General features: G+C 42.6%; 331 protein-coding genes, 8 tRNA genes, 1 other RNA gene and 4 pseudogenes (1 of these 344 cut by a window edge). 187 read left to right on the top strand and 157 right to left on the bottom strand.

Features of this window, described 5'->3' with window-relative positions; translation table 11 throughout:
* Positions 1 to 15: 15 nt before the first annotated feature.
* The 7 genes from D0T51_RS12400 to D0T51_RS02390 all read right to left on the bottom strand — a co-directional run bounded on the left by D0T51_RS12400 (position 16) and on the right by D0T51_RS02390 (position 3,623).
* Positions 16 to 213, bottom strand: coding sequence for a VOC family protein (locus D0T51_RS12400; protein ID WP_373456999.1), 198 nt, complete (start codon positions 211 to 213; stop codon positions 16 to 18).
* A 69-nt stretch (positions 214 to 282) separates the two neighbouring features.
* On the bottom strand, positions 283 to 1,029 hold the full coding sequence (locus D0T51_RS02415) for a helix-turn-helix domain-containing protein (protein ID WP_163724576.1): 747 nt from the start codon (positions 1,027 to 1,029) through the stop codon (positions 283 to 285).
* Positions 1,030 to 1,034: 5 nt separating this feature from the next.
* Positions 1,035 to 1,634, bottom strand: a complete 600-nt coding sequence (locus D0T51_RS02410) for a type 1 glutamine amidotransferase family protein (protein ID WP_163724573.1) — start codon at positions 1,632 to 1,634, stop codon at positions 1,035 to 1,037.
* Positions 1,635 to 1,643: 9 nt separating this feature from the next.
* A complete protein-coding gene (locus tag D0T51_RS02405; RefSeq protein WP_163724572.1) occupies positions 1,644 to 2,333 on the bottom strand; it encodes a 4Fe-4S dicluster domain-containing protein in 690 nt (229 codons plus the stop codon).
* A gap of 32 nt (positions 2,334 to 2,365) precedes the next feature.
* Positions 2,366 to 2,869 (bottom strand): GyrI-like domain-containing protein, encoded by a 504-nt coding sequence (locus D0T51_RS02400; protein WP_163724568.1) that lies wholly within the window; start codon positions 2,867 to 2,869, stop codon positions 2,366 to 2,368.
* Positions 2,866 to 3,159, bottom strand: a complete 294-nt coding sequence (gene imm9, locus D0T51_RS02395) for an Imm9 family immunity protein (protein WP_163724566.1) — start codon at positions 3,157 to 3,159, stop codon at positions 2,866 to 2,868. Before imm9 ends, D0T51_RS02400 begins: the two co-directional genes overlap by 4 nt.
* A 26-nt stretch (positions 3,160 to 3,185) precedes the next feature.
* A complete protein-coding gene (locus D0T51_RS02390) occupies positions 3,186 to 3,623 on the bottom strand; it encodes a YjdF family protein (protein WP_163724563.1) in 438 nt (145 codons plus the stop codon).
* 112 nt (positions 3,624 to 3,735) lie between these two features.
* Between D0T51_RS02390 and D0T51_RS02385 the strand changes: the two genes are divergently transcribed.
* Positions 3,736 to 4,728, top strand: coding sequence for an AraC family transcriptional regulator (locus tag D0T51_RS02385; RefSeq protein ID WP_163724561.1), 993 nt, complete (start codon positions 3,736 to 3,738; stop codon positions 4,726 to 4,728).
* Here the strand turns inward: D0T51_RS02385 and D0T51_RS12275 are convergent.
* From D0T51_RS12275 to D0T51_RS02365, 4 genes are all read right to left on the bottom strand, one after another.
* Positions 4,716 to 4,874: a carboxymuconolactone decarboxylase family protein gene (locus D0T51_RS12275; protein ID WP_239056618.1), complete on the bottom strand. Its 159-nt coding sequence runs from the start codon at positions 4,872 to 4,874 to the stop codon at positions 4,716 to 4,718. The genes D0T51_RS02385 and D0T51_RS12275 overlap by 13 nt on opposite strands.
* 657 nt (positions 4,875 to 5,531) lie before the next feature.
* Entirely contained in the window at positions 5,532 to 5,924 is a 393-nt protein-coding gene (locus D0T51_RS02375; RefSeq protein ID WP_163724553.1) for a VOC family protein, read from the bottom strand.
* On the bottom strand, positions 5,921 to 6,331 hold the full coding sequence (locus tag D0T51_RS02370; protein ID WP_163724551.1) for a VOC family protein: 411 nt from the start codon (positions 6,329 to 6,331) through the stop codon (positions 5,921 to 5,923). The genes D0T51_RS02375 and D0T51_RS02370 overlap by 4 nt, the downstream gene beginning before the upstream one ends.
* A gap of 45 nt (positions 6,332 to 6,376) precedes the next feature.
* Positions 6,377 to 6,967 (bottom strand): type 1 glutamine amidotransferase family protein, encoded by a 591-nt coding sequence (locus tag D0T51_RS02365; RefSeq protein ID WP_163724548.1) that lies wholly within the window; start codon positions 6,965 to 6,967, stop codon positions 6,377 to 6,379.
* Between the two features lie 353 nt (positions 6,968 to 7,320).
* Between D0T51_RS02365 and D0T51_RS02360 the strand changes: the two genes are divergently transcribed.
* From D0T51_RS02360 to D0T51_RS02335, 6 genes are all read left to right on the top strand, one after another.
* Entirely contained in the window at positions 7,321 to 8,874 is a 1,554-nt protein-coding gene (locus D0T51_RS02360) for a right-handed parallel beta-helix repeat-containing protein (protein WP_163724545.1), read from the top strand.
* Positions 8,875 to 8,981: 107 nt separating this feature from the next.
* A complete protein-coding gene (locus tag D0T51_RS02355; protein WP_203583295.1) occupies positions 8,982 to 10,658 on the top strand; it encodes a hypothetical protein in 1,677 nt (558 codons plus the stop codon).
* A 199-nt stretch (positions 10,659 to 10,857) separates the two neighbouring features.
* Positions 10,858 to 11,763, top strand: coding sequence for a YeiH family protein (locus tag D0T51_RS02350; RefSeq protein WP_163724542.1), 906 nt, complete (start codon positions 10,858 to 10,860; stop codon positions 11,761 to 11,763).
* Between the two features lie 418 nt (positions 11,764 to 12,181).
* Entirely contained in the window at positions 12,182 to 12,466 is a 285-nt protein-coding gene (locus tag D0T51_RS02345) for a DUF2089 family protein (RefSeq protein WP_163724539.1), read from the top strand.
* Between the two features lie 68 nt (positions 12,467 to 12,534).
* Positions 12,535 to 13,128: a hypothetical protein gene (locus tag D0T51_RS02340; RefSeq protein WP_203583304.1), complete on the top strand. Its 594-nt coding sequence runs from the start codon at positions 12,535 to 12,537 to the stop codon at positions 13,126 to 13,128.
* Between the two features lie 12 nt (positions 13,129 to 13,140).
* Entirely contained in the window at positions 13,141 to 14,484 is a 1,344-nt protein-coding gene (locus tag D0T51_RS02335; RefSeq protein ID WP_163724533.1) for an alpha/beta fold hydrolase, read from the top strand.
* 15 nt (positions 14,485 to 14,499) lie between these two features.
* Here the strand turns inward: D0T51_RS02335 and D0T51_RS02330 are convergent, their stop codons facing one another.
* On the bottom strand, positions 14,500 to 15,474 hold the full coding sequence (locus tag D0T51_RS02330; protein WP_163724531.1) for a tetratricopeptide repeat protein: 975 nt from the start codon (positions 15,472 to 15,474) through the stop codon (positions 14,500 to 14,502).
* A gap of 158 nt (positions 15,475 to 15,632) precedes the next feature.
* Between D0T51_RS02330 and D0T51_RS02325 the strand changes: the two genes are divergently transcribed.
* The 21 genes from D0T51_RS02325 to D0T51_RS02225 all read left to right on the top strand — a co-directional run bounded on the left by D0T51_RS02325 (position 15,633) and on the right by D0T51_RS02225 (position 31,987).
* Complete coding sequence (locus D0T51_RS02325) at positions 15,633 to 16,448, top strand: FAD:protein FMN transferase (RefSeq protein ID WP_239056616.1); 816 nt, start codon at positions 15,633 to 15,635, stop codon at positions 16,446 to 16,448.
* 205 nt (positions 16,449 to 16,653) lie between these two features.
* Entirely contained in the window at positions 16,654 to 17,973 is a 1,320-nt protein-coding gene (locus D0T51_RS02320; RefSeq protein ID WP_163724527.1) for a Gfo/Idh/MocA family oxidoreductase, read from the top strand.
* A complete protein-coding gene (locus tag D0T51_RS02315; RefSeq protein ID WP_163724524.1) occupies positions 17,970 to 18,206 on the top strand; it encodes a hypothetical protein in 237 nt (78 codons plus the stop codon). The genes D0T51_RS02320 and D0T51_RS02315 overlap by 4 nt, the downstream gene beginning before the upstream one ends.
* A gap of 108 nt (positions 18,207 to 18,314) precedes the next feature.
* Positions 18,315 to 19,625, top strand: a complete 1,311-nt coding sequence (locus tag D0T51_RS02310) for a DEAD/DEAH box helicase (protein ID WP_163724520.1) — start codon at positions 18,315 to 18,317, stop codon at positions 19,623 to 19,625.
* A 2-nt stretch (positions 19,626 to 19,627) separates the two neighbouring features.
* Complete coding sequence (locus D0T51_RS02305) at positions 19,628 to 20,902, top strand: amidohydrolase family protein (protein ID WP_163724517.1); 1,275 nt, start codon at positions 19,628 to 19,630, stop codon at positions 20,900 to 20,902.
* Positions 20,903 to 21,019: 117 nt separating this feature from the next.
* Positions 21,020 to 21,844 (top strand): purine nucleoside phosphorylase I, inosine and guanosine-specific, encoded by an 825-nt coding sequence (locus D0T51_RS02300; protein WP_163724514.1) that lies wholly within the window; start codon positions 21,020 to 21,022, stop codon positions 21,842 to 21,844.
* Between the two features lie 66 nt (positions 21,845 to 21,910).
* Positions 21,911 to 21,983, top strand: a tRNA-Gly gene (locus tag D0T51_RS02295).
* Between the two features lie 46 nt (positions 21,984 to 22,029).
* A tRNA-Leu gene (locus D0T51_RS02290) sits at positions 22,030 to 22,112 on the top strand.
* A gap of 12 nt (positions 22,113 to 22,124) precedes the next feature.
* Positions 22,125 to 22,208: transfer RNA gene (locus D0T51_RS02285), tRNA-Leu, on the top strand.
* Positions 22,209 to 22,377: 169 nt separating this feature from the next.
* Complete coding sequence (gene rpmB / locus D0T51_RS02280) at positions 22,378 to 22,617, top strand: 50S ribosomal protein L28 (RefSeq protein WP_163724512.1); 240 nt, start codon at positions 22,378 to 22,380, stop codon at positions 22,615 to 22,617.
* A gap of 16 nt (positions 22,618 to 22,633) precedes the next feature.
* Positions 22,634 to 22,822: a 50S ribosomal protein L33 gene (gene rpmG / locus D0T51_RS02275; protein ID WP_163724509.1), complete on the top strand. Its 189-nt coding sequence runs from the start codon at positions 22,634 to 22,636 to the stop codon at positions 22,820 to 22,822.
* Between the two features lie 14 nt (positions 22,823 to 22,836).
* A complete protein-coding gene (locus tag D0T51_RS02270) occupies positions 22,837 to 22,989 on the top strand; it encodes a DUF4295 domain-containing protein (RefSeq protein ID WP_163724507.1) in 153 nt (50 codons plus the stop codon).
* 207 nt (positions 22,990 to 23,196) lie between these two features.
* Positions 23,197 to 24,321 carry a DNA polymerase III subunit beta gene (gene dnaN, locus D0T51_RS02265; protein ID WP_163724504.1) on the top strand — a complete coding sequence of 375 codons (1,125 nt, stop codon included), beginning with the start codon at positions 23,197 to 23,199 and terminating at the stop codon, positions 24,319 to 24,321.
* 10 nt (positions 24,322 to 24,331) lie between these two features.
* Entirely contained in the window at positions 24,332 to 25,102 is a 771-nt protein-coding gene (locus D0T51_RS02260; protein ID WP_163724502.1) for a 3'-5' exonuclease, read from the top strand.
* A gap of 4 nt (positions 25,103 to 25,106) precedes the next feature.
* On the top strand, positions 25,107 to 26,258 hold the full coding sequence (locus D0T51_RS02255) for an iron-containing alcohol dehydrogenase (RefSeq protein WP_163724499.1): 1,152 nt from the start codon (positions 25,107 to 25,109) through the stop codon (positions 26,256 to 26,258).
* Between the two features lie 54 nt (positions 26,259 to 26,312).
* Positions 26,313 to 27,515: a bifunctional phosphopantothenoylcysteine decarboxylase/phosphopantothenate--cysteine ligase CoaBC gene (coaBC, locus tag D0T51_RS02250; protein ID WP_163724496.1), complete on the top strand. Its 1,203-nt coding sequence runs from the start codon at positions 26,313 to 26,315 to the stop codon at positions 27,513 to 27,515.
* A gap of 53 nt (positions 27,516 to 27,568) precedes the next feature.
* Complete coding sequence (locus D0T51_RS02245) at positions 27,569 to 28,417, top strand: DUF4835 family protein (protein WP_373456998.1); 849 nt, start codon at positions 27,569 to 27,571, stop codon at positions 28,415 to 28,417.
* Between the two features lie 7 nt (positions 28,418 to 28,424).
* On the top strand, positions 28,425 to 30,080 hold the full coding sequence (recN, locus tag D0T51_RS02240; protein WP_163724490.1) for a DNA repair protein RecN: 1,656 nt from the start codon (positions 28,425 to 28,427) through the stop codon (positions 30,078 to 30,080).
* A 94-nt stretch (positions 30,081 to 30,174) separates the two neighbouring features.
* Entirely contained in the window at positions 30,175 to 30,762 is a 588-nt protein-coding gene (locus D0T51_RS02235) for a hypothetical protein (protein WP_163724488.1), read from the top strand.
* Between the two features lie 5 nt (positions 30,763 to 30,767).
* A complete protein-coding gene (gene rlmB, locus D0T51_RS02230) occupies positions 30,768 to 31,514 on the top strand; it encodes a 23S rRNA (guanosine(2251)-2'-O)-methyltransferase RlmB (RefSeq protein WP_163724485.1) in 747 nt (248 codons plus the stop codon).
* Positions 31,515 to 31,609: 95 nt separating this feature from the next.
* Entirely contained in the window at positions 31,610 to 31,987 is a 378-nt protein-coding gene (locus D0T51_RS02225; RefSeq protein WP_163724481.1) for a RidA family protein, read from the top strand.
* A 126-nt stretch (positions 31,988 to 32,113) separates the two neighbouring features.
* Here D0T51_RS02225 and D0T51_RS02220 read toward each other — a convergent pair whose 3' ends face one another.
* Positions 32,114 to 33,814 carry an alkaline phosphatase gene (locus tag D0T51_RS02220; protein ID WP_163724478.1) on the bottom strand — a complete coding sequence of 567 codons (1,701 nt, stop codon included), beginning with the start codon at positions 33,812 to 33,814 and terminating at the stop codon, positions 32,114 to 32,116.
* Positions 33,815 to 33,921: 107 nt separating this feature from the next.
* Positions 33,922 to 35,106, bottom strand: a complete 1,185-nt coding sequence (locus D0T51_RS02215) for a Xaa-Pro peptidase family protein (RefSeq protein ID WP_163724475.1) — start codon at positions 35,104 to 35,106, stop codon at positions 33,922 to 33,924.
* 580 nt (positions 35,107 to 35,686) lie between these two features.
* Between D0T51_RS02215 and D0T51_RS02210 the strand changes: the two genes are divergently transcribed.
* From D0T51_RS02210 to D0T51_RS02180, 7 genes are all read left to right on the top strand, one after another.
* Complete coding sequence (locus D0T51_RS02210) at positions 35,687 to 36,277, top strand: hypothetical protein (protein ID WP_163724472.1); 591 nt, start codon at positions 35,687 to 35,689, stop codon at positions 36,275 to 36,277.
* Between the two features lie 2 nt (positions 36,278 to 36,279).
* A complete protein-coding gene (locus tag D0T51_RS02205) occupies positions 36,280 to 37,152 on the top strand; it encodes a DUF2764 family protein (RefSeq protein WP_163724469.1) in 873 nt (290 codons plus the stop codon).
* A gap of 120 nt (positions 37,153 to 37,272) precedes the next feature.
* Entirely contained in the window at positions 37,273 to 39,030 is a 1,758-nt protein-coding gene (locus tag D0T51_RS02200; protein WP_163724467.1) for a V-type ATP synthase subunit A, read from the top strand.
* Between the two features lie 102 nt (positions 39,031 to 39,132).
* Complete coding sequence (locus D0T51_RS02195; RefSeq protein WP_163724463.1) at positions 39,133 to 40,443, top strand: V-type ATP synthase subunit B; 1,311 nt, start codon at positions 39,133 to 39,135, stop codon at positions 40,441 to 40,443.
* Between the two features lie 103 nt (positions 40,444 to 40,546).
* Positions 40,547 to 41,161: a V-type ATP synthase subunit D gene (locus tag D0T51_RS02190; protein WP_163724462.1), complete on the top strand. Its 615-nt coding sequence runs from the start codon at positions 40,547 to 40,549 to the stop codon at positions 41,159 to 41,161.
* On the top strand, positions 41,158 to 42,978 hold the full coding sequence (locus D0T51_RS02185) for a V-type ATP synthase subunit I (protein ID WP_163724459.1): 1,821 nt from the start codon (positions 41,158 to 41,160) through the stop codon (positions 42,976 to 42,978). The genes D0T51_RS02190 and D0T51_RS02185 overlap by 4 nt, the downstream gene beginning before the upstream one ends.
* 47 nt (positions 42,979 to 43,025) lie before the next feature.
* Positions 43,026 to 43,478 carry an ATPase gene (locus tag D0T51_RS02180; protein ID WP_163724456.1) on the top strand — a complete coding sequence of 151 codons (453 nt, stop codon included), beginning with the start codon at positions 43,026 to 43,028 and terminating at the stop codon, positions 43,476 to 43,478.
* A 54-nt stretch (positions 43,479 to 43,532) separates the two neighbouring features.
* Here D0T51_RS02180 and fucP read toward each other — a convergent pair whose 3' ends face one another.
* Positions 43,533 to 44,870, bottom strand: coding sequence for an L-fucose:H+ symporter permease (fucP, locus tag D0T51_RS02175; protein ID WP_163724454.1), 1,338 nt, complete (start codon positions 44,868 to 44,870; stop codon positions 43,533 to 43,535).
* A 7-nt stretch (positions 44,871 to 44,877) separates the two neighbouring features.
* Positions 44,878 to 45,267 carry an L-rhamnose mutarotase gene (locus D0T51_RS02170; protein ID WP_163724451.1) on the bottom strand — a complete coding sequence of 130 codons (390 nt, stop codon included), beginning with the start codon at positions 45,265 to 45,267 and terminating at the stop codon, positions 44,878 to 44,880.
* A 267-nt stretch (positions 45,268 to 45,534) separates the two neighbouring features.
* On the opposite strand from D0T51_RS02170, the gene D0T51_RS02165 reads away from it, so the two are divergent.
* On the top strand, positions 45,535 to 45,918 hold the full coding sequence (locus D0T51_RS02165; RefSeq protein WP_239056614.1) for a putative quinol monooxygenase: 384 nt from the start codon (positions 45,535 to 45,537) through the stop codon (positions 45,916 to 45,918).
* A gap of 147 nt (positions 45,919 to 46,065) precedes the next feature.
* Here the strand turns inward: D0T51_RS02165 and D0T51_RS02160 are convergent, their stop codons facing one another.
* The 8 genes from D0T51_RS02160 to D0T51_RS02125 all read right to left on the bottom strand — a co-directional run bounded on the left by D0T51_RS02160 (position 46,066) and on the right by D0T51_RS02125 (position 54,916).
* On the bottom strand, positions 46,066 to 47,790 hold the full coding sequence (locus D0T51_RS02160; RefSeq protein WP_163724448.1) for an ATP-binding protein: 1,725 nt from the start codon (positions 47,788 to 47,790) through the stop codon (positions 46,066 to 46,068).
* Positions 47,787 to 48,470 (bottom strand): response regulator transcription factor, encoded by a 684-nt coding sequence (locus tag D0T51_RS02155; protein ID WP_163724446.1) that lies wholly within the window; start codon positions 48,468 to 48,470, stop codon positions 47,787 to 47,789. Before D0T51_RS02155 ends, D0T51_RS02160 begins: the two co-directional genes overlap by 4 nt.
* A 56-nt stretch (positions 48,471 to 48,526) precedes the next feature.
* Complete coding sequence (phoU, locus tag D0T51_RS02150) at positions 48,527 to 49,192, bottom strand: phosphate signaling complex protein PhoU (protein ID WP_163724443.1); 666 nt, start codon at positions 49,190 to 49,192, stop codon at positions 48,527 to 48,529.
* An 18-nt stretch (positions 49,193 to 49,210) separates the two neighbouring features.
* A complete protein-coding gene (gene pstB / locus D0T51_RS02145; protein WP_163724440.1) occupies positions 49,211 to 49,957 on the bottom strand; it encodes a phosphate ABC transporter ATP-binding protein PstB in 747 nt (248 codons plus the stop codon).
* Between the two features lie 2 nt (positions 49,958 to 49,959).
* Entirely contained in the window at positions 49,960 to 50,814 is an 855-nt protein-coding gene (gene pstA / locus D0T51_RS02140; RefSeq protein ID WP_163724438.1) for a phosphate ABC transporter permease PstA, read from the bottom strand.
* Between the two features lie 2 nt (positions 50,815 to 50,816).
* Positions 50,817 to 51,995, bottom strand: a complete 1,179-nt coding sequence (gene pstC / locus D0T51_RS02135; RefSeq protein WP_239056612.1) for a phosphate ABC transporter permease subunit PstC — start codon at positions 51,993 to 51,995, stop codon at positions 50,817 to 50,819.
* Positions 51,996 to 52,126: 131 nt separating this feature from the next.
* The gene (locus tag D0T51_RS02130; RefSeq protein ID WP_163724431.1) at positions 52,127 to 52,942 is read right to left on the bottom strand and encodes a phosphate ABC transporter substrate-binding protein; all 816 of its coding nucleotides are present in this window, start codon (positions 52,940 to 52,942) and stop codon (positions 52,127 to 52,129) included.
* A gap of 480 nt (positions 52,943 to 53,422) precedes the next feature.
* Positions 53,423 to 54,916, bottom strand: a complete 1,494-nt coding sequence (locus tag D0T51_RS02125) for a cobyric acid synthase (protein ID WP_163724427.1) — start codon at positions 54,914 to 54,916, stop codon at positions 53,423 to 53,425.
* A gap of 101 nt (positions 54,917 to 55,017) precedes the next feature.
* On the opposite strand from D0T51_RS02125, the gene D0T51_RS02120 reads away from it, so the two are divergent.
* The 4 genes from D0T51_RS02120 (at position 55,018) to D0T51_RS02105 (ending at position 59,086) form a co-directional block, all read left to right on the top strand.
* Complete coding sequence (locus tag D0T51_RS02120) at positions 55,018 to 56,220, top strand: L-serine ammonia-lyase (RefSeq protein ID WP_163724424.1); 1,203 nt, start codon at positions 55,018 to 55,020, stop codon at positions 56,218 to 56,220.
* Between the two features lie 25 nt (positions 56,221 to 56,245).
* On the top strand, positions 56,246 to 57,232 hold the full coding sequence (locus D0T51_RS02115) for a glycoside hydrolase family 43 protein (RefSeq protein ID WP_163724421.1): 987 nt from the start codon (positions 56,246 to 56,248) through the stop codon (positions 57,230 to 57,232).
* 122 nt (positions 57,233 to 57,354) lie between these two features.
* On the top strand, positions 57,355 to 58,236 hold the full coding sequence (locus tag D0T51_RS02110; RefSeq protein WP_163724418.1) for a sugar phosphate isomerase/epimerase: 882 nt from the start codon (positions 57,355 to 57,357) through the stop codon (positions 58,234 to 58,236).
* Between the two features lie 40 nt (positions 58,237 to 58,276).
* Positions 58,277 to 59,086: an EFR1 family ferrodoxin gene (locus D0T51_RS02105; protein WP_163724416.1), complete on the top strand. Its 810-nt coding sequence runs from the start codon at positions 58,277 to 58,279 to the stop codon at positions 59,084 to 59,086.
* A gap of 87 nt (positions 59,087 to 59,173) precedes the next feature.
* Here the strand turns inward: D0T51_RS02105 and D0T51_RS02100 are convergent, their stop codons facing one another.
* Positions 59,174 to 62,557: a glycoside hydrolase family 2 TIM barrel-domain containing protein gene (locus tag D0T51_RS02100; protein WP_163724413.1), complete on the bottom strand. Its 3,384-nt coding sequence runs from the start codon at positions 62,555 to 62,557 to the stop codon at positions 59,174 to 59,176.
* Between the two features lie 111 nt (positions 62,558 to 62,668).
* A complete protein-coding gene (locus tag D0T51_RS02095; protein WP_163724410.1) occupies positions 62,669 to 63,220 on the bottom strand; it encodes a DUF3332 domain-containing protein in 552 nt (183 codons plus the stop codon).
* 241 nt (positions 63,221 to 63,461) lie between these two features.
* Between D0T51_RS02095 and D0T51_RS02090 the strand changes: the two genes are divergently transcribed.
* Genes D0T51_RS02090 through D0T51_RS02080 form a run of 3 tightly spaced genes read left to right on the top strand, consistent with a single transcriptional unit; the run spans position 63,462 to position 66,580 of the window.
* Positions 63,462 to 63,659 (top strand): PspC domain-containing protein, encoded by a 198-nt coding sequence (locus tag D0T51_RS02090; protein WP_163724407.1) that lies wholly within the window; start codon positions 63,462 to 63,464, stop codon positions 63,657 to 63,659.
* 3 nt (positions 63,660 to 63,662) lie between these two features.
* Positions 63,663 to 65,684 carry an excinuclease ABC subunit UvrB gene (uvrB, locus tag D0T51_RS02085; RefSeq protein WP_163724404.1) on the top strand — a complete coding sequence of 674 codons (2,022 nt, stop codon included), beginning with the start codon at positions 63,663 to 63,665 and terminating at the stop codon, positions 65,682 to 65,684.
* Positions 65,685 to 65,710: 26 nt separating this feature from the next.
* The gene (locus D0T51_RS02080; protein ID WP_163724402.1) at positions 65,711 to 66,580 is read left to right on the top strand and encodes an N-acetylmuramoyl-L-alanine amidase-like domain-containing protein; all 870 of its coding nucleotides are present in this window, start codon (positions 65,711 to 65,713) and stop codon (positions 66,578 to 66,580) included.
* Here the strand turns inward: D0T51_RS02080 and D0T51_RS02075 are convergent.
* Positions 66,561 to 68,750: a DUF5686 family protein gene (locus D0T51_RS02075; RefSeq protein ID WP_163724399.1), complete on the bottom strand. Its 2,190-nt coding sequence runs from the start codon at positions 68,748 to 68,750 to the stop codon at positions 66,561 to 66,563. The genes D0T51_RS02080 and D0T51_RS02075 overlap by 20 nt on opposite strands.
* Positions 68,751 to 68,901: 151 nt before the next feature.
* Here D0T51_RS02075 and D0T51_RS02070 point away from each other — a divergent pair, with 151 nt between their 5' ends.
* Positions 68,902 to 69,603, top strand: coding sequence for a Crp/Fnr family transcriptional regulator (locus D0T51_RS02070; RefSeq protein ID WP_163724397.1), 702 nt, complete (start codon positions 68,902 to 68,904; stop codon positions 69,601 to 69,603).
* A gap of 170 nt (positions 69,604 to 69,773) precedes the next feature.
* On the opposite strand, the gene D0T51_RS02065 is transcribed toward D0T51_RS02070, so the two are convergent.
* Complete coding sequence (locus tag D0T51_RS02065) at positions 69,774 to 69,971, bottom strand: hypothetical protein (RefSeq protein ID WP_163724394.1); 198 nt, start codon at positions 69,969 to 69,971, stop codon at positions 69,774 to 69,776.
* A gap of 82 nt (positions 69,972 to 70,053) precedes the next feature.
* Entirely contained in the window at positions 70,054 to 70,254 is a 201-nt protein-coding gene (locus D0T51_RS02060) for a hypothetical protein (RefSeq protein WP_163724391.1), read from the bottom strand.
* 18 nt (positions 70,255 to 70,272) lie between these two features.
* On the opposite strand from D0T51_RS02060, the gene D0T51_RS02055 reads away from it, so the two are divergent.
* The 11 genes from D0T51_RS02055 to D0T51_RS02005 all read left to right on the top strand — a co-directional run bounded on the left by D0T51_RS02055 (position 70,273) and on the right by D0T51_RS02005 (position 83,547).
* Positions 70,273 to 71,682 carry a tetratricopeptide repeat protein gene (locus tag D0T51_RS02055; RefSeq protein WP_163724388.1) on the top strand — a complete coding sequence of 470 codons (1,410 nt, stop codon included), beginning with the start codon at positions 70,273 to 70,275 and terminating at the stop codon, positions 71,680 to 71,682.
* 127 nt (positions 71,683 to 71,809) lie between these two features.
* On the top strand, positions 71,810 to 72,184 hold the full coding sequence (locus D0T51_RS02050; RefSeq protein WP_163724385.1) for a DUF3244 domain-containing protein: 375 nt from the start codon (positions 71,810 to 71,812) through the stop codon (positions 72,182 to 72,184).
* Positions 72,185 to 72,363: 179 nt separating this feature from the next.
* On the top strand, positions 72,364 to 74,445 hold the full coding sequence (locus D0T51_RS02045) for a glycosyltransferase (protein ID WP_163724381.1): 2,082 nt from the start codon (positions 72,364 to 72,366) through the stop codon (positions 74,443 to 74,445).
* Positions 74,446 to 74,461: 16 nt separating this feature from the next.
* Positions 74,462 to 75,106, top strand: a complete 645-nt coding sequence (locus tag D0T51_RS02040; RefSeq protein WP_163724378.1) for a lanthionine synthetase LanC family protein — start codon at positions 74,462 to 74,464, stop codon at positions 75,104 to 75,106.
* Positions 75,103 to 76,326 carry a TIGR04157 family glycosyltransferase gene (locus tag D0T51_RS02035; protein ID WP_163724376.1) on the top strand — a complete coding sequence of 408 codons (1,224 nt, stop codon included), beginning with the start codon at positions 75,103 to 75,105 and terminating at the stop codon, positions 76,324 to 76,326. Before D0T51_RS02040 ends, D0T51_RS02035 begins: the two co-directional genes overlap by 4 nt.
* Before the next feature lies 1 nt (position 76,327).
* Positions 76,328 to 77,890, top strand: a complete 1,563-nt coding sequence (locus D0T51_RS02030) for a vitamin K epoxide reductase family protein (protein WP_163724373.1) — start codon at positions 76,328 to 76,330, stop codon at positions 77,888 to 77,890.
* 91 nt (positions 77,891 to 77,981) lie between these two features.
* Positions 77,982 to 78,218 (top strand): TIGR04149 family rSAM-modified RiPP, encoded by a 237-nt coding sequence (locus D0T51_RS02025; RefSeq protein WP_163724371.1) that lies wholly within the window; start codon positions 77,982 to 77,984, stop codon positions 78,216 to 78,218.
* A gap of 135 nt (positions 78,219 to 78,353) precedes the next feature.
* Positions 78,354 to 78,659, top strand: a complete 306-nt coding sequence (locus tag D0T51_RS02020) for a hypothetical protein (RefSeq protein WP_163724369.1) — start codon at positions 78,354 to 78,356, stop codon at positions 78,657 to 78,659.
* Entirely contained in the window at positions 78,656 to 79,738 is a 1,083-nt protein-coding gene (locus D0T51_RS02015) for a TlpA disulfide reductase family protein (protein ID WP_163724367.1), read from the top strand. The genes D0T51_RS02020 and D0T51_RS02015 overlap by 4 nt, the downstream gene beginning before the upstream one ends.
* Positions 79,739 to 79,870: 132 nt before the next feature.
* Complete coding sequence (locus D0T51_RS02010) at positions 79,871 to 82,168, top strand: peptidase domain-containing ABC transporter (protein ID WP_163724364.1); 2,298 nt, start codon at positions 79,871 to 79,873, stop codon at positions 82,166 to 82,168.
* Between the two features lie 95 nt (positions 82,169 to 82,263).
* Entirely contained in the window at positions 82,264 to 83,547 is a 1,284-nt protein-coding gene (locus D0T51_RS02005; RefSeq protein ID WP_163724362.1) for an HlyD family secretion protein, read from the top strand.
* A 156-nt stretch (positions 83,548 to 83,703) separates the two neighbouring features.
* Here D0T51_RS02005 and D0T51_RS02000 read toward each other — a convergent pair whose 3' ends face one another.
* Genes D0T51_RS02000 through dnaG form a run of 3 tightly spaced genes read right to left on the bottom strand, consistent with a single transcriptional unit; the run spans position 83,704 to position 88,052 of the window.
* Entirely contained in the window at positions 83,704 to 85,026 is a 1,323-nt protein-coding gene (locus tag D0T51_RS02000) for an ABC transporter permease (RefSeq protein ID WP_163724360.1), read from the bottom strand.
* Positions 85,023 to 85,940 carry an ABC transporter ATP-binding protein gene (locus D0T51_RS01995; RefSeq protein ID WP_163724358.1) on the bottom strand — a complete coding sequence of 306 codons (918 nt, stop codon included), beginning with the start codon at positions 85,938 to 85,940 and terminating at the stop codon, positions 85,023 to 85,025. Before D0T51_RS01995 ends, D0T51_RS02000 begins: the two co-directional genes overlap by 4 nt.
* Before the next feature lie 12 nt (positions 85,941 to 85,952).
* A complete protein-coding gene (gene dnaG, locus D0T51_RS01990) occupies positions 85,953 to 88,052 on the bottom strand; it encodes a DNA primase (RefSeq protein WP_163724356.1) in 2,100 nt (699 codons plus the stop codon).
* Between the two features lie 136 nt (positions 88,053 to 88,188).
* Between dnaG and D0T51_RS01985 the strand changes: the two genes are divergently transcribed.
* The 7 genes from D0T51_RS01985 (at position 88,189) to ccsA (ending at position 96,215) form a co-directional block, all read left to right on the top strand.
* A complete protein-coding gene (locus D0T51_RS01985) occupies positions 88,189 to 88,722 on the top strand; it encodes an FHA domain-containing protein (RefSeq protein ID WP_163724355.1) in 534 nt (177 codons plus the stop codon).
* Between the two features lie 47 nt (positions 88,723 to 88,769).
* Positions 88,770 to 89,972 (top strand): MFS transporter, encoded by a 1,203-nt coding sequence (locus D0T51_RS01980; RefSeq protein ID WP_163724353.1) that lies wholly within the window; start codon positions 88,770 to 88,772, stop codon positions 89,970 to 89,972.
* Between the two features lie 106 nt (positions 89,973 to 90,078).
* A complete protein-coding gene (locus tag D0T51_RS01975; RefSeq protein ID WP_163724351.1) occupies positions 90,079 to 91,812 on the top strand; it encodes a serine protease in 1,734 nt (577 codons plus the stop codon).
* Between the two features lie 251 nt (positions 91,813 to 92,063).
* A complete protein-coding gene (gene nrfH, locus D0T51_RS01970; RefSeq protein ID WP_163724349.1) occupies positions 92,064 to 92,648 on the top strand; it encodes a cytochrome c nitrite reductase small subunit in 585 nt (194 codons plus the stop codon).
* A gap of 8 nt (positions 92,649 to 92,656) precedes the next feature.
* Positions 92,657 to 94,153: an ammonia-forming cytochrome c nitrite reductase gene (gene nrfA, locus D0T51_RS01965; protein WP_163724347.1), complete on the top strand. Its 1,497-nt coding sequence runs from the start codon at positions 92,657 to 92,659 to the stop codon at positions 94,151 to 94,153.
* A 27-nt stretch (positions 94,154 to 94,180) separates the two neighbouring features.
* Complete coding sequence (locus D0T51_RS01960) at positions 94,181 to 95,446, top strand: cytochrome c biogenesis protein ResB (protein ID WP_203583293.1); 1,266 nt, start codon at positions 94,181 to 94,183, stop codon at positions 95,444 to 95,446.
* Complete coding sequence (gene ccsA, locus D0T51_RS01955) at positions 95,433 to 96,215, top strand: cytochrome c biogenesis protein CcsA (RefSeq protein ID WP_163724345.1); 783 nt, start codon at positions 95,433 to 95,435, stop codon at positions 96,213 to 96,215. Before D0T51_RS01960 ends, ccsA begins: the two co-directional genes overlap by 14 nt.
* 113 nt (positions 96,216 to 96,328) lie before the next feature.
* Here the strand turns inward: ccsA and D0T51_RS01950 are convergent, their stop codons facing one another.
* Both D0T51_RS01950 and D0T51_RS01945 read right to left on the bottom strand, forming a co-directional pair.
* Positions 96,329 to 97,945, bottom strand: coding sequence for an ABC-F family ATP-binding cassette domain-containing protein (locus tag D0T51_RS01950; protein ID WP_163724343.1), 1,617 nt, complete (start codon positions 97,943 to 97,945; stop codon positions 96,329 to 96,331).
* Between the two features lie 330 nt (positions 97,946 to 98,275).
* Positions 98,276 to 98,692, bottom strand: coding sequence for a type II toxin-antitoxin system HicB family antitoxin (locus D0T51_RS01945; RefSeq protein WP_163724341.1), 417 nt, complete (start codon positions 98,690 to 98,692; stop codon positions 98,276 to 98,278).
* Positions 98,693 to 99,133: 441 nt separating this feature from the next.
* Between D0T51_RS01945 and D0T51_RS01940 the strand changes: the two genes are divergently transcribed.
* The 3 genes from D0T51_RS01940 to D0T51_RS01930 all read left to right on the top strand — a co-directional run bounded on the left by D0T51_RS01940 (position 99,134) and on the right by D0T51_RS01930 (position 101,013).
* Complete coding sequence (locus D0T51_RS01940; protein ID WP_163724339.1) at positions 99,134 to 99,604, top strand: RNA polymerase sigma factor; 471 nt, start codon at positions 99,134 to 99,136, stop codon at positions 99,602 to 99,604.
* Positions 99,605 to 99,614: 10 nt separating this feature from the next.
* Positions 99,615 to 100,190: a hypothetical protein gene (locus tag D0T51_RS01935; RefSeq protein ID WP_163724337.1), complete on the top strand. Its 576-nt coding sequence runs from the start codon at positions 99,615 to 99,617 to the stop codon at positions 100,188 to 100,190.
* Between the two features lie 367 nt (positions 100,191 to 100,557).
* Positions 100,558 to 101,013, top strand: coding sequence for a hypothetical protein (locus D0T51_RS01930; protein ID WP_163724335.1), 456 nt, complete (start codon positions 100,558 to 100,560; stop codon positions 101,011 to 101,013).
* Positions 101,014 to 101,052: 39 nt separating this feature from the next.
* On the opposite strand, the gene D0T51_RS01925 is transcribed toward D0T51_RS01930, so the two are convergent.
* The 8 genes and pseudogenes from D0T51_RS01925 to D0T51_RS01895 form a co-directional block, all read right to left on the bottom strand.
* Complete coding sequence (locus tag D0T51_RS01925; RefSeq protein WP_203583292.1) at positions 101,053 to 102,642, bottom strand: DUF3857 domain-containing protein; 1,590 nt, start codon at positions 102,640 to 102,642, stop codon at positions 101,053 to 101,055.
* A 24-nt stretch (positions 102,643 to 102,666) separates the two neighbouring features.
* A complete protein-coding gene (locus D0T51_RS01920; protein ID WP_163724333.1) occupies positions 102,667 to 104,634 on the bottom strand; it encodes a DUF3857 domain-containing protein in 1,968 nt (655 codons plus the stop codon).
* A gap of 21 nt (positions 104,635 to 104,655) precedes the next feature.
* Positions 104,656 to 105,720 carry an AMP-binding protein gene (locus D0T51_RS12385; protein WP_306439041.1) on the bottom strand — a complete coding sequence of 355 codons (1,065 nt, stop codon included), beginning with the start codon at positions 105,718 to 105,720 and terminating at the stop codon, positions 104,656 to 104,658.
* Between the two features lie 51 nt (positions 105,721 to 105,771).
* Positions 105,772 to 106,773: pseudogene (locus D0T51_RS12380) on the bottom strand (o-succinylbenzoate synthase); the annotation flags it as partial.
* A gap of 151 nt (positions 106,774 to 106,924) precedes the next feature.
* Complete coding sequence (menB, locus tag D0T51_RS01910; RefSeq protein WP_163724331.1) at positions 106,925 to 107,749, bottom strand: 1,4-dihydroxy-2-naphthoyl-CoA synthase; 825 nt, start codon at positions 107,747 to 107,749, stop codon at positions 106,925 to 106,927.
* Between the two features lie 9 nt (positions 107,750 to 107,758).
* Positions 107,759 to 109,423, bottom strand: a complete 1,665-nt coding sequence (gene menD / locus D0T51_RS01905; protein ID WP_163724329.1) for a 2-succinyl-5-enolpyruvyl-6-hydroxy-3-cyclohexene-1-carboxylic-acid synthase — start codon at positions 109,421 to 109,423, stop codon at positions 107,759 to 107,761.
* 82 nt (positions 109,424 to 109,505) lie between these two features.
* The gene (locus tag D0T51_RS01900; RefSeq protein ID WP_163724326.1) at positions 109,506 to 110,570 is read right to left on the bottom strand and encodes an isochorismate synthase; all 1,065 of its coding nucleotides are present in this window, start codon (positions 110,568 to 110,570) and stop codon (positions 109,506 to 109,508) included.
* A gap of 3 nt (positions 110,571 to 110,573) precedes the next feature.
* On the bottom strand, positions 110,574 to 111,806 hold the full coding sequence (locus tag D0T51_RS01895) for a Cof-type HAD-IIB family hydrolase (protein WP_163724324.1): 1,233 nt from the start codon (positions 111,804 to 111,806) through the stop codon (positions 110,574 to 110,576).
* Between the two features lie 102 nt (positions 111,807 to 111,908).
* On the opposite strand from D0T51_RS01895, the gene mfd reads away from it, so the two are divergent.
* The 3 genes from mfd to D0T51_RS01880 are packed head-to-tail and all read left to right on the top strand — an operon-like array spanning position 111,909 to position 119,810.
* Positions 111,909 to 115,271 carry a transcription-repair coupling factor gene (mfd, locus tag D0T51_RS01890; protein ID WP_163724323.1) on the top strand — a complete coding sequence of 1,121 codons (3,363 nt, stop codon included), beginning with the start codon at positions 111,909 to 111,911 and terminating at the stop codon, positions 115,269 to 115,271.
* Between the two features lie 28 nt (positions 115,272 to 115,299).
* The gene (locus D0T51_RS01885; protein WP_163724321.1) at positions 115,300 to 117,198 is read left to right on the top strand and encodes a long-chain fatty acid--CoA ligase; all 1,899 of its coding nucleotides are present in this window, start codon (positions 115,300 to 115,302) and stop codon (positions 117,196 to 117,198) included.
* Positions 117,199 to 117,209: 11 nt separating this feature from the next.
* Positions 117,210 to 119,810: a glycoside hydrolase family 2 protein gene (locus D0T51_RS01880; protein ID WP_163724319.1), complete on the top strand. Its 2,601-nt coding sequence runs from the start codon at positions 117,210 to 117,212 to the stop codon at positions 119,808 to 119,810.
* Between the two features lie 104 nt (positions 119,811 to 119,914).
* On the opposite strand, the gene D0T51_RS01875 is transcribed toward D0T51_RS01880, so the two are convergent.
* The 8 genes from D0T51_RS01875 to D0T51_RS01840 form a co-directional block, all read right to left on the bottom strand.
* Positions 119,915 to 120,784, bottom strand: coding sequence for a lysophospholipid acyltransferase family protein (locus D0T51_RS01875; RefSeq protein ID WP_163724317.1), 870 nt, complete (start codon positions 120,782 to 120,784; stop codon positions 119,915 to 119,917).
* Between the two features lie 9 nt (positions 120,785 to 120,793).
* Positions 120,794 to 122,155, bottom strand: a complete 1,362-nt coding sequence (locus tag D0T51_RS01870) for a dipeptidase (protein ID WP_163724315.1) — start codon at positions 122,153 to 122,155, stop codon at positions 120,794 to 120,796.
* 76 nt (positions 122,156 to 122,231) lie between these two features.
* On the bottom strand, positions 122,232 to 122,663 hold the full coding sequence (gene rpiB / locus D0T51_RS01865; protein ID WP_163724313.1) for a ribose 5-phosphate isomerase B: 432 nt from the start codon (positions 122,661 to 122,663) through the stop codon (positions 122,232 to 122,234).
* Entirely contained in the window at positions 122,664 to 124,691 is a 2,028-nt protein-coding gene (locus D0T51_RS01860; RefSeq protein WP_163724311.1) for a transketolase, read from the bottom strand.
* Between the two features lie 146 nt (positions 124,692 to 124,837).
* Complete coding sequence (locus D0T51_RS01855; RefSeq protein WP_163724310.1) at positions 124,838 to 126,670, bottom strand: YgiQ family radical SAM protein; 1,833 nt, start codon at positions 126,668 to 126,670, stop codon at positions 124,838 to 124,840.
* Positions 126,671 to 126,711: 41 nt separating this feature from the next.
* Complete coding sequence (ispE, locus tag D0T51_RS01850) at positions 126,712 to 127,524, bottom strand: 4-(cytidine 5'-diphospho)-2-C-methyl-D-erythritol kinase (RefSeq protein ID WP_163724308.1); 813 nt, start codon at positions 127,522 to 127,524, stop codon at positions 126,712 to 126,714.
* Positions 127,525 to 127,527: 3 nt separating this feature from the next.
* Positions 127,528 to 128,889 carry an MFS transporter gene (locus tag D0T51_RS01845; protein ID WP_163724306.1) on the bottom strand — a complete coding sequence of 454 codons (1,362 nt, stop codon included), beginning with the start codon at positions 128,887 to 128,889 and terminating at the stop codon, positions 127,528 to 127,530.
* A 26-nt stretch (positions 128,890 to 128,915) separates the two neighbouring features.
* Positions 128,916 to 130,220 carry a folylpolyglutamate synthase/dihydrofolate synthase family protein gene (locus D0T51_RS01840; RefSeq protein ID WP_163724304.1) on the bottom strand — a complete coding sequence of 435 codons (1,305 nt, stop codon included), beginning with the start codon at positions 130,218 to 130,220 and terminating at the stop codon, positions 128,916 to 128,918.
* Between the two features lie 82 nt (positions 130,221 to 130,302).
* Here D0T51_RS01840 and D0T51_RS01835 point away from each other — a divergent pair, with 82 nt between their 5' ends.
* The gene (locus D0T51_RS01835; RefSeq protein ID WP_163724302.1) at positions 130,303 to 130,569 is read left to right on the top strand and encodes a TIGR03905 family TSCPD domain-containing protein; all 267 of its coding nucleotides are present in this window, start codon (positions 130,303 to 130,305) and stop codon (positions 130,567 to 130,569) included.
* A 297-nt stretch (positions 130,570 to 130,866) separates the two neighbouring features.
* Here D0T51_RS01835 and D0T51_RS01830 read toward each other — a convergent pair whose 3' ends face one another.
* The 3 genes from D0T51_RS01830 to D0T51_RS01820 are packed head-to-tail and all read right to left on the bottom strand — an operon-like array spanning position 130,867 to position 133,178.
* Positions 130,867 to 132,051: a class I SAM-dependent rRNA methyltransferase gene (locus D0T51_RS01830; protein ID WP_163724300.1), complete on the bottom strand. Its 1,185-nt coding sequence runs from the start codon at positions 132,049 to 132,051 to the stop codon at positions 130,867 to 130,869.
* The gene (locus tag D0T51_RS01825) at positions 132,052 to 132,633 is read right to left on the bottom strand and encodes a 3'-5' exonuclease (protein ID WP_163724298.1); all 582 of its coding nucleotides are present in this window, start codon (positions 132,631 to 132,633) and stop codon (positions 132,052 to 132,054) included.
* Complete coding sequence (locus D0T51_RS01820; RefSeq protein ID WP_163724296.1) at positions 132,630 to 133,178, bottom strand: DUF5063 domain-containing protein; 549 nt, start codon at positions 133,176 to 133,178, stop codon at positions 132,630 to 132,632. The genes D0T51_RS01825 and D0T51_RS01820 overlap by 4 nt, the downstream gene beginning before the upstream one ends.
* Before the next feature lie 258 nt (positions 133,179 to 133,436).
* On the opposite strand from D0T51_RS01820, the gene D0T51_RS01815 reads away from it, so the two are divergent.
* From D0T51_RS01815 to metH, 15 genes are all read left to right on the top strand, one after another.
* Entirely contained in the window at positions 133,437 to 135,881 is a 2,445-nt protein-coding gene (locus D0T51_RS01815; RefSeq protein ID WP_163724294.1) for a DNA translocase FtsK, read from the top strand.
* Positions 135,882 to 135,924: 43 nt separating this feature from the next.
* A complete protein-coding gene (locus tag D0T51_RS01810) occupies positions 135,925 to 136,563 on the top strand; it encodes a LolA-like putative outer membrane lipoprotein chaperone (protein WP_163724291.1) in 639 nt (212 codons plus the stop codon).
* Positions 136,564 to 136,651: 88 nt separating this feature from the next.
* Positions 136,652 to 137,605, top strand: a complete 954-nt coding sequence (trxB, locus tag D0T51_RS01805; protein ID WP_163724289.1) for a thioredoxin-disulfide reductase — start codon at positions 136,652 to 136,654, stop codon at positions 137,603 to 137,605.
* 98 nt (positions 137,606 to 137,703) lie between these two features.
* On the top strand, positions 137,704 to 139,185 hold the full coding sequence (locus D0T51_RS01800; RefSeq protein WP_163724287.1) for a glycoside hydrolase family 10 protein: 1,482 nt from the start codon (positions 137,704 to 137,706) through the stop codon (positions 139,183 to 139,185).
* Between the two features lie 49 nt (positions 139,186 to 139,234).
* Positions 139,235 to 139,696 (top strand): hypothetical protein, encoded by a 462-nt coding sequence (locus D0T51_RS01795; RefSeq protein ID WP_163724285.1) that lies wholly within the window; start codon positions 139,235 to 139,237, stop codon positions 139,694 to 139,696.
* Between the two features lie 177 nt (positions 139,697 to 139,873).
* Positions 139,874 to 142,090 carry a TonB-dependent receptor gene (locus D0T51_RS01790; RefSeq protein ID WP_163724283.1) on the top strand — a complete coding sequence of 739 codons (2,217 nt, stop codon included), beginning with the start codon at positions 139,874 to 139,876 and terminating at the stop codon, positions 142,088 to 142,090.
* Between the two features lie 34 nt (positions 142,091 to 142,124).
* A complete protein-coding gene (locus D0T51_RS01785; RefSeq protein WP_163724280.1) occupies positions 142,125 to 142,493 on the top strand; it encodes a heavy-metal-associated domain-containing protein in 369 nt (122 codons plus the stop codon).
* Between the two features lie 387 nt (positions 142,494 to 142,880).
* Complete coding sequence (locus tag D0T51_RS01780) at positions 142,881 to 143,408, top strand: RNA polymerase sigma factor (RefSeq protein ID WP_163724278.1); 528 nt, start codon at positions 142,881 to 142,883, stop codon at positions 143,406 to 143,408.
* A gap of 7 nt (positions 143,409 to 143,415) precedes the next feature.
* On the top strand, positions 143,416 to 144,666 hold the full coding sequence (locus D0T51_RS01775) for an outer membrane beta-barrel protein (protein ID WP_163724276.1): 1,251 nt from the start codon (positions 143,416 to 143,418) through the stop codon (positions 144,664 to 144,666).
* Between the two features lie 44 nt (positions 144,667 to 144,710).
* Complete coding sequence (locus D0T51_RS01770) at positions 144,711 to 145,511, top strand: hypothetical protein (protein ID WP_163724274.1); 801 nt, start codon at positions 144,711 to 144,713, stop codon at positions 145,509 to 145,511.
* A 131-nt stretch (positions 145,512 to 145,642) separates the two neighbouring features.
* Positions 145,643 to 146,401 carry a hypothetical protein gene (locus D0T51_RS12270; protein WP_239056610.1) on the top strand — a complete coding sequence of 253 codons (759 nt, stop codon included), beginning with the start codon at positions 145,643 to 145,645 and terminating at the stop codon, positions 146,399 to 146,401.
* Positions 146,402 to 146,498: 97 nt separating this feature from the next.
* Positions 146,499 to 147,065: a YIP1 family protein gene (locus D0T51_RS01760; protein WP_163724272.1), complete on the top strand. Its 567-nt coding sequence runs from the start codon at positions 146,499 to 146,501 to the stop codon at positions 147,063 to 147,065.
* Between the two features lie 12 nt (positions 147,066 to 147,077).
* Positions 147,078 to 147,539: an SsrA-binding protein SmpB gene (gene smpB / locus D0T51_RS01755; protein WP_163724270.1), complete on the top strand. Its 462-nt coding sequence runs from the start codon at positions 147,078 to 147,080 to the stop codon at positions 147,537 to 147,539.
* 46 nt (positions 147,540 to 147,585) lie between these two features.
* On the top strand, positions 147,586 to 148,527 hold the full coding sequence (locus D0T51_RS01750; protein WP_239056607.1) for a nucleoside recognition domain-containing protein: 942 nt from the start codon (positions 147,586 to 147,588) through the stop codon (positions 148,525 to 148,527).
* 36 nt (positions 148,528 to 148,563) lie between these two features.
* Entirely contained in the window at positions 148,564 to 152,286 is a 3,723-nt protein-coding gene (metH, locus tag D0T51_RS01745; RefSeq protein WP_163724268.1) for a methionine synthase, read from the top strand.
* 102 nt (positions 152,287 to 152,388) lie between these two features.
* Here the strand turns inward: metH and tatC are convergent, their stop codons facing one another.
* Both tatC and D0T51_RS01735 read right to left on the bottom strand, forming a co-directional pair.
* On the bottom strand, positions 152,389 to 153,237 hold the full coding sequence (gene tatC, locus D0T51_RS01740) for a twin-arginine translocase subunit TatC (protein WP_163724266.1): 849 nt from the start codon (positions 153,235 to 153,237) through the stop codon (positions 152,389 to 152,391).
* A gap of 6 nt (positions 153,238 to 153,243) precedes the next feature.
* Positions 153,244 to 153,441 (bottom strand): twin-arginine translocase TatA/TatE family subunit, encoded by a 198-nt coding sequence (locus D0T51_RS01735; RefSeq protein WP_163724264.1) that lies wholly within the window; start codon positions 153,439 to 153,441, stop codon positions 153,244 to 153,246.
* A gap of 131 nt (positions 153,442 to 153,572) precedes the next feature.
* On the opposite strand from D0T51_RS01735, the gene fabD reads away from it, so the two are divergent.
* A complete protein-coding gene (gene fabD, locus D0T51_RS01730) occupies positions 153,573 to 154,454 on the top strand; it encodes an ACP S-malonyltransferase (protein WP_163724263.1) in 882 nt (293 codons plus the stop codon).
* A 119-nt stretch (positions 154,455 to 154,573) separates the two neighbouring features.
* Here the strand turns inward: fabD and D0T51_RS01725 are convergent, their stop codons facing one another.
* A complete protein-coding gene (locus D0T51_RS01725) occupies positions 154,574 to 155,257 on the bottom strand; it encodes a response regulator transcription factor (RefSeq protein ID WP_163724261.1) in 684 nt (227 codons plus the stop codon).
* Positions 155,254 to 156,819 (bottom strand): sensor histidine kinase KdpD, encoded by a 1,566-nt coding sequence (locus tag D0T51_RS01720; RefSeq protein WP_163724259.1) that lies wholly within the window; start codon positions 156,817 to 156,819, stop codon positions 155,254 to 155,256. Before D0T51_RS01720 ends, D0T51_RS01725 begins: the two co-directional genes overlap by 4 nt.
* A gap of 181 nt (positions 156,820 to 157,000) precedes the next feature.
* Between D0T51_RS01720 and D0T51_RS01715 the strand changes: the two genes are divergently transcribed.
* Complete coding sequence (locus D0T51_RS01715) at positions 157,001 to 159,364, top strand: outer membrane beta-barrel protein (protein WP_163724257.1); 2,364 nt, start codon at positions 157,001 to 157,003, stop codon at positions 159,362 to 159,364.
* A 108-nt stretch (positions 159,365 to 159,472) separates the two neighbouring features.
* Positions 159,473 to 160,798 carry a PhoH family protein gene (locus D0T51_RS01710; protein WP_163724255.1) on the top strand — a complete coding sequence of 442 codons (1,326 nt, stop codon included), beginning with the start codon at positions 159,473 to 159,475 and terminating at the stop codon, positions 160,796 to 160,798.
* Between the two features lie 83 nt (positions 160,799 to 160,881).
* On the opposite strand, the gene D0T51_RS01705 is transcribed toward D0T51_RS01710, so the two are convergent.
* Both D0T51_RS01705 and D0T51_RS01700 read right to left on the bottom strand, forming a co-directional pair.
* Positions 160,882 to 161,298 (bottom strand): PIN domain-containing protein, encoded by a 417-nt coding sequence (locus D0T51_RS01705; RefSeq protein ID WP_163724253.1) that lies wholly within the window; start codon positions 161,296 to 161,298, stop codon positions 160,882 to 160,884.
* Positions 161,298 to 161,540, bottom strand: coding sequence for a DUF6364 family protein (locus tag D0T51_RS01700; protein WP_163724251.1), 243 nt, complete (start codon positions 161,538 to 161,540; stop codon positions 161,298 to 161,300). Before D0T51_RS01700 ends, D0T51_RS01705 begins: the two co-directional genes overlap by 1 nt.
* A 288-nt stretch (positions 161,541 to 161,828) precedes the next feature.
* Here D0T51_RS01700 and D0T51_RS01695 point away from each other — a divergent pair, with 288 nt between their 5' ends.
* From D0T51_RS01695 to D0T51_RS01640, 12 genes are all read left to right on the top strand, one after another.
* Positions 161,829 to 162,827, top strand: coding sequence for a metallophosphoesterase family protein (locus tag D0T51_RS01695; protein ID WP_163724250.1), 999 nt, complete (start codon positions 161,829 to 161,831; stop codon positions 162,825 to 162,827).
* 355 nt (positions 162,828 to 163,182) lie between these two features.
* Positions 163,183 to 163,800 (top strand): RNA polymerase sigma-70 factor, encoded by a 618-nt coding sequence (locus tag D0T51_RS01690; RefSeq protein WP_163724248.1) that lies wholly within the window; start codon positions 163,183 to 163,185, stop codon positions 163,798 to 163,800.
* 157 nt (positions 163,801 to 163,957) lie between these two features.
* Positions 163,958 to 164,935: a FecR family protein gene (locus tag D0T51_RS01685; RefSeq protein ID WP_239056606.1), complete on the top strand. Its 978-nt coding sequence runs from the start codon at positions 163,958 to 163,960 to the stop codon at positions 164,933 to 164,935.
* 98 nt (positions 164,936 to 165,033) lie between these two features.
* Positions 165,034 to 168,531: a TonB-dependent receptor gene (locus D0T51_RS01680; protein ID WP_163724246.1), complete on the top strand. Its 3,498-nt coding sequence runs from the start codon at positions 165,034 to 165,036 to the stop codon at positions 168,529 to 168,531.
* Positions 168,532 to 168,552: 21 nt separating this feature from the next.
* Positions 168,553 to 170,331 (top strand): RagB/SusD family nutrient uptake outer membrane protein, encoded by a 1,779-nt coding sequence (locus tag D0T51_RS01675; protein WP_163724244.1) that lies wholly within the window; start codon positions 168,553 to 168,555, stop codon positions 170,329 to 170,331.
* Positions 170,332 to 170,467: 136 nt separating this feature from the next.
* On the top strand, positions 170,468 to 171,724 hold the full coding sequence (locus D0T51_RS01670) for a Gfo/Idh/MocA family oxidoreductase (protein ID WP_163724243.1): 1,257 nt from the start codon (positions 170,468 to 170,470) through the stop codon (positions 171,722 to 171,724).
* Positions 171,725 to 171,913: 189 nt separating this feature from the next.
* A complete protein-coding gene (locus tag D0T51_RS01665) occupies positions 171,914 to 175,357 on the top strand; it encodes a DUF1080 domain-containing protein (RefSeq protein WP_373456997.1) in 3,444 nt (1,147 codons plus the stop codon).
* Positions 175,358 to 175,699: 342 nt separating this feature from the next.
* Positions 175,700 to 176,113 (top strand): methylmalonyl-CoA epimerase, encoded by a 414-nt coding sequence (gene mce, locus D0T51_RS01660; protein ID WP_163724238.1) that lies wholly within the window; start codon positions 175,700 to 175,702, stop codon positions 176,111 to 176,113.
* Between the two features lie 32 nt (positions 176,114 to 176,145).
* The gene (locus tag D0T51_RS01655) at positions 176,146 to 177,699 is read left to right on the top strand and encodes an acyl-CoA carboxylase subunit beta (protein WP_163724236.1); all 1,554 of its coding nucleotides are present in this window, start codon (positions 176,146 to 176,148) and stop codon (positions 177,697 to 177,699) included.
* A 51-nt stretch (positions 177,700 to 177,750) separates the two neighbouring features.
* A complete protein-coding gene (locus D0T51_RS01650) occupies positions 177,751 to 178,647 on the top strand; it encodes a lamin tail domain-containing protein (RefSeq protein WP_163724234.1) in 897 nt (298 codons plus the stop codon).
* A 22-nt stretch (positions 178,648 to 178,669) separates the two neighbouring features.
* The gene (locus tag D0T51_RS01645) at positions 178,670 to 179,101 is read left to right on the top strand and encodes a biotin/lipoyl-containing protein (protein ID WP_163724233.1); all 432 of its coding nucleotides are present in this window, start codon (positions 178,670 to 178,672) and stop codon (positions 179,099 to 179,101) included.
* A 4-nt stretch (positions 179,102 to 179,105) separates the two neighbouring features.
* On the top strand, positions 179,106 to 180,266 hold the full coding sequence (locus D0T51_RS01640) for a sodium ion-translocating decarboxylase subunit beta (protein WP_163724231.1): 1,161 nt from the start codon (positions 179,106 to 179,108) through the stop codon (positions 180,264 to 180,266).
* Positions 180,267 to 180,557: 291 nt separating this feature from the next.
* Here the strand turns inward: D0T51_RS01640 and tsaB are convergent, their stop codons facing one another.
* Positions 180,558 to 181,253 carry a tRNA (adenosine(37)-N6)-threonylcarbamoyltransferase complex dimerization subunit type 1 TsaB gene (tsaB, locus tag D0T51_RS01635; RefSeq protein WP_163724229.1) on the bottom strand — a complete coding sequence of 232 codons (696 nt, stop codon included), beginning with the start codon at positions 181,251 to 181,253 and terminating at the stop codon, positions 180,558 to 180,560.
* A gap of 143 nt (positions 181,254 to 181,396) precedes the next feature.
* Between tsaB and D0T51_RS01630 the strand changes: the two genes are divergently transcribed.
* The 8 genes from D0T51_RS01630 (at position 181,397) to D0T51_RS01595 (ending at position 187,364) form a co-directional block, all read left to right on the top strand.
* A complete protein-coding gene (locus D0T51_RS01630) occupies positions 181,397 to 182,269 on the top strand; it encodes a YicC/YloC family endoribonuclease (protein ID WP_163724227.1) in 873 nt (290 codons plus the stop codon).
* 34 nt (positions 182,270 to 182,303) lie between these two features.
* Positions 182,304 to 182,876, top strand: coding sequence for a guanylate kinase (gene gmk, locus D0T51_RS01625; RefSeq protein WP_163724225.1), 573 nt, complete (start codon positions 182,304 to 182,306; stop codon positions 182,874 to 182,876).
* Positions 182,869 to 183,429 (top strand): nicotinate (nicotinamide) nucleotide adenylyltransferase, encoded by a 561-nt coding sequence (gene nadD, locus D0T51_RS01620; RefSeq protein WP_163724223.1) that lies wholly within the window; start codon positions 182,869 to 182,871, stop codon positions 183,427 to 183,429. The genes gmk and nadD overlap by 8 nt, the downstream gene beginning before the upstream one ends.
* Before the next feature lie 80 nt (positions 183,430 to 183,509).
* On the top strand, positions 183,510 to 183,809 hold the full coding sequence (locus tag D0T51_RS01615) for an STAS domain-containing protein (RefSeq protein WP_163724221.1): 300 nt from the start codon (positions 183,510 to 183,512) through the stop codon (positions 183,807 to 183,809).
* A gap of 21 nt (positions 183,810 to 183,830) precedes the next feature.
* A complete protein-coding gene (locus tag D0T51_RS01610) occupies positions 183,831 to 184,241 on the top strand; it encodes an ATP-binding protein (RefSeq protein ID WP_163724218.1) in 411 nt (136 codons plus the stop codon).
* Positions 184,242 to 184,243: 2 nt separating this feature from the next.
* Entirely contained in the window at positions 184,244 to 185,374 is a 1,131-nt protein-coding gene (locus D0T51_RS01605; RefSeq protein ID WP_163724216.1) for a sensor histidine kinase, read from the top strand.
* On the top strand, positions 185,361 to 186,191 hold the full coding sequence (locus D0T51_RS01600; RefSeq protein WP_163724213.1) for a sensor histidine kinase: 831 nt from the start codon (positions 185,361 to 185,363) through the stop codon (positions 186,189 to 186,191). Before D0T51_RS01605 ends, D0T51_RS01600 begins: the two co-directional genes overlap by 14 nt.
* A 9-nt stretch (positions 186,192 to 186,200) precedes the next feature.
* Positions 186,201 to 187,364 (top strand): PP2C family protein-serine/threonine phosphatase, encoded by a 1,164-nt coding sequence (locus D0T51_RS01595; RefSeq protein WP_163724211.1) that lies wholly within the window; start codon positions 186,201 to 186,203, stop codon positions 187,362 to 187,364.
* A 75-nt stretch (positions 187,365 to 187,439) separates the two neighbouring features.
* Here the strand turns inward: D0T51_RS01595 and D0T51_RS01590 are convergent, their stop codons facing one another.
* From D0T51_RS01590 to D0T51_RS01580, 3 genes are all read right to left on the bottom strand, one after another.
* Positions 187,440 to 188,264, bottom strand: coding sequence for a hypothetical protein (locus D0T51_RS01590; RefSeq protein ID WP_163724208.1), 825 nt, complete (start codon positions 188,262 to 188,264; stop codon positions 187,440 to 187,442).
* Positions 188,265 to 188,297: 33 nt separating this feature from the next.
* Positions 188,298 to 191,219 (bottom strand): ATP-binding cassette domain-containing protein, encoded by a 2,922-nt coding sequence (locus D0T51_RS01585; protein ID WP_163724207.1) that lies wholly within the window; start codon positions 191,217 to 191,219, stop codon positions 188,298 to 188,300.
* Positions 191,220 to 191,514: 295 nt separating this feature from the next.
* Complete coding sequence (locus D0T51_RS01580) at positions 191,515 to 192,372, bottom strand: DUF6261 family protein (protein ID WP_163724205.1); 858 nt, start codon at positions 192,370 to 192,372, stop codon at positions 191,515 to 191,517.
* A 293-nt stretch (positions 192,373 to 192,665) separates the two neighbouring features.
* On the opposite strand from D0T51_RS01580, the gene D0T51_RS01575 reads away from it, so the two are divergent.
* Positions 192,666 to 193,523 (top strand): DnaB-like helicase C-terminal domain-containing protein, encoded by an 858-nt coding sequence (locus D0T51_RS01575; RefSeq protein WP_163724203.1) that lies wholly within the window; start codon positions 192,666 to 192,668, stop codon positions 193,521 to 193,523.
* Positions 193,524 to 193,599: 76 nt separating this feature from the next.
* On the opposite strand, the gene scpA is transcribed toward D0T51_RS01575, so the two are convergent.
* From scpA to D0T51_RS01560, 3 genes are all read right to left on the bottom strand, one after another.
* Positions 193,600 to 195,747 carry a methylmalonyl-CoA mutase gene (gene scpA, locus D0T51_RS01570; RefSeq protein ID WP_163724200.1) on the bottom strand — a complete coding sequence of 716 codons (2,148 nt, stop codon included), beginning with the start codon at positions 195,745 to 195,747 and terminating at the stop codon, positions 193,600 to 193,602.
* A 130-nt stretch (positions 195,748 to 195,877) separates the two neighbouring features.
* On the bottom strand, positions 195,878 to 197,731 hold the full coding sequence (gene mutA, locus D0T51_RS01565) for a methylmalonyl-CoA mutase small subunit (RefSeq protein WP_163724198.1): 1,854 nt from the start codon (positions 197,729 to 197,731) through the stop codon (positions 195,878 to 195,880).
* 166 nt (positions 197,732 to 197,897) lie between these two features.
* Positions 197,898 to 199,016: a Card1-like endonuclease domain-containing protein gene (locus D0T51_RS01560; RefSeq protein ID WP_163724196.1), complete on the bottom strand. Its 1,119-nt coding sequence runs from the start codon at positions 199,014 to 199,016 to the stop codon at positions 197,898 to 197,900.
* Positions 199,017 to 199,137: 121 nt separating this feature from the next.
* On the opposite strand from D0T51_RS01560, the gene D0T51_RS01555 reads away from it, so the two are divergent.
* The 8 genes from D0T51_RS01555 to D0T51_RS01520 all read left to right on the top strand — a co-directional run bounded on the left by D0T51_RS01555 (position 199,138) and on the right by D0T51_RS01520 (position 206,782).
* Positions 199,138 to 199,725 carry a porin family protein gene (locus tag D0T51_RS01555; protein WP_163724194.1) on the top strand — a complete coding sequence of 196 codons (588 nt, stop codon included), beginning with the start codon at positions 199,138 to 199,140 and terminating at the stop codon, positions 199,723 to 199,725.
* 128 nt (positions 199,726 to 199,853) lie between these two features.
* A complete protein-coding gene (locus tag D0T51_RS01550) occupies positions 199,854 to 200,513 on the top strand; it encodes a hypothetical protein (protein ID WP_163724193.1) in 660 nt (219 codons plus the stop codon).
* Positions 200,514 to 200,647: 134 nt separating this feature from the next.
* Positions 200,648 to 203,110, top strand: a complete 2,463-nt coding sequence (gene priA / locus D0T51_RS01545; protein WP_163724191.1) for a primosomal protein N' — start codon at positions 200,648 to 200,650, stop codon at positions 203,108 to 203,110.
* A gap of 209 nt (positions 203,111 to 203,319) precedes the next feature.
* A complete protein-coding gene (locus tag D0T51_RS01540) occupies positions 203,320 to 203,838 on the top strand; it encodes a low molecular weight protein-tyrosine-phosphatase (RefSeq protein WP_163724189.1) in 519 nt (172 codons plus the stop codon).
* A gap of 201 nt (positions 203,839 to 204,039) precedes the next feature.
* Positions 204,040 to 204,113, top strand: a tRNA-Thr gene (locus D0T51_RS01535).
* 104 nt (positions 204,114 to 204,217) lie between these two features.
* A complete protein-coding gene (locus tag D0T51_RS01530; protein WP_163724187.1) occupies positions 204,218 to 204,799 on the top strand; it encodes a DUF4199 domain-containing protein in 582 nt (193 codons plus the stop codon).
* 1 nt (position 204,800) lies between these two features.
* The gene (locus tag D0T51_RS01525) at positions 204,801 to 205,751 is read left to right on the top strand and encodes a glycosyltransferase family 2 protein (RefSeq protein WP_163724185.1); all 951 of its coding nucleotides are present in this window, start codon (positions 204,801 to 204,803) and stop codon (positions 205,749 to 205,751) included.
* Positions 205,752 to 205,753: 2 nt separating this feature from the next.
* Complete coding sequence (locus D0T51_RS01520; protein WP_163724184.1) at positions 205,754 to 206,782, top strand: FAD:protein FMN transferase; 1,029 nt, start codon at positions 205,754 to 205,756, stop codon at positions 206,780 to 206,782.
* A gap of 12 nt (positions 206,783 to 206,794) precedes the next feature.
* Here the strand turns inward: D0T51_RS01520 and D0T51_RS01515 are convergent, their stop codons facing one another.
* The 4 genes from D0T51_RS01515 to D0T51_RS01500 are packed head-to-tail and all read right to left on the bottom strand — an operon-like array spanning position 206,795 to position 209,213.
* Positions 206,795 to 207,376 (bottom strand): Maf-like protein, encoded by a 582-nt coding sequence (locus tag D0T51_RS01515; RefSeq protein ID WP_163724644.1) that lies wholly within the window; start codon positions 207,374 to 207,376, stop codon positions 206,795 to 206,797.
* 16 nt (positions 207,377 to 207,392) lie between these two features.
* Positions 207,393 to 207,914, bottom strand: coding sequence for an HAD family hydrolase (locus tag D0T51_RS01510; RefSeq protein ID WP_163724182.1), 522 nt, complete (start codon positions 207,912 to 207,914; stop codon positions 207,393 to 207,395).
* Entirely contained in the window at positions 207,907 to 208,674 is a 768-nt protein-coding gene (locus D0T51_RS01505) for a Rossmann-like and DUF2520 domain-containing protein (RefSeq protein WP_163724180.1), read from the bottom strand. Before D0T51_RS01505 ends, D0T51_RS01510 begins: the two co-directional genes overlap by 8 nt.
* Complete coding sequence (locus D0T51_RS01500; RefSeq protein ID WP_163724178.1) at positions 208,671 to 209,213, bottom strand: nitroreductase family protein; 543 nt, start codon at positions 209,211 to 209,213, stop codon at positions 208,671 to 208,673. Before D0T51_RS01500 ends, D0T51_RS01505 begins: the two co-directional genes overlap by 4 nt.
* 119 nt (positions 209,214 to 209,332) lie before the next feature.
* Between D0T51_RS01500 and D0T51_RS01495 the strand changes: the two genes are divergently transcribed.
* Positions 209,333 to 211,765: a TonB-dependent receptor gene (locus D0T51_RS01495; RefSeq protein ID WP_163724640.1), complete on the top strand. Its 2,433-nt coding sequence runs from the start codon at positions 209,333 to 209,335 to the stop codon at positions 211,763 to 211,765.
* Between the two features lie 110 nt (positions 211,766 to 211,875).
* Here D0T51_RS01495 and D0T51_RS01490 read toward each other — a convergent pair whose 3' ends face one another.
* The 3 genes from D0T51_RS01490 to D0T51_RS01480 all read right to left on the bottom strand — a co-directional run bounded on the left by D0T51_RS01490 (position 211,876) and on the right by D0T51_RS01480 (position 218,759).
* On the bottom strand, positions 211,876 to 215,103 hold the full coding sequence (locus tag D0T51_RS01490; RefSeq protein WP_163724177.1) for a T9SS type A sorting domain-containing protein: 3,228 nt from the start codon (positions 215,101 to 215,103) through the stop codon (positions 211,876 to 211,878).
* Positions 215,104 to 215,123: 20 nt separating this feature from the next.
* Entirely contained in the window at positions 215,124 to 216,107 is a 984-nt protein-coding gene (locus tag D0T51_RS01485) for an outer membrane beta-barrel protein (RefSeq protein WP_163724175.1), read from the bottom strand.
* Between the two features lie 612 nt (positions 216,108 to 216,719).
* Positions 216,720 to 218,759 (bottom strand): HD family phosphohydrolase, encoded by a 2,040-nt coding sequence (locus tag D0T51_RS01480; protein ID WP_163724173.1) that lies wholly within the window; start codon positions 218,757 to 218,759, stop codon positions 216,720 to 216,722.
* A gap of 124 nt (positions 218,760 to 218,883) precedes the next feature.
* Here D0T51_RS01480 and gltX point away from each other — a divergent pair, with 124 nt between their 5' ends.
* The 8 genes from gltX to D0T51_RS01440 all read left to right on the top strand — a co-directional run bounded on the left by gltX (position 218,884) and on the right by D0T51_RS01440 (position 227,342).
* Positions 218,884 to 220,404 (top strand): glutamate--tRNA ligase, encoded by a 1,521-nt coding sequence (gene gltX, locus D0T51_RS01475; RefSeq protein ID WP_163724637.1) that lies wholly within the window; start codon positions 218,884 to 218,886, stop codon positions 220,402 to 220,404.
* Positions 220,405 to 220,416: 12 nt separating this feature from the next.
* Complete coding sequence (locus D0T51_RS01470) at positions 220,417 to 221,652, top strand: 3-deoxy-D-manno-octulosonic acid transferase (RefSeq protein ID WP_163724171.1); 1,236 nt, start codon at positions 220,417 to 220,419, stop codon at positions 221,650 to 221,652.
* 143 nt (positions 221,653 to 221,795) lie between these two features.
* Positions 221,796 to 223,199 (top strand): amidophosphoribosyltransferase, encoded by a 1,404-nt coding sequence (locus tag D0T51_RS01465; RefSeq protein ID WP_163724170.1) that lies wholly within the window; start codon positions 221,796 to 221,798, stop codon positions 223,197 to 223,199.
* A gap of 22 nt (positions 223,200 to 223,221) precedes the next feature.
* On the top strand, positions 223,222 to 224,436 hold the full coding sequence (gene pepT / locus D0T51_RS01460; RefSeq protein ID WP_163724634.1) for a peptidase T: 1,215 nt from the start codon (positions 223,222 to 223,224) through the stop codon (positions 224,434 to 224,436).
* 17 nt (positions 224,437 to 224,453) lie between these two features.
* Positions 224,454 to 225,545 (top strand): glycine cleavage system aminomethyltransferase GcvT, encoded by a 1,092-nt coding sequence (gene gcvT / locus D0T51_RS01455; RefSeq protein WP_163724168.1) that lies wholly within the window; start codon positions 224,454 to 224,456, stop codon positions 225,543 to 225,545.
* A 128-nt stretch (positions 225,546 to 225,673) separates the two neighbouring features.
* Positions 225,674 to 225,940 carry a hypothetical protein gene (locus D0T51_RS01450; protein WP_163724166.1) on the top strand — a complete coding sequence of 89 codons (267 nt, stop codon included), beginning with the start codon at positions 225,674 to 225,676 and terminating at the stop codon, positions 225,938 to 225,940.
* Positions 225,922 to 226,233 (top strand): type II toxin-antitoxin system RelE/ParE family toxin, encoded by a 312-nt coding sequence (locus D0T51_RS01445; protein WP_163724164.1) that lies wholly within the window; start codon positions 225,922 to 225,924, stop codon positions 226,231 to 226,233. Before D0T51_RS01450 ends, D0T51_RS01445 begins: the two co-directional genes overlap by 19 nt.
* 92 nt (positions 226,234 to 226,325) lie before the next feature.
* A complete protein-coding gene (locus tag D0T51_RS01440; RefSeq protein ID WP_163724163.1) occupies positions 226,326 to 227,342 on the top strand; it encodes a Gfo/Idh/MocA family protein in 1,017 nt (338 codons plus the stop codon).
* Between the two features lies 1 nt (position 227,343).
* Here D0T51_RS01440 and D0T51_RS01435 read toward each other — a convergent pair whose 3' ends face one another.
* The 10 genes from D0T51_RS01435 to D0T51_RS01390 all read right to left on the bottom strand — a co-directional run bounded on the left by D0T51_RS01435 (position 227,344) and on the right by D0T51_RS01390 (position 237,228).
* Positions 227,344 to 227,769, bottom strand: coding sequence for an RNA-binding S4 domain-containing protein (locus D0T51_RS01435; RefSeq protein ID WP_280778456.1), 426 nt, complete (start codon positions 227,767 to 227,769; stop codon positions 227,344 to 227,346).
* 65 nt (positions 227,770 to 227,834) lie between these two features.
* Entirely contained in the window at positions 227,835 to 228,398 is a 564-nt protein-coding gene (pth, locus tag D0T51_RS01430) for an aminoacyl-tRNA hydrolase (RefSeq protein ID WP_163724161.1), read from the bottom strand.
* Positions 228,399 to 228,537: 139 nt separating this feature from the next.
* Positions 228,538 to 229,125, bottom strand: a complete 588-nt coding sequence (locus D0T51_RS01425) for a 50S ribosomal protein L25/general stress protein Ctc (RefSeq protein ID WP_163724158.1) — start codon at positions 229,123 to 229,125, stop codon at positions 228,538 to 228,540.
* A gap of 112 nt (positions 229,126 to 229,237) precedes the next feature.
* Positions 229,238 to 229,936, bottom strand: coding sequence for a response regulator transcription factor (locus tag D0T51_RS01420; protein WP_163724156.1), 699 nt, complete (start codon positions 229,934 to 229,936; stop codon positions 229,238 to 229,240).
* Between the two features lie 14 nt (positions 229,937 to 229,950).
* Positions 229,951 to 230,505, bottom strand: a complete 555-nt coding sequence (locus D0T51_RS01415) for an STM3941 family protein (protein WP_163724154.1) — start codon at positions 230,503 to 230,505, stop codon at positions 229,951 to 229,953.
* Positions 230,506 to 230,508: 3 nt separating this feature from the next.
* Positions 230,509 to 230,802 (bottom strand): PG0541 family transporter-associated protein, encoded by a 294-nt coding sequence (locus D0T51_RS01410; RefSeq protein WP_163724153.1) that lies wholly within the window; start codon positions 230,800 to 230,802, stop codon positions 230,509 to 230,511.
* A 74-nt stretch (positions 230,803 to 230,876) separates the two neighbouring features.
* Entirely contained in the window at positions 230,877 to 234,023 is a 3,147-nt protein-coding gene (locus tag D0T51_RS01405; RefSeq protein ID WP_163724151.1) for an efflux RND transporter permease subunit, read from the bottom strand.
* 15 nt (positions 234,024 to 234,038) lie between these two features.
* A complete protein-coding gene (locus D0T51_RS01400; protein ID WP_163724149.1) occupies positions 234,039 to 235,058 on the bottom strand; it encodes an efflux RND transporter periplasmic adaptor subunit in 1,020 nt (339 codons plus the stop codon).
* A gap of 28 nt (positions 235,059 to 235,086) precedes the next feature.
* A complete protein-coding gene (locus D0T51_RS01395; protein ID WP_163724147.1) occupies positions 235,087 to 236,577 on the bottom strand; it encodes a TolC family protein in 1,491 nt (496 codons plus the stop codon).
* A gap of 30 nt (positions 236,578 to 236,607) precedes the next feature.
* Positions 236,608 to 237,228, bottom strand: coding sequence for a TetR/AcrR family transcriptional regulator (locus D0T51_RS01390; RefSeq protein WP_163724145.1), 621 nt, complete (start codon positions 237,226 to 237,228; stop codon positions 236,608 to 236,610).
* A gap of 369 nt (positions 237,229 to 237,597) precedes the next feature.
* On the opposite strand from D0T51_RS01390, the gene D0T51_RS01385 reads away from it, so the two are divergent.
* Positions 237,598 to 238,500, top strand: coding sequence for an AraC family transcriptional regulator (locus D0T51_RS01385; protein WP_163724143.1), 903 nt, complete (start codon positions 237,598 to 237,600; stop codon positions 238,498 to 238,500).
* Positions 238,501 to 238,644: 144 nt separating this feature from the next.
* A tRNA-Pro gene (locus D0T51_RS01380) sits at positions 238,645 to 238,719 on the top strand.
* Positions 238,720 to 239,024: 305 nt separating this feature from the next.
* Here D0T51_RS01380 and D0T51_RS01375 read toward each other — a convergent pair.
* Positions 239,025 to 239,615, bottom strand: a complete 591-nt coding sequence (locus D0T51_RS01375; protein ID WP_163724141.1) for a hypothetical protein — start codon at positions 239,613 to 239,615, stop codon at positions 239,025 to 239,027.
* Positions 239,616 to 239,940: 325 nt separating this feature from the next.
* Between D0T51_RS01375 and D0T51_RS01370 the strand changes: the two genes are divergently transcribed.
* Together D0T51_RS01370 and D0T51_RS01365 are read left to right on the top strand one after the other, a co-directional pair.
* Positions 239,941 to 240,510 (top strand): phosphatase PAP2 family protein, encoded by a 570-nt coding sequence (locus D0T51_RS01370; protein WP_163724139.1) that lies wholly within the window; start codon positions 239,941 to 239,943, stop codon positions 240,508 to 240,510.
* 159 nt (positions 240,511 to 240,669) lie between these two features.
* On the top strand, positions 240,670 to 241,380 hold the full coding sequence (locus D0T51_RS01365; RefSeq protein WP_163724137.1) for a bifunctional 2-polyprenyl-6-hydroxyphenol methylase/3-demethylubiquinol 3-O-methyltransferase UbiG: 711 nt from the start codon (positions 240,670 to 240,672) through the stop codon (positions 241,378 to 241,380).
* Positions 241,381 to 241,600: 220 nt separating this feature from the next.
* On the opposite strand, the gene D0T51_RS01360 is transcribed toward D0T51_RS01365, so the two are convergent.
* From D0T51_RS01360 to D0T51_RS01310, 11 genes are all read right to left on the bottom strand, one after another.
* The gene (locus D0T51_RS01360; RefSeq protein ID WP_163724135.1) at positions 241,601 to 242,233 is read right to left on the bottom strand and encodes a CatA-like O-acetyltransferase; all 633 of its coding nucleotides are present in this window, start codon (positions 242,231 to 242,233) and stop codon (positions 241,601 to 241,603) included.
* A gap of 14 nt (positions 242,234 to 242,247) precedes the next feature.
* Positions 242,248 to 242,835, bottom strand: a complete 588-nt coding sequence (locus D0T51_RS01355) for an LEA type 2 family protein (RefSeq protein ID WP_163724133.1) — start codon at positions 242,833 to 242,835, stop codon at positions 242,248 to 242,250.
* A 126-nt stretch (positions 242,836 to 242,961) separates the two neighbouring features.
* Complete coding sequence (locus tag D0T51_RS01350; protein ID WP_163724131.1) at positions 242,962 to 246,234, bottom strand: SUMF1/EgtB/PvdO family nonheme iron enzyme; 3,273 nt, start codon at positions 246,232 to 246,234, stop codon at positions 242,962 to 242,964.
* Between the two features lie 45 nt (positions 246,235 to 246,279).
* Positions 246,280 to 247,452, bottom strand: coding sequence for a glycoside hydrolase family 105 protein (locus D0T51_RS01345; RefSeq protein ID WP_163724129.1), 1,173 nt, complete (start codon positions 247,450 to 247,452; stop codon positions 246,280 to 246,282).
* 161 nt (positions 247,453 to 247,613) lie between these two features.
* Positions 247,614 to 249,212: a RagB/SusD family nutrient uptake outer membrane protein gene (locus tag D0T51_RS01340; RefSeq protein ID WP_163724126.1), complete on the bottom strand. Its 1,599-nt coding sequence runs from the start codon at positions 249,210 to 249,212 to the stop codon at positions 247,614 to 247,616.
* A 19-nt stretch (positions 249,213 to 249,231) separates the two neighbouring features.
* Positions 249,232 to 252,333, bottom strand: coding sequence for a TonB-dependent receptor (locus D0T51_RS01335; protein ID WP_163724124.1), 3,102 nt, complete (start codon positions 252,331 to 252,333; stop codon positions 249,232 to 249,234).
* 404 nt (positions 252,334 to 252,737) lie between these two features.
* Positions 252,738 to 253,736, bottom strand: coding sequence for a GGGtGRT protein (locus D0T51_RS01330; RefSeq protein WP_163724123.1), 999 nt, complete (start codon positions 253,734 to 253,736; stop codon positions 252,738 to 252,740).
* Between the two features lie 194 nt (positions 253,737 to 253,930).
* Positions 253,931 to 254,623: an iron-sulfur cluster assembly scaffold protein gene (locus D0T51_RS01325; protein ID WP_163724121.1), complete on the bottom strand. Its 693-nt coding sequence runs from the start codon at positions 254,621 to 254,623 to the stop codon at positions 253,931 to 253,933.
* A 267-nt stretch (positions 254,624 to 254,890) separates the two neighbouring features.
* The gene (locus tag D0T51_RS01320; protein WP_163724119.1) at positions 254,891 to 256,099 is read right to left on the bottom strand and encodes an LL-diaminopimelate aminotransferase; all 1,209 of its coding nucleotides are present in this window, start codon (positions 256,097 to 256,099) and stop codon (positions 254,891 to 254,893) included.
* Between the two features lie 11 nt (positions 256,100 to 256,110).
* Positions 256,111 to 256,953 (bottom strand): diaminopimelate epimerase, encoded by an 843-nt coding sequence (gene dapF, locus D0T51_RS01315; protein WP_163724117.1) that lies wholly within the window; start codon positions 256,951 to 256,953, stop codon positions 256,111 to 256,113.
* Between the two features lie 335 nt (positions 256,954 to 257,288).
* Entirely contained in the window at positions 257,289 to 258,404 is a 1,116-nt protein-coding gene (locus D0T51_RS01310; RefSeq protein WP_163724115.1) for a TlpA disulfide reductase family protein, read from the bottom strand.
* A gap of 237 nt (positions 258,405 to 258,641) precedes the next feature.
* Between D0T51_RS01310 and D0T51_RS01305 the strand changes: the two genes are divergently transcribed.
* From D0T51_RS01305 to D0T51_RS01280, 6 genes are all read left to right on the top strand, one after another.
* A complete protein-coding gene (locus D0T51_RS01305; RefSeq protein ID WP_163724113.1) occupies positions 258,642 to 259,547 on the top strand; it encodes a hypothetical protein in 906 nt (301 codons plus the stop codon).
* An 11-nt stretch (positions 259,548 to 259,558) separates the two neighbouring features.
* Positions 259,559 to 260,155, top strand: a complete 597-nt coding sequence (locus tag D0T51_RS01300; protein WP_163724111.1) for a Crp/Fnr family transcriptional regulator — start codon at positions 259,559 to 259,561, stop codon at positions 260,153 to 260,155.
* 161 nt (positions 260,156 to 260,316) lie between these two features.
* Positions 260,317 to 261,669 carry a TolC family protein gene (locus tag D0T51_RS01295; RefSeq protein ID WP_163724109.1) on the top strand — a complete coding sequence of 451 codons (1,353 nt, stop codon included), beginning with the start codon at positions 260,317 to 260,319 and terminating at the stop codon, positions 261,667 to 261,669.
* A 48-nt stretch (positions 261,670 to 261,717) separates the two neighbouring features.
* Entirely contained in the window at positions 261,718 to 262,731 is a 1,014-nt protein-coding gene (locus D0T51_RS01290) for an HlyD family secretion protein (protein ID WP_163724627.1), read from the top strand.
* The gene (locus D0T51_RS01285) at positions 262,728 to 263,906 is read left to right on the top strand and encodes an ABC transporter permease (RefSeq protein WP_163724107.1); all 1,179 of its coding nucleotides are present in this window, start codon (positions 262,728 to 262,730) and stop codon (positions 263,904 to 263,906) included. Before D0T51_RS01290 ends, D0T51_RS01285 begins: the two co-directional genes overlap by 4 nt.
* Before the next feature lie 11 nt (positions 263,907 to 263,917).
* Positions 263,918 to 265,174, top strand: coding sequence for an ABC transporter permease (locus D0T51_RS01280; protein WP_163724104.1), 1,257 nt, complete (start codon positions 263,918 to 263,920; stop codon positions 265,172 to 265,174).
* Positions 265,175 to 265,182: 8 nt separating this feature from the next.
* Here D0T51_RS01280 and D0T51_RS01275 read toward each other — a convergent pair whose 3' ends face one another.
* Positions 265,183 to 267,111 carry an NAD(+) synthase gene (locus D0T51_RS01275; RefSeq protein ID WP_163724102.1) on the bottom strand — a complete coding sequence of 643 codons (1,929 nt, stop codon included), beginning with the start codon at positions 267,109 to 267,111 and terminating at the stop codon, positions 265,183 to 265,185.
* A gap of 497 nt (positions 267,112 to 267,608) precedes the next feature.
* Here D0T51_RS01275 and D0T51_RS12375 point away from each other — a divergent pair, with 497 nt between their 5' ends.
* Positions 267,609 to 268,382 (top strand): AraC family transcriptional regulator, encoded by a 774-nt coding sequence (locus D0T51_RS12375; RefSeq protein ID WP_163724100.1) that lies wholly within the window; start codon positions 267,609 to 267,611, stop codon positions 268,380 to 268,382.
* A gap of 54 nt (positions 268,383 to 268,436) precedes the next feature.
* On the opposite strand, the gene corA is transcribed toward D0T51_RS12375, so the two are convergent.
* Genes corA through D0T51_RS01255 form a run of 3 tightly spaced genes read right to left on the bottom strand, consistent with a single transcriptional unit; the run spans position 268,437 to position 273,436 of the window.
* Entirely contained in the window at positions 268,437 to 269,510 is a 1,074-nt protein-coding gene (corA, locus tag D0T51_RS01265; RefSeq protein ID WP_163724098.1) for a magnesium/cobalt transporter CorA, read from the bottom strand.
* A 12-nt stretch (positions 269,511 to 269,522) separates the two neighbouring features.
* Positions 269,523 to 271,991 carry an endonuclease MutS2 gene (locus tag D0T51_RS01260; RefSeq protein WP_163724096.1) on the bottom strand — a complete coding sequence of 823 codons (2,469 nt, stop codon included), beginning with the start codon at positions 271,989 to 271,991 and terminating at the stop codon, positions 269,523 to 269,525.
* Positions 271,992 to 272,008: 17 nt separating this feature from the next.
* Positions 272,009 to 273,436 (bottom strand): DUF4136 domain-containing protein, encoded by a 1,428-nt coding sequence (locus D0T51_RS01255; RefSeq protein WP_163724094.1) that lies wholly within the window; start codon positions 273,434 to 273,436, stop codon positions 272,009 to 272,011.
* A gap of 221 nt (positions 273,437 to 273,657) precedes the next feature.
* On the opposite strand from D0T51_RS01255, the gene D0T51_RS01250 reads away from it, so the two are divergent.
* Together D0T51_RS01250 and dnaJ are read left to right on the top strand one after the other, a co-directional pair.
* Complete coding sequence (locus D0T51_RS01250) at positions 273,658 to 274,242, top strand: nucleotide exchange factor GrpE (protein WP_163724093.1); 585 nt, start codon at positions 273,658 to 273,660, stop codon at positions 274,240 to 274,242.
* Between the two features lie 29 nt (positions 274,243 to 274,271).
* Positions 274,272 to 275,429 carry a molecular chaperone DnaJ gene (dnaJ, locus tag D0T51_RS01245; RefSeq protein ID WP_163724091.1) on the top strand — a complete coding sequence of 386 codons (1,158 nt, stop codon included), beginning with the start codon at positions 274,272 to 274,274 and terminating at the stop codon, positions 275,427 to 275,429.
* Between the two features lie 152 nt (positions 275,430 to 275,581).
* Here the strand turns inward: dnaJ and D0T51_RS01240 are convergent, their stop codons facing one another.
* Positions 275,582 to 279,601, bottom strand: coding sequence for a hybrid sensor histidine kinase/response regulator transcription factor (locus D0T51_RS01240; RefSeq protein WP_163724089.1), 4,020 nt, complete (start codon positions 279,599 to 279,601; stop codon positions 275,582 to 275,584).
* A 116-nt stretch (positions 279,602 to 279,717) separates the two neighbouring features.
* On the opposite strand from D0T51_RS01240, the gene D0T51_RS01235 reads away from it, so the two are divergent.
* Entirely contained in the window at positions 279,718 to 281,832 is a 2,115-nt protein-coding gene (locus D0T51_RS01235) for a glycoside hydrolase family 2 protein (protein WP_163724087.1), read from the top strand.
* Positions 281,833 to 281,947: 115 nt separating this feature from the next.
* Here D0T51_RS01235 and D0T51_RS01230 read toward each other — a convergent pair whose 3' ends face one another.
* From D0T51_RS01230 to D0T51_RS01205, 6 genes and pseudogenes are all read right to left on the bottom strand, one after another.
* On the bottom strand, positions 281,948 to 282,763 hold the full coding sequence (locus D0T51_RS01230) for a ThuA domain-containing protein (RefSeq protein WP_163724085.1): 816 nt from the start codon (positions 282,761 to 282,763) through the stop codon (positions 281,948 to 281,950).
* Positions 282,764 to 282,795: 32 nt separating this feature from the next.
* Positions 282,796 to 283,500 (bottom strand): annotated as a pseudogene (locus D0T51_RS01225) (ThuA domain-containing protein); the annotation flags it as partial.
* A gap of 133 nt (positions 283,501 to 283,633) precedes the next feature.
* Positions 283,634 to 286,120 carry a glycoside hydrolase family 9 protein gene (locus D0T51_RS01220; protein ID WP_163724080.1) on the bottom strand — a complete coding sequence of 829 codons (2,487 nt, stop codon included), beginning with the start codon at positions 286,118 to 286,120 and terminating at the stop codon, positions 283,634 to 283,636.
* A 19-nt stretch (positions 286,121 to 286,139) separates the two neighbouring features.
* Positions 286,140 to 287,156, bottom strand: a pseudogene (locus D0T51_RS01215) (glycoside hydrolase family 18 protein); the annotation flags it as partial.
* Complete coding sequence (locus tag D0T51_RS01210; protein WP_163724077.1) at positions 287,153 to 288,481, bottom strand: MFS transporter; 1,329 nt, start codon at positions 288,479 to 288,481, stop codon at positions 287,153 to 287,155. The pseudogene D0T51_RS01215 and the gene D0T51_RS01210, both read right to left, overlap by 4 nt.
* A 39-nt stretch (positions 288,482 to 288,520) precedes the next feature.
* Positions 288,521 to 289,258 (bottom strand): 6-phosphogluconolactonase, encoded by a 738-nt coding sequence (locus D0T51_RS01205; protein WP_163724075.1) that lies wholly within the window; start codon positions 289,256 to 289,258, stop codon positions 288,521 to 288,523.
* A gap of 208 nt (positions 289,259 to 289,466) precedes the next feature.
* On the opposite strand from D0T51_RS01205, the gene radA reads away from it, so the two are divergent.
* Genes radA through D0T51_RS01185 form a run of 4 tightly spaced genes read left to right on the top strand, consistent with a single transcriptional unit; the run spans position 289,467 to position 294,951 of the window.
* A complete protein-coding gene (gene radA, locus D0T51_RS01200; RefSeq protein ID WP_163724073.1) occupies positions 289,467 to 290,837 on the top strand; it encodes a DNA repair protein RadA in 1,371 nt (456 codons plus the stop codon).
* A 23-nt stretch (positions 290,838 to 290,860) separates the two neighbouring features.
* Positions 290,861 to 292,666 (top strand): hypothetical protein, encoded by a 1,806-nt coding sequence (locus D0T51_RS01195; RefSeq protein WP_163724071.1) that lies wholly within the window; start codon positions 290,861 to 290,863, stop codon positions 292,664 to 292,666.
* The gene (locus D0T51_RS01190; RefSeq protein ID WP_163724069.1) at positions 292,663 to 293,352 is read left to right on the top strand and encodes a hypothetical protein; all 690 of its coding nucleotides are present in this window, start codon (positions 292,663 to 292,665) and stop codon (positions 293,350 to 293,352) included. The genes D0T51_RS01195 and D0T51_RS01190 overlap by 4 nt, the downstream gene beginning before the upstream one ends.
* A gap of 12 nt (positions 293,353 to 293,364) precedes the next feature.
* Positions 293,365 to 294,951 carry an NAD(P)/FAD-dependent oxidoreductase gene (locus D0T51_RS01185; RefSeq protein WP_163724067.1) on the top strand — a complete coding sequence of 529 codons (1,587 nt, stop codon included), beginning with the start codon at positions 293,365 to 293,367 and terminating at the stop codon, positions 294,949 to 294,951.
* A 79-nt stretch (positions 294,952 to 295,030) separates the two neighbouring features.
* Here D0T51_RS01185 and D0T51_RS01180 read toward each other — a convergent pair whose 3' ends face one another.
* The 4 genes from D0T51_RS01180 to D0T51_RS01165 all read right to left on the bottom strand — a co-directional run bounded on the left by D0T51_RS01180 (position 295,031) and on the right by D0T51_RS01165 (position 302,610).
* Positions 295,031 to 296,716, bottom strand: coding sequence for a T9SS type A sorting domain-containing protein (locus D0T51_RS01180; protein WP_163724065.1), 1,686 nt, complete (start codon positions 296,714 to 296,716; stop codon positions 295,031 to 295,033).
* Between the two features lie 192 nt (positions 296,717 to 296,908).
* The gene (locus D0T51_RS01175) at positions 296,909 to 299,353 is read right to left on the bottom strand and encodes a DPP IV N-terminal domain-containing protein (RefSeq protein ID WP_163724063.1); all 2,445 of its coding nucleotides are present in this window, start codon (positions 299,351 to 299,353) and stop codon (positions 296,909 to 296,911) included.
* A 2-nt stretch (positions 299,354 to 299,355) separates the two neighbouring features.
* Positions 299,356 to 300,324: a nitronate monooxygenase family protein gene (locus tag D0T51_RS01170; RefSeq protein WP_163724061.1), complete on the bottom strand. Its 969-nt coding sequence runs from the start codon at positions 300,322 to 300,324 to the stop codon at positions 299,356 to 299,358.
* Positions 300,325 to 302,610 (bottom strand): cation:proton antiporter, encoded by a 2,286-nt coding sequence (locus D0T51_RS01165; RefSeq protein ID WP_163724058.1) that lies wholly within the window; start codon positions 302,608 to 302,610, stop codon positions 300,325 to 300,327.
* Positions 302,611 to 302,712: 102 nt separating this feature from the next.
* On the opposite strand from D0T51_RS01165, the gene D0T51_RS01160 reads away from it, so the two are divergent.
* A complete protein-coding gene (locus D0T51_RS01160; protein ID WP_163724056.1) occupies positions 302,713 to 304,722 on the top strand; it encodes an alpha amylase C-terminal domain-containing protein in 2,010 nt (669 codons plus the stop codon).
* A gap of 25 nt (positions 304,723 to 304,747) precedes the next feature.
* Entirely contained in the window at positions 304,748 to 305,722 is a 975-nt protein-coding gene (locus D0T51_RS01155; protein WP_163724054.1) for a type I phosphomannose isomerase catalytic subunit, read from the top strand.
* 121 nt (positions 305,723 to 305,843) lie between these two features.
* Here D0T51_RS01155 and D0T51_RS01150 read toward each other — a convergent pair whose 3' ends face one another.
* Positions 305,844 to 307,511, bottom strand: coding sequence for a formate--tetrahydrofolate ligase (locus D0T51_RS01150; protein WP_163724052.1), 1,668 nt, complete (start codon positions 307,509 to 307,511; stop codon positions 305,844 to 305,846).
* A 373-nt stretch (positions 307,512 to 307,884) separates the two neighbouring features.
* On the opposite strand from D0T51_RS01150, the gene D0T51_RS01145 reads away from it, so the two are divergent.
* Positions 307,885 to 308,487: a riboflavin synthase gene (locus D0T51_RS01145; protein ID WP_163724051.1), complete on the top strand. Its 603-nt coding sequence runs from the start codon at positions 307,885 to 307,887 to the stop codon at positions 308,485 to 308,487.
* A gap of 37 nt (positions 308,488 to 308,524) precedes the next feature.
* Here the strand turns inward: D0T51_RS01145 and D0T51_RS01140 are convergent, their stop codons facing one another.
* From D0T51_RS01140 to D0T51_RS01125, 4 genes and pseudogenes are all read right to left on the bottom strand, one after another.
* Positions 308,525 to 309,610, bottom strand: a complete 1,086-nt coding sequence (locus D0T51_RS01140; RefSeq protein ID WP_163724049.1) for an LptF/LptG family permease — start codon at positions 309,608 to 309,610, stop codon at positions 308,525 to 308,527.
* A gap of 1 nt (position 309,611) precedes the next feature.
* Positions 309,612 to 310,742 carry a tRNA guanosine(34) transglycosylase Tgt gene (gene tgt / locus D0T51_RS01135; RefSeq protein ID WP_163724047.1) on the bottom strand — a complete coding sequence of 377 codons (1,131 nt, stop codon included), beginning with the start codon at positions 310,740 to 310,742 and terminating at the stop codon, positions 309,612 to 309,614.
* A 117-nt stretch (positions 310,743 to 310,859) separates the two neighbouring features.
* Positions 310,860 to 312,413 (bottom strand): 4Fe-4S binding protein, encoded by a 1,554-nt coding sequence (locus tag D0T51_RS01130; protein ID WP_163724045.1) that lies wholly within the window; start codon positions 312,411 to 312,413, stop codon positions 310,860 to 310,862.
* 5 nt (positions 312,414 to 312,418) lie between these two features.
* Positions 312,419 to 313,354: pseudogene (locus tag D0T51_RS01125) on the bottom strand (DUF362 domain-containing protein); the annotation flags it as partial.
* 230 nt (positions 313,355 to 313,584) lie between these two features.
* On the opposite strand from D0T51_RS01125, the gene D0T51_RS01120 reads away from it, so the two are divergent.
* The 3 genes from D0T51_RS01120 to D0T51_RS01110 all read left to right on the top strand — a co-directional run bounded on the left by D0T51_RS01120 (position 313,585) and on the right by D0T51_RS01110 (position 316,127).
* Positions 313,585 to 314,265, top strand: a complete 681-nt coding sequence (locus D0T51_RS01120; RefSeq protein ID WP_163724041.1) for a response regulator transcription factor — start codon at positions 313,585 to 313,587, stop codon at positions 314,263 to 314,265.
* Positions 314,262 to 315,149, top strand: a complete 888-nt coding sequence (locus D0T51_RS01115) for a HAMP domain-containing sensor histidine kinase (protein ID WP_163724039.1) — start codon at positions 314,262 to 314,264, stop codon at positions 315,147 to 315,149. The genes D0T51_RS01120 and D0T51_RS01115 overlap by 4 nt, the downstream gene beginning before the upstream one ends.
* A gap of 123 nt (positions 315,150 to 315,272) precedes the next feature.
* Complete coding sequence (locus D0T51_RS01110; RefSeq protein WP_163724037.1) at positions 315,273 to 316,127, top strand: patatin family protein; 855 nt, start codon at positions 315,273 to 315,275, stop codon at positions 316,125 to 316,127.
* On the opposite strand, the gene thiC is transcribed toward D0T51_RS01110, so the two are convergent.
* From thiC to D0T51_RS01090, 4 genes are all read right to left on the bottom strand, one after another.
* A complete protein-coding gene (thiC, locus tag D0T51_RS01105; protein WP_163724035.1) occupies positions 316,111 to 317,739 on the bottom strand; it encodes a phosphomethylpyrimidine synthase ThiC in 1,629 nt (542 codons plus the stop codon). The genes D0T51_RS01110 and thiC overlap by 17 nt on opposite strands.
* Before the next feature lie 96 nt (positions 317,740 to 317,835).
* Positions 317,836 to 317,909, bottom strand: a tRNA-Arg gene (locus D0T51_RS01100).
* Positions 317,910 to 317,944: 35 nt separating this feature from the next.
* A tRNA-Arg gene (locus tag D0T51_RS01095) sits at positions 317,945 to 318,018 on the bottom strand.
* A gap of 102 nt (positions 318,019 to 318,120) precedes the next feature.
* Positions 318,121 to 320,418 (bottom strand): patatin-like phospholipase family protein, encoded by a 2,298-nt coding sequence (locus D0T51_RS01090; protein WP_163724033.1) that lies wholly within the window; start codon positions 320,416 to 320,418, stop codon positions 318,121 to 318,123.
* Between the two features lie 156 nt (positions 320,419 to 320,574).
* Here D0T51_RS01090 and D0T51_RS01085 point away from each other — a divergent pair, with 156 nt between their 5' ends.
* Positions 320,575 to 321,759, top strand: coding sequence for a DUF418 domain-containing protein (locus tag D0T51_RS01085; RefSeq protein WP_163724031.1), 1,185 nt, complete (start codon positions 320,575 to 320,577; stop codon positions 321,757 to 321,759).
* Between the two features lies 1 nt (position 321,760).
* On the opposite strand, the gene D0T51_RS01080 is transcribed toward D0T51_RS01085, so the two are convergent.
* From D0T51_RS01080 to D0T51_RS01070, 3 genes are read right to left on the bottom strand one after another with little or no spacing between them, the layout of a single operon-like run.
* The gene (locus tag D0T51_RS01080; RefSeq protein ID WP_163724029.1) at positions 321,761 to 322,705 is read right to left on the bottom strand and encodes a GNAT family N-acetyltransferase; all 945 of its coding nucleotides are present in this window, start codon (positions 322,703 to 322,705) and stop codon (positions 321,761 to 321,763) included.
* Positions 322,659 to 323,624, bottom strand: a complete 966-nt coding sequence (locus D0T51_RS01075; RefSeq protein ID WP_163724027.1) for a DUF2156 domain-containing protein — start codon at positions 323,622 to 323,624, stop codon at positions 322,659 to 322,661. The genes D0T51_RS01080 and D0T51_RS01075 overlap by 47 nt, the downstream gene beginning before the upstream one ends.
* A gap of 50 nt (positions 323,625 to 323,674) precedes the next feature.
* A complete protein-coding gene (locus D0T51_RS01070) occupies positions 323,675 to 325,531 on the bottom strand; it encodes an SLC13 family permease (protein WP_163724025.1) in 1,857 nt (618 codons plus the stop codon).
* 322 nt (positions 325,532 to 325,853) lie between these two features.
* On the opposite strand from D0T51_RS01070, the gene D0T51_RS01065 reads away from it, so the two are divergent.
* On the top strand, positions 325,854 to 326,735 hold the full coding sequence (locus D0T51_RS01065) for a DNA/RNA non-specific endonuclease (RefSeq protein WP_163724624.1): 882 nt from the start codon (positions 325,854 to 325,856) through the stop codon (positions 326,733 to 326,735).
* A gap of 12 nt (positions 326,736 to 326,747) precedes the next feature.
* Positions 326,748 to 328,037: a nucleotide sugar dehydrogenase gene (locus tag D0T51_RS01060; RefSeq protein ID WP_163724023.1), complete on the top strand. Its 1,290-nt coding sequence runs from the start codon at positions 326,748 to 326,750 to the stop codon at positions 328,035 to 328,037.
* A gap of 661 nt (positions 328,038 to 328,698) precedes the next feature.
* On the opposite strand, the gene D0T51_RS01055 is transcribed toward D0T51_RS01060, so the two are convergent.
* From D0T51_RS01055 to D0T51_RS01040, 4 genes are read right to left on the bottom strand one after another with little or no spacing between them, the layout of a single operon-like run.
* Positions 328,699 to 330,258 (bottom strand): carboxypeptidase-like regulatory domain-containing protein, encoded by a 1,560-nt coding sequence (locus D0T51_RS01055; protein ID WP_163724021.1) that lies wholly within the window; start codon positions 330,256 to 330,258, stop codon positions 328,699 to 328,701.
* Positions 330,259 to 330,282: 24 nt separating this feature from the next.
* On the bottom strand, positions 330,283 to 331,143 hold the full coding sequence (locus tag D0T51_RS01050) for a FecR family protein (RefSeq protein ID WP_163724019.1): 861 nt from the start codon (positions 331,141 to 331,143) through the stop codon (positions 330,283 to 330,285).
* The gene (locus D0T51_RS01045; protein ID WP_163724017.1) at positions 331,140 to 331,688 is read right to left on the bottom strand and encodes an RNA polymerase sigma-70 factor; all 549 of its coding nucleotides are present in this window, start codon (positions 331,686 to 331,688) and stop codon (positions 331,140 to 331,142) included. Before D0T51_RS01045 ends, D0T51_RS01050 begins: the two co-directional genes overlap by 4 nt.
* A gap of 53 nt (positions 331,689 to 331,741) precedes the next feature.
* The gene (locus D0T51_RS01040; protein ID WP_163724015.1) at positions 331,742 to 332,998 is read right to left on the bottom strand and encodes a carboxypeptidase-like regulatory domain-containing protein; all 1,257 of its coding nucleotides are present in this window, start codon (positions 332,996 to 332,998) and stop codon (positions 331,742 to 331,744) included.
* 146 nt (positions 332,999 to 333,144) lie between these two features.
* Here D0T51_RS01040 and rfbA point away from each other — a divergent pair, with 146 nt between their 5' ends.
* From rfbA to rplT, 14 genes are all read left to right on the top strand, one after another.
* The gene (gene rfbA, locus D0T51_RS01035) at positions 333,145 to 334,017 is read left to right on the top strand and encodes a glucose-1-phosphate thymidylyltransferase RfbA (protein WP_163724620.1); all 873 of its coding nucleotides are present in this window, start codon (positions 333,145 to 333,147) and stop codon (positions 334,015 to 334,017) included.
* A complete protein-coding gene (locus D0T51_RS01030; protein ID WP_163724014.1) occupies positions 334,014 to 335,087 on the top strand; it encodes a GDP-L-fucose synthase in 1,074 nt (357 codons plus the stop codon). The genes rfbA and D0T51_RS01030 overlap by 4 nt, the downstream gene beginning before the upstream one ends.
* Before the next feature lie 33 nt (positions 335,088 to 335,120).
* The gene (gene gmd, locus D0T51_RS01025) at positions 335,121 to 336,272 is read left to right on the top strand and encodes a GDP-mannose 4,6-dehydratase (RefSeq protein WP_163724012.1); all 1,152 of its coding nucleotides are present in this window, start codon (positions 335,121 to 335,123) and stop codon (positions 336,270 to 336,272) included.
* A gap of 133 nt (positions 336,273 to 336,405) precedes the next feature.
* Positions 336,406 to 337,548, top strand: coding sequence for an OmpA family protein (locus D0T51_RS01020; protein ID WP_163724010.1), 1,143 nt, complete (start codon positions 336,406 to 336,408; stop codon positions 337,546 to 337,548).
* A gap of 97 nt (positions 337,549 to 337,645) precedes the next feature.
* Complete coding sequence (locus tag D0T51_RS01015; RefSeq protein WP_163724007.1) at positions 337,646 to 339,043, top strand: undecaprenyl-phosphate glucose phosphotransferase; 1,398 nt, start codon at positions 337,646 to 337,648, stop codon at positions 339,041 to 339,043.
* A gap of 69 nt (positions 339,044 to 339,112) precedes the next feature.
* The gene (ruvX, locus tag D0T51_RS01010; RefSeq protein WP_163724005.1) at positions 339,113 to 339,535 is read left to right on the top strand and encodes a Holliday junction resolvase RuvX; all 423 of its coding nucleotides are present in this window, start codon (positions 339,113 to 339,115) and stop codon (positions 339,533 to 339,535) included.
* 4 nt (positions 339,536 to 339,539) lie between these two features.
* Positions 339,540 to 340,097: a peptide deformylase gene (gene def / locus D0T51_RS01005; protein ID WP_163724004.1), complete on the top strand. Its 558-nt coding sequence runs from the start codon at positions 339,540 to 339,542 to the stop codon at positions 340,095 to 340,097.
* 24 nt (positions 340,098 to 340,121) lie between these two features.
* Positions 340,122 to 341,669 (top strand): acyl-CoA carboxylase subunit beta, encoded by a 1,548-nt coding sequence (locus tag D0T51_RS01000; RefSeq protein ID WP_163724001.1) that lies wholly within the window; start codon positions 340,122 to 340,124, stop codon positions 341,667 to 341,669.
* 24 nt (positions 341,670 to 341,693) lie between these two features.
* Entirely contained in the window at positions 341,694 to 342,020 is a 327-nt protein-coding gene (locus D0T51_RS00995; protein WP_163723999.1) for an acetyl-CoA carboxylase biotin carboxyl carrier protein subunit, read from the top strand.
* Positions 342,021 to 342,250: 230 nt separating this feature from the next.
* Positions 342,251 to 344,371, top strand: a complete 2,121-nt coding sequence (locus D0T51_RS00990; RefSeq protein WP_163723997.1) for a tetratricopeptide repeat protein — start codon at positions 342,251 to 342,253, stop codon at positions 344,369 to 344,371.
* A 138-nt stretch (positions 344,372 to 344,509) separates the two neighbouring features.
* Positions 344,510 to 346,477: a threonine--tRNA ligase gene (gene thrS, locus D0T51_RS00985; protein WP_163723995.1), complete on the top strand. Its 1,968-nt coding sequence runs from the start codon at positions 344,510 to 344,512 to the stop codon at positions 346,475 to 346,477.
* 24 nt (positions 346,478 to 346,501) lie between these two features.
* On the top strand, positions 346,502 to 347,119 hold the full coding sequence (gene infC / locus D0T51_RS00980; protein WP_163723993.1) for a translation initiation factor IF-3: 618 nt from the start codon (positions 346,502 to 346,504) through the stop codon (positions 347,117 to 347,119).
* Positions 347,120 to 347,167: 48 nt separating this feature from the next.
* Entirely contained in the window at positions 347,168 to 347,365 is a 198-nt protein-coding gene (gene rpmI / locus D0T51_RS00975; protein WP_163723991.1) for a 50S ribosomal protein L35, read from the top strand.
* A 96-nt stretch (positions 347,366 to 347,461) separates the two neighbouring features.
* Positions 347,462 to 347,806: a 50S ribosomal protein L20 gene (gene rplT / locus D0T51_RS00970; protein WP_163723989.1), complete on the top strand. Its 345-nt coding sequence runs from the start codon at positions 347,462 to 347,464 to the stop codon at positions 347,804 to 347,806.
* A 393-nt stretch (positions 347,807 to 348,199) separates the two neighbouring features.
* Here the strand turns inward: rplT and D0T51_RS00965 are convergent, their stop codons facing one another.
* The gene (locus D0T51_RS00965) at positions 348,200 to 350,677 is read right to left on the bottom strand and encodes a PQQ-binding-like beta-propeller repeat protein (protein WP_163723987.1); all 2,478 of its coding nucleotides are present in this window, start codon (positions 350,675 to 350,677) and stop codon (positions 348,200 to 348,202) included.
* A gap of 66 nt (positions 350,678 to 350,743) precedes the next feature.
* On the opposite strand from D0T51_RS00965, the gene D0T51_RS00960 reads away from it, so the two are divergent.
* Both D0T51_RS00960 and D0T51_RS00955 read left to right on the top strand, forming a co-directional pair.
* Entirely contained in the window at positions 350,744 to 351,178 is a 435-nt protein-coding gene (locus D0T51_RS00960) for a hypothetical protein (RefSeq protein WP_163723985.1), read from the top strand.
* Between the two features lie 35 nt (positions 351,179 to 351,213).
* Entirely contained in the window at positions 351,214 to 352,689 is a 1,476-nt protein-coding gene (locus D0T51_RS00955; RefSeq protein WP_163723983.1) for a Gfo/Idh/MocA family protein, read from the top strand.
* Between the two features lie 72 nt (positions 352,690 to 352,761).
* On the opposite strand, the gene upp is transcribed toward D0T51_RS00955, so the two are convergent.
* Positions 352,762 to 353,415, bottom strand: a complete 654-nt coding sequence (gene upp, locus D0T51_RS00950) for a uracil phosphoribosyltransferase (RefSeq protein WP_163723981.1) — start codon at positions 353,413 to 353,415, stop codon at positions 352,762 to 352,764.
* 148 nt (positions 353,416 to 353,563) lie between these two features.
* Complete coding sequence (locus D0T51_RS00945) at positions 353,564 to 353,842, bottom strand: HU family DNA-binding protein (RefSeq protein ID WP_163723979.1); 279 nt, start codon at positions 353,840 to 353,842, stop codon at positions 353,564 to 353,566.
* 196 nt (positions 353,843 to 354,038) lie between these two features.
* Between D0T51_RS00945 and D0T51_RS00940 the strand changes: the two genes are divergently transcribed.
* The 4 genes from D0T51_RS00940 to D0T51_RS00925 all read left to right on the top strand — a co-directional run bounded on the left by D0T51_RS00940 (position 354,039) and on the right by D0T51_RS00925 (position 359,764).
* Positions 354,039 to 354,998 (top strand): hypothetical protein, encoded by a 960-nt coding sequence (locus D0T51_RS00940; RefSeq protein ID WP_163723977.1) that lies wholly within the window; start codon positions 354,039 to 354,041, stop codon positions 354,996 to 354,998.
* 229 nt (positions 354,999 to 355,227) lie between these two features.
* Positions 355,228 to 357,162, top strand: a complete 1,935-nt coding sequence (locus D0T51_RS00935) for a glycogen debranching enzyme N-terminal domain-containing protein (RefSeq protein WP_163723975.1) — start codon at positions 355,228 to 355,230, stop codon at positions 357,160 to 357,162.
* A gap of 12 nt (positions 357,163 to 357,174) precedes the next feature.
* The gene (locus D0T51_RS00930) at positions 357,175 to 358,440 is read left to right on the top strand and encodes a glycosyltransferase family 4 protein (protein ID WP_163723973.1); all 1,266 of its coding nucleotides are present in this window, start codon (positions 357,175 to 357,177) and stop codon (positions 358,438 to 358,440) included.
* A 28-nt stretch (positions 358,441 to 358,468) separates the two neighbouring features.
* Complete coding sequence (locus tag D0T51_RS00925) at positions 358,469 to 359,764, top strand: glycoside hydrolase family 57 protein (RefSeq protein WP_163723971.1); 1,296 nt, start codon at positions 358,469 to 358,471, stop codon at positions 359,762 to 359,764.
* Between the two features lie 64 nt (positions 359,765 to 359,828).
* Here D0T51_RS00925 and D0T51_RS00920 read toward each other — a convergent pair whose 3' ends face one another.
* Positions 359,829 to 361,178: a DUF4270 domain-containing protein gene (locus D0T51_RS00920; protein WP_306439038.1), complete on the bottom strand. Its 1,350-nt coding sequence runs from the start codon at positions 361,176 to 361,178 to the stop codon at positions 359,829 to 359,831.
* 13 nt (positions 361,179 to 361,191) lie between these two features.
* The gene (locus D0T51_RS00915) at positions 361,192 to 362,010 is read right to left on the bottom strand and encodes a glycogen/starch synthase (RefSeq protein ID WP_163723966.1); all 819 of its coding nucleotides are present in this window, start codon (positions 362,008 to 362,010) and stop codon (positions 361,192 to 361,194) included.
* Positions 362,011 to 362,110: 100 nt separating this feature from the next.
* Here D0T51_RS00915 and panC point away from each other — a divergent pair, with 100 nt between their 5' ends.
* The 6 genes from panC to D0T51_RS00885 all read left to right on the top strand — a co-directional run bounded on the left by panC (position 362,111) and on the right by D0T51_RS00885 (position 367,365).
* Positions 362,111 to 362,962, top strand: coding sequence for a pantoate--beta-alanine ligase (panC, locus tag D0T51_RS00910; RefSeq protein ID WP_163723965.1), 852 nt, complete (start codon positions 362,111 to 362,113; stop codon positions 362,960 to 362,962).
* A 47-nt stretch (positions 362,963 to 363,009) separates the two neighbouring features.
* Positions 363,010 to 363,360 (top strand): aspartate 1-decarboxylase, encoded by a 351-nt coding sequence (gene panD / locus D0T51_RS00905; protein ID WP_163723963.1) that lies wholly within the window; start codon positions 363,010 to 363,012, stop codon positions 363,358 to 363,360.
* A 90-nt stretch (positions 363,361 to 363,450) separates the two neighbouring features.
* Positions 363,451 to 364,773: an MATE family efflux transporter gene (locus D0T51_RS00900; RefSeq protein WP_163723962.1), complete on the top strand. Its 1,323-nt coding sequence runs from the start codon at positions 363,451 to 363,453 to the stop codon at positions 364,771 to 364,773.
* Positions 364,774 to 364,869: 96 nt separating this feature from the next.
* Positions 364,870 to 366,195: a signal recognition particle protein gene (gene ffh, locus D0T51_RS00895; protein ID WP_163723960.1), complete on the top strand. Its 1,326-nt coding sequence runs from the start codon at positions 364,870 to 364,872 to the stop codon at positions 366,193 to 366,195.
* A gap of 105 nt (positions 366,196 to 366,300) precedes the next feature.
* Positions 366,301 to 367,194 carry a bifunctional methylenetetrahydrofolate dehydrogenase/methenyltetrahydrofolate cyclohydrolase FolD gene (gene folD / locus D0T51_RS00890; RefSeq protein ID WP_163723958.1) on the top strand — a complete coding sequence of 298 codons (894 nt, stop codon included), beginning with the start codon at positions 366,301 to 366,303 and terminating at the stop codon, positions 367,192 to 367,194.
* Between the two features lie 95 nt (positions 367,195 to 367,289).
* A tRNA-His gene (locus tag D0T51_RS00885) sits at positions 367,290 to 367,365 on the top strand.
* 60 nt (positions 367,366 to 367,425) lie between these two features.
* Here the strand turns inward: D0T51_RS00885 and kdsA are convergent.
* From kdsA to D0T51_RS00845, 8 genes are all read right to left on the bottom strand, one after another.
* The gene (gene kdsA, locus D0T51_RS00880) at positions 367,426 to 368,229 is read right to left on the bottom strand and encodes a 3-deoxy-8-phosphooctulonate synthase (protein WP_163723956.1); all 804 of its coding nucleotides are present in this window, start codon (positions 368,227 to 368,229) and stop codon (positions 367,426 to 367,428) included.
* A 22-nt stretch (positions 368,230 to 368,251) separates the two neighbouring features.
* Complete coding sequence (gene miaA / locus D0T51_RS00875; protein ID WP_203583299.1) at positions 368,252 to 369,169, bottom strand: tRNA (adenosine(37)-N6)-dimethylallyltransferase MiaA; 918 nt, start codon at positions 369,167 to 369,169, stop codon at positions 368,252 to 368,254.
* Positions 369,170 to 369,239: 70 nt separating this feature from the next.
* Positions 369,240 to 370,244, bottom strand: a complete 1,005-nt coding sequence (gene gap / locus D0T51_RS00870) for a type I glyceraldehyde-3-phosphate dehydrogenase (RefSeq protein WP_163723952.1) — start codon at positions 370,242 to 370,244, stop codon at positions 369,240 to 369,242.
* A 236-nt stretch (positions 370,245 to 370,480) separates the two neighbouring features.
* The gene (locus D0T51_RS00865) at positions 370,481 to 370,861 is read right to left on the bottom strand and encodes a hypothetical protein (protein WP_163723950.1); all 381 of its coding nucleotides are present in this window, start codon (positions 370,859 to 370,861) and stop codon (positions 370,481 to 370,483) included.
* Positions 370,818 to 371,231 carry a phage holin family protein gene (locus tag D0T51_RS00860; protein ID WP_163723948.1) on the bottom strand — a complete coding sequence of 138 codons (414 nt, stop codon included), beginning with the start codon at positions 371,229 to 371,231 and terminating at the stop codon, positions 370,818 to 370,820. The genes D0T51_RS00865 and D0T51_RS00860 overlap by 44 nt, the downstream gene beginning before the upstream one ends.
* 8 nt (positions 371,232 to 371,239) lie before the next feature.
* Positions 371,240 to 371,494, bottom strand: coding sequence for a YtxH domain-containing protein (locus D0T51_RS00855; RefSeq protein ID WP_163723946.1), 255 nt, complete (start codon positions 371,492 to 371,494; stop codon positions 371,240 to 371,242).
* 84 nt (positions 371,495 to 371,578) lie between these two features.
* Positions 371,579 to 372,430, bottom strand: a complete 852-nt coding sequence (prmA, locus tag D0T51_RS00850; RefSeq protein ID WP_163723944.1) for a 50S ribosomal protein L11 methyltransferase — start codon at positions 372,428 to 372,430, stop codon at positions 371,579 to 371,581.
* A 138-nt stretch (positions 372,431 to 372,568) separates the two neighbouring features.
* Positions 372,569 to 373,063 (bottom strand): pyridoxamine 5'-phosphate oxidase family protein, encoded by a 495-nt coding sequence (locus D0T51_RS00845; protein ID WP_163724617.1) that lies wholly within the window; start codon positions 373,061 to 373,063, stop codon positions 372,569 to 372,571.
* 474 nt (positions 373,064 to 373,537) lie between these two features.
* Here D0T51_RS00845 and D0T51_RS00840 point away from each other — a divergent pair, with 474 nt between their 5' ends.
* The 6 genes from D0T51_RS00840 to D0T51_RS00815 all read left to right on the top strand — a co-directional run bounded on the left by D0T51_RS00840 (position 373,538) and on the right by D0T51_RS00815 (position 378,479).
* Entirely contained in the window at positions 373,538 to 374,128 is a 591-nt protein-coding gene (locus D0T51_RS00840; RefSeq protein WP_163723943.1) for a DNA-binding protein, read from the top strand.
* A 202-nt stretch (positions 374,129 to 374,330) separates the two neighbouring features.
* The gene (gene rplU / locus D0T51_RS00835) at positions 374,331 to 374,648 is read left to right on the top strand and encodes a 50S ribosomal protein L21 (RefSeq protein ID WP_163723941.1); all 318 of its coding nucleotides are present in this window, start codon (positions 374,331 to 374,333) and stop codon (positions 374,646 to 374,648) included.
* 22 nt (positions 374,649 to 374,670) lie between these two features.
* A complete protein-coding gene (rpmA, locus tag D0T51_RS00830) occupies positions 374,671 to 374,931 on the top strand; it encodes a 50S ribosomal protein L27 (RefSeq protein ID WP_163723938.1) in 261 nt (86 codons plus the stop codon).
* 140 nt (positions 374,932 to 375,071) lie between these two features.
* The gene (locus D0T51_RS00825) at positions 375,072 to 375,593 is read left to right on the top strand and encodes a C40 family peptidase (protein ID WP_163723936.1); all 522 of its coding nucleotides are present in this window, start codon (positions 375,072 to 375,074) and stop codon (positions 375,591 to 375,593) included.
* 247 nt (positions 375,594 to 375,840) lie between these two features.
* Positions 375,841 to 377,112: a serine--tRNA ligase gene (serS, locus tag D0T51_RS00820; protein WP_163723935.1), complete on the top strand. Its 1,272-nt coding sequence runs from the start codon at positions 375,841 to 375,843 to the stop codon at positions 377,110 to 377,112.
* A 65-nt stretch (positions 377,113 to 377,177) separates the two neighbouring features.
* On the top strand, positions 377,178 to 378,479 hold the full coding sequence (locus tag D0T51_RS00815) for a DUF3472 domain-containing protein (RefSeq protein WP_163723933.1): 1,302 nt from the start codon (positions 377,178 to 377,180) through the stop codon (positions 378,477 to 378,479).
* 74 nt (positions 378,480 to 378,553) lie between these two features.
* Here the strand turns inward: D0T51_RS00815 and D0T51_RS00810 are convergent, their stop codons facing one another.
* From D0T51_RS00810 to D0T51_RS00800, 3 genes are all read right to left on the bottom strand, one after another.
* Positions 378,554 to 379,531, bottom strand: coding sequence for a dihydroorotate dehydrogenase-like protein (locus tag D0T51_RS00810; protein WP_163723930.1), 978 nt, complete (start codon positions 379,529 to 379,531; stop codon positions 378,554 to 378,556).
* Between the two features lie 75 nt (positions 379,532 to 379,606).
* Positions 379,607 to 380,275 carry a YggS family pyridoxal phosphate-dependent enzyme gene (locus D0T51_RS00805; protein WP_163723928.1) on the bottom strand — a complete coding sequence of 223 codons (669 nt, stop codon included), beginning with the start codon at positions 380,273 to 380,275 and terminating at the stop codon, positions 379,607 to 379,609.
* A 25-nt stretch (positions 380,276 to 380,300) separates the two neighbouring features.
* Positions 380,301 to 380,783, bottom strand: a complete 483-nt coding sequence (locus tag D0T51_RS00800; protein WP_163723926.1) for a DUF4494 domain-containing protein — start codon at positions 380,781 to 380,783, stop codon at positions 380,301 to 380,303.
* A 389-nt stretch (positions 380,784 to 381,172) separates the two neighbouring features.
* On the opposite strand from D0T51_RS00800, the gene D0T51_RS00795 reads away from it, so the two are divergent.
* The gene (locus tag D0T51_RS00795) at positions 381,173 to 382,156 is read left to right on the top strand and encodes a hypothetical protein (RefSeq protein WP_163723924.1); all 984 of its coding nucleotides are present in this window, start codon (positions 381,173 to 381,175) and stop codon (positions 382,154 to 382,156) included.
* A gap of 40 nt (positions 382,157 to 382,196) precedes the next feature.
* Here the strand turns inward: D0T51_RS00795 and D0T51_RS00790 are convergent, their stop codons facing one another.
* From D0T51_RS00790 to rnpB, 11 genes are all read right to left on the bottom strand, one after another.
* Complete coding sequence (locus D0T51_RS00790; protein WP_203583289.1) at positions 382,197 to 383,507, bottom strand: Na+/H+ antiporter NhaC family protein; 1,311 nt, start codon at positions 383,505 to 383,507, stop codon at positions 382,197 to 382,199.
* An 11-nt stretch (positions 383,508 to 383,518) separates the two neighbouring features.
* Entirely contained in the window at positions 383,519 to 386,101 is a 2,583-nt protein-coding gene (locus tag D0T51_RS00785; RefSeq protein ID WP_163723922.1) for a DUF5686 and carboxypeptidase-like regulatory domain-containing protein, read from the bottom strand.
* 128 nt (positions 386,102 to 386,229) lie between these two features.
* Entirely contained in the window at positions 386,230 to 387,012 is a 783-nt protein-coding gene (locus D0T51_RS00780) for a DUF1080 domain-containing protein (protein ID WP_163723920.1), read from the bottom strand.
* 33 nt (positions 387,013 to 387,045) lie between these two features.
* Positions 387,046 to 387,906, bottom strand: a complete 861-nt coding sequence (locus tag D0T51_RS00775) for a hypothetical protein (protein WP_163723918.1) — start codon at positions 387,904 to 387,906, stop codon at positions 387,046 to 387,048.
* A 206-nt stretch (positions 387,907 to 388,112) separates the two neighbouring features.
* Positions 388,113 to 389,456 (bottom strand): sulfatase, encoded by a 1,344-nt coding sequence (locus D0T51_RS00770; RefSeq protein WP_163723916.1) that lies wholly within the window; start codon positions 389,454 to 389,456, stop codon positions 388,113 to 388,115.
* A 156-nt stretch (positions 389,457 to 389,612) separates the two neighbouring features.
* Complete coding sequence (locus D0T51_RS00765; RefSeq protein ID WP_163723914.1) at positions 389,613 to 391,505, bottom strand: RagB/SusD family nutrient uptake outer membrane protein; 1,893 nt, start codon at positions 391,503 to 391,505, stop codon at positions 389,613 to 389,615.
* A gap of 21 nt (positions 391,506 to 391,526) precedes the next feature.
* Positions 391,527 to 394,739 carry a TonB-dependent receptor gene (locus D0T51_RS00760; RefSeq protein WP_163723912.1) on the bottom strand — a complete coding sequence of 1,071 codons (3,213 nt, stop codon included), beginning with the start codon at positions 394,737 to 394,739 and terminating at the stop codon, positions 391,527 to 391,529.
* Positions 394,740 to 395,148: 409 nt separating this feature from the next.
* The gene (locus D0T51_RS00755) at positions 395,149 to 396,147 is read right to left on the bottom strand and encodes a FecR family protein (protein WP_163723910.1); all 999 of its coding nucleotides are present in this window, start codon (positions 396,145 to 396,147) and stop codon (positions 395,149 to 395,151) included.
* Between the two features lie 101 nt (positions 396,148 to 396,248).
* On the bottom strand, positions 396,249 to 396,824 hold the full coding sequence (locus tag D0T51_RS00750) for an RNA polymerase sigma-70 factor (RefSeq protein ID WP_163723908.1): 576 nt from the start codon (positions 396,822 to 396,824) through the stop codon (positions 396,249 to 396,251).
* Positions 396,825 to 396,939: 115 nt separating this feature from the next.
* Positions 396,940 to 398,328, bottom strand: a complete 1,389-nt coding sequence (locus D0T51_RS00745; protein WP_239056603.1) for a YihY/virulence factor BrkB family protein — start codon at positions 398,326 to 398,328, stop codon at positions 396,940 to 396,942.
* Between the two features lie 16 nt (positions 398,329 to 398,344).
* Positions 398,345 to 398,701, bottom strand: an RNA gene (gene rnpB / locus D0T51_RS00740) — RNase P RNA component class A.
* Between the two features lie 305 nt (positions 398,702 to 399,006).
* On the opposite strand from rnpB, the gene D0T51_RS00735 reads away from it, so the two are divergent.
* Complete coding sequence (locus D0T51_RS00735) at positions 399,007 to 400,512, top strand: Do family serine endopeptidase (RefSeq protein WP_163723907.1); 1,506 nt, start codon at positions 399,007 to 399,009, stop codon at positions 400,510 to 400,512.
* A gap of 140 nt (positions 400,513 to 400,652) precedes the next feature.
* Positions 400,653 to 401,513 (top strand): RNA polymerase sigma factor RpoD/SigA, encoded by an 861-nt coding sequence (locus D0T51_RS00730; RefSeq protein ID WP_163723905.1) that lies wholly within the window; start codon positions 400,653 to 400,655, stop codon positions 401,511 to 401,513.
* A gap of 64 nt (positions 401,514 to 401,577) precedes the next feature.
* Here the strand turns inward: D0T51_RS00730 and D0T51_RS00725 are convergent, their stop codons facing one another.
* The 4 genes from D0T51_RS00725 to gltB all read right to left on the bottom strand — a co-directional run.
* On the bottom strand, positions 401,578 to 402,015 hold the full coding sequence (locus D0T51_RS00725; RefSeq protein ID WP_163723903.1) for a DUF695 domain-containing protein: 438 nt from the start codon (positions 402,013 to 402,015) through the stop codon (positions 401,578 to 401,580).
* A 7-nt stretch (positions 402,016 to 402,022) separates the two neighbouring features.
* The gene (locus D0T51_RS00720; protein WP_163723901.1) at positions 402,023 to 402,934 is read right to left on the bottom strand and encodes a bile acid:sodium symporter family protein; all 912 of its coding nucleotides are present in this window, start codon (positions 402,932 to 402,934) and stop codon (positions 402,023 to 402,025) included.
* Positions 402,935 to 402,946: 12 nt separating this feature from the next.
* Positions 402,947 to 404,938 (bottom strand): glucosamine-6-phosphate deaminase, encoded by a 1,992-nt coding sequence (locus tag D0T51_RS00715; protein WP_163723899.1) that lies wholly within the window; start codon positions 404,936 to 404,938, stop codon positions 402,947 to 402,949.
* Positions 404,939 to 405,179: 241 nt separating this feature from the next.
* Positions 405,180 to 408,604 carry the 3' portion of a glutamate synthase large subunit gene (gltB, locus tag D0T51_RS00710; protein ID WP_163723897.1) on the bottom strand. It continues 1,141 nt past the right edge of the window, so the window shows 3,425 of its 4,566 coding nt (coding positions 1,142-4,566); its start codon lies off the right edge, out of view — the gene reads right to left on this strand; its stop codon occupies positions 405,180 to 405,182.

The raw sequence follows: 408,604 nt of genomic DNA, 5'->3' as shown, positions 1-408,604 counted from the left end.
CAACCTCAAAAACAACTACAAAAATGACCTCGTTGTGAAACACAACTTTAGGGGGTCACTTTGAATTGGCCGAAGGGGGTCACTTTCGATGGAATTTCCAGTTGGAGCGGGAACACTCATAATCAGATTGAAACCTAATGTCTCGGTATAGAACTGTACTGTTTCATCGACGCTCTTTACGCCAATGTTGGGAGATAGAGTTTGATATTCCATTGCTTTCATCTTTTTTGAGTACAAAAATACAATACCTATTTGATGTGTTTCGTGTAAAAAACCGACATTCTACACGGCATGTTCCGATGGAGAGATACTTCCCAAACGCTGAAACTCTTTATTCATGTGCGAGTGATCGTGATATCCGCAAGCAATGGCTATTTCGTACATGCTTTCATCCGGATGGGTTTCCATATAACGGCGGACAGACCGGAAACGCATGATGTTACTGAATACTTTGGGCGTTATACCGATGGTTGTTTTGAATTTACGCTCGAATTGTCGCTCGGACAGGCATACCTCTCCGGCTATTTTACTGACAGACAAAAGGCCGTTATTGCTTTGAATAAGAGAAACGGCATGTCTGATTTGCCGGTCGGGCAGGTATAACTTATACATACGTGCCAGAAAATAGGCATTGATATAATTAATGCGTTCCTGCATACATTCCATGTCGGGCAATCGCTCATAGAAACTGTTATCAAACAGCGTTTCGGTGAGAGGTAGTTCTATGTTTTGGTTGGTAATCATGGAGACGGGCATACGGGTTAATGCGGTGATCCCTGCCGGCGCAAAGCGAATTCCCATCATCCGCACCCGTCCCGGCTGATAGGTGATTTCCAACAAAGAGGTCATTGTACCAACCAATTTGGGCAATCCGGTTTGTACGGAGTGACTTCCGAAATCAAAGATAATATCCACACAACCGTCGGGTAGAATCCGCTGTGTGATTGCATTCTCAATCAATCCATCGGCAACCCAATAGGTTTCTATCAAATGCTGTAAATGTAGGTTGGGTGGATATTCTTTGTACATACATGTTATTTCGGTAAAAAACCATTTTTATAGAACTGATAGCTCTCTTCTATAATTTCAGGCGCATCCGCATCTAATACATACAGGATTTCACGGCAAAACTCCAATGGAGCTGTTCCGGGGGCTGTAACAATATTGCCGTCTCTGACTGCTTGTTCGTTGATATAGTTGGCATCTCCGGTATATTTTTCTCCGGCATACTGTTTCAGGTAGTCCAGTCCGTTGCTCGTGTGCTTCACATTATTGAGGATACCACAGGCTCCGAGAAATACCGAGGCATTGCATATTCCGGCAACTAACTTGTTCTCTTCAGCGGCTTTTTCTATAAGCGGAACAATTTGCGCTGCTTCGGGCGAAAACCAATGCATGCCACCAATCAATATTAGCCCCGCATGGTCTTCCGGCATATCGTTCAGGTCGTAGTCGGGTAATACTTTGAAGCCGCCTATCGACAGGATAGGGTCTTTGGTGATAGCCATGGTTTTTACGGTGTATTTAATTGGGCCTCCGGGCTTAACGCCTATATTCAAGCAGGTGGAGATATAAGCTCCTTCCCAATCGGCAAACTCGTTTAAGAGTACAAAAATTACTTCTTTCTTGTTCATGTTATTTATTTATAATTCTTTATTCATATATCGTTGTGTCCACGGGCAATGTACCATGCACTTCAAACAAGTGGTACATTTATCCACATCAATCATATCTTCACGCATGATACCGGATTGCCAAACAGTGCCTTTTAACGCTTTGGGTTCGCAAACATCCAAACAAATCCGACAGTTGTCACACTGAACAGTGGGCGGATTATTCAATACTGTGTTAAGTGGTGCATCGGTCAATACTCCGCCCCATGTTTGGCAACAACCGTATTCTTTATTTACCAACAGGTTATTCTTCCCGATCCAACCCAGTCCCGCATGGGTGGCTAATGTTTTCAGAGGGAGCATCGACTTGTTGCCTTCGAAGTTATTCGTTGCTATCTGATTGTCATCAGAGAGTGAATAAGCACTGTACCCATTCTTCTCAATGAAGTCCGCAAGCAAGTCGGATATACGATACATACCCATTTCATACATATAATGTTCATCATCATCGAAATAGTTGCGGGCAACCATATCGGGCACATAGTTGGGATTATAGCTGACTCTTTTCAGGTATTCGGGAGAACATTTCACGCCAAACAATACAGCAGACGAAAATCCCCGATTTTGCTTTTCTACTAAACCGGAGATATCAACAAAGTGGATAAATTCTATTCCCTGTTGTTTTAACTCATTCGCGACTGTTTCGTTTAACGGATTCATTTATTTGTTAATCGAATTGCAAAGATACTATCTTATTCCACAGGAATATAGATTTCAGTTTTTAACTTTTCGGGTCTTGTTCTGTCAGGGTGATTCAGATACTTTTCGAAGCAATGGTAATCCCGAAGTTTCAAGTTGTTTTCGGGAAGCAGACGAGCATATATCGTATCGTAAACGGCATCCAAATTGCTGTATGAACCCTGATAATGAAACACAGCAAATTTTCCCGCTTTGATTTCTTTTACTCCAATATCGCCCTGTGCCTTTACGTCTTTTTTAATGACAAGACAAATATCGGTGCGGAGTTTATTACCCTCTGTTACTTTTGGGTCATCGTGATAAATGGCGATATGCTCCATTCCGAAAGTAAAGAGTTTATGTTTTTTGACGAATTGCCACAAACGTTGCCATGAACCGGAAAAGTCAAGGCTTCCGTATTCGCCTGTGAGTTTAATGTAAATGGCTTGTTTGGCTTTAATATCCAATACTTTGGGGGATTTTATCTTTAGCTGTATATTTTTCTTTTCTGCTTTCATAATGGTAAAATCTTTGTTGGTACGGTATTCTGTCGGCGAAATACCATATTGTTGTTTATAGTGAATCCTTTATCTGTTTTCCTTTTTGCATATTCATCAAAGCGGTGTTTTTTCTCTATGCCCCAACTTACTTCATCACTCGTTGGCAATGAAATCCGAATTGTAATATATCTTTCCTTGTCTGCTAAATAAGTAACTCCCTGTCTCCAAACTGCAATTTCTTTTCCGCCAATCACTCCACCAAGAATAATTTGAATGGATAAAGTCCAATCACTTATATTCTCCATCATCAATATCTTTACAGGTGCATTTTGAACTATCTCCCTCTGAGTTTCTGTTTTTTCTTTTGTTGTTTGAGTTCGAACTTTCGTTCCTTTTCCTCTTCTTTTTGAAGTCTGGAAACGGTTTTCTTCTCTACTTTTTTCTCTTCTTGTAACTTCTTAAGTTCTATATGCACTTTACTATATGCATATCTGAAATCATCCTGTTGTATTGCTTTTCGGGCTTCTTTCTGCGCTTTTTTGAAATTGACTTTAGGTTTTATCGCCTTTTCATCTTCCACCGGTATAGAGTAACGAAGATGGTTATAGTCCAACCTATCGAAGAAAAGAATAATATCAGCATTCGTAGGTTCAGAGGTTCCCAATACCTCTTTTGCGACAGAATACATTCCGTTTTCTATACGTTCAAAAAGAACGATCCAAAAAGGAGCGTCGAACAGAATAGTTGTAGTATGCTCATATTTATAGTTCATAAACTTCCTTGGGGTATATACTTTTTCACAATACAAAAGTATCGCAGAATCATATTTGCATAATTGAATATAAAGTCATAATTTTGTCCGATTGCGACAACTTCTAAGTTTTATGTATATAATTGCCGGACTTTTCAATATTATTCAGACCCAACATCGGGATTCAGGAGTAGATGTAGATGCCATATTAGCGGAGTTTGGGACGGACACATCTGTTCTGATTAATCCTGTTACAAAGCTTGAGGCAGGGATACTTGGCCGGTATTTTGAAAAGCTAGTCGAATTGAAGAAAGATTCCCGGATTGGCTTAAAATCGGGGTTTCTTATCCCTTTTAATCTCATAGCAGCCTTCTTTAATCTTTATCACAATAGTAAAACAGTGGGTGATCTGTTTATGGAAATGGAAAATCATACTTCAACAGCCAATACGATTTCTCGCTATTCTGTAAGGACAGATGAAATGTTTGCTTACTATGAGATTTTGATTGATGATGATTTTGCTTGTAAATATCCGGTTGCAGCCCGACAATGGATGGAGATGCAATATGGAATGGCTCTTCAATATGCCTACAGCTATACCGGAAGATTTATTCAGCCAGTTGAAGTTCACTCCATCTATGAAAAAGAAGGGAGAACGGACAAGTTAGAGGAATATCTGAATTGTCCTATAAAGTTTAACCAAAAGACGCAAACATTAATATTCCGAAAATCAATTTTGGAATTACCTGTTACAACAACAAACAAAGAACATTTCTCACTTTTTGAAAATACAATGAACCATATTGGATATTACAGCCAAACCAACAGTCTTTCCAATGTGGTCAGACGCTATCTGATGCACAGTCTGTCTACCTCCGAATTAAGCTTAAAACCAGTTGCTACAAGGTTCAATATGAGTGAGCGTAATATGCAAAGGAAGTTGAAAGCAGAAGATACATCGTATCAAAAAATCCTTGATGATCTTCGTATGGAATTAGCTCAAAAATATCTTAGACAACATATTCCACTGACAGAAGTAGCCTTTCTCTTGGGGTTTGAAACTCAAAGTGCATTCAATAAGTTTTTCTCTAAACATTTTGATATGACACCGAGTCAATTCAAATAGTTACTCTCCATCATAACCTCTTTCAGTATATTCGTTCCGTTTATAGCGGCAGGGAAGCCGGCATAAACAGTCATTAGTAACATTATCTCTTTTATCTCATCTTTACTAAGACCAATATTCAGAGCTCCTTTAATATGGAATTTCAATTGAGGTTGGGAATTACCCAATGTAGCTAAAACAGCTATTGTAGCAATCTGGACGTGAAGTCGTTGCCGTCTAAAACATTCTTGTGTATAGTTACTTTTTGGAAACCTATATTTCGCAAAACTAACGTGATTTCTTCTTCCGAATAATACCTGTCCCAAACAAGGAAATGCTTAGTGTCGGATTTTGTCAATAGGTTATACTGATAGGCAAACGCATTGTTATCGGGATAATGGAATGTTTGGCTCAATAGTAAATATTTATTTTGACTCCAAAAGCCTCCAGTTGGAGCATAATCCCAACTTCTACTTTCCTGCTTGTCATTTACTAATGCTTCTGTAAAGATGTGTATAAGCCGGGACCGCATCCTAAATCGAGTAGACGGCTTTTCAGCTTTGATTGACTAAGTACAAAGTCTATAATCTTCGATATGGATTCCTGTTTCCGGCTGGCTCCGTCAGACATTGGGTTCAAATGTTCTTTCAACATCTGTTGCTGAATATATGAGTCAGTCCATATATTACAATCCGTCCTTTCGAATAATTGGGGCTTAGTGTCTTTTATTTTCATATTTTACATACGCTTACCAATGGAGCATCGGTCAATACTCCGCCCCATGTTTGAGTACAACCGAATATCTCCGTCTTTCTTTTTCATTATCATTCTGCTAATAACTCGATATAATTTCCTTCGGGGTCTAATACGGCACTTTCATAATAGCCATCGCCGGTAGTGCGTGGTTCACTCGCGATGGTGTAACCATCTCTCCGGAAAAGTTCAGTCAGTTCATTGACAGTCTCTTTTCCTCCAACAGTCAGGGCAATGTGCGCCAATCCTTTAAGCATATAACGCAGTTGGTCATTTTCGGCGACATCCGGACGGTTCATCAGCTCAATACGTGCTCCTCCTTCGTTAAAGGTCAGGAAGTAAGAGGTGTATTTCTTTACAGGATTGATGTATTTATCGTTGCAACTAACGTCGAAGTATTTGAGATAAAACTCCTTCATCCGTTCAATATCGTCTACCCAAACGGCTATGTGGTCTATGTTCATAATAATGCTCCATCTGCTTTCAGGGGAGAATAGAACTCTATCAGATTCTCTTCCGGGTCGTAGAGGTGGACAACACGCATTCCCCAGCCGGGCATATCCGTGGGTTCGTTGATGAATTGAAGTCCTTTTGCCTGGAACGCTTGATAGGTCTCGTCTACATTTTCTACTTCAAAGGAGATCATGGACTTCTCACGATAACCTGTGGGTTGAGTTTTGTCGGCATTGCCAACAGCGGGAGCCATGTAGTCGGATGTGAACAAGGCAAGCCCCTCTATGCCGTCGGTTACTTTGAAGCTGGCATAACATTCTCCAATATCCCAGGCGGCCTCCAAGCCAAGTTGCTCGGTGTAAAAATTGAAGCATTTGCGGTAGTCTTTGACTAATAGTCTTACGTTGCTGAATTTCATATCTGTATTCTTGTTAGATGTTTAATGATTGGAATCTTATTCGGCTCAAAAGCCACCTGTTAGAAACTGATAGCTCTCTTCGATGGCTTCCGGTGTGTCGGCTTCTAAGGCATACAACACCTCCCGACAGAACTCTATCGGCGCTGTTCCGGGGGCGGTAACGATTTTTCCGTCTCTTGCTGCCTTTTCGTTGATATAGTGGGTATCGCCGGTATATTTCTCTCCGGCAAATTGCTTCAAGTAATCCAGTCCGTTGCTTGTATGCTTCACATTGTTGAGGTGTCCGTTGGCTCCGAGGAATACCGATCCATTGCAGATGCCGGCGACTACCTTATCCTCTTTGATTGCTTTTTCGACAAGCGGAATGATCTTTTCGGCCTCGGGCGAGAACCAACGCATACCGCCAATCAACACCAGTCCGGCATAGTCGGCCGGCATATCGTTCAGGTCGTAGTCCGGCAAAAGTTTGAATCCGCCTAAGGAGGTGATCGGGTCTTTTGTGACAGACAAGGTCTTCACGCTGTAGTTTACTGGGTTTCCGGGTTTAACCCCCTGATTCAGGCAGGTAGCAATATAGGTACTTTCCCAATCGGCAAACTCGTCTAAGAGGATGAAAATGACTTCTTTTTTGTACATGGTGTTTTTAAATTATACTTTCCTATAACTTCTATTCAATTATTATATCTATACAAAGATACTATATTAATTCTTTTCAATAGTTATCTGTTTTAGTCATTATCCGATTTCGCCTTTTAATCAAATAGTTAAAGTGTTATTGATGAATTTCAGGAATTTGAGAGTGTAAATCCCTCCTAAACCTTTCTTTTTATCCATTCCCGGTTTCTGTTTAAGTTTTATTTCTATAATTCGGTTTGTTGTTGGACTTATAGTCCTTTTTTTTATCTTTGGAGGCTTCCGGAGGAGAGGGAGGCCTTGTTTATTAAGGTTCTTGCTATTTAATAGGAGGTAAACATGAAAAACAAATTGATATGAAGACATGCGTGAAGTTCCTTCTTGTGGGTGTGTTGTTTTGGGTATCCAGTCAAACGATGTGGGCGGAAGTTCTTGGTGAGACAAAGGATAAGGTTATTTATTACAGTGCATATGGTGCGGTAGGTGATGGAGTGACGGACGATTTTGATGCGATCATAAAGGCGCATGCGGCAGCGAATAAAGCCGGCCTGAAGGTATGTGCGGATGCCGGTGCGACCTACTATATCGGTGGGGCAGACAAGACTGCCGAGGTGCAGACCGATACGGACTGGGGAAATGCCCGGTTTATCCTTGACGATACGAAAGTAGAAAACCGCCGAGCACAGATATTCAATGTGTCTTCTCAACTCCCTTCGGTGGAGATAACAGGAGTGGAAACACTTATTAAAAACCAGAAAAAGCTGGATTTGTCTCTCTTGCATCATTCCTTTGTTGTGGTTACCGACAGTACGACAAGGCGTTATATCCGTTTGGGGTTGAACCAGAACAGAGGCTCTTTCCAGACAGACGTGTTTGTTGTAGATAAGGAAGGTCATGTCGATATGAAAACGCCTATCATATGGGACTTTGAAAATATAACATCTATGGTTGCTTATCCGATTGACACGCATACCTTGACTCTGCGCGGAGGGCATTTCATAACGATTGCCAATCAGGCTGAATCAAGGTATACCTATTACGGTCGGGGATTGAATATCAATCGCTCCAATGTGATCGTCGACGGTCTTCGCCATACGATTACGGATGAACTCGATCACGGCGCACCCTATACCGGTTTTATATCCGTTTCGAGCTGTTCGGAAGTCACCGTGCAAAACTGCAGTTTGTCAGGCCATAAGACCTATGTGACGACCGGTAGTGCCAATAAACCCGTTTCGATGGGCTCTTACGATATCTCGGTGAACAGGTCTACGCATGTGACATTCAGAAACTGCAAGCAAGAGAACGACATACACGACAGAACCTTTTGGGGTATTTTCGGTTCGAACTATTCAAAAAATATCCTCTTCGACACCGTCGCGTTTTCGCGTTTCGACGCGCATATGGGAGTGGCTAATGCAACAATAAGAAATTCCATCCTCGGGCATCAGGGGATTAATATCATAGGATGTGGTGTGTTTCTCATTGAAAACACACAGGTCTGCGGGACTCACTTTATCAACCTGCGTGACGACTACGGTAGCACATGGGAAGGAGAGGTAATCATCCGCAACTGTGAATATAAGCCACGGAACGGTTCGCAGTCGGATGCCATCCTTATCAATGGAAGCAATTCGGGACAGCATGATTTTGGGTACACCTGTTATATGCCGGAGAAGATAACGGTAGATGGTCTTTTCATAAACGACATCCATCCGGTAGACAATTATCAGGGACCGAAACTTTTTGCCCCTTTCAATAGAAACAAGACCGACGAAACCTATGAAGAAAAGTATCCGTATGTAATAACCCGGGAGGTAGAGATAAAGAATATGACTATACAAAGTGGCAAGTCCTATATTGTAAGTCGCAATCCCTTTCTGTTTCGCGATGTACGGATAACAGAATAATAAGTAAAACCTTTTTGTGAAAACGTTTGAATGTATCACTGCTGTGAAATAAAGTGCGTATTTGTATAGATAATAGAGAAGTAAAAACACTAAAAGAGTAATTATTTATGAGTAAGAAGAAAACCGCTATTCTCTCTGTATTTGCATTGATACTGAGCATGAATGGTATGTCCGCATCCTTGGGTTTCAAGGAGGGGCAACAAATGGAACAGGTAGGCAATAAGATTGTCTATAATAAAGAAAGTCAGAGTATAACACTTTCGTGGCAAACCTTTGGCAGTTCGGGGAATTATACCATTACGCGTGGAGGAAGCCGGTTGGCTACTGACTTTGTTTCCCTCGGTTCAACTTCCGAGACGACATTTACCGATGTGAATCCCCATGCCGATAAGTACGAGAATTATTACAAGATAACCGATGGTACGACAACGATCCTGCTTTCATTGGAAGGACAACTCTTCGGGCAGAATATGTATTTCTACGACAGGAAATACGAAGAAGCCGGTGCGGCAAGAACAGAAATGAATACGCATTTTCTCACCACCGGTCAAGGGGGAGCTAACGGTGAGTGGTCAACCAAACGTCAGGCTTACTATTTCAAAGCCAATATCGATAAACAAACCTATGATCCGGGTGGATCGGGTTCGGCTTCCTCTCCACAGGCCAACGCCATCGAATTGGGGTGTTATTCACATGTAGGTGGCTTGGGCAAATGGCCGGCGGCTGTCAAATTAGGCGCTGTTTTCACCCGGCCCCACCTTTCTGGAGGTGCCAATGCGACCTGTACTTTCTGGCGTTCGATGGAGAATGTGACGGTGATGAGAGATTTTGCGTGGACCGTTTCGCAGTCGACCAGCGCCAGAAGAATGCAGATAGAAAGTACTTCGAAATATATATCCGATGTGGGCACCTCTAACTTCTGGGGAAGTGGCGGTTTTATTGCCGACACGCATTATACGGCATCCGTCCGGCCCCACTGGGGAGGGCAGCAACAGTGGTACACCCGCAATACGATATTCCCCGAAGGTTCTGCTCCTATGGGTGGTTCGTATAATATGGTATGGCAGGGATGTGTGAATGCCCCTGCGGCTAATGATGTCAATTCACCTATACCCCATACTCCGGTTATCCGGGAAAAGCCTTTTCTTTTCATCGATGATGATGGGGAATATAAAGTCTTTGTTCCTGCATGGCAAAAGGAGAGAGTGGGTACTTCCTGGTCGGCAACAGATATGGGAGAGGGCGAAATCCAGGATTTGCTCACCCGTTGGTATGTAGCCAAGGAAGGCGATACCGACGTAGAGATCAACGCCGCGCTGCAAGCGGGCAAAAACATATTTTTTACTCCCGGTCACTATGCCTTGCATGCCCCGATCCAGGTAAACCGGAAAAATGCCATACTCTTGGGGGCCGGTATAGCCTCTGTAACACTCGAACCTACGGAAAATAACACCTGGGGCTGCATCTATGTGGACGATAAAGAAGGAATCATCGTTGCCGGACTGCTTATGGATTCTTTCAATAGTACGACGTATCAAATCCGCATGGGTCAAGAGGATGCCTCTCGCGACCATTCAGCCAATCCTATCCTGCTTACGGATATCACCTGTAGGGTGGGAGGCGTGCAATCCAAGAACATACAGATACATGCTTCGATGCAAATAAACAGCAATAATGTAGTGGGCGACCACTTCTGGTTGTGGCGTGCCGACCATGGTACGCAGCGTGGCGGACCGGCACGCTGGTTGAGGGACCGGTGTAAAACGTGTTGCTTCTTACCCTAACGATTCAGGAACGCCCCCTTATGAGGAAATATTTGATCTGCCCGATCGCGTTTCCTGGCCTATCTATATTGTGATGGAATAGGAACGGGTTACCATCGATTGCAGTGTCCCATATCGATTGGGGTATTATTTATTCTGAGGATAATCTTGGCTGGCTGTTTTTATTGCTGTATTTTTGCAGCAACAAAATCATTCACTCATGAACCGTTACCTGTTTATTGCATTATTTATCCTTTCAGCCTTTGTTTCTCCGGCCATTGCTTTGTTTGTTGGGATTGTTTTCGCCCTTCTTTTAAAAAATCCTTATCCGGGGGGCAGCAAGAAAGTTTCCAAGTACCTGCTTCAGGTAGCTGTCGTGGGTTTGGGGTTTGGGATGAATCTGCACGAATCGCTTCAAGCCGGTGGAGAGGGTATGTTATTTACGATCGTTTCTGTGGTGGGCGTGATGGTTCTTGGTTTCTTTGTGGGTCGGTGGTTGAAAATCCCCACCAAATTATCCTATTTGATCGCGTCGGGAACGGCCATCTGTGGGGGGAGTGCGATTGCGGCTATCTCTCCGGTGGTCGATGCCGACGAGAGCGAAACCTCCATGTCGCTGGCTGTTATTTTCACCTTAAACGCTGTGGCTTTGTTTCTCTTCCCACCGATCGGTCGTTGGCTCGACCTGAGTCAGCAGCAGTTTGGGGTGTGGGCGGCGATAGCCATACACGATACCAGTTCGGTCGTTGGTGCTGGGGCGGCCTATGGGGCTGAGGCTCTGGCTTTGGCTACCACCGTGAAGCTGACACGGGCTTTGTGGGTGATTCCTTTGTCGTTTGTGTCTGTATTTTTCTTTCCACAAGGTAAAGGACGCAAGGTCTCTATCCCATGGTTTATATTTCTGTTTATTGTCGCTATGGTTATCAATACGTATGTGGATATCCCGTCCCCCTTATTGCGTGCCGTTTCTGTGGCTTCCCACTGTTTTCTATCGATGACCTTGTTTCTGATAGGCAGCACACTTTCCCTCGCTGCCATCCGCAAGGTAGGAGCCAAGCCTGTATGGGAAGGGGTTATCCTTTGGGTGGTTATCGCTGTTGCTGCCTTGGCTGTTATCCTTTGGTAGTATCTTTTCGTTTGCCGGAATCGTTTGTTGTTTGAATAAACAAGCTGAATACTTGGTTGTTACAAGGGGTTTTCTGTTGATTGCCCCTCCTGTTTCCTTATTTTTTATTGAGAGAAATTTTTGTTTTTTGGCAGGAGTATTCTGTTGCTGATGGGCATCGTCAATATTGCCGATGCCCATCAGCAATATTGACGAACACGTTCAGCAATGTTGCCGATGCGCATCGGCAACAGAATATCCCCGCAAAAAAAAAGGGAAAACCCAAAGAAAAGGTGATTGAAATGGGAAAGGGTTTCTCGTTTTTTCTGTTACAAAAGTCTTTGTCTTTTCTTGATGAAATTCATCTTGCGGTAAACATTGTTTAGTTTTACTTTGATATTATTTATTTTCTTTTTATGTTTGCAGAAAAAATGATATAATGAGTGAGTTTGTAAAGAAATTACCTTTGAAATGTCCAAGCTGTGATTCTCCCCTGCATGTAAAAAAGTTACATTGCATCCATTGTGATACGGAGGTGAACGGGAGTTTTGCTTTGCCTTTATTTGTCCGGTTGTCGGAGAAAGAACAGGCCTTTATTCTTGATTTTGTAAAAAGCAGCGGAAGCCTGAAGGATATGGCTAAGAATATGGGCATTAGTTATCCGACGGTACGGAACCTATTGGATGACCTGATTGAAAAGCTGCGTCAAATAGAAGAAGTGTAAAGAAAAAGAAAGGATCTGGCTGTGTATGTATCCGGAAAGAGTTATATAAATAAATCCAAATGAATCATATGAAAAAGAAACTGAATCTTTTATGGAATCCTTTTATCCGGATAGCCGGATACCAGGCATTGGCGTGGGGTGTAGTGGGATGCATCGTATCCATATGGATCTCTTATTTGTCAAAATACCATTACCATGGGTTGTTGCATTTTGGGCCGGCACCCAAGAATACGCTTTTGTGTTTTGCGCTGGAGCATCTGGTGGTATGGCTTGTGCCCGCTATCTTGTTCTTGCTTGGGGGATTCTTCTTTTCCAAATCGCGCATCCGTATAGTAGATGTGTTCGGTACGGTTCTTTTTGCTCAGTTGCCGTTGATTTTCATGAATCTGATCAGTCTCTTGCCTCCGATGCAACGGATGAATAATATGGATTTCAATCTTCCTCCGATGGAATTGATGAATCAACCCGGTTTGTTATTGGGCATCTGGCTGGCTCTTGTGTCTCTGGTTTTTCTTGTATGGACTTTGATTTGGATGTTCCATGCTTTAAAAGTATCCAGTAACCTGAAAGGGTATATGTTGGGTATTTTGTATTGTGTTGGTGTTTTCGGTGGCGATATTCTTTGCCGTCTATTGATACATCCGCTTTATTCACTTTTATAAATAGATATAATTATGAAAAGAATCTGTATTCTTATCGTCTGTTTGTTTGCCGCTTTCACCTCTTTGTCGGCACAGGAAATTACGGGAAAATGGTATGGGGTGGCCGATTTGGGTGTTATGAAATTGCGGATTCATTTTGCCCTGGAGAAGTCCGGTGACACGTATTCGGGCACAATGACTTCGCCGGATCAGGGAAATACGGTGGTACCTATTACGAAAGTAACTTGGGATACGAAGGAGTTGGTTCTCGAAATAGCCCCTTTGCATTTTACCTATAAAGCTACCTGGAAAGAGGGGGTATTGGATGGTTCTTTTTCGCAGATGGGTCAATCCTTTCCGTTGCAGTTGTCCCGCGAAGAAGTGCAGGTGAAACGTCCGCAGGAGCCTAAAGCACCTTTACTTTATAAAGAGGAAGAGGTGAGTTTTCGAAATGAAAAGGCAGGAGTCACATTAGCCGGCACTCTGACTATACCCGCTAAAGGAGAAAAGTTTCCGGCGGTGGTGATGGTGACCGGTAGTGGGGCGCAAGACAGGGATGAAAAGATTATGGGGCATAAACCTTTTTGGGTGATAGCCGATTATCTGACCCGTCAGGGTATTCTTGTATTTCGTTATGATGAACGGGGGGTAGGGGCGTCGGAAGGCGACTATACATCCTGTGGTCTTACCGATTTTGCTGCAGATGCCGCTGCTGCTATGGCTTGGTTGAAAACGCGGAAAGAGGTCGATCCGCAACGCGTAGGTATCATAGGACATAGCGAAGGAGGAGCGGTGGCTGTACTCTTGGCCTCTCAGGGGATACCCTCTTTTGTTGTTTCACTGGCTGGTCCCGGTGTCAATGGGCGGGAGGTTTTGCGGTCCCAACGGGATATGCTTTTTCGTGTATCCGGCTTGACGGATGATTATATCCTCCCTTATAATGAGGCAATGAAAAAAGTAGAAGATGTTGTATTGGGGGCTGCTACGGATAAGGAAACCTTGAAAGAACAGGTCAAGGTCATTGTGAATGGAACGCCTTTGGCCGGACAGGAAGAGGAGATAATCCGTCAAATGACAACACCCGCTATATTGAGTTTATTACAATATGATCCGGCTGTTTTTTTCAAAGAGATCCAATGTCCGGTCTTTGCTTTGAACGGGGATAAAGATATGCAGGTTATAGCCCAGCCCAACCTGAAAGGCTTTGAGCAAATTACGGCCAATGGCAACAAAGCGGTGACAATAAAAAAATATCCTGGTTTGAATCATTTGTTCCAGACAGCCATTACCGGCATGCCGACAGAGTATGGAGAGATTGAAGAAACCATTTCTCCGGTCGTATTAGAAGATATGGCCAAGTGGATATCCGAGAGATAAACAAGGCTTTCTAGGCTATTGTTGTTTCAGCCATTGGGAGAAGCTTTTTACCTTTTGTTTGTTTTTATCCATCCACTCCTGATTTTTCTCTTGCGCCGTGAAGCGGATGTAATGACAAAAGACATCGGTGAATTCTTTTTGCGATAAAGACCGGAAAAAGGTAATATAATAATCCCACCATATGCCTTCTTCACCTCCCGTCCTATGTTCGATCGAGGCAATGGCGTGGAAGAAAGACTGGGTGTCGGCAGTAAACAAGGCGAGAGCGTCAGCCTCTTTCACTGCGGCTTTCTCATTGGCCATCAGGGAATCGACCAATCTCCTTTCGGCTTGGGGAAAGATGGTTTTTGATTCGGATAAGTCGAACAATTGATCCTGTACGGACTGATAAGCCCATACCGATCGGTCTGTTTGCGGCTCTAATAAGAGGAAATAATATAAACAGAGAAGGCTCTCGATCTTCCGGTCCAGGGCCTCCAGGGTTCTTCCCAGGTTCAGGTGGCTGCCTGCATGCTGGGGGCTGATGTTGAGTGAGTGGATGAACGACTCTTTGGCTTTGGTGTATTCCGTTTTTTTGAAATAGGCCAGTCCCAGGTTGTAGTGCAATGAATGAAACGCATCGTATCGTTCGATACCTTCCAGAAAGACTTCAATGGCTTCGTCTGTTCTGTCCAGGTGATTCAGGCAGGAACCTTTGGTGTTGTACGAGAGGATGGCGTATTTGTCTTCTCTTTCTAAGAGTTTGTCGCAGTACGCGATAGCCGCCAGGTAGTCTCCGGATTCAAAGAGGGAGAGGGATATTTCGTATAGGGCATTTACGGCATGCGGGTCTATCTGCAGTGCCTGCCGGTAGGTCTCGATCGCTTTATCGTATGCTCCGGCATCATGATATTCAATACCCTGATATATCAGTTCCTCTACCTGTTTTTGTGCGTACAGGCTTCCGGTAAGAAGGGTAAAGTAGAGGGCAAGAGTGATCTTTTGTATCATGTTTTTCTATTTCCGTGCGAAGATAAAGAAAACTGTTCTTTTTCAACGAGTCGCTTCGCCTGAAAAATGATTATCTTTGCTCGACGAACTATTCTTTAGATCTTTTTAAATAAATAGAATCTTACAAGTATAAAAATCAAGTATTTCAAATAGAATTTATGAAAAGAGAGGCCTTTTCCACTTATTATGCCTCCTCCGGGCTTTTGCATGGCTGTCTGTCTTCGGTGATGGGTACGCAGTTGGATGCCCTGATTCTGGGAAGAACGAAAGAGGAGTTACAGCTTATATGGGAGGCGATCGGGAAAGAAGTCGAGCGGTTGGATAGGATGTTGAACCGGTTTGACCCGGAGAGTGAGGTTTCTCTTTTGAATAGAACGGCGGGACAAAGGCCGGTTTTTCTACAGGAAGAGCTTTGGTCTATTCTCTGGGAGTGCAAGAAGTATTATGAACGTACGTTCGGGCTTTTTGATATTACGCTGGGGAAGTTCTCTCAACTGGTTTTTGAAGAAAAGGAACATAGCCTGTTTTTTGCAGATAAAGAGATACAACTGGATCTGGGAGGTTATGGGAAGGGATATGCATTGTTTAGGTTTCACGCTCTGTTGCTAGAGAATCAGATACGTCATGCCTTGATTAATTTCGGTAATAGCAGTGTCTTGGCTGTCGGTACGCATGTATATGGGGATTGTTGGCCTGTGGGTATCTCGGATCCCGTGAGCCAGGAGACGCTAGGCACGGTTCGGTTGAAAGATAATTCTTTGTCGGTTTCCGGAAACTCTCCCCGGAATCCGGCGCATATTAAAAATCCACATACCGGTGTTTATTATGAAGGACGCAATCTGGTATCTGTTTGTGCGCCATCAGCAGTAGATGCAGAGGTGCTTTCGACGGCCTTGTTGATAGCCGACAAAGAGCAGTGTACAAGCCTTTTGTCCGCATTCCATATAGATGATTATACAATCTATAATCTGTGATGTGTTCGACAACATCAGATGTTTACCTTGTCAAAAAAAGTGAATACTTTCCTTTTTATCATAGAAAAAATTATCTTTGCACGCATCTAATTTCCAACCATGAAAAGGGAGTGTATATAATATGAAGGGACGAAATCTTTACTTCGGCGTATCCCGTTTGTTAGAAATAAGGTCTTGTTGAATGTAATATCAGATAAACGTATAAATGGAAACAACAGATTTTAGTAGGAGGGACTTCCTGAAGAGTGCAGCTGCAATGGGAGGCGGAAGTTTATTGTTGAGTGCTTTCCCTTGGCTTCAGACTTTTTCGAAAGAAAACCAGAAAGAAGTCATCGGCGAAAAGGCCAAAATAGCGATCATCGGTACTGGTTCACGGGGAATGTATCATATTCAGAATATATTACGCGTGATACCGCAAGCAGAAATTGTGGCTTTGTGTGATGTGTATCAGCCTCATTTGGATCAGGCGGCCGCTCTTTGTCCGAAAGCAAAAACGTATACCGACTACAGAGAGTTGCTTCTTTCACCGGAGGTAGAGGGTGTTTTGATCGCTTCTCCTTTGCATACGCACGCATCTCTTACGATAGCGGGCTTGAATGCCGGAAAGCACGTTTTTTGTGAGAAGTCGATGGCACGTACGCTGGATGATTGTAAAGCGATGTATGATACGTATAAACAATCGGGTAAGGTACTTTATATTGGTCAGCAGCGTCTGTTTGATCCCAAATATATCAAGGCTTTTGAGATGGTGCATAACGGTTCCATCGGGGAAGTGGTCGGTATACGTAACTATTGGTTCCGTAACAACGACTGGCGTCGCCCGGTGTCTGATCCCTCTTTGGAGAGACATATCAACTGGCGACTTTATAAAGAGTATTCAGGTGGTCTGATGACTGAGTTGGCCACACACCAATTACAATTGGGGACATGGGCTTTGAAAGCATTACCTGATTTTATTTCCGGATTTGGGGATATTATTTTCTGGAAAGACGGACGCGAGGTGTATGATAGTGTGAATGTGATGTATCATTATCCGAACGGGGTGCATATGAGTTTTGAATCAACGATATCCAATAAGTTCTTTGGTATGGGAGAGCAGATCCTGGGCCATAAAGGAACGATAGAGTTGAGTAAAGGTAAATATTATATGGAAGAGCCCAAGCCGGCTCCCGGTATTCAGCAATTAATCAATCAAATCGAACATAAGGTGTTCGATAATGTATCGTTTGCTGGTCCGAGCTGGGTGCCGGAAACAGCCTCAGAGAGTAAAGGCGAATATATTGTCGAAAAAACAAAAACGCATGATGGAGCCAGCAGTACTGGTGCCGTCGGGGATGGTTCGGAAGAGTTAGTAGCTGCCTTCTGTCATTCTGTCATTACGGGCAAACCGATTCCTTCTTTAGTTGAAGAGGCTTATTATTCCTCTGTTTTAGCCCTGTTGGGTATAAAAGCGATGGAAGAACGTGTGGTGATGCCTTTCCCGGATGCCTATAAAATACCTTATTTAAACCATTCAAACGTATGAGAGATATATTATTAACAGTAAAAAGACAGCGTACGGAAATTGTTATTTTCATTGTTTGTTTTTTGGTGGCATTTGGTTTGAATCTCTATTCCATTGTGGCATTTGGTACGGAATGGAAAGAGTTGTATACGCAACTACTCTGGGTTTTGTGTCTCAGTGTGTTGTTTTACGGAATCGTTTTGTTTCTTCGTCTCTTGTATTGGGGGATTCAAAAGATCTTACATAAGAAATAAACATATCTGTCTTCTTCCTGTTTCTGATGGTGTTTTTGTACATTTGCAACCTATACGCTGTGGTTCGACGGAACGCAAGCTAGTTTATGCAATTAAATACAAAACGGAATGAAACAAAATGATATCGTTTGCCGGGCTCTGGCCAATATAGGGATTGAGGCATTGAATGAGATGCAACAGGCTGTATTGGCAGCGGGCACGACAAAAGACATGCTGCTTCTAAGTCCTACCGGTTCGGGTAAGACATTGGCTTTTCTATTGCCTTTATTGACTGTTCTTACACCGGATGAAAAAAAGATTCAAGCCTTGATTATTGCTCCCTCCCGGGAGTTGGCTTTGCAGATAGAAACGGTCTTCCGTTCTTTGGGGGCGGGATATAAGATAAATTGTTGCTATGGAGGACATCCTCTTCGCACGGAAAAGAAAAGCCTGGAGCATCCGCCAACAGTGTTGATAGGAACTCCCGGGCGTATCCTGGATCATGTGGAACGAGGGAATATAGATCTGGATACCGTACGTACGCTCGTATTGGATGAGTTCGATAAATCACTGGAACTCGGATTTCTCAAAGAAATGAAAGAGATAATGTCTCATTTGCCGGGTGTACGCCGGCGGGTGTTGACATCGGCAACAGCAGCGGTGGATATACCTGCCTTTACAGGTGTTACATCTCCGGTGAAACTTTCTTTTTTGACTGAAACGAAAGGAGTAAAAGGCTTGACGGTGCATGTGGTAAATTCTCCGGTAAAAGATAAATTATATACCTTGTATCGTTTGTTGGGAGAGTTGAAGGGAGAGTCGGCTTTGATTTTTTGCAATCTGCGTGAAGCGGTGGAACGGGTAAGTAATTACCTGACTGAGATGAAGGTGGATAATGAGTATTTTCATGGAGGCATGGAGCAGCCGGAGCGTGAAAAAGCCCTTTCTCATTTCCGCAATGGCAGCGCTACCGTGTTTATATCTACTGATCTGGCTGCCCGTGGGCTGGATATTCCGGATGTTAAACATGTTATTCATTATCATTTGCCACACAATGAAGAGGCCTATATCCATCGCAATGGACGAACGGCTCGTATGACTGCTGAAGGGGACGCTTTCCTTATTTTGAATGAAATAGAGGCGATACCCGAATATATACCCCGTGAACCGGAAGCGTTTTTTCTTCCGGAAAAAGTCAAAGAACCTATGCGTTCGCAATGGGTTACTTTGACGATTAATCGCGGAAAGCGGGATAAGTTGAGTAAAAAAGATGTGGTTGGTTTCCTTTTTCAGAAGGGGGCATTGGGAAAAGACGATCTGGGAATTGTCGAAATAAAGGAAAGTTGCTCTTTTGCGGCGGTCAGACGCGATGCATATGCTTCTCTCTTAAGCCGTATACGGGATGAAAAGATAAAAAGTATGAAGGCGAAATTCAGTTGAATATGAAGGTCTTGATAAAGGGAGCTCAGCTCAATGGGGAATGTGTGGATGTATATATTGAAGGAAAATATATCCGCTTCATTGACAAGGGGCAAAAAACAATAGATGATAAACAGTCTTCATTCGATAAGGTGATTGACGGTTCCGGTAAAGCATTGATTCCCGGTTTTGTAAATACGCATACGCATGCAGCCATGACTTTGTTCCGGGGATTTGGCGATGATATGGCATTGATGCCCTGGCTGGAACAGAAGATTTGGCCGAACGAGGCGAAGATGACAGATGAGGATGTCTATTGGGGGGCTAAGCTCGCTTGCCTGGAAATGATAAAAAGTGGAACGACGACCTTCCTGGATATGTATCAGCGGTTTGATGCAACAGCCTCGGCAGTCGAAGAGATGGGGATTCGCGGGGTATTGTCCGGTGTCTGTTTCGATCATTTCAAACCGGAACTGGCTGAAAAAAGTAAACAGTCTGTTTTGGACTTATATTCCCGGGTGTCGAAATACAATGAAAGGATTCGATTCTCGTTAGGTCCTCATGCTATTTATACGGTATCCGGTGAACTGCTTCAATGGATTGATCGTTTTTCGCAAGAGCATGATTTGCTCATTCATTTGCATTTGGCGGAAACGGAAGGAGAGGTGCAAGATTCTTTGAAACAGTTTGGATTAACGCCTGTGCGTTATCTGAAAAAGTTGAATCTTTTGTCTCCCCGCTTATGTATTGCCCATGCCTTGTATGTGGACGATGAGGAGATACATATGTTGGCGGATAATCAGGTGAAGGTAGTACATAATCCGGCTTCTAATATGAAATTAGCCTCCGGTATGATGTTTAAGTTTGCGGAGATGAAAAAGGCGGGTGTTACTGTTGGGATAGGAACAGACGGATGTGCTTCTTCGAATAATTTGGATATGGTAGAGGCTATGAAGCTGGCAGCTCTTTTGGGGAAGGCTTGGCGGAAAGATCCGGAGGTGATGACTGCAGAGGAAATGTTGCAGGCGGCAACCTTGTCTGGAGCTTCTATTGCGGGTGTATATGCCGGATGTATTGCCGAAGGTTATTTGGCGGATCTTTGTCTGGTGGATTTAAAAATGCCGGCGTTTACTCCGAATTTTAATTTTGCTTCCAATCTGGTGTATGCCGCTAATGGAAGTTGTATAGATACGGTTCTTTGCAACGGGCAGATCCTGATGGAAAACAAAACGGTGCCGGGCGAAGTATCTATCATGGAAAAGACTGCTGAAATAGCCTATAATCTGATGGCAAGATAGGGGGAGTGAATTCTTTTCACTATATTTACTGTTTTTGAAACGGAATGATTAGGGAATAAACGAAATCAAAAGCAGTTGCAAAAAAAATAGTGTAATAAATTAAAACAGGAACTGAGTATGGAAATGTTTCAAACAAACATATATAAGGAGGCGGCAGACTATCTTTCTTCGCGATTTACAGAAAAACCGGAGACGGCTATCATCTTAGGTAGCGGTTTAGGTGCTTTGGCAGATCAAATTGAAGATCCACTTATTATCCCTTATGGGGAGATTCCTCATTTTATGACTTCGACAGTAGCCGGTCATAAAGGTAATTTTATATGTGGTAGACTGGGAGGGAAGTATGTGTTGGCTATGCAAGGACGCTTTCATTATTATGAAGGGTATGCGATGCAACAGGTGACTTTTCCTGTGCGTGTAATGAAACTTTTAGGCATAAAAAATCTCTTGGTGTCGAATGCCGCGGGAGGTATTAATAATACCTTCAAAATAGGAGATTTGATGATTATTGGTGACCATATCAGTATGGTGCCGAATCCGTTGATTGGTCCCAATGATGAAATGTTTGGCCCTCGTTTTCCGGATATGACACGTGCTTATGACCGTGAATTGATCCGTTTGATGGAAGAGATTGCCCGGGAGAAACAGATTCCTTTAAAGAAAGGGGTCTATGTAGGCTTGACCGGTCCTTCGTATGAAACGCCGGCGGAATATGCTTTTTATGGGAAAGTAGGAGGTGATGCTATTGGTATGAGTACTGTCTCTGAGGTGATTGTGGCTCGCCATGCCGGTCTCCGGGTGTTTGGTATGTCGGTTATAACCAATGAAGGATATCATTTTGCAGATGATTTTGTAAATGACGGTGCGGATGTGATTGCGGCGGCCAATAAAGCGGCTGCGGTGATGACAACATTGTTTACAGAATTAATATCCCGCTTATAATCATAAAAAAACTATTCACATTGTTTGGGTGAATCGAAAATAACCTCTATCTTTGCAGCCGTTATTGCGAAAGTAGCTCAGTTGGTAGAGCATAACCTTGCCAAGGTTAGGGTCGCGGGTTCGAATCCCGTCTTTCGCTCTGGTAGCAGAGAGATAAGCGATTCTCTCTTTTTTATGTAATGAATGCCCAGGTGGCGGAATTGGTAGACGCGCTCGTTTCAGGTGCGAGTGGTTAATAGCCGTGCAGGTTCGAGTCCTGTTCTGGGCACCTCTGTTAAATGCGCAGGTGGTGGAATTGGTAGACACGCTACTTTGAGGGGGTAGTGCCGGTTACGGTGTGTGAGTTCAAATCTCATCCTGCGTACTTATTTGTAAATTAATCTCTTCTGTTTCTGATCATGATGCTAGTTCGGAATAAGAAGATTTCATATATTATAAGGGTGAAAAATTTGTATGTATTATTATTAATGCGTATCTTTGCGCCCTATTTGTTGGGAATCTACTGGAATAAATTAAAGTAATAAAATAAAGAGATGTCTAAAATTTGTCAAATTACCGGAAAGAAAGCAATGGTTGGCAATAACGTTTCGCACTCAAATCATCGGACGAAACGTAAATTTAATGTGAACCTGTTTACAAAGAAGTTCTATTGGGTAGAGCAGGATTGTTGGGTTAGTCTGAATATTTCAGCCGCAGGTTTGCGTACGATCAACAAGCTAGGTTTGGATGCCGCTATTAAAATGGCAGCAGAAAAAGGTTTTTTAAACGCATAATCGGAGGAAATAAGAAATGGCAAAAAAAGCAAAAGGTAATAGAGTACAGGTGATTCTGGAATGCACAGAGCACAAAGAAAGCGGTATGCCGGGTACTTCAAGATACATCACTACCAAAAATCGTAAGAATACGACCGCACGTTTGGAATTGAAGAAATACAATCCCATTCTGAAAAAAATGACTTTACATAAAGAGATTAAATAAGAGGAGATTAAACAATGGCAAAAAAAGCAGTTGCATCATTTAAGAAAGGTGACGGCCGTACCTATTCAAAGGTAATTAAAATGGTTAAGTCTCCGAAAACAGGAGCGTATATCTTCCAGGAAGAAATGGTTCCTAACGAAGCAGTAAAAGATTATTTCGCGAAATAAGAAAACGCGAATCAAAAGATAAGATAAAGGGAAGCCGGATGGTTTCCCTTTTTTTGTGTAAAAAAAGAAAAAGTATTCCTTGGGAGGAGGAGAAATCGGCATTCTTGTTTTCGTAAACTTTTTCTCCCGAACTACCCTGTTTGATCTAATTATTTCTTACTTTTGTTCAATTAAATAAAAAACTAATAACAGATAAAATAGAAAGCCATGAGATTCGATGTATCCAGCACAGCGCTATTATCACGTCTTCAGTCAATAAGTAAAGTTATTGCCTCTAAAAATTCTTTACCCATATTGGATAGTTTCCTTTTTCATTTGAATGGAAATAAGCTGACAATAACTGCTTCTGACGCTGAAACACGATTGGTGACTTCTGTTGATGTGATGAATGTGGAGGGGGAAGGCCTGTTTGCCATTTCTTCTAAAATCCTATTGGATCCATTGAAAGAATTACCCGAACAGCCGCTTACTTTTGATATTAACGATGGTAACCTGGAGGTTTTTATTCATTTTCAGAATGGTAAATATAATTTCATGGGGCAAGCAGGAGAAAGCTATCCTCAGCAAAAACCATTGAAAGAAAATCCAATTACCCTGACGATGGAAAGCCAAATATTGTTGAATGGTATCAGTCGTTCTTTATTTGCTACGGCAGATGATGAACTTCGTCCGGTAATGAATGGGGTTTATTTTGATATACATACAGACGATTTAACCTTTGTGGCTTCGGATGGCCATAAACTGGTACGTCTGCGTAATCTTTCTATCAAATCGCCGGAAAGAGCTTCTTTTATCTTACCCAAGAAACCGGCGAACTTGTTGAAAGGTATCTTAGGAAAAGAAACAGAACCGGTGACAATTACCTTTGACGAGAATAATGCCTACATTATCTGTAAGACATTTGAGATGGTATGCCGTCTGATCGAAGGTCGTTACCCGAATTATAACAGCGTTATTCCCCAAGAAAATCCGCATAAAGTAACCATAGACCGTTTATCTTTTCTAAATGCATTAAAACGTGTCTCTGTCTTTTCTAATCCGGCAAGTAGCCTGGTTAAGTTGCAGTTGAAAGAGAATGAAATGATTGTGTCTGCTCAGGATATTGATTATTCTACTTCGGCGGAAGAAAAGATTGTTTGCCAATTCAGTGGTGTAGAAATGAGTATTGGTTTCAAAGCAACTTATCTGATTGAAATTTTAGGAAATATAAATGCCGGAGAGGTCGTTCTTGAATTAGCCGATCCGTCACGTGCCGGATTAATCGTCCCGACTGAGAATGAAGAAGATGAAGATCTTTTGATGTTGCTCATGCCGATGATGTTGAATGACTAAAAGATAAAACATGCAATTAAATCTGAAAAATCCGTTGGTCTTCTTTGATCTGGAGACAACGGGTATTAATATTGTGAAAGATCGTATTGTAGAGATTTCATATGTAAAAGTATACCCTAACGGAAAAGAAGAGAGCAAAACTTATCGCGTGAATCCGGGCATGCCTATTCCTCCAGAGTCTACAGCTATACATGGCATTACCGACGAAGATGTAAAGGAGGCGCCTGTCTTTAAAGAAATTGCTAAAACATTGGCTTCGCAAATAGAAGGATGTGATTTGGCAGGATATAATTCCAATCGGTTTGATATTCCCTTATTGGTCGAAGAGTTTCTGCGGGCCGAAGTGGATATCGATCTGAATAAGCGAAAGTTAATCGATGTGCAGACCATTTTTCATAAGATGGAGCAACGTACACTTTCAGCAGCCTATAAGTTTTATTGTGATAAAACATTGGAAAACGCCCATACGGCGGAGGCGGATACGGTAGCTACTTATGAAGTGTTGAAAGCGCAATTAGACCGGTATCCGGAGTTGGAGAACGATATGGCTTTTCTGGCTAAATTTTCCAGTCATACAAAGAATGTAGATTTTGCCGGCCGGGTTGTTTACAATGACAAAAATGTAGAAGTTATTAACTTTGGAAAATATAAAGGGCGCCCTGTTGTAGAGGTCTTAGCTACTGATCCGGGTTATTACGGATGGATCATGGGCGGGGATTTCCCCTTGAACACGAAAAAGGTGTTTACTGAAATTAAACTAAGAGGTTTTAACTCTAAATAAATTCATGAATAACTTTGAGTTTTGTAATCCTGTAAAGATAGTCTTTGGAAAAGGAATGATTGCCCGTTTATCGGCTTTAATTCCTCAAGGAAGTCGTGTATTGCTCCTGTATGGAGGAGGAAGTATAAAGAAAAACGGCGTATATGATCAGGTAACCAATGCGTTGGATGGATATACCGTCTCGGAATTTTCGGGCATAGAAGCGAATCCTCATTATGAGACCTGTATGGAGGCTGTCACTCTTGTGCGGGAAGAAAAGATAAACTTTATCCTGGCAGTTGGCGGCGGTTCTGTTGTGGATGCTGCTAAATTCATTGCCGCTGCCGTTCCTTTTGAAGGAGATCCGTGGGATATATTGTGCCAAGGAGCGCCTATTCAACAGGTTCTGCCTATAGGGGCGGTGATTACGTTGGCGGCCACCGGTTCGGAAATGAATGAGCGTGCCGTTATCACTCGGGTATCTCTGGGAGAGAAGTTAAACTTTGCCAGCCCGAAAGTATTCCCTCAATTTGCCGTGTTGGATCCGGAAGTGACTTATTCATTGCCTGCCCGTCAGGTGGCCAATGGGGTAGTCGACTCCTTTATCCATGTGATCGAACAATATTTGACCTATCCGGTTGATGCCAAGGTGCAGGATCGTTTTGCCGAAAGCCTGATGCAGGTAATCGTAGAAGAGGGGAGGAAGGTGTTGAAAGAGCCGGATAATTATGCAGTACGTGCCAACCTGATGTGGGCTGCAGCTAATGCATTGAATGGCTGGATCGGACAAGGAGTGCCCCAGGATTGGACTTCTCATCGCATGGGTTATGCGCTGACTGCACAATTCGGATTAGACCATGCCCAGACATTGGCGGTTATACTGCCCGGTGTGATGCGTTATATGCAAAAGGAAAAGCAGGAAAAGATACTTCGTTTGGGAGCAGTTGTTTTTGGTATTACCGAAGGAACGGTAGATCAAAGAGTAGAAGATACGCTGGGAGCCTGTGAAGCTTTCTTTCAAGAAATGGGATTGCCCACTCGTTTGTCTGACTATGGTATTAAAGTATCCGATTTAGATAAGCTGGTTGAACAGGTAAAGCAAAAGAATTGGCATTTGAGTGAACATGCCCATATCGATTGGCAGGTTGCTCGTGAAATTCTGTCTTTGCGTTTATAATAGAGCCCCTTACTTTCCGTTATATATAAGAATATTATTCATTTGATTACTGAAATGTTGAAAGGAAAAAAAATCATAGTCGGAATAACCGGTAGTATCGCAGCTTATAAAGCGGCTTATATCATCCGCGGATTAGTAAAAAAAGGAGCGGAAGTACAGGTGGTGATTACTCCTTCGGGAAAAGAGTTTATCACTCCGTTGACGCTATCGACTCTCAGTAGTCATCCGGTTATCAGTGAATTCTTTTCCAACCGGGATGGTTCCTGGCACAGCCATGTCGATTTGGGCTTATGGGCTGATGCCATGCTGATCGCTCCGGCTACAGCGGCTACAATCGGGAAGATGGCTCATGGTATTGCTGATAATATGTTGGTTACCACTTATCTTTCTTGTAAGGCACCGGTATTTGTTGCCCCGGCAATGGATTTGGATATGTTTGCACATACAACCACTCAACAGAATCTGGATCGTCTCCGTTCTTTCGGGAATCATATCATAGAACCGGCTGAAGGCGAACTGGCCAGTCATCTGGTCGGAAAAGGGCGTATGGAAGAACCGGATCAGATTATAGAGTATCTGGAATCATTCTTTTCCTCTTGCCAGGATCTCTCAAAAAAAAAAATAGTTATAACAGCCGGGCCGACCTATGAAAAGATAGATCCGGTTCGTTTTATAGGCAATTACTCCTCCGGAAAGATGGGATTTGCCCTGGCGGAAGTCTGTGCTCAAAGAGGAGCAGAGGTCACCTTGATTGCCGGGCCGGTATCACTTTCCACTTCACATCCACGTATTAAACGGATCGACGTTGAATCAGCGGAAGAAATGTATCAGGCAACTACTTCGGTTTTTCCTGCTGCAGATGCCGCTTTCTTATGTGCTGCCGTAGCCGACTACCGACCGCAACAAATAGAGGAGGAAAAGATCAAACGGGAAGTGAAAGGAGAGATGAGTCTTGACTTAGTTCCGAATAAAGATATAGCCGCTGCTTTGGGCAATATCAAACGGGAGAATCAGATTCTTGCCGGTTTTGCATTAGAGACGAGTGACGGTCTTACACATGCCCGAAACAAATTGGAAAAGAAAAATCTCGACTTCATCGTCCTTAATTCTCTGGAAGATGCAGGAGCCGGTTTTCGACATGATACCAATAAAGTGACAATCATTGATAACCGGGGAGAAGTCACTATTTATCCTTTAAAAAATAAACAAGAAGTGGCTCAGGATATTGTAAACAAATTAGTACTGTTATTCCAATGAAAACAATAAAGAGAATCGTATATCTGGCTTTTGTCTGTATTCTTTCTGCGAATATGTTGCATGCCCAGGAGTTTAATGCCAAAGTGACGGTAAACAGTGATAAGGTCGCGGTGACGGACAAGGCGATTTTTACCACTTTGCAAAATGCCTTAATGGAATTCATCAATAATAAGGTTTGGACAGATGCGACATTTAATATCAATGAGCGGATCGATTGTACGATGACAATTGTTGTGAATGAGTTGACAGATACTAATTTCAAGAGTGAGATACAGGTACAGGTGCGTCGTCCGGTATACAATGCCAGTTATACAACGACCTTGTTCAATTTCCGGGACCGTCAATTTGATTTTGAGTATACGGAGTTTGAACCACTAGAGTTCTCCGGCAATATGTTAAACAGCAACCTGACGGCTACGATCGTCTTTTATCTTTATACGATCTTGGGTTTAGACTTTGATAGTTTTTCTCCCAAGGGAGGCAATACATTCCTTCAGCAAGCTCAGCAGATCGTTAGCCTGGCGCAGTCCCAGGTAGGTTGGTCAGGGTGGAAAGCCTTTGATAACAATCAGAACCGGCATGCGCTTATTACGGCATTGACGGATAATACATCGGACCTTTTTCATGAGATGTGGTATACGTATCACCGCAAAGGCTTGGATGAAATGGTGGCTAATCCGGACCGGGGAAGAGCGACTCTGATATCTTCTCTTTCCGCTTTGCAACAAATAAAAAGTGCCCGTCCCTCCTCTCTTCTGTTACAGATGTTTGCTGAAACCAAGTTGGATGAAGTCGTAGCCATTTATTCGAAGGCTACCACCCAGGAAAAACAGGAAGGTCTAAAAATGCTTTCCGCCCTGTTCCCGACGGAGACAAAGCGTTTGGAGGCGTTAAACAAATAAAGGATATATGCTCACATCTTTATTTATACGAAACTACGTTTTAATAGATAATCTGGATATACCCTTTGATAAGGGATTGTCGGTCATTACCGGTGAAACGGGGGCCGGGAAATCTATTATCCTGGGTGCCTTATCCCTTGTTTTGGGGCAGCGTGCTGATGGCAAGAGTATCCGTGAAGGTGCAGATAAATGTGTGATAGAGGCCGTTTTTAATATAGCTGCTTATCAACTGGAAACCTTTTTTCAGGAAAATGACCTGGAGTATGATCCGCAGAATTGCCTCTTTCGGAGGGAATTATATGTTTCGGGAAAATCCAGGGCTTTTATCAATGATTCTCCCGTCTCTTTGGCAGTGATGAAAGAACTGGGAGGTCTGCTTATTGATATTCATTCACAGCATCAGAACTTATTATTGGGAGACAGCCGCTTTCAGTTGAAGGTGGTAGATGTAATGGCGCAAAACGATGCCCTGTTAACTTCTTATCATACGGAATATACCCGGTATCAGTCTTTGCGGAAAGAAATGATTTTCCTGACGGAAAAGGCTACCGAGGCGCATCAGGAAGAAGATTATGCCCGGTTTCAGTTGGAGCAACTTCAGGAAGCCCATTTAAAAGAAGGGGAACAGGAGGAGTTGGAACAGGAACAGGAGCTATTGACACATGCCGAAGAAATAAAAACATCCCTTTTTAAGATTACGGAATTCTTGCAAGGAGAGACACAAGGCAGTGTCCGTCTGATAAAAGAAGCACTCTCTACCGCTGATTCGTTGGAAGCATTTTATCCTCCTGCCCAAGAGATCGTCGAGCGACTGCGCACGGCATATATTGATTTAAATGACCTGGCTTCGGAGACAGAAAGGCGTAAAGAAGATGTTGAATACAATCCCGAACGCCTGGATTGGGTAAAGGAGCGGTTGAATCTATTGTATGGCTTGCAACAGAAGCACCGTGTTACCACCGTAGAAGAGCTTGTCGTTTTACAGGAAAAGTATATACAGCAACTGCATGAGATTAACTCCTATGATAAACAGCTAGAGGAGTTGAAGCAGGAAATAGAGGCGACATACAAAAAGTTGTTGCAGCAAGCCGCTTTATTGCGGAAGCAACGGCAGCAGGTATCCCGTATTATCTCTCGGCAATTGGTTGACCTGATTCTTCCGTTGGGTATGCCGCATGCCCGTTTTGAAGTGGAGATTGTTGCCCGGGAGGAGCCTGGGGCAGATGGAATGGATGATGTCTGTTTTTTGTTCTCAGCCCACAAAACCGGGACCTTGCAGCCTGTCTCTCAGACAGCGTCGGGAGGAGAAATCTCTCGCTTGATGCTTTGTCTCAAAGCAATGATTGCCGGATTTACAGCCTTGCCGGCGATTATTTTTGATGAAGTAGATACCGGTGTTTCCGGAGATATTGCCGATAAGATGGGAGAAATAATGGAGACGCTTAGCCGGAATATGCAGGTGATAACGATTACTCATCTTCCGCAGATTGCCTCTAAAGGAAATTCGCATTATTTTGTTTATAAGGAAGATACGCCGCAAAAAACTGTTACCGGTATACGTGCGCTTGCCGGAGAAGACCGGGTGCGTGAAATAGCGCGCATGCTGAGTGGTGCATCTCTTACCGAGGCGTCTCTTGCCAATGCCAGGGAGATGTTGGGATGAGTAGGCAGAGGCAGGAATTAAACTATTTCTTTTCTGTACTGTCTGATATAGTAATAAATAAAGGTAATTTATTCACTTTAAAAAACAAAAAGCCATGAAACGATTCACTCTACTATCCCTGTTGATTCTTCTTTGTAGTTTGCCCGGTTATAGCCAGTTTTGGGTTGAGTTTGGTTGGCATGAACCTCATTGTCGTCAATGTCTCTCCATGATACAGTCTCTTCGTTTGTCTAAAAAGCAAGCTGCCGAATATCAGAAGATCGTTCATAAATATGGACAACGGATCGAAAAAGAAACCCGTCGGGATTACAAACACTGGGACAAAGCCGCCCGAAAGATTTACGATCTTCGTATGGATCGCGACCGGAAGATACAACGTTTATTTTCGCCCAGTCAATTCGATAAGTATGTATATCTTTCCCAGGAACGTCCCCAACGCATACATGATTATCGGGGATGGTATGAGAATCCAGCCTATGCCGGTCGCCGTCACTCATCTGCCTGGCGTCGTTATGAAGACCGTTACTGGACATATCATTGGAAGAAGCCGGTAAAAAAGGAGAGATACGAGAGGCGTCCTGCACAAAAGAAGAAAGCTCCTTATCAGATAGAGAAAGAAAATGAAAGAAAGAATAACAATAATAGACACAAAAACAACTCGGGTCAGAATAAAAGAAAATAAATAATATGAGAGAGAACGAAATGATTTTTGGCATACGTGCTGTAATAGAAGCTATTCAGGCAGATAAAGAAATTGATAAAATTCTGGTAAAGCGGGAACTCCAAAGCGAATTATCCCGGGAATTATTTGCCGTATTGAAAGAACGGGATATCCCTGTTCAGCGTGTGCCAGCCGAACGATTGGATCGTTTGACCCGTAAGAATCACCAGGGGGTAATCGCTTTTATTTCTTCTGTCACTTACCAGAAACTAGAAGATATAATTCCTTTTGTATACGAGGCAGGTAAAAACCCTTTTATCGTCTTGTTGGATGGGGTGACCGATGTCCGTAATTTCGGAGCCATCGCCCGTACCTGTGAGTGTGCAGGGGTGGATGCTGTTGTTATTCCGGCAAAAGGAAGCGTGACGGTGAATGCCGATGCCATAAAAACATCAGCCGGTGCTTTGCATGTTTTGCCCGTTTGTAAAGAAAAAAACATCAATCAAGCCATTCGTTTTCTCCAGCAAAGTGGTGTGAAAGTTTTTGCCGCTACGGAAAAGGCCGTAGATGTGTACACCCAGGTTGCATACGAAGGTCCCGTTGCTATTGTGATGGGAGCTGAAGATACCGGTGTCTCTTCCGAGAACCTGCGTATATGCGATGGTTTGGTGAAGATCCCGCAGTTTGGAACCATCGGCTCGTTGAATGTGTCGGTAGCTGCATCTGTCATGGTCTATGAAGTGGTTCGTCAACGAATGAATGAATCTGTATAGAAAGGAGTTAAAGGAGTCAAGGAGTTAGGGGAGTATATCTCTTTCTTCACTTCTTTGACTCTTTTCGTAAAAAAATAAATCTAAAGAATAAAACAATGAAAAAAGTAATTTCAACACCCAATGCACCGGCCGCTATCGGTCCGTATAGTCAGGCTGTCCAGGTAGATAATATGTTATTTGCATCCGGTCAACTCGGTATGGATCCTGTAACCGGCTCTTTTGTAGAAGGGGGAGTAAAAGAGCAGACGGTGCAAGCCTTTAAGAATATACATGCTATCTTGGCTGCTGCCGGATACACTATCAATGATGTGGTGAAAACAACGGTTTTCCTTGCCGACATGGGAGATTTTGCTGCTGTAAATGAAATATATGCCACTCAATTCGAAGGCGCTTTTCCTGCCCGTTCAGCGGTTGCCGTAAAGACATTGCCTAAAAACGGATTGGTCGAAATAGAAGTTATTGCAGCGAAGTAATCTTTCTCTTTACCCTTTCGTCTGGAATGAGATATAAGTTCGGATAGAACTTTCTTCGTTATAGAACAAAAAAGACCGGAAAGAAAATGTTTTCTTTCCGGTCTTTTTTATGTTGTTTGCTTCGGATTATTTGAGATAGTCCGCCAGACTTTCCGGTAAATAGAATGTGTCATTGGCATCTACATACACAATGACAGAGTTCAGCCGGATTTCTTCCTGTCCTTTGCGCCCGGCTTTTACAATATTGGTAAAAGGGTTGATCGTCAGTTGTTTTTTTCGGTTCTTTTTGTTTTTCACTACCAGGGTGGGAGAGCCTTTTTCTTCTTTAGCCGGAATCATTTCACAGATGTAGTCTTTGAAGACATCTGTATGACGGGCGAAAACCTTTTGACTAAGCTCATCCAGGGAAACGTTTAATCCGGCTGCTTGGCACAAGTATTGGTTCAAGCCGACATTGGTCTGTCTGCCCAGGGGAAGACAGCCTTGCGGGTGATAGGCTGCCAGGAATACTTCTTCTCCCGTATGCCCTCCGGTGGTAAATCCGAAACAGGTTTTCGACGTAAGCAGTTTGGACATGAACGAAGTGAGTGATCCGCTGTACAAAGAGGCTTGCAATCCTTTGGAGGAGCGTTCTTCTACGGGTATCGGGCTGTTTTTATAATCCTTGATATGGGTAAGTATTTCCAATTCCTCTTGGGATAGTTCAAAACCGGCATAGGTGCGGAAAATGTTTTGTACCTCAGAGAAAGGTTCGCTGTTGACCTTTTTGGCAAATCCTTCGGCAGTCAGTTTGTATTGAGCAAACTGATGGAAGAGTTGGTCTTTGGTCAGTTTGTCGTAACCCGGACAAGCGTATTTTCCTAAACTGAATCCGCTGTTTCCATGATCGGGTACAATAATAACCAGGGTTTCTCCCTCTTTCCGGGCAAATTCCAAAGCGGCCCCACAGGCTCTGTCGAAGGCCAGGAAGTCGGTACACATCCCTACCGGGTCGTTCGCATGCGCGGCCCAGTCGACCTTACTGCCTTCCACCATCAGGAAGAAACCGTTTGCATTGCGCGATAGTTTGTCGATCGCTTTGCGGGTCATCTCTTCGATAGAGGGTTGTTCGTCAGGGTTGCGATCGAGATCATAGGCCATTTCGCGATTGCCATAGAGTGCCCACATCTTATCTCCTGTATCGGCGCGCATGCCTGAGAGGTCGTTTCTATATACATTATAGCCGTTATGGGTGAGGTAGTTTTCCATCTCTTCGTTCAAGAGGGAGTTACCTCCGCCAATAACCACATCCAGGTCGTTATGTACCATCTGAGGGGCGATCCAATGATAATTACCCCGTTTGTAACTATGTGCCGAGCAGTCGGCCGGGGTTGCATGTGGAAACTCACAAGTGAACACCAGCCCTGTTGCTTTATTCTGCGTCATTTTCATTGCTTCCAAGACAGTCACCAGCGGTTGGTACGCCCGGGCAGAATCCATGGGGAATATATCGTTCTCTCCGTCGGGCAGTGGATAGGTAGAAACATATCCCGTCCGGCTGGGTACCCCCGTCATATAACAAGAAGTCGTAGGTGCCGAGTCGCCGATCGGTGCATTGGAGGAGAAGGTCGATACCGTACCACAGAGATAAGGGTCGATATGCAACGACGGCTTGTCCGGCTGGGTATACCATTGTAACCAACGCGAGATGGAGACAACGGGTAAAGAGGTGCCGTCGGGGATCATTACGATAATATTTTTTACCGGTTTGACATCTTCCGGCCGGGATGCCTGTGCCGGCAGCATAAAGATCGCCAACAACAGAAATAAAAGAGTTGTTCTTTTCATGATACTGTTTTTTATTTAGTTTTATAATAATATTTTTTTAGTGATTAGTGTTTAGTGATTAGTGTTTAGTGGTGTGATTATTTACAATATCCACTAATCACTAAACACTAATCACTAACTACTAAACTAATAATTTCTTCCTCAAACACCGTCAGTTTCTCTACGCCGGTATCGGTTACCAGGAAACTATTCTCAATTCCTACGGCTCCGACACCCGGAATCACAAATTTAGGCTCCAACGCGAAAACCATATTCGGTTCCAATACCTCCTTCGAACGAGGGGTCAATACCGGCAACTCATTGATCTGTATACCGATCCCATGTCCGACGAATTTGGCTTGCTGCCGGGTACCCATAAAATGATCTTTCAATCCTTCTTGCTCCGCGATCGCGAACGAGCGGTTATACAACTCGGCGCACGAAGTTCCCGGACGGGCAATCTCTATCACCTCCTCCTGGATCTGCAGGGCCACCTGATGCGCCCGATACGCCTCTTCGGTTAACCGGCCGACGGAGAATACCCGGGTCATATCCGTGATATAAGGCGTATAGTTTCCCGCCATATCCACCATAATAGCCGTCCCTTCTTTCAACAGGGTACCGTTTGCCCCGATAGGCAACGAGGGATTCACTCCACCGCCTCCCAATGCGAAGTCGAAAGGAGAGGGATTCTCCGCATTCTCACCGGCCAGGATGCTACCCATAAAAATATCCATATTGGCGCCAAAAGCCCGGAACAATCCCATCGATCCGTTCCGGCGCATCCGGTTTTCTATTTCCGATTGAAACGCGAGATCCGTCATTCCCGGTCGGAAACAATCTTTTACCTCCGAATAGGTTAAGGCATGCTGACGGGCGGAGACGCGGAACTGTGCCACTTCCCAGGGTGTTTTCACGCTCCGCAGTTTCCGGATCACCTGAGTGGCGTTGCCCGTTTGCCGCGGTTCAAACACCGCTTGCAGGCGTATATAATTATTATAGGTCAATTCATCGGCCTCCAACAAAAGGTGTTGCGGCATCGGAATATGCAGTTCGGCAAACAGTTCCGGCATCTGTTCCGGTTTGCGGATATAACGTACCCTTTCTCCCGTCAGGCCGTTAGGGCGTACAACGAAAAACCAGGGCGCTCCTTCTGCCGGAAGATAAAAATAACCATTGTAGACCCTTCCGGTCATATAATATAAATTCACATCGATACTCAACAGGCATCCGTCCGCACCACTCTCCGACATGACTTCTTGTAACCTTGCCCATTTCAATGGCAGGTCTTTTTCTAACTCTTTTTCTATCATCTTTCTTTCAACTAAATATTATGTATATAGGCGTTCAAAGGTAGAGAATTTGCTTAAGACTATAAGGTTAAGAATTCTTATTTGTCGTCCTCTCTTTTTTGTTTATATAGCCTGCCGGATAGATTCATTGTTTATTTCCCTGATTCTGTGTGACGGAATTGCTTCTTAAGAGGGGGCGATTGGCTGTTAAATAAAATTGCTGACGTATGTCGGCAATTTTGCCGATATACGTCAGCAATTTTGCCGATATATGTCAGCAATTGTGTCGACATATATCAGCACAAGTGTCGACGATTATCGACACTTTTATTTCCCCCTGAAAAACGACGGTTTTTTTATGTTATATAATATCTTTTTTTTCTTGTTATAATCGGTGGTGCTGACAGAGAGTGAGATACTTATTATCTACTTGTGTTTTAAAGTTTTGGTAGGGGAGATAAAACCTGTGTTTGAGACGAATAAAAAGTAAATATCGATAGATGTCAATTCATCAAAACATTTAACTTTGTAGGCATTATTTGTCTTTTGTAGAAGAAATGCCATAGATAAAGCTAAAACAATTTTAAATTATATATTCGAGATGGATACTAAGATTCAGGAACTGACTGATAAGATTTACCGCGAAGGAGTGGAAAAAGGGAGTGAAGAAGCGAAACGCATCATCGATGATGCCCTTTCACAGAAAGAATCGATTCTTACCGACGCCCAAAGTGAAGCTCAGAAAATCATCGCAGATGCAGAGAAAAAAGCGGCCGAATTAAAGAAAAACACAGAAGCCGAGTTGAAACTGTTTGCCAGCCAGGCTGTGGGTGCATTGAAGAGCGAAGTGACGAATCTGATAACCGGTGAGGTTACTTCTTCGCGTGTGAAAGCGGCAACGACCGACAAGGAATTTATGCAGAAGGTAATCCTTGAGATGGCCCGCGAATGGGCGAAGACCGGTGCATTGACCGTACAGACCGCTGATGCCGAAGCATTGACCACCTATTTTGAAGCGAACGCCAAAGAATTGCTCGATAAAGGGATAAAAATAGAAAAGGTAAATGGGAAAGATACCTCTTTCACCGTTGTACCGGCTGATGGTAGCTATAAGGTTACTTTCGGAGAAGAAGAATTTGTTACTTTCTTTAAAGAATTCCTCCGCCCCCAGCTTATTGAAATGCTGTTCTGATCATGAGTAAATATTATTACTTAATAGCAGGACTTCCTAACCTCTCTCTGGATGATAGTAAGATCCCTTTTTCCGTCGATGAGTTTCGTGCGGAACTGGGAATTACGCTGACGCCGAAAGATAAGAAGATGTTCGATCTGTTTTTTCTGAAACAGGATAATCAGAATCTATTGAACCTTCTTCTGCATCCGGAAAGAGGCAGAGAGGCGCGGGGGGAGTTGACAGACTTCGACTACAAAGAGGTGATCACCGCTTTGCGCGACGAAGAACCGCTACCGAAGCATGTGTTGCCGACCTATATGATTACTTTTTTGCAAGATTATCTGGCGGAGGAAAACAAAGAGACAGAAGCTGCAAAAAATATATCCTGGGAAGACCGGTTGGCCGGACTCTATTATGCCTATGCCATGAAGAACAGTAACCGCTTTATTGCCGAATGGTATGAACTGAATCTGAATATCAACAATGTACTGACAGCTATTACAGCCCGTAAATACGATTTGGATAAATCACTTTATATAGTCGGAAATAACGAGATCGCACAGACCCTGCGTACGTCGAACTCCCGTGATTTCGGATTGGGCGATTCGGTGGATTATTTGGGCGACTTGCAACGGATCACGGAAGAGACCGATCTGTTGATGCGTGAGAAGAAACTCGATCAGCTCAAATGGAACTGGCTGGAAGAGCAGACTTTCTTTAAAACCTTTGATGTCGAAAGCGTATTTGCCTATATGCTCAAACTCGAGATGATCGAACGCTGGACCACGCTGGATAAAATAGCCGGTGAAAAGACATTCCGTGAACTGATCGGTGGCATGAAAAAAGGAAGTGATAGTGCGTTGGAAGAATTTAAAAAGAATAATACAAAATAATAATAAGGAGTCAAAGAAGTTAAAGGAGTTAAGTAGTTAAGAATGTCAACACAATCTTTTCAAATCAACAAATACTTAACTCCTCTGACTCCATTGATTCCTCTAACTCCTAATTTAATAATGGCTACGAAAGGAATAGTAAAAGGGATCGTATCCAACCTGGTAACCGTTGAGGTGGATGGACCGGTTTCTCAGAATGAAATTTGTTACATCTCCGTCGATGGCGTCAAGCTGATGTCGGAGGTGATCAAAGTGATCGGCAAGAATGCTTTCGTTCAGGTCTTTGAAAGTACGCGCGGCATGCGGGTAGGCGATGAGGCTGAGTTCAAAGGGCATATGCTTGAAGTGACCTTGGGACCGGGTATGCTCTCGCGTAACTACGACGGTTTGCAGAATGACCTGGATAAGATGGAGGGTGTTTTCCTGCAACGCGGGGATTATACCTATGCTTTGGATAATGAGAAGAAATGGGTGTTCAAACCCATCGCTCAACCTGGCGATAAGGTTGCTGCCGGTGACTGGCTGGGTGAGGTGGATGAAAACTTCCAACCTCATAAGATTATGGTTCCTTTTGTTTTCACGGGAACGTATACGGTGAAAAGTGTGGTTGCCGAAGGCGAATATACCATTGTCGATGATATTGCCGTCTTGACCAACGAGCAGGGCGAAGATATCAAAGTGAATATGATTCAACGCTGGCCGGTAAAGAAAGCGGTTACCTGTTACAAAGAGAAACCCCGTCCCTACAAACTGTTGGAGACCGGCGTGCGTACGATGGATACATTGAATCCGATCGTGGAAGGTGGTACCGGATTTATCCCCGGACCGTTCGGAACGGGTAAAACGGTGTTGCAGCATGCGATCTCTAAACAAGCTGAGGCCGATATCGTGATTATCGCTGCTTGTGGTGAACGTGCGAACGAGGTCGTAGAAATCTTTGCCGAGTTCCCTCACCTGACCGACCCGCATACGGGGCGCAAACTGATGGAACGTACCATTATTATTGCCAATACCTCGAACATGCCGGTGGCTGCCCGTGAAGCTTCCGTATATACGGCGATGACCATTGCCGAGTATTACCGTAGCATGGGATTGAAGGTGTTGTTGATGGCCGACTCTACTTCCCGTTGGGCGCAGGCCTTGCGTGAGATGTCGAACCGTCTGGAAGAACTTCCCGGACCGGATGCGTTCCCGATGGACTTGTCGGCAATCGTGGCCAACTTCTATGCGCGTGCCGGATATGTAGAGTTGAATAACGGAAAATCAGGTTCGGTCACCTTTATCGGTACCGTATCGCCCGCGGGTGGTAACCTGAAAGAGCCGGTAACTGAAAATACAAAGAAAGTAGCTCGTTGTTTCTATGCCTTGGAACAGGATCGTGCCGATAAGAAGCGTTATCCTGCGGTGAACCCTATCGATAGCTACTCTAAATACCTTGAATATCCTGAATTCCAGGAATACATTGCCGGACATATCTCTGCGGAGTGGATCGGTAAGGTGAATGAGATCAAGACCCGCTTGTTGCGTGGTAAAGAGATTGCCGAGCAGATCAATATCCTGGGTGACGACGGTGTGCCTGTGGATTATCATGAAGTGTTCTGGAAATCCGAACTGATCGACTTTGTGATCCTGCAACAGGATGCGTTCGATGATGTCGACTCGGTGACTCCGCTCGAACGGCAGGAATATATGCTGGATAAAGTGGTGGGAATCTGTAATACGGACTTCCATTTTGATAACTTCAATGAAGTATCCGATTACTTCAAGAAGATGATCAACATCCTCAAACAGATGAACTACTCAGAGTTCAAGAGTGACAAATTTAATAAGTTCAATGAGGAGCTCAATGAACTTATTCAGTTGACAATTGACAATTGACAATTGACAATGAGAAAAAGATCATACGATATGAATTATGAATTGAACTATTAATTGTCAACTGTCAATTGTCAATTATCAATTTAAAAACGAAGTTTTTATATGAAGGCTTTTCAAAAGATATTTACAAAGATAACCCAGATTACAAAGGCTACCTGTTCGTTGAAAGCAACAGGGGTAGGGTATGACGAATTGGCGTCGGTCGATGGCAAATTGGCTCAGGTGGTAAAGATTATGGGCGATGAAGTGACCTTGCAGGTTTTCTCCGGCACGGAAGGGATTCGTACGAATGCCGAAGTGGTGTTTATGGGAAAGGCGCCGACACTGAAAGTGGGCGACCAATTGGCCGGCCGCTTCTTCAATGCCTATGGTGATCCGATCGATGGCGGTCCGATACCCGAAGGTACGGAAGTCGAGATCGGTGGACCGTCGGTGAATCCCGTACGCCGTGAGCAACCTTCGGAACTGATCGCTACCGGTATTGCCGGTATCGACCTGAACAATACATTGGTGACCGGACAGAAGATCCCATTCTTTGCCGATCCGGACCAACCTTTCAACCAGGTAATGGCGATGGTTGCCTTGCGTGCTCAGTCGGATAAGATTATCCTGGGCGGGATGGGGATGACCAACGACGACTACCTGTTCTTTAAGAATACATTTAGTAATGCCGGTGCATTGGATCGTATCGTGAGTTTTATCAATACCACGGAAGATCCTTCCGTAGAACGTATCCTGGTGCCTGATATGGCATTGACAGCCGCTGAATATTTTGCGGTGCAAAAGAACGAAAAGGTATTGGTACTGTTGACCGATATGACCAACTACGCCGATGCGTTGGCGATTGTGTCTAACCGTATGGACCAGATCCCGTCGAAAGACTCTATGCCGGGTTCGATTTATTCGGATTTGGCGAAGATCTACGAAAAAGCGGTGCAGTTCCCCGATGGTGGTTCGATTACGATTATTGCCGTGACGACCCTTTCCGGTGGAGATATCACCCATGCGGTGCCCGATAATACAGGGTACATCACCGAAGGACAGCTTTATCTGCGCCGCGATAGTGATATCGGTAAGGTAATCGTTGACCCGTTCCGAAGCCTTTCGCGTCTGAAACAATTGGTGACCGGAAAGAAAACCCGCGAAGACCATCCGCAGGTGATGAATGCCGCCGTCCGCTTATATGCCGATGCCGCCAATGCGAAGACGAAGATGGAGAACGGTTTCGACCTGACAGACTACGACAACCGTACGTTGGCCTTCTCCAAAGAATATTCGGATAAATTACTGGCGATCGATGTCAACCTCGATACCACCGAGATGTTGGATGTGGCCTGGAATCTCTTCGGTGAATATTTCAAACCGACCGAGGTGAATATCAAGCAGGAGTTGGTCGACAAATACTGGAAATGAAACATTTCCAGTCCTTGTCTCAATTATAAATTATAAATTGTAAATTATAAAGGTTGGTATGACTAGCTTATAATTTATAATTAACAATTAACAATTAGAAAACGTGGCAATAAAGTTTCAATATAATAAAACATCACTTCAACAATTGGAGAAGAACCTGAAAATGCGGGAGCGGTCTCTGCCTACGATCAAAAGTAAGGAGAGTGCACTGCGTGTGGAGGTGAAACGAACCAAAGACGAGGTGAAGAAATTGGAACTTCAGCTGGAGACTGAGATTATGGGGTATCAAAATATGGTCGCTCTATGGAATGAATTTACTCCCGAACTGATTTGTGTGAAAGACGTTTCGCTTTCTTCACGCAAATTTGCCGGAGTGATGATTCCCGTGCTCGACGATGTGCAGTTTGAAATCAAACCTTATAGTCTCTTCAATACCCCCTCGTGGTATACCGAAGGGATCGAGTTGCTGAAACAACTTGCCCGGACCGGTATCGAAGCCGAGTTCTCGGGGATGAAGCTGGAGTTACTGGAGCATGCCCGGAAGAAAACGACTCAGAAAGTCAATCTTTTTGAGAAAGTGCAGATTCCGGGATACAAAGATGCGATCCGGAAAGTGAAGCGTTATATGGAAGACGAAGAGAGCCTTTCGAAAGCTTCGCAGAAGATTATGCGGACGAATCTGGAAAAACGTAAAGAGAAAGAGGAGGAAGCGTCATGATCATACCGATGAGAAAATACGCCTTTATGGTGTATCATAAGGAATACAATCAATTCCTTAACAATCTGCGTGAACTGGGTGTGGTGCATATCAAAGAGACCAAATCGATTGCTGATTTTCAGGAATTGCAAGGAATGGTAGCCGAGCGCAACCGGGTGAATACACTGATCCGTTCGTTGGAAAAGCTGACGAAAGAAGAGAAAGATCTCGAATTGGCTCCGGGGCGCAAAATAAATAAAGCGGACGGAATGGCATTGGTTCAGTCGCTCGAAGATTTGCAGGAAGAGAAAGCCCGACTGCAAGCCAAACGACAAAGTATATGGAAAGACCTGGATTATATGGATATCTGGGGCGATTTCGATATGACGACGATCGAGGAATTGAGAAAGAGCGGTTATGTGGTGAGTTTCTTCTCTTGTCCGACCTCTAAATACGAACCATCCTGGGGGGAAGCGTATAACGCTTTCCTGGTCAACAACTTCCAGTCGGTTTCTTATTTTGTGACGGTAACGAAAGAGAAGGAAGCCATCGATATCGATGCCGAGCGGGCGAAGATGCCGGAAGCAGGATTGACACAGTTGCGTCAGCAGTATGAGGAGATCAAAGAAGAGATCCGGCTGGCGGATGAAAAGGTAAAAATATTGGCCGTTTCGGAAATCAATACATTCAAAGAACTGGATAAGGAATTGCAGAATGAGTTTAACCTGGCCAACGCGATCGTGCAAACCGACCGGCAGGCAGGCGACAAACTGATGTTCCTCGAAGGTTGGGTGACCGAAGATAAAATGGCTACGATGGAAGAGGAACTCGATAAAGAGGGTTTCTTCTATCAGCAACTGGAAATACAAGACGACGATAAGATACCTATCAAACTGAAGAATAATAGCTATGCGAAGCTTTTCGAACCGATCACGGAGATGTACTCCCTGCCTAATTATCAGGAGTTCGATCCGACCCCGTTCGTGGCGCCTTTCTTTATGCTGTTCTTCGGACTTTGTTTTGGTGACGGTGGTTACGGATTATTGATCCTATTACTTTGTACCTTTTTCAAGCGCAAGGCGAGTGAAGGTGTACGCCCTTTCCTGACCCTGTTCCAGTGGCTGGGCGGTATGACGGTAGTCGTAGGTGCGCTGACCGGTTCGTTCTTTGGTATTGCCCTGGTGGATATCCCACAGTTTGCAGCCGTGAAGAATTATTTCCTGAGTAGTGATAACCTGATGACTTTGTCTGTTGTTATCGGTATTGTCCATATTGTGTATGCCAAGGCGATTGCCGCCTACAAGGTGAAGGTGCAGCGAGGGTTTAAATACAGTCTTGCTTCTTTTGCCTGGGTGTTTGTGATCGCAGCGTTGGCGTGTGTGTTTGGACTTCCGATGTTGGAGATCCATTTGTCGGAGCCGATTGTCTATACCTTGTATGGGGTGGCCGCTTTAGGCTTTGCGATAGCACTGTTGTATAATACACCGGGCAAGAATGTTTTCCTGAATTTCGGTGCCGGATTGTGGAATACCTATAATATGGTTTTCGGACTATTGGGCGATGTCTTGTCGTATATCCGTCTGTTTGCAGTCGGGCTGACGGGATCGATCCTGGGAGGTGTGTTCAATTCGTTGGCGGTGTCTATGACGGAAAGTCTGCCGGGCGTGGCGCAGTTTGTCTGTATGCTACTGATCCTGTTAGTAGGTCACGGATTGAACTTCGGACTTTGTATGATCAGCTCCTTGGTGCATCCGATCCGCTTGGTCTTCGTCGAGTATTATAAAAATTCAGAATTTGAGGGCGGTGGCAAAGCCTACGTACCTTTTAAGAAAGCGTAAATATTAAGAAATAAATAACAGTAAAAATAATTTAAAACAATTTAGTTATGGAACCAGTTTTATTAGCTTACATTGGAATCGGTCTGATGACCGGACTATCATTTATCGGTAGTGCATATGGGGTAACCATTTGCGGTAACGCAGTAGTAGGAGCAATGAAAAAGAACCCGGATGCGATGGGTACGTATATTGCGCTCAGTGCCCTTCCGAGTTCACAGGGTTTGTATGGATTTGTGGCTTACTTTATGTTGCAGAAATTTCTTATTCCGGAAATGACAATGTTCAATGCCTGTGCCATTTTAGGTGTGGGTGCGATGATGGGATTTGCCGCATTTTTCTCTTCTATCCGTCAGGGACAAGTTTGTGCCAACGGTATTCAGGCGGTAGGTGCCGGACATAATGTGTTCAGTGCAACGATGGTGATGGCCGTATTCCCTGAGTTGTATGCGATCCTTGCTTTGTTGGTTGTTATTTTGGTGGGTGGTACGTTACCACTTTAAAAAGATATACCTCAAAAAAGAGGGAATGTCCACAACGGGCATTCCCTTTTTTCTTTATACTGTCTTGTTCTTAACCTGGTAAGAACCGGAATGAGTCCGATACCCAAAGAAGGCTACCACAAAGAAACAGAGCAAGGGTAAAACGAAAGAAATATTTACGGCAGGTATGCCCCAAACCGATCCTCTGTCAATGATACTTGCCTGCAACGGAGGCAGGACTGAACCACCCAAAATAGCCATTATAAGACCGGCAGCTCCAAACTTCGCATCGTCTCCCATTCCCTTGAGGGCAATTCCATAGATCGTAGGAAACATCAAAGACATACAGGCAGAGACGGCAACCAGGCAATAAAGCCCGGTGATGTCCTGAAACAAGATCGTTCCCAGGATAAATATTCCGCCGACAATAGCCAGAATCATTAATAATCTGCCTGGAGCCAGATAACGTAATAGGAAGGTGCATACAAAGCGGCTTACACAAAAAAGGATCATTGCCACTATATTGTATTTTTGAGAAAGTATCTCAGCAGCTTTCTCCTCCATTCCTTGTTCCATAAATATGCGTGTACCGTATTGGATAATAAATGTCCAACACATGATTTGTACCCCTACATAAAAGAATTGAGCTATCACCCCTTCCCGGTAGCGGGGGAGGGAGAGTAGCCTTTTTAGGGTAGGAAGTAGATCCATATCGTGTATTTGATCCTGATTCTTGGGCATACGCGTGAAAAGGATGAACAAGAACATGAATAGGATAACCAAACCGATGACAAGGTAAGGGGTGATAAGCACAGAGAGATCCGCTTCTTTCAGCACACTAAACTCTGCCTGATCCAGTTGGGCTCTCTCGGCTGTATCCATCGGATTCAGTTGTGCCTGTATAAAATTCATAGCGACATACATGCCCAATAACGAACCCATCGGATTAAATGATTGAGCCAGGTTGAGACGTCGTGTGGCTGTTTCTTCCGTGCCCATCGAGAGTATATAGGGGTTCGCGCTTGTTTCTAAGAAAGAGAGTCCACAAGTCAAGACAAAATAAGCCAAAAGAAACGGATAATATTCCCCCGTCATTTTAGCCGGAAAAAACATAAAAGCTCCAATGGCATATAAGCTAAGACCTAAAAGTATGCCGGCTTTATACGAATATTTGCGTATGAACATCGCAGCAGGAAAAGCCATCGCAAAATACCCCCCGTAGAATGCGACCTGTACCAAAGCACCGTCGGTTACACTCATCCGGAATATTTTGGAGAATGCTTTTACCATGGGATTGGTTATGTCATTGGCAAATCCCCACAAGGCAAAACAAAAGGTTATTAAAATGAAAGGAATCAGGTAGTTTACACCGTCACTGCCGGTTAACAAAGAGGTCTTTTTTGTTTTGTGCATAAAGTTCTTATTTATTAATCGCATTCTCCAGAGAGAAGATGCGTTCCATCAATTGCCATTTCTCGTCGGAACGTTTGCCGGCTCCTGTCTGTTGAAACTGAGCGACAAAGTCTTCCCACTCTGCCTGACGCTCAAAGGTAGCTAATTTTCCGAAAGATTCATCCCAATTGAAATCAATAGGTGTTTCCAATACCATGACGGCTTGTGTACCGGATATGTATATCTCCATGTCCAGAATACCAGCCTTGCGGATACCTTCGGGTATTTCTTTCCAGATGTTTTCGTTCCGATGCCAATAGATATACTGATCCAAAGTGTCCGGATTTAATGATAAAAATTGGCAGAAGCGTTTATTGGCTGCTGCAGGCTCTTTTTTGTAACCTTCTTTTAAGTTCATAAGATTCTCTTGGTAATATTTCTTACAAAAATAGAATAAGCTCTTTACTTACACAAATGGATACGATCCGGATATTTTTTTCTTTCATGAATATCCCTTTTCATTCTATTTCTGATATTGTATCCTTTCCGGATGAAAATCCGGATAAAACTGCAATTTTACTTCAAGAATTGAATCATTTACTTTAGATATATTTTTGTCTCAGATAAAAAGATTTATTCTATCTTTGACACCTTAATAGTATTAGTCATTAATAAAAAATCAGTTATGAAAAAGTGTATGAATCGTGGAATGCTTTTGGGCATTTTTTGTTCTGTGTTATTGTTTAGTTCTTTTGTTGTTCCGGCAAAAACAGTTGTTCATTCGGGTGAATTAACAATTGTTGCTCATGTTACTGTAAAGTCAGCTTATAAAGATGATTTGATGAAGGCTTTTAAAACAGTAGTAGATGCTACACGTAAGGAGGCAGGGAATGTCTCTTATGTTTTATTGGAAGATGTGAATAATCCTTTGAAATTTACTTTTGTTGAAGTATGGAAATCTCAAGAAGCAATTGATATTCATAATAACAGTGATCATTTCAAGGCATTTGTAAAAGCAGTAGAGGGAAAAGCCGATCTGGAAGTATCCGTTCTGAAAGCTAAATTTTAAAAATACTTGGTTGTGGTTCATTTTTGACAGCCACAATTTTTGATAAAAAAAGACTCCCGTAATTGAAGGATTTACGGGAGTCTTTTATGAATTATATGTAATGTGCTTGTATAAATCTGAAATATATTCGTTCATTCGAGGTAATCCTCATTCTGTTTTCGGAAGCTTAAATAAAAATTCCAATCCTCCTTCGGCTCTGTTCTTTACAACAATATTCCCTTTATGAAATAAAACCGCATTTTTTACAATGGATAAGCCTAGTCCGGAACCTCCGGTATCGCGTGTACGTCCTTCATTGACACGATAGAAACGCTCAAAGAGGCGATTTAAATGATGTTCACCCGTGATACCGATACCTGTGTCGGCATAAGAGAAATAATAGAAATCTTTATCTTCATTGTATTTATTAATTGTAATACTTATTCCTGTTCCGGCATAACGAATGGCATTATCAGTCAGGTTACGGAATATGGAATAGAGCAGATTGCGGTTACCACAAACAGTAACTCCTTTTGTATTTTTCCATTCCATAGATATATTTTTCTCCGATAAAGGTTTTTCTAGGTCGTTTTTCAATGAATCGAGCAATTCTTCTATCGGAATAGGTTCTTGTTTAAAGGATGTAGGGGCTTCCTCTATTTTGGTTATCAGGCTCATGTCCTGAATCAATTCTGACAAAACAATGGTTTGTTCATGGGCTTTGGTAAGGAACTTATGAGCTGTTTCACCGTCTAAAGGTTGCTCCAAAGCTATTTCAAGGTATCCCCGAATACTGGTCACAGGCGTGCGCAGTTCATGTGCTATGTTGGAGGTCATTTCTTGCTTTAAGAAACGTGTTTTTTCCTGTCTGGTAATATCATTGATAATGATTTCAAAACTGTGATCTTCAAAAACATTTACCCGCACATTGAAAATTTTTCCTTGCCGATCTATTTGGGTTTCATAATAGTTTGCGTTGATACTGGCTCCGGATAAAAAATCAGTAATAGGCTTGAATGATGTATCTGTAAATATAATTGCAGGATCAGATACCGATTCATCCGTAATGGTATTCAAATATTGGATAAACAAGCCATTAAAAAAGCCTACCTTTTTATTCGGAGAGAAAAAGCATAGACCTTCACCGGAACTATGGACATGTTGCAATAGTTTTTCTCGTTCAAGGATAATTTCTTTTTTCCTTTCTTTTAATTGTTCGTAGTTATCAATAATCTTTTTTCCTATCTTCCCCAATTCATCTTCAGGAAACTCTATTTGTGCATTTTCTGGTTCATTTTCTTCTGAAGCAAATTCTTCCAGTTTTTTAATGGACTTTCCAAAGCGATCTGCTATATAATGAATAAAAAGCAGTGTGATTACAAATAAAACAAGTATATAATATAGAAACAGGTTGTCGGATTTCAAGAAGTCGTGGACCTGTATATCATAAGGAAATGCTACACGGATAAAGTAATTGTTTGTTCGTTTGGCATAATACAGATACTCTTGCCTGTTCGTTGCCGAGGTTCGGATATGAGATCCTTTCCCTTTCGCTTTTGCCTGAACCACTTCCGGGCGTTCTGCATGGTTTTCAGAGAGAAGATCCTTCTCCACGGCATTGTCATAGATAACATTTCCCTGTCGATCGATCAGTGTCATACGAAGATTTTCCGGCATAAGAGCGGATATATCATCCATGGCTTGTTGGGGTGCGTCTACAAACTTCTTTAATGAAACCTGAATGATTCCGGTATAGGCATCCAATTTCTCTTGTAAGGCCTCCGTCCGGAATTTTGTTTCGCGTGATCGTTCAAAAACGATTATCCCAATAGTAAATAAAGCGAATATGAGGAAAAAATAAAGAGATAAGCGTTGTTTATAGGTTATTTTCATAGGTGAGAAATATTAAACCGGTATCCATAACCTGAACGATTGGAGATAAGTGATGCATAGTCCCCTAATTTTTTTCGCAGGCGCGTAATATGCACATCCACTGTCCTTTCGGTTACATAAGGAGTTTTTGACCAGATATGATCGATAATTTCTTCACGAGAAAAGATACGTTCCTGATGCTTGACTAAAAATTCAAGTATTTCAAATTCCGTTCTCGTCAGTACAATAACTTTTTCTCCGACAAATACATCTTTTGTATCAAAATCAATTATAAAATCCTTATAGATAAACCGGCTTATAGGCTTGGCTTCTGCCATTTGTCTTTTCAGTAGAGCTTTTACACGGGCTGAAACTTCTTTGAGTGAAAAAGGTTTGGAGATATAATCGTCTCCACCAACAGAGAAACCTGTCAACATATCATTTTCCGTATCTTTTGCCGTAAGGAAAATGATTGGTATTTGATTACCGTTATTCCTCAGTGTCTCTGCCATCTTATAGCCCGACATCCCACCCATCATCACGTCCAACAAGATAAGTGAATAGGCTGACGTAAGCTTTTCAAAAGCCTCTTCGGCAGAATTGGCACAAACAACTTCATACCCATCATTTGTGAGCGTATAAAACAAGATTTCACAGATATTGGCTTCATCATCGACCACAAGTATCTTTTGCTTTTCCATACGACTTTATTTTTGTACAAAAATAATCATTCAAAATGACTTGGGTTACAAATACTTTATTTCTTTATTCCATGCTTTAACACCTTGGCATCCACATAGAATACAATTTCTTCTACGATATTGCTGCAATGATCGCCTATACGTTCCAATTTACGGATCAAAAGCATCAATTTCAATCCACAACGGATAAATGAAGGTTCAGCTTGCAAATAGTTTGTCAGTATATCCAGAGAGTTGTGATACAAGGTATCTATTTCATCGTCTTTAGCTAAGATTTTACCGGAGACCTTGGTGTTTTCTGATTCAAGGGCAACAAAACTATCGGATAACATAGAAATGAGGGTTTCAAACATCCTATCCAATTGAAGATCTTCGGTTACTTGTGGACTGATCTTATGGCAATCATCGTCGATCACATGCCGGGCTACTCCTTCGGCAAAGTCGCCGATACGTTCAAGGGTACTGCTGATCTTTATTAAGGAGAGTACCAACCGCAAATCAATGGCTACCGGACTGTAAAGGGCTATGTAGTTCTCGCAATCACTGTCTATTTTCAATTCAAAAGCATCAACACGTTTTTCGCGGCTGGCTATTTCCCGAGCCAATTCAATATCGTTATTCAGAAAAGCCTGCTTTGACTTTTCAAGTTGCGAAAGAACCAATTTCCACATCTGGCTTACCTCTTCTTTCAACGACTGTAATTCTTTTTCTGTATGTTTCATTTTTGTAGACTTTACAATTTAACCGAATCGTCCCGTAATATAATTCTGTGTCTGTTCTTTATCCGGGTTTAGGAATATTTTCTTTGTGTCATTGTACTCCACCAATTCACCCAACATAAAGAACCCCGTTTTATCACTCACGCGGGCAGCCTGTTGCATATTATGGGTTACAATAACAATTGTATATTCTTTTTTAAGGGAATGTATCAGCTCCTCTATTTTGGAAGTGGAGATCGGATCGAGAGCCGAAGCAGGTTCATCCATCAATAAAACAGATGGGGATATAGCCAATGCGCGGGCAATACAAAGCCGTTGCTGTTGTCCTCCGGAGAGCTCAAATGCCGATTTCTTTAGTTTGTCTTTCACTTCGTCCCATAGGGCAGCAGCTCTGAGTGATTCCTCTACCTTTGCATTGATATACGATTTATCCCGTACATCATTTACCCGCAAACCATAAGCTACATTTTCAAAAATAGATTTGGGGAAAGGATTCGGTTTTTGGAATACCATACCTACTTTTTTCCGCAGTTCATCTACTTGTACCGACTTCTGGTAAATGTTTTGTCCGTCTATCAGGCACTCTCCGGTAAGCCGGGTATTATCTATCAATTCATTCATGCGGTTGAACAGGCGCAGGAATGTAGATTTTCCACAACCCGACGGACCAATAAAAGCCGTTACCGTATGGGCTTCCATTTCCATGTTGATATTTTTCAGGGCATGGAAATCTCCGTAATAGAAATTTATATCTTTTGCTTGTATCATATTTAGTTTGTTTTCACTTTTTGTCCAAAATATCTGCGTAGAGCCGTAGCCAATAAGTTCATCGCCAAGACAATGGCGATCAATACCAGTGCTGTTCCGTAAGCAATCGGGCGAGAGGCTTCTATATCTGTTCCACTTGTTGCAATCACGTATAGGTGGTATGGCAACGCCATTACCTGGTCGAATATGCTGTTAGGCAGTTTAGGCAAGAAATAGGCGGCTACCGTAAACAAGATGGGTGCTGTTTCACCCGAAACCCTACCGATGGAAAGAATCAGCCCGGTTATGATATTGGGGAAGGCCATGGGTAATATTACTTTCCATATAGTTTGTAATTTACTTGCCCCCAAAGCCAGACTCCCTGTCCGGTAAGAATCGGGTATGGCCTTCAATGCCTCTTCCGTAGTACGAATGATCAGGGGTAAAACCAATAATCCGAGCGTACACGAACCGGCCAGAATAGAATCTCCAAAGCCGAGGGTATTGACAAACAAAGCCATACCAAATAGCCCGAATACAATAGACGGAATACTTCCCAGGTTATTGGTCATGATACGGATAAAGCGAACCACCCAGCCATTTCCGGCATACTCATTCATATAAATAGCAGACATAACTCCAATGGGGAAAGCAAATACTACACTTCCGGCAATCAGCCACAAAGTCCCAACAATAGCAGGGAATATTCCACCGGTGGTCATTCCTTCTGCCGGGGCAGTGGTCAGGAAGTCCCAACTTATAACGCCTATACCGTTGTAAATAATAAATCCAAGTATCCATAAAAGAATACCGGCTACCACCAATCCCAATATGCGGAAAACGGTGAATGCTATTTTTTGTTTTACTCTTTTATTCATAGTCAGACGCCTTTGTTATGTTGTCGTTTGGAGATAAACTCTGCTGACACACTGATAAGCATCGTTATGACAAACAGAATACATCCCAATAAAAATAAAGATTGATAATGTGCTCCTCCGGCTGGTGCTTCGCCTAATTCGGCAGCAATGGTTGCCGGAATAGTTCTTACAGGCTGAAAAAGGGAATGCGGTATCACAGCTGCATTTCCGGTTACCATCAATACTGCCATAGTCTCTCCGATAGCTCTTCCGATACCCAAGACAACTGCTGCCATAATTCCGGAAGAAGCATAAGGCACAATAACTCTGTATACCGTTTGCCAATGGGTAGCTCCCAATGCCAAACTGGATTCGCGCATGGCTTTGGGCGTTCCTCGCATCGCATCTTCAGCAATGGTGATGATTGTTGGTAATGCCATAATAGCCAGTATCAAACTACCGGCAAAGGCCGTTTCTCCCACAGGAAGATGAAGCGTTTTCTGAATAAGGGGAACCAATACAACCAATCCGAAGAAGCCATAAACCACCGACGGGATACCTGCCAATAGTTCAATGGTAGGTTTAAGTAATTTACGCATACGCGTTCCTGCCAGTTCAGATAAATAGATTGCGACTCCCAGTCCCAATGGCAAGGCTATCAGAATCGCAAAGAAACTTACCCATAATGTCCCCGTAATAAGGGGCAGTACACCAAACAGGGGGGAGGGTGTTGCTGTCGGTAGCCATTCCTTGCCTTTGAAAAAATCGGTCATACGGATATTTCCCGATACTAAGATTTTAACCGAGGCATTTTCCTTTGGTAGATATTGTTCTGGTATATAAGCTATGATATTCGGATTTTGGCTAATAACTTCACCTAACTTATCCGGCAACAGTTCATACTCTTGTCCGAACTCTTCTTCCGGATACATCGAAAATATATCGTCGAAACGGAATACCTTGATTGCTTCATTGCGACCTCCCAGCTTATTCCAAGAAGTTATCTCCTCATCGAATATTTTTTTGATTTGCTCAGGTGTTAATGTCTCAATAGGATTGGACGTTTGAACACAAAGGACATATCCTTTTTCCACAGAAGGACTATGAAATAAGCCCAGGCCTTCTTTGAACAAAAAGATAATAATAAGTAAAATAGCAAGGCTGGTAATGCTTCCACTAAAGGTAAGCATTACTTTCGCCATGCGCTCTATAATCTTTCTGCATTGAAAATTGAGAATTGAAAGTTGAAAATTCTTTTTATCTTTCATATTGTTTTCTCTCTTTGTTTTTCTTCTTGCATTGAAAATGAATTCTACCTTTCGGGCTGTCATTTTCAATTAACACTAACGAATCCGATTTCGGAAACAATTTCCTGTCCTTTATCGGATAGTACAAAATCAATGAAGGGCTTTACTTTACTCTCTGTCGTTGTATCGTAATAGTAGTACAAAGGGCGAACAATCGGATAGGTTTCATTCTTAGCATTAGCCACTGTTGGTTCCACATAGGTTTTGCCTCCATCATACGAAACATGAATCGCTTTCACATCTTTATTTAGATAGGCCAGTCCGACATAACCGATAGCTCCTTTTGTCTGGCTGATCGACTGGATAATAGCTCCCGTTGCGGGCATACTCATAATCCCGTTCATGTAGTTCTTCTTTTTCAACACACTTTCCTTGAAAAATTCGTATGTACCGGAAGAGGTTTCACGGGAATAGGATACGATAGGCATATCCACTCCGCCGACTTCTTTCCAATTTTTGATTTTTCCGGTAAATATACCTTCCAATTGTTCACGGCTAAGGTTGGTTACTTTGTTAGAGGGGTGTACGATTATAGCCAATGCATCGTAAGCGGCAATGACTTCTTTTACTGTTTTTCCTTTTCCTTTCAGTTTATTCTTTTCATCAAATTTGATTTTTCGGGAGAGCTGTGCCAGTTCTGTTGTACCTTCAAGTAAAGCGGCAATACCCACACCACTTCCGCCACCGGTTACGGTAACCGTATAAGACGGATTTATCTTCATGTATTCCTCGGCAGCCTTTTGCGACAAAGGAAGCATAGTGTCAGAGCCTTTGATGCGTTGCGCTTGCACGCTGAATAAGGCTGCTATTAAAATGACTGTTGTTAGAATCGTCTTTTTCATTTTCTTTGTTTGATTTCTAATTTATACGCTGCAAATGTATGGGTAGGATATTACGGGCAACCAACTATATTGTTACGATTCTGTTAAGATTTGACTATGTATAACTGTTATTTGGCAACAAGTATACATATTTTACTTATGGATAACTCTAAGTTACAATCGAAAAGTATAAAACAAAAAACGAAGTCGACAGTAGAGATCCGTTTCGGGTTGCCCTTGTGCAAATCCATTACTAAACAAACATAGCCCACTTAATACAGTAATAATACTTTTCTTCATTCATCGTTTCTTACTAATTCCGATGCAAATGTATTTCCACGATATTACAGGCCTGTGACTATTTTGTTACGGAAAAAATAAGATTGATTTTGGCATTAATCTACTGTTGATAGCTATCGTCAGTAGTAACGATAGCTATCATCAGTAGTAACGATAGCTATCATCAGTAGTGACGATAGCTATCAACAGTAGAATATTCCGTTAATTTGCGAGCAATGTTTGATAAATATACTTCATATCCATATGGGAACGTACCCGTTCGGCGAGTTTGTCGTATTGCGTTTCTTTGAAAGCAGCATAATCGAAAGGTGTCTCTTTTTCCGGGTGGGCAAAGCCTTCGGCCAAATGGTCTAATACGACCGGGTTATCCAGTATGCCGTGCATATAGGTGCCCCAGCAGTGCGCGTGCAGGTAATAACCGTCTGTTTGTTGGGTGTGCAGACGAACGACCGGCCGTTCTTCGGCTCCGTTTAACAGGGTGGTGCGTCCCATATGTATTTCATATCCGCGGCAGAGTTCACCGGAAGGATCCGGGAGGAAATGAAAGCTGTTTTGTGTGGTGATTTTTTCTGTATCAATAACGGTGGTAATCGGTAATAATCCCAATCCGGGGACAGAAGGGATAGGTCCTTCCAGTCCTTTCGGGTCTTCCAGGCGCACTCCCATCATCTGGTAGCCACCACAGATACCGATGATTTTTTTGCCTGCTTTGTGCGCTTGTATGATGGCATCGGCTATGCCATTGGCCCGTATGTTTTGCAGATCGGCTAATGTGTTTTTGGAACCGGGCAACAGGATGATGTCGGCTTTCTCTATTTCTTGTGTGTCTTGTGTGTAATAGGGGTTGAAGCGCGGATCCATTTCCAGAACATCAAAGTCGGTGAAGTTGGACATGCGTTTCAACAGGATGATAGCGATATTGATTTTCCCTTTCTGGTAGGTGTTACGTTTCATTTCCAGAGCGACCGAATCTTCTTCTTCGATCTGAATATCTCTGAACCAGGGCAGGATGCCGACTACCGGGATGCCGGTGAGCTCTTCTATCATCCGTCGTCCGTCTTCAAACAAAGAAATATCCCCCCGGAACTTATTGATGATGATGCCTTTGATAAGAGCCCGTTCTTCGGGTTTGAGTAAAGCGATCGTTCCGTAAACCGAGCCGAATACCCCTCCACGATCAATGTCGGCAATCAGATAGGTGGCGGCACCTGTTTGTAATGCCATGCGCATATTGGTAATATCGCGGTCCCGCAGATTCAACTCCGAAATGCTCCCGGCACCTTCCAGAACAATCGGGTTATACCTGTTTTCCAACCGTTTGAAAGCCTTTACAACCTCCTCGAATAGCTCTTCTTTTTCTTTCTCTTTGCCAAAATACTCTTTGGCGGACATATTGCCTACAGGCTTTCCGTTGACAACAACCTGCGAACTCTTATCATGGGTCGGTTTGAGCAGTACCGGATTCATGTCGGTATGTGGAACAATACCACAGGCTTCGGCCTGCACCACCTGGGCGCGTCCCATCTCTCCGCCTTCGGCTGTGGAGTAGGAGTTGAGGGACATATTCTGTGCTTTGAAGGGAGCCGGCTGGTATCCATCTTGTTTGAATATGCGGCAAAAAGCAGCGTTGATCACACTTTTGCCGGCATCGGAACAGGTTCCGACAAACATAATGGGTTTTAATCTTTCTTTCATGGAGAATATATTTGCTAACGGGATGCAAAACTAATGAAAAACAGGGGGATTATGCCTATCTTTGACCTGACTTTATACACATCTAATTATTGATATAGGAAATGGAATCAATCAGACAAATATACCGTATAGGAAACGGTCCGTCCAGCAGTCATACGATGGGACCCCGACGGGCGGCGCAAATCTTTCTCGAACGCAACGGAAACGCTCACCATCTGTGTGTTACTTTGTATGGGAGCCTGGCAGCAACTGGGAAAGGGCACTTGACAGATGCCGCTATATTGGAAGTGCTTCAGCCGGTGGTACCAACCACCATTCTGTGGGAACCCAAGGTCTTTCTTCCTTTTCATCCGAACGGTATGAAGTTCGAATCATTCAACGAAAGGGACGAATTGCAGGAGTCCTGGATGGTTTACAGCATTGGGGGAGGCACGCTGGCCAATGAGACCTTCAATGAACAAAAGACGGTAGAGATATATGATATGCATACCATCCGCGATATACAGAATTGGTGTGAGCGTACCGGACATTCGTACTGGGAATATGTAGAGCAATGTGAAGGACCGGAGATCCTGGATTACCTGGCTGAGGTATGGGATATTATGCAGTTGGCTGTGCAAAAAGGGCTGGAGTCCGAAGGGATTCTGCCGGGCGGCTTGGGCATCCGGCGGAAAGCCTCCGATTATCTGATACGTGCCAAAGGCTATGGAGGCAGTATAAAAGGGCGGGGAAAGGTGTATGCCTATGCTTTAGCCGTATCCGAAGAGAATGCCTGTGGAGGCCGTATTGTCACTGCTCCTACCTGTGGTTCCTGTGGGGTTCTGCCCGCCGTCTTATATCACCTGAAAGAGTCGCGGGACTTCCGTGATTCCCGTATCTTACGTGCGTTGGCAACAGCGGGATTGTTTGGGAATGTGGTACGTACCAATGCGTCCGTTTCAGGGGCAGAGGTGGGCTGTCAGGGAGAAGTAGGCGTGGCTTGTGCAATGGGAGCCGGTGCGGCCTGTCAGTTGTTTGGGGGTACACCGGCACAGATCGAATATGCTGCGGAGATGGGCTTGGAGCATCATTTGGGACTTACCTGTGATCCGGTTTGTGGCCTTGTGCAGATACCTTGTATCGAACGGAATGCTTTTGCGGCAGCCCGTGCCTTGGATGCCAATGCCTTTGCAAACTTCTCCGATGGGAAACACCGGGTGAGTTTTGATCAAGTAGTCGAAGTGATGCGTCAGACAGGAAATGATTTGCCCAGTTTATATAAAGAAACCTCGGAAGGAGGGCTGGCAAAGAAATATAATAATTAATTCTAATTCTTTAAGTGTATTACGTATGAAACATCTGTGTTTTTTTGTGGCTGTATGGTTGGGCCTGACAGCCTGTGGACAATCCAAAAAGCAAGCGGAAGCGGTTGCTATGAGTGGAAACCCTGTTTTTGAAGGATGGTATGCGGATCCCGAAGGCATCATTTATGGAGATACCTATTGGATCTATCCTACCTGGAGTGATGTCTATGAGAAACAAACATTCTTTGACTGTTTTTCGTCCAAGGATCTGGTAAACTGGACCAAACATGCCAGTATCCTGGATACGACGGAAGTCAAATGGGCCAAGCGAGCCATGTGGGCTCCGTCGGTGATCAATAAAAACGGAAAGTATTATTTCCTTTTCAGTGCGAATGATGTACATGAAGGAGAAGTAGGGGGCATTGGCGTGGCTGTCAGTGATAAACCCGAAGGACCGTATACCGATTTGTTGGGAAAACCGCTTATCAATGAAATTATAAACGGGGCACAACCTATCGACCAGTTTGTCTTTCGCGATGACGATGATACGTATTATATGTATTATGGCGGATGGAGACATTGTAATATGGTCAAATTGAATGACGATTTTACTGCTTTGGAGCCTTTCGATGATGGGGAGATCTATAAAGAAGTAACTCCGGAGAATTATGTAGAAGGTCCTTTTATGTTCAAGAAAAATGGAAAATATTACTTTATGTGGAGTGAAGGCGGATGGGGAGGCCCTGAATATTCAGTGGCATACGCAATTGCCGATTCGCCTTTCGGACCTTTCGAACGCATCGGGAAAATCCTTCAACAAGACGATACGGTAGCTACCAGTGCAGGTCATCATTCGATTATGCAGGTGCCGGGTACGGAAGATTATTATATCGTATATCATCGTCGTCCTTTAGGGGATAAGGCGCGCGATCACCGGGCAACTTGTATTGACAAAATGACTTTTGACGCGCAAGGTTTTATTCAACCGGTACAGATAACCCTGGAGGGAGTAGCGGCTCATCCGATCCGCTAAGTATACCTTTTCCTGTGTCGACTTGATAGTTTTTTTAGATTTTAACGTGTTTAAGTCAACGCTCATAGGAAATAGTCTTACTTTTGTGCAAATTCTCAAGTGAATCTAATAAATAAAGTATTATGCAAAACAGACGTGACTTTTTAAAAAATGCTTCCCTTATGCTTGCCGGAGGCTTGGTAGCTCCTCAATTATTATCTTCTTGTGCAGGAAAAGCTGCAGGCAGTGAAAAATTTATAGGCCTGCAATTGTATTCCTTGCGTGAAATGGTGAAAGAACAAGGCATCAAAGCCGTGATGGAATCTGTGGCTAAGATGGGATACAAAAATGTAGAGACAGCAGGTTATGACGATGGTAAAATATATGGTTTAGCACCTGCTGAGTTTAAGAAAATATGTGATGATCTGGGTGTGAAATGTACCAGTGCACACTTAAGCCAGGCTTTCTCCAAAGAGAAAGAAGCTGAAATTATGGCTTGGTGGGATAAAGCCATCGAAGCACATAACCAATTAGGTGTGAAATATATGGTTCAACCCTGGATGCCGGTAAATAATGAAACGACATTGGATGATCTGAAGATGTACTGTGATTATTTCACTTCTGTGGGATATAAAACAGCGGCAGCCAGCATCGCCTTTGGATACCACAATCACGATTTCGAATTCAAGAAAATAGAGGATCAACTGATTTATGACTTCTTGTTGAATAACGTAAGCAAGAATCATGTGTTCTTCCAGTTAGACGTATATTGGTGTCAGGTAGGTGGGTATGATCCGGCTGAATACCTGAAGAACTATGCCAGCCAGATTAAAACCGTTCATATCAAAGACGAGAAAGAAATTGGTGCCAGCGGCAAGATGAACTTCCAACCGATCTTTGAACAAATGAAAGCAAACAATGTGAAAGATTGGTATGTAGAAGTAGAACAATATACCAACAACGCACCGGAAGCCAGCGTGAAAGAAAGCTTTGACTTCTTGAATAATTCAGCGTTTGTGTATTGATCGTATGTATATTCGGCCATGTCGCCGAAAGAATGTATAGATGATTTTTTATTTTACAGGAACAGGTAATTCCTTGTGGGTAGCAAAGGAGTTAAGTATAATCTTTGGAGAACCGTTGATCTCCATTGCGGATGAGTTACGGAAGGAAACACGGGAACTTGTTTATTCTCTGGAAAACGGAGAATCGGTATTCTTGGTGTATCCGGTGCATTCCTGGGGACCAGCGGTGCCTGTGATGCAGTTTCTTTCCCGATGGCATTTGAAGGGGGATAAGAATCCATCTATTTACTCCCTGTCTACTTGCGGAGACGAATGCGGGCATACGGATAAGATGATACGCAAAGCGTTGCGTAGGAGGGGACTCTCCCTTTCTGCTGCTTATTCCATACAGATGCCCAATAATTATATTCTGTTGCCGGGATTTGATGTGGATAAAAAAGAGGTGGAAAACAGGAAATTGGGACAAGCGCCCCAGCAATTGAAAGCAATTGTGGAGAGTGTGAAGACTCATGCCAATTCGCGTGCGGATTTATACGTACGTGGTCCTATTCCTTTTCTCAAAAGCCGGTTGGTTTATCCGCTGTTCGCTCGTTTGGCCATTCAAAAGAATGCTTTTTATGCCACGGATAACTGTATCGATTGTGGTCTTTGTGCCACTATGTGTCCGACAGGAACGATCTCTCTACGCGCGGATGGTCGGCCGCAATGGGCAAAAGGTAGCTGTGTGCAATGCCTGGCTTGTATCCATTATTGCCCTGTGCGTGCCATTGAATATGGGAAAATCTCTCTGAAGAAGGGACGTTATCATCATCCGGAGATGAAGAAGAATAGATTGGATGTATTGAAATAAGGCTACTAAGCTGCCACTTTGTTCCTAAAGAAAAAAGGGCTGTCCGGATGAACGGACAGCCCTTTTTAAGTTTTTACTATCGGGTTATTAATAATCGTAACCGATCTTACTGTTTATACTTCCTTCGTTATTGATAGGGATAAGTGTGAAACCAAAGTTGTATTCCTGGTTTGCCTGCAGGCGGTAATCCGCTTCCGGACGAGCACCCCAGCTATTGTATCCAGCTACCCCGGTTTGTTTGTAATCTACACATACCTCTACGAAGTTGCGAGCAGTGATATCATTGATATGATGTTGACGGCGTAATACGTTCTTCGCCTTGGCTTCGTCTCTTTCCGCTATTTCTTTCGGACTGAAATTATTCCATTGGTAAGGACGTGTAGTCGCTTCTTCCGAATCAAAATCTTCAATGCTATTACGTAAGGCATTAAATTCGATCAGGTCTTCTGCAGCAATTAATAAACCTTTTCCTTTACCGCTTGTCAGCGCTACCCAACGGGTGTCTGTGTGATGACCGTTTTCTTGTGGGCGTACATACGGGAAATACATATTTTCTGCTGTCGTTTTATATTGTCCGATCAACGTACCTGCTTTGCGATCCCAGTAGTTTTCTTCCGGTCCACGTCCGAAGTATTGTACATTATCCATGGATACAGGTAGGCGGAAACGCACACCGATACGAGGCACTTCAAGTGTAGAAGATTCTTTACGAGCCGCTTCGCTACCGGGAGAGAATGTGGCCATACGGGTGGCTTCGGATACTTCCATTTTGGTTTCTTCCATATCAGAAGAAGTAAACTTGGCTGATACGTTTACGATACCACTCGGGTATACCTTGTAATTTACAATGTATAGGTTACCGGCAGGTAACAGATAATTGATATTTACCAGGGCTGTTTCCCCTTCCATCTGTACGGTTGCATCTGTTACGTTGAAGTTTTTGCTGCTTTGTTTCCAAATCTGCAGACGCTTGGGTGCACCATTACCATAATCGTTATCCGTTGGAGCACGCCAGAAGTTCGGTTGAACACCGAATGCTTCATCAAAATATTCCGTGCCATCCACTTTGTAAGAAGTTACCAAACCGGTCTTCTTGTTGAATGTAAAGTTTACCTTAGAAGAAGAAACGGCCAGGTCGTCTCCATTTGTAGATACTGTCAGTTTAGGACCGCTTGTCTTATATGTTTTCTTATTCGCTTCAACAGGTAAGCGGAATTGTTCATAAGCAATTTCGTGTCCGGCAGGAATCAACGATTCAGCCTGCAAAGTCTTTACGCTGAAGTTGATGAAATATTCAACACCTGCTTTCGGACTCAGACCGGATACCGGAACATTGAATTCTTTAGAAGCTTGTGGCTCTATATCCAGTGTCACTTTTCCGCTTCTTATGGTTTTACCGTTTTCTTTGATAGCGTAGGAAATAGCGTATTTCTTACTGTTTGTGAAGTAGAAACGGTTGATTGCCTGGAAACGTCCAGTGGCAAGATCGATCGGTTCGAACCAGATGTTTTGATGGGCATATTTAACTTCTGCCATGGAAGGGTGTGGTGTCCGGTCAGGATTGATTAACCCATTGCAAAGGAAGTTCCCGTCGCTGGGTTGATCCACGCCATAATCGCCACCGTATGTCCAATACGGACGACCGTTTTTATCGACTTCGAGGATACCTTGGTCGACCCAGTCCCAGATAAATCCACCTTGCAGGTTTGGATATTTATAAATAGCCTGCCATTGATCCCAAAGGTTACCGGATGAATTACCCATAGCATGAGAATATTCAGACGGACAGATCGGGCGATCGCTTCCTTCACGGCCGATTTGTTCCAACCATTTCGCACTAGGGTATTGAGGAACATACATATCTGTATTCCATTCCCAAAGGGCACGTTCATAGTTTACCGGGCGTTTCATCAAACCTTTGTCTTTTTCTTTCAGCCAAAGATAAGCCTGATAGAAATTGTATCCGTTACCTGCTTCGTTACCTAACGACCAGATGGTAACAGAAGGATAGTTCTTGTTACGCTCGTACATATTCATGATACGATCCATATGCGGAGTCAGCCATTCCGGATTATTACCTAAGCTTCCACCTTTGCGTAAGTTGTAATACATACCGTGCGATTCGATGTTGGCCTCGTCGTATACATATAAACCATATTCGTCGCATAATTCGTAGAACTTACGGTCTTGTGTGTAGTGAGACAGACGAACGGCATTGAGGTTGTTTTGTTTCATGATCTCAAAGTCACGGCGCATCAATTCTTCTGTCATATAATGACCTGTTTCCGGGTTGTGCTCGTGAATATTGACTCCTTTGAACTTGATCGGTTGACCGTTGAATAATAATACTGTATAAGGTTTACCGTTTTCAGCCAATTGGTCAATTGCCTTGATCTCGATACGACGGAAACCTACGTTGTAAGGAATCACTTCCAGAACCTTGCCTTCAGCATCTTTGACTGTCATAAGCAACTTATACAAGTTCGGGTATTCGGCGCTCCACTTGGCCACGTCTTTGAAGTTGGCATTGAAAGAAGCGGTGTGCAGGTTGGAAGGACTGACAAATACTTTGTCTTCTTCCGAAGCAACCACATTACCTTTACTATCCAATAATTCATATCCGACGGTAAGAGATTGGGTTTCTTTCGTTTTATTTTTTAAATCGATAGCCAGGTTGAAGATCCCGTTTGTATAACTGTCATCCAGCGTTGATATCACACGGAAGTCCTGCACGCTGGTTTTGGGTTGTGACCAAAGGAATACATCTCTTTCTATCCCGCTGATTCTCCAGAAGTCTTGACATTCCAGGTAGGAACCGGTACTCCAACGGAATATTTTGAGCGTTAAGACATTTTTGCCCGGTTGAAGATACGAATTGATCAGGAACTCAGCCGGGTTTTTGGAGTCTTCGCTGTATCCGACTTCTTTTCCATTCAAATAGACATACAAACCAGATTTGGCTCCAGCAATGTGCAGGTAGATGTCTCGTCCCTCCCAATCGGCCGGTACTTCAATGTCTCTGCGGTAAACACCCACAGGGTTTGCTTCGGGTAATAGGGGAGGTTCCGGGTTACGGGCTTTGAATTCATAACCATGGTTAGTGTAAATAGCGATTCCGTGTCCTTGTACTTCCCAGTTTCCGGGAACCTTTATGTCGTGCCAGGAAGAGGTGTTAACAGAAGGATCCGTGATGTTCTGCGGCACATCTTTGTAAGAGTCTGCAAAATAGAATTTCCAGGTACCATTCAATAGAGAGTAGTATGGACTCTTTTCGAATCGTGCAGTAAGAGCCGTTTGGCGATCGCCATAGGTCATGAAAGAAGAACGAGGTGCTTCTTTGTTTACGGCAACAGTTTGTATGTCTTGCCAATACGGGAGTTTCTCGGGTGATTTGTTATCTGCGACAACAGTACCCAGGAGAGAAAAAGACAACATACCGGAAAGTATGCTTTTAAAAATGGAGTGTCTCATATGTATTTTAAATTAGTTTTATCTGTTTAAGGTGTTTTCCTTCTTAAAAACAGAAAGTGAAAAGCAAACCGATGATGTATCGATTTGCTTTTTATCTTTCTTTGCGACTCATTAACGAGCTGCGTAGAATGTATAATTATTTACTACTTGTTTGAATGCCAAGACGCCAGCCTGGTTTAATTCAACTGCCATTTCCTGACCGTCAGGTAAAAACATAACTACTTTATCCTCATCTTCGAAACGAAGTAATTTATTGCTTTCTCCATCTGCTTCAACGCTCCAGCTTTTATCTGATTTGTCAAAAACAAGGTCGATTGCTTTTTCACCTTCTTTTTCGATGTGGTATCCGTCTGCTTTTGTTTCCACAGTATAAATACCTTTTTCAGTGTTTATTGTTTTCACTGTACCTGCATCTGCTACCGGATTGTTACCACTCCAGAATTCAATAGAGTTAAGTACTAATACATCTGCAACAGCAGCGATTTCATAAACAGGTACGATCCAGAATGCGATAAATACCAATTCATTGATAAACTTGCTATCGATATTTCTGTTCCAATCTAATAATTTGTTTGACAGGCTGAAAGAGCCAATACAAGACGAGAATAGAACACTGCTAGCAACAGTTGCTGCAACCAATACGCTTAAACTTTTTCTCTTCATACTATTAATTTAAAAATGTTATAGGCAGCGAAGATAGAAACTTTTTACAGATTGCAGATAGAGAAGCGTCAAAAAAGAGATGAAAAAAGGGGGATTATTTTTCATATTGGCAGATTATTTTTTGTTTTATGATTGAATTGTTTGCGCTTGTCTTCGACATAGGAGCAAGTTGTGCTATTTGTAAATTTCATAAGTAATAAGTAACTTTGTGCGTATAATCAAGTTAAACAAAAGAGAAATTATGGAAGAGAAAAAAAGTCTGAAGCGTTCGAGTGATAAAATGATTGCAGGTGTTTGTGCAGGTATTGCCAACTATTTTAACCTGGATAAGACTCTTGTACGCGTCGCTTATGTGTTATTGAGCTTTTTTACTGCATTTGCCGGGGTCATCGTTTATTTTATCCTCTGGCTTGTGATGCCCAAAGAGGAGAATGTGTAAAGAATGGGGTTTGAGTTAACTTCTTCTTTTAGTCCCACCGGAGATCAACCGGAAGCCATCGCTGCATTAACAGAAGGAATCCGTTCAGGGGTTCCTTTTCAAACGCTGTTAGGGGTAACCGGTTCCGGGAAGACTTTTACCATAGCCAATGTCATAAAGGAAATCCAAAGGCCCACATTGATTTTGAGCCATAATAAGACCTTGGCGGCACAGTTATACAGTGAATTTAAGTCTTTCTTCCCCCATAACGCCGTAGAATATTTCGTTTCTTATTACGATTATTACCAACCGGAAGCTTACCTACCTACCTCGGATACCTATATAGAAAAAGACTTGGCAATAAATGAAGAGATTGATAAACTTCGTTTACGTGCTACGGCCTCCCTGTTGTCGGGAAGAAAAGACGTGATAGTCATTTCTTCTGTTTCTTGTTTGTATGGTATGGCTGACCCGACGGCCTTTGCCGAGAGGGTGACTTTTCTTAAAAGAGGCATGGTCATCAACCGCGACGTCCTGTTGCGTCGTTTTGTAGATGCCTTATATACGAATAATAAAATAGATTTCCACAGTGGTACTTTCCGGGTGAATGGCGATACGGTAGACATTTTTCCGGCCATAGAATCGTTTGATGGGCTGGCTTATCGCATTGAGTTTTGGGGTGATGAGATAGAACGTATATCTTCGTTTAACCCGGTGACCGGGCAGGAAATCGATGAGCAGGAGGAGTTAAATATTTATCCTACCAATCTCTTTGTCACCACACAGGATCGTTTGCATTCGGCCATCGGGCAGATTGATGTCGATCTGGGTACCCAGGTGGAGTATTTCAAGCAGATAGGTAAACCTTTTGAAGCCAAGCGGCTTTATGAGCGGGTGACATTCGATCTGGAGATGATCCGGGAACTGGGGCATTGTTCCGGCATAGAGAATTATTCCCGTTACTTTGATGGACGGGCTGCCGGGGAACGCCCATACTGTCTGTTGGATTATTTCCCGGATGACTTTCTCTTGGTCGTGGACGAAAGCCACGTGACGATTCCACAAATACGTGCGATGTACGGCGGAGATTATTCCCGCAAAAAGAACCTGGTCGAATATGGTTTCCGTCTGCAGGCTGCGATGGACAACCGCCCGCTTACCTTTGACGAGTTTGAGTCGTTGACGCATCTGGCTATTTATGTGAGTGCTACACCGGCAGATTATGAGTTGATAAAAAGTGAAGGGGTTGTGGTCGATCAGCTGATCCGCCCTACCGGCCTTTTGGATCCTATTATCGATGTACGTCCGAGCTTGAATCAGATAGATGATTTGATGGAAGAGATCACCCAACGTACGGCATTGAATGAACGGGTGTTGGTGACCACCTTGACCAAGCGTATGGCCGAGGAGCTTACTTCTTATCTGACCCGTATGGGAATCCGGTGTAATTATATACACAGTGATGTGGATACGTTAGACCGGGTAAAAATTATGGATGATCTGCGAAAAGGTTTATTCGATGTCTTGATCGGAGTAAACTTATTACGTGAGGGACTTGATTTACCGGAGGTCTCTCTGGTGGCTATTCTGGATGCGGATAAGGAAGGATTCTTGCGTTCCCACCGTTCATTGACACAGACGGCCGGTCGTGCCGCGCGTAATATTCATGGCAAGGTCATATTCTATGCCGATAAAATCACAGAGAGTATGCGACTGACCATAGAGGAAACCAATAGGCGGCGTGAAAAGCAGTTGGCTTACAATGAATTACATGGGATTACACCGAAACAAATCGTTAAGACCAGTGTTTCTCTATTGGGAGAAAAGCAATCTTCTATTCTCGAGGCCAATGCCTACGTGGAGCCGGAAGCCAGCCTGGTAGCCGATCCGGTGGTTCAGTATATGAATCGTACACAGCTTGAAAAGGCTATAGACCGTACGAAGAAGTTGATGACGGAAGCAGCCAAGAAACTGGAATTTATAGAGGCCGCCCAATACCGCGATGAATTGATCAAGTTGCAGGATCTGTTAAAGACAAAGGAATAAAAACGGTTTATAATAAACGATTCTCTATGTATCTAAAGCTGTATATCTTTCTCCCTTTTCTTCTCTTCCTTTCCTTTTTTTGTGGAAAAGCACATGCGGTTGCCTATAAGGAAGAAGATCGTATCCTTTTTGAGCGTTATCTGTTGGCAATGGAATCGAAAAAGGCACTACCTACGGCCGATTTGCTTCTGGAGACAGCTCGTTTCTTTCTGGGAACTCCTTATGTGGCCTCTACCTTGGAAAAGGAGCCGGAGGAGTTGGTTGTCAACCTGCGGGAAATGGATTGTATTACTTTCGTGGAGAACGTCATCAGCCTGACCCGGACATTGCAGGAAGAATATCCTTCTTTTGAACGGTTCTGCTTTCACTTGCAACAATTACGTTACCGCCAAGGACGTATTACGGATTATACCGATCGTCTGCATTATACGACCGACTGGATGTATGAGAATGAAAGACGAGGCATTTTTCGAGATGTTACAAAGGAAGTGGGAGGGGAGGTTTTGCCCTTGCGGCTTTCTTTTATGTCAACCCATCCGGGAAGTTATCGCCCCTTGAAGAATGCTCCCGATAAAGTTGAGAGAATGGCCCGGATAGAAAAAGAGATCAGTCGGCGTACCTATTATTTTATTCCGAAAGACAGGATAGAGGCGTTGGCCGATTCCATACAAAAGGCGGATATTGTCGGTTTTGTGACTACAATAGATGGATTGGATCTTTCTCATGTCGGCATTATTTACAGAGAGGGGGATAAACTTACTTTTATGCATGCTTCTTCTGTAGCCCGAAAGGTGATCGTGAATGAAGAGTCGTTAATCGAGTATACCCAACGTATACAATCGAATAAAGGAATTATGCTCTTGCGCCTGCCTCTCTCTACTCTATCTCAAAAGTAAACCGAAGCCCTATATTGTCGTACTTGCCTTTATTGAATCCGGCGAATAAGGCAATATTGAATACCTGATTACCCAAACCATACCCTACCTCCGTATAACAGGGAAGTGCCGGTGTCCACAACTGCCCCAGATAACACCGTTCGGATAATACATAACGGGACGCATTTTTATTCAATAATTGCATAAGAATAAACGGGCTTTCGTACATCAGATGAGCCTGTACATACTTGTCTGAGGCGTTGAACCATTCCCTTTTTAAGGTATGAAAAACACCGCCTATTCTCTCATCCCATGATTCGGGGAAGTTACGACGGGCGAAGTACCGGAACTCCGCAAAATAGAGTGATTTCTTGCGTGTGTAGAAACCTCCGCTCAAGTGGTAATTGAAGCGTTGGGTGAGTCCTAAGTTCAGGCTCTGGTGTATGTCTCCTTCCACACGCCCATAATTTCCGGAACTTTGAAGGATATTGGGTATGCCTTGGGCAATTTCAATGGATATTGTCGGATAATAGGAATAGACATATTCTTTTCTCTTTCCATTCATCCGGTAAAATTGGCGGGGGGTATAGGTGAAATAGATAGCCGGAGTAAAATCATAAAAGGTTTCGGTTATTAAATCCTCAATTTCCTCTCCGGGATCAACCTGTGTCTGAGGCTTCACGGGGCTACGACGGTGGAAAGCCACACTGCTTCCGAATTGTAATCCATTCGATATCTCGATGCAGTTGTGTAAGTCTACATAATGATGTTTGTAATACTTCAGGTTTAATGCATCAAAGTTAAAAGATGAATCTTGTAAATGTGCATTGATATCTTGCATCATCCGCGAGGAGTAGGTCTGATTATCATTGGCCAATAAGAGCTGCACTGTCCCTTTTTTTTCCGGTTTATAATTCCATTCCGTCTGTAATTTATAGAATATCTCTTTGCGTTTGAAGACAAAACCAATCTCCGGCTTGATCGTTAGTTGTTTCTCGTTTTTAAATGTTTTGGTTATACGCAAGCGTTGTTTATACGTTATCCCGTTTCGCGATGAATACCCCAATTGCAGGGGATTCAGAATGCCCGAATACCGGATACGCGTGGAGGGGGAGGTGTAGTTTATATTGCTGGTGAGTTGTTCGGTTAACTTCAGGTAATCTATCGTCTCGGTAGTATCCTTCTCTCCTTTTTTCCGTGTGGGGTAATGGATTTCATATATTCTCTTTTCCTTTTCAGTCAATGGAATGTCTCTTGTTCTATTCCAAAAGGCAGTATCTTGCGTATGAAGAACAGGGTCTGTTGACAGGCTATAATAATGCGTCAGATCCAAAGGTTTCCATTCCCGTTTGGCTCCTTTGACTTTTTCTTTCTTTTCTGTCCATTCCACCTCTTTGTAATGAAAGGATGAATGGTATGTCGATTCAACTCTGTTGCCCAATACATTGTAACACAGGTGTAGGTCGACTTTGTTGGGCAGAATAAGCTGACCGTATGCATGCCCCAGCTCCATATGCATATCAAATGCCGCAAAGTCTACGCGACCCACGACATGGATTTTTTCAATTCTCCATTCGTCTTCTTTGATATATAAATCTCCACTTAGCAGTCTTTGGCTTACTTGTTTCGGCAGGAAACGGATCTTAAAGATCCTGCTTTCTCCCACCTCCTCTATTGCCTCCAGGTTAAACGTATAAAAACGAGTCGCTTTCTCTCCTACAGGCGTTAGGATGGATTCGTCGTATACCGTAGGGGAGTATATATTGAAATTGAGAAAAGAAAGAATCTCCTGTTGCTTTTTTTCGTTCGGAATCGTATTGCCATGAATGGCTTTTAAATTGTGCTTGTATATATTCGGAGCATCATATTCCGACTCACTCATAATTTCAAAGATTATATTTTTTTTGTGCCTGTCGACCGGAAACAGATGGTGGGCAAAGAGAATCAAGCGGTTACTTTTTATGATCTCCGTTTCTCCTTTGATGTATACATCGGCTTTATAACGGGATATGGCATCGGCGTATAAGGAGGCATTCTCCATTACGTATCGCATGATAGAATCTGCCTGGGAGCGGGATTCTTCTGTGGGCTGTGTAAAGACCAAAGATATATCCTCATAAGATACTGACGTTTTGGCGGCGGAACTTATGGCGATCAACAGGAATAATATAATACAATTTATCTTGTTCAAGAGTGAAACGGTCTTTGTATACAAAAATACAAAATTTGCTCCGCAAATGCGTTAAATGTGTAGTACTCTTTTAATAATTCCGCAAAAATGCCTGCTGGAATTGAAAGATATATTGTATATTTGTGCTTCATAAGTATGTTATATAACAGTCGTGGTAAAACAGCAACATATAGAAGTCGATATTTCGGCTAGTTTATCAGAAGTATGGAGAGTTCTTAACGACAAAGAGCGGGAAGTTCTCCGAGAGAATTCGACGATCCAGCAATTCAAACGGAACGAGTTGATCTATTGCGAGGGCGACGAACCAAAGGACATGATGTGCTTATTAAAAGGCAAGGTGAAAATATTTAAAGAAGGGGTAGGAGGCAGAAGCCAGATCATCCGGATGATCAAACCTGTACAGTATTTTGGATACCGGGCGAATTTTGCACAGGAAAATTATCTGACGAATGCCTCCGCGTTTGAAGCCTCTGTTGTTTGCTTGATACCGATGGCTGTTGTCACAGAACTATTAATGGGTAATCCGCATCTGGCCATGTTCTTTATTCGCCAACTCTCCGTAGACTTGGGCGTGGCAGATGAACGCACGGTGAATCTGACACAAAAACATATCCGGGGACGTTTGGCCGAATCTTTATTATTCCTCAAAGATAGTTATGGACTGGAAGAGGATGGGGCTACGCTGAGTATTTACCTGGCACGTGAGGATTTAGCCAATTTGTCCAATATGACCACCTCCAATGCGATCCGTACATTATCCACCTTTGTGGCCGAACATATCATTGCCTTAGATGGTCGCAAGATTAAATTGATTGACGAGGAACGATTGAAAAAGATCAGTAAAATGGGATAAACTTCAAAAAAAGAACAATACGAGAAGAGGGAGCTTTCAATAGAAGGTTCCCTCTTTTTGTGATTGACACTATAAGAGGATATGGATAGGGGAGAATCTCGGCGTGATCCTGTATTTTTTACCGGGGAAATTCTATTGCCGATGGGCATCGGCAATATTGACGAAGCTGTTCAGCAATATTGCCGAAGCGCATCGGCAATGTTGCCGATGCCCATCGGCAACAGAATAATCCTTGTTTGGAAATCCGCATATCCCGTGATCTGGGACCATCCCGTATATTTCTCCTTTCCATCCTTCCTGCCAATGAATAGACGCGATTGAAATAAAATGATATATTTGTTCTCATAAACATAAACCACAATGCGCATAACTCATTTTTCTTTCTTAATCGTCATTTTCTTTATTTTTTCATTCATCTCTTGTACGGATCATGTTCCAACCCAGGCACTGTTAGACCGGGCAGAAAGGTTTATGTATACACATCCCGACAGTGCCCTCCGGATATTGGAGCAGGATATTGAATCCCAACGACTGTCTTCCCGCCAACATGCCGACTGGTGCCTCTTGCTTACACAAGCCCAGGATAGAAACTATAAGGAACATACGACCGATTCGGTTATCCGGATAGCTGTTGATTATTACCTCAAACATGAAAATCCGGAACGGTTGATGATGGCGTATTATTATTATGGTCGGATATTGCAGGATGTAGGGGATGCTTTGCAAGCGCAAAATTACTATCTTAAAGCCTTAGAATATGGAAAAAACTCCGATAATACGGCTGTTTTATTACGCATTTGTAATACATTGGGAATGCTTTATTGCAAACAAGAAGCGTATGAATTAGCCATTCCTCATTTCAAACAGGCTCTGTCTCATATCGAAGTGTTGGGAGACTCTGTCTATCGATCTTTTTCTCTTAGGAATATAGGACGTGTCTACAGGCAATTAGATAGTATAGAATTGTCTATTCGATATTATAAAGAAGCATTGAATTATGCAAATGCCTATAGCAGTCCGTCCATTTTGTTGGAATTGGGGAGCAATTATACAGAAGTAGAGAAATATGATACAGCCTACATTTTTCTACAACAAGCTCTATCTCTTTCTGTAGATTCGATGGATTATTTTCCAGCTTGTTTAACCTTAGGCGAATATTTCACTCAAATAGGTAAGGTTGATTCAGCAATGTATTATTTAAATGAGAGCAAAAGAAGTCACATAGTAAATACAGAGGCGGCTTCGTACTTTTATTTAGCAAAAATTGCACGCAGAAAATATCAATATGAAGAGATGCTTTTGTTAAATGATAAATATGACGAATTGCGTGATACAATTACGAATCAAAATCATGCGGAATCCATCCGTCGTATGCAACATCTTTACAATTATAAATGGGTTGAACAAGAAGCCGATTTATATAAACTAAAACATATAGCGAACCAGAGGAAAATTTACATATTGGTACTTTCTACGCTATGGATACTTTTTCTTTGTTCTTTCTTTTTCATTTACCTTCATCGCAGACAAAAAAAGTGGATAATACAATATAAGAATCTACTTCATTCCTTAGAAGATAGCCAGTTGCGAAAAGAAACCAACGAAAAGCGAATCAAAGAATTGGAAAAAGAACTCATCACTTCCAAAGGTACTGAAGCAGAACTGTTGTCAATAGAAATGCAAATATTGGAACACAATAATCAACAATTAGATCAGGAAAAAGAAGAGAGGGAGAAATTGAATCAAATATTTCATAAAAGCGATATTTATAATTTGTATCACTCCAATAATCGATTAGGAGAGATAACAGAAGAGCATAAAGAAAAACTTATTCAAACCATCGATAAAATATACCCGGAGTTTCGAAAAAAGATAAAAAATATCATTCCTAAAATCACCCCCAAGGAGATAGAGCTTTGCTATTATATGAAAGCTGATATTATACAAACGGATATAAGTAAACTAACCTCTGAATCTGCAGCCAATATAGGTATGCGACAAAAAAGGTTGTATGAAAAGATGAAAAAACGAGGAATATCCCTTCCGGATCTTAAAAGTGTAGTTAGTGCACTTTGTTAAAAGACAGAAGTTTACGAACCTGTTAATGTTGTTGTTAATACGAAGGTCTTCTTTTTTTCTTGTTTTTTTATCTAATTGATTAGGTTTGCAGGTATAACAAAGTGTATCTATTTAAATCTAAATTGTCATGATAAAGAAAACAAAAACTCTATCTCTTTTTTTATTCATCTTATTTATTAGTTTATTTACCAATCAATCTGTTTTAGCGGATAAAATACCAGTAACAGGTCAGTGGAATGAAAAGGATATACGTTCTTTCTCTTCGACTCCCCCTGAAGTATATTTAGAAAATAACCAACTGTCAGTCAATTTTCCGAATCTGCTATTTAATCTGACTGTCACTATTCAGGATGTAGAAGGAAATACGATTTTTAGTGATTGTATATCCGCTTGTAGCAGACAATATTCCTATGTACTACCTGTTAGCCTAGATAAGGGAACATATACAATTATTATTTCCCATGCTTTGGGAAAATTATCCGGCCCTTTTGAGATAGAATAAGATATAGTACAAACAATAGCCATAAACAGCTCGTTTTTTCTTCCTTAATCCTTATCGTTTGAGCTGTTTATGCTGTTGTTTCAATATAGATGTATAACAACTTTTCTTTTGTATACTCTGTAAAAAGTAATGAAGTTAAAGAAAATAGAGGTTGGGTAACGTATTTCAGATAAATAAAAATGAAAATTTCAGATAATCCTATACTATCTATAGTACTACCTGTCTATAATATGGAACGGTTTGTTGGAGATGCTATCAATAGTATCCTTAATCAGGCATTCTATGACTTTGAACTGATTCTTATTGATGATGCATCGACCGATAACTCTTTAAATAGAATACAATCGTTTAAAGATAATCGTATTAGAATCTTCTGCAACAAACAAAATCAGGGAAATTATCCTTCCCGGAATTTGGGTGCCCAAAAAGCAAGAGGGAAATATATTGCCGTAATGGATGCCGATGATATTGCTCTACCGGATCGTTTGAAGCAACAATTCGACTACCTGGAGGAACACCCGGATCTATTAGCCGTTGGCTGTCAGTTTGATTTTATAGGGTTGAATTATAAAAAAGAGAATCCGCTTGGGTATGAAGATGTTTGTGCCGGACTACTGCAGGATAATTGTGTGTTACATCCCTCTTTGTTGATACGCGCAGAAGCATTTCGTCAACTCAATGGATACAATGAGATTTACCGGTATGCTTCGGACTATGATTTATTGTGCCGGTTGAGCCTGTTGGGTAAGATTGAAAACCTGCCGGGTTGTTATATGTCTTACCGCTGGCACGAAGACCAGATCTCCCAAAAACAATTGCTGCAACAAAAAGAATACGCCAATCAAATCCGGCAAAATTACCAGATCACGTATATTAATTCCCATAAATGGAAAGTAATAGATCACATAACCACAAATGAAACCGGACATGCACGTATGGGGGAAGTAATCGGCCTGTATGTGATGTCAAAGAAATACCCGGATAAAGATTTTGAAGACCGAGCCGATAAACTGTTGGATGAAATATTCAATAATATCAGTTATTCAACGCCAGTTTGTATTAAAAATGGCCTTCTGGGTATAGGGTGTGGTTTGATCTGGCTATTGAGAAACGGATTTGTAGAGGGTGATGAAGATGAAGTTTTGGGGGAGATTGATTCTCATGTGCTTTATACCATTAATTATAAAAGAGAAAAGGATACAATCAATTGGGCAGGCTTGTTCTATTACCTGCGCAGACGCATCTCAAAAGTTGGCAGGCAGCTGTCACTGTTGAAAAACAAGCAAAGTATGCTCTATTTGTTAGACTGTTATGAACGACATATGCAATTCATGTCTATTATTGTTCATGAACCAGGCGTACATGCAGAACTGGAAGCCCTGTTGCAAATGCACCTGTTTGAAAACAAGGTTCAAAAGCTCCTGTCCCCCTCAAAAAAAACAAAGCCGGTATACCCGAAAATTGAAACAGGAGATGACCCTTTGGTAACTTTTATTATTCCTGTCCGCATAGATTCGGAGGAGCGATTGCAAAACCTCTCTGTTGTTGTCGATTATTTATCTGTTATCGATAAATCCCGTATTATTATTCTGGAGGGAGACGGTAAATCCCGTATCACCGAAAAGAATTCAGCCCGGAATATTCAATATTATTTTATAGAAGATCCTGGCAAAGTGTTCCACCGTACACAATATATCAATCTCCTGTTGCAAATGGTAGAAACACCCATTGTCGGTGTATGGGATACGGATGTAATCCTTCCAGTAGAACAGATTGAAAGTTCGATCCGGGAGATAAAAGAAGGAAAGGCGGCAATAAGTTTTCCTTACGACGGACGTTTTTATGATGTGTCTCCCCCTATTAGTCAGTCATTCCGAGAAGAACGGTCTATGAAGCTTTTAGAAGAAGCAGAAAGGGAGATGACTCTTAAGCTTTCCTTTGGTACCTATTCGGTAGGTGGTGCTTTTCTGGTAAAAAAAGAAGTATATTTAAACTGTGGGGGAGAGAATGAAGCGTTTTACGGCTGGGGAGCAGAAGATATGGAACGGGTAAAACGTATGGAGGCCTTTGGACATCCTATCCATCGGACCGAAGGGGCGTTGTTTCATTTATCGCATCCAAGAGTGAATTCTCATTATATTGATAAAAATACACAGTTGAAAAGCCTGCAGGAATTGATAAAGATTATCAACCTGTCAGAAAAAGAGATTCAAGAATATATAGCAACATGGGAATGGGGTTTATTTCCTGCATTTGTATAATGTCAAATTGAACAAGATGAAATCGGAACAAATACAAACAAAAACAGAAAAAGATGAAATGCTCTTACGTATTGCCCGCCATCTGATATTGAATGCCAGTTTTCTAACAGACTTGGGACTTTATCATGGAAAGATGGGAATCGTACTTTTCTTTGCTCATTATGCTCGGTATACAGGAGAAACAATCTATGATGAATTTGCCGGTGAGTTATTGGATGAGATTTTTCAGGAAATTCATGATGAAATACCTATCAACTTTGAATCGGGTCTTTGCGGAATTGGCTGGGGTTTAGAATATCTATTGGAAAACGGTTTTATGGAAGGGGATTCGGATGAAATTCTTTTTGAAATCGACCAGAAGGTTATGGAAAAAGATATCCAAAGAGTGAAAGACCAAAGTATTAAAACCGGATTGGAAGGGATATATTACTATGTCAACAAACGGTTACATTCAAAAAACAGAAATAAAGCAACAATTCCTTTCGATAGAAGCTATCTGGAAGATTGGGTAGAGATAGGAAAAAAGTTCGTTGTGCCTGAAGATAAGGTTTTGTTGTCAGATATTATTGGTGAATTGCCAGAGGGAGATTCTATTACAGAATGGCAGTTGGGATTAGAGAGAGGCTGTGCAGGGTATTGTTTTAAAAAGATAATCTTATGAAGTATATCTATCTTTTTAATAAACAAAGTCTGGCATCAGCAAGTGGTGTGGGTACCTATATCAACCAGATTAAAGAGATTATATTAGGGATGAATGATGTGAAGTTGAATATAGTCAACTATAATCTTGGTGTTAATGAGTTTTCTGTTATACATGAGGGTGTCGTTTCTGTATATAACTTTCCAGTGAATGGGGATATAACATTATTTTCAAAAGAAAGAAAACAGATGCGTAATCTCTGGTATATTTTGTTCTCTTATATCAAAATAAACGAAACGGATAAATTGATTTTCCACTTTAATTATTATCCGGATACCCATTTAGTTCCTTTTGTAAAAGAGAAGTTTCCCTTTGCCAAAACTCTTTTCACTATCCACTATTCAGATTGGGGACTATTATTAGAAGGAAATACTTCTTATTTCAGAAGGATTATACAATCGACACCTCCGTCAGAAAGGAAAGACGAACAAAATATCTATAATCTTTACAAGCGCGATAAAGAGGTCTTTGCGAAAGTTGACCATATTATAAGTCTTTGCCGGTATACTCAATCTATTTTGGAAGAAGAGTATCGGATCAATGCCGATAAAATTAGTTTAATCCCCAATGGGCTAAAAGATGAAAGGATAATCCTAACTGATCAAGAGAGAAAAAGGATTAGAAAAGAATGGAATATAGCGGAAGATGAAAAGGTTATTCTTTTTGTTGGCAGATTAGAAAAGTTAAAAGGATTAGATGAACTAATCTCTGCTTTTAAAGTACTTCATCAAACAGAGCCCAATATACGCTTGTTAGTTGTGGGTGATGGTATTGCTTCAACCTATATATTACAGGCAAAAAAACATACTTCGAAAATATCCTTTCTTGGAAGATTATCAAAAGAAGAACTGTTTGGATTGTACCAAATCGCTGATGTGGGTGTCCTCCCTTCTAAAAATGAGCAATGCAGTTATGTGGCTATTGAAATGATGATGTTTGATATTCCCTTGGTCCTTTCTTCTACTTCCGGCCTGAAGGAGATGTGTGATCATGCGGAAATAGTAGAGATTGTTGAGAAAGAAGAAAGCGTTTATCTCTCTCCTGAAAAACTATCTAAAGCGATTAAAAAGCAATTAGAAAATCCTATCCGGGAAACAAGAAGAGATTACGAAGAGAAATATACTTTAGAAATAATGTCTCATAATATGTACAACCTGTATAACTCTTTATTTACTAAATAAAATGATACGAATCGAACAAAATATAGTTGCCCAGTTTCTGGATTTACTGAAAATAAAACATACTGCCGACTATTCCAACAAACTATTTGAGGAACATCCCCACCGGAATAACCTCTATGGATTATCTTCTATGTTGTCAGCTTATAGTGTAGAAAATGTTGCCGTACGATTAGAAAAAGACCCGGCAGCATTACTGGAACTAGAAGCACCTTTCTTGGCTTATGCCGGAAATGACTTTGCCCTTGTTTACCGGATTACACCCGATAAGGTTAGTTATTACTGGCGTGAAAAGGATATTAGTGTCTCTATGGATAAATTCCTGAAGTTATGGTCAGGAGTTGTATTGCTTGCTGAAACAAACGAAAATTCTATTGAACCTAACTATAAGTCAAACCGTAAAAAAGAATTATTCCATATAGGCGAAAAAGGAATCCTGTTTTTTGCTGTTCTATTGTTGTTGGGGGTTATGGGTTTTGGTTCTGGTATCCAGCAACAGATAGGCTACTTAACTTCATTAGCTATTAATATTGCCGGAGTATATATCAGCTACCTGTTGCTTTTGAAACAAATACATATACATAGTAGCTCTGCCGATAAATTATGTTCCTTGTTTCTAAAACAGGGTGACTGTAATAATATCTTAGATACGGATGCTGCTAAGTTCTTAGGTCTGTTTAGTTGGAGTGAGATAGGACTCGGATACTTTACGGCAAATATCATAATTATCCTTTGTTTTCCCAACTTGTATCCCTATTTAGCTATTATCAATATTCTGGCCTTACCCTATACAGTATGGAGCATCTGGTATCAGGCAAAGGTAGCGAAGCAATGGTGTGTATTATGTGTGATCGTACAGGTTTTATTATGGTTGTTATTTGTGAATAATCTTTTATTTGGCTATATCGGGATACCAACGATTCGAATGACAGATATTCTGATAACCGGATGTTTATATGTGATACCTGTATTTGTATTAAACATACTTATACCTTTTTTGACAAAAATAAAGGAATTATCCCGGGTAACCCAGCAACTTAATAGCCTGAAAGCGGATGAAACTATCTTCAATAGCCTGTTAAAACAACAACCCTATTACGAAATAGATAACTCAATAGGTTTATTATGGGGCAATCCGGAAGCCACAAACAGGATAACGGTTATTACAAATCCCCATTGTAATCCTTGTGCAAAGATGCATAAGAGATTAGAGAAGCTACTGAAAGATACACAGAATGGATATTGTATTCAGTATATACTATCCTCTTTTAATGAAGAATTGGAAGAAAGCAGCCGGTTGTTTGTTGCGATGTATCAAAAGGAGAACATGGACGGCTTCCTCATATTTTTAGATAAATGGTATAAGGAAGGTAAGAATAACTATAAAGAGTTTTACAAAACATATCCATATGACAACGACAACAAACAAGTAAAGGAAGAGCATGACAGACAAAAGGAGTGGTTAGGAACTACTCCAATAAGGGCTACTCCTACGGTTCTGTTTAATGGATATGAGTTGACGGATAAATACAGGATAGAAGATCTGGTATTCTTCGCAACAAAATAAGAGTTAAAAGACATTTCATTGCTATATTTGCGATAGGGCAATGGAGTAGTCAAAATAATAATCTATCGCAACAATTTAAATTTAGTTTGTTATGAAAAAGTTAGAAAAAATGACTCTGCAAAAGAAAGCAGAAGTATTAAATGAACAAGAAATGAAGATGGTTGTGGGAGGGTATGATTCTACAGATTCTTGTTCAGGTCCTGATGGTGAAGGCAAGTGTAATGGTTCTTGCTTACCTCATCCAATGGGAGGGGGATCTAGAAATTGTGAAAAAGATGTAACTCATGTTACCGGTAAACCGTCAATAGCTATTTGTATGTGCAAATAAATTGACTTTAGCTACTAAAAAGAGGGAGTGTTCCGTGTTTTTTACTAAAATGTCTCTCCTTCTTTGTTTTAATTATTTTTTTTTTGATAATTTCGAAAAATATTTGTCATTTATACACTATACAATTACAATAATATGCTCTATTTAATATTTTATATCTCTCTTTGGTTGAGTGAATCATATAGTATTGTTGATGACTCGTCGTTTGATATGCCGCTTGTGCATGTTGTGGATAGCATCCATCCGAAAGAAGCCATTAAAACCGGAAGGTGGTTTTTGGAAGGAAGGGAATTAACAAGACAAGAAGGAGTTGATTTGTATTACGAGTATAAAATAGCTTGTGTTATTGAAGATTCTCCCAAACAAGCTGTGTTTAAGTATGGTGAAAAGGCGCGGAATGGGATAGCTGTTTGTGTCTGGTATAATAAAGAAGGAAAATGAGGAAGATATATATACTTTTGTTTGTTTGGTTAATATTTAATACTGTTTATGCCCAAAACAAGCCTTTTGCGATTAAGGGAAACACCCCTTTGCATTTGAACGATAGTTCAGTGATGTTATTTACTTTTTGCAAAGATGAGGTAATGACAATTGACACAGCAGTCATTACAGATGGGAAATTCTACTTTGAAGGTGCCAGTTGGGAAGAAGAGTTCTCTATACTCACAACAGGCAATTATCCGTACACTGTCCGGTCTGCACGATTAGTGCTTGAACCGGGAACTATCAATGTATACCTTGATAAGGTATCTTCTATTCATGGGACTCCGCTTAATGATACTTACCAGGGTTATCTGAGTGGAATAGCAATGAGAGGAGAACTGCTGAAGAAAATAGAAAATAAAAAATTAAATAATTTGCCAGCTGACAGCCTAGAAAAAGAACTTGACAAATATCCAGTCTATAGTGAATTTGCAAAAAATAATATCGGAAACGTGTTGGGAAAGGAGATGTTCAGGGAATATTGTGAAGCTATGTGGTATGGTGAGTTTCTTGAAATATATGAACTGGCAGATGAGCAGCTTCGGGCAGAAGTTAAAATATCTGCATGTTATGAGAAAAAAATAGAAAACAAAAGGAATGATGAAGAAAAGAAAAAGTTGGAGGGCAGTCAAATATTAGACTTTTTGTTAAATACTCCGGATGGGAAACTAAAGAAGCTTTCCGATTACCTAGTTGATTCGGAATATGTCATATTTGATTTTTGGGCTTCCTGGTGTGCTCCGTGTGTCAGAGATTTTAAGTATCTCAAGGAGATCTATGCCAAGTATAAAGCAAAAGGGGTCGAAATAGTAGGAGTGTCGTTTGATACAAAAGAAAAAGAATGGAAGAATGCTATCAAGAAGCATGAATTGATATGGCCACAGTTGTCAAATCTGGATGGTGGTGTGGATATTATGCAAGCCTATTTCATGCCCGGCATACCCTTTACTGTCGTAGTAAATAAAGAAGGAACGATTGTTTTTATTGGTTATCCTGCGCAATATCTAATACAGTTGATGGATTATGTGCTTGAATAGAAGAAAATAGTTGTAGTCAACTTCTCTTTGGATGGTCACGCTCGATTTATAAATATAGAACATCTTAGCATATATCAAGCAGGCTTGGCGCTGTGCTCAACATTTGTAGAAAACAATAATCTAATACCTCGAATGCCCTATAAAAAACTAAATATCTCTTTCCCTCACTACCGTCAATTAGACGTCATGGACTGCGGCCCTACCTGCCTTCGCATGGTTGCCAAGCATTACGGCCGCACTTATTCCTTGCAATCCCTGCGTGAGAAGTCTTTTATCACCCGTGCAGGTGTATCCATGCTTGGTATCAGCGAAGCTGCTGAGTCGATAGGCTTCCGTACGACAGGGGTGAAAATAAGTTTGGAGCAGTTGAAAACGGAGGTGCCGCTTCCCTGCATCCTTCATTGGAATCAGAATCATTTTGTGGTGTTATATAAGATCAGTCCCTTCCAACCTCCCCGAGGGGAAGGAGTTCTAAGGCACATATCCTCTTTTCTTTTTTTTCTCCTTCCCTTGAGGGAGGTCGGGAGGGGCCGTCTCTTCCATATCGCCGACCCAGCCTCCAAACTAATCACCTACACCGAAGAGGAGTTTAGCCGTTGCTGGCTCTCAACCAAAAGCGGGGAGGAGGAGAAAGGTACAGCCCTGTTATTAGAACCCGGTCCTGACTTTTATGAGATGGAAGAGGAGAAAGAGACTCGCCGCCGCGGTTTGTCTTTCTTTTTCCGTTACCTATTACCCTATAAAAAGGAGTTCCTGCAACTGATCCTTGGCATGGTTACCGCCAGTATCCTGCAACTGATCATGCCTTTCCTGACTCAGTCACTGGTAGATACCGGAATACGGGATTCCAACCTGGACTTTATCACACTGATTCTTATCGCCCAACTGGTGATCTTTATTGCTCGGTTGTCGGTTGACTTTATCCGTAGCTGGATACTATTGCATGTAAATACCCGGATCAATATATCCCTGATTTCCGACTTCCTTGCCAAATTAATGCGCCTGCCATTGAAGTTCTTTGACACCAAGATGGTAGGAGATATTATGCAACGCATCGGTGACCACAGCCGTATCGAATCCTTCATGACAGGCTCTTCGATCAATACCCTGTTCTCGTTTGTTAACTTTATCGTATTCGGTTTTGTGCTTGCTTACTATAACCTTACCGTATTGGGCATCTTTCTGCTTGGCAACGGACTCTATGTCGCTTGGGTGCTGGCCTTTATGCGCTACCGTCGGGAACTGGATATCAAACGTTTTGCACAGGCTGCCGGAGAACAGAGTAATCTTTTCCAATTGATCACCGGCATGCAGGAGATCAAACTCAATAACTGTGAAACGGAAAAACGGTGGCAATGGGAACGGATACAGGTGAAACTTTTTAAGATCAGCATCAAAGGCTTGGCTCTCGGACAATACCAACAGTTGGGATCTGCCTTTTTCAGTCAGACAACGAATATCTTTATCTCTTTTATTGCTGCCCGTTCGGTTGTAACCGGAGAGATGACATTGGGTATGATGATGTCACTCACTTATATTGTCGGACAGGTTGCAGCCCCTATCGAACAATTCCTTGGTTTTGCCCGTGCATTTCAGGATGCCAAAATCAGCTTGGAACGTTTAGGGGAGATTCACCAGAAAGAGGATGAAGAACAGATGGCTCAGATAAAAGTAACGACACTGCCGGAAAACCGTTCATTACATATAGAGAACCTGCGGTTCAGTTATGACGGGGCAGACAGGGATTATGTATTGGATGATATCAGCCTGATTATTCCCCAACGTAAAGTAACAGCTATTGTCGGAGCCAGTGGCAGTGGAAAAACGACTTTGGTAAAGTTATTATTGGGCTTTTACGAACCCAATAAAGGGGTTATCAAAGTGGGAGATCTGCCGTTAACCACGATCAATCCCCATGTGTGGCGTGCCCGGAGTGGAGCGGTGATGCAGGACGGATTTATCTTTTCGGATACAATAGCCAAAAATATAGCGGTGGCTGACGAAGTCGTTGACAAAGACAAATTAAAACATGCGGTCACCGTAGCCAATATCCGGGACTTTATTGATACATTACCTTTGGGCTATAATACAAAGATCGGAATGGAAGGGAGTGGGGTCAGTCAGGGACAACGGCAACGGATCTTGATTGCCCGGGCTGTATACAAAGATCCTGAATTTATATTTCTCGATGAAGCAACGAACGCCTTGGATGCCAATAATGAAAAAGAGATAATGGAGCACCTTCATCAGTTTTATATCGGCCGAACGGTAGTCGTAGTCGCTCATCGCCTGAGTACGGTCAAGGATGCGGATAATATTGTTGTGTTGGATAAAGGAAAGATTGCAGAGGAAGGAACACATGCTGAATTGACAGCTAAGCGGGGCATATATTATCAGTTGGTGAAGAACCAACTGGAACTTGGTTCATAAACCAAGTTCCAAATTGACAATTGTCAGTTGACAATGAAAATACATTAAAAATCTATCTTTTGATACTCTTTTAGTTTAAGAAATGACAATTATAGATGGAAGAAAAATATAAAGATATAGAAATTCGCAGTGAAGAGGTGCAGGAAATAATGGGTCAGATACCGGCCTGGATAATCAGGTGTGGAATAACCCTGTTGTTCATTGTTGTACTGGCATTGGTGATAGGTAGTTGTTTCTTTAAATATCCGGATATTATCACGGCGCAGGTTATGGTGACAACAATAAACCCGCCGGCCGCCATTGTGAGCCGGGCATCCGGTAAAATAAAGAAGTTATATGTTTCGGATAAACAGCGAGTGAATCCTGGAGATTACCTGGCGGTAATAGAAAATACAGCCCGTACGGAAGATATATTGCTTTTAAAAAGTTGGATGGATACGGAAGAACCGGAAGTGCACATTCCATCGGAAGCAGCTTTTCCCTTGCAACTGGGCGATATACAGTCTGTTTATATCACCTATTTGAATGCCGCACGGGAATACCGGAATTTTTCTGAGTTAGGATTCTACGAAAAGAAGATTGATTTTCAGCGAAAGCAGATTCATCGCCATGAAGAACATTACGAACGAATGGAACGACAAGCGGAGATAACCGAAGACCAGTTTCGCTTAGCCGGTAACCGATGGGAAAAGGATTCGTTGATGCATCAACGGGGAGGGATATCCGGACCTGAACGGGACAATTCAAAGAGTGCCTACCTGCAAAGCCTGCAGAGTCTGGAATCAGCGAAAGGTGGTTTGGAAAATCAACAGATACAGATAGCCCAGTTAAAAGAAGATTTTCTGAACTTGCAACTGGAAAAATTAGAAAAAGAAGGAAAAATAGCGAATGACTTTAACCATGCCAGGGAACAATTGATAATCGCATGTAGGAATTGGGAATTGCAATACGCTTTATTATCTCCGGTAAAAGGACAGGTCACTTTTACGACTTATTGGAGTGAAAATCATACCATAGGAGGCGGAGAGACGGTTTTTGTGGTCGTTCCGGAAGAGGGACAAGAGATTGTCGGCAAAGCCTTATTGCCGATAGCTCGCAGTGGGAAAGTGAAAGAGGGACAGCGGGTAAACGTGCGTTTTGCCAATTATCCCGACCAGGAATACGGGATGGTAGAGGGAGTAGTGAATAGTATCTCACTGGTCCCTGTGGAGAATAATTATATGATCGGCATATCCTTTCCCAACGGCTTGATGACTAACTACAAGAAAATCCTTCCTTTATCACAGGAAATGACTGGTAGTGCAGATATCATCACCGATGATTTACGGTTGATAGAGCGATTCCTACAGCCGATTAAAAAGATGTTATTTACGAATTAATATAAAACGAAGGAGTTAAAGGAGTCAGAGTAGTCAAAGGAGTCAGAGGTGTTATGCCACAGTTTTACTCCTTAACTACTAAGTCGCGAAGCGACTGATAACTCCTTTGACTACTCTGACTACTTTTACTCCTTTAACTCCTCTGCCTCCTTTCTCCTATTTAAATCGTATCCACTTAGCCATTTCTTTTAGGCTAGGTTTTTTACCGTACATAAGGATACCGACTCTGTAAATCTTTCCTGAAAGCCAGATTATAGCAATGAAAGAAATATAGAGGATGACTACCGAAAGGCATTTTTCCCAAAGCGGTATTTCAAAAGGTATACGTATCATCATGACGATGGGGGAGGTAAAGGGGATCATTGAACACCAGAAGGCGAGCGGTCCATCCGGGTTTTCCATGCTGTAAATACCTGCATACAATGCAAATACAAGGAAAATAGTGATGGGAGCCATAAACTGCTGGGTATCTTCCTGGTTGTCAACGGCAGATCCGATAGCTGCGAATATAGCCGCATACAACATATATCCTCCTATGAAAAAGATGATAAAGTAAGCACCTATTTCAACAAAGTTGATGGTGTTTACCAGGGCAAATATTTCTGCTCCGGGCTGATTGCTCATAGCCGACATATCCATTCCGGTGGCACCCATCTGTAATCCTTGTTGCAGCGCTGCCGGGTCCGCCTGTATACCTCCGGTGAAAAAGAAGCCTCCGATGGTGAATAATACCATGGTCAGTATCCCCCACATAAAGATCTGTGTAAGGCCTACCAATCCGATACCGACGATTTTGCCCATCATCAGTTCAAAAGGACGGACAGAAGAAACCATCACTTCTACGATGCGATTTGTTTTTTCTTCCATAACCCCTTGCATCACCATGGCTCCATAGATAAGGATAAACATATATACGATCATCGTAAAGATCATACCGACCACAGAAGCCACTTTGGCTGAAGATGCTTTTTCTGTTCCGTCGCCACTCCATTTGATCGTTTGCACATCGAAGCTGACTTTGCTTTCCTGAATGATTTCTTTCAGATTAGGGATATCGAAGGTCGCTAGTTTATCGTCTTCCAGTTGCTTGCGTATGGTTCGATTTACCAGGCGGCTTAACTCTGCCGGCACTTGTTTCTCGGAGTAGAGTGTGGCAGCCTTGGGATGTTCCAATAGGTCGGCAGTGATATTCAGGATAGCGAATAATTCTTTATCCGGGTTGGCCCGATAATCGTCCAGGCTTTTTTCACTTTCTATAAAGTGATACGTTTCCGTGTCTTCCAATAGGGGGGCATATTTCCCGGTAGCATCAATAATAGCGATGTTACGAATGTCACTCCCTTTGAGACTAGCCAACCATAAAGGGACAAAAACGATGGCCGCCATCAGGAAGGGCATAAGAAGAGTCAGTATGATAAATGACTTTTTACTTACCCTGTGCAGGTATTCTCTTTTGATTATTAATCCTATCTTACTCATGATTTTTTCGTATTAGCAGCGGATACAACATCTATGAATATATCGTTCATGGAAGGGATTTCTTCGTTGAATGATAAAATCTCGCATTGGGAAGCCAGGGCTCGAAGTAATTCCGAATTACTGATTTCTTTCTCTTTGTGGATACGCAGTTGGGTAATACCATTTTTTCTCTCTTCAGATAAAACACTGCATATATCCGGTAGCGGTTCGTGTCCTGTTTGTATGGATAAATTGAAATTGTTTGTTTTGAAACGATTGCGCACATCCTCTACATCGCCGGACAATATCACTTCCGAACTGTTAATCAGGGCTATCTCATCGCATATTTCTTCTACCGAAGCCATATTATGTGTTGAAAAGATGATAGTGTGCCCAGCCGCTTTGAGTTCCAGGATCTCCTGTTTCAATCGTTCGGCATTGATCGGGTCAAAACCACTGAAGGGTTCATCGAATATCAGCAGTTCCGGTTTGTGTATGACCGTGATGATAAACTGTACTTTCTGTTGCATACCTTTGGATAACTCTTCCAGCTTCTTGTTCCACCAGCGCATGATGTCGAATTTCTCAAACCAGCTGATCAATCGTTCGCGGGCATCGTGGTAAGAGAGTCCTTTCAACTGAGCCAGGTAAATAGCTTGTTCGCTCACTTTCATTTTTTTGTATAACCCGCGTTCTTCCGGCAGATAGCCGATTTGAAAGACGTCTTCCGGTTGTGACTCCCTGCCGTTGAAGCGAACGATTCCACTGTCGGGAGCAGTGATTCGGTTGATAATACGTATTAATGTAGTTTTTCCAGCCCCATTGGGACCTAATAACCCAAAGATTTTACCTTGAGGGACGCGGATGCTCACTTTGTTTAATGCCCTGTGATTGGCAAATTGCTTCACGACGTCCTCGGTTTCTAAAAAATACATAGGCAATTCGTTTTATATTTTTAATATGATTCGTTCTCCCAGTTCTTTGCTGAGGTGATATTTTATTTTATTCAATTGTGTCAGTTCTTGCATGAGTGCGAGGATGCGATCCATATCCTTTGTATATTGTGCGTCTTTAATTTGAGTATGTAAGTCTTTGATACGGTGGTTTATGAAGGCGTCTTTCAATGCGAAAATATCTTTGAGTACCAGTTGTTGCAGTTTGTCTTCTTCTTGTTCCAAAACACGGAATTTGAAATGGTATTTGCTAAGCTGGTATTTGTCACTCATCAGATTGGCTGCCAGTTTGCTGATGGCTGGGTTCGGATGGTGCAGGAAAAAACGATTGGCAACGAAGCCTTCTTCCGTATAATGAGAAACAGCTTCATCCAACATCTCCTTGAACAAAGGGGTCTGAAAGGTAAGGTCATCCTGTGCCAGTTCGTTGTGAATATATTCAATGACCAAGGTCCGCACTTCCTCTCCGCTTTCTTCGTCTTTGTATTTGTATAACTCAAATTCTCCATAACGTACGATATAGCGTAACAAGGCCAACTCATAGACCTCGAATGGAGACCGTTTGGGCGATGGAGGTGGCATTGTAGGTTCTGTTTGTGGGGGCTGAGGGGCATATCCAGTCTCCTCCTGCGGCAAATCTTCCGGTGGAGGAGGCGGAGCATCAGCTCCGGGCATATCGGGTATATTCCCATCCTGTGGGTTATATGCCGGGTAATCTACATAACCGGCCGGGATAGGAGGAGGCAGAGGTGCTGTGGGAGAGGCTGTTTGCGCAGTCCGTTTCTCCTCATTCTGTAAGCGGATCTTATTGACTTCATTGAGTAATACCCTTTCATCGACCTCCAACATACTGCTGCATTCGCGGATATACACCGTCCGTGCAATCGTGTCAGGGATAATAGCTACAGATCGTATAATGTCATTGATAAGAGAGGAGCGTTTGATCGGATCGTTTCCTGCGTCCTCCAATAAGAGTTTGGTCTTGAAGCGGATGAAATCAGTTTCGCTCTTTTGAATAAACTCATTGAAGCCTGTAGCATTATGCTTGCGGGCGTAGGAGTCGGGGTCTTCTCCGTCAGGTAGGAGGACGACTTTGATGTTCATTCCTTCTTCCAAAAGCATATCGATTCCGCGAATAGCCGCTTTGATACCGGCAGCATCTCCGTCATACAAGACTGTGATATTGTTTGTGAAGCGACGAATCAGGCGTATCTGTCCCTGGGTCAATGCGGTACCGGAGGAAGCGACCACATTTTCTATACCTGCCTGGTGCATGGAGATCACATCCGTATATCCTTCCACCAGATAACAACGATCGGCTTTTACGATCGGTTGTTTGGCGAAGAAGATACCATAGAGTTCATTGCTCTTATGATAGATCTCACTCTCCGGGGAGTTGACATATTTGGCTGTCTTTTCATCTTTTTTCAATGTGCGGCCACCAAAGGCAACAACTTTACCACTCAAGGTATGCACTGGGAACATCACCCTGCCGCGGAAACGGTCGTTTACATTTCCGTTATCATAGGCAATAATCAGACCTGTTTTCTCAAGAAACTCTTTTTGATACCCGCTTTTTGTGGCTTCCAGGTATAAAGCATCCCGTTTGTCCAGGCTATAACCCAGTTGAAACTTACGGATGATATCTTCCCGGAAACCTCTTTCCCGGAAATAGCGAAGACCAATATTTTTCCCTTCTTCCTGCTCGTAGAGCTGGGTGCTGAAGTATTGTTGTGCCCAGGTATTAACGATAAGCATACTTTCCCGGTCACTGCGAATCTGCTTTTCCCGGTCGGTCAGTTCTCTTTCCTGTATGTCTATATTGTATTTCTTTCCCAGGTATCGTAAAGCATCGAAATAAGTCATCTGCTCATGTTTCATAATGAAATGAACAGCTGTGCCACCTTCCCCGCAGGCAAAGCATTTGCATATATTCTTGGCTGGTGAAACGTAGAAAGATGGGGTTTTATCGGTATGAAACGGACAGAGCCCTACGTAGTTTACTCCCCGTCGTCTGAGGGTGACAAATTCGGATACCACATCCACAATATTTGCAGCGTCCAGTATCCTATCTATTGTAGGTTGATCAATCATCGGGAACTATTCTTTTAGCGAACACAAATGTAAGGAATATTTCTGTTCCTACAAATGGGTGGACTATGGTGTTAGTTTCCCCGGAAAGGCCTATCTTTGCCGCTGAATAAGAATGACTAATATCGGAACAAAAACGATGAAGAGAATATTCTGTCCGAAATGTGATAATCAACTGACATTTGATGAAACGAAATACCCGGAAGGAAAGGTATTGGCTTTTGTCTGTCCGCAATGTGGCTCCCAGTTTAAAACAAAATTGGGACGAAAAATCATTAAAACCGACACCGGTGAAGAGAAAGAGGTGAAAGAGCCGGACTTTTCCTGTGGATATATAACTGTAATAGAGAATGCTTTCGGATTTAAACAAGAGCTTCCTCTGGTAGAGGGGGATAATGTGATTGGCCGGCGTAATAAGGATACGGAAGGCATAGATGCCCCGATCATCACAAGCGATCCCAGTATGGGGCGTAAACATTGTGTGATTCGTGTAAAAAGGCAGGGAGATGGCTCTTTTATGTATACTTTGCGCGATTTCCCCAGTCTCACGGGTACTTTTCTACGAAACGAATTAGTCGGGAAGAACGAACAGATCCGTATAGGGGAAGGGGCTATTGTCACTCTGGGAGCTACTACTTTCATTTTGCATACGGCCGACGGGGAAGAGTTTTAGTCAATAGATAGAGGTATATAGTTTTTAGTCAATAGAGATTGGTTTAGATGACACAAGTAAATCCGCCGTCGACGAACGCGACGGCTTTTCGTATTTTGATTGCTTTGAGTGTGATTCATTGTATGAATGATGCCTTGCAATCGGTAGTATCCGCTTCTTACCCGTTAATAAAGGATGAACTGGGATTGAGTTTTGCACAGATCGGGATGATCACATTGGTTTATCAGTTTGCCGCTTCCGTCTTTCAACCTTTTGTCGGTCTGTTTTTTGATAAACGTCCTGTTGCCTGGTCTTTGCCTATTGGTATGAGTTTTACCTTAATAGGCTTGATAAGCCTGGCATTTGCCCATACGCTTCCTTGGGTGTTGTCTGCGGTCTTTCTGGTGGGGGTCGGTTCGTCTATCACGCATCCGGAGGCTTCCCGAATCACCTCTTTGGCTTCGGGAGGAAGAAGAGGATTGGCACAATCCGTCTTTCAGGTGGGAGGAAACCTGGGCAGTTCCCTAGGGCCTTTGTTAGTTGCTCTGTTGGTTGCTCCGTATGGAAGAGAAAACATCGGTTATCTTTCTATCCTGGCTTTTATCGCTATTCTGGTGATGATGCCTATCAGTCGTTGGTACAGTCGTTACCTGATACGGGTGAAAAGGGAAGAGGCCGTATCCAAAGTGGCGGTGGAAAGACCGCTTCCGCTGAAACAAACGATTCTTTCTATCGTTATTTTACTTATTCTAATCTTTTCTAAATATGTATATACGGCAAGTTTATCCAGTTATTATACATTTTACCTGATAGAAAAATTTGGTGTTACGATTCAGCAATCGCAATTGTATCTCTTTGTTTATCTGGTAGCTATGGCTATCGGTACGTTCTTGGGTGGACCTGTAGGGGATAAGATCGGAAGAAAGTATGTGATATGGGGTTCTATTCTTGGCGCCGCCCCTTTTACTTTATTGATGCCGCATGTAGGTTTACTCTGGACAGTGGTATTAAGCTTTTTTATCGGACTTATAATATCCTCTGCTTTTCCGGCAATCCTGGTGTATGCCCAGGAACTACTGCCTTATAAACTTGGATTGATATCCGGGCTTTTCTTTGGGCTGGCCTTTGGAATAGCGGGTATAGCCTCTGCCGTATTGGGTAAGTTGGCGGATGTGTATGGGATAGAAGCAGTCTATCACGTGTGCGCCTTTATGCCCTTATTAGGTTTGGTTACCTGGTTCCTGCCGGATCTGAAACATCCCCGGAAATAGATGAATTACCGGTGGATGGGACGGATTGAATATTAATCGTTGGCCATTATCGTTACATATTCAGATTATTCCTTATTTTTGTTGCAATCTATAATATGAAAACAGGATGAGAAGAATATCCCTATTAACAATGATGTGTTGTATAGCCTTTTTGGCAGTGAGTCAAAAGAAAGCTCCCAAATGGATGGAGAAACAGCGCAAAGCAATTATTTCTATTACTACTTATGGAAAAGACAATAAAGTATTACATACCGGTAATGGCTTTTTTATCTCCGAGTCGGGAGAGGCTTTAGCAGGTTACAGTCTTTTTAAAGGAGCTGAGCGTGCCACGGCGACAGATACGGAGGGGAAAACCTATCCGGTAACTACCATAATGGGTGCCGATGGTTTGTATGATGTAATAAAGATACAGGTGCATGTGCCCAAGAAAATACCTTTTTTCTCGTTAGCCACTGAGCCGCTGGCCAATGGAAGCAATGTGTATCTGGTCCTTTTTACAACAGAGAAGACGGCTACATTCAAAGAAGGTACCGTTACGGAAGTAAGTAAACTCAAAGATCCTTATTCTTATTATAAGACATCTATAGCCCTGGAGTCGGCTCAATGGATAAATGCACCTTTGTTGACTGAAGAGGGGCGTGTCGTAGGGCTGATGCAGGAGGATGCTGCCGGAAAGAAAGATGTTTCTTATGCTGTCTCTGCCGGTTATGTCAATAGTTTGGAAGTGAATTCAATGTCTTTATTAAGTGCCACTTATACAGATATCGGTATACGCAAAGCCTGGCCGAAAGAGGTAGAGCAAGCACAGATATCTCTGTTCTTACTCAAAGGGTCACAGGATGCAAAAAACTACCTGGAAACAATCAATGATTTTATCGCTGCATTCCCTCATCATTCCGAAGGATATCAGAGCCGTGCCTCTTTGTATGCCTATAGCCGGGCAGAACTAGCCGGTACACCTGCCGAAGAACAACTCTATTTGGATCGTGCATTGGAAGATCTCAATACGGCAGCCCAGTACATACCTAAGAAAAGTGATGCGTTGTATAACAGAGCCCGTTTGATTTTTGACATCGCCAATGGAGATACTACGATTACGGATAAAAACTGGACCGTAGCTGCTGCCATGACACTATTACAGGAAGCAATCGATGAAGAAGATTCTCCTGTTTATCGTCAGTTGGAAGGAGATATGTTTTTCTCTCTGGGGGCTTATGAACCGGCTTATGAGAGTTATATGAAAGTGACAGAGAGTGATATGGCATCGGCCTCTTCTTATTATCTGGCGGCCAAAGCGAAAGAAAATATTCCCGGAACAAATATCAGTGACATCATTGCTTTATTGGATAAAGCAATTGATATGGGAAAAGAAAATCCAACGGAAGATACGTTTGCTTATTTACTGGAGCGGATTGATTTTAAGATGAAACTGACGTTGTATGAAGAAGCTATAACAGACTATGACCTTTATGCCGAGATGTTAGGCGGCCGTGTAAACCATAGCTTTTATTATTATCGGGAACAGGCAAAGTTCCGTATGGGCGATTTCGCAGGAGCCTTAGCAGATATTCAGGAGGCATTGAAAGCAGTTCCTTTGAATCCGAATTACCTGGCTGAAGAAGCCTCCGTCTATATTCGCCTGGAAAAATACCCGGAAGCCCTGCAGAGTATAGATAAAGCCATAGAGCAAGCGCCTGATTTTGCCTCTTGTTATCGTCTGAAAGGCGTCGCTTATGTACGCACATCCCAAAAGAATAAAGCCTGTGAAGCCTTTCAGAAAGCGCAGGAGTTAGGAGATCCGGTAGTGGCTCGTTTGATAAAGGAACATTGCGGAGAATAATTTACTAGCTGCATTTTCTTTATATGAAGTCTTTCTCCCACATAAACTTGTATCGTATCTATTGACGATCTTGTTGTTTTTCTCAAAAAAAAAGAAGAAACAGGAATATGTGTAACAATTGTTACACATATTCCTGTTTCTTCTTTCTATATTTGCAGCATATAGGATGCGCCTTGGCATAGCTCAAACATGTTTGGCTCTGCATTCGGCTTTCACTATATTCGCCAAGCGAAGCACTTGATTGAAACGCGATGAGAAAACTACTTCATATAATACCCTGGTACTTTGTTGTCCCGCTCTTTATTATAGCCGGGGTGACAGTCGGATTAGGAGGTTACTCCATATATATGTCACGGACTCATTCATATCTTTCCGACGATCCTTCGGCTTGTGTCAATTGTCATATAATGACTCCTTACTATCAATCGTGGATGCATAGTTCCCATCATTTGTGGGCTAACTGCAATGACTGCCACGTACCGCAAGACAATCCATTAAACAAATACGCTTTCAAAGCGATGGACGGTTTGTATCACGCAGCTGTGTTTACCTTTAAAGGAGAGCCGCAGGTTATTCGTCCGCGCGACGCCAGCAAGGAGGTGATTATGAATAACTGTATTCGTTGTCATACGCAGTTGAATACGGAGTTTGTCAATACAGGAATGATAAACTACACACAGGTAAAGGAGGGTAAAGGAAAAGTCTGTTGGGATTGTCACCGGGAGGTACCACATACAGAGGTAAGTAACCTCTCTTCGTCGCCCAACGCTATCGTGCCCTTGCCGCAATCGCCCGTTCCCGACTGGTTAAAGAATATGATGAAAAACAAAAAATAATATCCGATATGTTCAAGAAATTAGCAGAAGCAATCAAGCAAAAGCCTATCATTGGCTGGGGTCTCTTTGCAATCGTAATGGTTGCCGTGTTTGTGTTGGGGCTTTTAGCAGCATCCATCACCGAACGCAGAGCAGAAATAGCCACATTGTATAATAATAAAAAAGTGGATATTTCGGGCATCAATCCCCATAGTGAAGAATGGGGGTTGAACTATCCCCGTGAGTATGACACCTGGAAGAAAACCAAAGAGATGGATTTCCGCAGCAAACATTTGGGTAATACGCCCGAAGATGTACTGGAGAGTCGTCCTGAGATGGTGGTGCTCTGGGCCGGTTATGCTTTCTCTCGGGATTATTCCGCACCACGGGGACATATGTATACCCTGGAAGACATGACGCACACATTGCGTACCGGCACGCCCGATCACGATCATAAAGATATACAGCCGGCTACCTGTTGGACTTGTAAAAGTCCGGATGTACCCCGGATGATGCACGAAGTGGGGATAGAGAACTTCTACAAAGCAAACTGGAGCCAATTCGGCAGTGAGATTGTCAATCCTCTGGGATGTGCCGATTGCCATGATCCGCAAACGATGAACCTGACCATTACCCGTCCGGCACTGATTGAAGCCTTCCAGCGACAAGGCAAAGACATCACGGAGGCTACGCCACAGGAGATGCGTATGCTGGTTTGTGCACAATGTCATGTGGAGTATTATTTCCAAGGCGATGGTAAATACCTGACTTTCCCGTGGGACGGCGGCATGACCGTGGAAGCCATGGAGGAATATTATGATAATGTCGGCTTTACCGACTGGGTGCACGGCTTGAGCAAAACACCGATGTTGAAAGCGCAGCATCCCGACTATGAGATATTCCTATTAGGCCCTCACGCACAGAGAGGATTGTCGTGCGCCGATTGCCATATGCCGTATATGTCTGAAGGAGGTATCAAATATTCGAACCATCAGGTCATGAGTCCGCTTAAAAATATTTCATCTACCTGTCAGACCTGCCACCGGGATAGCGAAGAGAATCTGCGTAACTATGTATATCAATACCAGGATAAAGCATTAGAGATCCGGGATCGTGTGGAGACAGAGCTTGCCAAAGTACATATCATGGCCAAAACAGCATGGGATAACGGAGCGGATGATGTTAGAATGAAAGAGTCATTGAAACTAATCCGTCAGGCGCAATGGCGTTGGGATTTTGCTGTCGCCTCTCATGGAGCGTCGTTTCATGCTCCTGTGGAAACACAACGTATCCTGGCTCACAGCCTGGACCGCACCATGCAAGCACAGTTGGAACTGCAAAAGGTATTGTTCTCTTTGGGCGTAACAGATGTGAAGATGCCGGATATCTCGACCAAAGAAAAGGCACAGGAGTATATCGGTTTGGATATGAAAGAGTTGCGTAACGATAAAAACAAATGGATAGAAACTACATTGCCCGCCTGGTTGGAAAAAGCAAAAGCCGAAGGTAAGTTGGCTGCAAACTAAGATTTCAATCCTTATACCCTTAATCGAATGGAGAGAAGAACAAACCGCAAGATATGGCAGATGCCTTGGGGTTATACGGAGAGTATTATCATTACTTGCGGAATAGTCATTGTCGGCTTCCTATTGCAACTAACTACCGGGAGCTTTAATTTCTATCTGTTGGCGGCACCGGTCAATCTGTGGGTTGGAATCGCTCTTGTGGCACTATGTGTTGTTTCGTTATGGATAGGCAAAAGCCGGTTTATGAGGTGGTTCACGGGCGTACCTTTTGCTGTTTGCCTGATATCGGCCTTGCTTATTCTTTGCCTTATCATGGGATTAACTCCACAAACGACCTCTGGCAATAATCCGACAACTCTTTTCAGCCGATTGGGATTCGACAATATGACCCATTCGTGGGCTTTTGTATTCATTTACTTCACCACCCTTCTTTCCCTCGGCAGCCTGATTGCCCGGCGACTTTACCGGTTCAGAAGAAAAGATTATGGATTCTACCTGAATCATATCGGGCTTTGGCTGGTGCTTTTTGCTTCAGGGTTGGGATATGCCGACAGGGCAAGGTATGTTATGTATGTGCGCGAAGGCGAAGTAGAATGGCGTGTATACGATGATAATGGCAATGTGAAAGAACTGCCCATAGGCATCAAACTCAATGACTTTGATATGGAGGAATACCCTCCTCAATTAACTGTAATCGACCGTCAGAGTGGAGAACCTCTGCCAACTGATAATCCGGATTATTACCAGATAGACGTAAAATCGCCTGCGGATCGTCTGAACGGATGGTATATAGGAGTGGAAGAATATATCCATCAGGCCGTTCGCAGTAGTGACAGCACGTATCGCGAAGTACCCATGCCCGGTGCCACTCCGGCAGTTAAGATCCGAGTTGTAAACGACAAAGGTGAGGAACGAAGCGGTTGGGTATGCGGAGGCAATCAGGCGCAGTTGTATATGACATTGTCACTCGATGCGCAGCAATGCGTGGTAATGACCCAGCCTGAACCCAAACGGTTTATGTCGGATATAGAAGCTTATACACCGGATGGGACTATCAAAAAAGGGATATTGGAGGTAAACCACCCCTTGCGAATAGGCCATTGGACAATCTACCAGTATGGTTATGATGATAAAGCGGGCAGATTGTCCTCTTATAGCAGTATGGAGCTGGTGTATGATCCCTGGATTACCCCCGTTTACATTGGTTTTATCTTTATAGCCTTAGGTGCCCTAGCGATGATTCTGAGTGGAAAAAGTATAAAACGGAAAGAAGAAAAAGATGAATTGGAGTAACTTTATAGGATTTGCCATCCCTTCGGTAGCCCTTTGGTTGGCTGCCGGACTTACTGTTTATAGATCTCAGAAACGGTTGGCTGACATATTGATGCTTTCCGGCATTGTCTTGTTTACCACGTTTATTATCGGATTCTGGATTCACATCGAACGCCCACCCATGCGGACGATGGGAGAGACCCGTTTGTGGTACTCATTCTTTTTATCTGTCGTTGGCTATCTGGCATACCGCCGGTGGCAATATCCGTGGCTTTTGTCGTTCTCGGCATTGGTCGCTTCTGTTTTTGTGTTTGTCAATCTGTTCAAACCCGAAATTCATTCGAAGAACCTGATGCCAGCTTTACAAAGTATTTGGTTTGTACCTCATGTGACCTCTTATATCCTATCGTATGCCATGCTGGGGGCAGCTACCATCGGGGCTTTTGTACAGCTTCGGAAGATACGGTTGACCTCCCACTCCGACAAGAAGATATTTGCCTTCATCGACAATATTGTCTATATCGGCTTCGGTTTTCTTGTATTGGGCATGTTGATGGGAGCTGTCTGGGCGAAGGAGGCATGGGGGCATTATTGGTCGTGGGATCCGAAAGAGACCTGGGCTTTCGTAACCTCTATGGGTTATCTGGCTTATATACATATGCGATTACAAGGAAAAAAACAGGAGAAAACATCCCTTTGGCTGCTTCCCATTGCATTTATATTATTAATGATAACCTGGATTGGAGTAAACTACCTGCCTTCGGCACAGGGAAGCATTCATGTGTATTAGCTCTGTTTCCCCCGTGGAAATAAAATTGCCGATATATATCAGCACAATTGCCGATATATATCGACACAAGTGTCGACAATTATCAGCACAAGTGTCGACGACTATCGACACTTTTATTTCCCCGCATGTTTGCTGAATCCTTTCAACTGAATCTCCGTTTTTATACCAATCTCCTGCACAAAATAGGCATCGTGTGAAACGGCCACCACCGTACCCTGGTATCTTTTGATTACATCCGTGATGATTTCCATGCTTTGTATATCCAGATTGTTTGTGGGTTCATCCAGGATAATCATATCCGGCGTTTGGTTTCCAAGCATCAGGCAACAAAATGCCAGGCGCATTTTTTCTCCACCACTTAAGTGTACGCAGGGCTTATCCCATGTCTCGTGAGGAAAAAGATAACGACTTAACAACATTTTAATTTCCTGTTCAAGGAAATAGTGTGTGTTATACTGTTGCGCCTGCTCGTATACAGTCAGTTCATTGCGGATGAGGGAATATTCCTGATCCATATAGATATAACTGAAATCAGCCTTCTCTACTGTACCTTTCTGGGGGGAGAGTGTGCCTGTGATTAGTTTGAGAAGGGTCGTTTTGCCGGAACCATTATCTCCACGAATGATATAACGGTCTCCACTGCGGATGATAAAGTCGAGAGGGTCCTGCCACAAAGAGGTGTCATTGTATCCGAATGTTATTTTCTCGGCTTTGATCAGCATCTTACCCGTATGCAGGTTGGGTGAGTTGAAATTGATTTTCATACTCTTACCATCCGGCAGGTCCTTACGCAGTTGATTGATACTGTCAAGTAGGGTGGCCGCCTTTTCTGCATGTATATCATTTAATTGGGTTCCGCTTTTTTCGGCTTTGTCTTTGAATACGTTCATCGCCAATTTACCGACCCCTTTTTTTTCATTTAGTTTTTTCCCACGGGCTTCGTGTTTTTGTTTGCGTTCGGCCACTTCCCGTGCTGTCTTTTTGGCAAGGCGTAACTCTTTTTCTTTTTCTTCCAGAGAAGCTTGCAGGGCTTGCAACTGTATCTCTTTTTGTTCTTTATAAAAAAGGTAGTTTCCTCCATAGGCTGTAACCCCGTTTGGATTGAGTTCGTAGGTTACCGGCAAGAGATTCAACAAGGTGATGTCATGACTGACAACAAGGATTGTTGCGCGGCTAGACGTTATGAAATCGTATAACTTTTGCCTGCTTTCTGCATCCAGGTGGTTGGAGGGTTCATCCAATAGAATAATTTCGGGTGAATGGATTTGTAATCCGGAGAGAAAGACTTTTGTTTTTTCTCCTCCGCTCAGGGTAGCCATGGATTGGGTCAATTCTATATGTGCCAATCCCCAGGAAGATAATGCAGCTATGCATCGTTCCTCAATGTTCCAGTCATCATTCAATGTGGTGAAATTGGAAAGGGATGCATCTCCTTCCAAAATAGCATGTAAAGCCTTGATTTTCTCTTCGATAAACAAAGCCTGCATTACTGTCTGCGTATCATATTGTCCGAAGTGTTGGGGTACGTAATAGGGGGAAGAGTGGGATATAATCTCCCCTTCATTCGGAGAAAGATGACCGGCCAGGATGTGTAACAGGGTGGATTTGCCGGATCCGTTAGGACCGACCAACGCTACTTTTTCACCTTTATGGAGGATAAAACTGGTGTGACGAAACAATGTTTCGTTGTCCGCATGTATATATGCGATTTGTTGTATTATTAAACTCATTGTGATCTAAATAAAGTCGGCATTTGACAATCGGAGGTAGATTGTTTATGCACATGATTCATTGGAAACCGATAGATGTCCCTTTGTAGAGTGGGACAGAGGTCGGTTTGTTACAACCGACAGTTTATTTAGATATTCTCATTGGAGTAATTATTCGTTAATACTGGCGCAAAGGTAATAAGAATTCTAAAATTCTAAAATGAAAGATTAATAAATTCATACTCTTTCTTATTTCTAATCCTTTTACATCTATCATTTCTCTCATATTTTATGTATATTAAAAAAGAAAAGCCACCATTTGGCAGCTTCTCCTAAATTATGCTGTTCTTTTTATAACTGAATAGACAACAATTCCTTACCTAGTTTATGCAAGGCTGTTTCTAATTTTAAAGTTTGTTCCGGTCTAGGGTTACGCATACCAGAAGCATAATGCCATAACTGTTTTTGGTTTATACCGGTTATACGTTCTAAACCAGATTTTGAAAAAATTCCATTGTAAAACTCTAATAGAGATTTTACGTCCATTTTAAAAACTAACGAGTACTCTCCTGATAGTTCCTCAGGCAATTCGTATCCGAACTCCTGACATTCATCGATTGTTGCTGCGATAGCATCTGTCATATTCCTTTTAATCTCTTCGAAGGTTGCACCGGTAGCAATTATACCGTCTACGCCTTGAATATAAGCGGAATAGTTATTGTCAGCTTTTTCGACAATCACGATTAATGTTTTGCTTTGTTCTGCCATTTTGATCTTTTAGTTACCTGATAACTACATTTTGATATGTTTGATTGTTGAGATCATACGCTTTCCAAGGGAAAGCGGGCTATTTAAGCCCCGCTTCTCTTAGAATTGATGCTAAAGTGCCATCTTTTAAATCGTCATTTCCCTATCAGTATCACAACATAAAGATAACTATATTTCTATCCGATGTGGTTTTTAGCATTTCAACTTGTATAAGACACAAAAGGCACCCCATATCCACACTATTTCCTTCACTTTTTAAGAACAGGATGAATTGTCGTATTTTTGCTTTTTAGGAGTAATAAAACGTATCGGAAATCTATAAGCTTTGGAAACCCACCTGTATTCTTAATCAGATACAGAACCATTCAAAAAATAATTTGCTTAGATGTAGTTTTTCTATAGGTTTTGCGACTAATGATAAAAAGAAAGCAAATGCAGTACATGAAAAGAGAAACTGAATTCATAGAAGTGATAGTTCCCTATCAACCGATACTTTACAAAGTATGCTTGATGTATGCGAATAATAAAGAGGATCTGAATGATCTTTTTCAAGAGTCTTTGATGAATCTATGGTTGGCATACCCAAACTATAGATCGGAGTGCAAAATATCTACATGGATCTATCGCATTTGCTTAAACACTTGTATCAGTGATTTAAGAAAAAAAGGCAAAATGCAATTTGTCCCATTACAAACAGATTTGGACGTGTATGAAAATGAAGATAATAATCAACTTCAAGAATTGTATAGCCTTATAAAAAGACTTAATAAAATGGATCGAGCACTCATTTTACTATGGCTGGATGAAAAAAGCTACGATGAGATAGCCTCAATCTTGCAGTTATCCAAGTCAAATGTGTCGGTTCGTTTGTGTCGGGTGAAAGAAAAATTGAAACAAATGTCAAATATTTAATGCATAAGTTATGGAACAAGATGAAATGAAATTAGCTTGGAAGGAGTTAAACGAAAAAATCACGGCAAGTACATTTGCCAACAAAGAAACACTTGCCTATATTTTGAAAACCCGACGCATGACAGCATGGCAAAGATTGGTCAGAGCAGATAAGTCTGCATCTATCTTTCTCTTCTTATTCGCAATAGGAATGATATACTATAGTGTTTTTGTAAATAATGGAGCATTATGGGTAAGAGTTCAAGTTGTAATCTTATTACTGGTTGCCAGTGGTCTGAATATTATTTCTTATCTGAAACTTACAAAAATGAAATTAGATGAATCTGTGCCAGTGTTATACAAACAGGTATCATCCTATAAGAAACTAACTGTTTGGTCATATTTGATATGTTATGTATTAGTTTTCATTTTAGTAGTAAGTTTACTCTTGGTTTATCCATTACCTCATTTTTCCAAGGTATTAATATTTTTGATAATTCCTGTTGGTGTTGCGATAGATTGTTTTATTTTCCATTGGTCTTCAAACCATATTCACACATTGGTTGATACGACTAAAGAATTGAAAGAATTAAATAAATTGGAATAATCCTTTATTATCTGAACACAAATATATATTCCAAGAATAAAACGTCAAGGCTGAAATGAATTTTATCGGAAATCTTTCTTTCTTGTACCTCGAAAGAGTATTTCCGATAAAAGCCTTGCCTTATTTATTCTTTCCATAGAGGAGGTGTTTACCAGATAAAAAAGGAAAAATATATGCTTGAAGTCTCAAAGAAATTATTTACCTTTACTGCAAGTTGTTTTGATAGTATTGCACGGCAAAACGCTGAAATACGCACGGTTACTAAATCGTTACTTCTGAAATTTAAAACTCTGCAAAAGGTTTATTCCTCAATCGGTTAAGTCAAACCGATGAAAATATAAAATAAAAAACAAATACGCACACGCATATGAAACAAACGGCAGCTTGTATAATTGGAATCATGGGGATGGCTATAGCACTTCAGGGTTGCCAACCCCGTTCTTCTCAAGCCAAACAGGAAGAGGAACCTATAAAACGGGAAGTTATCAGAGAAACATTGTATGATAAGTCTTTACCTGAAATAAAAAAAGCCATAAACGGCAGATGGGAACTTATCAGCGGACAAAACGCACGGGAAACAGGTGAGTTTGAGAATACTTTTATCACCTTTAAGGAAGATACATACATCTGGTCGGAAAACGGAACCGATGAACCGGGAGATCTGAACTGGCGGAAAGGACCGACCGGTGCAGGTTATGATTCTTATTTGATGGATGTCTTTTATGCCGAACGTCCGGCTTATCTCATAGCTATTAGTGGAGATTCATTGTATATCCAGGATATCTCGGATACGGGTTATAAATATTTACTGATACGTAAATAAACAGTGGTTAAGCCATCTGCTTAACCACTGTCTTATTTTTTACAATTGAAGAAGTATATTGTTTGTTTGACTCCATTCAATCAACAATGTACGTAACTCTTTGTATGCAGTCGGTGTGTATTGTAGTTGTTTTAATTCGATCTTTCTCTTTACCTCAATCGTATTACCTTCTTGTTGTATTGTTTGGCTATAAGAACCGAAAGGTTTGTTTATAGTGAAGGATTCAACTGGTGTTTGTAGTTTCATGCCTTCCTCTATATGGAGAGTATATATTATTTCTTCATCAATCAAAGAGGGCAGTTCAAAGAGATTATTTCGTTTGCTGTTAAGCCTGTTTATAGACCAGGTGTCAATCCCGGTAGCATGTGGCGGCAACGTATAAACAATGTATCCGTTTTTAGCCTGATCGGCTTTGAGGGTGATTGCTTTCTTTTCTTTTATGACAATAGGCTGGGTGGTGACTTCAAAGGCTTCTCCGGATAAAGTATATAACCGGTCCAGTGATCCTCGTTGTGGGATGGTGGAAGGGGCCAGGCTTGCAGCAGATAGATAATGCTCTTTCCCTTCTATAGTTGCTTTGAGAGCGAGCCCTTTGATGGCTTTCAGTCCACAGGCTTCCTGTTTCAGGTTTGCCGGATAGATTGCTATGATTTCGCAGGGTATTCCGACAGCCTGCAACATAACAGCTAACAATTGTGTTTTTTCGGCAAGAGTACCGTATGCACTGCGAAGCACATCGTCACAGCAACGTGTCGCATACCCTGTTTGCTCCAGAGGAATAGCTGTTGTACTCATATTGTTCACTATATGATTTTGGATGATGGCTGCCTTTTCAGTCTCTGTTGTAGCGTTTTCAGTGATATACTCAGCATTGCCTTTTGCTTCTAGTTTAAGACCTTGTATAAGTCGTTTCTGAAGGACAGATAATGCCTCTTCCTGGGAGTTATAAGTTGTCGCAAGCAGACAAGGTATTCCCTCTCCGTTTTGAGGAAGAAAAGATTCACGGGAAGATGCGGGTATATTCCGAAGGGTCCATTGCACTTTTTTTGTTCCATTGGAACGGGATTCGGTGGCTTTGACGGAAGAAGCGTACAAATTCCGGTTGAGAGGAGTATTTTCGGGGACAGAGACAGAGACGGTATATTCTTTTACCGGAGATGTCTCTTGTAATCTCTCCTGAATATCCAATGCCGGATAATAACCCGGTTGGGTGATGATGGAGTAATCCAGGTAGATGGTGGCCCCCAGTTCCAATCCGGTATGAACAACTACCATTTCTTTCAGGTGATTGTAGGCAGGAGCGTTTGCAGCCCAACGGGGGAGCACTTCAACGAATGCATTTTCCGGTGTTTCCACAAGGGTGCCGTCTACTTGTTTGGTGTAGGATGCGTGTATCTTCAATTTTTGATACTTCGGGTTGTACAGAATGAAGCTCTCTCCATAGGTACTGTTCATTGCCGTATGGGTGAAGAGGGTGAGTTCCATGCCGAACCGATATTCCTGGCTTCCGTCTGCATGTAATGACCATGCCTTTGATATCTTTTTATATTCTGCTTCCGATCCGGCAAAAGCTAAGGCCGTTATCATCAGAAAAGAAAGAAACAATGTGATTTTATATATTGTATGCATAATAAATGTTGTTATTAGGTTAGATTACTTTTTCAGGATTATATAATCACCATACTTTTTGTAGGCATTCACTGCTGTACGGAAACCCTCCCAGTCGGAAGCCTCGTATACGCGTTTCTTTAATGCCAATGAATTGAGGAGCTTTATTTTGTCTCCTTCCTGTTGGAGTGAACCTGTAAAGGTAGCGCTGTTATTTTGTAAATGATCCTCTTTCGGTTTACTTACCAAATGGAAACCTTTAGGTAACCGGATCGTTTCATCTAATTCCACCAGGCGGGAGCAGGCATCTTTGAAGCCGTAGTTTCTTTTTTCCAGGCGGGTGTCTATGCGCAGGAAACTTTGTACGGAACTATAGAGGTTATTCATTACCATCGGTTTAAACACCAATTCGTTCTCTGTTACCAGGGCATATGCAGGAATCTCATAACTGAATGTGATCTTGATAGGTGCAGCCTGGTAGTCTTTGGGGTTTTTACCGTAATCAACCTTCTTTAATTGGGCTTTGGCAGAGACCGCCAGTAATTCTTTTTCCAACGTGTTTATCCAGTCTGTTTGCCAGCCCCGGGTAAAGATACGACGGATGTTGCTGTCGGACTGTCCTTCGGCGGTGATGGTAAATTCACCATAAAGGGTGCCTTTGTTGTCTATCCGGTTGTTTGACTTTATACGTACGTAATGATTTTCAGGGGCAGATACGGGTGTAATTAATATATCGGATCCTTCCGGAACACCGGGTAAATAGTTTTGTTGTTGTTCGGCACTGCTCCAAAGTTCCCGGCAGAAAGGAACCCATGTCGGGTCTAATGGCATGTATGTGCCATTGGCTAATTTGACAACAGCAACGCAATGGTTGAAATGGTCGGCAGGAATCTTTTCTACACGGCTTCCTGCCATAGTCATTGCCGGGTAGGCTTCGAAACCGGCCATGCGAAGGAAAGAGATTAATGTGCCGGCAATATCCTTACAAACCCCACAACGGTCTGTATAATTCATTTTTGTATTGTGCAGGGTAAAACCTTCTCCTTCTCCCATGGAGATGCCGGAATAGCGGATGTTATCCGCTACCCAATGGGTCAGTGCGGCAATTTTCTCCATCTCTGTCTTCTTCCCTTTGATCAGTTCGTTTACCTTTTGTTGTGCCTCAGCCAAAGGGGCGAAACTACCATAGTCTTCATTCACCTTATTAAACCAAAGGGATTTTTCGACCCAATTTGGGGTGGAAGACATAAAGAGTTTAGGAGCAGCATCAAACAAATCAACCATATTGGCTTCCCGTTTGAACGGCAGGGCGTTGTTTATAGCGAAAGTATACGTTTTGTTGTTCCCTTCCCAATAGACAGAAGAAGAACATTCTCCCTGGTAGAATTGGAATTGTAACTCCTTTTCTTGGGGTACATTTACTGTATATACTTTCCGAAGTGTCGGGTCTTCCACCCAGAAAGGGACGATGTCATAGAACTGACCACGCATGGGAGGGATAAAACGGGAATCATCCTCCAGCCCGTTTGTCAACAGGGCATAGGTAAAGCCTTTTTTATGAATCATATATTCTACTACATCTCCGGGGTATAAACGACCAATCTCTAACATGATCTGACGGGCACCCCAATAGATTGCTCTGGCAGGTGCCGCATAATCACATGCCTGTGTTACATCCAGGTTGATAATGTCGCCATTGGCCCGGTAGATCGTTGCATAACGAAACTCGGCGAAGGCTGTCAGTGGATCGTAATCGTATGTAATGATTCGGTTTTTTACTGCCCCCTTAGGTGTTTGTATCTTGACACTTTTATAGATGGAAAAAGTGCCAGAGCCTGTCGGTTGAACAGATACCGATGTGCTATCCAATAAGACTAAACAGTCATAACCGGCATAGGTTTTTACTATTTCCTGGGTGGGATCCTGTGGAAATTGACAATTATCGTCTGTTTGCCCGAAAGCAAACGATAAAGCCATGAGACTAAATACAATAAATAATAGAGACCTTTTCATTGACATATATGTTTATGTTTATTAGAATGATTTAAATATCTCGTTTGCCAACCTCTTGCAGGCGGCCCGGTCTGTTTTACCCGTACCGGTTAGCGGTATATTATCGGTTACCCATATGTGTTTGGGACGCTGTGTTTTAGGTAAAATGCCGGATATTCTTTCCGGGAGAGACGAATCGTATTCTTTTTCAATAAATAACACCATCGCTTCTCCCCATTGAGGGTGTATTACCGATGTGATAGCAAAAGAAACAGTTATAACAGTACGCAGTATCTCTTCGATTTTTTCTATCTGTATTTTTATGCCTCCGCTGTTAATAACATTGTCTTTGCGGCCCAGGATGAGGAACTGCTTCTCATCCGGGAGTAGTTGGACCCGGTCATTTGTCGTGAGTATATCATCCGATAAAAGGGGGGCATCGATGACAAGTGTTTCCTCTACTGAAAGGGAAAGCTTCACGGAGGGGAAAGCTTTGTAATAAGGAGAAGCCTCTGTTCCGTTTAAACGGCGGAGTGCAATATGCGACAGTGTCTCTGTCATCCCATAAGTTGAATAAATAGGGTTGGGAAAAGATGAGAGCATTTCTTCAAGATGTCCGTCAATCGCTCCTCCACCGATCAGGAGATTTTCAACCGCTCTCAATCGTTCCGCCTCCTCTGGTACCTGCAAGGTATTATATACCTGCATAGGTGTCATTGCTGCTAAATGTACAATTGGCATCTTCTCTGAAAAGGGATGACCGGAAGGAGTCGTGACCCATAGATCCAGCCCGTGTGTAATAGCTCGTACCACCATCATCTTACCTCCTATAAATTGTAGTGGCATACATAAGAAAGCTTTATCCCCCGGTTTTAAATTCAGGTAGGAACAGGTCAGGCGGGCACTCTGTTTCATTTGTTCTTTCCGTACGGTTATTTGTTTGGGTTCTCCCGTGGATCCGGATGTTTGCACGGTGATAACAGGAGATTCGTTGAACCATTCGAGTAAGAACGCATACAGATTTTTCCAGATAAGAGCTGTCTCTTCAGTCTGAAGGTTCGCCTTTCTTCGTATTTCAGCAATGGAAAATATTTTTCCTTCGATCATCAATATCTGTTCTTTCTGCTTCGGGAGGGAGATGTGTTTACCCAGTGGATCATACCACAGGCAATCTTTTCGGATAAGAAGGGGTATTTCGGCATTGTCCGTAAACAGTTGTCCGGTACCTAATCCCTGCGGTAAAGGATTGTTCCAGGTGGCGCACCATTGGGCAATGGCATTGAGCCCGATATTAGATTCAAGAGCAGAAGTGACCCACCAGGCTATCTGCAGGCGTTCGGCCTCTTCTATCCATTCGGTACAACCTTGTATGCCTCCATGCAGTGAGGGCTTGAGAATAATATATTGAGGATGTATCTTTTCCAGTAAATCTCTTTTTTCTTCTGGGGTAAAACAGCCGATTAACTCTTCATCTAAAGCAATAGGAAGTGGGTTCTTTGTAGTCAATTCTGCCATTTCTTTCCATTGACCGGCTCGTATGGGTTGTTCAATGGAATGGATATCCAGTTCGGCTAGTTTCTCCAGTTTCTCCATCACATCCTTTGGAGAAAAGGCTCCGTTGGCATCTACCCGCAGTTCTATATCGTTGGCTGAATAATGTTTTCGGATATGTCGAAGAAGCTCCAACTCCTCCTCAAAGCGGATGGCGCCAATCTTTAATTTGATGCATCGGTACCCGGTATTCATCTTAGCCTCGATTTGATCCAGCATCTTGCGGTAGTCCCCCATCCAGATCAATCCGTTTATAGGGATCCCTATTTTCCCTTGGGAGAAAGGGGTATCCCATAAAATAAAACTACCTGTTTCGAAGTGCCGTATGGCTGTTTCCAGTCCAAACAAGATCGACGGGTAGGAGCGAAGGGCTTCGGTATCCAGCCTACCCACTTTTTCAATCTGCCGGCAGGCCTTGGCTAGGATATATTCATAATCAGGAAGTGCGTCTATGCTCAGATCGGGTAAAGGCGCACATTCCCCGATTCCCCATTTTTCCGGCTTTTCTGTTGAGTGAATAAGTACATACCAGACTTTCCGGACATGGTAAGAGCCGCGGGAAGTTCCGGCTGGTTGCCGGAACTTCAATTGACAATTGACAATTGACAATTGACAATGAGAGGAGAGCGTGTAGGGGTGTTTCTTGTGAATCAATGTTTTTTATTTTGTTCTTTCTTTAAATCCTTTCTTTTCTCTCTTTTCTTTTCATTGTCAACTTCTCTTTTCATTGTCAATTGTCAATTAGTTTCCCTGATTCTAATCAGGGAAACTTCGGGTATTTCTTGAAGTCTGGTTTGCGTTTTTCCAGGAAGGCCTGTTTGCCTTCTTGGGCTTCTTCTGTCATATAGTAGAGCATGGTGGCATCTCCAGCCAGTTCTTGTATGCCTGCCTGTCCATCCAGTTCGGCGTTTAGTCCGGCTTTGATCATACGTAGAGCCAATGGACTCAGGAGCATCATCTCTTCAGCCCATTGAACATACTCATTTTCGAGTTGATCCAAGGGTACAATCTTATTTATGAGTCCCATTTCCAACGCTTCCTGTGCATTGTACTGCCGGCAGAGAAACCATATCTCGCGCGCTTTCTTCTGACCAACAACGCGTGCCAGGTAGGAAGAGCCGAATCCGGCATCAAAACTACCCACGCGGGGACCTGTTTGTCCGAATATTGCATTCTCGGAAGCTATTGAGAGGTCACAAACGACGTGTAATACATGTCCTCCTCCAATAGCGTAACCATTTACGGCGGCGATTACCGGTTTGGGTATTGAACGGATTTGTTTTTGTACATCCAATACGCTTAGGCGGGGTACGCCATCTTTACCGATATATCCCCCAAAACCTTTGACATTTTGATCTCCTCCTGAGCAAAAGGCTTTATCTCCGGCACCCGTGATTACTACAATATTTATTTCAGCCCTTTCCCTGCAAATCCGCAAGGCATCACTCATTTCACCGGTAGTGGTAGGGGTAAAGGCATTACGGTAACGGGGGCGGTTGATTGTAATCCGGGCAATCCCGTTATAAAAATCAAATAAGATATCTTCGTATTCTTTGATGGAGGTCCACTCTCTTTTTGTTGTCATATGATTTTATTATTTTTTGAGTTGATGGTAATACTCTTTCAATAGGCGCACATCTTCTGCTTTGTCTGTAAAAACTTCCAGTAAGATAGGCTTTTCGCTTTCTTCCGGTTGGGAGAATATAGCCATTGCCTGAGTCAGTTCCGTATTGTTGTGGACAGACATATATTGAAAACCTCTTTCTTGTGCCCATCCCTGTGCCGAGGTGTTATGGGAGGCTGTGACATACGAGTGTGTCTGTTCTGTCATATTAAACCCAGGGAGTGTCTGAAAGATTTCTCCTCCTCCGTTATTGAGTAAGAGGATGCGTACATTGTTTCGTATATGTCCATTCCAGAGCGCATTCATGTCGTAAAAGAAGCTAAGGTCACCGATCACGATAAAATTAATCTTGTCGGATGCAGAGGCATATCCTAAAGCAGTGGATAAGGAGCCGTCAATGCCGGCAGTACCCCGGTTACAACATACTTCAACAGTCTCTGGTATATTAAACAATTGTGCATATCGTACCGTGGAGCTATTACCCAAATGCAGGGCAGATACTTCCGGCAAAACCTTCATCAAATTTCCAATCGCATGCATTTCGGAATAGGGGAATTCCGGTTCCGGAATGGTCTTTGCTATATTCTCCCATAGTTGGGGATAAGTGCAGGGTTTGTTTTCTAATAGATAGGCTATCTTTTCTAAGAATTCAAAGGGATCCATCTCAATAACCGTCGTCAGCGAACCATACAAATCGACTACTTCGCCGTCCGGGGATACATGCCAATGTTCTTTCGGAGGGTGGGTGCGCAGATACTTCTTCAACCGTTTGGATACGATATGTCCCCCATAGGTAATAACTAACTCCGGTTTGATTTTTTCCAGTTGTTCTTCCGGAAGAGCATAGATGGTTGCATCGAAGTTTTTTAGAGGAAGACCGGGTATCGTTCGGTTGCTCAGGTGTTCTGTCAGCCAGGCAAAATGTTTGTAAAGCAGTTTGCTTATTTTTTTCTCAAACAGGTAGATCAAGGTCATTTGCCCTACGATCATCATACGTTTGTTGTATTTGTTTAGGCGTGTGATCAATTCATTGTAATCTTTGTCGTATACGTTTAGTCCCTGATAGCGGGTGATCACACGCACATCAGGTAATGTGTCGGTTGTAAATTCAAATAAAGGTTCTGAAAGAGGTATATTGATGTGTACCGGCCCTTTTCCATGATGATTTAATTCCAGGAGAGCTGCGTTGATTAACCGGTTACAGTACCATAGATCTTCTTCTGTTTGTATTTCCGGCAGGTTCACTGATTTTTTCACCAATGAGCCGAATACGCCGGGTTGGGGTATTGTTTGTCCATCCATTTGTCCAATCCAGCGAGCTGGGCGGTCTGCGGATATAACAATCAAGGGTACTTGTTGATAAAAGGCTTCTGCTACAGCCGGATGAATATTCAATAAGGCTGTTCCTGAGGTACATATAACAGCAGCGGGTTTTCCTCCATGCAAAGCCAAACCGATGGCAAAGAAACCGGCACTCCGTTCATCTGTTACCGAATGACAGGAGAAGAAAGGATGATTGGCCAAGGTATGAACGATTGGTGAGTTCCGGCTTCCCGGGCATAATACTACATTTTTTACACCGTGCTCTTTTAATAGGGCGACAAGTTGAAGGATATTTTTTTTATCAGAGTACATCTTTTTTATAATTGGACGTTGAAAATGCAAGATCAGAAAGACTGTAGGTATTCATACTTTGTTTTTAATCTTTCATTTTCAATCAAATGAGTGCTTTCATTGTTCTCAGTTTATCTTCCGTTTCCTGCCACTCTTCAGTCGCAGTAGAAGAAGGAAGTAAACCTCCTCCGGCATATAGTTTTAATCTTTTCTCTTCTATTTCCATACAACGGAGATTTACATATAAGTCGCTTTTACCTTCCGGATTAAGCCATCCGAGGAAGCCGGAATAATAACGGCGGTCATAACCTTCGTTGTATAGGATAAACCGATAAGCCTCTTCACGCGGAAGACCGCAAACGGCTGGAGTCGGATGTAATAATTTCAATAGATCTCCCAGGTAATTATTGTCAGGAAGAGAGAAACGGAAATCGCTTTTTAAATGAGATAATTCACCTGCCTGAACTGCATAAGGACCATATTCTTCCGGGGTTATGCCGGCGGATTTTAATTGGTTGTGAATATAGGTGACAACCAATTGTTGTTCTTCGTAATTCTTTTCACTCCAAATCAAAGGCAGTTTTCCATTTATTAATGGCTGGGTGCCTGCTAGAGCTGCGGTATACCAACTCCCTTTCTCACCAGATAACAAGATCTCCGGAGTACTGCCTAACCAAGTACCTGTCTGCGGGGTATGAAATAAGTATACATACGAACGGACATAACGTTGACAGGCTCTCAGAAAAGCAAGAGCAGGTGAAAAATCTTCCGTACGGTCTGTTATTACCTGTCGGGAAAGCACCAGTTTATCCAGTTTTTTTTCCCTTAGTGGAGTAATAAATTTATGAAAACGTTTTAGGTATCCCGGTGAAGTTTGGGGGACAGGCTGGTGAGAAAAATGATTATCTTCCGATAACATAATAGACGGTATGTCCAATATTTCTTCTTTCCCTTGTAAACACAAGATCGGACATTCATCAGAAATACGGAAAGGAGCAATTACAAAACCCATTTGTTGGTTGAGTGCTTCAATGTCATAATAGGTATGAATCGCATCGTTATCTGTTGCAACGAAACGAAGTTGGTTTTCTCCCGGAATACGGTAGATGGCAAAACTTTTGTTTTGTTGAATGGCTGCGTCAATGGCCATGAGTTTCTCTTCCTTCATCCTTTATCTTTTCTTTATAACACTATTAACAACACGTACGGAGGATACTAATTTGTCAGTTGATGTGTAAATATTTACATCCCATACATGGGAGGAGCGGCCTTTATGAATAATTGTACCAACAGCACGTACGGTGTCTCCTTCTGAAGCAGAAGACATATGGTTGCCGCTAACCTGCATTCCGACAACAATCTCATCCGGTTTGCAAATAATCATGGATCCCAGGCCTGCGACTGTTTCGGCCAATGCCAAGGTGGCTCCTCCATGAAGAATGCCAAAAGGTTGGCGGGTGCGTACGTCTACTGGCATAGTCGCCTCCACACGATCTTCAGAAGCATACGTATATTGAATCCCCAGATTACCCATCAAAGCGTGTTTGGCACGGGCATTGAGTTCGGCTAAGGGTATTTGTGTGGCACGGACTTCAGCCAGTATTGTTTTTTCGATGGCGGCGGCCACCCCCTCTTCTTCGTTGGTCAAAGTCATATAATCGGTACAGCTTTTCACGGCATCGTTGGCATTTCCCATAGCAATGCCAATGCCGGCTAACTGCAACATAGGGATGTCACATACACCGTCACCGATAGCAATTACCTCTTCTGTTTTAACGTTCAGGTGATCTAGTAAAAAAGAAAGTGTATCTCCTTTGTTTATACCTGTAGGTACGACCTCCAGGAAATAGGTTTCCGAGGGAAATACATCCAATACCCCATTTAAGCGTTTCTTCCAATGATTCTCCAATCCGGTAAGGGAGGAGATGTCGTCACTGACCAACATGCATTTACATGGGCTGAAATCTACAGCTTCCAGGAAATTATTGACTCCTATAATTTGCATTCCATTTAATTGAGCTTCTCTTTGTATATGCATATTGTCAGGAGTATCTGTGATAATCTTATCATGCTGATAGGTGAAGATGGGGAAATTGTTTTTCTTCGCTTTCTTATGCAAGTAGGGGATCATTTCCGGGTTTATTCGTTTTTCGAATAATAAAGTACCGGTCTTCGTATTGAATATTTGTCCGCCATTATAGGACATAATATAGCCTCCGTAGTTATCTAACTCCAAAGCCTGGGCTATGGGTAAAACTCCATGTGTCGGTCTGCCGGAAGCTAGAACAAGACGAATGCCCATCTGTTGCACTTTCAGTAAGGCAGCATATGTGCCGGGAGTTAGTTCTTTCTTTTCATTGAGTAAAGTTCCGTCTACGTCTAAGACTAATAATTTATACTTCATTACGTCATACGTTTGGTTTAAAATGCAAAAGTAAGAAAAAACCAGTCGTATTAAGATTAAAGAAATGCAAAATGACTATCTTTGCGTAAATTAATTTTGAGAGTGGAAGTTCAAGAATTACTTAGTTTATATGCCGCGCATCCACAGGTTTCTGCATTACATACATTCATTCAAAACGAATCGTCACGTAACATTTTTCTAAAGGGACTGAACGGTTCGGGTGCAGCTATGACAATAGCCTCTCTTTTTGCGCGAAAAGAGCGTTCTTTTCTCTGTATCCTAAACGATATGGAAGAAGCCGGTTACTTTTACCATGACCTGATACAGTTGACTGCCAGTTCGCATGTCTATTTCTTTCCATCCTCATACCGGCGCTCTATCAAATATGGACATATAGATGCTGCCAATGAGATATTACGAACAGAGGTGCTGAGTATGTTGCAGGGAGCAAAAGAGCCCTTTGTCATAGTGACCTATCCGGATGCTTTAGCCGAGAAGGTTGTTTCACAGGATATATTAAAAGAGAAAACCCTAAAGATACATACAGGAGAGAAACTCGATAATATGTTTGTCTCCGATGTATTGGATGAATATGGATTCGAACAGGTGGATTATGTGTATGAACCGGGGCAATATGCATTGCGTGGTAGTATTCTGGATGTTTTTTCTTTTTCACATGAATACCCTTATCGTATAGACTTCTTCGGAGATGAGGTGGAAACGATACGATCCTTCGATGTGGAGACACAGTTGTCAAAGGAAAAACTGGAAAATATTCATATTGTGCCGAAGATGAGCCAGGATGGAGATGTCAAATCTTCCCTTTTGCAATCTCTCCCGGTACAAACAATTGTGGCTGCGAAAGATATGGCCTGGTGCAAAGAACGTATCGGAAGCTTGTGGAACGAAATGCCGATGATCGGTGATGAAGAGTCTTTTGCCGACCAGGAACAGATGCGGCATAAATTGATCACCGATGCTGATTTTTTGCATGCTGTGTTGAATTTTCGTCGTATTCATTTTGGTATACGTCCGTTGGGAGTGGCTGATGTTACGGTTTCTTTCACCACCCAAATGCAACCTATCTACCATAAAAACTTTGACATGGTCAGTCAGTCCTTTCTTGCTTATATCGAGAAAGGATTTACGCTTTATATCCTGAGTGACGTAGAAAAGCAGGCGATTCGTATCCGGACTATTTTTGAAGACAGGGAAGAGAACATCCCTTTTGTATCTGTAAATAAAACGCTTCATGAAGGATTTGCAGATGAGACATTACGAATATGTCTTTTTACTGATCACCAATTGTTTGACCGCTTTCATAAGTTCAGCCTAAAAAGTGAAAAGGCCCGGAGCGGTAAGATTTCGCTGTCGTTGAAAGAATTGAATCAGTTTGCCACAGGTGACTATATCGTACATATCGATCATGGAGTAGGACAGTTTGGAGGGCTTGTACGTACAGAGGTAAATGGTAAAATACAAGAAGTTATCAAACTGATCTACCTGAACAACGATATAATCTTTGTCAGTATCCATTCTTTGCATAAACTATCCAAATACAAAGGGAAAGAAAGTGGGGAATCACCTAAGTTGAATAAACTGGGTACAGGTGCTTGGGAACGGATGAAAGAAAGAACAAAGGCTAAGGTGAAAGATATTGCCCGTGACCTGATCATTCTTTATTCCAAACGGAAACAGGAGCAAGGTTTTGCATATACACAAGATTCTTTCATGCAGCATGAACTGGAGGCCAGTTTTATTTATGAAGATACACCGGATCAAACAAAAGCAACCACGGAGGTGAAGTCGGATATGGAAAATAACCGTCCTATGGATCGGCTCATATGTGGGGATGTAGGATTTGGGAAAACGGAAGTGGCTATTCGTGCTGCCTTTAAAGCTGTGGCGGATAATAAACAAGTGGCTGTGCTTGTGCCTACTACTGTTTTAGCATTTCAGCATTACCAGACATTCTCCGAACGCTTAAAAGATTATCCCTGTAAAATCGAGTATATCAGTCGTGCACGTACAACGGGTGAAGTAAAGGAGACACTGAAAAGGGTCAGTGAAGGCAAAGTCGATATACTTATCGGCACACATCGCATTGTCAGTAAGGATGTGCAATTTAAAGACCTTGGCTTATTAATCATTGATGAAGAACAAAAATTCGGTGTTTCGGTCAAAGAGAAGCTCCGGCAAATGAGAACCAATGTCGATACGTTGACAATGACTGCCACACCTATTCCCCGCACATTGCAATTCTCTTTGATGGGGGCGCGTGACCTGAGTAATATAACTACTCCTCCTCCCAACCGATACCCGGTACAGACGGAGGTCGAACGATTCAATCCGGATATCATCCGTGAAGCTATTAATTTTGAGATGAGCCGCAATGGGCAAGTCTTCTTTATCAATAACCGCATTCAGAATATCTATGAAATCGAAGCCTTGGTGCGCCGGGAAGTGCCGGATGCACGTATAGCCATCGGGCATGGACAAATGGATCCGAAAGTATTGGAAAAGATATTACTTGACTTTGTCAATTACGAATATGATGTGCTTATTGCAACCAGTATAATTGAGAGCGGTATCGATGTGCCGAATGCCAATACGATCATTATCAACAATGCACAGCAATTTGGTCTGTCTGACTTGCATCAGTTGCGAGGCCGTGTCGGACGAAGCAATAGAAAAGCTTTTTGTTATTTGTTGTCCCCCCCTTTATCTACTCTTAGCCAGGAGGCTAGAAGACGTTTACAAGCTATTGAGAACTTTTCCGAATTAGGCAGTGGCATACATATCGCTATGCAAGACCTGGATATTCGGGGAGCAGGAAACCTCTTAGGAGCGGAGCAAAGCGGATTTATAGCCGATTTGGGGTATGAAACCTATCAAAAGATATTGGAAGAGGCTGTGGATGAGTTAAAAACGGAAGAGTTTGCCAATTTATATATCGATATCAACAAGGATAAACGCGATACTGGAAGTGAATATGTGCGGGAGACTTACATTGAGAGTGATCTGGAGCTCATGTTTCCTCCCACCTATATACCAAACGATTCGGAGCGAATTTCGCTTTATCGTGAACTGGATAAGATGGAACAGGAACGGGATGTCCTGGCATTTACCGAAAGACTGAAAGATCGTTTCGGGAAAATACCTAAAGAAGGAAAAGAACTGATTCGTATTGTACGTCTGCGTCGTATGGCCAAAAACCTGGGAATGGAGAAAGTGGTATTGAAAAAAGGACAGATGAGTATATATCTGATTGCAAACCCTGAAAGTCCTTATTACCAAAGTGAAGCTTTCGATAAACTGCTGGCTTATATCCAAAATAATCCCCGTCGTTGTAACTTGAGGGAACAGAACGGTAAACGAAGTATTATTATTAAAGAGGTGCCGACGGTGGAAAACGCCTGCGATATAATGCTGAATATGGATAAGATGCCTGTAGATAATAGATAGTACTAACTAAATTTAAATATAACGTATTATGAAAAAGACCCTTATCGATCTTTTTGAGGATTCAACCAAACAATATCCGACCAATACGTTCCTTTTGGAAAAAACGAAGGATACATTTGTTCCTACAACCTATGCCCAGGTGAAAGAACAGGTGTATTCCCTGGGTGCCGGATTGGTAGCCCTTGGCGTACAAAAAGGAGACAATATGGCTTTGCTCAGTGAAGGACGCAATGCCTGGATCATTGGGGAACTAGCCATGTTCTATGCAGGAGCTACCAATGTGCCTTTGTCGATAAAATTGGAAGAGGCCAATGACTTATTGTTTCGTCTGTTGCATGCAGAGGTTCGTTTCATCATGGTATCGGCCAATCAGTTGAAAAAGATACGCCATATAATAGATCAATTACCCGGAGTTGAAAAAGTGATTGTCTTCGATGATCTGCCTTCTTACGAAGAAAAAGAAATCAGTCAGTCCGAAATAATCCGGATGGGGGAGGCCTGGTTGCAGGAACACTCGCAGGAGGAGTTTTTGTCTATCGGGCAATCTTTGCAAAATGATGATTATGCAACCATTACTTATACCTCAGGAACAACCGCTGATCCGAAAGGTGTTATCCTGACCCACCGAAATTATACAGCCAATGTGGAACAGGCTCTTTCCTGTGTTGATATTGACAGTTCATGGCGTACCCTTGTTATACTTCCACTCGATCATTGTTTTGCCCATGTAGTAGGCTTTTATATATTCATGCATAAAGGAGCCTCTGTGGCCACTGTTCAGGTGGGAAAGACTGGTCTGGAAACGCTCAAAAACATACCTGTTAATATAAAAGAGGTAAAACCTTACCTGATATTGAGTGTGCCGGCTTTGGCCAAAAACTTCAAGAAAAATATAGAACAGGGAATAAGAAGTAAAGGCGCTTGGGTGACTCAGTTGTTTCATTGGGGGTTAAAAATCGGTTATACTTATTATGGGGATAGCGGAGAAGAGCGAGGACGAGGCTGGCGTTTTCTATTGAAACCACTTGTTTGTTTATTGGATAAAGTAATCTTTTCAAAAGTGCGGGAAAGTTTTGGAGGGGATTTGAGATTCTTTGTCGGTGGCGGAGCTTTATTGGATAAAGACCTGCAAAAGTTTTATTACACCATCGGACTGCCTATGTATCAGGGGTATGGATTAAGTGAAGCAACACCGGTTATTTCGACCAACGGACCACACCGTTACCAGTTCGGGAGTAGCGGCATATTGGTGCAACCGCTTGACCTGAAAATCTGTGATAATGACGGAAAAGAATTACCCGAAGGAGAAAAAGGCGAAATCGTTATTCGGGGTGAAAATGTGATGGCTGGTTATTGGAAGAATCCGGTCTCTACGGCAGAGACAGTGAAAGACGGTTGGTTATACACCGGAGATATGGGCTATATGCATAATGGACTGCTTTATGTGTTGGGACGTTTTAAAAGTCTATTGATCGGTAGTGACGGAGAAAAATACAGTCCGGAAGGCATTGAAGAAGCATTGGTAGAACATGCTTCGACTATCGATCAGATTGTGTTATACAATAACCAAAGTCCTTATACGGTGGCTTTGATCGTGCCCAATAAAGAAGCCTTGAAAAAGCATTTGTCCTTTCAACATTTGACCCTGGATACACAAGAGGGAAAAGAAGCAGCTATCCTTGATATACAGAAGCAGATAGACCGTTTCCGTAAAGGAGGCGACTTGGCTTCTCTGTTCCCGGACCGTTGGCTTCCTACTACTTTTGCGGTTTTACCAGAACCTTTTACTGAACAAAACGGGCTGGTAAACAGTTCGCTTAAAATTGTCCGGGGAAAAGTAGAGAAACTCTATATGGATCGTTTGGAGTATCTTTATACTCCAGAAGGAAAGAATCCGGTGAATGAGAAAAATAAACAATCACTCTAAGAAAAACGAATATGTCATACAAAACAATTATTGCAACCACTTCTTTGGCACTTTGTGTTTTAAGTGCTCCTGTTTATGCTGATGGGCTTATGCAACAAGAATTGTCAGCAGGTTGGTCTTTTAAACAAGTACGTGGGAACAATTGGTATCCGGCAACTGTACCGGGAGTCGTACAATTAGACCTGATGAATAATGGAATTATAGAGGATCCGTTTTATCGTTTGAATGAACGGGGTATTCAATGGGTGGACAAAGAAGACTGGGAATACAAGACGACTTTGGATATCTCTCCCGAACTCTTTAATAAAGACAATATAGAGTTGGACTTTAAAGGCTTGGATACTTATGCTGATGTTTACCTGAATGACTCCTGTGTCCTTAAAGCCGATAATATGTTTCGCGAGTGGCGGGTAGAAGTGAAAGATCTACTGAAAAAGAACGGAAATGAATTACGTGTTTATTTCCATTCTCCTATCAAGGTAGACATGCCTAAGTTTGATGCCCTCCCTTATCCGCTGGAAGCAGGTAACGATCAATCAGAGAACGGAGGGATGTTCGACAAAAAGGTAAGTGTCTTTGCCCGTAAGGCCGGCTATCATTATGGCTGGGACTGGGGACCGCGTATTGTGACCAGTGGTATTTGGCGTCCGGTTTACCTGGTCGGTTGGAATAAAGCCCGTATTAACAATATTCATTATATACAAGAATCAGTAACGGCCAAGAAAGCGAATATCAAAACGCAGGCCGAAGTGTTTGCCGATAAAGCGGGTACAGCTATACTGACCATTCAGGCGGAAGGTATCCGCCATACTTGGAATAAGAAGGTAGAGGTGCAAAAAGGAAAGAACCTGATAGCGTTAGACCTGTCGATCTCTAATCCGAAGTTATGGTGGTCGAACGGCTTGGGAGAAGCCCATCTTTATCCTTTTAAGGCTGTCTTGTCTATGGATGGAGAAGTGGTTGATACAAAGAACGACAATCTGGGTATCCGCAGTCTGAAGGTGGTTTATGAAAAAGATGCGGAAGGACATACCTTTCATTTTGAGTTGAATGGCGTGAAGGTTTTTGCCAAAGGGGCTAACTATATCCCGCAGGATAACTTTTTACCCCGTGTAACGGATGAACAATATGAAAAGACAATCCTGGATGCGGTCAATGCCAATATGAATATGCTTCGTATATGGGGAGGCGGGATTTATGAAAACAAGATCTTTTACGACTTATGTGATAAATACGGTATAATGGTATGGCAAGACTTTATGTTTGCCTGCAGTACGTACCCGATGACGCCTGCACTGTTGGAAAATATTCGTCAGGAAGCGATAGACAATGTAGTACGCCTGCGTAACCATGCCAGTCTTGCTATCTGGTGTGGAAACAATGAAAATCATACCGCTTGGTTCAACTGGGGGTGGATGCGTAAATACGAGAAACTAGGCGTATTGGAAGAGATGCGTAAAGATCATAAAGACGTATTCCATAAAGTATTGCCGGAGGTTGTTTCGGCATACGACCCGACTGCCTTTTACTGGCCTTCTTCTCCCTATGGTGGTAACCCGGATGCCCGCGCAGAAAGTGGAAAACGCCTGTGGAATCCGGATGGTGACGCACACTATTGGGGAGTATGGCATGCCCGTGACTCTATAGCCAATTATAATGTTATTAAAGCTCGTTTCTTCTCTGAGTATGGATTTCAATCATTCCCTGAATATCAATCGGTATTGAAATATGCACCGGAAGAACGGGATCAGGATATTCATTCGGATGTAATGATGGCACATCAGCGGGGAGGTAGTCATGCGAACGGTCTGATCGAATGGTACCTATTGAATGAATACCGCAAACCCAAAGACTTCCCCAATTTTCTTTATATGGGACAACTCTTACAAGGAGATGCGATCAAAACGGCTATAGAAGCACATCGCAGGGATATGCCCTATTGTATGGGTACTTTGTATTGGCAACATAACGATTGTTGGCCGGTAGCCTCCTGGTCGAGTCGTGATTATTATGGGCGTTGGAAAGCACAGCATTATTTTGCGAAAAAAGCTTTTGAAGATATTCTTGTTTCTCCTATCCAGGAAGAGGATGTTTTAAAGATTTATATCGTTTCGGATCGTTTGAAATCAACCCGGGGTACATTATCTGTCCGTATTATGGATTTGCAGGGGCATCCGGTTTATGAAACACAGACAAAAGTCAGTTTGTCTCCCAACAGTAGTAACATACATTTTTCAGCCCCTGTCGACAAACTGTTGAAGGATAAGAACAGAAATGAAGTTGTTGTAGCAGTCTCTTTTGAAGAAGAGGTTAAAGATAAAAAACTGTACACAAACAATTACTTTTTTACCCGCTATAAAGATATCGACTTTCCTAAAGCCCGTATTCAGACATCTTCAGTAAAGGCTACGGATGGTTATGACGTCACTGTGAAGAGCGATCAATTTGCCCGAGGTGTTTTTCTGAGTATTGAAGGCATAGATAATTTCTTTTCCGATAATTACTTTGATCTTTTGCCTGGACAAAGCAAGGTGATTCACGTGACAACAACATTGGATAAAGCTGCTTTTGATAAACAGTTGAAAACGGAGAGCATTGCGGATGCCTATTGATATAAAAAAACACCGGAACATCTTTATAGGGTTCCGGTGTTTTTTTATATCAGTTTGTCATACTGTTTATACCTCTTTTCTCTTCCCGCTTTGTGATGTTTTCATTATCGCTTCCATCGTTTATGCGTCCAAAGCCAATCACAGGGCTTTTCCTGAATATTTTGTTCCAATAAAAACGCATACTGTTTTATGATCTCTGTCTCTTCCGTTTTTTGAGGATCCATGCAAATAGGTTTGTATTGAATCGTATATTTCCCCCGTTTATCCCGGGTGATATGCATATACATCACAGCTGCTCCTGTCGAGCGGGCTAACTTTTCCACACCGGAGAACATGCTGGTGTGTTGATTTAACATTACCAGACGATACTTTTCTTCTACTATTTTCGGACATTGGTCGGCTATAAAGAAGTATACCGAAGGATTGGCTTTGTTGCACAACAAATGACGGACTATGGACTTTGCCGGAACAAGCCTCATGCCAAAACGTGTGCGTAAGGAAAGAAACAGTCTGTCCATCAGGTTATTTCGTAATGGTTTATATACTGCATACATATGAATAGCAATACGATGGGATAATATATTCAGTATCTCCCAATTGCCGCAATGCCCCATGCAAATAATGACATGTTTGTTTTGTTGTAGTTGCTCTTCAATCCTCTCCATCCCAATGACTGTAACCTTCGCCATCTGTTGCTTGGAAGAAATAGAAAACGATTTGAGAATCTCTACCACATTATCTGTAAAACAACGATAGAAATCGCGTGTGACCTGATCGATCTCTGTTGCACTTTTTTCTGGAAAAGAACGGGTCATATTTAAACGAACCGTATTTTTCCGGTAAGGTATAACATAAAACAACAGAAAAGAAGAAAAGGAAGATACCATGTAAAGTATCTGCATCGGTATTAAACTAACCAGATACACGCCAAGATAAAGACCACTAAAAAGAAAATTGCCGAATTGTTTCTTCATCAGCTGTTGTTATATGGCTGTATATTCCCTGTAAAACTCAGCTACAGCTTCTATTCCTTGATAAAAGAAATCCAGGCGACAACTTTCATTGGGGGAATGAATGGCATTTTGTTCCAGTCCGAATCCCATCAGGATCGTCTTGATATCCAACACTTGTTCGAAGGTAGAGATGATGGGGATACTTCCACCCCGGCGTACCGCCAATGGTTTTTTGCCAAAAGCAATGCCCACAGCCTTTTCTGCCGCTTTATAGGCCGGTATGTCGATCGGACAAACATAGCCTTGTCCGCCATGGGAGGGTTTCACTTTGACATTTACATAATCCGGCGCGACAGACGCCATATATTTTTCAAATAGGTCACTTATTTTTGCGTGATCCTGATGTGGAACTAAGCGACAGGATACTTTGGCATATGCCTTGGAGGGAAGAACCGTCTTGCTGCCTTCACCCGTATATCCTCCCCAGATACCACAGATGTCGAAGGAGGGACGGCAACTGTTACGCTCCAGGGTAGAATATCCCTTTTCACCCAACAGCGCTTTTACACCGATGGAGTCTTTGTATTTCTGTTCGTCAAATGGGATCTGAGCAATCATATCACGCTCCACCGGAGACAACTCTTCTACATCATCGTAAAATCCGGGGATGGTAATCCTGCCGTTTGCATCTGTTATATCGGCCATTAATTTGCACAATACATTGATGGGGTTTGCCACGGCACCTCCGAAATGCCCCGAGTGTAAGTCACGGTTCGGTCCTGTCACCTCTACCTCCCAGTATGCCAAGCCACGTAAGCCGGTAGTCAGGGAGGGTGTTTCGGCACTGACCATGCTTGTGTCTGAAACAAGGATGATATCGGCTTTCAGTAACTCTTTATTTTTTTTGCAAAAATCTTCCAGGCTGGGAGAGCCAATCTCTTCTTCTCCTTCAAAGATAAACTTCACGTTGCATTGCAATAGATTCTCTTTTAAGGCGGTTTCAAAACCTTTGACCTGCATCATGGCCTGGCCTTTGTCATCATCGGCACCACGTGCCCAGATACGGCCGTCGCGGATCTCTGCCTTAAAGGGATCGCTGTTCCATAGGTCGAATGGTTCGGCCGGCATTACGTCATAATGCGCATATACAAGTACCGTCGGAGCATCGGGTGAGATCAATCTTTCCCCATAGACCACCGGATTGCCTTGGGTGGGCATAACCACTGCCTTGTCGGCACCCGAAGAAAGAAGAACCTGTACCCAACGTTGGGCACAGGCTTCCATTTCCGGTTTATATTCTTGTTTGGCACTGATAGAAGGAATACTAATCAGTGAAAATAACTCTTCTAAGAAACGCTCTTTGTTTGATTCAATGTATGATTTTACTGACATGGTAATTTGTATATCTGATTCATTGCAAATATACAAATATAATTGACTTTGTCTTACTTTATGCCTTCTGTTCGTCTTATAAAGGAATTTTATCTACCCGCTTTTGATGGCGGCCTCCTTCGAAAGCTGTATTAAAAAAGGCTTCGACGATTTCAGTCGTTTCTTTGTTATTGGTAAAACGGCCGGGAATAACCAATACATTGGCATCATTATGTGCACGTGACAGACGGGCTATCTCAGGCATCCAGCATAAGGCTGCCCGTACTCCCTGATGTTTGTTGAGGGCTATATTTATGCCAACGCCAGATCCGCAAACAGCGATGCCGGGGTATACTTCCCCTCTTTCCAGGGCGTAGCCCAACAGATGGGCAAAGTCCGGATAGTCACAACTTTCTTCTGAATACGTGCCGAAATCTTTATAAGGTAAGCCCTTCTGATCAAGTAATTGTTTGATGAATTCCTTGGTTTTGAAACCGGCATGGTCGCTACATAAACCTATCATATGCATTTATCCTAAAAGTTCTTTTACTTGCTTGTATACGTTTTCTCCCGTAAAGCCCAGCTTTTCGTCCAATACGGTGTATGGAGCAGAGAAACCAAATGATTCTAATCCCCAAACTTTACCGTTGGCTCCAACCAATCCTTCGATCGTTACAGGCAAACCGGCTGTCAGGCCGAACACTTTACTTCCTTTGGGTATAATAGATTCCTGATAGGCTTCCGGTTGACTATGGAACAATCCTTCTGAAGGAGCTGAGACAATACGTACCTTAATGCCTTCGGCACGAAGCAAAGCGGCACCGGCAAATAAGGTGGATACTTCCGATCCGGAGGCCACCAGGATCACTTCCCAGTTGGGATCTTCGTCTACTATATAAGCTCCTTTTTCTGCCTGCAACGCTTCTTGGTAACGATTTCCTTGGGTCGGCAGGTCGTTTACATTCTGACGAGAAAAGATCAAACCGGTGGGAGAGACCGTGTTCTCCATAGCCATCTTCCAGGCAACAGTCGTTTCTGTGACATCGGCAGGACGAAGAACCAACATAGAGTTCCGTCCTTTATGATTTTTCAGTTTCTCCATCAGACGTACCTGTGCCTCTTGTTCCACTGGCTCATGGGTCGGTCCGTCTTCTCCTACGCGGAATGCATCGTGAGTCCAGATAAACTTTAAGGGTTGTTCCATCAAAGCAGCCAAACGGAAGACAGGTTTCATATAATCGGAGAAGACAAAGAAGGTACCGCAGGCGGCTATAACACCTCCATGCAGACACATACCCAGGCAAATGCTGGCCATTGTCAACTCAGATACACCGGCCTGGAAGAAAGCTCCACTGAAATCCCCCTTGGTGAAGGCATGTGTCTTCTTCAGGAATCCGTCTGTTTTGTCCGAATTGGACAGGTCGGCGGAGGAACAGATCATGTTTTCAACCTGGGTAGCCAATATACCCAATACAGTGGCCGAAGCGACACGTGTAGCCTGATTGGCTTTTTGTTCGATGGCTTCCCAGTTGATTGCAGGCACTTCGCCGGAGAACCATTTTGTCATTTTAGCCGCTAATTCCGGATGTGCTTTGGCCCAGGCTTCTTTGGCGGCATATTTCTCACCGACAATTGTTTCCAGTTCTTTGGCACGTTGGGCATACAACTCGACTACTTCCGGGAATATATGGAAAGGATTTTCCGGGTCACCTCCCAGATTCGTTATTGTTGCAGAGATAGAGGCACCGGCAGCCGATAAAGGTTGTCCATGCGTAGAGACTTTGTTTTCGTAACTGCTTTTATCTTCACCCATAGCTCCTTTGCCCATGAGTGTGTTGCCGATAATCAATGTCGGACGAGCAGATTCGGCTTTGGCCTCAATCAAGGCTTTGCGGATTGCATCCGCATCGTTTCCATTGATAGTGATAACCTTCCATCCCCAGGCTTCGTATTTCATACCTACATTTTCGGTCGTGACCTCTTCAACGGTGGTGGAAAGTTGGACATTGTTTGCATCATAGAACATGATCAGGTTGTCCAGCCCCAGTGTACCGGCAGTTCGCCCGGCTCCCTGAGATATTTCTTCCTGAATACCTCCGTCGGATATAAAGGTGTAGATCGTTTGATTCATCTGTTCACCCAGACGGGCTTTCAGGAATTTGGCAGCAATGGCGGCCCCAACAGCCATGGTGTGTCCTTGTCCCAGAGGACCGGAGGTGTTTTCTACTCCACGCATCACATCCAATTCCGGATGTCCGGGAGTAGGGCTTCCCCATTGACGGAACATGGCCAGTTCATCCATTGTATACTTACCGGTCAGAGCCAGTACGGCATACAGCATAGGAGACATATGTCCCGGATCCAGGAAGAAGCGATCCCGCCCTTCCCATTGGGGATTCTTGGGATCATATATTAAAAATTCGGAGAACAATACATTAACGAAATCAGCACCCCCCATGGCGCCTCCCGGATGACCGGATTTTGCTTTCTCAACCATTGATGCAGCCAGAATGCGGATGTTGTCTGCTGCTTTGTTCATTAACTTTATGTCGTTCATAAAAATGAATTATTAATATTTCGCGCAAATATAGTCAATCTCTTTCTATATGCCATAAGAAATAATTAAACAATTCGTATTCCGTGAACTGTCTTTCCTTTTTTGGCACCTCACGCACTATGGCGTTCTATCGGCAGCGGAAGTGCTTATTGCTTTTTTCGTTGAGAAAAGTGAAAAAGACGGGGCAGAAGATCTTTTTTACCAATGCGTTGCAAAGCCAGTGTGATCTGTTTGCGAAACTCCGGTTTGTACCAGAAAAAGAATTGACGTTGCGCCAGTTTCTGTTCGGCCGACCGGGCGGTGTATACCTTTTCTAAGGTGTAGGGATGATAGCCTGTATAATAAATCTCGGTAGCCAGTGTCATCGGCGTAGGAGTGAAGTCCTGTACCTGTTCCAGTTGGAAGTGAAGCCCTTTGGTAATCACGGCGAGCTCTGCCATATCTGCTTCCGTACAACCCGGGTGGCTGGAGATGAAGTAGGGGATTAGTTGTTGATTCAGTCCTTCCCGGCTGTTTACCTTGTCGAATATCTTTTTGAACTGCCCGAATTGTTCAAAAGAGGGTTTGCGCATGATCTTGAGAACGGATGCCTGTGTATGTTCGGGAGCTACTTTGAGGCGGCCGGAAACATGATGGCTTATGAGCTCCTGAGTATATACCTGGGCGGATTTATTTAGTTTTTCGTCCGTATACCGATGCAACAAAAGGTCATAACGAACCCCACTACCGATAAACGATTTTTTTATTCCCGGCAGACGATCGACCTCTTTGTATAGGTCCAGTAGAGGGCTATGGTCAGCATCCAGGTTCTTGCATACAACCGGTGAAATACAAGATGGCTTTTTGCATTGGCGGCATATATCCTGATCTTTTCCTTTCATCCGGTACATATTGGCCGATGGTCCCCCTAAATCACTTAAATATCCCTTGAAATCGGGCATTTTAGTAATAGCTTTTACCTCTTTTAAGATCGATTCTTTGCTGCGTGAGGCAATAAACTTACCCTGGTGTGCGGATATCGTACAGAAAGCGCAGCCACCGAAACAGCCCCGGTGCACATTGACGGAAAACTTAATCATCTCAAATGCCGGAATGACCTTGCCTTTGTATTTGGGATGAGGCAACCGGGTATAGGGCAGGTCGAAGGAAGTATCGATTTCCGCCTCACTCATCGGTGGAAAGGGAGGATTGACTATAATGGTTTGTTTGCCTACCTGTTGCAATATACGACAGGCCTGGTATTTATTCGATTCTTCTTCTATATGCCGGAAGTTTTTGGCCTGTTTCAATTTATCTTTCAGGCATTCTTCATGCGAGAAGAGTAATATGTCTTCGTTTTGTTTTTCTATATTCTCGGTTCTATATGCTGTTTGTGGAATGTCTTTTATCGTATGAAAGAGTTCTCCTTTTTTCAACCGGCGAACCAATTCTTTTATAGGCTGTTCCCCCATGCCATAGATCAGGAGGTCGGCTTTACTTTCAATAAGAATACCCGGTTTGAGCTTGTCCTGCCAATAATCGTAATGTGTCAAACGACGCAAAGAAGCTTCGATCCCACCGAGGACAACGGGAGTCTCCGGATAAAGCTCTTTGAGGATATTCGTATAAACAATGCTGGGATAGTCGGGGCGCATGCCGGCTCGCCGGTCCGGGGTATAGGCATCGTCGCTCCGCAGCCGTTTGTTGGCCGTATAGTGATTTATCATCGAATCCATCGCTCCCGGAGAGACACCGAAGAAAAGCCTTGGCACTCCTAATTTTTTAAAATCACGGAAGTCCCCCCGCCAGTCTGGTTGAGGTACAATCGCTACACGAAGGCCTTCTGCCTCCAGGGTTCGGCCAATGACGGCTGCCCCAAAAGAGGGATGATCCACATAGGCATCTCCACTGAACAGGATTACATCGATATAATCCCAGCCCCGCATTTCGACCTCTTTTTTGGTCGTCGGTAACCAATCCCCCGGTTTAAATGAATTCATAGGGGCAAAGATAGTAAATTTATCCGGAGGAAAATGAATCCTTAAGGCAGCACTCCTTCCCAAACGAAAGAATCGGGGAATAGGTTTTTTACAGAGACGGCTTCTTCGAATAACCCGAAAACGGAAGAACCCGAGCCGGACATGGAGGCATAGACGGCTCCGGCTTGGTATAGTTTCTCTTTCCAATCGGCAATCACCGGGTAGCGTGTAAATACGCTTTCTTCAAAGTCATTCACCATATACTCTTTCCAGGAAGATACAGGCATTTGAATAATCTCCTGTAAGGATAGTACAGGGGCTTTCGGACTTACCAACGCATAGGCTTCCGGCGTAGAAACAGTCACGTTGGGTTTGACCAGGCAGAAGTGATACCCTTTCAGAGAGAGGGAGATAGGGGTGAACAGATTGCCTGTCCCCGTAGCAAAGACAGGGGTGTTCCGGATAAAGAAAGGACAATCAGACCCGATGGATTGGGCTATTTCTTCCAATTGTTCGGTGGTCAGTCCCAAGGCACAATAGGTGTTGACCAATTTCAACATAAAGGCGGCATCCGCCGATCCTCCGCCTAAGCCTGCCCCAAAGGGGATGGCCTTTAAGAGGTGGATCTCCAACGGTGGAATGGTGTATTTCTGACGAAATGCCCCCAATGCTTTTACTACCAGGTTGTTTTCCGCCGGCCCGTCAACCGATATGCCTGTTTGGGTAAAGGACTCGTTTGCGATAGCCGGAACGATCTCTAACGCGTCTTTTACCGGAACAGGATAGAATATGGTTTCTATGTTGTGATAGCCGTCGGGACGTTTACTGACAATGTTCAGTCCCAGGTTTATTTTTGCATTGGGGAAACAGATCATATATTATTTCTTGATGTTCGGCAGTTCCAGGCCGTATCCTTTTTTCTTATCTTCTATTTTCAACAACAAAGCAACGATTACGGCCAATACACCGAAAAGTGTGAATATGCACATCGGTACGGTATAATCGTATGAAAGACTGCCATCAGGAAGTTCCTGTTTGGCATATTTGTCGATCACCCAACCGATTAACAAAGGTACACCCATAAGTCCCCAGTTCTGTACATAGAAAATGAGTGAATAGGCCGTACCCAACTGTTTCTGGGGTATGATTTTCGGAACAGAAGGCCACATAGCCGAAGGTACCAAAGAGAAAGCAATACCCAATACCACCATAATGATTGTGGCAAACCACCATACATTTAAGATCGGCAAAGCAAAAAGACCGTGAACCAGGATCAACATAAAGGAGCCGATCAACATTAAAGTAGCTCCTTTTCCGATGCGGTCATACAAAGAGCCAAACAGCGGGGTCAGTAAGATGGTGCCGAAAGGTAAAAGGCTGGGGATATATCCGGCCAGTCCTTCTTCTACACCGTATTTATAAATCATCAGTTTGGTGGCAAATTTGAGGAAAGGGAAGACACCTGAATAAAACAGGACGCATAAGAAAGCGATCAACCAGAAACCTTTGTTGGTAACGATCATCTTTATATCACTGAGTTTGAACCCTTCTTCGGCTTCTCCATCCAAGGCGTTTTCCAAAGAGGTATCCAATTTTTTATCCATCACGCAATAAACGAAATAAGACAATGTACCGATACATAACAACAGGGCACCGATCAGTACCGGAGCAGCGATGGAATCGAAGTGTTTGGCCAATGGCATACTGAATCCCAAAGCAAAAGCGGTTCCTATACGCGCCAAGGCAACCTGCAGTCCCATGGCTAAGGCCAATTCGTGTCCGGTAAACCATTTGACAATGACTTTACTGACGGTGATACCGGCAATTTCTACGCCCATGCCAAAAATAGCAAAGCCCAGCCCGGCCAATACGACCTGTGAGTTGAATCCGAAAATAACACCTCCTGTGGGGAAATAGGTGGATACGGCATATGCTTTTAATAAGGCCCCGCCAACCATTAACAAACAGGCCATTTGACCGGTAAAACGCACACCCATCTTGTCGAGGATGATACCTCCCAGGATAAGCATAAGCAGGAAAACATTGAACCAGCCATATCCACTGGTGAAAAGGCCGTATTCTGTACTCGTCCACCCATAGGTGCGTGAAAGCAGGTCTTCCAACGGAGCCATCACATCGGTAATGAAATAGCCACACATCATTGTAAACGATACGACAATCAGTGCTGTCCAGCGGGCTGCTTTGGAATCGTTTAATTTCTTTTTAATTTGTTCTGTCATAATACTTTTATTAAATATTTGTTTTATCAAGTGAGTTTGTTGAATAAAGGAATCGCTTCGGCGACGACAAAAGTACTGCCTCCGATGAAGAGGAAGTCGCTGGTGTCAGAGTCGGTTAATGCTTTTTGGATGGCATCACCCACTGTCGGATATATTTCTCCCCTCAGGCCGTGACGCGAAGCCTTTTCTTGTACTTCTTCTGCCGGCAGGGCTCTGTCGATAGAGGCTTGGGTGAAATAATAGAATGCCTCCTTGGGCATCAGAGCCAGTATGCCGTCTATGTCTTTGTCGTTAACAAAGCCAATCACCATACGCAAGGCCGTGTGATGTTTGCTCTCTCCGTTTAGTTGAAAGGCCAGGTATTGCCAGCCTCCTTTATTGTGTCCGGTGTCACAAATAATCTTCGGGCTAGTGTGTAGTTTTTGCCAGCGTCCCATCAGTCCGGTATATTCTACCACATGAGCGAATCCTTCTTTCACCGCTTCCGGAGAGATGGAAACGCCTTCTTCTATCAGGGCATGAACAGCGGTAAGTACTGTTGCCGCGTTTTTACATTGCACGGAACCTCCCAATTCACCGGTGATAGTACCGTATGTTTTTGTCTGGAATCTCCAATGTCCGCTTTCTTCCAGGTGAGCCTCGGTTATAGGCTGTTCAGAAAGGGAAAAGTAGAGGTGAGAGGCTGTTTGTTTGGCTTTTTGGGTAAATATGTCGCGTACATCTTCGTCTTCCACATCTCCGATGACAACAGGAATGCCCGGTTTGATAATACCCGCTTTCTCTCCGGCTATTTCTTTCTCTGTGTTTCCCAGGAATTGGGTGTGATCGGGGCTGATATTGGTAATGATACTCAGGATAGGATGAATGATATTGGTGCTGTCCAAGCGACCTCCCAATCCGGTCTCAATCACGGCATAATCGACGTTGGAATCGCGGAAATAAGCAAACGCCAGGGTCGATGTCAACTCAAAAAAGGAAGGATGAAGCGGTTCGAAACGGCTTCGGTAGCGAGCCACGAAGTCGACAACGTATTGTTCCGGGATCTTTTGGCCGTTTACGCGAATACGCTCCCGGAAATCTACCAGGTGCGGGGAGGTGTATAATCCGACAGTATAACCGGCTTGTCTCAGGATGGCGGCTAATAGATGGCTGACCGATCCTTTTCCGTTCGTTCCGGCGACATGAATCGTTTGGTAGGATTGATGGGGGGTGTCCAGGAGTTTATCCAAGGCGATGGATGTGTCGAGTCCCGGTTTATAAGCGGAAGCACCACTGTGTTGAAATACAGGGGTGCTTGTATATAAATAATCCAATGTTTCCTTATATGTCATCCTCTTGTTTTTTGACTGGCACAAATGTAGTTAATTTTATTTTATACCTTTGTACTGCGCAAGTAAAAAGGGAGAATGAAAGATGGATAAACAACAAATATGTTACACGCCCAAAGGGGGCGTTTGCTCTTCACAAATATGTATCGATCTGGAGGATCAGATAATCTCCAATGTAAAGGTAATCAAAGGATGTGCCGGGAATTCCCTGGGGCTTGCCGCTCTCTTGAAAGGCATGTCGGCGCAGGAGGCTATCGCCCGGTTGGAAGGCATCTGTTGCGGGCGTAAGCATACCTCTTGCCCCGATCAGTTGGCTCAGGCACTGAAAGAATGGTTGATGAATAAAGTATAACTTCTTTTTATCCAGCATGTTTTGGTTCTTTGACTTCTTAGGCTAAAAGGGGCGGCCCTTTTCAAAACAAGTCAAAGAACAGGGTGTTTTTTTATTGCCGATGCGCATCGGCAATATAGACGATGCTGTTCAGCAATATTGTCGATGGGCATCAGCAATATTGTCGAAGCCCATCGGCAATAGAATTCTCCTTATCATATGACTGAAGAAAAAACGAATATAGGGATGAAAAAATGCTACCCTTTAAAAAGATAAAAGGTAGCATGAGGGTATTGGGTATTCGTTAGTAACAAACGATTACTCTACATATAAAACCAAGCCTTTCAGGTATTCGCCTTCGGGGTGATAGATGTTTACCGGATGATCGGCCGGTTGGGTGAGTTGGTGTAAGATGCGTACGCTTCGTCCGGATTGGGCGGCTGCACTGAATACAGCCAAGCGGAAATTTTCCTTGCTGACTACCTGGGAGCAGGAAAAGGTAAAGAGAATCCCTCCGGGTTTGATTTTTTCAAAAGCGATCGCATTCAGTTTTCGGTATCCCTGCAGGGCATTGCGCAATACATTTTTATGTTTGGCAAAAGCGGGGGGATCTAATATGATTAAATCGTAATTATCTCCCATTTTATCGAGGTATTTGAAGGCGTCTTCTGCATAGGCTGCGTGCCGCGGATCATCCGGAAAATTCAAAGAAACATTTTTGTTTGTCAACGAAATAGCCTTGGCCGAGCTGTCTACCGAGTGCACTACCGTTGCACCTCCCCGCATGGCGTAGAAAGAAAAACCTCCGGTATAGCAGAACATATTCAAAACGGAACGTCCTTTGGCATAGTGTTCCAAGAGGGAACGGTTCTCTCTTTGGTCAACGAAGAACCCTGTTTTTTGTCCTTTCTGCCAGTCTACGTAGAATTTCAATCCGTTTTCCAGGGCGACATCCTCTTCTTGTCCGCCCAGAAGATATCCGTCTTCGTTTGTCAGGTTGGCTTTGAAAGGAAGGGTCGCTTCCGATTTGTAATAGATATTGTGTAGGGCATCTCCCATGACTTCTTTCAGGGCTTCGGCAATTTCCGTGCGGGCATGGTGCATGCCGACAGCATGTGCCTGCATTACTGCAGTATGGGCATAGATGTCGATAATCAATCCGGGCAGGTTATCTCCTTCGCCATGGATCAAGCGATAGGTATTATTGTTTTCCACTCCGGCCAGACCCAGTGCCTGGCGTAGGTTGTAGGCTGTGCGGATGCGTTCGGTCCAGAAAGAAGCATCGATGGTTATCGGTCGAAAAGAAAGTATGCGCACGGCAATACTTCCGATCTGGTAATGTCCAACAGCTAAAAAGCGGTTGTTGGATCCGTATACTTCCACCAGGTCTCCTTCTTCCGGTTTTCCTTCGATGGATTGGATAGCTCCGGAAAAGACCCAGGGGTGAAAACGCAATAAAGACTCTTCTTTTTTCGGTCTGAGGAATACTTTCGTATAATTCATTTATACTTGATTCAATTGATTATAAATTTGAAGGCATGCCCAGGCGTCCAGAGCTGCATATTTTTGTTGAGACTCGGTCAGGACGTCTGCATCCCAGTTGGTCAACCGTTGCCCTTTGGAGATTTTTTTCTTAAAAAGGATGGCATATATCTTTTGCAAGCTGGCTTCTTCTATGCCGAATTTCTGTACATAGTTCTGCAGATCCAGGAAGTTGGTCGGTGTGATATCTACCCTTTTGCGGATGGCACTGAAGTCGTCGCGCAGGGAGAGTCCTATTTTCAGTATTTGATCGTTTGTCAGAAACTCTTCGAGGGGCTTGGGTATATCGATATGATTGAGCCGGAAAAGGAAACAAGCCTCTTCGGTAGCTATCTGCATCAGGGATATTTTGTATCGCTGTCCTTTTTTGAAGCTGGGACGTGTTTCGGTGTCAAACCCAACGCGGGGAAACATTTTCAGGTAGTCTACCGCTTTGGCAGCGTCTTGGGGGGTCGTAATAAGTATGATCCGCCCAGTGAATTCTTCTATCTCCAGTTGGGCAATATCTTCTTTACTTATTGTATTGGCATAAGGATGTGTCATGCTTCGTCTTCGTTCAGATCTAAATTTTCATCCGCATCATATCTTGCGGCATGTAATGCTTTCAAGGCGTTTAATATTTGTTGTCCCCAATAATCCTGGAAGTTGAAGCGGCAAACAGCAATCGCTTCTTGCATCACCTCTTCATTTCCTTGCCGGAAGAGTGAGACGAAGTTGCCTACATCTTGATAGACATCCGCCAGATTTTCCGAGATAAAAGCAGCGATAGGGGTATCGCTGTATTGCATATCCGGATGAAAAGTTTCCAGATACGTATCTTTTTCACCTAAGAGAACGGCAATCCGGTTGCGTATGGATTCGTACAAATCTTCGGTAACGATCTGCTCCGGGGCGGCATCCTCTTCCGGATGAATATCCGGTAATAAGGCCGCTTTGAGGTAGAGTAGAGGCAATAACTTCGTGGCTTTGTCCACAAATTCGAAACGACCGCTTTGTCCGGCTGTCTCTGCCAATGTGCAAAACTCTAATGCTACGGTAACAAATTCCAGTGTATTGCGTGCGTAAACAGGGCTGTTTTCCTTCTCCACTTTGATACTTATTTTCTCACTTTGATGCACAAAAGTAAGAAATATATTCTTATCCGGCCAATACTTCTTTTAGATTAAACACATTTTAGAATATTTAGGGGATTCTGTAGGGCAAGAGTCTGGCTCTCTCATCTATAAATGCATAGAAACTCCTTATCAAACATATAGGCATATTTCAATAATTCTGTTTACCTTTGTTGGTTCTTTATGGAAAGAAGCATCCAATACACCAAATAAGTACAGGATAATTAAGTGATAATGGCAAAGAAAAAGAATACCGTGCATACCAAAAATGCCGATAAAAGCGAAAAGAAAACAGGGGCTATCAAGGCTTTTTTGACCCATGAACGTACCCGATATATTACAGGATTAATCATTTGTTTATTTACAATATACGTAGGGCTTGCGTTGATTTCTTTCTTTTTTACGGGAGGGGCGGATCAGAGTAAGATCGAAAATGTACCTGTAAGCGACCTGGTCTCTAACCGGGGATCGGTGAGTAACTGGACGGGGGTACGCGGGGCTTATCTGGCCAACTTGTTGATGAATAAGTTATTCGGTGTTTCTTCTTTTGTGTTTTTGTTTTTCCTTGGATCCTTGGGGGCTAAGTTGATGCGGTTGAATAAGGTGTCGTTGCTTCGGCGTTTTCTTTTCTGTGCGGCTACTATGGTGTTGGGGTCAGTCTTTTTTGGTTTTGTCTTTGTCAAAGGATATGAAGATACTTTTCTTTATCTGGGAGGAGAACATGGGTATTACTGGTCGGAGATATTGATAAATAACATTGGAGTGCCGGGGACAATCTTGGTTTTGGCTGGTACTTTCCTGATCATTGCTATTCTTACAAGTAAACATACGATTCCTTTTTTGCAGAAATTTTTTGCTTTCGGATGGTTGAAGAAGCGCAAGAAAGAGATTGTTGCAGAGGAGGAAATGGAAGGGCAGTCGGTGGATGTTCGTACCCGGGAGGAAGAGACAGCTCTGTTTATGCCGGAGAAAACGGATGAATCAGAAGGAGAGATAGCCGAATTTGAAGTCTATGATTCGGAAGAGGAGCATTTTGAAGTGACCGTGCCGGACGAAGAAGAAGAATATATCTCTTCGGATGCGGAGGAGAAAGAGGAGATGGAAGAGAATCCGGCCTTTACCATAGAAGTGCCTGTCGGGGATGATGAGCAGTTTGACGGATCTTCCCAGGGAGACTATGATCCGAAACTGGATCTGTCGAGCTTCCGCAACCCAAGCCTCGATTTATTGAAAAAGTATGACTCGGGAGATCACGAGGTGGATATGGAGGAGCAGACAGCCAATCAGAGACGTATCAAACAGACCTTGGAGAATTTCGGCATTAGCATAGCCTCCATTAAAGCGACGGTAGGGCCAACGATTACTTTGTATGAGGTCATACCTGATGCCGGTGTACGTATAGCCAAGATCCGGAACCTGGAAGATGATATAGCCCTGAGCCTTTCGGCATTAGGTATCCGTATTATCGCTCCTATGCCGGGTAAAGGTACGATTGGTATTGAGGTGCCTAACAAAGATCCGCAGATTGTCTCCATGCAATCGATCATTGCTTCCCGCAAATTCCAGGAGAGTAAAGCCGATCTACCTGTCGCCCTGGGTAAAACGATCACAAATGAGATCTTTATGTTTGACTTATGCAAAATGCCGCACTTATTGGTGGCTGGGGCTACCGGGCAGGGTAAGTCAGTCGGTCTGAATGCGATTATTACCTCTTTACTTTATAAGAAGCACCCGTCGGAACTGAAGTTTGTGCTTGTCGACCCAAAGATGGTTGAGTTCAGTATTTATTCGGAGATCGAACGCCACTACCTGGCGAAGTTGCCGGATGCGGAAAAAGCTATTATTACCGATTTTACCAAGGTTATTCAGACGTTGAACTCTCTTTGTAAAGAGATGGACGACCGTTATGATTTGTTGATGAAAGCGCATACGCGTAATATCAAAGAATACAATGCGAAGTTTATCAGTCGCCGCTTGAATCCGGAGAAGGGTCACCGGTTTATGCCCTATATTGTGGTTATCATTGATGAGTTTGGTGACTTGATCATGACAGCCGGCAAAGAAATCGAATTGCCTATCGCACGTATTGCGCAGAAAGCCCGTGCGGTGGGGATCCATATGGTGATTGCCACGCAACGCCCTTCTACCAATATCATTACCGGAACGATCAAAGCGAACTTCCCGGCGCGTATGGCATTCCGGGTCTCTTCTATGATCGACTCGCGTACCATCCTGGATTCGCCCGGTGCCAATCAACTGATCGGGCGGGGTGACCTCTTGTTCTCACAAGGAAGTGATATGGTTCGTGTGCAATGTGCTTTTGTCGATACACCGGAGGTGGAACAGATATCCGAATATATCGGTCAGCAGGTAGGTTATCCTACGGCGCATCTGTTGCCCGAATATATAGGCGAAGGGGATGGAGACAAATTGGGAAATGTCGACTTGACGGACCGGGATCCGTTGTTTGATGAAGCGGCACGCCTGATAGTGATTCAGCAACAAGGCTCAACTTCCCTTATTCAACGTAAATTTGCTATCGGATATAACCGCGCCGGACGGCTGATGGATCAGTTGGAAGCGGCAGGTATCGTAGGGCCGTTTGAAGGAAGTAAAGCCCGTCAGGTACTTATACAAGATGAGTACTCTTTGGAGCAATTGTTGAATAGTTTGAAATAAGAAGGGGAAGACTGGATTATTTCCGTTTAAAGAAGAAAAGGATATGAAAAATAGAATCTGTTTCGTCGTTTTATATGTATGTATAGTCTTTTCAGCCTCTGCACAGAAAGGCGCAGATATCCTGGATAAAGCTGCCGGTGTATGGGAAAAGGCAAATGGCCTCTCGGCCACTTTCGCTTTGCACGTGCGGGGAGAGGCGCAACAAATAAATGAGAGTTTTGAAGGGGTTATACAAATAAAAGGGGATAAGTTCACCTGGCAGACGCCGGATATGCACGTATGGTACGATGGAAAAACCCAATGGTCGTATGCGGAACGAACGGGAGAGGTGAATGTGACCGAACCTTCGGGGGAGGAACTGCAACAGAGCAACCCTACGCTTTTGTTACGTATGTATAAGAAGGGGTATAAGGCAAACTACCTGGGAGAGAGTACAGCGGCCAACGGAAAGACAGCCTATGACGTAGAACTTACCCCGAAAAAGAAAGAAGATATAGTCAAAGTCGTCCTGCAAATAGAAAAGATCTCTTCTTTGCCTGCCCGTATTACGATAGAGGCAAAGAATGGAACGCGTACGACTATCCAGATAGATAAGCTGACCACCGGCTTAGATCAAGCCGATGCCTTCTTTGTCTTTGACGCAAAGGCATATCCGGATGCGGAAGTGATAGACTTAAGATAAGGAAGAAATAAAGATTGGCCCTGGCCAATAGAGAATAGAAAGAGAGCAAGTAAAGCTCTTTGTAATTAATAATTAACAATTAGAATACATGGAACATCCATCCCACGAAAAGGTGCGTTGCCTTATTATAGGCTCCGGACCGGCAGGGTTTACAGCAGCAATCTACGCTGCCCGTGCCAATATGAGTCCTGTTCTTTATGAAGGTATTCAACCTGGAGGACAATTAACGACAACAACAGATATTGAAAATTTCCCCGGTTATCCGGAAGGTATTACCGGTTTTGACATGATGCAGGATCTGCGAAAGCAGGCGGAGCGTTTTGGTGCAGATATTCGTAGCGGGATCGCTACTTCTTCCGACTTTTCGGCCAAGCCGTATAAAGTGACTATCGAAGGAGAAAAGATCATGGAAGCAGATACCGTTATTATCGCTACAGGAGCCACAGCTAAATACCTGGGCATACCGGATGAAGCAAAATATGCAGGCATGGGCGTATCTGCCTGTGCTACCTGTGACGGTTTCTTTTACCGGAAAAAGAAAGTGGCTGTAGTAGGCGGAGGAGATACGGCTTGTGAAGAAGCATTGTATCTTGCCTCTCTGGCTGAAAAGGTCTACCTCATCGTGCGTAAAAACTTCCTGCGTGCGTCGAAAGTCATGCAGGAACGTGTATTTACCCATCCTAAAATAAATGTATTGTTCGAACACAATGCGGTCGGTCTTTTCGGGGTAAACGGGGTAGAAGGAGCCCACCTGGTCAAACGTAAAGGAGAACCTGACGAAGAGATGGTGGATATAGAAATCGACGGTTTCTTCCTGGCTATCGGACATACTCCGAATGCAAAGATCTTTGCCGATTGGCTGCATACGGACGAAACAGGGTATATAAAGACCGTGCCGGGTACTCCGCGTACCAATGTGCCGGGTGTTTTTGCAGCAGGTGATGTGGCTGACCCTGTGTACCGTCAGGCGATTACTGCTGCCGGCTCCGGATGTATGGCAGCTATTGAAGCAGAACGGTATTTATTAGAAGAAGGTTTGTGATAATCGCAAAGAATATCCGATTCCTAGTGTATGGATTATGTGGTCTTGTCTGACGAGAATCACATAATCCATAATATTATGTGTCGGGAAAATAGATAATGACAAAATATACCCTGTTCTTTTTATTCTCTCTCTTCACCTTATTCTTTTGTCAGGCGGGGGAACCGCCTAAGACGGAGGTGCGTGCTGTGTGGTTGACGACTATTTATGGACTGGACTGGCCGGGAACAGCCGGCACAAAGGCCACGGATATGAAAATGCAGCAGCAGGAGGTATGTACCCTCTTGGACCGGTTGGAAGAAGCCAATTTCAATATGGTTTTTGTGCAGGTACGTGTGCGGGGCGATGTGATTTATCGTTCGAAGATAGAACCGGCCTCCAAGGTGTTTTCCGGCAAATATGGAGTGATGCCGGCCTACGATCCCCTTTCCTTTGTTATCGATGCATGTCATAAGCGGGGTATGGAGTGTCATGCCTGGTTTGTTACCTTCCCGGTGGGGAACGAACGCATAGTAAGGGAGCAGGGAAAGCTCTCCGTTGTACGTCGTCACCCCAAGCTGGTCAAACGGCATAAAGGAGAGTGGTATCTGGATCCGGGGCAACCGGAAACGGCCGATTATCTGCTTTCATTGGTGAAAGAATTGGTCAGTGGTTATGATATAGACGGTATTCATTTTGATTATATCCGTTATCCGGAGCAGGCGAAATCATTTCCCGATAAATCCTTACATGCCAAATACGGGCAGCGTAAATCCCTGACGGAATGGCGGAGAGAGAATATCAACCGGCTGGTGTCCCGTTTGTATGACCAGGTCAAACACCTCAAGCCCTGGGTGCAGGTGAGCAGTTCGCCTTTGGGTAAGTATAACCGTATCGAACGGATGCCGGATGCCGGGTGGACAGCTTATGAATCCGTTTTTCAGGATCCGAAGCAATGGATGCAGCAAGGAAAGCAGGATATGGTGGTGCCCATGATGTACTATTTGCATGATAACTTCTTTCCGTTTGTAGACAATTGGGTGGATAATAGCAACGGTCGTTTATTTGTGCCCGGTCTGGGTGCTTACCGTCTGGAGCAAAAAGAAGGCGACTGGTCGTTGAACGATATAACCGATCAAATCGATTATGCGCGTGCCAGTGGGGGAGCCGGTTGTGCTTTTTTCCGTTGCATGCATGTATTGGATGATTCGAAAGGCTTATACAATGAATTAAAAAATACCTATTATAAATATCCGGCGCAGTTGCCTGCATTGACCTGGTTGAATGACCGTGTGCCGGATGCTCCGGAAGAAATCTATGTGGAGCGACAGCAGGATCATTTGAAGCTCACCTGGAGTAAACCCGACACAGAGACGGAAGATCTTACCTATACGATCTACTATTCGTTAACGGATGCGATAGATACCGCATCAGCCCAACATATCTTAGTCACCGGAGTAAGGGATACGACCCTGTATCTGCCGATAACACCGGGAATGGAAAGAGGATATTTGTTTTCAGTCTCGGCCTCTACGCGTTATCATATAGAGAGTACGACCTCCCGTGAAACATATTACTACCAGTCTGAGTATACTAAATAATATTAAATTTAGTACATTTTATAATTAAAGGCTGTATCTTTGCCCCTTGATGAAGAAGGCGTTTACATATTTTTTAGTGATCCTGATGGCTGCTCTGGTCTTTTACGGAGGTGCTGGGGTAAACGTTATTTCATTCTGTTGTGATGATTGCCGGATGGCCGGTGTAGAAGTATTGGTGGAGGATAAATGTTGTGAGATTCACGGTCATACGCATGAAGGAGATCACCACCACCACCACCATCACCACGCTGCCGGAGAGTCTTTAGACTCCTGCCTGGATCATCCCTATGAAAAGTGTTGCGACTTGGAACGTGTCGACTTTGATTGGGATGATGTGCCCGTTTCAATAAACCCATTAGAACCGGTCTCTTTCTCTCTTCTTTTGACCGGATTACACGATGTATTAGTAATACCCCTTCCCCTTGTCAGGGAGATTTCTACGGTTATGCCGACGGGGCCACCTCTCTGTCCCCGGGAATATCTATCTCTTCTGACCACGCTTTTGATTTAACTTATCGGATGTTTTTAGGTGCAGCCATTTACATTGTTGCCCGGATACGCATGCAGTATACAGTCGTATATTTCTTATGCAATTAAGGGCTGTTTGTAACTGACTCTTTTCGTACCACCAACTGCCCTTTAACGAAAAGGCAGTCTTTCAAATAAGTTAAATCAAAAGAATAAATCGATGTTAAAACAAATATCTTTATGGATACTGATCAGTATCTTGTGTAGCTCTTCTGCCTGGGCAGATAGGGTTGTCAAAGGTTATGTATATGATGAAACGAAAGAAGCGATAATCGGAGCCAACGTCTATTGGCAGGATACCCAGAAGGGGACCACCACCAATGTAGACGGCTTCTTTGAACTCGAACAACCCGACGGTGTGAACCAACTGATTGTTAGTTTTATCGGATATGCTCCGGCATCCATTACGGTGCCGGCAGGCAACGAAGCTCTTCAGGTCGTACTCAAAGGAGAGGTCTTATTGGATGAAGTCGTTGTCAGCGAACGACGGGTAGGAACCATCTCTTCCCGTACCAGTGTATTACAGACACAACGTATCACTTACGATGAAATTTGCCGGGCGGCTTGTTGCAACCTGGCTGAAAGTTTTGAAACAAACCCTTCGGTCGATGTGTCTTATGCGGATGCGGCTACCGGTGCCCGGCAGATCAAATTACTGGGCTTATCGGGTACCTATGTGCAGATGCTGACGGAGAACTATCCGAACTTCCGCGGAGCTGCCTCTCTGTATGGATTGGATTATGTGCCGGGAGCATGGATGGAGAGTATCCAGGTCTCTAAGGGGACTTCTTCTGTAAAGAATGGCTATGAGGCCCTGGCCGGACAAATCAATGTAGAGTTTAAGAAACCGCCTACGGCTGATATTACCTCTGTCAATCTATTCGTGAGTGATGCCGGCAGATACGAAGCGAATGCGGATGCCTCCTGGCATATCAATGATCGTTTGTCAACCGGATTATTGGTGCATTATTCCAACGATAGTAAAGAGCATGACGGCAATACGGACGGTTTTCTTGACATGCCGCTTAAGGAGCAGGTGAATGTGATGAACCGCTGGAACTATCGTACCGACAAATATGTTGCCCAATATGGTGTGCGCTACCTGCATGAAAACCGGACGGGCGGACAGACTACCAAAAAGGATCAGTTCCCGGATCCTTATCAGGTAAAACTAAATACCAACCGTGTGGAAGGTTTCACCAAGCAAGCTTATATCCTCGACAAAGAAAAGGTGGAAAGTATAGCCCTTATCCTTTCCGGTTCGTATCATGAACAGCAATCGATGTACGACCGCACCCCTTACAATGTGTATCAGAACAATGTTTATGCCAGTCTGCTTTATGAAAAAGAATTTACCCCTATGCACAGTCTGAGTACGGGGTTGAGTCTGAACTATGACGGTTTCGACGAGAACCTGACGCAACTGGACAAACGGAGCGTATTTAACCGTTCGGAAGTTGTTCCCGGTGCCTATGTACAGTATACATTCAATCTGCATGATAAATTGGTCCTGTTGGCCGGTATACGTGCCGATCATAGTTCCGTTTATGATTTTTTTGTGACTCCCCGTATGCACTTGAAATACAATCCGACGGAATGGTTCCACGTACGTGCTTCGGTAGGGAAGGGCTACCGTACGGCCAATGTCTTGACGGAGAATAACTTCTTACTTTCCAGTAGCCGTAAAATAGTTATTGCGGATAAATTGGATCAGGAAGATGCCTGGAATACAGGTGTTAATACCTCGTTTTATATTCCTCTGTTCGGCAAAGAACTGACATTGAATGGGGAGTGGTATTATACGAACTTCTTAAAGCAGGTCGTGGTGGATGTGGACAGCGATCCGCATGCGGCCCGTTTTTATAACCTCGACGGGAAATCCTACTCCAACAGCTTCCAGATAGAAGCCACCTATCCTTTCTTCCGTGGCTTCACCTTGACAGCCGCCTATCGGTATACCGATGCAAAAACGGATTATCAGAATGCAGCCGGTGAAACGATGCGGTTGAAGAAACCTTTGGTGAGTGATTATAAAGGATTAATAACAGCCTCTTATCAGACCCCTTTGAAGAAATGGCAATTCGACCTGACCGGACAGTTTAATGGCGGTGGACGTTTGCCGAATCCCGATGCAACGAATCCGCAATGGGAAAAGACCTTTAAATCTTACAATGTGTGGAATGCACAGATCACCAAGTATTTCCGTCTCTTCTCTGTGTATGTCGGTGCGGAGAATATCTTTGATTTCACGCAGAAGAACCCGATTGTCGATGCCGCCAACCCGCGGGGTGACAATTTCGACGGAACCATGGTGTGGGGGCCTGTGCATGGACGCACATTATACGCCGGCTTTCGGTTTAACCTGAGCCGCGATTAAAAACAATATGTATTCACCTTTTAATATTTTACTTATGAAACGGATTATTTTAGTAGCGCTTTGCGCCGTATTTACTTTTTCCCTGGCTTATGCACAGGATGGAAAAAAGAAGAGCAACAAAGAAACTCTTACCTTTAAAGTCGAAGGAATGGACTGCGCAAATTGCGTAAAGAAGATTGAGAAGAACATTGCTTTTGCAAAAGGAGTGACCGATTTGAAATGTGACTTGCCTACCCGTACGGCAGAAGTAACCTACCGTTCGGATAAAACATCCGAAGCCAAATTGAAAGAAGCTTTTAAGAAAATCGGTATGGAAGCAAAAACACTCAAAGAAGGAGAAGAAGTGCAAAAACACGAAGGACATGACCATTCCGGACACGATCACGCAGGACATAAACACTGATTCTTTGACATAAAGCCTTCACGGCAGGTTATTCTCTCTTTTTCAGCCTGTCCGTGAAGGCTGTTTTTTTGCCCGTAAACAAAATTGCCGACAATTGTCGGCAATTTTGCCGATATATATCGACACAAGTGTCGACAATTATCAGCACAAGTGTCGACGACTATCGACACTTTTATTTCCCCGCATGTTGCCTCTTCTTTTTATTCGTTTATTCTGTCCGGTAGCCCCTCTTCGATTTTTATCCTATCTTTGCAGTCTTGTCCGTAAGTCAGAAAGAGAGAATGTGTGTACTTCTTAATTATTTTTTTTACGGCATGCAGCGTTTAGTAAATAACGAACATCATTATAGTGTACGGCCTCAGATGGGGGCGTTCACAGTACGACTGAATGAATGAGCAGCATCTGATAGAAGGTTGTAAAGAGGGTAATAGACTTGCTCAGAAAGAGCTATACGAAACGTATTCCCGGAAGATGATGGGGGTTTGCCTGCGCTATGTAAACGATAGGGAAACTGCCAGTGATCTGTTGCAGGATGGTTTTGTGAAAGTTTTTACCGCCATAGGTTCTTATACGGGAGCCGGCTCCTTCGAAGGATGGATGCGTAAGATCTTTGTTAATTGTGCGTTGGAATATCTGCGGAAATCAGATGTGTTGCGGGAGGCGATCGATTTGGATCATTCGATGGAATTGGTTCAACCCGATAGTTCGGTACTCTCGACGATGGCCGCTGCAGAGCTTATGCAGTTGGTACGCGATTTACCCGCCGGTTTTCGTACGGTATTCAACCTGTTTGCGATAGAAGGTTATTCGCATAAGGAGATAAGCGAAATGTTACAAATATCAGAGAGTACCTCCCGTTCCCAGTTTACCCGTGCCAAACAGTTGTTGCAACGCAAGATTAACGAATTGTATTGAAAAAAGAATGAAAAATAAAGAAAGAGACATAGTTGATGACCTGATTCGCTCCCGATTGTATGATTGGGAAGTGGATGTATCATCTGCCGATTGGGAGAAGATCGTAGATCGATTGCCGGCTAAGGCGTTGTCGATACCCTTCTACCGCAAATCCCGTTTCTGGGCAGCAGCAGCTGTCATCTCTCTTCTTTTGGTGATGGGAGGGGTGTATACATTGGATAATGCCCCATTACCCACTCCGGTGGCTCAGGAGATACAGAAACAAACAGAAGCGATTCTGTCGCGGATGGAAGCAGACAAAAATCAACCGGAAGTGCCGCAAACCGCTGTGGCTGTGGCCGGTCGTACCCGGATGAACCTTCTTAAAACGACGTTACATCCCGACGATCAAAAACCTCTTTCTAAGACAGAAGAACAAAAAGAAACGGATGATCAACCTTTAAAAGGTATAGAAGATGAAAGGAAGTATTCTAAGGCCGCAAGTGATGATGCACAAACAAGAAAAGATGCGGCAGTAGAATCTCCGCTTGCTACGGATCAACACCCCACCCTTTTAGCCGCTGTCACTGCGGTAAAAGAAGAAAAAAAGGAAAAGCCTGCTCGCAAATGGGGGTTGGGTATGGGAGCCGGTGGCATGTCGGTAGGCACGAATACGGCGGTGCCGGGTTATGTGACCAATACGATGGGCTTACGCAGTGAAAACCTGATGTTGATGAACGCAGCCAGTGCGGGGGATGAATTACCCAAGACGAATATCAAACACAAGACACCGGTCTCTTTTGGTTTGCTTGTCAGTCGGTATCTGGATGATCGTTTCTCTATACAGACGGGATTGACTTATTCGTATCTCTCCTCTTCCTGGACAACCAATAACGATTACCACACCGAATTGCAACAATCCTTGCATTTTATAGGAATCCCCCTTTCTTTGACGTATAAGATTGCTGAGTGGAACCGGTTTTACTTCTATGCATCGGCCGGAGGGCAGGTGGAAAAGAATATTTCCGGAACATTGAAAACCAAGTTATATGCCAAAGGGCAGGAGATCGATCGGATGAAAGAACATAAAACGATGAAAGAATGGTTGTGTTCGCTTAATGCCCGTGCCGGAGTCAGTTATCCTGTTATTCGCTTTGTCAGTGCTTTTGCCGAAGTGGGTGCCGGCTACTATTTCGATAATGGCAGTAAGATGGAGACGATTCATTCGGAAAAGCCTTTTAATGTAAATCTGCAATTTGGCTTACGTTTCGGATTTTAAAAAAAACAAAATATACGAACAATAAAAAATTAAAAAACAAAGAAATGAAAAAAATTAGTCTGTTGAGTGCTCTTGTAGCCACAATTCTATTACTATTAACCTCTTGTTTGAGTACTTCGGGTAACTCCGGAACGTTGTCTTGTTTTGGTGTGGTGAAAACGCTTAATGGCAGGACAGTGGTGCAAACAAACTCACTGGGGTATATATCCTTTAATAATATTGATGAGATTTTGATGAATATAGGAGCTGGTCCTTACTCAGACACCAATGCTATTTTTATGCAGGTGCAATATGATTTTGAAGCGGCAGAGAATGTGAACTACGAAGCGAACGGATATATTTATGTTTCTTTGTTAGTCAACCCGGTGGCTATCAACGAAGAAACGGTGGATTATTATACACCGGTCGACACAACGACTATGCTGATGGATGAAATACCTTTAGTTACTTCGATCGAGGTAAGCTCGTCGGAACTGATCGACAATACGCTTATTCTGACTTCTCTTTATGAAGGAAAGGATAAACAGGAAAACAGTTACAGATTGTGTTTCGAATATGCAGAGCCACGAGTAGACAATGGCAGCGGTAAAAATATATATACTTTGTTTTTACGCGCAATAAAAGAGATAGACGGCGAAAAATTGACAGATACATATGCTGCTACAAATGCTTATGATGTCAGAAATATTTTGAGAGAATTAAGTAACCGGGAACAAGCCTTAGGAAATAAAGATTATTTCTTATTGGATGTGATGTACCTGAAAGAATTGGATGAAGAAAAGAATATACTTACATGGGATTCTCCCACAGCAATGGTTCCTTGTAGAATCGTAACAGAAGACTAAAACGTCTGATCCTGATAGTAAAAAAAGGGCTGTCCAATTACTTTTGGATGGCCCCTTTTTATAATAAGCTCTCTAAGGTATCTGATTGTATAGGCTTTTTATTAATTTTGCAAAGATAAAACAGTGAAAAGGTGAAAAGTATAACTCTCTCTCTCATCGTATGGATCGTCAGTCTGTCTTTGTTTTCCTGTATGGGAAGTGATACGGAAAAACATACCTATTATCGGTATGGGGTCGCGGTACTTCAACCGGTACCGGCACTTTATACGAACGATGGCAATAACCGGGAAGGGGATTTCATTACATCTCCAGCGATAGAGTCGCTGGTGGGATTGAAAGAAGGCGATTGTTTCCAGGTTGAATTTATAGCCGGCTTGGATGAATTACCCGCTAATAAAACATATCAAGCAGAACTCACTCGCTTGGATACTGTGCCTCTCTGGCCTTTGCATACCGAGTTGACAGATACGGCAGGCGTTTGGGCGGAGGAGGAATACATCAAACTCACCTCCTTTAGTAAAAGCCGGATCATCCGGAACCGCTTTTTTCTCTTGACCGATCACAGTCCTCTTATAGACCAGGAGAAACATACACTTGATCTTTCTTATGATCCGGAGGAACTGCAACTGGATACCCTGTCAGGGATCAAATACTATAACCTGTTTCTCCGCTCGACCCGCCACAGTGAAACGACGGATACGATCGGCACAAAGTGGGTACAGGCAAATGCCTTTGACTTTGCCCCTTTTATCCGCCGGCAAAAGGAGGTAGGGGCGGACTCTCTTTATTTCCGGATCAATTACCCTTCCAAGCTCAATGCAAATAAGTCCGGATACCTATGGGAGCGAACAGGAATGTTTGCGGTGAAGCTGTCTGAATTACCGGAATAAGGCCGTTGTGTGAACCTCTTTGACAAGAGAAATAAATGCAGGATAACAGGTAATCCCGTCTATTTTTGTACTTTTGCAGTCTAATAGTAAAACGGAGATGTATAAAGAGATTTTTAAATGGGTGATACTTATCATTTCTCAACCGGCAAAAGCCTGGGATTTGTTAGCGCAAAAGGAAGAAAAGGGTGATGAATTTCTTTCCCGGTTTGTGTATCCGTTGATAGGACTTCTTACGGTAGCCGCTTTTCTGGGTATACTCTTTACGCGCAAAGAATTTGATGTCGAATTGGCATTAAAAGCCTCTATCCGTTCGCTGCTTGCGGCATTCGGTGGTTTTTATTTAGGGGCTTACCTGTTGAATGAGATCTGGCAGGGCGTTTTCAAAAGAGAGAAGGATTTTCGTTTATGCCAACGTTTTGTGGGTTATTCTTCTTCTTTGATGTTTGCCCTGAATGCCGTGTTGATGCTTATCCCTGAGTTTTTCTTTTTGCGTATATTCATTTTGTACACCTTTTACATTATATGGGAAGGAGCACCGCTCTATATGTATGTGGAAGAGAAGGAACGGTTGAAATTTGTAGGGATAGCTTCTGCAGTAATATTAATCATACCTTACCTGATAGAGGTAATCCTGTTTTTATTAATGCCCGGATTACGCTCCTGAAATCAATAAACGATGAAAGAAAAGATAAATAATAACATACAGATAAAGAATAAACGGGCAACTTTCGACTATGAGTTGCTCGAAACATTTACAGCGGGTATTGTCCTGACAGGTACGGAGATTAAGTCGATCCGATTGGGTAAGGGCAGCCTGGTGGATACGTATTGCATCGTGGAGCGGGGAGAAGTGTGGGTGAAGAATATGTATATTGCCGAATATTTCTATGGCACTTACAATAACCATGTAGCCCGTCGCGACCGTAAATTGTTACTCAACAGAAAAGAAATACGGAAGATCGAAACAGCCGCCCATAACAGTGGCTTTACGATTGTTCCTACGCGCCTTTTTATCAATGACAGGGGATTGGCGAAGGTCGTCATCGCTATTGCCAAAGGTAAGAAAGAATATGACAAACGCGACACCATCCGGGAGCGTGACGACCGACGGGAGATGGACAGGGCGTTTAAACGTTGATGCGTGTTCATCTGCATGCAGACTCCGTTTGCTTAGCTAACAATAAATGATGAAAGAGAGTGCCGACCTATTTACCCGTGTTTGGGGATGTGTTACGAAGGCTTTGCCAAAGGCCGGAAAGACATGTCTTTGGCTATGCAAGATTATTTTACCTATCTCTTTACTGGTTCGCCTTTTGGAATATTCCGGAGCTTTAGCTATCCTTTCCGGTTATATCGAACCGGTGTTTTCTCTTATCGGTCTGCCCGGGAAGACGGCAGTTGTTTTTATTACCAGTATTTTTTGTCCTCTCTATGCTTCGATAGCTCTGATTGCGACCTTCTCCTTAGGCGTACGGGAAGCTACGATACTGGCTGTCATGTGTCTGACTGCCCATAATCTGATCGTTGAATCATCTGTACAGGCAAAGACGGGCTCTTCTTTCTGGGGCATGACTTTTTTGCGTATAGGGATGGCCTTTGTGATTGCTTTCACGCTCAACCGGGTCATGCCTGCAGGCGATTGGGGATCTATTGGTGAAACAGAAATGACAGCTGCCAGCCTGCGTTTGCAGGAGGTGTTTGTCTTATGGTTTTTTAGTTCCATGAAAGTGGTATTATCCATCCTGTTGATCGTAACGGGATTGATGATAGTACATTCTGTCTTGGAAGAGTTCAAATGCCTGAAAGGCCTTTCGACTGTGTTCGCCCCTTTGATGAAGCTATTTGGTTTACCCAAGGATGCGGCCTTTTTGTGGCTGGTAGGTAACCTGGTAGGCCTGGCATACGGGGGAGCTATCATGCGTGAACAAATGGAAGAAAAGAAATTATCCTATCGGGATGGAAATATATTGAATTATCACCTGGCCATATGTCATTCCCTTTTGGAGGATACATTGATTTTTGTAGCCATAGGGATTCCGGCTTTCTGGATAATAGTGACTCGTCTGTTCTTTGCCCTGGCAGTGGTTTGGGCAAGAAGAGGTGTGAAATGGCTGACAGGAAGATGATGAAAGCGTGAGAGATCAAACGGAAAAGAAAGAAAAATGAAGCATACAAATAAGAATAAATCTGCTCATACGTCTGATACGTATTCGTTATTCGAGCAGAGTCTGAAGGAAGGTATATTGATTTTAGACGGAGGTATGGGTACAATGGTTCAGCGGTACAAACTGGAAGAAAAGGATTACCGGGGAGAACGTTTTATAGATTTGTCGGGACAACAGAAAGGAAATAACGACCTTTTGTGTCTTACCCGCCCGGATGTTATCCAGGCCATTCACCGGGAGTATCTGGATGCCGGGGCTGATATTATTACCACCAATACCTTTAATGCCAATGCCATATCCATGGAAGATTATGGGATGCAGGAATATGTACAGGAAATGAATAAAGCAGCGGTTGGCTTGGCCCGTCAGGTAGCCGATCAGTTTATGGTTGAATTTCCTGAACGGCAGGTTTTTGTGGCCGGATCGTTAGGGCCTACCAATAAGACGGCGTCGATGAGTCCGGATGTGAATAACCCCGCTTACCGAGCAGTGACCTATTCCGACTTGTACGATGCCTACAAAGAACAGGTAAAGGCATTGATAGGAGGGGGAGTGGATGTTCTTCTTTTCGAAACCGTATTCGACACATTGAATGTAAAGGCCGGTTTAGATGCCGCCGAGGCTGTGTTGAGAGAGGAAAAGAAGACGCTGCCGATCATGCTTTCCCTCACCCTGTCGGCACAGGGAGGGCGTACTTTCTCGGGACAGACCTTAACCGCTTTTCTGGCTTCTGTGCAGCATACATCTATCCTAAGCATCGGATTAAACTGCTCTTTCGGAGCTGCCGATATGAAATCTTATTTGCAAGAACTGGCCAAAGAGGCTCCTTATTATATCAGTGCTTATCCCAATGCCGGACTTCCCAACAGTTTTGGTACGTATGACGAGACGCCGGAGTTAATGGCTGTTCATGTAAAACCTTTTGTCGAAGAAGGACTGGTGAATATTTTAGGAGGTTGTTGTGGGACAACACCTGCCCATATTGCTCAATATCCTTCTTTTGTAAAAGGAGCGAAACCGCATATACCTTCTCCTGTTCCGACCAGCTTATGGCTTTCCGGCCTGGAACTGCTGGAGGTGAAACCGGAGAATAATTTTGTCAATATCGGTGAACGTTGCAATGTGGCGGGTTCCCGTAAGTTTCTTCGTCTGATAAAAGAAAAGAACTATGAAGAGGCCCTTACCATCGCGCGCAAACAGGTGGAAGACGGAGCGCAGGTGATTGATATAAATATGGACGATGGCATGTTGGATGCCGTCAAAGAAATGACTACTTTCCTGAATCTGATCGCTTCGGAACCCGATATAGCCCGTGTGCCGGTGATGATAGACTCTTCCCAATGGGAAGTGATCGAACAGGGATTGCAATGTACACAGGGCAAAAGCATTGTCAACTCGATCTCACTGAAAGAAGGGGAAGAAGTCTTCCTGCAACGTGCCGAGCGTATCCGGCAGTTGGGAGCGGCAACCGTGGTGATGGCTTTTGACGAAGCGGGGCAGGCTGATACCTTTGAACGCAAGATTGAAATATGCGAACGGGCTTACCGTTTGTTGACTGAAAAAGTAGGCTTTCAGCCGCAAGATATTATTTTCGACCCCAATGTATTGGCCGTTGCAACAGGCATGGAAGAGCATAACGGGTACGGATTGGCATTTATCCGGGCTGTTGAATGGATAAAGAAACATCTGCCTGGAGCCAAGGTGAGTGGGGGAGTGAGTAATCTTTCTTTTTCTTTCCGGGGGAATAATTATGTGCGTGAAGCTATGCATGCAGTCTTCTTGTATCATGCTATTGAAAAGGGCATGGATATGGGGATTGTGAATCCTTCTACGGCTGTCTTGTATGAAGATATAGAACCCTCTTTCCGTTCTTTATTGGAAGATGTGGTCTTGGATCGCAGGGCGGATGCAGCAGATGATCTGATTCTTTATGCCCAACAACTGATTCAACCCCAAACAGAGGTGTCTGAAGAGAAAAAAGCTGCCTGGCGAGAAGGAGCATTGGAAGAACGTCTGGAGTATGCATTGATAAAAGGTATTGGTGACTACCTGGAAACAGACTTGGAAGAAGCTGTCCGGCAGTATCCGCGTACGGTAGATATAATCGATGGTCCGTTGATGGGGGGAATGAACAAGGTAGGTGCTCTTTTTGGTGCCGGTAAGATGTTTTTACCCCAGGTTGTCAAAACGGCACGTACCATGAAGAAGGCTGTGGCTCTCTTGCAACCGGCTATTGAAGCGGAGAAGACGACAGCCGGTTCGACTAAGGCCGGTAAAGTCTTGTTTGCTACTGTTAAAGGGGATGTACATGATATTGGGAAGAATATCGTTTCGATAGTGCTTGCCTGTAATAATTATGAGGTGATAGACCTGGGTGTTATGGTTCCGGCAGACGTCATTGTCAATAAAGCGATAGAGGAAAAACCGGATTTGCTTTGTCTCTCCGGATTGATTACTCCTTCCCTGGATGAGATGGTACATGTGGCTGATGAGATGCAGAAAGCAGGATTAAGTATTCCTATTATGATTGGTGGGGCGACCACCTCTAAACTGCATACGGCTGTTAAAATAGCACCCCACTATGATTATCCGGTAATTCATGTATCGGATGCTTCTCAGAATCCATTGATCGCGGCCAAACTATTACATCCGCAGACGCGGGATCAGTATATCCGGGAATTGGATGAAGAGTATGAAACGCTTCGTGCGACTATGCGGGAGAAAAAGGAAGAATGGGTTTCCCTGGATTTTGCCCGTAGCCATAAACCTGTGATCGATTGGAGTGCCTATTCTCCTGTCATCCCCAACCAACCCGGAGTTCATCAGTTGGCTATGATTCCTATAGAAGAAGTTATACCTTATATAAACTGGACCTATTTCTTCACTGCCTGGAAGTTAAACGGACGCTTTGCGGAAATAGCCCAATTGCATGGATGTGATAGCTGCCGGGCATCCTGGTTGTCTTCTTTTGCGGAAGAAGAGAGGGATAAAGCCTCCGAAGCCATGCAATTGTATAAAGATGCGACGCGCCTGTTGGATCAGTTGATTGAGATGAAAGCAGAATACTGCAAAGCCCTTTATGGCTTTTTTGAAGCTCAGAGTGAAAGGGATACCCTTTATATAGGAGGTGAACAAATACCGACGCTTCGCCAGCAAACAGTCAAGGAGAAGAATGTGTATCAATCGCTTTCCGACTATGTGATGCCTAAAAGCGAAGGCCGTATCGATTATGTAGGCGCATTTGTGGTGACCGGTGGAGCCGGTGCTGCTTATCTCCGGGAAAAACTGGAAAAGGAGGGAGATGCCTATAAAGCGATGTTGTTGCAGACTCTTACCGATCGTTTGGCGGAAGCAATGGCTGAATATCTACATGAGAAAGTAAGAAAAGAGTATTGGGGGTATGCACCGGATGAATCCTTGTCTTTGACCGAATTGTTTAAGGCGCATTATCAGGGGGTACGTCCGGCTATTGGTTATCCTTCGCTTCCGGATCAGTGGCTGAACTTTACAATAGATAAATTGCTGGATATGAAACGTATCGGTGTGCAGTTGACGGAAAATGGGGCAATGATGCCGACAGCCTCTGTCAGTGGACTTTATATTGCCCATCCGGATGCCCGTTATTTCCTGGTTGGAGCAATAGATGAGGAGCAGGTCAAAGACTATGCTGATCGTCGGCATTTATCCGAATCAGAGGTGCGTAAAATAGTGAATAATTAACGATTAACGGTTAATAATTAACGAGGGTCGCAAGCGACTTTGTAAATTTATTTATGACCGGAACGGTCACCATTAATCGTTAATCATTAACCGTTAATCGTTTTATTCTGTTGCTTCCGGAAGATAGTTGTCGTTATCATCCTCTTCCTCCTCCTCTATAGGTGCCGGTTTGACAAAGAAGGCACTGATCTCATAAAGCACATAAAGCGGTACAAATACCAGCGATAAAGTGAATGGATCGCTACTGGGGGTGATGAAAGCGGCTAATACCAATAAGGCAACGATCGCATGTCTTCTGTATTTGTGGAAGAAAGAGCGATTCAATAAACCTAATTTAGAAAGAAGCCAGGATAAGAGAGGCATCTCAAATACAATCCCCATGATGAAGATCAACATCAGGAAGTTATCCATATAGGATTCGAGAGAGACTTGTTCCGTGATAGCCGTGCTTATCTGATACGTGGCCAAGAAGCGCAGGGTTACCGGGAAAACGATATAATATCCAACCGCACAGCCCAAAAAGAACATAATTGTACCGAAGAGGAATACCCAACGCACATTCTTCTTTTCATTTTCATATAGAGCCGGACTGATAAATTTCCAAATCTCATACATGAGATAGGGAAAAGCCAATACCAGAGATAACCAAAAAGCAGTTGTCAAGTGTGTGAAAAACTGAGAGGCCAGTTTTATATTGACAATGTCAATACGAAAAGCCGTATCACAAAACTCACTTGCCACATTAAACAATGTGGCTGCTTTGCAAAATAGTTGATAGGTTAGAAAGTCACCCCGTGTGGGTGCCATTATAAGCACATCAAATATCCCATGCTCTCCCCGCATAAAAGCAAAGAGAGCTATGGCAAAAATACAAAGCGCAACTATGGAACGAAAGAGAGTCCAACGAAGTTCTTCCAGGTGGTCCCAGAATGACATTTCTTCTTGTTGCATTGCCGTTTATTTCTTTTCGTCTGTATCGTCTATATTGATATCGTCTTCAAGACCTTTTACGCCATCCTTGAAATTCTTCACCCCTTTACCAATACCTTTCATCAGTTCGGGTATCTTTTTACCACCGAAAAGTAATAAGACAATGAGAGCGATGATGACGATTTCAGCCATTCCTAAATTTTGAAGAAAAAGTAGATTGTTCATAATATTATTTTGTTTTAATTGTTAATAATCTTCATCTCTGTCATGCAAAGATACGATATGTATCTCATTTATTTCAATTTTATTACCTTTGCACCGTCTTAAAAATCTGAAATTAGAAAATTATTAGAAACATGAAAGCGTATGTATTTCCCGGTCAGGGTGCACAATTCGTAGGAATGGGGAAAGATTTGTATGAGAACAACCCTTTAGCTAAAGAGATGTTTGAAAAAGCAAATGAGATCCTTGGTTTCCGCATTACAGATCTGATGTTCGCAGGAACAGACGAAGATCTGAGACAAACAAAAGTGACACAACCGGCCATTTTCTTACATTCTGTTATATTAGCAAAAACATTGGGTGATCAGTTTCAACCCGCGATGACTGCCGGGCATTCACTGGGTGAGTTTTCTGCCCTGGTTGCTGCCGGCGCCCTTTCTTTTGAAGACGGATTGGTGTTGGTATCCAAACGTGCCATGGCTATGCAAAAGGCTTGTGAAGCTACTCCCTCAACTATGGCTGCTGTTTTAGGTTTGTCGGATGAGGTAGTAGAAGAAATTACTGCCGGCATCACAGACGAAGTGGTGGTATGTGCCAATTATAACTGTCCGGGACAATTGGTTATATCCGGCTCTATACCGGGCATCGACCAGGCTTGTGAAAAGTTGTTGGCTGCCGGAGCCAAGCGGGCGCTTAAACTGAAGGTCGGTGGTGCTTTCCACTCTCCGTTGATGGAACCGGCCCGTGCTGAATTGGCTGCTGCCATTGAAGCGACTGAAATAAAGAAACCTATTTGTCCGGTTTATCAGAATGTGGATGCCAAACCACATACGGATCCGGCAGAGATCAAAGCAAATCTGATTGCGCAATTGACAGCCCCCGTACGTTGGACGCAGACCGCTCAACATATGATTGCAGATGGTGCCGATCACTTTATTGAGTTAGGACCAGGTGCCGTATTGCAAGGTCTGGTGAAGAAGATCAATAAAGAAATGACAACAGAAGGAATGCAATAAGTAAGTAGTTAGAGAAGTTAAAGGAGTCAGAGGAGTTAAGAATAATAAATATTTCCCCTCTAACTCCTTTAACTTCTCTGACTCCCCCTCTAACTACTCCTTGCTCCCCAGCCTTCAGATCAGTCGGTAATCATCTTATAACCGATTCCACGTACATTCAATATCTTGATACTCTCATCGTTCATGAGTTTACGCCGTAGTTTGGTGATAAACACATGAAGGCTGCGGGCGTTAAAGAAGGAATCGTCTCCCCATAGGTCGAGCAATACCTCCTTCATGGACATCACCTGGTTTTTGTTTTCGCAAAGGCGTTTGAGTATTTCTGATTCGCGGTTGCTGAGAAATTGTTTTTCTCCCTGAAAGGTAAGGGATTGTGTGATGGAGTCGAAGGTATATTGTCCCAATTGGAAGGTGGTTGTTTCTGTTTTTTGCAAGACAACCTTATGCAAAAGAGCTTTGATGCGTATAATCAATTCAGCCATGCCAAAAGGTTTCTTCAGGTAATCGTTTCCTCCGAGTTCGAATCCTTCCACCACGTCGTTGGCCGCAGAGCGGGCCGACAAAAAGAGAACGGGGATGTGAGGATCTGTTTTTCGTATTTCCTTGATCATACTGAAGCCATCCATAGTTGGCATCATCACATCCGAAACGATGATGTCAGGCTGGATCTCTTTGTACTTGAGAATTCCCTCTTCCCCGTTGGCCGCCAGGAATATCTCGAACTCATGGCCATCCAGAGTGTCTTTTATGATCATGGTCAGGGTAGACTCGTCTTCGACTAATAAAACTTTTATCTTATTCATTTTTTATTCTTTTTAAAATGAAGCGTGAAAGTGGATCCTTTTCCCCATATGCTGTCTATTGACACACTTCCTTCGTGTTTAGCCATCATGTCTTTGATATAATAGAGCCCCAATCCATGTCCTTTGACATTGTGGAGGTTACCGCTGGGGATACGGTAGAACTTATCAAATATGCGGGTTTGATGTGTCATGCTGATTCCGGGTCCATTGTCTGTAACGGACAGGCGGATTTCATGAGGTAATACCTCTGCTTGTATGCGGATAAATACCGGTTTTTTCAAGGTGTATTTGAAGGCATTATCAATAAGGTTATTAACCATATTGTAAAGATGCGTCCGGTCGGCCGTCAGTTCCAGTGTAGAAGGGATATCTATATCGAAACATATATTCTCCTTACTCTTGACTTTGTGTTGTTCGATAAGACGGGAGATCATATCAGCCAATTTGATGGATTCGGGACGCAGGCGGAACGTATTGCGGTTTTCCACCGAGAGGGTCAGGATCTGTTCTACCAATCCGGTCAGGTAGCTGAGTTGTTCTTTGACGATGGTCAGGTATTTTTCTTGCTTTTCAGTAACCGGCTCTCCGTAATGCAATAAGGAGTCTACTGCCGCATAGCTTATAGATAGGGGAGTCTTTAACTCATGAGTCATATTATTGGTAAAGTCAGTTTTCAATTCCTCTTCCGTTTTTTGTCGCATCATGGTGCGTAACATATAGATAAAGGTGATGATAATAAGCAGAAGAACCAGGAAAGAGGAGAGGAGTATGCCGCTCATCTGCAAAAGGATGATACGTGCCGGTGATTTAATATACAACCGGTATGAATACGGATTTCCAATTGTATCATCCGCCTTGTTCTTTTCTGTCGCCGAATAGACGCTGTCATTGTCGTACGAACGGGAGTAGAGGGTGATCGGATAATCGTAGAAAGTAGAGTTTTTCCAGTCCAATACTGCAGCGGTAGTATCTTCTTCCATTCCGGGGTGATTCTTTCCCAATATATGGAATACGGTATGCTTCTCGTTGGCCTGATACATCAGGTTCAATTGATAGTGCGGATTTATGTTTCGTGCCTTCAACTCCTCTACCAACAAGCTGTCATATCGTTGAAAATTAACATGCATCATCGTATCCAACTGCATATGCATAGATTGGATTATCATATTTTCCAAACCGTCTAATGCAGTCAACAACTCGGTCAAGGCCGAATCCACTTCGTTTTTCAGGTCTTTCTCTCTGAAATCAAAGCCACCATATATGCTATCCTTTTCTTCCTCATGATCCGGTTCTTTCCTTTCTTGTTGGTTTCCAAATTGGATCCTATTCGTATATTCCACTTCTTCCTCCTCCTGGGTTTCCTTTTTCTCTTTTATCTCTTCCATACGGAAGAAGAGTTCTTTGTAATCAGCTATACGCATCGCTTCCATAATATGCGTTTCCATCTGGTTATAAAGTGTACCATATACCCCCTTTAGCCAATATCCCTGGAAGACGATTAGAACGACTAAGGCTATCACAATAAGCAGACCGATCCATTTAAACTGAAGACGTGTTTTCATTCATTTGTCTTTGTTTGATGATTTGATAGGCCAAAATTACAATCTCCCGGATAGCTGACCTAATAAAAACAAATGAATTTCCTTTCTGGTAAGACTAGATAACACTTCGTAAGCCGTTGATAACACAGTCTTTCCTACATAGCCCCTTTCTTTGCATCATGAAACTTAAAAAACAAATGATATGAAAACTCTATTTTATTTTTTCACTCTCTGTTTCCTCCTGATCACCCGCCTGGCAGCAGGACAAAACGTACAAGGCATCGTTTTTGACCCCCACCGCCAACCTGTCGAAGGGGTAGCTGTTGTATTGCAGACACTTGATTCCGTCTATGTCGATGCAGTTATTACAGATAGCCAGGGTCAGTTTCTGATACAGAAACCGATAGAAAAGCCCCATCGTCTTTTGTTTCAACACCTCTTATACGAAGCCTGTCTGATGGAGATCGCATCGGCAGAAGTAGGAGAGGTGTTATTGAAAGAAAAGAGTTACGATTTGAACGAAGTCGTTGTCAAAGGAGAAAGGCCGGTCGTACGCGTAGAAGGGGCAGCCTTAGCCTATGATATACCTCAACTGATAAAGGATAAAACTGTCAACACCGCCTTTGAAGCCATCAAAGAATTACCCGGTATACATGGAATGGATGATACGTTGGAGTTGATCGGTGCGGGATCTTTACATATCATTATAAACGGACAACTGACTACGATGTCGCTTCCGCAATTGATACAGTTGTTGAAAACGATGCCCGCTTCTCGTGTGAAAAAAGCGGAGGTGCTGTATAATGCCCCAGCCAAATACAATGTGAAAGGGGCGCTTATCAATGTTATATTGGATCAACCCGCTGAGGAACACCCTGTTTTTCAGGGAGAAGCTGGTAGTTACTATGAGCAGAAGCATTATGCCCTGGGTGGTGTGCATGCGAACCTGCTTTATGCCACTCCCCGTTTGTCGGTCGATCTTCTGGTGGATGCCCAAAAAGGACGTATGTATAGTGGAGAAGATATGACGGCACGACATACCTTGAACAAGGCAATTACGGAAATTGAACAGACAGGGCGTAATACGACCCGCAACCAAGAAGGCACGGTGCGCCTGGGAGTAGATTATACATTCATCAATAAAGATAAATTATCCGCGGCTTATTACCTGGCAGCCGATAAATCTAAAGCGGTTCGTCACTCCCTTACCGGCTTTGCCCCCCAGGAAGATGAACAGACGCCCTGGACAAGTATCAGCCGGGGAGATACGAAGAATCACTCGACTTTGCAAAATGTACGCCTTCAATATGACGGACACCGGGGACTGACTATCGGAGGCGATTATACCGGATACCATGATCCGTCCACGCTTTATTTTAAAGATAAAATAGACAATCAATCAGTAACAGATTTATTGAATAACTCCGAGCAAGATATTTCCCGTTATTCCCTTTTTGCCAACCAATCGCATACATTGGGATCCTGGGAGTTGAATTATGGGATACAAGGTAGTTATGCGGTGTCAGATAATTATATAGAATATTTATATAATACAGGAAAGGATTATGAACTGCATCCGCAGTCCATCGAAGATAATACGCAGAAAGATTATGCCGCCAATGTATTTGCCGATGTATCCCATGTTTTTAATTCCCGCTTTTCGGTCAATGCAGCGATGAAAGTAGAGTACTATAAGTCGGATTACCGGAAGAATGAGGAGCAAACGACCTTATGGAATGCATGGGCTTTGTTTCCAACACTCTCGATGAGTTATACCTTTTCGCCGCAACATATTCTCCAACTCCATGTAAACAGCGATAAAACCTATCCTACCTACTGGAACCTGAGCCCTCAGCGTTATCCGCTGAATTCGTATTCGGTAGTGGAAGGGAATCCGTCTCTGAAGCCCTATCGTACGTATAATATGCAGTGGGTGTATATCCTTCGCCAAAAGTATATGTTCCTCACTTTCTGTAATTATGCGCCCGACTATTTCACACAGGTCCCTTACCAGAGTGATGCAGAAATGAAAAATGTGTTCCGGTATGAGAACTTTAATTATTCCCTGAAGACCGGAATTGCGGTTATTCTGCCTTTCCGTGTCGGATCGTTCTGGAACAGCCGTTTTACCTTGCAGGGATTTCGTATGCAGGAGAAGAGTGACCATTTCCATACGATGTCTTTCAACCGCGAAGCATATGTCGCTGCTGTCATGATGAATCATACATTTAATCTATCCCATACACCCAACCTGAAACTTACTGTTGATGGGCAGTATGTCACTCCCGGTGCCATACAGGGGCTTTATGACTTGGGCTTCATCTGTAATATTTCGGCCGGACTGAAATGGACATTTGCTGATGAACGCGCCTCTCTTACCCTGAAAGTGGATGATATTTTCCGTCACGGCTATCCGGATAAGATTGAAATAAAACAAGATAATCAGTGGAATAAGATGACGAAAGTGAATGATATGCAAGCGGTACGTCTGACTTTCGTTTATAAATTCGGAGGTTATAAAGAAAAGGCACACGACAAGGTGGATACTTCCCGGTTCGGACAATAGTTTAAACCTTGAATTCTTTAGGCTCAATAGCGATTTTGTCTGATGAAAAGGATAATGTATCGGAATTGTTCCTATCTTAGTTGCAATAAACATATAAGAGAATATGCCATGGGAGTAAAGAAAAATTTCGTATTAGACACAAACGTCATATTGCATGATTACAAGTGTATAGAGAATTTTCAGGAAAATGATATCTATCTGCCGATAGTCGTTCTCGAAGAATTGGATAAGTTTAAAAGAGGCAGTGATCAGATTAATTATAATGCCCGTGAGTTTGTGCGTGAGCTGGACTTACTGACCAGTAATGATTTGTTTCTGAAGGGTGCCTCTCTGGGCACGGGAAAAGGAACCTTGTATGTGGTGACCGGCGACAAAGTACAAGCCAATGTCACCCAATCTTTCCCCGATCGAACGCCGGATAACCGGATATTGGCCTGTGCCTCCTGGGTGGCGGAATCCAAGCCTAAGATGAAGACGGTGTTGGTGACCAAGGATATCAATCTGCGCATGAAGGCACGTGCCTTAGGTATCACTGTCGAAGATTATATCACCGACAAAGTCATCAATGTCGATGTCTTTGAAAGGGCACAAGATACATACGATAGTATAGACCCGGATCTGATTGATAAAATATATGCTTGTCCGGAAGGAGTGGATGCGGATTTGTTGGAGATTACATCCAAACTCGATCCCAATGAGTGTTTTATCCTCAAGAGTGTGCGCAATTCGGTATTGGTTCGTTACAATCCTTTCACCGATAAAATCAAAAAAGTAGAAAAAGGAACGAATTATGGTATCCAACCCCGGAACGCCGAACAGAGTTTTGCCTTCGAGGTATTGAATGATCCGGAAGTCAAATTAGTCGGTATAACCGGTAAAGCGGGAACAGGAAAGACATTGTTGGCTTTGGCATCAGCCTTGAAACAATCGAATCAATACAAACAAATCCTACTCGCCCGTCCGATCGTGTCTTTGGCAAATAAAGATATCGGCTTTCTCCCCGGGGACGAGAAACAAAAGGTCGCCCCGTATATGCAACCTTTATTTGATAACCTGAATGTGATTAAGGCACAGTTTACCTCCGGCAGTCAGGAAGTCAAACGCATCGATGAAATGCAAAAAGAAAACAAATTGGTCGTGGAAGCATTGGCCTTTATCCGTGGACGAAGTCTTTCGGAGACATTCTGCATCATCGATGAGGCTCAGAACCTTACGCCGCATGAGATAAAAACCATTATCACCCGGGCTGGCGAAGGTACGAAGATGATATTCACCGGAGATATCCAACAGATAGACTCTCCCTACCTGGATGCCCAAAGCAACGGATTGGCCTATATGGTGGATAAAATGAAAGGACAAGAACTCTTTGCCCATATAAATCTGGTGAAAGGAGAGCGGAGTCAGTTGGCGGAAATGGCTGCCAACCTCATGTGATTTTCCAGGAAACCAAGAGAAGTCCGATTGTTGGCAACTTCAACATCCGGCATAAGCCGGATGCTGAAGTTAAATAATTTATTTTATTTATCATTCCTTTTCAGGTATTCCTTTGCTGTAAATACGGGAAGTATGGACGTCTTAAAATCTTTTTTATTTCGGGTAATGATCATATCCAATTTATTCTCCAGAGCGGAATAATATTGAATGGCATCTTCATAGTCTTTGAAATCGGAAATGAGTGATAGTTCTACTATTTTATCATCTAGGGGAAGCACCTCTACCAATACTTTAAATTTAATCAGTATTTTCCTTGCTTCTTCTGCCTTATTATATTTATTGAGCAGATAATAAGTGTTGGCAAAAGTCAATGCAGAGACAAAGAGTTTCACTTCTCTGTGATCGGCCAGAGTAAACAATCGTTGTGCTTCCTGATAAAAATCTTCTCGTTTAGCCAACAGATCAATAACAATATTCGTATCAACCAACAGCTTTTCCATCAAGCATATTTTTCTGACAAGTAATCCACATACTCCTTGCGTTCTATCTCTCCGGTATCAATTACACCGGTAAGACTTTCCACTAAAGGACTAATTTCCCTGATCGATATCTCTTGATTTCGGGTAAGCGAATTCAGATAATTCTCTATCAACTTCGACAGGCTGGTTCGATTGTCCTTTGCATATAGCTTAGCCTGTTTGATGATCTCTCTATTCAGGTTTAAAGTTAGTTTTGTATTCATAACGCATCTTTTACGTACAAATATAACAAATAAATACGTATAAACCTTCTCTTTGTATTAAAAAATTTGAAAGCAACTGTTTCTGTAACAAAAACTCCTACGATAAGGAAAATGTCTTTTTTCCCTTTTATCTTATTTGTAGAATACAAACTATTTACTTTATTTTGCTTTCTCTTGCCGACGGACGTATTAATCTAAAAAACATAAAAAACAAGATCTCATTGAGGATTTCACCGTTGATAGGTGTCTTGAAGATATCATGAATTCACTATTAAATAAACAAACAAAATGAAACGATTTGTATTACTTTTTGCCGGGTTGTTCGCGGCCTTACAGTTCGGTTGGGCCGAGCAGCCGACTTTGCGGTACAATAAAAACGGAAAGTTTAAAATTGTACAGTTCACCGATGTACATTATATCCATGGAGACCCACGGTCGGATGTGGCTCTGGAGTGTATCCGTGAAGTAGTCGATGCGGAGAAACCCGATCTGGTATTCTTTACCGGGGATGTAATTTACGGTAAACCCGCCGAAGAAGGGTTACGCCATGTGTTGAAACTGGTGGCCGATAAAAAGATTCCTTTTGCCGTTGTCTTTGGGAATCACGACGACGAACAGGGATTAAATCGTCAGCAACTTTTTGAAATCATCCGGACGGTGCCCTATAATCTGACGGCTACCGTAGAAGGCCTGTCGGGAGTGACCAACTTTATCCTGCCTGTGAAATCGAGTGACGGCAAAAAAGATGCCCATATTCTTTATGGCTTCGATTCACAATCCTATTCCAAACTGAAAGGAATCGGTGGATATGACTATATCCAATTTGATCAGATTCAATGGTATCGCGAGAATAGTGCCCGTTATACCCAAGAAAACAAGGGAACTCCTATACCCTCATTGGCCTTTTTTCACATACCACTGCCGGAATACAATCAGGCAGCGAACGATGAAACAGCGGTTCTGTACGGTACCCGTAAAGAAAAAGCCTGTGCCCCGCAACTAAACTCCGGTTTATTTGCTTCCATGCGTGAAATGGGAGATGTACAGGCTACCTTTGTCGGACACGATCACGACGATGATTATGCTGTTTACTGGAAAGGTATTCTTTTGTGTTACGGGCGTTATACCGGTGGGAATACCGTTTACAACAACCTGAAACCCAACGGTGCCCGTGTGATTGAACTGACCGAAGGCGAAGAAGGTTTTCACTCCTGGATCCGCCTGCCTCAGAATGAAATCATCCATAAATTCCATTTCCCAACCTATTTTCAGAAGAAGAAAGAATAGGACGTTTCCTCTTCTTTTATAGGATCCCAAAGTGTATGCGGGCTCTTCTCCAGCGTGGGAGAGGAGCCCGTCTCTTTTTGTATAGTCTTTGAGGGTAGAAGGAGTAGGGCAATTAGTGCCTTTTCTTTACCCATTATTTTATTGCCGATGCGCATCGGCAATATTGCTGAACGTGTTCGTCAATATTGCTGAACAGCATCGACAATATTGCTGATGCCCATCGGCAACAGGATATTCGCTTCCTAGACAGACAAAGAGGTTGGATTTTAATTCTAAACTTTTCAACACAAAAATCTAAACATTTTAACTAAATAATCTTATATTTGCTGCATGTGGAAATAAATGAAAACCTGAAATGCTTGTTAATTCATTTTCCGAAGATGCACTTTTAGATGATTTGAAGGGCGGTAACCAAGATACTTTTAACAGATTATTCCGTTATTATTATCCGCGTTTGGTCGCTTACATTTCATCCATGATAGAAGAAGGTATCGCTGAGGATATAGCTCAGGATGTATTTCTGTATATTTGGGAGAATCGGGATAAATTATATATAGGAAAAGGCTTTCATTCTTATCTGTTTCAATCGGCTTATACCCGTTGCCTGGATTATATCCGAAAAAACCAATTGTCCGAAAAATATCAGGTTAAAACCTATCAGGATTATCTGGAACAATACGGAGCTCTGTTAAAAGAAGGATCCTCTGTATTGGAAGAACTCTATACAAAAGATTTTTACCAACAACTTTATGAATTACTTGACGAATTACCTGTACAACGGCGGGAAGTATTTGTTCTTGCCTATATAAAAGGATTGCGGGCCAAAGAAATTGCTGATTTAAAGGGGATTCCGCAACGAACTGTGGAAAGCCATATTTACCTGACCTTAAAGTTCCTGAAGAATAAAATGTCTACTAAAGAATTCTTTTTACTTTGTATTCTATTGGGCATAACATATCCTATACATCTGTGATTTTTTGGTAAGATAAATCATTGTATACCCTAGAGGTATTTATATAAGGAAAGAACAAAAAAGAATCCACCCCCAACCTTTATTCGAAAAAAAAAGCAAAACTCTCCGTAGTTTTTCTCTTCCGACCGTTTGGCTATTATTACGTAATAATATAAAAATGGAATTTGACAGCCGCCTACTTGTGAAATATATGATAGAAGAGCTTACTCCAACCGAACTGGAGGAGTTGATGGCTTGGAAAAACCAGTCGGAGGAGAACGAAAAAATCTTTCGTCTGCTTATCGGACTAAGGATCAGCCATCGTTTTCTTCTTTACAATACCCCCGATAGGATAGAAAATGCCCTGAAGAAGGTCAATCATCAGGTAAATAAGACAAAAAAGAGTTGCCGGATGAACACGCTGATGAAATATGTTGCACTCTTTCTTTTGTTGATAACACTTGCCTTCGGAGGCTGGTACTCTTTCAATCAACCCGAATCGTATCTGCATATTGTGATGAGTGACGGAGAGGATATAAAAAAGATAAATCTGGACGATGGTTCGGTCGTTTGGTTAAACAAAGGCGCATCGTTGCGTATACCGGATTCTTTTTCTGCCAGCAACAGGCGGGTGATAGTAATAGGTGAAGCTTATTTTGAAGTAAAGAAAGACCCGGAATCTCCTTTTTGGGTAGAAGGCGGACAGTTAAAAGTGAAGGTATTGGGTACCTCTTTTAATATAAACACAGGAACCGACGGAGATAAGATAGAGACAATCCTGGTCAGTGGAAAGGTCTCTTTGTTAGACAAAAACCAGCATTTCCTTTTAGACATGTCACCGGGCGAAAAGGTTTCTTATACCCCCGGTAACAACCAATATGTAGTAGAAGCAGTCGATGCGGCTGTCTCAACCTCCTGGCATCTTGGACAGTTGACGTTTGAGAGTGCAACCTTGCGGGAAATAGTCAACAAACTATCTCTTTTGTACGATGTGCATGTGAACCTGGAATCAAAAGCATTAGCTGATATAAAATTCCGTTGTGTGATAAACCGAGAGGAAGGACTGGCGGAAGTTCTGGAATTGTTAAAGTATATGGTCCCTTTTGAGTATCATATAGAGGAGAAAGAAGTATTTATTTATGAACCTAAAAAGTAATGCCTATGGTGAGATAAGAAGTAAGAAAAAACCAAAAACCAAAAACCAACACGAAAAAAGTAACTTGGAATTAGTACTAACATTATTAAATCACATCTATGTTAAAAAAAGTATCTATTGCAACATTAGCTATATTACTGGCAGCTTCGCCCGTAATGGCGGTGAATGAGACGCACTCTTTGTATGTGAATCTGGAAATTGCGCTCAACCAAACAACCGTTGGTGCTGTCATTAAATCTATCAGTGAACAAACCGGATATGAGTTTTCTTATGAAGAGAGTTTGTTGAGTAAGGAACTACCTCAAGTGGTTGTCAATGCAAAAAATGAACATATTGAGAACGTATTGAAAGAAGTATTTAAAGATACAGGCATTTCATATAAGGTTATCAATAATCGCATTTTCATTCGCGATGAGAATAAAAAGAGTTATCAGGCAGAGCCTGTACGTATGGAAGCTTCTCAGCAGAAAAGAAGTATCTCCGGTGTAGTGGTGGACAATACCGGTGAGCCCGTTATTGGAGCCAATATTATAATCAAAGGCCATACAGAGGTTGGCACGGTGACGGATGTGGACGGTAAATTCAAAATAGAGAATGTACCGGAGGGTGCGACTTTGGTCGTTTCTTATATTGGTTTTGTCGATCAAACCGTACCGGTGACAAGAGATAATGTATATCAAATCACCTTACAGGAAGATTCGAAAGCCTTGGAAGAAGTAGTCGTTATCGGTTATGGGGTACAGAAAAAAGTCAATATGACCGGTTCTATCTCGAATGTGAAATCAGACGATCTGACGGCTATTGCGACATCGAATCTGTCGAATACGCTGGCAGGTAGGGCGCCGGGTATGACCATTACGGGGAATTCGGGTTTGATGGGAGCTTCTTCCCAAATCCGTATGCGTGGTGGTTTTGGAGATCCTTTGTTTGTAATCGATGGGGTTATCCGCGACAAAGAGGCGTTTGATGCTTTGGAAGCGAATGAAGTAGACCAGTTGAGCTTCCTGAAAGATGCAGCAACCGCTTCTGTTTATGGTTCTGCTGCAGGTAATGGGGTTGTTCTGGTGGTCACGAAGTCGGGAAATACCAATAGTAAACCTGTTTTCAATTACCAGGGGTCTTATACCTTCAGTAAACCGACCAAAGAATTATTCTCAGATATGTTTACAGCAACCGATGAGTTGATCTATCAGAATAAAGTAGCGGAATTTAAAGGGCAGACCTTACCTAATGGGGAGGCAGAGTTTGATTATTTCAAAGACAAGAGTTATAATGTAAATGACTGGATCTGGCAGACTCCGTGGAATACCAAACATTCGTTAAGTGTAGCCGGTGGTAGTGAAAAGGTGCAGTATTTCGTTCTGGGAAGCTTTTTAGGAGAAGAAGGTTCGTATGAAAACCTGTCGAATAAAAAATATACCCTGCGTTCGAATATAACCATGGAGCTTTCCAAGTATATTAAAATGAACGTGAATATCAATGCCAACCAATCGGATCAAAAACGTTTTTACTGGCCGTTTACAAACGATGACGATCAGGCGGTTTACGACCTCTATCGTTGTACGTTCAACGCATTGAAAACGGTTCCTTTCTATTCGCACCTGGATGGAACACCGGCAAGTAAAAAAACGGATTACCCGATTTATCCGGCCATTGGTAGCTGGCAGAGCTGGAACGTCGTGGACCAAGTGATTGGGGACCGGTATATCAAAACGCGTAAACGCAATATGAGTGCGATCCTTACTTTTGACGTAGATCTGGGATTCTTATTACCCGGTTTATCCACCAAAATAATGGGTAACTATATCGGCAAAGATTATAGCCGTAAGAAATTTATGACTTACCAGACCAACTATAAATTCCAGCAGGCCGACCCGAATGGCAACCGTTTCTTACCTGGACCGTTGAATCTGAATGATTATAACACGTTTACATTCAGTCAGAATTATGAAAATCTGGTGTATGGTATGCGTACGTTGTGGAGTGAACAGTTCAACTGGTTCCTGAACTACAATCAGAAGTTCGGTAAACATGATGTCGGGGCTATGGTCGTATTCGAACAAGCAGAAAACGGAGGCGAATATGTAGAAGCCAAAGGAGAGTCACCGTTGACCAATTACGATCAGATGTTTGTGTATTCGACGGATGCGGAACGGCGTTATGGCAATGCAATAGAATATACAGGAGGCCGTTTGTCGTGGATCGGACGTTTCAATTACAATTACGATTCCAAATATATCGCGGAATTTTCTTTCCGCTACGATGGCAACGATTTATTTGCTCCGGGCAACCGCTGGGGATTCTTCCCTTCTGTTTCGGCAGCTTGGCGTATCAGTGCCGAACCTTTTATGGAAGGTACTTCTAATTGGTTGAGCGACCTGAAGATTCGTGCTTCTTACGGGACAACCGGGAATGACCTGGATGTCAAAGGCGCGGAAATTGCTAACTTCTCTTATATCAAGAAATATGTAGCCGGGCTTAATTATATTTATGGAAAGAATTTAGCCAATGGTATCAAACCGGGAGCTACTCCTTCTGTGAATCTGACCTGGGCAACATCGACCACTTACAATGGAGGGATCGATTACTCTTTCTTGAATAACCGACTGAGTGGCTCGATCGATGGATTCTATCGGAAAGAGACAGATATCCTGGGACCACGCACGGAATCTATTCCTAGTACTTACGGACAGGCGTTGGCTCCTGAAAATTATGCCGCTCGTTCCTGGCGAGGAGGTGAGTTCTCGATGATATGGCGAGACGGAGCAGCCGGTGGGGAGATTGATTATTCTGCTTATGTAAACTTAGGTTTCTCCCGGGATAAATGGGATATATTGGATGAATCGGCAGTTTATAAGACAGGCAATTTATCAGACTTGACAAGAGTAGGAAAGTCTAATAATCCTTTAATCGGATTGAAAGCGATCGGTATTATCCGTACACAGGAACAGGTAGACGAATTGAAAGCGAAAGGTTTCAAGCAGTATGGCCGGGATCCTTATCTGGGTGGTATCCTCTATGAAGATACCCGTGGGGATGGTTACTCACCAGGCCCGGATGGAAAGATCGATGGCAATGATGCGTATAATTTATTGTCAGAAGATACATCTCCCCGTATTAACTACGGTTTTGGAGGTAGCATCAAATACAAAGGCATTACATTGGATTTGCATTTCCAGGGAGTCGGTAAATACGATCGTATTGCCGGTGGAGCCGATGGCGGTTTTTATCAACATGGTGGATCGACTCGTCCGTATTTCCCGATCTGGACCAGCGATGACTGTTGGAGCCTGGAGAACCCGAACGGAAAATATCCGCGTGTGATTGGTAGCAGCTGGTATGAGTCGGGTGTGGGAAGAACCAGTTTCTGGTTGCGCAATGGCGCTTATCTTCGTTTGAAAAACGTAAATATAGGTTATGATTTGCCGCAGAGTATTTTGCGTCCGATCGGAATCTCGAAAGCACAGATCTTTGCTAACGGAACAAACCTGTTCTTTATCTCTGCAATGGGTGAATTTATGGATCCGGAACAAGAGCATTATGACTCTTATCCGTTGATGAAATCTTTCACTTTCGGTCTTAATTTTACGTTCTAACTCCCTTAAAATAATAGCTATATGAATAAATTGAAATATATATTTACAAGTATGATCGCAGCTTTTGCCTTGACGGGTTGCGACTCTTTAGATATTGAAAACCTGAATAGTTACGATGCAAATTTGGTATGGGCGGATGAACAATTAGCTTCTGCTTATGTAACGAACCTGTATGCGGAAGTATTCCCTAACTGGTCTTCCGCGCAGGATAATGATTCGGAACAAAAAATCGGTATGCCTTTCTACGAAGGTGTTATCAACAAAACGGGAGACGGTTATAAAAAATGGGATTATGCGAAAATTCGTTTGATCAATGAAGCAATCCTGGAATTGGAAGCCGGCTCTTTATTGGAAGGTACAAAAAATCAGTTGTTGGGCGAATCTTATTTTATGCGGGCTTATATTTATTCCCAGATGATTTTTTATCACGGTGGTATTCCATATATAAAAGTGCCGCAAGATAAAGATGTAGACGATTTATATGTGAAACGTAACTCTACGGCTGAGTGTTTTCAGTTCCTGGTTGAAGACTTGAATAAAGCGATCTCTTTATTACCGGCAAGACAAAAAGGGAGCTCTTATGGCCGGATAGACCGGTGTTTTGCTCTGTCTTACAAAGCGAAGGTGTTGTTATATAAAGCTTCACCGCAGTTTAATCCGGGTAATATGTATGACAATGCTTTCTGGAAAGAAGCGTATACGGCAGCGAAAGAAGCTTATGAGTTCTGTGTGCATAATGGGGGAGCTTTAAGTGCTGATTACCAAAGTATCTGGATGGAAGAAAACGGTCCGGAAGTGATTTTTGCGGTGGTTAATGAAAACCCGAATAAAATGGCAACCGGATGGGAACCATCTATTCGTCCGGGTTCGGTGAGCCGTGGTTCGGCTTCTGGTCCTCCTACATGGAATTTTGTACGCGACGTGCCGATGTTGGATGGAAAACATTATAACGATCCGACAAGTAAATACTATGTGGCAACTGAAAATGAATTTATGCAGAAGTATTGGCAAAACCGTGACCCGCGTCTGATAAGTTCTATTGTGTATAATGGTGTTGAATATCCGGTGGCCGGTAAACCGAGTGGATATCGTCAGTATACCGCCTTGGGTATTGCCGATGAGGACGACTGTTACGGTATCAATCCTGCAGCCGGGCAGAATGCGGCCAATAATGACAAATATTCCGGCTTCTTTATTCTTAAAGGAAGTGACCTTTCTTTGACACAGGATAAAACGCAGGCTTCGGGTGTCGATTTTGTTTTGATGCGTCTGGCTGAAGTGATGCTGATCTATGCGGAGGCAGCCAATGAAAACGGTCAGCCTGATGTAGCGATCAGTATGCTCAAACAACTGCGTGAACGGGCTGGGATCGAAGCCGGAGCCGATGGACTCTATGGTCTGAAAGTCGGAAACCGTGCGGAAATCCGTCAGGCTGTATTGGATGAACGTAATATTGAATTGTGTTTCGAAGGACACCGTTTCATGGATATGCGCCGTACACGCAATATGATGAAACTGGATAAATTGGAAAAGTTCGGTGTCGAAGCAATCGCCATCAATGCGGATGGAACGGATATGAGTATGGAACAGGCTCGTACATTGGCAGCAAAGAATGAGTTGAAGCCGGAAAATTTCCGCTACGTAAAACATCAGGTTCCGTTGACTCCGAGTGCGGAAAAACAGTTTGTGATTAAAGAATCATTCTATTTCTTCCCCATCAAGGAAGCGAATATTCTGGAAAATCCGAATCTGGAGCAGAATAATACCTGGGATGGTACTTTCAATCCGACTTTAGAATAAAAATGCTATGATCTCAAAAAAACAGCCGTTTCTTGCGGCTGTTTTTCTTGGGATGGCTTTGGCATATGTAAGGATAAAATCCTACATTTGCCAAATGATAACTTGATATTCATTTATTTATGTTAATTATTATACTATGAGAACAAACAGAAGAGATTTCCTTAAAACACTTGGAGGAATTGCAGCCTTTACAATCGTACCTCGTCAGGTATTGGGGAGAGGTTTTATCGCACCGAGTGATCAGTTGACAAAAGGAATTATTGGAACCGGTGGAATGGGACGTGGACACGTGAACTATGCCGGTACACGTCTGGTCGCAGTCTGCGATGTAGATAAAAATCATCTGGAACTGGGAAAGAAACTGGTGAAGGATAAGATTGCGGCTTATCATGACTTTCGTGATTTGATTCTGGATAAGAATGTGGATATTGTGCATATCGCTACTCCTCCGCATTGGCATGGCCTTATGTCGGTAGAAGCAGCAAAGGCCGGAAAAGATATCTGGTGTGAAAAACCAATGACACGTACAATCGGTGAAGGTAAACGTGTGATGGAAGCAGTAAAGCAGTATGGACGTATGTTCCGCTTGAATACATGGTTCCGCTTTGCGGATCCTTTCTATGGCTTGGGTACCCCTGTGAAACCGTTAAAGAAACTGGTGCAAAGTGGTATGTTGGGATGGCCGTTAAAGGTGACTATCAGTAAACATACCGGCTTCGACTGGAAGTTTTATTGGGTAGGTAAAGAATATCTGGAACCACAAACCGTTCCGTCTGAATTGGACTACGATATGTGGTTAGGTCCGGCACCCTACAAACCTTATAATGCTCATCGGGTACATGGTACTTTCCGTGGATATTGGGATTATGACGGTGGTGGATTAGGTGATATGGGACAACATTATATAGACCCGGTACAATATATTTTGGGTAAGGATCATACCAGTCCGGTGAAAGTGGAGGTAGATGCTCCGCAACAACATCCGGATGCCGTGGGAACCTGGCGCTCGATTACTTATACCTATGAGGATGGTTGTCAGATCGTTCTTTGGGGAGGTGATTACGGTGATCCCAATACGCCTTATATCTCAGGTCCGAAGGGAAATGTGTATAAGAATTTTGTTTGTGATATACCTGAATGGGAAAAGAAATTGGCAGCCTATCCGGATCCGGAACCACAGGTGACTGATTTTATCGAATGTGTCAAAACCCGTCAACCTTTTGCCTTGAATGAAAAGAATGGTTTCCGTTCAGCTACTATTGTTAATATGGGAGCTGTGGCACTTCGTCTGAACCGGACCTTGCATTTTGATCCGGTGAAATTGGAATTTATTAATGATGAAGCGGCGAATCGATTGATAGACCAACCGATGCGGGCACCGTGGAATATTTGATTCGCCGGGCGAAGCAAATATTCCAAATTGACAATTGATAATTGACAGTTGACAATTAGTAGTTGACAATAAACAGTAAACAGTTGGCAATTCATAGTGCAAAGAGGATACAAACAAATAACTTATAATAATACAAGAGAATAGATTAAGATGAAGATACTGAAATATATAAAATCAATTAATTGTCAATTGTCAACTGTCAATTGTCAATTAATACTGATGCTGCTGGTTTCAGCATCCGTATTCGCGCAGGGGAACCGGACGACGAAAACGATCGTAGCCGATGTGTTGGCACAAATGCCGGCAAATAAACAAACAGGCTATAATAAACAGATCAGCGATCTGGCCTCGACAGGTGAAGAAGGGGTGTGGATGCTGATCGATATGATGGCTGCTCCCGGAAAAGGAAGTAATGCCCAGGTGGAATATGCCTTGAGCGGACTTACGCACTATGTTGCGGCAGAAGGACAGGAGATTCATTGCAGTAAGGTGGTAAATGCCTATCTGAAAGCTTTGGATAAGTTGGAAGAAAGAGAAACAAAGGCTTTTTTAATCCGTCAACTGCAGTTGATCGGAGGAGATGAGTGTGTGGATATTTTAGGTCGTTGCTTGAACACGGAAGCCTTGAGTGGTCCGGCTTCTCGTGCCTTAGCCGCTATAGGAACAGAAAAAGCCAAACAGGCTTTACAAGCTTCGTTGATGCGTCGGATGGGAACTCCCAAAACACAACAAGATGTTATTCTGGCTGTAGCAGAAGCGCGTCTTCCGATAGGCGAAGATCTATTGATCGGCAGACTGGGCAATGGAGATGCGGAAATGCAACGCGTTGTTATGTATGCTTTGAGCCGTATGGGCTCGCTTGCCGCTTTGAAACCTTTGTCGGAGGCCGCTGAAAAAGCAGGTTTTACCTATGAAAAAACACAGGCGAATGATGCGTATATAGAATTAATCGATCGGATCATCCAAAACGGAGATCTGAAAGAGGGAGAGAAGGCTGCAAATGATTTGTTGAAGAAGGCTACCAAAGCCGGACAAGTACAAACGCGCACAGCTGCTTTGCAATTGATCTATGCCGCAAAAAAAGAAAGTGTAAATAAGCAGTTGTTGACAGCCCTGAAAGATAAAAACAAAGAATACCGCAATGCCGCATTGGATTTTGCTTCTTGTTATGCAGATGCCCCTATGTATATAGAGGTTGTGAAGTCTGTAATAAAAGCAAAACCGGAAGTGAAAGTGGATGTGTTAAACTGGATCGGGCGTGAAAGTAAATGTCCGGAAAAGAATGGTATTATAAAAAATCTGGAGATTCGTTTTGACTTACCGGCGAAACAAGTGTTTCTTAATCAGCTGAAAGATGCCAATTACGAGGTGAAACAGGCAGCTGCATGGGCTTTGGTAAAGATCGGAGATACCAGTGTGATTCCTTCTCTGGCGGAACTATTGACAAGTACGGATATCCCGGTTGTTCAATTAGGCAAAGAAGCATTGGCCAGTTTCTCGGGAGATATCGATCAGGCTGTAGCAAAAGCGATAGTAAAAGCCCAGGATGCCGGAAAAATAGCAGGACTTGAGTTATTGGCTTTGCGTAAAGCCGATGCCAATATCCATTCCGTATTGGAACAAACAAAGTCCGGCTCAATAGAAGTCAAGGAGGCGGCTTATAAAGCATTGAAAGATGTGGTCACTGAAAAAGATTTTACGATTATCTGTGGTATGTTGGAGATGGCAGAGCCAGGAACGGTCGCTCCCCTTCAGCAAGCGGTAATTGCCTCGATTGCTACTCAACCGGTAGACGCTCGTCTGAATACATTGAACCGTCGTATGGTGCAGGCAGGAGAGGGCAAGAAACATCTCTATTATACGGCTTTGGCTACCACAGGCGAAACACAGGCTCTGCATACGATTGTGAGCGGGTTTAAAAAGGGAGAAGGCGAGGCGAAGGATGCTGCTTTTGAAGCTTTATTGACCTGGAAGGGGCCTGAAGCTGCAGAAGAGCTTTATACTATCTGTAAGGATGCTTCGGCTTCCACTTATTTTGATAAGGCGCTCAATGCGTATATCCGTCTTGTTTCCAATCCGTCTATAACAGGAGAGAACCGTTTGTTAGGTTTACGCAAAGCCATGGAGATCGCTAAAAGCAATGAGCAGAAGATCGCCATTCTCCGCCAGATTCAACGTACTGGTACTTTCCTGGGAATGTTGTATGCCGGTGAATTCCTCGATGAAAAACCTGTACAGGAAGCTGCTGCACAGGCAGTAATGAACATCGCTTTGGGTAATAAAGGATATACCGGAAAGAATGTAAGAGATTTATTGACGAAAGTGATGCAGGTATTGAATAATCCGGATGCCGGTTACCAGCGTGAAGCAATAAAGAAACATTTGAATGAAATGCCAGAAGAAGACGGTTTCGTCTCTTTGTTTAATGGAAAAGATCTGACCGGTTGGAAAGGATTGGTGGGTACCCCTATCAGCCGCGCTAAAATGAATGCAGCTCAATTAGAAAAGGCTCAGGTGAAGGCCGATGAACAAATGCGTAAAGATTGGAAGGTCGAAAATGGATGTCTTGTTTTTGATGGTACGGGTTATGACAACCTTTGTACGACAAAACAATATGGCGATATCGAAATGTATATTGACTGGATGTTAGATCCGGCAGGTCCGGAAGCTGATGCCGGTATTTATCTGCGTGGAACACCTCAGGTACAGATATGGGATACGGCCCGGGTGAATGTGGGGGCACAAGTCGGTTCCGGAGGTTTGTATAACAACCGTGTGAATCCGAGCAAACCTTCCAAAGTGGCGGATAATAAACTGGGCGAATGGAATACCTTCTATATTAAAATGGTGGGTGACCGTGTGACTGTTGTATTAAATGGAGAAAAAGTGGTGGATGATGTTATCCTGGAGAATTACTGGGATCGTAAACAAGCTATTTTCCCAATAGAACAACTTGAACTACAAGCTCACGGAAGCAAAGTGTATTATCGTAACATCTATGTAAAAGAGCTGAAACGAACCGAACCTTTCCAATTATCTGCAGAAGAAAAGAAAGAAGGATATAAGATCCTGTTTGACGGAACCAATATGCATGCATGGACAGGAAATACGGTCGATTATACAACGCAGGATGGAACGATCTCTTTGGTGCCTCACAAAGGATCCGGGGGCAATCTTTATACAAAGGAAGAGTTTGCTAATTTTATTTACCGTTTTGAATTTCAGTTAACTCCTGCTGCCAATAATGGATTGGGTATTCGTACCCCCATGGAAGGAGATGCTGCTTATGTCGGTATGGAATTGCAGATATTGGATAGTGAACATCCTGTATATAAAGATCTGGAGATTTATCAATACCATGGTTCCGTATATGGTATTATACCGGCGGAACGCGGATACTTGAAGCCTACAGGAGAATGGAACTACCAGGAAGTAGAGGCCAACGGAGATCATATTAAAATAACCTTGAATGGGCATGTGATCCTGGATGGAAATATCCGTGAGGCTACAAAAAATGGAACGGCTGATAAAAAAGAACATCCGGGTCTGTTTAATAAAAAAGGACATATTGCCTTTTTGGGACATGGCTCACCGGTGAAGTTTCGGCATATCCGTATCAAAGAGTTGAAATAAACGATAGAAGAAAATAGACAAGAAACAGAAGGGCTATCTGAGATCAATCGGATAGCTCTTTTTTTGTACCCGGTAAGATCTCTTTATTTTTTTGACAGAAAGGTGTGAAAACTGTCTAAAACAAATAAAAAAGAGACATATTTTGAATGGATATCTACTCTCTGTTTACGAACTCTTTTAACTTATCAAACAGTTGATAAATTGCAACTTGAGTGTATTTTAAACTTTATTATCATTTAAGGTAAAAAATACGGAAATATTTCTTCATTCCTAAAAAAATGAAATTACCTTTGTCTGCAAATTACATAATAACATTTACTAAATCATTAATTTATCATTGATATGGAACTTACACACATCGAGCATTTAGGTATTGCCGTAAAAAGTATTGATGCTTGTCTGCCCTATTATGAAGGGGTACTGGGTTTGAAATGCTACAATATTGAAGTAGTGGCAGATCAAAAAGTAAAGACTGCTTTCTTTAAAGTGGGGCAAACTAAAATCGAATTGCTGGAACCTACCAGTGAAGACAGTACGATTGCCAAATTTATTGAGAAAAAAGGGGAAGGCATTCATCATATAGCTTTTGCCGTACCTGATGTACAGGCTGCTTTGGATGAGGTGGAAGCAAAAGGAGTTCAATTGATAGATAAAGCCCCTCGTGGTGGTGCTGAAGGTTTAGATATTGCTTTCTTACATCCGAAGTCCACTTGTGGTGTGTTGACGGAACTTTGCATGGAAGGTAAAGGTAAATAAGATTCATTTTTAACAATAAATCATACAATACAATGAGTAACCAGCTTGAAAAAGTAAAAGAGCTTATCGCCCTTCGTGAAAAAGCACGCCTGGGTGGTGGAGAAAAGAGAATCGAAGCTCAGCACAACAAAGGCAAGTACACTGCACGCGAACGTATCGCTATGTTGCTTGACGAGGGCAGCTTCGAAGAATTCGATATGTTTGTACAACATCGCAGTACAAATTTTGGTATCGAGAAAACAAAATTCCTCGGTGACGGTGTCGTAACAGGATATGGTACGATAGAAGGCCGTGTGGTATATATTTATGCACAAGACTTTACAGTCTTTGGTGGTGCATTGTCCGAAACTCTTGCTATGAAAATATGTAAGGTAATGGACCAGGCAATGAAAATGGGAGCACCGGTTATTGGTTTGAATGATTCAGGAGGTGCACGTATTCAAGAAGGCGTAAACGCATTGGCTGGTTATGCAGAAATTTTCCAACGTAATATTCTGGCTTCAGGGGTAGTGCCTCAGATTTCAGGTATCTTTGGACCGTGTGCAGGCGGAGCGGTTTATTCTCCTGCTTTAACCGACTTCAATATCATGACCCGTGGAACAAGTTATATGTTCCTTACAGGCCCCAAAGTTGTAAAAACAGTTACAGGTGAAGATGTAACACAGGAAGAATTAGGTGGTGCAAGTGTGCATACAACCAAATCGGGTGTGGCTCATTTTGCTGTTGACACAGAAGAAGAAGGCTTCCAACTGATTCGTAAACTACTCAGTTTCTTACCGCAGAACAACCTGGAAGAAACTCCGCTTGTTCCATGCAACGATCCTATTGATCGTCTGGATGATGTGTTAAACGAAATTATCCCCGACAGCCCGAACCAGGCTTATGATATGTATGAAGTAATCGGTACGATTATCGATGGCAATGAATTCCTGGAAGTACATGCCGATTATGCCAAAAATATCATTGTCGGTTTTGGACGTTTCAACGGACAAACAGTTGGTATCATTGCCAACCAACCGAAAGTGATGGCAGGATGTCTGGATAGCAACGCTTCCCGTAAAGGGGGACGTTTCGTACGTTTCTGCGACGCTTTCAATATTCCATTGGTGACTTTGGTGGACGTGCCGGGATTCCTTCCGGGAACAGGACAGGAATACAACGGTGTGATTCTGCATGGTGCTAAATTATTGTATGCTTACGGAGAAGCTACGGTACCTAAAGTAACAGTTACATTGCGTAAATCTTACGGAGGAGCTTATTGTGTGATGAGCTCGAAACACCTGCGCGGTGATATGAACTACGCATGGCCAACGGCTGAGATCGCTGTGATGGGACCGAGTGGTGCCGTAGAAGTAATCTTCGCTAAAGAAGTAGCTGCTTCGGAAGACCCCGCTAAACTTCAGGCAGAGAAAGAAGAAGAATACAAAAAAGCATTCGCAAACCCATACAATGCGGCTCAATATGGTTACATTGATGATGTAATCGAACCGCGTAACACCCGTTTCCGTATCATTCGTGCGTTGCAACAATTGCAAACGAAAAAACTGGTGAACCCGGCGAAGAAACATGACAATATGCCTCTGTAATTCTTACAGATGACGCGAGTAAGAAGTAAGAATTTAGACGTATAAATGACTATGTATAATAGAATAAAAAGAAACGCAGGGTTTATGTTGTTGTTCATGTTGCTCTTTTCTTTTGGAGCACAGGCGCAACGTGTAACCGCCATGCGAATAAACGAAGTACTGGTCATCAATGAAGATAACTTTGTCGATGACTATGGTAAGCGAAGTGGCTGGATTGAATTGTATAACAGTTCGGCCGGTACGGTAAATATCGGTGGCTGTTTTTTGACAAACGACAAAAACGACCCGAAGAAATACCCTATTCCTAAGGGTGACGTATTGACAAAGATCCCTCCCCGGCAACACACATTGTTCTGGGCCGACGGGAATGCGAGCCGTGGTACATTCCACGTCAGCTTTACCCTGGATCCGACAAAAGAAAACTACATCGCTCTTTATGATACCGATGGTAAGACATTGGTAGACGAAATTGTGATACCGGCATCTCAAAGATCGGACGTGAGTTATGGACGTGAAGTGGATGGCAAAGACAAATGGATTCAATTAGCAAAGGTGACTCCAAGTACCAACAACCTGACATTGGACAGTAATGAAAAGATCGAGAATTTCAAGAAGAACGACTCTTGGGGACTTGGTATGACTGTTACAGCTATGGCTGTTGTATTCCTTGGACTGCTCGTTTTATTCCTGGTATTCAAAATGACAGGTAAAGCATCGATCGCTGCCGGTGCCCGTCGGGCACAAAAAGCGACCGGAGCGGAAGTGGTTCCTGCTGCACCGGGAGAACTTTCCGGAGAAGTATTGGTGGCTATTGGTATGGCGCTTTACGAATTGAATGAAGATGCACACGATATCGAAAATACGGTATTGACCATCCAGAAAGTAAAACGCACTTATTCACCGTGGAGCTCTAAGATCTATGGATTACGTGAATTGCCAAGAAAGTAATTATCTCTAATAATAAAAAAGAATGAAAAGTTTTAAATATACAATCAACGGTACTGTATACAAAGTGCATATCAATTCAGTGGTGGAAGACATGGCTGATGTGGAAGTAAATGGTATGCCTTATAAAGTGAAAATGGAAAAACCCGCCAAAAAGCAGGTAGTTACATTAAAGAGACCGGCTCAGGCTCCGACCACATCAAGTGGTGCACCGGTCGTTTCCCGTCCGGCTGCTTCGGCTACGGCAGGCGCTGTACGTTCTCCGCTGCCAGGAGTTATCTTGGACATGAAATGTAAAGTGGGCGACACTGTAAAAAGAGGTCAGACTCTGTTGATCCTGGAAGCTATGAAAATGGAAAACAGCATCAATGCGGATCGCGACGGTAGTATCATTGAAATAAAAGTGAACAAAGGCGACTCTGTATTGGAAAATGCAGAACTCGTTGTAATCGGATAAGAATATGCAAGAAAGTTTTTTATCATTCCTGGGTGAGAACTTGCAATTGTTCTTAACCTATACAGGATTCTACAACGCAACGCCGGGTCATATCGCTATGATCTTTATCGGTTTGCTCTTTATTTTCCTGGCAATTAAATATGAATTTGAACCCATGCTTCTGATTCCTATCGGATTCGGAATGCTTATCGGTAATATTCCTTTCAAAGATGCCGGCCTGCAGGTAGGTATTTATGAAGAGGGATCTGTACTGAATATTCTCTACCAGGGGGTAGTACAGGGGTGGTATCCACCATTGATATTCCTTGGCATCGGGGCAATGACCGACTTCTCGGCATTGATCTCCAACCCGAAATTGATGTTGATCGGTGCTGCCGCACAGTTCGGTATCTTCGGTGCATATATCATCGCCCTGCAGATGGGCTTCGAACCGAACCAAGCAGGTGCTATCGGTATTATCGGGGGGGCAGACGGCCCTACGGCTATCTTCCTCTCTTCCAAGCTGGCACCTAACCTGATGGGGGCTATTGCGGTATCGGCCTACTCCTATATGGCGTTAGTGCCGATCATCCAACCTCCGTTTATGCGTCTGTTGACCACGAAGAAAGAGCGTGTGATCCGTATGAAACCGCCGCGCGTGGTATCTTCAACCGAAAAGATCATCTTCCCGATCGTAGGTCTGTTGTTGACTTGTTTCCTCGTACCTTCCGGTCTTCCGTTGTTGGGTATGTTGTTCTTCGGTAACCTGATCAAAGAAAGTGGCGTGACTCGCCGTTTGGCAGAGACTGCTCGTGGACCGCTGATCGATGTAATTACCATCTTGTTGGGTATCACCGTAGGTGCTTCTACGCAAGCTACGCAGTTCTTGACTTGGAACTCTATCAAGATCTTTATGTTGGGTGCGCTTTCTTTCGTGATTGCTACCTGTGCGGGTATCCTATTCGTGAAGTTCTTCAACCTGTTCCTGAAAGAAGGTAACAAGATTAATCCGTTGATCGGTAACTCTGGTGTATCTGCCGTTCCCGACTCGGCACGTATCTCTCAGGTAGTAGGTTTGGAATATGATCCGACTAACTATTTGTTGATGCACGCGATGGGACCAAACGTAGCCGGTGTGATCGGCTCGGCTGTTGCCGCCGGTATCTTATTGGGATTCTTATCATAAGAAATCAAACGATCCTATAAAAAAGGTTGCTCTTCGTCATGAAGAGCAACCTTTTTCTTTTTCTTTCCTGTCGGACTGCCTTCGAAAAATCAAGGATTCTCCCGAAAAGTTGTAGAACTGAAATGGAATTTGGAGAAAATTACAATCTAAAATGTGGGGGAATTCTAGTGTTGATAGCTATCGTCAGTACTAACGATAGCTATCATCAGTAGTAACGATAGTTATCATCAGTAGTGACGATAGCTATCAACAGTAAAATGACCTTTGTTTTTGAGACCAATGTAATCAGTCTTATCCCAATACCTTATTTTTAGCTATTGTGGCCTGAAACTCTTTCAGGTAAAAGGGTTCATAGTATGCAGTATCTTCAAATTTTCCGGCAACGTATGCTTTTTCAGCCAAAGGAATCATATGGCTGGCTAACGGATGGATATCCTCTAGAAAATAGGCATTGGAAGAGGAGAGTATTTCTTTACATTTGGCCGCTCCGTTACCCAAGAAGCAGACTTCGCTTTTATCCAGGTAGTCAGCAAAAGAATCGGGAGTAATGATTTCAGCCAATGTTTCTCTTACTGGGGATAATAAGGAGTCGTATAGAGCGGAATACACCTCCATGCGCCGGGCATCCAACATGGCACAATACAAGCCCCCTGAATCGAGAGGGTGTTTCTGAATGGCTGTATAGGCTAGTATTTCAAGGGTAGGAATGGCTATCAAAGGAATTCCGTATCCGAAGCAGATCCCTTTAGCGAGGGAAACCCCTATGCGGAGCCCCGTGTACGATCCGGGTCCACTACTGACAGCTACGGCATCCGGTTTGATCCCTTCTTTTTGGATCATACGCAAAGCCTCTTCTACATACACTCCGGCCAGGGAAGCATGGGAAGGACCATCGAATGAGACTTTTTCAAAATAAAGTTTACTATCTACTGACAGCGCTACGGAACAAACCGTGGTTGATGTTTCTATATGTAATATGCAGGCCATAACTATTGCTTCTTGTGGGGGGAAGAGGAACAGGAAACAGCCTGTTTTCTACCCATTCATTGGCTGCAAAAATACAAAAACAAATCCAATGGAGTTAAACTATCCGTAGAATAACGTACATTTGCACAAACTTATAAAATCATATGATACAATCAATGACCGGATTCGGTAAGGTTACAACCGAACTTCCATCCAAAAAAGTAACAGTTGAAATAAAGGCGCTCAATAGTAAGCAATTGGATCTGTCAACCCGCATGCCTTCTATTTATAAAGAGAAAGATATGGAGATCCGTACACTGTTATTGCAAACATTGGAACGGGGAAAGGTGGAATTTACGATCTATATTGAATACATAGGAAAGGACACTCCCACGCAGATCAATTTAACGGCTGTAGAGAATTATTATAATCAGATAAAAGAGATTGCCGAAAAACTACAGATCGCTGTTCCAGCGGATTGGTTCCAGACATTGTTGCGTATGCCTGAAGCTATCAAATCGGAAGTAGCCGAATTGGATGAAACGGAATGGGATGTTATACTTGCTGCCGTAAAAGAGGCTATTCGGCAATTATGCGATTTCCGTAAACAGGAAGGGCAGATGTTATTCGGACTGTTTGAAAAGAAGATTGCCAATATTCATCAACTGCTTACCGAGGTAGAGGTGTACGAAGGGGAGCGTCTTGAAAAGATTAAAGCCCGTATCATGGATAACCTGGAAAAGGTGGTTGAGAAAGATTATGATAAGAATCGTTTCGAACAGGAGATGATCTATTATATAGAAAAACTGGATATAAACGAAGAAAAGAGTCGCCTGGAGAATCACTTGAACTATTTTATAAGTACAATAACGCAAGGAAATAGCCAAGGCAAGAAGTTAGGTTTTATAGCGCAGGAAATCGGACGTGAAATAAATACATTGGGCTCAAAAAGTAATCATGTGGAGATGCAAAAGATTGTTGTTCAGATGAAAGATGAGTTGGAGCAAATCAAAGAGCAGGTACTCAACGTGCTTTAATGTTTAATCATTACAAATCGTTCGTAAAGAAGATATGGCCGGCAAATTAATTATATTTTCAGCACCTTCAGGGTCGGGTAAATCGACTATCATCCAATCCCTGTTGCAACATAAAGAGTTAGATCTCCATTTTTCTATATCAGCCACCAGTCGACTTCCCCGTGGGGCGGAAAAAGACGGGGTGGAATACTATTTTCTTACTCCTGAGGAGTTTCGCCGGCGGATTGCCAATGAGGAGTTTCTGGAGTATGAAGAGGTGTATGCGGATACGTTTTACGGAACATTAAAAAGTGAAGTGGAGCGTATACAAAATGCAGGCAATAATGTCATTCTGGATGTCGATGTCGTTGGGGGATGCAATATAAAGAAGTATTATGCAGACCAGGCTTTGTCTGTATTTATCCGGCCGCCGCATATTGATGAACTGCGTCGTCGTTTGATAAATAGGGGAACGGATTCTTCGGAGGTCATAGAAAAGCGCATAGCCAAAGCGGAGTATGAATTAAGTTTTCTCAATCAATTTGATGAGGTGGTTGTAAATGATGATTTGGAACAGGCCCAAAGAGAAGCTTATCGTGTTATAAAAGCCTTTCTGGAGAATGATTAAAACGGGTATTTTCTCCGGCTCCTTTAATCCTATCCATATAGGACATCTGGCATTGGCCAATTGGCTGTGTGAGTATGAAGAACTGGATGAAGTATGGTTTGTTGTCACTCCGCAAAATCCCTTAAAGAAGCAGGAGGACCTGATGGACGATCATCTCCGTTTGGTCATGGTAGAAGCCGCCATACAGGGGTATGCTAAGTTTAAAATTTCCTCTATCGAATACAATCTTCCCAAACCCTCTTATACGATAGATACACTTGAGGCTTTGGAAAAGAAATATCCGGATCATTCTTTTCATCTTATTATAGGAGCGGATAACTGGCATTTGATCTCCCGCTGGAAAGAGTACCAGAAGATTTTAACGAATTATCCGGTTTGGATTTATCCACGTGAAGGTTATGAGGTGGTTATCCCCGCAGACTATCCTTTCGTACGCCAGGTATATGCTCCGTTAATGGAGATTTCTTCTACATTTATCCGTACCTCTTTTCAGCAAGGCAAAGATGTGCGTTTCTTTTTGCCGGAAGCCATCCGGCATATCTTTCGTGTCTAATAGATTTTTTGCCGGTTTTGATGTGATATAAACAGATTATAATTACATTTGCTATATATAGATGTGCAAAATAGTAATATATGAAGATCACGATAGATTCGGGGAACGAAACAACGGTAACGCTTGCAGGGCAATTGGATACGTTGACAGCAGTAGACTTTGAGAAAGAAATCCAAAAAGTATTAAGTGGTGATGCCACAAAGGTGATCCTTGTTGGGGCGGACTTGACGTATGTCAGTAGTGCCGGTTTACGCCTGTTATTAACCCTTCAGAAAGGGATGACGGCCAAAGGTGGTACCTTGCTTTTGCGGAACATACGGGAAGAAATCATGGAAATCTTTCACATAACGGGATTCTCTTCTATACTGACCATTGAATAATAAATGGGATGTACGTCGGTTATGAGAAAAGAGATACATATCATAAATGAGATAGACCAGTTGGTTCATGTTAGTGAAGCGTTGAAAGAGGTGCTTTCTCCTTTCGATTGGCCGCAAAAGATATGTATGAACTTGAATCTGGCATTGGAAGAGGCGGTAACCAATGTCATTTTGTATGCCTATCCGCAGGAAAAAAACAAAGATATAACGATTTGTTTGGAAGCCAGTGAGCACAAATTGAAGATTGTGCTTATGGATTACGGGGTCGAATTTGATCCAACGGCTCGCCCCGAACCCGACACCTCTTTGCCTTTGCATGAACGATCGATAGGCGGACTGGGTATTTACCTGGTCAAAGAGATGATGACGGATGTAAAGTACAGTCGACAAGGAAATAAAAATGTATTAACGATGACTAAAGAGATACGTTGATTATGGCAGACTTTAATGTAAAAGAAATACAACAACTAAAATTAAAGATTCAGATAGCCGAAAAGAGTCTTTTGGTAGGCGTCGTGGCAACCGGATTTGCTATTTATTATGATACTTTTTTTGGCCCTCTTGTTCTTGTATTGATTATTCTATTGATTGTCCGTTCGCGTTGGAAGAAGAAGCTGAAACAGAAAGAATACCTGGCAAAGATTGTAGAGGAACGCACTATTGAACTGCGCGTACAACGTGACCAGGTTATGCAGGAGTCGGAAAAGTTATCCAATGCATTGGACGCCTTGGCCGAAGCCCAGGATGAGTTGGTGCGTAACGAACGCCTGGCTACGGTAGGACAATTGACAAAAGGACTGGTTGACCGGATTCTCAATCCGCTGAATTATATCAATAACTTTGCCAGTCTGTCTGTGGACTTAGTGGCGGAACTGAAAAAAAACATTACGGATGAACAGGCTGTAATGACCAAGGAACTCTATGTCGACTCTGTGGAAATACTGGAGATGATAACCAACAACCTCCAGAAAATCACCGAACATGGAGCCAATACGGTACGTATCGTGAAAGCTATGGAGGAATTGTTGAAAGATCATAAAGGGAATTTTACTGCTGCAGATATTAATAATTTGTGCAAAGTAAACCTGGATGTGGTCACTAAACTGTATGATAAAGAAATCGAAGAGAAACAAATTGAATTGACTTTCGAAGGACTGGCTTTGCCACTGATGATTGATATTAATATTGAACAGATGAGTAAAGTCTTATTGAATATTTATCGCAATGCCTTATATGCCTTGTTGAAGAAGGCAGAAAAAGAAACTTATTCGCCCAAACTCCAGGTGCGTGTGAGAAGGGAAGGCCAATTTATTGTTATTTATATTCACGATAATGGTATTGGTATTGAAGAGAGTATAAAGAATCGGGTTTTCGAACCTTTCTTTACCACTAAACCTACTTCTGAAGCTTCCGGTATCGGGTTGTATTTGAGCCGGGAGGTTGTGTTGAATCATAAAGGGATACTTACAGTGACGAGTGAAAAGAATAATTTCACGGAGTTTGAAGTAAAGGTTCCTATTCATCAAAATATAGAAATAAAAGAGGCAAGCGATGAATCAGAATGATCGAATTAAGTATCTGGAAGAACAGTTAAGTAAACAGGATAAGTTGGCTTCGCTGGGAATGTTGAGTGCCGGTATTGCGCATGAGATACAGAATCCACTGAATTTTGTTATAAACTTCAGTAAGTTGTCCTCCAAGCTTTTGCAGGAGATGCAGGACGTATTGGAAGAGATAGACGATGTCTTGCCCGATGAATCGAAAGAAGATATTCATGACATCATGAATGATCTACGGGGGAATATGGGGAAGATTGAAGAGAATGGGAACCGAGCATCCAGTATTGTGCGGGGAATCCTTCTTTATTCGCGGGGTAAAGATGAATTTATTCCTACCGATTTGCAACAACTGATTCATGAATACCTTTGGTTGTCTTATCATGCAGTACGTGCCAATAATAAGAGTTTCAATGTAGCCATACAGGAAAACTACGGAGCGGATATACCCCTGCTTTCTGTTATTCCACAGGATCTGAGCCGGGCGGTTATCAATCTAATGAATAATGCCTGTTATGCTGTATTCAGTAAAGCGAAGATGGCCTCAGACACACCTTATCAACCAACGATCAAAGTCGATTTACGGAAAGAAGAGAATGGGGTGTTATTAACCATAGAGGATAATGGGGTCGGTATGCCGCAAGAGGTGCTTCAGATGTTGTATACCCCTTTCTTTACAACCAAGCCGGTAGGCGAGGGGACAGGCCTGGGTTTGTCTCTTACAAAATCTATTATTGAAAGTAAACATCAAGGAACGATAAAGGTGGAAAGTGTAGAGAATGAGTATACACGTTTTATTATTTCATTACCTGTTTCAAGAGGATAAGAAAAAATTATGGCGATAAAGATATTAAGTGTAGACGACGAACAAGACCTGGAAATATTATTGAGTCAGTATTTCCGGCGTAAAATAAAAAAAGGAGAATACGAATTTACCTTTGTCCACAATGGATTGGAGGCTTTGCAGGCTATTCTGGCTCAACCGGATTTTGATATTATATTGAGTGATATCAATATGCCGGAAATGGATGGATTGACCTTATTGACAAAGATCAATGAATTGCGTAACCCGGCCATGAAATGTATTATGGTATCTGCTTACGGAGACATGGAAAATATCCGTACGGCAATGAACCGGGGAGCATTTGACTTTACCACCAAACCGATCAACCTGGAAGACCTGGATCGTACGATAGAGAAAGCGATTGAACAGATAGACTTTGTCAAAAATGCCCAGAATGAACATTTACAATTGAAGTCTATTCAGTCGGATTTAAAGGTTGCACGGGAGATTCAGGAAACGATCTTGCCCAAGATGTTCGATCCTTTTCCGCGGGAAAAGACATTTGATATTTACGCTTATATGAGTGCTGCCAAATATGTGGGTGGCGACTTCTATGATTTCTTTAAGATCGATGACGACCGGTTGGGATTCGTGATTGCGGATGTCTCCGGCAAGGGGGTGCCGGCTGCCATTTTTATGGCGATCAGTCGTACGGTGATCCGTGCGATTGCTTTAAGTGAAAACTCTGCGGCCATGTGTATGAAACGAGCCAATGAGATTCTTTGTAAAGAAAGTGTGAACGATATGTTTGTGACTGTCTTTTATGGTATTCTTAATGTTCATACCGGTTTGGTTACGTATTGCAATGCAGGGCATAATCCTCCGGTTTTAATGAAATGCGATTCGACGGTCTCTTTTGTGACGTTGACCGGGGATCGGATATTGGGGGCTTTGACTGACTCTACTTATCACGAGAAAGAGTTGCAATTGGCTCCCGGAGATAATTTGTTTCTATATACCGATGGCATTACGGAAGCGAAGAATAAAACGAATGAGTTGTATGGCGAAAAACGGTTATTGGAAAACTGTATGGAGTTTACCGGTTATGCGTGCAAAGATATTGTCGAACGAATCACTGAAACTGTAGGTGAATTTGTTGTTGGGGCTGTACAATCTGATGATATTACAATCTTGTCTATCTCATACAAAGGTTGAAAACCTGTGTGAGGGGATACAAAAAAAGGATGCTTAATGAATAAGCATCCTTTTTTATGGGTATATTTTTTTGTGTTATTTCAGTAAAGCATCACGGATAGCCAGGATATCAGCATTGGCATCTCTGGCTGCCTGGATAGAAGTAACTTTGTCTTTCAACGGAAGGATTGTCTCTCCTAAGGTCTTCATTTCAGGATAGTAAGCCGAAAGATCATTGGTGATTTCACCCAAGATTTCAATTCTTTTTTCCATGTTTTCAGAAAGACCGGCAGAAGTAGCATCTCCTTTAACAACCAAAGTCGGATTCGCTATCAGGCAAGCATATTCAGCTGCTGCACCTCCTAAGATATCAATAGCCACATGGATCTTATCGTCTTCGGCCAAGGCTTTTACCATCTTGTCTTCCTGGCTGGCATAGAAGTGTTGAATTTCTTCTTTTGTAGCTTCTTTTGGTACTGATACTTTCAGGATATCCAACAGATAAGAGATGTTCAGTTCTGCTGTTAATTTAGCCAATACACCTTCTACTTCAGTTGTCGGTTGGCCGGTAACTGTCAATACATTGAAATCTGCCAGATAGATACCGCAGGCACGGGCTTTCTGGGAAGGAGTGGTCAACTCAGCCGCTTGGGCTACCGCCAACATGTATTTGCTGTCAGCAACTCCTACAGTCACCTCACCCGATGAAATGCGGTAAGGAATTTCAGAGTCAGGCAGGTCGTTAAGTAACTGAATCGTTTCTGTTTTAAGTTCTTCCGTTAATAAGCTTTTAGGAATATTACCCGCAATGACGGCAGCTTCTTCTGTCGCTGCTTCTTCTTTTGCCTTTTTCCCGGTACAAGAAGCTATACCGAATATTACTACCGCTACGGTTAGCAGATTAACAAAACTTTTTTTCATAATGTTCATTTTAATAATTTGTATTCTTGTTTTCTAATATTCTTTGGGGTCCCGTATATATTTCCCGGGAAACTCTGCGAATATAGCTATTATGACTAAAACGACAAAGAAACCGAGAATCAATAAATTAAAATTATATGTTGAAATTAAATTCCCGGCGATATTCTTTTGTTGTGCATAGAAGTGAGCACGTCCCCAGTAATTATCCGGTTCAAAATAGATAAATCCTATCTGTGGATAGATCCGGTGGTTACTTTCTTTATAAAAACGGGAAGAGCGTACGTTCATGACCAACTCTTCAATGCCGGCATTGTGATGTTTCTTTTTCAGCTTATTGAACCAGGCGACGTCGTGTGTCTTGATTCTTTTTTGTTGTTCCTGCTCCAGTAAAGCTGTAAAGTTATGTGCCCTTTGACGGAGTGCTTCGGTGACTTTGTCGAGGTAATGGATATAGGATTCCTCTTTTCCTATTGGAGCTATACGGGCGGCACGGCTTAGTATGCCTAATTCATTCTGAATGGTTTGCCGGATGGAAACGCTGTCTATTCCATACATCTTGTCCACAAGATTACGCACTTCTTGGGCATGGATGTTTCCGTAGTATTGTGCCAGGTATTTTTCTTTTTCAATCGGGAAGAAGGGTTGATTGTACGTATTGCTTTTGAATTGCTCCACCATGAGTGCCTCAAATGTCCAGCGCGAAGGTATCACTTCTCCGATTAACGGCACTATGTTCTTTTGGGAAGCGCTGGTATTCAGGTCGTCGAAATTTATAACCAAACCGCATAATAAGATCTGAGGGATCAATAAAAGGGGAATGGATATATAAATAGCTACGATGGAACTGAGGGTTTGCGAGAGCCATAATCCCGTCAGGTTAGCCAGGAAGGCTGTGGTCCATAACAGGCTCCACCATATAAATAACATATCAAAGGGAACCCCCATAATCGCGTTTCCAACCCCAATAAACAACAAGGTCTGAAAGCCGGACAGAGCAAATAAATAAAAGATTTTGGACCAGAGGTAACTGCCCCTGCTCAGTTGCAGGAAGCGTTCTCTTTTTAATATGATCCGGTCTTTTATGATTTCTTCGGCACTGATACTCATGCCGATGAAGGTGACCACAATCACAGCCATGAAAATATAAGAAACAAAATTTTTATTGTTATACAATGTGTACTCCCCATTATGTACATAACGGGTAAGTAAGGCTACCAGTATGGCCAATAGAGGGGCTTCGACAAGGGCAATTATCAGGTATTGTTTATTGGTCAGTTTGGTGCGTATATTCCGCTCCAGAAAGATCAGGAATTGTTTCCACCAGGGTGGTTTTTGTTGCCGGTTTTCCGGTAGTTGGGTTTTCCGGATCTTTTTCCATGTGGGACGGGCATGGAGGTATCGTTCATGCCATTCTTCCGGTGTGAATTTGCGTATGTTCGTTTGATTCCCGGAGTCATCGATCATCTTGGAATCAATGATATTCAGGATCAGTTCCGGGTTTACATTTCCGCATGTACTGCATACACTGATGTCCTGGTCTGTGTATTTGGCCGCCTGCTTGAAGTAGGTGATGGCTTCGATCGGGTTCCCGTCATAAATCGGATATCCCCCTTTGTCCAACAACCATAAACGATCGAATAGTTTATATATTTCCGAGGAGGGCTGGTGGATATTGACAACGATCAAACGTCCTTTGTGTGTTTGTTCTTTCAACAACATGATGACCTTTTCCGAGTCGGTAGAGGATAGGCCCGATGTAGGCTCGTCCAGGTAAAGAATAGCCGGTTCCCGAAGGAGTTCAAGGGCGATGTTGAGTCGTTTGCGTTGGCCTCCGCTGATTGTTTTTCGGATGGGAGAACCTACTGCCAGGGATTTTATATCTGTCAGATCCAGTTCGGCTAATACCGTGTCGACGCGTTTCTCTAATTCATCCCTGGAAAGTCCTTCAAAAGAGAGACGTGCCGTGAACCAAAGGTTCTCGTATACGGTCAATTCTTCAATCAATAGATCATCCTGGGGAACAAAACCTATCAACTGCTTGCCTGCCGGACTATGAATCGCATGTCCATTTACAGTAATAGAACCCGAATCCGGCGTGATATTCCCATTCATGATACCCAACAAAGTGGATTTGCCGACGCCACTTCCTCCCATAATAGCCACCATCTGCCCGGATTCCAGGTCAAAAGAGAAGTTATGCAAACCATTGGTGCTCTTTTTGAAAGAAAATTCGATATCTCTTCCGGCCAGGTGTACCACCTGTCTTTCTTCTCTCTTATTGAAAACGTCCTGCAAATCACTGTGATATACAGGCCGGAACAACGGACTCTTTAATACGCTGCTGTGTTGCCAGCCATAGAATGTGTGCGGGGCCAGGGGGATGTCATTCATAAAGACCAGCCCGCTTCCGTTATATGTGAATATATACTTATCAAAACGTTTGATAAACAAGACCACAATATCCCCTTCTAATCCTTCACGGGAAATATGATTCTCGCAGGCATCCGTCTGCGTTTGACCGTCGATAATAAGCAGGGAAGGGGAGTGGATATGGGTAACAAATGCCAATATATCGTTGAACTCATCCTGGGACAGATTGAAAATATCAGCGACAATACCGAAGATGTGCAGATGGTCTTCCAGCCCTTTACTGTTGCTGTAAGCAAATTCAACAAAGCGCACCAAAAGGAGGTATTGCTCTTCGGCTGTTAATTTTACTTTCATCTGCGTGCAGATATTCCGGACAACCGTTTCTTTGTCTATGGGAAAAAGAGCATCGTCGTACATACTGCGCAGCTCGTTGTAAAGCCCAATATATTCTTCGTGAGAACGTACGCCAAAGTGGCTGGAAAGATAAGAATGAATAGCCCGGCGAGCCTGTTCGTTTTCGATTCGCACCATAGAGGCGAAAATCGCAAAGAGATTTAAGAGTCCATTGAGAATACTTTCATTCATGGATAAAAAGGCGGTTTTTTAATTACATACACTTCTGCAAAGATAAAAAGATAATCGAAACGAATTCTTCCTTTTTGAAGATATCTCTCTCCTTCATAATCTCCTGGACAGGAAAAGGTTCATATCTTTCACATAATTCTATTTTGAAAGAAACAATTATAGAATCAGTAAATGATTGTTGACTGTTTTGATGTTTTACTCAGATAGTAAGCCCTGCTTCTTTGTGTGATAATTTTGTAATTTAAAAATCCACTTTGCAAAACAGAGGCAAAGTGGATTTTTGTTTTTATGTAAATCACTCATAAGTTCCTGGATCATCTGGGTCAGAAGGATCATCTGGATTTTGTGGTTCATCGGGATCATTAGGAATATCTGGTTGAACTGGATTATTATCATCCGGTTTATTATCCGGCTTCTTATTAGGGGAGCGACGTATATAGGAACTTTCCCATTGCAAGATATAAGAATTAATTGTGTCGATAATGGATCCTAACAATTCGCGCATCTCTTCATCCTGTGCCAGCATCTCATTTGATTTGTACAAAGTATTGATACCGTCAGCAAGTTCGACATATGCGTTGTCTGTTTTTGGGCGGATCGTCTCCATTGTTCCTAATTCTTTTTTGGAATACTGGCTGGTCGCACGTTCACTGTAAATATCCGAAAAAGCCAGATTCTCGGTTTTTAATTGCACCACCGTAGCCGTTAAAGCCAACTGCGTTACAGCACTTGCATTTTCCGGCTTTTCCAGTTCCTGAATCATGTTCGAAAGAAGTGCCGTGTTTTCTACATACGCTTTCGTATTTACCCCTTTGAAGTTATCCAATACATATTTCAACTTTTTAGCTGCTGTTTTTGTAACAGGATCAGCGCTGTGGAGGGAGAAATCGACTGTCCGCTTGAACATCATAAACGTATCGTCCCGTTTCTTGTCGGCAGCTTGGATTTGCTCCGTTTCTGCCGCTTTCCGATGCTGTTTGAAAATTAGATCTTCTCGCTCGAACAAGGGACGATATACATTCCACAAACGTGTAAGCCCTGGCAGCAACACCATTTTATCAGTCATGAGTTTGATTACTGATGCGTGAAACTCAAAATGTTCTCCATTTCGGATGTTGTTCAATAGGTGACGAGAATTTAGGATAGTTTTCATAGTTCTATGTTTTAAATTTATAAATAGTAAGGTGGGATAAAGTTGCTAAACATTTAGGGGATTTCCCGCAAGTGCGGGATGTTTTGCAGCAGTTCTTTAGAGATTTCCGAAAGATGCGGGAAATGAGCCAGGATCATTGGCAAGTTTCCCGCACTTGCGGGATTGTTGGCAAGGGCGTTTTGGGAAATTCCGCATGCCAAGGAAAAGGAAAACAAAATTGTCCAGTTATATATCCTTAGATATTTACTACCTTTGGGACTCATAGAATAAACAAAACAAATTTAGGATACGGTATGAATACAAGTGAAATTTCAACAAAATCTATTAGAGAGATTATGCAAACCTCTGTTGAAAACAAAGCAACAGCGACTGTTTATAATACAGGTTATCATAGTGTTGACAACATTATGGGAGGATTAAAAAAGGGGGAATTAATTGTTGTAGGAGCAAAGACCGCTATGGGCAAAACAGGGTTTGCTATCTCACTGATAAAAAATATGTTCAATGAAAAGAAAATACCGATATGTTACTTTTCTTTAGAATCCTCCAGTCAACATATGGTAAATAGATTTTTTTCCATTTTTTGCGATATCGACACGGAAAAATTATATAACCAAGAGTTATCAGCAGACATAACAGATAAAGTAGAAGAGTTTGGAGATCTTCCTATCTACATTGATGATACGGCACTGGCTACAATTGATGATATAGCCTACAAAATCAGAAAGGTAGTAATAGAACACCATGTGGAAATTGTGGTAATAGATTATTTACAACGTATTTATTCTCAATTATCATATAATGAAAATAGATATTCAGAAATTAATTATTTTATGCGCATTCTCAAATCGCTATCTATGGAACTGAAAATACCTATCATAGTTCTATCTGAGCTAAATAGAAATTCTGGACATAAGGCACCACAGTTGTCGGATTTAAGGGATAGTGGTACTATTTGTGAAGATGCAGATACTGTATGTTTTCTTCACAGACCTGAATATTATGGGATATTTGAAGATGAACGTGGAAATTCGATGTCAGGAGTCGCAGAATTTATAATAGCAAAAAATAGGAATGGAGAAACAGGAACAGCTCGATTAAAGTTTGATAAGAAGAATGGAGGTTTTGCCAATTTAGAGAATAATAGGTAAGATGATATGGTAGGATGATAAAAAAAGTAGGAGAAAACAAAAAATGTTTTCTCCTACTTTTATTTTAGAGATGAAATTATTCACCCAATAAGATATCCAATATCTGAACAGCTGCTTTAGCGACAGATGTACCTGGGCCGAAGATGGCGGCTACACCTGCTTTGTACAGATAATCGTAATCTTGCGCAGGGATAACACCTCCGGCGATCACGATGATATCCGGACGTCCCAACTTCTTCAATTCTTCAATAACCTGAGGCACCAATGTCTTGTGACCAGCAGCCAAGGAAGAGACACCCATTACGTGCACATCGTTTTCAACAGCTTGACGGGCTGCTTCGGCCGGAGTCTGGAACAAGGGTCCCATATCTACGTCGAATCCGCAGTCGGCATAACCGGTTGCTACTACTTTTGCCCCGCGGTCGTGTCCGTCCTGACCCATTTTGGCGATCATGATACGTGGCTGACGACCTTCTTTCTTGGCAAACTCCGCAGCCAGTTCAGTGGCTTTCTGGAAGTCTGCGTCTTTCCCTGTTTCTGATGAGTACACGCCTGAAATAGTTCTGATGATTGCTTTATAACGTCCTGCTACTTCTTCGCAGGCATCTGATATCTCTCCTAAGGAAGCACGCAGGCCGGCAGCTTTCACAGCCAGTTCAAGCAAGTTCCCTTTCTTCGTACGGGCACATTCGGTAATAGCAGCTAATGCTTCTTTTACGGCCACCTCGTCACGTTTGCCGCGTAGGTCGTTCAAGCGTTCGATCTGCTCCAGACGTACGGCGGTATTGTCGATCTCAAGGATATCGATAGGATCTTCTTTTTCCAGACGGTATTTGTTGATACCTACGATTGTCTGTGCCTGAGAGTCGATACGAGCCTGAGTACGGGCGGCAGCCTCTTCGATACGCATCTTGGGTATACCCGTTTCGATAGCTTTAGCCATACCACCCATATTTTCGATTTCCTGAATCAATGCCCAACCTTTGTGTACCAATTCGTTGGTCAATGTTTCAATATAATAGGAACCTGCCCATGGGTCGATCTCTTTACATATCTGCGTCTCTTCCTGGATATAGATCTGCGTGTTACGTGCGATACGTGCGGAGAAGTCGGTTGGCAAAGCGATCGCTTCGTCGAGTGCGTTGGTGTGCAACGACTGGGTATGTCCCAGTGCTGCTGCCATGGCTTCGATACAGGTACGTCCTACGTTGTTGAACGGATCCTGCTCGGTCAGCGACCAACCGGAAGTCTGACAGTGCGTACGCAGAGCCAATGATTTCGGGTTCTTCGCACCAAAGCTCTTTACGATCTTCGCCCACAACATACGTGCAGCACGCATCTTGGCAATTTCCATAAAGTGATTCATACCGATCGCCCAGAAAAACGACAGGCGCGGAGCAAATGCATCCACATCGATACCGGCGTTGATACCGGCACGCAGATACTCCATACCGTCACAAAGGGTGTAAGCCATCTCGATATCAGCCGTTGCCCCTGCTTCCTGCATATGGTATCCGGAGATAGAGATCGAGTTGAACTTAGGCATCTTCTGTGAAGTATATTCGAAGATGTCGGCGATGATCTTCATAGAGAATTCGGGTGGGTAGATATAGGTGTTACGCACCATGAACTCTTTCAGGATATCATTTTGGATCGTTCCTGCCATCTCTTCCAGTTTCGCTCCTTGCTCCAGTCCGGCATTGATGTAGAATGCCAACACAGGAAGAACGGCACCGTTCATGGTCATAGATACAGACATCTTGTTCAAGGGGATACCGTCGAACAATACTTTCATATTCTCCAACGAGCAGATAGACACACCGGCTTTACCTACGTCACCTACCACACGTTCGTGATCGGCATCGTATCCGCGGTGAGTAGCCAAGTCGAAGGCAACAGAAAGTCCCTTCTGTCCCGAAGCCAGGTTACGACGATAGAAAGCGTTTGATTCTTCTGCTGTAGAGAACCCGGCATACTGACGGATCGTCCAGGGACGCATCGCGTACATACCGCTATACGGTCCACGCAGATAAGGAGGCAAACCAGAAGCATAATTCAGATGCTCCATGCCTTCCAGGTCTTCTTTTGTATAAACGGACTTAACCTCGATATGCTCAGGCGTCTTCCAATCCGCTTTAATACCATTCTCTTTTGCCCATTCCGCACCATTCGTGGCTACGAATCCGGCATTCTTTATATCTATATTCTTAAAATTCGGTCTCATAATATTTCTTTTAGTAGTTATCACTTTGTTAGTAGTCATCGCTTCGCTAGTAGTTATCACTCGCTTCGCTCCTTAGTAGTAAGTAGTATCTCCTACTTAACTACTTTGACTACTTGACTACTCTGACTACTTAATTAATTCCCAGTTTAGTATTGAACTCCTTCAGTGTTTCAAGAACGTTGCTCTTGACGTTGATGAAGTTGGTAATACCCTGAGCTTTCAGGTCATCCATACATTCAGGGGCACCTGCTACAACGAATTCGGCTTTGCCCGCCAGCGCTTTGTAGGCGGCAGGAGCGTATTCCGTATATTCGTCATCACTTGAGCAAAGAACTACGATATCGGCACCCGCTTTCAAGGCAGCTTCTACACCTGCTTCGGCCGTGTCGAATCCTAAGTTGTCAATAATCTGATAACCGGCACAACCGAAGAAGTTACCGGAGAACTGAGAGCGAGCCAGGCGCATTGCCAGGTTACCAATAGTCAGCATAAATACTTTCGGTGTCTTACCGCTCTTTTCTGTTGCCAGACGTAATGTTTCAAATTCGGAAGCACCACGAGAGAAGTCCAATGCCGTAATTTCCGGTGAACAGCTACATCCGCATCCACAATCCACTCCTGCTTTGATCTTGGCAGCAGCTGTCTCTGTGATATTCGGATATTGATTGGTTCCCAACAGGATTTCCCGACGGGTAGCCACTGCTTTTTTGCGATTCACGGAAGAGGTATTTACCGCTTGTTGTACTTCACCTGTTTGTGCGATTGCGTAGAAACCACCTTTGTCTTCTACTTCTAAGAATAGTTTCCAAGCCTGGTCGGCGATAGAATTGGTTAAAACCTCAATATAATAAGAACCGGCTGAAGGGTCAACCACTTTATCCAAGTGACATTCTTCCTTCAACAACAGTTGTTGATTGCGTGCAATACGTTCAGAGAATTCGTCCGGTGTTTCATACGTTATATCGAATGGAGCCACCGTGATAGAATCCACACCGGCAATAGCAGCCGACATGGCTTCTGTTTGTGAACGCAACAGATTCACATGTGCATCATAAACAGTCATATTCCATTCGGAGGTCTGTGCCTGTGTCAGCATCTTGCAAGCGCATTCGCACTCGGGTTTGTAAGCCGCTACAATCTCCGCCCATAACCAGCGAGCCGCACGGAACTTCGCTATCTCCATGAAATAGTTGGTACTGATGCCGAAGTTGAATTTGATTGCTTTTGCCACCTCGTCCACCGGCATGCCTGCTTCTGTCAGTTTGGCAAGAATCTCATTACCCCAAGCCAAGGCATAACCCAGCTCTTGTGTGATATAGGCACCGGCATCGTTCAACAGACAAGCATCTACAGCCAATACACGGTAACGCGGAAGCATTTTGCCTGCGTTTACAACCGCCATTGCGTCTGCCGCCCAGTTGTCGGTCTTTTTCCCTTTTACTAATGGCTTTTTGAACGGGTTGTAATCGATAGAACCGACACATTTGTCTAAGTCTACCGCCTGTCCTTTCAGATAATCAGCCAGAATTTCGATAAGTTTCACGGTTTTACCGTTGCATGTCTTGAAGTTGAGTTCAACACATTCGGGGCAAATACCGTTTAACAGGGTCGCGATATTTTCTGCCGAAACATCATCCCCTTTGAAATGGAATCCCAAGGAATTAACACCTTTTTTGAGGACATCCAGTGCTTTTCCGTTGGCTGCCTTGAAATCGGTAACATCCATGTTTTGGCGTACCTTCCAATCGTTTTCTTTTTTTGTTCCACGAACGAATGGGAACTCTCCCGGTAAGGAAGTAGTGGTCTTCAGTCCTTCGATGTCTTCTGCACGATAGAAAGGATTTACATTGAATCCTTCGCTTGTTCTCCAAACAAGTTTTTTCTCAAACGGTGCCCCTTTCAGGTCGGCCGTGATCTTCGCCATCCACTCTTCTGTTGTGATGGGAGCGAATTCTGAGAAAAGTTTCTCTTTTAGTTCTGCCATAATATTTTTTGTTTATAATACTGGTATTAGTAATGATTTACTATGTAGCTTAATAACAGAGGGCAAAGGTAGAACAAATAAATAGTACAGGCAATGAAAAAAGGGGTAAATAGCCGCTGTTTTAACTCCTTTTAGGGGTGTAGGAAACTAAAACAGGCTTTGTTTCTTATAATTGCAATTCATCCGCCAATGTATCCAGCCATGCCGGCATTTTATGCAAATGATTGATACGTTCACTGACATTGGCAGGGGCAAATAGGTTTATCTGGAGATCTTTGCATTTTTCTTGTAAATAGGAGTCAAGCGGATAATAACTGGCTAGTACAGCCCGGGAGATGTCTCCGCCATACGTTTCGCGTACGCCGTCTATTTTATAGATATCATTTTGAGTCACCTGCCCGGATTTACATTCGATGAAAATAAGCTTTTGTTTGTTGTTGACCAACACATCGACTTCATTCTTAGCCTGTGGGTTGTCTCCTCCCATTTGGAAGATAACGTTTTGCCATATTTCCGGAGCATTGGTTTTCTCTTCGCTCCAAATGCGCACCTGATTCGCTACCAAAGTCTCCCACCAACTGCCTTTGAAATAGAGTGAAACGCCCCCGGGTTGAGGTAAGCGTAGAAGGGTTTTTCCTCTTTGTGTAATGAGTAGTCCTCCCTCTTTTTGTTTGAATTTTAAATCGTTGGCAAGTTGTTTGGATGCTGGTAAACGGGAAGATTGGCGTTGGCAGAAGATACCGAAGAACTTCATCACGCGGGCATGTTCATGCGGGTATGTTTCAATAAACCATTTGATCTGAAGCGAGGCGGTTATATCTGCGGCATTTAGATTTTTGATATCGCGATAATCTGCTAATGTGTTTCCGCTCAGTCTCAATATCTCATCGTTATTTAACGAGCTATGTGTCGGCACTTTTTCGAAGGTGTCCAGCCATACTAACTCCCCTTTTTGGGTAAGGTAAAAAGCGTTGGCATTCTTTTCTTTTGCGACAAGAAAAGCGGCTAAAGCCATGGGTTTAGTGCCTTCCGACAGGTGGTACGTAAATTCACCCCTGTGTTTCTGATGAATCTCCCGGCAAATCTCCATCACCTTATTCCCGTTATATGGCTCTGTCTGATACGTATAACGTTGAATGGTATGGGGGAGCAATGGGTACATCGGATCGGCAATCGAACGAGTCTGTTCCGTAAATAATAAGTGTATGCAATCCGGTCCAAACTCTTTGATCCCATGGTAAACCGAAGTGATATCTTTTCCCAATAAGATAATCTGGTGCTTCATCTTTGTCTTTCGCTTTTTCTTGTTGGGCAAATATACTTTTTTCTGATTGAACACAGCTCTTGCATTATTTGTTTATTCGTTAGAAAAGCTATTAATTTGCAAAAACATAAAAAAAGAGGTTATGAAAAAGGCAATCGGTCTTATAGGAATTCTTGTATGTATGGTATGTATGGTCACTCCGGCGCATGCGCAGATCCGGTTTGGTGTCAAAGGCGGTGTGAATATATCTACGGTGCATTTTAACTCTTCCGTATTAGACGGGAAGAATGTCACCGGATTTCATGTCGGGCCGATGATTGAGGCGACCCTTCCTTTGTTGGGTGTTGGCTTGGATCTTGCAGTCTTATATAACCAGAAGGGAGTAGAGATAGACGACCTGGCCATTAAAATCGATTATATCGATGTACCGCTTCACCTGAAGTGGAAGTTCGGATTACCCTTTGTCAAAGCCTATCTGGCCACCGGCCCTTATGTGGGCTTTCAGGTAAGCGGAGATAAAGTATGGAAGGGACTAGCCGATCAGGTGAAATCAAAAACATTCGGTGTCGGTTGGGATTTTGGCGTAGGAGCAGAGGTCTTCAATCATTTACAGGTAGGAGTTAATTACGGATTGGGTTTAACCGATGACTTTAGTGTCTTTATGCAGGATGGAATACGAGAGAATGGGAAAAATAGAGGTTGGGCTATAACCGCCGCTATATTGTTCTGATAAAAGTTCTACATAGTATGAAAGAGAAGGGATCGCATAGGATTCCTTCTCTTTTTTTATGTTTTTTTTGTTGTATTTTCCCGGAATTATTCCGACTATTGTCCTATTAATTCATTACACCCTTTTTTATGAATCGATACCTCTTGTTTTTATTTCTTTTTGTGATGGGCTATGTGGTAGAATCTGCGGCTCAGTCGGGTAAAGGACAATTCCTGTTAGAAGAATTCCAGGATGGTACAGTCTATTATAGAGATGGAAGACGTTTTGTCGTCCCTCTCAATTATAATGTCCTGTTAAAGCGGTTTTTCTTTTTGGATAAAGGGGATAATAATCAGATGAAGGAGTTTGCTGAAAAAGAGTTGGTTACTTTTATTACAATCGGCAGCAGACGGTTTCTGTATGATAAAAAAGAAATAAAAGAAGTGCTCCAGCTCGATCCTCCTGTCTTGGTAGAGTATCGCGGTGTTACGAAAGATAAAGGCAAGAAGGCCGGTTATGGGGGAACCTCCTCTACGGCTGCGATTGATAATTACTCCGGCTTTTTTGCCGATGGAACCTATCATGCATTGGAGGACGAAGCAGTTGCTATAGATGTGAGTCGTATCTTGAAAAAATATATGGTTCTCTCTAAAGGCAAGCAAAAGTTTTTTGTTAACGCATCGGATTTTCTGAAAATATATCCTCAGCATAAAGAGGTATTGAAAGAATATATAAAGGCTAATAAGATTCAATTCAGTGTAACAGAAGATGTCGTCAATTTGTATAATTACGCTCTCTCATTGAATTAAACCGGAAAAAAGAATAAGGACTAATCCCAGGTCCCGTATGACAGGATCTTATGCGCCGAATAGTAAAATGAATTCCCCGTCGGTTTTTTGGTAAGTCTATTTTATGTAAGTTTGACCTCTCAAATCAAGCATAGATGAAATACGCAGACGTCATTCTTCCCCTTCCTTTGGCCAATAGTTATACCTACCGGATACCTCCTGATTTGGAGAAGGCAGTAGTGCCCGGCTGCCGGGTGATTGTGCATTTTGGCAAGAAGCGATATTATACGGCAATCGTCATGGAAGTGCATGCACGTCCGCCCCAAACGACTTATGATACGAAGGAGATTTATGCCTTGTTGGATGCTACCCCCGTACTTCGTCGCCCTCAACTGCGCTTCTGGCAGTGGATCTCTTCTTATTATTTATGCAGCTTGGGGGATGTGTATAAAGCCGCTTTGCCTTCCGGCCTGAAACTGGAAAGTGAAACCTCTGTAACCTATCATGCGGATTTTGAATCGGAAATGCCCTTGCGTGCGAATGAGCAGTCGGTATTAGATGCTTTTTCCGGTGTCATGAAACTGACAGTTTCTGAACTGGAGAAGAAGACCGGTCTTCGAAATATAATGCCTGTACTTGCTTCTTTGATGAGCCGGGGTGCCATAGGGGTGAGTGAAGAGTTAAAGCGCGGTTTTGTTCCCAAAAAGCAAACTTTCGTTCGTTTGGCGCAAGCGTATAAAGAAGAGGAGAAATTACAATCCGTATTCGAAGCGTTGAAGCGGGCCAAAAAGCAGGAGTTGTTGTTGGTTTGTTTCCTGGACCTGAGCCATAGCTTGAATCCGACATTGATACAAGAAGTTTCTAAAAAAGAACTACTGGAAAAGAGCGGGTATACCTCGGCTGTCCTGGAAGGGCTGATAAAAAGGGGGATTCTCGAAGTCTATGAAAAAGAGATAGGGCGTCTGCGATTCCCTGTCTGTCGGTTGCAACCTTTGCATCCGTTGACTCCTGTACAAGAAAAGGCCTATGATGCCATCCATGAGTCATTCAAAACGAAAGACGTTTGTTTATTATACGGGGTCACTTCCAGTGGAAAGACAGAGATCTACGTACGCATGATAGAGGACACGCTTAAACTGGGACGACAGGTGCTTTATCTCTTGCCTGAGATTGCGATTACGACCCAGATCACAGAGCGATTGGCTAAATTATTCGGTGATAAATTATTGGTATACCATTCCAAATTCTCGGATAACGAACGGGTAGAGATATGGAATAAATTATTGAACACACACGAACCTCTGCTTGTTCTGGGGGTACGTTCCTCTCTTTTCCTGCCTTTCAGAGACCTTGGACTGATTATTGTGGACGAAGAACACGAAACCAGTTATAAACAGCAGGACCCTGCGCCCCGCTATCATGCCCGCAATGCAGCCATTGTCCTGGCTAGTATGCATGGTGCCAAGACCTTATTGGGTTCGGCTACTCCTTCTATCGATTCGTATTTTAATGCGACTACCGGAAAGTATGGCCTGGTCGAATTGAACGTACGCCATGGGGAATGCCTGATGCCGGAGATGACAACGGTGGATATCAAAGAATTGAGACGCAAGAAGATCATGAAAGAGACTCTTTTTTCTCCGTTCTTGGTGCAAAAGATAGAGCAGGCCCTAAACAAGAAAGAACAGATTATCCTTTTTCAGAATCGCCGTGGTTTTGCCCCTTTGATCGAGTGTAAACAATGCGGTTGGGTCCCTCATTGTGAAAATTGTGATGTGAGTTTGACTTATCATAAGTTTAAAAACCTATTGGTTTGTCATTACTGTGGGTATACGAAACTTTTACCGCCGCATTGCCCGGCTTGTCAAAATAATGAGTTGAAAATGTTGGGCTTTGGAACCGAGACGGTAGAAGAAGAGATCGCACTTCTGTTTCCGGGCGTTCAAACAGAACGATTGGATTTTGATACCGCCCGTACGCGAACGGCTTATGAACGCATCCTGGCCGATTTCGAAAAAGGAAAAACACAAATACTGATCGGTACCCAAATGCTCTCCAAAGGGTTGGACTTTGGAAATGTCAGTGTCGTTGGGGTGTTGAATGCGGACAGTCTTATGAATTTCCCGGATTTCAGGGCGCATGAGAGAGCCTTTCAGCTTTTGTTGCAAGTCAGTGGTCGAGCGGGTAGGAGAGACAAACAGGGAACAGTCGTATTGCAAACATCTCAACCCGACCATCCCATAATCCGTAAGGTCGAACAATTGGATTATAAAGGAATGGTTGATCTTCAACTTAGTGAACGCAGCCTGTTTCGTTATCCTCCTTATTTCCGTCTGATCATCCTGGTTCTACGCAGCCGCAACGAGGGTGTTTTGCGGGAGTTGTCCGTCGTATATGCCGATAAATTACGTGCCCGTTTGGGAGACCGCGTCTTGGGGCCGGTAACTCCTGTGGTTACCCGCATTCAAACACTTCATATCCGGCAAATCGTATTGAAACTGGAAGTGGCCGCCGCCATTGCTCCTGTCCGGGAGTTGCTTGATACGGTCTACCGGGAGATGCAAGAACATGCCTCCTTCAAACAATTAATCATTCACTATGATGTGGATCCGAATTAGGATTTGAGGTTTTTTTATCGAAAAGATGCTGAAACTTGCGGGATAATTTTAGTGTTGATAGCTATCGTCAGTAGTAACGATAGCTATCATCAGTAGTAACGATAGTTATCATCAGTAGTAACGATAGCTATCAACAGTAGAATTATCCCTGCATTATCCAGTCTTTGGAATTGAATGTGTACTTTTGTACTTGAATAAAATAAAAAGAAATGGAAAAGAAAAAGAAAACCGAAAATATAGATGAAAACCAAAAAATACGACTCTTATTTGTCTGTTTAGGGAATATTTGTCGCTCTCCATCAGCCGAAGCCGTAATGAAAAAGTTGGTGCAAGACGCCGGCCTGGAAGATCGGATAGAGATTGATTCGGCAGGGACAGCCGCCTATCACGAAGGAGAAAGGGCGGATGCCCGTATGCGACAACATGCTATCAAGAGGGGATATGATCTGGAGTCGATCTCCCGTCCGGTGCGTGTACTTGATTATTTTGATTTTGATATGCTCATTGGCATGGATGATCGGAATTTTTCAGATTTGCGCCGGGAAGCTCCCGATCAGGAATCCGTTTCAAAGGTATACAGAATGATGGAATTTTCTTCCCAGATGATAATGGATCATGTGCCGGATCCTTATTATGGAGGGCCTGCCGGTTTTGAACAAGTCTTGGATATTTTGGAAGAAGCCTGTATGGGACTTTTGAATCATCTCCGGTTGGTATACAAATTTTAACTATTCCAAATGGTAAAGGTTTCCAGTGAGTTAAGACCAAATTTTCGACAAGCTCTATCAAATCATTTGGAGAATGAGAAAAAATATCTACTTTTGCGCCCGGGTAAGTCCTATACGGCATGCTCCCTCGGAATCCCCCAGGGCTTGACCGCAGCAAGGGTACTTGGTTGTAGCGGCGCGATGTAGTAAGCTTACCCACCTGCCTCTTTAGCTCAGTTGGCCAGAGCACGTGATTTGTAATCTCGGGGTCGTTGGTTCGAATCCGACAAGAGGCTCGAAAGGAAGTTCAGTAAATGGACTTCCTTTTTTGTTTTTTATTCGTTTGTGTATTCCTCTAAGAAAAAGTAACTTTGTCGGGTCTGAAGAAATGAAATAGTACATGGGAGAAAACAAACATTTATTGTGGAAGTCAGTGGCAAGGTTCGGGCTGATAATGGGGCTTTATTGGATTTTTAAATATATCTTTTACATAGGAGGTGTATTGAGTCAGCCTTGGCTTATCTTGGCCTATATGTTGTTGACCTTTTTGGTGCCGTTTCTCGCTTATGCCTTTTCTCGTACGTATAAGTTTTTAATCGGCGGAAAAATATCTTTCTTTCATGCCTGGCAGTTCGGTGTACTGGTTTATTTCTTTGCAGCCCTGACCGTCTCTTTGTTTCATTATGTCTTTTACCGTTATATGGTACCGGCCGACTTTATGGCCGTTTTGATAGACAAGGTAACTGCCGGTATGGACACGAGCATGTATGATGATTTGTTGGATACTTACAGAGAGATACAAATAAACCCGATACGCCAGACAATCCAGGGGATTTATGGCAATATTTTTTATGGTGTCCTTTTTTCTCTTCCGGTAGCCCTGTTGGTTTGCTGGAACGATGATTCGGCGAAGGTGAATGAACTCAAGAAACAGCCAGGGTTTGATGAGATACTTAAAGAATTCGAAAACAAAGAAGAATAAAATGGATATATCAGTAGTTATACCTTTATATAATGAAGCGGAATCTCTCCCGGAATTGAATGCCTGGATCGAGAGGGTTATGGCTGAACATGGTTTTAATTATGAAGTAATCTATGTGGACGATGGCAGTACGGATGATTCCTGGCGTATTATAGAAGGACTGAAAGCGAAGAATCCGAATGTCTGTGGAATCAAATTCCGACGTAATTACGGTAAATCGCCCGGTTTGCATTGTGGTTTCCAGAAAGCACAAGGTGATGTGGTGATAACTATGGATGCAGACTTACAGGATAGTCCCGATGAGATTCCGGCACTTTACCGGATGATCAAAGAAGAGGGATATGATCTTGTGTCCGGTTGGAAAAAGAAACGCTACGATCCCTTGACCAAAACGATACCTACTAAATTGTTTAATGCGACAGCCCGTAAATTCTCAGGCCTCAAATTGCATGATTTTAACTGCGGCTTGAAAGCTTACGACAAGAAAGTGGTTAAAAGTATAGAGGTATATAATGATATGCATCGTTATATACCTTATATGGCAAAGATAGCTGGTTTTCATAAGGTAGGAGAGAAGGTTGTGCAACACCGGGCACGGAAATACGGATCAACCAAGTTTGGCTTAAGTCGTTTTTTTAATGGCTATCTCGATCTATTGACACTCTGGTTTACTTCTAAATTCGGTAAAAAGCCGATGCATTTCTTTGGTTTATTGGGGACACTTATGTTTCTTGTCGGTTTTATAGCCTTGGTGATCGTGTTGGTTATGAAGTTCTCTTCTATTCTTTCCGGAGGGGAATTACGTCCCTTGGTTACCCAGTCTCCTTATTTTTATATTTCACTTGTGGCGATGTTGATGGGAACGCAATTGTTCCTTACCGGTTTTATCGGGGAATTGATATCGCGCAATTCTTCTCAACGGAACAATTATACTATTGATGCGGAAATTTGATTATGTATAAAAAGAGTTATTTATTAGCCGGTTTGTGGATATTACTGCTGTTTTCCTGTACACCCCGTAAACTGTATTATGAAGAAAACGGTACTGTTTTTCATACCTATTATCGTATCCAATACGAGGCATCATCTGTTTTAACAGAAAAGATAGATGCGGAATTAGAGTCATTAGACTTATCCCTGAATCCTTTTAATCCGCTTTCGACTATCGGTCAAGTGAATGCAAACGAACCGGTAAAAGTGGATGAATGGTTTATAGATGTTTTCAATAAATCCAAAGAAATAGCGGAAGCTTCGGGAGGCGTTTTTGATGTAACGGCGGCTCCTCTGATCAATCTATGGGGGTTTGGCTTCAACAAAACAGATCATATCACACCGCAGATGATAGATAGTATAAAAACATTTGTCGGTTATGAGAAGGTACGGCTGGAAGGAAGGACGGTGGTGAAAGACGATCCCCGCATTCTACTTAACTTCTCCGCTATCGCCAAAGGGTATGCCTGTGATGTGATCGCCCGGCTTCTAGAGCGGGAGGGAGTACAGAATTATATGATTGATATCGGTGGGGAAACGGTGATGAATGGCTTGAACCCACACGGTAATTGTTGGCGTATAGGAATCAACAAACCGCAAGAGGATCCGTTGGGAGTGAAGCGGGAAGTGGAAGAAGTCATACAGCCTTGTAAAAAATGTGGTATTGCGACTTCCGGCGATTATCGTAATTTTTATATCAAAGACGGGAAGAAATATGCTCATACCATTGATCCCCGCACGGGTTATCCGGCCGGACAGAGTATGTTGAGTGCAACGATTGTTGCCGAAGACTGTATGACGGCCGATGGTTTTGCCACTGCTTTTATGGCCATGGGGGTAGAGAAAGCTATAGAGATGGCAAAGAAAATACCCGCTATAGAATATTTTATTATATATGCCGATGAGGCGGGAGAACAGAAGACGATTTATTCCCCAGGCTTGTTGCCTAACCTTCCCAATCGCCAAGCCTTAGGCGTATTGGAGAATCCTTGAGAGGGGGGAGGCTCAAAACTGTTTGAGCTCTTGATACAGGCGTTGTACCGGTAAACCCATTACATTGTAGAACGATCCGTTTATGCTTTCTACGGCGATGTATCCGATCCATTCTTGTATGCCATAGGCCCCTGCTTTATCGTAGGGGCAATATTTTTCTACATAATAGATTATTTCCGCTTCTGTCAATGTGCCGAAACGCACCTCGGAGGTAACAGAGAAAGAGACCTTTTTGTCTTTGGTGACAAGGCATACACCGGTTATTACTTTGTGTTCTTTTCCGGAAAGTGCCTGAAGCATTATCCGGGCATCTTCCCGGTCTGTGGGTTTGCCCAATACCTTATCCGAAGCCCAGACAATCGTGTCGGCAGTAATTAATAACTCATCGTCTGCCATCTTCAGCATATAAGCTTCCGCCTTTTTATGGGCAATATAGGCGGGCACCTCTTGTATAGGCAGTGTGTCCGGGTAAGATTCGTCCACATCCGGTAAGGTCCGGACGGAAAAGTTTACATCCAATCCGGCTAATAATTCCTTGCGGCGCGGAGAGTTTGATCCTAAGACGATTTTGTATTTATGGATATTCTCAAGCATAGCTCTGTTCATTCGTTTACCAGCCAAAGGCCTCATCACACATCCAGGTGCCTTGTGCTCGCATGGTCTGTTCGATCACATCCCGGGCTACCCCTTCTCCTCCTTTCCGGGGAGAAATATATTTAGCAATTTCTTTGATCTCCGGTGAAGCATCTGCCGGGGCTACAGGTAAGGCCACCTGGCACATGATTTCATAATCCGGGATATCATCACCTACATACATAATCTCTTGTGCGGATAAACCTGTCTTTTGCAGGAAATCGGCAAAGTCTTTCTTTTTGATAGAACTGCCCATGTAAATATGAGATATGCCTAAGCGGGAAAAGCGAGTCTTGACAGCTTCCGTATTTCCTCCGGTGATAATAGCCAGGGGATAGCCCTTTTTTACCGCCAGTTGCATAGCAAAGCCGTCTTTGATATTTACTGTTCGCATGGGTTCACCGTTGGGATGCAAAGGGATAATGTCACTGGATAATACCCCGTCGACGTCAAAGACAAATGCTTTTATTGTGCGTAAATCGAAATTAATACTACTCATTTTCCATTTCTTTATGTATGCTCTGACTCATCAAGAGGTAAATTTCTTTCCATCTTTTGTGGGCCAAGAGTTCTACTTGTTTATTTATCACGTTCTCATCATAGCGGATAGCCGGTCCTGTTTGAGCCAATAGGGGAGGCATGTCCTGTATTTTAGCGGCTGTCTCTTCTATTAAAGGCAATAATATTTTGTAGGATATGCCCTGCTCTTCGACTATCTTTCCGGCAAGGGTGTACATATGGTTGGTGTAGTTGCAGGCAAAAACGGCAGCCAGGTGTATATGTTTCCTTTTTTCAGAAGAGAGGAACTGTACATTTCCGGATAGGGCCGTTGCTATATTGTGCAAAAGCTTCCCGTCTTTTTCAGTAGACGACTCCAGGAGGATCGGCAGGTTTTCGAAAGAAACGGTTCTGCCTTTGCTGAAGGTTTGAAGCGGATAGAATACGCCATAATGCGAAGTGTACCGGGCAAAGACCTCCATCGGTATGCTACCTGCCGTATGTACCCATAAGCCCGTGTTGGGTTGCATTTGGGCAAGGACCTCATCCAGTACCGAGTCCTTTACCGAAAAAATGTATAGATCCGCATCCTGTCGAATCGCTGAAAGGCTGGTGGTCCACTGGCAATTCAGTTTGTTGGCAAGCAGTTGGGCCGAGTTCTCTGTACGGCTGTAAACTTGACTGATGGTCATGCCTGCCCGTTGCATTTCCTGGGATAAGCAGGTTGCCAGATTGCCTGCTCCTATAAATACTATGGTCATTGATCGTTTGTTTTGTATTGGCCGATATGGATTTTCTCCCACTGGAGCTTTTCTTCATCAAAAGGTTTGCGTTCTTGTACTTTATAACCGATGCCAATGATAGACAATACATCCAGTTGGTATGGGATATGCAGAAGGTGGCGGATGTATTCGTTTGTATCCGTTTCTTCGGCTGTCACCCGGTTGCGTATTTGGCACCAGCAGCTTCCTAAGCCCAGGTCTTCAGCCTGTAACTGCATATAAATGGAGGCTACGGCGGCATCTTCAATCCATACGTCGCTAACCATCCCATTGGCTGAAACGACAATGGCTAAAGCGCATTCTTCCAGGAAGGCGGCCCCGTGTTCTTTACAGGTGCTTAGTTGTTTAAGCATCTCTTTATCTTCTATCACGATAAACTCCCAAGGCGTTTTACCTTTAGAGGAAGGAGACATGAGTCCTGCTTTGAGTATCATTTCCACTTGTTCGGGGGATAATAATTGGTCGGTGAACTTCCGGGTACTTCTTCTTTGTTTGATGAGTGAGGCAAAGCTTTCCATCGTTTTCTTTTTTACTTTAGAATTTCAGGCAAAGATAGTAAAAAGCATACTTTTTTTCAGGAAAATATACGCTTCTTCTTTTTTTTACGTTAGTATACTTAATACAAGATATGAGACTTATGAAATGTCGTGCGATAGTTGCACTCCTATTGATATTGATTTCTGTAAACGTCTGGGGACAAGGACGTATAAAAATAAGCGGGTATGTGCGTGATGCCGACGGTAATCCGTTGGATTTGGTCACTGTTATAGTCAAAGGAACCATGAATGGGACCTTGACAAATGAAAAGGGGCATTACTCGGTTTCGCTGACTCCGGGAGATTCGGTGGTCCTGGGCTATTCCTGTTTGGGTTATCATAAAGCCGAACGGGTGATTATGCAGCCTGCCGGAGATATCCATATCAATGTGCAAATGAAATCTCTTTCTTTCGACTTGGGAGAGGCCGTCGTAACGGCAAACCGCCGACAGATAACAACGATGGAGACGATCGATGTCGATAGGCTCCGGCTTTTACCGGACCCGGCAGGGGGCAGTATAGAAAGCCTGGTGGTTACCTATGCCGGCGTTTCTTCGAGTAATGAGTTGAGTTCTCAATATTCGGTTCGTGGAGGAAGTTTCGACGAGAATATGGTGTATGTCAATGGGATGGAGGTTTTTCGTCCCTTATTGATTCGTTCCGGCCAACAAGAAGGATTGAGTTTTATCAATCCGGATATGACAGAATCGGTAAACTTTGCTGCCGGAGGCTTTGATGCCCGTTATGGTGATAAAATGAGTTCCGTATTGGATATCGCTTATAAGAAACCCAAAGAATTTGAAGGTTCTGCTTCTGCCAGTCTATTGGGAGTAAACGCCTATGTCGGTAGTTCGGTGGGTAAATTGACCCAGGTGACAGGATTCCGTTATAAAACAGGGCGTTCTTTGTTGAAAACAATGGATACGGATGCGGAGTATGATCCGAATTTTATTGATTTACAGAGCTATATTACGTATCAGTTGGCACCGAAATGGGAGGTGAATTTCCTGGGTAACCTGGCTGTCAATAATTATAAATTCACGCCTTACAATCAGGAGACTTCTTTTGGTACGATGAATAACCCATTGAACTTCACTGTTTATTTCCCCAACTCGAAAGAGAGGGATAAGTTCCAGACATTGTATGGCGCTTTCACCCTGAAACATAATCCGAATGAAAATACGGAGATCGGTTTACAAGCCTCTGCCTTTAACAGCAAAGAAGAGGAGAGTTATGATATCACCGGTGAATATTGGTTGAGTGAGAATGGTGCCGTTAATCCCAACCAGGATGCAATCTCTTCCGGCATGACCGTGGGACGTTATCATGAACATGCGCGCAATCGTCTGCACTCCTATATCTATAATATAAGCCATTACGGAAGTACCCGCTTGACGAATCATACATTGAGATGGGGATTTACCTTCCAGTCTGAAAAGATGCAGGACCGGATCAGCGAATGGGAAAAGAGAGATTCGGCCGGTTATTCTTTGCCGCATACAGGAGAAGGCGTTGATGTGATTGCCAGTCTTTATTCGCGGCAGGAGTTGAACAGCACCCGCATGTCCGGTTATCTGCAGGATGCGTTTAAGTTTCGCACCAAACAAGGTTTGTTTACCCTTATCGGAGGTGTGCGCGGCAGTTATTGGGACTATAACAAAGAGTTTATTTTTAGTCCTCGTGCCTCTTTGGCATTCATTCCGAATTACGATCAGAATATGACATTTCGTTTTGCTACCGGTTTGTATTATCAGTCTCCTTTTTATAAAGAGTTACGTCAGATTGTAAGTGATAGCGAAGGGAATGAAACCGTACAATTAAATAACAAACTCAAGTCGCAACGTTCCCTCCATTTTATATTAGGAGGGGATTATACCTTTAAGGCTATGAACCGGAACTTCAAACTGACCACCGAATTATATTACAAAAAGATGGATGATCTGGTGCCGTATACGGTTGATAACGTAAAGTTACGCTATTATGGAGAAAACTGTGCTACGGGGTATGCAATGGGATTGGATGTGAAATTTTTTGGGGAGTTTGTGCCGGGCACCGACTCCTGGATTAGTTTTTCGTTGATGAAAGCCGAGCAGACCATTCAAAGAGAAGGAGCCTTGAAAGCAACCAAAGCCCCGATGCCCAACAGCCAGGGTTTCAATATCTCTCTTTTCTTTCAGGATTATTTCCCGGGCAATGACCGTTTGAAACTGAATCTAAAGGGTGTATTGGCCGGAGGATTACCTGTAACTGTTCCTCATAAAGGATATGAAGACGGACACTTTCGTTTGCCCGCTTACAAACGTATAGATATGGGATTATCCTATCAGTTGGCAGGGGGGACGGATGCCATTATGGACAGGCGTTTTTTCCGTCATTTTAAGAATATATGGTTGGGATTGGATGTGTTCAACTTATTGGATATAAAGAATACAAGTTCCTATTATTGGATTACGGACGTATATAAAAACCAGTATGCTGTGCCTAATTACCTGACCGGCAGACAGCTTAATTTGCGGTTGATTGTTGATTTCTAAAAGAAGTAAGGGGTATTCAAGGCAGAACTCATTCTGTTTATACCCTCATTCGATACGAACAAAAAGGGCTGCCCCGCTGGGGCAGCCCTTTTCTTTTTAAATGCTCTTTTTTATTTTACAATGATTTTCTTCACTGTCTTTTTACCGTTGGTCGCCGATATATGTAAGATATATGAACCGGCAGTCATTGTTACAGGTATTTCTGTTTTATTCGTTCGTGCATAAGAGGCATATACTTTGCGTCCTGACAGGTCGAATATCTCGATCAAGGCATTTACGTAGGTATCATCGATAGCTTGCGTTTCAATTGTCAGTATCATGTTCTGCTCGACGATAGCCGGATAGACTGATACGGATGCGGCTTTGAAAGCATAGTCCAATACATACTCACAACTCTGGTCGTAGTCCGTATCGTTCGGTCCGTAGTAGGCCCGTACGGAATAACGCCCTTGCATACCTTGCGGATCGGTATAATAAATGGCTGTTCCATTCTTTGCAATAGCCTGTCCGTTTTTGTACCATTGGAAACGCAGGTAGTTTTGGGTTGTATTCTTTATATACAATACATCGTTCCATTTGATGGATAAGAGGAGGCGACTTTGGCTAACAGATACTTTCTCACTTATCTCTGCTCCGCAATCACCTGCGACCGTAACGTAGTAAATACCTTCTGTCTCTTTCGTCAATATGGCTTCGTATTGATTCGTCGTAGCTCCTTCAATGGCTTTGTCCTGATGGTACCATTGGTATTTCAGGTTTTCTCCTGTCGCTTCTACTGTTAAGACAAACCCATCCCCTTCGCAATAGTTATGTATAGAGACCGGTTCTTGGGTGATTCGCACAATATCCAATACGTTTACTTCGAATGGATAGGCATCCAGAGAGGAAGGATCTCCTTTTATCCGAAGCATGATATTTCCACTGTAATTTCCTTTCCGAATAGCTTTATTCACCGGAACGGAGAGGTATAAGTCGGCCGGTAAATCATTGAATGTTGTTACATCTTCAAATCCGGCTTCTTGAGCTTCATCGGAGAAAACGAGGGTGTATTCCAGTTGTTTCTTCGTATAATCCAGGAAGAAAGGTATACGGAATTCCTTTTCCAAAGGACAAAGACCGGCGATGGGACCGACAGCTATCCAGGGGCTAGGGTCAGGGTCGGCGGCTTCGTGTATTGTGATGGTATGGCTATAAGATGCCGGATCGTTGAATGCGAATTCTTTCACGCGTTTCCCCTCTTTGTAAAGAATCAGCTGGGTGGCGGTATATACATAAGTTCCCGGCAGGAGATGTGCCTTTCCTTCATAGAAGTCATAACGCAGGTCTTTATCCAGGGGAGCTTCCATGCCGATAGGATAGGCTGCAGGCGTAGCCGTATAATTTATTTCCCAGCTGTCATATATTTCGGGTATATTCACTACAGGACGAATTTGCAGGTATACCGGAGTGCCTTCCGCTACGGATGTCTCCGTATTATTTTTTACGTCGACGAAAGAAGTTGCCAATGCACTGGTGATAGAAACGGACCATTGCAGGGATGCGGTGATTATCGGATCCGGTCTACTATACGTGGTGACAGTGACCCCATGGAACGTAGACGCATTGCATAATGGGAGAGAGGGATCACCAGCCGATCCAACCGGATCCGTATCGTCCTTATTCGTTTCTACCAGGTATCCTATTTGTACCCGGCCCTTGGTAATGCCTCTTACCTCTCCTGTATTTTCATCCACCTGGGCAATGGAAGGATTATCGCTGAACCATTTACCTCCCGCCACTTCGTTCTTCAAGATTAATACATCTCCTACATACACTTGGTCTCCTCCGGTAATCGTTCCCGGATCGGGCAATGGCTGTACATACACTGTGGCCGTTTCATTTGAGATTGTTCCCTGTTTCTTGTTTTTGTCAGTAACCTCTTTCAATACATAAGTCGTCGTATTTGCCGGTGAAAGCTTTAAGGGGTAATTCGGTTTGTTGGCAGGGATCGTGACAACCTTATCGGCGGCAGAGGATCCTTGGGTGTTGTAAGTCACTTTCCAGGGGCCACTGCCTGTTAGAGATAATACTAAAGAAGCCGGTTCTCCGGCACAGGTATACGCATTTCCCCCGAAGCTGGCTGTTGGCAGAGGTGTCTCGTCTTCCTTTTTATATTCATAAGCTCCCAGATCAACAAAATCTCCAATGATCCGGGCATTTTTGCCTAACCCGTATAGGTATTTATTTTCTATATGTGAATTATTACCTTTGTCTATCGCCACACAACTGCCTTTTAAGCGGTAGTTACAATTCTTTTTATCCACAAAAGAAGGTTGCCCATCCAGTATGTTCTTAGATCCTTTCCCATTTATATTCGAAAGTGCATAACAATCCCCTTTATCTGCATACGTAAATAAAGAATTTGTGATGGAAGCTGCCGCTTTTTCATTTATGAAGAAATTCTCGCATTCAGGAATATTGTCTTTTTTATACAATCTGGTATTTCCCCACACAATACTGTTGTACATATTTAGATGCGTACTATTCCCTTGTGAATAAGCCATATCTATACCTGCTCCATAATGATTGGCGGTGTTTTCTGTAATGGTTACATTGATTAAGGTTATCATTGAATTGGTGCTATACAGCCCGCCTCCTGTACCGTTATCTTCGGTTTGAGAAGTTCCCGGTACGCTGTTTTTGTATAAGAGGCAATTGACTAACAGGCTTTCGCTTTCTTTGAGGTATATGCCACCACCCCCTGTTGTGGCTTTGTTCTCGGTGATAATCAAATGATTCAACAAGAGGGAAGAATAATGAACATATACCCCTCCTCCATATTTATTATAAATAAATGAATGCGGTGGATTCTCTACTTCTTGCGAAGTGTGTACATCGGCATTTCCCCCTTGAACAGTGAATCCATCCAAACACGCTTTGGGGGTTTGACCGATGGATGTGACAACGTGAAGGACATTTTCCCCATTTCCCAAATCACCACTTAAGATGGTTTTGTTTGTATGCCAATCCCGTGCATCCAATGCGGTCTCGGTTCCTTTAAAACCACCATATATTTTGATATCTCCTGTGAGCAGGAACGTTTTGTGTCTATCCGTATTCAGTTTTGTGTCTATGGTTCTTGAAGGCAGGTATGTACCTTGAGCAACCCATATTTCACCCCCATTAGCGGAGAGTGCATCAATCATAGCCTGCAAATCGGTTGAGGCTGTTTCCCAGGTGGTTCCGTCTTGAGTCAGGTTTGTATTGTTGATGTTCACATAACGACGGTTCACCCCATCTTGTGCCTGTATATGTAAGAAAATAAACAGGCATATAAGTGTTGTAAAAGTTCTAAGCATGATCGTATAGTTTTAACGGGTTAAAGTTTAAAGCGTAAAGCAATTTTGCCTCCCCAGGAGATCCATTTGACTTTATCTGTTAAATGGGAGTTGAGCATCCCGTTATAGGTGATGCCTTTGCCGATATAGGGCGTATTATTTTCTCCGAATCGGCTGGGATGATAGGTCTCCGGTGCGATAAATAAAGCCTGATTGCCTTTCTTTTGTATATCGTTGAAACCATAATCCATATAGCCTCCCAGTAGGAGGTCCATGCCTTTACCCAGGTCGACCATTACGCCCAACTCTGCACTTCCGGCAATGCCCATTTTCAGTTTTACGTCATCATCCCAACCTAATTCTTTATTGGGGTCCGTGATTGTCCCGTAACCGTGTTGGGGTACGGGAGGGTTTGAGGGAGAGCCCATATCGGTGGGTATACCTTCATAATAACCCGATACGTTGAATTGGCTGTTTGCCCCCTGCTGCATTTTGAATTTTGCACTTACCGGAAGTTGCAATTTGATACCTAACCCGGCATAGATTCCCCAGCGTTCTGTATCTCCCAACCGGGTCTGGTAATTCCCCAGGATAGGCACTTCGAGTAGGTAAGCGGTCTGTTTTTCTTTCTGGTTTCTCAGACGCGTGCGAAATTCAAAGTTACGTGGACGGCCTTCTTCATCATAATCGATGAAGTTTCCCAGTTTATAAAACACATTATCGGCCATACTTCCCTTCAGTTTCCCCGTTGTCTGGTAATGGGAGATGCCCACACCTGAAGAAATACCCCAGTGAGAATCAAAAAAATAGCTATACCTCAGGTCGAAGGCATAGCCTATTTTTCCCTCTCGTGTCCCTTTTTCATTTTTTAGTCCTTCCAGTTTGTAGTCAAAAGAAGAAGAACCGATACTACCGGATAGGCTAAGATAAGAACCTGCCTTTTGGTCTTTTTGGGCATTCTGTGCGGAAACGGCAGTGGCGAATGCCAGGCATGTGAAAAGACATGCCCCATGTAATACTTTCATTTTTTTTCTGGATTTAATTAAACATAATGGTACATTTTCATCGCAGGAGTCATTTTTCTTAATTAAGATTTTTTAATGGATTAGTCCTGAGGCAAAAATAGGGATTCGGTATGGGCATACCTTGACTTTTAAGGGTGATATAAAAAATGATAATGATGGAATGCGTAATCTTTTTTAAGGTTGTTTTCGGAAAAAGAAAGAGAATCTTTCCGCTACATGAAAAGCGATACTTTTATTATGTATTTTGGTTGCAAAAATCATAAAAGGGGGATTGTTTGAAGGGAGGGGGTTCCGCCTGTTTTTCTGTTGTTTTATGTTTTGTTAAATAAAAAGGAAGGAAGGACAAGGCAAAATGTTTGGAATATTCTGTCGCCGATGGGCATCGACAGTATTGCCGAAGCGCATCGGCAATATTGCTGAAGCGCATCGTTAATATTGCCGATGCCCATCGGCAACAGAATTGTCCCTGCAAAAAAGGGAGAAATAAAAACGAAAATCGAAACCTAAGGGTATAAAAAACCGGCCTCATACCTAGGCTGAGGGTAGGTAAGAGGCCGGTTTTGTCTTATTATAAAATTGTATATAAGAGTCGATCGGATATTTGCCGGACAATTATTTTTTTACATCCGGATAACTGATGCGTGTGTGGAACATTGTTTTGAGCTTGTTTATAAAAACTTGCTTGGCATTTTCGATATCCCGGAAAGTCAAAGGGGAATTCTTTAATAAGCCATCCGCTATTTGCCCGTCTATAATTTTATTGACCAATTGGCTGATGCTTTCGTCGGTATATTCCTTCAGGCTGCGTGAGGCCGCCTCGACAGAATCAGCCATCATGAGAACGGCCGTTTCTTTGGAGAAAGGATTGGGGCCGGGATAGGTAAAGAGTTCTTCGTTTATTTCTTTGTCGGGGTATTTGTTTTTGAATGAGTTATAGAAATATTTCGTGATTCCGCGTCCATGATGGGTACGGATGAAGTTGATGATTGCTTTGGGTAGTTTGGCTTTTTCTGCTAAAATCACCCCTTCTTTTACATGGTTGATAATTATTTGTGCGCTTTGCTCAAACGTTAATTGGTCATGGGGATTGAAATTATTCTGATTCTCAGTGAAGAATGCCGGATTCGTCATTTTTCCAATATCATGATACATCGCACCGGTACGGACCAAGGCAGCATTCGCTCCAATTTTGGAGGCGGCTTCAGAAGCCAGGATCGATACTTGTATGGAGTGTTGAAAGGTGCCGGGAGCTGTTTCGGAAAGTTTCTTTAATATAGGTGTATTGATGTTGGACAACTCCACCAGGGTGATGGTAGACACATAACCGAATGTTTTTTCCAGCATATAGACCAATACATAGGTAAACATCAACAGGATAAAGTTAATGCCGAAATAGAGGATCATTAACCAGTTTATTTTGTTGAAGTCTGCATCCTGATAAACAGATAAGCTGATGTAGCTGAGTGAATAGGACATAAATATAATAAAGGCACAACGTATGAGCTGGGAGCGTTCTGATAATTCTTTCAGGCTAAAGGTGACTACCATGCCGATAACCACCTGCAGCAATAAAAACTCATGCGGGAAAGGCACTAACATGGAGCATATCAAGACGATGACCAGATGAGAGAAAAGGGCTGTCCGGGAGTCGAAGAAGACACGCACCACAATAGGAACGATAGCATAAGGTATTATGTATACGTTAAACCAATTGTAGGAGACGCATAATTCGGTCAATACACAAGTGAATAAGACGCAAAGTATCATAAAGAGCATATGTCTCCTACTGTAGAATATTTTGGGACGGAAAGACCAGAGGTATAACCAAAAGCAGAGGATAATACCCGATACCAGCATGAAAATCCCCCCCATGATAAGACCTTGTCGTTGGGTTCCTCCTGATCGGGACTCATGGACAATCTTAAGGGAGCGGAGTACATTGTATGTTTGGGCATCAATGATTTCACCTCTGTCAACGATCCTTTCCCCGGCTTGTACCATGCCGTTGGAGAGGGATACGTTATTGAGTTGTTCTTCCAACACCCTTTCGGACATATTTTTATCGTAGGAGATATTCTCCGTGAGATAGTTGTTGATATTACAAGACTGGAGAATCCCTTTATCCAGGTTCTTGGGGCTGTTGTTTAAGATAAACTCATAAGCCGTGCGTACCGTAAAGAAGTCGGAAACATACCTGGATTGGGAGATATTATTCTCCATCAGGTTTATGCGTTCCTGATTTTCTTTTTTTAATTCGTCCAATTGTTCGGGGGAGATCATGCCGTTTTTGTAGAGTTGGACAAGGGCTTTTTCGATGTATTGCATATAGGCCGGGTCCACCCGGCTTCTCATAGAAGGGGTATAATTCGCTCGCAGTTTCTCTATCTCTGTAGAAGAGATGGTAAGATCCATGCGATAATAAGGTTCGAACTGATTTTGTACGCTGTCTTTCTCTGTTTTTACTTCTTCATCCGTTTTGTAGATCGGGAAGTCACTGGGGGCAGTCAATAATTCGTATCGCCAGGGTTTGCCTTCAAAGAACTGATAACGGAATTTTCCTTCCCGGGGGAAAAAATAGGAAATGAGTATGGCGGCTACAATAAAGTATATGGACGAATTTATATTGATCCGTTTTAATTTTGTATGTGACATTTGATTCTTTTCTTATTGAACATGCTGGGCACGCTGAATGTTTGAGGGCGAAATGTACATAAAAAAGTTTAGTATGAGAAAAAAAAGGTCTACTTTTGCCGCACATTTATACAATGATACGATTATGACGGAAAGAAAAGTAAGAGTTCGCTTTGCACCGAGTCCGACCGGACCATTACATATTGGAGGTGTTCGTACAGCTTTATATAATTATCTGTTTGCCAAACAACAAGGGGGAGATTTCATTCTTCGCATTGAAGATACCGACTCCCAGCGTTTTGTGCCTGGGGCAGAGGCTTATATTATTGAAGCATTGAGTTGGTTGGGGCTTCGTTTCGATGAGGGTGTCAGTTTCGGTGGGGATAAAGGCCCTTACCGCCAAAGTGAACGTAAAGCGATTTACCGTAAATATGTCGATCAGTTATTGGAGCAAGGATTAGCCTATATAGCGTTTGATACTCCGTCGGAACTGGAGGTTAAGAGAAACGAAATTGCTAATTTTCAATATGATGCATCCACCCGCTTGCAGATGCGTAATTCACTTACTCTATCCAAAGAAGAAGTCGATGCATGTATGGATGCAGGTCAACAATATGTGGTGCGTATCAAGATTGAACCCAATGAGCAGGTGGTGGTGAACGACCTGATCCGTGGGGAGGTGGTTATCAACTCTTCAGTCTTGGATGATAAAGTATTGTATAAATCGGCGGATCAGTTGCCTACATACCATTTGGCCAATATCGTCGATGACCATTTGATGGAAGTGACTCATGTGATCCGCGGGGAAGAATGGTTGCCCAGCGCTCCGCTTCATGTGCTTCTGTACCGTTATTTCGGATGGGAAGAAACCATGCCGCAATTCGCTCATTTATCCTTGTTGTTGAAACCGGAAGGAAATGGTAAATTGAGTAAACGCGATGGAGATCGTTTGGGATTTCCTGTGTTCCCTTTGGAATGGAAGGATCCGAAAACGGGAGATATCTCTTCCGGGTATCGGGAAAGTGGTTATCTGCCTGAGGCGGTTATTAACTTCCTGGCCCTACTGGGATGGAATCCGGGTAACGATCAGGAAATCTTGTCTATGGAAGATATGATACGTTTGTTCGATCTATCTCATTGCAGCAAGAGTGGAGCTAAGTTTGATTATGAAAAAGGAAAATGGTTCAATCATCAATATCTTCAACAAAAAGCGAATGAAGAGATTGCTTCTTTATTTATAACGGAACTGGAGAAGCAGGGGGTTGACAATGTCGATCCGGCTTATGTTGAGAAGGTAGTGCGCCTAACCAAAGAACGTGTTAATTTCGTGAAAGAATTATGGGATACCTCTTCTTTCTTTTTTGTGGCTCCAACCGTATATGATGAAAAGACTGTGAAGAAACGTTGGAAGGCCGATTCGGCTGCGCAGTTGCAGGAGTTGACAGAGGTCTTTCGTGCACGGGAACCTTTTGATAGTGCCGGCACGGAAGAGGTAGTAAAAGGATGGATTGAAGAAAAAGCATATCACCTGGGAAATATCATGAATGCTACCCGCCTGGCTTTGGTAGGTGAAGGCAAAGGACCGCATATCTTTGATATCACGGAGACTTTGGGTAAAGAAGAAAGCATTCGTCGTATCCAAAAAGCCATTGAAATACTAAAATAGCCACCACAGACTATGTTTTACAGTTTGCTTATTCAACTCTATTCGTTTGTTGTAATTTTAATCTCCCCCTTCCACAAAAAGGCGCGATTGATGCGCTTCGGTCAATGGAAAACGAACGCGATTCTTCGGGAGAAAATCGACAAAAAGGCTAAATATATCTGGTTTCACGCCTCCTCTCTGGGAGAGTTTGAACAAGGACGTCCCATGATAGAGAAGATAAAAGCGGACTATCCGGAATATAAGATCTTATTGACTTTCTTTTCCCCTTCCGGTTATGAGGTAAGAAAAAACTATGCGGGGGCTGACATTATCTGTTACCTTCCCTTTGATACGCCTTATAAAGTGAAGAAGTTCCTCAACCTGGCGAATCCGGTGATGGCGATCTTTATCAAATATGAGTTCTGGGCGAATTATCTGGGTGAACTGAAGAAGCGGGGGATTCCGGTATATATCGTTTCGGCTATTTTCCGTCGGGAGCAGCTCTTCTTCAAGTGGTATGGGAAATCTTACCGTCGGATATTGCACTGTTTTGATCGTTTATTCGTGCAGGACAATTCTTCGAAAGAATTATTAGAACAATATGGAATAAACCAGGTGACTGTTACCGGAGATACCCGTTTTGACAGGGTATGGGATGTCTATAAGCAAAGAAGGGAGATCCCGGAAATAGAGTCTTTCCGGACAAACACAAAAGGAGAAAAATTACCTGTGTTAATCGCCGGAAGTTCCTGGCCACAGGACGAAGAACTCTTTATTACGTATTTTAATGAACGGAAAGACCTGAAGCTTATTATTGCACCCCATGAAATACATCGGGAGCATTTGATGCATATAGAATCATTGTTGAAACGTCCTTCGGTACGTTTGTCGGAGATGCTTGAGAAGGATTCGGCCCATAACGATTGTATCATTGTCGATAGCTTCGGACTCTTGTCTTCTATTTACCGGTATGGCGATATCGCTTATATAGGAGGAGGCTTTGGGGCAGGTATTCACAATACGTTGGAAGCTGCGGTATATGGGATTCCTGTTTTATTCGGACCTACATATCATAAGTTCAAAGAAGCAAAAGACCTGATTGCAGTAGGAGGAGGTTTCTCGGTAGCAAGTCAGGAGGAATTGGATGAAAAAATGAATAACTTCCTGAGTTATCAGGACTTATTGCAAACAGCCGGAAAGGCTGCCGGGGATTTTGTAGAGAACAATATCGGTGCAACAGAAAAGATAGTGAAGGTTTTACCTTTATAATTTTATACCCCTCTTTTTACACGCTCTTCTTTTATGTGTTTTTGATATAAAAGACGCATACTAAATGCAGGAATTTAGTCCTTATTTCTGAAAATAATCTTGTACATTTGTGTCCAAATAATAAAATAAACACATAGAATACAATGGGTGGTTTTTTCGGAACTATTTCTAAATCGGCTTGTGCTACCGATCTCTTTTATGGCACTGATTACAATTCACATTTAGGTACCCGCAGAGGGGGGATGGTAACACTACACGAAGGGATTTTTAAACGTTCCATTCACAATTTAGAAAACTCCTATTTCCGTACACGTTTTGAATCAGAACTGGATAAATTTAAAGGAAATTCCGGTTTGGGGGTGATTAGTGATACGGATCCACAACCTATTTTTGTCAATTCGCACTTGGGTAAATATGCCCTGGTGACGGTTGCCAAGGTGAATAACCTGAAAGAGCTGGAAACCGAGTTGTTGGACAAAGGGGTGCATTTTACGGAACTTAGTTCGGGACAAACTAATCAGACCGAATTGATAGCTCTTCTTATTTCTCAAGGAAAGACCTTTGTGGAAGGGATCGAAATTGTACATGAGAAGGTAAAAGGATCTTGTTCTATGCTGATCCTGACAGAGGAAGGGATTATTGCTGCCCGTGATAAGTGGGGGCGTACCCCGGTCTTAATCGGAAAAAAGGAGGGAGCCTATGCGGCATCGAGTGAACCTTGTAGCTTTCCGAACCTGGATTTTGAACTGGAATATAATGTAGGGCCGGGAGAGATCATTCATTTGACGGCAGATAAACTGACACAGTTGCGCAAACCCAATAAAAAGATGCAGGTTTGTTCTTTCCTGTGGGTTTACTATGGATATCCGGTGTCCGATTATGAAGGAGTGAATGTAGATGCTGTACGGTATGCCAGTGGTGTGGCTATGGCTAAGAAGGATAAGGTAGAAGCTGATTATGTATCGGCTATTCCGGACTCCGGTATAGGCATGGGACTGGGATATGCTGAAGGAAAAGGCATCCCGTATCGCCGGGCAATTATAAAATATACCCCGACCTGGCCGCGTAGTTTTACTCCGGCCAATCAGTCGGTACGTGACCTGGTGGCCCGGATGAAATTGATACCGAATCGACATTTGTTGAAAGATAAACGAGTAATTTTCTGTGATGATTCTATTGTGCGTGGCACCCAGTTGCGTGATAATGTGAGTATTCTTTATGGCTATGGAGCGAAAGAGGTGCATATGCGTTTAGGATGTCCTCCGATATTGTTCTCCTGTCCTTATCTCGGATTCTCTGCTTCCAAGTCTTCTTTGGAATTGATTGCCCGTAGAATCATACAGGAGTTGGAAGGGGATGCCGATAAAGATCTGGATAAATATGCTGCAACCGATTCTCCGCAATATACTGCCATGGTGGAATGTATTCGGAAGAAATTGAATATAACTACGTTGAAGTTTAATACGGTAGAGGATATGATTGAATCAATCGGATTACCGGAAGAATGTGTTTGTACCTATTGTTATAATGGGAAAAGTGAATCTTAAATAAAATAACAGCCTTATGAATCTGAACCTGATCGAACGATTTTTAAAGTATGTCACCTTCGATACACAGTCAAATGAAGAGACAGGAATCACTCCCAGTACACCGGGACAACGTGTGTTTGCTCTTGAACTGGTAAAAGAATTGGAGACTATCGGACTGGAGGATATCACTCTGGATGAGAGAAGTTACCTGATGGCAACCCTGCCGGCGAATACCGACAAGGAAATACCGACTATCGGTTTTATTGCTCACCTGGATACAAGTCCGGATATGTCAGGCAAAGAGGTGCAACCCCGTATAGTGAAGTACGAAGGAGGAGAAATACCGCTTTCCAGGGAGGATAATATCATTCTCTCTCCCCAAATGTTCCCCGAACTATTGGATTATGTCGGACAGGAAATTATCGTAACCAACGGAAAAACATTGTTGGGGGCTGACGATAAAGGAGGGATTGCGGCTATTATGGCTGCTATGAAATATTTGAAAGAGAATCCGGATATCAAACATGGAAAAATACGTATCGCCTTTACTCCGGATGAAGAGATAGGGCAGGGAGCAGATCATTTCGATGTGCAGAAGTTTGGATGTGAATGGGCATATACCATTGACGGAGGACAAATCGGTGAACTTGAATATGAGAATTTCAACGCTTCTGCTGCGAAGGTCTTGTTTAAAGGCTTGAATGTACATCCGGGAACAGCAAAAAACAAAATGGTAAATGCCTCTTTATTGGCTGCTGAATTTGCCTCCTGGTTGCCTGTTACCGAGCGTCCGGAAACAACGACAGGGTATGAAGGTTTCTATCATCTAACGGCAATGACAGGAACGGTGGAAGAAGCCAGCCTTTCTTATATCATCCGTGACCATTCGAAAGAACTTTTTGAAAAGAAAAAAGATAATATACAAACCTTGGTTGCCTTGATGAATGATAAATATCCGGGTAGTACAACGGTGGAAATGCGGGATCAGTATTATAATATGCGTGAGATCGTAGAACCGAAAAAACATATAATAGACCTGGCCTTTGAAGCGATGACGGCCGTAGGAGTCAAACCGATTGTAAAGCCAATTCGTGGTGGAACGGACGGGGCACGTCTTTCTTTTATGGGATTGCCTTGCCCGAATATTTTTGCAGGTGGGCATAATTTCCATGGGCGTTATGAGTTTCTTCCGGTATCTTCTCTTGAAAAGAGTATGGAAACAATTATTAAAATAGCCGAGCTCCTGGCTCATTAATCTTAAACGAAAAAAACATGAAAACAACTCCGTTTACCGATATGCATATTGCCTTAGGTGCAAAAATGCATGAATTTGCCGGTTTTAATATGCCTATTGAATATACCGGTATTATTGACGAACACATGACCGTAGTGAATGGTGTCGGTGTGTTTGATGTCTCTCATATGGGTGAATTCTGGGTGAAGGGGCCGAATGCTTTGGCTTTTCTTCAAACAATCACATCCAATGATGTGGCCCAACTGACTCCCGGAAAGATACAGTATTCCTGCTTCCCAAACGATAAAGGGGGAATAGTGGATGACTTATTGGTCTATTGTTACGAAGATGAAAAATATTTATTGGTGGTCAATGCTGGTAATCTGCAGAAAGACTGGGATTGGTGTGTCAGTCATAACGCGGTAGGAGCAGAGTTGGAGAATTCCTCAGATGCTATAGGCCAATTGGCTATACAAGGCCCGAAGGCAATGGAAGTATTGCAAAAGTTGACTTCTGTAAATCTCTCCGAGATCCCTTATTATACTTTTACGGTGGGAGAATTTGCCGGATGTAAGAATGTGATTATCTCCAATACCGGATATACGGGAGCCGGAGGTTTTGAATTATACTTCTATCTGAATGATGCAATGACTATTTGGAATGCCTTGTTTGAAGCAGGAAAAATAGAAGGCATCAGACCTATTGGTTTAGGAGCACGGGATACCTTGCGTCTGGAGGCTGGTTTCTGTTTGTATGGAAATGATTTGGATGATACCACTTCGCCCATTGAAGCCGGATTGGGTTGGATCACGAAGTTCGTCGATGGAAAGAACTTTACCAACCGGACTGAATTGGAACGTCAGAAAAAAGAAGGAGTTACCCGGAAATTATGTGCCTTTGAACTGATTGATAAAGGGATACCCCGGCATGGATATGACATTGTCGATGCGGAAGGTAATAAGATTGGTGTGGTCACTTCGGGAACTATGTCTCCCTTCTTGAAAAAAGGAATCGGAATGGGTTATGTAAATCCGGAACTGACAAAAATAGGAACCGAATTTTTTATTCAGGTGCGCAACCGTAACCTGAAAGCAGCAGTAATAAAAGCTCCTTTCAGAGCAAAGAAATAAGAATCCGAATACGAACAAAGAAAGATTCAATAAAAGAGAATGCCGAGAGGTATTCTCTTTTTTTTATTCAAAACCTTATGAGTGAATGAGATAATGTGTTATATTTGTAATAAATAAACGGGGGATATATGAAAGCAAAACCTTATAAAATGAAAGAAACGGAGCAGCCGAAGGTGAAAGACCAGGAAGTGCTTTATTTACAAGAACTAGAAACGCTAGGCAAACAAAGCGATTGGTCGCCTATTGTGAGTGAGGATACGATCTCAATAGTGATGAAGAATAGAGAAAAACTTCGGGAAACAATTGAGATATCTCGAAAACAGAAAGAAGCAGGTTTGGGTATAGATCAGGAAGAACTTCGTAACCGGCCTTTGAGATGGAGGAAAGGAGAATAATTTGGCTGCCCCGGGCGATAGAAGATGTGGAAGAACATTGTGCTTTTTTGGCTGAAGTGAACGAGAAAAGAGCAGAAGAATTATTTAACCTATTTTTTAGTGTGACAGATATCTTGATTTCTCACCCCTACATTGGTGCAAAAGAATCTTTTCTTCTTGATTTTTCAGCGTGTTACCGTTATCTTGTTGTTTGGAATAATTATAAAATTATTTATGAAGTCACAAAAGAAGTGATCTTTATTCATACAGTTTGGGACTGTAGAAAGAATCCTTTGGAGATTACTGTTTTATGAAAGAAGTTGCTTTGTTCGTTTTTTGATATGTCAAATCCTTATATCTTCGTGAGAAAAATCAATATATTTGTAATAAATAAACGGGGAAATATATGAATGGCAAAATTCGATTTGGGGTAGTTGGTACGAATTTTATAACAGACTGGGTTATTAATGGAGCCCGGCAAGATAAACGTTTTGAATTAACAGCAGTCTATTCCAGGACACAAGAAACGGCAGATACTTTTGCTGCGAAACATGATATTCCCTATACTTTTACCTCTTTGGAAGAGATGGCAAAAAGCACTTTGATCGATGCTGTTTATATAGCCTCGCCCAACTTTCTGCATGCCTCTCAGAGTATATTGTGTATGCGTCACGGGAAGCATGTATTATGCGAGAAACCTTTCGCATCGAATGCGCGTGAAGCTCATGAAATGATCAATGCCTCCCAAGAGTATAAGGTGACATTGATGGAGGCGATGAAACCTACACTGACCCCTAACTTTTTAGCTGTGCGGGACAATCTGGATCGGGTAGGGCAGGTACGCCGTTATTTTTCGTCTTATTGTCAATATTCTTCCCGCTATGATAAATATAAAGAAGGAATAGTATTAAATGCTTTTAAACCGGAACTATCGAACGGAGCTATGATGGATATAGGTATTTATACCCTTTATCCTATGGTGGTTTTATTCGGACGCCCGCGTAAAATAGATGCAAGTGGAGTTGTATTATCTTCAGGTGTGGATGGACAAGGTGCGGTCAATTTTGATTATGGTGATTTGAATGCTACCATTTTATATTCTAAGATAGCCAATTCATCACTGCCTACTGAGATACAGGGGGAAGATGGGAATATATTTCTGGATCGGATTAATATTATAAAAAAGGTTACTTATGCCGCCCGTCAGGATTCGGCTTCCGGTAAAGGTGTACAGGCAGAACCGGAAGATATCAGTGCACTGACAGATAAGGATGAATATTATTATGAGGTTAAGGAATTTATAGACCTTATCCAGGCTGGTAAGCGGGAGTCAACAATCAATAGTCATACCCACTCGCTGATTACTCTAGAGATAATGGATGAAGTCCGCCGCCAACTGGGAGTTGTTTATCCGGCAGACTGAATTAATCCTCATCAAAATCAAAGTCGAAATCAAAACCATCCCCCATCAGATCAGGATCGGCGAACTGTTCCAATTCGCGCCGGTCTTTCTTCGTGGGACGTCCCATGCCTTTGGATCGGTTGACAAAGCCGGAAATACGATTCATCTCAAGGATTTCATACTGTTCGGGTGGGGTAACGTTCTCTAGATACTCTGCTACTAATTTGGCGCCCATGCGACGCTCTGTTAAAGCCAATACTTTGAAGGAATAGGTGATAGGAGGTTTACGCACCTGTATCACTTCTCCTACCTTGATCATACGGGAAGCTTTAGCATTCACTCCGTTTATCATGATCCTGTTCTTTTTACACGCATCAACTGCTATTGTGCGGCTTTTAAAGATGCGGGTAGCCCACATCCATTTATCTATTCTTACTTCGTCTTTCACGGTTTTTAATTAAGAATTAAGAATGGGGAGTGAAGAATGTATGATCGCTTTTCATTCTTCATTCGTTATTTATTATTGTATTGATTCATCGTGATTTGTATACCGGCAAGGCAAAAGCTTTTGATTATCTCAATGGCACGTTTCAGTTTGTCCGGCATCTGCTCAATTTCTTCGGGGTCAAATTGTCCCAATACATAGTCAACTTGCCCTCCTCGTGGAAAGTTATCTCCCACGCCAAAGCGAAGGCGGCAGTATTCCTGGGTACCCAGTAGTTGTTGGATATTCTTCAAACCGTTGTGCCCGGCATCACTTCCTTTGGGTTTCAATCTGAGTGTGCCATAGGGGAGGGCTATATCGTCTACGATCACCAAAAGGTTTTCTATAGAGATGTTTTCTTTTTGCAGCCAAAAACGAACGGCATTTCCACTCAGGTTCATAAATGTATTGGGTTTTAAAACGACCAATTCTTTGTTTTTTACCCGCATATGGGCTACAGCTCCGTAGCGTTGTTCGGAGAAAAAGGCTACGGCTTCTTCTACCAGTTTGTTTACTACGCGAAAGCCGATATTATGGCGGGTGCCCCAATATTCGGAACCAATATTACCTAATCCGACAATCAGATATTTCATTTTGTTTCATTGTGAATAACTAATTATAAGAGGTTTATAATTAGCAATTAATAGTTTATAATTAAAAAAGGGCTCATTCTTGCGAATAAAGCCCTTTTATTATATACAATTTGCTTGTTTAATCGATAGTGTCGATTGATTATGCGTTCTTCGCAGCAGCACCACGGGCAGCACGCGTCAACTGAACGGCACAAACAACAGCATTCTTTGCATTCATCAGCTCCAGGTTCTCGAAGCTTAATTCGCCTACTTGCATAGATTTACCCAAACCTAAGTTATCAACATTGATAACCAGTCTTTCTGGTAATTTAGCATAAAGACCTTTTACTCTCAGCTTTCTCATACGCAAAGTCAATTTACCCCCGGCTTTAACCCCTTCGGCATATCCTTCCAAAGTAACAGGTATTTCAATAACCACTGGTCTGTCAGCAAAGATTTCCTGGAAATCAATGTGTAATAATTCATCTGTTACGGGTTGGAATTGTAAGTCTTTTACGATTGCCATGATCTTTTTTCCGTCGATTGTTAATTCCACCAAGAATACTTCCGGTGTATAAACCAAATGACGAACAGCATCGCTACCTACATTGAAGTGAATTACTTTTTCACCACCGTATAATACAGCAGGAATCTGACCTTGTGAACGCAGCGCTTTCAACGCTCTTTTTTGATCGGCTGAGCTAGTTTCGATAGCTCTTGATTTGCCTTCTACAGAAAATGTTTTCATTTTGTAAATTTTTGTGTTACTCAAAATTAGTTGCTTCCTAATTTCCCATCACACGTACGGGGCTAAAAAGCGGTGCAAAGATAAAGGTTTTATTTCTATCTGCAAAATGATACTATTGATTTGTTACTAACTTATAACCTTTGCCATGAATGTTAACGATAGCAACGGAGGGGTCTTGGCTTAACAACTTACGCAGTTTGGTGATATACACGTCCATGCTTCTGGCATTGAAATAGGTATCACTTTTCCATATTACCTGCAATACACGTTCTCTTTCAATCAGTGTATTGGCATATTTGCATAAAAGGAGCAGTAGTTCGGCCTCTTTGGTTGTCAATTTCTGATTTTTTTCATCCAAAGTGAGAACCTGTTTCTTTGTATTGAAATAATAGTTACCTATTTTATAGATGCTGATATCATTTTTGTTTGTCTTTATATTATGCATCCTTTTGAGTATCACTCGAACTCTGTAATAGAGTTCTTCCATATTAAATGGAGCACGGATAAAATCATCCGCACCTGATTCGTAAGCTTTCACTATAGTTTCTTTGACAGGAAGATTTCCTATAAAGACAATAGCCATTTCATTGTTCTGAGTTTTCAGTTTTTCAGCGATAGCAAAGCCCGCATCAACATTATCGATTAAACTAATAATAGACAATACGGAATGGGGAGCGTTTGCTGCTGCAAATAACTCTTCTGCATGCTTGAATAGAGTGACAGAGAAATGTTCCATCATTAAAAATTCCCGAATCATACTTCCTAATGATTCATTAGGTTCGTACACCAGAATGTTCAATTCTTGTTCCATATTGTCTATTGTTTTTAGGTTTCAGCTTGTCCTTTTTTATATTGATCATATTTCAGAAGAACAGCTTCTTTCAATTGATCGAATGTGCAATTCAGTGCCCGGTGAGAGAAACAGATCGGTGATCCGTAATATTGTAATTTCAGTTCCAACGTCCGTTTTTTACTTCGGGAAATCTCCCGGCTGATGTACTCGTTCGGATTAACCACCTTTAATACGATGTATTTAAGTTTGGGGTTGCTGATATCACTCATTATTTTTATTTTCTCAACGTCTTTCCACAGAACGGTTCCTATATGATTGCCGGTAGAGATATCATGGATACCTTCATCCGAGATATACATAGCCGTGAACTTTTCTTTGTATAATTGATAATAACCTCTTATACAAAAGAGAGTCACTGATAGAGAGACGATACCCAGAATAAGAAGTACGAAGCGACCTCCGCCAAAAGTCAATAGGTGGGAGATATATAATTCGGCAATACCGCAGATTGCGGATATAAGCGCGATCAAAAGCAGGCTTCTTACTTTTTTCTTTATTAAGGTGAATTTGATTACAAGAGGGGTCATGGCTTAAATACTTTGTTCTACATCCCACACAAAAGCACGTAGCCCTTGTGCTTCCGTTTGTTTATCTAATTTATTCAGTAAATCCAGGAAGTTACTTACTTTCTCTTTTTCTACAATAGCCAGGATGGCAGAGTTCAATGTAGGCCACGCATGGCTGCCATAATGAGGTTCCCCTTTATGTGTTCCGCGTCCTTGTACTGTTTCCCAATAAGTAAATCCCCGTATGTTATTACGGTCCATTATGGCAAGAATCATTTCGTAATATGCCTGATTAAAAGATATAAATACAGCTTTCATTGTTTTTATTATTATAAAGTGAATATTAAAAGAAGCGGTGAGGGTGCTTCCAGGCACCCTCAAAGGCTTCTTATTTATTCTAATTCTTCCAGATGACGTAATTTAGTTAATTTTCTGCGTCTGCGTTTTACTCCGTTAGCCGCGAAAACACTGTATACAACCGGAACAATAACCAATGTGATCAAGGTGGATACTGAAAGTCCCCAGGCTACTGTCATACCCATGGAACGCCACATCTCAGCTCCTTCTCCTGTGCCAATTGCCATAGGAATCATACCCAATACAGTTGTTAAGGTAGTCATCAATACCGGGCGAAGACGGGATTTACCAGCGGCTACGGCAGCCGTCAAGATACTCATGCCTCGCTCGCGGCAAAGGATAGTATAGTCGATCAATACGATACCGTTCTTCACAACGATACCCATCAACATAATCACCCCGATCAATGCCATAACCCCCAATGGAGTCTGCGTAATGGCTAATCCGAGTATAACCCCGGTGAATGCAAACGGAATAGAGAACATGATCACAAACGGGTCGACCAATGATTCGAACTGGGCAGCCATCACAATGAATACCAAAATGATAATCAACAACATTAAAATACCCAGATCCTTAAACGTATCCTGCTGGTCTTCGTAAGTACCACCAATCTGCCAACTGATATCGGAAGGAATATCCATACTTCGCATCTCTTTGTTTGCCGCAGCAACCACATCACTCAAGGCTGCTCCCGGTCCAACAACCGCAGATACGGTAATTACACGTTCCCGATTCTTACGTTCAATCGTAGGAGGGGTCATGCGTTCTACCACAGTACCTACATCGCGTAGACGAATAGCTCCTCCTGTATTATTATACATTAGGATGTTTTCCAAATCTTCAGTCGATTGACGGAATTCCGGAGCGTAACGAACCCGGATATCATATTCGTCTCCATCTTCACGGTATTTAGATGCTACCGAACCATTGATACGGTTACGAAGATACATAGAGGCTGTTGTTACATTCAATCCATTCAGTGCTAATTTTTCCCGGTCAAAATCAATTTGATATTCAGGGGTATAGTCTTCCCGGCTGATATTCACCTGCGAAGTTCCTTTGGAGTTTCTCATACGTTCGGCTATCTGATTGGCAACAGCATCTGTTGTGGCAAAGTCAAATCCGTAGATTTCAATATCTACTGATGTTTCTCCTCCCATGCTGCCGCCGCCACCGCCGGCTAATACTTCAAACTCTTTTATTTCTGAATAAGCCGAAAGGTCCTGGCGCATCAACTCACAGATTTCACTCAATGTTCTGTTGCTACCACACTTTTCCAGACGTATGCCCTTGCTGTATAAACTCACGTTCATTTCAATGATGTGTGAGCCATTCTCACTCAACTGTGCAAACGTATTGTCTGTATTTGCCTGTCCTTCGCTGAAGTTCAACACTTTTATTTCCGGATATTTTTCGCGGAACTCTTTATCAATCGTTACAGCCAGTTCACGTGTGATCTCTTGGCGTGTACTGATGGGTAGCTGTATATTCACCCCAATACGTGCATTATCCTGTGTGGGGAAGAACTCCGTCTTTACGGTTGGCACCAACAACATACTTCCTGCGAAAACCAAAAATGCAGCAGCAATAATTGTTTTTCTGCGTCGTACCGACCAGTGCAGGAAGCGGGCATAGAGTATATCCAGTTTATTGAGTGCCTTTTCGATCGGTGTAAAGAAAAGTACATACAATTTTCCTTTCTTCGGATCCAAGCGAAGTAATTGTGAACTCAACATCGGTGTCAATGTCAATGCCGACAAAGTTGATACAATCATAATGATACTTACAATCCATCCCAACTGTTTAAACAAGATACCGGCCAAACCTGTCACCATCGTTAATGGAAGGAACACGGCCAACATTGTCAGTGTAGAAGCGATTACAGAAATCGCAACTTCGTTGGTCGCATGAATAGCCGCTTGTTTGGGTTTACTTCCCCGTTCGATGTGGGTGGTAATATTCTCCAATACCACAATAGCATCATCCACAACCATACCAATCGCAATGGAGAGTGAGCTTAAGGAGATGATATTAAGTGTATTGCCTGACATTAATAAATAAGCGAAAGCCGCAATCAAAGAGATAGGGATTGTCAGAATAATAATAAATGTAGCTCTCCATCGTCCCAGGAAGATAAATACCACCAACATAACAATGATGAAAGTGATCAAGATTGTTTCCACCAAACTGTTGATCGTATTCAGGATATTTTCCGAGGTATTGACAATGACCCCCAGTTTTACATCAGAAGGTAATTCCGCCTGCAATTCCGGAAGCTTTTCCAATACTTTGTTTGAGATCTCCACAGAGTTAGCTCCTGATTGTTTCTGAATAACAATCATACCTCCACGAATACCGTTATTGAATGTCTCCTGTGCCCGTTCTTCAACTGTGTCTTGCACCCGGGCTACATCCCGCAGGTAAACAGTCTTGCCGTTTATGTTACCAACTACCAGATTCAACATCTGACTGGCTTCCGTGAACTCACCCTGTACACGCAAAGAATAGGTATTTGAACCGATATCGATACTACCTCCTGGTGTATTCCGGTTCTCTTGGGCAATGATAGCCGAGATGCTTTCAATCGTTTGACCGTATGCTTCCAACTTATAAGGGTCGCAATAGATCTGTAACTCACGGATAGGGGTACCGGCGATAGATACTGCACCTACACCGCTGATACGCGCCAGCGGGTTGGCTACTTTATCGTCCAAAATCTTGTAAAGTGCACTGGTACTCTCTTCAGCAGTCACGGATAATAAAAGGATGGGTATATCATCGGTACCGAATTTGAAGATGACAGGGTTTTCCACATCATCCGGCAATGCCGACTCTACCATGTCCAGTTTGTCCCGCACATCGTTTGTAGCTACGTCGATATTGGTTCCATACTCAAATTCCAGTGTGACGATAGATATATTCTCTCTGGATTGTGAAGTGATATTTTTCAAATCACTCACACTATTCAATGTATTTTCTAATGGTTTGGTTACGTTCATTTCGATATCGGAAGCACTGGCTCCCGGATAGGCCGTCATAACCATAATCATATTGGTCTCGATCTGTGGAAGCAAGTCCACCGATAATCGGGTTAAGGAAAAAAGACCCAGGATAACTATAGCAACGAATACAAGGGCTGTAGTTACCGGCTTTTTAACCGCTGATCCATATAAACTCATATTGTTTGTTTTTTCTTATTGTACAATTTCAACTTCTTGTCCGTTTGTCAAACGGTTTAGTCCGGTAATAACTACCTGGTCACCATCTTTCACCCCGGAGATCACTTCGTAGCGATTACCCATCCGACGGCCTAACTCTACCTTGTTATAAGATACTTTTCCATTGTTATATACATACATATAACGATCACCTGAACCTGCCTGCTTTACAACTGCCTGGTCCGGAGCAACAACGTGTTTGAGTGTACCGAAACTTAAGGTGATACGGGCAAACATACCCGGGCGTACTTTCTCGTCATTATTGGCTATACGTACTTCAACCGGGAAGGTGCGGGTTGTCGGATCTACAGTCGGATAAACCAAATGGACTTTGCCTTTGAATATTTCGTCTCCATATACATCCAGTTTGATGTCTACATCCATTCCTTTTTTTACATAGGTGAAATAACTTTCCGATACATTCAACATCAGCTTGACCGGGCGGATTTGTTCTACTACATATACCGGGGTAGAACCGTTATACATATCTCCACTGTCATAGTTGCGGGTAGTCACAATACCTGTGATAGGGCTGAGCAGTTGGTTGTTTACCTGAAGGTTTTGAAGCTGTGCGCGGCTGACTTCCAAGGATGTTTTTTGTGCATCCCAGGCTGATTTCGAAGCTCCTCCTACCTTATACAGTTCATCGATACGTTTGAATTCGATTTCCTGATTGGCAATTTGCAACTGGGTTTGTTTCAGATTGGTCGCATCCATAGTTGCCAACAACTGTCCGGCTTTGACATGGTCGCCCACCTCTGCATGCAGTTTCTCAATACGCAAAGGAGATTGCGGGGCAATATTATTTGAAATATGCGCTTCTACTGTTGCTGTAAACTCTCCCAATTGGTCCACATCCTGTGTATGTACAGTCTCCAGTTTGACTTTTGTTTTCTCTTCAACAGGGGTCACAGCCTCTTTCTTTTCGCCGGAACAAGACATCAACAGAACGAATGCTGCTACCGGTATTAACTTCATCAAGTTAGTTGTTTTCATTTTATATTAAGCTTTTTATTTGTTATCTTTAATTCTGTGTGTGTTTACCCAATGTTTTTTCCAGGTCAGACTTGGCTACCATATAGTCGTAAATTGCCTGGTTATAGTTCAATTTAGCCTGGGTCATAGCCAGTTCGGCATCATTCATTTCAAGCAATGTGCCGGCTCCTGTGTCATAGCGTTTTTGAGTGATAGCATACCCTCGCACGGCTTGTTCGACTCCTTTCTTTGCAGCCTCAAAGCGTTTGATACAGGTGTTCATATTGTCCATATATTGTCTGACTGCCAGTTGCAGGCTTCTTTGGGTATCTTCTTTTTGCAGGTGCATCTGACCGATAGATACTTTGGTCTGATTTATCTTATGCAATTTATTTCCTCCCGAAAAGATAGGAATAGACAGAGAGAGTGTGACCATCGAATAAGGATTCCATTGGTAATTTTTTAATTTGAAATCGTTATTCATCGCAGACCAATTGTATGAACCGCTCAGGTTCAGCGTTGGCAGGTATTCGAACTGTTGCATTTTGAGTGAGTGTTTCAATTGCAAAGTTTGAATATCCATTTGTTTCAGGAGGGTATTGTCAACCAGTGAAGTGTCTATTGCTAAATAATCAGCATATAACTCTGTGCGATAGTCGGTCAGTTCTCCTTGGCATTCAATCGCTAAATCCAAATCCATACCCATAAGCGCTTTCAATTGCCATTGGGCCAATTTGACAGCATTTGCTGCTTGCAACATATTGGGTTCCACGTTTTTGACAGAAACATCTGCACGGATAAGGTCGTATTCGGCAACCAATCCTTGATCGAATTTCTGTTTGATGTCATTGTAATTCTCCATCGCATTATCATAGCTTTCTTTGAATACAAGATAGGAATCATTGGCAAGCATGACACTATAAAAACTTTTCTTCACCTGATTTTCCATATCAATTTTGGAAGAACGTGCTTGTTCGATGGCCAATTCCACATCTGTTCCGGACAAAGCCAGGCTTTTCCACAAAGAAGCATTGATCAGTGGCATTCCAACATTGAATCCCAAGCTCCAGTTGTTGTCACGACCCACAGATATACCTTCGCTGCTCCCATCGGATGGCTCGGGTTCCGGCATAAAAGAATTGATGTTTTCTGCCAGCGTTCCTTCCTTATAACCCGGGATTATGCCTGCGATTGTTTTATCCGCTCCTTGAATAATCGGGGTGGTAATCGGATCAAGCATGGAACTCATATCAAAAGCTCCGTCCATATACATTACCTGTTTTTTCAATGTACGTGTATAGTCAGCTCCGAAATTTATCTGTGGAAATAAAGCAGCATATGATCCTTTCTTTGCGTACTTCTTTTTTTCGATTTCCTGATCGGCTACCTTTACCGTCGGGTTCTCACTCATCGCTATCTCCAATGCTTTGTCCAATGTTAATACCAGGGGCTCCTGGGCTTTCAGTGGAGAAAAAGCAAGAGCCGGCAACAGGAATAATACTGCCCCCATCAACTTTTTGTTTTCTACTAATCGTTTCATTTAAATAGATTTGTCTTTAATATAAATAACCTAATTTTTTTCAAAACTAACACTCTGTATACGTTTGGTTCGTATCCAGCGATCCAGAATTTGACGTCCTTTCTCTGTACAAATACCTCGTAAGAAGGCAATCAATACCGTATTGTAAACCTCGGCGTTGGAATGATTACAGAAAGATTTCGAAGGTTGCACCATTTTGACCTGTTCTTTTGCCAATAATGCTACAATCTCAAAATTTACCTCTTTCTGAAAGACCCCTTCTTCTACACCCCGGTTGAACAAATGCATGCATTTGTGCGTGAAATTATCCTTCTCTACTTCTTTTCTCTGCATCGCTTTGGGATACTTTTTCAAATCCTCATAGAATTTCTGGCTATACCAGCGGGGACGTTTCATTAATTCTTCATAAAACAACAAAATGATATCAATAACGGTGTATTTGCCTTTTTCCAATTCTTCCAAAAAAGCAACCAGCCGCATATGGGTATATTCCAATCCACAGACCAACAATGTTTCTTTGTCGTCAAAGTACTCGTATAAAGTACGTTTGGATACACTCAGATTTCGGGCTATATCATCCATACTTACGCGTTTGATACCATATTGCGAGAATAAATCGAATGCTGTTGTTATGATTTGCTCTTTAATCATTTATGTAAATACAGTTTTTCTTCTTTATGTAACTGTCATTTATGAAGCAAAAGTAAATGGATGTCTTTGTGTAAACAAAAGAGATTCGTTTGATATCGAAAGTATCCCGACGAATACCGGATATTATCCGATGAATTTGTTTCTGCACGAAATAATTTAAAAACTTTTGCCTATAAATTGTTAATACCGATACAAAGGTCTCTAATTTCAGGAAACTGAAATGGTTTATTCTGTTACAGGGTTGGTCGTTTTTGAAAATAGATGAAATATTTACTTTGATTATCAGAAAATATTCTATATTTGTTGGTCAAAAACGAAACAATCCGTTCGCGGATAGCGTACAAGGTGTTAATAAATTAAAGTGAAGACATGAATGCATTACCTATCATAGAGTTGGCTGAACTTCAGGAATATTTTGTGGATTCTGATAATTATCAGAATGTTTTAAGTGTTGTCAATGTAGATGTTTCTGTTACTTCAGATGAGATAAAGAACGAAGACTATTCTTCCCCCGTCAGGTTAAATGCCCTATTTATGATCTTGGTGTTGCAAGGGTCTGCCAAAATAAGTTTGGACTATGTACATTATACGGTATCAACCGATACCTTTATCATCATTATGCCGACACATATTTTCCAGGTAGCCGGTGCCAGCTCCGACTTTAAAGCCCGTTTAATTGTGGTGGATAAGTCGTTTATAGATGAACTGAATACGGAAAAGAGAAGTCCCTCCATGACTAATTATATGATGTTGCGCAAGAACCCGTGTACGGAACTTCTACCCGAGGAGACCACGTATATCAATAATGCCATTCAGATTTTATGTGAGAAAATACGTCTGCGTACCCATTCGTTTCATAAAGAAGTTATGCAGAATGCATTTGTGGGTTTTATGTTAGAGATGGCCAATGTATTGATAGGTAAAAACGATACGATGGTACGACCTACTCTTTCCCGGAAGGAGGAGATATTGAATGATTTTTTGCAATTGCTTTTTGCCCATTCCAAAGAAGAGCATAGTGTGGCTTTTTATGCGGAAAAATTATTTATTACTCCCCAGTATCTCTCCCTTATTTTAAAGGAGTTAACCGGTAAGTCTGCCAATAAATGGATAGACGACGTATTGCTAACCGAAGCGAAAATCTTACTTAAAATGCCCCAGATAACCGTACAACAAGTAGCCGACCAATTGAATTTTTCAGACCAGTCTACTTTTGGTAAATTCTTCAAGAAGCAAATGGGGATGTCTCCTATGGAATATCGGAAATCGTAAAAGTAAGACCGGATATTTCTAATGGGGATACACTTTTTGAGAAAAAAACAGCGAAATAATTTTGCTTTTAAAAATAAAAACCTACCTTTGCACCGCATTCAAGGAAATATCCTTTATTTCATTGAAAAAGACATATTGATTTTTCGGGGTGTAGCGCAGTCCGGTTAGCGCACCTGCTTTGGGAGCAGGGGGTCCCAGGTTCGAATCCTGGTACCCCGACAGAAAGAAAGTCAGACAGTATTATAACTTGTCTGGCTTTTTTGTTTGGTGGAAAGTTGGGTTGATGGGCCCTGGTTAAGTCAAAATTTTGCCATTATTCTACTGTTGATAGCTATCGTCAGTAATAACGATAGCTATCATCAGTAGTAACGATAGTTATCATCAGTACTGACGATAGCTATCAACAGTAGAATGAACGTCGGAATGTGACCGGTTTATTTCTTTGAAGGAAATCCCTTTGGCATATGATTGGGGATCCCCAAAAAGGTGATTTCAGGTTCTGGAGGCGATGGATGCGTTGTGTATTATGACTGTTGGGCGTAAGTGTCTTTCATTTTTCGAATCAAGTTTTCTCCCTTTTTTAGTAGATTCTCCAGTTCTTCTTTTTGGCATAACCAGTTTTCGGTTTCTATTCCTATGATTTTTTTGTCGATCAATGGTTCAACGATTGAAAATAGGTAATTGTTTTCTATAACTAATTTGTAGGGTATGCCTGTTTTGTTGATATCTAAAAACAGTGCGGTGTTTTCTGAATTTAATTCTTTGGAGGGAATCCATTTGGAAGAAATAATTGTCAGATTCTCATCGATGTATTTGATACCCACTTTTTGTCTTTTGGATAAAAATAAAAAATCAAATTTATCTTTTTTATATACTTTGTATTCTGCATCAACAGGAAGTTGTATGGATGAATAGATACCCATGAAAGAAGAAGAAACATTGGAGCGGGCTACAAAATAGATGGAATCCGATAAAAGTACCGTAACCGTTGTGTCACTTGCAAATTGGGTTTTTCGTGATAAAATGCTACCTTTTTTTACAACAGAAACATCCGGTGAGAATCCCCATTCAGTCAGATGTTGCAAAAGAATGTCAAGTCCGTTTTTTTCTTCCATATTTTATACTATTAACTAACAACTACTTTGTTTTAAAAGTCCCTTCATGGTTCTTATTCCTCTTAACTACGAAAGAACATATACAAGCATACTATTCGATTTTTTTTGCGCTTAGAAGAATGCTTCCATGCAATAAGTGAGAACAATTATGCTTGGTAAGCCTTCAAAAATACAAAAGATTTATTAGATAAACGGGCTTTTTTTTTCAGAAAAGAGGGGAGTGTCTACCCGGCACATCGTAAAAAATACGTGTTGTCATCGAGAGGTATATGACAATAAATAAAATATTAACTTTGTTTCTTGAATAAAAAACGTACATTTTACCATGGATATAAATTTTCCGGAATGGGATAAAGAGCTTTTTCTCTATTTAAATAGTAAACATGTAGCTTGGTTGGACCCGGTGATGGTCTTATTGAGTTCGTATACGGTATGGATGATTGTTTGTCTGGCGATAGTGTTGGTGGTTTATTTTAGAGACCGGAACAAAGGGAAGAGGGTGGTTTTGTTTTTGGGAGCATCTCTGTTATTCAATCTGTTGGCAAATAATCTGATCAAACTGTTTTTTATGCGTCCCCGGCCGGGGCATGTCCTATTATTGAAAGATATAATCCATCAGTTGGAGGAGGCGGGTCGTAGTTATAGTTTTTTCTCGGCCCATTCTTCCACTTCTTTTTGTCTGGTTGTATTCTCCGTCTTATACCTTCGGAACAACATCTATGGCATTATGGCTTTTGCCTGGGCGATGGCTGTGGCATACAGCCGTATCTATGTAGGCAAACATTATCCGTTGGATGTGTTAGTCGGTATTCTTTTTGGGGGATTTATGGGTTGGTTGGCTTACTGCCTCCTTTTACGTTCATCCGCAACCTATAAAGATATTCGGAAGCGGTGATAAAGAACTTATTTTTCATATTTGTATTGTAATTAAACGGAGACTAAAAGTCGTATTTATTTTGCAAGCAACAAGGGCAAAAAGAATTACCTTTGTTTCTGTTTTCCTTTTGTAGGAGGGTAAGCGGTATTGAATAAATGATTACCTAAACAGAAATGCATGAAAGATATTTATGGTAAAGGGCTTTTGGCCTATTTGAACGGAGATAAAAATGCCGTATTTGCGGTTGAAAGTGATATGGCTGAAACCGAAGAATGGCCTATAGAAACTTTTTTTCGTACCTATAAACAAATGCCTCAAATAGAGAAGCTGGCATTAAACCAGGTGCAAGGTTCGGTATTGGATATTGGAGCCGGAGCGGGCAGTCATATTTTGTGGTTGCAGGAAAGAGGAGTGGATGCTACGGCTATTGATATTTCTCCCGGAGCCGTGGAGGTTATGCAGAGACGAGGTGTTAAAAAGGTCTATCAGCAAGACTTTTTCAATTATGAAGGCCAGAAGTTTGATACGTTGTTGATGTTGATGAATGGAGTGGGTATCACGGGACGTTTGGATCGTTTGCCTCGTTTTTTTGCACAGGCCAAACAATTATTATCAGACAAGGGTAAGATTTTATTGGATTCGTCGGATATTCGCTATTTATTTGAAGAAGAAGAGGGGGACTTTATACCGGATCCGGATGATCCTTATTATGGAGAGTTGAAGTATTCATTCCATTTCGACGGAGAAAAAGGAGACTTTTTCGATTGGTTATTTATTGATTTTGATACACTCTCTTTCTGGGCGGATACGGCTGGTTTTACCTGTAAAAAAATAGATGAAGATAAACATTTCCTTTATCTGGCTGAACTGAAACGGAAGAGAGGCTGAAGGGGATAAAAAAAGGTGAAGTGGGCTTTTGGACCTCACTTCACCGTACTCTAAAAAGCGTAATGTCTCATAGTCTAGTTTATTCATTCTCAGATATTATCTCTTTCCTTAAAGACTCAAACCTATTCCTCTTTTACATACTCTCATTTGTTTGGTAAAGATCGTTTCATAGAATGAAAATGAAAAGGTTTGTATTCTATCCTAATTGGTCAGAAATAAATTAAATCTCACAGAACGTTTCGTGTATTTTGTCGATAAGTACACCTAAATGCCATCCGTCGATCAAGCCATGATGAACTTCTATCTGTGTCGGCATCCATATTTTATTGTCTGAGTGATATATTTTACCGGTAGATAGTTTGGGCGTTCCGTTGGGATTACTGAAAGACCGGGCATGTTTTAACGAGGTAAAGCGAAACCAGGGAACGGCGGAGAAATGAATCGTATCCAACCGGCTTCCATTGGTGTCGAGCATGAGTCCTGTACCCTCTTTGACACGTTGGTTTTCTTTTTCTACCAAAGTTTTGAAAGTAATCCAATCCGGATCATAAGGGTAAAAAGAGAAGCCAAATGTATGATCTTCCCTGCCTACAGTTCCTGATCCATGGACGGTATCGTAACAGTATACTTCGTCTCCATCGATTCTGCATTTGAATGCGTCTAAGGCATTTATTGCTTTCAACATTTTATGAAGGTAGAAGGCATAAAAAGATTCACCCTTTTTTTTACAATACGTATAAATAAGGGTGCAATCGATATCAACCACAACGCCATGGTATGGATCATCAAATTCTTTAAAGAAGTTGAAATGTTCTATCCTGTCCCAGTTTTGTTTGTCAATCAGGTGTCTCATAACACGAGTCGGTCTTATTTTTTTCCACCAAAAGAAAAATGAACCGGAATATATACAGGCGAGGGAATAGCCTGGTTGCCGATCATAAGGGTGGGTTTGATTTGCAAGGTAACGTTCGACTTCTGGTCGTTTATACCGGCAATATTCTTAACAATATTCTGTACGGCATCTTTGGTGTCTCCTTTGAGTAGAGTCGCCAGATCCACACCGATAGTCAACGGAAGCATTTGTTTGCCTCCAGCAGGGATATTCAACGCCTGATTAATGGTACCGGAGGTGAATTGAATATTGTCAATATGCAGTATATACTGCAAACCATGCAACATGGCAGCTGATTGATTCGGATTGCTTATGTCCATATTGAGTGTGAAATTCAAAGGAATGGAAGAGGCTTGTCCGGTAAGAATCGGGGTGAGCTGCAATATTTGCAGGGCTGTAATCCCTTTGGATAGATTTATTCCGGCAACAGATAATCCGTCAATCGAGTTGTAGTCGTATTTGCATTGAGTCATGTTGTAGGCTCCGCCAAGTTGTTTGGCTACGTCGCAACCGGAAAACAGAAACAGCGTGATTAAGAGCAGTGTAAATTGTTTGATTTTCATAAGTGAATTATAATTTATAGTGAATAAAACGGCGCACTTTGAATGAGATTGCAAAAATATAAAAAAGGAGGACAATAGCCCCCCTTTTTTATGCTTTTATATTAGACTGAATATGTCTTTTACCGATTATTCTTCAATCACAATCCGGAATCCTACATTAAAAGGTTTTTGCCAGGGCAAATAGGCTTTGCGGGCTGTTGCAGTTGCAAATTGCGGGCGTTCGATCCAGGAGCCTCCACGTACGACTTTCTTTTCTGTTGTCTTCTTTTTATATTTCGTTCGCAAAGGGTAGGGGTGATAATCGGAGCGTGTCCATTCCGCCACATTTCCGTGCATATCATACAGTCCCCAGGGATTGGATTGATAACTACCTACCGGGGCGGATATCAGTTGGCCGTCATTCACGGTCAAGACCTTGGGTTGGTAGTCCCAGAATTTACGCATGGGATCAGTGGGTTTCATTGGTTTGGGATCAACACCTGTTACGGCCAGATTTACCAAGGTGCTGTCGGCTAGATTCTCATACGAGGAGAAATCGGCTGTACAATCTCCGTACCAGAAAGGCGTGTCTGCTCCGACCCGCGCGGCCCATTCCCATTGTATTTCGGTAGGTAAGAATACTTTACATGCGTTTTTCTTACTCAATTTATCACAGAATGCCGTGGCTTCCTCCCAACTTACACGGACGACCGGCTGCTCGGGGTGGTTGGCCGGGTAACCGGGTGTTGTATGGTCTTTCCAGGTTTGACCGATATACCGACTGTCATGTTCCGGGAAAAGCGTGGTGAATTGTTTGTTTGATATCTCCGTCGTACTGATCCAGAAGCCTTTTTTTATTGTCGTTTTAAATACAGGTGAAGCGGAAGCCTCTTTCTGATCTCCCATAATAAATGAGCCGGCAGGAATCCATACCAACGAGATTTCTACTCCAGGGGCTATTTCCAGTTGGCGGGTCGGGCGAGGTATTCTTTGGGGGTTCTTAGGTCTTTTACGTATTTTAGGAGATGGAAGTGAGGGGGCTTTGGGGGATGTCAGAGCTGTTTGCGGATGCTCTTTCAGCCATTCCGCATACTCCCGAATCTCCCGTTGCCAGTCCACATCCACATTGCTGTATTTTTTAGACAGTTCCCGCCGGCGATTCACCTGATCGATGCCTTTCCATTCTTTCAATTGTGTGAAAGCCCCGAAGTAAGGTGCATTTAAATCAATCCATGTATAAAGTGTAGTCCATTCTTTATCGGATAGTTCAACGCCATGATGACCGTTTTGTAGTATACGAATCAGTTCACTGTTGCTGTAATGATATTCATAGGGTTTCAATACATACATATCGGCTTCAGGCCCCTGGCGGTAGACATAAGGATGAAGATTCAGATAACTTTGATCGTAGTAACGCTCGATCTTAGTGACAATGCCCCGTTTATAGAGAACCTTATTGCCTTTCCGGTAGTCCGGTATTTCAGATGTACCGTTATGGCAAGAAATGCAATTTCTGTCTAAAATTGGTTGCACTTCCAGGGGGAATGTAAAAGGACGAACGCCTCCTTCGGGTATTTCCAGTTTGCGTGGAGACATTTGGGACGCTATGGTGCGTTTGGGGATAGGGATTGTATTTTGATCTTCATGGCAACCGATACAAGAAACGATTTCTCCGGGCCTGCCGGTTACCCAGCTACGCATCCATTGTATGGCGGCACCGTCTTTATCCAGGGGCTGAATAGATATCGGGGTATTCGCCGGAGCTGTGAACATAACCGATCCGTCTTCTTCGACAGGTACAGTTCCCAGGACGCGTTTGATATCCCAACCACTTTGTATACCTTGGGCATCATGATCGGAAGGGGATTGCACATAGGCATATTCGTAGGCAAATATCCGCAGGGCTTTGATTGTTCCGCGGGGGACACCTAGGGTGCCTTCTCCTTCATACATATCCTGGATAAAGAAGGTGGCTTCCTTTTCTCCCGGTTTCACCTTCGAGGGAATAATAGGGGGTGTTTTTGTCTTTTTTACAGGGATGGGAGCAGTCAAGCCCATACCTTCTTCTTCAGCTATTAATGTTAAGTTGTCAAAGATGTCTACCAGGTAAATACCCCATAAGGCATTGGGGGAGAGTTTACAAGCAACCAAGAAATAGGTGTCATTCAAAGGGTAAGGCTTCATGAATTGAGGCCATACATCCTTTACCAATTCATCCTTGATAATCGGGATAATCGGTCGGTTGCGGAACGGGATTTCCTGGATCATGCCTTTTTCTTCTTTGCGGCTTTTGGCCGGGTCGAATATCATTAACCTGCCGGAACGGGATACGCCATGGTGACCGGTGATGATTGCCACAAAACGACTGGCGGAGTTAGGCAGGGGTTTCATATCGTAGGTGCTGTTGGGGAAGTAAGAGCCGCTGCCATAGAGTGCTTTGTTTTCTGTTCCGTCCGGGTTCATATGCATCACAATGCGGGAGAAATAGTGGGTCAGGTCGGTATATTCCCACCGCGTATACATGATCCGTCCGTTGGGAATCACAACCGGGCACCAGTTTCCGTCCTGATCGTATGTGAGACGGTCGAGTGTACCGTTTGCCGGATCGTAAGAGATCAGGTTGGCGATGATATCCTCCCCATTCACGCAGGGTACCCCATTGTATCCGATATTGCTAGTTGCTACCACCTTGCCGTCAGGTAGGTAATTGGCGTCGCAAAACTCCAGGTCGGGCTCTTCGGTAACGATCTTCTGGTGCAGTCCGCTACCATCCGTGCGGATCTCATAAATTTGCCATTTCCGTTCGTTATCAAGTGAGGTAAACAGAAGGCGGTCGGCCTCCCAGTGCAATTGCACATCAGAGATGGGTACGTCGATCTCCGGTTTGTATAAAATTTTAGCATCCTGCATATTCAAATCGGTAATCTCGATCAGTTCCGCATCATATCCCTTTCTTGCTCCGGAAAAGAGGGAGGAATAATTGGCCGGTGCCGTACCCAGGGAGGGACCCATGGCCCGGTGTGTTTTGCCTTTCAGGTGATAGCGGGTTGCAATGATAGGCGTATTCTTCAAGAGAGGGTTGGATAACATAATCTCCCGGTGTAATTCAAGGATATGGCGTGCTTGTATCTCTTGCGCCTCATTGAAAGAAGAAAGGAGAAGGGCAGGGGCAAAATCTGCCAACTCTTTTTCGAGCTGTTGCAGTTTTGCATCCCCTATTATCCGTTCCGTTTGGTTTGTCTTTCGTAAGTCTTCAAGCGAAAGCCGGATATTTTCCGGTTTAATCCAGGCGATCTTCTCCTTCAACCGGAGGGTCTGTTCGATTCGGAGAGAATCTTGTTTTTGTATTTCCTGCGCTGAGGAAAAAGGGATATACAGTGTAATGAGTAATAATAAAAGAGTGATCTGGCGAGATATCATAGAATGCAGTTTTAGAATGATTCAATCTACTATCAAAGATAGAATTTATTTTTCATTTAGTTGATAGACTTCACAGGCAGCCATCAGGAAGGCACCGACACCATACAATTCGGTCATCTCCCGGGTTACTTTGCGTGGATCGGCTCCAACCGGTTGTACCCATCCCAGCTTCCCGTCCTCTTCAACAGCGGAGACCAATGCTTCCCATCCTTTCACAACCACCGGCAGGTACTTATCTGCCGGCAAATAGCCCTGGTTGATGCCGTAAGCCAGTCCATACACAATGAAACCGGTAGCACTGGTTTCGGGTGACGGATAACTGGCCGGATCCAATAAACTGGCGTGCCAGAAACCGTCGGCATTTTGCAATTCAGCCAACCGACTTGCCAGTTGAATGAATAGATTTTCGTAGAACGGACGATAGGTTGTATCCATCGCCGGTAATGTTTTCAACATCTCTGTCAGGCCACCGATCACCCATCCGTTGCCACGTCCCCAGAATACTTTTTTACCGTTGGCTTCCTGCTGACCGAAATAACGGCTGTCGCGGTAAAAGAGATTCTCATCCTTATCGAAGAGATGAAAATAGGTCGCTTTAAATTCCTTATCGGCAAATTCCATGTATTTCTTATCTCCCGTCATACTGTAGAGCCGACTATACACCCCCGGTGCCATATAAAGTGCGTCGCACCACGACCAGCGTTCATAAGTGCTGGCTTTGCTGTAATCAATATTCAGGCTCCCTTGGGATGGATTTTCGATCACCCAGTTTATACGAGCCAATGTAGGAATAATCATTTTTTCCTCCCCGAACTTATGGAACATATCGATATAGGTCTGACTCACACAGATGTCATCCGCATGGTACATCCGGTCGGCCACCTGCCAGTGTAGGCGGTTGCATACTTTTTTCAGCCAGTCAAAATACTGTGGATCACCCGATAGCTCGGCCCAATCAAACAGACCCATGTATAAAGCACCGGTGATCCACCCTTTGGGTTCGGATTTGGCGTATTTATTTTCCGGGAACGTTTGGATTTGCCAGTCGGCTACTTTCCGGGATATATCGAGTATTTCTTGTTGGGTAAACTGTGTTTTTTGCTGTTGCTTTTCAGTGAGAAGAGGAGATGAAGGGGCTTCAGATGGGAAAGCCGGAAGAGCGATGAAACAGGTCAATACACCAGAAAGCAGGATTTTTTTTGTTTTTTTTCTTTTCATTGTTTCTCTTTTAAATCTGTTCATTAAAATTAGTCATTTGGCGCAAGCATGGCTTCTGCTCTCGCTACTTCAAATGTTCATTCGAAAAGAAGGGACTATCATTACTAATAGTCCCTTCGTTCAGAGTACTTTAAATCTAAATTATCAGTTGTTTATAAGTATCAATATCCTGGATTTTGTGGAAAATCAGCCCCCGTGTTAGAATCGATGATTGTTTGAGGGATCGGCCACAAAGCGTGATGGTCCTGCATATTCTGGGTCTTATGATTGTACTTCAGTGTACGTTCTTTCAACATACCGAAACGAACCAATGTCAGTCGACGAAGTTCTTCCCCAACCAATTCCCGGATGCGTTCATCCAGAATAAAGTCGGCTGTCACTTGAGCAGATGTAATAGTTGGAGCATTGGCACGTGTGCGAACCATATTGATAGCAGTAGCAGCTTCTTCCATTTTACCTTGTCTCCATAAAGCTTCAGCCAATAATAGATAAGTTTCGGAAAGACGCATTTTCGTACGGTCTTTATTTACTCCGTTATAACTTAAGTTATCGGCTTTTCCATAAAAGAATTTGGTAATACCGGGAGTCAACGTTCCGTTTTCTTTTAAGGCATCCGTCATTTCCACTTTTTGTCCGTATTTCCCAGAAGTTATATCATTACAGTACCAGTTACGTTTGATATTATATTCGGAATTACGAACGTCGCCTTCAGCGAAGAAATCTTTACCGTCTACCCACCAGCTCAATGGAACGACCTGTGCCAGGCCACGTCCTCCCAGAGAGTCGGCCAAGACGAAACCATCTACATTGTAATACTTACAAATCCAGGCTCTACGCGACCAGTCGTCGTTAGCCCCACCACCACCGGTAGTATTGTATTCGTAAGGCATAATCCAGATCGCTTCTTTATTTCCATTGGTGCGACGTTGGTTGTATTCGACAAACATATCGGAATAATAATCACCCGGCATATCGGTAGCTACGCCGAAACGTTCTTTGGTCAGGCTGTAAAAACCGGAATTGATTACACGTTTGGCTGAAGCTTCCGCTTCGCTGTAATTACCTGCCAACAGGTAAATCTCCGCTAATAAATGGTCGGCAACCGCTTTGGTCAATCTACCCGGAACGACATTATCCGGATTTTGGGGCAAATTAGCCGAAGCAAACTTCAGGTCCTCAATCATTTTAGCTATAACCTCCGCTTTCGGTGTGCGGGTATAGTCCAAGCGGAATTGCTCTTCAATCTTATCCACATACGGTACGTCTCCATAAAGATACACCAGGTAGCGATAGGCATAGGCGCGGAAATAACGGGCTTCCGCCTGATATTTAGCCTTGTCGTCTGCTTTTGTCCAACTTACACTTTCATTCTCAGAATAGGTAAGTAGTTCATTGGCTGATGCAATCATTCCATACGCGTAGTTCCAGTAAGAAGTAACAAAAACATGTGAAGTGGTGTACGACAAATTTTCGTAAGGCATCAACGAACCATCTTTATGTCCGGCAAAAACCAAGTCGGTACCGACTTGCAACGCTTCGTAAGGACAGGCTTGTCCGTGTGTGGCAAACGCTCCTCCCCACGTATTGAATTCCGAACGAGCTAAGCCGTAAAGGCCGGTCACACCCACTTCGAAACCATATGAGTTGGTGTATGTATTACTGGGAGCCAGTGAATTTTTCAATTCTTCATCCAGAAAACCGGAGCATCCCGTATTCAGTAATAATAAGGCTGCGGCTGCAGCTGTAACTATTTTTTTCATAACTGTTGTCTGTTTTTAATTAGAAAGTAAGATTTAATCCAAGCATATACGAACGGGCAGTAGGATAGGTATGGGTCATGTAACGAGCCGTTCCGTCGGCACTGTTTGACCCGAAGTTGAGCACATTGTCTATATTACTGAATGTATATAGATTGTTTACACTTAAATTGACTCCCAGAGCATTGATGCCTATCGCGTTCAGAATATTCTTATTGAATGTGTATCCGATTGTGATATTCTTCACTTGCACATAATTTACTTTCTTGTAGAATGTATGTTTGTCGTAGGGAATATATGCCGGAGAAGTCATTTCGTTGGTTGGGTTATCAGGTGTCCAGTAGTCCATATCTGCCAGATAGTTAAAGCTAGGCATCCAACGGTCGAAGTTATAATCGTGCATTTCTCTCCATTGTCCGAAAGATCCGTTCAATACGAATGAGAAATAAAAGTTTTTATAATTCAACTGATTACTCATAGACAAAAGGAAACTTGGCAGTTTTGAACCAATTATTTTCTTATCTGCGGAAGATATGACCCCATCACCGTTTACATCTTCCAGTTTGGCAGAACCAGGAACGGCTCCTGCCTGTATTTCTTTACCCTCTGCATTAAAATACTTTTTCTTATTTGCATCCCAACCGGCATCATTTGTTTGCCAGGTTCCTACTACATTGTAATCATAAAATACACGTAGAGGTTCACCAATAAACCATTTGTTGGCGATATCATCCTCTTCTTTACCTTCTTTATTTTTACCCCGTAGTTTGATAATCTTATCGCGGTTCAAAGAAAAGTTGAAACCGGTAGTCCATCTGAAATCTTTCGTTTCGACATTTACACTGCTCAAAGAGATTTCGATTCCTTTGTTGCGAACCTGACCGATATTATCCATAATCGAACGATAACCATTCATGATAGGCACTGTACGACTCATCAATAGGTCAACTGTATTGGCTACATACACATCCACATTACCGGCAAGGCGTCCGTTGAAAATACTGAAATCGACTCCGGCGTTGAACGTGCGTGTCGTTTCCCATTTCAGGTTCGGGTTACCTACGCCGTTTGATGGAATATAGGTTCCGTTTACTACGCTGCCATCTCCCCAAGTATATTTTTGAAGACTCAGACGATTCAATGTTTGGTACGGACTGATTGCCTGATTACCATTCGAACCGTAAGACGCTCTTATTTTGAGCATATCGACCCAGCTTGCCTGGAAAAATTCTTCAGAAGAAAGATTCCATCCTAATGCGGCTGAAGGGAAAAACGCATATTTATTGTTCGCACCGAAAGCGGAATAACCGTCTGAACGACCGGTCAGTGTCAACATATATTTATTGGCATACGAATAATTAATACGTCCCATATACGAAAGCAAGGCTGTTTCTCTCAATGTGGAAGTAACCACCTGGTTCTTTTCTCCACTATTCATATTGTGGTAGCTTCCCTCGTCGTTGACAAATACTTCCGCAGCTTGCTTTGATTCTTTTTGAGTTGTTTCCTGCATACTGAACAGGGCCGTTGCATCGATTTTATGTTTGCCGAATGTATTGGTATATTTCAATACATTTTCCCAGGTATAATCATTGTAATGAATATTTTGGATGGCCGCTCTACCTTCTTTTTGTTTACCCACAAGCGTATTGCGTCCATAATACACGGAGCTGTTTGTATTGCGGTAGTTATAACCGAAATTGGTACGGAAAGACAAACCTTTGACAGGGAGAAGGATGTCAGCAAAAGCCGAGATAAAGACATTGCGACGGGTTTTGTCATTATCCGCGTTTACATTAGCCATCGGATTGGAAAACAATGTCTGGTCCATCGGGTAATCCACATAATTGCCCATTTCGTCTTTATAAATACCATAAGGACTCATTTTAAGAGCCGATTCAATACCTGGAGAGGTCCCGGTTTCATCGGAAGGATTTCTGCCGTCTTCGGTTTGTTGGGTTGCCATTGTTCCCATGCCAACGGTTAACCATTGGTTCAATATTTGGGTGATGTTCAGGGTGATATTGGTACGTTGCAACCCCGTATGTTCCAGTACCCCTTCTTCCGAGAGGTGAGAGATTGAACTCATATAGGTGGTGTTATCCGTACCTCCGGAAATACTAACCTGGTGACTGTGGGTTAAAGCGGTACGGAAGATAACATCCTGCCAGTCGATTTCATTACCTGTCAGGTAATTATCCCGTTCGCTTGGGTTTAAAATCGTTAGCGGATCCAGTTGATTGCCTGTATATCCATATTTAGCTGCATGATAATCTTGAATATACTGCACATAGTCTGTGCCTTTACGCATATTCAGACGACGTTCAGGTTCTTGCATACCGATTTTTCCATTATAAGTTACCATAGCAGTCCCTTTTTTCCCTTTTTTACTCTGGATAAGGATAACTCCGTTTGAACCCCGTGAACCATAAATAGCCGCGGCTGAGGCATCTTTTAATACACTTAACGACTGAATGACGTTCGGGTCGATATCTCCCAATGAACCATTGTAAGGAATACCATCCAACACAATTAAAGGAGAGTTGTTTGCAGAAAGTGAATTTTCTCCACGTATACGGATGGTTTGGTCGTCACCCGGTGCGGCCGTAGTGGATGTGATATTCAATCCGGCTACCTGGCCTGCCAGTTTATCCATCAGGTTGTTAGTGGATACCAGTTCCAGTTTATCTGCTGCAACTGAGCTTATACCACCGGTTAAGTCCGATTTGCGTTGGGTACCATAACCGATAACCACTACATCTTCCAGACCCACAGCATCTTCTTCCAATACAATATTATAAGTACGTTCTGTCCCAACTTTAAACACCTTGGTTGTATAACCAATATAAGAAACGCTTACAGTGGCATTGGGAGCTACTTCGAGGTTATACTTACCGTCCAAATCAGTAATAGCTCCCATAGTGGTTCCTGTGACATAAACGTTCGCCCCGATAATGGGTTCTTTATCCGTAGCAGAAGTAACAATGCCGGAAATAGAAACATTTTGTGCCCATCCGTTTAATGAAATAAAAGAAAGGAGTAGAATTAAGGTTGAAAGAAATCGTTTCTTTCTGATTACTACCGTTTGGTTAGGAGGTAGTAACTCTGGATTTAGTTTGTTCATGCTCTTTAAATTTAGTGTTAAACAAAGTATACGAGTTATTCGTTTTTTTGCAAATGAATGGATATTTGAGACTGCCTACGCGTACATTTGTCCCATAAAAGAGCATAATTATCTCAATTGATAAAAAAAAGAAGAGCAGGATTGTCTTCTCCCAACTTTTGTGAGCTCATTTCACTTCACTTGCTTTATAAATCCCTATTCAAAGTAAATGTCAGATGTTCGTAAGTCGAAAGAATGGAGAAAACAGAAATTTTGCAAAATCAAAGGGCTATACTCTTCTTTCCTTCTCATTCACTTTATCGAAAAGTGTGAAAAACATATCCACAATAACCCATCCTCCCAAAAACAACAAAGGCTGTAACTCCTTAGAATTACAGCCTTTTATGATAAGATAAAACTCTTTCTTATTTGCTTGCCTGCTCAATAGCAACCGCCACAGCCACAGTAGCACCTACCATCGGATTGTTACCCATTCCCAGGAATCCCATCATTTCTACGTGTGCAGGAACAGAGGAAGAACCAGCGAACTGAGCGTCACCGTGCATACGACCCATCGTGTCGGTCATACCATAGGAAGCCGGACCGGCAGCCATGTTGTCGGGGTGAAGGGTACGGCCTGTACCGCCACCGGAAGCTACGGAGAAATATTTACGACCGTTTTCGATACATTCTTTTTTGTATGTACCGGCAACAGGGTGCTGGAAGCGGGTAGGGTTGGTTGAGTTTCCTGTGATAGAAACGTCTACACCTTCTTTACGCATGATAGCAACACCTTCCCGTACATCGTCGGCACCGTAACATTTTACTTTGGCGCGAAGACCGTCCGAATAGGCTTTTTCTTTGATGACGTTTACTGCTCCTGTTTCGTAGTCAAACTGTGTTTGAACGTATGTAAACCCGTTGATACGAGAGATGATCATCGCAGCGTCTTTGCCTAAACCGTTCAGGATAACGCGAAGAGGTTCTTTACGTACCTTATTGGCCATTTCAGCAATCTTGATTGCTCCTTCAGCAGCAGCGAATGATTCGTGACCGGCAAGGAAAGCGAAACATTTGGTTTCTTCGCGCAACAGACGGGCAGCCAGGTTACCGTGACCGATACCTACTTTGCGGTCGTCGGCTACCGAACCATTGATACAGAATGACTGCAGGCCGATACCGATAGCTTCGGCTGCTTCGGCTGCATTGGTACATCCTTTTTTGATAGCGATGGCAGCACCTACCACATAGGCCCAACATGCGTTTTCGAAACAGATCGGTTGGGTTTCCTTACACATTGTATAAGGGTCGATACCTTTGGCATCGCAGATTGCTTTGGCGTCTTCGATGCTGTTGATACCATATTCTTTAAGAACCGCGTTGATATTATCGATACGACGGTCGTAACTTTCAAATAAAGCCATATTATTTTTTCTTTTTAAAATTCTTATAAACCAGGAATAAAGAGAAGAGAAGATTTAAAATAAGTACGCCGCCACAACATGCTACATAAAAGGCCATCCACGGTTTTTCCTGGGTCCACATAAAGTAGAGGACCGCAGTCGCGAGGGCTATCAGAAGGATGAGTACCGTAATGACGGTCATAAATATTTTTCTTCTATTCATGTCGAGGATCGATATATTTTGCTGCGTCTTTGAAACGACCATATGAACCTTTTGCTTTTTCCAAAGCTTCGTTCGCGTCTGTTCCTTTTTTTACCATATCCATGAATTTACCCATGTGAATAAATTCATATCCGATAACTTCGTCGTCGGCATCTACTGCCATGCGAGTACAATACCCTTCTGCCATTTCGAGGTAACGAGGTCCTTTGGCTAATGTACCGAACATGGTACCTACCTGGCTGCGCAAGCCTTTACCTAAGTCTTCCAGACCGGCTCCGATAGGCAGACCGCCTTCCGAGAAAGCCGATTGGGTACGACCGTAAACGATCTGTAAAAACAGTTCGCGCATGGCTGTGTTGATGGCATCACAAACGAGGTCGGTATTCAACGCTTCCAACAATGTTTTTCCTGGAAGAATTTCAGAACACATCGCTGCCGAGTGAGTCATTCCTGAGCAACCGATGGTTTCGATAAGTGCTTCCTGAATAATACCTTCTTTTACATTTAATGTAAGCTTACATGCACCCTGTTGGGGAGCACACCAGCCCACACCGTGAGTCAAACCTGAGATGTCAGTGATTTGGGTGGCTCTGACCCACTTTCCTTCTTCAGGAATCGGAGCATTCGGGTGATTCGCTCCTTTTTTTACAACACACATGTGTTGAACTTCATGTGAATAAATCATAATTGCTAATTTATTATTTAAGAATGATAATAATACATTTTCTACTCCTTTTGCATAAGACCATGCAAAGATAGAAGAATTAATTCATGTCTGCAATAATAGAATTTATTGTTTTGAGATAGTTTGGGGTTAAATTGCGTGACTAAACAAATTGCCGATAATCGTCGGCACAATTGCCGATATATATCAGCAAAATTGCCGACGATTGTCAGCAATTTTGCTGACGATTATCGGCAATTTTATTAGGGGGGAAGTGTATATTGTCCTTTATGAGTTTGTTTGCCAATGTTTCTTTAGTCTGTCCATGGCTTCGAGGGTGGCGGCTTTTTGTCCAAAGGCGGTCAGGCGGATAAAACCTTCTCCGTTTTCGCCGAATCCGACTCCGGGTGTTGTTATTATTTCTACCTCTTTTAACATCTTATCAAAGAAATGCCAGGAGGATACGTTTTCCGGTGTTTTAGCCCATATATAGGGGGCATTTACTCCTCCGTAGACCGTCAAACCGAGTTCTTCGAGCGTTTTTTTAATGATATGTGCATTTTCCATATAATAATGGATCGTTTCTTTTATTTGTTTTTGCCCTTCCGGGGAATAAACCGCTTCGGCTCCCCGCTGGGCAATATATGCCGTACCATTGAATTTGGTCGATTGCCGGCGGCTCCATAATTTATTGAGTGAATACATTTTACCATTTCTATCATACCCTTTCAATTCTTTGGGCACAACAGTGTATCCGCAGCGTACTCCCGTAAATCCGGCAGTTTTTGAAAAACTTCTGAATTCAATAGCCACCTCTTTGGCTCCTTCTATTTCGTAAATGCTGTGGGGGATATTTTTCTCTGTGATGAAAGCTTCATAAGCGGCGTCGAACAGGATCAATGACTTTTTCTTCCGTGCATAGTCCACCCAGGTTTTCAGTTGTTCTTTCGTCAGTGTGGTTCCGGTCGGGTTGTTCGGATAACAAAGGTAGATCATATCCACTTTGCCGACAGGGATTTCTGGTATGAATCCATTCGTATGAGTAGCCGGAAGATAAGATATCTTACGCCCAGCCATCTTGTTGGTGTCCATATAAACCGGATAAACCGGGTTGGTGATTGCTACCGTATTTTCCATACCCAATATATCCCCGATATTTCCGGTATCACTTTTGGCTCCGTCATTGATAAAAACTTCGTCGGCATCCAACGGAATGCCACGTGTGTTGAAATCATTTTTAATAATAGCCTCAATTAAAAAAGGATAACCCTTGTCGGGAGCATATCCATAGATTGTAGAAATATCCGCCATCTCATCGACAGCTTTATGCATTGCTTGTATTACCGCCGGAGCCAGGGGGCAGGTTATATCGCCAATGCCTAGACTGATTAGGGAGGCTTCCGGGTGTTCGCTTTTGTACAATGCGACTCTTTGGGCTATTTCAGAAAAGAGATAACTGTTTGATAAGGTGTTGAAGTATTCGTTTATAAGTACCATCTGTTAATTAATTAAGAAAAATGTGTATAAAGTTCCCCTTCGAATGTGGTTACAGCTTCACCGGTCATATATACCCGGTTGTTTTGCCTGTTCCATTCAATCTGCAATTCGCCACCCGGAAGTACGATGCTGGCTTTTCGCTCCAGGCGACCGGTAAAGACTCCGGCTACCAATACGGCACAGGCACCGGTTCCACAGGCTTGCGTTTCGCCCGTTCCACGTTCCCAAACCCGTACGTTTGCCTTTTGAGGAGATAAGATCTCTACAAACTCGACATTCGTACGTTCGGGGAACATCTTGGATAACTCAATCTTTTTACCTATATATATTAAATCGAAACGATCTATTTCATTACTGAAAATAACTGCATGAGGGTTTCCCATGGATACGCATGTTATTTCAAATTGTTCCGGACCGAAGTCTACTTTTTGCTGAATCACAGTGGGAGTGGTTGCCAGAACGGGGATTTTCTCTGCCTCCAGGATAGGTTCTCCCATATCTACGGATACCTGTCTGACTTTTCCGTTTTCGGGATATAATTGCAGGTATCTGATGCCCGCTTGGGTTTCGAGTGAGAGTGTTGTCTTGGAGGTCAATCCTTTGTCGAAAACATATTTTCCAACACAGCGGGAAGCATTTCCACACATTTGTGCTTCCGAACCGTCAGGGTTAAACATGCGCATACGAAAATCAGCCACATCGGAAGGCATGATTAAAACCAAGCCATCGGAACCAATTCCTTTATGACGGTCGCTGATACGAATAGCTAATTCTCCCGGATTGTCTATGGGGGTGTCGAAACAATTCATGTAAACATAATCGTTGCCGATACCATGCATTTTTGTGAATATCATTTTTCTTTTGTTTTGATTGATTTTGCGACAAAAAGAAATAAATACATTGCAAAAATGAGCGAAATATTTTTCTGCGGCAAGTGTTTTTGACTCAAGGATTGTTTCTAGAAGGCGTATGTGTGAAAGTATAACTAAAACGACTGTATTAGGATTGTTTTGTAAGTATTTTACTTTAATATTAATGAATTTGTAGTAATTGTAAGGTGTGGATGAATTAAAAAGGAGGAAGATCTTATGGGGCGTGTTCTCTTGGGTGTATTTGCTTGGTTGGGAAATAAAAAAACGGAGGCACTCATGCTGGGTGCCTCCGTTTGCGTATAAAAGTAAGATCTTTTTTATTTCAGTAGTTCGGCCAGTTTAGCTTCCAGCTTTTCTCCCCGAAGACTTTTGGCAACGATGGTTCCGTCTTTGTCGACCAATACGGTATGGGGGATACTGTTCACGCCATACAAAGCAGCTCCTGCGTTTTTCCAGTATTGGAGGTCGGAGAGTTGCGGCCAGGTCATATGCAGGTCTTCCAATCCTTTTTTCCAGGCATCTTCGGCGCGATCCAAAGATATTCCGACGATTTCGAAGTCTTTTCCTTTGTATTCTTTATACAAACCTACCAGGTGAGGCATATCTGCCCGGCAGGGAGGACACCAGGAAGCCCAAAAGTCGATAAGTACGACCTTGCCATTTCCTACATATTCCGACAGTTTATGCATTTTTCCGTCCAAGCCTGCCATTTCAAAGTCGGTAAACTTTTTACCGATGGCTACTTTCTCCAATATTTCCAAGTGCTCGATCATTTTATCAATGCCGGGAACCGATTTGAAAGCCTCGCTGGCTTTGGCAACGATTTCTCTTCTTTCATTTTCTTCCAGGGAGTAGCGGAAATCGGAAAATAGTTTAGCTGCTATTTGTTTGTCCGCATGGGTATACAGGAATTCTTTGATTTTGGCGTTGGTAGCCTCTTCCATTTCTTCGTACCGTTTTTCCGCAGCGGCAACAATTTCTTTGTTCTCCGAGCGGGCATCTTCGAAAATTTGTTTTGAGTCGGCACGGAGTTGTTTTAATGCTGTTTGCAATGCATAATACGCATCGTTTTCAGGATTTCCTTTTACGGAAGGGGTCTCTGATAATTCAACAGATAGTTTACTGTTGTCCAAAGTCAGAAGAGCAGTGTAAGGAGCCACCTCTCCTGTACCGACACGTTGCTTTTCAACAACACCTTCGGCAAAGCGAATCGTGTAAAGCTGCGGCACGTCTTGTACTCCGGAAAAGGCAAAAGAGCCGTTTTCTACCAATATACTATCCGTAGGGACAGCGTCGGGGCCGTAGGGATAGAGGTAAACATAATTTCCGTTTAAGTTGGTGTCTGATACTGTACCGGTGATTTTATATTCCGGTTGTTGGCTACATGCCGTTACCAATAAGGCAAATGCAGCGAATGCAAAAAACTTTTTCATAAACTTTTATTCTCTTTTGGTGAAATATATGCGAAGGTATGGTATTCCCTTCGTATTTAGGTTATTTTGACGGAAGAAAATGAAACAGGATAGACAGATAACACCGAAAAGTGATGAAAAGAGAGGCTTCAGGAGTGTTCGCAGAGGAATCGTATTAAAAAATGTATAAAACATCGCTTTTTTTTCATGACTTCCGATTAAATCGTACTTTTGTATTGTTATTTACTATAAACCTGTATGGATACTGAAAAGAAAGAGAATAAAGAAATAAATAAACTTTCCCTGTTGATTGTGGCTATTGTTGTCCTGTTATTGATAATAGGTGGTGCGGCTTATTATATTTTCCAACAGAAAAGACAGATGGAAGACATCATGCAGGGGTATGAGTTGGATAAGGAGATGTTATCTGATGAATACAATGAACTGTCGATTCAATATGAAGGTTTCCGGTTTCAGGTGAATAATGATTCCCTGGTGGCTCAGTTGACAACCGAGCAGGCGAAGGTACAACGTTTGCAGGAAGAATTGCGCACTGTTAAGGCTACGGATACCCGTCGTATCAATGAGTTAAAGAAAGAATTGGAGACCTTGCGTAAGATTATGCGTAATTATGTGATTCAGATCGATTCTTTAAACCGGGAGAATGAATTATTGAAAGAAGAAAACAAACAAGTGGTTACCCGTTACCGCCAGGCTACCTCACAGGCGGCAAACCTGCAAAAAGAAAAAGAAAAATTATCGGAACGGGTGACTTTGGCCAGCCGTCTGGATGCTACCGGTATCACTGTTAATCCGGTGAATAAACGGGGCAAAACGGTGAAGAAGATCAAACAGATGGAACAATTTGTGGTTTCATTCAAAATATCCAAAAACATCACGGCACCCGTTGGGGAGAAGACTGTATATATCCGTATTATGAAACCCGATGACGATGTTCTGATCAAGAGCCGCGTCAATGTATTCTCTTTTGAAGGCAGTGAAATAAACTATTCCATGAAACGAATCATAGAATATGATGGGGAAGAGGTACCTGTTACCCTTTACTGGGATATTGAAGAATTCCTTTCTCCCGGGACGTACAGGGTAGATATATTTGCCGACGGGAATCATATAGGACGAACTACATTTAATCTGGATAGTTAAAGAAAACCTCTATGCGTGTTGTGGATCCTCTTTTTGTGCAGTTGTTGGCTGATATGCCTGAAGCACTTGTGCAGGATGACGCTTTCTTGCACGATTTGCATGCGTATGCCGATGTGGTTACCGTAAAAAAAGGGGAGTATCTGCTCCATACCGGAGAACTTTGTCAAAATGCTTATTTTATAAATAAAGGCGTTTATATCAATCAATTTATAAATGAAAAAGGAGAAGAGATTATTGTGGGATTTTCTTCCGATAGCTTTTGTCCTTTTCTTTCGGCCATCAGTTATATAACGGAGGTTCCTTCCGAATTTGAGATAAAAGCCCTAGAAGAGGGGGAACTGATACGTTTCTCACGTATTCATTTGGAAAAACTATCCCAAAAATATCCATTGTTTACTCATTATTATCAACAGGCGTTGATGGCAATTATCACAAAATTATATACGATCTCCGCTCTTCGCCAATCTTGTACGGCAGAGGAGTTTATGACTTATTTGTATACCAACCATATCACATTAATAAACCGGGCTCCGGATAAATGCATTGCCCGTTTTATGGGAATCAGTACCTCCTGGTATTGTAAGTTAAAAAAGCGCATCCTTAATTGAATTAGTTCAACTTTTAATTCGTTTTAATCCTATACTTTTGCAACGGATATTCATCTATTTGTTGCAGGAGAAATGCATCATGCTGTGATTTTTGAACAATCTTTTATGAGGGAGTGTTTGATTGAAACAGAGGGTTAAAAAACAGGAAAAAAAACATACAGATGAAACATATAATTGTTTTAATTGCGATAGGTTGGGGATGGGCAGGAGGAATGGCGGCTCAGCAGACATTGAGTCTGGAAGAATGTCGTCAACTAGCTATCCGGAATAATAAGGAACTGCAAATATCCAAGGAAAAGGTGAAGATGGCCGGTTACGAAAGAAAGGCGGCGATGACAAAGTATTTTCCGCAGGTATCGGCCATGGGAGGGTATTTATGGAATCAAAAGGATATCAACCTGTTTGATTTCAGTCAGCTTGGTGCAGCGGGGGCTCTTGTACCGCAAGGTGTTAAGGATGCATTGCATTTGGATATTCAACATATATGGTTGGGAGATATATCATTGGTACAACCCGTATTTATGGGAGGGAAGATCATTTCTTATAATCAGATTACAGAATATGCCCGTCAGATAGCCGAATCAATGAATGACCTGCAATTGCAACATATTATTTATCAAACGGATGAGACCTACTGGCAGGTGATATCCTTGATTCATAAAAAGAAACTGGCCGACTCGTATGTAGACTTATTACGTAAAATGAATAAGGATGTACAGGCGATGATAGAAGAAGGGGTGGCGACAGAGGCTGAAGGTCTTTCGGTTCGTGTTAAGCTCAATGAGGCAGAAATGACACAGACAAAGGTGGACAACGGCTTGGCGCTTTCCCGTATGTTGCTTGCCCAGATCTGCGGATTACCCATAGAGCAGCCTTTGCGGTTGGCGGATGAATCCATAGAGAACTTCCCGGTACAGGTGAATCCGGTGCCAACAGATATTAATGAGGCATTTGAAAACAGGGAGGAACTGAAAAGTCTGGAGTTATTAACCCGCATTTATGAAAGAAAAGAAAGGATTGTTTGGGCGGATATGTTACCCAATGTATCCCTGATGGCCAATTATTTAGTGACAAATCCCAATGCACATAACGGTTTTAAAAATGATTTTTCCGGCATGTTTAATGTGGGAGTAGTTCTGAAGGTTCCTCTTACCGGATGGTGGGAAGGCAGTTATAAACGAAATTCGGCACGTGCAGAGACGCATATACAGCGGTTAGAGTTGGAAAACACCCGGGAGAAGATCCTATTGGAAGTGAATCAATCGGTCTATAAGGTGAATGAAGCCGGGAAGAAATTAACGGCATCGACCCGCCATATGGAGATGGCAGAGGAGAATTTACGTCATGCCAACGATGGTTTCGAGGAAGGTGTTATACCGGCATTGAACCTGATGGAAGCACAAACAGCATGGGTGCAAGCACGTTCTCAACTGATTGATGCCCAGATAGAAATGAAACTGACGGATGTCTACCTGACAAAGGCGTTAGGCAAATGGAAGGTGAAGGGGGAATGAAGAGGGAAAAAATGAAAAATGAGGAGAAGAATAAATAAGAATACAGATATGGACGAAAAAAAGAAATTTACAATCAGCAATATGATGCTTGCTTTTATCACGGTATTGGTGGTGATAGGAGGGGTGGCATTGGCCGGATTCTTTTTGTTGACACCTCCGGATGATTTCCTTATGGGGCAGGCGGAAGCGACTCAAGTACGTATATCCAGCAAGGTCCCCGGGCGGGTGGATACTTATTATGCAAAAGAAGGAGATAAGGTGAAGGCTGGCGACACCTTGGTATTTCTCAGTACACCGGATGTGAGAGCCAAACTGCAACAGGCGGAAGCAGCCCGTTCAGCCGCGGAAGCACAACGAATGAAAGCAATCAAAGGAGCCCGTGCCCAAGAGATAACGGGTGTTTATGAATTGTGGCAGAAAGCGGTTGCCGGCTTGGATATTGCCCAGAAGTCCTATGAACGGGTACAAAACCTATATAATAAAGGGGTTATGTCTGCACAGAAACGAGATGAGGCAGAGGCTAATTATCATGCGATGGTGGCTACTGAAAAAGCTGCCCGTTCTCAGTATGATATGGCTCGGGAAGGGGCTCGCCAGGAAGATAAAATGGCAGCTGCCGCTTTGGTTCAACAAGCAGGTGGTGCTGTAGCAGAGGTTGAGTCTTATATAGATGAGGGTACTTTATTTTCACCCATTAACGGGGAGATTACCGAACGTTTCCCGCAAATAGGGGAGTTGGTAGGTACGGGGGCACCTATAATGAATGTGGTTGATCTGAATGATATGTGGGTCACTTTCAGTGTGCAAGAAGAATTATTGAAGAATATCCGAATCGGATCGGAACTGAATGCTTTTATTCCGGCATTGGGAGATAAAGCCATAAAATTAAAAGTCTATTATATGAAAGATATGGGGTCGTATGCTGCATGGAAAGCAACGAAAACAACCGGACAATATGACTCAAAGACTTTTGAAGTACGTGCACGTCCTTGTGACCGGATCGAAGGACTACGCCCCGGTATGTCTGTTATCATGAAGAAAAAAGGAACAGAAATCTTATGACAATTAGGCAGGGCATAAAGAATATCCGCGTAGTTGTCAAACGTGAGATGAAGCGATTGGTTTCCCATCCGCTTTATTTCTTCTGTATGTTGATAGCTCCGGTTTTTAGTGTTGTCTTCTTTCTTACGTTGATGCAAGAGGGCTTACCTACGAATATGCCTGTGGCGGTAGTCGATTTGGATAATACAGCAACCTCCCGCAACCTGATCCGCCAGTTGGATGCCTTTGAACAGACAGCCGTAGCCTTTCAAACAACCTCTTTTACGGAAGCTCGGCAGGAGGTTCAGAAAGGGAATGTATATGGTATATTTTATATCCCTTCGGGTTTTTCGGTGGAAGCTTCTACCGGAAAACAACCTCAATTGTCTTTTTATACCAATGCTTCTTATCTGATAGCCGCTTCTTTGTTGTTTCGGGATATGAAAACAATGTCTGTATTGGCTGGTGCTGCGGTCGGATTACAGACGGGTACAGCCAAGGGATATACAAAAGAACAGATCATGGGGCAATTGCAACCGATCGTTGTCGATACGCACGCGATAGGAAACCCTTGGTTGAATTATTCGATTTATCTGAATAATATTATGCCATTAGGTGTTTTGCAATTGTTGATCTTCCTGATAACGGTGTTTAGTATAGGAACGGAAATAAAATATGCGACCTCTCGTAAATGGTTGCAGAGCGGAGAGCATTCACTGCTTGTTGCATTGATAGGAAAGCTTTTGCCTCATACGATTATTTTTACGATGGTTGGTTTTTTGATAGCGGCCATCTTGTATGGATTCAATTCATTCCCGTTGCATAACGGATGGCTCCCAATGTTGGTTGCTTTGTTCTTGTTGGTGATAGCTTCCCAGGCGATGGGGGTTTTTATGATAGGTGTATTGCCGACTCTTCGTTTAGGTTTAAGTTTTGCCAGCTTGTTTGGTATGTTGGCTTTCTCCTTTGTCGGTTTGTCGTATCCGGTATTGGATATGTATCCACCTATACAGGCTTTAGCAACTCTTTTTCCCCTGCGCCATTATTTTCTGATCTATGTGGATCAGGCATTGAACGGGCGTGACTTGATTTATTCCTGGTCGGAATATGTCTGGTTATTGGGTTTCCTTATCCTCCCCTTATTCATTGGTAAGAACCTGCAAAAGGCATTGTTGTCATTCAGGTATATGCCTTAAAAACAGAGAAAATGAAAAGAGAACATCGTCTACATTATATCATAAAAGAGGGTATTCTGGATACATTTCATGTCTGGAAGGAAGAGTTGAAGAATGTATTCAAGGATAATGGGGTCATGATTTTCTTTTTCCTCGTACCGCTGGTTTATCCTGTTTTATATACCGTTATCTACAATAAAGAGGTTGTACACAAAGCCAAAATGGTTGTTGTTGATCCATGTGATACGTACCTGAGCCGTGAGTTTATCCGTCGTGTGAATGCTACAGCGGATGTGCAGGTGGTAGGGGTGGTTGCTGATATGGAGGTGGCCAAACAAATGGTGGATAAGAAAGAAGCGTATGGCATTTTACTTTTCCCCTCAGACTTCAGCAAAGATATGCATGAAGGTCGCCAGGCAACGGTCTCTTTGTATAGTGATATGAGTTCGCTTTTATTTTATAAAGCTTTTCTTTTGTCGGCAACGGAGGTATCGCTGAACCTGGGAAAAGAATGGAATGCGTGTAACCGTCCGGCGTCGACAGAGCAGTTGCAGCAGATTACTGTAAACCCTATTCCGTATGAGTCTGTAACTCTGTTTAATACGCAGAATGGCTTCGCCAGCTTTCTTTTACCGGCTATCTTGGTATTAGTCATACAGCAGACCTTGGTTCTGGGGATTGGTATGTTAGGAGGAACCACCCGGGAGAGAAATCGTTTCCGAAGCCTGGTGCCGATGGATAGACATTATGAAGGTACCTTGCGTGTGGTTTTGGGAAAGGCGTTGGCTTATATCGTATTGTATGTGCCTGTTTGTTTTTGGGCCTTGGCTGTTGTACCCCGTCTTTTCACTTTGCCGCAGGTGGGTTTTCCCACTACAGTGGTTTTGTTTGTCTTGCCTTATTTGTTTGCTTGTATTTTCTTTTCCATGACTTTGTCCGGTTTCATGACCTCGCGTGAATCGCCTATGTTGGTATTTGTTTTTACCTCCGTTGTGTTTTTGTTTCTCTCAGGGGTGTCCTGGCCCAAGGAGGCTATTCCTCCTTTCTGGAATGCCTTTGCTTATTTGATTCCTTCTACGCCAGGTATACAAGGGTTTATCCGGATAAATACCTCTGGAGCAACTCTGCACGAGGTTGCTCATGCGTATCGGACATTATGGATACAGGCAGGAGTATACTTTATCACAGCTTGTCTGGTTTACCGCTACCAGCTTATACGCAACCGACGTATCATAGAAAAGAAATACCACTCCCTGAAGTGGGCGCGTGAGGGACGAAAAACCGTATAGATTTTAATTTAAGATAACTTTTCTATCTCTTTTAACCAAAGTGTAGCAGTCGCATCACTGGGCATGCGCCAATCCCCCCGGGGAGAGAGGCTGATGCTTCCTACTTTCGGACCATCCGGCAGGCAGTTTCTTTTGAATTGTTGTTGGAAGAAACGGCGGAAAAATGTATGCAGCCAGGTAAGGATCACTTCTTTCTCGTATATTCCTTGAAAGGCGAGCTGTGCCAGGTAATAAATTTTAGAAGGGGAAGAACCGAAGCGCATAAAATGATAGAGAAAAAAGTCATGTAGTTCGTAAGGTCCCACCAGGTCTTCTGTTTTTTGTTTTATATCACCGTTTTCATCTGCCGGGATAAGTTCCGGACTGATCGGAGTCTCTATGATATCCTGCAACGTTTTGTGGGATGTCTCGTCCACTTTGTATTGGGCAATCCACCCCACCAGGTATTTTACCAATGTTTTGGGAATGCTGCTGTTTACCCCATACATCGACATATGGTCACCGTTGTAAGTCGCCCATCCCAATGCCAGTTCAGAGATATCACCGGTTCCGATAACCAGGGCGTTTTCCTGATTGGCAATATCCATAAGAAGTTGCGTTCGTTCACGAGCCTGGCTGTTTTCATAGGTGATGTCATGTTTGTTTATATCATGATCGATATCCTTAAAGTGTTGTATGCAGGCTTCTTTAATGGAAATCTCCCGGAAGCTTACCCCCAGGGAATGAATCAGATCGACTGCGTTGGTGTATGTCCGGTTTGTCGTGCCAAATCCCGGCATAGTGATCCCGATTATCAGTTTACGTGGAATCTTTAATAGGTCAAAGGTCATGACTGTCACTAACAATGCCAGTGTGGAATCCAATCCTCCGGATATACCGATTACGGCTTTCTGTATTTTTGTATGCGTCAGACGTTGGGCAAGGCCTGCCACCTGTATCTGGAAGATCTCTTCACAGCGGTTGTTTAATGCATCACCGGAAGGAAGGAAGGGATGGCGGTTGACCGGGCGTGTCAGTATAAACCCGGAAGAACTTTCTGTTGATTCAAAAGCGACTTGCCTTGTTTTTTCCGGAAGCAGGAAACCGCCTTTCATGAAACTACTGTTTACCTCCCTGTCGTGTTGCAGGTTATCAATATCTATTTCACTAATGATAAGTTGTTCCTCTGTGGAGAAGCGTTCGGCTTCCTGTATTATCGTTCCGTTTTCCGCAATAAGTGAGCTGCCGGCAAAAACCAAATCGGTAGTGGATTCTCCAAAGCCGGAAGCTGCATATACATAACCGGCGATACAACGTGCGGATTGTTGACAAACTAATTGTCTCCGATATGCATGTTTGCCTGTCAATTCATTGCTGGCGGATAGATTGACAATAATATTAGCTCCTAGCATAGCTAACAGAGAACTGGGAGGAACAGGCATCCAGAGGTCTTCACATATCTCCACTCCAATATGCACTTTGCCTGCAGAGAAAAGCAAGGAACTATTTAATGGGTAGTCCGTTTCACCTATCCGGACCTTGTCATTCCGTAGTTCGAGTGAAGAGGTAAACCAACGTTGTTCCTGAAATTCTTTATAATTTGGTACATAGGTCTTGGCAACAACTCCCCGTATTTTTCCTTTCTGAAATCCGATGGCGGCATTGATCAGGCGATTCTCTGTCGCCAAAGGCATCCCGACAAAAGTCAGTATATCCAGGTCTTTGGTTTGTTCAATTAAGTTGAGTACGGCTTTTTCCGCTTCCTGCAATAAGCTCTGTTGCATAAATAGATCCATGCAGGTGTAGGCTGTTACCGATAATTCGGGAAATGCGATTACTTCTACCCCTTTTTGAGAGGCCTGACGCATAAGTTTTTCGATTTGTTGAATATTATAACTACAATCTGCCACACGTACTAAAGGTGTAGCAGCAGCGACTTTAATAAATCCGTATTTCATACTTTATACTATGTATTGGGTTTCAAAGATAGATATTTTTTATTAATAGATTGATTCCTGTCAATGAATAGAAAATGAGAATATGAAAAAGGAATATATATAAAATTAGAAATAAAATAGTGAAATAGTAATAGAATACTTAAAATAGTTGCGTATATTTGCAAATGCTTAAACCATAAGAAGTAAGAAGTTGGCTATGGGAAGCTAATCTAAAGAAACGAAAGTGTTAAGCAATAGGTAGGTGTGATTGTTTATTATATCATGAAAATAATAATGCTTAATCTGTTAGCTCTTTTGGGGGTAAGTGATTTGTAATGAAAAGAAAAGCGCTTTTTTAACCGTCTGTGATCTTCGTGTGTGATGATCTGTAACAAAAGAAGTGCCGTAGGTTTGATAATACAAAAAGAAAGTAAGTTTTTATGGGAAGTTTGTTGTACGCTAGTGAACATCTATCTTGTTTTAATTATAGTATAGGTGAAAGTTCCAGGGTTAATTGTGTGGTTTATCCAAAAGGCCACCAATGGGAAGGGGTACTGAATGAATGTGATATTATTTTTATATTAGAAGGAAGTTTACACCTTACATACGACCGCTTTACGGATCGACATATTCCAACCAAAAAGATATTCTTACTCCCTCCAGGTTGTCATTTTAATGCGTATACAGAAGAAGGTGTTACTTGCTTGGTATACCGCATCCAGGATTCCTTTCGTTTTTGTGATCATTTTTCCATAGAAAATCTACAGAAAGAAAAAATTGAATACGATGTGGATGAAGATCTATTGGATATTAATGAAGAAATGGAGTTGTATCTCTCCTTTTTCATGGAAAATCTGGATAACGGTCTTCGTTGTGTACATTACTTAGAATTAAAAACCAAAGAATTATTTTTCCTTTTCCGCACCTATTATTCCAAAGAATTATTAGCAGCCTTTTGTCATCCTCTGATCAGTATGGACGCTTCTTTCTCGGAGTTTGTATTTAAAAATTACAAAAGTGTAAAGACGGTGAACGAGTTTGCCGCTTTGGCATCCTACAGTACTTCCGGATTTGAGAAGAAGTTTAAACAAGTATTTGGACTATCTGCCTATCAATGGATGAAGCAAAAGAAAAATCAACAACTTTACCATGAGCTTAATGCAACAGATAAACCGATCAAACTTATAGCAGAAGAACAAGGATTCCCTTCTCTTCCGCAATTTAATGATTATTGCAAGAAGCATTTTGGATTTCCTCCCGGAAAGATACGAAAGATGAACCGAGCAACCTGAGGACAGGTAGTTCCGACGTTATCGGGAAGCATCCAGAGGGAATAGTATGTCCGCTTAAAACCAGTCTTTCTTTTTCATATACAACCAGGTCCCCAAACCAACAACGATCATAACAGACCAGGCGAAGAGATATCCATAAGACCAATTCAATTCAGGCATAGAGGTAAAGTTCATTCCCCACAATCCGGCCAGGAAAGTGAGGGGGATGAATAGCGTAGATACAATTGTCAGGCGTTTCATAATGGCATTCATACGAAGGTCGTTGTTGGATATGTACAGGTCGACCAGGGCAGAGATAATCTCCCGGCAACTTTCGGTCGTTTGTACCACATACTGAAGTTGATCGGATATATCGGTATAAATAGGAATAAGATCCGGTGTTATGAAGCCGCTTTGTGTACGTAATATTTTCGGAAATTGTTCTTTTAGCGGTAGACTGTTCTTGCGTATAATCATATAATCACGCCGGCGTAGCTGAATCATAGTCCCCATATTCTTCTGGTCATTGTTGATGTCAAGCAGCGTTTCTTCAATATCTTCCAACAACTCTTCCACCTTGGATACGGTTTCAGCCAAATTCGCCATGATCGCATTCAGGAGAAAGGCCAATAAGAGACCACTTCCTTTGGTACGGATGTTTAATAGGTTGGATGCCAATGCTTTTTCAGTGGACTCGAAAACAGGGTTGTTGCTTTCCGTAAAAGAAATGACCGTGTTTCCGGTTACGAGTATACTGATATGCTCCGAATGTATTTCCAGATTCGCATCGTAATAGCTGGCATTGAGTATGATCAGGAGGCGGTCATTGTATTCTTCCACCTTCACCACATGTTGAGGTGTCAGGATATCTTTGGCATCCAGGTTGTGCATTCCGAAATCTTTCACGATACGTGTAATGGCATCGGCATCAGTTAAGCCGCTTACCTGAAGCCAGTTCATGTGGTTATTGTCTACTATTTGATTGAATGATTCAGTTGTTTTCACCTCCCGGCTTTGAACTTTCTGCTCGTTGTATTGAATAAGCCGGATACCGGTAGCCGTTTCATGTTCTCCAACGTAATAATAGGTATCGGATAAATGCCGGTTGGAAATATGCCTTCTTTTGCGTTGGTTTGTTTTACGACTCATGATCTCAACTTATTAATCAAATTCTACGACAGTAATACCTGCCCCTCCGAACTGCACATGTTCGTCTTTGTATTGCGCCACTCCGGGGATAGAGCGCAGGTAGTCACGTATCAGTTGACGAAGTATACCCGTGCCTGTGCCATGCAATATGCGTACTTTGCCAATGCCCACCTGGATCGCATCATCAATGAAATAGGTAACCGCTTGTAAAGCTTCATCTCCTCTCATACCTCTGACATCTATCTCCTGCTTGAAATGCAATTTCTTTTCATGCATGGTGTCTGCAGTCTGGGTACTGACGAATGTACTTTTCTGCATCTCTTTCTTAAGCTGTCCTTTGCTCACCTTTTCCAACTGTTCCCGTTTGACGGTACTTTTTATCATACCGAAGGCGACAACCACTTGTTTGCCTTGTACTTCCATAACCGTACCGGCAGAGGTCTGTCCTTTCAAACGCACATTATCACCCACTTCGATCACCTCTTTGTTAAAAACAGGTGGAGCGCTCGTTTTGTTCTTTTGCTTTTTACGTTCGTTCCGTTCTTGGATCTTTTCCATTTTCCGGGCGATCTTTTCATCGCTTTCTTCTGCTTCATGGATGGATGTTTTAAATGCATCCAGTGCTTTTCGGGCGAATTTGGTTTGTTCCTTTTCCGCCTGGGCTTCTTTTATCTCCCGGATCGTATTTTCTATTTTGGCATTGGCATCCGACAAAATGCGTTGAGCCTCTGCTTTGGCTTCGCGCATAATCTCTTTGCGTTGTTTGTTTACCGCCTCCAGGTCTTCAGCATACCGGCGGGTGATCTCTTCCAGTTTCTTTTCCTGTTGACGAATGTTTTGTCGTTTGCTTTCCCAATACCGTTTGTCGCGGACGATATCCTGCAGGTATTTATCCATATCGATATAATCGGATCCGACTTTCGTAGAGGCATCGGCAATCACATCCTCCGGCAAACCGATCTTCCGGGCTATTTCGATGGCAAAGGAACTTCCAGGGTTCCCGATCGATAGTTTAAAAAGAGGTTGCATCTGATGCCTGTCGTATAACATGGCTCCATTAACTACCCCTTCCTGTTCTTCGGCAAAATGTTTCAGGTTCTGATAATGGGTCGTGATGATACCAAAGCTTTGTTTACGGTTGAAACGATCCAATAAAGCTTCGGCTATGGCTCCTCCGATCTGCGGCTCTGTGCCGCTCCCAAATTCATCTATGAGTAAGAGTGTCTTTTCATTCGCATTCTTCACAAAGAATTTCATATTTGTCAGGTGGGAGCTATAGGTACTCAGGTCGTTTTCAATGCTTTGTTCGTCACCGATGTCGATAAATATATGAGAAAAAATACCCGTGTGGGAACTTTCATACATAGGAACCAATAACCCGCATTGCAGCATATATTGCAGAAGTCCTACGGTTTTGAGGCAAACCGATTTTCCTCCGGCATTTGGTCCGGAGATTATCAATAGACGTTTTTCCTTATGTAATACAATATCTAAAGGAACAACTTGTTTGCCTTGTTTTTGATGAGATAGAAAGAGTAGGGGATGCACAGCCCGTGACCAGTCTACTTCCTGTTTGTTTTCCATCGCCGGTTTGATGCCTTGGATTTGTTCGGCAAACAATGCTTTGGCGCGGATAAAGTCTATTTCTCCCATAAAGAGGTAGGAATGCAGAATGTCCGGCACGAGTGGGCGCACCGTGTCCGTAAATACAGTCAGTATCCGGATGATTTCCCGCTTCTCTTCTCCTTCCAGTTCACGGATGCGGTTATTGGCTTCGACAACAACCTCCGGTTCGATAAAGACCGTTTTCCCGCTGGCAGATTCATCATGCACAATGCCTTTGATCTTTCTCTTATACGCCGGTGCAACCGGAATCATCAAGCGTCCGTCGCGCATGGTAGGAGTCACATCCTTATCGACCAGCCCTTCCGTTTGTGCCGTACGTAGAATAGACTGCAGGCTACGGGAGATACTGTTCATCGTCACCGACATCTCCTTCCGGATATGCGCCAGTTCGGTAGAAGCATTGTCTTTTACCCGTCCGTATTTATCCAGTATAGTATCGATCTTTCCGATCAGTTGGGGAAAGACCAGTACGTCGCCAGCCAAAGCCGTGAGCGCCGGATAAAGTATTTCATCCTCTTGTGAAGGGTGGAAAAAATGAACGATATCATGGATCGTTTGCAGGGAACGTTTCAGGTCGAACAATTCTTTTTCATCCATCCAGGTACCTTCCGGCCGGATGCGTTGCAAGGAATAACGTACATCAAAAAAGTAATTGTCCGGAAAGTCGGTGTCTCCGTGCAGGATACGTACAAATTCATTTGTTTGTTCCAGCCAGGTCTGTATGGTGGAATACTCTGTGGAGAAATGCATTTCGGCAACCCGTTCTTCTCCGAGTGGGCTCAAACATTTGTCAGCGATTAAGCGGCGAACTGTATCGAAGCCCGTCTTTTGCTCAAAATTAGGTGGATATATCACGTGTATCTATACTCTTTTTATTTGATCTCAATATTTACTTCCGCCCGGATAGTGGGACGAATCGTAATTTCTTTTTTCTCTTTTCCTCTCTTTATCTGGAAGATACAGACATTGTTTCCCGATGGGTTTATATAAGGCGCAAAGTTGTACAGATAAGAAAAAGCAGACAGATAATCTGCCTGTTGCACGGCATCGGCTATTTGTGTATACTTGAATGTATCCCATAACATACAGTGTTTGAACCCGTTTGCGTCGGTAAACATTGTTTTCGGGTCGCGGAACTGCATGGTGTGGGAAATGAACTGTTTGTATGATTTGGTAAATGCTCCCGCTGAGCGGTCCATCCGGTGACGCCCGATCCGTTCCACGATGTCTTGTGGGCGAACCCCTGCCGCATATGCCGGGGAATTGCGATCGACTTCAACAACCTGCTCCAGACGGTCGATATCGTATTGAATACCTGTATAATTGTAACTTTTCTTTTTTACGGTAAAAGGTACATTCTTCGTGTATTTTACATAAGGATATTGCATGCACATCAGGGGGATATGGATACGGGCATAATCTTCCAGGCGGTAAGCCGTCTCCAATAATTCACTCGCTTCACATTCCCATAATACCCGGTCGAAAATATATTTTTGGTCAATCAATCGAATGCCCAATTGCAAGAAGTAGGCCGCTTCCGACTCTGCCGCCTGGGGACTGAGGAAGGGCAGTTTTTCCATCCGGTTATACGATAAATCGTACCGGAAGATAGCTTCTTTCTCTACCAACACCTGGTTTGCTCCTCTGTAATTCGGGTTTTTATCAAAGTAATAAAAGGTCTGAACCAATATATCCGGTGCTTGGGTATCCAACAAAAGACCTTTTTGTGTCAGTTCCTTTTGCAGATAGCCATTGATGGTGGTTTCTAATGTCTGGTTGTTGGCATCGATGGGAGCGAAGGCAAATGTTTTGAAGGCTCCAAAATCAATGTTGTCATCTGTTGTTGTCGTTCTAAACGGACAGATGAACTGGCGTTCACTGGTTGTTTCCAGGCTGTACATATTAAAAGCGATGGCCAACTGTTCTTCCGTGATTGTATTTGCTTTTTTACACTCTTTGTAGACTTTTATTTCTTGTTTTTCGTTACTGCCTATCGAGTAAACGGTTAAGAGTACTTCGTTCTTATCCGCCGGGTTCAATAGTTGGGTGACATCGTCTTCCGTCACATCCGTCACCGCAATACCATCAATCGCTTCGATGACATCATAGGGTTTTAGTCCGGCTAATTCAGCCGAGGAATAGGGATATATACTGTTAATAACCAATTTGTCTTTTCCCCAATGATTATTTTGACTGATTTCGTAAGTAAATCCCAAGCGACAGATTATATTGTTGCGGTTTTGTGCTCCCCCATTTATATATATACTTAATAGTAAGATAACGGTAAATATTTTTTTCATAACAATCAATTCTTTTTATGGACAGTCCTTTGATAAGTACCTATTTAATTAATTAAGACAAAGATAAAGATATTTTTATTTAAGATGAATACTTGGCAGCATATTTGATGGTATAATACTGTGTGAACAGATCGTAGAGACTCTCGTATACGTACGATACGTAGGTGGAGTTTCTTGTATCTGTCTTATAATTAGCAAGTAATAAAAAAAAGAAATAAGTTATGAAGGATGTAAATCAGAATAAAGAAAGAGAAAAGGCTTCGTCGAACGAAGAGGTGTGTCAGGAGGAAGCGACAAATTTGCAGGAAGAACAGTCAAATCCGACAGCTCAGGAAGAAAATGCTGACAATGTGACGGATGAGAGTGAAGCTTTGCAAAAGAAATACAACGACCTGAACGACTCCCATCTGCGGTTGATGGCTGAGTTTGATAATTACCGCAAACGTACATTGCGTGAAAAAGCCGATCTGATCAAGAGCGGAGGAGAGAATATACTGGCAGGTCTTCTGCCTGTAATAGATGATTTTGAACGGGCAATGCAAACAATACGAACTGCGGAAGATGTCAAAGCTGTTGCGGAAGGGGTGGAGTTGATCTATAATAAATTTCTCTCTTTCCTGTCTCAGCAAGGGGTTAAATCGATAGAAACCATCAGTGAACCGTTTGATATGGAAACATCCGAAGCAATCGCTACCATCCCGGCACCGGAAGAGAACCTGAAAGGTAAAGTACTGGATTGTGTGCAAACAGGCTATATGTTAAATGACAAGGTGTTGCGTCATGCAAAAGTCGTCGTGGGCGAATAAGCTGAAAACAAGGAAAAATAAATACGAAGATGGCGAAAAGGGATTATTACGAAGTACTGGGTGTCGCCAAAACGGCAACAGTAGAAGAAATAAAAAAAGCGTATCGTAAAAAAGCGATCGAGTTTCATCCGGACAAGAACCCGGGCAATAAAGAAGCTGAAGAGAAATTCAAAGAAGCTGCTGAGGCCTATGATATATTGAGTGACCCGCAAAAGAAACAACGGTATGATCAGTACGGACATGCCGGTGTCGGAGGTGCTTCGTCCGGAGGTGGTTTTGGAGGCGGTATGTCTATGGATGATATCTTCTCCCAGTTTGGAGATATTTTTGGAGGCCATTTCGGTGGTTTTGGCGGATTCGGTGGTTTTGGCGGTGGTTCGCGTGGCGGACGCCGGGTAAACAGAGGTTCGGATTTGCGGGTGAAGGTGAAGTTGAATCTGAAAGAAATAGCCAACGGAGTAGAAAAGAAGATTAAGGTTAAAAAAGCCGTTTCCTGTACGCATTGCCACGGTACGGGAGCGGAAGATGATAAAAGCGTAAAGACCTGTGAAACCTGTCACGGTAGCGGAGTGGTTACCCGGGTGGCCAATACGATCCTGGGGCAGATGCAGACGCAATCGGCCTGTCCGACCTGTAATGGCGAGGGTAAGGTAATTACCAAGAAGTGCACCGTCTGTGCCGGAGAAGGCATTGTGACAGACGATGATATCATAACAATCAACATCCCAGCCGGGGTGGCCGAAGGCATGCAATTGTCCATGAGCGGCAAAGGAAATGCGGCCCGCCACGGGGGAGTCAATGGGGATCTGCTTATCCTGGTAGAAGAGGAACAACATCCGGAGTTGATTCGGGATGAGAACGACCTTTTGTACAATCTCCTGTTGAGTGTGCCTCAGGCTACTTTGGGTACCACCGTAGAAGTGCCGACTGTCGATGGAAAAGCCAAACTGAAGATCGAACCGGGAACGCAACCGGGTAAAGTACTTCGTTTGCGCAACAAAGGACTTCCTTCGGTCAATAGTTATGGTACGGGAGATTTGTTGGTCAATGTGAGCGTGTATATCCCTGAAACATTATCCGCATCCGAAAAAGAAACGATGACAGGATGGGAGAACTCACCCAGCTTTCAACCCAGTAAGACAATGAAAGAAAAGATATTCAGCAAATTCCGTCATATGTTTGATTGATCCTGAAAAAAGCAGTCTTTTCGGGAGGAAATAAAATTGCCGATATATATCGACACAAGTGCCGACATATATCAGCACAAGTGTCGACATATATCAGCACAATTGCCGACGATTGTCGGCAATTTTATTTTCCCGCCATTTTGACTGAGAAATTACTTTTTTTCTTTTTCCTGGTAGGCGGTGGGGGATAGTCCGTACACCGATTTGAAGTTACGGGCAAAGTAAGAGCGACTGGCAAAACCTGTTTTTTGTGCTACTTCGGATATGTTCAAATTGGTTTCACGAAGAAGTTGAGCCCCCACTTCCAGGCGGATGTTGCGGATAAGTTCTACAGGAGAAAGCCCGGTCAGTGTTTTTACTTTGCGGTAGAAGTTGGCCCGGCTCATACCGAGTTGGTTGTAAATAAAAGAGATGTCGAGTTCATGGTTAGAGATATTGGTTTTTACGATCTCTATATATTGATTGAGAAAGTCATCTTTCATCGTTTCGGGATTGATACCTAAAATGTGTAGAATAGGGGAGGTATCACTGGTTACCGTTTTATGGCGGGTGGCAGCGAGCAGGTTGCGGATGCGGGCTTTTAGAATGGTTATTTGAAAAGGTTTGGTGATATAGTCGTCTGCTCCGATATCCAATCCTTCTTCTATTTGTGAGACAGACGACTTGGCTGTCAATAGAATGACGGAAATAGACCGATATTCCTCGGTGTTTTTTATTTGCCGGCATAATTCGACTCCATTCATTTCCGGCATAACGACATCGGTTATCACTAAGTTGGGTTGCGTTGTGTGAACGATCTCCAAGGCTTCTCTACCATTGGTTGCACAAATCACTTTATATTCATTTTCCAATTCCTGTTTCAGGTAGTCTCTGATTTCAGAATCATCGTCAACGATTAACAAGGTTTGTTTTCTATGTGCCTCTATTTCTTCGAGTAAGATATGGGTTTTTTGTGTGATTTCAGTAAAGGCTGTTTGCGGTTTATGGATCTCTTCTTGTTGTTCCGTATCCGGTAATAGGATCATAAAACGTGTGGCTATTTCATTACTCTCTGCCCAAATCACACCCTGGTGCATTTCAACGATAGAGCGGGTAAGGCTTAACCCGATGCCGGTACCGGAAATCTCCTGGTGAACATCCTTTTTGAACTGATAGAAAGGTTCGAAAATTTTCATCCCCTCTTCCCGGCTGAATCCTTTGCCGCTATCTTTTACTTCGATATAAATAGCTGGTTTATCCTCTATTTTATTCTCCTTGTCGCCAGGAGTAGCCTGTCTGATACAAAGGGTTACCTGCCCCTGAGCAGGGGTAAACTTGAAAGCATTGGATAACAGATTGAAAAATACTTTTTCTATTTCGGTCTCGTCATAACGCACAAGATAGTTGGTGGGAAGCTCGTTTTGAAGGGTGAAACTTACTTTTCTTCTTTCCGCTATATGGATAAAGGATTGAAAGGTTTCCTGGATGCATGCGGAGAAGTCAAATGTCTTTTTATGCAATTTAGAATCTCCGGCTTCATATTTTTGAATATCCATCAGGTTATTAACCAGCATCAACATACGTTGTGTATTTTTCTTCATCCGCTTCAAGGCCTGCTTGATCTCCTGGGAAAAAGAAACGTTCTGCATCACCTCTTCGAGCGGATTGATAATCAGAGTCAATGGGGTACGAAGTTCGTGTGCGAAATTGGTAAACATACGCAGGCGTTCATCGTGTAACTCTTTCATGCGCTCCTGTTCTTTCTGTCGGTACCGGATATCCCTTTCCAGTTCATGTTTGCGATGCTGATACCGGTAGATTTGGTAAGCAAGGGTCAAGGCGATGAGTATATATAAGGTATAGGCCCACCAGGTTTTATAAATAGGGGGAGCGACGGTGATGGTGAGTGTGGTTTCTTCCGGGTTCCACCGGCCGTCGTTATTGGCCGCTTTGACGCGGAAGGTATAGGTTCCGGGTTGCAGGTTGTTGTAATGGGCCTCTCTTCGGCCACCCACAGCCTGCCAGTCGGTATCGATACCCTCTATACGAAACATATACTGGTTATCGGCCGAATGGATATAGTTGAGTGCGGCATAACGGATCATCAGATGGTTTTGTCCAGCTTTCAACCGGATGGAAAAGTGATTCTTCTGCGTCGACTCCTTCAGTTGATGAATAATATTTTCGTTGTTATTGGTAATAATAGAGGTGATATAGAGTGGGGGAATGCTGGGGTTTTCCTGCATCTTATCCGGATTGATAGCCAATACGCCGCGGCTTGCCGGAAAATAAATGATACCGTCGGAAGAGACGGTGCCGGCACACATAGTGAATTCCTGTTGGGGTATATCGGTTTGTTTGACCGATAAAAACTGGTCTGATTGCCTGTTGTGGCGGAAGATCTCTTTCACTGTGGCAGCCCATATATCCCCTTTGTGGTCGATCACCATGGAGGTTACATAAGAATCGGTCAGTCCGTCAACCGGCAGGTATTGTTTGATAAACTGGAGATCCCGGTTGAATTTAAGTACTCCCGACTTCGTAGTCGATATCCATATAAAAGAAGGATCACTCAGTATCGAAGTGATGGCGCCCAAACGTTCTTTCTGTATGGAAGCAGGCAAGCGTTCCAGCAGGTTTTCTTTTGTGCCCGTTTTCCAGTTATAAAGTGTAAAGGAATTGAATAATCCGCCTAAAAGGAAAAGATCCTCTTCGATTTCATGAATCACGGTTGTTTGTGTCAGGCCTTCCATCTTCCCGTTTACAGGGAAGGTGTTGGTTCTTTTTCCGTTTTCAACCACCACCGTATGGGCATTTGTTATCGTCGGTATCCACAACCGTTTTTTACGGTCTATATATAAGGTGTAAATATCATTTTCTTTGTAGTCATACAATAAGGTATAGGTTTCCCTGGATATGGAAAAGGAATAGACTGATCCGAAGTGTGTGGTACAAAGTATTTCATCGGGATTATCCGAGAGCATGATATATTTCAGGATGTTTCGTTCGTAGTTTGTATGATGCAACGGTTTGAGAGGATATACCTTTTGTTCGTGGGTTTGCGGATTATAAAAGAATAACCCGCTTCCTTCGGTGGCAAACCATAAATGTCCCTGTTTATCCTGTATGCCTTTGCCCATAATCCCGGTGTACATCTGTGGGATGATGTACGAGATTTGTTTGTAATAAGGGCTGTGGTAATTGATTCCAGCCGAGTAGGTTCCGATCCACAGGGTCTGGTCTTTATCCAGTAACATGCTGTGGATGGAGTAATGACTCAGGCTGCCTTGCCCCTGCAGGTTGACCGAAAGGGCTGAGACTTTATGGTCTTTGGTGTTGAGGATGTTCAAACCGCTGAAAGTGCCGATAAGTACAGAGTCTTCATTGAGGAAGGTCATCGAACGTATGGTGTTGTTGCCCAGATTGGAGTTTTGGCTGTTATAATTGGTTACTTCCCCGGTGGCATAATCAAAGTAACAGATGCCGGCTTCATCCGTACCGATCCAGAGACCTTTTTTGTCTACTAAAAGGACGTGAATCAGACTTTGAAGCATAGGGTATTCCCGGGCAGAGAGTTGTTTTTTCAGTTCCCAGTCGGAAGAATAAATCAATAAACCGCTGTTGTCCGTACCGATGTAGATATCCCCGCTCACCGGATTCTGGGCAATCGATCGAAACGAATAAGATGGAGGATCCAGGTGTTTATACGGGCTTACTCTTATATCCGGATGGCAGAGAAAGAGGGTCGTTCCCTGGAGCATGTAAATATTCCCATCGGTATGGGATAGAAGCAAGTTGATATTGTCGGAGGTCGCCAGGGAATCGATCTGCCGGGGGTAAAAACGATGAATACTCTGTCCGAGGTGTTCGATACAGCTAAGCCCGTTTTGTGTGGCTGCCCATATGTTTTTGTTCCGGTCTTCCTGAATGTCTTTGATGTAACTGTCGGTCAGTGAATGGGGATTGTTTAATTCGTTCCGGTATATTTGAAACTCATATCCGTCGTATTTACTCAATCCGTTGCGGGTAGCAAACCAGAGGTATCCATCGGAATCCTGAAATATCTTCAATACGGAAATCTGGGATAAACCGTCTTCGACATCCAAATGAGAAAAGAAAAAGTCGGTATTAGCCTTGATCGCAGAAAAAGGCAAAAGAAGTATAAGTAAATAGAGTAAATTAGATCTAAACATGCTGTAAATATAGCAATAAAGGAGGATATGAGATAATATTTCCTCCTTTTGAGATTATTTTAATTGTGGCTGATAGAGCATAAAACCTACCTTTGTTATAAATAAAATGAGATACAATGAATACACGAAATTTAGTTTTAGGCGTTCTGTTTTTAGCCCTTGCCGGTCAGATTTCTCTCTACGGGCGCGTGGTGGAATCCTTTAATTCCGGATGGTCTTTCAAGAAAGCCCCTGCCGGCAACGAATTGATTCAGCAGGTACGTACTTGGGAGACGGGTTGGCAGGAAGTGGATTTGCCCCATACCTGGAATGCAAAAGATATGCAAGTGGCCGCCGCCTCTTTTTATGAAGGAATAGCTTATTATCGGAAGCATTATTTCTTTCCCGAAACAATGAAGGGGAAGCGGGTATTTCTTCGTTTTGAAGGAGTCGGTGCCTGTGCTGAAGTATATGTGAACGGTGAGTTCGTAACGGAGCATAAAGGAGGTTATTCGGCTTTTGCCTGTGAGATTGGTAACGTATTGAAAGCTGGAGAAGAAAATGAGATTATTGTAAAAGCCGATAATAAATCGCGACCGGATGTTATACCCGTGAATCACAGTCTTTTTGGGGTATATGGAGGCATATACCGCCCGGTGTGGTTGATTGTAACTGAACCTTATACCATCTCCGTTACAGATAATGCTTCCGCCGGGGTGTATATCACACAAAAGAATGTATCGCGTAAACAAGCAGAGGTACAGGTAAAAGTGAAGTTGGACAACGGCACACTGCAACCTGCCCCTTTGACACTTCAAAACAGTATTTATGACCAGCGTGGCAAATTGATTAAAACACATAAGCAATCGTTTGATTTGACTCCGCAAGGAAGCCAGTCGTTGGTGTCTTCGTTTACCCTTCAGAACCCAATCCTTTGGCAGGGACGTAAAAATCCTTATCTGTATAAAGTGGTAAGTCGTCTGTTACAGAACGGTCAGGTGATTGACGAAGTGGTACAACCGTTGGGTATCAGGAAATATGAAATCAAAGCTGGAGAGGGTTTCTACCTGAATGGAGAGAAATATCCGATGTATGGTGTCTGCCGGCATCAGGATTGGTGGGGGCTGGGAAGTGCCTTACAGAATGAACACCATGACCACGATTTGGCAACGATTATGGATATCGGAGCAACAACGGTACGTTTTGCGCATTACCAACAATCCGAATATCTGTATGCGCGTTGCGACAGTCTGGGGTTGATTATTTGGGCAGAGATTCCTTTTGTGAACCGTGTTACCGGACAGGAAGCGGAAAATGCACGAAATCAATTGCGGGAGATGATTCGTCAGAACTTTAATCACCCGTCAATCTATGTATGGGGATTACACAATGAGGTGTATCGCCCCCATGTATATACCCGCGAATTGACACAGTCGTTGCATGACCTGGCTAAGACAGAAGATCCGGATCGTTATACGGTTTCGGTCAATGGATACGGACATATGGAACACCCGGTAAATTTAGTGGCAGATATTCAAGGGATGAACCGCTATTATGGTTGGTATGAAAAGAAACTGCAGGATATAGAACCTTGGGTAGAAGGGCTGGAAAAGAATTATCCCCATCAGAAGTTAATGTTAACAGAGTATGGAGCCGATGCCAACCTAAATCATCAGACAGAGTATATGGGGGAGTCCCTGAATTGGACAAAAGAGTTTTATCCGGAGACTTTTCAGACAAAAACCCATGAATATCATTGGAGTGTAATCGCCAAACATCCCTATATCATTGCTTCCTATTTATGGAATACGTTTGACTTCTGTGCCCCATTATGGACGCGTGGGGGAGTACCAGCCCGGAATATGAAAGGCATGGTTACCTTCGACCGGAAGGTGAAAAAGGATTCTTATTTCTGGTACAAAGCCAACTGGAGCGAAGATCCGGTCTTATACCTTACGCAGCGTCGCAATGTGGACAGGGAAAAGAAGATTACGTCGGTTACTGTTTATTCCAATATAGGCAGTCCGAAAGTGTATTTGAATGAGAAAGAGTTAACCGGTGTGCGTAAAGGTTATACCGATGTACATTATGTATTTGATGAAGTGACTCTTGCACAGGGTACCAATACCTTGAGAGCGGTTGTCGTCAAAGAGGGAAAGACCTATGAAGATAGGATCGAATGGAAATATACGGGAGAAAAGAAACGGGAAACCGATACCTATAGTATCCGGGGAGAACATTACGGATTCTAAAGAGAAAAGAAACTATTTCTCCAATCGTTCAATAAAAGAAAAAAAAGATGTCTCCCATGTTCTATTTATAACGAACATGGGAGACATCCTCTTTTTATAACTGAAGGGGAATAATTTATTTCTTAAACGGATCTCCTTGAGGACTTTTACTTACTACCCAACGGAAGGCATTTATAAATAATAACTTCTGTGTAGCATCGGTAAATTCTTCATCCCCATGCCCCATATTCAGGTAGATCATCCGGTATTTCTTATGGGTCCATACGACAGGGAAGTCTCCGAAATTGACAACATCCTTTATCCCTAAAGGATAATTGTCCGGAGAAATGGAAAGTAAGACTTCTACATCTTTATTCTCTCTCGGGCTGGGATTCCATTGGTACCATTCGCTATCCGGGGCAATGAAAGAGACCGGCAGGTTTTTCGTGATGGGATGCGAGGTATTGTCCACAACCAATTTGACCGGTTGAGGGGGCCAGTTGTTACAATAGAATACACCGCCTCCTAAGAAATCAAGGAACCAGGGCCATTGGGCGTTTTTATCGTTATAGGCAGCTACATGGAAACCCATCCATCCTCCGCCGTTTTCCATATATTTCTGGAACGTTTCCCGTTCTGTTTGGGAAGAGGGATAGCCATTGAGCATAACGACGATATTATATTCTTTCAATTTTTCATAGGGATATTCGGAAAGATCCATCGTGATATCCAGGATAAACCCTTTTCCGTAATTTAGTTTTTTGAAGAACTCAACTCCTTGTTTGGCAAAGTCCACATGTGCTTCTTCGGCATGATGTGTATAATAAACAAGTGCCTTGAACCGCGGACCGTTGGCGTAATTAGCCGGATATCCTTCCGGTATCTGTGCCTGTGCAGAAAAAAGAAGGCTGAAAAGGAAAAGAGAGACGAAAGTGAATGTTTTATTTTTCATGTGTATAAAGATATATTATTAATAGATATGAATTATTTACCGGCTCCCCATTGGATAGCGTTTCTGAACATGGTCGTGAACTCCGGGGTATCGAAAAGCTTATTGCTATGGCCGATCAGAAAATAGACGTTCCGTGCTTTTTTTTTCTTATTCACCCAAACCACCGGGTGATCTCCCATTTTTATATCCGATGTCGGTTGATAGGTAGATTCATCCACAGAAGCTAATACCTGTACGTTCGGGCGCGGGTTTTTGTCAAAGGTATACCATTCGTCATCAGGTATGACGAATGATTCGTTTACGCCTTTCATCACCGGATGTTCTTTATCCTCAACCTTAACAGTGCCGTCAGCCAGAGGTGCGATATAATTTTGGAAACGGATACCTCCCATAAATTCAGAAAACCATTCCCACATAGGATATCCGTCGAATTCCCCGAGCAGGGTCGCATGGTGAAAACCTACCCAGCCTCCTAATCCATTATCGATATATTGCATAAACGCATTTTCTGCCTCCTGAGTCCAGGTATATGGAGGGAAATCCAGTTGGATGATCAGGTTGTATTGAGAAAGATATGCTGCATTGATCGGTTGGGTATTGTTGATCTCTGTGAAAATAAAATCTTGCGTTTCTTTTTCTTGTTCCAGCCATTGCAGGGCGGCATCGGTAAAACCTCCGTGTTGACCACCGCGTTCTGTCAGTACCAAGACATTGAATGGTTTGTTTTCTTTGCCTACTGTTGTGGCTTTCTCCTCTTTTTGAGAAGCGGTTTTCATACTGCAACTGCATACGATGAGTGCTATAAGCACGAATAAGCTACCTGTCTTTTTCATAAGGGTGTAAAAATAATAGAAATGTTTATAATTCGGTTTATTCATATTCTATAGCTAAAGTAATCCATTTGCCTGCTGAGGTAACCCATACTTCTTTGTAGCAGGCATTATTGGTTTGTGGCCAATAGGGGATATCTTCATTATGCAAGGAACGGATACCTACCGGCATTTCACCGACAGCTTCACCAGAGGAGAAGTTGTCTTGCTGGGGATAATTATGTCCTTCTCCGTAAATGAGAGATTGTCCGAAAGGGTTTTTACCTACTGTCCAATAGAGTTGCTCCCGTCCTATGCGAAGCAATTCTTCATCCTGAAGGAAGTGACCGCATAGGGCGGCGGCTTTTCCTGTGGAGAGATGCACGGCTGTGTTTCCGTTGAAGATGCTGAACCAGACAGGGAAACGTTTCATATAATGTTCTTTATCTAATTGTACGCCTTTTCTGATTTGTTCTCCGTACAACTCTTTGGCATTTTTCGGAGGGAAGAGATGTAAACGGTAGAAACTAACAGAGTCCTGGGCTTCGTCGATATGATAGACACCGCTGGACAACATACCGTAGGGTGCAGTATATGGCATCAATCCTTTCAGATAGCCTCCATAGAGACGGATCGATTCGACCCACAGGGTATAATCCGGATGCTGTGGTTGGGTTTCACAAAGCAATGTCATTGCCTGCATATATACTTGTTCCCTGGATTGATGAATATAATGAACAATTGACTTTTTTGATTTATCCCGGTAGAAGAAGCCTTTTGTTTTGTTTGTATCTTCCAGCGGTTCTTTCCGTTGACAGTCCAGGGTGAATTGAATATATTCTGTGGCTAACCGGGCATACTGCGGTTCTTTTGTCAATTTATAGAGCATGCTTGCCGCCCAGGAAATAGTTGCCATGTATTGACTTTCGGACGTATTATATCCATGTTCATAGAAATGAATAAATTCTCCGTATCCGACCTCTTCGTGTCTTTTCATGGCAAAGGCAAAATCTTCTTTAGCTACCCGTTGGAGATGTTCCTGTAACATCGGATCCCGGTCGATCGAAAGCGCAGCATAGGCTTCATAACCAGCATACAGGAAGTTGTTGAATGCCAGGTTTTGCACACGTACGGAAGAGATATCATCCAAGGTGTTAAATACGCCATCCTGCCAGATAAGAAGCCCGACACTGCTGGCACGATATCCATCCCCATAACGGTTTTTCAGGATAAACTCCAATCCCCATTCGGCTTCTTCCAACAGACGCGCTGCCAAGAGTTCGTTTTTGTATTTCAGTTTATTGTATGCTTCCAATAGGGCATACGTGACATCACCGGTCTGAAGTGTTTGTTGAGACAGGTCACCAGCATCATGCCAACCGCCTGCGTAGGAAATCTTTTTTCCGTTATGTTCGGAACATAAGTCGGTATGGCAACTCCCATGTTTGCCTGGCACGGGATAACCGCAACGTTGGCAGAATATGAAATTCAGTACTCTCCAAAGCGAATTCTGCCAAAGGTGTTCTCCGATGCGGAAAGAGGGAGTGGTCACGTCTCCTACTTTCAGTAGATAATAACCCGGTTGATTGAAGGAGGAGAAGTCTAATACATCAAATTCACCGAGAGTGGTCTTTTCATGGGTGATCCGACCATGAAGTACAGGGTGGTTCTTTTGGGTGTCAATGAGTTGGAAAAGGTTGTTGTGTTTCTTTTTATCCATATGGACAATCGCAGTCTTGCGGTCATGCAACATATAACCGGTAGAGGAATAAACAATTTTGTTAATGCCCGGCATCCACCCACTTACAATTTCGGGGTCTTCTATCTGCTGCAATTCGATTTTATCGATATAATAGATCGCCGAATCTCCCGTAGTCCTGTCTTTCCCTTTCAAAGAAACGCTAAAGCCGATCCGTGAAACCTTATCCCGTTGATACTCATCGAGGTCAAGGAAACAGCGGTTCCATTGTTTATTCACCAGGTTTATCAGATGGGAACCAGACTTGCGGTTGGTTCCTGGTCTTTTCGGGGTATCTTCGTTCTCAAAAGACAGATTCAGATTGACGACACGGGCCCCGTCGCAATCGGGGTATATATCAAAGAGTATACGGTTGTACTTTTCCCAATTTTCTCCTTTTATATCCAGATTGATACGAGAGTTTCCATAAGTGGCATAGTCGGGATCGGAAGGACTTCCTTCTGCCCTTTTACCGGTGGAGGTTGGGTAGGATAGTTTCAAACTACCTTGTCCGGAAACCGTGTGTTTCATCGAAGTCGTCATTTCACCTATTCCTGCATGTTTCCACATTGTAAGGTCTTTCCATTCATTCAATGGTTTACTATACAGTATCTTCTTTTTCAGTCCGTTGGCTTCGAATGACCGGGAGTCGTCGATCGGTAATGGGCTATGGATAAGTCCTGTTTGTATGATTGCCTTTTCCAATGTTTCATCGGGTGTTATCCGCGTTTGGGAAAAGGCAGTTGTCTCACTTGCAAGAAGCGTCAGGATAATGTATACAATGGTATGTCTTTTTATAAGTATCTGCATGAGTCATTGATTATTTATTCAGGCTGTTGTAAACGGTTTGGCGCAAGTTTCCGGCTTCGTTATCTCCGTCATAATCCCAATACATGGCTCCCAATAGTCCGTTATCCAGGATGTACTGGCATTTGATAGCCAATGACTGAGGGTCGTCATATCCGCAAACGAATAACCCTTGGTCATTTGTCAGGTATGGAACCTGAGCCGTATCATCCCATTTCCGGGTATATCCTGTCAGCTTTTCAATTTTTTTGTAATCGGTAAAATGAGAAAGACTCTCATCGGCCCGTCCGTAGAAAGGCATTCCAAGTACCAGCTTTTGAGGAGGCACTCCGGCTGCCAAATGCGCTTTTACTGCTTCATCTGAAGTAATTCCCCCCGCATTTTCCGAACGATACAACGCTGCGTGATGTTTGGGAGAAGAAGCCATGTCATAAGCCATTATATTGGTAAAGTCTATATATGGATCGATCGCTTTGAAGTCTATGTATTGGGCACTTGCCACAGTGGCTTGTGTCAATAACATCTCTTTACCGATAGCTGCGCGTATATCTCTCATTAACAGTGTATAGTTTTGTGTATCCTCCGGTGAAGAAGATATATTAGCCATGGAAGAGGTAGGATATTCCCAATCGATATCAATGCCATCCAGGTCAAATTCATGGATTACCCGTTTGCAATCTGCGGCAAAGCTTCTTCTGTGTGTTTCATCAGCTGCCATCTCACAGAAACGGCCGCTTCCCCATCCACCGATAGATAAGAGGACTTTCAAAGATGGAGTTTCTCTTTTTAAAGCCGTAATTTGTTTTAGACGTTCCTCATTGCTTATGCGTACACCATCAAAAGAATCGTTTACATGGCCGAATGCATAATTAATATGCGTTATATAAGTCGGATCAGGAATTGTATTACTCCAGGAAGTAACATAAGCAATTACTACTTTCTTCTTTTCTTCCCGATAGGGATTTCCTTTTTTTGTATTGCAACCTATTCCGGTAAGTAGTATCAGAATGGGTATCAGAATTGTTTTTAGAGTTCTCATATTTCTGTTTCAGCTGATTGATACACTTTTGAACCGATTAATGCGTAGTATAACATAAATAATTCCCCAAAGATCACAATAAACCAGGACCAACGCCATCCACCCATTGTGTCGGCAAGCACTCCCTGTAATAAAGGAAGGATAGCACCACCAACAACACCGATCATGAATACACCGGATGCTACGGAGGTGTATTTACCCAACCGGGCTACCGACAGGGTAAAGATGGCTCCCCACATAATCGAATGAAACAGACCGACTGCCGTTAATAACCAGGGATTGTTTAAACCGATGGCTAATAAGGTCAATACAGTGGCTGATATGGTTGTTACGATTAATTGTACGCGGGCAGGAACGGTACGTAGAGAGCTGCCGACCAACCTGCCGATAAGCATTCCGCCCCAGTACAAAGTGGCCATCAGTGCCGGGATCGCAAAGTGGATGCCAAACAAAGTGAATGAACTGTTACCGCAGAAAGAGAAGGGACCGTTTAAGGACTCTTGTTCAATCGCATAGAGGTTGATGTTGGCACCAATACACACCTCTACACCTACATAGAAGAATATAGCGATGACTCCTAACGTAAGGTGGCGGAATGACCATACACTCTTTTCCAGCTTTTCCCCTTCTTCCGCTTTTGTCCCTTGTATATCCGGAAGAGATAGTTTCATCAGAGTGAGTACGATAATGGCAATGATAACCATTAAAGCCAGGAAAGGGAGCATCAGTTGGTTCACTTGTACCTCTTCCATGGCTAAACCTCCAAATACAATGCCTGTAACAAAGAAAGGGGCGATCGTTGTTCCGATAGAGTTTGCCGATCCTCCGATCGCCATACGTTGAATTGGTTGTGTCCCTTTCACGAAACAGGCAGTCAGATAAGGGTTAATCACAACCTGTAAAATCGTTGCGGAAGCCCCTACAACAAAGGAACCCAACAGGAAAATAAAAAATCCGATAGGAACGATATGGGTTCCTATATGCAGGTTTGCCTGCGGAAAACGAATCGTGAACCAGGAAGAAAAGAAAAAGAATCCCAGTCCCAGTATCATAATAAAAAGGGAACGTATGAGGGTTCCTTTATATCCATAATGTGAGGTCCAGGTAGAACCTACCTTTCCACAAAGTGGATAAGCCAGGAACCAGGAGAAAGTGATCAGGGTAGCGAAAGTATTTTTTAAATCACCTACCCCGGTAAGGAATGCTTCCTTTAGGGGTGCTTGAAACTGTGTGTTGGCTGTTGTCAGGAAACCGACAATGAAAAAGAGGAAGACCATGGTGATAAAAGGGCCTATATAACTTATTTGTTTCTCTTGTTGTGTCATGGTACTTTGTTCGTATAAATAGGTTAAACAATCTGTATATTACCAGTCTCTTGTCAGCATACTTGCCGATTCAGTATCGAGTAAGCATTCACAGTGCGGGTGAAGTTGCAGGATAGAGGCCGGCAGATCTGTTGTCACAGGGCCTTCTATCATTTCTTTCACGATGGCAGCTTTGGATATACCTTTGGCTACCAGTATTATTTTGCGTGCTTGCATAATGTTTTTAATACCTAAAGTCAATCCTCCTAATTCTTTGTCTGCAGAAGAGTTGGTTTCTTTTCGGATACGGACTTCCAATTCTTCGTCCATTTTTGAAAGCCATGTTTCCCTTTCAAAAGGAGTGCCGGGCTGATTAAATCCCAGGTGACCATTAGTCCCTAATCCTAGTATCTGCAGATCGACGCCTCCTCTTTTTTCAATAGCCTCCTGAAATATGTGGCATTCTTTAGGGAAATCGCTAGAGAAGGTCGGTGGCATGATAAAGTTTTTTTCTTCAATACCCAATGCATCTATTATTTCATTTTTCAACATTGTATAACATGCACCGACATATTCGCGGGGTACGTTGGTCACTTCATCTACTCCAAAGAATGTGATTTCAGATACAGAAAAGGGATGCGCTTTATATATTTCGCTGATTAATAGGTGGAGATTCTTTGTTGTTTTACCGGTGGATAATCCGATAACTGCTTGAGGATTAGATAGTATTTCTCCGATGATTCTCCAGGCTGCCGTATGATCGAACGCTGTTTCATTTTTAGTAATAGTAATTTTCATATAGTCTTCTTTTTTGTATGTATCTTGATTCCATATGCATGGCTACAGCTCCGGATGGGGCTTTATATTGTCTTCGTGGTTTTCGCATACAATACTACGAAACAATGCTTTGATAGGGGTTTGATAACTAACAAAAAAGGTTTGATGATTGTCAATAGGTTGCTATGTAGTTGACTTTTTATACCTTTACATCCAAATAAGAATATAGATGGCAAAGACAAAAACTGTATATGTTTGCTCTGGTTGTGGAGCCGATTCTCCCAAATGGTTGGGCAAATGTCCGAATTGTGGCGAATGGAACAGTTATGTGGAAGAAGTCGTTAGTCGGGAAGTAACCCCCAAACGGGTGATTCCCGGAATGACAGACAAAGAAAAAGCGCGTCCCACCTTATTGCGGGATATAACTACAGAAGAGGAAGCCCGGATAGACCTGAGAGATGAAGAACTGAACCGGGTATTGGGGGGAGGACTTGTTAAAGGATCCTTGGTGTTGATCGGTGGAGAACCGGGTATTGGCAAATCGACATTGGTGCTTCAAACGGTGTTGCAGTTGAAAGGACTGAAGACTTTATACGTTTCCGGTGAAGAGAGCGGGCGTCAATTAAAGTTACGGGCCGATCGTCTTTCCCAGGAAAATGCCCATTGTTTCATTCTTTGTGAAACAAATTTGGAACAAATCTTTGTACAGGCACAAAATATACAACCCGACCTAATGATTGTTGATTCTATTCAAACAGTTCATTCGGAGGTGATAGAATCTTCTCCCGGAAGCATCTCCCAGGTACGTGAATGCAGTGCTTCTATCCTGAAATATGCAAAAGAGACGGGGGTCCCTGTCTTGTTGATCGGACATATCAACAAAGAAGGCAGTATTGCCGGACCGAAAGTGTTGGAACATATTGTAGATACGGTTTTACAGTTTGAAGGAGACCAACATTATATGTACCGTATCCTTCGGAGTATAAAGAATCGTTTTGGGAGTACAGCCGAGTTGGGGATTTATGAAATGAGACAGAATGGTTTGCGTGAAGTGAGTAACCCTTCGGAGCTTTTGCTTACACAGAACCATGAAGGATTAAGTGGTGTGGCTATTGCTGCGGCGATAGAAGGAGTTCGTCCTTTCCTTATCGAAACACAGGCTTTGGTCAGTACGGCGGTATATGGCACTCCACAGCGGAGTGCTACCGGATTTGATTTGCGCCGGATGAATATGTTATTAGCCGTATTAGAGAAACGTGCCGGCTTTAAATTGGGGCAAAAGGATGTTTTCCTAAACATTGCCGGAGGATTGAAGGTCAACGATCCGGCGATAGACTTGGCTGTAATCAGTGCCATCTTATCTTCCAGCCTGGATATCAGTATCGAACAAGGCATTTGTATGGCAGGAGAAGTGGGGCTTTCGGGTGAGATCCGTCCTGTTAACCGGATCGAACAGCGCATCCTGGAAGCGGAGAAGTTAGGCTTCTCCCGTATCCTTATACCCTATAATAATCTAAAAGGTTTTGATGTCTCTAAAAGCAAGATTCAGATCGTGCAGGTAAAAAAGGTGGAAGAAGCTTTCCGCCAGCTTTTCGGATAATAACAAATAAGGTAAAAAAAAGAATGAAACCATTTCTTTCCTATTTATTCGGCATCGTATGGCTGCTGAGTAGTTGTGAATACCAGATTCATGAAAATTATGTTGACTTAGAGAAACCCTCGAACCCGGTGGAGATGGGGATTGTGTTGAATGCTGAGAATACAGGGGATACCCTGGTTGTTATAGACCGGTATGCACAAATCTTCTATTACCTGGAGACTTCTGGGCTGAAACCGATGGGTTGTCTATTCCGTATAGGTGATCAAACGATTCAACAACCGGGTGGTTCAGGCATTTTGCCTCTTTCTTTGTTTGCTCTTCAGAAGGGCAATTATACTTTGACGTGTGAGATGTATCTGCATACCGGTAGCGGCAGTATTGCAGAAGATATGGGGTATGAGTCTTATATGGGCACTTTTACATGGCCACTGAAGGTTATTGACCCGAATGATTCGGCTCGCCAGTTAAAACATCGGATCAATGCAGCGGGTTATCTGGAGCTTTCCTGGGATAAACCACCCGTAGGTGCTTCTGCTTTTACCCATTATGCATTGTCTGCCTTGAGTGAAAAAGAGGTTATTATAAAAGATATAGAGCAAACATCATTTGTGCATCAGTCCTATATCGGAGGTATGCGTTGGTTCCAGGTGTATGCCTATTTCAATGATGGCAGAGAGCCTTGGCGTTGCGGTGACTTGGTTTTATCGGGAGAAAGCCTGAATCTAGTGATGGATTACAGCCGACAGGATAGTATTCTTATTCATTGGACAAATCCCTACCACACAGTGATAAGTATCAGGGAGGGAGGAACGGATGAGCTTGTAAAGTATTCGCCTGAGCGATCGCTTTGTATTCCTTATCTCCCTTTTGGTACGAAGCAATCTCTTTTGTATTTTCATGTTACGGCAACTGACCCGGAAAATCGGAATGAGGATATGGATATCCATGAGGCTTTGGTTGTAGACCGTAGCCCGGGTACCTGTATCACTCCTGACCAGAATTGGACAAGGACCGGGTATAATCCGCTGTTGAAACAGTTGTATGCCAGTACGCAAGATATAGTGGTAGGATGGTCGGTACCTTCTCTGGAACCAACGGGGGGACAATGTCGTGTCCCTGATTTTATTGTGGGATATGGAGTCTCCCTCTTTTCGGAGAAGATTCTTGTCTGTGAAACTCCAGCTGTGAATATTCTGGATGGGAAGACCTTACAGACAGTCATCCGCATTCCATTTGCTGAAAACCGTACGATTACGGGTGAGCCTGTACTGACGGTTGATGATAAGTTACTCTCTGTTGTTACTTTCCCGATGAAACTTCATGTATACAATGCTGTATTGGGTGATTTGGAATATGCGTTTGAATTACCTGTGCAGCACCATCATACCTGTCAGAGTTTTATTGCACCGAACGGAAAGCTTGTGTATTATGAGCGTGATACGGAAGAGATAGGCGTGTTGACGTTGGATAATTACCTGGTAAACAGAGAATTGGTAATCCCGGTAATGTTTGAATCCTGGTGTGTGAATCCCCTTCATCCGGAACAACTTTTTGTTTATCATCGGGGAAAGCTGACCCAATACGACGGAGTAAAAGGCTCGGTGCTTGGTCGCTGGAATGTCCCGTTGCATATGCGGGTCAGCAATATAGACCCCGAATCAGGATTATTGTTGTTGTACAGTGATGACAAGGCTGTGATCTTTAATCCCCAAAGTGGACAAGAAGTTTATTCCCTGTCTATAAACTCCTGGCCTTGTCAGTTATTGGGTAATACATTAATCTCTGAAAGCGGATATGCACTTTATTTAGGAAAGGAACTGCAACCATGAAACGAATCTTTTTATTGATAAGTCTTTGCCTGGCTACTGCATTTGCCAGCAGGGGACAAGAGTTAACGCTGGAATACAATCTGGGATATGCCACCTTTCGTATGTCGAACCTAAAGGATGTCCTGTCGGAAGTAAATCCTTCGCTGACCCATCTCAAGCTAACGGATAATTTTCCGGCACATTTCACTCATCAGGTGAAGGTGGGGTATTCCTTTAATCCTACCCATCAGGCAGGGATTGCCTTGGATCTGATGAACACCGTTGGGAATAAAGGAGTAGCGGATTATTCGGGTTCTTATCATTTTACACTCCGGACAAAAGGGGTTCGCCTGGGTAGCTTTTACCGGATTTCAATCTTACCCAAGGAGAATCGTTTTCGTCCTTATATGCAACTGACTGCTGGTGTGGTATTCAACAATGGAAAACTGTCGGAGGAATTGAACCTAGAAGGTGTCTTGCAACAAGAAGATCATCTGTCTATGGATGGGCTGAATCTGTTTGTCGAACCGGCCATTGGTTGTCAGGTTCGTTTGTGGGGAAACTTGGCATTCAATATCAATGCCGGGTATGAAATAGATATTACGAAGAAATTAACCGATAAGTCGAACCGTTTTCTGCGGGATATCTATCCCGATTGGAGCGGTTTGCGCATACAAGGTGGTCTATTTTATATTCTCCCCTTATAAATAAATGAAGAAATGATAAAAGAGTTACAATTGCGTCTTCTGCCCGAGCAGGCAGTAAATGAGGATATATTGAAACAGGTCGTTTGTCGGGAAACCGGAGAAATGCTTTCAGGTATCACAGCGGTGCGTGTTTTGAAACGTTCGATTGATGCGCGGCAACGTACGATCTACGTGAACCTGAAGGTGCGTGTCTTTATTCATGAATATCCGACAGAACTGGAATATACACAAGTGGAATATAAAGACGTATCCGATAAAAAAACGGTGGTAGTGGTAGGTGCAGGTCCCGGTGGGTTGTTTGCTGCTCTTCGCTTGATAGAGTTAGGCTTGCGTCCTGTTGTGGTCGAGCGGGGGAAAAATGTCCGGGAAAGGAAGAAGGACATAGCCCTGATTAGCCGGGAACATAGGGTGAATTCTGAATCTAATTATTCTTTTGGCGAAGGAGGTGCTGGTGCTTATTCGGATGGTAAATTATATACCCGGAGTAAAAAGCGGGGATCGGTAGATAAGATATTGCATGTTTTTTGTCAGCATGGGGCAAATACTTCTATTCTCTCCGATGCTCACCCGCATATAGGAACGGATAAACTGCCGCAGGTGATAGAGAATATGCGTGAGCAGATTATACGTTCAGGTGGAGAGGTCTGTTTTGAAACACGCATGGATCGATTGATTATACGAAATAAAGAGGTTTTAGGCATAGAAACAAATACGGGCAGATCAATTTATGGACCGGTTATACTGGCGACTGGTCATTCGGCCCGGGATGTTTATCAATACCTGTATCGGGAACAAATAGCTATCGAAGCAAAAGGCATTGCTGTGGGTGTTCGTCTGGAGCATCCGCAGGAGTTGATCGATCAATTGCAATACCATAGAAAAGAAGGGCGGGGAGAGTTTCTGCCTGCAGCCGAATATAGTTTTGTGACTCAAGCCAATGGGAGGGGTGTTTATTCTTTCTGTATGTGTCCCGGTGGTTTTGTTGTTCCGGCTGCCAGTGGTTCCAATCAAGTCGTTGTAAATGGAATGTCCCCCTCCAATCGGGGCTCCCGTTGGGCTAATGCGGGTATGGTGGTAGAGATCCGCCCGGAAGATTACTCTGAATTAATGAAACAGGAGGAGATATCTGTTTCATCCGACTCTCCGCTAGCCCTTATGGCTTTTCAAGAGCGGATGGAAGAGGTCTGCTGGTTGAATGGAGGAAGAAAACAGATCGCTCCGGCTCAACGTATGAATGACTTTGTGCAGAAAAAGAATTCTTTCGATTTACCGGTATCCTCATATACACCGGGATTGTTAGCATCTCCTTTACATTTCTGGATGCCTTCATTTATAACTTCCCGTCTTCGGGACGGATTCCGTCATTTTGGAAATGCGTCCAAAGGTTTTCTGACGAATGAGGCTGTGATGATTGGTGTGGAGACGCGCACCTCTTCTCCTGTTCGCATATTACGTGATCGGGAAACTTATCAGCATATCTCCTTCAAAGGCTTATACCCTTGTGGCGAAGGTGCCGGATATGCAGGGGGCATCGTATCTGCTGCTATCGATGGGGAAAGGTGTGCGGAGGCTGTGTCTCTTTGGCTTGCGGGTCAATGATTTGATCGTTCTATTCAAACAAAAAGAGGCTGTCCGATGTTTTTTGGACAGCCTCTTTGTTATTTTTAAGGTTCGAATCTTACTTCTTTAAGAATTTAAGGGTTTTGTTTATGCCGTTTTCATTTATGACAAATACATAAATAGCCCCTTTAGGCAAATTCGTTGTAGAGATAAATTCACTGGCACTTTTGATCCGTCCGTTTGCATAGGTGATACCTTGCATATTAATAATTGAATAACGGGCGTTTTCGTAGTTCTCAACAGAAATACCATCTTCGGTAATGGAGAAGTTCGCCGGATCTATAGTGATCGATTCATTATCTGTCACAATACCTTTCAAATTTGAGTACAAATAGGCTGTAGCCATTTTAGTCGCTTCACCCTCTACAATGGGAGAGAAGTCAATGATGATATTTTCTTTTGTCAAAGGAATAGTCGCTTTTACATTCATCACTTTAGTCATCGTAGGCTCTTCTTCATCTTCTGTATCTAAAGCCGAAATATCCAGGTTTATGATATTAATCGGATTATTCCAATCACCTCCGCCGGTGTATGTAAGAATCATTTCCATCGTTTTTACTTTTTCCTCTGCCGTTATTATTCCGCTACCGTCTAAATCTGCAGCCGATTCAAATGTAATGGTTGCATCTTTTGACCAGTTTCCTAAGATAGCATTGAAAATACCATTGGAAGAGAGAATAGAGGAAAGATCCGCTTTTGTATCGGTCAATTTTATGTTTGCTGTTACAAATTCAGTAGCCGACCATGTCCAAGGATCTGTTTTCTTCGTACGGATGGAGTCGGTGGTCGTTTGTAAAAACTTAGAAGTACTTAGGGTTTCAAATTTTTTGCTTTGTTTACGGTATCCTTGCAGAACACCTTCTTCATAGGTGGTGAAAATAATGGAATCGGCAAAAGCAGTTCCGCTTTCACTCAAATATACTTCAGCATCTCCCATCGGAATTTCTTTGATTGAACCTTCTGCCGGTAATCCCACAAGGATAGCTTCCAGTGTACCTTTTGTTTCTGCATTTTTCATATTTAACTTAACCAACAAATTCGGTGTTTCCTCTTCAAGCATGTTCTTCAAAGCATCTTCGATCACCATATTATAATTGAAGATTCCATTGGCATCCTTTGTTTCTGTAAATGAGAAGAGTTTACCTGTTTCAAAAGTTAAGCCTACACTTTTTAATAGATTTTCCAGAGCATCACTGAGTACAAATTCAGCATCCATCTTTTTAATCGGAAGAAGTCCGTCCCCATCTTCCGTTGTAAATGTAAAGATAAAGGCTTTTTCAAAGGTGATAGGAATTAATATTTTAGCAGTAATATCTATATAAATCTTTTCAGGTAAAATGAATTCGACAGCTTGTCCGTTTATTTCGGATGAATAGGTTTTATAATTGTCAAATTTCAATACCGCTTCTTTTAAAATACCATCAGGCATACCTTCTAAAGTAAAAGAACTAATGTCCATCTTTATACTATCCGGTTTGAATGTAAGCGCTGCATTATCAGCCCGTAGTGCACTTTGAGGTACTAAAAAAGGTGAGTTTACAAAATTTTCGATGGAAGGGTTTTTAGCAAAGCCTAAAAAGTCAATACCACTGATTTGTTTTACCTGATCAAATATGACAGGTACTAATTCTTTTGAAAGAATAGTTTTGTCTTTTTCGGTCAATTGTTGTGCCTGCGTTATAGCAGAAGTCATTGTTAGTAAGGCCGTGATGGCTAAACAGATAGGTGTAAATCTTTTTCTCATATTTTCTATGTTTTAGAAATTAACAGCAACAAAGTTATTCTATTAAATAAAAACGCCAACATTTATATCCAATAAATGTCGGCGTTTTTTGTTATTTTAATTGTATGAAAAGCAACAAATGATTAAATTTTCATTTTTCAAGTACATCTGTTACCTTTTGTTCGTAAAAAGAAGAATCTTTCATCTTTTTTGTTACCTCTTGGGTATATCAATTGATTGATCAGATTCTCCCAATAGATGTTGTGAGAAGTAATCAACCATACGCCAGTAAAAGTATTCGTCCATATCGCTGAATCCGTGGCGTTGTTGGGGCAGGATGAGCATGTCAAAACGCTTATTGGCACGAATCAATCCGTTAACGACCCGCATGGTGTTACCCGGATGTACGTTGTTGTCTATGTCTCCATGAACAAGTAATAAATGACCTTTCAATTGTTTGGCCAGTTCGGGATTACTTTTGATACTGTATACAAATGTCGTATCTCCTTTTTCGCTTACCACTTCTTTTACTCCGTGATGTGTTTCACTCCACCAGCGGTTGTATATCTTATTATCATGATTTCCGGCACAAGAAACGCCCACTTTAAAGAAATCCGGATACTGTAATAAAGCAGCAGTCGACATAAAACCGCCTCCTGAATGGCCATGAATGCCTACTCGATGGATATCGATGAATTTATGTTGATCGGCTAACTGAATAATGGCCGCCTTCTGATCCTCTAAGCCGTAATCCCTTAAATTACCATATCCGTAATTATGATACCATTTCGACCGGCTTGGATGGCCCCCGCGGTTTCCGACAGAGATCACGATGAAGCCGGCTTGTGCCAAACGGTCTGTACGCACACTCATACGGGTAAACGGATAACGGGTGGCTTCCACCTGCGGACCCGGATACACATAATCGATCACAGGGTATACCTTGGTTGAGTCAAAATTGAATGGTTTATACATCACACCATACAAATCTGTTACTCCGTCTTTCGCTTTCACTTTAAATGGTTCGGGGAACTGATAACCGGCCGCAAACAGTTGGGAGAAGTCACTCTTTTCCAGTTCCATCACCTTACGGCCTGTATTATCAAGTAGATCAGAGGCAGGAACGGTATTGATGCGTGAGTAGTTATGTACAATATATTGTGCATTATCATCCATATGTACCTCGTGGAAGTAATCACCGGCTGAAACCATTTGTAACCCACTGCCATCCAGATTGACACGGTAGAGGTGTTCGTAATACGGATTCTCCCCTTTTTCCTTTCCGTTGGCCAGGAAGTAAACAACCCGCTTGGCCTCATCTACTTTCACTATCTCATCTACATGCCAGGGGCCTGATGTCAGCCGGTTTTTCAGATTCCCTTTGTCGTCGTACAGGTAAAGATGTGCCCAACCATCGCGTTCACTCCAATGGATAAGTTCTTTTCCTCCATGAAGAGAGGCCAAGGGGCGCACTTCAATATAGGTGTTCATGCGTTCTTCAATAAGAGGACGAATGCTATCTTCCCCTAAGGTGTAAGCACATATATCTACCCGGTGCAGATCCCGACTCAGGCGGGTTAGAAAGAAACGGTCGTTATCTCCCAGCCAATAATTGGCTTGATCTTTCATATCCCGTTGTTTTTGCAGGCGGGGTTGACGAGCCAGTCGGATAGTTTGATCTTTAAAGGCTGAAGTTTTTATCTCTTTGTAACTATCGTTACTCATATCGAACAGATACAGGTATTGGATAGGAGCCTCTTTCTCCCCGGGCATCTGGTATTTATAAGACTCCAACGTAGGGCGGGGACTAGCCAGCGGGTTAATAACCCACAGGTCTTTTACAGCCCGACTGTCTGTTAGGGTGACTGCAAAATGACGGGAGTCGGGCGACCATAGAATGCCTCCGGCATTCCGGCGTTTGCCATTACAAAGTGTGTCTGTATTCAAAAGGCTATAGGGCTGTCCGAAGCCAAAATCCTTGACCCCGGTAGTGGTCAGTTGTATCTCGGTAACGGTACTGTCTTTGTCATCCTTTTTTAATTTTTCGTAGTCCTCACGTGACATACGATAGAGATTCAGATCTTTGGCATAGACCACTATTCTCCCATCCGGAGAAACGGAAGCCCAATCCGGATGTTTGGGATCTTTCTTTTTATCCTGTAACTGGGTAAGCTTTTGGGTAGGATAGTCGTAGGAGAAGAAGAATATTTCTTTTTCTTTCTCTTTCTTTTTATCAGTGCTGTCTTTCTTAGCATCCTGGGTGGATGTGATCTGAAAAGTAAAAGAACGCCCATCTTCTCCGGCTTCCAATTTTTGGATAGGTAATTGTTGAGCTGTATAAGGATCTTTTACAATCTCAGTCAATTGAGCGGCCAACTTATCCAGGTCAAATAGGGGACGTTTTGTTTTGGCTGTGGGATCCACTACGTACCAGGCCTTTCCGTTACTGGTCTTGTATTCGTACCAGAAGTTGTTACCCTTCTTGAACCAATGTGGATCAATTGATGTTGAAAATAACATCGTGGATAGTTTATCACCGGCAAAGCGTTCAGCCTGGGTATAGCCGGGCAATGGATCTGTTGCAGAAACAGTTTGTGCATTTAGAGTATAAGTCCAAAGTATACCTAAAATGCATAGAGATAGAACATGTTTTTTCATGCTTAAATAGTTATGTTGTTAGTATATGTTGTATAGAGTAGGGAAAGTTTTTTCAGAGCCATGGTATATCCCTGCATAAGATCATCTATGACCTCTTTTACTGTTTCTTCTTTCCGTAACAAAGAGGCAACCTGTCCGATCTCCAGTTCCCCTTCTTGCAGGTTTCCTTCAAATATGCCTTTCTTTGCCCGCCCATGTCCCAGAAGCGTACGTAATTCATCCGGAGAAGCACCTCTTTTTTCCGCCTCTTCTACTGCTTCTGCAAAGGGACTTTTAACCAATCGGGTAGGGGCTAGTTGCTTCAACAGCAATTGGGTATCTCCTTCATGCAGGTTTAAACATCGTTGTTTGAAATCGGGATGAGCCGAACTTTCCCGGGTGAGTGCAAAACGGGTACCGATCTGTACTCCTTCGGCTCCCAGGGCGTTCACGGCAGCAATGGCTTCTCCTGTTGCAATACCTCCGGCGGCGATAAGAGGTAAACCGGTCGCCTGACGTACGGCAGGAATCAGGCAAAGTGTGCTTGTCTCTTCCCGTCCGTTATGTCCACCCGCTTCAAAACCTTCGGCAACGATTGCATCTACACCTGCTTCTTCACATTTGAGAGCAAATTTGGAACTGCTGACTACATGAACCACAGTAATGCCTTTTTCTTTTAAATAGGCGGTCCATGTTTTGGGATTTCCTGCCGAGGTGAAAACAATTTTTACATTCTCCTCTATAATAATTTCCATGAGTCGTTCTACCTCTGGATACATCAAAGGGATATTGACTCCGAATGGATGAGGGGTAGCCTTTTGGCATTTCCGGATATGTTCCTGAAGCATTTCAGGATGCATAGAGCCAGCCCCCAAGAGGCCTAAACCTCCTGCATTACTTACTGCCGAAGCTAATTTCCAACCACTGCACCAAACCATACCTCCTTGTATTACGGGGTATTGGATACCAAAAAGATTACATATTCTGTTCATTTATTTACTTAAGATTAAAGTGGACGGCATCAGTTGCAAGGCTTCTTTCCGGTGTTCAGATACATCGTTCCATGTATTATAGCTGATAAGCATAAAGTTATAATCGCTCAACAACTCCGGCATAAGATCTTTTTCCTGTAAAAGAGTTGTGAGAGCAAATTCAATGGCAAAATGGCGGATTTGTTTATCTATATTCTTTTTTCCCGGGGTTGTTGTACTCGAACGATCCAAAATAGCAATTGAACCTTGGGTCGATTTGATTAATGTTCTTGCATATTTAAGCAAGTGCAGGTCTTCTTCTGCATCCAGAATGACAATGATCTGTGTTGCTTTGACAAAATTCCGATTGACAAATACGCCTACAGGCGCATTCGTTTGTTCTATGAACATCTTCGTTTTGTCTTTAAGCAAGGTCGCTGGGAAGAACCAGGATTCTGCTTTGAACCGTTTGAGATAGCGTCCTTGTGCAGAATCACGGAATTGATTGGCAGCAATATCATCGGGAAGGTTACTCCAGGTGATGCCGGCCCCAACCAATAGGAAATCATAGCCTTCATTGTTTACAATATTACAGATCTCTTGTCCGGCATTGTTGGATATCTCATAACGGGTATGGATCTGCATCCCTAATTTCTTTGCCCCATATAAAATAGGACCGAAACTGATTTCTTCGAAATTGTCTGTATGAAGCGGATTTACGTCCGAACCTATGGTGAGGTGCAATGCTGTAACCTCTAACTTTTCATCTCCTTTTGAAAACATCTGATGGGCCACATCGAGCATGACCTGCCCGTTACCGGCACGACCGAATGAGAGTAATACTTTAAAGACCCCTTCCAGATGTTCCAACCGTCTCTGTTCGACAAATTTATCATGGGTACGGAAGCAGAACTTAATGAAAGAGATCAAGGGGGCTGTCATAAAGGTGGTCACCAAGGTCATCAATACTAACATGACGAAGATAGAAGGAGAAAGAATCCCCATTTCGTATCCGATGGTTAATACAACCAGTTCCATCAATCCCCGGGTGTTCATTAATGCGCCGATATATAAACTGTTTTTCCAACTTTCTCCGACAAAACGGGCGGAGAACATAGCTCCACCGAATTTACCCACAATAGCGACTAGGATAAAGACGGCACACATCAACCACAATTCCGGAGTGTTTAACAGTCCGATCTCTGTTCGTAGACCTGTTGACACAAAGAATAACGGGAGAAAAAGGGAGAGGGATACATCTTCCACTTTTTCTGTCATGATCTTCCGGAACTTAATGTTGCTGGGCATAATCACTCCGGCCATAAAAGCACCGAACAATGCGTGTAATCCCAATATCTCTGTCAGATAGGAAGAGGCAATCAGGATAAGAAACATGAAAGCGACCAATCCTTTGTCAATCACTTCTTTGTTATGATATACCTGTCCAATCATGCGAAGGAAGGGACGTACCACCAGAAACATAATGAAGAGATACAAGATAGAGAACAGGATATTGTAAACCGCACTCAACATGCTTCCGGCCTGTGCTATGGCTATCACAACGGCTAACAGGCACCAGGCTGTGATATCTCCGTTGGCGGCACTGGCTAAAGAGATGGTTCCCAGATGGGTTTTGGTCAGTCCCTTTTCCTGGATAATACGCGCCAATACCGGAAAGGCCGTAATACTCATGGCAATGCCTATAAACAAGGCAAATGAAAGGAAAGGAGTACTTTTATCCGCATAATTCTCATAGACAAAGTAGGCCGTCAACATACCCAGGAAGAAAGGCACGATGGTACTGGTATGGCTGATCAGAATGGTCTCTTTTAGTTTTTTTCTTACCTCCGTAATATCGAGCTCCATCCCGATGGCAAACATAAAAAGAATTAATCCGAACTGACTCAATAAGGTGATATTCCCGAGAGACTCCACGGGGAAAATAAAAGAAGACACTTCCGGCAGCCACCGCCCCAATATGGAGGGACCTAAAATGATACCGGCCAGAATCTCCCCGACCACTGTAGGTTGGCCTATTTTCACAAAAAGCCATCCGAAAAAACGGCAACAAAGAAGGATGACTATAATTTGTAATAATAAGATGCTAAAAGGAGATTCAATATGTTCAAGAAGAAGATGGAGGAATATATCAAGACCTTCCGTTAAGTTGGATGGAACATTGTATACGGACGTTATGGCATCGTTCACCTGATGACTTTCTCCTTTCTTGGCGATAATGTACATCAATGAACCAAATACAATAATCATTGACAGATAAAAAGCAATGCTTTTTGTTCCTTTTTTCATCTACGTTTGGTTTCTTGCAAAAATAAGAATTATCCTGTTATTATCAAAGCATACGCTTTTTTCTTTTATCTTTGTCAAATAACCAATCTACTCAATAAAACAATGGAGTCTTTGAACCTTATTAAAAATGACCCTTGGTTAGCTCCTTATAAGGAGGCAATTGAAGGAAGGTATCAGTATGCAATCGAGAAAGAAAAGAGCCTTACCAACCAAGGGAAACAAACCCTATCGGAACTGGCTTCCGGCTATCTTTACTTCGGACTACATCAAACCAATAAATCCTGGATCTTCCGTGAATGGGCGCCTCATGCTACGGCCATTTATCTTATAGGTGATTTCAATGATTGGCAAAAGAAGGAAGAATACCGAATGACCCGCCAGGAGAATGGTGTTTGGGAAATTGTGTTGCAAGAAGATTTATTGCATCATGAAGACCTTTTCAAACTATTGATTGAATGGGAAGGGGGATCGGGTGAACGTATCCCTGCGTGGATTCGCCGGGTAGTTCAGGATGAACATACAAAGATATTCAGTGCACAGGTATGGAATCCACCCACTCCTTATGTGTTTAAGAATACGACATTTAAACCGGATGTATCCCCGTTATTGATATATGAATGTCATATAGGTATGGGAACAGCCGAGGAGAAGGTGGGTTCATATGATGAGTTTTGCCGCCATATTCTGCCCCGTATAAAGAAAGACGGATACAATGCGATTCAGATCATGGCTATTCAGGAACATCCCTATTATGGTTCTTTCGGTTATCATGTAAGTAGTTTTTTTGCTGCTTCCTCCCGTTTTGGTACTCCCGAAGAATTAAAACATTTGATTGATGAGGCACACGGCATGGGCATTGCGGTTATTATGGATATTGTACATAGCCATGCAGTAAAAAATGAAGTCGAAGGTTTGGGACGCTTTGACGGCTCTTATAATCAATATTTCCACGAAGGCGCTCGCCGGGAGCATCCCGCTTGGGATTCCCTGGTGTTTGATTATGGTAAAAATGAAGTGCTTCATTTCCTTTTGTCTAACTGCAAATTCTGGTTGGAAGAATATAAATTCGACGGTTTCCGTTTCGATGGAGTCACTTCCATGCTTTATTACAGCCATGGATTGGGAGAGGCTTTCATGAATTATGGCGATTATTATAACGGCACGCAGGATGGTGATGCCATTGCTTATCTGACATTGGCTAACAAACTGATACACGAAGTAAATAAAAATGCGATAACCATTGCCGAAGAGGTCAGTGGTATGCCCGGATTAGCTGTCGCTTGTGAAGAAGGCGGCTATGGATTCGATTACCGTATGGCCATGAACATTCCGGATTACTGGATAAAGACTATCAAAGAGAAAAAAGATGAAGAATGGCATCCCTCTTCCATCTGGTGGGAAACAACAAACCGCCGGGCAGATGAAAAGACTATCAGTTATGCCGAGAGTCATGACCAGGCATTGGTAGGGGATAAGACGATTATCTTCCGGTTGATAGATGCCGACATGTATTGGCATATGCAGGCGTCCGATCGCAATTATGTTGTTGAACGGGGAATGGCGTTGCATAAAATGATTCGTCTGGTAACAGCATCAACGATCAATGGAGGCTATTTGAATTTTATGGGAAATGAGTTCGGACATCCGGAGTGGATTGATTTTCCTCGCGAAGGAAATGGATGGTCTCATGCATATGCCCGCCGTCAATGGGGATTGGTAGACGATCCCAATCTAAAATATCATTTTCTGGGTGATTTTGACCGGGAGATGTTGGAACTGATCCGCAGTGTCAAGAACTTTCAACAGACACCGATCCAAAAGATATGGGATAGTGACGGCGACCAAATACTTGCTTATATGCGCAAAGATTTATTGTTTGTCTTCAATTTCAGCCCGTATAAATCCTATGCGGATTATGGATTTCTTTCTCCCATGGGCGAATATGAAGTTGTATTAAACACGGATGCCACACGGTTTGGCGGTTTTGGCTTGGCGGATGACAGTATACATCATTTTACCCACCTGGATCCTTTGTATAAAAAAGAGAAGAAAGAGTGGTTGAAACTATATATCCCTGCCCGCAGTGCCGTTGTGTTGCGCAGATTGAATTAATACTTATCATTAGTTATATATAAATATGTTATATCCATTTATTTTTGAACCCATACTGAAAAAGGTTATTTGGGGAGGGGCGGATATTTGCCCTTTTAAAGGTATTACTCCGGTGCAGGAAGGTATAGGAGAGAGTTGGGAGTTGTCACATGTCGAAGATAATTATTCTGTCGTAGCCAATGGAGAGCTTGCAGGCAAGAGTCTAGACGAATTGATTCGCGTCTATGGCAGTCGGTTGTTGGGAAAAAAGGTGATGGAGCAATTCGGTACGACCTTTCCTTTGTTGATAAAGTTTATAGATGCCCGTGATGATTTGTCTATCCAGGTACATCCCGATGATGAACTGGCCAGGAAGCGCCATGATTCGTTTGGAAAGACAGAGATGTGGTATGTGATTAAAGCGGCAGAAGGGGCTTCCCTTTATTCCGGATTCAGCAAACAAATAGATGCAACAGACTATGTAAAGCGCGTGCAGGAGAACACGATTACGGATGTACTGCAACGCTATGAAGTCCGTCCGGGGGATGTGTTTTTCCTACCTGCAGGAAGAGTACATGCGATAGGAGCCGGTTGCTTTATTGCAGAGATACAGCAGACAAGTAATATCACGTACCGGATCTACGACTATAACCGCAAGGATGTACACGGCAATGGCAGGGAGTTGCATACGGATTTAGCAAAAGACGCCATTGATTACCGTTTGCAAGCAGACTACCGGACGCATTACAAAGCGCATGCCAATGAAGCCGTTTCTTTGGCAACATGTAAATATTTCACGACAAACTTATTGGAAATGAATGCACCGCTTGTACGGGAATTGACAGCGATAGACTCTTTTGTCGTTTATATCTGCATGGGGGGACAAGCAATGCTTCGGGATAATGAAGGGCATGAATTGCTTGTACGTCAGGGACAAACCGTTCTGATTCCGGCAAATGCCTCGGAAGTGACATTTACTCCTTCGCCGGATGCAAAGTTTATGGAAACGTTTATCGGATAAGAAGAACGAAGAACCGAAACGTGCTTCATAAAAGATAAAACAGGAAAGAGAGAAAAAGAAAAAAGGAAACAGTGTCACTGACTCTGTTTCCTTTTTTCTTTTGAAGTATGTCGGCCGCTTTTTAACTCAGTCCTTCCACCTGGCCGTTGACAATGTCAATATGGTTGGCCTGTGGCTCTTTGGGTAATCCCGGCATACGCATAATCTCACCCATAATGATGACTATCATTTCAGCTCCGTTATTGATGATGACGTCGCGCACTTTTAATTCAAAGTTTTTGGCGACTCCATAAGCCTTGGGATCAGAAGAGAAAGAGTATTGTGTTTTAGCGATACAAATAGGATAATGAGAGATTCCGAGGCTTTCTATCTGTTTCAGTTTCTTGTCTGCCAACGTGGTGTAGACAATAGAAGAGGCTCCATAAATCTGTTCGGCTACTTTTTTCACCTTCGTTTTGACACTGTCATTGTCTTCGTAAGTGAATTTCATTTGCTGGGAAGGATTCTTTTCGATGGTGTCCACAACGAGTTGTGCCAATTCCATTCCTCCTTCTCCTCCTTGGGCAAAGACATTGTTTACGGCAAAACCGACGCCCAGCTTTTGACAATGCGCTGCTGCCAGATTTATCTCCTCGTCCGTATCGGTTGTGTAACGGTTGAAAGTGACAATCACCTGTTGGCCGAAGCTTTTGATATTTTCGATATGTTTATCCAGATTGGCTAATCCGTTGCGTATACCTTCCACATTCGGTTCTTTGATTTGGGATTCGGGGACGCCTCCATGCATCTTAAGGCTTTGTGCTGTGGCAACCAAAACAGTTACTTTCGGTGTCAATCCAGCTTTCCGGCATTTGATATTGAAAAACTTTTCCGCTCCCAGGTCGGCGCCGAATCCGGCTTCTGTTATCACATAATCTCCATAAGTAAGTGCCATTTGGGTGGCCAGTATGGAATTACATCCGTGTGCAATATTGGCAAACGGGCCTCCATGCACGAATGCCGGGGTATGTTCCGTTGTCTGCACCAGGTTGGGACGAAGAGCATCTTTCAATAAGACGGTGATCGCTCCGGCTATGCCCAGGTCTTTCACGGTAAATGGTTCGTCATTGTGGGTATATCCTAACAATATATTACCTACGCGACGCTTTAAATCGTCGATATCTGTTGACAGGCATAGGATGGCCATGATTTCGGAAGCCGGGGTGATATCAAATCCGGTTTCTGTCGGAACACCGTTTGCCGTTCCTCCCAGGCCGGATACGATATTGCGCAGGCTCCGGTCGTTCACATCCAACACTCTTTTCCATTTGATTTCTTTCAGCCCTTCACAGCTGTTTCGGTTTTGATAAATATAGTTGTCTAATAAAGCCGTGATCGTATTGTGGGCAGATGTGATGGCGTGAAAATCTCCGGTGAAATGCAGGTTGATATTTTCCATCGGTAATACCTGTGCATATCCTCCTCCGGCAGCTCCTCCTTTCATGCCGAATACCGGTCCTAAGGAGGGTTCCCGTAAAGCGACAACGGATTTTTTACCTAATTTATTCAATCCCAAAGACAAACCGATAGAAACGGTTGTTTTTCCGATTCCCGCCTTTGTCGGTGTGATGGCTGTTACCAGGATCAGGTTGTGTTCCTGTATTTTTTTCTTATCAATAAGTTCAATGGGTATCTTGGCCATATGTTTCCCATAGTTTAAAACTTCACTACGGGGAATGCCTAAATCAACGGCTATTTCTTTTACTTTCTTTAGGGAAACTTCTCTTGCTATTTCTATATCTGACTTCATTTATTAGGTATTTATTTTAAATGGACAAAATAAAGACATTTTACTTAGTATAACAAAAAAGAAAAGGAAAGGATCTGTTTTTTTGTATATATTTTGCTTTTCTATTTCTTGTATAGGAGAAAAAGGAGTCAAGTAGTCAAAGTAGTCAGAGTAGTTAAAGTAGTCAGAGGAGTTAAAGGACGCTGGGAAATAAAAGTGTCGATAGCCGTCGACACTTGTGCTGATAATTGTCGACACTTGTGCCGATATATATCAGCACAATTGCCGACAATTATCGGCAATTTTATTTTTCCGCATTGGAAAGCCGTTCGCCGACAGGTTATGCCACTTAATATTTGTATCTTTGCTCGACGTAACTTAAAACAAAAATGATATGTTTTCCGGGATAGTAGAAGAGGCAGCCCAAGTGGTTGCCGTAGAACAGGATAAAGGCAATGTGCATTTGACTATGAAATGCTCCTTTGTCAATGAGCTTAAAATTGATCAGAGTGTCTCCCACAATGGGGTTTGTCTGACTGTTGTCAGTATGACGGAAGACACGTATACCGTAACGGCTATAAAAGAAACATTGGAACGATCCAACCTGGGCTTATTGAAAGCCGGTGATAAGGTGAATCTGGAACGCAGCATGTTGATGAATGGCCGTTTGGATGGGCATATTGTGCAGGGCCATGTAGACCAGACGGCTGTTTGTACGCAAGTGCGTGAGGCGGACGGCAGTTGGTATTACTCATTCGAGTATGCGTTTGACAAAGAGATGGCGCGCCAGGGATATATGACTGTAGAAAAAGGATCGGTTTGTGTCAATGGGGTCAGCCTGACAGTTTGTAATTCCGGTCAACACACGTTTGAGGTAGCTATAATCCCTTATACGCACGATTTTACCAATTTCGGACAAATCGAAAAAGGGAGCGTTGTCAATTTGGAATTCGACATTGTAGGCAAGTACCTGAGTAAAATGATGCAGTTTCAATAAAGCTGAATATATATGTGGGCTGTGTGGATGCCCGATCTTACCGGGGGGCTTTCCCGTATAAGTAGATCGCTATAAAGGTATAAATGATATTGGGGATCCATGCAGCAACCATCGCACTCACATATCCATTCACGGCAAAAGTAGATGTAACCGTGGTGAAAAGAATGTAAGAGAAACTCAGCCCAATGCCTATTCCTATATTCAATCCCATGCCTCCTTTTACTTTTCTGGAGGAGAGCGAAACGCCGATAGTGGTCAGGATAAAGGCCGCCATGATGCTGGCAAAACGTTTGTGATATTCTATTTCGAACATTTGGATATTACCGATGCCCCGTTTTTTCTGCCGTTGGATATAGGTATGCAATTGGGGGGTGGTCATGGTTTCACAGTCATTGACGGAGATGAGAAAGTCGGATGGAACAATCGTCAGGGTTGTATCTTTCCGGGTTCCTGTCGTGATTATTTCCCGCATACCTTCAAAATCCCGTATGGTGTAATCCATAATTGTCCAGGTGTAAAGCGAATCGTATTTGATGGAACCGGCTGTTAAGCGGGAAACCAATTGTTTGTCTTCGAAATGATCCAGGGAAAAACGATAACCCATGCCGGATTCGGCGTGGTAGGTATCGAAATAAGCAATGACCCCGGGTTCGACCTCCAATTGTACGCGGCTGGCTTGTTCCACCCGTTTGTTCTTTATATAAGAATTTTGAAACTCGATACGGGTAGTATTTGCCGGAGGAATGATAAAGCCATTTAAGATGAATGTGGCAAAAGCGATTATAGCCGCTGAGATCATATACGGCATCATCAATCGTTGAAAACTCATACCACTGGCTAACATGGCTATGATTTCGGAACGATCAGCCAATTTGGAGGTGAAAAAGATTACCGCAATGAATGTAAACAATGGGCTGAACAGATTGGCAAAATAAGGGATGAAATTCAGGTAGTAGTCAAAGACAATCGCTTTAAGAGGTACGTCCGGATTCAGAAACTTATCGATCTTTTCATTGATATCGAAAACAACTGAAATCGATATAATCAGGGCAATCGCAAAGATATACGTTCCCAGGAACTGTTTAATGATATACCAGTCTAATCGTCCTAATTTGAATTTCATCTTACAGTCTGTTAGATAGTTGACGCACCATGCCACTTTTCCAAAGCGTGAAATCACCTTCGATAATGTGTTTCCGTGCCTCTTTTACCAACCACAGGTAAAAAGCCAGGTTATGTAAAGAGGCGATCTGCAAACCTAAAAGTTCTTCTACTTTTATAAGATGGTGCAGATAGGCCTTGCTGTATAATGTATCTACATAGGAATGAGCGTCCGGGTCGATGGGAGAGAAGTCGTCTTCCCATTTTTTATTCCGTATGTTTATCGTTCCGTATTGGGTGAACAACTGTCCGTTTCGTCCATTTCGTGTAGGCATGATGCAATCGAACATATCTACCCCCCGTTCTATGGCTTCCAATAAGTTCACAGGAGTACCTACGCCCATCAGATAACGGGGTTTGTCTTTGGGCAGAATCTCATTGACCACTTCAATCATCTCGTACATCTTATCCGTCGGTTCGCCTACGGCCAGTCCTCCGATGGCATTTCCGTTGGCCCCTTTATTGGCCACATTCTCCGCAGCCTTTTGCCGTAAGTCCGTGTATACACATCCTTGTACAATAGGGAAGAGGTTTTGTTCGTAACCGTATTTGGGTTCGGTACTGTGGAAACGATTGATGCAACGATCCAACCAACGCTCTGTTAAGGCCAATGAGTCTTTGGCATACGTATAATCGGCATCTCCCGGACAACACTCATCAAAGGCCATGATGATATCCGCTCCGATGGAACGTTGGATATCCATGACGTTTTCAGGCGTGAACAAATGTTTCGAACCATCTATATGGGAACGGAATTCGGCACCCTCTTCGCGTAGTTTACGGTTGTCGGATAAGGAAAATACCTGAAAACCACCGCTGTCGGTAAGGATAGGGCCGTTCCAGCTGTTGAACTTATGAAGTCCTCCGGCTTTTTCCAGTATGTCAATACCCGGACGTAGATACAAATGGTAGGTATTACCCAGTATAATCTGCGCTTTTGTATCTTCTTTCAATTCGGGCATTTGTACGGCTTTGACTGTGCCTTGGGTGCCAACAGGCATAAAAATGGGCGTCTCAATTACTCCATGATCGGTAGTAATCAAGCCCGCCCTGGCATTTGATTTTGTATCGTTGTGTTGTAAGTCGAATGTCATGTTGCAAAAATTCGCAACAAAGGTAATATTTCAATTGAGAATTGACAAGTAACGTTTGCCTTAAAAAGCAAAGAGTAAATGACAATTAAACTGAAAAATAACAAACAAGAATGTAGATCAGAAGCCAAAATCATCGATTACGATGTCTAATACTTCTTCTTCTTTGGGTTTTTCGACATACGCATGTTCTGTGTTTGCCTTCACGATGATCGCCCGTTTGGGACGAACCGGACAAATGGATTCACATCCTCCGCATCCGATACAAAGCTGAGGTTCAACCTGTGGAATGGTCAGAGTCGTGTCTTTGTACGGCACCATATGTACGGCTTGCGTCGGACAATGTTCCGAACAAGCACCGCAATCGGTATTCTCTGTTTTTACAATACAGCGGTTGATAAAGAATTCGGCTACACCGACCTGGGTGGTTACCTTTTCTTCTACGCCTTTTAGGTCAAGAGCATGGTTGGGGCATACATCCGCACAAATGGTACATTCGTAATTACAGTAACTGTTGATATACGACATATGCGGTTTCAGGAAATAACCGAATCCAAACTCCATGCCTGCCGGATATAATACCTGGCTGGGGCATTTGGCAACACAGATATGGCATCCGGTACATTTATCCTTGAATTGTTCCAGGTTGTGCGAGCCGGGAGGGGTGATAGGGTTTGTATTTCCGTTTCCATGTCTTTGTCTGTTTCTTCTGGCATAAATAGACATAAGAGGTAAAGAGGAGGCTACGATAGTTCCCGTGGCCAGAAATTGACGGCGGCTATGGGCTGCCGGTTCGATGACCTCTTTTGTTTTTGCCTTTCTGTTGAAAGGGGCAAACCTATAATGAATGCTGTCTTTTTTACAGGAGGAGACACAGTTGAAACAATCGACACAGCGGGAACTGTCCACATGAAACTCTTTTGTAGAGATGGCTTCCGCTTTACATGTTTTTTCGCATAGTCCGCAACCGATACATTTATCCTTGTCGATAACCACCCGAAAGAGCGAATAGCGGGAAACCAGGCTTAATAAAGCGCCTACGGGGCATAGAGTGTTGCAGAATAAACGTCCGCGAAAGAGAACCATGCCAATGAATACAAGGAGGGCAAGCCCTGCTGCAATCCCTGCACCGGTAGTCACCGTTTGGACAGACATATGGAATAAGGTGTAATTATCTACTTTCGCCAGTATCTCCGCTAACAGGTTGTTGCCCCAGATAGCGACCGGGCGAAACAGGTTGGTTGCTATACGTCCAAAATTACTATAAGGATCTAAGGCCAATAGAAGTTCGGAGGAACCCCATATAAACAACAAGAATGTGACAGCCATCAATCCATAACGCAATATATTATGGGGTTTGTGATAAACAAAGCGGGAGGAGCCTTTCTTTTTCTTTTTTCCGATACAGAAAATCCGGTTGATAATATCCTGCAGGATACCTGCCGGACAAATAACAGAACAATAGATCCGCCCGAATAAGAGGGCCAGTAAGAATTGAAAGATCCATATGGCGATAGTGCCGGATATAAGAGCGGGTACGATCTGGATATGCAATAGTTTGTTAAACATATCCGGAGCCAAGCCTCTGAAATCCACAAAGTACAAAAGAATGGGTACGAAGAAGAGGATTGCAAGTATGACCCGCAATCCTTTCAGGTAGTTTGTCCGTTTCATTCGGATCAGATTTTAATACGTTTGATATTTATTTTTTTCAAATCGGTGGAACCTAATTTATGTGCCTCCCCTTTACTTAGATGACCTACGGCATCCATATCGAGTTTTTTTACCTGGTTAAACATACCCAGGGCGGCCGTGTCGATGGCTACAATATTGGGAGAGACAATCAGAGATTTGATGGTGGCAACGTCGGCCAGGCTCTTTCCTTGCGGACCATTTTGATGCATCATGCGATAGGCGTCCACAATATTGAGAACCGGTTTCTTTTCCCAGGTACATATATCTGCGATACATTGTTGTAAGTCGTTCTGGTGGAAGAAGCGGCGATCCCATACAATACCCATATAGTTTTTCATGGCGCAGCTCAGTTTGGCTCCTCCATGGTTTTTCAAAATAGGGACATTGATCCAGGCATCTGCTTCGATCAACGATTCATGTATCATCGCACTTTTTAATATAACCCCGTTGGGCAGAGCTACTTTTTTGAAGTATTTTTCTTCATTGGCAGGCATAATAATTCCACCTGCCTCTTTTGTAGCAGTAGCAATGCCACTGCTCTCATAACATTTTTGCCAATTGTCGCAGGTATGATCAAATACGGTTACTTTTTGAGCTCCGGCATCCAGGCATTTTTTTACCAATGCTTTTATGAGTTCTGGATTTGTATTTCCGGCTAATTCAGGAGAACGATCCCAGCCAATATTGGGTTTGATCACTACTTTTTGTCCTTTTTTGATATATTTATCGATACCTCCTAAGGCTTCTAAAGCTTTGTCTAACATGGCGGCTGGCTCACCACCCATAACTGCGACCATTTCAGGAGCTTGCTGAACAGTCATGGTGTTGGAACTTAATGCCGCTTGTAAACCTTCAAAATTGATGGAAAGGGCAGCACCTGCCACCACACTGGTCTTTAAAAAATCACGACGTTTCATCTTGTTGTTTTTACTTCATTAAAATTGAGACATTGAAAAAGAAAAACAAATATAATAATAGTCTGAATAATAGGAGGGTTTTGAATTTCAAATAAACAATTTTTATGGTTTTATACATCTCTCATCTTTTGCTCTTTGGGAGGTACAGGTGAAAATCTAATTTCTTTAACAGGATGAAGATCGCAGGGAATTTTCATACATTTGTATTTTCTGTATAAACAGAAGGTGTAAGAATGGCTAAAATTTTATTGGTAGAAGACGAGATAAATATAGCTTCGTTTATCAAACGGGGATTGACAGAATCCGGGCATGAGGTGTCTGTGGCTACCGACGGTATGGCCGGCTGGGAGTTGCTTGAAAAAGAAAAATTCCAGTTGTTGATCCTGGATATCATTATGCCGAAGATGACCGGATTGGAACTCTGTCGTAAGTTCAGGCAAAAACAGGGTTTTTATACACCTGTCGTTATGTTGACTGCCTTAGGCACGACGGATGATATAGTGAAAGGCTTGGAGGCCGGCGCAGATGATTACCTGGTGAAACCTTTTCGTTTTCAAGAACTTCAGGCAAGGGTAAATGCCATGTTGCGACGCTTGGGAAGCGATGTGGCGGTGCCTCATACACTTCAATATGCAGACCTTTGTCTGGATCCGGATACACACCGGGCTGTGCGCAATGGCAAGGTTGTCGAATTGACCGTGCGTGAATATCGTTTGCTTGAATATCTGTTGCTTCACAAAGAAACACCGGTTAGCCGTGCGGATCTGATAACCCATGTGTGGGATAAGGAACCAGACCGGAACATGAACGTGGTGGATGTGTATGTGAATTATCTGCGGGGAAAGATTGATAAAGGATTCCGAAAGAAACTGATCCGGACGGTGACAGGGGTAGGATATATGCTGGAGGTATGAAGATAGAAACGCGAATAGCACTCACCTATACCGCTGTCATAGCCGGAGTGATCACTTTGGTTGTTATTGTTTTTTATGTGGTGGCGGCCGGTTATATCGGTAAGTTGGCTGATTCTTCTCCGACAGAAAACAATATCTTCCTGGATATCCAATATAATCTGGGTGGCATGTTAATCGCCTTGGTGTTGGTTTGTTCTTTTCTTGTCTATTTTGTCGGTCGACATTATGCGAAACGGATGATTCATCGTATAGATATTGCTTATCAGAGTGAAAAATCTTTTGTCCGCAGTGCTTCCCATGAGTTGAATAATCCTTTGACGGCTATTCAGGGCGAATGTGAGATTACACTGATGAAAGAACGTTCTTCGGAAGAATATCAGGCAGCCTTGAGCCGGGTGTTGACGGAGACAAAGCGTATCATTCAGTTGATGAAACATTTGCTCTTTCTCTCCAGGGGAGACAAAGATATTTTACAAAATGCGATGGAGCCTATTTTTCTAGCAGAGTTTATGATGCGTTTTGTTGAAAACAGAGTGAACTTTTCTCCGGATCATTTCTCCTTTGTCGTAAATGCCAATCCCCACTTATTGAAAATAGCTATAGAAAATATAATCAGTAATGCGCTCAAATATTCGGACAAAGAACCGGTTGAGATGCGTCTTCGTGTAAATGAACTGGAAATTGAAGATCATGGAATAGGTATCCCCGCTGATGAGTTGGAGCATATTTATCAACCTTTTTTCCGGGCGAGCAATACACATGGTTATGCCGGTCATGGGATCGGTTTGGCTTTGTCTGTCCGGATTTTACAGACGTATGGAGCCAAGGTGAAGATTTATTCGGCATTGAATGAGGGCACCAAAGTGACTATCTCTTTTCCTTAAAGGCATGAACCTTTTGGAATGATTTAGAGTTATAATGGAAAAATGACCCTTATTTATCGCTGATTTATTATATTTTTGTGGCCATTGTTCGGTGTGAACCGAGCAATGGTTTTTTATAAAAAAATGAGAACGATAGATAAACACACAGGACTGGTACTGGAAGGGGGCGGTATGCGCGCCATATTTACTGTTGGGGTGCTTGATTGTTTTATGGATCATAACCTTTGGTTTCCTTATACAATAGGCGTATCAGCGGGGGCAAGTAATGGCATATCGTATGCTTCCCGGCAACGGGGGAGATCCAGATATGGCAATATCGATTTATTGAAGAGACGTAATTATATAGGCTTGCATTATTTTTTGCGTGGAAAAGGATATATCGATATGGATTTTCTTTTTTATGAATATCCCGATAAATATTATCCTTTGGATTACGATACCTATTTCAAAAGTAAGGATCGTTTTGTGATGGTTACCAGTAACTGCCTGACGGGAAAAGCCGAATATTTTGAAGAAAAAGAAGATAAAGACCGGTTGGTTGATATCTGTTGTGCCTCATGTACCTTGCCGGTCATGTGTCCCATTCGTTATGTGGATGGTATCCCTATGGTTGATGGCGGTGTTTGTGATGCCATACCTATCCGGCGGGCTATCTCGGATGGTTTTGAAAAAAATGTCGTTATCCTTACCCGGAATAAAGGATATAGAAAGGCCAATAAAGATTTCTATTTGCCAGGTTTTATTTATCGCAAATATCCGGCCATTCGCGAACAGTTGAAGTTGCGTTATCGCCGCTACAATGAGGTTTTGGATTATATCGATCAATTGGAAGAAGAGGGGAAGGTCTATGTGATCCGTCCCGAGCAAGCCATTCAGGTAGGGCGTACGGAAAAAAATATCTCCAAACTGAATGCATTATATGAAGAAGGATATGCTTGCGGCAAACAAGCATTGGCTTCACTTACCTGGTCTTTTTGAGTCTGTTTTTATAATAATAAGCTGCTCGCTCCGGATCCAACGCCAGGTTTAACTGATCTTTTATCCGGTTTTCAACACAAGCTTTACTCAAAGCATTGTCACGTGCCTGTGCACCCGGATGGCCTTTGGCCAGGTCGGCGGCATGAGCGGCTATTTTATAAGCAATAATACTATTACGTATATCTTCTTTAGAGGGAGTTTCTTGATTTTCGACCGGCGTCACTGCACCAAGCAAGCCGGCTCCCTGCCAGGCTATCTGGGCGGCACCAATAGAAGAAGCCATATGGTCGTAACCGGGAGCAACGTCTGTGCTGGCAGGGCCGCTGCAGAAGTAAGGGACGTTCTGGCAGGAGTATTGTTGCTCTTTCACATTCTCCTGCAGTTTGTTCATGGGGATATGTCCGGAACCTTCTACCATCACCTGTACAAAATCTTCCCGGGCAATTTGGGTCAGAGCTCCTTTGTTTTGCAGTTCTGCAAAGAAAGCCCTGTCGTTTGAATCGTAAATAGAACCGGGACGCAAGCTGTTTCCCAGGGATAATGTCACATCGTATGTTTTCATTATCTTACATATATCATGAAAGTGTGTATACAAGAAATTCTCTTTTTTGTGAATCTGCATCCATGTAGCCATGATGTTTCCTCCGGTAGATACAATACCTGTCAGGCGCGACAGGCTCATGTCGATGTGTTTCTTTACCAATCCGGCATGTATAACAAAGAAGTCGATACCTTGTTCCGCCTGCTCGATAAGGGTTTCCTGGTATATAGGCCAGTCAAGATTCTCTATCTTATGATTTACTTTGGCTAATGCTTGGTAAAGGGGGATGCTTCCGACAGGGATCGGACTGTTGCGAAGCAGCCAGTCATGTGTTTCATATATATTACCGGACCGGGACGTGTCCATCAAGGTGTCGCTCCCCCATTTACAGTGCCATATAATTGTCTCAGCCAGTTCTTTTGTTTCTGTAGAGACAGCTTGGTTGTTTATCTTGGTATTTATTTTTACCAAAAACTTTTTCCCGATAATCATAGGTTCTGATTCGGGATGATTGATGTTTGCCGGAATAATGGCTCTGCCGGCAGCTATTTCTTTTCGGATAAAGTCCGGAGTAATATAGGATTTCAGTCCGAGTGCTTCTATCTGTTGGTTTTCGCGAATGGCAACGTATTCCATCTCCGGTGTGATGATGCGTTTTTTTGCATAATACATTTGTGAGATGTTTTTCCCTTCTTTCGCTTTATAAGGTAAATGAATGATAGGAAAATGACTGTTTGTTGCTGTTTTATCGGATTGCCGGTTACGTGCATACTCGGAGGTGCATTTTTTTAAGCGGACAACATCTTTACGCCGGTTGCACCATTCTTCCCGGATACGTGGAAGACCTTTGTTTTCATCTATAGTGATTTTTGGATCTGAAAATGGACCACTTGTATCATATAAAACAACCGAATTGTTTTTCTTTATACTTTTTTCTCCTTTTTCATCCGTGGTAATTGTGTCGGTAAGTTTGATTTTGCGCATTCCGACATATACTTTGTTTATTCCGCCCGCTATATATATTTTTTCAGAAGAAGGGTAGGTTATATGTTTGTTTTTTTTATTCACCATAGATTTGCAGTTGATTTCAATACAAACTTACATAATAATTTGTCCATAATAAAAAAGCGCTGGAAAGAATAATCTCCAACGCTTTTTTTATTTTTGTGACCGCGACAGGATTCAAACCTGTAACCGGCTGATCCGTAGTCAGCTACTCTATTCAGTTGAGCTACGCGGCCATTAAGAAATACAAAACATACACATTGAAAATGAGTGACCGCGACAGGATTCAAACCTGTAACCGGCTGATCCGTAGTCAGCTACTCTATTCAGTTGAGCTACGCGGCCAATACATTTGTGAATGCGAGTGCAAAGGTAGTTGTTTCTTTTAAATATGCAAACCTTTGCGTCTCTTTTTACAGGAAAAATGAATAGATTGTTTCTTCTTTACTAATCGAGCATTTTGGGATTGAAGATGAGGTAGCCAATATTTAACCCGAAGTTGAAGTTTTTTCTTGGATAGCTATACCCATTGGCATACAGGCTGATAGAAACAAAAGGCAGTTGCATGACTAGGGCTGTTTCTCCCATATACTCAAATGATTTCAGGAACTTTCCATAATAGGCCTTCTGGTCGGCATCTCTTTTGATCTCATAAAGTGGGGCAAAGGCATAGAGTTCCATACGCAAATGGAGAAGGCGGCTCATCTTTAAGATGGGTTTGACTCCGGCTGCCAGATATTGATTGGCACGAAAAGCCTCATTGAAAACAATCAGACTGTGGGGAGTAGGGGTGAAAGCGGGTGCCTGCAATACGGAAGCTGTATAGTTGTTCATCAGGTTTTTGCTGGAAAGTACTACTTCTCCCATATAGCCGAGGTTGAAATAATTATTCAGTTCCTTATAGCTTTCCCAATGTCCTTTCATTTGCAGCCAGGAGTGCTTTTCTCTTCTTACGGGTTCCAATATGGATGTAGAAGAAGGAGCATATTTTTCATTGCCTTTCACGTAGTAGGCTGTAAGGGAGCGCCGGCTACCGGCAATGGGATATTGTTTGGTATCCAATGTGTTTTGTGCGATACTCAGAGAGGCGCTGAACAAATTGTACCAACTATGGTCAAATGTTGCATTAGGAAAGGGTATATTGGTGCTTTGCAGGTAATAATCATTGAACCTTCCGTAGCCTATGCCTATTTCCGCTTTGGCCTTATTGAGGAAAGGTAATCCCAATAGTAATTTGGCATATAACTCTTTTTGTTTCATTATAGCCGGTACCATATCTTCGTAAAAGAGGGATTGGCTTTCAGAAAAGTTCTTTTGGGAATATACACCGCGTAGATTTAAGTAAGAAGGAATCCGCGTCTGGAGGTAGATGCGTTCATCCAGCATAATGCCACTGAATGAATTACCAACCTGGAAATTGGCACGCGATTCCGTAGCTACTCTTCCCAAAAATTGATAACCCAATCCTAAAAAGAGTTGATTCGCCTGGTGAGAAGATACATTACCGCCGAAATCGACTGTGACTTCATCTTTCATTGTGACATCCAGATAAAGGTCGAATTTATTCTCTTTCCGGTTATAAATAGCATGTGGCATGATCTCCTTTATTTTCGAATAGGTCAGTATTTTGAAATAGGCCCGTTTGAAATCATGCATTGAAAATTCGTTATTGATATCCCTATGTAACTGCGCTTCGATATACAAGCGTTGTGCTTCGGTCACTCCGGTGATGTAAATGTTTTTGAATGTAAGGGCAGGAAGATTTTCTTTATACGTTTTCCGTCGATTCATGACTTCTTCTAAGGGTACTTCCCGGGGGACGCGTTCTTTGATGGAGTCGATCAATGCGATGGTCCGATTATACCCTATTTCCATCAATTCTTTTCCCCGGGGAAAATCCAGTAAGGATACATCGGGGAAACGGAATTGAATCATCATGCCTTCCTCTTCCGGTACAGTATATTCGGTTTTTTGCATAATCATTGTTTCCAGTTGATTATACAGGTTTTCGGAGGGTTTTTGCTGGTTGGCTCCTGCCACAGCAGAACCAAAGATGAAATCCGGAGCGAAAGCCTCTTTCATGGGAGAAACAGGGAAATTATCATAAATACCTCCATCGAAAAGAGGTACGCTATCCTTCCAAATTGCCTGGAACACAAAAGGAAAACTCATGGATGCCCGTACGGCATCTCCTAAATCGCCATTTTTGAAGATGACTGCTTTCTTTCCGTAGATATCAGAAGCAACGCAACGAAAGGGAACGAATAAATTATCAAAATTCCAGCCGGCTTTTGCGGTAGCCTGAGCAAAAAGTGCTAGGAAAGCCTGGTTCATCTGGATAGGGTTTATGATACTTTGGGAAAGAAAATTGGCTTTTATCTGGAGCGAGTCAGACATATCTATCGAGAAATGGCCGAATTCGGCTGTCGGGACAGGGTCTCTGAAATAGTAACTGTATTCTTCTTCTACAGTGCCTGTCTGCCAATATTCAAATTCTTTGGATAATATGAGTTCAAGCATCTCATCGGGTGAATACCCCATGGCATATAAACTACCGATAATGGCTCCGATCGAAGTGCCGGTTACATAGTCAATTGGTATATTGTTTTCCTCCAACGCTTTAATCACGCCTATGTGTGCCGCTCCTTTCGCTCCTCCGCCACTCAGTACCAAACCGACTTTTTGAGCGGATAAATAAGAAGTGAAACTAAAAAATAACAGGAATAATAGATATATCTTTTTCATATAGATGTTGACTCGGCTGATATACAAAAGTAAGTGATATTTCCCAGAATACAAGGGCTCATTTCTCTTTTTCATCCTCTTTGCCTTGGGGATTTTCGGGTTTGAGATAGTTTATTTACTTTTACACCCTCATTGTCTATCTTAGAACTAAATTATATGAAAAACGAACTACTTTCCCAAAGACCTCGTATAGAAGTGGCTGATGCTTTGCGTGGACTGGCTGTGATGGCTATTTTGTTATTGCACAATATAGAACATTTCAATCTGTATAATTTCCCTCAATCGACAACTCCTTTTTTTCAGGCTTTGGATAAGGGCATTTGGGATACGCTCTTTTTCCTTTTTGCCGGAAAGGCCTATGCCATTTTCGCCTTGTTGTTTGGTTTTAGTTTCTTTATAATGTTTGATAACCAGGAGAAGCGAGGCAAGGATTTTCGTTTGCGTTTTCTCTGGCGCATGGTGCTTCTCTTTTTGATCGGATGTGTCAACGCTGCCTTTTTTCCGGGAGAGATATTGGTTCTTTATTCTATCATCGGGTTGATTCTTATTCCGGTCTGTAAGTTAAATAACAAAGTGTTGTTTTGTATCGCCGTTATACTGATGTTGCAACCGATGGAATGGGCTAAATTTTTATATGCGCTGTTTCATCCGGATTATACAGCCGGTCCGGCTGCCTATGGAGTACATGCACGGAAAATGTATCCTTTCCTGGAAGGTGATAGTTTCTGGGCAATGATAAAGTCAAACCTGTGGGATGGACAATTATTCAGTCTCTTATGGGCATGGGGATTCGGACGTTTTTTCCAGACAGCCTCTCTCTTTATCTTGGGATTCTTGCTTGGACGCAAGCAATTCTTTCAATATGGGGCAGGCAACAGACGTTTCTGGCTGGGTACACTTTGTGTAGCAATAGGTTGTTTTATACCTCTTTTTATTTTGACGGATGTTTTGCCCGGAATGCTGGAACGTAAAGAGTTATTAACTCCGATGAAAACGATTGTTTCTTCTCTGCGTAACTTCTCCTTTATGTGGGTATGGGTTGCTCTGGTTGTGATTGGTTGGCAGGTGGTCAAGGTGCAATCTGTCTTGAAGGTCTTATCACCTCTGGGACGAATGAGTCTGACGAATTATCTGATGCAGTCGCTTTTGGGGTCTTTTATCTATTTCGGACCCGGCTTGGGGCTTTATAAGGTATTGCCGACAACTGCCAGTTTCGGTGTGGGTATTCTCTTGCTTATTTTACAATTGCTATTTTGTCATTGGTGGTTACGTAACCATACACATGGTCCGGCAGAATGGCTCTGGCGGAAAGCCACATGGATTGGTTCGAAGAAAAGTTGAGTTAATCCAGCATCAGACTCATATATCCTTCCCGGTCAGCATATCCTAACAGGGTACGGGTAAGGGTGGCATCCTCCAGTTCTCTCATTTCTTCAACGCAGAAAGAGGTATGCGGGTGTTTGGCCAACCATCGATTAATCATTTTTTCTTTGTTCAGAATCAGGGACATACCCAGAGGATGAGCGGTTTCAGTATGGGAGACAGGGAGCTTACATACCCCTTGTTTTGCACCGAAAAGCTCCGTTCCTTTTTGCCATAAAATATTTTTTACCGCATCGTTTTCGTAAAGAATCTCTTTAATGTATATATTGTTCTTTTCCGGAACGATGAAAGCCATTCCGACAGGTTTACCCAAGGAGTCTGTGACACCGATTGTTTGTCCTTTACTCATTTGAATATCCCGTAAAATGGTATGAAAATCCTCCCGGGTATGCAATATACACAAGGGACGTTCTCTTAATTTCCGATCGAAAAAGGCATACCATATATCTCCGGCTTTCACATCAAGAGAAAAGAATGAATAAGAAGAAGCGGTTTCTTGTCCGGTCTTATGTTCAAAAGGAATCAAGGCATAGTCAAAAGTTTCTGTATATCCTAGCTTCCGGTAATAATCAAACAGCCAGGGTTCGGCTGGTATAAGGGCTGTCAAGTCTGTCTGTCTCTCCCGCATTTTCTGAAAAGCCATAGTTAAGAGTCTTCCCATATGTCCTTTCCCTCGTTCTTCGGGAGCGGTACAGGCACCGGATATATAAGACAGAGTAAGTTCCGTCTCACACCAGGTCATGGTATAAGGAATTATCTGAAGGGCGGCAATGATCCGGCCTTCCTGCTCTATTGTCAAGGCATTCGCTTCTTTATAGACCTGTTCGAAGTAGACTTGAATAAATTCTTCCGAATCATCAAAGCATATCCGCCAGAGATCCATGATTTGCTCTTTTCTGGTCACTGTTGGGTTCTTTTCGGTGTATTTTTTTGACAGTAGTACTCTTCTCCAGTATTTCAACCGGATGATAAGATAATTTAGCCTGACGAAGACCGGGTATACCTAAATCTTCTTCCCTGTTAATGTATATGTATTTTTCGGGAAGGTGAGAAGCAAATTCCTGGTTAATGGCGGCATACGCCCCTTCGTAATGAACATCAGCCTTTTCTATGTGTACAGCAAATGTGTTGTGGTTGACAGGAGCGCCAAAAGAAAAAGCAACGATCTGTTCATCCACACATATACCTCCTCCGATCAGTCCCAGTTCATCAAAGTGATGCAGTGCGTAGGTAAGCGAACGACGTTCATCGGTCAATTCTTCGACATCCTCTTCTGTGCGGTTGGCCTTATACCACTTCCTTTCCAGTTCGAGACAAAAAGGAACTAGCTCGGGAGTGATCGGCATATATTTATAAGTATAGGATTTTTTGAATTTGTTGACGTGATTGCGTTTGGCTTGGTATTTTTTACCAACCAGTGTGGCCAGATCCTCGCGCATATATATATAGTCGGAATAGTCACGTTCGGGGATATAAACGAAATCGCCGGGAGACACCTTTTCTAATTCTTTTTGTGCATCCTGTGTGATACCCAATAATAAGAGAGGGTGTCCATTTTCCAGTGCATCTTCTTCCAATAGGTCAATAACTGCTTTTAGATTCCCTTTTCCTATAGGCATCATATAGGCCAGACGTTTTTTCTCTTCAATGCGGAAACGAATGAGAAGAAATCCATCCATAATGGCAAACTCACTGTCATAAAGAAATCGCCAGCTACACATATTGGCAAAAGAGAAGTCGCAGTTGCGATACTCTCCGGGCATTGTAAACGAGGTTATCCGTTCTTTATCGTTTAATGTTATCGGTTTAAATACTAATTTCATATTTATTTTATCCTTATTCTTTTTATAGAACTAAAAACCTGCCGAATTGTTTAGAACGGGAAAAGTAAAGGTAATACAAATATCATAACAATGCCCATGATAAGCTGTAAAGGCAATCCTACTTTGACATAATCCATAAAGGTATATTTACCGGCTGACATAACCAATGCATTCGGAGGGGTTGAGAAAGGAGAGGCAAAACACATGCTGGCAGAAACAGCTACGGCCAGTAAGAAAGGATAAGGACTAACGCCTATCGATAGAGCGGATTGCAAGGCAATGGGAGCTACCAGTACGGCGGTGGCCGTGTTACTGATAAACATTGTCATCAGGGAAGTGGTGAAATAGATACCGGCCATCAATACGATAGGACCATAACTTCCCAATCCACCGACTAATCTTTCGGAAATAAGAGCGGAAGCCCCCGTCTTTTCCAGGGCCAGTGACATCGGTAGCATGGCGGCGATCAATACGATACTTTCCCAGTTGATTGTTTTATAGGCATCTTCCACGGTACGGAAACAACCGGTGAGTATCATCAGAACAGCGGCTATTAAGACGGCAGCAACAGAGGGTATTACCTGAAACACCATGGCCAGGATCATGCCTAGCATAATCAGGGCTGCCAAAGGGGCTTTGTAATCAAGGGTTACTTTAGACGCTTCTTCAATAGGTTGCCCCAGTACAACCCAGTTTGTCTGTTTCTTACTCATGCGCGCTATATTCTCCCAAGTGCCCTGGATCAACAGTACATCGCCAAATTCCATTTTCAGGTCTTTGATATTGGATAGGATATATTTCCCGTTACGTTCTACGCCTAGTACATTTACCCCGTATTTATCGCGAAATTCAGAGTCTTTTACTGCTTGCCCGATCAATTTGGATTCCGGCGTGAGCAGTACTTCGGCAATACCAATTTCCTGTACACTCAGTTTTTCCGGAGCGGAGCTTCCTGCGAACTCGGACACTTTTGTTTCGGTCAGTTCCAGTTTGTTCTCTTGGGCAAACCGTTCTACATTCTCAAATTCCCCAAACAGGTATAGAATGTCTTCGTCTTTGAGTTCTGTTTCCGGACCAGCCAGCTTCTGGTCTACCGTTTTCAGAAAGCGACCCTGAGAAGTGGATTTGCGTCTTATTTCCAGGATAGAGACATTGTATGTTTGTGTGATGTTTAGATCGATTAGTTTTTTATCACGAATGACAGAGTGGCGCGTGATATGTGCACGATACAAATTGTCTGCCAACTGGAATTTCTGAGCCAGTTCTTTGGCGGAGCGGCCGGTGGAAGTATCTCCTTTTCTGTCTTCTTTCCGGGTAAGGAAGCGTTTGCTTAACGGGATCAATACGATGAGTCCCACTAGTATACACACAAGTCCTACGGGAGTAAATGAAAAGAAGTATAAGCCTTTGAAATTGTTCTGTATCAGTATGTCGTTGATCACCAGGTTCGGCGGGGTACCAATGAGAGTCATCATGCCTCCCATGCTACTGGCAAAAGCCATCGGCATCAAGAAGCGGCTTGGACTGATTTGAGCACCGACAGCCATACTTATCACAATGGGGAGCATCAAGGCCACTGTGCCGGTGTTACTGACAAAAGCCCCAATAAAAGCGGTAACCAACATGACAAGAACAAATAATTTCAATTCGCTTTTACCTGCCATCTGTAATATTTTACTACTGATTATTTTGGCCAGACCGGTCTTGAATATGGCACCTCCGACTACAAATAATCCCACCATCATGATGACGATGGAGTTGGAGAAACCGGAAAGAGCCTCTTCCGGAGTTAATATACCCAATACGATAAGAAGGATGAGCGCACATAGAGCGACAATATCGGAACGTATTTTTCCATGCACAAAGAATACAGCCGATAATGCGAGGATAATCAGTGTTGTTAACATATAACTGGTTTATTGATTCGATTGATGTTTTGCCTTATAAACTTTACGACTGTAAATTTACAAAGATTTCTTGAATGTCTATAAGCTGTGCTTTTATATTAAAGTTTTTTGAGAATCAAGGGGTATCCTTCTTTATCGTCATACCCGAATACGTTTATTGCCGGGCGCGAGTTTTGTGTTATTTTTGTACGATAATTTAGCATAAACAAATAAACTCTCAATGGGCACAAAGAAAACAACGAGAAAAGTGAAGTCTGGAAAAAAACGAAAAGGAAAGAGAAAAAAACAACACACGATCTCTCTTTTTTCTTCCCTGAAACAAATGTTTATATGGGCGGTTGTTTTGACAATCGCTTTTGTCGGATTAATGTATTTGTATCCTTATTTATATCCGGTGGAAAAAACGATACCGGGTGAAAAACCCATAGCGAAAAAAAAAGAGATTATAGAAAAACCTCAACAGAAGAAGCCATCCCGTTCCTCTTCTGTGCAGAAGAAGAAACTGACATTTCCTGAAAAGGCAGAAATCCCCCGCTTACAAACAAAGAAAGAGGAACAGGTTATTTATCATGAGGGATATACGGTCTCTTATAATTCGAATTATAAGATAGCCAATTGGGTAGCCTGGGAACTTACTGCGAAGGAGGCGCAAAGCAAGAAAGTCGAACGAAAGAATAAATTTGTGTCAGATCCGAAAGTGAAGGGGGCTACAGCCCGCAATGAAGATTATACCCGGACGGGATACGACCGGGGACATTTGGCACCGGCAGGTGATATGAAGTGGTCGGATAAAGCGATGCGGGAATCTTTTTACCTGAGTAATATATGCCCACAGGATCCGGCTTTGAACCGGGGTGTTTGGAAGACCTTGGAAGAACAAAGTCGTTTATGGGCCTTGGATTATGAGGTGTTGCTGATCGCTGCCGGGCCTGTGATAAAGGGTGATTTGAAGCGATTGGGTACAAATCGTATCGGAGTTCCCACGCATTTTTATAAAGTTATTTGTACAATCACTGATAACAAATACCAGGGAATTGCGTTTTTACTGGAAAACAAAGATTATAAAAATGTATCTTTGCAGTCATTGGCGATTCCGATTGACAGTGTGGAAAAAGTAACGGGTATTGATTTCTTTCATTTGTTACCCGATGATCAGGAACGTATAATGGAAAGCAAAGTGGATTTGGATTGCTGGTCTTTCTAACGAATAGAACATATGTATAAGAAATTAATAAATAAGGAAGCTAAACTGGCTGTTATTGGACTTGGCTACGTGGGTTTACCTTTGGCAATGGCTTTTGCGGCTAAATTATCGGTGATTGGGTTTGATATCAATGAAGAACGCTTAACCTCTCTTCGCGAAGGGAGGGATCCGGATCATGAAGTGGACCCGGATGCCTTTACCGGAAAAGATATTCTTTTTACTTCTTCTGCCACCTCGTTGCAAGAAGCTTCTTTCTTTATTATTGCTGTTCCGACCCCTATTGATGCATACAACCAACCGGATTTGAAAGCTTTGTTAAGTGCCACCCGTCTGGTAGGGAATGTATTGAAGCCGGGAGATTATGTAGTCTATGAATCTACTGTTTATCCCGGTTGCACGGAGGAAGATTGCCTGCCGCTTTTGGAACAAATATCCGGATTAAAAACAGGAGTGGACTTTAAGATAGGGTATTCGCCTGAACGAATTAATCCGGGGGATAAAGAACATACGCTGGTCAATACAATGAAAATAATCTCCGGCGTGGATGAAGAATCATTGGATGTAATAGAGGATGTGTATGCATTGGTTGTCAAGGCAGGAGTGCATCGTGCGCCAAGCATTAAAGTGGCAGAGGCCGCCAAGATTATAGAGAACACACAGCGGGATGTGAATATTGCCTTGATGAATGAATTGTCTATAATTTTTGACCGGATGGGGATTAATACATACGATGTATTGAATGCTGCCGGAACGAAATGGAATTTTCTTCCTTTCTACCCGGGATTGGTAGGCGGGCATTGCATAGGCGTAGATCCGTATTACCTGGTTCATAAAGCCAAAGAACTGAAGTATCATCCCAAGATGATTAATTCCGGCCGTTTTGTCAATGACTCTATGGGAGGATATATAGGAAAGAAGATCGTTAAGAAGATGATCGAACAAGGCAAAAACATCTTGGGTGCTCGTGTATTGGTGATGGGCATTACTTTCAAAGAAAATGTATCGGATATCCGAAATTCCAAAGTGGTAGATATTATCAACGAACTGAAAGACTATGGAGTGAAAGTGGATGTAATGGATCCGTTAGCTTCTTCTGATAGTGTATACAAAGAGTATGGCTTTTCATTGATTGCGGCTCCGGAATCCGAATATGATGCCATTATTGTTGCTGTTGCTCATAAAGATTATTTAAAATTAGAAGAATCCTGGTTTTTAGCAAAAACGAACAAACAAGGGGTTTTAGGGGACATAAAGGGGGTTTATCGAGGACGAATCACCCAAATGGGCTATTGGAGCTTGTAGGCTGAAATGTTAAAAAGTAACATAAGGTGCAAATAAGTATCGACAATATTAAAAATGTGTTTTATAATATCTTTTTTTATTTGTACAGTATGTGAGAAAGGCTCATCTTTGCATCCAGATAACCTAAACAATCTTTTTGCCTTAAAGACTAATACCTATTAAAAACCTATAAAGAGGGCCTTTGCGAAAAGGCCCTCTTTATGATTTAAGCCCTTTACACTTCCTTTACTCTCATCCCTGAAAAGGGTGAATCTGTTGGCCCACTTCATAACTCTTTACATGGTACGTGTGAATCTGTAGCCCTTTGCCGGGGTTCACCGACATCGTATTGATCGTATACCACGAGGGTGACAACCAGCGGTTCTCTTGATAAATGTATATATCAATTCGAACGGAAATAAAATTGCCGACATATATCGGCATAAGTGTCGACATATATCAGCACAAGTGCCGACGATTATCGGCACAATTGCCGACGATTGTCAGCACAATTGCCGACGATTGTCAGCAATTTTATTTATCAGCCAGTCTGACTTGAAACTAACGTACCCATTAACTTGACAACCCATTTTAGGACGGGGTAAAAATTGAGAATGTTTCGTTAGCAATCTTCCATCCACTAATCACTAATCGTTAATCATTCATCGTTATCCTTTCCACATCAAAACCCCTCAGCGGATTCCATTTCTATTTTCGATGAGATTTTATGGAGGGCATCACTGAGTTTTTCTTCCGGGGGGATGATATTAAAATCTTCCCAAAAACGTTTGTCATACGTAAAAGGTGTCTCAGCAAAAATGGTGTGGGGATGGAAGACCTCCTGTCTGGTGAAACGGGATACATTCAGGGTGTCGGTTTTACTGGTAACCATTTCAAACCAGGTGTGCAGTGTGCTATGGAACAATTTTCGTCTCTGTCTAACTTTAAAGAAAAGGTCTCCACGGATATGATTGATGTAATAAACCCCATTCCATGCCTTATAAGAAACGGTATAGCTTATTTTTTGCGGGGTGACGGACAGTTTTTTACTTTTTTTCTCTATAAACATACCGGCTGCCTTTTTCACAAATGCCGGATGTATATGAAAAGAGATACCAAGAAGTGCGCTGTTTTCTGCGTCGATATAGATTTCTCCTTTATATAATGGTTCTGTAATACCTTTTCGTTGTTCGAATACAATCACATTAGCCAAGCGACCCTCCTTGACGGTAATGTCGCTATGCACATAATCATACCAATCCGGATGGGTTAAAAAATCCGGCAGATGTTTGACCGGATCAAGCATCAGACTGGCATGGATGCCGGATTTGAATTTGGCTATAACTGTATCCCGTTCATGCTGGTCGATGATCCGCCGCATCTTTAATAATTTCACCTGATCGGATGATTCCGGTTGAGAGAAGGGTGTTTTGTATATCCGGAAGACGCCTTCGGTTAAACTGTTCAGTTTCTTTTTGTGTTCTACCCCTTCCCGATAGAAAGTCGTATGGTAGACCGGTTTTGGGGCATTGTTTAGTTTTCTTCTTTCCAACATATCCTCCAATAGTTTTTGCGGATTAACCAAGCGGACAATTATTTCCTGTAACGAGATGACTTTGGGTTCCAGAGAAATGCGGTGATGTCCGTTTACAATCAGATTGCTCTCAATCTCCTGGGGGATGAAGCCTATATGAGAAAACTGAATAGGCTCTTTGCGCAGTGAATCCGGAAAGCGGAAACGAAACTCTCCGTTCTGATTTGTTACAGTGCCTATCGCTGCCTGGCTTATGCCTACGGTTGCAAATGGTATAGGTTCACTGGTATAGCGGTTGAGAATAACCCCTTCTATTGTCAGGAAATCATTTTCCGGAGACCGATCAAGTGTCTGATGAATAGGGGATAGGGTAAGATCCGGTTTGTAAATCAGGATATGGTTGCCTATCACTTTTAGTCCAATATTATCATTGCCTGTGATAAGGTGTATGGCTGCACGGATTGTATAGGTGCCGGTTTTAATCTTTACTTCTTTGTCATTCTCAATCAGGTTGCTGTCATAGATAAAGAGATAACCGGAGTGGTCGGTAATCTGACCTAACATTTTATATATACTTCCTTTCCCTTTGTTTATAGGTATAAGGCGGCTTAACACATCTTCGTTGTCTGCTTTGAGGGAGGAGGTGGTCAAAAAGAGCAAGAATCCCCAAAAACAGAGAAGCAGAGTATATGAAGCCGTCTGTCTCATCAGTAGTAAGTATATTAAAAGGTTTTACTCCATGCGTTCGGAAATAAGGAATACATTCTCGTTTTCCGTATAGGTAAGATTGAATCCCTGACAGATAATTTCAACCATTTCATGCAAAGATGTTTCTTTTGTGAACCCGATATTGATTCGTTTGTCAAATAAGGAGGAGGCTACCTGTATCGTTTGGCCAGAATGAATCTGATTGAGTACATGGGAGATATCTTCCATGCGTTCGTCTTTGAACAATATGCGTTGTACCTCATAGGGAAACAAAGAGAGAGAAGAGGTTGCGTGCACCTCCAATCCTTGGGTTGAGAGCAAAGCCGTTTCTCCGGCTTTCACGATACAACTTTCCGGGTTTTCTTTCGTTGTCACTTTTACTTCTCCACGGGTTACGGACAACTCAAAGGGGGTGTTTTGGGTACTTTTTACTTGAAAAGAAGTGCCTAGGACTTCGATTTGTACTTTTTCCGTTTCGATAAAAAATGGACGTTCTTTATTGCCGCTTACATCAAACAGGGCATTTCCCTCCAGTATAACTTCCCGTTTGTCGGAATGAAAATGTACCGGATAGTGCAAAGTCGCCTGATCGGACAGGTGTATAATAGATCCGTCTTCCAGCGTTGTAATAAGGGCAGATGCTTTTTCATTGTTTTGTATGGAGAGAAAAGGGGGGGGACTCTTTTTTTGTGTCAAGAAAAAGAGAGAGCCCACCGATAGACATAATACAGCTATGACCGCCGCCCATTTCATTGTCCGCATACGGATTGAATCGGACGGCTTCTTTTGTATGTCGTCAGGGAGCAATGCTTCTTTTTCCAGGCGTGCATAAAGTTGATCCCATGCCTGATCGGTTTTTCTTTTATGAATATTTATCTGACTCATGCGATGTGGGTATAGTTTTCTATTTCTTTGCGTAACGTTTGAAGTGCTTTGCTCATTTCTGCTTCTACGGTTTTTACCGATACAGAAAGGGCGGATGCTATTTCGGCATATTTCATACCTTCCAAACGATGCATTTGGAAGATGCGTTGACGACGTTTGGGAAGCCGGTGGATCGTTCTCTTGATTAATTGTTGAAGCTCTTCGTATTCAAGTTGTTCCAGTGGCGATATAGAACCGGTCGGTTTTTGGGAAAGAATGGCCTCTCTGTATCGGTTGCGTACTTCCAAATGCTCCAGGTATTGAAAAGAACGATTACGTACAGCTCCATACAGGTAACTTTTCAACGAATGAAATAGCTGAATGTTAGCCCGTTCTTTCCAGAATACATAAAACAATTCCTGAACGATCTCTTCCGCCGTATCCATTTGCCCGGTCAGACTTGTGGCGTACATGCAGAGGGGAGAGTAATAAAGCCTGAAAATATTTTCAAAAGCTTTAATATCTCCCTCTTTTATTTTTTTCAACACGAAAAAATCGTTCCGCATAACAAGATTTTCAATCGGTAGACTACTCAAAGTTACAAAAAGAATCTGAGATATTATTTTTGTTGCTTTTTTAGTTTATTAAAGGCAGACTCCAAAGATTCTGTCGGCTCTATGATGTTATAAGCACCCCAAAAGTCTTCATCCAGGAAGTCAACCACTTTGTCTGATAAGGATTGATTGTTTTTGAAAGACATTTTATAAGGAATAGTAGAGTCGGCCTCTTTCCCGTCCGTAATGACCATCTCGGAGTGGATGGTGTAATTGGTGCCGAATAGTTTACGCTTCCAGTCGCATCTGAATTTCACTTCATTGCGTATATAACTCAAGTAGGTAAGGCCATCCCGCTCTTTGTAGGTTACCAGGTAAGATACTTCTAGCGGACGAAAACGCAATCCGAACGGTTTTTTCTTGAGAATGGCTTGGGTGGCCTTATTCCGGTCGTCCATGTTTAAATTGAATTCCGCCCTGGAGAAGCAAAGTTTTTCTTTGTCTATGTATAATTTTCCTTCATAGAGAGCCCAGGGCAGGACTGCCTGCGGAATAAAACGAATCACATAATGTGGGCGATTGTCCAGCATCACACTTTCTTCCAGGCGAAAAGAATAGTTGGAGAGTGATTCTTTCTCTAATAATATATCCGGGTTTTTGACAATATCTACATATAGAGACAAGTTAGGGCCTCCCAATAGTTTGACTACAAGGGTGTCGTTAGCCTTCTGGCTTAATAACTTTCTGCCTTTATAAATCTGAACACGGTCTTTTTCAACCGTTAATTCCTGATAGTTTGTTTTGTAAATGTCAATAATTGCTTCGGTTATATTGATATAGCGGCGTCCTTTTTGAGCTGTTTCTCTGTAGAAGCCGGTGAATAGATTGTTCTTGGGACTGTAATTCATCGGTATCTTACGGATGGCTTCTTCTACAATAAAACGAGGATCGCGGGCGCGGATAATAATTTCTTCCAATAGGTTTGTATTGGGAGATAAGCTTATTGTCAGGTTGGAAATGTCTTTGTCTTTTATTGAAATGAGGGTATTCAAATAACCGATATGTGATATTTTTATTCTGTCAACCGGAAGTGTTTGAGGAATTTTAATGCTAAATTCTCCATCCGTGTTTGTGACGGTACCTAAATTGCTCCCGGGAACGGATATGTTGACATATTCCAATCCTTTTTTGTTTTTCTGATCTTTCACCACACCACTTACTGTAATGAAGTCGCTTTCTTCCTGTGCCAGAGCAGGGATGTTTCCGCAGATAAACATCAATGCCATGAGGAAAAGTACTGTTTGTTTACTATACGTTCTCATAAGTTGTCGTTTGAATGTTACAAATTCGTATTTGTCAGTAAGACTGTTTAAAAAAGGAATACCCTATGAAAAAGGATAAAAAAAGATAGATGTGGAAATTTTACGTACTTTTGCCAACGAAGTTAAAACATTCAAAAGAAAAGATCATGAAAGGAATTGTGTTGGCAGGAGGTTCGGGAACACGTTTATATCCGATAACGAAAGGGGTTTCCAAACAGTTGTTGCCCATTTATGATAAACCTATGATTTATTATCCGATCTCCGTATTGATGCTGGCCGGAATACGTGAGATTTTAATTATTTCTACTCCTCAGGATTTGCCGGGGTTTCGCCGGTTATTGGGAGATGGGTCTGATTTGGGTGTTTGTTTTGAGTACGCAGAACAACCTTCACCGGACGGATTGGCACAGGCGTTTGTTATTGGAGCTGATTTTATAGGAGATGATACCGTTTGTTTGGTGTTGGGGGATAATATTTTTTATGGACAGCGTTTTACCGGGATGCTGAAAGAAGCGGTCCGGGATGCGGAGGAAAACGAAAAAGCCACTGTTTTTGGTTATTTTGTGAATGATCCGGAACGTTACGGAGTGGCTGAGTTTGATGCGGATGGTTCTGTCTTCAGCATTGAAGAAAAACCGAGCCAACCAAAGTCTAATTATGCGGTTGTAGGGCTTTATTTTTATCCTAATAAAGTGGTTGATGTAGCCCGAAATATCCAACCCTCGGAACGGGGAGAGTTTGAGATTACTACCGTGAACCAAGTCTTTTTAAAAGAACGGGAATTGAAGGTGCAGGTGCTTGGAAGAGGTTTTTCGTGGTTGGATACCGGCACACATGACTCGCTTTCGGAAGCAGCCACCTTTGTGGAGGTTGTCGAGAAACGGCAGGGATTGAAAATCGCTTGTCTGGAGGAAATCGCTTATAACCAGGGATGGATTGATGCTGCGAAGTTGAAAAAAATAGCCCATACAATGATTCATAACCAGTATGGGCAATATCTATTGCATATATTAAAATGAATAAAGACAGTAAAATTTATGTGGCCGGTCATCGTGGCTTGGTGGGATCGGCCATACTTCATAATCTGCAACAGAAGGGATATACATCTATCGTTCTTCGTACGCATGCAGAATTGGATTTGGTCGATCAACAGGCAGTCGATCATTTCTTTGCCACGGAAAAACCGGACTATGTGTTTCTGGCAGCAGCACATGTAGGAGGAATTTGGGCAAATGCGCATTACCGGGCAGATTTTATTTATCAGAATTTGATGATTCAGAATAATGTCATACATGCTGCCTATACCCATGGAGTGAAAAAACTCTTGTTTTTAGGGAGTACCTGTATTTATCCGGGGGAGGCTCCGCAGCCTATGCCGGAAGATTGTCTGCTTACGTCAGCTTTGGAGTACACCAACGAGCCCTATGCGATAGCTAAAATAGCAGGTATAAAAATGTGTGAAAGTTATAATCTACAATATGGGACGAATTTTGTATCAATTATGCCTACTAATCTATATGGCTTAAATGATAACTTTGACTTGGAAAGATCCCATGTGCTTCCGGCTATGCTTCGAAAAATCCATCTGGCACATTGTTTGGAACGCGGGGATTGGCAGGCTATACGGTCGGATTTAAACAAACGGCCGATTGAAGGAGTCACCGGAGAAAGTCCGAAAGAAGAACAGATGCAGGTCTTGACGAAATATGGTATCAGTGCTTCTGCTGTTGTATTGTGGGGTACCGGAAAACCGCTTCGTGAATTTTTATGGAGTGAGGATATGGCCGATGCTTCTGTTTTTATAATGGAAAAGGTTGATTTTTCAGCATTGAAGCCATTGGGTGCAGAGGTGCGGAATACACATATCAATGTGGGTACCGGGGTGGAACATCGTATTCAAGACTTGGCTGCATTGATAAAAGAGGTGATAGGGTTTGGAGGAGAACTCCGATTTGATGCGACTAAACCGGATGGTACCCTGCGTAAATTGACCGATGTGACAAAATTGCATCGTTTGGGTTGGCGTCATACTGTAGAAATAGAGAAAGGGGTTGAACGTTTGTATCAATGGTATTGTTTAATGGAGTGATACTCTATCGTAAAAATGAAATAATAAAATAGGATGAGTAAAGTTGCGCTTATAACAGGAATAACAGGGCAGGATGGTGCCTATCTGACGGAGTTTTTGATAAAGAAAGGATATATTGTTCATGGTATCAAACGTCGGTCCTCTATGTTTAATACCGATCGGATTGACCATTTGTACCAAGATCCGCATGTGGAAGACCGGAATCTGATCTTGCATTACGGGGATTTGACGGATAGCCTGAATCTAACCCGTATTATTGGAGAGATACAACCGGATGAAATATATAATCTGGCAGCAATGAGCCATGTAAAGGTCAGTTTCGACACCCCCGAATATACGGCGAATGCCGATGCTTTGGGCGTATTACGTATATTGGAAGCTGTTCGTTTATTGAATTTGACAAAAAAAACACGTATTTATCAGGCCTCTACATCTGAATTGTATGGATTGGTACAAGAAGTTCCTCAGAGCGAAACGACCCCTTTCTATCCCCGAAGTCCTTATGCCGTAGCTAAAATGTATGGTTACTGGATTACGGTGAATTACAGGGAGGCCTATGGTATGCATGCATCGAATGGCATTCTTTTTAATCATGAATCTCCGCTGCGGGGAGAAACCTTTGTTACGCGAAAAGTGACACGTGCCGCTTCCCGTATCGCTTTGGGGATGCAGGAAAAGACCTATATGGGGAATTTGTCCTCTCAGCGCGACTGGGGGCATGCCAAAGATTATATACGGGCGATGTATCTGATGTTACAACAGGATGAACCATCTGATTATGTTATAGCAACCGGTGTGACGACAACTATTCGTGATTTTATCCGGATGGTTTTTGAGGAGGTCGGCATGCATGTGGAATTCCAAAAAAAAGGAGTGGAAGAAGTGGCTCTGTTGGATGCAATTAATGAATCTTTATTTGTGGATCAGGTAGGGCAATCTTATTTGGAAAATATAAAGAAAAGAATTGGACAAGAAGTGGTCGGAGTAGACCCACAATATTTTCGTCCGACGGAGGTGGATTTGTTAATTGGTGATGCAACCAAAGCACGTACTCGTTTGGGGTGGGTGCCAGAGTATACACTGGAAAGTCTGATAGAGGATATGATGAAAAACGATATTAAATTAATGAAAAAAGAGTCTTATTTGAGAGAAGGAGGATACAAAATTTTGAACTATTTTGAGTAAATTGAAACAAAATCTGTTTTTAATTTGTTATAATTCAAAAAAGCGTTAATTTTGCTCCGTTTTGAAACACGTACACTTTAATCTTTTTAATACATAAAGAAAATTTGATTGTTTAATTTAAAAGTTGATTAATATGAAGACAAAGGTATTACTTTTTGCGTTATTGTCAGGTTTTGTTTTTTCTGTTTCAGCACAGGAATATAAACCACAAGTAGGTTTCAGCAATGAAGCTGGTTATAAGACAAATTTTAAGAAGAATAAGGCAGGAGATAATTGGTTTATTTCAATTGCAGGTGGTGGTAGTATATTGATGGGTGACCATAATTCAGATGCTGATTTTGGTGATCGTTTAAATTTTGCTCCATCTCTTTCAATTGGTAAATGGTATAGCCCTACAATCGGGTTCCGTGTACAATTTAATGGTGGTCCGATCAAAAGTTTTGGTACCAACGAAGATGCTCAATTCAAATTAGACGGAACTTATCTTGCAGCTCATGCAGATGTGTTATGGGATGTAACTAATTTATGGGCTCCTTATCGTGAAAGTAAAGTATTCCGTTTGATCCCTTGGGTTGGTTTGGGATACGCTCAGCGTTTTGAAAGCCAAGGTGTGACTCGTTCGGAATCTCCTACGTTAAACGGAGGTATCTTGACAGCATTCCGTTTGAGCAAACGTGTTGATTTAAATGTGGAAGCACAAGCTTCATTAATGAATGAAACTTTCAACCGTGTAGCTTATAAAAAATTGACAGACGCTATGTTGCAAGCAACAGTTGGTTTGACCTTTAAATTGGGTAAAACTGATTTCGAAGTTCTTGAACCAATGGATTATGCTTTATTGAATGATTTGAATGGTCAGATTAACGCATTGCGTGCTGCTAATGACGAATTGAGCAAACGTCCGGTTTCTTGTCCTGAATGTCCGGAGCCAAAAGCTACTGTAGTAAATAATAACACTATTGACAATGTTGTTTACTTCCGCTTGAACAGTGCAGTAATTGACAAAAACCAACAGATCAATATTTATAACACTTCTGAATTTGCAAAAGAAAACAATACACCTATCAAGGTTATTGGTTATGCAGATAAGAATACAGGTACAGGTACTTATAATATGGGTCTTTCTGAAAAACGTGCCAAAGCAGTTGCTAAACAATTGGTTGAAAAATACGGTATCTCTTCTAACCAGATTACTATCGAGTGGAGAGGCTCAGACGAACAACCTTATAGCGAAAACAACTGGAACCGCGTTGTTATCATGAGAGCAAACGACTAATTTATAGTCTTCTTTATAGTAAAGGCTGCACAATATTGTGCAGCTTTTTTTTTGCTCGGAAATAATGCTTACTTTTGTATGTTTTTTGCATCAATATATGGAATTTAGCAAGAAGAGAGGACACCTGATACAATGGTTTATAGGAATAGGAGATTTATTGGTAATAAATATTCTATTCTTTGCTGTATACTCTCTCTTGGGTGATTTTTATACCCAACCGATAGCAGCTCAGTTGAGAGAAGTTTTGTTGTTGTTGAATTTCTGTTACTTCTTTTCTGTTTATTTCGTTCCTATCCAATTGCATGTGGCAGTTGTTTTTCTTGAAAAGATTGTTCAAAGAGCTTTGTTGTTGGCTACTTTCCTGATCTTCCTTTTTGCTACTTGTTTGATGTTTCTCAATATAGGGGATCAGTTGGCTACTTTTCTTCTTCTCTTTTATTTGACATTAGTGGTTTTCTTCTCTTTATGGCGCGTGGTGGTTCGTTTGTCACTCAAGTTATATCGCAGAAAAGGCTATAATTTTAAACAAGTGATTATTGTTGGAGCCGGTAAGAACGGTATGGAACTTTACAAAGTGATGAAGGATGATTTGGCCTATGGTTTTCATGTAATGGGCTTTTTTGATGATAATATTGCACTGAAAGATGTATTACCGAATTATTTGGGTATGACCCATGAGGTGGAGCAGTATGCCCTGGACAATGAGGTCGATGAGATTTATTGTACTTTACCGGGGACGCAAGATCAGAAGATGCTTCGAATCTTGAATTTTGCAGAAAAACATATGATCCGTTTCTATATAGTCCCTGAGTTTTACCGGATTGTAAAAAAGAGCCTGGTCATGGAGGTGATGGAATCGGTTCCTTTGTTGACTGTCCGTCGGGAACCTTTGCAAGCGGCTTATAACCGGGCTATGAAACGGGGATTTGATATTGTCTTTTCTTTATTGGTCTTGTTGACCGTTTATCCCGTATTATATATTCTGGTAGGGATGATAATAAAGTTGACATCTCCGGGTCCGATTCTGTTCAAACAAAAACGTACCGGTATTTATGGACAGGAATTTTTCTGTTATAAATTCAGGACGATGCACGTTAACTCACAGGCCGATACCGTACAGGCGCAAAAGGATGATCCGCGTAAAACACGAGTAGGCGATTTTTTGCGGCGGTCCAATCTGGATGAATTTCCTCAGTTTGTGAATGTCTTGATGGGGGATATGTCGGTTGTAGGGCCTCGCCCGCATATGTTAAAACATACGGAACAATATTCGGCTATAATCGATAAATACATGGTTCGTCACCTGGTAAGACCGGGATTAACCGGCTGGGCACAAGTGACCGGGTATAGGGGGGAGACAAAAACGCTGGAACAAATGGAAGGACGTGTCAAACGAGATGTTTGGTATATTGAAAACTGGTCTTTCTTCCTTGATCTGAAGATTATTCTTGTGACTGTTATCAACATGTTTAAAGGGGAACGGAATGCATATTGAGAGTTGTTTTTTGCACACTTTTTCAAATAATGTGTAATATTTTCCTTTTTTATTCTATATTTGCAACCGATGGGAAGGATATTAGCTATAGATTATGGTCGTAAGCGAACGGGCTTAGCCGTTACCGACCGATTACAAATGATAGCAAATGGTTTGACAACAGTGCCAAGTGGTGAGCTTGTCACCTTTTTGACTAATTATGTCTTGCAAGAACCGGTTGATCTATTCATTATAGGACTCCCAAAACAGATGAATAACGAACCTTCTGAAAACATGAAATATATCGAAGCCTTTGTTAAGCATCTAACACGTACACTCCCTCATATACCTGTGCAATATTATGATGAACGATTTACCTCGGTAATGGCTCATCAGGCTATGATTGATGGAGGATTAAAGAAGAAGAAGCGCCAGGATAAAGCCTTGGTGGATGAAATTAGCGCTGTTATTATTTTGCAGGGCTATTTAGAAAGTAAAAATATAAAAATGTAATAATATGATTTTACCTATATTTTTATACGGACAACCCGTATTACGAGCAGAAATGGAGGATGTTTCTCCCGATTATCCGGATTTGAAGCGACTGATAGCCAATATGTTTGATACAATGTACAATGCGGACGGAGTAGGGCTTGCGGCCCCTCAGGTAGGATTGGCTATTCGTTTATTGGTTATTGATGCGGATGTGATAAGTGAAGATTGTCCGGAATGTAAAGGGTTTAAACGAACGATGATCAATCCGGAGATAACAGAACGCAGTGAAGAGGAAGTGACCCTGGAAGAAGGTTGTTTGAGTTTCCCGGGTATTCATGAGAAAGTAACACGTGCACGTAATATACGTGTGAAGTATTTGGATGAAGACTTTGTGGAACATGATGAAGTTATTGAAGGTTTTGCTGCCCGTGTCGTGCAACACGAGTGTGAGCATTTGGACGGTCATGTTTTTATAGACAATATCTCAGGTATTCGTCGTCAGTTGAATAAAGGAAAACTAAATGATATAATAAAAGGAACAGCTCGTTGTGCCTATAAGGCAAAAGCTGTTGGCAAGTAAATTAGAATTTATAAATAATCAGGTATGGCAGATTTATTAAAAAACATTCTCACTCTACGCGAGAAAAAAGCCACAGTAGAGAAGGGTGGGGGCGATGCCGCCATAGAGAAGCAAGTAGCCATGGGCAAACTTACAGCCCGTGAACGTATTCTTTCTATTTTGGATAAGAACTCATTTCATGAGTATGATATGTTTGTGAAGCATGATGGTCGTGATTTCGGAATGGATAAAAAAGATTTCCCCGGGGATGGTGTTGTTACCGGTACCGGAACCATTATGGGCGCACCTATTTGTATTTATGCGCAAGATTTTACCGTTGCAGGAGGATCTTTGGGATTACAGCATGCGCGTAAGATCACGAAAATTATGGATCACGCATTGAAAATGAAATGTCCGGTCATAGGTATTAATGACTCAGGAGGTGCTCGTATTCAAGAAGGTGTAGGGGCATTGGCCGGATATGGAGAAATATTTTATCGCAATACAATTTCATCGGGTGTTATCCCTCAGATATCCCTTATTTTAGGACCTTGTGCCGGAGGTGCTGTGTATTCACCGGCATTGACAGACTTTGTCTTTGTGGTGGAAAATATTTCAAAGATGTTTATAACGGGGCCCAATGTGATTAAAACCGTATTGGGAGAAGACATCTCAATGGAAGATTTGGGAGGTGCTCGTGTACATGCAGAAATTACAGGGAATGCCCATTTTTATGCAACCAGTGAGCAGGAGTGTTTTGAACAGGTGAAACGTTTGGTTGGTTTTATCCCCTGGAACAACCAGGAGAAGGCTCAGTCAATCAAATCGAAAGAGCCCAAAACAAAGAAAAATATAGATGAGATTGTACCTTTGGATCCTAAACAACCTTATGATGTACGGGATGTAATCAAATGTCTGGTGGATGATTCGGACTTTTTGGAGGTACAGGAGTTATGGGCTGCGAATATCGTTATCGGTTTTGGACGTATGGATGGAGAAACTGTCGGTTTCGTTGCTAATCAACCAATGGTATTGGCGGGTGTATTGGATTGTGATAGTGCAGATAAAGCAGCTCGTTTTATTCGCTATTGCGACTCATTCAATATTCCTATCGTAACCTTGGAAGATATGCCGGGTTATTTGCCGGGAGTCGATCAGGAACATGCCGGTGTAATCCGTCATGGAGCCAAGGTGTTGTATGCTTATTCGGAAGCAACAGTGCCTAAGATTACCGTGATCCTTCGTAAGGCTTATGGAGGAGGATATATTGCGATGAACTCTCGTCACCTGGGTGCTGACTTTATGTTTGCGTGGCCAAGTGCGGAGATTGCCGTGATGGGTCCGGAAGGAGCAGCTAATATTATTTTCCGTAAAGAGATCATGGAAGCAGAAGATCAGGAAGCCATGCGTCAGGAAAAGGTAAAAGAGTATATTGAGAAATTTGCCAATCCATATGTGGCAGCTTCCAAAGGCTTTGTCGATTCTGTTATTGAGCCTAAAGAAACACGTGCCTATTTATTGCATGCTTTAAAAATATCTGCTTTGAAAGAAGAATTCAGACCGGCGAAGAAACATGGTCTTCCTCCGTTCTAATCCGTTCTTTTAATCAAATGATGTATGGAAAAGAAAACAAATAAATATGTAGATTTTGCTGTAATTGCGGGTACCTATAAGACGAAGCTTACAACGAAATACGAAAATCGAACGGTTTGGCATAAACCCAATCCCGGAGATGTTTTGGCTAATTTACCCGGCACAATCATGAAAGTCGAGGTAAAAGAAGGTGAACAGGTAAAAGAAGGTCAGTTGTTGTTGATACATGAGGCTATGAAGATGTTAAATCGGGTGGTAGCTCCTGTGTCAGGGACAGTAACATCGGTCAATGTTTCTGTCGGTGATAAAATCGGGAAAAACCATTTAATGGTGAAAATCGACCCACAATAACTTACAGGTAAAATAAATGAAGAGAGGGCGCGTACGGCTTAGTCGTATACGTCCTCTCTTTTTGTTTCAATAAAAAAGGATGCTTCTCTGATTAAGAATATATGAGGAAGATTTTTAGTTTTTAAGAAGTGCTCTCTTCTTTCCTAAGATAATTTCCTTATTTTTGCCACGCATTCGATTGAATTTCTATAAGTTTGGTCGGAAAATATATATTCGAAGGACAAAGAAGAATGAAGAAAATATTATTCCTGTGTTTTTTACAAATCTGTACCTTATCCCTGTTTGCACAGATTAATACGGATCGTGTATTGGCTATTGGGCGAAATGCTCTGTATTTTGAGGATTATGTTCTTTCTATACAGTATTTTAATCAGGTCATACGTTCTAAACCCTGGCTGGCAGAACCTTATTTTTTTCGTGCGGTGGCTAAAATAAATCTGGACGACTATAAAGGAGCCGAGGACGATTGTACCATGTGCATCGAACGAAACCCCTTTCTTGTGCAGGCTTATTATGCGCGGGGAATTGCCCGGCAAAGCCAGGATAAGTTAGAGGATGCAATTGAAGATTATCAAAAAGGATTAAGTTTTCGACCGGAAGACAGGAATATGCTGGTGAATATGGCGGTTGCTTATATTCAGAAAAAAGATTTTGATGGGGCCGAAAAGACTTTTGACGAATTGATGAAAGCGCATTCTCGGCATGCTATGAATTATCTGACCCGAGGGGCTATGTATCTGGAAAAAGGAGATACGGCTAAGGCACTTGCCGATTATGACCACTCGATTGCATTGGATGCATATTATGCTCCAAGTTATGGAAACCGGGCTATTGTACGTTATCAACAACATGATTTTGATGGTGCTTTGGCCGATTTGAATGAGGCTATCCGTTTGGATACCCGTCAAAGTGGATATTATATTAACCGGGGACTGGTTCGTTATCAAATGAATGATTTGCGGGGGGCCATGGCTGATTATGACCAGGTGGTGGGCATGGATAGCCGAAACCTTATTGCTCGTTTTAACCGTGGCTTATTACGCTTTCAGGTAGGTGATAATAACCGGGCTATAGAAGATTTTGATGTCGTTATAGAATTAGAGCCGGATAATTATATGGCTTATTATAACCGGGCGTTGTTACGCTTTGAGACAGGTGACTATGTAGGATCAGTGAATGATTTTGATGTTGTCTTGAATGAATACCCTAATTTCTTGCCAGGTTATTATAGTCGGGCAGATGCTAAGCGTAAATTGAATGATCATGCAGGGGCTGAACGGGATTATTGGATAGCCTACGAAAAAGAAGAGCAACAACGCAAAAGAACAGCTTCCGGACAAACAGGTACTGTTTTGGCCGCGAGTGATACTTCCGGTTCGACAAAAGAAGGAGAAGAAGAAGAAAGTGCGGAAAATACACGTGAAAAATCAGATAAGAATATAAGTAAGTTCAACCGATTGGTTGTGTATGATAAAGAAGAAGAACGAAAGAGTAAATACCAGAGTGAGGTGCGGGGACGTGTGCAAGATAAAAATGTACGTGTCGATCTGGAGCCTCAGTTTATCCTGACATATTATGAAAAGCTGGATCCTATCAAGAAGATTGTTTATTATGATCGGGCATTGGATGAATTTAATAACCGGATGGTTCTGGAGCGTAAGTTACGTCTGACCAATGAGGAGGCCGCTTTGAATGAGGATCAGATAGCGATTCATTTTGCTTCTATCGATAATTATTCCTCTTTGGTCGCTCAACAGCCGGATAATGCCAATGCTTATTTCGGACGAGCAATAGACTATATGTTGGTACAGGATTTCCAGGAAGCTATCAGCGATTATGACCGGGTCATCTCTATCGATCCCTCCTATGTTATGGCTTATTTTAACCGGGCTGTAGTGCGCTATAAGCAATTGGAGTATAATACATCCAATTCATCCTCTTCCATGGATGAACTTTCTTCCATGACAATGACCTTGAATATGGGGAAAAGACAGCAGGCGAAGACCTCCCAGGCAGATGTTTTATCTACACAGGTACGTGATAGTAAACGGGCTTATGAACATGAGATGATTGTTCGGGATTATGATATTGTGATTCGCCTGAACCCGGACTTTATATATGCTTATTTTAATCGTGCTAATTTGAGGTGTATACAACGTGATTATCGGGCTGCTATTATTGATTATAATGAGGCTATAGAGAAAGATCCTAATTTTGCAGAAGCCTATTTCAACCGTGGGTTAGCCCAACTTTCTTTAGGAGATGTGAATCGAGGAATTGCGGATTTGAGCAAAGCCGGGGAGTTAGGTATTATTAATGCTTACAACATAATCAAGCGGATGACCAAATAGTTGAATCATAGAGAAAGTTATAGGCTCTTTGGGAAAATAAATGTTGTCTCTGTTTAAAAGTTTCAATTCACCATTCCCCACTTTCGACTAAAAGCACTATCTTTGCAAATTATTTATTGAATATATACGCGTTACGTTATGATAAAGATTACTTTTCCGGATGGTTCCGTAAGAGAATATGCAAAAGGAACTACGGCTTTGCAAATAGCAGAGAGTATAAGTACCCGTTTGGCACAAGAGGTTTTGGCTGCCAGTGTCAATGGTGAAACATGGGATTTATGCCGTCCAATAGATGAAAATTCCACAGTCAACCTATTGAAATGGGATGACGAAGAAGGAAAACATGCCTATTGGCATTCCAGTGCTCACTTGATGGCTGAAGCTTTGCAGGAACTCTACCCAGGGGTGAAGTTTGGTATCGGACCGGCTATTGAGAACGGATTCTACTACGATGTGGATCCAGGAGAAGGTGTGACTATCAAAGAAGGTGATTTCCCTGCGATTGAAGCCAAGATGACGGAACTAATTGCCCGTAAAGAAGAAATCAAACGCCAGGATATCACAAAAACAGAAGCATTGAAAATGTTTGGTGATAGAGGTGAAATCTATAAAACCGAACTGATTGATGAATTGGAAGATGGTACAATTACGACCTATACACAGGGTGCTTTTACCGATTTGTGCCGGGGACCTCACTTACCGAATACTTCTTATATCAAATCTGTAAAGATATTGAGTGTCGCCGGAGCCTATTGGCGGGGGGATGAAAAACGGAAACAATTGGTTCGTCTTTATGGCGTTACTTTCCCCAAAAAGAAAATGTTGGATGAATATCTCGCATTATTGGAAGAGGCCAAGAAAAGAGACCATCGCAAGGTGGGCAAAGAACTGGAATTATTTGCCTTTTCTCAGGCGGTAGGAGCAGGTCTACCGTTGTGGTTGCCGCGGGGTACACAACTGCGTTTGAAGCTGGAAGACTTCCTCAAACGTATCCAAAAGAAATATGGTTACCAACAGGTAATGACTCCTCATATTGGAGACAAACAATTGTATGTCACTTCCGGTCATTATGAAAAATATGGAAAAGATTCTTTCCAACCTATCCATACGCCACAGGAAGGAGAAGAGTTCCTTTTGAAACCGATGAACTGTCCTCACCATTGTGAGATATATAAAATCATTCCCCGTTCTTACAAAGATCTGCCTATTCGTTTTGCTGAATTTGGTACAGTATACAGATACGAACAAAGTGGTGAGTTGCATGGCTTAACGCGGGTACGTGGTTTTACCCAGGATGATGCCCATTTATTCTGTCGTCCGGATCAATTGAAAGATGAGTTCCTGAAGGTGATGGATATTATATTTATTATATTCAAGGCACTTGATTTTGAGAATTTTGAAGCTCAAATATCTCTTCGTGATCCGAATAATAAAGAAAAATATATCGGTTCGGATGAAAACTGGGAAAAGGCTGAACGAGCCATTGTGGAAGCCTGCCAGGAGAAAGGACTGAAAGCTAAAGTTGAATTGGGAGAAGCCGCTTTCTACGGTCCCAAACTAGACTTTATGGTAAAAGATGCTATCGGACGTCGTTGGCAGTTAGGAACAATTCAGGTTGACTATAGCTTGCCGGAACGTTTTGACCTGGAGTATACAGGTGAAGATAATAAAAAGCATCGTCCGGTAATGATTCATCGGGCACCTTTTGGCTCGATGGAACGTTTTGTGGCTGTTTTGATCGAACATACAGGTGGTAAATTCCCCTTGTGGCTGACCCCGGATCAGGTGGCTATCCTTCCTATCAGTGAGAAATTCAATGCGTATGCTTGGGAGATTGCCCGTGAGTTGGAAGAGGCAGATATTCGCGTGGTCGTAGACGATCGCAATGAAAAAGTGGGACGTAAAATTCGGGATAATGAGTTAAAACGTATTCCTTATATGCTTATTGTGGGAGAGAAAGAAGCTGAAAATAACGAAGTTTCTGTAAGAAAACAGGGAGAAGGTGATAAAGGTTCCATGAAAATTGCTACATTTGCAGCGCTTTTGAACGATGAAGTAGAGGATATGATGAATCGTTGGCAAAATGATAACAGCATAAATAATTAATAACGAGGAGAATAAAGATTTTTAATGAGGAAAGAAAACCTTAAAGACCAGTATAGAATTAACGACCGTATTCGGGTTCGTGAAGTTCGTTTAGTAGGTGATAACGTAGAACAAGGAGTTTTCCCAACTTCCCAAGCTTTGAAAATGGCTGAAGATATGGATTTGGACCTGGTAGAAATATCACCGAATGCTGTACCCCCCGTTTGTAAAATTACGGATTATCAAAAATTCCTCTATCAACAAAAGAAACGTCAGAAAGAGCAAAAAGCGAAATCTGTAAAAGTTGTTGTGAAGGAAATACGTTTTGGTCCTCAAACAGATGATCATGATTACAACTTTAAGTTGAAGCATGCGAAAGGCTTTTTAGAAGAAGGAGCCAAAGTGAAAGCTTATGTTTTCTTCAAAGGACGCTCCATTCTTTTTAAAGAACAAGGAGAAGTTTTATTGCTTCGTTTTGCAAATGATCTGGAGGATTACGGTAAAGTGGAACAATTGCCGGTATTGGAAGGTAAACGTATGATTATTATGCTTACACCTAAAAAGGCAGCTCAACCACAAGCCCCTAAACCTGTCGTGAAAAAAGTAGTTGTTCCTAAACCCAAAGAGGAATCGGCGGAAGAAGGAACAGGTAATGAAGAATAACAAAGATATTCATAGTGAGTATCTATTAATAATTAAATAAATAGCAAAATGCCTAAGATGAAGACTAATTCCGGTGCCAAAAAGAGGTTTGCCCTTACCGGAACAGGAAAGATCAAAAGAAAACACGCTTTTAAGAGTCACATTCTTACTAAGAAGACCAAAAAGCAAAAGAGAAATCTTACGCATACCGGTCTTGTTGCCAGTGTGGATGTAAACAGCGTAAAGCAAATGCTTGCTCTTAAGTAATCAAGCGAGTTTTAAAACGATTTTTATTAACCGAATGTATTAGCCTAAAAGATCATCTGTCAAGATGGCGCTAACATTCAAAAACAGATTAGAATTATGCCGAGATCAGTAAATCATGTTGCTTCAAGAGCAAAGAGAAAACGGATTTTAAAGCTTACCAGAGGCTATTACGGTGCCCGTAAAAATGTATGGACCGTAGCAAAAAACACCTGGGAAAAAGGGTTGACTTATGCATTCCGTGACCGTCGTAACAAAAAACGTTCATTCCGTGCATTGTGGATTCAACGTATCAACGCTGCTGCGCGTTTGGAAGGAATGTCTTATTCCCGTTTGATGGGTGCATTGCATGCAAAAGGCATTGAGATCAACCGTAAAGTATTGGCTGACTTAGCCATGAATCATCCGGAAGCTTTCAAAGCAATTGTTGAAAAAGTAAAATAACGATTGTTATTATAATCTTTAAAAAAGAGTCTCTCAACAAAGAGACTCTTTTTTTGTTATAATACTAGAAAGCAGACACTATTTTAGTGGTTTTTTATTTGCTTATTCGGTCAACAAGAATTATATTTGTAATAAGAAAAAGATGAGTTAAGCCGCACTTGTTCGATTGGGAAACTCATCAGTTTATATCAATTCCGAGACATAGCTCTCGTTGTCAATGGCGGGCCGCGCCTTTCGGGGTATGCTTAGCACGGCGGATTACAAAGATGACGAAGCACTCAAATCCTGTCATACGGAGTTTGTTCATATCCACAGTGCGGCTTTCTTTATATAAAAGAGGCGTTACCGACAGACTGGTAATGCCTCTTTTTATTTTGTCCCTTTTCCTTTTTATTATTCATTTGTTGTAAAGGCGTATACATTTCCTCCGAAATCAACGGCAAACAATGCGTTCCCGGATGCTGATACAGAGCCGAATAGGGGAGCTCCTGTGGCCTGTTTCCACATCAATGCGCCATCTTCTTTGTTTATTCCATATAAGGTTCCGTCGGATGCACCGAAGTAGACTGTTTTTCCTGCCCAGATGGGGCTTGTCTCTATGCTTGCTGCTTTGGAGCGGGTATAGGGGGCGGTATAGATTAACGCCTCTTCTGTTTCATATTGCCATTTGACATCCAGGGTTTCCCTGTCTACGGCAACCAGACCGGATGTTGCCGTTCCGAAGATAATTTCTTTATCTGTCAGAAGCGGGGTAGAAGTAACATCTACACTGAAGGGATATTCTTTTTTTACAATGATATTACCCTTTTCTGTTTCAATAATAAAGAGGGATTTAATAGAAGTAACATAAAGTAAATTCCCATGAATAGCCGCTGATGCTCCCCGGTTATTTAATCCCTTTTGGGTCAATTGCCATTTCATACTACCCGTAGCCGCCTCATTGGCATACAATCCGCGCCATTGTACAGAACCGATTAATAATCCTTTACCTAAAGATAAGGTAGAGGTGGTTCCTTCGCCTTGTCCCCAGTCTTTATTTTCCCAGATCATTTCCCCGGTGCGGGCATTTAAGGCACAAAGTCCTTTCCCGGTTCCAGCATAAACAATACCTTCATGAACGACCAGTCCTTCGATCAAGGCAGGCAAACCATTCACATGCAATTGTACGCCCCATTTCAGGCTGCCATCTTGGGTGTTTACAGCGTATAAACTCCCTTGGGCAGTCTGTGCGAATACAAGATCATCTTCTGCAACAATCGTATTTTTTATGGAGTTGTTCACCCCATACTTCCAAAGCAGGTCTCCGGTTTGGCTGTTGAGTGCGTATATATGACTTTTCCCTTTTAAGTCTTCATCGACAGAAGCTACCAGTATCTTATCCTTATAAACAAGCGGGGAACTCATATAGATATTGGCTCCTACATTGCTGGTCCAAGCCATTTGCAGAGGCGGTTCCAGATTGGCTGTCGCATTACCCGTATGGGCGGGATTCCCCAGTAGATTGTTCCAATCCTCTTTCAGTTTGATTTGCGGTTTTTTGTTTTTATAGGGGAAATGAACTTCTTTCTCGGCTTTCTCTCCGTTATTGAAAACAGCAGTGACCTGTACGGTGATCGTTTTGCCAACAGGGCGATGTGTCAGGTAGATCCTGTCTGTCCAACTCCAATCCGTTTTTTGTGTAAGTTTCCGGTTCGCAAACAATTTTTTTCCGTCCACAAGGCAGGTATACGTAACCTCCCGGGTGGGAGATGCCGAATGATAGGTGTTGACAGTCAATGGAACAGCTCCGGAGAAAAGAACCGGAAAGCCGTCTTCTCCCGGTGAAGCAATTTCAATATGTTTATCTATATAGGTATAGCGCAGTTGACTGGATATATTTCCTTTTTGATCCGTATGTATAACCCGGAAAGCGCTTGTCGAATGATCGATCCCTCCTTTGTCCGGTGTCCCTGTACATAAGGTATAGACATTGCCTTGTTTCTTCATATAATTGATATGCCAGTGTCCATATATCCAGGCTTTTAAATTGTATGTGTTCAGGTCGATCTGTTCCGTGTCGCTGATGCCGTAAATAAATTTTTCATCCTGGGTTAATAGGTCGTGGTTAAAGACAACAATAGGTTTGTTTTTGGATACCAGAGCCAGGTCATTTTTCAACCACCGGTATACATCCGCTTTCGTATAAGACGGTTTATGATCGCCTCCAAGCATAGGAGTTACTATGTAATGTACATTCCCTACTTCAAAAGAATAAAAAACAGGGCCATAGATACTTTCATACAATTCTTCCCCATAGTTGCCTTTGACCAGGTCGTGGTTGCCTATGCAATAAAATACCGGACACTGCATATTGGCAGTGTTCATCAGGTTTATATGTTCCTTCAGTCCCTTTTCGTAGCAGATATCGCCCGTATGAACAATAAAGGCTGCCTTTTCATTGGCGGCATATTGGCGGATGTCTTTGATCCAGTCTTCATGCTGGGTGGTATTGAATATTTCCGTGTCGGTTATATGGATATAGGTATGGCTGCCATCCTTTTGAATGCGATCTTCATAGGGTTGCAATCCAAAATTGTAAGAGGTCGATGAATGGCTTATCCGGATGTAATGTCTATTATCCGTTTTATACCCAGAAGGAGTAGTAATAAAGATAAAACGTTCTTTTTCATGCCCGGGAAGCTTAAACAAACCTTCGGCTGTGGTGCGTACCACATGCAGCCCGTCGGAAACAGCCACACCAGCCATTGGCTTTTCGCCCTTATCCATGATGCCATTTTTATTTTTATCAACAAATACACGGCCTGTATAAGTCGCATGAACCTGTAGGCTTATAGCCACCAATGAACAAAAAGCAAGAATTATTTTTTTCATATGACTTTGTTTTCTTAATCTTTCATTTGAATAATAAACGTAAACCGAATGTAGAAACAGATTTCTTTGAGTAACACCCAAATGTATTCTACAAATATAGCGAAAGGTGAGCGTAATCCGAAAGGAAAATTCATTTTCATGAAGGATTACCAAAGCGCATCCTATATTCTACAAATATACAAAAAACTCAGGACAATTCTATTGCCGATGGGCATCGGCAATATTGACGAAGCGCATCAGCAATATTGTCGAACACGATCAGCAATGTTGCCGATGCGCATCGGCAACAGAATACCCAAGCCCCCAAAGATAAATCCTATGGCTGATCCGCAAAGGGAAGAAACGTTCAGGGTGTCTACAAAGACTGAAATTGTGGCTGTTTATAATGTTTTTATGGAGAATAAATATGCCGATAAAAAAAAATGCTCTATATTTGGTTCCAATTCTTTGGACAGGTTGGTTGTTTCTGTGTTATTTGATCCGATAAGAGAGTATATGTGACTTAAAAAATATTGTGTATTTAAAATTCTATTATTATGACAAACATTTCAAGAAGATCTTTTCTTCAAAGAGGGGCCACTGCGGCTGCAGCCCTGACCATTGTGCCGAGTTCAATCCTGGGAAAAAGCCATGGATATACGGCACCAACAGATAAACTGAATATTGCAGGTGTAGGTATTGGTTCCAGAGGAGCTGCCGTTTTACGTGGTCTGGAAACAGAAAACATGGTAGCCATGTGTGACGTGGACTGGAAATATGCGAAACCTGTTTTTGAAAAATACGCACAGGCTAAGAAATATTGGGATTTCCGTAAGATGTACGATGAGATGGGAAGCTCAATCGATGCTGTTATGGTGGCTACTGCTGACCATACCCACGCTATTATTTCTGCCCAGGCGATGACAATGGGTAAACACGTATATTGTGAAAAACCATTGACACACTCTGTGTATGAATCTCGTTTGTTGACCAACCTGGCAGCCAAACATAAAGTAGCTACCCAAATGGGTAACCAAGGTGCCTCCAATGAGGGTGTAAACCTGATGTGTGAGTGGATTTGGGCTGGTGAAATCGGTGAAGTGACCAAAGTAGAAGCTTTCACTGACCGTCCTATCTGGCCACAAGGTTTGATGACTCCGGAAAAAGCAGACAGAGTACCTTCTACGTTGAACTGGGATTTGTTTACAGGTCCGGCCGAATTGAAACCTTATAATGCCATCTATCATCCCTGGAACTGGCGCGGCTGGTGGGCTTATGGTACCGGAGCTTTAGGTGATATGGCCTGTCACATTCTGCATCCTGTTTTCAAATCGTTGAAACTGGGTTATCCAACTAAAGTACAAGGTTCTTCTACCTTATTATTGAGAGACTGTGCTCCGCAGGCGCAACATGTGAAATTGACATTCCCTGCGCGTGACAATATGCCAAAGGTAGCTTTGCCGGAGGTAGAAGTGCATTGGTATGACGGTGGTTTGAAACCGGACAGACCAGCCGGTTTCCCACAAGGAAAGAATATGAATGTACAAGGTGGAGGTGTTATTTTCCACGGAACGAAAGACACTTTGATTTGTGGTTGTTATGGAGCTGAACCTTGGTTGTTGTCGGGTCGCGTTCCGGCTACAGCGAAGACAGAGCGCCGGGTAACAGGAAACAATCCGCATCAACAAGACTGGGTACGTGCTTGTAAAGAAAATGCAGCCAACCGCATCCAGACAAAATCAGACTTCAGCGAAGCCGGTCCATTCAATGAAATGGTGGTGATGGGAGTATTGGCTGTTCGTTTGCAGGAGTTGAATAAAGAATTGCATTGGGATGGTCCGAATATGAAATTCACGAATATCGGTGACAATGAAGAACTTCGTATTGTTATTAAAGACGGTTTCAAGATCAAAGAAGGACATCCTACCTTCGATAAGGATATGACGGATCCGATTAATGCGAAGAAGTTTGCCGAAGAATTAATCAAGCATAATTACAGAGCTGGTTGGAACTTGGCTGATATGCCTCGTTAATCCGGTCTGTTTGAACGATAAAAAAAGGCTGTCTCCTAAGGAGATAGCCTTTTTTATGAGGGATTTTCTTTTTTAATCTTTACTTCCATAAGCCAGGTCTCCGGCATCGCCCAGTCCGGGTACAATATAGGCATGTTCATCCAGCTGGTCGTCCAATGCGGCTATCCATACCGTAATGTTATGATCCGGCATATGCTCTTCCATATAGGATAAAGCCTGTTTGCTGGAAATGATAGACGCAATATGCACTTCCGCAGGTTTTCCTTTGGTTAATAGCGCTTCATAGGCTAATTCCATCGAGCTGCCTGTTGCGAGCATGGGGTCTGTCAGAATTAATGTTTTTCCCGATAATAAAGGAGAAGCAATGTATTCGATATGAATATCAAAATTCAGACGATCCTTGTACTTCCTGTAAGCAGAGACGAAGGCATTTTCGGCATTGTCCATATAACTGAGGAAACCCTGGTGAAAAGGAAGCCCGGCGCGGAGAATGGTGCCGAGAACCACCTGGTTGTCTGCTAGATTCATGGGAGCCATGCCTAAGGGGGATTGAATGTCGGTTGTTTTATAAGGAAACTCTTTGCTTATCTCGTAGGCCATTATCTCTCCGATACGTTCGATGTTTCTGCGAAATCGCAAACGGTCTTGTTGAATTTGAACATTTCTCAATTCGGAAACGAATTGATTTAAGATAGAGTTGGAGGCACCTAAGTGAACGATCTTCATTTACTTTTTATTTTTTTTGGTTTCAAACGTACGTAAAATTAGGAAAAGAGAGGGAAGGCAAAGTGTTATTTTGTTGTAAAAAAAATACGGAGAACAGAAAAAACATTCCGAATTTTTCTATTCTCCGTAATTCAGGGGAAGGGGGGATTTACTTTTTGTTCATTGCTTCCAATAAAAATTTCCCCGGTTTAAACTTCACGGTAGTTCGGGGTTGGATCATCACGGGGGTTCCCGTTTTGGGGTTACGTGCTAATCTGCTGGTTTGATCTCTGGGGCATAAAGTACCGAATCCGACTAATACGATTTCTTCTCTTTGACTCATGCGTTCGGTCACTGTTTCCATATAGGCATCCAAAGCCAACTTTGCATCCTTTCTGGGTAATCCCGTTTTTTCTGCGATCACTTCGATCAATTCTGCTTTGTTCATAGTTAATGCTTTTGATTATTAATACATAACAAATGTACATTATCCGCTTGGGCTATCCGAAACTATTTCTATTATTTTGGAGGTCTTTTCTATTAAATTGAAAAAAAAAGTAGTATAATTGTTACGAAAATTGCAAGCTGATATATTATAATAGAAATCGTTTTCGATAAATGTAATTGGTGTAACAAGAATAGATATGAAAGAGACCTTAAACAATGATTTAATAAAAGCGGTAAAAGAACGTTTATTGGAAGATCGGAATATCGTGGTCGTATTGATGGAAGCCTTATCTATAGGAAAAGAAGCAGTGTATCGTCGTTTACGGGGAGAGGTGCCGTTTACTTTTTATGAGGTGGTGCTTATTGCTAAATTAATGGGTTTGTCTTTGGACGAAATTGCCGGTAATTCGGTAACGAACGGTGCCCTTTTTTCTTCGAATTTACAAAAGACAGAAGATCCGTTTGATTATTTTTATACGATATGCAACAGCAGCCGGGATATATATACATTTATAGCCGATGATCCGAAAGCGATGGTAAGTGCAGCCGCAAATGCATTACCTTTTGTTTTTCATTCGCACTATGAGATGTTGACAAAGTTCCGATTATGCAGATGGCTGCATCAGTATCCGGATATAAAAATCATAAAGAACATGAGTAATATTCATTTTCCCGAGAAGTTAATGGATTTGTTGTTCAGTCTTTCGGATTTATTGCGTCAGGTCCCCGAGACTTGTATCATATGGGATACGAATGTTTTTAAGGCCTTGGCCAATGATATCAAATATTTTATTGATCTGAACCTGATGTCGGAGAAAGATCTGAGTCAGATAAAAACGGAATTTTTGGATTTATTGGATGAAATAGAAGAAGCCGCTTACAATGGCATGTATTCGAACGGGAATAAGCTCCATGTGTATATCTCCAGCATTAATCTGGAGAGTTCTTATACTTATATGGAGAAGACGGGTTTTGCCTTGAGTATATTTCATTTGTATGCGATTGACTATATCCATTCCCAACATCCGGATATTTGTAAAGAGCAAAAGAGATGGATCGATTCGTTGAAGCGGTATTCAACCCTGATCTCAAGTTGTGCGGAAAAGCAGCGACTGACTTTCTTTAAGGAACAGCGGGAGATGGTTTATGCGTTGTAAATCGTATGCAACTCCTGTGTGCATCTTTTGTGTTTGACAACACATGAATAAATGACTGTCAATGATTAATTTGATGATTTACAGACTGAATGTTTTTTGCTATGGGTTGATATTCAAAACTAAAAACTAAGCTTATTTGTTTTTTCTGTTAAAAAGTGATAGATTTGAGACTGAATACAAGACGTATCAATTTGTTATTAAAATGCTAACTTAAAACCTAAAAACATGTATGAGTTATCTTAAATTTGATAAAACAGTAATGGTGAACCTGGAAGAATCGCTGACTCGGGAGGTGCTTCGTACCAACCGAATGGGAGCTTACCACTGCACTACTGTTGTCGATTGTAATACCAGGAAATATCATGGATTATTAGTCATGCCTGTACCGGCTATTGACGATGATAACCATGTTCTTTTGTCTTCTTTGGATGAAACGGTTATTCAGCATAAGGCCGAATTCAATCTGGGACTTCATAAATATCCGGGCAATAGCTTCAGTCCGAATGGACATAAATATATCCGTGAGTATACCTCAGATACCGTTCCTCGCACTGTCTATCGTGTAGGTGGGGTGATTCTTTCCAAAGAGAAAGTTTTTTCTTCGTTTAAAAACCGAATTATGATTAAGTATACGTTGGAAGATGCTCATTCGGCAACCACGCTTCGTTTTCGCCCTTTTCTGGCGTTTCGTAGTGTAAAAGCGTTAACTTATGAAAATGGAAATGTAAACCGATCGTATACCGAGGTGCCCAATGGTATAAAAACATGTATGTATGCCGGCTACCCCGAGATGTATATGCAATTTAGTAAAAAGGCCACTTTTGTCTTTGATCCTCATTGGTATCACGGTGTTGAATACCAGAAAGAGCAGGAGAGGGGGTATCCTTATCAGGAAGACCTGTATGTACCCGGTTATTTTGAGGTGGCTATAAAAAAAGGAGAATCCGTCTTTTTCTGTGCGGGTGAAGAACAGATTGTTACGACGCATTTGAAAGATTTTTATGAAGAAGAGGTGAATTTCAGGACGCCACGCGATAGTTTCTATAACTGTCTGAAAAATTCAGCACAGCAGTTTTATTTCCGTCCCAATGAGACAGATGCCTATTTATTAGCCGGATACCCCTGGTTTAAAGTACGGGCGCGTGATTTGTTTATCGCCTTGCCCGGAAGTACCCTTTCTATTCAGGACCCGGTGCGTTTTGAGAAAATCATGCAAACGGCTATGCCGGCTATCCGAACCTTTATGGAAAAAGGGGAGATAGATCCTGTTATTAAAGAAATTAATCAGCCGGATGTGATTCTATGGGCTATATGGGCTATACAACAATATGCCTCTTACACAAGTATGGATCAGGCACGGAAATTATATGCTGCCTTTATCAAAGAAATGATTACGTATATACTGGATCAGCAACACCCGGATATGCGCGTCATGGATAATGGTTTATTGTATGCAGAAGGAAAAGATAAAGCTATAACCTGGATGAATTCAACGGTAAATGGAAAACCGGTAGTGCTTCGTAGCGGATACATTGTCGAATTCAATGCCCTTTGGTATAATGCCCTTTGTTTTTATACGGAATTGACAGGGGGGACTCCTGTAGACCGCATGGATCCGGTAATCAAAGCCATTGAAGTCTCCTTTGCGGATACTTTCGTGAACGGATACAATTATTTGTTTGATTCCGTGAGTGGCTCCCGGGTAGACTGGAGCGTGAGACCGAATATGATTTTCGCCGTATCCCTGGCTTATTCTCCTTTGACACGGGCACAGAAACGGGCCATATTGGATATTGTAACCAAAGAGTTATTAACCCCCAAAGGCCTACGTTCTTTGAGTCCTAAAAGTGAAGGCTATCGGCCATATTATGTGGGAGCACAATATGAGAGAGACCTGGCCTATCATCAGGGAGCCGCCTGGCCTTGGTTGTTTGGTGCGTATATGGAGGCTTATCTCCGTGTTTTTGGTAAAAGCGGGGTCTCTTTTGTGGAGCGTATGCTGATTAGTATGGAAGAGGAAATGTCTTTGCATTGTGTCGGTACTTTATCCGAACTTTTTGATGGAAATCCTCCGTTTACAGGAAGAGGGGCTATCTCTTTTGCCATGAGCGTATCGGCTATTTTGCGGGTAGTAGAGTTGTTGAAAAAGTATAATGCTGATTAATAAGAAGAGTATATGAAGGCATTGATGTTTGGATGGGAGTTTCCTCCTCATATATTAGGAGGGTTAGGAACTGCGAGTTACGGCTTGACCCGGGGAATGGCTATGCAGCCGGATATGGAACTTGTCTTTTGTATTCCTAAGCCTTGGGGAGATGAGGATCAAAGTTTTCTGAAAATAATAGGAATGAACCATGTGCCCGTTGTGTGGAGAGATGCGGATTGGGAATATGTGAAACAACGCTATGGAAAGGTGAATATGAACCCGCAAAATTATTTTGATTTCCGGGATCGTATTTATGCCGATTTCAGTTATAGATATGTAAACGATCTGGGCTGTTTTGAATTCTCCGGACGTTATCCGGATAATTTATTAGAAGAGATAAATAATTATTCGATAGTGGCCGGTGTTGTCGCTCGTACAGAGTCCTTCGATGTGATTCATGCGCATGACTGGTTAACTTATCCGGCCGGTATTCATGCGAAGAACGTGAGTGGGAAACCTTTGGTGATTCATGTGCATGCGACGGATTATGACCGTAGCAGAGGCAATGTGAATCCCGATGTATATAATATAGAAAAGAATGGCATGGATAATGCCGATCATATCATTACGGTAAGTAATCTGACACGGCAAACAGTTATTGAAAAATATTACCAGGATCCGGCCAAGGTGACGACGGTGCATAATGCCGTAGAGCCCTTGAGTCCTGAAATTCTGGCTATCCCGGATAAGAAAGGGGTGAAGGATAAAATTATTACTTTCCTGGGGCGTATCACGATGCAAAAAGGACCGGAGTATTTTGTGGAAGCTGCCGCCAAGGTGTTGGCCAAAGCGCCGCATGCCCGTTTTGTGATGGCTGGAAGCGGGGATATGATGGATAAGATGATCCGCTTGGCTGCTGCACGTAATATTGCTGACCGGTTTCATTTTACGGGTTTTATGAAAGGTAAACAGGTCTATGAAATATTAAAATCCAGTGATGTGTATGTCATGCCATCTGTTTCTGAGCCTTTTGGTATTTCGCCGTTGGAGGCTATGCAATGTGGGGTTCCTTCGATTATATCCAAACAATCCGGTTGTGCAGAGATTTTGGATTATGCAGTCAAAGTGGATTATTGGGATATTGAAGCCATGGCAGACGCTATGTACTCCATTATTACTTATCCGGCCATGCATGCCTTCTTGCAAGAAGAAGGAAAGAAAGAAGTGGATAATATTAAATGGGAATATGCCGGACAAAAAGTGCGTCGAATATATGACCAGGTGATAAACAGATAAACGAAAAAGATAAAACACAACATAGATTATGAAAACAATATGCTTTTATTTTCAGATACACCAACCCTTCCGGTTGAAAAGATACCGTTTCTTTGATATAGGAAACGATCATTATTATTATGATGATTTTCAGAACGAAGAAATTATGCATCGCATAGCCGAACGTTGTTATCTGCCTGCCAATAGGGCAATCCTGGAGATGATCAAAACAAGCGGAGGCAAATTTAAAGTGGCCTTTTCCGTATCGGGAACCGCATTGGAGCAGATAGAGGTGTATGCTCCGGAGGTGATTGATAGTTTCAGGGAATTATATGCTACGGGGAATGTCGAATTTATGGCGGAAACTTATGCGCATTCACTTTCTTCCTTGGGAGATCCGGAAGAATTTAAAGATCAGGTGAAGCGACACGCAGATAAGATTTATTCGATGTTTGGAGCCAAACCCAAGGTGTTTCGTAATACGGAATTGATCTATTCAGATGATATTGCAGATCAAGTCTATCAATTAGGCTACAAAGGGATGTTGACGGAAGGGGCCAAACATATTCTCGGCTGGAAGAGTCCGAATTATGTGTATACGGCTTCTACGGAACCTCAATTGAAATTGTTATTAAAGAACGACCGGTTTAGTGAGGATCTTTCGATGCGTTTCAACAATTATACCTGGAGTGAATATCCTTTGACAGCCGATAAGTTTATGTCTTGGATAGCCTCTACACCGGAATCAGAGCAGATCATAAACCTTTTTATGAATTATGAGGTCTTGGGCTCTTTGCAACCGGCAGAATCAGGTATATTTGATTTCTTCAAGGCTTTGCCTCGTTTTGCGGCAGAGAAAGGCATTTCTTTTTCTACGCCTTCGGAGGTTTTCAAACTACTCAAACCGGTGGATGCTATTTCAGTTCCTTATCCTATGTCTTGGGTGGACGAAGAAAAGGATACCGGTTCCTGGATTGGTAATATCCTTCAGCAGGAAGCTTTCCGGAAGATAAATGATATCGGAGAACGGGTGCGCATGGTAGAGGACCGCCGTATCCGGCAGGACTGGAATTATCTGCAGAGCAGCGACCATTTTTATTATATGAATACACGGCATCCGGGAGGAGGTTTCAGTCCGTATGATAATCCGTATGATGCGTTTAATAATTATATGAATGTCTTGTCTGATTTTATCCTGCGCGTAAATGCTCAGTTCCCGGAAACAATCGATAATGAAGAGCTTAACTCTCTTTTGACAACGATCAGGAATCAGGGAGAAGAGATCGAAGAATTGCACAAAGAAATTGCTAAACTCAAAAAGAAAATAGCGAAAACAAAAGCTTGAAAAAAGGGAATAAAAAAAGACTATCCGGTTGGGATAGTCTTTTTTTTATTATAAAAATGTCTGATTATTCTGTTCTTCCGTACTTACTGGATGTTATGATAAGTTGTGTCTTTTCATCTTCTATCCGTACTTTCAATCCGGAAGGCATCAGGTAATTCCGGATTGATGTGTATCCGTAATAATTTGATGTGTATTTTACAGGCACAACAACCAGGCGTAAGTCTTCATCCGGAGCTTTTTCAATTTGCTCTTTCAATACACTGGCTATGTTATAAAAGGAATAAGTTCTGTCATTGCTGTAAGTAGCCAGGAAAGAAGTTTTACCATCGTGTATTTTATTTTCTTCAAAGAAAGTCTTTACCGAATCTTCCGGTAGAAGTAACAGGCCGGGAGGCACTTCTAAGGAAAAGTCATAATCGTCTTGCGGCATTACATATAGTTTCAACGGCATATTGTTTAGTATATGCCCTTCTACCTTAGGGGCTATTTCTTTGGATGGAATAACAATATGGGTACAAACACCTGCAGGTGATTTGATATAAGTATATTCCTCATTCGGTTTAATCAGCTCCTCCATATTGTTGTTTACACATCTGTTTAGCTGAATAATCTCACTGGTCGTATTAAATGTTTCTACCGTACCTACGATAGAATCCTGATCAGCGCTTCCTTTTATTGTACATTTATAGTAGATGTTCAAATAGGTAGAATACACATTGAGTATGCTTCCGGTACCGAAGGTATTGGTAATGTATACTCCCGGGAAGAATTCGTTGAAAGCCTCCTGGCTGGCAAAAGATGCCGGGTTATTTATAGTCTCTTCATAAAATTTTTGTCCCAACTCTTTCGGCAGTCGAATGGTGACATTCGAATTGTACATGATATCATAGCCATTACTGTCTGTCTGGTACCTGATAGAATCCGGAACGGTTTTGTCAAAAGCCGTATAGGTTTGCATCCCCCAACTCGTATTCATATCACAAAAATCCGAAGGATTGATGTTGGTGTAATAGTTTTTTGTCAATGGAGTAGTGACCGGGTATACCTGTGCCCGCATAGGAGCTAAAGAGTCGCCTGACCAGGTATCGTAATAAACAATAAGATCTACCGAGTCTATCTTACCATCCAACGGTTCTTTTCTAAATTGAAATCCCTCCGGACAATAAAATTGACAGATATAATCGGCGATTAATGTGCCGAATGAGGGGTCGTATAATTCCCCCAGAAGTCCCGTGTCTGACTTGGCATACACTGCGTCCACCAAAATGGTAGAGGCATCAAATTTAAAAGTATCGACAAATACGGAGATTTTGTCTTCGTCACCTTGAATACTCGTTCCAACCTGACTCAAATCATCATTACAACCGCCCAGTATACCACCTACCAGGCAAAGTCCAAGTATTAAGCGTTTCATGTTCATCTTTAAATTACTGCTTGGATTCTAAAACTGTATCATAAAAAGCATTGAATGCTTCAATGTAAGTGTCTGCAGATTGATAAGAAAGGAAAGGAATCCCCTTCTTTGTTGCATATTCCATTAACTCAGGGTGAATGGTTTCACTCCCCTGAATTACACCATCGGCAAAGTCGACAGCCATTTTGGTCAGACCGACAAAGCTTGTATCATTCTTTAAATCTTTCACATCTTCTTCTTTCGCTCCATCCATTTTTAGTTTATCAGGAAACTCTTTGCGGAAGGGCGTTTGAAAGTCATCATCATAAATGGAATAGACTATCTTGGCATCTTTTAGGCAAGGATCATCGGCGTACATGCGTTTGATATAAAGAGCGGTAGGGGCAGAGATCCAACCATGGCAATGGATGATATCCGGAATCCAACGTAATTTTTTTACAGTTTCCAATACCCCTCTCACATAAAATATGGAACGATCGTCGTTGTCTTCATATTCTTTACCTTCATCGTCTTGTATGGTGTTTTTTCTGTGAAAGAAATCATCATTGTCGATAAAGTAAACCTGCATACGCGCAGATTGAATGGAAGCAACCTTTATAATCAGAGGGTGGTCAGTGTCATCAATGATCAAGTTCATGCCGGAAAGACGAATCACTTCGTGCAGTTGATTGCGTCGTTCGTTGATGTTACCGAATTTGGGCATAAATGTTCTGATTTCGCGACCATGTTCCTGTATGCCTTGTGGAAGGTTTCTGCAGATTGTCGCAATCTCTGATTCAGGAAGATAAGGAGTGATTTCTTGTGCTATAAACAAGATTTTTTTTGCATCCATTCTATACGTTCATTTTGTAAAAACGGTACAAAGATAATAAAATTCTTTCATTTACCGTAATTATTTATTTGCTTTGCACCTTCATTTAAGCATCTTTCAGATGAAACAGATACATACGCGCGACGATCTTAAGGATTATTTGCAAAAGGAACGACAACTTAACAAAACTATAGGATTTGTTCCTACTATGGGGGCCTTACATGCTGGTCACCTCAGTTTAGTAAAAGCATGTGTACAGGAGAATGATATTTGCCTAGTCAGTATCTTTGTTAATCCTACCCAGTTTAATAACAAACAAGACTTGGAGACATATCCGCGAACCTTAGAGGCAGATATCGCTTTGCTCGCCTCTGTGGGTTGTGATTCTGTCTTTATTCCTTCCGTCGAAGAGATGTATCCGACGGAAGATACACGCGTTTTTGAACTGGGGACTGTTGCCGAAGTGATGGAAGGTCTTCATCGGCCGGGGCATTTCAATGGGGTGGCCCAGATTGTCAGTAAACTGTTTTATGCTGTGGAGCCAGACAATGCTTACTTTGGTGAAAAAGACTTTCAACAGATAGCTGTTATTCGCGAAATGGTTAAACAATTGGATTTGCCTGTGAAGATTCATGCCTGTCCGATTCTTCGGGAGGCTGACGGTCTGGCTTTGAGCAGCAGAAATGTTCGATTATTACCGGAGCAGCGTCAAAAAGCACCCCTGATTGCACATACGTTAAAAGAAAGTACTAACTTTGTCCCCGAAAAAAGTGTGCAGGAGGTAATTGATTATGTTATTCATACCCTAAACAATGATCCTGTGATGCAGGTAGAATATTACGAGATAGTGGACGGGAATACGTTGAAATCAATTCATGAATGGTCAGATTCGGATTATGTGGTAGGATGTATTACCGTGTATTGCGGGCAGGTTCGATTGATTGATAATATTCAATATATACCCCGGATATAACCTCTCTTTTATAGGTATTAAACAAAGGTCTATTAATTCTTATAACAATGTTTATAGAAATAGTAAAATCAAAAATTCACCGGGTTACGGTTACGGAAGCGAATTTGAATTATATCGGCAGCATAACGATTGATGAAGATTTGATGGATGCCGCAAATCTGATTCCCAATGAGAAAGTGTTCATTGTCAACAATAATAATGGCGAACGCTTTGAGACATATGTAATTAAAGGCGAACGTGGCTCGGGTGTTGTTTGTCTCAATGGTGCGGCAGCTCGCAAAGTGCAACCTGGCGATGTGGTCATCATTATGGCTTATGCATTGATGGATTTTGAAGAAGCAAAAAGCTTTAAACCATCGGTGGTATTTCCGGATACAGCAACAAATAGATTGATTTAATGCATCGGTAGATTATACAAAACGAAACAGTATAAAAGCTCGCCGGTCATCAGGCGGGCTTTTTTTATGTTCACAGATAAATAACAGATTATGTATACAAATAAACAAATATGGAATGTCAGTTATCCTATTTTTCTGAGTTTGTTGGCTCAGAATGTAGTGAATGTGACGGATACGGCCTTTTTAGGAAGGGTCGGAGAGGTTGAATTGGGTGCTTCGGCTATGGGGGGGCTTTTTTATATATGTTGTTTTACAATTGCTTTTGGATTCAGTATCGGATCGCAGATTGTCATAGCTCGTCGCAATGGAGAACGGCGTTATACGGAAGTAGGGCCTGTGATGATACAGGGTGTTTTCTTTTTATTGGCAGTTGCAGCAGGAATGTTTGTGCTATCCCGTCTTTTTTCCGGTAATATTATGCGGGTCATGATCTCTTCTGACGTAATCTTGACTGCGACGGAAGAATTTTTGAATTGGCGTGTATTCGGCTTTTTCTTTTCTTTTATCAATGTAATGTTCCGCGCGCTTTTTATTGGTATTACGCGCACAAAGGTGTTGACATTGAATGCGGTTGTAATGGCAATAACTAACGTTATACTCGATTATCTTTTGATATTCGGTTATGGTGGATTTCCACAGATGGGAATAAAAGGAGCGGCAATTGCTTCTGTGGTCGCGGAAGCGGTAGCTACTCTTTTTCTCTTTGTATACACCCGTTTAACGGTGGACATAAAGAAGTATGGCCTTGACCACTTTGGCTCTTTTGACTTTCTTTTATTGAGGCGTGTATTGGGTATCTCTATTTATACGATGTTACAGTATTTTATTTCAATGAGCACCTTTTTTATGTTCTTTGTCATCGTGGAACGGTTGGGGCAGCGCGAATTGGCAGTGGCAAATATTGTTCGCAGCATTTATATTGTTATGTTTATTCCGGTTAACTCTTTGTCGACAACAGCCAATTCGTTTGTCAGTAATGCGATTGGTGCAGGTCATACAGATCAGGTGTTGGCTATTATTCGGAAAATCGCCCGTTTATCTTTCTTAATTATGGCAGCTTGTGTATTGATTGTTTGTCTTATTCCCGAAAAGATAATCTCTATCTACACCAATGATCCGACTTTGGTTGCGGCCTCCGTGCCTTCTTTGTATGTTATATCTGCAGCCATGTTGTTGAGTGCCGTTAGTAATGTCTTTTTTAATGGCGTTTCAGGGACCGGGAATACGCGTTCTGCTTTGGGGATGGAATTGGTTGTTCTCCTGTTCTACTGTGTTTACTTATATATAATAGGCATGATGTTCAAAATGCCGGTATATATTTGTTTTACGACGGAGATTATTTATTACTTCATTCTGATGATCTTTTGTGTCATTTATCTGAAAAAAGCTACATGGCAGAATAAGAAAATCTAATGAGAGTAGTTGGGGCTGATAGTGTGTGGATTCGAACATTTTTCTTACCTTTGCCACTTATTTAAAAGACGATAATAATAAATACACAGATATATTATGTTTGAGAATTTAAGCGAACGGTTAGACAGGTCGTTTAAGCTGTTGAAAGGGGAAGGTAAGATCACAGAAATCAATGTGGCAGAAACCCTGAAAGATGTACGTCGTGCTCTGCTGGATGCTGACGTAAACTACAAAGTAGCCAAGCAATTTACGGATACGGTAAAAGAAAAAGCATTAGGTCAAAATGTATTGACGGCGGTAAAGCCCAGCCAACTCATGGTGAAGATTGTCCATGACGAATTGGCTACTTTAATGGGAGGGGAGACTGTAGAGATCAATCTGCAGGGAAATCCTTCTATCATATTGATGTCTGGTTTGCAGGGTTCGGGTAAAACAACCTTTACTGGTAAACTGGCCAATATGTTGAAAACGAAAAAGGGTAAAAAACCTTTATTGGTTGCGGCTGACGTATATCGTCCGGCGGCAATCGAACAGTTGCATGTATTGGGCGAACAGATCGGTGTACCGGTTTATTCGGAAATTGAAAATAAAAATCCGGTTGAAATTGCGTTGAATGCCATTAAAGAGGCAAAGACCAAAGGCAATGACCTGGTGATTGTCGATACTGCAGGTCGCTTGGCTATTGATGAGCAGATGATGCAGGAGATCGCAGCCATCAAGAAGGCTGTTCAGCCAGATGAGACTTTATTCGTTGTGGATGCAATGACAGGGCAGGATGCTGTCAATACAGCGAAGGAATTTAATGAACGTTTGGATTTTGATGGTGTTGTCTTGACCAAATTGGATGGGGATACCCGTGGTGGTGCTGCTCTTTCTATTCGTACGGTGGTGGATAAGCCTATTAAGTTTGTCGGAACAGGCGAGAAAATGGATGCTTTGGATGTGTTCCACCCTTCCCGTATGGCAGACCGTATCTTGGGGATGGGAGATATTGTCTCTCTTGTAGAACGTGCTCAGGAACAATATGATGAAGAAGAAGCCAAACGTTTACAGAAGAAGATTGCTAAGAATCAGTTTGACTTTAATGATTTTATCGGACAGATTCATCAGATCAAGAAGATGGGTAATCTGAAAGAGTTGGCTTCTATGATCCCGGGAGTAGGAAAGGCCTTAAAGGATATTGATGTAAATGATGACGCTTTTAAAAATATTGAAGCCATTATTTATTCCATGACCCCGTCCGAACGTTCCAATCCGGCAATATTGAATGGTTCGCGAAGGGCACGTATTGCCAAAGGAAGTGGGACTACCGTGACGGAGGTAAATAAACTGATCAAACAGTTTGACGAGACACGGAAAATGATGCGTATGTTAACGACTGCCAAACCAGGAGGTAAAAAGCTCCCGAGTTTCAGAAGATAATAAATTAAAAAATAATATATAAATGAAGACACAAAGAGTACGAAGTCTGAATTCTTTCCTCGTACTTTTTGTGTCTTTTTTGTTTATACTAAAAGAATAAGATTTATGGAAGAACAGTTCAAGTTATTAGATGGAAAAGCTGTTTCTGCTCAGATGAAACAGGAGATGGCTGATGAAGTTGCTCAGATCAAAGCCAATGGAGGCAAAATACCTCATTTGGCAGCTATCCTGGTGGGTCATGACGGGGGAAGTGAAACCTATGTGGCCAGCAAGGTAAAAACCTGTGAAGAGATCGGTTTTAAATCCTCTCTGATCCGTTATGAAGAAGATGTGACAGAAGAAGAACTGTTGCAAAAAGTGGATGAATTGAATAATGACCCGGATGTAGATGGGTTTATTGTGCAACTCCCTTTGCCGGGGCATATATCAGAGCAGAAAATCATTGAAGCGATTGATTACCGCAAAGATGTAGATGGCTTCCATCCGATCAATGTAGGGCGTATGTCTATCGGATTACCTTGTTTTGTGTCCGCTACACCGGCCGGTATTCTTGAACTGTTGAAGCGTTATGAGATAGAAACAAAAGGAAAACATTGTGTTGTATTGGGGCGCAGTAATATTGTGGGTAAACCCATGGCAATGTTGATGATGCAAAAGAATTATCCGGGTGATTGTACGGTAACCGTTTGCCATAGCCGTTCCAAGAACCTGAAAGAAATGTGCTTAAGTGCCGATATTATCATTGTTGCATTAGGGGTGCCGGAATTTTTAAAAGCGGATATGGTTAAAGAAGGGGCTGTTATTGTTGATGTCGGCACCACCCGTATGCCAAGTAGTGTGACTAAAAGTGGATATAAACTAACCGGAGATGTGCGTTTCGATGAAGTATCTCCCAAATGCGCTTATATCACCCCTGTTCCGGGTGGAGTAGGGCCTATGACTATTATTTCTCTGATGCGTAATACTCTGCTTGCGGGAAAGAAAGAAATTTATAAATAATTTTCTTTTTTCGTTGTAAAAATATTGCAACATTCGAAATAATATCTATCTTTGCACCGTCTTAATCAGAAAGACACTTTTTGATAAGATAATATGGTGATTGTAGCTCAGTTGGTTAGAGCATTGGATTGTGGTTCCAAGGGTCGCGGGTTCGAATCCCGTCTTTCACCCTGAAACAAAAAAAGACTGTTTTCATATGAAAACAGTCTTTTTTGTTTTTAATCTACACCTTTATTTTATAGCTTCCCGGATGCGTGTCAGTTTACATAAAAGATCTTCTAATAGATCCAACTGCAGCATATTTGCGCCGTCCGATTTTGCTTTTGAGGGGTCCGGGTGGGTTTCAATGAAAAGGCCGTCTGTGCCTACTGCAATGGCTGCTTTGGCTATGGTTTCAATCAAGGTGGGTAAGCCGCCACTTACGCCGGATGTTTGATTCGGCTGTTGCAGGGAGTGGGTGACGTCCATGATGACAGGAAAACCGAATGTCTGCATTTGAGGAATGCCTCTGTAATCCACCACCAGGTCGGTGTAACCAAAAGTAGTTCCCCGTTCGGTTAACATCACCTGGGTATTGCCGGCATCAACGACCTTCTGTGCAGCAAATTGCATAGAAGCCGGAGAAAGAAACTGTCCTTTTTTGATATTGACTATTTTCCCCGTTTGTGCGGCTGCGATTAACAGCTCAGTTTGCCTGCACAGGAAAGCTGGTATTTGCAATACATCCACATATTCGGCAGCCATGGCTGCTTCCTGGTTTTCGTGAATGTCTGTAACAGTGGGGATATGAAATGTTTCGTTTACCTTACGAAGTATTTTCAATGCTTTTTCATCTCCTATGCCTGTAAAGGAATCTATCCGGGAGCGGTTTGCTTTGCGGTAGGAGCCTTTGAATATATAGGGGATTTGTAGTTTTTCAGTGATGCCGACTATCTTTTCGGCAATCCGAAGGGCCATCTCTTCTCCTTCTATTACGCAGGGACCGGCCATAAGGAAGAAGTTTTTATTCTTTTGTAAATCCTGTATTGTTATCATAGATCTATATATGTCAGATTTATTATTTATTTTGAAGTAATTCTTGTGTGATGGCAATCTTTTCATCTGTTGGAATAAGAGCGTCGATCCAGTGAATAACGGAACCTCTTCGTTCCATACCCCGGAACCAGGTCATTTGTCGTTTGGCAAACTGATGAATGGCGATCTCTAATTGGGAAACCATGGCTTCGTATGTAAGTTGTCCGGTTATATACAACGTGAGGTATTTATATTCCAGACCATAATAGATCAGGTCTTCCGGTTTTACACCTGTGTCCAGTATCTTTTGCACTTCTTCCACCATGCCTTCGTCCAGGCGTGCCCGCAAGCGCCGGGATATTTTCTCTCGACGCAACTCTCTTTCTACGTTTATGCCTATAATCAGACTGTGTATCGGGTCGTATTCATTGATTTCCGGTGCTTCTGTTTGATAGTATTCCTCTATTTCTATCGCCCGGATAGCCCGTTGTATTGTGTCTACATCGGTTTTATTGTGCAGCGTTTTGTAAGAGGATAAAATATGCGTAAGCTCCGGCAGTGTTTTGTCTTGCAGGGAGGCGCGCAGAGAAGGGTTTTGCGGTACGTCCAGAAGTTTATATCCTTTCAGAACAGCTTCGACATACATGCCTGTTCCTCCGCAGAGAATGGGTAGTTTGCCTTTTTGTGTGATTTCCTGGTAGGCTTGGAAAAAGGCGTGTTGATATTCAAATACATTGTATTTATACCCCGGATCGCAAATATCAATCAGGTGGTAAGGGATCTCTTTGCCTTGTACTGTATAATCCGCTAAATCCTTCCCCGTTCCGATATCCATCATTCGGTAGAGTTGGCGCGAATCGCCACTGATAATTTCAGTGTCCAGGTGATGGGCTAACGCGGCAGCAAAAGTGGTTTTGCCGGATGCCGTAGGTCCTATTATTGTTATCAACTGATATCCCATAACAGGAAACAAAGGTAATAAAAAAAGCCGCATCCCGAAGAATGCGGCTTTAAACTATATAATGCTATGATTATCCGTTTACTTTCTTCATGTAAGCGATCAATTCCAACACTTTGTTTGAATAACCCCATTCGTTGTCATACCAAGATACAACTTTTACGAATTTGTCAGTCAAAGCGATACCTGCTTTTGCGTCGAAGATAGAAGTACGAGCGTCACCGATAAAGTCAGCAGATACTACATCATCTTCAGTATAACCCAGGATACCTTTCAATTCGTTTTCAGAAGCAGCTTTCATAGCAGCTTTGATTTCTTCGTATGAAGCAGCTTTTGCCAGGTTCACTGTCAAGTCAACAACAGAAACGTCCAAAGTAGGAACGCGGAAAGCCATACCTGTCAATTTACCGTTCAGTTCAGGAATTACTTTACCTACAGCTTTAGCAGCACCGGTAGAAGAAGGGATGATGTTGCCAGCAGCAGCACGTCCACCTCTCCAGTCCTTGATAGAAGGACCGTCTACAGTTTTTTGAGTAGCTGTAGTAGCGTGTACTGTAGTCATCAAACCGTCAACGATACCGAATTTGTCATTCAATACTTTAGCGATAGGAGCCAAACAGTTTGTTGTACAAGAAGCATTAGAAACGAATTGAGTTCCTTTTACATAAGAATCTAAGTTCACACCGCAAACGAACATGGGGGTGTCATCTTTAGAAGGAGCAGACATTACTACATATTTTGCACCAGCGTCAACGTGAGCCTTTGCAGTATCTTTTGATAAGAATAAACCTGTAGATTCAACAACGTATTCAGCGCCAATAGCATCCCATTTCAAGTCTGCAGGATTTCTTTCTGCAGTGACACGGATTGAGTTACCGTTAACAACAAGGTTACCATCTTTAATGTCGATAGTACCATCAAATTGACCGTGAATCGTATCATATTTCAACATGTAAGCCATGTATTCAACACTGATCAAGTCGTTAATACCTACAACCTGAATGTCACTTCTTTTTTGAGCTGCACGGAAAACCAAGCGTCCGATACGGCCGAAACCGTTAATACCTACTTTAATCATTGTAATAAAACTTTTTATTGGTTTGTTTAAAAAAACTATTTATTTCTTAGCTAACAACCACAAGGAGTGGCGCATGAAATCATCAACACAAGCATTAATAAAAATGCTATTAGAAGAGCTATGTTACGTTTCATCTTGTCCATGATTTTTCGCATGCAAAGGTAATTATGTTTTTTATAAGTTGTTTACAATTGCAATGGAAAAATATGCCCTCTAACATAAATTAATGGTAGAAATTATTGTTTTTTCTTCTTCCTCCCGGAAAAAAGGCGGCCGATTAGTTTTTTTATTCCTTTGATACTCCAGCTGACTAAAAGAGGTTGTATCATACTGAAGACCATAGGTAGCGTGTCTTTCTTCGTTCCCAAAGAGGAAGAGAAACTGCCCAAAACCGTATGAATGAATGTGGAAGAGAGGGATGTGGCAGGAGAGGAGGAGGCTGTGGATGATTTTCCGGAGAAAAGGGAGGAGGTAACCTCGTGAATGACTAATTTGCCTGCATTCTTTTGTAAATAATGGAGATTCCCGTTGAAGCGGCTTTCCACTATGTCACACTCATGTCGGATGCGCGTTTTATTGTAATTCAGCTTTTCTATCGGCGTCATTTTTCTTTCCATAGCCTGTTTCTTTTTGATTCTCATTATCCCCACCGTCTAAGGTCTCAATGATAATGTTCATCACTTTTGTCGTAAGACTTTTCTTATATATGATAACGATTCCTATTATAATCAGATAGATACCGCCTACAATGGCAAAACCTGCACTTGTTGAGTCTAGCCAATGTCCTAACTGTACCCCCAATGCCAAAAACAAAAAGAGAGTCGCTAAAAAAGCAAGAAAGAGTAAAACCAATGCATAGGAGAGTAGGCCGACTATTTTGCCGGCCCTCTCGTATGTATTTAGTTTGAGAAGTTCAAATTTTAACTCCGCATATGCTGAAACATCTTTTTTCAGCTCTGTGAAGATTTGTCCTAAATCTTTTTCCATATCCCAGTTTATTCGGATAGGGTACCCTGAGCCGCTTTCACTGCTTCGTCTTTGCCTTCTTTGACAGCCCTGAGAGCTTCCTGCCCTGTTTCTTTGGCTTTTGCAACGGCAGAGTTAAATCCTTCTTTTGCTTTACCTGCCATATCTTTCAACTCTTCCAGTAACTCTTCCCCTTTATCGGAAGCAACCAGATAACCTACCGCTGCACCTACCGCAATGCCAATAGCAAGACCTACTAATAATTTTGAATCTGAAGTTTTCATAATCTGCAACATTTTAAAAGTTTATACTAAGATAACGAGTTTGAGGTGTGGATGGTTTAAACCTATACCACCTTTTATGCTTAATTAATATTTTTGTGTCCGGATCGCTACCCATTGATGTTTTTGGGCAACAGCGAGAAGGCGCAACTGATGACGCTGGCATTCGGCTTCTATCAAGGGGATGTCTTCTTCGTAGAATCCACTCATAAAGAGGAGCCCCTCTTTTTCCATATGATCGGCATACAAATGCATATCGTTTAGAAGAATATTGCGGTTGATATTGGCAAAAATGATATCGAAAGAGGCAGAGGCGGGTATTTGTTCTGCTCCGCCTAAGATCACTTCGATGTCTTCCGTATCGTTCAAGCGGATATTCTCCAAGGCATTATCATAGGCCCATTCGTCGATGTCTATGGCAACGACCCGTTGGGCACCTTTCAGGCGGGCGAGTATGGCCAGGACGGCAGTGCCGCAGCCCATGTCGAGTACCCTTTTACCTTGCAAATCGAGTGGCAACATCTCATGGATCATCAGATAGGTCGTCTCGTGATTACCTGTGCCGAAAGCCATTTTCGGGTCGATAGTAATCGGATACGTATATCCCGGTTCTTCGGGATGAAACGACGCACGGATGATGCAGTCTTTCCCGATCCGGATAGGTTTGAAATAATTCTTTTCCCATTCTTCATTCCAATCCTGGCCTTCGATCATTTCCGCTTCGTACCGGATCTCCACCCCTTCCAAAGGAAAGGCGGCAAGCTTTTTATCTAATGCCGGCTGATTATATTCTTTTTGAGCGATATAGGCTGTCAATCCCTTTTCGTGGGTTGTGAAACTTTCAAATCCGATCTCTCCCAACTCCGCAGCTAAGATGTCGTTGATGATTTCCAATTCTAAAGGGGATATATAAGTAAATGTAACTTCCTGGTAATTCATTCTATTTGTTTCTGTTTACAGATATTATTTCTTTTACAAATATACAAAAATCTCACAAAGAGAGGTAAAATCAGTGATAGTAAATACCCGGTTTTGAAAAGAGACTTTATGTATGTTCATATATCGAGGACACAACTATTACTTTATCTTTTTTGTCTTTCCGGATGCTTCTACTATATCAAGCCGTATAATATTTGTCCGGTAGAAGGATTTTTCGATATACTTTAATCCGATTTCTTTGTCGGCTGGCGAATATTTATCTAATATTAAGATTAATGCTTTTCGACGTTCTTCTTCGGAAAGGTTCATAACGACATTACCTCTGATAAGAATACTTTCATATGCAGTAGTAAACTTATGTGATATGACTTTCGTGTGACCAATCACGGAGAGAGAAACCTTGGGATTCTTTTTCAAGCATTCTAATTTGTATCCTTCGGGTGCACAATGGAAATAGATAGAATTATTACCATCCCATACATAGTTAAGCGGAATGCCATATCCACCTGTTTCTTTATCTGTATTTTCAATCATTGAAAGTACTCCATATTCGCCTGTACGCAATAAATAGATGGCTTCCTCTTCTGTTAACAAGCGTTCTTGCCGACGAACGGTTTCATTGTTATATTTCATATGTTTATACGTTGTATTGACTTCAACCGATTGAGGATATGTAGTCCATTGTTTTCTATCGGAAGAAACTTCTACCTCCCAGTTCGTATCGTTCCCTTTTTGGATGAACTGTAATTGTATGGCTGACAAATATACTATTTATTCTGTTTATTTCATGGCCACCTTGAGAATATTGGTTTTACACGAAATTGATTAGATTTTTACAGCAAACTGTTTCAATTTGTTTTTATAGAAAAAAACAGTACGTTTGCTCCAACTTTTTGCTCGAGGATATTATAGTATAGTGATATTGCCATAAAAAATAAGTTCTTTTTTTGCGCGTTTCCCGTAAAATACTTTATCTTTATGGGTATAATTTTAGTGTTGATAGCTATCGTCAGTACTAACGATAGCTATCATCAGTAGTAACGATAGTTATCATCAGTACTGACGATAGCTATCAACAGTAGAATATTCAATCAAAACACACAAACTATGAAAGTGAAATTTAAGATTTATGAGACTCCTCAGCCGGAGGATGCACAGCGCGAACATTTATCCCATGCGCGGGTACAATCAGTAGGAACGGTTCATCTATATGAGATGTGTGAAGAATTGCGTGATCTGGGTGTGAATTCCGCACAGATCAAGGCGGTATTAGATGCATCGGGGAAGTTTCTGTTCAAATGGCTGCAATTGGGCTATCATGTAGAGTTTGAAGAGATCGGTACCTTTTCGTTATCTCTGCGAAGCAAACCTTTTATGGATGAATCGGGCAAAAAGACGATGCGTGTCGAGGCCGACGGAGTGAATTTCCGATGCAATAAACGTTTGAAAGAGAAAGTGCGGGAAATAGAATTGTATAAGGTGAAACCAGATAAAAACATCACGCCCGGAGAAATCACCCGTAAGAAACGTTTACTTGCCTATCTGGAGAAAAAGGCTTTTATTAATATCGCGAAATATGCAGAGTTAAATAATTGTTCACGTTATATAAGCCAGAGAGACCTGCTTGCTTTTGTGGAAGAAAAATGGATTTCCGTTTCCGGTAAAGGAGCTCACAAGGTGTATATACTTGCCGAATAGTTTTTATATGGGGGCATCCAAAGGGATATGAACCGGGGGCTTTCTTCTTTATGGAGTGAGAATTTGCAATTTGCCTTGTAATTGTTTGGAAGTTAAATTGAAATGCTGTAATTTTGCACACTGATTTTCCGCAGAGGGTTGACAAGAGGAGTCGGAGACGGCGCCCACCCTCGGGACCTAACCTGTTTAAAGTAAAAGACAGATGTACGTAATCGTAGAAATTAACGGACAACAGTTCAAAGCAGAACAAGGAAAGAAAATGTTCGTGCACCACATTCAGAATGTAGAAAGTGGCGCTGTTGTTGAGTTTGACAAGGTATTGTTGGTTGACAACAATGGACAAGTAACAGTAGGACTTCCTACCGTTGAAGGAGCTAAAGTAGTATGTGAAGTACTTTCTCCGTTGGTGAAGGGTGATAAAGTGCTTATCTTCCACAAAAAGAGAAGAAAAGGATATCGTAAGTTGAACGGACACCGTCAACAGTTCACCGAAGTGAGTATTAAAGAAATTGTTGCTTAACGTTTAAAGAAGTAGTAAAGAAATGGCACATAAAAAAGGTGTTGGTAGTTCGAAGAACGGCCGTGAATCACATAGTAAAAGATTAGGTGTTAAGCTTTTTGGTGGTGAAGTAGCCAAAGCAGGTAACATACTTGTTCGCCAGAGAGGAACCGCTCATCATCCGGGTAAAAACGTAGGTATTGGTAAAGACCATACCTTGTATGCGTTGATCGACGGAGTAGTTACATTCTCTAAAGGAAAAGAAAACAGATCATTTGTATCTGTAAAAGAAATAGAAGCATAAAAAGAGCTTCTTTATATGAAAAAGCCGGATGTCTTTGACACCCGGCTTTTTTATTGGTTCACGGACATCTTATACACGAAAACATCCTCTCTTCTCCAAGAAGTCTTTTATCTTTGTTCGGAAAACAGATAAAATGCCGGATGAAATTACATAATATACTCTGCCTCTCTCTCTTTATTCTTTTATTAACAGCCTGCGGGAGTAAGAAACGCGTAGCTTTGCCTTCTGATTTTAAAGGGCCAAAGGAATTATCCCGTATATATGGCGTACGTATAACCTCCTCTGACAATATCTATTTATACAATGCAGGTGCCCAATGGCTGGGAACCCCTCACCGCTTAGGAGGAAATACCCGGAAAGGAGTCGATTGCTCCGGTTTGGTGGTCATCCTTTATAGACAGGTGTATGGAAAAAAACTTGCCCGGTCCTCGGCAGATATATGGAAACAGAACTGCCGGAAGGTGGGACGTGGCAAACTAAAAGAAGGGGATTTAGTCTTTTTCCGTACCGATGGCAAACGTACCAAGACCCCTAATCATGTCGGTATCTATCTGAAAAATGGTAGTTTCATTCATACCAGCACTTCCCGGGGAGTGACTGTAAGTAGCTTGAGCGAACCGTATTATACACGTACTTGGCTGATGGGCGGGAGGGTGCGTTAAGCTCGCTTAACGCAAATTGAAAATGGAGAATTGAAAATGGAGAATGGAGAATGGAGAGGGAAGTCTTAATAGGTGTGATAAATAAGAGAATGAGGAGAGGATTCTTTCTTGTGAAGGGGTGGCAAAAAAACACTTTTCAAATCTATTAATTGTCCATTGTCAACTGTCCATTGTCCATTAAAAAAGTTGGCTTCTGCCAACTTTTTCTATACCTTTGCTCCTCAAATTATTAACACAGACATATGGTATGTTGACGCTTAAAGTTATTACAGAGAATCGGGAAGAAGTGATTCGCCGATTGGCTAAGAAGCATTTTGATGCGACCGAGATTATCGCCAAGGTGATAGAATTAGATAAAGTGAGACGTAACAGTCAAACGGAACTGGATGCCAACCTGGCAGAATTGAATCAGATCTCCAAGTCGATCGGTCAGTTGATGAAAGAGGGAAAGAAAGAGCAGGCGGAGACAGCCCGTGCACAAGTGAATGCAATGAAAGAGCAGAACAAAGGCCTGGAAGAGGCTAAAATGACTGCTGAAAAAGAAATGACTGACTTATTGTGTCTGATACCCAATCTCCCCCATGAATCTGTTCCGCAAGGGAAAGTGGCAGAGGATAACATCATCGAAAAGACCGGAGGGGTGATACCCGTATTGGGACCGGATGCGTTACCGCACTGGGAATTGGCCAAGAAATATGATTTGATAGACTTTGAGCTGGGGGTCAAAATAACCGGAGCCGGTTTTCCTGTATATAAAGGATATGGCTGCCGTTTGCAGCGGGCGTTGATCAACTTTTTCCTGGACAATGCGCGTGAAGCCGGTTATCTGGAGATCCAACCGCCTTATGTGGTGAATGCGGATTCGGGATATGGAACAGGGCAATTACCCGATAAGGAAGGGCAGATGTATCATGCTACGGCGGATGATCTTTATTTGATCCCGACAGCGGAGGTGCCTGTGACCAATATCTACCGGGATGTGATTCTCAATGAATCTGATTTTCCGGTTAAGAATACGGCTTATTCAGCCTGTTTCCGTCGCGAAGCCGGTTCTTATGGAAAGGATGTACGTGGTCTGAACCGTTTGCACCAATTTGATAAAGTAGAAATTGTACGCATTGATAAACCGGAACATTCTTATCAATCTTTGCAGGAGATGGTTGATTATGTGCAGTCTTTGGTAGATAAATTGGAATTGCCCTGGCGTATTCTCCGCTTATGTGGAGGGGATATGAGTTTTACCTCTGCATTGACCTTCGACTTTGAAGTTTATTCGGTTGCGCAAGACCGTTGGCTGGAGGTAAGTTCGGTGTCAAACTTCGAGAGTTATCAGGCAAATCGCTTGAAATGTCGTTATCGAGATGAAAATAAGAAGACACAGCTTTGTCATACACTCAATGGCAGTGCCCTGGCTTTGCCTCGTATTGTGGCAGCGTTGTTGGAAAACAACCAGACAGCGGAAGGTATCCGCATACCGAAAGCCTTGGTTCCGTATACCGGATTTGACATGATAAAGTAAAAAGGAAAAAACGGAAGAGAATAGACGAGATAAATATGTCTCATTTTATTAATAATAATTATACTATGAAATCGATTCAAAAAATGTTTTGGGCAAGTATGCTCCTGATCCTTTTTGGTTGTCAGGAGAGTAGAATGGAACTGCCGGTAGAAGCGGTAGAAGTTCCTATTCTGGGAAACACCTATGTGACGGCCGGAAAAGAAGGAGCGAAATTAGCCTCCCGGGGAACGGAAGGTATCACGTCGTGGACAAGTACGGAGGCTGTATTGTCGACCTGGTTTAAAGTGACAAACCCGGGTGAGTTGCTTCTTTTCATGGAAGCAAAAGCAGGAACAGGAGCTTCAACTATTCAGGTAAGAGTGAATGAGAAATCGTTCGATGTGAAAGTGGAAAATGCAGAAAATACGGTGTATCCGATAGGACGTGTTACGTTGGCAAAAGCTGGATATGTGCGTGTGGATATGCAGGGAATAAAGAAAGAAGGAGAACAATTCGCTATCGTTTCTAAATTCTTACTGGGAGGCGAAGCGGCTGTAGAACCTCTTTATTTTGTACGTAACTTCGAGGCTTATTGGGGATTGCGTGGCCCTTCGGTGCATATGGAATATACTTTGCCGGAAGACAATGTGGAATATTTCTATAACGAGATAATGGTTCCGGAGGGAGAAGATAAGATCGGTAGTTATTTTATGACCAACGGTTTTGGAGAGGGGTATTGCGGAATCCAGGCGAATAGTGAGACGGAACGTCGCGTACTCTTTTCCGTATGGAGCCCGTTTTCTACAGATAATCCGAAAGATATCCCCGAAGACCAGCGTATTCGTACCCTGGCGCGTGGGGAAGATGTGCATATCGGTGAATTCGGTAATGAAGGATCGGGTGGTCAAAGCTATTTGAAGTACCCCTGGAAAGCCGGAGAAACCTATAAAGTGATTACACGTGTACGTCCGGATGGAAAAGGAAATACGGAATATTATGCCTGGTTTTATGCCACAGACGAAAACAGATGGAGACTTATCGCCGGCTTTTTGCGTCCGCAAACGGATACATGGTATAAGAGAGCGCATTCTTTCCTGGAAAATTTCATTCCGCAACAAGGCTACCTGGAAAGAAAAGTTTTCTTTAAAAATCAATGGGTGAGAACAGCTAAGGGAGACTGGATTGAGTTGATAGAAGGAACTTTTACCCATGATGCAACTGCCCGTGCAGAAGTACGTATGGACTATGCCGGTGGGGTAGAGGATGGTGCTTTCTTCCTGAAAAACGGAGGTTTCTTTAATGAGAATACAACCTATAAAAGCCTGTTTACCCGTCCTGCACAAGGAGCAAAACCGGAAGTGGATTTATCGACCTTGCCTCTTCAATAAGAAAAGACATTTTTCAGAATAAAAAAAGGGTTGTTCCCGTATGGGAACAACCCTTTTTTTATCTTTTTATCGGCTTAGTCTCTGTTTGAAAAATACTTCATGAATTGCGCCCGCTCATACATCGCCGGGTTGGAGATGTTCGCGTAGTTCAATATGCCCCGGAATTGGGATATGGATTGGTAATTGGATTGTCCCATCCATTCCTCCAGTCCAGCAAGTATCTGTGGGATGATTTCTACTCCATGCGTATACAGAGAGCTGCATAATTGCACGGTAGAAGCACCGGCTAATAAACATTTTATGACATCTTCCCAATCCTGCACACCGGTAGAGGAGGAGATAGGGATGCCCGGTACTTTGCCGGAAACAATAGCTGTCCAGCGAATGGTATCACTCAAATCCGAATGATTGCTAAAGACATTACCCGATACGATTTGTTTGTTGATGATGTCAATATCCGGCTGATAGAAACGATTGAACAATACCACGCCATCCGCTCCGTTCACTTTCAGTAAATCCACTACGGCTGGTATGTTGTTGAAATATTTTCCGATTTTAACTATAACCGGAATAGATACCGTTTCTTTTACCTTGCGGATAATCTGAATATACAGGTTACGCATCTCTTCCTGTTTGTCGGAAAGATCGGTTTCTATATGGAAAATATTCAATTCCAGGGCATCGGCACCTGCCAATTCAATCTGACGGGCAAAATCAATCCATGCATCCACTTTGTAACAGTTTATGCTGGCGATAATAGGAATGGTGCAAATTGCTTTGGTCGCTTTGATAAGCTCCAGGTAATCGTTCACCTGATTGGCTTTCACATATTGATGGATATAGTCGGATGCTTCCGGGGAATCGGATGTTTGTAATAGGGAGTTCCCTTGCATTTCAATCTGTTCTTCAAAAAGAGATTTCAGTACAATGGCACCTGCTCCTGCCTTTTCAAACTCTTTATTCCGCTCCGGTTTTATTGTTAAACCGGAACTACCGACAAGGATCGGATTGCGGAGCGTCAGTCCGGCGTATGATGTTTTAATGTCTATCATGTTTCGATTTTATTAAGTTAAAAAACAAAGATAAGTTTTTATTCAATGGAAGCAATATTTAAAATGGTTAACGTTTTAATATGTACGTTCTCCAAAGATATAAGTTCCTACCCGGATCATCGTACTGCCTTCCTGGATAGCGATTGGGTAATCATGGCTCATCCCCATTGAAAGTTCTTTGAAATCAGGCACATCCTTGAAGAAGGTCTCTTTCAGTTCATGAAAGAGACTGTATAATTGATGAAACTCTGTTTGTATAAGGGAGGTATCATCCGTATCTGTGGCCATGCACATCAAACCGACAATGCGTATGTTCGGATAATCGGAAAGGCTGATATCTTCTATTAATTTTTTGCAGTCGGAAGGTGTCAGTCCATGTTTGGTCTCTTCCTGCGCCAGGTGTATCTCTAAGAATACGCGGATGGTGCGTTCCTGCTTGGCAGCCTGTCTGTTGACTTCCTGTAAAAGCTTCAATGAATCGATGCTGTGTATGGTATGGATATACGGAGCAATCTCTTTGACTTTATTACTCTGCAGGGTTCCGATAAAATGCCATTCGATGTCTTTGGGTAGAGCTGCTTGTTTGGTTTTCAATTCTTGCGCCCGGCTTTCTCCGAATATCCGTTGGCCTGCCAGATAAGCTTCCCATACGGCTTGGGGAGGATGAAATTTGGATACTGCAATAAGCGTCACTTCTTTGGGAAGCGACGCTTTTAGATTTTTAATATTTTCAAAAATACTCATTGTCGGATAAATAAGAACTACAGGTTTATTGTTTTTCTTCTGCAAGCAGTTCCTCTTCTGATTTAACGGTAGGAACACGTGTTGCATTGAAAGCAAAAACATCTATGATCTGTGTTTCGGTAACAGAGGCAATGACATAATCCGCCATTGTGCCTTTCATGCCTTCTTCCAATACAGCAATGGCTTCTTTCAAAGTACTTGCCTGGGCTAACATTTGTGCTGCTGTTTTCTTTTCAGCACCGCTTTTTTCGTCCAGGGTGATGAACTGAACCTTTATTCGGTAAAAGCGATCTCCGTTTTCATTGAAGAATAATTCAGATAAGCGGGCGCGCTTAATATCCGTCACCGTAAATTCGCCGGTAATAAAAGGACGAATCTCTTCAATAATACGTGCTTCCGCTTCTGTAAATGACAGGGCATCTACTAGGTAAGGCTCTGTTACTTTTTTCTGCATCCCATTTTCCAACATCTTGTCGTAAGAGACCTTGCATTCAAACCAATTGTGCATATTTTCTATTTATTAATTATTTGTTGTCATATATTTTGACCTGAAAAATATCCGGATAGCTTTACTTTTAGTGATTCATATCGTTTGTAAAGCCTACCCGGAAAACGCAGACAAATATACAATAAATTTCGTACAACTTGTATCGCATCCCTACCATTACGAAAGCAAACCATAACGGGAGATAGCCCTATGCTGTCTTTCTTCTCGTTTTTTGTTATCTGATAATTATTCTGTTTTCATTTATTCACTATATTTGTAGAATATAGGATGCGGTTCGGTAATTCTCTATGGGGGAAAAAACATAGAGGATTCCGCTCACCTTTCCCTATTATGTGTTAATCAAACAAGAGAACTGTGTATCTATATTAACCAATCTCTAGCGTATAAATATGAATAAGGATTTGTTGCATGAAAATGTTTTGCAGGCTATAAAAGAAAGAATGCCGAATAAAATGAATTTAGCCAATCGGTTAGTTGACCTATTATGTATTGAAAAAGAAGCAGTATACCGCCGTTTACGTGGAGAAGTAGCTTTTACTTTTTCCGAAATTGCTTTAATATCCAATGAATTTGGTATATCCCTGGATAATATCATCTCTTCTTCACTCTCTCTGAAGAGTAAACCTTTTCAGTTGAAAGCTATTGATTATTTGCAGCCTGAAGAAATGGATTATGCCATGATGGAGCAGTATCTGGGTATAATGAAGGCAGGCAGAATGGATCCCCGGTCCGAGATTGTGGATTGTACGAATACATTGCCTCTTTATTTTTATCATGGACATAAGTATTTGGAGCGTTTACAATTATTCAAATCTTTATACCAATCAGGAAGAACCAATACGGTAAAGAGTTTTGAAGAGATTCATCTGACCAAAAGGCTGGAACAGTATCAGAAAGAAGATGTCATTGAAATTAAATATATAAAAAATGCATATTATATATTTGATCCGTTCATCTTTCAATATTTAGTGAATGATGTCATTTACTTTAGAAGTATAAACCTGATATCTGAAGAAGATATGGAGAATATGAAGAACGATCTGCTTCATTTATTGAGTGAGATGGAACAACTGGCAATCTCGGGCTTCGATAAAGATACAGGGAATAGGATTTATATGTATGTAGCGAGCATCAATTTTGATGTGAGTTGTTGGTATATAGATATTAACAATTATCATATCAGTATGCTGAAAGCTTTTGTCCTGAACAATTTTACCTCTTTGGACGAAGATTCCTTCCTCATTTTAAAGAAAAGAATTGAAGCACTGCTTCGTTCCTCTACCATGATATCCGTCAGTGGGGAAAGGCAACGAATTGCTTTTTTTGAAAAACAACGGGAGATTGTAAATACACTGAATGTGTTATCTGCTTAAGAGCTGTTAGCCTAAAGGCTGTACTGTTTCTTAGTTTGAGTCAACTGTATCGGCGGGGATACCGGAAAAGAATGGCCAATAATCCCCCTATTCCCAATAAGTAAGGGTAGTAGAGATATTGCATGATCTCTATCGGAGACAGATTACCCAATCCGGCAGCCATGAGTAACTGGGCACCGTAAGGGATAATCCCTTGTACAAAACAGGAGTAGATATCAAGAATACTTGCACTTCTGCGTGGATCTACGTGGAATCTGTCTATAATGTCTTTGGCGATAGGGCCGGACATGATAAGTGCTATCGTATTATTGGCCGTACATAGATTGGCAAAACCCACAAGTCCGGCAATACTCATCTCAGCCCCTTTGGAGGAGCGAATATGAGAAGTTAACTTCAAAATGATCCAATCAATCCCTCCATTGTAGCGGATCATTTCCAACATACCGCCAGCCAGGAGGGTGACAATGATTAATTCACCCATATGGGTTATTCCGTTCCCCATAGCCATATTCCAGCCCCATATATCCAAACTATTCGTCATCAATCCCACAATACCGGACAATAGGATGCCGATAAAAAGGACGACCATGACATGTATGCCACAGACAGCAGTAATCAATACGACCAGGTAAGGCAGCACTTTGATCCATTCAATCGTTTCCGGTATATAGGTATTCTCTGCACCTTGTCCGACGAATAGATAGATTATACCTGTTACGATAGCAACGGGCAGGGCTATGCGTACGTTTACCTTGAATTTATCGGACATATTACATCCCTGTGTACGGGTGGCCACAATGGTGGTATCGGAGATGAAGGAGAGGTTGTCGCCGAACATAGCACCACTCACCACGACACCGAGCATCAAAGCTTCCGGCATACCCGCTTTGGCAGCAATACCCACAGCAACAGGTGCTAAAGCGACAATGGTACCCACGGAAGTACCTACAGAGATGGATATAAAACAAGAGGCCACAAAGATGCCGACAGCCAATAGGTTGCCGGGCAGGAAAGACATGGCCAGGTTTACTGTTGCTTCTACTGCTCCCATCTGCATGGCTGTCTGGGCAAAAGCACCGGCGAGGATAAAGATTAATACCATTAACATGATATTGCTGTTGGCTGCTCCCCGGCAGTATTGTTCAATCCGGTTGGCTAGTTTTCCTCCTTTGGATATAGAGATGGCTACTGTTGAGGCTATGAAGAAAGCGACGGTAATAGGCATTTTGTAAAAATCACCGGCAAGAATAGATACCACAAGATACGTCAATAGAAATACAGCCAACGGAAGCAAAGCCCATACATTGGCTGTATGTTGAATATATTTATCTTCTGTTTGTCTTGTTTTCAAAGTCCTCTAGATTAGAATGAAAAGCGCAGGGCGATCCGGACTCCTCCTTTTTTGATGTTCGGCTCATTTAAATAAGTGAGACGGCGGTAGTAGTCAATGCGTAAAATCTTAAATATGTTCTCCAGCCCAATACTAGCTTCTATATAAGGAGTATCTCCCAATGGACGGGTGCCATCCGGTAATTTGAACATGCCGGTAGGGTTTATTTCCGGATTGTTTTTATCCGTTAATCCGCCATATACTCCGCTTACAGAAATGACTTCCCGCAATTTAAACCATTTGATAAGAGGTACCCTGTTCAATATCCATCCTTTCAGGTAGTAGGTGAAATAGAAAGAGGCATATTGATCGGTCACAAACTCCAATGCCCGCATCATAGCAAATGTCTCCGGCTGGATAGTGATCGACTGGTTGGTGTTGGGAAGGATCAATAAAGGGAAAGGCACCTGATCCCATACTTTGCCGGCCTTTACATTCAAGTCGATATGTCCGAAAGAAGATAACCATATCCGCTTCTCCGCACTTACCTCCGTATGGTTGTAGTGAAAGTCTCCTCCCAGCACCCCCTTCAACCCTATTTGATGGGAGATTTTAAAGATAGGAGCATCTTTGGAGAGATTTATAGGCGACTCTTTGCCAAACCGGCTGTTGTAGGCCCGCTCACCCGGGGCAAAGCGTAATTGCAACCCCAGTTCGGAGGTGGTATAGTCTTTTATATGAAAAAGAGAGCCGTCTTCCATGTATTTATTATACTGCAGGGTACCGGCAGCCTCATTGTTTTCATTGCGCAACCATCCTTTGAGGGAAAGGCCGTTCAACCATTCTTTGTCGTATTGCAGCATTGTTTTACGAATATACTGCATTTGGGTGACCGGCTCGCCCACTTTCCAGGCCACGAACATATTGTCTTTGCTGGTAAACAAAAAGTCTTGTCCGGGCGTATACACATCATATTCCTGTATAAGCGAAAGATTATTTACCGGGCTTTCTTTTTCGTGATATTCTTTTTTCGTAAAGCTATATGTGAGCTGGGCATTGTATTTCAGTTTCCGGTCATTTAATCCATAAGCCATATAACCACTGGCGAACCACTGGGGGTGAAGGTTGGCAGTCGTCATACCTCCTATACGGAAACGAAAGCCTTCCAATTTATTCGTACTGAATGTCGTATTCATCGGCCCTATGTCGAACTGGCTTTCTTTTTTATCCGGTTTGGTAGGGATATATCCGGTAATTAAAATCTCAACCATCTTGATAATTGCATTGAATGCCGGTACTTTGCGGAATTCCGTCAACAAGTCGTTCAACGCACTCTCCTTTTCCCGCAAGGGGATATGCCTGTTGTTTACCCAAAAGGTATCGGCTTGATGATTGGCTTCGGCCAGTATATGTTTGGCTCCCAATAATCCGAAGATAGAGTCTGCCTGGGGATGAAAATTATATTTGTCAAAGTTCCTGACCTGGTGCGCATATAACTGTTGCGCACCTTTGATAAGGTAAAAATTGATATACGTATTTTCTGTGTTTAATACCCATGTATCATCCGGCGCCCGTTTAAACTCCTGCTCGATACGCAGTTGATCCACCCAGTTCAGGTTGATATGACGCGGGGTATTCAATAAGCATTTTTTGACAGAGTAGTTTCCATCCAGTGTAATATATAATCTTCCGGTAAATCCATAACTCTGACTGTTGACAGGTACAAAAGCCAGGTCAATGCATTCATCTCCAGACACCTTCAGGGTATCCATTATGTAATATTTATAATAGGAGGTAGCCAGGGAGGAGGAGAGAGGACTGACAAAGCGGTTCAGAAGAATATTGATGTTATTATCAAATATATTCACTCCTTTGAATATCTCTTCCAGGTTGGCCGAAAGAGTACCGCTGTCATCCAGGGTTTGGTCTATTCCCTGCTGTTGTTTGGCTTTGACGATTGTTTTCTCCGTTTTCGGACTTTTTTTGTAATAATAATCAGCCAATGTTTCCCGGACAGAGAGTGTAAGGATGGGCTTACCGTTAAATTCGGAAGTATCTACATAGTTTTTGACAAACTTTAATTTCTTCATAATCCCCTTATCCAGATTGGGGTTGAAGTTGTCTAAAGAGAGTGTCAGTTTCTCGTATATTTCTGTTTGATATTGATCTTTTGATTCAATACGGTTGTCGTTCTTATGGTCAATCACTTTTTGAATCAATTCGACCGCCGGATTGTTTTTACGGCTATATTTTTCTTTTAACGGATTAATGGTAACTTCAGAAATGTTAAAAGAGGAAGGTTGCAATAAAATGTCCGGAAAATCATTTTTGCTTCCGGCTTTCAATTCCAGTATTTTTGTTTCGTATCCCAGCGTACTTATCACCAACCGGGTGAAGTCTTTGTCATTTTGTATCTTGAAAGCCCCCTGGTCGTCAGTCATGACACCGATCGTTGATTTTTCAAACAAAACCGAGGCATACGCTAAAGGTTCTCCGGAGAGAGAATCTTTCACAATACCTGATACAGAAGTAACCGATTGAGCATGCGTGAAAGTGAAGCCGACCACAATTTGCAGCCAAATGAAAATACCTATATTACACCATACCTTACCCATAAATCTCCCATTTTTCCGTCCGGATTTACAGCGTGCAAAGGTATGTTTTTTCATGTAAGGAGAAAGACAGGGCGTATTAATAATCATTAATCCGCAAAAAGTTCGTCTTTCTCCTCAATGGATTTTATTTATTTATATTGATGGCTCAAATCGACTAATTCGACTTTGCGGAAATCCACCGGATGTCCTTCCGACTGAAGGGAGATACGTCCTTCTTTCAATGGGCCTGGAGCAACATTGGGGGCAGGGCTTACGTTGCCACCTCCCACTGTAATATGTGTATATGTCATGATGGTGTCTCCTTCGATCACATGGTGTACTATGCTGTCGCCTAATACGATCATATCCATCGTAACCCATTGATCTCCATGGTATGTTTTAGACGTAGAGGAGGCACAATGGCCGGTGTATGGTACTCCTTCGATATAGACCTCTGTTCCCGGTGTACATAGGTTCCCGGTCGAACGTTCGTTTTCACCGTCACCTCCCAGCATTTGTGCTTCAATGGATACCGGAAAGTCCTGATCCAGGTGCATGGTATGGGGATCTTGGGAATGCAACATGGCTCCACTGTTGCGGATAGCCCATCCCGGTCCACCGGTGACCTGTTCTCCGACAAAGCGATACTCGACCCGCAGTTTGTAGTGCGAATAAGATTTATCGGTATAGATATGGCCAAAACGTTCGTTGAATGTATCGTAAGCATCGTAGCGTACTTTCATCAATCCGTCTTCCACACGAAAGGTGTTGCCGAAGTTCTCACCTGCCGGATAGCCGGTGATTTTCACAGTCCATCCTTCCAGATTCTCTCCGTTAAAGAGGGATATCCACTTTTCTTCCTCTGCCTTTTGTTGTTTGTTACATGCAGAAAAACAACATACGAACGATAAAATAATGAGTAATGTTTTCATATTAGATGATTTTTAAGGTTACCAATTGAATCTTTAAAAACAGCGGATATAAGCCAAAGAATAGGTATCGTACAACCGGTCTTTCATGCCCCGGTTATACCGGAAAGAGAGGATATTCTTTTTGATCTCATACCGTAGGTTGTTGCGCCATATCATCGGCCTGTCTCCATTGTTTTCGTATCCATGAAAGCCGGAAATATCCGTGGATAACGTGACGTTTCGGTAGGTGCCGGTAAGCCCTCCTCCATACGAAATGGCATCATTCTGCCGGTGCACCCTGTCGTTTGTCATCCAGCAATAAAAGCCCATCATGGCTTGCGCCCGCAAAGAGAAATGTTTGTCTTTACTTACAAACAGATTTTTTCCCAGGGTCATATCAAACCAATAGGAAGCAGCATCTGTATGCCGGGCATCACATAAACGTCCGCCACTGGCTGTCTTTAGGTTGATACTCACCATGGCGTCCACCCATTTCTCACTGCGCAAGAGTTGAAAAAAGGAGGTTACCACAATATCACCATTATATGAAATAGGACTTTCTGTTTCTATTGCGTTGCGTTCGTCCCGTGTTTCCGGCGTCATTTTATAGTCTTCTTTAAACACAAAACTAACTTCTACGCCGGCTCTGCCTTTGACGAAGGGGAGAAGTACTCTTCCGTATATATCTTTTGTTTTGTCGCCTGTGTAATAATGGTATTCACCTCTGACTTCTGCTTCTATGCGAGAACCGACCAGGCCGGAGCGTAGTTCCGGTATGGGAAAAGCATTGGGGCCGAAGTAGCGGGGAGAATACACGAGCAAGTCCGTTTTGTCCCGCCAGTCTGCCCATACGACAGAGGAAAAACTGAATAAACAAAGGCCAATGATACACAAAAAGCGACTGATAAGATTCATGATTTATTTCTTTGAGTCACAAAAGTATATAATTTGGATTGATTTTCATTGCATTTGCTTTAACGAATCTTTCCCAAGAGAGTTGTGCCCAGGAAATAAAATTTGGCGGGAAATAAAATTGCTGATATATATCGGCACAATTGCCGACATATATCAGCAATTGTGTCGACGAATATCAGCAATTTTGCCGACGATTGTCGGCAATTTTATTTCCAACTACCGGTTGTCTCTACTTCTTTCTTTTTCTCCTCCAATAACAGAGTCAGTTCCCGGACGATTTCAGGGTGTTTGTCTGCCAGGTCATATTTCTCGGAAGGATCAGTGTATATATTAAATAACAGAGGTAGTTTGCCGTTGTAGTAGTCGATGTTTAGTTGACTGTACGTTTTGACATGCAGTTTCCATTCTCCTTTCCGGACTGCCATCAACTGGTGGTTGATGCCGAAATAGAAGAAAGGAGTATCTTCTTCTTTTGTAGGCATTTGAGTATATCCCAGATAGGAAGCAATGTTTTCACCGTCTATCGCCCGATCGTCGGGTACTGTACCTCCTCCCATGTAAACGGAAGTGACAAAGATATCCATAGAAGTTACTATGGCTTCATTTATTTGTGGAGCGAGACGGCCAGGCCAGCTCACAAAGCAAGGGACACGCATACCGCCTTCCCAGGTGCTTCCTTTGCCATCGCGGAAAAGTCCGGCGGATCCTCCTTTTTCGTTTTGGATGACCCAGGGACCATTGTCGCTGGCGAACCATACAATCGTGTTCTTTTCTACACCGGCTTCACGCAATGTCTCCAGTATCTGTCCTACACCCCAGTCGATCTCTTCGACGGCATCGCCATACAGTCCCCGTTTGGATTTTCCCAAGAATGCTTTCCCAGGATACAGAGGGGTGTGCGGCATGGAGTAGGGGACATACAGAAAGAAGGGCTTTTCTTTGTTCTCCCGGATAAAAGAGGTCGCTTTTTCAGTAAACATCTCTGTCAGAAAAGATTGATCGGGATTCAATTCCAACGTGTCATTGCCACACATCAGTGCGATGTCCTGGTATTTGGGAGGAAGCATATCGTTGCTATACGGAAAACCAACCCATTCATCGAACCCGTTCTGCAAAGGCAGGTATTCTTTCTTTGTACTGCCCAAATGCCATTTGCCGAACATCGCTGTTGCATAGCCCTTTTCTTTTAATGCTTCAGCCAAGGTTACCTCTTGGGGATGAATACCTTGTTCGGAGTCGGGATTCAACACCCAACGGAAACCGGCACGCGGCGGATAACGACCTGTCAACAAGGCATATCGGCTGGCTGTTGATGCCGGGGAGGCGCTGTAGTAATTGGTGAAACGGATTCCGTTTGTTGCCATCCGGTCCAGATTCGGTGTTTTGATATCCGGATGTCCGGTGATACCTATATCTCCATACCCCAGATCATCGCAATAGATAATCACGATATTGGGTGTTACTGTCTCTTTTTTCTCCTTTTCGGCTGCAAACAGGCAGGATACGGCCGTAGTCGATAGGAGAGTTGTGTATACATATTTATTCTTCATAATTCTTTGTCTGAAAAAGTAAAAAGATACAGGGAGGAGAGGGGATAAACCCTCTTTATTCCTCCCTTGTATCTTTGTTCATCGTATTTTAGTCTAATAAAGGTGTATTCGAATTAGTCATTGATACGTGACTCGGCATACATGTTGATTATGTTGTTATTCTCCGTTTGTCCCACGGTAATCTTTCCATCCCGGATTTTGTTCCAGGTTGGGATTTAGTACCTGTTCTTTGATGGGGATTGGCTCCAGATAATATTTATCTAACCAGCCTGCCGGTTCTCCAAAGTATACTACATTTCCTTCGGCAACGTCTTTTCCTTCTTTTGAACCATTGACCAATGTCAGTTTGTTACCGTAGTCGGCATTCTTTACACGTACACCAAGGGCACGTTTGTCGACATAGTTTCCTTTTTTCCAACGTTTGAGGTCATCGAAACGGAATCCGTCTCCCATCAATTCAACGCGACGTTCGCGACGGATTTCCCAAAGCACAGGGTCGATCGTCTGATCGCGTGCCGGATCAAAATCGGCAGTGATTTCACTGACCTTCATCGCAGGCATGGCGGCACGGGTACGTAGTTTGTTGATCGTAAGGTCGGCAACTCCCTGGTTGAATTTACCAAGTTCGAACATTACCTCTGCATAATTCAACATAATCTCACCTATACGGTATATCGGATAATTCTGTGTCGATGCTCTTAAATCCATTCCATCTTCGTGGCGGTTGTAATACTTCCAGTAGTAATAACCCAGTTCACCGACAATAAAGCCTTGTCCATTGGGGAATCCGCGGAAGTGCGGACTGGCATGGGTCATATATCCGGCAAAGTTACGTACAGGCAGATATTTCCCATTCTCCTTCGTGATGGTTTTCATCAGATCGATATATTCCCGGTTTAGGGGATCGTCGGTATATTCCCATTGGTCATCTCTGACGGAAGTACCGGCAGGACCGGTGATCTTAATCTTATAAGGAGGCATAACCGTATAATAAAGACGACGGTCACGGTTACGAAATTCCGTGTTCATATTCTCGTCTCCTTCATACACCGTACTGCTGCCAATAGGCTTACCATCCGTACATAGATAACTCTCTACCGCATCCTTCGTCAGGTCGTAATACCAGGCGGAAGTACGGATCACACGACCGATACTGTGAGCACCATCGGCTACCATTTTCGAATACTTACGTGCCAGGATCACTCCGCTGGAAGCTCCTACCGGAAGGTCTTCCGAATTGTAGAGATCATCATAACTAGACAATACATTCGGGAAAGCGTCGATCAGCTTTTTCGACATTGTCTCACAGGTGTTCAGATAGGTTTCTGCGTTTGATAAGCCATGATATTTACGCCATGTGCCTTCAAACAATGTGAAGCGTGAGAGTAAAGCACGTACCACATGTACGTTCACCGTGTTATTTCCGTCTCCGGCTTCTTTGATGTTCGCTTCGGCATAAAGCAGGTCGTCCAAGATGTTTTTAGCCACTTCATCCCGACTGCTTCTTGCTCCAAAGTAAACATCGGTATCACTGTCGCCTATAACCTTGTCTATCCATATTACGCCTCCATAGTTGCGAAGCAGACTGTAATATTCCATCGAACGGAAAAAGAGTCCGACACTGCGCCAGTGCTTTTTCTCTGTTTCCGACATCTGGGCACCATCTATATTCTGCAACATGATATTGGCACGCCGGATATAGGTGTACGGATCGCTATAACTGGAACTGGTTGACACCTCCGCTTTTGTCTGGTATTTATAGGGAGAGAATTGTCCCGATTGGGATTTATTGAAATTGTCGGAATGAATCTCTGTTTCGTTATGAGGGGTGGTATATGTACCACTATTACCTCCTGTGTAAAATCCTCCAAATCTACCATAGAATCCCCATGAATAGGTAAGGAAGTTATCATACGTCACAAAAGCAGTCTCTTCGGTTAATTTATCCAACGGATATTTGACTAAGAAATCATCCGAGCATCCTCCTAAAAACAGGGTGGTAAAGCAGATGATTACCAATGTGGATAGTTTATTTTTTCTATTTTTCATCTTTATATTGTTTTTAAGATTTTACAATGAGAAACTGAATCCGACTGAGTAGGAACGCATCAATGGATATCCTAAACCACTGCCTCCTCCTGAAAGCGTTGGGTCTAATCCTTCCGGCATATGATTGAATATAAATGGATTTTCTACTGTTCCATAGACACGGATATTGTCTAATCCTATTTTACTTACCAGTGTACGCGGCAATGTGTAAGAAAGGGATAGGTTTTTCACGTGCAGGTAAGCACCATTTATCAGGTATTTATCCGAACGGCTGAAGTTTGACGCGTAGTTACCGTCACGTGATCCTGTCGGATACAAGCGGGGGTACTCCGGATTCGTATTGGTCGGTGTCCAGTAATTCAGTTGGTGAGCATATATAGTTCCATATTCGTATTGGAAAGGCTGGGTCAGGTAGTTGCTTAACCACATATCTCGTTTTCCTACTCCCTGCATGATGAAAGAGAAGGCGATATTATTCCAGGAGAGTCCTCCATGAATACCATATTGAAGCTTTAAAGAGCTGTTACCAATGATCTTTTGGTCGCCCGGATCTTCCGTTGTCATGGCTCCGGTAGTGATCATACCATCACCGTCATGATCGACAAACAGGACATCACCCGGTTTAGGTGTTCTTCCTCTTACATAAGCGATTCCTTCTTTCAGTTTTCCATCGACGAAATCGTTTTCCTGATAGAAGCGGTCGAAGGTGTATCCCCATATTTCACCCACTTTCATACCTTCCCGGTAACGTTTGGCATCCTGAGCACTGTTTTGTTGGTAGAACAGACCTGTCTCGTTACTATATTTAGTGATTTTGGAATTATAGTTATACAGGTTGACCCCAATATGATAACGTACTTTACCAATCTGATCGTTCCATTTGAATTCCAATTCAAAACCTTTGGAGCTCAGGTTGGCTACGTTTTGTTTGGGTGCGCTTGCTCCAACAACAGCCGGTAGTTCAATAGCATCAGTCAACATATCACGGGTATTCCGTTGATATAAGTCAACGTTTGCCTGGAAGCGATTGCGTAACAGGCTGATATCAAATCCCAGGTTGTAGCTTTCTACGGTTTCCCATGTGAAGTTGTCGGATACTAATCCGGGAGCTCCCAGCGTGTTTGGACGCGTGCCGTCAGCGATCCATACGGCTTTTGAACCTCCCATGCTCGGGTTAAACTGATAAGCGCTTACATTCTGGTTACCGATTGTACTGTAAGAGGCTCTGACTTTGAATTCAGGAACATAATCTAAGAATGATTCCATAAAAGGCTCCTGCATTATTCTCCAGGCAACGGATACGGAAGGGAAGAATCCCCAGCGGTGTCCGGAAGGGAATTTGGAAGATCCGTCATAACGGCCGTTTAGTTCCAATAAGTACCTATTGTTGTAGTCGTAATTGATACGACCGAAATAACCTCTCAGACTATATTGTGTGTAACCGTCTGTGATAGGATCCCATTCCTGTGCCAGGTTGAATGAAGGCATTTGGTTGCTGATAAAATCTTTACCAGTGCTTGTTACCCATTCGTAATCATATACTTCCTGATTGAATCCTAATAATCCGGTCAGGTTATGTTTGTTGAATTCACGGGTATACGAACCATAAATGTTCCATACGGAAAGCATTGTTTTGTATTCTGTCTTCGACAAAGAGGGTATGGAATTATGTGTCTCCGCTTCGTATTTGGGAGGATTGGTGACACGTATTGTCTTACTATGATTTTTTTGTGTGCGACGCAGGTCATCGTACGTGTATTCGGCATTCAACACAAGTCCCTCCAACGGATTCGCAATCAATTTACCTGTAATACGACTCTGATTGCGGGCATTCACATTCTTTCCTCCCAGTTTCGCCTGATTAGCCGGGCTACCTGCCGGAACAAGTTCTCCGTTGATATCCAGATCTACCATTTCCACATACGATGGATAAGCAACAGCCCATTGATAATCGGCTCTGTTAGGTGTAGTGTTCTCTGATTTTATATAGCTGACATCCACCTGTCCGGTTAACCAATTCGTAAGTTTGGCATTCGTGTAGCTACGGAAGTTATACCGCTCGAAACGGTCTTTGTTAGAGGCCATTACCCCATCCTGGTTTGTATAACCGAAAGAAATACGGTAAGAATGGCTTTTTGAACCGCCACTGGCAGTGATATCATGTTTTTGTTCAAATCCTGTACCGAAGAAATCTCCCAATATATCCGACTCCCTTAAAGAGTAACGCGTACCTTGTTCATTGATAACATATCCGTTGGGATACATAGACGGATTGCTGTTATACGTAGTAAGGTATCCCATCCATTCGTCTACGTTATGCCCGGTGTAAACGGAAGACAATCCCATGTCTTTGAATGCTTGCATAGCATCCATCGGACTGGCTTTTACCGGTAGTTCGAAGGGGTTGGTGAAGGTGAAGTTGTTGCGGTAGTCTAATTGGAATTTCTGTTCCAAAGAGGCTCCTTTTGTTGTGATAAGGATTACCCCGAAAGTGGAACGGGAACCGTAAATTGCTGCGGCACCCCCGTCTTTCAATACGGTGATTGACTCGATATCGTCCGGGTTAATCAATTCTATAGCTCCGGCATAAGGAACGTTATCGACTACGATCAGCGGAGAACCCCCATTGATACTGGTCTCACCGCGGATATTAAAGGAGTATCCCGATCCGGGCTGACCGGAAGAAACTGTAGCCTGAAGACCGGGTATGGTTCCCTGAAGAATATTACCGGCGGTAGTTATCGGGCGGTCTCCCAATATCTCACCAACTTTGACCGCACTGACCGAACCGGTTAGGTTCGCTTTTTTCTGCTTGGCAAAACCGACAACGACAACTTCGTCTACCAGTTGTGTGTCTTCTTCCATGATAATATGGATCTGGTTTCTTCCATTTACGGAAATAACCTGTGATTTATATCCTATATAAGAAATCTCAAGCGTGGCATTTGCCGGCACGACAAGTTGATAATTCCCATCGATATCGGTAATCACCCCTTGGCTCGTTCCTTTCAGACTGACGCTGGCACCCGGTATAGGTTCTCCGGTATTGTCTGTAATTGTACCACTTACTCTATTATCCTGTTGATTATTCATAGGGGCATTCAACAGGTTTTTTGCCTTGGGAATTAAAATTACTTTTTTATTTTCAATCACATATTGGCAGTTGGGCAACATACGGGTAAGGATGGATTCCAGATTTTCGTTTTTTGCATGAATACTAACCAATTGATTCATGTCTATCTCATCGTCGTTATAGAAAAAGGAAAATTCTGTTTGAGATTCAATTTCCTTTAAGGCCGATTTGAGAGTCGATTGTTTGAGGTTTAAATTTAGCCTGGTGCTTTGCGCATAGGTATTTGCGGCGACCTGTACTAAAAATAGGGTTGAGAGTAAAAGTACTAGTTTCGTAATGCGTAGCTTTTTTTCTTTAAGGAAAAGATGTAAAAGCCATTTGCCATTAACTTTATTCATAACGATCTTAAATTTAGGTTTATAATAATCCATGTCCACCAGGGGAAGATGGATGTTTGTTGAGAAAATCGGCATATTGTTTGGAGGATATGCCTTTCCGGTGTGTTTTTCTTTTTCCTTTTTTTCAATTCATAGGCGCTTCAAATTAGTATTCATATTTATACGATCTCTTCTAAAGAGTTGATTTTTGGATGTATAATGTCTCTCCTCTCCATTCATGCTTGATGGGAAGGATCATTTTTATCGCACTCAGGATCTCCTCAATCGATTCATCCCGTATCATAAAAGTTACATGGGTTTGTTGGGCAAATACCGGATCACAAAGAATGTCGATGCCATACCATTCTTCCATCTGAACGATGACATCGGATAACTTACGTTTGTCAAAAGCCAATCTCTTCTCAATCCAGGCAATATAATTCAGACCATTGACAGAGTCAATCTGAGATGTATCAGACGATTTCATCAGAGAATAACGCTGGTTAGGATATAATTCCGTAAGGTTTTTCTTCTCTTCTCCGACAAATACCTTTCCTTTTAACAGTATTGTTTCTACGGCCTGTCTGTTCGAATAGTTTTGTACAACGAAAGAGGTTCCGGTCACTTGCACGGATAGATCGTCTGTTATAACATAGAATGGAGCTTTAGGATTGGCAGATACCTCGAAATAGGCTTCTCCTTCCAGTTTTACCCGGCGAACAGACGAGCTGAAATTTTCCGGATATTCCAAAGTGGTGTTTTTATTTAGCCATACGACAGTGCTGTCCGGTAATATAAATCGCCCTTTGCTGTTTACAGAGGTGATCAATCGGTTGATAATAACTTCTGTCTCCTCTTGGGGGAGGTCTGTTTTCAGAAAGAAAAGATAATTTAATCCCAAAGCGAGGATAAACATCGCTGTCATACGTAAGAATGGGAGTAAGAATGCTTTTTTAGAAATTTTCTTTTTCGTTGTATCGGAGAGTATTCTTTTCTGAAAAAGCTTTAAGGCTTTTTCTGTCTTTGTATCTGTTGCCAGAGAAACATGCGTGTGGATCCACAGATCACGTATCTCCTGAAATTCTTTTTGGTTCTCCTTTGAATGATTAAGCCATTTAAGAAAATACTCTTTCTCTTCTTTAGTGGCTGTCCCATCCAAGTAGTGTAACAGGATGATTTGGATATCTATCATTTGTTTCGTTTTAGATTTACATATTGCTTCTATAAGCTATAACAAACCCTTAAACAAAAACCCTACCTTCTCTTTGTGTATTTTTTATGAAAAGGGATAATTTAATAAAAGAAGAGGTATAAGAGTAGAAGTATTCCCTTTCCCTTCAGTTCTTTTCTTAATGTTGCTATTGCTTTGGTTATTTGTTTTTCAACAGCTTTAACAGAAATGCCCAGTTGTTCGGCTATTTCTTTATTTTTTAGTTCATTTTGGCGGCTTAAAAGGAAAACCTGTTTGCATTGAGGGGGGAATTGGTTGATAATGGCTTGTATTTCTTTATCTAACTCTTCCATCATCAGCCAGTATTCTCCGTTTTTTTCTTGGGAAATAAGAAAGAAGGAAAGATCGTCTTTCTCTTCTAATTGATCCAATGAGGTTTGTTTGGATACAGATACACTATTCAAATGGTTCAATGCACGATGATAAACTGATTTGAATAGATACGTTTTAATTGCCAGGTTGAAGTCTAGTATTTCTCTTTTATTCCACAGTTCAAAAAATACATCCTGAACAATGTTTTCGGCAGTTGCTGTGTCATTGACAAAACGAAAAGCATACGCGCAAAGTGTCCGATAGTATTTTCTAAAGAGAAATTCTACTTGCAGGGTGTCTGAGTGTATGGTGTTTTTGTTTTTCATTCTGTTTTTTACTCTGAACGAGATTCGGGTAATTCAATACCGATTATCATTGTATGGGATTCCCTTTATGTGCAAATATAATTATATTCACACAGGTTCAAAAAAAGAATTACTATCATAAGTCTTTTAGTAGGACATCGCCATTGGCTCGAAGCATGTCCTCACGTGTTTTCAGAATGGCTGTCCATTCTTTTTTGAAGAAGTGTTTATTGTCGATCTTGAAGTTCTCGGAACCTTGTTCGTCTATATGTTTGAACAGGTAGGATACTGTGATCTGGTTTACATCTACTGCGGGTTGATAATAGATTGTCCATTCGTCTTTGTCATCAATCACTTCTGTCAATATATGTAAAGCTGTCAGTTGATAGAGAATCTGTGTGGCCAGGCGAATCGGGATATGATATTCTTCGGATAACTCATCGGCAGTATAGGGTTTTTCCCCTTTCACAAATCGTTTGGTGATGAGCGAAACGATTGTTACTGTGACAAAATCTCTGTATCGTCTGGTAATATGGGTACTGTCGTTTTCAAAATTAAACTTTTTCACATTTTGAATGCCGTATGCCAGGGCACCACCGAATAGGCAGATGACCCAGGATAGTTGTACAAACAATAATAATAAAGGGATAGCGGCAAAACTACCATAAATCGCATTGTATTTGGTTACCCAGATTTGCCCGCTGATATAGAATAATTGGAAGAGTTGAAAAGCACAACCGGCGATAATCCCTGCTATTAGTCCGGGTAAAAACTTTACTTTGGTATTGGGCAGAAAGATATAAATGCCGGCAAACACCAACGAGGCGATAAGGAAAGGAACGATTTTGAGTACAATATCCACAAAAGGGGTCAGGAATACGAATTCGTCTAAAATGGTGTTCTGTAGGGTAGACATAAATATAGATATGCCGCTGGAGGCCATCATTAAGATGGGAAGTATCAATAGTAGTGCCAGATAATCCGTTGTTTTACGGGTGATAGAGCGGGATTTATTTATCTGCCAAATATCATTAAACGTGTCTTCTATGCTTGAAATCAGATTGATTACGGTGTAAAGTAATAAAAGGATACCAATGCCGATAATTACACCACCTTGGGCTTGCGCCAGATAGCTTTCAACAAATTCAAAGGCTTTATCCCATTGGGCTTCATGTCCCGGGAAATATTCCACCAATGCTTGACGTACCATATCCTGAAAGCCGAATCCTTTGGCAATGCTTAGCATAACCGTTAATAGGGGAATGATGGCTAGTAAGGTGCTGTAAGTAAGTGCGGACGCTCTGCTTTGCAGGTGCTGATTCAGAAAACTGCGGATGGCCAGGGAGATACTTTTAGCGGCATTGATCCCTAATTCTTTAATGCCGCTCACCTCATTGTTGGTGATGCGCCACATTTCATAAGTGACGAAGTGGATAGATCGCTTAATGAAGTGTTCTATTCGTTCCAAAAAAGACATACTGTCCTTTGGGGATTGAATATGCTTATCTTTCTTCTTTTTTTTCATAAGAAAAGCCATTAAAAAATGCAGTTTGCCTGTAAGCCGGGTTCTGTACCCTCCCATAGGGGAGGGCGTCTGCCATTTATCTTGTCATACCGTCACCGGTATGCTTTAGCGGTCTACCCCCCGGCATCGGGCGAGCAACCCTACATGCGCCGGTATACATGACCTTACAACCCATAAGACGTACGGCATCCTATATTACTATAAGACCCGGTGAGCTCTTACCTCACCTTTTCACCCTTACCCTGTAAACAGGGCGGTTATTCTCTGTTACGCTACTCTGCCCTCACGAACAGCTTCCCGTTAAGAAGTATGGTGCTCTACGTTGCCCGGACTTTCCTCCCATCTGACGATGAGCGACAGACCGGCAAACTGCAATGGCACAAAGATAGGCAATTTAATGCATTCATTTCTCGAAGAAAACAAATAAACTGACAGATGGGTTTAAACCTTCTGTCTATTCTGCTGTTTTATTCATAGGAACTCTGCCGGAATGGCAGTTGTTGGTGTGGAAGTGGTACTTTGTTATGCAAAGTACTGTTAAACCCCGTTAAGGACGCAGGATAAGGCGTTAAAAGAGTTGAAAAAACGAAGAAGAAAGGATTAAGTGCACGATTTTTGAGTTTTCTTTGTTAGAAAGAAAACTGTTAAAATTAAGTGTTTAATTAAAATTTGAAACGTATGAAAAAAGTATGGAAGAATATGCTTGGAGTCGTTGCTGTTTCAGCAATTAGTGTAGGTCTAGCTGTAGGAACAAGTTCTTATTTAATCCAGAAAAAGTTATCCGAATCTTCTTATTCCGTAGAAACAGAATATGGATTTAAGCAACCCTCCTTTCATTTGGCAAATTATAATGCCGTAGCAGCGGAGAACATTGATTTTACTGTAGCCGCAGAGAAAGCCGTACATGCTGTTGTACATATCAAAGCAACGACCAATACACAAATGCGCCGGGGAAATCAGCAGTATATTGACCCGTTTGAGTTTTTCTTCGGATTTGGTAACCGGGGGTATCAACCTCAGCCTCAGCCGCGTGTGGGTGCAGGTTCGGGAGTTATTATATCTGTAGATGGATATATTATGACAAATAATCATGTGATTGATGGAGCCGATGAATTGGAGGTTACCTTAAATGACAATCGTAAATTTTCGGCAAAGATAGTAGGTGCCGATCCACAAACAGATATAGCTTTGCTTAAGATTGATGCCAAAGATTTGGCTACCATCCCTTTTGGAAACTCTGATGATCTGAAGGTGGGTGAATGGGTATTGGCTATAGGTAATCCGTTTAACCTGACCTCGACAGTGACGGCGGGTATTGTAAGTGCCAAGGGGCGGGGAGGTATTTCCCGTGGAGGAGGCATTGAATCTTTTATTCAAACCGATGCCGCTGTCAATCCCGGAAACAGTGGAGGCGCTTTAGTGAATACAAAGGGTGAATTGGTAGGTATTAATACAGCCATCTATTCAGAAACAGGAAATTTTGCCGGTTATTCGTTTGCTGTACCTATTGGTATAGCTGGGAAAGTCGCCGGTGATTTGAAGCAATATGGAGCCGTGCAGCGGGCTATCTTAGGTGTTCTGATGCAGGATATACTCACCATTCAGGACCAGGAAGTGAAGAATAAACTGAAAGTGACTGAAGGAGCTTATATCTCTGAGTTCGCTCAACAAAGCGCCGCCAAACAGGCCGGTATGGAGATAGGAGATGTGATTGTGGCTGTAAATGACGCGAAAATAAAATCAGCGAATGCTTTGCAGGAACAGATCAGTAAGTATCGCCCCGGTGATAAAGTCAAGGTAACCGTTGACCGCTACGGAACGAATAAAACCTTTGTTGTGGAATTACGTAATAACCAAGGCAATACAGAGGTGGTAAAAACAACCGGCAGTGCCTCAGAAGTGTTGGGAGCCGCATTCAAAGCACTCTCCGATAAGCGAAAACAAGAACTGGGATTGAGTTATGGTATTGAAGTGACGGGTCTTACCAACGGAAAATTGAAAGAAGTAGGTATACCTAAAGGATTTATTATTCAGGTGGTAAATGAGCAACCTGTATCGACTCCGGAAGAGTTTGAGCAGATTGTTGAAAAGCTTTTGAAGAGCAATGAAGATAAGGTTCTGTTCATAAAAGGATATATGCCTAGCGGGCGTGCCCGGTACTATGCAATAGATCTAACGGAATAAAACAGATAGGTGCTTTCTGGTCAAACGGGCAGAAAGATTGTTAAAGGTTTATAATTGGCTGAATGTGGGGTGCATTCAGCCAAGTATTTTGATAAAAAATATTATCTTTGCACCCCATATTTCTCAATTAAACAAATTGAATGAGACAATTAAAAATTACGAAGTCCATTACCAATCGCGAAAGCGCTTCGCTGGATAAATATCTTCAAGAGATTGGTCGAGAAGATCTTATCACAGTCGAAGAGGAAGTGGAATTGGCACAGGCCATTAAGAGAGGAGACCGTAGAGCATTGGAGAAATTGACCAGAGCCAACTTACGTTTCGTCGTTTCTGTTGCAAAACAATATCAAAATCAAGGTTTAAGTCTTCCCGACTTGATCAATGAAGGAAACCTGGGTTTGATAAAAGCAGCAGAGAAATTCGATGAGACCCGAGGGTTCAAGTTTATCTCTTATGCGGTATGGTGGATTCGCCAATCCATCCTGCAAGCTTTGGCAGAGCAGTCACGTATTGTTCGTCTTCCGTTGAATCAGGTAGGTTCGTTGAATAAGATCAGCAAAGCCTTCTCTAAATTTGAACAGGAAAACGAGCGGCGTCCTTCTCCCGAAGAGCTGGCAGACGAGTTGGATATTCCGGTAGATAAGATTGCCGATACATTAAAAGTATCCGGTCGCCATATCTCCGTGGATGCCCCCTTTGTGGAAGGCGAAGACAACAGCTTGCTCGATGTGCTTGTGAACGATGATGCTCCTATCGCTGACCGGGCGTTGATGAACGAATCATTGGCGAAGGAAATTGATAGAGCACTTGCTACATTAACCGAAAGAGAATGTGAGATTATCAAAATGTTTTTCGGTATTGGCTGTCAAGAAATGACATTAGAAGAGATTGGCGACAAATTTGGCCTCACCCGTGAGCGCGTCCGCCAGATCAAGGAAAAGGCAATCAGAAGATTGAGACAAGGAACACGTAGTAAGCTCTTGAAATCCTATTTAGGATAAACCTTTCAAAGAAAAAGAAATTGAGGAGAAAAAAGCTGTCCCCCAAAGGGCAGCTTTTTTTTGTTCAATCAACAGCCCACTCTTTCATCTCATACATGTCGAGATATTCTTCCCAATCAGGGTCTATCTCTGTATAAATAGAAATAGGCAATAACTCAAAAGAGGAGAGGACCTCATTCAGGCGTTCCCCAAAGACCCGTACGGTGCGTGTGTAATAGACCCATATCTTCTCTCCACCTCCGGTATACACACTGGTTAAGATAGATAATTTATCTTTTTCCATGGCTTTGCGTAAAGTCTCTTGCACCTCTTCCATGAACTCCGCCTGCTCTTCCAAAGGCATGCCTTTATTGTCGCCTTCGTATTTCCAGGTTATTTCTACCCGTTCTTTGAATTTCCCGGATTGGACAAATTCCTGAAGTTCATCGCGCCCACATACTGTGATCATATGACCGGTTTCATTCTCTGAAAAAGCGGTAAACCATTCGTTGCTTAATCTCATAATTCTGTTATTTTATTGATTTTTGTTGTTCCTCTCGTTTGCCTTTCAGCCATAGTTGGTAGGAGTTGATACAATTTTGCCACAACACATAAGCGGCCGGGGCAACGGAAGATAAAGGGTTGAGGTAAGCCTGTGCCATCCATATGGCCAGGATGGTATTTTTCTGCCCCAAGCCTTGTCCGGCAGATATCGGATCCCCGTAATACTTGCCGATACGTCTGCCCAAAAGAAATTGTCCCACACAAATAAAGAGAGACACCAAGGCCAGGCTTATTTCAACAGAGTAGTTCGGATTTTCCTGTTCGACTAAAAAACGCACGGTGCTTCCTGTTACTATAGTCAGCGAAAGCGCCCATATATAGAATGATAATCCGTGCAGACGAAGTAATTTTTCATGCACTTTCGGTGTCAGATAGCGTATACCCCAGGCGAATAGTAGGGGCAACAACAGGACAGGACCTACCTGTTTGCATATATACAAAAAGGATTCCATAAAAGGCATATCCGTATGTGTACCGATCATAGAAAATAGGATAGGGGCCACGAGGGCCACGCCGATATTACAAACCAGTAGGTAACTTGTCAGAAAAGGAACGCTACCTCCCAGCATACCGGTGATGACTGCAGCAGCAGTGGCCGTTGGCACAAGTACACATATGAGTGCCCCCTGAGCCAGAACAGGATGAAATAGGCAAACAATGCCATATAGAACGATACAGCCGAATACCTGAATGAGTAATAACCAGATATGTGCCGGGCGAATATGAATATCCGTGGGAGAAAGTTTACAAAAGGTCAATAGTAACATTGAAAAGATAAGGTAAGGTGTCAAAACGATGAGATGGCTTACCCAAGGATATGTGATAACTCCCGTCAGCATAGCCAACGGGAGCATCCAGTCTTTTATAAATTTCCGCACGATATTTTTTATTTATCGTATAGGTATATATTGCACAAAGGCTTCGATCGCTTCGTAAGAGGCTAAGCCCAGGTTTTTATAAAGCTCGGCTGTTGCCCGGTTGCGGTCCTCTGCCCGTTGCCAGAACAGACGTTCGTCGTCACCCAGGAAAGGAGCACTTTCCATCTGTGATTGATGTTTAAGGATGGAATTACGTTTGAGGCGCAACTCTTCCGGACTGATCGGTACGGCCATCTCGATGTGGTCCATTTCCCATTCCGCCCAGGCTCCCCGGTACATCCATACCCGGCATTTTTTCATCCATTCTTCATCTTTTATCATATCGATCGCAGCCAGGATAGCATCCAGGCAAACCTTATGTGTTCCATGGGGGTCTGCCAGATCACCGGCAACAAACATCTGGTCCGGTTTGATCTCTTCCAATAGATTCAGAATGATTTTTACATCCGCTTCCGACAAAGGTTTCTTCTTTACCAATCCTGTTTCGTAGAAAGGCAGATCGAGAAAACGGATATGGTCGTCGTTTTTAATTCCCGCATGACGGGCTCCATGACGGGCTTCTTCCCGGCGAATCGTTCCTTTCATAAACGATACGTCTTTCCGTTCCGGCTCTCCGTTATCCGTTTTATCATAGCGTAGATACTGAATGATTTCTTCCGCCTTTTCTTTTACGCTATTGTCTTGGGGGGTATATTGGTTGCATACATCCCGCAGGTATTCACAATAGCGAATCACTTCTTCGTCTCCGACAGCAATATTTCCAGACGTCTCATAAGCAACATATACATCATGTTGCTGATCGCATAAACGACGGAATGTTCCTCCCATAGAGATCACATCGTCATCCGGATGTGGACTGAAGATAAGTACTTTTTTAGGGAATGGCGTTGCCCGCTCGGGACGGTTCGAATCATCCGCGTTAGGTTTGCCACCCGGCCATCCGGTGATGGTATGTTGGATGTCATTGAATATTTTTATATTCACATTATAGGCTGAGCCGTATAAGGCCAGTAATTCACCTAATCCGTGTTCGCTATAATCTTTATTCGTTAATTTGAGAATCGGTTTTTCAGTTAATTGACACAACCAGACAATAGCCCGACGAATCAATTGATTGTCCCATTCACAACTGGTTACTAACCAGGGATGGCTGATACGTGTCAAGTCATAAGCGGCAGATAGATCGATCACCACCTTGGCTTGCGGATGATTCTGCAGGTAAGAGGAGGGAACCGCATCGGATATTTTATCTTCCACCGTTTTAGCGATAATACCCGCTTTGCTTTCTCCCCAAGCCATGAGAATGACATGTTTGGCGTTCATCATCGTCGAGATACCCATGGATATAACACCGGCAGGTACACTTTCTAAAGATGGGAATGTACGGGATGCTTCTTTGCGGGCGGCACCTTCCAGGTAGATCAACCTGGTGCGGGTGCTGATCGGCGTTCCCGAAGCATTGAACATGATATTGCTGGTATGACCTACCCCCATAAGCATATAATCAATACCTCCCACGGCATTGATCTTTTTTTCGTATTGTTGACAGAAGTCAATGATTGCATCTTTGGCCATCAAACCATCCGGTGCATAAATATTTTCCGGCAGGATATCGATATGATCCAGGAACTCTGTTTTCAGGCGTGTCAGGTTACCGGAGGCAGCAGTGGTCAGAGGATAAAATTCATATTCGACAAAAACAATCACATGATTGAAGCTTAATTTTTCCTCCTTGTGCAGACGGATCAATTCTTTGTATACCGTGATGGGCGAACGTCCGCCGGGAAGAGCCAATACAAATTCCTTGCCTGTTTCTTGTTTTTTTCGGATAGCTGTTGCTATTTCCTGGGCTATGGCAACTGAGCCTTTTTCTACTGATTCGTAAATGTCTGTAGGAATCTTTTCAAGACGAGTTAAAACTGAATGCTCAAATGCATTCTCCGGACGATAATACCGTGTAGGTATACGTGTAAGAGTGATTTGAGAACTAAGGTTCGTTTTCATTTTTTTCTATTTAGTATTTTGTTTTGAAGTAGCAAAGATAGAAATTATTATTGGTATAACGACCGAGAATGATCTTTTAGCTATTGAATATAAATAAAGAGAAGGAAGATAGTTTAGGAGGGATAATTCTATTGCCGATGGGCATCGACAGTATTGCCGAAGCGCATCGACAATATTGCTGAAGCGCATCGTCAATATTGCCGATGCCCATCAGCAATAGAATCTCCCCCTTTTTTATGGGTTAATAGTCACGTTCTACTTGCGCAATTTTACGATTGATAGCCTCCATCTTCTCTTCCTGCAATACTTTTTTGTATTCAATCGGAGTTACTTTGATGAAGCGTCTCAGGTAGTTGTCCCAATCGTTCAGTATCCTTTTGGCAAGAGGGCTTTGCGTATGTTGTACATGATTCGAGAGGAGTTGGAATAGTTCACGGTTGTCCGATTGGTCTTCAATCAATGACAACTCGACCATCTCCATATTACAGTTCGAGTCGAACGTGCCGTCCATATCCAACACATAGGCTAATCCGCCACTCATACCCGCGGCGAAGTTCTTACCCGTTTCACCCAATACGACGGTGCGCCCGCCGGTCATGTATTCACAACAATGATCGCCTACACCTTCCACTACAGCAATGGCTCCACTGTTTCGTACACAAAACCGTTCGCCGACTTTCCCGTTGATATACACCTCGCCCGAAGTAGCGCCATAGAGTAATGTATTGCCCGCAATGATATTGTTCTCTGGAACGAAATCGGCATTCGCCGGCGGAACAAGGATAATCTTTCCACCCGACAAGCCTTTCCCCAGATAATCGTTCGATTCGCCTTCCAGACGGAAGGTGATTCCCGATGAAAGAAAGGCACCGAAACTCTGCCCTGCCGAACCGTTGAACTTCACCGTAATGGTGTTTTCTGGCAAACCGGCGCCTCCATAACGCTTCGCAATCTCCCCCGAAAGCATAGCGCCCACGGAGCGATCGGTATTGGTGATGGTTTGTTTTACCTCGACTGCCAAAGCGGCCTTGATAGCCGGTTGTGTTTTACGAATCAGTTCGTGGTCAAGAACCTTGTCGATTTTATATTCCTGGCTTTTGGTGTGACGGATATCGTTTCCGTTGCCGGCAAAGTACATCAACTTCTTTAAATCTAACTTTCTTATTTTATCGCTCAGCTCCATTGGTTTGATCTCGAGCAAATCGCTTCTCCCGACAATCTCATCGATACGGCGGAAACCCATTTGCGCCAACTGCTCGCGTACCTCCTGCGCCAGGAATGTCATGAAGTTAATGACATATTCGTGTTTTCCTTTGAAGCAGGCCCGCAGTTTCTCGTCTTGGGTAGCTATCCCAACCGGGCAGGTGTTCTGATGGCATTTGCGATCCATCACACAGCCGAGCACCACCAATGCGCTGGTGGAAAAGCCAAACTCTTCTGCACCGAGCAATGCTGAAATGATGATGTCTTTACCCGTTTTCAACTGTCCGTCGGTCTGCAGGCGTACAAAGCCACGCAGGTTGTTCATCACCAATGTCTGTTGCGTTTCGGCAAGTCCCAGTTCGCCCGGGATACCGGCATGTTTGACCGAACTGATCGGACTGGCTCCCGTGCCACCTTCCGCTCCACTGATAATAATCCGGTCGGCTTTGGCTTTGGCCACACCGGCGGCAATCGTGCCCACACCACTTTCGGCTACCAGCTTCACGCTGATTTCGGCTGTCGGATTGATGTTCTTCAAATCAAATATCAACTGCGCCAAATCCTCGATCGAATAAATATCATGATGGGGTGGAGGGGAGATCAAGGTAATGCCCGGAATGGAGTGGCGCGTTTTCGCCACGATATCATTTACCTTGAAGCCCGGCAATTGTCCGCCTTCACCCGGTTTGGCTCCCTGAGCTACTTTGATTTGCAATTCGTCGGCATTGACCAGGTATTCGGCAGTCACCCCAAAACGTCCCGAAGCGATTTGTTTGATGGCACTCCGGCGGTTCAGCCCGTCTTCACCTATATGGTAACGAGCCGGGTCTTCTCCTCCTTCTCCTGTATTACTTCGCCCGTGTATCGCATTGAGTGCAATGGCGATAGCCTCATGCGCCTCCTTGCTGATAGAACCGAACGACATGGCTCCTGTTACAAAATGGCGGGTAATCGATTCGACTGGTTCGACTTCCGAGATATCGATCGGGTTACGTTTGTAAGTAAAGAAATCGCGAAGAAAGACAGGGGCTGCTTTTTCGTCGACCAAGCGGGTATATTCCTTGAACTTTTCATAATCACCTAAATGGGTTGCGACTTGCAGTTTCTTAATCGTCTCCGGATTCCAGGCGTGGTATTCCCCGTTTTTCCGATAGGCGTAGAATCCTTTGTTCTCGAGCGGAGTATCCGTCTCCTCCCGGCCACTAAAGGCTGAAGAATGATCGAATAAGGTATCTTTGACTATATCGTCCAACTCAATGCCTCCAATACGTGACACCATCCCACGGAAATAGTTGTCCAACAGCTTCTGACTAATCCCGACCGCCTCGAATATCTGCGCACCACGGTAGCTCCTCAAAGTAGAGATCCCCATCTTAGAAAGAATCTTCAACAGTCCTTTGTTGACCGCTTTGATGTAGTTCTTCTCGGCAGTGTGGTAATCCAGTTGGATCTCATGCGAGTCGACCGCATGTTCCAAGATAGAAAAGACCATATAGGGATTGATGGCCGTTGCCCCGAAACCAAGCAATAGAGCAAAATGCATTACTTCACGCACCTCGGCGGTCTCCACCACAATGGCGATTTGCATCCGCTTCTTTTTATTGATCAAATGGTGGTGCACCGCCGAAACGGCAAGTAAAGAAGGAATAGCTGCCTGCTTCGCATTTATGCCTTTGTCGCTCAGAATGACATAATTGTATCCTTCGTTTACTGCCTGTTCGGTTTGGGTGCAGATCGTACGGATGGCCTTCTCCATGTTTTCTTCCGCTTGGCCGTCTATATCAAAGAGCATCGGAATAGTTAATGTGCGGAAACCTTTGTAACCCAAATGCCGTAGGATATCCAAATCCTGGTTATTGATAACGGGTGTCTGCAGTTTCACCATTTTACATAATTCGGGAGAGGGCTCAAGCAGATTGCCCTCCTGCGTACCGATATACAGCGAAAGCGACATCACCAATTCTTCCCGGATAGGGTCGATAGGCGGATTGGTTACCTGTGCGAACAACTGCCGGAAGTAATTGAATAAGCGTTGTGGTTTTTCAGACAATACCGCCAAAGGTGTATCATTCCCCATCGAACCGATCGGTTCCTTGCTGTCGGTAGTCATCGGCAGGATAATCCGCTCCATATCTTCTTTGGAATAGCCGAAGGCTCGCAACAGTTGCGACTGGTTCTCTACCTTATGTTTTACCGTTCTTCCCGAATGAATATCAGAGAGAATAATACGGCTTTTCGATAGCCATTCTTCGTAAGGATAGGCTTTCGCCAGGGTTTCTTTTAACTGGGCATCATACTGGATTGTACCTTCCTGGGTATCCACCATCAGCATCTTACCCGGTTGAAGCCGCCCCTTTTCTCTGATTTCCGAAGCTTCGAAAGGCAGCACTCCGGCTTCGGAGGCTACCACCATGACATCATTTTTCGTGATAAGATAACGGGCCGGGCGCAAGCCGTTGCGGT

Source organism: Parabacteroides sp. 52 (genome assembly GCF_010500925.1).
Classification (GTDB): Bacteria; Bacteroidota; Bacteroidia; order Bacteroidales; family Tannerellaceae; genus QVMG01.
This window is presented reverse-complemented; position numbering and strand designations above follow the sequence as displayed.

What these genes read in the sequence shown, in the direction of transcription:
- tgt (WP_163724047.1), bottom strand. Translation starts at nt 310,742, where the DNA reads ATGACATTCGACTTACAACACAACGATACAAAATCAAATGCCAGGGCG.
- D0T51_RS01340 (WP_163724126.1), bottom strand. Translation starts at nt 249,212, where the DNA reads ATGAAAAAAATAGTTACAGCTGCAGCCGCAGCCTTATTATTACTGAAT.
- scpA (WP_163724200.1), bottom strand. Translation starts at nt 195,747, where the DNA reads ATGAGACCGAATTTTAAGAATATAGATATAAAGAATGCCGGATTCGTA.
- D0T51_RS01285 (WP_163724107.1), top strand. Translation starts at nt 262,728, where the DNA reads ATGACAATTAGGCAGGGCATAAAGAATATCCGCGTAGTTGTCAAACGT.
- D0T51_RS01395 (WP_163724147.1), bottom strand. Translation starts at nt 236,577, where the DNA reads ATGAAACGATTAGTAGAAAACAAAAAGTTGATGGGGGCAGTATTATTC.
- D0T51_RS02015 (WP_163724367.1), top strand. Translation starts at nt 78,656, where the DNA reads ATGAGGAAGATATATATACTTTTGTTTGTTTGGTTAATATTTAATACT.
- D0T51_RS02025 (WP_163724371.1), top strand. Translation starts at nt 77,982, where the DNA reads ATGAAAAAGTTAGAAAAAATGACTCTGCAAAAGAAAGCAGAAGTATTA.
- D0T51_RS02100 (WP_163724413.1), bottom strand. Translation starts at nt 62,557, where the DNA reads ATGAGACACTCCATTTTTAAAAGCATACTTTCCGGTATGTTGTCTTTT.
- D0T51_RS01500 (WP_163724178.1), bottom strand. Translation starts at nt 209,213, where the DNA reads ATGGAAAGCTTTGCCTCACTCATCAAACAAAGAAGAAGTACCCGGAAG.
- def (WP_163724004.1), top strand. Translation starts at nt 339,540, where the DNA reads ATGATTTTACCTATATTTTTATACGGACAACCCGTATTACGAGCAGAA.
- D0T51_RS01205 (WP_163724075.1), bottom strand. Translation starts at nt 289,258, where the DNA reads ATGAAAATTACTATTACTAAAAATGAAACAGCGTTCGATCATACGGCA.
- D0T51_RS01515 (WP_163724644.1), bottom strand. Translation starts at nt 207,376, where the DNA reads ATGCTTGAGAATATCCATAAATACAAAATCGTCTTAGGATCAAACTCT.
- D0T51_RS01550 (WP_163724193.1), top strand. Translation starts at nt 199,854, where the DNA reads ATGAATCGATACCTCTTGTTTTTATTTCTTTTTGTGATGGGCTATGTG.
- D0T51_RS01350 (WP_163724131.1), bottom strand. Translation starts at nt 246,234, where the DNA reads ATGATATCTCGCCAGATCACTCTTTTATTATTACTCATTACACTGTAT.
- D0T51_RS00730 (WP_163723905.1), top strand. Translation starts at nt 400,653, where the DNA reads ATGAGACAATTAAAAATTACGAAGTCCATTACCAATCGCGAAAGCGCT.
- D0T51_RS01280 (WP_163724104.1), top strand. Translation starts at nt 263,918, where the DNA reads ATGAAAAGAGAACATCGTCTACATTATATCATAAAAGAGGGTATTCTG.
- D0T51_RS01930 (WP_163724335.1), top strand. Translation starts at nt 100,558, where the DNA reads ATGAAACAAACGGCAGCTTGTATAATTGGAATCATGGGGATGGCTATA.
- D0T51_RS02170 (WP_163724451.1), bottom strand. Translation starts at nt 45,267, where the DNA reads ATGAACTTAAAAGAAGGTTACAAAAAAGAGCCTGCAGCAGCCAATAAA.
- D0T51_RS02130 (WP_163724431.1), bottom strand. Translation starts at nt 52,942, where the DNA reads ATGAAAAAGACGATTCTAACAACAGTCATTTTAATAGCAGCCTTATTC.
- thrS (WP_163723995.1), top strand. Translation starts at nt 344,510, where the DNA reads ATGATAAAGATTACTTTTCCGGATGGTTCCGTAAGAGAATATGCAAAA.
- D0T51_RS00715 (WP_163723899.1), bottom strand. Translation starts at nt 404,938, where the DNA reads ATGAAAACGAACCTTAGTTCTCAAATCACTCTTACACGTATACCTACA.
- D0T51_RS00855 (WP_163723946.1), bottom strand. Translation starts at nt 371,494, where the DNA reads ATGAAAACTTCAGATTCAAAATTATTAGTAGGTCTTGCTATTGGCATT.
- D0T51_RS00810 (WP_163723930.1), bottom strand. Translation starts at nt 379,531, where the DNA reads ATGATAGACATTAAAACATCATACGCCGGACTGACGCTCCGCAATCCG.
- D0T51_RS02125 (WP_163724427.1), bottom strand. Translation starts at nt 54,916, where the DNA reads ATGAAAGAAAGATTAAAACCCATTATGTTTGTCGGAACCTGTTCCGAT.
- D0T51_RS01560 (WP_163724196.1), bottom strand. Translation starts at nt 199,016, where the DNA reads ATGAAGCACCAGATTATCTTATTGGGAAAAGATATCACTTCGGTTTAC.
- D0T51_RS01335 (WP_163724124.1), bottom strand. Translation starts at nt 252,333, where the DNA reads ATGAACAAACTAAATCCAGAGTTACTACCTCCTAACCAAACGGTAGTA.
- D0T51_RS01650 (WP_163724234.1), top strand. Translation starts at nt 177,751, where the DNA reads ATGTATAATAGAATAAAAAGAAACGCAGGGTTTATGTTGTTGTTCATG.
- D0T51_RS01490 (WP_163724177.1), bottom strand. Translation starts at nt 215,103, where the DNA reads ATGCTTAGAACTTTTACAACACTTATATGCCTGTTTATTTTCTTACAT.
- D0T51_RS01405 (WP_163724151.1), bottom strand. Translation starts at nt 234,023, where the DNA reads ATGAGTTTATATGGATCAGCGGTTAAAAAGCCGGTAACTACAGCCCTT.
- D0T51_RS01510 (WP_163724182.1), bottom strand. Translation starts at nt 207,914, where the DNA reads ATGAGTAGTATTAATTTCGATTTACGCACAATAAAAGCATTTGTCTTT.
- D0T51_RS00860 (WP_163723948.1), bottom strand. Translation starts at nt 371,231, where the DNA reads ATGGAAAAAGATTTAGGACAAATCTTCACAGAGCTGAAAAAAGATGTT.
- D0T51_RS01325 (WP_163724121.1), bottom strand. Translation starts at nt 254,623, where the DNA reads ATGATTTATTCACATGAAGTTCAACACATGTGTGTTGTAAAAAAAGGA.
- D0T51_RS00805 (WP_163723928.1), bottom strand. Translation starts at nt 380,275, where the DNA reads ATGAGTATTTTTGAAAATATTAAAAATCTAAAAGCGTCGCTTCCCAAA.
- D0T51_RS01155 (WP_163724054.1), top strand. Translation starts at nt 304,748, where the DNA reads ATGTTATATCCATTTATTTTTGAACCCATACTGAAAAAGGTTATTTGG.
- D0T51_RS02405 (WP_163724572.1), bottom strand. Translation starts at nt 2,333, where the DNA reads ATGAATCCGTTAAACGAAACAGTCGCGAATGAGTTAAAACAACAGGGA.
- pth (WP_163724161.1), bottom strand. Translation starts at nt 228,398, where the DNA reads ATGAAATATCTGATTGTCGGATTAGGTAATATTGGTTCCGAATATTGG.
- D0T51_RS01385 (WP_163724143.1), top strand. Translation starts at nt 237,598, where the DNA reads ATGAATGCATTACCTATCATAGAGTTGGCTGAACTTCAGGAATATTTT.
- D0T51_RS00800 (WP_163723926.1), bottom strand. Translation starts at nt 380,783, where the DNA reads ATGCACAATTGGTTTGAATGCAAGGTCTCTTACGACAAGATGTTGGAA.
- D0T51_RS01760 (WP_163724272.1), top strand. Translation starts at nt 146,499, where the DNA reads ATGTATAAAGAGATTTTTAAATGGGTGATACTTATCATTTCTCAACCG.
- D0T51_RS01210 (WP_163724077.1), bottom strand. Translation starts at nt 288,481, where the DNA reads ATGACACAACAAGAGAAACAAATAAGTTATATAGGCCCTTTTATCACC.
- D0T51_RS02165 (WP_239056614.1), top strand. Translation starts at nt 45,535, where the DNA reads ATGAAAAAGTGTATGAATCGTGGAATGCTTTTGGGCATTTTTTGTTCT.
- D0T51_RS01680 (WP_163724246.1), top strand. Translation starts at nt 165,034, where the DNA reads ATGTTAAAAAAAGTATCTATTGCAACATTAGCTATATTACTGGCAGCT.
- uvrB (WP_163724404.1), top strand. Translation starts at nt 63,663, where the DNA reads ATGGGGTTTGAGTTAACTTCTTCTTTTAGTCCCACCGGAGATCAACCG.
- D0T51_RS01645 (WP_163724233.1), top strand. Translation starts at nt 178,670, where the DNA reads ATGAAAAGTTTTAAATATACAATCAACGGTACTGTATACAAAGTGCAT.
- D0T51_RS01120 (WP_163724041.1), top strand. Translation starts at nt 313,585, where the DNA reads ATGGCTAAAATTTTATTGGTAGAAGACGAGATAAATATAGCTTCGTTT.
- D0T51_RS01815 (WP_163724294.1), top strand. Translation starts at nt 133,437, where the DNA reads ATGGCAAAGAAAAAGAATACCGTGCATACCAAAAATGCCGATAAAAGC.
- pstB (WP_163724440.1), bottom strand. Translation starts at nt 49,957, where the DNA reads ATGATACAAGCAAAAGATATAAATTTCTATTACGGAGATTTCCATGCC.
- D0T51_RS01800 (WP_163724287.1), top strand. Translation starts at nt 137,704, where the DNA reads ATGACAAAATATACCCTGTTCTTTTTATTCTCTCTCTTCACCTTATTC.
- D0T51_RS02115 (WP_163724421.1), top strand. Translation starts at nt 56,246, where the DNA reads ATGAAACATCTGTGTTTTTTTGTGGCTGTATGGTTGGGCCTGACAGCC.
- phoU (WP_163724443.1), bottom strand. Translation starts at nt 49,192, where the DNA reads ATGAAACATACAGAAAAAGAATTACAGTCGTTGAAAGAAGAGGTAAGC.
- mutA (WP_163724198.1), bottom strand. Translation starts at nt 197,731, where the DNA reads ATGGCAGAACTAAAAGAGAAACTTTTCTCAGAATTCGCTCCCATCACA.
- rfbA (WP_163724620.1), top strand. Translation starts at nt 333,145, where the DNA reads ATGAAAGGAATTGTGTTGGCAGGAGGTTCGGGAACACGTTTATATCCG.
- D0T51_RS02050 (WP_163724385.1), top strand. Translation starts at nt 71,810, where the DNA reads ATGATAAAGAAAACAAAAACTCTATCTCTTTTTTTATTCATCTTATTT.
- D0T51_RS01940 (WP_163724339.1), top strand. Translation starts at nt 99,134, where the DNA reads ATGAAAAGAGAAACTGAATTCATAGAAGTGATAGTTCCCTATCAACCG.
- D0T51_RS01030 (WP_163724014.1), top strand. Translation starts at nt 334,014, where the DNA reads ATGAATAAAGACAGTAAAATTTATGTGGCCGGTCATCGTGGCTTGGTG.
- D0T51_RS02095 (WP_163724410.1), bottom strand. Translation starts at nt 63,220, where the DNA reads ATGAAGAGAAAAAGTTTAAGCGTATTGGTTGCAGCAACTGTTGCTAGC.
- tatC (WP_163724266.1), bottom strand. Translation starts at nt 153,237, where the DNA reads ATGCAACAAGAAGAAATGTCATTCTGGGACCACCTGGAAGAACTTCGT.
- rpmG (WP_163724509.1), top strand. Translation starts at nt 22,634, where the DNA reads ATGGCAAAAAAAGCAAAAGGTAATAGAGTACAGGTGATTCTGGAATGC.
- D0T51_RS00915 (WP_163723966.1), bottom strand. Translation starts at nt 362,010, where the DNA reads ATGGATGCAAAAAAAATCTTGTTTATAGCACAAGAAATCACTCCTTAT.
- rpiB (WP_163724313.1), bottom strand. Translation starts at nt 122,663, where the DNA reads ATGCATATGATAGGTTTATGTAGCGACCATGCCGGTTTCAAAACCAAG.
- D0T51_RS00725 (WP_163723903.1), bottom strand. Translation starts at nt 402,015, where the DNA reads ATGAGATTAAGCAACGAATGGTTTACCGCTTTTTCAGAGAATGAAACC.
- D0T51_RS00845 (WP_163724617.1), bottom strand. Translation starts at nt 373,063, where the DNA reads ATGAAATATAACAATGAAACCGTTCGTCGGCAAGAACGCTTGTTAACA.
- D0T51_RS01020 (WP_163724010.1), top strand. Translation starts at nt 336,406, where the DNA reads ATGAAGACAAAGGTATTACTTTTTGCGTTATTGTCAGGTTTTGTTTTT.
- folD (WP_163723958.1), top strand. Translation starts at nt 366,301, where the DNA reads ATGGAAGAACAGTTCAAGTTATTAGATGGAAAAGCTGTTTCTGCTCAG.
- D0T51_RS01605 (WP_163724216.1), top strand. Translation starts at nt 184,244, where the DNA reads ATGGCAGACTTTAATGTAAAAGAAATACAACAACTAAAATTAAAGATT.
- D0T51_RS01175 (WP_163724063.1), bottom strand. Translation starts at nt 299,353, where the DNA reads ATGAAAAAACATGTTCTATCTCTATGCATTTTAGGTATACTTTGGACT.
- D0T51_RS00865 (WP_163723950.1), bottom strand. Translation starts at nt 370,861, where the DNA reads ATGGAAAGAAAAATGACGCCGATAGAAAAGCTGAATTACAATAAAACG.
- gmk (WP_163724225.1), top strand. Translation starts at nt 182,304, where the DNA reads ATGGCCGGCAAATTAATTATATTTTCAGCACCTTCAGGGTCGGGTAAA.
- D0T51_RS01555 (WP_163724194.1), top strand. Translation starts at nt 199,138, where the DNA reads ATGAAAAAGGCAATCGGTCTTATAGGAATTCTTGTATGTATGGTATGT.
- D0T51_RS01330 (WP_163724123.1), bottom strand. Translation starts at nt 253,736, where the DNA reads ATGGCTTTATTTGAAAGTTACGACCGTCGTATCGATAATATCAACGCG.
- nadD (WP_163724223.1), top strand. Translation starts at nt 182,869, where the DNA reads ATGATTAAAACGGGTATTTTCTCCGGCTCCTTTAATCCTATCCATATA.
- D0T51_RS01170 (WP_163724061.1), bottom strand. Translation starts at nt 300,324, where the DNA reads ATGAACAGAATATGTAATCTTTTTGGTATCCAATACCCCGTAATACAA.
- D0T51_RS02160 (WP_163724448.1), bottom strand. Translation starts at nt 47,790, where the DNA reads ATGAAAATAACCTATAAACAACGCTTATCTCTTTATTTTTTCCTCATA.
- D0T51_RS01185 (WP_163724067.1), top strand. Translation starts at nt 293,365, where the DNA reads ATGATAAAAGAGTTACAATTGCGTCTTCTGCCCGAGCAGGCAGTAAAT.
- D0T51_RS01480 (WP_163724173.1), bottom strand. Translation starts at nt 218,759, where the DNA reads ATGTCACATACAAAATTAAAACGGATCAATATAAATTCGTCCATATAC.
- D0T51_RS01160 (WP_163724056.1), top strand. Translation starts at nt 302,713, where the DNA reads ATGGAGTCTTTGAACCTTATTAAAAATGACCCTTGGTTAGCTCCTTAT.
- recN (WP_163724490.1), top strand. Translation starts at nt 28,425, where the DNA reads ATGCTCACATCTTTATTTATACGAAACTACGTTTTAATAGATAATCTG.
- D0T51_RS01875 (WP_163724317.1), bottom strand. Translation starts at nt 120,784, where the DNA reads ATGAAGAAACAATTCGGCAATTTTCTTTTTAGTGGTCTTTATCTTGGC.
- ccsA (WP_163724345.1), top strand. Translation starts at nt 95,433, where the DNA reads ATGAATTGGAGTAACTTTATAGGATTTGCCATCCCTTCGGTAGCCCTT.
- D0T51_RS02385 (WP_163724561.1), top strand. Translation starts at nt 3,736, where the DNA reads ATGTATATAATTGCCGGACTTTTCAATATTATTCAGACCCAACATCGG.
- D0T51_RS00955 (WP_163723983.1), top strand. Translation starts at nt 351,214, where the DNA reads ATGACAAACATTTCAAGAAGATCTTTTCTTCAAAGAGGGGCCACTGCG.
- D0T51_RS02210 (WP_163724472.1), top strand. Translation starts at nt 35,687, where the DNA reads ATGGATACTAAGATTCAGGAACTGACTGATAAGATTTACCGCGAAGGA.
- dapF (WP_163724117.1), bottom strand. Translation starts at nt 256,953, where the DNA reads ATGATATTCACAAAAATGCATGGTATCGGCAACGATTATGTTTACATG.
- D0T51_RS01785 (WP_163724280.1), top strand. Translation starts at nt 142,125, where the DNA reads ATGAAACGGATTATTTTAGTAGCGCTTTGCGCCGTATTTACTTTTTCC.
- D0T51_RS02350 (WP_163724542.1), top strand. Translation starts at nt 10,858, where the DNA reads ATGAACCGTTACCTGTTTATTGCATTATTTATCCTTTCAGCCTTTGTT.
- D0T51_RS01640 (WP_163724231.1), top strand. Translation starts at nt 179,106, where the DNA reads ATGCAAGAAAGTTTTTTATCATTCCTGGGTGAGAACTTGCAATTGTTC.
- D0T51_RS01980 (WP_163724353.1), top strand. Translation starts at nt 88,770, where the DNA reads ATGACACAAGTAAATCCGCCGTCGACGAACGCGACGGCTTTTCGTATT.
- D0T51_RS02360 (WP_163724545.1), top strand. Translation starts at nt 7,321, where the DNA reads ATGAAGACATGCGTGAAGTTCCTTCTTGTGGGTGTGTTGTTTTGGGTA.
- thiC (WP_163724035.1), bottom strand. Translation starts at nt 317,739, where the DNA reads ATGGTGAATAAAAAAAACAAACATATAACCTACCCTTCTTCTGAAAAA.
- D0T51_RS01920 (WP_163724333.1), bottom strand. Translation starts at nt 104,634, where the DNA reads ATGAAAAGGTCTCTATTATTTATTGTATTTAGTCTCATGGCTTTATCG.
- corA (WP_163724098.1), bottom strand. Translation starts at nt 269,510, where the DNA reads ATGAGTCGTAAAACAAACCAACGCAAAAGAAGGCATATTTCCAACCGG.
- infC (WP_163723993.1), top strand. Translation starts at nt 346,502, where the DNA reads ATGAGGAAAGAAAACCTTAAAGACCAGTATAGAATTAACGACCGTATT.
- D0T51_RS01845 (WP_163724306.1), bottom strand. Translation starts at nt 128,889, where the DNA reads ATGACAGAACAAATTAAAAAGAAATTAAACGATTCCAAAGCAGCCCGC.
- D0T51_RS02065 (WP_163724394.1), bottom strand. Translation starts at nt 69,971, where the DNA reads ATGCGCATTGTGGTTTATGTTTATGAGAACAAATATATCATTTTATTT.
- D0T51_RS00840 (WP_163723943.1), top strand. Translation starts at nt 373,538, where the DNA reads ATGAAAGTGAAATTTAAGATTTATGAGACTCCTCAGCCGGAGGATGCA.
- metH (WP_163724268.1), top strand. Translation starts at nt 148,564, where the DNA reads ATGAAGCATACAAATAAGAATAAATCTGCTCATACGTCTGATACGTAT.
- D0T51_RS02215 (WP_163724475.1), bottom strand. Translation starts at nt 35,106, where the DNA reads ATGATAGAAAAAGAGTTAGAAAAAGACCTGCCATTGAAATGGGCAAGG.
- D0T51_RS02315 (WP_163724524.1), top strand. Translation starts at nt 17,970, where the DNA reads ATGAGAGATATATTATTAACAGTAAAAAGACAGCGTACGGAAATTGTT.
- D0T51_RS01255 (WP_163724094.1), bottom strand. Translation starts at nt 273,436, where the DNA reads ATGAAAAAAATATTTACCGTTATCTTACTATTAAGTATATATATAAAT.
- D0T51_RS01375 (WP_163724141.1), bottom strand. Translation starts at nt 239,615, where the DNA reads ATGGAAGAAAAAAACGGACTTGACATTCTTTTGCAACATCTGACTGAA.
- D0T51_RS00925 (WP_163723971.1), top strand. Translation starts at nt 358,469, where the DNA reads ATGAAAACAATATGCTTTTATTTTCAGATACACCAACCCTTCCGGTTG.
- D0T51_RS02330 (WP_163724531.1), bottom strand. Translation starts at nt 15,474, where the DNA reads ATGATACAAAAGATCACTCTTGCCCTCTACTTTACCCTTCTTACCGGA.
- D0T51_RS01040 (WP_163724015.1), bottom strand. Translation starts at nt 332,998, where the DNA reads ATGAGAACGTATAGTAAACAAACAGTACTTTTCCTCATGGCATTGATG.
- pstA (WP_163724438.1), bottom strand. Translation starts at nt 50,814, where the DNA reads ATGAATAAAAGAGTAAAACAAAAAATAGCATTCACCGTTTTCCGCATA.
- kdsA (WP_163723956.1), bottom strand. Translation starts at nt 368,229, where the DNA reads ATGATAACAATACAGGATTTACAAAAGAATAAAAACTTCTTCCTTATG.
- D0T51_RS01190 (WP_163724069.1), top strand. Translation starts at nt 292,663, where the DNA reads ATGAAACGAATCTTTTTATTGATAAGTCTTTGCCTGGCTACTGCATTT.
- D0T51_RS01365 (WP_163724137.1), top strand. Translation starts at nt 240,670, where the DNA reads ATGAAAGATATTTATGGTAAAGGGCTTTTGGCCTATTTGAACGGAGAT.
- D0T51_RS12400 (WP_373456999.1), bottom strand. Translation starts at nt 213, where the DNA reads ATGGAATATCAAACTCTATCTCCCAACATTGGCGTAAAGAGCGTCGAT.
- D0T51_RS01250 (WP_163724093.1), top strand. Translation starts at nt 273,658, where the DNA reads ATGAAGGATGTAAATCAGAATAAAGAAAGAGAAAAGGCTTCGTCGAAC.
- D0T51_RS01985 (WP_163724355.1), top strand. Translation starts at nt 88,189, where the DNA reads ATGAAGAGAATATTCTGTCCGAAATGTGATAATCAACTGACATTTGAT.
- D0T51_RS01770 (WP_163724274.1), top strand. Translation starts at nt 144,711, where the DNA reads ATGAAAAAAATTAGTCTGTTGAGTGCTCTTGTAGCCACAATTCTATTA.
- D0T51_RS00765 (WP_163723914.1), bottom strand. Translation starts at nt 391,505, where the DNA reads ATGAAAAATAGAAAAAATAAACTATCCACATTGGTAATCATCTGCTTT.
- D0T51_RS01700 (WP_163724251.1), bottom strand. Translation starts at nt 161,540, where the DNA reads ATGAATACAAAACTAACTTTAAACCTGAATAGAGAGATCATCAAACAG.
- D0T51_RS02410 (WP_163724573.1), bottom strand. Translation starts at nt 1,634, where the DNA reads ATGAACAAGAAAGAAGTAATTTTTGTACTCTTAAACGAGTTTGCCGAT.
- panD (WP_163723963.1), top strand. Translation starts at nt 363,010, where the DNA reads ATGTTTATAGAAATAGTAAAATCAAAAATTCACCGGGTTACGGTTACG.
- rpmA (WP_163723938.1), top strand. Translation starts at nt 374,671, where the DNA reads ATGGCACATAAAAAAGGTGTTGGTAGTTCGAAGAACGGCCGTGAATCA.
- D0T51_RS01825 (WP_163724298.1), bottom strand. Translation starts at nt 132,633, where the DNA reads ATGACACATCCTTATGCCAATACAATAAGTAAAGAAGATATTGCCCAA.
- D0T51_RS01400 (WP_163724149.1), bottom strand. Translation starts at nt 235,058, where the DNA reads ATGAAAACAACTAACTTGATGAAGTTAATACCGGTAGCAGCATTCGTT.
- D0T51_RS01075 (WP_163724027.1), bottom strand. Translation starts at nt 323,624, where the DNA reads ATGAAATTAGTATTTAAACCGATAACATTAAACGATAAAGAACGGATA.
- D0T51_RS00995 (WP_163723999.1), top strand. Translation starts at nt 341,694, where the DNA reads ATGGAAAAGAAAACAAATAAATATGTAGATTTTGCTGTAATTGCGGGT.
- tsaB (WP_163724229.1), bottom strand. Translation starts at nt 181,253, where the DNA reads ATGGCCTGCATATTACATATAGAAACATCAACCACGGTTTGTTCCGTA.
- D0T51_RS02000 (WP_163724360.1), bottom strand. Translation starts at nt 85,026, where the DNA reads ATGAGTAAGATAGGATTAATAATCAAAAGAGAATACCTGCACAGGGTA.
- rpmI (WP_163723991.1), top strand. Translation starts at nt 347,168, where the DNA reads ATGCCTAAGATGAAGACTAATTCCGGTGCCAAAAAGAGGTTTGCCCTT.
- D0T51_RS01885 (WP_163724321.1), top strand. Translation starts at nt 115,300, where the DNA reads ATGAAAAAGACCCTTATCGATCTTTTTGAGGATTCAACCAAACAATAT.
- nrfA (WP_163724347.1), top strand. Translation starts at nt 92,657, where the DNA reads ATGTTCAAGAAATTAGCAGAAGCAATCAAGCAAAAGCCTATCATTGGC.
- D0T51_RS00780 (WP_163723920.1), bottom strand. Translation starts at nt 387,012, where the DNA reads ATGAAAACATTACTCATTATTTTATCGTTCGTATGTTGTTTTTCTGCA.
- D0T51_RS01320 (WP_163724119.1), bottom strand. Translation starts at nt 256,099, where the DNA reads ATGGTACTTATAAACGAATACTTCAACACCTTATCAAACAGTTATCTC.
- D0T51_RS02035 (WP_163724376.1), top strand. Translation starts at nt 75,103, where the DNA reads ATGAAGTATATCTATCTTTTTAATAAACAAAGTCTGGCATCAGCAAGT.
- D0T51_RS01860 (WP_163724311.1), bottom strand. Translation starts at nt 124,691, where the DNA reads ATGAACGACATAAAGTTAATGAACAAAGCAGCAGACAACATCCGCATT.
- imm9 (WP_163724566.1), bottom strand. Translation starts at nt 3,159, where the DNA reads ATGATGGAGAATATAAGTGATTGGACTTTATCCATTCAAATTATTCTT.
- menB (WP_163724331.1), bottom strand. Translation starts at nt 107,749, where the DNA reads ATGACAACAAAAAGAGAGTGGACCTCCATCAAAGAATACGAAGATATC.
- D0T51_RS01615 (WP_163724221.1), top strand. Translation starts at nt 183,510, where the DNA reads ATGAAGATCACGATAGATTCGGGGAACGAAACAACGGTAACGCTTGCA.
- coaBC (WP_163724496.1), top strand. Translation starts at nt 26,313, where the DNA reads ATGTTGAAAGGAAAAAAAATCATAGTCGGAATAACCGGTAGTATCGCA.
- D0T51_RS01495 (WP_163724640.1), top strand. Translation starts at nt 209,333, where the DNA reads ATGAAATGTCGTGCGATAGTTGCACTCCTATTGATATTGATTTCTGTA.
- D0T51_RS01070 (WP_163724025.1), bottom strand. Translation starts at nt 325,531, where the DNA reads ATGTTAACAACACTGATTATCCTCGCATTATCGGCTGTATTCTTTGTG.
- D0T51_RS01935 (WP_163724337.1), top strand. Translation starts at nt 99,615, where the DNA reads ATGGAACAAGATGAAATGAAATTAGCTTGGAAGGAGTTAAACGAAAAA.
- D0T51_RS00930 (WP_163723973.1), top strand. Translation starts at nt 357,175, where the DNA reads ATGAAGGCATTGATGTTTGGATGGGAGTTTCCTCCTCATATATTAGGA.
- panC (WP_163723965.1), top strand. Translation starts at nt 362,111, where the DNA reads ATGAAACAGATACATACGCGCGACGATCTTAAGGATTATTTGCAAAAG.
- D0T51_RS01235 (WP_163724087.1), top strand. Translation starts at nt 279,718, where the DNA reads ATGAATACACGAAATTTAGTTTTAGGCGTTCTGTTTTTAGCCCTTGCC.
- D0T51_RS02155 (WP_163724446.1), bottom strand. Translation starts at nt 48,470, where the DNA reads ATGGAAAAGCAAAAGATACTTGTGGTCGATGATGAAGCCAATATCTGT.
- D0T51_RS01485 (WP_163724175.1), bottom strand. Translation starts at nt 216,107, where the DNA reads ATGAAAGTATTACATGGGGCATGTCTTTTCACATGCCTGGCATTCGCC.
- D0T51_RS00940 (WP_163723977.1), top strand. Translation starts at nt 354,039, where the DNA reads ATGAAAGAGACCTTAAACAATGATTTAATAAAAGCGGTAAAAGAACGT.
- D0T51_RS00920 (WP_306439038.1), bottom strand. Translation starts at nt 361,178, where the DNA reads ATGAAACGCTTAATACTTGGACTTTGCCTGGTAGGTGGTATACTGGGC.
- D0T51_RS01275 (WP_163724102.1), bottom strand. Translation starts at nt 267,111, where the DNA reads ATGAAATACGGATTTATTAAAGTCGCTGCTGCTACACCTTTAGTACGT.
- mce (WP_163724238.1), top strand. Translation starts at nt 175,700, where the DNA reads ATGGAACTTACACACATCGAGCATTTAGGTATTGCCGTAAAAAGTATT.
- D0T51_RS01945 (WP_163724341.1), bottom strand. Translation starts at nt 98,692, where the DNA reads ATGGCAGAACAAAGCAAAACATTAATCGTGATTGTCGAAAAAGCTGAC.
- D0T51_RS01870 (WP_163724315.1), bottom strand. Translation starts at nt 122,155, where the DNA reads ATGTCAGTAAAATCATACATTGAATCAAACAAAGAGCGTTTCTTAGAA.
- D0T51_RS01595 (WP_163724211.1), top strand. Translation starts at nt 186,201, where the DNA reads ATGGCGATAAAGATATTAAGTGTAGACGACGAACAAGACCTGGAAATA.
- D0T51_RS01900 (WP_163724326.1), bottom strand. Translation starts at nt 110,570, where the DNA reads ATGAAGGAAGAGAAACTCATGGCCATTGACGCAGCCATTCAACAAAAC.
- D0T51_RS02335 (WP_163724533.1), top strand. Translation starts at nt 13,141, where the DNA reads ATGAAAAGAATCTGTATTCTTATCGTCTGTTTGTTTGCCGCTTTCACC.
- D0T51_RS01520 (WP_163724184.1), top strand. Translation starts at nt 205,754, where the DNA reads ATGTATAAAAAGAGTTATTTATTAGCCGGTTTGTGGATATTACTGCTG.
- D0T51_RS01060 (WP_163724023.1), top strand. Translation starts at nt 326,748, where the DNA reads ATGTATAAGAAATTAATAAATAAGGAAGCTAAACTGGCTGTTATTGGA.
- D0T51_RS00775 (WP_163723918.1), bottom strand. Translation starts at nt 387,906, where the DNA reads ATGAATCTTATCAGTCGCTTTTTGTGTATCATTGGCCTTTGTTTATTC.
- D0T51_RS01440 (WP_163724163.1), top strand. Translation starts at nt 226,326, where the DNA reads ATGAATGGCAAAATTCGATTTGGGGTAGTTGGTACGAATTTTATAACA.
- D0T51_RS01780 (WP_163724278.1), top strand. Translation starts at nt 142,881, where the DNA reads ATGAATGAGCAGCATCTGATAGAAGGTTGTAAAGAGGGTAATAGACTT.
- miaA (WP_203583299.1), bottom strand. Translation starts at nt 369,169, where the DNA reads ATGGGATATCAGTTGATAACAATAATAGGACCTACGGCATCCGGCAAA.
- D0T51_RS01685 (WP_239056606.1), top strand. Translation starts at nt 163,958, where the DNA reads ATGGAATTTGACAGCCGCCTACTTGTGAAATATATGATAGAAGAGCTT.
- D0T51_RS01675 (WP_163724244.1), top strand. Translation starts at nt 168,553, where the DNA reads ATGAATAAATTGAAATATATATTTACAAGTATGATCGCAGCTTTTGCC.
- D0T51_RS01840 (WP_163724304.1), bottom strand. Translation starts at nt 130,220, where the DNA reads ATGACATATAAGGAAACATTGGATTATTTATATACAAGCACCCCTGTA.
- D0T51_RS01230 (WP_163724085.1), bottom strand. Translation starts at nt 282,763, where the DNA reads ATGAAAAATAAAACATTCACTTTCGTCTCTCTTTTCCTTTTCAGCCTT.
- prmA (WP_163723944.1), bottom strand. Translation starts at nt 372,430, where the DNA reads ATGAATTACCAGGAAGTTACATTTACTTATATATCCCCTTTAGAATTG.
- D0T51_RS01345 (WP_163724129.1), bottom strand. Translation starts at nt 247,452, where the DNA reads ATGAAAAGAAAAAAAACAAAAAAAATCCTGCTTTCTGGTGTATTGACC.
- D0T51_RS01695 (WP_163724250.1), top strand. Translation starts at nt 161,829, where the DNA reads ATGAAACGATTTGTATTACTTTTTGCCGGGTTGTTCGCGGCCTTACAG.
- D0T51_RS02390 (WP_163724563.1), bottom strand. Translation starts at nt 3,623, where the DNA reads ATGAACTATAAATATGAGCATACTACAACTATTCTGTTCGACGCTCCT.
- D0T51_RS02060 (WP_163724391.1), bottom strand. Translation starts at nt 70,254, where the DNA reads ATGTTTGAGGTAATAATCAACAGCTATCCGGATAACCGAATCGGTCGT.
- D0T51_RS01110 (WP_163724037.1), top strand. Translation starts at nt 315,273, where the DNA reads ATGAGAACGATAGATAAACACACAGGACTGGTACTGGAAGGGGGCGGT.
- D0T51_RS01050 (WP_163724019.1), bottom strand. Translation starts at nt 331,143, where the DNA reads ATGAGTCAGATAAATATTCATAAAAGAAAAACCGATCAGGCATGGGAT.
- D0T51_RS02055 (WP_163724388.1), top strand. Translation starts at nt 70,273, where the DNA reads ATGATGGCGTATTATTATTATGGTCGGATATTGCAGGATGTAGGGGAT.
- D0T51_RS02090 (WP_163724407.1), top strand. Translation starts at nt 63,462, where the DNA reads ATGGAAGAGAAAAAAAGTCTGAAGCGTTCGAGTGATAAAATGATTGCA.
- D0T51_RS01065 (WP_163724624.1), top strand. Translation starts at nt 325,854, where the DNA reads ATGTTTATATGGGCGGTTGTTTTGACAATCGCTTTTGTCGGATTAATG.
- D0T51_RS02200 (WP_163724467.1), top strand. Translation starts at nt 37,273, where the DNA reads ATGGCTACGAAAGGAATAGTAAAAGGGATCGTATCCAACCTGGTAACC.
- D0T51_RS02340 (WP_203583304.1), top strand. Translation starts at nt 12,535, where the DNA reads ATGAAAAAGAAACTGAATCTTTTATGGAATCCTTTTATCCGGATAGCC.
- D0T51_RS01300 (WP_163724111.1), top strand. Translation starts at nt 259,559, where the DNA reads ATGCGTGTTGTGGATCCTCTTTTTGTGCAGTTGTTGGCTGATATGCCT.
- D0T51_RS02120 (WP_163724424.1), top strand. Translation starts at nt 55,018, where the DNA reads ATGGAATCAATCAGACAAATATACCGTATAGGAAACGGTCCGTCCAGC.
- D0T51_RS01810 (WP_163724291.1), top strand. Translation starts at nt 135,925, where the DNA reads ATGAAAAATAGAATCTGTTTCGTCGTTTTATATGTATGTATAGTCTTT.
- D0T51_RS01045 (WP_163724017.1), bottom strand. Translation starts at nt 331,688, where the DNA reads ATGCGGAACGATTTTTTCGTGTTGAAAAAAATAAAAGAGGGAGATATT.
- rpmB (WP_163724512.1), top strand. Translation starts at nt 22,378, where the DNA reads ATGTCTAAAATTTGTCAAATTACCGGAAAGAAAGCAATGGTTGGCAAT.
- D0T51_RS01830 (WP_163724300.1), bottom strand. Translation starts at nt 132,051, where the DNA reads ATGAATTATACGAAAGTATTCCTCAGACCGAAAAAAGAAGAGTCTTTA.
- nrfH (WP_163724349.1), top strand. Translation starts at nt 92,064, where the DNA reads ATGAGAAAACTACTTCATATAATACCCTGGTACTTTGTTGTCCCGCTC.
- D0T51_RS01590 (WP_163724208.1), bottom strand. Translation starts at nt 188,264, where the DNA reads ATGAAAAAAAGTTTTGTTAATCTGCTAACCGTAGCGGTAGTAATATTC.
- D0T51_RS01470 (WP_163724171.1), top strand. Translation starts at nt 220,417, where the DNA reads ATGTTTTACAGTTTGCTTATTCAACTCTATTCGTTTGTTGTAATTTTA.
- D0T51_RS02205 (WP_163724469.1), top strand. Translation starts at nt 36,280, where the DNA reads ATGAGTAAATATTATTACTTAATAGCAGGACTTCCTAACCTCTCTCTG.
- D0T51_RS02045 (WP_163724381.1), top strand. Translation starts at nt 72,364, where the DNA reads ATGAAAATTTCAGATAATCCTATACTATCTATAGTACTACCTGTCTAT.
- D0T51_RS02370 (WP_163724551.1), bottom strand. Translation starts at nt 6,331, where the DNA reads ATGAAATTCAGCAACGTAAGACTATTAGTCAAAGACTACCGCAAATGC.
- D0T51_RS02345 (WP_163724539.1), top strand. Translation starts at nt 12,182, where the DNA reads ATGAGTGAGTTTGTAAAGAAATTACCTTTGAAATGTCCAAGCTGTGAT.
- menD (WP_163724329.1), bottom strand. Translation starts at nt 109,423, where the DNA reads ATGTACTCTGATAAAAAAAATATCCTTCAACTTGTCGCCCTATTAAAA.
- D0T51_RS01140 (WP_163724049.1), bottom strand. Translation starts at nt 309,610, where the DNA reads ATGAAATTCAAATTAGGACGATTAGACTGGTATATCATTAAACAGTTC.
- D0T51_RS01505 (WP_163724180.1), bottom strand. Translation starts at nt 208,674, where the DNA reads ATGACCATAGTATTTATAGGAGCAGGCAATCTGGCAACCTGCTTATCC.
- D0T51_RS01775 (WP_163724276.1), top strand. Translation starts at nt 143,416, where the DNA reads ATGAAAAATAAAGAAAGAGACATAGTTGATGACCTGATTCGCTCCCGA.
- smpB (WP_163724270.1), top strand. Translation starts at nt 147,078, where the DNA reads ATGAAAGAAAAGATAAATAATAACATACAGATAAAGAATAAACGGGCA.
- D0T51_RS00785 (WP_163723922.1), bottom strand. Translation starts at nt 386,101, where the DNA reads ATGGGTAAGGTATGGTGTAATATAGGTATTTTCATTTGGCTGCAAATT.
- D0T51_RS01655 (WP_163724236.1), top strand. Translation starts at nt 176,146, where the DNA reads ATGAGTAACCAGCTTGAAAAAGTAAAAGAGCTTATCGCCCTTCGTGAA.
- D0T51_RS02320 (WP_163724527.1), top strand. Translation starts at nt 16,654, where the DNA reads ATGGAAACAACAGATTTTAGTAGGAGGGACTTCCTGAAGAGTGCAGCT.
- D0T51_RS01960 (WP_203583293.1), top strand. Translation starts at nt 94,181, where the DNA reads ATGGAGAGAAGAACAAACCGCAAGATATGGCAGATGCCTTGGGGTTAT.
- D0T51_RS01995 (WP_163724358.1), bottom strand. Translation starts at nt 85,940, where the DNA reads ATGTATTTTTTAGAAACCGAGGACGTCGTGAAGCAATTTGCCAATCAC.
- D0T51_RS01975 (WP_163724351.1), top strand. Translation starts at nt 90,079, where the DNA reads ATGAGAAGAATATCCCTATTAACAATGATGTGTTGTATAGCCTTTTTG.
- ruvX (WP_163724005.1), top strand. Translation starts at nt 339,113, where the DNA reads ATGGGAAGGATATTAGCTATAGATTATGGTCGTAAGCGAACGGGCTTA.
- D0T51_RS00990 (WP_163723997.1), top strand. Translation starts at nt 342,251, where the DNA reads ATGAAGAAAATATTATTCCTGTGTTTTTTACAAATCTGTACCTTATCC.
- D0T51_RS01145 (WP_163724051.1), top strand. Translation starts at nt 307,885, where the DNA reads ATGTTTTCCGGGATAGTAGAAGAGGCAGCCCAAGTGGTTGCCGTAGAA.
- D0T51_RS00965 (WP_163723987.1), bottom strand. Translation starts at nt 350,677, where the DNA reads ATGAAAAAAATAATTCTTGCTTTTTGTTCATTGGTGGCTATAAGCCTA.
- D0T51_RS01720 (WP_163724259.1), bottom strand. Translation starts at nt 156,819, where the DNA reads ATGAAAACACGTCTTCAGTTTAAATGGATCGGTCTGCTTATTGTGATA.
- D0T51_RS01240 (WP_163724089.1), bottom strand. Translation starts at nt 279,601, where the DNA reads ATGTTTAGATCTAATTTACTCTATTTACTTATACTTCTTTTGCCTTTT.
- D0T51_RS12385 (WP_306439041.1), bottom strand. Translation starts at nt 105,720, where the DNA reads ATGATCGAAGGAAAAATATTTTCCATTGCTGAAATACGAAGAAAGGCG.
- D0T51_RS00815 (WP_163723933.1), top strand. Translation starts at nt 377,178, where the DNA reads ATGAAATCGATTCAAAAAATGTTTTGGGCAAGTATGCTCCTGATCCTT.
- D0T51_RS01690 (WP_163724248.1), top strand. Translation starts at nt 163,183, where the DNA reads ATGCTTGTTAATTCATTTTCCGAAGATGCACTTTTAGATGATTTGAAG.
- D0T51_RS01525 (WP_163724185.1), top strand. Translation starts at nt 204,801, where the DNA reads ATGGATATATCAGTAGTTATACCTTTATATAATGAAGCGGAATCTCTC.
- fucP (WP_163724454.1), bottom strand. Translation starts at nt 44,870, where the DNA reads ATGCACAAAACAAAAAAGACCTCTTTGTTAACCGGCAGTGACGGTGTA.
- serS (WP_163723935.1), top strand. Translation starts at nt 375,841, where the DNA reads ATGTTGACGCTTAAAGTTATTACAGAGAATCGGGAAGAAGTGATTCGC.
- D0T51_RS02020 (WP_163724369.1), top strand. Translation starts at nt 78,354, where the DNA reads ATGCTCTATTTAATATTTTATATCTCTCTTTGGTTGAGTGAATCATAT.
- D0T51_RS01305 (WP_163724113.1), top strand. Translation starts at nt 258,642, where the DNA reads ATGGATACTGAAAAGAAAGAGAATAAAGAAATAAATAAACTTTCCCTG.
- D0T51_RS02270 (WP_163724507.1), top strand. Translation starts at nt 22,837, where the DNA reads ATGGCAAAAAAAGCAGTTGCATCATTTAAGAAAGGTGACGGCCGTACC.
- D0T51_RS01630 (WP_163724227.1), top strand. Translation starts at nt 181,397, where the DNA reads ATGATACAATCAATGACCGGATTCGGTAAGGTTACAACCGAACTTCCA.
- fabD (WP_163724263.1), top strand. Translation starts at nt 153,573, where the DNA reads ATGAAAGCGTATGTATTTCCCGGTCAGGGTGCACAATTCGTAGGAATG.
- D0T51_RS01115 (WP_163724039.1), top strand. Translation starts at nt 314,262, where the DNA reads ATGAAGATAGAAACGCGAATAGCACTCACCTATACCGCTGTCATAGCC.
- D0T51_RS02355 (WP_203583295.1), top strand. Translation starts at nt 8,982, where the DNA reads ATGAGTAAGAAGAAAACCGCTATTCTCTCTGTATTTGCATTGATACTG.
- D0T51_RS01580 (WP_163724205.1), bottom strand. Translation starts at nt 192,372, where the DNA reads ATGAAAACTATCCTAAATTCTCGTCACCTATTGAACAACATCCGAAAT.
- D0T51_RS00900 (WP_163723962.1), top strand. Translation starts at nt 363,451, where the DNA reads ATGTATACAAATAAACAAATATGGAATGTCAGTTATCCTATTTTTCTG.
- D0T51_RS01600 (WP_163724213.1), top strand. Translation starts at nt 185,361, where the DNA reads ATGAATCAGAATGATCGAATTAAGTATCTGGAAGAACAGTTAAGTAAA.
- ffh (WP_163723960.1), top strand. Translation starts at nt 364,870, where the DNA reads ATGTTTGAGAATTTAAGCGAACGGTTAGACAGGTCGTTTAAGCTGTTG.
- rlmB (WP_163724485.1), top strand. Translation starts at nt 30,768, where the DNA reads ATGAGAGAGAACGAAATGATTTTTGGCATACGTGCTGTAATAGAAGCT.
- D0T51_RS02185 (WP_163724459.1), top strand. Translation starts at nt 41,158, where the DNA reads ATGATCATACCGATGAGAAAATACGCCTTTATGGTGTATCATAAGGAA.
- D0T51_RS01855 (WP_163724310.1), bottom strand. Translation starts at nt 126,670, where the DNA reads ATGAATTCATTTAAACCGGGGGATTGGTTACCGACGACCAAAAAAGAG.
- D0T51_RS01180 (WP_163724065.1), bottom strand. Translation starts at nt 296,716, where the DNA reads ATGAGAAAAAGATTTACACCTATCTGTTTAGCCATCACGGCCTTACTA.
- D0T51_RS02195 (WP_163724463.1), top strand. Translation starts at nt 39,133, where the DNA reads ATGAAGGCTTTTCAAAAGATATTTACAAAGATAACCCAGATTACAAAG.
- D0T51_RS01585 (WP_163724207.1), bottom strand. Translation starts at nt 191,219, where the DNA reads ATGAATGAAAGTATTCTCAATGGACTCTTAAATCTCTTTGCGATTTTC.
- D0T51_RS01735 (WP_163724264.1), bottom strand. Translation starts at nt 153,441, where the DNA reads ATGAACAATCTACTTTTTCTTCAAAATTTAGGAATGGCTGAAATCGTC.
- D0T51_RS02325 (WP_239056616.1), top strand. Translation starts at nt 15,633, where the DNA reads ATGAAAAGAGAGGCCTTTTCCACTTATTATGCCTCCTCCGGGCTTTTG.
- D0T51_RS02375 (WP_163724553.1), bottom strand. Translation starts at nt 5,924, where the DNA reads ATGAACATAGACCACATAGCCGTTTGGGTAGACGATATTGAACGGATG.
- D0T51_RS00760 (WP_163723912.1), bottom strand. Translation starts at nt 394,739, where the DNA reads ATGAATCAATTGGTTAGTATTCATGCAAAAAACGAAAATCTGGAATCC.
- D0T51_RS01880 (WP_163724319.1), top strand. Translation starts at nt 117,210, where the DNA reads ATGTCATACAAAACAATTATTGCAACCACTTCTTTGGCACTTTGTGTT.
- D0T51_RS00770 (WP_163723916.1), bottom strand. Translation starts at nt 389,456, where the DNA reads ATGAAGAATAAATATGTATACACAACTCTCCTATCGACTACGGCCGTA.
- D0T51_RS01715 (WP_163724257.1), top strand. Translation starts at nt 157,001, where the DNA reads ATGAAAACTCTATTTTATTTTTTCACTCTCTGTTTCCTCCTGATCACC.
- D0T51_RS01390 (WP_163724145.1), bottom strand. Translation starts at nt 237,228, where the DNA reads ATGATTAAAGAGCAAATCATAACAACAGCATTCGATTTATTCTCGCAA.
- D0T51_RS02260 (WP_163724502.1), top strand. Translation starts at nt 24,332, where the DNA reads ATGCAATTAAATCTGAAAAATCCGTTGGTCTTCTTTGATCTGGAGACA.
- D0T51_RS00945 (WP_163723979.1), bottom strand. Translation starts at nt 353,842, where the DNA reads ATGAACAAAGCAGAATTGATCGAAGTGATCGCAGAAAAAACGGGATTA.
- pstC (WP_239056612.1), bottom strand. Translation starts at nt 51,995, where the DNA reads ATGGCGAAAGTAATGCTTACCTTTAGTGGAAGCATTACCAGCCTTGCT.
- D0T51_RS01925 (WP_203583292.1), bottom strand. Translation starts at nt 102,642, where the DNA reads ATGCATACAATATATAAAATCACATTGTTTCTTTCTTTTCTGATGATA.
- D0T51_RS00935 (WP_163723975.1), top strand. Translation starts at nt 355,228, where the DNA reads ATGAGTTATCTTAAATTTGATAAAACAGTAATGGTGAACCTGGAAGAA.
- D0T51_RS02180 (WP_163724456.1), top strand. Translation starts at nt 43,026, where the DNA reads ATGGAACCAGTTTTATTAGCTTACATTGGAATCGGTCTGATGACCGGA.
- D0T51_RS02010 (WP_163724364.1), top strand. Translation starts at nt 79,871, where the DNA reads ATGCCCTATAAAAAACTAAATATCTCTTTCCCTCACTACCGTCAATTA.
- D0T51_RS01220 (WP_163724080.1), bottom strand. Translation starts at nt 286,120, where the DNA reads ATGCAGATACTTATAAAAAGACATACCATTGTATACATTATCCTGACG.
- D0T51_RS01540 (WP_163724189.1), top strand. Translation starts at nt 203,320, where the DNA reads ATGGAAAAGAAAAAGAAAACCGAAAATATAGATGAAAACCAAAAAATA.
- D0T51_RS02310 (WP_163724520.1), top strand. Translation starts at nt 18,315, where the DNA reads ATGAAACAAAATGATATCGTTTGCCGGGCTCTGGCCAATATAGGGATT.
- D0T51_RS01670 (WP_163724243.1), top strand. Translation starts at nt 170,468, where the DNA reads ATGAGAACAAACAGAAGAGATTTCCTTAAAACACTTGGAGGAATTGCA.
- D0T51_RS01835 (WP_163724302.1), top strand. Translation starts at nt 130,303, where the DNA reads ATGGATAAACAACAAATATGTTACACGCCCAAAGGGGGCGTTTGCTCT.
- dnaG (WP_163724356.1), bottom strand. Translation starts at nt 88,052, where the DNA reads ATGATTGATCAACCTACAATAGATAGGATACTGGACGCTGCAAATATT.
- D0T51_RS01355 (WP_163724133.1), bottom strand. Translation starts at nt 242,835, where the DNA reads ATGAAAATCAAACAATTTACACTGCTCTTAATCACGCTGTTTCTGTTT.
- D0T51_RS02415 (WP_163724576.1), bottom strand. Translation starts at nt 1,029, where the DNA reads ATGTACAAAGAATATCCACCCAACCTACATTTACAGCATTTGATAGAA.
- D0T51_RS01150 (WP_163724052.1), bottom strand. Translation starts at nt 307,511, where the DNA reads ATGAAGTCAGATATAGAAATAGCAAGAGAAGTTTCCCTAAAGAAAGTA.
- D0T51_RS01575 (WP_163724203.1), top strand. Translation starts at nt 192,666, where the DNA reads ATGAATACAAGTGAAATTTCAACAAAATCTATTAGAGAGATTATGCAA.
- D0T51_RS02305 (WP_163724517.1), top strand. Translation starts at nt 19,628, where the DNA reads ATGAAGGTCTTGATAAAGGGAGCTCAGCTCAATGGGGAATGTGTGGAT.
- D0T51_RS01950 (WP_163724343.1), bottom strand. Translation starts at nt 97,945, where the DNA reads ATGAGTTTAATAATACAACAAATCGCATATATACATGCGGACAACGAA.
- D0T51_RS01465 (WP_163724170.1), top strand. Translation starts at nt 221,796, where the DNA reads ATGGGTGGTTTTTTCGGAACTATTTCTAAATCGGCTTGTGCTACCGAT.
- D0T51_RS00825 (WP_163723936.1), top strand. Translation starts at nt 375,072, where the DNA reads ATGAAATTACATAATATACTCTGCCTCTCTCTCTTTATTCTTTTATTA.
- D0T51_RS01000 (WP_163724001.1), top strand. Translation starts at nt 340,122, where the DNA reads ATGGCAGATTTATTAAAAAACATTCTCACTCTACGCGAGAAAAAAGCC.
- D0T51_RS01055 (WP_163724021.1), bottom strand. Translation starts at nt 330,258, where the DNA reads ATGAGACAGACGGCTTCATATACTCTGCTTCTCTGTTTTTGGGGATTC.
- D0T51_RS00750 (WP_163723908.1), bottom strand. Translation starts at nt 396,824, where the DNA reads ATGAAAAACAAAAACACCATACACTCAGACACCCTGCAAGTAGAATTT.
- D0T51_RS02235 (WP_163724488.1), top strand. Translation starts at nt 30,175, where the DNA reads ATGAAACGATTCACTCTACTATCCCTGTTGATTCTTCTTTGTAGTTTG.
- dnaJ (WP_163724091.1), top strand. Translation starts at nt 274,272, where the DNA reads ATGGCGAAAAGGGATTATTACGAAGTACTGGGTGTCGCCAAAACGGCA.
- D0T51_RS01445 (WP_163724164.1), top strand. Translation starts at nt 225,922, where the DNA reads ATGGAGGAAAGGAGAATAATTTGGCTGCCCCGGGCGATAGAAGATGTG.
- D0T51_RS01295 (WP_163724109.1), top strand. Translation starts at nt 260,317, where the DNA reads ATGAAACATATAATTGTTTTAATTGCGATAGGTTGGGGATGGGCAGGA.
- D0T51_RS02080 (WP_163724402.1), top strand. Translation starts at nt 65,711, where the DNA reads ATGTATCTAAAGCTGTATATCTTTCTCCCTTTTCTTCTCTTCCTTTCC.
- D0T51_RS02225 (WP_163724481.1), top strand. Translation starts at nt 31,610, where the DNA reads ATGAAAAAAGTAATTTCAACACCCAATGCACCGGCCGCTATCGGTCCG.
- D0T51_RS01195 (WP_163724071.1), top strand. Translation starts at nt 290,861, where the DNA reads ATGAAACCATTTCTTTCCTATTTATTCGGCATCGTATGGCTGCTGAGT.
- ispE (WP_163724308.1), bottom strand. Translation starts at nt 127,524, where the DNA reads ATGATCTGTTTCCCCAATGCAAAAATAAACCTGGGACTGAACATTGTC.
- D0T51_RS02255 (WP_163724499.1), top strand. Translation starts at nt 25,107, where the DNA reads ATGAATAACTTTGAGTTTTGTAATCCTGTAAAGATAGTCTTTGGAAAA.
- D0T51_RS01530 (WP_163724187.1), top strand. Translation starts at nt 204,218, where the DNA reads ATGGGAGAAAACAAACATTTATTGTGGAAGTCAGTGGCAAGGTTCGGG.
- D0T51_RS02400 (WP_163724568.1), bottom strand. Translation starts at nt 2,869, where the DNA reads ATGAAAGCAGAAAAGAAAAATATACAGCTAAAGATAAAATCCCCCAAA.
- gcvT (WP_163724168.1), top strand. Translation starts at nt 224,454, where the DNA reads ATGAAAACAACTCCGTTTACCGATATGCATATTGCCTTAGGTGCAAAA.
- D0T51_RS01790 (WP_163724283.1), top strand. Translation starts at nt 139,874, where the DNA reads ATGTTAAAACAAATATCTTTATGGATACTGATCAGTATCTTGTGTAGC.
- D0T51_RS00735 (WP_163723907.1), top strand. Translation starts at nt 399,007, where the DNA reads ATGAAAAAAGTATGGAAGAATATGCTTGGAGTCGTTGCTGTTTCAGCA.
- gap (WP_163723952.1), bottom strand. Translation starts at nt 370,244, where the DNA reads ATGATTAAAGTAGGTATTAACGGTTTCGGCCGTATCGGACGCTTGGTT.
- trxB (WP_163724289.1), top strand. Translation starts at nt 136,652, where the DNA reads ATGGAACATCCATCCCACGAAAAGGTGCGTTGCCTTATTATAGGCTCC.
- priA (WP_163724191.1), top strand. Translation starts at nt 200,648, where the DNA reads ATGAAATACGCAGACGTCATTCTTCCCCTTCCTTTGGCCAATAGTTAT.
- D0T51_RS01090 (WP_163724033.1), bottom strand. Translation starts at nt 320,418, where the DNA reads ATGAAAAAGATATATCTATTATTCCTGTTATTTTTTAGTTTCACTTCT.
- D0T51_RS02030 (WP_163724373.1), top strand. Translation starts at nt 76,328, where the DNA reads ATGATACGAATCGAACAAAATATAGTTGCCCAGTTTCTGGATTTACTG.
- D0T51_RS01450 (WP_163724166.1), top strand. Translation starts at nt 225,674, where the DNA reads ATGAAAGCAAAACCTTATAAAATGAAAGAAACGGAGCAGCCGAAGGTG.
- D0T51_RS02040 (WP_163724378.1), top strand. Translation starts at nt 74,462, where the DNA reads ATGAAATCGGAACAAATACAAACAAAAACAGAAAAAGATGAAATGCTC.
- D0T51_RS01410 (WP_163724153.1), bottom strand. Translation starts at nt 230,802, where the DNA reads ATGAAAGCTGTATTTATATCTTTTAATCAGGCATATTACGAAATGATT.
- D0T51_RS01750 (WP_239056607.1), top strand. Translation starts at nt 147,586, where the DNA reads ATGATGAAAGAGAGTGCCGACCTATTTACCCGTGTTTGGGGATGTGTT.
- D0T51_RS00745 (WP_239056603.1), bottom strand. Translation starts at nt 398,328, where the DNA reads ATGAAAAAAAAGAAGAAAGATAAGCATATTCAATCCCCAAAGGACAGT.
- D0T51_RS01725 (WP_163724261.1), bottom strand. Translation starts at nt 155,257, where the DNA reads ATGAATAAGATAAAAGTTTTATTAGTCGAAGACGAGTCTACCCTGACC.
- D0T51_RS01795 (WP_163724285.1), top strand. Translation starts at nt 139,235, where the DNA reads ATGAAGAAGGCGTTTACATATTTTTTAGTGATCCTGATGGCTGCTCTG.
- radA (WP_163724073.1), top strand. Translation starts at nt 289,467, where the DNA reads ATGGCAAAGACAAAAACTGTATATGTTTGCTCTGGTTGTGGAGCCGAT.
- D0T51_RS00755 (WP_163723910.1), bottom strand. Translation starts at nt 396,147, where the DNA reads ATGATAGATATCCAAATCATCCTGTTACACTACTTGGATGGGACAGCC.
- gmd (WP_163724012.1), top strand. Translation starts at nt 335,121, where the DNA reads ATGAGTAAAGTTGCGCTTATAACAGGAATAACAGGGCAGGATGGTGCC.
- D0T51_RS02245 (WP_373456998.1), top strand. Translation starts at nt 27,569, where the DNA reads ATGTTGCATGCCCAGGAGTTTAATGCCAAAGTGACGGTAAACAGTGAT.
- D0T51_RS02365 (WP_163724548.1), bottom strand. Translation starts at nt 6,967, where the DNA reads ATGTACAAAAAAGAAGTCATTTTCATCCTCTTAGACGAGTTTGCCGAT.
- rplU (WP_163723941.1), top strand. Translation starts at nt 374,331, where the DNA reads ATGTACGTAATCGTAGAAATTAACGGACAACAGTTCAAAGCAGAACAA.
- D0T51_RS01310 (WP_163724115.1), bottom strand. Translation starts at nt 258,404, where the DNA reads ATGAAAAAGTTTTTTGCATTCGCTGCATTTGCCTTATTGGTAACGGCA.
- D0T51_RS01370 (WP_163724139.1), top strand. Translation starts at nt 239,941, where the DNA reads ATGGATATAAATTTTCCGGAATGGGATAAAGAGCTTTTTCTCTATTTA.
- D0T51_RS02105 (WP_163724416.1), top strand. Translation starts at nt 58,277, where the DNA reads ATGATTTTTTATTTTACAGGAACAGGTAATTCCTTGTGGGTAGCAAAG.
- D0T51_RS01130 (WP_163724045.1), bottom strand. Translation starts at nt 312,413, where the DNA reads ATGAAACGGACAAACTACCTGAAAGGATTGCGGGTCATACTTGCAATC.
- D0T51_RS02005 (WP_163724362.1), top strand. Translation starts at nt 82,264, where the DNA reads ATGGAAGAAAAATATAAAGATATAGAAATTCGCAGTGAAGAGGTGCAG.
- D0T51_RS02300 (WP_163724514.1), top strand. Translation starts at nt 21,020, where the DNA reads ATGGAAATGTTTCAAACAAACATATATAAGGAGGCGGCAGACTATCTT.
- D0T51_RS01085 (WP_163724031.1), top strand. Translation starts at nt 320,575, where the DNA reads ATGAAAAACGAACTACTTTCCCAAAGACCTCGTATAGAAGTGGCTGAT.
- gltX (WP_163724637.1), top strand. Translation starts at nt 218,884, where the DNA reads ATGACGGAAAGAAAAGTAAGAGTTCGCTTTGCACCGAGTCCGACCGGA.
- D0T51_RS00795 (WP_163723924.1), top strand. Translation starts at nt 381,173, where the DNA reads ATGAATAAGGATTTGTTGCATGAAAATGTTTTGCAGGCTATAAAAGAA.
- rplT (WP_163723989.1), top strand. Translation starts at nt 347,462, where the DNA reads ATGCCGAGATCAGTAAATCATGTTGCTTCAAGAGCAAAGAGAAAACGG.
- D0T51_RS01710 (WP_163724255.1), top strand. Translation starts at nt 159,473, where the DNA reads ATGGGAGTAAAGAAAAATTTCGTATTAGACACAAACGTCATATTGCAT.
- D0T51_RS01290 (WP_163724627.1), top strand. Translation starts at nt 261,718, where the DNA reads ATGGACGAAAAAAAGAAATTTACAATCAGCAATATGATGCTTGCTTTT.
- D0T51_RS02110 (WP_163724418.1), top strand. Translation starts at nt 57,355, where the DNA reads ATGCAAAACAGACGTGACTTTTTAAAAAATGCTTCCCTTATGCTTGCC.
- D0T51_RS01705 (WP_163724253.1), bottom strand. Translation starts at nt 161,298, where the DNA reads ATGGAAAAGCTGTTGGTTGATACGAATATTGTTATTGATCTGTTGGCT.
- D0T51_RS01415 (WP_163724154.1), bottom strand. Translation starts at nt 230,505, where the DNA reads ATGACCCCTCTTGTAATCAAATTCACCTTAATAAAGAAAAAAGTAAGA.
- D0T51_RS01425 (WP_163724158.1), bottom strand. Translation starts at nt 229,125, where the DNA reads ATGAAAACATTTTCTGTAGAAGGCAAATCAAGAGCTATCGAAACTAGC.
- D0T51_RS01610 (WP_163724218.1), top strand. Translation starts at nt 183,831, where the DNA reads ATGAGAAAAGAGATACATATCATAAATGAGATAGACCAGTTGGTTCAT.
- D0T51_RS01015 (WP_163724007.1), top strand. Translation starts at nt 337,646, where the DNA reads ATGGAATTTAGCAAGAAGAGAGGACACCTGATACAATGGTTTATAGGA.
- D0T51_RS01360 (WP_163724135.1), bottom strand. Translation starts at nt 242,233, where the DNA reads ATGAGACACCTGATTGACAAACAAAACTGGGACAGGATAGAACATTTC.
- dnaN (WP_163724504.1), top strand. Translation starts at nt 23,197, where the DNA reads ATGAGATTCGATGTATCCAGCACAGCGCTATTATCACGTCTTCAGTCA.
- D0T51_RS01165 (WP_163724058.1), bottom strand. Translation starts at nt 302,610, where the DNA reads ATGAAAAAAGGAACAAAAAGCATTGCTTTTTATCTGTCAATGATTATT.
- upp (WP_163723981.1), bottom strand. Translation starts at nt 353,415, where the DNA reads ATGAAGATCGTTCACTTAGGTGCCTCCAACTCTATCTTAAATCAATTC.
- D0T51_RS01420 (WP_163724156.1), bottom strand. Translation starts at nt 229,936, where the DNA reads ATGGAACAAGAATTGAACATTCTGGTGTACGAACCTAATGAATCATTA.
- D0T51_RS01895 (WP_163724324.1), bottom strand. Translation starts at nt 111,806, where the DNA reads ATGAAGTATAAATTATTAGTCTTAGACGTAGACGGAACTTTACTCAAT.
- D0T51_RS02220 (WP_163724478.1), bottom strand. Translation starts at nt 33,814, where the DNA reads ATGAAAAGAACAACTCTTTTATTTCTGTTGTTGGCGATCTTTATGCTG.